The organism is Adhaeribacter terreus (genome assembly GCF_042657365.1).
Classification (GTDB): Bacteria; Bacteroidota; Bacteroidia; order Cytophagales; family Hymenobacteraceae; genus Adhaeribacter_A; species Adhaeribacter_A terreus.
Window position 1 is genome coordinate 1 of sequence record NZ_JBHSKT010000001.1, and the last position, 461,373, is coordinate 461,373.

A 461,373-nucleotide genomic window follows, 5' to 3' on the forward strand; every position below is an offset into this window, starting at 1 on the left:
TTCACCTCTTCCCATTCCGAACAGAGAAGTTAAGCCCCGTAGCGCCAATGGTACTGCTGTCAAAGGCGGGAGAGTAGGTAGCCGCCAACCCCATTTAACTAAACCCCAGCTTAGTAATAAGTTGGGGTTTTTGCGTTGTAAAGTGTTTTAGGTAAGAGTGGCTTGCTTGGAGGATAAGGAAGAACAGGAAAGACGAGGATAGTTATTCCATTAAACAAAACCCTCATTCCTAATCGGGAAGAGGTTTGTCATATAAAGCCATTTGAGTGCAAATTTAATGGGAATAAGTAGCAGCAAGTTGAAGCCAAACGACTGTATCTTTCAAATCTATAAAGAAAGGTTATAACGAATCTGGAGGCCCATCAAATTGCTGATGTTTGACAAAAAAGGTTAATGGCTAATTGTAGCAACTTCATGTTTAAAGTTGCGGACTTAAAACGCTATGGTTTTTGATAGAGAAAGTAATGGGAATTCTTTTAATACATTGCTAATAATTTCTTCTAGTAGCCATTTTCAGAAGTTAAATCTGAAAGAATGAAATGATATGTTGATTTCAGTCGTGGAAGAATTATAGAAAATAGACACTATTCTTTAACGAAGAGTTATTTATCATAGAGAGGTACTACTTAGGATAGCTTAACATTTCTTGATTAATATATAATCGAGAATATTCGAATATAAGGGGTAATTATTGAACATAAAAAAACGCTATAACTTTTAATCGAAAAAATCATAGCGTTTTTTATGTTCAATAATATATTTCTCTAAGCGCCTGCAGTAACCAGATTTAAGGGTTTAGCAAAATATTGATTAGATAATTCCTGAAGATCCTGAGCTGTAGTGCTGCGTATTGTTGCAAAATAGGAGGTAAAATAATCTAAAGGAAGATTATAAAGAATCAGATGTTTGTAGCGATCCATTTGATCGAAAACAGTGTTAGATTCACTTAAAAATTTGCCAATAATATAATTTTTAACTGTTTGTAATTCTGCCTCTGATATCAGTGTATTTTTTAATAACTCCAGTTCTTTATCAATTTCAACTACGGTTTCGCCGGCTTTTGCAGCATTTACTTCCGTGCCAATAAAGAATAAGGTAGAATATTTTCGGGGAGAAAGAGAAGCGTAAATACCATAAGTAAAGCCTTTATCCTCCCGGATATTCTTCATAAGACGCGAACCAAAATAACCGCCTAGAGTTTTAGTCAGAATAGTTAGTTTAATATAATCCGGGTGGTTGATAAGTGGGAAGGTTTTACCGTAACGGATGGCGGCTTGCAAGCTATCAGGTATAGTAATATTTTCTTTTAATGAACTAGCCTGAATTTCATGTTTAGGAGTACTTACAACTGCTGTATTTGTGTTTTCATGCAGCTGCAAATTCTCAATAGCATCTTTTAATTCCTGATTTAGATCTCCACAAGTAAAAATCTCCGCGGCACCTATCGTGAATTGACTGGAATAAAAATCCCGGATATCAGATAACTGGATTTTCTCTATCGTTTCATTATCTAAACCGGTAGTATAAGGATGATTTTGGCCATAAACATTGCGGGTAAAACGCTCCATGGCCAGGTAAGCAGGTTTCTTTCTTTCAACTGCTATATTCTGAGCGGTGCGTTGTTTCAGAAGCTCAAATTCTTTCTCCGGGAAGGCAGGTTCGTTCAGAATTTCCGTAACTAAAGGCAATAGCGTTGTGAAATGCCGGGAAAGGCAGTACAGCGTTAAAGTTGCGTAATCAAAGCCTTGGTTACACTCCAATGATGCGCCGTAAAAATCAAGAATATCAGCAATTTGCTTGGAAGTTTTATTTCTGGTGCCTTCCAGCAAAAGTTTGGAAGTGAAATAAGATGCACCTTTCCCTTTTTCAAACCATTTCCCGGCCGGAAAAACGATTTCGAAGCGCAGAACAGGTTGCGTGGAATTAGCCAAGTAATGCACCTTCGCGCCATTGCCTAAAGTTTTTACTTCAGTTTGTGGTAGCGTGAAATTTTCGAATTCGTGGATTTCCGGCGCAAGTGAACGATCTAGCATAGATGAATTTATTGAGCTGGAGCTACAGATGCTTCTTGTTTATCTACGTTAAACATCAGCGTGAAACGGATAGTATTGGCAAGTGGATTAGACTGTTGATTTCCGGTTGGAACCAGGTAAGCAGCATCTAAACCGAATTTCTGATAACGGATACCAAGACCCATTGAGAAATACTGGCGGTTACCTTTATTTGGATCTTCGTAGAAATAACCCGCACGGGCAGCAAAAATATTGTCATACCAGTATTCAGCACCCGCCGATAAATTGATCTCAGAAATTTCTTCGCTGAAGCCATCTGGAGCATCGGTGAAAGAGCTAAATACCGCACCCATTACGTTTTTAGCGCGACGGATTGAATCTTCTTTAATATCGCCTGAAGGAGAAGGAACCAACAGTTTATTTCCATCGACAGTTAACGTGATCTTGTTAAACGGATCTAGTTCCATGGTGAAGGCGGCACCTAAACGCAGGTTGGTTGGAATGAAATCTTTATCGTCCTGGGTATTGTAGCTGATCTTTGCACCAAGGTTAGATACATTACCGCCCAGTGCAAGATTATAATTCTTACCACCCATAATCAGGTCTTTGGTATAATAGATACCGAGATCGGCTGCAACTGAGTTACCTGGCTTGGCTGTAGCAGAGGCGCCACCGCTATTGGTGATAGAAATACCGCCGGCTAAGTTTGAATGGATGAAGCGAGCACCTAAACCCAACGATAGGTTATCGCTCAAACGCTGACCATATGCAGCATCGATCGTATATTCTTTCGGGCGGAAATCCTGTAAAGGGTTGCCGTTGGCATCGGTGAACTGAATGGAACCGAGGTTGAAATATAAAAGCGATAAAGAGAATGAAGAGTTATCGTTGATATTTTTCACCGCCGAAACGTAGCTCAGCGACATATCGTTAATAATATTCCGGAGCCACGGCGAGTAAGACGTAGCAATGGAAAAATCGTGCTGAATAAAACCGAGTTTAGCAGGGTTCCAATGAGGTGAATTTGCGTCCGGCGAAATGGCTACTCCGGCATCGCCCATGGCTGCTGAACGGGCATCGGGCGAAACCGTTAAAATAGGAACGGCAGTAGTTATTGCCCGTAGCGCATCCTGGCCGGATGAAGAGCTCTGAGCAAATGAAAATTCTGGGAGGAGTAGGCAAAGACCGGCTAATAACCCTGAAACTGATAGTTTTATTTTGTGCATGTTAAAGCGGAAAATTATTGATTGCGAAGACCAAATATAAATATAGTTTTTAATTTAAAATCACCAGTTTCTCGTATTTCGAAACTTTTGCACCGCGCGATGCCCGAACCGTTAATTTGTACACGTATACGCCCTTTGCCAGTACGTCGTTATATTCGTCGCGGCCGTTCCAGTTTATTTCTGCAACGTGCGGTTTGCTGGCAAAGCTGGTTGCGCTCAGCGTTCTTACCAGTTTTCCTGATACGGTAAAAATCTGAACTTGTATATCTAGATCTTCGCCGGCGCGGTTATGGTCGAAATGGAAAGTGGTATTGGTAGAGAATGGGTTCGGATAATTCAGTACATGGTCCAACGCCAGGGTTTCGGAGCTGGCCACAATAAACTCAATGCGTTTTTCCGAGGAATTATTGTGTGTATCCCAGGCTTTAACGCGCAGCTCGTGTGGGCCGGGCGTTAAATTCTTGAACATATACCGCACCTTGCCAGACCGGAAATTATCGAGATCGGAGATATAGTATTCATTCAGCACTTTTATGTTTTCCTTATTTCCATCCAACGTTGCAGTAATTTCGTGGCCAATACCTAAGCCAGCCGTGTTAATGCCGCTGGAATCGGAAAGGTGGGAAATAAGCAGGGAATTGGTACCGGTAAGTCCGCCATAAACAAATGCTTCGTTATCCATAAAAAGACTGATAACCGGCGGAATAGTATCGGCAGGAATATTGGCTGCGGAACCGCCAATTATAATGTCAGTATTTGCACCATGCGCATCCAGGTTACCAGAAGCAGCATACAAGCTTATCTTGCCATTGCCATACAGGTAATTGATATCTTTCGGCACAACAAAAGTGCTGCTCCACAAACCATTTTTTGCAGTAGCTACACCTTCATAAATAATGCTTTCGCGGGTCTTTATGTTTTGCGGGCTGCTGCCGTTATCACCTAAAGTCCGGATCACAGTTTCTTTTTCAAAAACGGTGATATTGACTTTTCCATTGAAATCTGATAGCGTTTGGCCATTTTGGTTAGCTACGTTACCGGAAATTTTTACGGTGGAAAGCGCTTTTAATGTATCGGGTTGTCTAACGGAAGGTTTAATATCTATGGCGCTCACCTGCACTTTTTCTTCCGGATAAGCCAGACGCATGGAAGGATCGCCTAATAAAGCAAAATTACGATTTGAAGAACCTGAAATACTGGCGTTTTTGGTGTGCATTACAATATCGCCGAGCCGCGGCATCTGGCCGTTTACAGGTTTAAAAGCGAAATTATAGAAGCTGCGGTTCAGTACATCGTTAGAGCTGGCGCCTACCGGACGTGTAGTAGTAATTAACCCGATTGCGCCGCCATTCTTACTTTTTAAAGCAAATTCGGCGGCGGAAGGCCGGCGCGGGTCATCGTAACGGCCAAATTCGCACGTTGCAGTTACAAAGAAAGATGGGCTGTTTATGTTGTTCCAGTTATTGATCTGGCCAACGGTTACGATCTGTTCGTGCGCTAAACCGGTTTCGCCGCCGTGGCCGGAATAATTTATGATCAGCGAACCTTGTTCCACGGCGCGGTCAATTTCGGCCACGCAATCTGGCGAGCGCTGACCATTGGCCACGGCTACCTGGCGGAACATATCGAGGTACACTTTATTTACATTGTAAGCAGGCTGCTTTTTAATTAAAGAATCTGCGTAAGCTTCGGTAGCATTCTGGTGCAGGTTTCCGTCCTGGTCATCGGCAATGAAGGTTACGCGGTTGCGCCATTTGCCAAATTTCTCCGGGCTGTCGTAAGCAATAATTTTATTCACCATGCTTTCGGCATCTTCTATGCTGGCAGCCGGAAGGCGACCCACACCGATATCGGAAAAGCTGCTGGAAGAATATTCCGGCCAGGCACCTTCGTTATCATCTAAAAGCGTAAAATAATCTTCGGAAGAATAAGTGTCTATCTGATCCAGCGATTCGAAGGATTCATAAACCGGCACAAAGTTGGTGTTGTTTTGCGTGCGGTTTTGCTGGCTGTTTGCAAAATTAGATTTGTAGTCGTAAGAAGCATCGCCGAAAAGCAGCAGGTAGATCAAGCTGTCGCCGGTTTTGGTATTGTTCAGAATTTTCCGGTCGTAGATCATTTTCATCAGGTCGCGGATGGCAGTTACATCCTGGGCACCGGAAGAAAATTCGTTATAAACCTGGCGGGGCGTTACAATGGCAATGTTCAATTTATCACGTTGGTGGCGATGATTGGCTAAACGCTGGGCCTGCGATAAAAAGAGCGGATGGCTTACAATTACCATGTCCAGTTTTCCATCTTTATTCAGGGCATGCAGGTTCTGGTTAGCAACGCGGCCCCAGGTAAAAGGCGCATAAAAACCGGTACCGGAAAAAACTACAAATTCGCGAACGGTATCGGTTAGGGCAGAAAAAGTGGCTTCGCTGCCGTTAAAAGCAAGTTGCTGACGCACGGGTTGCAGCGGGTCGGTTATGTCCCATACTACAGTTTCGGCAGCGTTGCTAATATTCCCGATCCGGAACTGGCTGATCGCATTCGGGCCAATATTTTGTAGCGAACGGAAATTGGTTTGATTATTAAATAAAAGCAACCGTCGTTTCGCATTTATTTCCAGGTAATTCAGAAGACCTAAACTAGATGATTGGCCCATCTGGTTAAAAGAAAGACCTACACGAAGGTTGGAATTATTATAAGAAACGGTATTTAAATTGAAGGAAAAAGTCTGAACGTTGTCATCGCCGGCCGGGTGGTAGTCCCAACTGCCATGACCCATAACGTCCTGGAAGCCAATGGTTGCATTGTTTACTTTTAAAGTAAAACGGCCCCCTACAACGCTTTGAGAAACCGGTGATACACCGGCAACTGCCGAAGTAAGCGTAACGGGTGAACTTTGATCCAGATCTGATAAACCGAAATTGATCTCGTGGCTAAGTTTGTAGGAATTGAATTCTTCGCCGTACCAAACCCGCCCGGAGGCAAGCAGGTTCCGGTTTTCAATTTCATGGTGGGCACGCTCATTGAAAGTAGTGATAGTGGCCGTAGGCGTACCGGAAACAGCGCCGGCATTCGAAACCCGCTGGCCAGGAGCTGCGCCAACAGTCAGGAAATAATAGGCGGTATCGGAGTAAATATTGAGGTTATAATTGAAGCCATCTTTGTTGTTGTTTAGTTTCCAGGTGTGCGGGCCTTGTCCGTAGAATAAAATATAATCCTGCGGATTGAACTGCCCATCACTTTCTCCCGGAAAATAGATAGCGTTTTCTACCAGGTCATCGGCGCGGGGCGCATCATTAGCTTGTGGCAGCATACCGCCGCCATTACCATAAAGCTGAATACGGCGCGGGTCAATATTCTGCAGATTTAAGCCCATACCCTGCAACGTTGCATAATCGAGCTTATACATGCCGCTGCCGGTAATGCCAATGCGGTACCAATCGCCGGAGCTTAAAACGGATGCGGTTTTGTTTGAACGCAGGTTGCCGCCTTTCTTTTCTTTAAAAGCAGTATTGGCTGAATAAGTATAATCGAAGCGGGTAAGTTTTTCGAGTTGGCCGGTTTGCGGGTTTTTCCGGATCGGGATGAATGAAATGGTACTTAACGTGCGGCCGTTGGCCAAGGCGCTGTGAACAGAAACTTCGGGCGAAGCCTGAAAAATATCTTTGGGTAAAAAGCGGGTTTCTTCGGAAGTAAATGGTACGTAAACCGGATTTTGGAACTGAAAATTACTTACGCGGGCATCTGTTATCTGAAGCGAATAAACCGGGACGCGCTCTTTATATTTTATTTCGGCACCGGCAAAAACAGGGATAACGGCTTCGGCTTTACTGGTTTTTTGTACGGGAGCAGTGCCTTTCCAGGTGAGGGTAATGGTTTTACCGGTTTCAGAAAATGCCGATGTTGCTGAAAACCAGAGAAGTAATGTGAAAAAGAGCGAGATAAACTGCTGCTTCATAAGCCCAAACAAATGTTCCGTAATATAATAAAAAAACCGCTTTAATTGTTTCAGCAACAAGAGAATAGCCCGACAGGTTCACCTGCCGGGCTATTACATAACTATTGTTAAATATAAATATTGTATGGCAACCCGAAATTAATTTTGGTGCAGTTCAAACCGGTACGATTCCATGATGAGGTTAGCCAGCAGTTTCTTGCAAGCATCTTCTACTTTTGTTTTCGCTTCGGCCTCGTTTTCAGCTTCCAGTTGCAGGGTAATGTGTTTGCCTACGCGCACGTCCTGCACGGTATTCAGGCCCAAATGCTCCAGGCCCAGCATCACCGCTTTGCCTTGCGGGTCCAGCAATTCTTTTTTCGGCATTACGTCAATTTCAGCGGTAAATTTCATGAATATGAAGGTTTTATAATGGATAATAGGATGTATAAAGCAATGATGAATGGTATGGCTACGAACTGAAAAACTGCCGCTAAAACGGCCGCCATAATTACAAAAACGAACCGCACCGAATTATCTTTCCAGGTCAGGTTCTTGAATTTCAAAGCAAAAAGCGGAATTTCGGCTACCAGCAAATAACTCAGCAAGGCGGTTAAGAACGTGAGCAGGAAAGGGTTCAGAATAATTTCCGAAACCCCGAAACCATCGTTGGCCAGAATAAGCGGCAGCGAACTTACAAAAATGGTGCAGGCCGGCGTTGGCATGCCAATGAACGAAGTGGTTTGCCGCGTATCAATATTAAATTTAGCTAAACGCAGCGCCGAAAAAATGGTAATGAGAAAGCCAAAGAACGGAAAAACGGTAGGGGAAAGACCTAAAAAACTGCTTTGTCCTTCCAGCGATGCTTGGATTAAATGGAACATGAGCACACCCGGCACCACCCCGAACGAAACCATATCGGCCAGGGAATCGAGCTGCTTGCCAATTTCGGAATAGGCTTTGAGCAAACGTGCCAGCATGCCGTCCATAAAATCGAGCACCGCCGCCAAACCAACCAGATACGCTGCCAGCACCATGTTGCCATGAAACGAAAAATATACGGCCAGGCAACCGCAAAACAGGTTCATACAGGTAATGGCGTTGGGCAAATGCTTTTTCATGCGCAGGTTTTTGGGCTCGAAAAGATACGGTTTTTTAGCGTAAAAACGGATTTTCTCTTTTTTCTTCGCCTATGGTGGTGCTTGGTCCGTGGCCCGGATACACTTTTACATCTTCCGGCAACGTAAATAATTTAGTTTTAATGCTGTTGATGAGCGTATCGAAATCGCCGCCCGGCAGATCGGTGCGGCCAATGCTGCGCTGGAAAAGTACGTCGCCGCCGATCAGGTTTTTGCCTTTTTCGTCGTAGAAAACCACGTGGCCCGGAGCATGGCCCGGCGCAAAGATCACTTTCAGCTCAGTTTTTCCGAAAGAAACGATATCGTTTTCGGCTAAAAAAGTCGTGGGCAGCACTTCTTCGTAATTGGTGAAACCGTAATTCGGCGCGTAACTCGGAATCGCTTTCAAGGTCGGCAGATCGGCTTCGTGTATTTCCAGACCTACATTATACGTATCAGCTACGAATTTATTGCCCAAAACGTGATCGATGTGGCAGTGTGTGTTCAGCAGTTTTACTACTTTCAAACCGTTGTCGGAAATAAACTGCTTTAGCTTTGCTTTCTCGGCGGCATCGTAGCAACCCGGGTCCACAATCACGCATTCCTTGGTTTCATCGTGCAGCAGGTAAGTATTTTCGGCAAAAGGGTTAAACGTGAGGCCCGTAACGGTCATGGCAAAAGCATTTTAAATTGATACCGTAAAATTGCGTTAATATTCAGGAATTTCCAATTTCGGGGTGAGATTTGGTTTTTGAAAAGAGGAAGTCTCTTTGTTTTGAAAACGGTAGGGATTGAGGATAGAAAAGTGATAAGTACCGATGGAGGTGCCGTTCTATAGGTTAACGGGAATGTTTATTAATTTAGACCTGGAATTATTTCTATTTTTAGAAAATACAAGCATTACGAAAGCAAGCTAAAACTGCAATTATCAATAATATAGTGATGCAGGTTTCCCCATTAATTGAACTGAAAACTATGTTCCAATTTAAAGCCGCGATAGAAATTATTGGCATTAATCCCTTCGTGTTTGTACCGGAACCTATTCTGAACGGAATATTTCAGCAGGCAAACAAAGACAAAGGACCCATTCCAATAAAAGGCACGGTGAACGGCAAGGTTTATAAACAAACGCTGGTGAAATACCGGGATGCCTGGCGGCTTTACATCAACACCACCATGCTGGCCAATTCTCCCAAACGCATCGGCGAAATAATTGAACTGACTATTGCCTTCGATCCGGAGGAAAGGAGCTTAACGCCGCACCCCAAATTGGTACAGGCGTTTGCGGAAAATGCCAAAGCCAAAGCCGTTTTTGACACCCTGCGGCCTTCTTTGCAACTTGAAATTGTGCGCTACATTGCTAACCTGAAAACGGAAGAAAGCATCGAAAAAAATGTAATAAAAGCAATCGGGTTTTTATTGGGCGAAAACCGGTTTGTAGGCCGGGAGAAGCCCTGAAGTCGATTCAGATAACCTGAAAACGCTATCCTTTCAGCCTCCAAAAGTCGAAACAAATCCCTGTAAACCTCACAGGTCTCCAAGACCTGGAAGGCTTTTTATTGGAAAGAAACTTAGCTTGCTAAAACAAAAGTTGCGGTTTTAAGTTGTTCTGTAACAATGATTTTATATATTAGCATTCAGCTATGTGCTTGAGTCTGAAAACGGTAGGTTTGCGCTGCTAAAAAGTGCTGACACGGCAGACCTTCAGTAAAAAAATCTCCGGAAATAACCCGCAGCAACGATGAGAAAAGCTTTACTCCTTTTTATTTTTCTTTTGCAAATAAGCTTTGTGGCTCAAAGCCAGCAATACGTAAATGCCAATTATGGAAGAGCACTGCACGAGCGGGCCATTAAATGCGTGGTGCAGACTGATTCTACCGTTTTAATGTTGGGGTTTGGCCAGGGGTATAGTTATGTGCTCCATAGAACCAAAACCAACGGCGATACGCTCTACTCTAAATATGTTTATTCCCACGATTTTTATTACGGCGTAGATTTAATAGCGCTGCCGAATGAAAAAGCAATTATTGTGGGGGGAAATGGCGGATTGGCTAAAATAGACCCTTACGGAAATGAAACCTGGTCAAAAAGCTTCAGAAGAACCGAATATAACGCTGGCGCGCTGATCAATGATACAACATTTGCAGTTGTAGGATCAAAGGGAATCTTCAGCCATATGGAAATGGTGCCAGATTTGGGTTGGGATAGCATTTTTATTTCCAGGGTTTATATTGGCCTCTACCACGTTTCGGGCAAATTGCTCCAAGAAAAAGTGGTTAGTTATGGAACTGACGACTATGAAGAAGCAAGGGGCATTATTTATACTACTAACAAAACGTTGTTGGTTGAGGGAGATTATTACCGGTACGAACCAAACAGTTTTCACGACGATTTTTTGCTGACCTTAACTCCCGACTTAAAAGTTATAGCCGATACGGTCTACCCGCGAGGGACTGTTTACGGAAAACCCAAAATGGAAAACTCCCAAGGCAATTTTATGAATTGCGCGTTTAAAACCGTGAAGGCAGCCCAGGATAATGATATTTTTATCCAGGAATTAAATGCCAACGGCGATATTCTTTGGGAGAAAACCTACGACCTGAAAGGGGATGATTACGCAACAGCCATGCTCGAATCCGACGGTTATTATTACGTAACCGGTGGAACCGGAAATAAAAAGAATATCCTTCCGGAATATGACGATATCGTTTTGCTCAAACTCGATCTGCAAGGCGATACCATCTGGACGAAAACTTATACGCTGCCATCCGGACAGGGCGCCGTAGATATAAAAGAACTGAATGATTCTATGCTGGTAATTTTGGGGGTAACCGATTATCAAACCCAATGCCCCCAAATTATGAATCCCGGTTATATATGTTCGGATATGTATTTAATGTACGTGAACAAAGAAACCGGCTACTCCAAAATGTACCCGGATGCGCCGCAAACTATTTTAGCGAAAAGCGAAGTGCTGGTTTATCCAAACCCGTCTCATGGCCAGGTCAGCATCAAAGCGAAAGAAATTAAATCAGTTACGGTTCGCAATGCCATAGGTAAGGCAATAAATGCCAAACAACGCGCAGTTTCTGAACAGGAAACAGAAATTTCTGGTCTGGAAAAAGGTATTTATTTTATGCTGGTTGAAACCGAAAAAGGCTTCGAGAACAAACGCGTAGTAATTATGTAATTTCCTGCAACTCCACTAAAAAACGCTATCCTTTCAACCCCAAAAAGTCGAAGTAACTTCTGCAAACCTCACAGGTTACCAAGACCTGTGAGGTTTTTTTACACTTACTCCAGCGGCATTTTCTGCCCGTTTTCCTCAAGCCACTTTTCAAAATTCTGAAGTTCCGGGTTTAGTTCTCTGGCCAGCTGCACGTTGCGGGTTTTCGAAAAAACATCTTCAAAATCGCGGTAAAACTGGAACATGTTGCCTAAGTCTTCGGTTCCCGGAAAACCCAGGCCCCGGTACGCTTCCGGCGTAATTTCATGGTATTGCACTTCCTGACCCAGCGTTTTACTCAAAGCATCGGCCATGGCCTGACAGCTTAGTGATTCGCCGGCAATGCCTACCGTTTTCCCGATCATTTCCGGGCCTTTTTTGAAAATACCGTACGCGCATTTACCAATATCGGCAGCGGCAATGCCGGCCAGTTTTTTATTGCCCATCGGAAACGTAATAGCCAGTTTACCATCGTCGCCTTTCTTCGGGCCCATGCCAAAATAGAGCATATTTTCCCAGTAAAAAGTAGTCAGCAGAAACGTAACCGGCACGCCCAGATCGGTGAAAAAGTGGTTGGCTTCGCCTTTCGCATCAAAATGAGGCACTTTGTATTTGCCTTGCAGCGTCGGCATGCGGTCGTCATCCAGCGGAACGTATTGGCGGGTGTCATCCAGTGTAGACCAGATCACGTGTTGTAAGTTGGCGTCTTTAGCGGCTTGTGCCATGCTGCGGGCTTCGGCCAGTTCCTTTTCCGGCGAAAAATGGTCCCAGAAAAAAGTAACGAAATAAGCACCGTACGCGCCTTTCAAAGCCTTTTTCATACTTTCGGCATTGTCAATATCAGCCTGCACAATTTCAGCGCCCAGAGCTGCAAGGGCTTTGGCTTTTTCAGAATCCGGGTGGCGGGTAACGGCTCTAACGGCAAATTCGCTGTTTTTATCCTGAAGTATAGCATGAGCCAGACCGCCACCCTGCGCGCCGGTAGCTCCAAAAACGGTGATCACCTTTTTCTGCGTCATAATTGTATTGCTAAGATTCAGGAATTTAAACAGTTATCGCGGAGTATGGTTTTAGAAATTTCTGGAAAGCCATAGTTCTCTTGTCAGGAATTTACAGCCCGCCGTGCAGATAAAAAAACGGTAGGGTTTTGGCTCGAAAAAGTCGTGTGATTGGTAATGCATGCCGTTAAGCGTTTCATATTTCAGAAACCAAGAGTGCTTTATTTTTCAAATTTCTTTCTCCGTAACGCATAGAAATTACCATATATTCCGGGGTTATTTTAACTTGCCGGTATGCTTTACGATTTTCTGGTGGTGGGCCACGGTTTGGCCGGAGCCATTTTAACGCAGACCTTAGAAAAACGCGGCCACAACGTGTTCGTGTTCGATTTTGAGAAATACAATTCTGCTTCTAACGTCGCGGCCGGACTCATAAACCCGGTTGCCGGCAAGCGTTTTGCCAAAAGCTGGCAGGCCGATGTTTTCATTCCCGCTGCCGAAGAATTTTACCGCAACCTGGAAAATGAACTCGATACTAGTCTTTTCCACCAGAAACCCATTCTCAAACTTTTTTCGAGCATAGAAGAGCAAAACAACTGGATGGGCAAAAGTGCTGAAGGCCAGTGGAACGAATACATTGAAGAAACGTATCCGTCGCTGCCTTTTTCCGAAACCGTAAACCAGGAACTTGGTGGATTGAAAATTGCGAAAGGCGGTTTTGTGGAGCTCCGGAAAATGCTATCGTTTTTGCGCCAAAAACTCGAAACACAAAATAAAATCCGTTCCGGCACGTTTAATTTCAGCAACTTAACAATCTCAGAAAACGGCATTCAGTACGAAGATATGCAGGCCCGGCACCTCATCTTTTGCGAAGGCTGGCAGGCGGTTAATAATCCTTACTTCGGCTGGCTGCCCTTCAGCATCAACAAAGGCGAGGTTCTCGATATTTCGGTTCAGAATTTCACTTCCGGATGCATCTATAATAAAGGGGTTTACGTTGTGCCATTAGGGGAGGAAAGATGGAAAGTAGGAGCCACGTATAACTGGCGCGAACCAAACGAATTGCCAACCGAAGAAGGTCGTGAAGAATTACTGGGTAAAGTAAAACAATTGCTGAAAATTCCAGTGGAAGTTACCGGGCATTTAGCCGGCATCCGGCCTGCCACGCGCGACCGCAAACCGCTCATCGGTACGCATCCGGAAGTTACGCAGCTCAGTATTTTTAACGGCATGGGCTCGAAAGGCGTGTTAATGGCGCCTTTTTTAGCTGCCCAGTTTGCCAATGCGCTAACCGGAAAAAGCGCGATATGGCCCGAAGTTTCCATAGACCGCTACCGGAAATTTTTTTACGAAAGCGAGCAAAAAGGATGAAAAATATTAGTACCCGTTGCCTTGGTTTGTTACTGTTTTTGGTTGGCTTTCTGGGCACGCACGCAGCACAGGCGCAGGTAGCCGAAGAGGAATTTGGCCGCAACCGCATTCAGTACAAAGAGTTTAACTGGCAATATTACAGCACGCCTAATTTCGAGGTTTTTTTCTACGCCGGTGGCAAAGAGCAGGCCTTGCGCGTAGCCGAATATTCCGAAAAAGAACTCAAGCGCATCACCAATCTCATCGGGTATTATCCGTATTCCAAAATCACATTACTGGTTTATAATTCTGTTTCCGATCTGCGCCAAAGCAACATTGGCCTGAACGACGACCGCTACCAGACCGGCACCGACGCGCTTTTCCTTAAAAATAAGATCGAAATTCCCTTCGAAGAATCGCAGGTTACTTTTAAAAAGAATATTACCTACCGCCTGAGCCAGCAATTGCTCAACGACATGATGTATGGCGGCAGCCTGAAGGAAGTATTGCAAAGCAGTTATTTACTCAAGTTGCCGGAGTGGTTTATCAGTGGCGCTTCTGCGTATTTAGCCGAAGGCTGGAGCGTGGAAATGGACGGCTACATGCGCGACATGATGGAACGCACCGAAGGCAAACGTCCCGAAACGATATTCCTCCGCGATCAAAAACTGGCGGGCCAATCGGTCTGGAATTACATTGCTGAACGCTACGGTTATACCTCTATTCAGAATATCCTGAACCTGACCCGCATTACCCGCGACATTGAAATTGGTATTTCCAGCAGCCTGAACGTGCCGTACCGCAAATTTATCCGCGACTGGAACACGCATTATTTACAGATCAACACTTTACCCGACGCCGGTTTAATTGGCCTCACCCGCGACGACCAAGTGAATGGTACCAACTGGCGCGGCCGCAAATATTCGCAGGTTACCTTCAGCCCCGATGGCAACCAGCTGGCTTTTGTGCAGAATGATGGCGGCCGCTACAAAGTGATCGTGCGCAACGTAGCTACCGGTAAGCAAAAAGTGGTGCGCCGTGGCGGCTACAAAACCCCGGATCAGAAAGTAAACTACAATTTGCCGCTGGTCGCCTGGCGTTCTAAAAACCAGTTAAGCGTGGTGGAAGAAAAGAAAGGCAAGTTAATTTTAGCAGGGTTGAATTTAGATGGCGGCAAACCGGGAGTTACCAATCTCAGCCAGTTTTCGTCAGTAAACAGTTTGCGTTATTCTGATGATGGTAAATTGCTGGTAATGAGTGCTGTAAAGAACGGGTATTCCGATCTGTTCCTGTTCAGAAATACGCGCCAGCCCGAGCAGATTACCAACGACGTTTTCGACGACCGCCAGCCGGTTTTTATGAAAGGAAGTTCTACTATTGCCTTCACTTCTAACCGTTGGCTCGATTCTCTGGGGCCGGTTACGGGAAGCTTCGATAAAACCGTCGATAACTTCGATATCTTCCTTTACTTTCCGGACCGGAATACCTACCGTTTCCGGCAGGTAACTTTTACCATTTCCAACGAAACGTTTCCGGTGCCGGTAGAGAACGGCTTTTTATACCTGAGCGAAGAAAGCGGCATCAGAGCTGTGCACCGTTACGATTTTACCGCCGGTCCGCAGGGCCGTGTTTCTGGTTTTCTGCAAAACATCGAGTCTTACGATTATAATCAGCAAACCGGTAACCTGGCATTTACGGCTACTTCGCGCGCGCGCCAGAATGTTTATCTGGCTAAGAATTTCGCCGGAAACGGGATAGAAAGTACCTTCAAAACTGTGCGCCAGGAAACCCTGGAAGCCCGCAGCCGCCAGCCGATCATCCGCGAAACGGTAAAGAAAATTGTACCACCAACTGATACCACTACCGCCAAACCTAAAAAGGACGGCACGATAAACATAAAAGATTACCAGTTCGATACCCAGACGCAGGCCAAAGCACCGGTAGAAGCCCCGAAAGTTGTGGTTAAAACTACTCAGCCGCAATCCGAAGCGTTGCAGATCACCGGTCCGTATAAATACGATCTGCGTTTCGGCATCGACAACCTGGTTTCTTCTATTTACCAGGATAACCTGATGGGTTTTGGGTTGGTAGGCCAGGTAAACATGTCGGATCTGATGGAAGACCACCGCATAAGAGGCGGCGTTTTTGCCGTAACCGACCTGCGTACCAGTAATTTTTATGCCGAATATCAGAACCTGCGCAAACGCTACGACCTGAAAATAGCTTATCGCAAACAAACCATTTTTACGCAGGTAGGTTCTAATTTTTACCGTTTTTCGCGCCACGAAGTTAAACCTACTGTTAGTTACCCGCTTACCCATAGCCTGAGCGTTCGCGGCATACCGCAGTTTATAAGCACCCGCCGCACTACCGTTACCGATGTGGCGGCCAGAGACAGCGTAAGCGATTTTGGCGGTATGGCGGCAGAGCTGGTTTTCGATAATTCTATTATTACCGGCGTGAATATGTTTGAAGGCACCCGCATGAAAATTGGTATTACCGCGCTGAAAGGGCTGAACAATTCTGAGGAAAATTTCAATAAATTCTATGCCGATCTGCGCCATTACCAGAAAGTGCACAAGCAGATTATTTTTGCCAACCGCGTAAGTTTCGGCGCATTCTTTGGGAAAGCTGAAAAGCAATTTTTGCTGGGCGGCGTAGATAACTGGCTGTTTGCTCCCGGCGACCCGATCCGCGATAGTTTCTCTGGAATTCCTTCGGCACCAGATGTTTTCTTTCTACAGTTTGCTACTCCAATGCGCGGTTTCCGCTTTAACGAACGGCAGGGACCTAAATATTTGCTCTATAACGCCGAACTGCGCGTACCGATTGTTCAGTATTTATTCCGTTCGCCGGTTTATTCTGGCTTCTTCAATAACCTGCAGTTAACTACCTTCTTCGATGCCGGAACTGCTTATGCGGGCAGTAATCCGTTCAACCGTAATAACTCGTTCAATACGCAGATAAAAGGCGGCAACGGTAATCCATTCGAAGCCACGGTTATCAACTTCCGGAATCCGTTTTTAGTGGGTTATGGTTTTGGCGCGCGCACTACTTTATTAGGAGTTTACGGCAAACTGGATGTAGCCTGGAGTGAAGAAGACGGTCAGAAGCACGGTCCGAGATTTCATTTTACCATGGGCTACGATTTTTAAATGGGCCGAAGAACCAAGCACGTTAGTTTCGGGACAGTTGTGATTTTAGCCCTGAGTGCAGCTGCGCTGTATTTTAGTGGCAAAACCTATGTTTACCGCGCCCTCTTTTACAATTTTGCCGGCATAGACGATAACCTCATTTTTGAGGAACGCATAATTCCGGCCGGAGAACCTCAACCCTGGCCTTTAGGCAGCAATTATAACCAGAGGCCGCTACCTGGCGAATTCAAACACAAACAACAGCAACTTAAGGCGGCGGCTTTGCTGGTGATCTGCCACGATTCTATTCGTCAAGAACATTATTGGGAAGGCTATGGGCCCCAATCGAAAACCAATTCTTTTTCGGTAGCCAAAAGCGTGGTAAGCATGCTGGTAGGCGTGGCGCTGAAAGAAGGAAAAATTAAAAGTGTAGATCAACTGGTTGCCGATTTTCTGCCCGAATTTAAAAACGGCGGAAAAGAAAAGATTACGATTCGGCATTTGCTCACCATGAGTTCCGGCCTTGATTGGGATGAATCTTATAGCAATCCACTTTCCATGACCACCGAAGCCTATTACGGCGATGATCTGAAAGCGCTGATAAACCGGCAGGAAGTAGAAACTGAGCCCGGAAAAACGTTCTATTACAAAAGCGGCAACACCCAAGTCTTAGCGCATATTCTGGAAGCTGCCACCAACATGAAGCTATCCGATTACGCCGCTACCCGCTTATGGCAACCGCTGGGTGCCGAACAAGCTGCCGAATGGAGCCTCGATAAAAAAGACGGCACCGAAAAAGCCTATTGCTGCCTCTATTCCAACGCCCGCAATTTTGCCCGCCTCGGCCAGCTTTATCTCAAAAACGGCATCTGGCACGGCGATACGATCATCGATCCGGCCTACGTAAAAGCATCGCTCACACCAACTGGTTTAAAAGACGAACTCACCGGCGCCAAAGGCGATTTTTACGGTTACCAATGGTGGCTCATTCCGCAGTATAAAGGCCTGAAAGTTTTTTACGCCCGCGGCATTTTAGGTCAGTACATTGTGGTAGTGCCGGCAAAAGAAATGGTTATTGTGCGGCTTGGCGAAAAACGCGGCGAAAAAGTAGGCATGCACCTGCAGGATGTTTATGATCTGATAGATGCTGGTTTAGGAGTTTGTAAGTAGGAAACGGTATGGTTTTGGGCCTGAAAAAGTCAGAAAAACGCTATGGTTTTGAACGGAAAACTGCCTGTAATTCCAAACATCTAGACCGGTTTTTACTCAGCTTTTGAATAGCCGTTTCCCTTTTCTTCCATATGCTTCTGGAAGAAATCTACCAGGTCGTTATTGATTTTTTTATCGGTGCCGTGACCCATGTGGGTGTAAGTTTTGAAATCTGCCTGAACATTATTCTTTCTGTAAATTTCCTGCACAAATTCCCAGCGCTGCGGCACCAGTTGTTTTCCCATCAGTGTATATACTTTTTCCCGGTCTTCCCCACTGTAAGCATCGTCAAAAGCCACGGCATCGTTTTCGTCTAAGGCGCCCATGTAAAGCATTTTGGGTAATTGGTTGAAAGCTTTCAGATTTACTTCCCGACCGGTAATTTTTTTCAGGTCGGCAATGCCTAGCGGGTAGCTCAGCGGCGTTTCTTTTAATTGACTAACCGGTAAAATCGGAATCGCGTTTATTCCCCCGGCCGCCATCGCTTTTATTTTTTCGGGATGCAACAGAGAAAAACGATTGGCAAAAGTACCGGATGCCGAAAAGCCGTTCATGAAAAATTTCTCCTTTACCGGAAAACCGCGCTGTTTTAGTTGTTTGCGCGCATCTTTGATCATGGCTAACAATTGCAGGTCTAAACGTTTCAACGTGGCATTCTGGCTGAGCAAGGTTTCGCGGTCTAAAGCGTGGGTGTAAAGCTCCCAATTGGTTGCTGAACGCGGAAAGATGGGCACCAGTAACGGGATTTGCAGCTTTCGGGCCGTATAATTCCCTACGGAACTCTTACCGGCAGCATAGCGCGCCCCTTTTTCATGAAATCCGATGGAATCGTTGAGGCCGGTATTGGTCGTTTCTACCATCAGATAATGCTGTTCATCGCGCTTTAAACCTTCTGGCAAATAAAGCAGATAACTGTAATGAAAGCCTGTTTCCGGACGTGCCGGAAAAAGCATAAGCGTATCGGAGGTTAAAGCAGGGCCGGAAAACTGGCAATCTTTTACATGCTTTTGCCGGAAAGCATTGCCATTGAAAAAAACGAAGAATCCGCTTAAAAGCAGCAATATTCGTAACGGTTTCCAGGAATTGCGCATGATATTATGAAGTATTGTTAAAATCAGAAAGACATAAAATTCACATTCGTTTCGGTTTTGTCTTGATGCTTAAAATTGCATAATGGTTGCTTCTGAAAAAAAAAACGAAGCAACTTTACAGTAGCTTCGCATAAAAAAGTGGTCGCAATAATACGTTCATTTTTGGATTAATAGATAGATAATCTTAGTAGCAAGTAGTGTGGTAAGACTTATTAATAAAGTGTAGAAGGTAATTTTATGAACTTCCCCAAATTTTCTAAGAGTTGTGTGTTGTGACCAGAAATGAAATGTCCAGTAAATTTTGGCAAAGAAAGCGATCATGCTAAATGTTAGTAGACAAACAATAGTCAGAACTAGAATCGTTTCAGAAATAACCAGCTTCATATAGTTTAAGCCAATGAAGAATAGCAAAGCGAAGGAAGAAAAAATAATAGCGCTTCCGCAAGTTTTTACACCAAACATTTTTCAATATAAACAAAAAAAGCGAAGCCACTTTTCAGCAGCTTCGCTGTTTCATTTATAATACTTTTTACGCGTAGAATCCTACCGTTTTTCAGGCTTTACTTTTTCGGCTTAAAACCCTACCGTTTTGCTTACGCTAAAACGCCGGCCAATAACGATTCAAAGATCGCTTTACCATCGGTGTTTCCTAAGTCGGCGTCGGCGGCGCGTTCCGGGTGTGGCATCATGCCAAACACGTTGCGGCCTTCGTTGGTAATGCCGGCAATATTATCCAGAGAGCCGTTACAATCGAATTCCGGCGAAATGATACCATCGTGCGAGCAATAACGGAACATTACCTGATCGTTGTCCTGGATCTTTTTCAGTGTATCGGCATCGGTGTAGAAACGGCCTTCGCCGTGCGCTACCGGAATTTTATATGCCTTATTGGTATCTAAAAGTTGTGTGGCCAGCAGGTTGGTGGTTTGCGGCTTTACATACACGTTCTTGCACAGGAATTTCTGCTCCTGGTTACGCAGCAACGCGCCTGGCAACAAACCGGCTTCGGTCAGGATCTGGAAACCGTTGCAGATACCCATTACGTAACCGCCGCGGTTGGCGTGCTGAATAACTTCCTGCATAATCGGCGAGAAACGGGCAATAGCGCCGGAACGCAGGTAATCGCCGTACGAGAAACCGCCGGGCAGCATAATAAAATCGCAACCTTGCAGATCGTGGTCTTTGTGCCACAATTTCACTACTTCTTGGTTCATCGTCTTGGTCAGCACGTCTATCACGTCCTGATCGCAGTTGGAACCCGGGAAAATTACAACTCCAAATTTCATGGCCCAAAGATAGCTAATTTTCAGCGTTTCCCATTTTTGCTTCTTACTTTTTCTGCTTTTTTCCTAGCGTTTTTCCGGTGTTTTTCCTTTTCTAAGCCGCTACATTTTTTCTGAGCCTATAAATTGTCCGGCTCCGGAAAAAAACTGTATTTTTACCTGTTTTATATTTTTTCAACTATGCTACAATCCATGACCGGTTTCGGGCAGGCCCGCCTCGAAGCCGAAAATTATACGCTAACCGTAGAACTGAAATCGCTGAACTCAAAAAGCCTCGATCTGAGTCTGCGTTTGCCACGTTTCCTGATGGAAAAAGAACTGGAGATCCGCAATATTATCAGCAAAAGCCTGGTTCGTGGCAAAGTAAACCTGTGCATCGAATTTACTTCCAATAAAGTAGCCAAAGCCAAAAACCGCATCAATCACGAACTGCTGGAAGCCTATTACCGCGATCTGGAAGAAGCTGCCGAAAAAGTACAGGCCGATAAAAGCGATCTCTTCCGGCTGGCTTTGCAAATGCCCGAAGTGATGCAGGCTGCCGAAAACAGCGAAGAAGCCGAAACGTTAAACTGGGAGCAGGTATTGCCGGTTTTACAGGAAGCTATAAAAAGCATAAATAATTTCCGAAACGATGAAGGTAAAGCGCTTACTTCTGAAATTATTTCCTACGTGGAGCGCATTCGTATTCTGCTTTCGGAAGTGGAAAAATTTGACCCGGTACGCATTGAAAATATCAAGCAGCGCATTACCATGCACATGGCCGAGCTAACTGGTTCCGAGCAATTCAATCATAACCGCTTTGAGCAGGAAATGATCTACTATATTGAGAAGCTGGACATTGCCGAAGAAAAAGTGCGGTTGCTCAACCATTTACATTATTTCACCGAAACCGTGTATCTGCCGGAACCAACCGGAAAGAAACTGGCGTTCATTGCTCAGGAGATCGGGCGGGAAATTAACACGATCGGTTCCAAAGCCAACGATGCTACCATACAGCATTTTGTGGTGGAAATGAAAGAGGAACTCGAAAAAATCAAAGAACAGATAAATAACATTCTTTAATAAAATTTGTATATTTAAAGCCTTGTTGCTGAATTGGTTCCGAAGGAATTGTTTTGCTGCCGGTTGCTGTTCTGAATTGCGGTTATATCATTTTTAGAAATTGTTTTTATGATAAAAAAATTACTCGTTGGTGTGGGTTTGCTGCTGAGTTTCCCCTCGGCGTTGCTGGCGCAGCGCAATTGCGGCACCATGGACCATTTAGACAAGCTGGAACTACAGGAGCCGGGTACCAAAGCCCGTTTGCAGCAAGTTGACAGCAAAATTGCCAAGCTTCAAAGCCAGGGCGCCAATCAGAAAACCAACGGCGTAATTACCATTCCGGTAGTGGTGCACGTAGTTTACCGCACGGCTTCGCAGAATATTTCGCAGGCCCAGATCCAAAGCCAGATCGATGTGCTCAACGAAGATTTCAGCAAAACAAACGCCGATCGGGTAAATACTCCTGCTGCCTTCAAACCGCTGGCCGGCGATATGCAGATCCGTTTTGAACTGGCCCAACGCGACCCGAATGGCGACCCGACCACCGGTATTACCCGCACGCAAACCAACTCCAGTACTTTTGGTCTGGACGATGCCATGAAATTTACTGCCCGCGGTGGCCACGATGCCTGGAACCGGAATAAATACATGAACATCTGGGTTTGTAACCTTGGTGGCGGTTTGCTGGGTTATGCGCAGTTCCCGGGCAGCGGTCCGGCCAATACCGACGGCGTGGTGATCGGCTATAATTACTTTGGCCGTACCGGAACAGTTTCGTATCCTTTCAATAAAGGGCGCACGGCAACCCACGAAGTAGGGCACTGGCTCGGCCTTTACCACATCTGGGGCGATGAACCAAGCTGCGCGAACGACGATAAAGTAGCCGACACTCCTTTGCAAAAACGTGAAAATTACGGTTGCCCGACCTTTCCGCAAACTACCAGTGCCGGTGGCGCTTGTGCTGCAGGCAGCCCAGGTTCTATGTTCATGAATTATATGGATTATGTAGACGATGCCTGCATGAACCTGTTTACAGTAGGCCAGGTTTCGCGCGCGCAAACCATGCTGCAGAACGTACGGCCAACTATTCTTACTTCAGACGGACACCTGCCGGTAAACATTAAACCGCTCGATGCTTCTATTTTGCAGATTGACCGGCCAAACGGCGTTTCCTGCGATCAGAACATTACCCCGAAAGCTATTCTGAAAAACCAGGGTACGGTGGCTTTAACTTCCGCCACCATCAGCTACCAGGTAGATAACGGCCCGGCACAAACTTTAAAATGGACAGGTGACCTGAAAATTTATGAATTCGAGGAAATTACCCTGCCTGCTTCAACCGTGAGTTTTGGCGCCCATAACCTTACCGTTTCGGTAACTTCACCAAATGGAGCCACCGATAACGACCCAGCGAATGATGCCCAAACCATAAACTTTACGGTTATCGAAAAAACGGCTGGACTGGCTTTACCTTTCACCGAAGGTTTTGAGGCCGATGCTTTCCCGAAACAAGGCTGGAAATTAGATAACCCGGATAAAGGTATTACCTGGGAAAGAACCACGCTTGCTGCCTACGAAGGACTTCATTCGGCTTATATCAATAACTACGATTACGAATACGTAGGCGAAGCCGATGAACTGCAAATGCCGGCTTTGGATCTGAGCAACGCTGTAGAACCTAAACTTACCTTCCGTTTGGCTTACACAGCTACCGATTTCAGTGCGGGTGCTAATGCAGATACGCTGGAAATACTGGCTTCTACCGATTGCGGCGTAACCTTCAAAAGCCTTTATAAAAAGTACGGCCGTTCGCTGGCTACAATTACTGACCCCGTAGGAACGCCATTTTTCCCGGATACTAGCCAATGGGGCATAGATACGGTTTTACTGGAAAACTATATCGGCGAGAAAAACGTGCTGCTGAAATTCCGGAGCAAAACGGGCTACGAAAATAATCTTTTCATAGATGCTGTGCGGGTAGCCAGTAAAGCTGAGGCTCCGCAACCAAACGCTTCGTTGGTAATATTCCCGAACCCGACTACCGGCCGTTTAACGCTGCAAATGCCTGGCAAGAATAATGCTGAGGCGAAGATCCTTGTGCTGAACAGTATTGGCCAGGAGATCATGAACGAGAAACTGACTCCGGTAGATGGCAAAATAAAACTGAATATGGTAGGCAAAGCCGATGGTATTTATATTATTCACGTAATTTCTGAAGGCAAAACCTACAAACAGAAATTAGTGCTCGATCAAACCAAAGCCCGCTAAAAACGGTAGGCTTCAGGCATAAAAAAGTCCCGGTTTCAGCAGAAGCCGGGACTTTTTTTTATACAAACTGAATTATGAATCTTATGCTGATATAGCCACTAAAATGCTTCGGGTTAAGTTGCTTTGCAGGGAAAACGCTATCCTTTTAACCGGAAAAAGTGATGAAAAGCTGGAAAGATCAAAACCTCAGCCAGCGGTTTGCTACGTAATTTACCAGCGGAATAATGCCCAGAACGGTACCGGAGATCAGGAAAAAAAGTACCAGCATAGCGCTGAACCAATGCCCGAAAAAGCCATCCGGAAAGCCGAAAACGTAAAGCTCCATAACCAGTGAAACTACAAAACTCAGCATGAAAATTACCAGAAAGGCCCGCTTCCGTTTCGGAGTAAGCCACGAAAAAATGCCGCTGGCGGTTTTAGGGGCCGGTTTCCGGGGGCTGGAACGGGGCGTGTTCTGTTTCATTTGTTATTATAATAAAAATTCCGGATATTGGGGTAAGCTGTTAATGCGTTGCAAAGATACACGAAATCCGGTTCCGGCAGAAAAGCTTGGGATGCAAGGAGTTTGTGGAAAGCAGGCACGCAGCTTTTAACTTTCTTTGCGCATCGTCGTAAAAACGCACCAAATGCCGGCATAGGCAACCATCACTAAATCTACCCAACTATGAAACCATTTTTCCAGATTCTGGCCCCACGTGCATTCAGTCTTGTTTTTGCTGCTTCTATAACCGGCCTGGCAGCCTGTAGCACCGGCACCAAACCCGGCGATACCAACGTGGAAGAAGGTAGTGCAAAAGATAAAAATCCCGAAATGCGCGATGCGTCCGGCCAAAATACTGCTCCTTCAGTAGACACGCACCAAGATACCATAGATGCGCTGATGGATACGGCCAAAATGGAAAACGATGCTTACGAACGTTCGAAAAAAACGCCGAATCCCGCCTATAAAGACAATAAACAAAACCCCGAAGACCACACCGGGCATAACCACTAAGCAAAGAAAAACGCTATACTTTTAACGTGAAAAACCCCGGCTTGCTTTGGCAGGCCGGGGTTTTAGCTATGGTACAATTCTCTTGAAACTTATCTGAATAAGAAATTATTCGGGCCGATCGCCACGGTAAAAGAATCTTGTGCAGCGCCGGCTGGCGTATAACGGATCACCTTCCCATTGGTCGTAAAGCTTGTGGTAATAGCTCCGTAAATAATATTGGTTTCCGGATCGATGCCTAAGCCGCTGAAATCACGGTTAATGAAGGCCGTTGCAGGTAATGCTGGAGCAGTGGTTTCCATCTGGTAAATTTTGCCTTCGTATTTGTAGTAAAGCTTGTTTTTGCCGGAATTGATAGTCAGGTTACCTGGAATATCGGCTTTGGAAGTGAAGTTTAAGGTTTGCGTTACGGTGTTGCTGGCCGGGTCTATTTGTACCAGGCTGCCGGCAGTGCTCGCCGCCAGATCGAAGTTCCAGTTAGAATCATACACTTTTTCGCCGCCGCAAAGCACCCATATATTATTGCCTGCATCAACAACTAGGCTATTCGGGCCGTGACTTACAGTGATCGTTGTTTCAACGGCATCGGTAACAGTATTGATCACCGAAACAGTATTGTCGCCGGAATTTACCACGTAAAGTTTATTATTCAGCAGCAGCACTTTTTCCGGCGATTCTCCTACCGTTATGGTTTTGGAAACCGTGTTCGTAGTCAGGTCAATTACCGAAACGCGGCCGTCTACGCCATAACCAACCCACTCGGTTACATATAGCTTATTGTTCAGGCCCACGGCGTAGCGCGGCATTTCCAACCCGTTAATTACACCGGCTTCTTTAAAGGTATTGGCATCGGCTACTTCCACTTTTTTACTGTTGTTCACTACTACATAAGCCTTGCCATTGTGAATGGTCATAGATTGCACCACATCGCCAAGCGGACGATTGTTCACTGCCATAAAAAGGTCGCGGTCTACTTTATTCGTTTGTCTGCTGATGAAACTTACTGCACCGTTACTTTTCTGAAACTGGCCTTCGTTGGTTACAAAAACGCCTTTTTCAAACGTGCCTGGCGCTACTGGTTTATCTTCTCCGGTTTCGGTGGTACAGCTGCTTAAAAAAAGGCCGGCACTGAAAAACAATGCGCCAAAAGCAAAAGAACTAAAATTTTTTTTCATAAAAATGGTATGGAAAATTGTTGAAAAAGTGATTGTTATAAATTTCTGATTAATCCAGGTTGAAGCGCAGGCTTACATTGTAATTCCGGCCGGGCATGGCATAATATTGCAGATTCTGGTAAACTGTATTGGTGAGGTTGTTGATATGGCCGATAACCTGGAACCGGCATTTCCCAATTTCCAGCGTTTTGCTGCCTGAAACATGGAAAAGCATAAAAGCCGGCAACGCTATTTCGTTTTCTGCATCGGTAAAACGTTCGCCGGTAAAGGTGCCGTTCAGGTTCAGAAGCCAGGTTTTATAACCCAAACCAGCCAACGCGGAAGCTGTATGCAAAGGAGTATAGACCAGTTGCTTGTTCAGAGGTTCATCCGAAATGAAATAACTGGCTTTCTGCACCGATCTGGTGTAAGCATAATTGCCGCGCAAATTCAGGTTCCAGCTGGAAAAACGGTAGGTTATTTTGCCCGAAAACTCGAGGCCGCTGGCGTTCACTTTTTTCAGGTTTTGCGGCGTCCAGATGGTAGCTTCGGTTGGCAGCCATTGGATCCAGTTGTTCACGTGCAGCGCGTAAGCCGTTATTTCAGCTTCAGAAGTGAAATGGTTTTTGGAGAACCGATGTTGCAGGCCGGTTTCGTAATTCCAGCTATCTTCCGGACGCAGATTTTCGTTGCCGGTAGGCCAGTAACGGTCATTTAAAGTGGGTACGCGGTAGCCGCGGGCAATATTTCCTTTCCAGCGCACCGTATTTTTTTCAGTCTGAATAAATTCATAAAGGAAACCAATACTTGGAACCGGCGGCGGATCGAAGCCCGGAACAAAAGCCTGCCGATAATTCAGATTCAGGTGCAGTTTTTCAAAAAGATCGTAGCGCAGCAATGCAAAAACGGAATTCCGCAATTCGCTAACCGGTTCTTTATAACCATCTACTTCGCCGGAAAAATATTGCAGATCGGCGCCCACGTTCAGGTTTAGTTTTCCCCGGATAATAAAGCCGTGTTCCGCCTGCGCCTGGTAAGTTTTTATGTCAGTATCGGAAGCAGGCTGGTTGTCGTCGGAGAAGCGCATGAAATCGTGAAAAAATGCCCCCCGCACAGAAGTTTGCCCAAAACCTGAACGCAGATTCCAGACCGCGGTGCTGCGCAGATTCCGGTTTTGCATCATGGCGTGCGTGTTGGCGACTACCATGTTCGGCTGCACTTCGTTTTCCTGATCGGTGTACCAGTTCTGCCAGTTCAGGTTGCTTTTTTCCGAAGGTTTCCAGTTCGCATTCAGCGTAAAACCTCGTTGCTCTACCGCTGCGTTTTGCTGCTTTTCTTCCGGCTTACCAAATTTGGCAGTATTAATAAACGCAAAATCATTTCGAACCGAATTCCGGAAAACTGAAGTCGCCACACCCGCTTTTTCCCAACCGTAACTGCCACCCAGATTACTGTATTTTCTGCCGAAACTGCCAAGATCCTGTTGAGCCTGCACTTTTAAGCCGGGCGCAAAACTTTCGGCGGAATTTAAAAGTACGCTGCCGCCAATAGCTCCGGAACCAAAATTAGAACCCGCCGAACCATGCTGCAACGCCACGGTTTCCAGGCCCGAAACCGGAATTAAAGAAAAATCGAGCTGGCCCACGGTAGGCAGAGAAATATTAAAACCATTCCAGAGCACGGCGGTATGACTGGCCGAAGTGCCCCGGAAAGCGAGTGAAGAAAGCATGCCCTGGCCGTAGGTTTTTACATAGACCGGCGTAGCGTTTTGCAGAATTTCGGCCAGGCTGGCGCTGCGGTTATTTTTCAGAAAAGTAGAATCGATGGAAGTCTGGCGGCTGCCGGCGGCAAAGGTTTCGGGTTTGCGCGCAATAATTTCTACTTCGTGCAGTTTGCGGCTGCCTAAAGAATCGGGTTGCTGCGCAAACGCCGGTAAGATTCCGGAAAGGAGTAAACTTAAAAGACTAACGCACCGCATTTCTCCAGCTAAAAAAAAGCCGGGAATTGAGTGGTGCTGCAAACGAATTAAACAGGAAATTTAACTGCATGAACCGCTACGCTTTTTACCCGAAAGCATGAAACATTTATTAACCGGAACAGGCAGGTCTCCTGGCTCTCTTCATCAGTTCTGGCCTTCCCACCCGATTTGCTTGCAGGCAGTGGCTTGTGCGGTAAAACTGATTAAATTTGAAGATCACAGTTGCGGGAACAGCACAGGTATTACACCTGTTTCCCTTTTAAGACGTTTCTCGCGGCAGCAAGATCCATCACCTAAATCCGGAGGCAAAGGTAGGAATAAAAATTTGAAGATTTGAAAATTTGGAGATTTGAAAATGAGGGAATTATGGAAAATCAGGGTGTGGAAATGAGATTCGTTCAAAAACGCTATGGTGTTGCCCCGGAAAAACTAACCTTTAAAACCTGCGTTCAAAAGTTTTTTAATTTATTCATCTTCAAATCTCCAAATTTTCAAATCTTCAAATTGGCATCATGAAACTTCCGAAAGAATTTTACCTGCAACCGAACGTAGTACAGATAAGCCGCGATCTGCTGGGGAAATTTCTTTATACCCATATCGATGGCATTTTAACCGGCGGCATGATCGTAGAAACCGAAGCGTATTCCGGTGAAAACGATAAAGCCTGCCACGCGCATTTAGGCCGCCGTACTAACCGCACCGAAATTATGTATGCCGAAGGCGGTGTAGCTTATGTGTACCTGATCTACGGTATTTACAACCTTTTCAATATTATCACCAACGAAAAAGACAAAGCCGATGCGGTTTTAATAAGAGCCATTGAACCCACCGAAGGCCTGAAAGAAATGCAATTGCGCCGGAATTTACCAAAGATCCAACCCAACTTAACGGCCGGTCCCGGTTTGCTTACGCAGGCTTTAGGCATTTCGCTTAAACATTACGGCGCCGATCTGCATGGAAATCTGATTTGGGTAGAAGACCAGGGAATTGTTATTCCGGATAACGAAGTGATAGAAACCCCCAGAGTAGGAGTGGCCTATGCGGAAGATCACGCACTTTTGCCCTGGCGTTTCCGGGTGAAAGACAGTAAATGGACGAGTAAGGCGAAATAGCTTAATGGTTAAATTGTTAAATTGCTGAATTGTTGAAACAGCGGGGGCTGATGAAATTGCTGGTACAAGTGCCGCTAACGCTAACACTTGCACCAGCAATTTCAATAAAGGTGTTAACTACAAATAATAGCCGGTATGTTGTAAATTGCCAATAATCAACAATTAAACAATTTAACCATTTCAAACCGCCTTTTCGCAAACCAGAATAACCAGTTGCTGATGCATATCAGTAGTAGCAAATAAATACAGATCTCCGCCTTCTTTTAAACCGGTTTTTTGCCGGATCTGCGCTACCGTTTCCGGGAAATTGCGGACTGTGATGTTGGCTTTCTTTTCGGGAATTAAACCATGCAGCACTTTTTTGTTGTATTTGGCTACCGTTTTTAACCGGAAACTCCTGCCAGGAAAATCTGCTACCAGATCTACAGAAGTATATAAATGCGAGTTGCGGTGCAGTTTTTTCAAACCAAAACGTTGCGCGATCTGCCGGAAAGCGCCGGCTTTCATAATGGCAGCGTTTGGTTCATAAATAAATTCCAGTGGTTCTGAATAATGCGTTTCCGCGGTTTCTTCGTTACTTTTTCGGAAAGAAAAGCCAGCGTTTTCAGCTTTGGGGGTCAGGTTTACGGCGGTAATTTCCGGGTCCGGATTTTCGGTTTGCCCGATCTGGTACAGCACTTCCTTGCATTCGTTTTCTACGGCAATTACCCAGATCTTTTCTACGTTTTTCAGTTGCTGCACCGCGCGGTCAATATCCAGCATGGGGCTGGTTTTAAGCAAAACGCTATGGCTTTTGGCCAATAAAGTCGGAAGCATTTGTAGCACATCGGGTTCGCAATCTTCCAGCAAATGTACTTTCTGGTTGGCAGTGCCGCGGCGTGCCGGATCGAGGTAAATGCAATCAGCTATTTCGCTGAAATTCTCCAGAAAAACGGTAGCGTTTTGGGCCTGAAAAGTCACATTATTCACATCCAGTTTTTCGAAGTTAAAAGCTACCGTTTCGCTTAACGCTTCATTTTGTTCCACGTGGTAAACCTGCCGGAATTGCTGCGAGAAATAAAAAACATCTACGCCAAAACCGCCCGTCAGGTCAACCAAAATTTCCCCGGAAATTAAACTGGCTTTGTATTGCGCGGTCAGTTCCGAAGATGCCTGTTCTACCGAAAGATTTGCCGGAAAAATAAGGTCGAAGTTTTCGGCCCAATGCGGGAGCTTGTTCTTTGCTTTTTGCCGCGCCTGAATTTGCTGCACCAGCTCGGCCACCGGCAAACCCGGAAAACGTTTGGCTTGCAGCATTAACGTAGCCGGGTCGTCGTTTTTATGAGCTTCCAGAAAGGCGCGGGCTTCCGCAGAAAAAGGTTGTAAAGCCATGAATGAGTAATTAGCGCAATTGCCAGTTCAGGGTAATGCCAGGCACTACTTTCCGGTCATAAAAAGTGCCGAAGCCGAAACCCGATGGTTTGAATTTATGAAAGCTGCTATTGTTTTTAATGGTGGCAAAAGCGTTGTATTCGTCTATGGCGCGGAGCATGTGCTGGTTGGTGTTGCGCAGAATCAAAACGTTTACCAGCAAGCTGCCGGCGGCAATGCCCAGGTAAACTTTCTGGCGGTCGTTAAAATACACGTAGCCTTCGTCCTGCAAAACTTCGTTGGCATACAGAATTACCGACGAAACGAAAACGGTGCGTTCAACGAGGTAACCAATTTTATAATTCCGGTATTTGTCGAGTTCTTTCAGGGCTTCGGGGCTGGCCGCCACATCTTTGCGAATATGCTGCCCGAAAAAACCGGCATTGCGTTCGCGCTGGTCGGCTCCTAAATAATAGTAAAAGTTACGGGTCGGGCCGCCGTTTCCGCGTTGTACATCTTCGGCGGTGCGGGAAATTAATGGGTACGCCAATGGTTTGGCCGTTTTTTCAGGAGTGGTTTGCGTGCCGGCTGGTAAAGTTTGTTGGTTGGGTTCGGCGGTTAAAGCAGGTTTCAAAGGACTGCCTGCCGGTGCTTCTTCGAAATAATGCGGACTGTATTGTTTGGTGGCCTGTATAAAATTCCGGATCAGTTTTTCGTAGGTTTCGGCCTGCAACACAAACGCTTTCTGGTTAGGCGAAGTAATGGTAATGCGGCGGTTAAAAGCGGTATGCGTAAGCACGTAAGAACCCACCGCGCCGGCGCCTTTTATGTCCGTAATATCCAGCAGCAGCAGGTTTTCAATTTTCAGACTATCGTACTGTCGAAGTAAAACGTTTTTCTTAGCGGGCTGCAACAATATATTCTTATCGGCGAAATGCAGCATTTGAATGCCCAGGTTCTGGTTGTCGGTAAGGAGTTGCGTGCTGAATTTGCTGATGATCCTGGCGTCTTCTTCGGGCGTGGTTTCTACATTGCTGGCATAACCAATTAAAACGGCCGTGCGCGCCGAAAATAAATTCTTAGGCAGGTCGCGCACAAATTTCAGCTGCATGTTGGTTTGCGCCTGAACGGCAGCCGGAACGGCAAATAACAGGAAGAAGAAGAGAAGCGGGAGCAGTTTTTTCATAGTAACAGGTTTGCGGCTGGTAAAATTAGCGAAACTTTTATAACCAATTCCGGAAAGCAAGACCATTTTAAAAGCTTTCCGGTTGCCTGGCCGGCAGTTTTTTTATGCCATAGCATAGCGTTTTGCGGGTTTCGTACTTTTTCAGCCCGAAACCATAGCGTTTTACGCAGATTGTTGGGCAAAAGGGAATTAAATCAGATTAAAAGGTATTTAGAAACAAATTGATTAATTTTGTGTTCTGATTCCGAAAATCTTAAAAACAGAAATAATGGTAGAGACTTTTGTTCCTTACAAAGTAAAAGACATGTCGCTGGCTGAATGGGGCCGCAAAGAAATAAAACTGGCCGAGGCTGAAATGCCGGGCTTAATGGCGATTCGCGAAGAGTTTGGTGCTTCGCAGCCGCTGAAAGGCGCGCGCATTGCAGGTTGCTTACACATGACCATCCAGACGGCTGTACTGATCGAAACTTTAGTTGCTTTAGGCGCTGACGTTACCTGGTCTTCGTGCAATATTTTCTCTACGCAAGATCACGCTGCTGCTGCTATTGCTGCGGCCGGCATTCCGGTTTACGCCTGGAAAGGCATGAACGCAGAAGAATTTGACTGGTGCATCGAACAAACCTTATTCTTCGGCGAAGACCGCCAGCCCCTGAACATGATCCTGGACGATGGTGGTGACTTGACCAACATGGTTTTCGATAAATATCCGCAGTTAGTGGAAGGCATTAAAGGCTTATCGGAAGAAACTACAACCGGCGTGCACCGCTTATACGAGCGCATGAAAAACGGTACTTTGGTTATGCCGGCTATCAACGTAAACGACTCGGTTACCAAATCGAAATTCGATAACAAATACGGCTGTAAAGAATCGTTGGTAGATGCGATCCGTCGTGCGACTGACGTAATGATGGCTGGTAAAGTTGCGGTAGTTGGCGGTTACGGCGATGTAGGAAAAGGTTCTGCTGCATCTTTGCGTGGTGCCGGAGCCCGCGTAATTGTTACTGAAATCGACCCGATCTGCGCCCTGCAAGCTGCTATGGACGGTTTTGCCGTGAAGAAAATGGCTGATGCCGTGAAAGAAGCTGACATCGTAGTAACGGCAACTGGTAACTGCAACATCATTACTGGAGAGCATTTCCGCGCCATGAAAGATAAAACCATCGTATGCAATATCGGTCACTTCGATAACGAGATCGATATGGCTTGGTTAAACGAAAACTACGGCCACACCAAAGATACTGTTAAGCCGCAGGTTGATATCTACAACGTAGAAGGCCACGACGTAATTATCTTAGCCGAAGGCCGCCTGGTAAACTTAGGTTGCGCTACCGGTCACCCGTCTTTCGTAATGTCTAACTCTTTCTCGAACCAGGTTTTAGCCCAGATCGAACTGTGGACAAATTCTGACAAATACGAGAATAAAGTGTACACATTACCGAAACACCTGGACGAAAAAGTTGCCCGTTTACACTTGGCTAAAATTGGCGTAGTGCTGGAAGAACTTACCGACGAGCAGGCTGCTTACATCGGCGTAGAGAAACAAGGTCCTTACAAAACTGATCTGTACCGTTACTAAGTTTTAGAAAACGGTATCGTTTTATGATAAAAAAGTCCCACTGGTTAGTTCCGGCGGGACTTTTTGTTTTTGACAAACTGAAAACGGTATGGTTTTCAGCTGAAAAACTGAAAATTAAATCAACATGATAATTCTTCCGGTTTCAGTCTTGATATATTTCCTAAAAGTTCGGGCCTTAATCTCCAGAATACTTTTTTTGCAGAGATCCAATTCGCTTCATTATCACCGATTCCCCAATAATCTTCATCTGACCAATAATAAAGGTCGTTTTCTTTCTTAAAAGTCGCTTCAAAAATTACTCCGCCATACATTTCCGGCGGATTAAAATTAAATCTCTCTACATCTTCAAACTTTAATTCAAGCACCGGATTTTCTTTGGCTTGTCTTTGAAATAGGAGCGTGGCAACATTTTTATTATCGAAACTCATAGCTCGTTCTTCATCAACAAATTCTTTGGTAGAAATATGCAGATCGCGCAGACAGCTATCATGGAAACTGGCGTAAAGCTTTAAAAGCCACTCTAAGTCTGCATCAGATTTGATTTCGGTCCACATTTATTTGTTTTTGTAGTAAAATAAAAACGCTACCCTTTCAAGCTGAAAAACTCACAATGCAATAATCGTGAGTTTTTCAGACCAAAACGGTAGCGTTTTCAGGTTAAAAAGTCGTTGGGAAGTTCAGATCATTGCCGTCTGCTTCAACCTAACGGACTAAATAATATTGAATTTCGCCATTAATTCTTTGCGGAATGATTTGCCAATAGGAATTGATTTTTCGGTGATAATAAGCGAGTTTTCCTCGAAAGCATCTACTTTTTCCAGGTTCACGATGTAGGAACGGTGCGTGCGCACAAAGTTTTTTTGCGGCAGTTTGTTCTCCATTTCTTTCAGCGTAGAGCTGATTAAATACTTGTGTCCCGGCGTAATAATGAAAGAATAATTGTCGTAAGCTTCTACCCACAAAATGTCTTTCAGCGCAATTTTCACCATGCGGTGCTTTACTTTTACAAATAAATATTCGTTCGTAAAAGCGCTTTCAGCAACCGGAGTGGGCGTTTTTGGTTCTACCCGTTCTTTATCGCGGTTGTGTTTATAAAGCGCAATTTCTATAGCCGAACGCAGGTCTTTGTCGTCGAATGGTTTTACAATAAAGCCGTAAGGTTCGGTGGTTTTGGCCCGGTCTATAGTAGCTTTATCGGCGTAAGCAGTCAGAAAAATGAAAGGCAGATCAAATTCCTGTTTGATCTGGGCCGCTAATTCTACGCCATCAATATCGCCTTTCAGGTGAATATCAAGTAAAAGCAAATCGGGCTGCGTTTCGCGGATAATTTCCATCAAATGGTCGCCGGAGTCTATTGCACAGATATTATAACCCAGCTCTTCGAGGCACGAGGCAATGTCTTCAGCAATAATTATTTCGTCTTCAGCAATAAGGATTTTCGGTGTAGCCATTTTTCCAAATTCATTTATTGTGGTAAGATAACAAATTGAAGCCGGATTTGCGTACCGCCTTCAGAATAAAATTTTAAGGTACCGTGTAGTTTTTTAATTAACGAACTAACCAGCTGCAATCCGAAACTCGTAGCCATTTTCTCTTCGAAGTTATCTGGAAGGCCGGTGCCATCGTCGCTGATCGTGAGCGTATAATCCGTTTCAGTTACGCGCAGCAGTTCTATCAGTAAGGTTCCTTTACGCTGATCAGGAAATGCGTATTTTAACGTATTAGAAACCAATTCGTTTACGATGAGGCCCAGGGTTAAAGCGGTATCAATATCGAGGTACAAAGTCGGGATGTCGAATTCGAGCCGCACGTGGTCTTCGCGAATGCCATAAGAAGCAAAAAGGCTGCGGCAAAGCGTTTGTACATATTCCGAAAGATCTATAGATGCAAGTTCTTCGCGCTGGTAAAGCCGCATGTGCAGCATCGAAATAGATTTGATCCGGTCTTTAATATCGCGCAGCGTTTCTAAAGCCGCCGGGTCGGTCAGGTGCCGCGACTGCAGGTTCAATAAGCTGGTAATAATTTGCAGGTTGTTTTTTACCCGGTGGTGAACTTCTTTCAGTAAGATCTCTTTTTCCAGGTTTTTCTTTTCCAGCATGAGCGTTCGCTGCTTCACATTCTCTTCCAGCAAAGTGTTAAGCCTGCGCAGGTTGCGTTCGCGCCAGCGCACCAACCCAAAAGCAAAACCAGCGATCAGTAAAACGGCAATAGCTACAATGCGGTCTTTGCTCCAGAAAGGCGGGGTAATGGTAAATGCATATTCGGTAGTTTTTTCTACGCACCCGCCGTTCTTAATGCAGGCTTTTACCATAAACTTATAATTGCCCGGCGGCAGGTTAGAATAAGTGGCCACAGTGTTGGTAGAAGGTTCAGACCATTTTCTGTCGAAACCTTCCAGGCGTGTCATGTACGTTACTAAGTCCGGATTCGTCAGATAGATGCCACGGTATTCAAACGTTATGTGGTTCTCGTCATAAGGAAGTTTCGGGTTTGCGGGTATGCTAAGTCCATGCATGGAAGTGTAGCCGCGTTCTTTCCAGTTTACAGGTTGCCCGAAAAGTTTCAGTGCAAAAATGTTGAGTAAAGGCGTTGGCAAGCCAGGTCTTTCGTTTTCAGGCGTGTACCGGATCAACCCGTTCACGGTCCCAATCCACATATTCCCGCCTCTGCCTTCCGCCAACGCATTGGAACTTACTTCTATCCCCCGGAAGCCGTCGGCGTTTGTAAACCGTTTCATTTGCCCCGCCGGGTTTTTATAATAAGCCTCCATATCCAGCCGGTTCAGGCCGCCAATGGTACCTACCCAAAGCTGATTGGCCGAGTCGATGCGCAGGCTGGTAACGGATTCTGAAAGCAGATTACGGTCTTTTTCAATATGGTCATGCGCGTTTTGCTTCAGATTCGGCGAAACCCGCGCCAGACCATGATCAAAACTCCCAACCCATAAATTGCCTTTGTAGTCTTGCGTAATGCTGGTTATTTCCCGGAAGTTCATGGCTGCGACCTGCGGATGACGCCGGAAAGTGCCGTCTTTAAAAAGGTAAACGCCAGATTTCGTACCGGCCCAGAGTTGATTGTCTTTATCTTTGAAGAGGCAGTTAATATGATTGTCTTTCGGGCTGCCGTATATTTTATAATTCCGGAACCGATTATTTTCCAGCAGTGAAAGGCCTTCGTTTGTTGCAATCCAGATGCGGTTATCAGTTTCGGGTAGAATAAAATTGGCAATGTTGAAGATCAGCCCATCTTTGAACGAATACTTGGTGAAGGCTGTACCATCGAAGCGGGCAACGCCGTGGTTGGTTGCAAACCACATGGCACCGCCGGGCGCTTTCGTAATGTGGTTTACGATGTTGTTTGGCAGGCCATTGGCGGTGGTGTACCACTTAAAAGTATCGCCGGTGCGTACACCCACGCCGCCATCAAAAGTACCGATCCATAAGTTGCCCTGCGCATTGTGCGCCAAAGCCCTGATATTTTTGTTTTTTACGCCTTCGGGCTCTAAATAATAAGTGAAACAGGAAGGCGTATACCGTTGCAAACCATTGTTCAGCGCGCCAAGCCATAAATTTCCTTCCCGATCGTGAAGCAGGCTATGAATGTAATTGCAGACTAAACCGTTTTTGGTGGTCAGGCGGGTCATTTTCTTCCCATCGAAACTCACCAGGCCGCCGCCATCCATACCCATCCAGAGTTTGCCATCAGCATCTTCGGTAATAGCCATGGTGCGGTCCAGATTCTTATCGCCGTCTGTTCTGTACGGTGTGAATTTTTTACCGTCGAATTTGCTGAAGCCGCCATATGCTCCAAACCAGAGGGTGCCGTTGCGGCTTTCGAAGATCGAATAAATAATGTTGTTCCTTAAACCGTTTTCTGCAAGGAAATGCTCGGTTTTTTTACCATTGTACCGGTAAACGCCTTCGCCTAAAGTAGCCAGCCACAAATTGTTGTTGCGGTCAACGTGAATGCGCCAGAATTTTTTTGCCGGAACGCCGGTGCTGGCGGGCAGTGGTTTAAAGCGGTTACCTTCCAGGAAATAAATGCCTTTTGCGGTAGCTACATATAACCGGCCATCTTTGTCTTCGGTAATACTGCTGATGCCGCCTTCGGGTAAGCCGCTTGCTTTGCCATAGGCGGTAAATTTGCTAAAACCCGATAAACGATTGAGGCCGTCGGCGTATGTGCCGATCCAGGTTGCGCCTTTGTGGGTCTGGTAAATGCAACTGATTCTGGTGCTGCTTAAACCGTGTTCCTTCGTGAAATTTGTAAACCGCAGCCCGTCGAAAGTAGATAAACCACCCGCAGTACCGATCCACATAAAACCCCAGTGACCTTGTACCATGCTGGTAACGTCGGTTTGTGGCAAGCCATCTTCCGGGGTCCAGGTTTTTAAATTGTATTGTTGTGCCGATAAAAAATTTACCGATGACCAGACCAACAATAATGTGAGAAGAAAAGCGCGCATGTTCTTCAGGCTGAGTTCTGCCTGTACTTTAAACCAGATTAAATATAGTGCTTTTTGTTTTCAGCAAACAACGCAACAACTTAAAACTGGTAAATGCAGCTTATTATTGGGTGAATGTTTTCGAAAAGTTCAGAAACCCGCAGTTTTTTAGTTGAAAATCATAGCGTTTCCGGTGCAATTTCTGGGGTTAATTTTCGGCCATCACCTGCCGGTAAATCTCTAAAGTGCGCTTTGCCGTGTTTTCTTTCCGGAAATTCTGCAGAAAACGATAGGCTTGTTCGGTTAAAATCTGCCGTAATTCTTTATCAGCTAAAACCCGTTGTACCTGGCGGGCCAGTTGCTTGGTATCGTAAACGTTGGCCAGTAAACCGGTCTCGCTTTCTTTCACAATTTCGGGAATGCCACCGCCGCGCGTAGCCACTACCGGCACGCGACACGCAAAAGCATCTAAAATAGTAGTGCCTAATCCTTCGGTTTGCGAAGTAATTAAAAATACATCCAGCTCCGGCAGAATCTCAGGCACATCTTTTCGGAAACCAGTGAAAATTATATGATCCTGTAAATTTTTCTGTTTTACAAACGCTTCAATTTCAGAACGCATCGGACCATCGCCGATTATAAAGAATTTTGCGTTCAGACCTTTTTTCAGCAACAATTCGGCCGTGTTCACAAACGTGAAATAATCTTTCTGCTCCGCAATGGCCGAAATGTTGCCTACTATCAGCTGGTTTTCTGGCAGGTTAAATTCTTTGTGCAGCTTGCCGGTATTTTTGCTGTTTTCGAAACGGTTCAGGTCAATGCCACTGTGCACGGTAACGCAAATTTCCGGATGTTTAAGCGAAGGCATGGTAATTTCCCGGATCTTTTCCGAAACGCAGATAACCCGTTTTACGCCTTTATAATTGTATTTGAACTTCGAAAGCAGGTTTTTCTTTACCGGAAAATCGACACGGCGGCTTAAAATAATGGGTGGTTTATTGCCTAAAACAGAAGCCCAAACGCTTAATCCGTGCGAATGCGAACTGTGCGCATGTACCAGGTCAATTTTATTTTCCTGGCAATATTTTTTCAGTTGTGAAGCGGTGTAAAGATCAAATTCATTCGCAAAAGGCAAAACAATGTGCGGCAGGTTTTTCTTCTGGCAATATGTTTCGAAAGGTGTGTTTTTCCGGCACGCAACGTAGCAATTCACACCGTTTTTCCGGAGCTCTTCTATTAAATAAGCAATTTGCTGTTCGCCGCCGCGCCAGGTTTTTTCCGAACTTAAATGCAGAATATTCATTAGAAAAACGGTAGGAAATTGGGTGAAAAAAGTCGGAAGCCTATTTGTTTTTTGCCTGCTGAAAAAGCTCAGCCGCTTTGGCATATTTTAAATAAACCGCCATCGCCGAAATTTTACAAATAGTGTAGCCATAAAAACCATCCAGGAAACCGCGCTTAATCACGTAGCTCAGGAAAAATTTAAGCGATGGTTTCAGGAATAATTGGTAAGCCGTAGGGTTTTTGCCTTTGTTAAAAAGCTGTTGCGCCCCGATGGAAGTGAATTTATTTACCTGTTCCACGTGCTGCGTAATGGTATAGAACGAATAATGCAGCAAGTCGCCGGAAAGATATTTTACGGTTGTGTTCGGTTCCAGAATAAATTTATCGTGCGGATTGGTGCCGCCCCAGGCGCCTTTGCGGCTGTCCCATAAACGTAGTTTGCGATCCGGGTACCAGCCTGAATGTTTGATCCACTGGCCACAGTAATTCGTAAGCCGGTTCAGAAAATAACCATCGGCCTGCCAGTCATTTTTCACTGCTTTTATCGTTTCGATCAGTTCCGGACTCAAGGCTTCGTCGGCATCTAAAGAAAGAATGTGCGGGTAAGCAGCTTGCGTAATGGCGAAATTTTTCTGCTCGATATGGCCTGCAAATGCGTGCTGCACAAATTTTACGTTCAGTTCACGGCAGATTTCTTCCGTCCGGTCTTTCGAAAAAGAATCTACCACCATTACTTCGTCGGCAATTTCGCGCACCGAATTTACGCAGCGCGCAATATTTTTTTCTTCGTTGAAAGTAATGATGACGACTGAAAGTTTAACCTGCATGGCAAGCAAAAAATAATTGATAATTAAAATTATAGAACCGGCTGCGCTTCCGGATTATATTTTTGTAACCCGATAAACGCCATAAACGTGCAGAAAAGCATGCTGTCTACCTGCGTGGCCAAAACCGTATCGGGCAGCATATTTACCAGGTAAAAAAACAGGAAAGCTAGTCCGTAGAAATATAGCTGCCCGCGACCGCGCAAACTTAAAAGCCAGTAAACCAGCACCGCCAGAAAAATGAGTAACCCGAAAATGCCGGTCATGCCCCAGTAAAGCAAATATTGGTTGTGCGTATTCAGTTCCATTTCCGGGTTATTGGCGGTATAAGCTTTTTTGAGTTCCGGGTGAAAATCGCCGGTACCAACGCCTATTACTGGGTTCTGCTGTACCACCTGCCACATATTCTTATAAGAAACCAACCGCCGCAGCGTGGTAAAATGCTCGTAATCGTATTGTTTGTATTGCTGGTTTTCGAGCAGACCAATTTCCCATTTGGTCTGGTAAAAACGTTCCTGCACCGGTTTCAGCGTTTTAAAACTTAAATAGGGAATTCCTGCAAAAACCAACAATCCGGCAAGAACTAAAATGCTTATGCCTGCACTTTTGCCCCAGCGCTTTTCAAGCTTCGGAAATAAAATATTTACAGCAATGGCCAGGGCGTAAACCAGCAAACTTACAAACAATGCCAGCTGCGCGCCACGTCCGCCTAAAATGAGCATGGTAAAAAACAGTAGGGGTAAGGCCGCAAAAAGTGCTTTCCGTTTATAATTTACCAGCCATAAATAAATGCTGCTGATAATAGCTACGGCCGTAATGCTGCTGAATTGTAAACGATCTATAAAAGGCGAATACAAACCAAAAGCCGCGCGGTGAATATTTTCCGGGTAAGGCAGCATCAGTTTGGTGGAATTAGCCATATTCCGCACGGTTTCTTCGGGTAATATATAAAGCAGTACAATGAATGTGCAGGCTGCGCAGGTGGCCAGCACAAAAGCCAGCAAAAGTTTTCGGAAGTTTTCCTGCAAAAGCCGGGCATGCAGCAGAAATAAAACCGGAATAATTAAAAAACGGTGCTGATGTTTTAAAATCTTCCAGCCGTTTTGCAGATCTTCCGTATACAACATTCCTAAAACCAATATTCCGAAGATAAGCGTGAGCAAAGCCACGTTTTTGTAACGCAAAACGCTATGCTTTAAGCCCGAAAAAGTGCCCGGCCAGAACGAAAGCACGACCAATGCCACTTCGGCTACGTTGGCAAACGCTTTAAAAAGCGGCAACGAGCAGAAATAAAAGAACCAGGCAAAAAGCAGTAAACGGTTTTTAAGCGGCATTCCCCGAAATATTTATCTTAGGCTATGTAAGTTATTTTTATTTTATTTGCGTATAGTAACTGTTTTCAGGTCTGTAAAAGTACAAATTTATTTAGATGAGCGAGGAAAAAGCCAACCAGCTAAGCAAAGAAGAAAAAGACCGCCGCTTCGAAACCGAGCTGATGCCGGTTATCGGGCCGCTGTATAACTTTGCTTTCCGCCTTACGCTGGACGAAGACGATGCCAACGACCTAGTGCAGGAAACCTATCTTAAAGCATACCGCTTCTTCGATTATTTCGAACAAGGAACTAATGCCAAAGCCTGGCTGTTCCGCATCCTGAAGAATTCGTTCATAAACGATTTCCGGAAAAAGAGCAAGCAGCCCGCCAAAGTTGACTACAACGAGGTGGAAAGCTATTACAATACCGACGATGTAGAAGGTGAAGGCGAAATGGCGGCAACTTCCGACATGCGTTCGCAGGCAGTTCAGGAATTAATCGGCGACGAAGTTGCCGGTGCATTGAACTCTTTACCCGTCGATTTTCGTACTGTAATTATACTCTGCGATCTCGAAGGCTTTACCTACGAAGAAATGGCCAAGATCCTCGACATTCCCATCGGAACGGTTCGTTCGCGCTTACACCGCGCCCGTAACTTCCTGAAGGAGAAACTGGAAAAGTATGCCAAAACAATGGGTTACGATGCCAATGGCAACCACGATGAAGATGAATAAACTTAACTTTTAAACCGATATGGAGACTACTACTACCGAACTAAAAGGCGACGTAACTGCTGCCAGCGCCGATTGCGAAAAAGTGATCAGCATTCTGGAAATGATCATCGACGATGAAGCCAGCAGCGACGACCAATCTTATTTTTACAAGCACCTCGAAGACTGCAAAAGCTGTTTCGAAGCGCATAACCATCAGAAAATGCTCAAGAGCTTTCTGAAGATGAACGTAAAAAGAAAAGATGTGCCGGCTAGTTTGATCTCCACCATCAAATCCATCGTTCACGAAACCGCTTAACCCTCCGTGCAAGGAAAGATCATTATCTTTTCGGCTCCCTCCGGCGCCGGCAAAACCACCATTGTAAAACACCTGCTCAATATTAATCCGCAGCTGAGTTTCTCCATATCGGCGTGCACGCGTGATAAACGCGGCCGCAACGAAACCCACGGCAAAGATTACTACTTCATCACGCCCGACGAATTTCGCAAGAAAATTGAAGAAGAGGCTTTTGTAGAGTGGGAAGAAGTGTACGAAGGCGCTTTTTACGGTACTTTAAAATCTGAAATAGAGCGCATCTGGGCAACCGGCAAGCACGTAATTCTGGATGTGGACGTAAAAGGCGGCCTGGCCATCAAGAATTTTTACAAAGACCGCGCGCTGGCTATTTTCGTAAAACCGCCTTCGGTAGAAGAACTGGCCAAACGCCTTCAGGCCCGCGCTACCGATTCTGCTTCCAGCATTTCCAGCCGCGTTTTCAAAGCTAAATTCGAACTGAGTTTTGAAGACAAATTCGATACCGTTATTGTAAACGACAACCTGGAAAAAGCCTTTTCTGAAGCCGAAAAACTCGTAAATAATTTCCTGAATTCCGAAGAAACCATTGTATGAAGGTAGGCTTGCTGTTCGGCTCGTTCAATCCCGTGCACGTAGGTCATTTAATTCTGGCAAATTACATGGCCCAGAATACCGATCTGAGCCAGGTTTGGTTCGTGGTTTCGCCGCAAAATCCGTTCAAGCCCAGCCACACCCTTTTGCATGAGCAAGACCGCCTGCACATGGTGCGCCTGGCCATAGACGATAACCCGCGCCTGAATGCCACCGACATTGAGTTCAATATGCCGCGCCCGAGTTATACCATCGATACGTTGGCATACTTACACCAGCGCTACCCGAGTTACGAATTCGTACTCATCATGGGCGAAGATAACTTGCCTTCGTTGCCGAAGTGGAAAAACTACGAGCAGCTGATCGGCAACTACGAAATTTACGTGTACCCGCGCAGTAAAACTCCGCATACCGAGCTTAAAGAGCACGAAAATGTAAAAATGGTGCCCGCTCCTAATCTCGATCTTTCGGCTACTTTTATCAGAGAAACTGTGAAAGCCGGAAAATCTATAAAATATTTAGTGCCCGAACCGGTGGAAGATTATATCAAAGCGAAGAAATTCTGGAGTTAGTAAACTTCTTGGTAATATTGGAAAAGTAGCGCATGTGTAAAAACGGACGCTACTTTTTTTGCTTTAAAACGCTATCGTTTTGTTCAGATTGTTTTAAACGTTGATTGTTGAGTTAATTCTATTTTAGATGTGGTATTCTATCCTCTCAACGCGAAGTTTTGGGGATTTAAATTGCTGTTTTGCTTTGTTAAAGCAGATATTTTAGGTGATATTTGCTGGATATGGAGCGAATTAAAAAGATACTCTTTCTGCTAATTACAGTTATCACATTCTTTAAGATCGAAGCTTTTGCGCAGGAAACATCTAATGATTCTGTAAATTTTAATCAGATTCAGCTGCCAATCGTGAAGGTGGGTTTTTCAGGGCATATAGGTCTAACAGGCAAGTACGATCTTTCTGTCAAACCTATAAAAAATATTAATTTGAATCTATATTATGGGAACCGGTCCTTAGATTACCTTCACCTGGCAGCTACAAATGGTGAAACCTGGTATGGATTAGGCGCTGAATATTACTTTCACAGGTATAAAAATACCTTCTTTTCCGGCTCTTTGAATATGTTTAACCGGGTTCAAAAAGATGAAATTAGAATTCCAAATAAGCGTTTAATTTTTACAACTCCGCTAATTGGCTTAAGCGGCATAAATAAAAAATCCGGAATATATTATCATGTGAAAGCAGGTTGGGGGTATTTTTCCAAATCGCTTGATAAACGAAGTGAACACAGCTATTTTCAAAATGGATTGTCAATAGATGTTGGTGTTGGTATCGGTTTTGGAATAAAAAAGCATATCAAACCAAATCCTTGAGGACGCTAATTTTTATTCTGAATCATCTTCTTCAAAATCCTGCTTTATTTCCGGCTCCGGTTTGTTCTGTATTTTCTTCCCCTTCAGGGTATATTTCACCTGAACCATAAAATAAGCCGGCCTGATCACCTCAAAAGATCCTTTTGGCGTTGCAACGGCGTTCGCATTGTTCTGCACGTAGCTGAATTTATTTTCGTAACGCACCGAACCAAATCTCCGCAAAAGTTCCTGGTGAAATAAAACGCTTAGCGCCACATTTTCATGGAAGAAAGGCCGCAATTCCGTTCCGATCTCCGCGCCCAGCAGCATATTATTTTTGGCCGGGGTAAACGTAGAAGCAATGGAATGATCGGTGCCACCTCCGGAAGTTACGCCGCCGCTAAAAAGCGAGCCACTTTTGTAACTGTAACCGTAATAGGTCGAGCTGATCCAGTTCCGGCCGAAAGTAAATCCGCTGCTTATTATTAATTGGTGCCGCCGGTCCAGTAACGTATAAGCCAAATGCACCGGTGTTTCTATGCCAAAGCCTCTTTGCCGCCATTCCGTTTTAAAAACGCTATTCCCTGAGTAAGAAAAAGTCTGTTCAAACGTAAGCGCTTTGGCCATAAATCTGAGTCCGGATTGTAACGAAAACCCGTTTTGAAGCGGTAAAGCAACTTGAAAAGTCGTAGCAAATCCGCGCGCTAATTTTGCATCTATAGCGTTGACGCCTATGGGATCCGGGTCGTATTTTACGGAAGCATAATTGAAACTGTAGCCCGCAGCAACTTGCAAAGCCGCTTTCTGAGCTTCAGCTTTTACCGCCAACCCAACTAGTAGTAAACTGCAAACAATTACTTTTACTGAAGAAATCATTGCGGATCAGCGTTTCGGTTTTCCAATAACATCAGGATTTTTTTTAAGAACAGAACGGCTCCGCTAAAAATTTATTCTATCAGCTTCTTCTCACACTACTTTTCTTCTTTAAAGTCGGCGCAGGCTGTTCTTTCTTATCCCAGAACGGCAAACGATAATTCAGCTGGCCCATAATATAGCTGGTACGTTTGGCTTTAAGCGTTCCTTCCGGAAAATCCTGAAAAATTTGGCCGGATGAAGTGATATAAAAATTGTTGTGGTAAATTATACTGCCGAAGGTGGGAATAAGATCGAAATGGTAAATGGCGCGCAAACCAAAATTCTTAAAGAAGACCGGGGTTAGTTCAAAGCCCGCTTCTAAAGCCGGCGTTAAAAACGATCTCCGCGAAAATAATTCGGTATCGAAAACGTGCGCAAAAGTGTATGGTTCCTGAACGCGTACCTTTAAAGTATATGAATCGGAAAGCTCGTAAATAGTATTATGGCTCAGGCAAATGCCGCCGGTAAGTTTCAAGGTTCGGCCTAAAACCGGAGAAGGCACATCGTACACTACATGCACCGGTAATTCCAGGGAATTCCCCCAGCTCATCCATTTGTCTTCAAACGCGAACTGATTGGCATATTCAAAGCGAAGATTATATACGTACGTTTTGAACATTGTCCGCAAACCAGCCTGCAGGCGCAGTTTATCGTTTACCGGCATGGAAGCCTGCACACTAAATACCGGATCGCCATTGCCCTTATTCGCCTCAATTGTACCGGCTGCTCCCCGTTCGAGGGTTTGTTCAAGGGCTACATAATTTTTCATTAAGCCTGCTGAAATACTCACATCTACTTGGTTTACCTGGGCAAAACCGCTTGTAGCAAATACGCCAATAATTACGGGCAAAAGAAAAATGCCTTTCCGGAAGTCGCTCATATGCCGCTTTTTTTGGTGTAGAATTCGTGCCGCTGAAAGCTTTCCAGCTAACAATGTAAACAGCTTCGGCAACCCGAAGTTTTAAAAAACGCTATGCTTTTCAACTAAAAAAGTCGGGCTTTGAACAAGTTGTTGACCCCAAAGTTAGAAACACAATTTTTGATCTGTTTCCTGAAAAAAACGCTATGTTTTTCGTGTCTGAAACTCAGAATAATGCAGGTAAACTTGTCTGCTTCCGGACAGTTGTTGCCCGTTTCCGTACAACAATTCAGATTTTACTTTTGCTAAAATTCTGACTGGAAGTGGTTTGCCTGTTTGGTATTGTATTTGGAAATGCGGCGGAACCCAAACCAACTTCATTCATGAAAAAACTTCTTTCACTACTTTTTCTCTGCTTTTTAATAGCATTTCAGCTTCAGGCGCAAAAATTAAAACGCAAAGCTTTTCTGGGTGTCAAACCACAGGAACTCAACGATTCCATTGCCAAAGCAAACAAATTACAAGTTAATTCCGGCCTGCTGGTTTTAGAAGTTTCCCCGAATTCTACCGCCGAAAGCCTGAAACTGAAACCGCAGGATGTGGTTACTTCCATTAATCAGAAATCAATTTCCAGTATTCCGCAGCTTGTAGAGTCGTTTCAGAATTTGCGCGAAAATGAGAAAGTTGAAATAACGGTACAGCGTGGCAAGAAAAAACTGAAGCTGAAAGGAAAAACGCTAGGGAAACCATACGAAAAACCCGATGCCACCACCGATGTAATCTACGACCAGGTGAAATTCGGGAACGGTTACCTGCGCGCCATTATTACCAAACCGAAAGGCGAAGGCAAGTTTCCGGCTATTTTATTTATTCCCGGCTACAACTGCGGCTCGATAGATAATTATAATGTTGGCGCTTACGGAAAACTGATAAAAGGCTGGAACGAAAAAGGCTACGCGGTCATGCGCATCGAAAAATCGGGCATGGGCGACAGCGAAAATACCGTACCCTGCGCCGAAGTAGATATGTACACCGAAATTGCCAGCTTCGAAACCGGTTACAAGCATTTAAAAACCTACAACTTCGTAGATACCACCAATCTGTTCATGTTCGGACATTCTATGGGAGGCGTAATTGCGCCGGTTATCGCCGAAAAATATCAGCCCAAAGGCGTAATGGTTTACGGCACGGTTTTCCGCCCGTGGTTCGAATTTATGATTGATCTGATCCGGAAACAGAACATTATGACCGGCGCCGATTACGTGGAAAATGAAAAACTCACGCGCCAGATGCAAACACTTTTCTACGAATTCTTCGTGCTGAAAAAATCGCCCGCAGAAATTGCGCAAAACCCGAACTTGACCGCCTTAGCCGCCAAAGAACTCGATTACAAACCGAACAGCAATTTAATGTGGGGCCGCCACTACAAATTCTGGCAGCAACTCGACGAACTGAACATGGCCCAAAGCTGGCGCAACACCAGGTCCAACGTTTTAGCCATCTGGGGCAGCGCCGACTGGATCTCGTTTGAAGAAGAAGAACACACCATTATTGCCGATCTGGTAAACAAATACAATCCCGGCAAAGGCACTTACCTGAAATTAGCCAACACCAACCACGGTTTCATCAAAATGCCCGGCATGATAGAAGGCATAAAACTCAGCTCACCAACTTACAACGAACAAAACTTTAACTACGATCTGGTTGCGGAAACGGATAAATGGATGAAAAGTAAGTTGAAAGCGAAGATTTGAGGATTAGGGAAGGAGTAGTGCGAAGAAAGTCCTCCTTCGGAGGGGGTAGGGGAGGATTTTTACATTAGCTGATAGATTCACTTTCATTGTCTAGCAGCAAAATTTATTGAGGCTACGCCCCACTGAAGTTACAAACTTCAGATCATTTTAGGTCCAAGTTTAAAAACTTGAACCGGCATATTTAAAGTATCGCCGCTAACAGGAGTTAGCCTTTCAGAAACAACTTTTTACAACAAAATCCCTACGGTTTTCAAATAAAAAAGCCTTTCAGATTTACTGAAAGGCTTTTTATATTGCTGAATTAGCACATCAGCACATCATAAAATTAGCATATTAAATCGTCATGATCTCTGCTTCTTTCTTGCTCATCAACTCGTCAACTTTCACAATAAAAGCATCGGTCAGTTTCTGAACTTTAGCTTCGGCGTCTTTAATAGCATCTTCGGCAGCACCGTCTTTCAATAACTTTTTCAGCGAATCGTTCACGTCTTTCCGCACGTTACGGATCCGCACTTTACCAGCTTCGGTTTCGTTTTTAACCTGTTTTACCAAGTCACGACGACGTTGTTCGGTAAGGGCCGGAATATTCAGGCGAACACCATCCGCTTCCTGCATAGGGGTTAAACCCAGGTCAGAGTTTTTAATCGCTTTGGTAATTTCGGCCAGCATGTTTTTTTCCCAAGGCTTGATCATCAGGGTGCGCGCATCTGGCACAGCTACGTTTGCAACCTGCGAAATTGGCGTTGGTGTGCCGTAATAATCTACGCGCAGATCTTCTACCATGGCCGGCGAAGCTTTGCCCGCACGGATCTTGGTCAGTTCAACACTGGTATGGTTCAACGCCTTTTTCATCGATTCTTCGGCGTCGTCTAAATACATCTTAATTTCTTCGGTCATCTTATTCTATCTTTAAATAGCGTAATAAACTCTGTTTTCTAAATTTAGTTTTCAGCAGGCCTGAAGCCATTTGGAAAACGATAGCAAAAATGCACTAAAAAGTCAGGTGCACAAAACAAAAAATCTATTGTCTTGTTCCTGACGTTTTATGTCTGAAAATTAAAGGGCCGGTGTGACTTCCATGCTTACCAGGGTACCAATTTCGTCGCCGTTCAGTACTTTGCGCAGATTACCTTTTTTGTTCATATCGAACACGATGATCGGCAGATTGTTTTCTTTGCAAAGCGTGAAAGCGGTCATATCCATCACATTCAGGTCTTTTTCGAAAACTTCCTGGAACGTAATATTGGTGTAGCGAGTAGCGGAAGGATCTTTTTCCGGATCGGCGGTATAAATACCGTCTACACGAGTGCCTTTCAAAACTACATCGGCTTCAATTTCAATAGCGCGCAAGCTGGCCGCAGAATCAGTAGTGAAATACGGGCTGCCGATGCCGGCTCCGAAAATTACCACGCGGTTTTTCTCTAGGTGGCGCATAGCTCTTCTGCGGATGTACGGCTCGCAAACCTGCTGAATGTTAATGCCAGAAAGCAAACGGGTGTTCACGTTAATTTTCTCCAAAGCGCTTTGCAACGCCATGCTGTTAATTACGGTAGCCAACATACCCATATAGTCGCCTTGAACGCGGTCCAAACCAACTTCTTCGGCCTGCATACCGCGGTAAATGTTGCCGCCGCCAATTACAATGGCTACCTGCACGCCCATTTCTACCACAGCCTTAATTTCGGCTGCATATTCTACCAATCGGTTCGGGTCAATGCCGTAATGCTGGTCGCCCATCAGCGATTCGCCGCTTAACTTCAGTAGTATCCGCTTGTATTTCACTTGCTTTTAGAATTTTCGATCGTTCGAATTTTCGATCATCCGACAATCTGGTTATAAATTATTTCTGAAAAGGAAAATTCCTTTAGTTTTTTGTTCTTTTCCGATATTGTTTTTTCAGGCCTCAGTTCTTACTTTTTTACCCCGAAAACCCTAGCGTTTTTGCGGTTTGAATTGCCATTGGCTTTAGCCGGTGGTCTAGGGTTTTTCGATTTTGGGCTTCAGCCTAATCTAAATAAAAAGACAGCTCAAAAAGTTCGGCTAAAGCCAGAATGTGCTTTATTGCAATCCCCGGGTTAAAAGCCGGGGCAATTCAGGTTCTGGATTCCGATTTCAGATTTTCGAAAAATCGAACATATGAATCTCGAACATTCGAACTTACGAAATTAAAACTCCAGCAATACCTGGCCTTTTTCCACGTTATCTTTCACGTTCACTTTAATGGCCTTCACCACGCCGTCGCCCGGAGATTTCAGGATGTTTTCCATTTTCATAGCTTCCAGGATCAGGATTTGATCGCCTTTTTTCACTTCGTCGCCCGGTTTTACTTTAATATCTAAAACCAGACCTGGCATCGGCGCTTTAATATCGTTCAGTTTGGCAGCCGCGGCATTGCTCATACCCATCTGGTCGAGCAGCATATCGAAGCGGTCTTTCACCGAAACCGTGTGCAGCGTGTCGTTAATTTTTAGCGTAAAGGTTTTGGCTTTGTAATCGGCTTCCACCAATTCGGCCATGTACGATACGTTGTTTTTAATTATATGAAAGCGGTTGACATCTAACGGAACCAGGTCCCATTCAAAAGGCTGGCCGTTCAGAAACAGGTTTCCCTGCTTGTTTTCTACCTGCCAGGAAGCATCGCCGGTTTTTACCTGCAGCATATTTTCGGGGAAGTTTAAAGCTTGAAATTAAGGGATTTTAAAAGGAATTTCCCAAATTGAGGCAAATTTAAGGATTTCAGTATGAATTTTAAGGCTTTTGCAGTAATTAGTTTCGCGGTAGCAAACGGTATGCTTTTGGGTTGTAAAACTGCCGAAACCGGTAAAACAACTTCCAACGCTTCCTTAGGCGTAGAAACCACTTCCGTAAAAAACAAAACGATACCGGAATGGGTACCAAAACCCGCGCCTTACCACGCCGCTGAAACCATCCTCACCGATCTTGTGCATACCAAGCTCCGCGTTTCCTTCGACTGGCAAAAGCAACACCTCATCGGCGAAGCCACCTTAACCTGTAAACCTTATTTCTATCCGCAAAACACGCTCATTTTAGATGCCAAAGGTTTCGAAATTAAAAGCGTGGAACTGGAAGAAACCGCCGAACCGCTGAAATATACTTACGACGGCAAAAAACTCACCATCAACCTTGATAAAACCTACAACCGCACCCAGGAATACAAAGTCCTGATAAACTACATCGCCAAACCCAACGAACTCGAAGCTGGAGGTAGCGCCGCCATTACTTCCGATAAAGGCCTGTATTTTATAAACCCGCTCGGCGAAGACAAAGACAAACCCCGCCAGATCTGGACGCAGGGCGAAACCGAAGCCAGCTCCGCCTGGTTCCCGACCATCGATGCGCCGAACCAGAAAATGACGCAGGAAATCTATATTACCATAGAAGATAATTTCAAAACGCTCAGCAACGGTTCTCTCATTTATTCGCGCCAGCGGCCCAACGGCATGCGCACCGATTACTGGAAACAGGAACTTCCGCACGCGCCTTATTTAACCATGATTGCCATCGGCGAATTTGCGGTGGTGAAAGAAAGCTGGAAAAATAAAGATGTTACTTATTATGTAGAGCCGAAATATAAGAACAGCGCCAAAGGTATCTTCGGAAACACCCCGGAAATGCTATCCTTTTTCAGTCAAAAACTCGGGGTTGATTATCCTTGGGATAAATATGCGCAGGTAATTGTGCGCGATTACGTTTCCGGAGCCATGGAAAACACCTCTGCTAGCTTGTTTGGCGAATTTGTGCAGCTCAGCAACCGCGAACTCCTCGACCACAGCATGGATGAGATTATCGCCCACGAACTTTTCCACCAATGGTTTGGCGACTTGGTAACTTCCGAAAGCTGGAGCAATCTGCCCTTAAATGAAAGTTTTGCTACCTATGGCGAATACCTCTGGTTCGAACACAAACTTGGCCGCGACGATGCCGATCTGGGTTTGAACAGCGACCTGAACAATTATCTCAGCGAAGCGCAACGCAAACAGGTTCCGCTTATCCGCTACCATTATAATAACCACGAAGATATGTTCGATCGCCATTCCTACCAGAAAGGAGGGAGGGTTTTGCACATGCTTCGCAACTACGTCGGCGATGAAGCGTTCTTTGTAGCGCTTAAAAAATACCTCACCGACAATAAATTCAAAACCGCTGAAATTGCGAATTTAAGATTAGCGTTTGAAGAAGTTACCGGCCAGGATCTGATGTGGTTTTTCGACCAGTGGTTCATGAAGCCTGGGCACCCGGAGCTGCAGGTCGATCAGCAATACGAAAACGGTAAACTTACCGTTCGTGTTTTTCAGCGACAGGATTCAGTTTATGCGCCACTATATAAATTGCCCGTAAGAATTGCCGTTTGGGAAAATGGTAAGAAAAATGAATATCCGGTAACCATTTCCGGCTTCCGCAGCGAATTTGAATTTCCGGCAGCCGCTAAACCCGAATTAGTTGTTTTCGATCCGGACGCCCAACTCCTGGCAACTATTCAGCACGAAAAAAGCGAAGACGAATTGATCTATCAGTATCATAACGCCCCGCGTTTTCAGCATAAATTTCAGGCTCTGAATTTATTATTAGATAAAGTAAATGAACCGAAAGTTGCTGCCGTGTTTCAGGATGCTCTAAAAGCGAAGTTCTGGAAAATACGTAGTACCGCCGTTTTTGCCTTCAATGCTACCCGCTTTATGGCTACCGCTAATGGAAAAGACGCAACCGGCAAAATAAAATTCAACGATCCGCAATTTGAACCTGTCAGAAAAAGCATTCGCCAGATCGCCGAATCAGACCCAAAAACTTCCGTGCGCGCCGATGCCATTGCAACTTTAGCCAGTTTGCACGATCCACAATATGCCGATGTATTTACCAAAGCCTTGACGGATAGCTCTTATGCGGTAGCCGCTGCCGGTCTCGATGCGCTGGTTTCGCAGGAAAACGCAAAAGATTTGCTGCCAAAAGTTAAGCACTTGCAGGAAACTGAAAATGCCGAAGTAGCCAGCGCCCTCGGTTCATTTTATGCCGGTCACGGCGATGCTACACAATTTCCGTGGTTCGAGAAGCAATTAAAGCAGCAAACCGGCAATGATCTGAGTAATTTTCTTCCGGTTTTTGCAACCTATTTATTGAAACTTCCGGCCACAGAAAAAAATAAAGGCATTAAGTTACTGGAAGATTTTGCCCGTAATCACGAAAATTTCCGCACTCGTTTAGGTGCTTACCGGGCGCTTCAGATCCTGGCCGATGACCCAGCAGTGCAGCAAATGATCCGGAATATTAAGGAAAATGAAAAAGACAACCGCCTGAAATTGATTTACGGAGAAATGTAATCGCTAGGGATTTTAATTCGGAAAGTGCTGAGTTCCATAAAGTAAGAACATTCGGAAAAGAAGGCGAAAAATAAAACGCTATGTTTTTTTTAGAAAAAAGTGTGCGGGAGTTTTAGAATCAAGAAAAATAGCGTAGTTTCGCATCGCTTTAAGTCAGGAACACGATTGAAAAGCACAGGAAAAAGAAATTAAAAATATTTTTCCGGAAAAATTTGACAGATTGAAAAAAGCAATTAATTTTGCAGCTCCTTAGAAAAACAGCACAGCGGTGCAAAAGTTACTGAGGAGTTTATTTTGAAAAGCCGGGGAGATTCCAGAGTGGCCAAATGGGACGGACTGTAACTCCGTTAGAGTGATCTTTCGAAGGTTCGAATCCTTCTCTCCCCACCAGTAATGGTTGAGTTATTGAATAAACGAATTAATTAAATTCAGGAATTCAATAACTCTGCTGTTTACAAGCGGGAGTAGCTCAGTTGGTAGAGCGATAGCCTTCCAAGCTATAGGTCGCGGGTTCGAACCTCGTCTCCCGCTCAATTTTAAACTCTCAGATTTAAACAGCAGGTTTAAATCTGTTTTTGTGTATAAACAAGCCGACGTAGCTCAGGGGTAGAGTACTTCCTTGGTAAGGAAGGGGTCGTGGGTTCAATTCCCATCGTTGGCTCAAAAGTATATTATATATCCTTTTTTATAAACTAGTTTTAAACTCAATCTAATATTCTTTTAAAATGGCTAAAGAAACATTTGATCGTTCCAAACCGCACGTAAACATCGGTACTATTGGGCACGTTGACCACGGCAAAACTACCTTGACTGCCGCTATTACTCAGGTTTTAGCGAACAAAGGTTTAGCCGCAAAACGCGATTTCTCTTCAATCGACAATGCTCCTGAAGAAAAAGAGCGTGGTATCACTATCAACACCTCACACGTTGAGTACGCTACAGAGAACCGTCACTATGCACACGTTGACTGCCCAGGTCACGCTGACTACGTGAAAAACATGGTTACAGGTGCTGCCCAGATGGACGGTGCTATCCTGGTAGTTGCTGCAACTGATGGTCCTATGCCACAAACTCGCGAGCACATCCTTTTAGCTCGTCAGGTAGGTGTACCTCAGCTGGTTGTTTTCATGAACAAAGTTGACATGGTAGACGATCCGGAATTATTAGAACTTGTTGAGATGGAAATCCGCGAGCTTCTTTCTTTCTACGATTTCGATGGCGACAACATTCCGGTTATCCAGGGTTCTGCTCTTGGTGGTCTGAACGGCGATGCGAAATGGGTAGCTACAATCGAAGCTTTAATGGATGCAGTAGATAACTACATTCCAATTCCAGCTCGTTTAACTGACCTTCCATTCCTGATGCCAGTTGAAGACGTGTTCTCTATCACTGGTCGTGGTACAGTAGCTACTGGCCGTATCGAGCGTGGTGTAATCAACTCAGGTGAGCAGGTTGACATCTTAGGTATGGGTGCTGAAGGCCTGAAGTCTACAGTAACTGGTGTTGAGATGTTCCGTAAGATCCTTGACCGTGGTGAAGCTGGTGACAACGTAGGTTTATTACTACGTGGTATTGAGAAAACTGATATCCGTCGTGGTATGGTTATCTGTAAGCCAGGTTCAGTTAAGCCGCACATGAAGTTTAAAGCTGAGGTTTACGTTCTTTCTAAAGAAGAAGGTGGCCGTCACACTCCATTCTTCAACAACTACCGTCCACAGTTCTACCTGCGTACAACTGACGTAACTGGTGTAATTACTTTACCAGAAGGTGTTGAGATGGTTATGCCAGGCGATAACATTACTATCACTGTTGAGCTGATCAACAAAGTAGCAATGGAAAAAGGTCTGCGTTTCGCTATCCGTGAGGGTGGTCGTACAGTAGGTGCTGGTCAGGTAACTGAAATCCTTGACTAATTATTTAGAAATTAAAACCCCGTCCGAAAGAAAATTCTAATGGGCGGGGTTTTGTTTTTATAAAAATAATTTCTAAATTTGCACTCCAATTCACATTTAGTTGATTTGTGAGTGCATTTTTTTACACGGGCGTAGCTCAATTGGTAGAGTAGTGGTCTCCAAAACCATTGGCTGGGAGTTCGAGTCTCTCCGCCCGTGCAACGTTATTTTGGATAACAAATAAAATTAGCAAAAGTGAAAAAGTACATCAACGATACTATTACGGAAATGCGACACAATGTTGCATGGCCGACTTATACAGAATTACAGAAAAGTTCAGTATTAGTGCTGGTGGGTACTTTGGTTTTTGCTTTGGTTGTTGGCGCAATGGACTATGTTTATGACGCTGGTCTGAGCTTGTTCTATAACCAGTTTTAATTTCAACTATGGCGGAATTAAAATGGTATGTAGTACGGGCAGTTAGTGGCCAGGAAAAAAAAGCTAAAGCCTATCTCGAAAACGAGATTATGCGTCAGGGGTTAACGGAGTATGTGCCACAGGTACTTATTCCGGCTGAAAAAGTTTACGAGATGCGCAATGGTAAAAAACGCGTTCGTGAAAGAAACTTTTTTCCAGGTTATGTGTTAGTTCATGCCGACCTGTCTCACGGTGAAGCAGAACACATTATTATCAGCACGCCAGGAGTAATAGGTTTCCTTGGTGCAAACGAAGGAAAAACGATCAGTAAGCCAGTGCCGCTGCGTCTTTCAGAAGTAAACCGCATCTTAGGAACGGTTGATGAAGCAGAAGAGCAGGAAGAAGTACTGGATTCACCATTTATTGTAGGTGAAACAGTTAAAGTAATGGACGGACCATTCAATGGTTTTTCCGGAACTGTAGAGGAAGTATTTGAAGAACGGAAGAAGCTGAACGTAATGGTGAAGATCTTTGGTCGCAATACTCCGGTTGAATTGAACTACGTTCAAGTAGAAAAGGAATCGTAACCTTAAATACGAGTATATAAATAAAACGTGCTTTAGATGAAAGCACACAATTTAAAAAAATGGCAAAAGAAATCAAAGGTTATCTGAAGCTTCAGATAAAGGGAGGCGCTGCTAATCCAGCACCGCCGGTTGGACCTGCACTTGGCTCTAAAGGCTTAAACATCATGGAATTCTGCAAGCAGTTCAATGCGCGGACCCAGGATAAAGCTGGCCAGGTTTGTCCGGTATTAATTACCATGTATACCGATAAGTCATTCGACTTTGTGGTGAAAACTCCTCCTGCTCCGGTAATGATCATGGAAGCAGCAAAAATCAAAAGTGGTTCTAAAGAGCCTAACCGTAATAAGGTAGGTTCAATTACCTGGGATCAGGTAAAAGCAATTGCAGAAGTTAAAATGCCGGATCTTAACGCATTTAAACTGGAATCTGCAATGCGTTTGGTTGCTGGTACCGCCAGAAGTATGGGTGTAACAGTTTCAGGAACTGCTCCTTGGAGTGAATAATCAGAGGTAGAAATGGCTAAAAATACAAAAAATCGCAAAGCAGCCCTGGCTAAAGTTGATCTGAACAAAGAGTATTCTCTGGCAGAAGCAGCAGGCGTTGTTAAAGAAATCACTTTCACCAAATTTGATGCTTCCGTAGATATCGACGTTCGTTTAGGCGTTGACCCTCGGAAAGCTGACCAGATGGTTCGTGGTATTGTTACCTTACCGCACGGTACAGGTAAAGATGTTAAAGTATTGGTTCTTTGTACTCCGGATAAAGAACAGGAAGCAAAAGACGCAGGTGCAGATTTCGTAGGTCTGGATGATTATATCCAGAAGATCGAAAAAGGCTGGACAGACGTTGATGTAATCATCACCATGCCGGCAGTAATGGCAAAAGTAGGTCGTTTAGGCCGTATCTTAGGTCCTCGTAACCTGATGCCAAACCCAAAATCCGGAACAGTTACTACTGAAGTTGGTAAAGCAGTTAAAGAAGTGAAGGCAGGTAAAATCGACTTTAAAGTTGATAAAACCGGTATCATTCACACCAGCATTGGTAAAGTATCTTTCTCTCCGGACATGCTTGCAGCTAACGCAGCAGAAGTAATCCAGACCTTAACGAAGTTGAAGCCATCATCTGCAAAAGGAACTTACATCAAGAGTGTAACCCTTTCCAGCACGATGAGCCCGGCAGTAATGATTGATAAAAATTCGATCTAAGGAGAAGACAATGACAAGAGAAGAAAAACACGCAATTGTACAGGAGTTAAGCGAAAAGTTCGCTGAAAACAGCTTCTTTTATATTACTGATGCCGGTGGAATGACAGTAGCTGGTATTAACCGCTTCCGTCGTCTTTGCTTCGACAAGGGTATGGAATTTAAAGTTTACAAGAATACACTTATCCGTAAGGCTCTTGATACTTTAGGTTCAGATACAAGTGAAATGGACAGTGCTCTGAAAGGCCAGTCCGGTATTCTGTTCTCAAAAGAAAGCGGCAGTGCACCAGCTCGTTTACTGCAGGACTTCTACAAAAAAGAAGGTTACGGTAAAAAAGCAATCGCTAAGCCAGTATTCAAAGGTGCTTACATCGACAGCGATCTGTTCGTAGGTTCTGAATACCTGGATACCCTGTCTAAGATCAAATCGAAGCAGGAACTTATTGGCGAGATCATTGGTCTGTTACAATCACCTGCGAAAAACGTTATTTCTGGCTTACAAGGCGGTGGAAACAAACTGGCTGGTATCCTGAAAACTTTATCCGAAAAAGAGTAATTAATTAAATTCAATCAATAAATAACTATTAAATTTTTATAAAAATGGCAGATTTGAAAGCATTCGCAGAGCAGTTAGTGAATTTAACTGTTAAAGAGGTAAATGAACTAGCTACTATCCTGAAGGATGAATACGGTATTGAGCCTGCTGCTGCTGCTCCGGTTATGATGGCTGGAGGTGCTGGTGGTGGTGAAGCCGCTGCAGTAGAAGAAAAAACTTCTTTCGACGTGATCCTGAAAAACGCTGGTGCTTCTAAGTTAGCAGTAGTTAAGTTAGTAAAAGAACTTACTGGCTTAGGTCTGAAAGAAGCTAAAGAATTAGTAGATGGCGCTCCAAAAGAATTGAAAGCTGGCGTTGCTAAAGACGAAGCAGATTCTTTAAAGAAAGCTTTAGAAGAAGCTGGTGCTGAAGTAGAGGTAAAATAATTACCCTACAATAACCATATTCACAGAATTAGACCTGGCATTTCGTCAGGTCTTTTCCTGTTTGTACCCGATTAACATTACTGAGAAGAATAACCGATTTGCCGACGGGCAAAAGCACTCCGGTTCGGAGGAGGGCAGGCTGACTTTTTAATGCTAAAACTATAGCGTTTTTTAGTTATTCCGGTTAGTGAATCAGTAATTTCCGAATAGTTTGAGGTGCCAATTATTTGCCAGGCTCGAGACCGGCAAGAAAAAAGAATTTAATTGAAACATTTAAATTTTTAACCATTGGCTAAAAACAGAACCGATGAGCGGATCAATTTCGCTTCCATCAAAAAGGTAATTGATTACCCTGACTTTTTAGATGTTCAGCTACAATCTTTTCAGGACTTTTTCCAGTTGGAAACTGCGGCCGAAAACCGTACCGACGAAGGTCTTTTTAAAGTATTCGCTGAAAACTTTCCTATTTCAGATTCCCGTGAAAACTTCGTTCTGGAGTTCATCGATTACCACATCGATCCGCCGAAATATTCGGTAGACGAGTGTATCGACCGGGGTTTAACCTATTCCGTACCTTTAAAAGCAAAGCTTCGTCTTATCTGCAACGACGATGATAATGAAGACTTTGAAACGATCGAACAGGAAGTGTTCCTGGGTAATATCCCATACATGACCGAAAAAGGTTCTTTCGTGATCAACGGCGCAGAGCGTGTAATTGTATCGCAGCTGCACCGCTCGCCGGGTGTGTTCTTTGCGCAAAGCAAGCATACCAACGGTACGAAACTTTATTCTGCCCGTATCATTCCTTTCAAAGGTTCCTGGATTGAGTTCGCAACCGACGTAAACAATGTGATGTACGCGTACATCGACCGTAAGAAAAAATTCCCGGTTACAACATTATTACGTGCTATCGGTTACGGAACAGATAAGGATATCTTAGACTTATTCGGTTTATCAGAAGAATTGAAAGCCGATAAGAAAACCCTTAAAAAAGCTGTAGGCCGCAAATTAGCTGCCCGGGTTTTGAGAACCTGGACAGAAGATTTCGTGGATGAAGATACTGGTGAGGTAGTATCTATCGATCGTAACGAAGTATTGCTGGAGCGTGACATGGAAATTACGGATGAAGATATTGATACCATCATCGATTCCGGCGTTAAAACTGTTATCGTTCACCGCGAGAACATTAACATTGCCGACTACACTATTATATATAATACGCTTCAGAAAGATAACTCTAACTCAGAGCAGGAAGCCGTTGAGCAAATTTACCGTCAGCTTCGTAATACCGAGGCCCCAGACGTTGAAACTGCCCGGGATATCATTCAGAAGTTATTCTTCTCCGACAAACGTTACGATCTAGGTGATGTAGGTCGTTACAGAATCAACAAGAAATTAGGACTTGATAAGAATTGGGAAGCGAAAGTGCTTACCAATGAAGATATCGTCCTAATCGTTAAATACCTGATCGGTCTGATCAACTCAAAAGCTGTAGTTGATGATATTGACCACTTAAGTAATCGTCGCGTTCGTACCGTAGGTGAGCAGCTTTATGCACAGTTCGGTGTTGGTCTGGCTCGTATGGCCCGTACCATTAAAGAACGTATGAACGTTCGCGATAACGAAGAATTCAAACCGGTTGACCTGATCAACGCGCGTACGCTTTCTTCAGTTATCAACTCGTTCTTCGGTACCAACCAGTTATCACAGTTCATGGACCAGACGAACCCGCTGGCCGAGATCACCCACAAACGCCGTGTATCTGCCCTCGGTCCAGGTGGTCTTTCCAGAGAGCGTGCTGGTTTCGAGGTTCGTGACGTTCACTATACGCACTATGGTCGACTGTGTACCATTGAAACGCCGGAAGGTCCGAATATTGGTCTGATTTCTTCACTTTGCGTTCATGCACGCGTTAACGGAATGGGTTTCATTGAAACTCCTTATCGTACCGTGACGGGTGGTAAAGTAGATATGGATACTCCGGTTAAATATCTGACTGCCGAAGAAGAAGATACCCATCACATTGCGCAAGCTAACGCCCGTATCGATGAGCAGGGTAATTTCTTAGCTGACCGTGTGAAAGGCCGTTTCGAAGGTGACTTCCCAGTTGAACCAGGTGAGACTTATACGTATATGGACGTTGCGCCAAACCAGATCGTTTCGGTGGCGGCTTCCATGATTCCATTCTTAGAGCATGACGATGCTAACCGTGCCTTGATGGGCTCGAACATGCAGCGTCAGGCAGTTCCGTTATTAAAGCCACAGGCGCCAATTGTTGGTACTGGTTTGGAAGAACGCGCTGCTATCGACTCACGTGCTTTGGTTGTAGCCGAAGGTACCGGGGAGATTGCTTTTGTAGATGCCAATAAAATTGTAGTTCGTTACGATCTGACCGAAGATGACAAATTAGTTTCCTTCGATGCAGAATTAGTAACCTACGATCTGATCAAATTCCGTCGTACCAACCAGGATACCTGTATCAACTTAACGCCGATCGTGAAGAAAGGCGAGCGCGTTGAGAAAGGCCAGGCGCTTTGCGAAGGCTACGCAACGAATCAGGGTGAACTTGCTCTTGGTCGTAACTTACAGGTTGCGTTCATGCCGTGGCAAGGGTACAACTTCGAGGATGCTATAGTAATATCTGAGAAAGTTGTTCGCGACGACGTATTTACTTCTATCCACATCGAAGAATTTGAACTTGAAGTTCGTGAAACGAAACGTGGTGAAGAAGAATTAACTTCTGAGATTCCGAACGTTTCGGAAGAAGCGGTTCGTAACTTAGATGAAAACGGTATCATCCGGGAAGGTGCGGAAGTTCGCGAAGGCGATATTCTGATCGGTAAGATCACGCCTAAAGGGGAAACTGATCCGACTCCGGAAGAGAAATTACTCCGTGCGATCTTCGGTGATAAAGCCGGCGATGTGAAAGATGCCTCGCTTAAAGCGCCACCATCCCTGCAAGGTGTAGTTATCGATACCAAGTTGTTCAGCCGTCCGAAGAAAGACAAAAACCTGCGGGCTAAGTCTAAGAAAGAGGTTGAAGAATTGAAATCGCATTACAACAACGAGTTGCGCGCGGTTAAAGCGGTCATGATCGAGAAGTTGGTTGCGTTATTAGATGGCAAAACGTCTCAGGGTATCAAGCACAAGTTCGGTGATGAAATCATGTCGAAAGGCGTGAAATTCAACAAGAAGAACATTGTGGAGAACTTGTTCCCGGACAAAAACCCATACAAAGACGAAAGCAACTACGCCGTTCCGGAAGAAGTTACGTTGTTCAAAGACCTGATCTTGGAAAACTGGACTTCAGACGAGCATACCAATGGCTTGTTGCTGGAGCTGGTGAAAAACTACACCAAACGCCGCAACATGATCTCGGCCCGCTTCAAGCGCGACCGTTTCACGCTGGAAGTTGGTGATGAGTTACCAGCCGGTATCGTTCAGCTTGCCAAAGTTTATATTGCCAAGAAGCGTAAGCTGAAAGTAGGTGATAAAATGGCAGGTCGCCACGGTAACAAAGGTGTGGTTGCCCGTATCGTACGTGAAGAAGACATGCCGTTCCTGGAAGATGGTACGCCAATGGACATCGTGCTTAACCCGCTTGGTGTACCTTCGCGTATGAACATCGGTCAGATCTACGAAACCGTATTAGGCTGGGCTGGTTTAAAACTGGGCCGCAAATACGCCACGCCGATCTTCGATGGTGCCACGGAAGAGCAGGTTTCTGCTGAGTTAACTGAAGCAGGTTTACCAACATTCGGTCGTTCATACCTATTCGATGGTTTGTCAGGAGATCGTTTCGACCAGCCGGTAACTGTAGGTGTTATCTACATGCTGAAATTAGGACACTTAGTTGATGATAAAATGCACGCCCGTTCAATCGGACCGTACTCACTTATCACGCAGCAGCCATTGGGTGGTAAAGCCCAGTTTGGTGGTCAGCGTTTCGGTGAGATGGAGGTTTGGGCGCTCGAGGCCTTCGGTGCTTCGAACGTGCTGCAGGAGATCTTAACGGTGAAATCTGATGACGTTATTGGCCGTGCCAAAGCATACGAAGCCATTGTAAAAGGCGACGTGTTGCCGAAACCAAATATCCCGGAATCTTTCAACGTATTGATTCACGAGTTAAGAGGTTTAGCGTTAGAGATCACGCTGGATTAAGAACTCCGGAAAACGCTATGCTTTCGGGCTCCAAAAGTCTGAAAGCAAGTAATTGTGGAAAAAACGGTATGCCGGAAGCACAAAAAAGTGCATACCGGCATACTAAAACCACAGCATTAAGTGTTCATTCGTAAAATTTTCAAAACTGAAAAATGGCGTTTGCAAAAACCAAAAAATTAAATCAGGACTTCTCTAAAGTTACCATCAGCCTGGCTTCTCCGGAATCTATTCTGGAGCGCTCGAACGGTGAGGTAACCAAGCCGGAAACCATCAACTATCGTACGTACAAGCCTGAAATGGGCGGTCTGTTCTGCGAGCGTATCTTTGGTCCGGTTAAAGACTGGGAATGTCACTGCGGAAAATATAAGAGAATTCGTTACAAAGGCATTATCTGCGACCGTTGCGGTGTAGAGGTTACCGAGAAGAAAGTACGTCGTGAGCGTATGGGCCACATTGAGCTCGTAGTTCCGGTTGCGCACATCTGGTACTTCAAATCGCTGCCAAACAAGATCGGTTACTTATTAGGTTTGCCTACGAAGAAACTGGATCAGATCATTTATTACGAACGGTATGTAGTTGTACAGCCAGGTATGCTGGCAGAAGACGGCGTAAACACGATGGACTTCCTTACTGAGGACGAATATCTGGATATGATCGACAAATTGCCGCGCGAAAACCAGATGCTGGATAATAACGATCCGAACAAGTTTATCGCCCGCATGGGTGCCGATGCTTTGAACATGCTGTTAGAGCGTCTGAACCTGGATGATCTGTCTTATGACCTGCGCTACTCTGCTGCCCACGAAACTTCCCAGCAACGTAAAGCCGATGCGTTAAAGCGTCTGCGCGTTGTGGAAGCCTTCCGTGATGCGGCAACCCGTATCGAGAACAAGCCGGAGTGGATGGTAATCCGCATGGTGCCGGTTATTCCACCGGAATTACGTCCGTTAGTTCCTTTGGATGGCGGTCGTTTCGCTACTTCCGATTTAAATGACCTTTACCGTCGCGTTATTATCCGTAATAACCGTCTGAAGCGTCTGATCGAGATCAAAGCGCCGGAAGTAATTCTGCGTAACGAAAAGCGTATGCTTCAGGAAGCGGTTGACTCCCTGTTCGACAACTCCCGTAAAGTGAACGCGGTTCGCGCCGAAGGTAACCGTGCCCTGAAATCCTTATCAGATATGCTGAAAGGTAAGCAGGGTCGTTTCCGTCAGAACTTATTAGGTAAGCGGGTTGACTATTCTGGTCGTTCGGTTATTGTGGTAGGTCCTGAATTGAAACTTCACGAATGCGGTCTGCCTAAGAACATGGCAGCGGAGCTTTTCAAACCATTCATCATTCGTAAGCTGATCGAACGCGGTATCGTGAAAACGGTAAAATCTGCGAAGAAGATCGTTGACCGGAAAGATGCAGTAGTTTGGGATATCCTGGAAAATGTGTTGAAAGGTCACCCGGTTCTTCTTAACCGTGCTCCTACGCTCCACAGATTAGGTATCCAGGCTTTCCAGCCGCGCTTAATTGAAGGTAAAGCGATCCAGTTACACCCGTTAGTTTGTACGGCATTCAACGCCGACTTTGACGGTGACCAGATGGCGGTGCACGTTCCACTTGGACCGGCAGCAATTCTGGAAGCCTCTATGTTAATGTTGGCGTCGCACAACATCCTGAACCCTGCCAACGGTGCGCCAATTGCGGTACCATCTCAGGACATGGTTCTTGGTTTATATTATGTAACTAAAGGCAAGCGCTCAACTGAAACCGAAACAATCTTAGGTGAAGGCATGACTTTCTACTCTCCGGAGGAAGTAATTATTGCCGTAAACGAGAAACGTGTTTCGAAGCAAGCGTTCATCAAAGTTAGAACCCACGACGTAGACGAGAACGGTAATTTCATTACCCGTATCATCGAAACTACCGCTGGTCGCGTACTTTTCAACGAATTTGTGCCGAAAGAAGTAGGTTTCGTAGACGAACTGTTAACGAAAAAGAAACTGCAGCAGATCATTTCCCGCGTGTTTAAAGCAACGGGTATGGCACGTACAGCGCAGTTCTTAGATGATATCAAAACCCTTGGTTTCCAGTCAGCTTTCAAAGGCGGTCTGTCAATGGGGCTTGGCGATATCGTAATTCCGAAAGAAAAAGACATCCTGGTAGCGCAAGCGAAGAAAGACGTAGATGCTGTATGGCAAAACTACTCGATGGGTCTTATCACGGATAACGAACGTTACAACCAGGTTATCGATATCTGGACGCGTATCAACAACCAGATCACGGAAACCCTGATGGGCCGTCTGGAGAAACACGACCAGGGCTTCAACTCGATCTACATGATGATGCACTCCGGTGCGCGTGGTTCAAGAGAGCAGATCCGTCAGTTAGGTGGTATGCGTGGTCTGATGGCTAAGCCTCAGAAATCCCTGCAAGGTTCTGTAGGTGAAATTATCGAAAACCCGATCCTTTCTAACTTTAAGGAAGGTCTGGACGTAATCGAGTACTTCATTTCTACCCACGGTGCGCGTAAAGGTCTTGCAGATACGGCTCTTAAAACGGCAGATGCTGGTTACTTAACCCGTCGTCTGGTAGACGTTTCTCAGGACGTAATTGTAAATGAAACCGACTGCGGTACTTTACGTGGTTTAGAGGTAAGCGCCCTGAAAGACAACGAAGATATCGTTGAATCTTTATCGGAGCGTATCTTAGGCCGTGTAAACGTACACGACATCATCGATCCGTTAACCGACGAATTGATCTTAGCTGCCGGTACTGAAATTACCGAAGAAGTAACTCGGCGTATCGAGAACACAGCTATCGAAACCGTTGAAATTCGTTCGGTATTAACCTGCGAAACGAAACGTGGTATCTGTGCGAAATGCTACGGCCGTAACTTGTCTTCTGGCCGCATGGTTCAGAAAGGTGAAGCGGTTGGGGTAATTGCAGCGCAGTCTATCGGTGAGCCGGGTACGCAGTTAACCTTACGTACGTTCCACGTGGGTGGTACGGCATCTAACATTGCGGTAGATGCATCCATCCGTGCGAAATTTGCCGGGGTTATCGAATTCGAAGATGTGCGTACACTTGATACGATCAACAACGAAGGCGATAAAGTGAAAGTGGTAATGGGGCGTTCCGGTGAGGTAAAGATCGTAGAGCCAGGAACCAACAAAGTCCTGATCTCGAACCACGTTCCTTATGGTTCATTCTTACTGGTTGAAGAAGGTCAGACCGTTGCCAAAGGCGATGAGATCAACAACTGGGATCCATACAACGCGGTAATCCTTTCTGAATTCGACGGTGCTATTCAGTACGATGCGATTATCGAAGGTATTACGTTCCGTGAAGAATCGGATGAACAGACTGGTCACCGTGAGAAGGTAATTATCGAAACGAAAGATAAGACCCAGAACCCGGCAATCGTTGTTCAGGCGAAAAACGGAGAACAGAAAGGCTACAACATTCCGGTAGGTGCACACATTGTGGTGGAAGACGGTGAGAAGATCAAAGCTGGTCAGATCCTCGTAAAGATTCCGCGTGCGATTGGTAAAACCCGCGATATTACGGGTGGTCTGCCACGCGTTACCGAATTATTCGAAGCGCGTAACCCGTCTAACCCGGCGGTTGTTTCGGAGATCGATGGTGTGGTAACCTACGGTGGTGTGAAACGTGGTAACCGTGAGATCTTCATCGAATCGAAAGATGGCGTGAAGAAGAAATACATGGTTCCGCTTTCCAAGCACATCCTGGTTCAGGACAATGATTTCGTAAGAGCTGGTATGCCGTTATCTGATGGTGCCATCACGCCAACCGACATCCTGAACATTCAGGGGCCGGGTGCAGTACAGGAATACTTAGTGAACGAGATTCAGGAAGTTTACCGTCTGCAGGGTGTGAAGATCAATGATAAGCACATTGAGGTGGTAGTTCGCCAGATGATGCAGAAAGTTGTGATTCTGGATGCAGGTGATACTTCATTCCTGGAGCATCAGGTTATCGATAAAGTGACTTTCATGGAAGAAAATGATACCATTATCGACATGAAAGTTGTGGAAGATGCCGGTGATTCAACCAACTTGAAACCAGGTCAGATCGTAACGGCTCGCCGTCTGCGTGATGAGAACTCCAGCTTACGCCGCCGCGACTTACGTTTAGTAACCGTTCGCGATGCCCAGCCGGCCGTTTCTCGTCCTACCTTACAAGGTATCACGCAGGCTTCATTGGGTACGCAAAGCTTTATCTCGGCGGCTTCCTTCCAGGAAACTACCAAGGTACTGAGCGAAGCAGCTATCCGTGGCAAGGCCGACGAACTGTTAGGTTTGAAAGAGAACGTAATTGTGGGTCACCTGATTCCGGCTGGTACTGGTTTACGCGAGTACACCAAGCTGATCGTAGGTTCGAAAGAAGAATACGACAACCTGGTAGAATCGAAACGTCAGACATCGGCTCGTCAACGCGAACTTCAGGAAAGATAAGATGGCAGAAAAAGCAAAAGAGCAGCAAAACCAGATCAATATCGAGCTAACGGAAGAAATTGCCGAAGGCGAGTTTGCGAACCTGGCTATGATCGCACATTCCAGCAGTGAATTTGTGATCGACTTTATTCGCCTGATGCCGGGGCTTCCGAAAGCGAAAGTAAAATCGCGCATCGTAATTACTCCGGAGCATGCGAAACGTTTGCTCGCTGCGCTCAATGAAAACATTGAGCGCTACGAAGCCAGTTTTGGCGCCATCAAACAAACCCAGGAGTTCCCAAGTTTTCCAATGAATTTCAGCGGAACAATTGGCGAAGCTTAATTAAAAACGCTATCATTTTTATATAAAAAAGTCCCGGTTGATTCAGCCGGGACTTTTTTGCTTCAAAGCTTACAACAATTACACTTAGCTACCGTTTTGTTTATTGCCCTGCGTTGATAAGCTATTCTTGCAAGTCGGTTTTCTGCCATTTCAGTTTTTGGATTATTAATCAATAAATGAAATATGAAAATCTGTTTACTGTTCATGTCGGTTTTTATTGCTTCCATTAATATAGTAGTAGCGCAGGAAGAGGAACCAAAATTACCTCAAACATTGAAAGGGGAATCTTGGGCAGCTTTGGGAGTAAGATCATATCAAAATACCAGAATTAAGGATAGCTATTATCAGACAGCCGGATTAAGTTTTGGGGTCGGGCATTATTTTGTTAACAAAATTGCCATTAAAGCAAATGTAATTGGACAGCGATACAGTGGGTTAACCTTGGTAGGGCCTACAATTCAGGAGTTTGATAATAAAGATTTAATTTTGTTTGCGGGGCAAATAAGGTATAACTTTTGGCATGTGCCAAAATTCGGCGATATGTTTATCCAATCAGGTTACAATTTAGGAAGGTTCACTAACACCGATGACTTAAAAGTAAAACGTTGGGAAATAATTTTTCTGGGGTATAATCGGTATTCCCATAATGGAAAGCTAAAGAATTTTGGGATGGAAATGGCCTTTGGTTTAGAAAATGATAATCTGAACCAAAAAACGTTCTTATCGGGCTTTGTAGGATTTAACTATAAGTTCATGAAAAGAAAACAAACCCAATTAACAGAATAAAAAATGCTATCTGAGAAATGCTTATCTATAAAATCAATACTTTTTCAGGCTAAAACCTTAGCGTTTTTATTCAATGCCAAAATAAGACATCATATCTTCTACACGTATCACCTTAAAAAATAAAGCTTAAAACAAAAAAGCCCTTCTGCGCAAACAGAAGGGCTTTTTTGTTGTTGTGGCCGCGTCAGGAATCGAACCTGAATCAAAAGCTTCGGAAACTTCCATACTATCCGTTGTACTACGCGGCCGTTATTTATTCCGAAGGGAACGCAAAAGTAAAAAGAAATTCCGAAAAAGCTATAGTGATATAAATAAAAACGCTATCATATTTATAAGAAAAAGTATGTAATCCAAATAAAATCAGTAATTTTGCAGCTCGAAATTTAAGCAGGTTAAAGAAATATGAGTAATTCAAAGCTCATTTAGGCGATTCAAAAACGCGTAAGTGGCTTTAAATAATTACTTTAAAATATTTTTTGATTTTGCAATGGGAATTCTATACCTTTGCAAACTAAATTTTTGAGAAGAGTTCTATTTATAACAACTTTGTAAATGCCTACTATAAATCAATTAGTAAGAAATGGAAGGGAGAAGTTAACCTTCAAATCGAAGTCTCCGGCTTTGGATTCATGCCCGCAGCGCCGTGGCGTTTGTACCCGTGTATACACCACAACGCCTAAAAAGCCAAATTCGGCAATGCGTAAAGTAGCTCGTGTACGCTTAACTAACCAGAAAGAGGTTAATGCTTACATTCCGGGTGAAGGTCACAACCTGCAGGAGCACTCAATCGTGCTTATCCGTGGCGGTAGAGTAAAAGATTTGCCAGGTGTACGTTACCATATCATTCGTGGCGCATTAGATACAGCCGGTGTAAACGGTCGTACACAACGTCGTTCTAAATACGGTGCTAAACGTCCGAAACCAGGACAAGTTGCCGCAGCCGGAAAAGGCGCACCAGCTAAAAAGAAAAAGTAATTAGTTAGCTAAATTATAATGAGAAAATCAAAACCAAAGAAGAGACTTCTTCTTCCTGATCCTAAATACAAAGAGACTTTAGTAACTCGTTTCGTTAACTATTTAATGTACGATGGCAAGAAAAGTGTTGCTTACAACATTTTTTATGATGCCTGCGATCTAGTAGAAAAAAGAACGAAAGAAAACGGTTTGGAAATGTGGCGTAAAGCCCTGAACAATATCATGCCAGGCGTAGAGGTTAAGAGCCGACGCGTGGGTGGAGCAACGTTTCAGGTTCCAACTGAAGTTCGTCCTGACCGCAAAATATCTTTAGGTATCAAATGGATGATCCTTTATTCACGGAAACGTGGTGAGAAAACCATGATGGAGCGTTTAGCCGGCGAAATTATTGCTGCTGCTAAAGGCGAAGGTGCTGCTGTTAAGAAGAAAGATGACACGCACCGTATGGCTGAAGCAAACAAGGCATTCTCACATTTCAGATTCTAATAAATGGCTCGCGATCTAAGATATACAAGAAATATTGGTATTGCCGCGCACATCGATGCTGGTAAAACCACCACTACTGAGCGTATACTTTACTACACAGGTAAATCGCATAAATTAGGCGAGGTACACGAAGGCGCTGCAACAACTGACTGGATGGAGCAGGAGCAGGAGCGTGGTATCACTATTACCTCAGCTGCGGTAACTGTTGACTGGACTTACAGAAATCAGCCATACCACATCAACATCATTGATACTCCGGGTCACGTTGACTTTACTGTAGAGGTAAACCGTTCCCTGCGCGTATTAGATGGTCTGGTATTCCTTTTCTCGGCCGTAGATGGGGTAGAACCACAGTCTGAGACTAACTGGCGCTTAGCTAATAACTATAAAGTTGCTCGTATCGGTTTCGTAAACAAAATGGACCGTTCAGGCGCTGATTTTCTTGCTGTTTGTAAGCAGGTAAGAGAAATGCTTGGTAGCAATGCTGTAGCTCTACAGTTACCAATTGGTGCTGAAGATAACTTCAAAGGTGTAGTTGACCTGGTTAACTTCCGTGGTATGGTGTGGAACGAACACGATAAAGGTATGACCTGGACCGAAGTTCCAATTCCAGATGATATGGTGGAAGAAGCTACTGAATACCGTGAGAAATTACTCGAAGCAGTTGCTGAATACGACGAAACGTTAATGGAGAAATACTTCGAAGATCCTAATTCGATCACAGAAGATGAGATCCTGGCTGCGCTTCGTGCTGCCACTATCGATATGGCAATTGTTCCAATGCTTTGCGGTTCTTCATTCAAGAACAAAGGTGTTCAGACAATGCTTGATTACGTAATGGCCCTTTGCCCGTCTCCGGTGGATAAAGAAGCTATTTACGGTACTGATCCGGATACAGGAGCAGAAGTGTCTCGTAAACCTGACGTAAAAGAGCCATTTGCTGGTCTTGCTTTCAAAATAGCTACCGATCCATTCGTAGGTCGCCTGTGTTTTGTTCGCGCTTACTCTGGAGTTTTAGAAGCAGGTTCTTACGTATTCAATACTCGTTCTAATAATAAAGAGCGTATCTCCCGTATCTTCCAGATGCATGCTAACAAGCAGAATTCAATCGAAAGGTTAGAAGCTGGTGATATCGGTGCGGTAGTAGGCTTTAAAGATATCAAAACTGGTGATACCCTTTGTGCACAGGAAGCGAAGATCGTTCTGGAAGCAATGGAATTCCCAGAACCGGTAATTGGCTATGCTATTGAACCTAAAACCCAGGCTGACTCAGATAAACTGGGTATGGCTATTGGTAAACTGGTAGAAGAAGATCCAACCTTAGTAGTAAATACTGATCAGGAAACTGGCCAGACCATCTTAAGAGGTATGGGTGAGCTTCACTTGGAGATCATCATCGACCGTCTGAAGCGTGAGTTCAAAGTAGAAATCAATCAGGGAGCTCCTCAGGTTGCTTACAAAGAAGCCATCACAAAGTCTGTTGAACACCGTGAAACTTACAAGAAACAGTCTGGTGGTCGTGGTAAATTCGGTGATATCGTATTCGAGATCGGACCGAGAGAAGACGATAAACCAGGTCTTGAGTTTGTAAACAACATTGTAGGTGGTGTAATTCCAAAAGAATTCATTCCACCAATTCAGAAAGGTTTCGAAGAGGCTATGAAATCCGGCGTACTTGCTGGGTTCCCTATGGACTCTATGAAAGTTCGTCTGTTCCATGGTTCTTACCACGATGTTGACTCCGATGCGCTATCTTTCGAACTAGCCGCCCGTCAGGGTTACAAAGAAGCTGCTAAGAAATGTGCTCCAAAATTACTTGAGCCTATCATGGCAGTAGAGGTAATCACTCCGGACGAATACACAGGTCCGGTAACAGGTGACTTGAACCGTAGAAGAGGTTTGATGAAAGGTATGGATACTAAAGCAGGATCTCAGGTTATTAAAGCGGATGTTCCTTTATCAGAACTATTCGGTTATGTAACGGATCTAAGAACAATCACTTCCGGCCGTGCAACTGCTTCGTTAACTTTCTCGCATTATGAGCAGGTTCCACAAAACTTATCAGATGCAATTGTAGCTAAAGTAAAAGGTACCGCTAAGTAAGAATTAAGAAAATGAATCAGAAAATAAGAATTAAATTAAAATCTTACGATCATAACCTGGTTGATAAATCTTCTGAGAAGATCGTAAAAGCAGTAAAAGCAACTGGCGCGATCGTTAGCGGTCCAATTCCTTTGCCTACTGAGGTTGACAAATTTACTGTGTTGCGTTCGCCGCACGTAAGCAAAAAAGCACGTGAGCAGTTCCAGCTTTGCACCTACAAGCGTTTAGTTGATATTTACTCAACCAGCTCTAAAACGGTAGATGCATTAATGAAGCTTGAATTACCTAGCGGTGTTGATGTAGAGATCAAAGTTTGATTTTTGCTAAATAACCTACTTAAAAAAAGGAACCGGATTACCGGTTCCTTTTTTTATTTGTGTCTGTAAATAAAATATTTATAAACCTGTTTGGTTTAAACATTTTTATTTTAGTATCTTTGCACTCCCATAAACAAACCGTTTTAGGGAAGTTAAATCATTTTAAATCAATCTTAAAGTAGAATGCCTGGAATAATCGGTAGAAAAATCGGAATGACAAGCCTCTTCACGCCTGAAGGTAAGAGTGTTCCCTGCACGTTGATCGAAGCAGGACCATGCACAGTTACGCAGGTGAAAACAGTTGACAATGACGGCTATGCCGCGGTGCAATTGGGTTTTGGAGAGAGAAAAGAAAAAAACACACCAAAAGCATTAGCCGGACACTTTAAAAAAGCTAACGCAACACCAAAAAAGAAAGTAGTAGAATTCCGTTTGGAAGATACAACTTTATCTTTAGGTGATGTTGTGAAAGTGGACCTGTTTGAAGAAGGCGAATTCGTAGATGCGATCGGAACTTCAAAAGGTAAAGGTTTTCAGGGCGTAGTAAAGCGTTACAACTTTGCAGGTGTTGGTGGCCAGACTCACGGCCAGCATAACCGTGGTCGTCACCCTGGTTCAATTGGTGCCTGTTCATGGCCATCACGTGTATTTAAAGGTATGCGTATGGCTGGTCGTATGGGTGGCGATAGAGTTAAAATTCAGAATCTGCGTGTACTGAAAGTAATCGCAGACAGAAATGTAATCGTAGTAAGTGGCTCCGTTCCAGGTGCCAAGAATTCATACATTGTATTAGAAAAATAAGATGGAGCTTTCTGTATTATCAATTAAAGGTCAGGATACCGGCAGGAAGGTTAAACTTTCTGATGCTATATTCGGCATTGTGCCAAATGAGCATGCAATGTACCTGGACGTAAAGCAATACTTAGCAAATCAGCGCCAGGGTACGCACAAGTCTAAAGAGCGTAACGAGGTAGCTGGTACAACTAAAAAATTAAAGAAGCAAAAAGGAACAGGTGGTGCTCGTGCAGGTAGCATGAAATCACCGGTTTTCATCGGTGGTGGTCGTGTATTCGGTCCGCGTCCGCGTAACTATAGCTTCAAATTAAATAAGAAACTGAAAGCTGTAGCGCGTTTATCTGCACTTTCCTCTATGGCAAAAGATAACAAAATTGCCTTGGTTGAAAACATTGAGATGAATGCTGCTAAAACCAAAGATTTCGTTTCGATTCTTTCTAACCTGAAGGTTTCCGATAAGAAAACTTTAATGGTTACTGGTGCGGTTAACTCAAACGTTGTGCTTTCAGCCCGTAACCTTCCTAAAGTAAAAGTATCTGTTGCAACCAGCTTATCTACTTACGATATCCTGAACGCTGAAACTGTATTGTTTACTGAGGAATCAATCAATTCATTAGAACAACTTTATAGCAACAAATAATGGAAATTTTAAAAAGACCATTGGTTACTGAAAAGATGACCGCTTTGAATGAAGCTGGAAAGTATGCATTCGAAGTAGATAAAAAAGCGAATAAAGTTGAGATCAAGAAAACGATTGAAAAGCTTTATGGCGTAACCGTTGAGAAAGTTTGCACAAACCGTACTCAGGGTAAACTGAAAGTTAAAATGACTAAAGCCGGGATGGTTTCAGGTAGAAAACCAGCTATCAAAAAAGCAATTGTTACCCTGAAAGCAGGTGAATCAATTGATTTCTATAACGGTATCTAATTATTAATAAAAAATGGCTTTAAAGAAATTAAGACCGATAACACCAGGTCAGAGATTTAGAATAGCTCCAGCCTTCGATGAAATTACTTCATCAACTCCGGAGAAATCTCTGTTGGCACCTATAAAAAAATCTGGTGGACGGAATGATTCCGGTAAAATGACCATGCGCTACATAGGTGGCGGTCATAAGAAACAGTACCGTATGATTGATTTCAAGCGGACAAAGTTAGGTGTACCTGCAATAGTAAAATCTATTGAGTATGATCCAAACCGTACTGCCCGTATAGCCCTGCTTTATTATGCAGATGGTGAGAAAGCTTATATCATTGCACCAACAGGTTTAAAAGTAGGAACAACAGTTCTTTCTGGTAGTGGTATTGCTCCGGAAGTGGGAAATTGCTTGCCACTTTCAGATATGCCACTTGGTACAATCATACATAACATTGAGTTGATGCCAGGCGCAGGTGGGATATTAGCCCGTTCTGCTGGTACTTATGCTCAGTTAGTTGCTCGTGAAGGCCGTTACGCTACTATCAAATTGCCTTCAGGTGAAATGAGAATGGTTTTAGTAAATTGCGTTGCTACTGTAGGAACCGTTTCTAACTCTGATCACATGAACGTGAATATGGGTAAAGCTGGTCGTAATCGTTGGAAAGGTGTTCGTCCACGCGTTCGTGGTGTTGCTATGAACCCGGTTGATCACCCTATGGGTGGTGGTGAAGGTAAGTCTTCAGGCGGTCACCCTCGCTCACGTAAAGGTCTATTATCAAAAGGTAAGAAAACCAGAAATAAGAATAAATATTCCGAGCAACTAATCGTTAATAGAGGTAAAAAATAAATGGGAAGATCATTAAAAAAAGGGCCTTATATTGACTTTAGGCTCGAGAAAAAAGTTCAGGCCTTAGAAGAAACAGGCAAGAAAACTGTGGTGAAAACCTGGTCAAGAAGATCAATGATTTCACCTGATTTCGTTGGACATACATTTGCAGTACATAACGGTAATAAATTTATCCCGGTTTATGTAACTGAAAACATGGTAGGACATAAACTTGGCGAATTTGCTCCAACCAGAAACTTTAGAGGCCACGTAGCTAAAAAAGATAAAGGCAAGAGATAATCATGGAAGCAGTAGCAAAACTAAGAAACGTACCTACCTCGCCGCGCAAAATGCGCCTGGTAGCTAATATGGTACGCGGAAAGCAAGTGAACAGTGCATTAGGCATCTTGAAATTTGAAGCCAATTCAGGTGCTGAAAAGATCGAAAAACTTCTTTTATCCGCTTTATCTAACTGGCAAGCTAAAAACGAAGATTCACGTATCGAAGATTCAAACCTTTACATCAAAGAGATCTTTGTTGATGAAGGCCGTACTTTGAAGCGTCTTCGTCCTGCGCCACAAGGCCGTGGTCACCGGATCCGCAAAAGATCGAACCACATTACCTTGATCATCGATGCGAAATCTGATGAAGAAATGGTATCTAAAAAAGCAAAAAAAGCTGAAACAACCACTAAAGCCAAATAAGTTAAGATGGGACAAAAAGTAAATCCGATTGGTCTTCGCCTAGGTATTGTAAAAGGTTGGGACTCTAACTGGTACGGTGGTAAAGATTTCGCTGAAAAGCTGGTAGAAGATGAAAAAATTAGAAAATACATCCTTGCGCGTATCCCTAAGGGCGGTATTTCTAAAATCGTAATTGAGCGTACCTTAAAAAGAATCACAATTACTATTAATACAGCCCGTCCTGGTGTTGTAATTGGTAAAGGTGGTCAGGAAGTAGATAAAATTAAAGAAGAGTTAAAAAAGATCACGAGCAAAGATGTTCAGATCAATATCTTCGAAATCAAACGTCCTGAACTTGATGCAAAACTTGTAGGTGAATCTGTTGCACAGCAGTTACAAGCTCGTATCTCTTTCCGTCGTGCTATGAAGCAGGCAATTTCTTCTGCTTTACGTGTTGGTGCTGAAGGTATCAAGATCCAGGTGTCAGGCCGTTTAGGCGGTGCTGAGATGGCTCGTACTGAGCACTATAAAGAAGGAAGAACTCCATTGCATACTTTACGTGCTGATATCGATTATGCGCTTTCCGAAGCACAAACGGTTTATGGTAAATTAGGTATTAAAGTTTGGATCTTCAAAGGCGAGATCTACGGTAAAAAAGATCTTTCTCCAAACCAGATACCAGCTGAAAGCAAATCTGCTTCAGGTGGTTCCCGCGGCGAAAGAAATGAACGTTCTGACCGCGGTGAGCGTTCAGGTCGTCGTAATGACCGTGGAGGCGAAAGAGGCGGACGTGATAACAAAGGCGAAAGTGGTGGACCACGTCGCAACAACTCCGGTGGAAATAAACCACGCCGTTAATCATATAAAGTTAACTTCAAGTTTTTTTTAAGATGTTACAACCAAAAAGAACGAAATATAGAAAAATGATGAAGGGGCGGGTTACTGGTTTAGCTAACCGGGGCAGCTCTATCTCATTTGGCTCTTTCGCGATAAAATCATTAGAAGCATCCTGGATCACCAGCCGTCAGATTGAAGCAGCACGTATCGCAATGACCCGTGCAATGAAACGTGAAGGCCAGGTTTGGATCCGTATTTTCCCTGATAAACCTATTACCAAGAAACCAGCCGAAGTACGTATGGGTAAGGGTAAAGGTTCTCCTGAGTATTGGGTAGCCTGTGTAAAGCCAGGTACCATTATGTTTGAATCTGATGGTGTATCATTGGAGATCGCTCAGGAATCCCTGCGGTTAGCTGCTCAAAAGCTACCGGTAAGAACGAAATTTGTAGTACGTAGAGATTACGTTGAGAGCAAGTAGTATGAAAAAAACAGATATCAAAGGCCTTTCTCTCGACGAATTGAAGGCCCAGGTGATCGCAGAACGCACCAATAGCCAGAATCTTAAATTTGCGCATTCGATTTCACCTTTGGAAAACCCATTAAAGATTAAAGAAAGCAGAAAGCAGATTGCTCGTCTGAATACTGAAATCCGTAACCGGGAAATCGCTTTAAACTCCCAAAACGCAAAGTAAAATGCAAGAGAGAAATTTAAGAAAAGAAAGAAGCGGTAGAGTTGTTAGCAATAAGATGGACAAATCTATCACTGTTTTGGTTGAGAGCCGGACTAAGCATCCGATCTACGGTAAATTCTTGACCAAATCGAACAAGTTTATGGCTCACGATGAAAATAATGAGTGCGGTATTGGTGATACAGTTCGCATCATGGAAACTCGTCCGTTGAGCAAGAATAAAAACTGGCGTTTAGTTGAAATTATAGAGAGAGCTAAATAAGATGATACAGCAAGAATCAAGATTATCCGTTGCTGATAATAGCGGTGCAAAAGAAGTTCTTTGCATCCGTGTATTAGGTGGTACCGGTAAAAAATATGCTTCGATCGGTGATAAGATTGTAGTAACTGTTAAGTCAGCTTTATCTTCCGGTAACGTTAAAAAAGGAACTGTTTCTAAAGCAGTTATTGTACGCACTAAAAAAGAAATCCGCCGTAAGGATGGTTCTTATATTCGTTTCGACGATAATGCTGCAGTATTACTGAACAATAACGATGAACCACGTGGTACCCGTATTTTTGGTCCGGTTGCGCGTGAGCTTCGTGAAAAACAGTTCATGAAAATTGTATCTTTAGCCCCTGAAGTTTTATAAGATGAAAACAGTAGTAACAAAGACAGCAAAACTTCATGTTAAAACCGGCGATACTGTAAAAGTTATTGCAGGTGATGAAAAAGGCAAAACCGGCAAAATTACTTCAGTTGATACAAAAAACTCTCGTGTAATTGTTGAAGGTTTAAACCTGGTAACAAAACATAGCAAACCAAGTGCTAAAAATCCACAGGGTGGAATCGACAAAATGGAAGCCGGCATTAATGCCAGCAACGTGATGTTGATTGAAGGCAAAAAAGGGATTGCTACACGAACTGGAAAACGTATCAATAAAAGCGGTAAATTAGAGCGTTATTCTAAAAAATCCGGGGAGGCATTATAATGGCATCAGCAAGATTAAAAGATAAATACGAAAAGGAAGTAATGCCTGCACTGAAAGAGAAATTTCAGTATAAAAGCATTATGCAGGTTCCACGCATTACCAAGATCAGCATCAACCGCGGTATTGGTAACGCAGTAGCCGATAAAAAACTGGTTGATATTGGTGTTGACGAGTTGACAACAATAAGTGGCCAGAAAGCAGTAGCTACAAAAGCTAAGAATTCTATCTCTAACTTTAAGTTAAGAGAAGGTATGCCGATCGGTGCGCGTGTAACGTTGCGCGGAGAACGCATGTATGAATTTTTAGACCGTTTGCTTACTATTGCACTTCCACGTGTACGTGACTTTAAAGGTGTAAACGATAAAGGTTTCGATGGTCGTGGGAATTATACTTTAGGTATTAAGGAGCAAATTATTTTCCCTGAAATTTCAATTGATAAGATCAAATCAATTTCAGGTATGGATATAACGTTTGTAACTACTGCTCAAAACGATGAGGAAAGCTACGAACTATTGAAAGCTTTTGGAATGCCTTTTACAAACGTAAAGAAATAATAAAATGGCTAAAGAATCAGTAAAAGCCCGCGAATTAAAAAGAATCGCAACAGTAGCTAAGTATGCTGAGAAGCGGAAAGAATTAAAAGCTGCTGGTGATTATGAAGCGCTGGATAAACTTCCAAAAAATGCTTCACCAGTTCGTTTACACAATCGTTGCAAACTTACAGGCCGTCCGAGAGGATATATGCGTAAGTTTGGCATTTCACGGGTAACTTTCCGTGAACTTGCATCTGCTGGTAAAATTCCAGGTGTAACAAAGTCAAGCTGGTAGGTAACAATTTAGTTTTAGTATTTAATAAATTGTAGTATCTTTGCGGCTCGCTAAGAGCTTAATATACTTTTAATATAGTAACAATGAATACAGATCCAATAGCGGATTACTTAACCCGGTTGCGTAATGCCATTAAGGCAAACCACCGCGTGGTAGAAATTCCGTCCAGCAAGATAAAGAAAGAGATCACTAAAGTACTTTACGAAAAAGGCTATATTCAAAGCTACCGCTTTGATGATTCCTCTGTTCAAGGTACTATCAAAATTGCTTTGAAATATAATCCTGCTACAAAGCAATCTGCAATCGTAAACCTTGAAAGAATTTCAAAGCCAGGTTTACGTAAATATGCACATATTGAAAACCTGCCGCGGGTTTTGAATGGCTTAGGTATAGCTATTCTTTCAACTTCTAAAGGTGTAATTACCGAAAAAGAAGCTCGCAATTTGAATGTAGGTGGCGAAGTTTTATGTTACGTATATTAAAAGTTGGTTAAGAGATGTCGCGTATAGGTAAATTACCAATTACACTTCCTGAAAAAGTGGAAGTAACTGTATCTTCTAATAATGAAGTTACCGTGAAAGGCCCTAAAGGCTCCTTATCTACAATTGTTGACCGTGATATTACTGTTTCTCAGGATGGTAATACTTTGCTAGTTGAAAGACCCACCGAGCAAAAGCGTCATAAAGCAATGCACGGTTTATATCGTTCATTGATCAACAATATGATTGTAGGTGTAAGCCAGGGTTATAAAGAAGATCTGGAACTTGTAGGTGTAGGTTATAAAGCATCCATGGCTGGAACAACTTTAGAATTAGCCTTAGGTTATTCACACAATATTTTCCTTTCTTTACCAAATGAAGTTACTGCAACAGCTGTAACTGAAAAAGGTAAAGCTCCGGTTATCACACTTGAAAGCATCGATAAGCAACTGATTGGTCAGGTAGCTGCAAAAATCAGATCGTTGCGTAAAGTTGAGCCTTACAAAGGTAAAGGTATCCGTTTCGTTGGTGAAGTGGTTCGTAGAAAAGCTGGTAAAACTGCTTCTAAATAAGAATTAATCATGGCTGTAAATAAAGAACTAAGAAGATTACGAATCAAAAGAGGTATCCGGAATAAAATTTCCGGTACTTCTGAGAGACCAAGACTGTCTGTATTTAGAAGTAACAAAAATATCTACGCTCAAATCATTGATGATTTGTCTGGCCGTACTTTAGCTGCAGTTTCTTCTGCAAAAGCTGAAGGTGCTACTAATAAAGTTGCATCTTCAGTTGAAGTAGGAAAACAAATTGCGCAAAAGGCTCTTGAGCTGGGTATCTCAACTGTAGTATTTGACCGTTCGGGTTACCTTTATCATGGACGTGTAAAATCATTGGCCGACGGTGCACGTGAGGCTGGACTTAAATTCTAATTTGATATGATGAAGAATAATGTACGTGCGGTTAAGGCCAGTGATACTGATCTTAAAGAACGCGTAGTTGCAATCAAACGTGTTGCAAAAGTTGTTAAAGGTGGTCGTCGATTCAGTTTCTCTGCTATTGTTGTAGTTGGTGATGGTAATGGAACAGTTGGTTATGGCTTAGGTAAAGCTAATGAGGTAACTGATGCTATTGCAAAAGGTATTGATGATGCGAAAAAGAATCTTGTAAAAGTTCCTCTTTATCATCATACTGTACCTCATACAATTGAAGGTAAATATTCTGGTGGTTTTGTATTAGTAAAACCTGCTGCTGCTGGTACTGGTGTAATAGCCGGTGGTGCAATGCGAGCCGTATTTGAAAGTGCTGGAATTAAAGATGTTTTAGCTAAATCTAAAGGATCTTCTAATCCCCACAACGTTGTTAAAGCTACTTTTGATGCTCTTTCAAAAATGCGTGATCCTTTAGTAGTTGCTCAGCAACGTGGTATTTCACTTTCAAAAGTTTTTAACGGATAATCCATGGCACAGGTAACAATTACTCAGGTTAAAAGCATAATTGACAAGCCTGAGAACCAAAAGCTTACAATGAAAGCTTTAGGATTAGGTAAAATCAGCAAATCAGTTACTGTTGAGTTAACTCCACAAATTGCTGGTATGGTTAATAAAGTTCAACATTTAGTATCTGTAAAAAATTTATAAAATGAATTTAAGTTCATTAAAACCAGCCGAAGGTTCTGTAAAGAATAGAAAGCGAATTGGTAGAGGTACTGGTTCTGGTCGTGGTGGTACTTCCACACGTGGTCATAAAGGTGCTAAATCAAGATCAGGTTATTCAAGTAAAGCTGGTTTTGAAGGTGGTCAAATGCCTTTACAAAGACGCGTTCCTAAATTCGGCTTTAAAAATATTAACCGTGTAGAATATTCAGCTATTAACCTGGATGTTTTACAAAATTTAGCTTCTCAAGGTACAACAAATTTTACATTTGAAACTTTTAGAACTAATGGTTTAGCTTCGAAAAATGATCAGATTAAAGTTTTAGGCCGTGGTGAACTTACCTCTGCTATCGAAGTTTCTGCTCATGCTTTCTCTAAGTCTGCTATCGAAGCAATCGAAAAAGCAGGTGGTAAAGTAATTACGCTTTAATTAAGTTTATGAATAAGCTTTTTACAACAATTAAGAACATTTTCGCCATTGACGATTTGCGAACACGTATTTTAAATACGTTAGGCTTTATTGCGATCTTTCGTTTAGGTTCTTATGTTGTTCTTCCCGGAATTGATCCATCACAATTAAAGTCCAACGCCCAGGGTATCTTCGGGGTGTTGGATACTTTATTAGGTGGTGCTTTTAGTAATGCTTCAATCTTTGCATTGGGTATTATGCCTTATATTTCTGCATCTATTGTGCTACAATTATTAACGATTGCAGTACCATATTTTCAGAAGATGCAAAAAGAAGGAGAGTCCGGACGTAAAAAGATTAATCAAATTACCCGAGTTTTAACGATTGCAATTACGTTAGCCCAATCTATTGGTTTCATTGCAACCATTAATAGTGAAGCGATAGTTGCTAATAATACCTTTTTTACTATCAGTTCAATGATCATTTTAACTGCAGGAACAATGTTTTGTATGTGGTTAGGAGAAAAAATAACTGATAAAGGTATTGGTAATGGTATTTCAATGCTAATTATGATTGGTATTGCTTCCCGTTTACCAGGTGCATTGATAGCAGAAGCCATTTCAAAACAATTAAATGGAGCCCTGATATTTATTTTTGAATTGATTGTGCTTTATTTTATTGTGATGGCTGTAGTAATGCTAACGCAAGCAATCAGACGTATTCCTATCCAATACGCAAAACAGCTTGGAGGTGGATCTTCAGTTGCAGGACAACGACAATTTATTCCACTCAAAGTAAATGCAGCAGGTGTAATGCCAATTATTTTTGCGCAATCGTTAATGTTTATTCCAGCGCTTGTGGGATCAATGTGGCGTGATGTGAATGAAGATGTTGGAGGTTTTCTAACTACTTTATCAGATCCTTATTCATTTGTTCATAATTTATTATTTGCATTTCTGATCTTGGTGTTTACTTATTTCTATACAGCAATAAGTGTTAACCCAAATCAAATAGCCGATGATTTAAAAAGAAGTGGTGGTTTTGTTCCCGGTATTAAACCTGGATTAGCTACATCCGAATTTATTGATGATGTATTGTCTAAAATTACTTTACCAGGCGCTATTTTTTTGGCTATTATCGCAATTTTACCTACTTTTGCATTTCAATTAGGTGTTAGCAGAGAATTTTCCTCATTCTTTGGTGGAACTTCCCTTATCATTATGGTGGGTGTGGTTTTAGATACTATGAATCAGATTGAAAGTTATCTCCTGATGAAGCATTATGATGGTATGATGAAATCTGGAAAACTTAAAGGTCGTACGCAAAATATAGCTATTGCTTCTTAAATGGTTTTTTATAAATCAGAAGAGGAAATTTCTGTAATCCGTGAGAGTGCCCAAATTTTGGGTAAAGCTCACGGATTAGTTGCATCGAATATTAAAGAAGGCATAACCACTTTGCATCTTGATAAACTTGCAGAAGAGTTTATTCGGGATTCAGGTGGAATACCCTCATTTAAAGGGTACAACGGTTTTCCATATAGCTTATGTATTTCTGTTAATGAAACCGTTGTTCATGGTTTTCCAGGATCATACATTATAAAAGATGGTGATGTTGTTTCTGTAGATTGCGGTGTAAAATTTAATGGATTCCATAGTGATAGCGCATACACTCATGCTATTGGTAAAGTCGATACCGCAACTCTTTCCCTTTTAGAGAAAACGAAACAATCTTTATTCAAAGGAATTGAGAAGGCTGTAGTTGGTAACCGAATGGGTGATGTTGCTAATGCTATTCAGCAACATGTTGAACAAGAAGGTTATTCTGTTGTTCGGGAATTAGTCGGACATGGAATTGGCCGAAATTTACATGAAGGTCCTGAAGTTCCTAATTATGGGAAAAGAGGACAAGGATTAAAATTACAGGCGGGCTTAGTAATTGCTATTGAACCAATGGTGAATTTGGGTACCCGTAATATTGTACAGGAAAATGATGGTTGGACAATTCGGACACGCGATCGTAAACCCTCAGCACATTTTGAACATACTATTGTAGTTAGAAAAGATAAAGCTGAAATTCTAACTACTTGGGAATATATAGATAAAGCTTTTAAATAGAACATGGCTAAACAATCGTCAATCGAACAAGACGGAACTATCATTGAAGCATTATCAAATGCAATGTTTAGGGTCGAGCTCGAGAACGGACATCAGTTAATCGCTCACATTTCCGGTAAAATGCGAATGCATTACATCAAAATATTACCGGGCGATAAAGTTAAACTTGAAATGTCGCCATATGATCTAAGCAAAGGAAGAATTGTTTACCGTTATAAATAGAAATAATGAAAGTTAAAGCCTCCGTTAAAAAAAGAAGCGTTGACTGTAAAGTAATCCGTCGTAAAGGAAAACTTTATGTGATCAACAAAAAAAATCCACGTTATAAACAAAGACAAGGTTAATTAAATAAAAATTAGAAATGGCTAGAATAGCAGGAGTAGATATTCCAGACAAGAAGAGAGGCGAGATAGCGCTGACCTACATCTTCGGGATAGGTAGAAGTGCTTCGAAATCCATCTTATCTAAAGCTGGAGTAAGTTACGATAAAAAAGTTAGCGACTGGACAGAAGAAGAGGCTATAGCAATCCGTGGTATTATTGCCGCTGAGCATAAGACTGAAGGTGTTCTGAGATCAGAAGTTCAACTTAATATCAAACGTTTAATGGACATTGGTTCTTACCGTGGTTTACGCCACCGGAAAGGTTTACCAACCAGAGGTCAGCGTACGAAGAATAATTCCCGTACTCGTAAAGGCAAACGTAAAACCGTTGCAAATAAGAAGAAGGCTACTAAATAATTAGATAATGGCTCAGAAAAGAAAAGATAAAGCGAAGAAACGAGTTGTCGTTGTTGAACAGACTGGCCAAGTCCATATTAAAGCCTCTTTCAATAATATTATCATCTCTGTTACTAATAATAATGGTCAGGTAATTTCCTGGGCATCTGCTGGTAAAATGGGCTTTAAGGGTTCTAAAAAGAATACTCCTTATGCAGCTCAGATGGCCGCTTCAGATTGCGCTAAAGTTGCTTATGAAGCAGGTATGCGCAAAGCTGAGGTTTTTGTTAAGGGACCTGGTGCTGGCCGCGAATCTGCGATCAGAACCGTACAAAATGTAGGTATTGAAGTAACTACTATTAAAGATGTTACTCCATTGCCACACAATGGCTGCCGTCCTCCAAAACGCAGAAGAGTTTAATTAGTAGCATTTTATTTGACATAATTATATATGGCAAGATATACAGGCCCCAAAAGCAAAATTTCCAGAAGATTCGCTGAACCAATCTTCGGTGCCAGCAAAGCATTGCAAAAGAAAGCTTATCCTCCTGGGATGCACGGTCGTGGCCGCCGCAAGAAGCAGTCTGAATATGCAGTTCAGCTGATGGAAAAACAGAAGGTAAAATACCTTTATGGTATGCTTGAGAAACAGTTTGAGAATCTGTTTCACAAAGCTGCTGCTAAAGGTGGTATTACCGGTGAAAACTTACTGGCTTTATTAGAGTCACGCTTAGACAATACTGTTTATCGTTTAGGTATTGCTCCAACGCGTCGTTCTGCTCGTCAGTTAGTATTACACAAGCATATTACTGTGAATGGTGAGATTGTTAATATTTCATCTTATTCATTAAGACCAGGCGATATTGTAGCAGTTAGAGAGAAATCAAAGTCATTAGAAGTAATTACCAATAGTCTTTCTGCCCGTAACGCTCGTCAATTTTCATGGTTAGAGTGGGATGGCAAAGAAATGGCTGGTAAGTTCATTTCTGCGCCTGCTAGAGATCTGATTCCTGAAAAAATTCAGGAGCAGCTTATCGTAGAGCTTTATTCTAAGTAATTTTTACTTAGAATAAAGCTAACCCAAATAAATTTTCAACCATTAAAATTGCGTATATGTCAATATTAGCTTTTCAAATGCCTGAAAAAGTTGTCATGGAAAAGTCGGATGACTTTAACGGACAATTTGAATTCAAGCCGCTTGAAAAAGGATATGGTGTAACTATTGGAAATGCTTTAAGACGTATCTTATTGTCTTCGCTGGAAGGTTTTGCTATTACTGCTATTCGAATTCCTAGCGTATTGCACGAATTTTCTGCTATTGAAGGAGTAATGGAAGATGTATCTGAAATTATTCTGAACCTGAAAATGGTTCGCTTCAAGAAAATCAGCGATGTAATTGATGATAAAATTACCGTTTCCATTTCTGGAAAAGATAGCTTTATGGCTGGTGAAATCAATAATTTCACCAGCAGCTTTGAAGTACTGAACCCTGATTTAGTTATCTGTCATTTAGATTCGAGCATCAATTTCGAAATTGAGCTTACTATTCAAAAAGGCAGAGGTTATGTACCAGCTGATGAGAACAAACCAGCTGATCAGGTGTTTGGCCAGATAGCGATTGATGCTATTTACACTCCAATTAAGAATGTGCGCTATAGCATCGAAAATACGCGTGTTGAACAGAAAACTGACTACGAAAAACTTTTAATAGATATTCAGACGGATGGATCAATCCATCCGGAAGATGCTTTGAAAGGCGCAGCCAATATTCTGATCCAGCATTTTATGTTGTTCTCTGACAACACCATGACTTTCGAAACTGCCAAGCAGGAAGAAGAGGAAGCTGTGGACGAAGAAATGCTGCATATGCGTAAAATTCTGAAGACGCAACTGAGTGATATGGATCTTTCTGTTCGGGCTTACAACTGCTTAAAAGCAGCTGATATCCGTACTTTAGGCGACTTAGTTCAGCTTGATCTTCAGGATATGATGAAATTCCGTAACTTCGGTAAAAAGTCTTTGACAGAACTGGAGAATTTGGTAGATGAGAAAGGCCTGACTTTCGGGATGGATCTTTCTAAGTATAAATTAGAAGAAGATTAATAAATCAACTGCATAATTCCCGATCCTGAAAGGTTGATCGACGGTATGCACGTGCACAAATAAATTAATATGAGACACGGTAAAAAAGTAAATCACTTAGGAAGAACATCTGCTCACCGCAAAGCAATGCTTTCTAACATGGCATCTTCCCTGATCCTGCACAAGCGGATCACTACTACAGTTGCCAAAGCGAAAGCACTGCGTAAATATGTTGAGCCTTTGCTGACTAAATCTAAAAATGATACTACGCATTCACGTCGTATTGTATTCTCTTACTTACAGAACAAAGAGTCTGTAAAAGAGCTTTTTGATACAGTAGCTGCAAAAGTTGCAACCAGACCAGGTGGTTATACCCGTATTTTCAAAATGGGTAATCGTTTAGGTGATAATGCTGATATTTGTATCATCGAGTTAGTTGATTTCAACGAAACGTTGTTAAATACTACTGAAGCTGCAGCTGCTGCTAAGCCTAAGACTCGTAGAAGAGCTGGTGGTGCTAAGAAAAAAGCTGAAGATACAGCTTCTTCTGAGCAAACTGCAGAATCAACTGATTCAACTGAAACATCAACTGAAGATGCGAAATAAGCTATTCATTTGAAATAATTTTAAGAGGGATACGGCGTAAGTCGTATCCCTTTTTTATTTTTGCAAAATCTTTTTTCTATGAACAACGCACACTCGAAAGAAGCTATCCTGTTGCTGGAGGATGGTACAGTTTTTAAAGGTAAAGCCTTAGGCACGATTGGAACTACCGGCGGCGAGCTTTGCTTCAATACCGGCATGACCGGTTATCAGGAAATTTTTACTGACCCATCTTATTTCGGCCAGCTGGTTTTAACTACCACTTCCCATATTGGAAATTACGGGGTAATTCCTACCGAGGTAGAGTCTGATAAAATTCAGATCAAAGGTTTGGTTTGCAAGGAATTTTCTACGCATTTTTCGCGCAAAATGGCTGATACTTCCTTGCAGGAATATTTTGAGAAAGCCGGTGTGGTTGGAATTTGCGAAATTGATACCCGTGAGTTAGTTCGCCATATCCGGAATAAGGGGGCGATGAATGCAGTCATTTCTTCCGAAATTTTAGATATGGAAGAACTGAAACTGAAATTGAAAGAAGTTCCTTCGATGGCTGGTTTGGAGCTTTCTTCTAAAGTGAGTACCGAAAAACCGTATGGTTTAGAGGCTGAAAACCCAAAGTTTAAAGTTGCGGTGCTTGATCTGGGCGTTAAGCGCAACAGCATGGATGAACTTGTGGCACGCGGATGTGAGTGCAAAGTTTTCCCTTACAATACGCCTTTTGAGGAAATGGAAGCCTGGGGACCGGATGGTTATTACATTTCTAACGGACCTGGTGACCCAGCAGCTACGACCGAAGCGGTGAATACTGTGAAGGAAGTGCTGAAAATTGAAAAGCCGCTGTTTGGTATTTGTATGGGGCATCAGATCCTTGCGCAGGCTAACGGCATCAAGACTTATAAAATGAAGAACGGTCACCGTGGTTTGAATCATCCGGTGAAGAACCTGATTACCGGTAAGTGTGAAGTAACTTCGCAAAACCACGGTTTTGCAGTGGATGCCGATGCGGTAAAAGATCATCCGGAAGTTGAAGTAACGCACATTAATTTAAACGATAATACTGTTGAAGGTATCCGGATGAAGAATAAGCCGGCTTTTTCGGTACAGTATCACCCGGAATCTTCGCCGGGGCCGCACGATTCGGAATACCTTTTCGATGAATTCATTAAACTTATCAATAACTCAATTAAAAAATAAAACTATAAACCGCTAATTATGGCCTTGATTCAAGACATTAAAGCGCGCCAGATCTTCGATTCGCGCGGCAATCCGACTGTAGAAGTTGATGTAATAACTGAAAATGGCTTTATGGGCCGCGCGGCGGTTCCTTCCGGCGCTTCTACCGGTAAGCACGAAGCAGTGGAGTTGCGCGATGGCGACAAGAGCCGTTACATGGGTAAAGGCGTGATGCAGGCCGTAAAGAACGTGAACGAGATCATTGCGGATGAGCTAATTGGTTTCTCCGTTTATGAGCAGAACCTGCTGGATAAGATCATGATCGAGCTGGACGGCACGCCAAACAAGGCGAAGTTCGGGGCGAATGCGATCCTGGGTGTTTCTTTGGCAATTGCCCGGGCGGCTGCGCAGGAAGCTGGTCTGAGCTTGTTCCGTTACGTGGGTGGTACTTCTGCCAATACGTTGCCGGTGCCGATGATGAACATTCTGAACGGCGGCAGCCATGCAGATAACGCAATCGATTTCCAGGAATTCATGATCATGCCGGTTGGTGCTTCTTCTTTCTCTGAAGCGTTGCGCATGGGTTCGGAAGTATTCCACCACCTGAAAAACGTGCTGAAAGACAAAGGCCTTTCTACGAACGTAGGTGATGAAGGTGGTTTCGCACCGAACTTGTCTTCGAACGAAGATGCCATTAAAGTGGTATTGCAGGCCATTGAAAAAGCAGGTTACAAGCCGGGCGACGATATGATGATTGCCATGGATGCAGCCAGCTCTGAGTTTTTCGATGGAAGTCACTATCATTTCAAAAAATCTACCGGCGACAAACTGACTTCTTCGGAAATGGTTTCTTATTGGAAAGACTGGTGCTCGAAATACCCGATCCTTTCAATTGAAGACGGTATGGACGAGGACGACTGGAAAGGCTGGAAAGAACTAACCGACACGGTTGGCGATAAAGTGCAGCTGGTGGGTGATGATCTGTTCGTAACGAACGTGAAGCGTCTTCAGGAAGGTATCGATAAGCAAACTGCTAACGCTATTTTGATCAAAGTAAACCAGATCGGTTCGCTTTCTGAGACCATCGATGCGATCAACTTAGGCCGTAGAAACGGTTATAAGAGCATCATGAGCCACCGTTCCGGCGAAACGGAAGACAACACGATTGCTGATTTAGCGGTTGCGTTGAACTGCGGTCAGATAAAAACCGGTTCGGCTTCGCGCTCTGACCGGATGGCGAAATATAACCAGCTCCTTCGCATTGAAGAAGAACTGGGAGAAACTGCTTACTACCCTGGTCGCAAAATGTAATTTCGAATTTTCGATCGCTCGACGTTCGAATGTTCGATTTTGAAATAAAGAGCTCTGGCAGAAAAATTTGTACCGAGTTTCTTTGTAACTTTAAGGCCGCTTTCCGGAAGGAGGGCGGCTTTCTTTTTGAATGAAAACGTTTGGGCAAAACGCTACGGTTTTAGCGCTAAAAACTCATAACTTTTAACTCATAACTTTTAACTTTCAGAAGCCATGTGGGAGCGGATTCCAAAAATTTTCCGAAGCTTTTATTTTCTGGTAACGGCGGCGTTTCTGACCTGGATGTTCTTTTTCGATGAGAACGATTTTATCAGGCAGTACCAGATGAGCAAAAAACTCAGCGACCTGGAAGAAGAACGCGATTACTACCTCACCAAAATTGAGGAAGTTGAAAAAGACCGCCACGAACTGATGAGCGACGCCGATCTGCTGGAAAAATTCGCCCGCGAAAAATACCTGATGAAAAAGCCGACCGAAGATGTATTTTTAATTATTCCGGAGGAAAAACGGAAGGAAGAAATTGAAGCGCAGCAAGCGGAGTAAGGTTAGAAAAACGGTAGGGTTTTGGGGCTGAAAAGTCAGGAACGCTATTAAATTTGATATAAAAAGTAAAAGCCATTTCGGAAGGAGTGGCTTTTTGCTTTACATCGTTTGAATACTTTTTGATTTATTAAATTGGGTTATCCCGATAGGAATGAATATTAATCCTAAATGGAATTGCATTATAACTAAAATATGAAATTAGGCTTTTTGATGATTTTAGCTTTCCTTGTTTCTACCCAAAGTTTTGGGCAGATTAAGGATTATGTTTTAAATACTTTCTACACTAAATATTCCCCAGACAAATCGCATTATTTGATATCAAGGCCTTATGCTTCGCAGTTGTTTGATACATTGGGTAGAACTACAATATATGGGCCGGACAATAAAGTAGTTGCGGAGTTTCAAAGGTATTTTCCTGAAACAAATACTTTTATTAATAATTCCGGAAACATCTTAGTTCTGGTTAAACAATATGCAACTTATCCCGAAGATGAAGCTATTGTTATCTTTAATAAAGGGATAAAAGTAAAGGCATATAAAATAAAAGAACTATTAAATTCTCTAAGAGAACTTCCCAATTGGATTTATAATAGCTATGATGAAGTCTTCTACAACAATTGGGAAAAGATCAATGATTTTGTTCCAGATTCAATTCAGGTAATAATGGATGAAAATTGCCTTTTTACAACTGGCGATTCATTAAATATAATTACCTCTGATAATGAAATTTTGCTGCTTGATTTGGATAAGGGCCAGATTCTTAAAAGAAAAGGCGATGCTTATAATCAAATAAAAAATGAAAAAGTCCGGATTGATACTTTAAAGAGTAAAGTTAGAGAAGTGGATTTTAAACAATACGGAATTCCTGAATTAGCTGATAACCGAGATTTTGAAAATGCGTTGGCGGAACATTTAGGCTACGATACTATTCCATCTCATCTATTAGGTTCGAAGAAAGTAAAAATTTCCTTCGAAATACAACTTCTTATTGATACGGGAGGCAAAGCAGAAATTTTAATGCTTAATACAAAAAAGCGAAAAACTGCTAAACGGATTCAAGAGTTTGTTAAAAACGCCACTTTTACTACAAAGTATCTTGATCCGGAAATTGAAAAGATGTGGTTTTCCGAAATTCTTTTTTTCAGCAAAAGAAACAAGTAAAAAGCTGTCCAATTCCCGATAAAAAGTAAAAGCCACCTCGTTTAGAAGTGGCTTTTACTTTATCAAGCTGAAACCATAGCGTTTTGCTATTCGATCTTTTTGCCGGCCATGGCTTTCTTAATGGAGATCTGCATCACGCGTTCGGCAAACGGCGAGGTTTGTTCTTCCAGTTCGTCAACGACTTTCAGAATTTCGTCTTTGGTTCCGGCAGGTAGGGTGGCGCGCAGTTTTTCTACGTTGGCGCGGGTGATACTAACTTCTTCAGCGGTTAAATGTTCGGCGTTCTTCTTCAGGAAATTCTCAACCTGGTAAAGCATTTGTTCGGCGGTGGTTTTAGCTTCGATCAGCATGCGCGTGGAAACGTCTTCTTTGGCGTGCGTGATCGAATCCATCAACATGGTTTCTACCTGCTCATCGGTAAGGCCGTATTGCGGTTTCACTTCCACGGTTTGCTTTACGCCGGAACGTAATTCAATGGCTTCTACGGTTAAAATCCCGTCGGCATTCAGAATGAAATTTACGTCTACTTTTGGCAGACCGGCAGGCATACCCGGAATTCCTTTTAAGTCGAATTCTGCCAGCTTGCGGTTCTCTTCTACGAGGTCGCGTTCGCCCTGGTACACGGAAATTTTCATGCTGCCCTGGCCATCTACGGAAGTGGTGTACTGCCGGCCGGCTTTAGTTGGGATCTTGGAGTTGCGCGGAATAATGCTGTCCATGAGGCCGCCCATGGTTTCGATGCCCAGTGTTAAAGGTGTTACGTCGAGCAATAGCACATCCTGGCGGTTTCCGGCTAATACGTCGGCCTGAATGGCGGCGCCTAAGGCTACTACTTCATCGGGATTAATGCTATTGTTGGCGGGTTTTCCGAAGAAGTCTGATACCGTTTTGTACACCAGCGGCACGCGCGTAGAACCGCCTACCATAATTACCGAATCAATCTTATCGGGCGTTAAATTCGCGTCTTGTAAAGCCAGTTTGCACGAATTCATGGTTTTCTGCACGATCGGTGCGATCAGGTTTTCGAACTCGGCTTTGGTTAATTTACACGTTAAGCCGGAAGTAGTTTGCGAACTGAAAACGTCGTGGCTGCTGAGTTTTTTCTTCGCTTCTTCAGCTAATAAGCGGATCTCCTGACCCAAAGATTTGTTTTCCTGCACAATTTCCGGCGCGAGCTGGTTTTGCTGCAGCCAATGGTCAATAATAGCTCTGTCGAAATCGTCGCCGCCCAGATACGTATCGCCGTTCGTGGAAAGCACCTCGAAAATGCCGTTGTGAATTTGTAAAATGGAAATATCGAAGGTTCCGCCGCCCAGATCGTAAACCGCAATGGTTTTTTCTTCCGAAGGGTCTAAACCGATGCCGTATGCCAGAGAAGCCGCCGTTGGTTCGTTTACAATGCGCAGAACTTCCAGCCCGGCCAGTTTACCGGCGTCGCGGGTAGCTTGGCGTTGCGAATCGTTGAAATAAGCGGGAACGGTAATTACGGCACGGTTCACCGGCGTTTTCAGGGCGTGTTCGGCGCGTTTTTTCAGTTCTTTCAGAATTTCCGCGGAAAGCTCGATAGGCGAATAAAATTTATTCTGAATGCGGACTTTCACCAAACCCTCGGAGTTATCGTCGATGATCTTGTAGCCGAAGAAATCGCGGTGGCCGCGCAGGTCCTGGTACGATTTTCCGAGCAAGCGCTTCACCGAATAAATGGTATTGGCCGGATCGGTTATCAGGAATTGTTTCGCTTCGTTACCCACTTTCACCTCGCCGTGTTCGCCGAAATGCACCACCGAAGGTACGATCTCGCCCATGTCCTGGTCGTTGATGGCAACGGATTTTTTATGTTCGGGGTGCATGTAAGCCACTAAACTGTTGGTAGTACCCAAGTCGATACCAACCACCATATCTTCCTGCTGAATGCTGCCCGTGGTAAGATTTATTGCAACTTTTGCCATAATTTTTCTGCTTTAAAAGCTTTCCAAAAACGGTATGGAAATGCCCTGCAAAAGTACGAAAGAAAGCGCCCTTTTCAGAATTATTCTAAATAAAGGAGTTTTCCGGGAATGATTTTGTACTAATCTGTGTTAATCTACCAGCGGAATTCCCGCATTTTTGATTCCCGTATAAATTATTCCAGGCTTAACACACTAGTAAAAGCCTTTTTAAACCGAGTAATTCAACTTTAGCATTCAATAAAAATGGGCAACGTACAAAACAAACGAAACATGGTGAAAGGTAAGCGATTTGCTACCCGGGTGCTGCCTTTTTTTGCACCCCTGTTCTTTGCAACTTTAACGGCTCCCTCTAAAACGGTGGAAGCCCGCGGTAACGTTGCCACCCACATAAATGTTGAAGCGGAAGCAAAATTGCATGCCCTGAAAGTGTCGAATTTCCAGATGAACTTGCTGGAGATCTACGAAGAGGCAGGGCTGGAAAAGCAAGGCATGGCTTTCGAGGTTTTCGATAAAGCAATGATCGGGTACCTTAACCTGAGAAATGCGGGTTTGCTTTCGGATAAACAATTGCTGAGCGTGGTAGATTTTGATAAACCTTCTACCGAAAAGCGTTTCTGGCTGATTGATCTGAAAAACCGGGAAGTGCTGGAAAATACCTATGTTTCGCACGGTAAAAATTCTGGGGGTACCAAAGCTAAAAACTTCTCTAATACCGACGATTCGAATATGAGTAGCCTGGGTTTTTACGTGACCGGCGAAACGTATATTGGCCGCCACGGCCTAAGTCTGAAGCTCGATGGCATGGATGAAAAATTTAATTCGAACGCCCGCTTGCGCGATATTGTAATGCATGGCGCCGATTATGTGAGTGAAGATTTTATTAACCAGAATGGCTGGTTAGGTCGCAGTGAAGGTTGCCCGGCGCTGCCAATGGGTTTGCACCAGGAGGTAATTAACCAGGTACAGGACCGCACGGTTCTTTTTCTACATGCTTCGGGCCATGAATATGATTCTCGTTTCCTGAACCAGAAAATGGCCATGGAAGCGTTTTACAACAACGAAAATATTATATAGAAACGGTATCGTTTCTATATAAAAAAGGCCTGCCGAAGTTTATTCTGCAGGCCTTTTTTGTTTTCAGGCAAGGTACTTTTTCAGGCCAAAAGCATAGCGTTTTTTAGAACGTTAAGCTGAACTTCTTTGCCAGTTCTTCCAGGTCTTTAATAACCGGGTCGAGTAGGTGAATGCCTTCCTGAAGTCGCTGTTCAGAAATAATACGTTCCGGATCGCCGGGAATGAGCACCGTTTCACCTGCTTTCGCTTTGGAATTCCGGAATGTCTGGATCCAGTTATCCATGTGGGCTTTAAATTCATCGGCCGGCCGGAAACCATCTACGCGCATGGCGCCCAGAAAATGCCCGATACCTTCGCCTACCGGATTTTCGGGTAATGGTAAGAAACTTACGAACGGCGGTACCCACGGACCATAATTGGCGCCGGAAAGCACTGCCGAAAAAATATCTACTACCGAACCCAAACCATACCCTTTATAACTGGCCGATGCACCGCCTAAAGGTAACATGGCGCCGCCCAGTTTCAGCTCTTCGGGGTTGGTAGAATCTTCGCCGTTTTTGGTCTGAATCCAGCCGAGCGGAGCGGGTTGTTTTTTGCGTTGTAATACTTCCAGTTTACCGTTTGCCGCCGTAGTGGTAGCCATATCAAGAATAAAATCGGGTTCCTCGTTGGCCGGAATAGCAATAGCTATGGGGTTAGTGCCTAAAAGGCGGTCGAGGCCGTTGGTAGGTGAAACCAATGGACTGGCGTTGGTCATGGCCCAGCCGATCATGTTGTGCGGCAGGGCGCGCATGGCGTGGTAACCGGCAATGCCAAAATGATTCGAATTTTTTACCGAGATCCAGCCGCTGCCCGCATTTTCTGCTTTTTTAATAGCAATATCCATCACTTTGGGTGCAACAACCAGCCCTAAACCGGAGTCTCCATCTACAGTGGCGGTGCTCGGCGTTTCATGCACGATCCTGATTTCAGGTTTCGGATTGATGCGACCGGCATCCCAGAGGCGCACATAACCAATTAAACGGGCAATTCCATGCGAATCTACGCCCCGCAGGTCGGCGGCCAGCAGGCATTCGGTAGCCAGACGGGCATCTTCTTCGGAGCAACCCATGCTTTGAAAAACCTGTTGGGCGAAATTGAAAAGGTGATTATATGAAAACATCTATATAAAGCGTTGATGGGGTAAAAGTACCACATTTTCAGTAGAAAATTCCGAGCTTTGCCGCAGTTATCATTCCATTCATTTATAATTTTTGCTACCATGCATGTTATTCCTCAGTCAGTTATCAGAGTTTTTGCGCTGATTCTGATACCATTTTTAGCAGCAGCCGGCGCGCAGGCGCAGAACCGGAAAGAGGTTTCGGCTACCGTAAAAGATGTAACCGTTTTTTTGCAACGCGCCCAGGTTTTCAGTACCGTTAAAACCAATATTACGGCCGGCGAAACCGAGGTAGCCATTATAAATGTGCCTTCGCAGCTCGATGCGGCCAGTTTACAGGTAGAAGCGAAAGGAAAAGCTACGTTGCTCAGCATTCGGTACGAGAATAATTACCTGGCCGGAAAAACCAAGCCCAAAGATGTTTTGCTGGTAGAAGATTCGCTGGAAAATTATACGAACCAGATCCGGACGCTGAACGATCAGATCGATATTTTCCGGAAGGAAGAAGGTATGATATTGGCAAACCAAAGCATTGGCGGCGAGAAAGGCGTTACACTGGATGACCTAGAAGATATTGCCGATTTTTTCCGCCAAAGGCTTAACGCTATTCGGGCCAATATCCTGAAAAACGAGATCAAACTGAAGATTTTAAACGAGAAAGCCCAGAATTTACGCAACCAGTTAGGCGAAATGAACAACCGCCGGGCGTTGCCAACGGGACGCATCCTGGTAAACGTTTCGGCAGAAAACGCTACGCCGCTGAATCTGGAAATAAGTTATGTAGTTTACAACGCCGGCTGGCAACCAACGTACGATCTGCGCGCTACCAACACCAAAAGCCCGATGAAGTTGTTTTATAAAGCCAATGTGTATCAGAATACAGGCGTAAGCTGGAACAATGTGAATTTAACGCTGGCTACCACAAATCCTACTATTGGCGCAACCAAACCGGAATTACAGCCTTGGTATTTGTATTTTAACCAAACGCTGTCGGAAGTTACTGTGGCAAAATCGAAACGGTTTTCTATGCGTTCGGCGGCAAAAATGCCGGTTACTCGAAGCATAAATGAATCGGCGGCGCCTCCTGATGCCATGGAAGACGGCTGGGGAGATATGGCAGCAGACGTGGTTTCCGATTACACCCAAACCACGGAAAGCTCACTTTCAGTTAATTTCAAGATCGGAATTCCTTATTCAGTTCCTTCCGATGGCAAACGGCAACTGGTAGATGTTCAGCAATACGATGTGCCGGCCACGTACAAATATTCGGCGGTGCCTAAACTGAGTACCGATGCTTTTTTACTGGCGCAACTTACCGGCTGGGACGAGTACAATATTCTGCCCGGCGAAGCCAATATCTTTATGGAAGGCACTTTCACCGGCAAAACCGTACTGAACCCGCAAGCCACCGGCGATACGCTGAAAGTTTCTTTGGGCCGCGACAAAAGGGTAGTGATCACGCGTGAAAAAGTGAAAGAACAGAAGAGCAAAAGCTTCCTGGGCAACACCCGGAAAGAAGATAGAAGTTATTTAATTGCAGTCCGGAATACGAAAAACGAGCCGTTGGAAATTGCTATAGAAGACCAGATACCGGTGAGCAACAACAAAGAAATTGAAGTGGAACTGGAAGAAGGCAGCAACGGCAACCTCGATAAAGCCACCGGTAAAATTACCTGGAACCTGAACCTGAAACCGAACGAAACAAAGAAAATTCCGCTGAAATTCTCAGTAAAATATCCGAAGAACCAAACGGTGCCGGGATTGTAGTTTCGCTGATTGTTAAGTTTAGTAAGGAGGAAGGTTGAACGCCTTTTTAAGCGGAAGAGCATAGCGTTTTGAAAAACGGTAGGCTTTCGAGGTGAAAAAGTGTTGCTACATTGCTCTTCCGGATTTTTTAATCCGGAAGCCGGGAGCTGCGGATTTACAATCTACTTTGCACAGTGCGCAAAATGAAAAACTTAACTCCAAAAAACGGTAGGCTTTTTCATGGAAAAAGTCGGATTACAAATCCGAAAGCTCAAAACTTCCGGATTACAAATCTGGAAGAGCGGAGAACGGACTTTTTTTGCAAAAAAGTATAGCGTTTCTGAGAAACCTGAAAAGAAAAAAGCCGCTTCGGAAATTTCCGGGCGGCTTTACTTTTTAGTGCAAAAACGGTAGCGTTTTCAGTTTGAAAAGTCTAAATACCAACAACTAACAACCAAATTAAGCAGTTTTCAACGAAAGCAATTCCTGCAGCATGCCTTCTTTCAGAGCGTAACCGGAAACGCGGATGCGCTCCATTTTAAATTCCTGCAAAATAAAATCGATCAGAATTAAGGCTACCACGATCATGTCGGCCCGCATTTCGATCATGCCCGGAATGGCTAAACGCTCGGCGTGATTCATGGGCAGAATTTCGTGGTAAATGCGGTAAAATGCTTCTATTGGTAAATCCCATTCCGATTGCGAATTTTCTAAGCGGTTGTAACCGTGTTTCAGTGCTTCAATGTCGCAAAGCGTATCGAAAGTGCCGGAAGAACCGATGAGCGTTTTGGGCTGGAATTCGCGGATGGCTTCGGTTAAAGGCTGAAGTTTGTGAAATAAAAATTCCTTTTCGGCTGCAATTTCATTTTCAGGAATTGGATCATGTTTGAAGAAATGATCGAGCAAACGCTGGGCGCCGATTTCGAAGCTGCGTTTCCAGAAAATGGCTTCGTGGTTGGCAATGATAAATTCTACGCTGCCGCCGCCAATATCGATGATCAGATTCTTTTCAAAACCCATTTTTACGCCGCTGCGCACGCCTAAATAAATGAGTTCTGCTTCGCGGTTGCCATCTATTATTTCAATTTCAATCCCAAATTTTTGCCAGATCTCTTCGGCCAATTGCGGACCGTTGCTGGCGTTGCGCATGGCGCTGGTGGCTAAAGCTTTTACGCGGGTCACGCAGAATTCCTCCATGCGTTCTTTAAAAGATTCGAGCGTAACTAAGGCGCGTTCCCAGGCATCGGGCGCAATTTCGCCGGCGCTAATGCCACCTTTGCCCAGTTTTACCGGCAGTTTCAATTTCAGCAATACAGTGCCGTGCCCGTAATCGTCGATTTCGGTGATCATGAGGTGAAACGTATTGGTTCCAAGATCGATGAGGGCAATGCGTTGCGGTTTCATAAACGGAAGTATTTTAAAGTTTGGCGGCAACCGTGCTGAAGCGGAAAAAAGTGCCCAAAGGCAGCTTACGAAGATTCTGGTCCTGAAGATATATCTCCCCCAATTCCTGTTGCTTTTTGGGGAACTTGAAGGTCTGATTCATGAGGTTTTCCAGAATTAAGGCCGAAAAACCGAGCGAGTATAAATTAATAACGAGGAAACTGTTCTTCGGTTCCAGCAGTTCGGCGCAGAGTTTCAGCATTTCGTTTATTTCATCTTCCAGTTGCCACTTTTCGCCGTTCGGCCCGCGACCGTAAGCCGGCGGATCTAAAATAATGCCATTGTATTTATTGCCCCGTTTCACTTCGCGTTTCACAAAGGTCATGGCGTCTTCCACGATCCAGCGGATGTCTTTCAGGCCACTGGCTTCCATGTTTTCGCGGGCCCAGAAATTGACCTGTTTTACCGAATCTACATGGGTAACCTGCGCGCCGGCGCCGCGGGCCGCTAAGCTGGCACCGCCGGTGTAGGCAAATAAATTCAGAACTTTGGCGTTCGGAATGGCTTTGCTTTGGTCGTAAATGAATTTCCAGTTAGCATCCTGCTCCGGAAACAACCCTACGTGCTTAAAACTGCTCAACCCCAACCGAAACTTCAGCTTCAGGTCTTTGTAGTTGTAATTAATGAACCATTGCTCGGCCATATTCTTTTTCAGCATCCATTGTCCGCGCTCGGTGCTGCCTTTTTCGCGCTTAAAAATGGCCTGCGCCTGGTTTTTCCATTCAGCTTCGGAAAGGGCTTTGTCCCAGATGGCTTGCGGTTCCGGACGGGCCAATACGAAATCGCCGAAACGCTCCAGCTTTTCGAAATTGCCGGAATCGATCAGTTCGTAATCGGGCCAGTTAGAAACGGTGAGAAAGGAATACATATTAATATAGTCGTAAATTTAAGGCAAAACGTTGCTTGCAAAGGTAGGCGTTTTTTAGTTGTTGGTTGTTCGTTATTGGTTGTTGGATTTGTTTTTCGGAACTTGCGGTAGCTACTTGTGATTAATAGCATTAGAAATGACCAGACTTCTTTGTTTTTTATTTTCTTTAATTCTTAGTCAAATTTGTTTAGCCCAGGAATCTTTACTTTCTCAAGATGCTAAATACGATTCTATTATTCTCAGCTCTTCGATGCCAAATCATGCTAAGTTAAGGTTAATATCTAAATGCAATGAAGCTGCAAAAAATTTTGCCCAACAGGATATTAAAAATGATAGTGCTTTTATTTATGTGCTTGGAGGTATCGCAATCATAGAATATACAACAGATGAAGCGTTCGAAAAAAGATATAATGTTCGTTTCCATAGTTATGGATGTAATAGTGCTCAACAGCAATGTTTAATAAATTATAACTGGTTAATTTTTGATTATTTAGAAACCAAGTTTGGGAAAATCTGGAGAAAGGAAATCAGGAAAGATGCAGTTGGATTTAAAGAGTGGAAGAGGAAGAACTGACTTTTTCAGCCAATTTTGATATCGTTTTTATTTCATTTATGACCATACAATTCTACAAATACCAGGGCACCGGCAACGATTTCGTAATGATAGACGACCGCGCCGAAAAATTTCCGGCGGAAGATCATGATCTGGTGAAACACCTTTGTCACCGCCGTTTTGGCATTGGCGCCGATGGCCTGATCCTGCTGCGCAACAAAGCCGGCTACGATTTCGAAATGGTGTATTTTAACGCCGACGGCCGTTTAGGTTCCATGTGCGGAAACGGCGGAAGATGTACGGTAGCGTTCGCTAAATTCCTGGGCGTTTTTCAGGATAAAACGAAATTTCTGGCCGCAGACGGCGACCACGAAGCAACGATAGAACGCGGCTTGGTTTCACTGAAAATGAACGAAGTGAACGGCGTGGAATGCGGTACGGATTTTTATTTTATGAACACCGGTTCGCCGCATTACGTAACCTTCGGCGAAAACGTAGCGGAGGAAAACGTTTTTGAAAAAGGCAGAAGCATTCGGTATAACGACCGTTTTAAACAGGAAGGTACCAACGTGAATTTTGCGGAAATGCGCACTGATAAAAGTTTGTACATCCGGACTTACGAACGCGGCGTGGAAGATGAAACGTATTCCTGCGGCACCGGCGTAACTGCTTCGGCTTTGGCGGCATCTTTAAAAGGGCTGGAAAGTCCGGTGAAAATTGAAACGCCAGGCGGCAAGCTGGAAGTTTCGTTTAAAAAAGCCGGCGAACATTTTACCGATATTTATTTAACCGGCCCCGCTGTTCAGGTTTTTAAAGGCGAAGTTCCGGCGCAAATGGTCGAGTTTTTAGCCTGAAAAAGATAGCGTTTTTGAGTAAAAAAGTCTTAGCATTTTTTTAGTCCCCCTTTGGAGGGGGTAGGGGGAGGATTTTTACGTTATCAGATTTTTTTATCGGCAATGCGTGATCCTCCCCCCTAACCCCCTCCAAAGGGGGGCAATCGAAATTATTATTAAAAACAATCAACAATCAAGCATGTTCCTATCTTCTGAAAACATCAGTTTGCGCGCCCTCGAACCCACCGATCTTGATTTTTTGTATGCGCTGGAAAACGATGCTTCGATCTGGGAAGTGAGCAATTCGGTGGCTCCGTATTCGCGGTTTGTGCTGCAGAAATACCTGGAAAATGCCGCCGCCGATATTTATGAAACCCGCCAGCTGCGCTTTGTAATTGAAGAGCAAAATAATGGGGCCGTTGGTGCGGTAGATCTTTTCGATTTTGAACCGCAGCATTTGCGCGCTGGCGTGGGAATAAGCGTACTAGCAGGTTTCCGGAAAAATAAATATGCGTCTGCGGCTATGGAATTGCTGAAAAACTATGCTCAGAATTTATTGAACTTGCACCAGCTTTATTCATCCGTGCCGGAAGATAATTTTGCGAGTTTACAGTTGTTCCGGAAAGCGGGTTTTGAGGAGTGTGGCTTACACAAAGACTGGCTTAAAACGGCTTCCGGTTGGAAAAATGTGATCGAATTTCAGCTTGTTTTCAGGAGTTAATTGCCGGACGGCGTAAGTTTATAAGCAGTTTTTGCTTTAAAAACGGTAGCATTTTGGAAAGAAAAAGTCTGAAACAGCTGCTTCGATGTTCACGGCTGAGGCTTGCAACAAAAAGCCAAAGCGGCTGTTTTTTATAAAATAAGGCCCTTTAAACTTTAAACCTGAACAATAAATTTTTCTGCTTCCGTAATGCAGCTATAATTTTTTTCGGATTTTAACAGCTGAAATCCTAGCGTTTTGTCAGGCTGCTTTGAGTTGTGTTTTCGTGATGTTATGCTTTAAGCATCAAAAACTTAAGCATAATTTCTTAGATAGATTTTGCAACAGCGCGCAAATAATAAATAAGAAACGCTATGGTTTTTTACTGAAAAACCGCAAGTTTGTCAGCACTACCGGTATTTGGCCTTTATGGCATTGTTTTCGAGTGCCTTGCTTCCATTATTCGGAAATACCGCGTATTTTTGAGGTTACTACTACAGAATTTAAAAATTAACGAAAGAAATGTTCGATCTAATCGGAAAAACCGTCGCGAAGTTGTTTGGCACGAAGTCGGAGCGGGATATTAAAGAAGTAATGCCGTACGTAACGCGTACCAACGAGGAATACGCCAAACTGGCCGGTTTATCTGACGACCAGTTACGCCAGCGAACCCAGGAGGTAAAAGCGATAATCGATGAGCGTTTACGGCCGATAGACGAGCAGATCGCCGCTTTACACGCCCGCGTTCAGAACGAAACAAATCTGGATATTACACAGAAAGAGAATATCTTTAACCAGATAGACGAACTGGAAAAACAGCGGAACAAAGACCTGGAAGTAGTGCTTTTAGAAGTATTACCGCAGGCTTTTGCAATCGTAAAAGATACCGCCCGCCGTTATTCCGAAAACGAAAAGTTAGTAGTAACCGCTACCGATCTGGACCGTGCTTTTGCCAGCCGTAAACCAAACGTACAGATAGAAGGCGACAAAGCCATCTGGCACAACAAATGGATGGCCGCCGGCACGGAAGTTACCTGGAATATGGTGCATTACGATGTACAGTTGATTGGTGGTACCGTATTGCACATGGGTAAAATTGCCGAAATGCAGACCGGTGAAGGTAAAACGCTCGTTGCAACGCTGCCGGCTTTCCTGAATGCGCTTGCAAAACGCGGCGTGCACGTAGTAACCGTAAACGACTACCTGGCTAAACGTGACTCCGAATGGATGGCGCCGCTTTTCGAATTCCACGGCATTACAATTGACTGTATCGACAAACACCAGCCAAACTCCGAAAGCCGCCGTAACGCGTATCGCTCTGATATTACTTACGGAACGAACAACGAATTTGGCTTCGATTACCTGCGCGATAATATGGCCCGCGACCCGGAAGAACTGGTACAACGCAAGCACCACTTCGCCATGGTAGATGAGGTTGACTCCGTTTTAATTGACGATGCCCGTACACCTTTGATCATTTCCGGCCCGGTTCCGCGCGGCGATGAGCACGAATTCTACGAACTGAAACCGCGTATTGCCATGCTGGTAGAAGCGCAGCGGAAACTTGTAAATAATTTCCTGGTTGAAGCAAAAAAACTGATAAAAGAAGGTAATACCAACGAAGGCGGTGTGTCTTTATTCCGCGCTTACCGTGGTTTGCCAAAGAACAAAGCTTTAATTAAATTCCTTTCTGAAACCGGGATCCGCGCCATTCTGCAGAAAACCGAGAATTTCTACCTGCAGGATAATTCCCGCCAGATGCCGGAAGCCGATAAGCCACTTTTCTTCACCATCGATGAAAAGAATAACCAGATCGAGCTTACCGAAAAAGGCGTTGACTTAATTACAGCGCAGGGCGAAGATCCGCACTTCTTCATTATGCCGGATATCGGCATGGAGATTGCTAATATTGAGAACTCTAAGACGCTTAATAACGAAGAAAAAGTACACGCGAAGGAAAAACTCATCAGCGATTTCTCCGAAAAATCGCAGCGTATCCACACCATAAACCAGTTACTTAAGGCTTACACTTTATTCGAAAAAGATACCGAATATATTGTAACCGACGACCACAAAGTTAAAATTGTAGATGAGCAGACCGGCCGTATTATGGAAGGTCGCCGTTACTCCGATGGTTTGCACCAGGCCATTGAAGCGAAGGAAAACGTAAACGTAGAAGACGCCACGCAAACCTACGCCACCGTTACTTTGCAGAACTATTTCCGGATGTACCATAAACTTTGCGGTATGACCGGTACAGCCGAAACGGAAGCCGGCGAATTCTGGGAAATTTACAAACTGGACGTAGTAGCTATTCCAACCAACCGCCCTATTTCCCGCGACGACCGCCACGATAAAGTTTATAAAACCGTTCGCGAAAAATTCAATGCCGTAGCCGATGAAATTGTAGAACTGACCAAAGCCGGCCGCCCGGTACTCGTAGGTACAACTTCAGTAGAAATTTCAGAGTTGGTAAGCCGGATGCTGAAAATGCGCGGCATCAACCACCAGGTTCTGAACGCCAAGCAACACCAGCGTGAAGCAGAAATTGTAGCTGAAGCCGGTAAACCAAGCACCGTAACCATTGCAACCAACATGGCTGGTCGTGGTACCGATATTAAACTGACTGCGGAATCTAAAGCTGCCGGTGGTCTGGCCATTATCGGTACCGAGCGTCACGAATCGCGCCGCGTAGACCGTCAGTTGCGTGGTCGTGCCGGCCGCCAGGGTGACCCGGGTTCTTCGCAGTTCTTCGTTTCTTTAGAAGATAACCTGATGCGTTTGTTCGGTTCCGACCGGATTGCGCGTTTAATGGATAGAATGGGCTTAGAAGAAGGCGAAGTAATTCAGCATTCGATGATCTCCAGCTCGATTGAGCGGGCGCAGAAGAAAGTGGAAGAAAACAACTTCGGAACGCGGAAACGTTTGCTGGAATACGACGACGTGATGAATGCGCAACGCGAAGTAGTTTACAAACGCCGCCGCAACGCTTTGCACGGCGAACGTCTGGAACTCGATATCTGGAACATGATCTTCGATGCGAGTGAAGACATGGTACTGAACCATAAACTCACCAACGATTTCGAGAATTTCGAGCTGAATATTATCCGCGTTTTCGGTTTCGATACCACGATTACAGCAGCCGATCTTTCAAGCAAATCTGCGGATGATCTGACGCAGCTACTTTATAACGAAGCGCTGAACCATTACATCACCAAAAACGCGCACATTCAGGAGCATTCGTTCCCGGTTATTGCCGATATTCATATTAACAGCGGGCCGAACATCCAGAATATTGCCGTGCCGTTCACCGATGGCAAAAGAGGAATTTCGGTAGTGGCAAACCTGGAAAAAGCTTTCCAGACCCGTTCGAAAGAGCTGATCAAAGTGATGGAAAAAACCATCGTGCTGAACACCATCGACCAGGCCTGGACGCAGCATTTACGCCAGATGGACGACCTGAAGCAATCGGTTCAGAATGCGGTTTACGAGCAGAAAGATCCGCTTTTGGTTTACAAATTCGAGTCTTTTGAGTTGTTCAAACGCATGATCGGTAAGGTAAACGAAGAATCGGTAGCTTTCCTTTCGCGGGCTGATATTCCGGTGGAACAGCAGCAGGAAGTGCAGGAAGCACCGGAGCCGGTACATGTGCTACAGCCAAAACTGACTTTGGAACACGAATCGGGCCTGAATTCTTTAGGCGCCGGACCGGAAGACCTGATGGAAAACCAAACGCAGATTCCGCACGCGCCGGAAGTGCCAAAGCAGCAACCGGTACGCGCTGTTAAAGTTGCTAACCGCAACGAAAAAGTAAGCGTGCAGTATGCCGATGGCCGCGTGGTGCGCGATGTGAAATACAAAACCGTAGAAGACGATCTGATGCACAACCGTTGTGTACTGATTGAAGACTAAAAACGGAACGGAATATGAACCTGGCAGCTTACATCGATCATACGTTGCTTCGGCCGGATGCTACCCAGGAGCAGATTCTGCAACTTTGCGCCGAAGCCAGGGAACATCAGTTTGCAGCCGTGTGCGTGCCGCCGTGTTACGTGCGTACCGCAAAAGAAGCACTGGCCGAAACTTCGGTAAATATTGCGACCGTGATCGGGTTCCCGTTGGGGTACTCGCTCGCGGACGTAAAGTTTTTTGAAACGCACAAAGCCCTGGCGCAAGGCGCTACGGAAATTGACATGGTAATAAACGTGGCGGCTTTTAAAAGCGGTCATTTTTCGGAAGTGCAGGAAGAAATTGAACAGCTTTCTACACTTTGCCATTTTAAAAATGCCGTGCTGAAAGTAATTGTGGAAACCGCTTTGCTTACCGAAGAAGAACTGGTGCAGATCTGCGAAATGTGCGCGGGTGCGAACGTAGATTACGTGAAAACTTCTACCGGTTTTGCCAGTCGTGGGGCCAGCGTAAGAGACGTGGAAATTATGCGCGCTAATTTGCCGGAACACATTAAAATTAAAGCATCCGGCGGAATTAAAACGCGTGAATTTGCCTTAGAACTTATTGCCGCCGGTGCCGATCGTATAGGAACTTCTTCGGGTGTAGCACTTATGCAGAAGTAATTTGCTTTTCAGGTTTTAAAATTTCCGGCGCATGAAAAATAAAATATTGCAGATGAAAAAACAGTATCAGCTTTTAGTAACCGTACTCTTTTTTGGCATTTTGTCGGCGTGTGCGGGTTCCAAAGCTTCGGGGACTTCCGGCGATAATAAAACTGCAACCACTGAAACCGGAAAAACGGTAAGGAAAAACGCTAAAAAAGTGCGTACCGAAGATCTGAGTGCGTATCGTCCGAAAGTGGCGGCGCCTTCAGAAACGGCAGCTGCGGCTATTGCGCCTACCAACCACGTAAACGAAAAAGTAGAAATGCTGCTCGATACGCTGGCTGCCGCGAATAAAAATATTAAATATGCCCAAGGCTACCGCATTCTGGTTTATACAGGCAACGACCGTAAAACGGCTTTCGATCTGCGTAAAACGGTGGTAAATCAGCTGCCGGAAGAACGCGAATATTTAACTTACGTGCAGCCAACCTTTAAACTGAAGATCGGTGATTTTTACACGCGCATGGAAGCCAATGAAGTTTTGCAGCAGCTCCGGAATATAGCGCCCAATGCCTCCATCATTTCTGAGCAAATAAACGTGAACCGCCCAAAGTAAAGCAGTTTTTCAGCTTCAAAGCATAGCGTTTTTAAAACATACAGGCCTCACAGATTTCAATAACTGTGGGGTCTTTTTATATTAGCACATTCAAAAAACAGCACATTCAATATGTCCGACCTTAAAGCCCGCGTAAAGCAATTAGCTTCCGAATTTGCGAACGATACCGTAAACATCCGTCAGCACATTCATGCCAATCCTGAACTTTCTTTCCAGGAATTTCAGACTTCGGAATTTGTGAAAAATACGCTGAAAAGTTACGGGCTGAAAGCTAAGAATATGGCCGGAACCGGTTTGGTAGTACTTCTAAAAGGCAGAAATCCGGAGAAGAAAGTAATTGCTTTGCGAGCCGATCTGGATGCTTTACCCATTTTTGAAAAGAACGATGTTGCTTACAGATCGAAGAACGAAGGCTTGATGCATGCTTGCGGACACGATGTGCATACAGCTTCTTTGTTAGGTACGGCCCGGATTTTAAGCGAGTTGCAAGACGATTTTGAAGGAACGGTAAAACTGATCTTTCAGCCGGGCGAGGAGAAATTTCCGGGCGGCGCGAGTTTAATGATCAAAGAAGGCGTACTGCAGAATCCGGCTCCGGAAGCTATTTTGGGGCAGCACGTTTTTCCACTTTTAGAAACCGGCAAAGTGGGGTTCCGGAGCGGCATGTATATGGCCAGCGCCGATGAAATTTATGTAACCGTAAAAGGCAAAGGCGGCCACGCGGCTATTCCGGAAATGAACATCGATCCGGTAATCATTTCGGCGCATATTCTGGTGGCGTTGCAGCAAATTGTGAGCCGCGTTGCCAGCCCGAAAATTCCGACGGTTTTATCTTTTGGCAAAGTGCAGGCCAATGGCGCTACCAACGTAATTCCGGATGAGGTGAAAATGGAAGGTACTTTCCGGACCATGAACGAAAAATGGCGCGCGGAAGCGCACGTGAAAATGAAAAAAATGGCTGAAGAAATGGCCGAAGCCATGGGCGGAAGTTGCGAGTTTACGATCCTGAAAGGCTACCCTTTTTTGCAGAACGAACCGAATTTAACCGCTAAAGCCCGCGAAGCTGCCGAAAGTTACCTGGGCGCAGAAAACGTGGTGGATCTTGATCTGTGGCTGGCGGCCGAAGATTTTGCCTATTATTCGCAGGAAACGGCAGCTTGCTTTTATCGTCTGGGTACGCGCAACGAAAGCCGGGGCATTACTTCTTCGGTGCATACGTCAACCTTCGATATTGATGAAAGTGCGCTTGAAATTGGCAGTGGTTTAATGGCTTGGCTGGCACTGGAACAATTGAATAATTCGAATTAAACTTCCTGAAAAGCATGCGTAAAGCTGTTTGCTAATGCAGGTTGCGTTTGAAAGCGCAGATGTAAAACAGGCTTCAGCCGGCGGCATATCGATTGGTTTAGTTGCTTTTTCGTGCCGGAATTCTTCTTTGTAGTTGAGAATCGGTTGAAATAAAATATCCGGCTTTGGATCAGATTACTGCGTATCAGGCTTCAGAAACGCTATTAAAAATGACTAAAAAACTGCTTTTATTGCTCGGTCTGGGCTTTTACCTGCAAGGAAATATTTTTGCGCAAGCTCAGAAAACCCATTCCGAACCTATGATCTGGGGCGATCTGCAGGCCGATTATTTTTTGCCAAACCAGAGTTTTTTCTTTTTCAAAACCGAGCTTCGCCACAACACCAATTCTTACGGACTGATAGAAGATATTAATCTTTATCAGGTTTATTTTCAGTTGGGTTACGACCAGAAACTTTCAGATCACTGGCGGGCCGGGGGTTCGGCGCGTTATACGTTAGACCGGCGCAACAACAACCAGGTTTACCAGGCTGCGCTGCAACATAACGGCAAAATTGGCAAAACGGATTTCATAAAACGAATTTCTTATGATCTGATGCGGTTTGCGGAAAGCGATGGCATGGGCAGGTTACGGCCAATGGTGGCGCTGGAGCGGAATTTCAATTTTATTTTAGGCGGCCGCGCTCTCAGACCGCACCTTTCCTACGAATTGTTTTTTTACAACGATTTTCAGTCAGAAGATCTTCAGACCGAAACCCGCACCGTGGACCGGACACGTTTGCGCGCGGCCCTTAGCTTTCAGGCTACCGAACGCCTTTGGCTTACTCCGTTCTTTATCAGGCAAACCGAATATTATAATGTGCTGCCAACCTATATAAATGAAGTGGATGCTGCCGGCAATCTGGTTTTGGATGGTGATGGAAACCCGGTGGTGGTAGAAAAAGATCCGGGTGGCAAACGCAACCGCATCGAGCCGATTTTAGGGTTGGAAATCCGTTGGTTGCTTCCCGGTAAAAATGTTTCAGATAGAACCATTCCGGGGCTTGGTGTTTTGCCCGAAGTAAATTGAGTTTTTAGGCCGCAAAGCATAGCGTTTTTGCCGCCGGTAATTTGTCGGCCTGACAGCGGTTTCTGAAAATCTGTCAGTTTCTGTAACCTTAATAAGGTAAATTAAACCTTCTCCGGAACATGGTGTCTAAGTTTAGCGTTAATTTAGATAGGTGTTTCATCCTGATGTAGTTAAGGGTCGGTGTCCGGCCTGTCAGATTTTCCAGACTACTTAAAAAGGCAGGCTTTTTGCAACTTATTTTTAACGGAAAACAGGAAAGTTTCGATACCCGGATTGGCTATATACCATTTCCGCAATTTTTTCCGTTATAGAAACATCATAAATAAACAGAACCTTAACGTTTACTATATTCTATAAGTAAAAAATTACTTACACAATTAAAAAAAACAGTTAAAATGGAAGCAAGAAAATTCATCCTTGGCCTGATGTTGTCAGCTACTATGGGCGGCGGTATGGCTATTGGCGGTTACAAGCTCCTGGAAGAAGAAAAACAACCGGTAGCACAAACTGCCAACAACAACGTGCGGTACACCAGCATGATGCGTAACAGCAATGTGGAGGTTCCGGCAGGTTTAAATTTTGTGAATGCCGCAGAAAACGTTACTCCAGCCGTAGTACATATTACTACCGAATATAAGCTGCGTCAGAGCCAGCAAAGCTATGGCAACATGGATCCTTTTTTACGGGAATTCTTTGGCGATAGCTTTGGCGGTTATCAGCGTCAGCAAGGCCCGGCTATGGGTTCTGGCTCCGGCGTGATCATTGCCTCGAACGGTTATATTGTAACGAACAACCACGTTATTGATAAAGCCGATAAGATCAAGGTGATCATGGACGACAAACGGGAACTGGATGCTACGCTGGTTGGCGCCGATCCGAACACCGACTTAGCCGTGCTGAAAGTAGATGCCGATAATTTACCTGCTTTGCGCTACGGAAATTCCGATAATGTGCGGGTAGGCGAATGGGTACTAGCTGTTGGTAACCCGTTTAACCTGAACTCTACGGTTACGGCCGGTATTGTAAGTGCTAAAGGCCGGAACATCAATATTCTGCGCGGTAAAGATAATATGGGCATCGAATCATTCATTCAGACCGATGCGGCCGTAAACCCTGGTAACTCGGGTGGTGCTTTGGTAAACCTGAACGGTGATCTGGTTGGAATTAATACGGCTATTGCTACTCAAACCGGTTCTTATTCAGGTTATTCTTTCGCAGTGCCATCGGCAATTGTAAGCAAAGTGGTTGATGACCTGCTGAAATACGGCGAAGTACAGCGCGCTTTACTGGGTGTAAGTATTCGCGAAGTTGATGCAACTTTAGCCGCAGAGAAAAAGATCAAAACGCTGAACGGTGTTTATATCATGGGCCTGAATAAAGGTTCAGCAGCTTCGGAAGCTGGTCTGGAAGAAGGCGACGTGATCACCAAAATTAACGGTGTAGATATCAGCACTTCGGCGCAGTTACAGGAACAGGTTGCCCGTTACCGCCCTGGCGATAAAATTAAAGTAACTTTCCTGCGCGACAACAAAGAGAAAACTGTAAATGCCACGCTTCGGAATAAAATGAACGATACGGAAATTGTACGTTACGATCCGGGCAAAGAAATTGAAATAGACGGCGCAAAATTCAAACCGCTTACCAAGCAGGAACTGAATAAATTTGAACTGGAAGGCGGCGTAAAAATTGAAGACGTAAAAAGCAGTAAATTCCGCGATACCGGTATGAAAGACGGCTTTATTATTCTGCAGATCGATAAAACGGATGTGAAAACTCCGAAAGATGTAGAGAAATTATTAGCTGACCGGAAAGGTGGAATCCTGATCGGAGGTATTTATCCGGATGGCCGCCAGGCGTTTTATGCGCTGAGCCGTTAATAATTAGAAAACCGCATTTGAAAAGGCTTCTGCAAATTGCAGGAGCCTTTTTGTTTATGTAGATTTGCATTAGAACCACTTGAAAATTTGAAGGTCCGGAAATTTGAAAACGGTAGGGTTTTAGCCTTAAAAAGTGTAGCGTTTTCAAACTAATTCATCAACATTCATCAACATTCATCAACATTCAGCAACTAACATTTAATAATATGAAACAGACCATAGATGCAGCACCAATGGCTACGGCCGTAACGGAAATGCTGGAGAAACTGGGTATTAAGGAAATAAATCCTGCGTACAGCACCGGCTTAAACTGGGGCGGACAAAACAACAAAGAAGTTCGCGAGATCTATTCGCCGGCCGACGGTAATTTAATTGCCAGCGTGCGCATGGCTACCGAAGAAGATTACGATGCGGTTATCCGGAAAGCGGAAGAAGCGTTTAAAGTTTGGCGCACAGTACCGGCCCCGAAACGCGGTGAAATCGTACGCCAGATCGGTAATAAACTGCGTGAATTTAAAGAGCCGCTGGGTAAACTGGTAAGCTACGAAATGGGTAAAATTTTGCAGGAAGGCCTCGGCGAAGTGCAGGAAATGATCGATATCTGCGATTTTGCGGTTGGTCTTTCGCGCCAGTTACAAGGTTCTACCATGCATTCAGAGCGCGCTTCGCACCGCATGTACGATCAGTATCACCCGCTGGGCATTGTAGGCGTAATTTCCGCTTTCAACTTCCCGGTAGCGGTTTGGAGCTGGAACGCGATGCTGGCAGCCGTTTGCGGCGACGTAACGGTATGGAAACCATCAGAAAAAACGCCTTTAACCGCTTTGGCTTGTCAGCACATCATCCGTGATGTTTTAGCGGATAATGAATTGCCGGAAGGAATTTTCTCGGTGATCATCGGTGATGCGAAAATTGGTTCGGCCATGGCGCACGATGTTCGTGTTCCTTTGGTTTCGGCAACTGGTTCTACGCGCATGGGCAAGAAAGTTGGCGAAGCCGTTGGTGCCCGTTTAGGCAAATCTTTACTGGAACTGGGTGGCAATAACGCGATCATCATGACCGAAAATGCGGATATCGAAATGGCGTTGCGCGCAGTGGTATTTGGTGCCGTTGGTACCTGCGGACAGCGTTGTACTTCAACCCGTCGTCTGATCATTCACGATTCTATTTACAACGATGTAAAAGCCCGTTTGCTGAAGATCTACCCGAACCTGCCGATCGGTAACCCACTGAGCGACGGAACATTGGTTGGCCCGCTGATCGATAAAGATGCGGTTGAAATGTTTACCAATGCGCTGGATGCGGTACAGAAAGAAGGCGGAAAACTGCTGATCGGTGGTGAAGTGCTGGAAGGTGAAGGCTACGAATCTGGTACTTACGTTACGCCGGCCATTGTAGAAGCGAAAAACGAATACCATTTGGTGCAGGAAGAAACGTTCGCGCCAATTCTGTACTTAATTAAATACAGCGGCAGCGTAGAAAATGCTATTGAAATTCAGAACGGTGTGAAGCAAGGTTTGTCTTCTTCTATTTTCTCTACCAATATGCTGGAAACTGAAGCTTTCTTAAGCCACTGGGGTTCTGACTGTGGTATTGCCAACGTAAACATCGGTACTTCCGGCGCAGAAATTGGCGGTGCTTTTGGTGGTGAAAAAGAAACCGGCGGCGGCCGCGAATCGGGTTCCGATGCCTGGAAAGTTTACATGCGTCGCCAGACCAATACCATTAACTTTGGCCGCGAATTACCGTTGGCGCAAGGCATTAAATTCGACTTTTAAGCCAGAAAACGGTAACGTTTTAGCCTGAAAAAGTAAAGCCGCCCGGAAGAAATTCGGGGCGGCTTTTTGTATTAATATGAAATTGATTTGCTTATCAGGAAAGTTAAAAACGCTATGCTTTTCAGCTGAAAAACTCCTAAATAAATCAATCAGCAATAAACAATAAGCAATAAACAATTCTCTTACCGGATCGCTTCTTTCAGGAAATCGTTCAGCGGTTTGCCAGCGCAGTAATATTCCAACAGCATTTCCGGTAGCTCGTCGCTCAATAACGGCGAGGTGTCGGTTTCAGCTTCGTAATAGAATTGTTTATTGGCAATTAAAGGTTGTTCTTCGTAAAGTTCGCGCAGCTCTTTCGGTACTATTTTGTTGCGGTCGCCTTTCAGCTCGCCGTATTTCTGTTTAAAATTACCATCTCCTACAATGGCATTAAAGCGTTCCATTTCATCTTCAATATGATGACGCACGCGCGTTAAATTATCTTTTTCGAGCTCATAAGAGCCGCCGCCCATGGTAATTTTATCGTGACCGAAACGGAAGAAAAAGCCCGGGCATTCCTTCGATTTTTTACCGGCGTGCGAAATATTAGCGGAAACGTAGGTATGAAAAGGAGTTTTATCGCGCGAAAAGCGAATGTCTTTATGAATGCGGAAAACGGCGTCGGTAACCGGAATACAAAGTTGCGGATCATGCTGCTCCCGTATCCGGGTCATTACATCCTGCACCAGTTCTTTAAAAGGGCGTTTTACGGCTTCTTCGTAGAGGTTTTTGTTATCGTTGAACCATTCCTGGTTGTTGTTTTGGGAAAGCTGCTCGAAAAACCTGAAGAAATCGGCAGAAAAATAGGTCATCGTTGTCAAAAGCGTTAGCGTAGTGTTGAGGCCTCAAAATACACATTTCCAGTAAAAAAACATATCCATAATAGAATATATTAATCTGGTTCTGTCATTTCTCTTCCTGTTCGAAGTAAGATCTGCAGCGTAAGAATTGAATCGTGAGTTATATCCCGGCCCTTAAAATCAATCAGGAATCGCCCATTTTATTTTCCCGTTCTATGCGCTTTTTCGCCTTTCTGAATGAGTAGAAGCGCTTTTTTTGCACCTGCATGCGACAGGATCTTAAATTCGATATCGCGCATTTGGTTGTAGCTCCTGAAAAAATGCCCGATCTCGTTTATTAAAGCTTTGGGCAGGTCGCGTAAATCCCGGAAGTGTTCGTGTTGCTTCGATTCTGCAAAAACGCCGATCAGTCGGTCGTTGCGTTGGGTTTTCCCATCTTTTCCGGTTTGCTGCGCTTCCAGAACCCCGATTATACGGGTTTCTATCAGGCAGCCGGAAAATGTGGGCGCATCCAGTAAAACCAGCACATCCATTGGGTCGCCGTCTTCGGTTAAAGTATTGGGCAGAAAACCGAAATCATAAGGAAAGATCATGCCTTCCGGCAAAATATGCTTCAGTTTAAAAATGCCTTTCTCTTCGTCGAATTTGAACTTGTTGCGGCTGCCTTTTGGGGTATCTATAATAACGTGAGCAATGCCGGAATTTTTATCCAGGGCAGGAATATGATTGAAATCAAAAGTCATAGCGCATCCGGTAAAGGAATTTAGCTATACTTTAGCAAAAGCGACGGAGTTGTGAAATGCCGCTAAAAAACGGTAGAGTTTAGAGTTGAAAAATTACCGGTAAGATCATTTTCTGGCGGATCGGCTGCCCCTGGAAAAGAGCCGGGAGCCACATCGGGCCATTTTCGATCAGGCGCACCGCTTCTTCGTCGAGGCCGCTTCCGAGCGATTTCAGAACTTTAATATTGGTAAGGCGGCCGTCTTTTTCCACTATAAATTCTACCATCACTTTGCCCTGAATCTGTTTGTTGCGGGCTTTGGTAGTGTACCGTCGTTGCTCCCGGATATAGGCAAAAAAGGCATCGGTACCATTCACGGGCCGGGCCGGTTGCTCCGGCGTTACCGGTTTCAGATCCAGGTTTTCGTTATACTCGGGCAGGTTGCCGGTACCCGTGTTTTTGGCCGTAGCAGTTGTATCCGGAATCCGGAAAATAAGCGGCATGGAAATGCGCTGGCGCACGTTTTTACCGTCGTGTTTGGCTGGCTGCCATTTGGGGCTGTTTCTTACCAGGCGCAGACTTTCTTCGTTGCAGGCCTCGTCAAGTCCTTTCTCAATGTTGATGTTTGAAATAGAACCGTTCTTTTCTACAATAAACGTAACTTCCACGGTGCCCTGCGTTTTCTGTTTCAGCGATACGGTAGGGTAGGTGAGGTTACGCGAAATATATTCGGAAAAGGCTTCTATACCGCCGGTTGGTTGTGCGGGCTGCTCTACTGCCGAATAGACTTGATCGTTTTTAGCTTGCTGCGCCAGTGCCGGTACTGAAAAAAAGAATGCCAGCACGCCTGTAATTACCAAAGCAACTTTGCCGGAAGAAATAAAAACGCTAGGGAATTTCATGCTAAAAGTAAAACTGAATGATGCTGATAAAATGCAGGAGTTACCAAAATGCCGGTAATGTCACCTTTTCTTGCCCTAAAATAAACAAAAAAAAGTAAATTTGTAGTATGGCAACAGAAGACAAAGAACTTTTAAATTCCTCCAAAGCCCCGGAACCGGTTGGCTTATACCCGCATGCGCGCCGGGTAGGTAATCTTTTATTCCTTTCCGGAGTTGGTCCGCGTGAGCGTGGCACCAAAAAAATTCCCGGCGTAGAATTAGATGAAAACGGCAAAATTCTTTCTTACGACATCGAAGCGCAATGCCATTCGGTTTTCCGCAACGTGCGCTACATTCTGGAAGATGCCGGCTCCAGCTGGGATAAACTGGTGGACGTAACCGTGTTCTTAACGAACATGAAAGACGATTTTCAGACCTACAACCGCCTTTACGCCGAATATTTTAAAGATAACCAGCCTTGCCGCACCACGGTAGAAATTAACTGCCTGCCAACGCCAATTGGCATCGAGCTGAAATGCATTGCTACGATTGATTAGTAGAAGAAAGCAGGTATCTGGTTTCAGGATTTTTTTTCAAAACCTCACAGGTCTCCGAGATCTGTGAGGTTTTTTATTTTCCCGACTTTTTCAGCTCAAAACCATAGCGTTTAGTAGCTTTGTGCATGAACCATTCTGAACCAACGCCGGAACCGATCTTCCAAAAACGGCAGCACGATTTTGCTTTGCTCGAAAATACCTTCCGCCGGAAAGCGAATCAGATTTCGATCCTGCGGCTGAGCATTTTTCTGGCCGGAGCGGCCTTGGCCGGCTGGTTCTTTTACAACGGTGAAAATACGTTCGGTTTTATTGCAGTGCTGGTTTTCTATTTTGCCTTTGCATTTTTGATCAGAATTCACAATCGGCTGCAATATAACCAGGAGCATAACCGCATTTTAAGCCAGCTCAATGCCGAAGAAATTACGCGTTTACAAGGCAATTTAAGTGCTTTCGATGATGGTGCCCGTTACCAAGACAATCAGCATTTTTACACTTCCGACCTCGATGTTTTCGGTCGCCATTCGTTATTTGCGTTAGTAAGCAGGGCTGTAACTGTTTCCGGGAAAAATTTACTGGCCAGCTGGTTTCAGAAAGCTGCCGGAAAACCTGAAATATTAACTAGGCAGGCGGCGGTGCAGGAAATTTTGAACGATCTGGAGTGGCGGCAGCAACTCGAAGCCAAAGCCCGGCACTACAAGCGCAAAACCGATCACCTGCCCGATTTCCTGAACTGGCTGGCACAGCCCGGTTTTTTTGCGGAAAGAAAATGGCTCTTAGTCCTGACTTTTTTGCTGCCTTTGGTTACCGTTTCGGCACTGGCATGGTGGTATCTCGATCAGCTTTCGGGCTATGTACCAGGTGGTTTGGCTTTTGTGCAATACATGTTTCACGCGAAGTTCAAGCAAGCGAAAGATGAAATTCAGGAAAAATCGGAAGACCTGCACAAAGAAGTTTCAGGCTACGTTTCTGCGCTGGAACACATAGAAAGTTGTTCCTTTAAAAGCGAAAAGCTCCAGCAACTTCACGGCAAACTTTACCTGAATAATATTCCGGCTTCGGCTTCTATAAAACGCTTGGCCAGTATTCTGGATTACCTTTCCGCCACGCAAAACGTGTACCTGAATTTGCTGGTGAACAGCCTGCTAATGTGGGATTTTTTCTGGCTCTGGCGACTGGATAACTGGAAAAAAACTTCCGCCGCTTTATTCGAACCTGCCGTGCTAACGTTAGCCGAAGTGGAATGTTTAGCCAGTTTGGCTGCTTTTCAATTCGCTAATCCCGCTTATGCTGTTCCTGAAATAAGTGACCTACCTTTCGAAATACAGGCTTCTGATCTCGGACATCCGCTCATTTTTGTTTCTGAACGCGTTACCAATTCTTTCGCTACTTCCGGCGCCGGAAGATCGTTGATCATTACGGGTTCGAATATGAGCGGCAAAAGTACGTTTCTGCGCACCGTTGGCCTGAACATGGTTTTGGCTTATTCCGGTGCTGCAGTTTGTGCGAAACAGTTCAAAGCTTACCCCATGCAGGTTTTCACGGCTATGCGCACCGAAGATAATTTAGCCGAAAGCACGTCTTCGTTTTACGCTGAACTGAAGCGCCTGAAAATGCTATTGGAACTGACCGAAAAACCCGAACCTGTTTTTTACTTTTTAGACGAGATTCTGAAAGGCACGAATTCCAAAGACCGGCATTTAGGCGCAGTAGCGTTGGTAAAACAGTTGCACAAACGCCAGGCCAGCGGCATGGTTTCCACCCACGATCTGGAACTCGGAAACCTGGAAAATGAAATGCCCGGCGCGGTTAAAAACTACAGCTTCAACAGCAAAATAGAAGGCGACAAGATCATTTTCGATTACAAACTCACCAAAGGCATTTGCGGCAGTTTTAATGCCAGCAAACTGATGCAACTTATGGGAATAGCCATTGATGAAGCGTAAAAAATGGTAGGGTAGAAGCGGGAAAAACTGTAGTTTTAATCGGTTCTTTCGTTTTTCATGGCCGTCAACCACCCCGAGCCCCTCCTTGCTAAGGAGGGGAGTTATTGGTAGCCAGAATTCAGGATTCAAGTGAAATTCAATTTTGCCTTTAAGATAGAAAGTAAAACGCTATCTCTCTAAGCAGAGAAAGTCAATAAGAAGCAATAGCCAAAAGCTCCCCTCCTTAGCAAGGAGGGGTTCGGGGGTGGTTGGTAATCGCAGCCTCCAAAGTTCCCTCGACGTTGCTCGGAATGACGCAATAATTTGCTACCAAAACAAAAAGCCCCGGAAGATTATTTCCGGGGCCTTTCTTTTGCCAACGCTAAATTCATTACAAATCAGCATATTAAAAAATCAGCAAATTAATTCACCGCTTTCTCTTCCTTCAGGTTACGACCTAACCAGTCGAAGAAAACGCGCTGCCAAAGTACACTGTTCTGTGGTTTCATTACCCAGTGGCCTTCTTCCGGGAAATAAAGGAAACGGCTCGGGATGTTCTGTAATTGGGCTACGCTGAAAGCTTCCATGCCTTGATTAACCGGAACCCGGAAATCTTTCTCGCCGTGAATTACTAAAATCGGAGTGTCCCAGTTTTTAGCGAATTTATGCGGGCTGAATTGCTCGAAGCTCTTGCTTGGGTTTTTATCGAAATAACTGTTGCCGATATCGTGCTTAGCAAAGAATAATTCTTCTGTAGAGCCGTACCAGCTATCTAAATTGTATAGACCGCAGTGTGCGATGAAAGTTTTGAAACGTTTGTTGTGCAGACCGGCTAACTGGTAAACCGAATAACCGCCATAGCTGGCACCAACCGCGCCCAGTTTATCTTTGTTCACGTACGGCTCTTTCGCCATATCATCGATCGCTGTGAGGTAATCTTTAATCGGCTGACCGCCCCAATCCTGGCTGATGCTGTTGTTCCATTCGATACCGAAACCTGGTAAACCACGACGATTTGGAGCAACTACAATGTAACCGTTAGCGGCCATCAATTGGAAATTCCAACGGTAAGAGAAGCTCTGCGAAACCGGACTTTGCGGACCGCCCTGGCAATATAGAAGCGTAGGATATTTCTTTTTCGGGTCGAAATCCGGCGGATAAATGATCCAGCTCAGCATCTCTTTGCCATCGGTGGTTTTGGCAGTGCGCGATACTACTTTACCCAGTTTTACTTTGCCCAGCATTTCGGTGTTGATGTTGGTAAGTGGGGTTTCTTTGGCATCTTTCATGCTCACCAGAACCAGTTCAGCCGGCTGGCTCATGCTGGTCTTGTTCACAATAAAATTCTGCCCGGCAATCTCGAAACCGTTGTAGTTAAACTGGCCATTCGAGAATTGCTTTACCGTTTTGTCTTTTACATCGGCAATAAAAATCTGCTCGGTACCTTTCAACGTGCTGGTGAAATAGATCTTTTTACCGTCGTTGCTCCACTTAATGCCGTGCGCAGTTTGCTCGGTGCCCGCAGTAATTTCTTCTTTCTTGTTGCTGGCGAAATCGTAAACAAAAATGCGGTTACGGTCCGATTCAAAGCCCGGGGTTTCCATGCTCAGCCAGGCCAGTTTTTTACCGTCAGGGCTGTAAACCGGCTCGGTATCGTAACCATTCATGCCTTCGGTAAGGTTGCGCGTCGTTCCGCCTTTTATATCGTACAGGTAAATATCGGAGTTCGTAGAAACAGCATAAGCTTTTCCGGTTACTTTTTTAGAAGTGTAAGCAATGGTATTGCCATCCGGGCTGAACATTAATTGTTCGGCACCGCCAAAAGGCTGTAAAGGCGCATCGAAAGGCTCGCCGGCCATAATATCTTTCGGTGTACCGCTTAACGAACCATCTTTGTAAGGCGCGTAGAAAACGTGGCTTATTTTAAAATCGTCCCACTCGTTCCAGTGGCGGTACATCAGGTCGTCTATAATTCTGGCATCGGCTTTTGGCAGATCCGGGTAAATTTCTTTCACTTCCTTGCCGTTCTTCACATCCTGCGTAAACAGCACGTGGTTCATGGCTTTGGCATATTTGAAATTGGCAATGCCATCTTTCAGGTCCGAAATTTTCTTTTTATCGGTTCCGTCCGGGTTCATTTCATATAATTGTACCGAACCACTTTCAGCAGAAAGGAAGGCGATCTTTTTACCGTCCGGGCGCCAGGTTACGTTAAATTCGCTGGTTTTGGTATCGGTCAGTTTTTTGGCTTTGCCGCCTTCCACCGGAATGGTATAAATATCGGCGTTGCCTTTGTTCTCTTTCAGGTCGTAGTAAGTAACCGTGTAAAGAACGGTCTTTTTATCGGGCGAAACTTCGGAAGAACCGAGGCGGCCAAATTGCCAGAGCAGTTCTGGCGTAAGGGTTTGCTGGGCCTGCAGCGCTGAAAACGGTAACAGCAAGGCAGCCGCTAAAACGAGTTTTTTCATGAAAATTAATAGCGTTTTGGAAAGCCTAAGTTACCAATTTTCGGGCAGAAACAGGAACGGAAAATGCACGTAAGTTAAAATTGCCTGCTTCCGGACATTCCGAACCCTAACGAAGCACTTTTGCATACAAAAAACATAGCGTTTTTTGTAATATTTTTGCCGGAATACTTTTTTATAAAAGGCTTTTTTTTAAGTTTGCTGCTCATACTCTGAATTCTTAATCTGAAAAAACTATGCGTTTAGTAGCTAATATACCGCACGAAGAAGTACGGATCTCGGTTTTTGCCTGGAACGATAAATTTCTGGTGAAATTTGAAAAGGCCGGCATGGAACAAACCTACAAAATTGCCGAAATGGATATTCCCGGCGATGGCGATCTGGAAAAGATGCTGGATGAAGAGCTAGTTGATACCGTGCTGGAAATATTTCATAAAATGGGAACTGCCTGGAAAGGCGCGCAGGAACGGATGGATACCTTATAAATAATGCTAGCTCACTTCTAAACAAAACCACATTTGATCTTTTATAAATGGTTGTGCCAGCCGAAGCAGGTATTAAGAAATACCATCCTGCTTTGCCTGGCACATTTGCTTTTTCTCGGCGTTATATTTCTTGCACTGAGGCTTTTGCAAGGAAAGGCTATTCTACTGGTTGAAACTGAATTACTGAATTGGGACGCTGAGCATTATCATGCGATCAGTAAGAAAGGTTATTTTGGTATTAATGTCGCCTTTTTCCCGTTGCTTCCCGCAATCTGGCGATTATCCGGATTTAATGCTTACGGTATTACCTTATTTAATATTCTGATCTTTTATGCCGGTTTTGTGTGGCTGGCTGGCCTGCTCAGCCTAAAGAAAAGGGAGGTTCTATTGGCGCTTTCTATTCCGGGTTTTATGTTTTTTTACGTGCCTTATACCGAAGCATTGTTTTTTCTCTTATCGGTGCTTGTACTGTATTCTTTTAAAAGAGAAAACCTGCTTTACCTTTTAACAGGGTTGTTTTTCCTTACCCTTACAAGAACTATTATTTCTGTTCTGCTACCGGCAATTATTCTTACCATTTTGCTGAAAAAACAAGCGGCAAATAGATTCTATTCTATCAGAACGATTTTATTGTGTTTGCTGGTTATTGCAATGGCTATGGCTATAATTGTATTTATACAAAATAATCAAACAGGAGAGCCTTTTGGCTTTTTTACATATCACCGGGATTATTGGCATCACTATTTCCGGATACCTTCTTTTCCTTTGGGCTCTTGGGAAAATAGCACAAGGCTCGTTTTATTACTTGATGGTATAGGGCTCTTTATTTCCTTCCTATGCACTTTCAGATTAAGCGTGCTGATCTGGAATAAATTTAAAGGGCAGGAATATGATTATGAAGGCTTTGAGATATTAGCGCTGTTTTATTTGATAGGTGGTGGTTTTGCCATTTTACTTTTCCAGGGCGGCAACATTATGAGTATGAACCGTTATTTATTTGCCACAGCGTTTTTCATCGTGATATTCAAGCATTTTGCCGACTGGTATAAATTTAAACCGGCGCATTTCTTTTATCTGTTTGCCAGCCTTGAAGTTTTCTGGCTCCTTTTTAAAAGCTACGACCGGTTAAATACTTTCCTGCGGTTAAGCCTGGCATCTGTTTATTATACAGGTATATTGGCTGTTTTTCACAGGTCGGTTTATGTGAAGAATACTGCTTTTGTAATTTTTTACGTGTTGAATGCAATTACCCAAATGTATTGCCTGGATGTGTTTATGAGCGGGCAGTGGGTTTCGTGAGAGATTCTCATATGTTCTTTATAACTTGAAAGCCTTTTTCAACAATTGGATTTTAGAAAATTCTGATTCAAAAATAAGTTTTTAATTTCTATGGAGTGTATCAATAGTACAGTTATTTGTTTACTTGTTTTCTTTATTATGGCATGTACTACCACTGCTGAGGATTATGAAAAACGCGCTAAAGTTAGGATGGGCCGTGGTGATATCGAAGGTGCGTTAGAGGATTTTGATAAGGCAATTGAATTGAATCCTGATTTTCATTTGGCTTATGCAAATCGTGGTAATGCCAAACGAAAAATAGGCGATTATGAGGGATCGATTCGAGATTTTGATAAAATAATAGCAGATACAAAAGATAAATCAGGTATTGGTGCGATATTTTTGGATCGGGGAGAAACTAAAGCAGCAAGTAAGGACTTTATTGGTGCTCTAAATGATTATGACAAAGCAATTTCACTAAAGCCTGAAGGCAATGCTCCAAATCATTATTACTATTATCGGGCGCTTACTAAATATGAGTTAAATGATAAAATTGGAGCCTGTGCAGATATGCTAAAAGCTAGAGAAAAGGGAAACAAAGAAGCCGCAGAATGGATAAAAAAAATTTGCGATTAATCTTCTTAATCGAAAGTTTACTTGCTTAAAAACAAAAAAGTCTGCCTCATTGCTGAAGCAGACTTTTTTAGGTTAAAACGATACCGTTTTTAATCGGAAAATTAACCGATCTGGATGCGTTTGAATTCCGAAACAGTTAAGCCTTTAGACTTGCTGTCTAATAACTTAGCGATGGTCATAGACGGGTCTTTTACAAACTCCTGGTTCAGTAAAGTAGAATCTTTGTAGAATTTGTTCAGTTTGCCTTCCGCGATTTTTTCCAGCATTGCTTCTGGTTTGCCTTCAGCACGAGCCTGCTCTTTACCGATCTCGATCTCACGGGCAATAGTAGCAGCATCAACACCGTCTTTGTCAACAGCAATTGGCTTCATAGCAGCAATCTGCATCGCTACGTCTTTACCAACTTCCTGTACGTCGGTGCCGTTTACGTTTTTCAGGCCTACTAATACGCCTAATTTACCGTTAGAGTGGTTGTAAGCAACAACCTGGTCAGCGTTTACTGTTTCGTAAGAAACTACATCAATCTTCTCACCAATTTTACCCATCAGGTCGGTGATGTGATCCTGCAGCGAACGGCCGTCAGCTTGTGGAGTGGCTAATAATTCTTCTTTAGAAGCAGCGTTAGAAGAAACAGCAGCATCTAAAACAGCTTTCGCCAGGTTCTTGAAATCTTCAACTTTAGAAACCGGTTCAGTTTCGCAAGCTAAAGCTACAACTTTACCAGTAGTACCGTCAGCGTTTACCTGGGTTAACACGATGCCTTCAGATGTAGCATTGTCGGCACGTTTGCTGGCAATTTTCTGACCTTGCTTACGCAGGATGTCAATTGCAGCTTCCATATCGCCGTTGGCTTCGGTCAGGGCTTTTTTGCAGTCCATCATACCGGCGCCGGTTACTTGTCTTAGTTTGTTAACGTCTTGTGCTGTAATAGCCATGTCTTTCTTTAATTAATAATTAAAAATTAGAAATTATGTTTTTGGGGCCGGAAGCCTAGCGTTTTAGTTTTCCGGATAAATTCAAAAAAAGGGAACAGGGTTGCAGGGCAGCCGCTGTTCCCTTTTGGGGTTCTTTCAGATGTGCAAAGAATTACTCAGCAGCAATTTTTTCAGCAATACCAGCTTCGTCAGCTTGTTTGCGGTCTGCATCTTCTTTGTCTACTTTGCGCTCCGACAGGCCTTCTTCAATAGCTTTACCAATTACACCTACGATCAGGGCAATTGATTTGGAAGCATCGTCGTTTGCCGGAATCGGGAAGTCAACCAGTTCAGGGTTAGAGTTAGTATCACAAACTGCAAATACCGGTAAACCTAATTTCTGGGCTTCTTTGATAGCAATGTGCTCACGCTTCACGTCTACTACGAATAACGCAGCTGGCAGACGGGAAAGATCAGCAATACCACCTAAAACGCGGCCTAGTTTCTCACGCTCACGGGTAAGCATTAAACGCTCACGTTTCGCGATGTTAGAAACCATTAAAGGGTCTTTCATCATCTTGTCGATGGTAGACATTTTCTTTAACGATTTACGAACAGTTGCGAAGTTGGTAAGCATACCACCTAACCAACGGTCAGTAACGTAAGGCATTTTCAGTCTTTTCGCTTCCTCGCCTACAATTTCCTGTGCCTGCTTTTTAGTAGCAACGAACATGATCTTGCGGCCAGATTTTGCGATCTGACGGATTGCAGCAGCAGCTTCGTCTAAAGCCACAACTGTTTTATTTAAATCTATAATGTGGATGCCGTTTTTCTCCATGAAAATGTACGGTGCCATTTTCGGATCCCATTTACGGGTAAGGTGGCCAAAGTGCACACCGGCATCAAGCAATTGCTTATAATTTGTAGTTGCCATTTTTCTAAGTACTCTTTAAGATTAACGCTTGCTGAACTGGAACGATCTTCTCGCTTTTCTTCTACCGAATTTCTTACGCTCAACCATACGTGGGTCACGCGTAATGAAACCTTCCTTCTTCAGGGCCGGACGAACTTCGGCATTTTCTTCGATCAGGGCTTTGGTGATCGCTAAACGGATCGCTTCTGCCTGGCCGGAAATACCGCCGCCTTTCACGTTAACTTTTACATCGTATTTGCCTTTTGCTTCTAATGTAGCGAATGGCTGCTCCACGATGGTTTGTAGTACTTCGTTTGGAAAGTATACTTTTATATCTCTATCGTTAATAGTGATATTCCCTTGCCCAGACGTCATGTAAACACGCGCCACCGAGGTTTTTCTTCTACCAGATGTGTTGAGAATTTCCATTAATGGTTAATTATAAATTGATTTTTAAAGTTTTTGGTTGTTGTGCTTCGTGCGGATGCTGATCACCTTCGTAAACGAACAGGTTGCGGAACTGCTCGCGGCCCAGACGGGTACGTGGCAACATACCTCTCACGGCTCTTTCGATTACCAGGTTAGGCGATTTAGCCATTAATTCACGAACGGTAGTATGTTTCTGACCACCTGGGTAACCAGAGTGCGTTACATAAACTTTGTTGTTCAGTTTCTTACCCGTTACACGCAGGTTCTGAGAGTTGATAACGATTACGTTATCGCCGCAGTCTGCATTTGGGGTGAAAGAAGCTTTGTGTTTGCCACGCAGAACGTTGGCGATCTGGCTCGCTACGCGGCCTAAAGTTGCGTCTCCGGCGTCTATCACTACCCAACCTTTATTAGCGGTCGCTTTATTAACTGATAGCGTCTTATAACTTAAATGATCCATTAGTTATGGTTAAATGGTTATAAATGAATAATTTCCACTTTAGGGATTCTAAAATGGAGGTGCAAAGTTAAGGGTATTTCCTGAATTTGCAAATTGCTGAGAATTAAAATGTTTTGGGCAGAAGAATCTTTGTGAAGAACTATTTTTCATTCCTTCTTTCTTCCTGATATTCTTTTGCCATTTTGGATAATTTTCTTTTTGATAATGGCTTTTCCGAAGTGATGCCAATAGTGCGAAATCCTGAAGCTTCACCTAGTGCGACGTCAATTTCTTGAATTTGACCAGATTTTAAATAAATGCTATCAATTATCATCTCAGAATATCCAGGGCATAAAAATCGAATCTTATAATTTCCTGTAGGTAAATAATGTTGATAGCTTCCGGTGGAATCTGAGAATGTGGAAGTTTTTCCAGCACTATTTAAGTTCTTAATTTCTACTACTGCAAATGAAACAGGATGCATGGAAAAATCCTGAATTTTACCTTTAATTAAAGTGTGATCTGAATTAATAGATTCTTTGGTCAGGTTGTTCCTGATTTTACTCTCTATTCCTGAATAAGGAACACAGATTTCATATTCGTAGCCTTTCCCTGTTTTATTTTGAATTAATTGTTGTGATGAACAACCTGCCAAAATCAGGAATAAGAATATTGTTAAGTTTCTCATGGTTGTTCCTTTACTTTTTCCCCTCAAAACCCTACCGTTTTAAGAATTCTGCCGCAACGATTTCACCAGCACCTGGAAATCTTTCGGGTAAGGCGCTTCTACGGTTACTTTTTCGCCGTTCATTAAAGTAAAGCCGAGTTGCGTAGAGTGCAGCGCGAAACGTTTGATAAGCGGTTGTTCTTCGGTTTCCTGCTTTAAGTTGAATTTGCGTTTCAGGCTGGATAAATAAAGCACTTCACCACCATATAATTCATCGTTCACAATCGGCGCTTTCAGGTACATTAAGTGCAGACGGATCTGGTGCATGCGGCCGGTTATGGGTTTGCAGGCGATTAAGGAATGACGCGAATACGTTTCTAAGGTATTGAAAATGGTTTGCGCCGGTTTACCTTTAAATGCCAGTTTCGCTTTTCCTTTCAAACCCGGCTGAATGGCACGGTCCACTTCAACATTTTCGAATTTATGGACGCCCCAAACAACCGCATGGTAAAGTTTGTCTACTTCGCGGTTCTCGAATTGCATAGAAAGATGGCGGTAGGCTTCCGGATTTTTGGCAATTGCCAGCGCGCCGGAGGTTTCTTTATCCAACCGGTGACAAGCCTGCGCATCGGGGTGATATTGTTTGGCCAGTTTCAGCAGGTTGGTAGCGTTTAACGCGCGGTCTTCTAAAGTAGCCAGGAAAGGCGGTTTGTTTACTACAATATAATCTTCGTTCTCGAAAATGATCAGGTCGGTAAAAACGGGATATTTCATTTAAGACTTTTTCGGTGATTTTGCCTACCGTTTACGAGGTAATTGGGGAAACGGCATTTGCAAAGGTACGGAATTTACCCCACCTAAATCCTCCCCTGATTCAGGAGAGGATTTAGGTGGTATACGTTAATAACCACCCCTGCCCCTCTCCCGAAATCCTCCGGGATCTGCGACTTGAAAAGGAGGGGAGCATTAAAACCGTCAGCTAAAGCTTACGGCAATGAATTTTGAACCGTTTTCTTTTCAATTTCACGCATATCGCCAGCGCAGCGTCCTTCGAAAACCACGTTTGCTAGAAAGCTAAACTAAAAGAAGCCAGCTACGAAGGTGAATGATACCAGTTTCTGTGAGAGCGGCCTCCAAGCCCTGTCCCGTAGGGATCCCGGTGCCGCAGGCAGCCCGCTAGGGCAGGTAAGGTTGCAGCCGCGAACACAAAAACGAAGCCTCCCGGCTTGAGGGAATAAATTGCCGATGAAAGTTAGAAGTCAGCTGTTTAGCAGAAAAGGTGTTTCAAAAACGCTAGCACTTCTAGTTGAAAAACTGCTGTCCGCCGACGAGATCCTTCAGAGCTACGCTCGCAATCTTCGCGCTCCCGCGCTCAATTGTGCTCAGGATGACAAAAAAACGGTATGCTTTTCAGCCAAAAAAGTCAAAGGAGTACAAAATTAGAAATTTCATTGCCATAAGCTTGATGCGATGGACCGCAATCTTTGTGATTATCAAACCACCAATCATCAACCAAATCACTTGCTAGCTTTCAGTAATTTGAATTTAAGCGTAGTGCCTTTACCAATTTCGCTGGAAACAGCCAGAATGGAGCGGTGCGCTTCTACAATATGCTTGCAAATGGCGAGCCCGAGGCCGGTGCTGCTGCCGGTTACTTCGCGGCTGCGGCTTTTATCTATGCGGTAGAAACGTTCGAAAATGCGGTTGTGGTGTTCTTTGGCAATGCCGGCGCCATCGTCGCGCACGGTTACGGTCATTTTCTTTTTCCCGTCTTTGAGCGTGAGCCAAATATTACCGTTTTCGCGACCGTATTTTATAGCGTTATCCAGCAGGTTAATAATTACCTGGCGGATGCGATTCGGATCGGCGTAAACGAACAAGCTGTTATCTATATCGTAATAAAAATGTAGCTTCATCTTGCGGAGCGCGGCTTTTTGTTCCAGTTGTTCCAATACATCGCCGGCCAGTTCTATAATATCGAAAGGCCTTTTTTCCATTTTGATCACGCCTTTTTCAAGCTGCGAGATCGTGATCAGATCCTGAACCAGCGTATCCAGGCCGTCTAAACTTTTGGCAGCTTTCAGCAGGAATTTGTCGCGCACGGTTTCGTCGTCTACGGCGCCATCTAATAAGGTGTGAATAAAACCCTGCGCCGCAAAAATGGGGGTTTTGAGTTCGTGCGAAACATCGGCCAGGAATTCGCGGCGCAAAGCCTGCAGGCGTTTCAGCTCGTCAATTTCCTTTTGCTTCTGCTCGGCCATGTGGTAAATTTCCTCTTTTATCCGTTTTAAAGGCTCCGGGCGAAACAGGAATTTATGGCTCATGCGCCGGAATTCTTTGCGTTTGATATTTTCCAGGCCGGCATAAATGTTGTTGATCTCCCGAAAAATGAGCGCTTCGTACGAAAAATAGACCAGAATAAAGCAGGCGCCAAACGAAAGGCCCAACGTAAAAATGCGGCTCCGGAATTCTAAATAAGGCGCCAGAAAAAGGAAACCCGCTACAATAGCCGCAACCAGGAAAGAAATAAGAATGGCAATACTACGCGAACTCATAATTTGCTTGGTGCAGCCCCGGAAATGGTAAAATGAATGGGCAGTTTTTCAGGCGGTAAAGATACCGGTTTTTAAATGGTTAATTGTTTAATGGCTGAATTGTTAAATTTTTCCGCGTGTCATTCTGAAAGTGGAACAACCCGAAGCATTTGGGAAAGCTTGTAAATGCAGTGCTATATAACCAAGGGTTTTCTTTCAGAATAGTAATCTTAGTGGTTGTGTAAATTCAACCAATTAACTATTCAGCAATTTAACCATTTAAACCTCAATCGTTATTAAACTTATAACCTACACCTTTAATGGTTTTGATATTTTCTTCGCCTATTTTTTCGCGCACTTTTCTAATGTGTACATCTACGGTGCGGGCAATTACGAAAACATCGTTGCCCCAAACGCTGTTCAGGAGTTCTTCGCGGCTGAAAACTTTGTTGGGCGTAGCAGCTAAAAAGGCGAGTAATTCGAATTCTTTTTTCGGCAGCGAAATTTTCTGATCGCCTTTGTAAACGGCAAAACTGGTACGGTCTATGCGTAAACCGCCAATTTCAATTTCGGGCGTTTGCTCGGGGTTTTGCTGGTTATCGCGGCGTACGTAGGCAGCCAGTCGGCTGATGAGTGCCCGGGGCTTTATGGGTTTGGTAATAAAATCGTCGGCGCCGGCATCAAAAGCAGCTACTTCCGAAAATTCTTCCGAACGCGCCGTCAGGAATAAAATGTAGGTGTCTTTGAAACGTTTCAGCTCGCGCAGGTACCGGCAGGCGGCAATCCCATCCATAACGGGCATCATTACGTCCATCAGGATAATATCGGGGCTGAAAGTGAGCGCAACGTCGATGGCTTTTTTGCCGTTTTCGGCGCTGGCCACTTCGTACCCTTCCTTGGTTAAATTGTACTGTAGCAGCTCGATAATATCCGGATCATCGTCCACCAGAAGAACTTTGTACTTAGTAGTTTGTTGGCTCATAAGTGTTAGATTTTCAGGGCTTAATAAGTTGATTCTTAGAACTAACCCTGTCTTTCAATTACAAAGTTCCGGTTCCGGGGCGGTTAAACCTACAGTTTTTGTAATATTAACAATTCCTTAATCTGCAGCTGCTTTTTCAGGAAACTGTTATCTGGTAACTGCACTCGAATTTATGGCCGGACGGCAATAGTATAATGCCTTCTTTTTCGGTAATTTCGGTTGGCTCACCGGTGTTGCTGGCTATGCCATGCCACGGTTCCAGGCAAAGCAGATTGGCTTCTGGTTTGGGTGGCGACCAGATTCCTAAATAAGGAAAACCACGGAATTTTATTTCAACCTGCCGGTCGTCGGCGTCAGATTTCAGGCGCATGGTCTGGGCTTTATTTTCCTTCAGCACAATTGCATCCTGCTTGAAAAGTTCGCGGGTCAGGGCCAGTTTTTTGTCATTTTTCAGTACCGTTTCCGTTTCGCCGATCAGCAGGCCATCGTTCAGTAAATGGCGATCCAAATTCTGGTCTTCGTCGAACTCGAGGTAATAATCTTCGAATTTGTTTTCCGGTTTCAGAGGGCAGTTAAAACCCGGGTGCGCGCCAATAGAAAAAGGCATTTCCTGCTCGTCGAGGTTCATAACGCGGTAATCTACCTGCAAGGTATTATCATCTAAAGCATACGAAACCAGCAACCGGAAATGGAAGGGGTAATGCGTCATGGTAATATCCGACCAGTGTAATTCCATGGTCAGGGTATTGTCGTTGGCTTCTACGGGCGTAAAGATCATGTCGCGCGCAAAACCGTGCTGCGGTAAATGGTATGATTTCCCGTTCAGAAAGTATTTATGCTCCGGCAAACGTCCCACGATCGGAAAAAGCACCGGCGCATGTCGCGGCCAGATCTTCGTATCACCCTGCCAGATGTATTCGGTATTGTCGGAAAGCCGCCGGAAACTGCAAACTTCAGCACCTTTGGCTTTTATTTTCACTTCAAACTCGGAATTTCGGAGCGTATGCGTCATAGTTTGGAAGGGTTTGGTTGTGGGTTTTAAGATACGGTTTTATCTTTAAAGTTATAATGTTTTTGAGGGGAATTTGTTTTTATAGGGAGTTTTAAGAGAGGAAAGCATAGCATTTTATCTGTCATCTCGACGATAGGAGAGATGTCTTCTGGTTGGTAGGAATGTTAGCTATTGAATTTTCAGGCTGTAAAGCATACCATTTCTTTCATCCTGAGCACAATTGAGCGCGGGAGCGCGAAGATTGCGAGCGTAGCTCTGAAGGACCTTGTCGGCGGGCAGCAGTTTTTCTACTAAAAGTGCTAGCGTTTTTGAAACACCTTTTCTGCTAAACAGCTGGCTTTTAACTTTTATCGGCAATTTTCTCCCTCAAGCCGGGTGGCTTCGTTTCTGCGTTCGCGTCTCACCCTTTCCTAGCCGCATGCGGCTTTTCTGACGAAACCGGAAAGTGCGGAGGCCGCGCACGCAGAAACTGGGATCAGTTTCCTGCGTAGTCTGCTTTTTTTTAGTTTGGTTTTCTAGCAAACGTGATTTTCAGGGAACGCTGCGCTTGCGATATAGTGAAATAGGAAAGTAAACTAAGAAGTAGAAAGTAAGAATAATGTAGAAATTAAAAATAAGGGTAGGAAGCAAAAGCTCCCCGCCTGGACAGGAGGGGTTAGGGGTGGTTGATCTGCTCTGCAGCTTGCTTTAAAGGATAGAGTTTAATCAGAAACAAATCCTGCCCATCAAATAAATCCTGAAAATCGTATTCTTACAAAAGGCCGCCCACAAGGATTGCTCTACAAACAATCAATCCTTAAATCCTCTAATCATATAAATCCAAATTCAGATAATGGTCCTGAAAATACTTTCATCATGCAAATCCTGATTCTGATGTAGGAGAAGTCGATTCAATCACTTTTAAAGCCGCCTGAAAACGCTCTTCATTTGTGCCGGAAATGACCTGGAATGGAAAATTCAAGCGTTCCAGTTCTGCTTTGTAAAGATCGAAAAAATACTGGCGCAGGTGCGGGTGTTCGCGTAGCGGATCGGGTTCCCAGGGCAGGTCAATATCCATTAATAAATATAGATCGAATTGCTGATTTTGTAATTCTTTTAAAATCCACTCCGGACAAGTGCCAAATGCATTTTCGCTCCAGATCTTGAGTACCAGTAATTCGGTGTCGGCAAAGAGAATTTGGGACGTTTGCGCTTCGGTTTTTTGCTGTAAAGCCAGTTGGCCGCGGGCAATGTTTTCGAGATCTGTCAGCGTGTAAGGCTGGTTTAAATTCGTAACGTAATCGCGGGCAAATTCCGGTACCCATAAAGCATTGAAATGACCGGCTAATTGCTGCGCCAAAGTAGATTTTCCGGTGCTTTCCGGGCCGGTAATGGCAATGCGTTTCATGCGGTTTGAGACTTAAGTTCGCGGCGCCAACGCAGAAATCCTTGTATAGCCATGCCCAGGAAAACGAAATACAAGCTGGCCGTTAAATACGCTTCTTTCTGAAAATATAACCACACGTAAACTACATCTACCACAAACCAAAGGATCCAGTTCTCGATCTTTTTTCGCGTGAGTAAAAACTGCCCCATTAAACTGTAAGCAGCCAAACCCGAATCTAAAACAGGGTAATGCGCATCGGTGAAATTCTGGAAGTAAGCACCCAGTGCAACGGTTCCAATGGCTCCGCCTAAAACAACCAGAATTCTGGCTTTGGAAGAAAGTTTGGAAACCGGAAGTTCAGTGTGATTTTTTCCGCCGCGCAGCCATTCGTACCAGCCATAAATGGCCGAACCCGCATAAAAGATCTGCAGACCCATGTCGGCGTAAAGCTTTATCTGGTAGAAAAAAACGGTGTACGCTAATACGCTGATCAGGCCAACGGGCCAGGTCCAGACGTTCTGCCGCACGGCCAGCCAAACGCCCAGCAACCCGGAGATCACCCCAATAATTTCAAAATAATTCAGTTCTAATTCCGGCATAAAACGGTAGGCTTTTGTGCCTAAAAAGTAAAGCAAAGAAACAGCATTTCTTTTAAAGCATTTTTACAAATCCGGAAAACCTTCGTGAAAATTTGCCGCTGTGTAAAAAGGAAACGTTTTACCTTTACCAAAAACTTTAGAAAATGCTCCGCGAAATAACGCCTGCCGACCTGCAAGAGAAACTCCAGAACGGCGAAAATATCCAGTTAATAGATGTGCGTCAGCCCGAAGAATTTGAAATCTGTAAAATTACCGGCAGTGTGTTAATTCCTTTAAGTGAAATTCCAAAACGCTATGCCGAAGTGGCTAAAAACTCCGAAGCAGTTATCATTTGCCACCACGGTTTCCGGAGCGCGCAAGCCATTCAGTATCTTAGCCAGCGCTTTGGTTACGAAAACCTGCTGAATCTTAAAGGCGGTATTCACCAATGGGCTTTGCAGGTAGATTCGGAAATGGCGGTTTATTAGTGGATAGTGATTAGTGATTAGTGGATAGTGATTAAAAGTTAATTCGAAGGGTTGATCCAATTTTCAGATTGAAAATGCTGCCATTTTCGGTTTTTTACTTTTTTTGCTACTTACCCTACCGTTTTTCGAAGTTTCTGATTAAAAATGCTTCTTACTAATCACTAATCACTATCCACTAATCACTAAAAGTCAGCCTGTGCTAAAATATTATATAAAAACTTTTGCAAAAAAAGCCGGCGGATAAAATAATCTCGTAACTTTGCATGGCAAATAGAAACCCTTAATTTTTATTTGCCATGGCAGATCAGTCCAAAGTTCTCTTCGAAGCCCTCACTTACGACGACGTTTTATTGTTGCCGGCCTACTCCGAGGTTCTCCCGAAAAATACCAACATCACCACGCAGCTTACCCGCAACATTCGCCTGAATGTTCCTCTGCTTTCTGCCGCCATGGACACCGTTTCCGAAGCCGAAATGGCCATCGCAATGGCCCAGGAAGGCGGTATCGGTATCATTCACAAAAACATGACCATTAAAGCCCAGGCCGAGCAGGTGCGCAAAGTAAAGCGTTCTGAAAGCGGTATGATCCTGGACCCGGTTACGCTGAATGACGATGCTCTTGTGAGCGACGCGCTGCGCCTGATGAAAGAAAATAAGATCGGCGGTATTCCGGTTATCAATTCCGACAAAAAACTTACCGGCATTATTACAAACCGCGACCTGCGTTTCGAGAAAAAACCAGGCCGGGCTATTTCCGAGATCATGACCAAAGAAAACCTGATCACGGCGCCGAAAGGCATCAGCATGGAAGAAGCCGAGGAAATTCTGCAGCAATATAAAATTGAAAAGCTGCCGGTTGTAGACGATAAAGGCACGCTGATCGGTTTAATTACTTACAAAGACATTCTGAAAAAGAAAAGCCACCCGAATAGCTGCAAAGATGAATTTGGCCGTCTGCGCGTTGGTGCGGCCGTAGGCGTAACCGGCGACATGTTCGAGCGCGTTACCGCTTTATCGGAAGCCGGCGTAGACGTAATTTCCATCGACACGGCTCACGGACACTCAAAAGGCGTTCTGGATGCGGTAAGAGAGATCAAAAATAAATTCCCGAAACTGGATGTAATTGCCGGTAACGTAGCTACCGCCGATGGCGCCAAAGCGCTGGCCGATGCCGGAGCCGATGCTGTGAAAGTAGGCGTTGGTCCGGGAAGTATCTGTACCACGCGTATTATTGCCGGTATTGGTGTTCCGCAACTTTCTGCCGTAATGGAAGCGGCCAGAGGTTTGAAAGGCACGGGCGTTCCGGTAATTGCTGACGGCGGTATTAAGTTTTCCGGCGATATTGTGAAAGCTTTGGCTGGCGGTGCAAATGCTGTAATGATCGGTTCGTTACTGGCTGGTACCGAAGAAGCTCCCGGCGAAATTATTATTTACGAAGGCCGGAAATTTAAAGGCTACCGTGGCATGGGTTCTATCGAGGCGATGGAAGTTGGCTCGAAAGACCGTTATTTCCAGGATGCCGAAGACGATATTAAAAAGCTGGTGCCGGAAGGCATTGTAGGCCGCGTGCCGTATAAAGGCATGGTTGCTGAAGTAATTTACCAGATGGTTGGTGGTTTACGCGCTGGCATGGGTTACTGCGGAACGGATTCGATCGAAAAACTGCAGGAAGCTAAAATGGTGAAAATTTCTGCTGCCGGTCTGCGCGAAAGCCACCCGCACGATGTACAGATAACCCGCGAAGCACCAAACTACAGCCGTTAATTCCTGACTCGCTTTAGTATAGATTTTTTTATATATTTATTTTCCTGTAAAGTGCTAATTCTCAATAATTTTATTGTAGGTTAGCACTTTATTTGTTTTCGGAGGTTAGATATTTTCTAACCTTTTTGCTATATATCAGTATTCAGGTTTAATATTCAGTTAAAAACAGACGCAGTTTTATTGCACGAATGCCCTATACTTCTCGGTTAAAACGAACTTATGCAGCCGTGGCTTTTGCCAGTTGGTTAATGTTGGTGGGCAATATTCTCTTGTGCATCAATATAAACGTAAGCCTGAACACCAATTCGGTTTACAGCCACGTAAATAACCTGCTCACGGTTGTTTTTATGTTTACGACTTTCCTGTCGCAGCAAAATGAATCGGACCATATTAAAGGTACTGATTTTATGGGCTACCTCTGGAAGCTTTTTGTGCAGGCAGGCTTAATGGCTTACGTTTGTGTGATCGTGCACGTGGGGTATCTGGTGGCAGCCAAACATTGGTTCCCGGATAGCAAATACCTGCTCAACGTGATCTACAGCATAAACTTCGCCTTGTTTATCTATTTTCTGGGCCGTGCTTTTTACACCTGGAAAAAGCTGATCCTGTTTCAGAAATCGAAATCGCTGCATGTGGAGTGGCGCTGGTTTGAATGGCTGATGTATGGCAGTTTGCTTCTTACGCTGTTCAATATCAGTTATATAACGTATATTTTTGTGCCGCTGCTTTGCTTGCTGGTGCTGTATATTTTCTTCGTAAGTATAAACCTGCGCTGGGTGGCTTACCTCACGCTTACTAAAAAATGGCGGTCTATTTTACTCCTGATCGTATTGCTGGTCAGTGTGGTTATTTTTGGCCGTTATTTCCAGGTGCTTGCCGGTAACCCAAACCTGATAGCAGATCATTTTGAGCATCCGTTTGTGTTGCTTATGTTGTTCTTTGTCTTTATCTATGCTTTCATTTCGTTGCTGGTAGCGGTTTTCAGTCTGCCAACTTCTTCGGTGTTTGAGCAGAAGCGCGACGATCTGATGAATATTCAGAAACTGAGCCAGTCTATTCAGCAAGGGCAGGACGAAAGCCAGGTTTTCGATATGCTTTTCGATAGCACCACCAAAGCTACCGGGGCCGATGCCGCCTGGCTCGAAATTTCTGAGAACGAGGAAGATGTATCGCACATGCTGAACCTGGATCTGGCCAAGATCTCGCGCATCCGGCAGATCCTGAAAAACCTGAATCTGGACCATGTAGATTACATAAACAACAACCTGGAGCTGAATAATTATTTCCGGGAACTGGGTTTACCATATAAATCTTTGCTGGTCGTAGCCCTGAAATCGAATAAACGCAGTTTCGGGGTACTTTACCTGCTCAAAGATATTGATCACGGGTTCGACCGCGAAAGCATCAATACCGTTCGTACGTATACCAACCAGACCATTCTGACGATCGAAAATCTGCGTTTGATAGAAGATTCTTTGCAGAACGAACGTTATAAAGAAGAGCTGAAAATTGCGAGTGCCGTGCAGGATAGCCTGATCCCGAAATCGTTTCCGAGCGATAGCTGGTTCGAGGTAAGCACGTATGCGCAGCCGGCCAAGGAAGTAGGTGGTGATTTTTACGATTTCCTGCAGTTAAGCGAAAGCCGCATTGCTATTATTATCGGCGACGTATCCGGAAAAGGGGTTTCGGCAGCTTTCCACATGGCCCAGATGAAAGGTATTTTTCATGCCCTGATGCAGGACGACCTGGACCCGGTGGTGTTTATGCTGAAAGCTAATTCGGCCTTAAGCCGCTGCCTGGAAAGAACCTCATTCATTACCTCTTCGTTGTATATAATAGATTACAAAATGCAGGGGTTAATGTTTGCGCGCGCCGGCCATTGCCATACGCTCTATTACAACTCCATGACGGAAGAAACGTTCTATTTTGTAACGGAGGGCCTGGGGCTGGGTATTATTCGCGATGCTTCGTATGCCAAACGGATACATAAACTGTATTACGATTATAACCCCGGCGACGTAATGGTGATCTATACCGACGGCGTAACGGAAGCGCGAAGCCCGGCGCAGGAAGAGTACGGTGAAGACCGTTTAAAAGAGATGCTGATGCAAACCTACCACCTGGAAGCGGAGGATATAAAATATGCGATCGTGAACGATCTAAAAACTTTTATTGGAGATGCCCACCTGCACGACGATCAAACGTTAATGGTGGTTAAATTCAGAAATGTTCAACCTAAAATTCAGATGTGACGTAAAGGAACTGCAAATGAAAATTACACACGAAATCAACGACAATACGATCACAATTAGCCTGGATGGCGAATTGGATGCCAGCTCATCGGTGTTGCTGGATGAAGAGTTATCGAACCCTTCGATCATGAAGTACAACAAAATTTTAGTAGACTGCGCCAAACTGAATTATATTTCATCGGCCGGTCTGGGAGTTTTCATTTCCCATCTGCAGCGTTTCGAAGATTCGCAGATCAAGCTTATTTTCTACAACATGCAGGAAAAAGTGAAGAACGTGTTTGAGATCCTGGGGCTCGATCTGCTCATGACGATCGTGTCTACGCAGGAAGAAGCCATGTCTGTTGCTAATGAATAACAGCATTCAGGTTAGCTGCAGTAAGAAAAATCTAAAAACCATCAGAGATTTCGTAACGCAGTATCTGAGCCAGTACGACCTGTCGGAAATTGTTCTGAACCAGATCGTGCTGGCCGTGGATGAAATAAGTGCAAACCTGATCATTCACGCCAACCAGGAGAATGCCGATAAGTTCATGGAACTGGCAATTGAGCGGAAAAACGGACAACTGCTGTTCGAAATTTCGGATAACGGAGTTTCTTTTCAGCGTTCGAATTACAAAGAGCCCGATATTGAGGAGTATATCCGGATCGGGAAGAAAGGCGGCGTCGGTATTGCGATTGTAAATCGGATTATGGACAAAGTGGAATTCACGACCCTAAACGGCAGGAATATTTGCCGGCTTTATAAAACTGTTTTCTAAAAACCCGCCCTTCGGTGGGTTTTTTGCTTTAAAAGCATAGCGTTTTTTCTTTTCTACTTTTCCATCATCTCAACGATAGGAGAGAGCACTTCAGGTTGGTAGTGAAGTTTGCTTTTTACTTTTTGTGCTTGAAAGCATAGGGTTTATCATAGTCTACTTTTATGCTTTTAATGAATAGCAGTTTGCTTTCATAGTTTATTTTCTCCCTCAAGCCGGGTGGCTTCGTTTCTGCGTTCGCGTCTCACCCTTTCCTAGCCGCAGGCGGCTTTTCTGACGAAACCGGAAAGTGCGGAGGCCGCGCACGCAGAAACTGGGATCAGTTGCCTCCGTCGTGAGCTTTCTTTTTAGTTTAGCTTCCTTCAGACCTTGGTTTACGCGCTACGCTGCGCTGGCGATAGGCGAACAATAACCACCCCCAACCCCCTCCTTAAAAATAAGGAAGGGAGCTTTTACTTTCTGCCTAGTTTGACTTTTTATGCTTAAAAGGATAGCGTTTTCTAGCTTACAATTAACTACTGCCATTAAAATAAAGCACTTAAACAGCTCCCCGCCTAGACAGGAGGGGTTGGGTGGTTGATCTTCGGGCTGAAGTGTTTCAAGTTAGTCTGCTATTTGCTACAGCTGAAAATCCTTTAATCCCTTAATCTGACAAATCCCAATTCAGACAAATAATCCTGCCCATCTTTAAAATCCTGAAAATTGTGTTCAAAGACAAATAACGGAAAATCAGATAACGTGAAAGGGCACCCGCAAGGGTGCCCCTACATTTTAAATCCGTTTCCTCAATTCTGAAAATCCTTTAATCCTGAAAATCCTGATCCAAAAAACGACCTTGTAGCAGAAGTGCGCAACGGGCATACAAGTTCTCTCAAAAAAAATCGTTAAAATTGCGACTCTCAAAGGAATACCTTCTATATTCGTAAATCTATTGCCTGTAGTTTAAAATAGCGTATGCGTAATTATCTATTAGCTGTTGGGGCAACCGCCCTCATCTTGACAAGCTGTAAATCTTCGAAGGAAGTTGCCAAGCAGGAGCCTGTTCTGGAAACCATTGGTTCTAAACCGGTTTATACTTCTGAGTTTCAGTATGTTTACAATAAAAACAATGCAAATGCCGAGAATGCTTATTCGAAAGGCAGCATTGAAGAGTATCTGAACCTCTACACCAATTTCAAGCTGAAAGTGATGGAAGCCGAAGCCCGCGGCCTCGACACTACCGATTCTTTCCGTCGGGAACTGGATGGCTATAAACAACAACTGGCCCAGCCGTATTTAACGGAGAAAAGCGTAACCGATAAACTGGTGCGCGAAGCTTACGATCGGATGCAGAAAGAAGTGAATGCTTCACACATTCTTATTAACGTAGCGGCCGATGCCGATCCGAAAGACACTTTAGCTGCTTACAACCGCATTTCCGAGATCCGGAAGCAGATTGTGGGCGGACAGAATTTCGAAACCGTAGCCAGAGAAGTTTCCCAGGATCCTTCGGCCCGTGAGAACGGTGGTAAATTAGGCTATTTTACAGCGCTGCAAATGGTTTATCCGTTTGAAGATGCCGCTTATAAAACCCCGGTAGGCCAGGTTTCGCAGCCGGTGCGCACGCGTTTTGGTTACCATATTATTAAAGTGAACGACGTACGTCAGGCACAAGGCGAAATTAAAGTGGCTCACATTATGGTGCGCGCTACGCCGGGCATGCCCAAAGCCGACAGCGCCGAAGCAAAACGCAAAGTAGACGAAATTTATAACCGCGTAAAGAAAAACGAGAACTGGGATAAACTTACGTCGCAATTTTCTGAAGATGCCGGTTCGGCCAACAACGGTGGTGAATTGCCTTGGTTTGGTACCGGCCGCATGATCCCTTCTTTTGAAGAGGCTGCGTTCAATCTGAAAAACGTGGGTGATATTTCGCAGCCGGTATTAACGCCGTACGGCTGGCACATTATTAAGCTGTTGGAAAAACGCGGATTGCCAACTTACGAAGAAACGGAAGCCAGTCTGCGTGCAAAAGTTGCCAAAGATTCCCGTTCAGAACTGAACAAAGCAGCTTTCCTGAAACGTATTCGTACAGAAAACAAATTCACAGAAATTAAAGCCGCCAAAGAACTTGCGTTAAGCAAAGCCGATTCTTCGGTAGTGAAAGGTACATTTAAATACACCCCAGCCGGCAGCAAAGACAAAACCCTCGAAACGCCTTTATTCCTGATTCAGGATAAGAAATACACGATCAAAGATTTCTTCGATTATGTACAGTCTAACCAGCAGATCCGCAAAAATCACAATCCGCGCCATTACATGGAAAGCCTCTACAACCAGTTTGTGGATGCCAGCCTGGTAAACTACGAAAAAGCGAACCTCGAGAACAAATACGTTGATTACAAAATGCTGGTAAAAGAGTACCGCGATGGTATTTTGTTGTTTCAGTTAATGGACGAAAAAGTATGGAGCAAAGCCATTGAAGATACTACCGGCCTGAAAGCATATTTTGAGCAAAACAAGGAAAAATATAAGTGGGATACCCGCGCGCAGGCAACCATCATTTCGGCAGCCAGCAAAGACCTGCTGAATCGTGCCGATAAAATGCTGGCCGGCGGCCGTTTCGAAAACAAGAAGCAGGAACCAAAATCACTTACCTTCGATGCCGGTAAAGATGCCTTTACCAAACAAACTCAGGCCAAACTAGATGACCTGATCCTGCAGATGCGCTCTGACTCAACGTTGACGGTAGAATTACGCGGCAGCGCCGATAGCAAAGAAGCAGCTAAAAACAAAAAACTGTCGCAGACCCGGGCGCAGAAAGTTGCTACTTACTTAACTTCCAAAGACATTGCCGCAAACCGCGTAAAAACGGTAGCTAATCCGAAAGGAAAAACCCGCACCGTTGGTCTTACTTTTTATTCTACCGATCCGGCCGTATTGGAAAGCAACCTGAACGAAGGCAACCCGCTGGCAGTACAGATCTCTCAGAAAAAATTCCAGAAAGGCGAAAACAAAGCGCTGGATGGCGTGAACTGGCAACCAGGTACCTACAACGTAGAGCGCGACGGCCGTTTTATGCTGATAAAAATTGAGCAGATCCTGCCACCGGCTTACAAAAACCTGAACGAAGCCCGCGGCATTGCCACTTCCGATTACCAGGGTTACCTGGAGAAACAGTGGATCGAGGAGCTGCGCCAGAAATATCCGGTAAAAGTAAACCAGCCTGAAGTAGACAAGCTCGTTAAAAAATAATATCGGAAATGCTTTAAAAAGCGCTGCTTTCCCGGCAGCGCTTTTTCTTTTTTTAGCCGGTTCCAAAATTTCCGGAAACAAAATCAAATTAACACGCTATTTTTGCGTTAAGGCTTCAGGTGGATTTTGCTTAAAGCCGCTTATTTTACTCTATTTTATAAATGATCGCTTTTAAAAACGGTATCCTTTCAGATAAAAAAACTGTGCTGTTGTGGCTCGCCTGCTTGGTAATGTTGCCGGCTTTTGCCCAGCAGAAAAAAAATACGGTGCTCGATGGCATTATCGTAAAGCTCGATAACCAGATCATTCTGCGGTCGGAACTGGAAATTAATTATGCCCAAACACTGGCTTCCGGCCAGGCAACCAACATTCCCGACCTGAAATGTGAAATTCTGCGCAGCCTGGTAATGAACAAACTGATGCTGGCCCGCGCCGAAGCTGACTCCGTGGTGGTGCCCGATGAACAAGTGAAAGGTGAACTGGACCGCCGCATGGCTTATTTCGTGGCGCAGATCGGTAGCGAGCAGAAACTGGAAGAATATTACGGCAAAACCATTAAACAGCTGAAAGACGAACTGGCCAAACAGGTGCGCGACCAGCTGGTAATGCAGAAAATGCAGGATAATATTACCGGTCGCATTTCAGTAACGCCCAATGAAGTAGCCAAATACTACAGCAAAATTCCAAAAGATAGCTTACCATATTTTTCTACGGAAGTGGAAGTAGGGCAAATTGTAAAAATTGGAAAGCCAAGCCGCAAAAACCGCGACGAAGCCCGCGCCCGCCTCGAAGCCCTGAAAAAACGTATAGAAGCCGGCGAAGATTTTGCCACGCTGGCCCGCCAGTATTCCGAAGATCCTGGTTCGGCGGCAGAAGGTGGAACGCTGGGATTTTTCAAGAAAAAAGAACTGGTGCCGGAATACGAAGCCGCTGCTTTGAAACTGGAGCCAGGCAAACTTTCGCACATTGTAGAATCGCAGTTCGGTTTTCACTTGATTCAGTTAATTGAGCGCCGCGGCGAAGAATTCAATACCCGCCACATTTTAATTAAACCGGCTGCCAGCGAAATTGACCTGGCTGAAACCGCACGGGAACTTGCCAAACTTCGGGCCGGTATTGTGAAAGACAGTATTTCGTTTGCTAAAGCCGCCAAAGATAATTCCGACGACCGCGAAACGAAAAATAACGGCGGATTATTTGCCAACCCGAAAGACGGTAGCTCGTACATTCCGCTGGATAAAATTAACCCGGCCGTGTTCTTCATTATCGATACCATGACCGTGGGGCAGATCAGCCAGCCAATGCCATACCGCACCGACGATGGCAAAGAAGCGCAACGCATTATTTATTTAAAATCGAAAACCCCGCCGCATCAGGCCAACCTGAAAGACGATTACCAGAAAATTTCGGCGGCTGCTTTGGCTGAAAAACGTAATAAAGCGCTGGATGACTGGTTCGAGAAAAACCGTGGATCGGTGTTTATGGAAGTAAACCCTGATTTTGTGAACTGCAACCTGTTGCAAATGCCGAATTAAACCAAAACTATGAAGCAATTTTCATCGGATAAAGAAGCTGCCGACGCCTTATTTCAGTCTGTAAAAACCCTGAACCAGGAAATTTCCAAGGTAATTGTTGGTCAGGATGAAGTAGTACGCCTGGTTTTAACTGCTATTTTTTCGCAGGGCCATTGTTTGCTGGTGGGCGTGCCCGGCCTGGCCAAAACGCTGCTTATTCATACCATTGCCTCTTCGTTAGATCTGAGTTTCAACCGCATTCAGTTCACACCCGATCTCATGCCTTCGGATATTGTGGGTTCGGAAACCATGGATCAGAGCCGGAATTTCCAGTTTGTGAAAGGTCCCGTTTTCTCCAACATTATTCTGGCCGATGAAATTAACCGTACGCCGCCAAAAACCCAGGCTGCGCTGCTGGAAAGTATGCAGGAATATTCGGTAACCGTGGCCGGCCATAAATACGAATTGCCAAAACCGTTCTTCGTTTTAGCTACCCAAAACCCGATCGAGCAGGAGGGAACCTATCCGTTGCCGGAAGCGCAGCTGGACCGTTTTATGTTCAACATTACGCTGGGTTATCCGTCTTTCGAAGCCGAAAAGCAGATCGTAAAAAACACTACAGGCGGGCAAAAAGCTACGGTAAACAAAGTGCTGCATTCCGACGAAATTATGGCTTTTCAGGCTTTGGTGCGCCGCGTACCGGTGGTAGATAACGTGGTAGATTACGCCGTAAAACTGGTGCACAAAACCCGCCCGAATACCGATATGGCTGCTAGTGTTGCTAACCAGTATCTGGAATGGGGCGCCGGCCCAAGAGCTTCGCAGCACTTAATTGTGGGCGCCAAATGCAATGCCTTGCTGAACGGAAAATACAGCCCCGATATTGAAGATGTGCAGGCGGTTGCTTTGCCAATTCTGCGCCACCGCATTGTGCGCAACTTTAAAGCCGAAGCCGAGGGGATTTCCACCGAAAAAATTATTCAGGATCTTTTATAAGTCTGAAACGCTATGCTTTTGGCGCTGAAAAGTCTGTTGCTGTAAAAAGTAACAGACTTTTTTGTTCCCGGAAATTCAGAAAACGCTATACTTTTGGCAATAAAAAGTCAGAACCTGCCGAAATAAACGCAACTTTCCGCCGCAAATTTTGTACATTAAGCCTGAAAAATCGACCGGAAACTAAACGTAAACCAATGGCCTCGGAAAAATGCATCACCATCATCGGCGGAGGTTTCAGTGGTACGCTTACGGCGGTGCAATTGCTGCGGCAAAGTCCGTTCCCGGTTTGCGTGAAACTCATAAACGCCGGTTACCCGCTTTCCAAAGGGGTAGCTTATTCCGCCGAAAGTAACCTGCATTTGCTCAACGTGCGTTCCGGCCGCATGAGTGCTTTTCCGCACATTCCGCGGCACTTCGTAAACTGGCTCGAAGTTCAGCCCGATGTACAGCAATTTTGCCAGCCCGGCGAAACGCTTGCCGAAGCTTTTATGCCTCGCAGGGTTTATGGGCAATATATAGACTATATTCTGAAACGGACACTGGAAAATCTGCCGGCCGGTTCCAAACTCGAATTGATCGAAGACGAAGCCATTTCTATTGCAGAACTTTCCGATAAGTATTATTGGGTTGAGCTGCAAAGCGGCAAGGGCTTCAGAACTGAAAAAATTGTGCTGGCTTTAGGTAATTTTGCACCTGAATCTCTCAACCTTCCGAAGGAAATATTAGCCAGTAACTTCTATTTTGGCAACCCCTGGAAACCGGAAATCTTGGAAAACCTTCGTTCGGAAGAACCCATTTTACTGGTTGGCACCGGCCTGACCATGATAGATGTGGTGTTGAGTTTGCTCGAACAAAAATTCACCGGAAAGATCATTGCCATTTCGCCGAAAGGTTATCTGCCGATGGTGCACCGCCACACCGCTCCGTATCCTGATTTTCGGAAAGAGCTGCAAGGGCCATTCTCACTTACTACCGTTTATGCGGCGCTTAAAAAACATATCCGGAAAGCGGTGGCGCAAGGCAGCAGTTGCGAAGCCCTGATCGATTCGTTGAGGCCGCAAACCCAGGAAATTTGGCTGGGCTTAAGCAAGGACGATAAACAGAAATTTCTGCGGCATCTGAGTTCGCTTTGGGGTATTTTCCGTCACCGGATCTCGCCGCAGGTTTCAGATCGCATTCAGGCTGCCCGCGATAGTGGCCAGCTGGAAGTAAAAGCTGCGCGCCTGAAAAACGCTATCGAAACTGACGGAAAACTGCAAGCTGTTCTTAAACTAAGAGGCAAAGAAGAACCTGAAACCATACCGGTGCAGCGCATTATTAATTGTACCGGCCCGCAGGGGAATTATACGCGAATTACCATGCCGCTTATACAAAACCTGCTGTCGCAAAACCTGGTACTGGCCGATGACCTGCAACTTGGTTTGAAAGCAATGCCCGACGGACGCTTGATACAGGCGAACGGGAAACCTTCCTGCAAGTTTTTTACCATCGGCCCAACCATGCGCGGCGCGCTCTGGGAATCTACGGCCGTGCCAGAGATCAGTGAGCAGGCGGCGCACCTCGCTCAGACCATTTTGCACACATTTCTGCCCGATGCGGAAACAAAAACGGAAAATACCGCGCAACAAACCAAAAAGTAAAGCGCAATTCCGTATTTTTGTGCCCGAAACCCTACCGTTTTTTGTAGAAACTGAATTTATAGATATGGAAGCTGCTGCGCTTTACCAACGTTTTAAAGATAACCTCGAAACCATTATCATGCTGCTGGACAAAGGCACCGACATCCGGACCACGCCTTATACCACTACCATGCCGCTGGAAGTTAAATTATTTACCGAAATTCTGAACCAGGTTGGTCTGGATCTGAACGTAAAAGCGGAAGGTTTGAGCGCTGTAAACGAACTTTATAAAGCCTACAATCACCAGGAAAATGCCGTGCTGAAAGCCATGGAACGCATTCTGAACGATAAGCGTGCGGCCATGAAAACACCGGAAGGCAAAATTCTGGTGAAAGAAATGCTGATCCGCCGCCTCGAATTTTTTAACGAAACGGCCCGCTCCATGATGGTAATGAACAACCAGACCACGCTCAAAAGCCCGATCCAGCACATTCACCCGCACCATCGCGAAATGCTGATTCACCCGCCTTTGAAGTAATGGTTAATGAATAATGATTAATGAATAGTGATTAGCGGAATTTGCTCATCGCTTCGAAAATATGGAAAGCTGCATTTCGGAAGAGGGCAGCTTTTTTGTTTTAAAAATGCTATGGTTTTAGGGGTAAAAAGTGCGTTTTCAGCCTGAAAAGCATAGCGTTTCTGAACCAGAATTTATTTCGCGTATCTTTGCAACATGAATTCAGATTTCACCGATAACGAAACCGCTCCAACTCCTTTCGATGAAACCATGCCAACGGCGGCGCCCGGTTTTATCCGTTTTATTAATTACATGCTCGATTGCATTTTGCTGGCGGTAATAGCTTCTATAATCATCAATTCAGTTGCGCCCGAAATGATGCCGAAAAGTTTCGAAGATGTTTCCTCCGGCATGTTCATTAGTTTGCTGTATCCGTTGCAGTTCGTGTATTATTTTGGAGCGGAATTTTTCTTCGGCAGAACCCTGGCTAAAGTGCTTACCAAAACGTACGTAACCACCGAATTTAACGAGAAACCCGGCTTCACCGCTATTTTTATCCGCACACTGTGCCGTTACATTCCTTTCGAATACCTTTCTTTTCTGGGCAATGGCATTGGCTGGCACGACCGCCTGAGCAAAACCTACGTGGTACGTAACCCGAAGTGATCTATTAATACTGAAGGAGAATATTTTAAACCTCGCGCGTTCCTGAAACCGTGAGGTTTTTTTATTGAAAAGAAATTCAATAAACGCTATGCTTTCAGGCCAAAAAAGTCGAAAACTTATTCAGGCTGGTAGCCATCGGTTAGGGTATGCATGAAAGCTACAATAGCTTTTACTTCCTGGTCGGTTAATTTCAGGTCGCCCAATTCTTCGTTGTTCACGTTCTGCGTAATTTCCGGTTTGCCGAATTTTCCACTGTTGCGTTGGTTGTAAAATTGCACGCTTTCTTCCAGGGTTTTAATTATGCCGTTGTGAAAGTAAGGCGCCGTTAACGCTACGTTGCGCAACGTTGGTACCTTAAATTTTCCGTTTTCTTCTTCGTTTTTAACAATTGCCCCTAATCCAAGATCGGGCTGTTGCGGGCCATTCACATGCCTTTTAATGTCCGGATTTGCCGGCAGGCCAATATTGTCGTAAGTAAAATCGGTAAACAAAATTTTTCCGGTGCGCGCATCGGGTTCCGAAGGATGGCAAGCCGCGCAATTTCCCTTTTTAGGGTCGTTGAAAAGCTTCATGCCCAGTAATTCCTCTTCGGTAAAGGTGGCTTTGTTTTGCCGGAAATAATCGAATTTGGAAGTAAAAGGCTGAAATGCTGAAGTGGTTTCGAAAGCAGCAATGGCTTTGCCTAAGCTATGAAGGGTTTTCTCCTGATCAGTTAAAGTCTGTGCGCCATAAACCTGTTCAAAAAGCGACCGGTAATCCGCTTCCTGAATGCGTTGGGTTACCAATTCGGCATTTGCATTCATTTCAACATGGTTCAGCAACGGACCGGCGGCCTGTTCGGCTAACGTATTGGCGCGGCCATCCCAGAAAAATCCACCTACGTAATGTGCTTCGGCAGAATCGAAATAAAGTGGAGGCGTAAAAGCTGAGTAGGCTACTGTTAAAGCATTTCGATTACCAAATAATTCAGGTACAGCGCCAGCCGAAACTGCGCGGTTCTGCGGGTCGGCAAAGCCTTTGGTGGGAGCGTGGCAGCTCGCGCAACTCTGTCCGGTTGGGTTAGAGAGGTTGGCATCGAAGAATAGTTTCCGGCCCAATTCCTGTTCCGGCGTTAAAGCATTTTTTGCGGCAATTTTTTTCGGGATTTTATAGCCATTGGAAGAAACAGGCAGCGCGCGGGTGAAATACAGCCAGCCGCAGCAGCAGAACAGCATTATCCCGGAAAGTAAAACTGAAAATTTCATTCTTTACCGCATTAAGCCAGAGGTTGTGGCGCATGGAATTGGATTCTATTGCCACAAATAAGGATTAATACGACGGTTTATAAGAATGAGGTTTGTTCAAATGTTTAAAAAGAAGTAAAAGGCTATAATTCAGGTGGTGAAAAGCCTGTTAATGAATTAATTGGTGGAATTCCTTTTCAGCTTCGTCAGGTAAAAATCGGTATTGAAATTCAGGTATAAACCCGCCGAAAATTCGGTGCTGTTGGTTGTAAAATCGTAAAACGGTTCGAGCCGGCCGGTGAAAGTCAGTCCATCGCCAGCGTTCCAGTCTTTCATCACGCGCAGCATCAACAAGTCGCGTTTCTTTTCTACGTAAGTTGGGTTATGTACCGTAGTTGAAGCCGACTGGTACAACTTGCCGCCAAACTCCGAAATATAGCCGTTGCCGTGCCAATAGCTAAGCATAAAATTCGCCCAGCGTGTATCTGCTCCAGCATTCAGATAAATTCCGGAACCGCTTTGAAAAGGTAATTGGTGCGTGAAAGAATGGTCATTGTAGGCTACGAAGTAGTTTTTGGTGTAAAGGCTTTTTAGAAATGGCTTTCTCTGATTATATTTTTCGGAAAAAATCCCAGAAGTTTCATCCGACAGACTTTTAGAAGCCTCTATTCCAATAGCCCCATTAAAAATAGTGGTTAAAGGCCGGTCGTTGATATCAATTTGTCCGCCTTTATGCTTTGCAGTAAACTGAATTGGAATACTTATTTTCTTGATCTGATTTCTTTGGCTGATAATTACGCCGTCGGCAACTACATCAGTTAAAATGTTCTGCTTTTCCAATAAATTAATATTGCTAATAAATCCGCCGGCAATTTCTTCCTGCTTCGTATCGAATTCATATTGCATCACCTGCCAATCAACCCAGGTCTGCAGATCAAGTTTTCTACCTTTATAAATATATTGAATCCCATTCTGAACAGGCTTGGTCAGTTGCCGTTCAAAATCCCAGAGCGGTTCGATGTAGCCGAAATTCAGATTTCCGTAAAGCGTGCCGAACAAAACGGTATGGTTTCCGGTTGAAAAAGTCGCGGTAAAAGTTGGCTGAATGAGTTTGTATTTATTATTGCCAAAATCTTTGAGCAGCAAAGCGCCGGCTTCAATTCGTATTTTTTCTGAAGCATAATATTGCAGCGACGGATTTAACTGGTAACCAAAAAGCGTGTAGCCGTCGGCAATTTTGTTGAAATATTCATTATCTTTAAAAAAGCCAAGCGTCTTAATATTAAGTTCTAAGTACCCTTTAGGGTAAGCATATATGCTATAAAAGTCGCCGCAAACAATCATGCCAGGAATTTGTGTAGGGCCTACTGAAACTTCAACTTTATCGTCCTTCGTATAGAACGCCTGGTTTGGTAATTGCGCAAACGAAACCTGTGCTAAAAATATTAGTAAAACGCCGAAAAAAAGTCTGAAAAAAGGCATAAAAAACGCTATGGTTTTGGCACTAAAAAGTACCTTGGTCTGTTACTAATCGGCAAGCAGAAGCAGATAAGGCAGTAAAAAAAGACTTTACTAAAAATACTTGCAAAGCATTGCTAAAAATAGTAATTTAGGCCTGAAATTACGGAATATAAAACATATAATAAGCGATAAATAAAAAAGACAAAATGAGTGCAGCCAACGAAAAATTAAAAGCCCTCCAGCTAACCATCGACAAGCTCGACAAAGCTTACGGTAAAGGTACCGTAATGAAACTGAGCGATACCAAAGTAGAGGATGTTCCTGCTATTTCCACCGGTTCGCTGGGTTTGGATATTGCGCTGGGCATCGGTGGTTTGCCAAGAGGCCGTGTGGTAGAAATTTACGGTCCGGAATCTTCCGGTAAAACCACGCTTACCATGCATTGCATTGCCGAAGCACAGAAAGCTGGTGGTTTAGCCGCTTTCATCGATGCTGAGCACGCTTTCGATGCTACGTATGCCCGCAAACTGGGCATCGATACCGAAAACTTATTAATTGCCCAGCCAGATAATGGTGAGCAAGCCTTAGAAATTGCCGATAACCTGATCCGTTCGGGCGCGATCGATATTATTGTAATTGACTCGGTTGCTGCCCTCGTTCCAAAAGCGGAATTGGAAGGCGATATGGGCGACAGCAAAATGGGTTTACAGGCGCGTTTAATGTCTCAGGCGTTGCGTAAACTTACCGGTACCATCAACAAAACCAATTGCTGCTGCATTTTCATCAACCAGCTGCGCGAGAAAATTGGCGTAATGTTCGGTAATCCGGAAACTACAACCGGTGGTAACGCTTTGAAATTCTACGCTTCCGTACGTCTGGATATCCGTCGTATTGGCCAGATCAAAGAGAACGCCGATAATATTACCGGTAACCGCACCAAGGTGAAAGTAGTGAAAAACAAAGTGGCGCCTCCGTTCAAAGTGGTAGAATTCGATATTATGTACGGCGAAGGTATTTCCAAAGTAGGCGAAATTCTTGACCTGGGCGTGGAACTGAACATCATTCAGAAATCTGGTTCATGGTTCTCTTACAACGGCGATAAATTAGGCCAGGGCCGCGATTCGGTTAAGAATTTGCTGTTAGATAACGAGGGCTTAATGGAGGAAATTGAAGGCAAGATCCGCGCCATGGTTAAAGGCGAGCCTGAGAAGGTTGCGGCTGCTCTGGAAGACGTGGAGTAATTTCGATTGCTCGATTATTGGAAGTTCGATTATTCGACAAAAATGATCTTTCATTTTGCTGAAATCGAATAGTCGAAGATCGAAAAATCCAACAATCTAAATAAAAAGGTGCGGTGTTAGATCGCACCTTTTTTGTTTATTTATAGTTTACAAAATGAAGCAATACTTTTTCCGTTTTCACCCGTATTCAATTTGGTATGGGTTTTGAAACTGAAGCAAAAGATCAGCATTTATCACACTATGAAACGTTATTTCTTTCCCCTGTTCCTGGTTTTGTTAGTTGCATTCGGGTTCATTTTTTCCGGCTTCGAAAGCCGCGACACCATGCGCAACATCGACAACGACAGCTTTACTTCCGGTGAAAAACTGGACTACATTGTGCATTACGGTTTAATAAACGCCGCGCAGGCTACCATCGATATCGACAACGATATTCAGATGATCAATAACCGGCCGTGCTATAAGGTGAACGTGTTTGGTAAAACCACCGGTTCTTTCGATTTTTTCCTGAAAGTGCGCGATACCTGGCGTTCGTACATCGATACTACGTCTATCGTGCCGCAGCGCTTTCACCGCAACATCGAGGAAGGCAAATACAAGAAAAAGGAGAATATCATGTTCGACCATTATAAGAACCTGGCCACGGTAGAAGATAAAAAAGCAACCAATACCTATAAAGTGCCCGACAACGTGCAGGATATTGTGAGTGGCGTTTATTACCTGCGTACCTTAGATTACGACCGTCGCAAAATAAACGAACCGATCAAGATCCAGGGCTTTTTCGACGATGAAGTATTTGATTTTACGGTAACGTATAAAGGCAAAGAAGTGGTAGAAACCAAAGCCGGCGATATTAAAGCTATTAAACTGGTGCCGAAAATGCCGAAAAACAAACTGTTCGACGGCGAAGATGCGATCACGGTTTATTTATCCGATGATAAGAATAAGATTCCGGTGCTAATTCAGGCCGAAATGTTTGTAGGTTCGGTTAAGATCAACCTGCATAAATACAAAGGCCTGAAAAGCCCGCTGGCTGTAGCACGGAATTAATATTGCTATTATTTGAATTTTAAAAAGCGCAGTTCTCAGCTGCGCTTTTTTTTTGTTTCGACTTTTTGAGGTTGAAATCCTACCGTTTAAAAACGAACCTCCCAGGTTTTCGAACCTGGAAGGTTTGTTTTGTCAGCTAACTTTTCCGAACTAAAATCCTGCTGTTTTAGATATAAACCTCACAGGTTTTTGAAACCTGTGAGGTTTGCATTCCCGAAATTTTATGGTTAACCCGTAGTTATGGCAATATTTACCGGTGCCCGGGAGTTATGTTTTCTGATATTCTTAACAACCGACTATGAAAAAGTTTTGGCCGCTTTTTATTTTATTCCTGGTTTTAGCTGGCCGGCTGCCGGCCCAGCAAAAGCAAGGAGCCTGGTGGTATTTTGGCGGCCTCATGGGCTCATTCCCTGCGATTAAAAACGCAGGGGTTAATTTCATACCACCCCGCCCATCCCGGATTTTGCCGGACAAGGAGCTAGCTCAACTGGTTGCGCAACAATAAGTGATGCGAACGGGAATTTGCTGTTTTATGCGGATGGCTTAAAATTTTATAACCGCAACCACCAGGTAATGCCCAATGGAATTCTGCCTTTAGCCGCCTATGGGCAGGTATGATCGTGCAGAAACCGGAGAACCCTTATTTATACTATTATTTTAATATAAAATCCGGTTCCCCTCATCTTGGCAACCCTAATTTTTTTTATACCATTATAGATATGCGCTTAGACGGGGGCAAGGGAGGGGTAGTTGCTGCTTCAAAGAATACCTTGGTTTCTGCTATACCCGTTGCCTGGAAGCTTACCGCCTGCCTGCATAGTAACAATACCGACGTCTGGATAGTAGTACACGAGGAACAGGGTACGAATAAATTTTACAGCTTTCTGCTTTCTGCTTCCGGTATTTCCCAGCCAGTGGTATCGACTGTTGGGGTAAATTATTTATCCTCTACGCCTTCGGGTACGCTTAAAAGCTCACCGAATAGCGCATTCATCGGCGATGCTATGACTTGGGGTGGTATTACCCAACTGTTAGATTTTAATCGTAGTGCGGGACAATTAACTAACCCGAGAACCTTTGCTTTTGCACCCTTAATGCCTTGGGGAATAGCGTTTTCCCCCGATGTTTCTAAGTTGTACCTGAGCGCCGGAGCAGGTTCTAATGATGGAACAGGTTCTCCCTATCCATCCGCAGTTGAGATCAATCAATACAACCTAAACGCAGGTAGTTTTGCAAATGTACTTGCGTCTAAAACCAAGCTCAATTCCAATGCGAACATATGGTTTCTTGATATGCAGCTTGGAATGGATGGCAAGATTTACGTTTTAAGCAATGGTGCGCGACCGCCCGATCCTATTTCGGGCCAATTTAATTCCCATTTAAGCGTTATTAACTGCCCTAATGCCTTGGGTTTAAGTTGCAACTTCCAGGATACCGTTATTTATCTGAACCGACCTGGCGGCCTCAATCTTCCTGCTATGAATCAAACCCTTTTCCGCAACGCCAACCACCTGCAGGTAATTGCAGAACGGCCCTACATTTGCCAGGGTGAGTCGGATAAATTATCGGCTTTTGGGGCTGGGGCAAGCCAGTTTACCTGGCTTCCGGCGCAGGGTTTAGGCACCACCAATGGCGCAGAAGCCACCGTGCAACCTACAGCTACCACTACCTACACCGTGGTCGGCACCGGCTCCTGCAGCTCCGATACAGCCCAGGTTACCGTGGTAGTGGCCCCGCCGGCCTACGTAAATGCTGGCCCGGACCAAAGCATCTGTTCGGGCGCTACCGTACAGCTGGGCACGGCGCCGCAGCCGGGTTACCGCTATACCTGGCATACTGCCACCAACCTCTCCGACAGTACCATCGCTAATCCCACCTTCTCCGTTGTGAATACCGGCACCACAAACCGCACTTACCAGTTTATTGTAACCATGGAAGGTCCCGGTGCTACCTGCGGCAAAGACAAAGATACGGTGCGGATAACAGTTAAGCCTCAAATTACGGTAAATGCCGGCCCTGCCAGCACTTTTTGCTCGGGAATTCCTACCGTTTTGCAGCCGCAGCAATACAACAGCGCTTATTCCTACAGCTGGTCGCCAGCCACAGGTTTAAGCAATGCCAATACATTTGCGCCTGCGCTTACCTTAACCAATACTTCGGCCAAACCCGATACGCTTACTTATACTTTAAACGCTACGTTTAACGGTTGCTCCCGCAGCAGTCAGGTGCAGGTTATTGTACTACCGGAGCCACGGCCGGTGATCTATGGCCCGGCTTCGGTTTGCCCCGGTTCGCCGCAAATTACCTACCAGGTTCAAAACCCAATTCCGGGCAACAGCTATACCTGGGGCGTACGGGGCGGAACGATCCAACAGATTTTCAGCGACAGCATCCGGGTAAACTGGGGAGCTGCTTCGACCACGGCTTCGGTCTGGGCACTGGGCAGCAACAGTTTTAACTGCCCCGGCGATACCGTTTTCTTTCCTGTAATCATCAATCCGCTGCTGCAAACCGAAAAACCCAAAGGCAACGATACGCTTTGCGAAAACGATAAACTAAACCAACTCTACCAGGTGGCGCGGGCGCAAGGCTCAACCTATACCTGGGGCATCAGCGGCGGCAATATAGTTAGCGGGCAGGGCAGCCATGCGGTGCGGGTAAACTGGCCGGGCTCTGGGCAATACAAGCTTTGGGTGCAGGAATCAGCCCAAACTTCTTTAGCGCAATGCTACGGCGTTTCCGATACTTTGCGCATTACCGTGCTGTTGCTGTCTTCTCCGGATAGTACTTTGGTTGTACAATGCCCGGCGTCCGTGTGTGTGCAGTCACAGCAAAATTACAGCCTGGCCGGTAATGCCGGTTCGGTTTATCAGTGGCAGGTAATTGGTGGCACCATTGCAGGCGGGCAAAACTCCGGAACGGTTCAGGTAAACTGGCAAACGGTAAGGCAGGGCGAAGTAAAAGTGCTGGAAACGTTGCCGAACGGTTGCCCCGGCATTTGGCGTACTTTAGCAGTTCAGGTAAACCCTATCCCGGTAACCACGTTTCCGGCTCGCAATGCTTTCTGCCCCGAAGCCCTTACCCAAACCCACCTGGTGCAGGGCCTGCCGGGCTCCACGTTTCAATGGCAGGTTTCCGGCGGAACGCTGCTGAGCGGGCAAGGCACCAGTCAGGCAACTATCCGCTGGGACAGCCTCAGCCTCAACCATAGCTACAGCGTTATCGAAACTTCGGCTTCCGGCTGCAGTTCGTCGCCGCAATCGGTTGCCGTAGCATTCGACCGTTCCACTCTGAAATTGCTCTCGGTAGGCTTAGACGAAGCGGAAGAAAATCTGATCATGCAATACAAGCTGCAGCACCCGCCGCTCATACCGCCTGCGGACCTCAACATTTTTGCGGAAAACAGGCAGACCGGCCAGTGGGAATCCGTCGGCCAAAGCTCCCCTGCTGATACCGTTTTTCGGGCACCAGTGGCTGCTTTTGAAATGCGCCATTACCGCCTTCAGGGCCGAAACGCTTGCAGCAATGACATATTTTCCCAGGCTCACCGTCCGGTAAAACTCACGGCAGTTGGTCAGGAAAATTCCGGAGAAGTAAAATTAAGCTGGAATACTTATAAAGGCTGGCCGGATACAGTGCAATACGAAGTCTGGTGGCAGCTGGAAGGGCAAACAACTTTTAAAAAGTTGACCGTTACCACCGATTCCAGCCTGACCTTAAAAACTGGCCGAGATGGTTTCCGGCAGCGCTACCGCATAAAAGCAGTGTCGGCAACAGGTCAGGAAAGTTGGAGCCAGAGCGTGAGCATTGAATTTCAAAACGAACTCAACTTCCCCAATATTATTACTCCGAACAGCGATGACCTGAACGATAAATTCACTGCCCATTACCTGCATTTGTACCCGAATAGCACACTGAAGATCTTTAACCGTTGGGGGCAGGAAGTTTTCAGCAGCGAAAATTATACCGGTAACTGGCAGGCAGAAGGGTTGAGCAGCGGCACATATTTTTACCTGTTGCAAACCACTACTGGCAAAAGTTTTAAAGGCTGGGTGGAAGTGGTGAAGTAATGGTTTTTGGGAAATAAAACTGCAATAGCACCGCCCTGAAGCGACAATACTTTTTTTTACATTTTCACTCCAAAAACCTACCGTTTTTAAAGCAAAAAGCCCCGGATTGCTCCGGGGCTTTTGTATGTTTCAGGTAAGTTGCGGTTTCGGTCTTTTTGGGCGGTTGTAATCCGGTTCAAAATCGTTTATCGGCAGGGAAATGCCGGGTGGCAGGTCCAGGTCTGGCAGATCATCTTGCAGCGGTTCGCCGCCATCATCGTCGTTGTCGCCGGAAGAGGGGCGCTGAAAACGGTTCCGGGGAATAACCGCAAAATAAGCCAGCATGGCCAACACCACAAGCGAGTAAAAAAGGCTGATCATATTCACGGCAGATTTAGTTTAAAATAAAGAGATTCAGGGGCTCAGAAAGAAAACCTGTTCTCATAAAACGTAGAACTCCGGTTGGTGGTTTTCTAAATATATAGAGATTTTAAGTAACCAGAATCAGAATGATGGCAGACATAAAAAACGCTATGGTTTTGATATAAAAAACTGAAACCGTACCTTTGCGGCAGTTTAGGGGTGCCTTAATATAACGGGCTGAGATTATACCCATTGAACCTGATCCGGGTAATGCCGGCGAAGGGAAAACATGGTAAAACTTATAAAGAAAGCAGGCTGCAAGCCCCTCGTGGCCTGTCATGTTTTATCAATCTCATTTTTCTTTTTATGTCCAATTTTTTACGCGCGCTGGCAGTTTTTATGCTTTTGCCTGCTTTTGCTTTCGCGCAATTCTCCCTTTCCGGCACCGTGCTCGATGCCGAAAACCAACCCTTGTCCGGCGCTTCGGTGCAGCTTTCTAACCAGAAAGGCCAGCTGGCCGATGCTTCCGGAAACTTTAATTTCACCAACCTGGAAGCCGGCAATTATACCGTTCGGGTTACGTATCTGGGCTTCGAACCAATTACCGAAACGGTTGCACTTTTTACCGACAAAACCCTATCGTTTTCGTTGCAGAAAAGCACCATCCGCACCGGCGAAGTAGTAATTACCGCTACCCGCGCCAACGACAAAACCGGTACTACGTTTACCAACGTGAGCAAAGAAGAGATCGAAGAACGCAATTTCGGGCAGGATATTCCGTATCTGCTGGAGCAAACGCCTTCCGTAGTTGTAAATTCCGATGCGGGCGCGGGCGTGGGTTATACCGGCATTCGTATTCGGGGTTCGGATATTACGCTCATTAACGTAACCGTAAACGGCGTGCCCATTAACGATCCGGAAAGCCACGGCGCCTTTTTCGTGAATATGCCCGATCTGGCTTCTTCGGTGCAGGATATGCAGGTGCAGCGCGGCGTGGGAACTTCTACGAACGGTGCAGCGGCTTTCGGTGCGAGTCTGAACATTCGGACGCTGGGTTTGAATCGCGATGCATACGTGGAAGCCACCAACGGCTATGGCAGTTTTAACACCTGGCGGCATACCGTTTCGTTCGGAACCGGTCTGATAAACGATAAATTTACCATAGATGCGCGCCTTTCTAAAATTTCTTCCGATGGCTACGTAGACCGCGCAACTTCCGACCTGAAAAGTTATTACCTGGCCACGGGTTATCACGGCAAAACGGGCAGTTTGAAATTTGTAACGTTCTCAGGTCGCGAAAAAACCTACCAGGCCTGGAACGGCATTCCGCAGGATTCGCTGAAAACCAACCGCACTTTCAACAGCCTGGCCTACGAAAACGAAACCGATAATTACCAGCAGGATCATTACCAGCTGCATTATTCCAAAAACTTCGGCAGCAGATTCGATCTGGGCGGGGCGTTCCATTTTACCCGTGGCCGAGGCTATTACGAGCAATATAAAGAAAACCGCAAGCTGGCGAATTACGGCATTGAACCGCTGGTTCTCGGCGATACCACCATTGCCCGCACCGATCTGATTCAGCAGAAATGGCTCGATAATTATTTCTACGGCGCAACGTTTGCCGCCAATTATTTCGCGCCTTCCGAACGCTTAACCGCTACCTTGGGCGGCGGCTGGAACAAATACCTCGGCGACCATTTCGGCGAAGTGATCTGGGCGCAATATGCTTCCAACAGCAACATTCGCCACCGCTATTACTTCAATGACGCCGTTAAAACCGACTTCAACATCTTTGCCCGCGCCAATTTCCAGGCCACCGATAAACTCGGTTTCTTCGGCGATCTGCAGTACCGCACCATTGGTTATGAAATTGAAGGCATAGACGACAACGGCGTGGACGTAACCATGAACGAGGTAAACTACAATTTCTTTAATCCGAAAGCCGGCCTTACGTACGCCCTGAATCAGAACCAGGTATTTTACGGTTCCTTCGCAGTGGGCAACCGCGAACCGGTGCGCTCCGACTTCACCGACCAGACCATGACCGGAGAAACCGCCCAACGCAACGCGCTTCCTGAAAAAATGCTGAACTGGGAAGCCGGTTACCGCCTTCGTGGCCAAAACGCTATGCTTTTCGGCACCAAAACCCGCTACACCTTGGATGCGAATTTATTTTACATGGATTACCAGAACCAGCTCGTACTAACCGGTCAGCTGAACGATGTGGGCTCGCCGCTGCGCACCAACATTAAAGACAGCTACCGCGCCGGCGTAGAACTGGCCGGTATGCTGAACCTGAACGAACGCGTAGAACTGAGCAGCACACTTACTTTGAGCCGCAACAAAATTCAGAACTACACCGAAACCGTGTATGTGTATAACGAAGATTACGTGCCGGAAGCCATCATCGAGAACAACTATTCCGAAACCAATATTTCGTTCTCGCCGGAAGTAATTTCCGCCCATAAACTGGAAGTACAACCGCTGAAAGGCTTTAAAGTGGCCGCCCTCTACAAAACTGTAAGCAAGCAATTCTTAGACAACACCAGTTCCGAAGACCGTATGATTAACGGTTACGGCGTAATGGACCTGCGTTTGCGCTACACCCTAAAACCAACCTTCATGCGCGAACTCGAATTTGCTTTGCTGGTAAACAACGTTTTGAACCGCAAATACGAAGCCAACGGCTATACTTTTAGTGAAATGTATTCCGGCGATGCTACGCGTTATGATTACAATTATTACTATCCGCAGGCTACGCGTAATTTTATGGTAAGCGTAGGGTTGAAGTTTTAAGGTTGTCGGAATTTGGATTTGTCATATTAAAGGATTACTGGATTTTCTGAAAGAACGAATTCAGCAGGTAGCGCAGGGTTTACACCCTGCGCTACTTTATTTTTAAACGCTCTGAATTTCAAGAAATTTAATCCTAAAATCCCTTAATCTAACGAATCCAAATTCCGACAATTATAAAAACCAAACACAAATTTTTTCCTACAAACCAAAACTTTACCTTTGCGAAGCATTTACTCTGAACAATTATGGCTTATAACCCTACCGAATTTTTAGATTACTTCAACATCGACGACCTGTTGACCGATGAGCACAAGCTGATCCGCAAGTCTATCCGCGATTTCGTTAAAAAAGAAATTTCCCCGAACATCGAAAAATGGGCGCAGGACGCTTATTTCCCTTCCGATATCGTGAAGAAATTTGGCGATGTGGGCGCGTTTGGCCCGACAATCCCGGAACAATACGGCGGCGGCGGCCTTGATTATATTTCCTACGGTTTAATTATGCAGGAAATTGAGCGCGGCGATTCTGGTATGCGTTCTACCGCTTCGGTACAGGGATCATTGGTAATGTACCCGATCTATGCCTACGGTTCAGAAGAACAGCGGAATAAATATTTGCCAAAATTAGCCAGCGGCGAATGGTTAGGTTGCTTTGGTTTAACGGAGCCGGATTTCGGTTCGAACCCGGGCGGCATGCTGACCAATATCAAAGACATGGGCGACCATTATTTGCTGAACGGCGCTAAAATGTGGATCTCCAATTCTCCGGAATGCCAGGTTGCGGTGGTTTGGGCGAAAAACGAACAAGGCCGCATTAAAGGTGTGATCGTAGAGCGCGGCATGGAAGGTTTCACTACGCCGGAAATTCACAACAAATGGAGCTTACGCGCCAGCTGCACCGGTGAATTAGTATTCAACAACGTTAAAGTTCCGAAAGAAAACCTGCTGCCAAACGTAGATGGCCTGCGCGGTCCGCTGGGTTGTTTAGATTCTGCCCGTTTCGGTATTGCCTGGGGTGCTATTGGCGCGGCAATCGATTGCTACGAATCTGCATTGAAATATTCCTTAGAGCGCATCCAGTTTGATAAGCCAATTGGTGCTTTCCAGTTAACGCAAAAGAAATTAGCCGAAATGCTGACCGAAATTACCAAAGCGCAGCTAATGGTTTGGCGTTTAGGCGTGCTGAAAAACGAAGGCAAAGCTACTACCCAGCAGATCTCCATGGCGAAACGCAACAGCGTAGACATGGCGCTGCACATTGCCCGCGAAGCCCGCCAGATCCACGGCGGTATGGGTATTACCGGCGAATATCCGATCATGCGCCACATGATGAACCTGGAATCGGTAATTACCTACGAAGGAACGCATGACATTCACTTGCTTATCACTGGTGCGGACGTAACCGGTATTCAGGCGTTCAAGTAAGGATTTCCGATTGTTCGAAGTTCGAATGGTTGACTTTTTTGGCTGAAAAGCCTACCGTTTTAATAAGAAAAGCAGTTCAGAGATGGGCTGCTTTTTTGTTTTAGGCTTCATTTATTGCGTCATTTCGACGTCAGGAGAGATCTCCAGAGGAAGGTAGTAGCGTTTACATAAAATTAAATACCAACGATTGTCAGCTTTTATCTGTTTTTAGAAGCCAGAATAAAAGGTGCTACCAACTTGAGGCGATCTCTCCCTGCGGTCGAGATGACTTCTGGCTTTAATCCAGCTCCAGTACGTTTTGCACGCCTTTTGAATGTTTCGGGTAATTGAATAGCAACGCCGTAATAATAGGAACCACAAAGATCAGCAGTGTAATTATAGAAGTGCTAATTTCGGCGGTATGGCTGCTTAAAAATTTACTCAATGTATCTTCCGGGCGGAAATGGCGGTATAGAGAAAGAATACCCAGTTTAAAGCCTAACACGCCAATAACTACAAATGCCGAAGTTTCCAGGAACGGGAATTTACCCATTAGTTTTACGAACCATTGGGCAATAAACCGCATGCCTAAAATACCAATAAAAACGCCTAACCAAATAGCAATGATGTTTGGCGTGTAAGCCGCCGCAGCCAGCACGTTATCTACTGAAAAAGCCAGGTCCATGAGTTCTACCAGAATTACGGTGGCCCAGAATTGTCCGAACAAGCCGCGGGTAATGTTGTAGAACCAGCTTTTGTTCACGTCAATTCCTTCTTCTTCATCAGCTTTGTCTTTGTTTCTGAAATGGTCGTAAACCAGGTAAAGCAGGTAAATTCCGCCCACTGCTTCGAGCCACCAGATGGTTGTTAAAAAAGCCGCCAGCACCAGACAGATTCCCCGGAAAATATAGGCTCCCAGAATACCATATTTCAAGGCCCGGTTGCGTTGTTCTTTGGATAGTTCCATAACCATGGTAGCCAGCACAGCTGCATTATCTACCGAAAGCAAACTTTCAATGATGATGAGCATCCCGATAATGGGAATGAAGCGTGGGAACTCGGTGTAGAATTCGTGCCACTGGGCGGGAACGTTCGAAAAATAGTTAAGAATGTAATCACCAAGGCTGGCTGAAACTTCCATAAAGGCAGAATAAAAATGGGTTTTAACTTCAAAGATAACGCATTTGTTACATTTTTTCAGGCTGCCCGGCCAGGATTTTTAATTGGCAAGATGCTTTCGGTCTGAAAACTACCTGAGTAAGAAAGGAAATTAAAATTTGGTAAATTGCTAACAGCATTAGATAAGTGAGAATTAGTAGTAATAATTTTAGTAAAAATCTGTAAATTTGTATAGCTGCCGGGACTTATTTCGATAGCAAAAACGTTACTGAAAAGCCGCCTGAAACTGCTATAAAAGCAAGTTGAAACGGTATCAGAATTGGGTAAAAAAGTATGAGAGAAGAATATTTGACCGGTTCGGACGAGTACATGTCGCCGGCCGAAAAAGAGATTGATAAGGCGCTTCGGCCGCTCGATTTCAGCGATTTCACCGGCCAGGAAAAGGTGGTGGAAAACCTGAAGATCTTTGTGGAAGCGGCGCGCCGCAGGGGAGAGGCTTTGGATCACGTTTTACTGCACGGACCTCCGGGTTTAGGTAAAACCACGCTGTCGCATATTATTGCCAACTCGCTGAATTCCAATATTAAAATCACATCGGGTCCGGTTTTAGACAAGCCTTCTGACTTAGCCGGTTTGCTTACGAACCTGGAACAGAACGACGTGCTTTTCATCGACGAAATTCACCGCCTGAACCCGATCGTGGAGGAATATCTGTATTCGGCGATGGAAGATTACAAGATCGACATTATGCTGGATTCCGGTCCGAATGCGCGTACCGTTCAGATCAGCCTGAACCCGTTTACGCTGATCGGAGCAACTACGCGTTCTGGTCTGCTTACCGCGCCGCTGCGAGCACGTTTCGGAATTAATTCGCGCCTGGAGTATTACGATTCGGCATTATTGACTTCCATCGTAAAGCGTTCTTCCGAAATTCTGGGTTCACCTATTCACGAAGATGCTGCGTTTGAAATTGCCCGCCGGAGCCGCGGTACGCCGCGTATTGCCAACAACCTGCTGCGCCGCACCCGCGATTTTGCCCAGGTAAAAGGCGACGGAACCATAACCGTAGATATTGCCAAATTTGCGCTAAACGCCCTGGACGTAGACCAGAACGGCCTCGATGATATGGACATCAGAATTCTAACTACAATCATCGAGAAATTCAAAGGTGGTCCGGTTGGTATTACGACTATTGCCACCGCCTGCGGCGAAGAAGCGGAAACCATTGAAGAAGTATATGAGCCGTTCCTGATCCAGGAAGGTTACATTATGCGTACTTCCCGCGGCCGTGAAGCTACCGCTGCCGCCTATCGCCACTTAGGTAAAATTCCACCACAACAGATCGGTACGCTGTTCGATACGTAATGTAGAGACGTAATATATTACGTCTTACAGTATTGCGTTTCAAAATATTGCGACTTTTCCTGCCGAAAACGGTAGCGTTTTGAACAGAAAAAGTCGGAAGATTCAAACAAGAAGAGCTGGCCAATTGGTCAGCTCTTTTTTATTTTTGTCCTTATTCAGTTTTATTGATCTCGACAATAAGTTCTACTTCCAGCACCGATTTATTATCCAGCAAGCGCGTAACTTCCACCCAGGTTGCGGCCGGCGTATGCGTGCCGTAATATTTTCTTCGGATGTCTTTATGCTTTTTCACGGCCTCAATGTCTTTGGCATAAAGGTTTTCTTTTACAACGTGGCTGAAATCGAGCTTGTATTTTTTTAGCGTCGTTTCCAGCGTTTTATAAACCCGTTCCATAGCTTTATCCATGTCGCCGTTGCCAACTGTGCCCGAAATATAAAGCAGATTGCCACTGCGGTAAGCCTGCGCATAATTCCAGTCTTTTTCCGAAGGGTGTAGGTGAAATATTTTGCCATTCTGCTCAACAATGCCCTGGGCCTTGCCTTTCCAGGCCAGCAGTAACAAAAATAACAGGATCAGGCCAAGTGTTTTTTTCATAGTTTAGGAAATAAGGGATATTAATTGGTTTGGAGTTAAGACAAGCGTGGAAGTAAAAACCCTTAGCCAAATGCAGTTTTCCGGGCAAAATGTATGTAAAAAACGCTATGGAATTCAGGTTAAAAACTCAAATCAGGAAACAGATACAGGAAGTGAAATTTTTTAGCCGGATATTTGTTCTTTCTTAGATCCGTATTTTCCCGTTTTGAACAAATCACATTATACCCGTTTCATAAAACAAAAGGCAGCCGAACTTGGCTTTTTCTACTGCGGCATTTCCAAAGCAGATTTTCTGGAAGAAGAAGCGCCGCGGGTGGAAAACTGGCTGAAAAAAAATATGCACGGCGAAATGGGATATATGGCCAATCATTTCGATAAGCGGCTTGATCCCAGAATTTTAGTGCCCGGTGCCAAGTCAGTAGTTTCGCTGTTACTCAATTATTTTCCGGAAGAACAGCAGCCCGAAGATTCGCTGAAAATTTCGAAATATGCTTACGGTACTGATTATCATTTTGTAATAAAAGACAAACTGAAAATCTTGCTGGAGGCTATAAACGAAGAAATTGGCGAAGTAGGAGGCAGGTGTTTTACCGATTCGGCGCCGGTGCTGGACAAAGCCTGGGCAAAGAAAAGCGGTCTGGGTTGGGTTGGGAAAAATTCGAACTTAATAAACCCGAAAAGCGGCAGTTTCTTCTTTATCTCTGAGCTGATTATTGATTTGGATCTGGAACCTGACGGTCCGATAAAAGATTACTGCGGAACCTGCACACGTTGCATAGATGCCTGCCCGACCGATGCCATTACGCAACCATACGTGGTAGACGGCAGCAAATGCATTTCCTATTTCACAATAGAATTAAAAGGGCAGATCCCGGAAGAAGTAAATGGCAAGTTTGGCAACTGGGTATTCGGCTGCGATATTTGCCAGGACGTTTGCCCGTGGAACCGCTTCAGTAAACAGCATAACGAACCCGCGTTTAACCCCCACGAAAAACTCCCGCAGCTAAACGCTACAGATTGGCAGGAAATAACCCAGGAGGTTTTTCAGGAAATATTCAGAAAATCTGCCGTGAAACGAACCGGATTTACCGGTTTGCAACGGAATATCAGGTTCATAACAGATCTAAAAGAACCGTTAGATTAAGCTTCTGCTTTCGCGAATACTTGGTTTAAAACCGGGGCGTGTAGGGTGGCAAATTGAATATAGCACCAGTGTTTTAACTCATTCAGTTCTTCCTGAACCAATAAAGTGAAAGATTTACGCAATTCTTTTTCAAACAGAAACTGATCGAAGCTTACTTTAACCAGAATAGTTTTGATGTACTCTAACATGTTGTTTTTTGTGTTCTTGTGTTGCGCGTACAGGTTTTACGGCAGTGAATATACGTCATTCCCCCGCTCCAGAGTTTCAATTGTATAATTGTTTACAGATTTTTTTGGTAAACGGTATGATTTAGGAGGTAAAAACACAGAAGGCAGGTGTTGTTTACCTGCCTTCTGTGTTTGAAGCGGGATTTTAAATTTAAACAATAAAGGGATCTACAATGGCCAGCACTGCGTTCATATCCAGTGGTTCATCAAACGCTTCGGTGCCAATATTCTGGCTGCTGCCGGCCAGCGTAGAAACATTTACGCCGCCCTGGGTTATGTTGTCTTCGCCGTCGTAAATGGGTTGGGTGGCCGCAGGCATGTTGCCGCCATCTTTGCCGGTTATCCAGCCTTTCTGGCTGCGCATCCGGCGGATGTGGGCAGCGTGGCGGGCTTCTACGGAATGTATCTGTAACGCGGCCATAAGTACATTATTGTCCGTGATCTTATCGGCCTGACCTTTATAGGCGCGCACGCCAGTATCTTCAAATGCCTGGGCTACGGCTAAAAAAGTCTGGTAATTGGTCATTACATCGGCAAAGGCGCCACCAGCGGTAAAATCAAACGTTGGTTTAGTGGCCGGTGTACCGCCGGCCGCTGTAATAGCCGTTTTCAGGAAGTTTACGTGCGCATTTTCATGATCGCGGATGGTGGTAATGGCTCCGATCGGAGCGCCGGCCGGAATAAAACCGGAAGATCCGTTTGGTGCTTTGGCTACGGCCATGGTATAGAATTCGGCTTCCAGGTACTCCAGCGTAAGTGCGTAATTCAGAATTCCGATCAGGCCGCCGGAAGTCTGGCCGTAAGCTTTCATGAACATCGAACCAAAAGCAATCGGCACTGCAGCAACCGCGAGTTTTTTTCCGAAACCGGCAAAATGTTTAAAAACCTCGCGGCGGGAATCGAGCTTTTCGTAAACTTCCGGGTCGGTTTTTTCTATATCAGTGAGTATTTTATATAAGTTCATAAACGGGCCTCCTTTTATTTCGGTAAATTATTCAGGTTAATGTTGGTAGTAATGTATTTGTCAGCAGCGGTAATTACCTCCAGCGGCATCATGGCTTTATCCAGACCATTGGCATCTACGGCGGTGCTGTCGGCAAAAGAACCGTTGCTGATCAGATCGCGGATCACGGCGGCGTGGCGCGCTTCTACTGAAACAATTTTACCGGCAATTAAAAGATAAGCTTTATTCTGAAGGAGTTTTCCGGCGCCGTTATAAGCTGCTACACCCAGATCTTCGAAGGCTTTGGCAGTAGCGAGCACGCTGCCCCGGTCTGTAAAATTAATGGAAGTGAAGTTTACTTTCAGGTCCGGAATGGGCGTGGCGCCGGCAGCGGTAATGGCTTGTTTAAAGAAGTTGCGGTGCGCAATTTCGTGGTCACGGATGTCGGTCAGGATCTGTTGTTCGGCAGTAGAAGCTCCGGAATAAAAACTAGCCACCACCTGGGTATAAAAGGCTGCTTCCAATTGTTCCAGTGCATACGCATAATTCAGAATTCCTACGTCGCCGGTTCCCAGGTTCACCGCATCGGTGGCCGCCGGGTTATTGGCCGGGTCTACCACTTCATTATTAGCGGGTGGCGGAGTTGCATCGTCATCGTCGCTGTCGCAGCCGGTTAAGATCAGGCCGGTGAAAGCAGCCGTTAAACCGGCATATTTGAGGAACAGCCGGCGCTCCATAGGTTTTTCGATCGTGGTAATAATGCCGCTATCGGTTTCATGTTCCTGGTAAATTTTTTTGGACATAAACATTAACAGTTAAAAGTGAATAATAAAATTGAAAGAAGGGAAAACTGAATGTTTAAATCCAAAGTTTGAATATTAAACAATGATGATATAAAGGAAAAGGTAATTTAAGTGCGGTTGGTTTTATACGCGCCTTGGTTTTAATTAGTTTGGTTGTTATTGGCTGTGTTTAGATATTTTTTTGTTTTGGTTTTTTAATTTGAATGAAGATAAAATGTTTAAAAAATTAAATTAAAAATTACACATTGTTTGAGTGTAGAAAACGGTATCCTGAATAAGCAGAAAAGTGTAAATTTGAATTCCGGAAGGTTAAAGCCATTCATGAAAAAACGCCTCATACTTTTTTGCCTTATTTTGCTACCGTTTTTGCCGGCTTATGCGCAGGAAATTGTGGTGAAGCTGGGCAAAAGTCCGGTGCCGATAGACGAGTATTTTACCATTTCGGTAACGCTGAAAAACCAGCAGTTAAAAACCATCGGGAAATTTCCGGAGATAGAAGGCTTTGAGAAAAGCAACCGGTTTTCTTCCACCCAAACCAATACCGTAAACGGCCAGGTATCGTCGGTGGAGCAAACCATTACGCAGAATTACGCGGCCCTGAAAGAAGGCGAATTTCCGATCAAACCTTTCAGTATAGAAGTGAACGGCCGCAAAATAGAATCGAAAGGCGGGATGGTAAAAGTTGATCCGCCGGCTGCAAAAGCGCCTCCGCTGCAAGGTTTCGGCCTGCTCGATGAACTTTTCGGCAAACAAAAACCCCAGGAATACATCGATAAAAAGGAAGACGCTTTTCTGGCTTTCAGCACCGGGAAAGATGAAATATTTGCCGGCGAAGGACTGTCCGTAAATTTATCGTTCTACGTGGCCCGCGGCGATGAAAGGCTGCTCGATTTTTACGAATTCAACCGGCAGTATTCCGAAATGCTGAAAAAGCTGAAACCCGCCAATGCCTGGGAAGAAAGCTTTGCCCAAACGAGCGTAGAACCCGAAATTATAACCATAGACGAAAAGGAATACCTGCGCTACAAACTCTACGAAGCCGTTTATTTCCCCATCAATACCGAGCCGCTGCTTTTTCCTTCGGTAGGCCTGAACATGATCAAATACCGGATCGCGAAAGAGGCTGACTTTTTTGGCGATAACCGGCTGCCGTCGTATAAAACCTATTATACCGCGCCTAAAATTGTAACCGTAAAACCGCTGCCGCCACACCCGTTGCAAAGCGGCGTGCCCGTAGGCGATTACCGCCTGAATGAACAATTAAGTACCCGCAAATTTACGGTTGGCAAAAGCTTTACCTATACCTTCGAAATTGCGGGCGAAGGCAATTTAGCCGTTTTGAATGCGCCGGTGCCGGAGCCGGTTTCCGGGCTAGAATTTACCACGCCTGACGTGCAGCAACATATTATCCGGCAAAACGGTAGGGTTTCGGGCCGGAAAAGTTACGCTTATTTCGTTACGCCTAAAAAGCCCGGAAACTTCGATCTGAAGCCGGTTTTTAGCTTTATTTTCTTCAACCCGAATACCGCGCAATACGATACGCTGTATTCGGAACTGACGCTGAATGTAACCGGCGAAGCGGATAATGATGCTGCTATTCAGGCCAAAGATATGGGCGAATTTTACGAGCGGATAAAAGATGAAAGCAACGAACTGATAAGCCTGAACCAGTTTACGCAGGTTAAAATGTACACTAATCTGGTGGTTGTTTTTCTGGCGGCCATTTCGCTTTTCCTGTTTTATAAAAACCGCGCATGAGCAATTCTTACGGCAAACTTTTTCGCATTACAACTTTCGGCGAATCGCATGGCAAAGGCGTGGGCGTGGTAATTGATGGTTGCCCGGCTGGCCTGGAAATCTCCAGGGAAGAAATTCAGTTGGCTTTAAACAGAAGAAAACCCGGGCAAAGCAACTTAACTACGCCGCGCCAGGAAGCTGATCAGGTGGAGATCTTATCGGGCATTTTTGAAGGGAAAACGCTCGGAACGCCGATTGCTTTGGTAGTTTATAACCAGGACGCCGAAAGCAAAGATTACAGCCATATTCAAAACGCTTTCCGCCCGTCGCACGCCGATTATACTTACACCGCCAAATACGGTCACCGCGATCACCGGGGTGGCGGCCGCAGTTCAGCCCGCGAAACGCTGGCGCGCGTGGCTGCTGGCGCAATTGCGGCAAAACTGCTGGAAAGGCAACATGTAAAAATTGCAACCTACGTTTCGCAGGTTGGTAAAATACAAGTGCGCAAGCCTTACCAGCAACTCGATTTCAGCAAAATAGAAAGCAATGCGGTGCGTTGTCCGGATGGTAAAACGGCCAGCCGCATGATCCGTTTAATTGAAGAAACCCGGGATAAGCACGATTCGATTGGCGGCGTGGTAAGTTGCGTGATACAAGGTGTGCCGGCCGGCTGGGGCGAACCGGTTTTCGATAAACTGCACGCCGAATTGGGCAAAGCGATGCTGAGCATAAACGCGGTAAAAGGCTTCGATTACGGTTCCGGTTTCGATAGCCTGGGCATGACCGGCTCGCAGCACAACGATATTTTCTTTCAGGATTCCAGCGGAAATATTCAGACCAAAACTAATTATTCCGGCGGCATTCAGGGTGGCATTTCCAACGGGCAGGATATTTATTTCCGGGTTGCTTTTAAACCGGTAGCCACCATTCTGCAAACCCAAAACAGCATCGATGCCCAGGGAAACGAAATTCAGCTGGAAGGCAAAGGCCGTCACGACCCTTGCGTTTTGCCGCGCGCCGTTCCCATTGTAGAAGCCATGGCAGCCTTGGTTTTAGCCGATTTTATGCTGCGCGCGCAGGTTTCGAAGTTGTAAAAACGGTAGGGTTTCGGGCTTAAAAAGTAAAAGGCTCTGGAAGTGAATTCCGGAGCCTTTTTTATGCCTTTTGATTTTCCTTTGAGGACGAAAGCCATTCAGAAAAAAGCTTGCAAAGTAATTTCAGAGCAGCGTTTTAGAAATACTTATGCAAGTCTCTGATTTCTGCCGCTTGCCATTTTCGCTGCCAGCCAAGCCATTGGAATATACGCGCCAACCAGATCTAAAACGGTGAACCAGGTAGGCGAAGGAAGCATGTAAACGCTGGCAAGGCCACCGGCCAGGAAGAAAAAGCCGATCACCAACGCTAAACGCAGTTTGTTGTTTACAGCAATAAAGGCAGTAACCAAAGCTCCGGCAAAAGTTCCTAAAGCGTGCGCCAGAAAAGGAAAAATAAAATGCTTCGGCTCGAATAAATGCATGGTAGCTTTCAGACCTTCGGTGGTGGTTACGTCGGCGCCGGCGGGTGGCGGAATAATGGCGCCGCTAACGGAAATAATGCCCATATTCACGATGCTGCCAACGATCAGGCCAGCTACTACTGCTAAAAAGTTCTTAAGAACAGGACTCATTTTTTGTTGATTTTAGATGGTTTTAAACGAAGATCTGGATTTATAATTTGTAAAGATAATAATACTTTTTCAGCCGTTTTCCATAGCGTTTTACTACGTCAGGATAACGAAAAACCAAACCAGAACCAATACGGGCAGCAGGAACGGAATAGAATAGGCGTAGATGTATTTGAAGAACGAAGGCATTTTAATTCCGGCTTCTTCGGCAATGGCTTTAACCATAAAATTCGGGCCGTTGCCAATGTAAGAAAAAGCGCCGAAAAGTACCGACCCGATAGAAATAGCTTCGAGTAAATGGTACGTAACTTCGTTCGGAATGCCGTAGGCAAAATTATGCACGTCGGTAAAGTTGCTGTAATTCAAGCCGAATTTGGCCATGCCTAAAGAAAGAAAGTTGGCATAAGTCGGGGCGTTATCCAGGAAACCAGAAAGCAGACCAGCAGCCCAATATGTGTTGCCGGGCGTTAAATAATGCGCAAATTCCGGACGGGAAGCCAGTTGGGCGGTGTATTGCAGAGCCGGCATCATGGTAAAGAAAATTCCGAAGAACAGGAAAACCACTTCCAGAATAGGCCCAAAGGTAAAGTGATTACCTTGTAGCGCCGTTTTGCTGGCATTCCGGTAGCAGAAAAAGGCCGCCGTAAGCTGAATAATTTCGCGCACAAACGAAATTTTCATGCCTTCAAAAGCAATATACGGCACACCTTCTATTACCTTCGGATCGATGAAAATGGCAATTAAGATCACGGCCAGCCACACCAGGTTACGTTTCCCTTTTACGTAGAATTCGGTTTTTTCTTCGTTCCGCTTTACGGTTTCCGGGTTTGGCGTGTATTCGCGTTCTTTATTGCGGCGGTCTATAAAATAAAAGATGGTACAAAGTGCCGTAATGGCCATTACCCACGGAAAGATCAGGTGCTGCAGGGTCCAGAAAAACGGTACGCCTTTCAGGAAACCGATGAACAGGGGAGGATCGCCGAGCGGTGTAAGCAAACCACCGGCATTACTCACCACGAAAATGAAAAATACGATCTGGTAAGGTTTTATGTGGTGAATATTTACCCTGATAAACGGGCGGATCAGCAGCAACGAAGCGCCGGTGGTACCAATAATATTGGCCAGGCAAGCGCCCGCAAACAGCACCACTACGTTAAAAAACGGCCGCGCATTCATGTTCACGTTTATGTAAATGCCGCCGGCTGCCACGTAAAGCGAAGTCAGTAAAATAGCAAATGAACCATAATCGGCCAGCGTTTCCACCGTCATGTGAAAATCGTGGCGCACGAACAGGTAGTAGCTTAGCATAACCAGGCCCAGCAAAACGGCAATATGGCGGTAATATTTATGCCAGAAATGGCTGAACAAAACCGGGCCGGTGGCTACCATGGCAATGAGCAGCAAAAAAGGAATCAGGAGGTAAAACGGAATTTCGGCCGAAATGGCAGACAATAGCAGCATAGGTAAAAACGGTATCTTTTTTGAACAAAAAACTGTCAGGAAACAGCAGCTACAGCGCCAGCTAAACCAGCTCTTTGTTGCTGTTTCTGCCTGAAATTACGCAAAAAAACAGAAATGCCCGGAAAATCTGAATTTTGCGTACCTTTGAAACTATAATGTATATACACCGGTTTTACTTAAACACGGAAAGATCATGACAGAAAATACAGCAAAAAATATCTCGGTTTATGCTGAAGCCAGCCCGAACCCGGAATCTATGAAACTGGTTCTGAACCAGACCGTTCTGCCCGATGGCGTGAGCGTAGATTACCCGAATGTTGAAGCTGCGGCCAACTCGCCGTTTGCGCAGGAACTTTTCAATTTCGACTATGTTTCGCGCATTTTCATGGCCAGCAATTTTGTAACCATCACCAAAAACTCCAACGATACGTGGGCGCAGCTGATCCCGGAACTGCGTACGTTCATTAAATCTTACATGGAAGCCGGCGGCCCGGTTTTCCTGGAAACACCTAAAGCGGAAAGCAAAGCCGACCAGCCAAGAGATGCCAACCAGACCGAAGAAGACGCCGCTATTTCCCAGAAAGTGATCGACCTGTTGGAAAATTACGTGCGTCCGGCCGTTGAGCAGGATGGTGGAAATATCACGTTCAAATCTTTTAAAGATGGCGTGGTAACGGTAAATTTACAAGGTTCCTGCTCCGGTTGCCCTTCGGCTACTATTACCTTAAAGTCAGGCATCGAAAACCTGCTGAAGCGTATGGTGCCGGAAGTGCAGGAAGTGAAAGCGGAAGGTTTAACGGTTTAAGTTTCGGATTTCCGTAAACAGAAAAACGCTATTGTTTTATAGATAAAAAGTCAGGCTGCAAGGCCTGACTTTTTTGTTTTAAATGCTTTGTAAAAAATCTTTGAATAACAAAGGGGTTGTCATTGAGGCAAAAATTGTTAGCTTTGATTCTGCTCTTAATTAATAGCAATCAATGAAAAAATGCAATGATTTCTTCCCCGTAAATTGGCCTAATTCAATTGTACTCATTGTGCTTTTATTTTTCTTTATTTTAGACCTTAAGGGGCAAACCCCTCCGGCTATACAATGGGACAAAACCTTCGGAGGAAGCGATTATGACGGACTTTACTCCCTTCAGCAGACTTCTGACGGAGGGTATATTTTAGGCGGCACTTCTAGTTCAAATATAAGCGGTGACAAAAGTCAGGTCTCCAGAGGAAACACAGATTATTGGGTTGTAAAGCTTGATTCCAGTGGCAATAAAATGTGGGATAAAACTTTTGGAGGAAGCAATAAGGATGAATTATTTCCACTTCATCAGACCTCGGACGGGGGGTATATTTTAGGAGGTTATTCTGACTCTGGAATATACGGCGATAAAAGCCAGGCTAATAGAGGCTTTGAAGATTATTGGATTGTAAAGCTGGATGCCAATGGTAATAAAATCTGGGATAAAACTTTTGGTGGAAGTGAAAGGGATATACTTTCCTCATTACAGCAGACTTCTGATGGCGGATATATTTTAGGTGGATATTCTTATTCCAGTATCGGCAGTGATAAAAGCCAAGCTAATATAGGATCAATATATTCCTGTGATTATTGGATTATAAAACTTGATGCCAACGGCAATAAAATTTGGGATAGAACTTTTGGTGGAAGTTATTCTGATAGGCTTCACTCACTTCAGCAGACTTCTGACGGGGGTTATATCTTAGGAGGATATTCTGATTCTGGTTCCAGCGGCGATAAAAGCCAGGCTAATAGAGGCCGTGAAGATTTTTGGGTAGTTAGGCTTGATGCCAATGGTAATAAAATCTGGGATAAAACTTTTGGCGGAAGTGAAAGGGACGAAATTTTATCCCTTCAGCAGACTTTTGATGGAGGATATATTTTAGGAGGATATTCTAAGTCCGGAATAAGTGGCGATAAAGGGCAAGCTTCCAGAGGTAGCGATGATTATTGGATTGTTAAGCTTGATGTAAACGGCAATAAACTCTGGGATAAAACTTTTGGAGGAAATGATAGTGATGTACTTTTCTCCCTAAAGCAGACAAGTGATGGAGGATATATATTAGGTGGGTATTCTAGTTCAGCGATAAGTGGCGATAAAAGCCAGTCTTCGCAAGGTAATGTCGATTACTGGGTTGTAAAGTTGGATGCCAGCGGTAGCAAACAATGGGATAAAACCATTGGTGGAAGTAATTTGAATTTTTTTTACTCGCTTCAGCAAGCTTCTGATGGAGGCTTTATTTTGGGCGGAAGGTCGGACTCAGGTGTAAGCCGCGATAAAAGCCAGCCTTCTAAAGGTGGTTTGGATATTTGGGTGGTAAAATTAGCGCCCCCCTGCGTCCTCTCACCGATAGTTACAAATGGGAGTAATTGTGGGGCCGGTTCTGTAACCTTGTCAGCAACAGGTGCTCCTTCAGGTGGTAATTATGCCTGGTATAATGTTGCTACGGGTGGTGTTGCAATTTATATAAACCCCTCCGGAACGTTTGCTACCCCGAATTTAAGCGCTACTACAACGTATTATGTTGCCGTTGTCAATAATGTTGGTTGTGAAGGTCCACGAACTGAGGTAACGGCAACTATTAAGCCTGTACTTCAATTTTCCCTTGGCCAAGATATAGAAGCTTGTGAAGGAGATGCAGTTATTTTAAAAACTGACAAGCAACCTGGCGTTTTCCTTTGGAGCGACGGTAGTGCCGATTCAACTTTAACAGTTTATCAAAGTGGGAAATATTGGGTTAAATTTATGCTGAACGATTGCGTTACTTCAGATACTGTTCAGGTTACTTTTAAACATTGCCAATCAACTTTATCTCCAAATACATGGTTACCTAATATAATTACACCGAACAACGACAGTTGGAATGAAACCTTTAAAATTTCAGCATTGCCAGCAGGGAAATGGCAGTTGCAAATCTACAACCGCTGGGGCGTGAAATTATTCGAAGCGGAAGATTACCGGAATAACTGGCCGGATAAGAAAATAGCAGACGGTACTTATTACTACCTTTTAAGAAATCCCGAAACCGGAAAACAATACAAAGGCTGGGTTGAAGTAGTGCAGTAATTCAAAACGCTATCATTTCAATGCAAAAAAGTCAGGCCAATCAGCCTGACTTTTTTCATTCCAAAGCATACCATTTTCAACGATCGAAAATTCGAACCTCGAACCATCGAAAAATCGAATCAATGCAAAGCCCGTTTCTTCACCATACCGCCGGTAGTGTCGTTAATGCTTTGCTGAATAATAAAAGCTCTCGGGTCTATTTGTTCTATTTCGTTGCGCAGTTCCGGAATTTCCAGCCTGGTAACAACGGTGTAAATAATATCCATTTCCAGATCGCGGTCGCCGCGGGCACCGTAACCGCGCTTGCCCCGGTAAATAGTTACCCCACGGCCCAGGTTTTCGGTAATGGCCTGCCTTATCTGTTCGCTTTGGCCGGAAATAATGGTTACTCCGGTGTATTCTTCAATACCCTGCACCACAAAGTCTATCATTTTAGAAGCGGCAAAGTAGGTAAGAATGGAATAAAGCGCCACGTCTATGCCCAGGAAAAAAGCCGCCGAAGTAAAGATCACAATGTTCAGGATCAGGATCACGTCGCTCACTTTCAGCAACGGCGATTTCTTGCTTACTAACACCGCCAGAATTTCGGTGCCATCTAAAACTGCGCCGCCGCGCATGGCCAAACCAATTCCCAAACCAATAAAAAAACCGCCAAAAACCGCCGTCAGAAGCTTGTCATGGGTCATGTCCGGGAAGTGCAGCGTGGCCAGCGCCACCGATAAACCCAGAATGGCCAGGGTACTTTTTATGGCAAAACGCTTACCAATATGCCGGTAACCCAGAAAAATAAAGGGCAGGTTAAGCAGCACGATCAGCACGGGTAAACCAAAACCAAAAATAGAAGCCAGCAACATAGAAATACCGGTAACACCACCATCAATAAAGTGGCTGGAAAGCAGGAATCCTTCCAGGCCAAAGGTGGCAGAAACGATACCGGCAATTATTAACAGGAAGTCTTTAATGTGCGTTTGGGTTTTTAGGAGCATAAATGTTTGTTTCAGGAACTATTAGAAAAGATTGAAAAAAAAGAAGGAACCCGCCGAATATAATTCGCAGGTTCCTTCCGGGAAAAGCAAAGCGACGTTACGTTTTGCCGAGATAGCTTAAAATAAATTAGCGCACTTTCTGCTGGCTTGGAACCGGAGTTGGTACAATGGCGGCCTGACGTTTGTCGCGGCGTTTATCCGGGTCAGTTTCCAGCGTAATTGGCGTTGCAATGAACAGGGAAGAATACGAACCGAACAGTACCCCGATGATCATGGCGTAAGAGAAGCCGCGCAGGGTTTCGCCACCAAAAATGAACAGGATAACTACTACCATTAAAACGGTTAACGAAGTAATAATGGTACGGCTGAAAGTATCGTTCAAAGCAGGGTTCACAATGTCGCGGAATTTCAGCTTCGGATTATCGGTCAGGTACTCCCGGATACGGTCGTAGATTACTACGGTATCGTTAATAGAGAAACCGATGATCGTTAAAATAGAAGCCACAAAAACCTGGTCCATTTCTAAGTGCAGGCCAAACAAACGCGCGATCGGGAAGAAAGCAATTACCATCAGGGAGTCGTGGATCAAGGCCACAATACCACCCAAAGCGTAAGACCAGTCCTGGAAACGGATGGTTACGTAGATGAAAATACTGATGAACGAAAGAAGTACAGCTAATAAAGCAGTTTTCTGAATATCGTCTGCCATGGTTGCCCCAACTTTAGAAGAGCTCAAAATGGTTGGGTTCAGGTTGCTGTATTTTTTCAGACCGTTTTGCAGCGCTGCTTCTACGGCCTGGTCTGCCTGGGCAGATTCGTCGTCGGCTAAGTAGCTGGTAATGATCTTGTAGCGGTTAGAAGCGCCAAACGTTTTCACTTCGGTACCAGATTCTTTAAAATCAGCCGTTAACGCTTCTTTCAATTTATCGGCCGCAATATCCTGGTCCATGTTTACGATGTACGAACGGCCACCGGTAAAGTCAACCCCTAAGTTCGGGCCGCCCTGCATGATCATTACGCCAAAACCGAACAGAATCATGGCAATAGAGAATACATAAGCTTTTTTGCGGTGCTTAATTACGTCGAAGTTGAAGTTCTTGAACAGGTTCTTAGAAAAGCCTGTAGAGAAGCTTACGCCAGAACCATCTTCTTTAGCCAGCCACTCTACGAATAAACGGGAAACGAAAACCGACGTGAAGAAGGAAGTAGCGATACCCAGCATTAACGTGGTAGCAAAACCTTTTACCGGACCAGAACCGAAGTAGAACAGGATAATACCAGCTAATAACGTAGTTACGTTGGAGTCAAAAATAGAGCTGAAAGCTTTGTCGTAACCTTTATGGATCGCATCTTTCATGCTCAGGCCTTTGGAAAGTTCCTCCCGGATACGTTCAAAGATCAGTACGTTCGCATCTACGGCCATACCAATGGTTAAGATAATACCGGCAATACCAGGTAACGTTAACGAAGCATTAAGCTGCGCCAGAATACCAACAATGAAGAACACGTTGAAGATAAGGGCAAGGTTGGCAATTAAACCACCTTTGGCGTAGTACATGATCATGAACAACATTACCACTACAATAGCCGCAACCGAAGAGATCAGACCCTGGTTAATAGCTTCCTGGCCTAAAGAAGGACCAACAATAGCTTCTTCCACAATACGGGTTGGAGCAGGCATTTTACCGGCTTTCAGAATGTTGGCTAAATCCTGGGCTTCTTCAATAGTAAAGTTACCGGAAATAGAAGAGCTGGCGCCGGCAATTTCTGACTGTACCACCGGAGCAGAATACACATAATCATCGAGCACAATTGCAACCTGACGACCAATATTTTCGCCGGTTAAACGCTGCCATCTTTTACCACCGGCCGAGTTCATTTGCATGTTCACTTCCGGGCGGCCCTGCTGATCGAAATCCTGACGCGCATCGCTGATAAATTCGCCGGAAACAGGAGCTTTGGCATCGCGGCCTTTTTTAACGGCATACAGTTCCAGGAATTCCTGGCCATCCTGCGCTACAATTGGTTTTACACCCCATAAGAACTGCATGTTAGAAGGGAAGATCGAACGGATCTCTGCTTTGCGGAACAGGGCGTTCACGCGGGCTGTATCGCGCACGTTAGAGCCAATACCGCCTGGCAGCTGGGTGAAAAGTTTCGCTAAAACGCTGCTTTGCTGCGAGTTTAAAGAATCTGCTTTGGCTGTTGCCGCTTTTGCGGTGTCTTCGGTTTTAGCAACTGCGTTTGTATCTTTTGCAGCCGATTGTGCTAAGGCATCTTCAGTTGAATCCTGCGCCGCAGCGTCTGCTAAAGCATCGGTATTATCTGTTGCAGCTGACTGAGCTAAAGCGTCTTCTTCTGGTTTAGCAGTAGAGGTAAGGTCTTTCAGGTTGCCGGCTTTTTCCTGTTTGGTCAGGTAATCGCCCATCTGGCTAAAGAAAGGAGAGAATTCTTCCGGTTTCCAAACTTCCCAGAACTCCAGTTTTGCCTGACCCTGTAATAATTTACGCACCCGGTTCGGGTTATCTACGCCCGGTAATTCGATCTGAATACGCCCGGTACCTTTTAAACGCTGAATTTTTGGTTCGTTTACGCCGAATTTATCGATACGCGTACGCAGTACGTTGAAAGAACGGTCGATCGCGTTTTCTACTTCGGTATTGATCACGGCCAGAACCTGGTCGTTGGTAGATTGGTAAGAGATTTTGCCTTTGTTGGCCGTATTCGAGAAAATGCGGCTCAACTGACCTTGTGGTTCAATATCGCGGTAAGCTTTGCCAAATAACGTAACGAAACTTTCCTGGCTTTTCTTCTGTGCTTCCTGCGCTTGTGAAATGGCTTTCAGGAAGTTAGGGTCTTTGCTGTTGCCCGACATTACCTTGATAATTTCTACCGGAGAAACTTCCATGGTTACGTGCATACCGCCTTTTAAGTCAAGACCCAGGCCAAGCTCAGATTTGCGAACATCCTGGTACGTGTATTCGGCACCTAAGAAATTGAACACCGGCATTTTCCAGACAGAGTCCAGGTAAGTCTGCTTTTTGTTCATGTTCACATTGCCTTTGGCATCGGTGGCGTAGGCTTCAGCTTTTTGCTGCACCCCGCGCGATACCAGCGTGAAAGACAGGTAATAGGCACATAAAATGGCCACAATTACCGTCAGCGTGATGATAAAAGGTTTATTGCGCATTAGAGTTTATAAATTGAAATTAAAATTGAAAACGTTTTGAGTATCAGGTAGTTGTCGGGCGAAATAAATAAAACCGCGAACCGGTAGCTTTTAATAAAGAAAGCCTGTTACCTGAAAAAGAATGAGTTTGCGTTCAGCAGAAGCCGAAAACGCTATGGTTTTGAAGGGAAAAAGTCAGGGAGCGTTGGGTGAAATACTCGTAGCCAGCAAACGCTGAAATAAAGGAGTAACAACCGGAACGGCAAACGAAACGAACTTTTTTGCAGCAACCGCCGGCGTAAAATCGAAGGAAATAAGATCCGGGAAAATAGCTTCCGGTAGCATAATAAAAGAAGTTACAGCTTCAAAAGAAACCTTTTCTTTAATTACGCATTGCTCGGGCGCAGCTTTAAAACGTTGCTCCGTAGCCGGTTCTTCCAGGTAAATAGCCACTTCGCGCTTGTCTAAAGACAGCACAGAAAGCAACGTTAGCCCTAATAAAAGGAAACGAAGTTGCAGCGATATGTTTTTTAAGCGTGGCATTATTCCAGACAAATTTAATTGTTTTTTCCGGAACACAAGAATTTGTAAGGGTTTGTGTTGAAAAAAGATAAAAGGGAAGGGGTTTTTATGCTGAAAAGTATAGCGTTTTTTTGTCATCTCAATTTTCTCCGTCATCTCGACGATAGGAGAGATCTCATCGGATTGGTAGTTTGGTTTGCTATTGAGTTTTTGAGCCGAAAAGCATAGCGTTTTCTTTTCTGTCATCCTGAGCACAATTGAGCGCGGGAGCGCGAAGATTGCGAGCGTAGCTCTGAAGGACCTCGTTGGCGGGCAGCAGTTTTTCAACTAAAAGTGCTAGCGTTTTTGAAATACCTTTTCTGCTAGTCATCTGGCTTTTAACTTTCATAGTTAATTTTCACCCTCAAGCCGGGCGGGCTTCGTTTCTGCGTTCGCGGCTGCACCCTTTCCTTTGCTTGCGCAATTTTGCTAAAGCAAAAGTCGGAAAGTGCGGAGGCCGCTCTCACAGAAACTGGTATCATACCCCTTCGTAGCCAGCTTCTTTTTTAGTTTGGCTTTCTTAATAACGTGATTTTCGCGCGACGCTGCGCTGGCGAAATGCGTGAAATCATAGTATAGAAAAGCTCTCTTACTTTTCAAGTCGCATACCCCGAAGAATTTCGGGAGAGGGCTTGGAGGTGGTTAAATCCATTAATCCCTAAATCTTACGAATCCCAATTCTGACAACAAAAAATCATGCCCATCCCAATAATCCTATAAATCATGTTCAAAGACAAAAGAAGGCACTAATGCAAAAAAAATCCTCCCCTGAATTAGGGGAGGATTTAGGGGGGTAATTTCTGATTCAGGCAATAAATCCTGCCGTTTTCGACAAAAATTCAATAAGCAACAACCAATAACTATTTTCCGATCTTCGTATTCAGAAAAGAAACCAGCACTTCCAGGCCGCGCTCGAACTGGTTGTTGTTTGGAATAATAATGTCGGCGTCGTTTTTAAAAGGCTTGATGTATTTTTCGTAGGTTGGTGCCACGTGGTGAGTGTAGCGGTAAAGTACATCGTCCAGGTCGTAGCCGCGTTCCACTTTGTCGCGCAAAATGCGGCGGTGCAGTTTAATGTATTCCTTGGCGTCTATGTAAACTTTCAGGTCGAGCAGTTTGGCTACTTCTTCGAAATAGAAAACAAAAATACCTTCTACTACCACGATCGGGGCCGGTTTAAAAACCAGCTCTTTCGGAACTATGTTCGGGTTGTTGAAGGTATATTCGGTGCGGGTAAACGTTTCGCCCTGGCTTATTTTTAGAACATCCTGGGCGTATTCGTGCGCGTTGATGCAGCTGGGCAGGTCGAAATTGATGATGCCGTTTTGGTCGGTGATCTGCTGGTCGCGGTCGTGGTAATAATTATCCTGCGAAATGAGGCAAATATCTTCGGGAGCAAAAGAAGCTAAAAGTTTATTCAGAAAAGTGGTTTTCCCGGATGCGCTTCCGCCTGTAATTCCGACGATAAATGGTTTTTGCATTGTTTTGTAAATTAATCAGCCTGCAAAGTTAACTGAAAATGTTTATATGATTACTGCTTTCGGAACAGGTTTTCGGCGGGAATAGTTTATTGCGGCAATGAATGGCGCAACCTGGCCGTGTTTTTCCGGTTTTAGAATATTTCTGAACGGAGGATCTTAAAAATAAAAACGATATAGTTTTCGGCCTGAAAACCATATCGTTTTTTTTATAAGGGTTGTATTTGAATTAATAACTGCCGTTACGCAATCAGGTTAGAAGTCCCCCTTTGGAGGGGGTAGGGGGAGGATTACGCATTTCAGATTTTTTGTTTTTAAATATTTGAATTCCAATAATGTAAAAATCCTCCCCCAACCCCCTCCAAAGGGGGACAAAAAATCTTGCGTAATATCAGTTAATAATCGGTACCGAATTTTTCGCTGAGATAAGCTACCAGTTTGGCAATGGCTTGCCCGCGGTGGCTGATCTTGTTTTTTTCGGCGGCGCTCATTTCGGCAAAGGTTTGGGTGTAGCCTTCGGGTATAAAAACGGCATCATAACCAAAGCCATTAGTGCCGCGCATTTCATGAATAATTTCGCCTTCGGCCACGCCTTCAAAATCGAAATATTCGCCGTCCAGCACAAGCGTAATTACGGTCCGGAAACGGGCTTTGCGGTCGTGTTTGCCTTTCAGGTTTTGCAGCAGCAGGTTAATATTATCCTGGTTGTTGCGCTGTTCGCCGGCATAGCGCGCCGAATAAACGCCAGGCGCATTGTTCAGGGCATAAACTTCCAGACCGGTATCGTCGGCAAAGCAGTTAATTTCGAAATGCTCGAACACGTATTGAGCTTTCTGTTTGGCGTTGCCTTCCAGCGTGTCCTGGGTTTCGGGAAGTTCTACGGTGCAACCAATTTGCGCCAGCGTTTTCAGCTTTATGGTATCTGGCAGCATTTTCTGTACTTCGGCCAGTTTATTCTCGTTGTTGGTTGCAAAGCAGATCTCCATAGTTGGGTTATTAGTTGCTAGTTGTTCGTTGTTGGTTCCGGAATTGTCTTACGACTTTTCGGGCGGTTAAAGATACCATTATTATATATAGGATGCCGGAAGGCCAGAAGGATTTTGCTTGTTTAATTGTAGTTGTAAAGTCATGCAAAATAGAATGAAACCTTTCTTTTAAATTTAAAGGCTTTACTTCTTTTTGGTATTTAATAAGGAAACTCTGGCCCGTAAATAAATGCTAAAGTCCCTTTCCCTATAGAAAGAATATCTACTTTTTCAGAATGGCACACATCTAATACATTGATCAAATCCTGATAGTTTGCGCCATCATTCAAATTCAGATTAACCCCAGTTGTTTTTACTCTTTCAATATTAAACTGCCGTAAGTTGCTTTGAGCTTCTGCTAAAATTCTCTTGTTTTCTATCTTATCTTTTCCAAAATCAATAGTAGCGAATTTGATAGAATCCGGATATACATCATAACAGACTTTTAGTCTTAAATCGAAGGCGTTTTGTTTCTGAAAGGAATCTTTTCTGTAAAAATAAATATAACCCAGCAACGGCAGCAAAACCAAACTAATCAATCCGGCAGGGTAGAAAAAACGGTATCTTTTTCGCCGGAAAAACTGCATAAAAGTTTAGAAAGTTTGAATGATAAATCCGCGAAATCTGAGAAATCCGCGATTCAGAAACGGTATGCTTTTGAGCTTCAAAAGTCAATAGCAAACTGAACTACCAACCTGATGAGATCTCTCCTGACGTCGAGATGACGGACAAAACGGTATCCTTTTAAGCCCAAAAACTGCTAAGAATTAGAAATGCTGATTTCCAAAAAAAACAATCAACAATTTAACAATTTAAGCATTAAACCAGGTAAGCCGCAAAATTCCCGTTTTCCGGGAAAGCAACTTCGATGTGCTCGTTGAGCGTGGTAGCTAAAGAATAACCCGTATACGTAGCTGCAACCGGAAATAAGGTGTGGTGGCGGTCTATTAAGGTAGCAATTTCAATTTTGCGGGCCTGTGCATCCAGGAAAAGCGGGAGGCTGTAAGCCAGCGTGCGGCCGGTATTCAAAACGTCGTCAACCAGAATTACTACTTTGTTTTGCAAGTTTCCGGTTTGTGGGGTAAGCGTTAAATTTTGCTGCGTGGGCGTTTGTTTGTCCAGTTCCAGACGGTGCAGCGTAAGTTCAAAAGGGGAAATTTTCTGAAGTTCCTGGTGCAGCAATTCGGCAAAAACGTAGCCGTTGGGCGCAATGCCCACTATTACCAGTTCGGTTTCCTCAAAATTATGCTCGTAGATCTCGAAAGCAATGCGGGTAATTTTCTGGCGGATCTGCTCGGAATCGAGGATGCGGGTCTGCGCGCTGAAAGCTGTTTCCATGAAAAGGATAAATTAGCGGAACATGGATTTGATGCTGCCCCACGAACGTTCTACCGAAGACGGGTTGTTTACGAAAGCCGTGGTAAAAGAAGCGTCGCCGTTGGTAGTGGCAACGGTTAGTTTATAAGTAATGGTGCCAATGCGGTTGGGTACATTACGCAGCTCGGTATCGAGCAGGGAATAGCGGCGGTTGCCGGTAACTTTGCCGCCGCCAATTTGCTTAAAAGTGGTTTCGGTGTTTAGTTTGCGGTAAACTTCGTAGCCGGAAATGCCGGTTTCGTTGGCCAGTTCCCATTCTACTTTTACATCGGTACCCTCAAAACCCGCCCGGAAAAAATTAAGCGAAACGCCCAATTCATCGGCAAAGGTTGCGGTAAACGCGAAACAAATAAGAATAAGCGTAAATATCCGGGTCATAGCGCTGCAGTCTTCAGCAAAACAAATATACACAAGTTTTTACTTAAATGACAATACTACATGTTAAAAATTAAATTTGAGTCCGAATGTTTTTAATTTCAGATAAAAACTTTATTTTTGCAGTCCGAAAGTTGAAAAAAGTAATTAACCGATTTATAAAATGAAAAAGGACATTCACCCAGAGTACAGAGAGGTGGTATTTCAGGATACATCCAGCGATTTCAAATTCATCACCCGTTCTACCATGAACTCAAGCGAAACTATTACCATGGAAGACGGTAAAACGTATCCGGTAATTAAAGTAGAGGTTTCTTCTGCTTCGCACCCGTTCTACACCGGTAAAAACCTTTTCGTGGATACAGCAGGTCGTATCGACAAATTCAAGCAGCGTTACGCCAAAAAAGCGTAAGTTTTTCTGCTTTCAGAATATTAAGAAGTCTTTCCGAGGTTTTCGGGAAGACTTTTTTATTTTTGTATCATGAACCTGATCCTCTTCGACGAACCCGAAATACGGCAGAATTTGCTGCCATTTACTTTTACCCGCCCGGTAGCCGAGATCCGCGTGGGCATTCTCACGCTTGCTGAAAAGTGGGCCCATTTTGCCAAGCAGCCGGTTTCTTACCTCACGGAACGCTACCTGCAAACCAAATTTCCGGCTAAAACCACCGAAGCCAATATTTACGTGAACGGCGCCGTTTTTCCGGATGCTTTTCTGGCCGCTGAAATTGCTGCCTTAATGCCCGGCGAAGCCCTGATGCGCGAAGGCCGGTTGGTTGCTTTACACGCCGGTGCAGAGTTTTTCGGTTCCTCGCAGAACCTTTACGACCACGAGCCCGCTACCCGCCGCGAATTGCCCGAGCCACACGTAGTTTTGCAAAATGTCTGGGAAATTTTCGTGTTCAACGGGGCGCAGATTAAAGCTGATTTCAAACTGCTCACGCACGGTCGTAAAAGTCAGCCGGTAAACGATAAGCACACCATTGTTTACGGCGAAGAAAATATTTTTATAGAAGAAGGCGTGAAGATCCGGGCGGCAGTTTTAAATGCCGAAAGCGGCCCGATCTACTTAGGTAAAAATTCCGAAGTTCAGGAAGGTTCGCTCATAAAAGGTCCATTTGCGCTTTGCGAAGGTTCTACCGTAAACATGGGCGCTAAAATGCGCGGCGACAATACCGTTGGCCCGCATTCCAAAGTCGGCGGCGAGATCAGCAATTCCGTAATTTTTGGTTTTTCCAATAAAGGCCACGATGGTTTTTTAGGCAACTCGGTAATTGGCGAATGGTGCAATTTAGGCGCCGATACCAACACCAGCAACCTGAAAAACAACTACGCCGACGTAAAGCTCTGGAACCACGCGAAAGGTGGTTTCAAAAATACCGGATTGCAGTTCTGCGGCCTTATGATGGGCGATCACAGCAAATGCGGCATCAACACCATGTTCAATACCGGTACCGTTACGGGCGTGAGCGCCAATATTTTTGGTTCCGGTTTTCCAAGGAACTTCATTCCAAGCTTTGCCTGGGGCGGTGCTTCCGGCTTCGAAACGTACCAACTGCGCAAAGTTTTTGAAGTAGCCGAAAAAGTAATGGCCCGCCGCAACGTAACTTTCGACCAGACCGAAAAAGATATCCTGACGCACGTTTTCGAAGAAACCGCTGCCAGCCGGAATTTTTGACCCCACCCCAACCCTCCCCTAAAAACAGGGGAGGGAGCTTTTTTTCGGTAAAACGATAGGGTTTCGGGTCTAAAAAGTCAGGATAAAGTAAAAACCTCCTAGGTTTTTGAAACCTGGGAGGTTTAAAGTAAAAAACGGTAGCATTTCAGCTACAAAAAGTAAATAAATAACAATTCCTCCAGTTCCCCTCCCCTGTTTTTAGGGGAGGGGCCGGGGGTGGGGTAATTATGCAGTTTTCAAAAATAATCGGTCACGCCGAAACCAAGCAGCTTTTAATTAACTCGGTAAAGAACCGGCACGTGGCGCACGCGCAGCTGTTTATGGGCGCGGAAGGCGGCGCGAATCTGGCGCTGGCGCTGGCTTATGCCACGTACCTGAACTGCGAAAATAAGCAGGAAACCGATTCTTGTGGCGCTTGCAGCAGCTGTTCCAAAATAAACAAGCTCGTTCACCCGGATATGCACTTTATTATGCCGGTGGTGAACACGCCCAAAAAAGAAGCGCTGAGCCAGAATTTCCTGCCGGAGTGGCGCGAGTTTTTGCTCGAAAATCCCTACCGTTCGTTGAACGACTGGCTGCAGTTTATTGGCGCCGAAAACAAGCAAGGCAATATTACCAAAGAAGAAGCCCGCGGACTTTTGCGTTTGGTTTCTCTGAAGGCCTTCGAAGCCGATTTCAAAATTGTGCTCATCTGGCTGCCGGAATTGCTCAACCCGACTTCGGCGAATGCGCTGCTGAAATTGCTGGAAGAACCGCCGGCGCAAACCATTTTCCTGTTGGTAAGCAATTCGCCGGAAAAACTGCTGGCTACTATTTTGAGCCGTACGCAGCTGGTAAATGTGCGCGCTTTTACGCCCGAAGAAACCATGCAGTACGTGCAGGAAAATTTCGGAGTAGATGAAGCCAAAGCGGCACAGGTGGCCCAACTTTCGGAAGGAAATTTAAGGTTAGCAGGACAGCTTTGCACAGAAATGACCTCCGATTATTTCGAGTTTTTTGTGGGCTGGATGCGTTTGTGTTTCTCGGAAAAGCTGGCCAACATTATTAAAATGAGCGAAGATTTTCAGAAGCTGGGCCGCGAAAATCAGAAGAATTTCCTGCAATACGCACTTTCGGTGGTTAGAAGGGTGATGCTTTTTGGCGTAGATCCGTCGCTGGTTGGTTTTGTGCCGCCCGCCGAAGCCGATTTCGTGAAGAACTTTTCCAAGGTAATTCACGCCAATAACGTAGCTTTGCTAACCAACGAACTGAACCAGGCGCACTACCACATAGAACGCAACGCTAACCCGAAAATGACTTTCGTAGATATATCGTTGGCGCTGGCGAAGTATTTGAAAATGAAGTGATCTGGTATCTGGTAGTAAGTGTCAGGTATCAGGTATCAGGATTTTTTGTCCCCCTTTGGAGGGGGTAGGGGGAGGATTACATTATCCGGTCATCCCGACGACAGGAGGTATCTCATCAGGTTGGTAGAAGTTTTTATTCTGGCTTCTCTACCTTCCTCAAGAGATTTCTCCTTGCGTCGAAATGACGAAACGTAAAAATCCTCCCCCAACCCCCTCCAAAGGGGGACATCGCAATAATGAAGGTCAAGAATCATAGTTTTCAGGCGAAAATTATTAATTCTTAATTATTAATTCTTAATTAGAAACATGGCAATTTTCGATAAACCAATCCGGATCGGGACGCGCGGCAGCAAGCTGGCTTTGTGGCAGGCTTACCACGTGGAAGACAAACTGAAAGCGGCGGGGCTGCAGACCGAGATCGTGATCTTTACTACCAAAGGCGATAAAATTCTGGATGTTTCGCTGTCGAAGATCGGGTCGAAGGGCGTTTTTACCGAAGAACTGGAAGAAGCCCTGCGCGATGGAAGCATTGATATTGCGGTGCACAGCGCCAAAGATGTACAGAGTTCGTTAGCCGACGACCTGGAATTACTGGCTTTTCTGGAGCGCGAAAATCCGAGTGATGTAGTGCTTTCTTTCGACCCGAATTTCAGCCTTGACCGCGAAAATATTGTGGTGGGAACTTCTTCTACGCGCCGCCGGGCTTTGCTGAAGAAATTCTACCCGCACGTAAAAACGGTAGAAGCCCGTGGTAATCTGCAGACCCGTTTACAGAAGCTGGAAGAGAAACAGTTTGATGGCATGTTGCTGGCTTACGCCGGCGTGCATCGCATGGAATACACCAAATGGGTTACGCAAACATTGTCGCTGGATAAATTTATTCCGGCGGTAGGGCAGGGCAGCGTGGCCATAGAAAGCGCCAAAAACCTGGAACCGACCCGGAAAGAAAAACTGAAAAGCATTCTGAACCACGAAGCAACCGCATATTGCCTACAAACCGAACGCGTTTTTTTACGCACCATGGAAGGTGGCTGCAGCATTCCTTCGTTCGCGTTGGCTTCGTTACACGACGGCAAAATTTCCATAACCGGCGGCATCATCAGCCTGGATGGTCAGCAAATGATCAAAGAAACGTTCAGCGGCGCGACTTCGGAAGCGGAAACCTTAGGTCAGAAACTGGCTGAAACTGTGTTGGAAAAAGGCGGCAAGGAAATTCTGGAAGATATCCGGAATCAGCAGAAACAGATCTAGTCGCGCAATTTCCGAGGCAGCATTTAATAAACGCAAATTCTTGAACAATACCGTAGAGACGCCCTACCAAGGCGTCTTTACTTTTTTAGGGCCAAACCATACCGTTTTTCCGGGTGAATTTTTAAAATATTTTGTGATAATATAAGCTGGTGCAGGCGCGTTATCCGGGAAATCTTAAAGCTGAAACTATGAAAAAGGTCCTGGTAGTAATTTGCGTTTTAAGCTGCTGCACTAATGTATTTGCCCAGAAAATTCTTTACCTGAAACCGTTTATTGGAAGACAAGCCCCGCTTTGCCGTTTCGATCAGAATTTTCCAAATCCGGAAGGTTTATCTGTGAAGCCTTTACGAATGGAATGGAGCCCTGGGGTTTTGCTGGCGCTTAAATTAAATGCTGACTGGACTGTGCAAAGTGGCATAGATATGGGCTGGACCGGCTGGCATATGAAAAATAAGAAAACGAAAGAAAATTTTTCTGATAGTCCGGATGGCTCCTCGGCATTTCACCAGACAAATCAATTGCAGCTTTTAGTACAACGCCGGATCACAACTGTAAATGCCTTAAATCTAGGTCGTAGTAAAGGTAATTACTTGTTGAATTTTGATCTATACATTACAGCAGGCATGGTTTACAACTTGATTCCGCGTTTTGGTTCTGAGGCCGATTCTATTATTTTAAAAAGATATACCTACAACGGAACCTCAGAAATAGATTATAGTTATTATAATTTCCTTCGCCGGAAAAGCAGTGCCGTTTATTTAGGTTTGGGAACGCAATTTTATAGCCGGAATAATGCCCGTTTCGATTTTACAATTTATTACAGCCAGGGCTTTACCGATGTAATGGCAATTGAAATTGATTATCGGGAAAACGACAACAGACATAAAACTAAATTACGCACCCGCGGTTCTGTGATCGGCGCCACGTTGGCTTACCCGATCCGGCTGAAAACCTTCGAACGGAAATCGGTTTAAAATTTACGGATACGATTTTGTAGAGACGCCCTAATAGGGCGTCTCTACATTTTTTTGGTAATCCATTTCCAGGTAGTAGTTTTTTATGGCAAAACCATACCGTTTTTGGCAGAAATTCCGGCATAATTAAAATCATTTTCCCATCTTCACGTTCCAGAAAATGCACATTAGCACATTAAATTATTAGCACATTAAAACATGTCACTTTTTAAGCGTTTTTCCCTACCGTTTTTACTCGTTTTGCTTACGGTTTCAGTAAGTTTTGCCCAGAAGAAGAAAAAGCCTTCGAAGAAAGATGATGTGGTTACGATCACCACGCCGCAGGGCGAAATTAAACTGATCTTGTTCGACGAAACGCCTTTGCACAAAGCCAATTTCCTGAAGCTGGCCAAAGAAGGTTTTTACGATGGTACTACTTTTCACCGCATCATCGATAATTTTATGATCCAGGGTGGTGATCCGAATACCAAGAACGAATCGCCGAACGACGATGGCGCGGGCAATAATGGCTACCTGATTCCGGCGGAATTTAAGCCGGAGCTGAAACACGTAAAAGGCGCGCTGGCTGCTGCCCGTACCGATAATCCGAAAAAAGAATCGAGCGGTTGCCAGTTTTATATTGTGCAGAACGAATTCGGTACGCCTTTTTTAGACGGAAACTATACCGTTTTCGGGCAGACCATTAAAGGTTTGGACGTGGTAGATGCCATTGCTAAACAGCCCAAAGATTTCCGCGACCGGCCGTTAACTGACGTGAAAATGACCGTGAAAGTGGAAACGATGAAGAAGAAAGCGATCACGAAAGAGTTTGGTTACGTTTACCCGGGCACGGAAGTGAAAGAGAAAAAGGAAAAGAAAGAGAAAAAAATTAAAGCTTAGTTATTGGTGGCGGCTTAATAAATCGCTCGCAAACTCCGGGCTTTCGCCCAATTTTATTCCTGATTAATGAACATGAAAAAACGCATTTTAATAACGGGCTCGAACGGATTGCTGGGCCAGAAACTGGTAGATCTTTTGCTGCCGAAAACCGAAGTGGAAATTCTGGCAACTTCCAAAGGCGCAAACAAGCTGGCTGAAGTTTACCCGAACCTGCAATTCCAGAACATGGATATTACCGATCCGGCTGACATAAACCGCGTTTTCGAAAGCTTTAAACCAACGCATATAATTAATACTGCAGCGCAGACGAACGTAGATATCTGCGAAGATGAAAAGCAGAAAGCGGTTTGTTACCTGCAAAATGCTACGGCGGTAAAATACCTGGCCGAAGCCTGCGAAAAGCACGGTACTCATTTCACGCACGTTTCCACGGACTTTATTTTTGATGGCGAAAACGGGCCTTATACCGAAGAAGCCGAGGCGAAGCCGGTAAATTATTACGGCGAAACGAAGCTGGCCGGCGAGGAATTTGTGAAGCAATGTAAAACACCGTGGGCCATTGCGCGAACCGTAGTTGTTTATGGTATTGTGCACGATTACGGCCGATCGAACCTGGTTTTATGGGTGAAAGAAAACCTGGAAAACCAGAAAACCATTCAGGTGGTGAACGACCAGTTCCGCAGCCCAACCCTGGCCGAAGACCTGGCAATGGGTTGCTGGCAGATCGTGGAGAAGGACGCTACTGGCATTTTCAACCTTTCCGGACCGGATTTTTTAACGCCTTACGAAATGGCTTTGCAGGTAGCCGATTATTTCAACCTGGATAAAAGCTACATAAAAGAAGCCAGCGCTGCCAATTTTGTGCAACCCGCTAAACGTCCGCCGCGCACCGGTTTTATTATCGATAAAGCCCGTAACGCGTTGGGTTACGAGCCGCGTACTTTTAAGGAAGGAATAAAAGTGGTGGCGGAACAAATTCCGGCGAAAGTTTAACAGCAATATTTCAGAAGCGCAGCACGAAAGTTCTGCGTTTTTTTGTGCCTGCAAATTAGCAATGGCGCCTTAGTCGTTGCACCATATCACAATGCAGGATTTCGCTAATGCATAAATTTTGTTTCGAAATATATAACAAATGAAATCCTTTTGGTGGTTTGCCGTATAAAAGCAGATGTGTTGAAGTTCTGAATTTTCGGGGAATTAAAAACTGCTTGTATGCATAACGCGCTTATTCTGCAATACCAATCACGGGCTGGAGCCAAAGGCCAGATCCAATCCGTTTCGGCCGAAGCATTTGCAGCTCAGCTGGCTTTGGTCAGGAAACAGAAAATGCCGGTGGTAAGCCTGGATGAGCTGGTAGAAAACGATAAAAAACGCAAGCGCTGGCACCGGCACGTGTTGCTCCTGACCTTTACCGATACTTTTCTGGCCCAAAATCCTACCGTTTTCCAGCATTTAAAAGCGTCTGGTTTTCCAGCTACGGTTTTTATTTCTACCCATGAAGATCAGGAGCTGGAGCGCAGGAAATTCTGGCAAGAGGTAGTTGCTGCGGGTTTTTCTCTCGGTTTGCATAGCGTTTTTCAAGTTCCACTTTCTAAAATACCGGAAGCAGAAATCCGCGAAGAACTAACTGCAGAGAAACGAATATTTGAAGCGGAAACGGGCCAACCGGTAAAATTTCTGTTGCCTGCTTTCGGCGACAATCATAAAAAAATAGTTGCCGCGGCGCAGGAACTGGGCTTCGAAGCAATATTATCAGGTAAAGTGGGCTACAACCGTTTCAACGCCGATCTGTTACATTTAAAAACCTGGCCGGTTCCGGCGCAAACTTCGCTTAAAGCGTTTGAACACATGCTTTGCCGCGATAAAAAGGAATTGCTGGTGCAGGAAATGAAAGCAAAAGCCTTAAAAAACGGTAGGGTTTTGAAGCCAAAAAGTCTGTTCGGGAAGCTGAAGGGTTTATTCCGGCGGGTGAAGGTTTGAATCTTTGTTACGAATTGTGGCAAAATGTTATCTTTGCCGCATGAAAAAACGCTATACTTTCTTATCTGAAAACTGGCTGCGCTTTGGTTTGGTGGCTGCTTTTGCTGTTTCATCTTTAATTTCTAATGCTCAAACGGCTCCTGCTAAAGTTTGGGATAAGACTTTTGGGGGAAATGATGTTGACCGGCTAATATCTTTACAGCAAACCTCTGATGGCGGGTATATACTTGGGGGATATTCAGAATCGGGTATTAGTGGCGATAAAAGTCAAATATGTAAAGGCACTGAAGATTATTGGCTATTGAAATTAGACAATCAAGGGAATAAGGTTTGGGATAAAACGATTGGTGGAAGTTATTATGATTATTTAACTTCTATAAACCAAACTTCTGATGGCGGTTATATTATGATTGGATATTCTCATTCAGGCAATAGTGCGGATAAAAGTGATAATAATAGAGGGCTTGAAGATTATTGGGTGGTCAAGATAGATTCCATTGGGAATAAAATCTGGGATAAAACTTTTGGGGGTAACAAACAAGATATTCCTACTTCAGTGGTTCAAACTATAGATGGAGGTTACTTGCTTGGTGGTCATTCCAATACAGATACTAATGGTGATAAAACTGCTGTGAATAAAGGGTCTATTAACACTTTCGATCATTGGTTAATAAAAATAGATTCCAACGGAAATAAAGTTTGGGATAAAACGATTGGAGGAAGCAGCACCGATTATTTATATTATATGGATAAAACTTCTGATGGAGGATTTATTATAGGAGGAGCCTCTAATTCACCAATAAGCAGTGATAAAACACAGGCAAATCAAGGAGGATTAGATTATTGGATAGTAAAACTTAATGCGAGTGGGAATAAAATTTGGGATAGGACTTATGGTGGAAGTAATGATGATCTGATTAAAACTATTCAACAAACTTCGGATAGAGGATATATTTTAGGTGGTATTTCACAGTCAGGTATAAGTGGCGATAAAAGTCAATCTTCTTACGGAGACAGAGATCTTTGGATAATAAAAATTGATTCAACTGGTAATAAACAGTGGGATAAAACAATTGGAGGGAGTAACAGAGAAATTCTTGGATCTCTGATTAAAACCATGGATGGAAGTTACCTTATCAATAGTACGTCTAACTCCCCAATTAGTGGAGATAAAACACAGCCTTCACAAGGTACTGATGCGTGGTTAATAAAGATAGATTCCTTAGGGCATAAATTATGGGATCAAACAATAGGTGGCAGTGGTAATGAGAACGCTTCAAAACTACTGCAATTAGCAGATGGAAGTTTTATATGGGCAGGGGATTCAGATTCAGGAATTGGAATTGATAAGAGTCAACCATCTCAGGGCGCTTCGGATTATTGGATCGTGAAATTAGCTGCTGAAGTAACCGGAACAAAAGAGTTAGTCTCCCATAAAGAGCTTTTAATTTCTCCAAATCCAAGCCAAGGGAAATTCAACCTGCAACTCGAGAATATTTCTGCTTCAAAAGTTGAAGTAAGCGTTTCTGATCTGTTAGGCCGCGTTATTTTGCAGAAAGAGCTACCAGTTACAAACAAACAAATTTCCGAAGAACTGGAAATAAAAGCTTCGAAAGGAATGTATTTGCTGCAAATTAAAGCAGGTAACCAAAGCACTTCCCGTAAAATAGTAGTTAAGTAATTCTTATAAAATCCTCTTCATAAAAAAAGCTGCTTTGGAGTTATCCAGAGCAGCTTTTTACTTTTTCAGGCTAAAACCCTAGCGTATTTCTACGGTCTGCGCAACGGCGGCTTCGTGCTCTTCGCTGAACACGCGTTTAACCCAGCGCGGCAGGAAGAATGAACCTAAAATCAGATACAGGTAATACGTTACAATGCGGTAAAGCAACACAATAATGGCCGTAAAACCGCCCAGATAACTTCCGAAAAAAGTGGGGAAAGCTACTTCGGCAATACCGGCGCCGCCCGGGGTAACCGCTACCATTAATACTACTTTATACACAAAATTGCGGGCAAAAAGCAGCAAATGGTCGTGGAAATGAATATCGGTGAAAGCGGCAATGAGGCAGTTAATTAAATAGTAACGGGCTGTCCAGACGAAGGCGGTGGAGAGAATTGCTTTTACCCAGTAACCATAACTGTGGCCTTTAATTTCGTGCGAAGCCCAAACGAGTTCGTTGCCGTGGCGGAACGCGCCCGTACGCCAGCGCCGCAGCAAAGGCAAACTGAAAATGCGGATAAGCAAACGTTTTACGCCGTTCGGGTTCACGAAAAGCGCATAGGTCATAATAATGGCGTAGGCTGTAATGAGCAGGTAACTGACCAGCAAGGCAAATTCCAGACCGGAGCTAACCGAAAAATTCAGGCCATCCACATCCGGAAAGATCTGGCCTTTGGCAAAATACAGGATTATAGGCGCTACAATTACAAAATACCAATTGTCGAGCATGGCCGTAACGATAACGTAAGCCAGCGATTTTCCCAGCTTTATGCCTTCTTTATGCAGCAGAAAAGTAGCAATGGTAGAGCCACCTACCACCGAAGGCATTACGCAGGAAGCAAATTCCCAGAGCATGATCACATCTATAGATTGTTTCCAGCTCAGGAAACGGCCGGTAATGTGGCGGATGCGGTACATATACCCAAAATCGCGGACGATGAGGACGGCAAACGTGATGAAGATCCAGTGGAGTTTGGCATCCAGGAGGCGCGAAAAATCCTGCGCGGCCGGGTCGCGATAGATCATATACGCCACCACGGCCAGGCCAATAGCTACCGGAATGGCAATTTTGGCTGGTGTGAAGTGACGTAAAAAACTCTTTTTATTTAAATCCATTTATTCGGGATCAGAATCTGTATTGGTAAGGGTTTCGGGCGAGGCATGGATCTCGAAGTTATTAAAACCTTCGCTTACCTGCACCCAGATCTCATTGAGCTGAATTAACTCCAGAATGGCCAGGAAGTTAAAGATAACGCCAATTTTATCGGGGAAGTCTTTCAGTAACTCGGTGAAATTTACAATGCGCCGTTCGCGGATCTGCGTCTGCACAAAATCGCGTTGCTGCTCAATGGTGTAGGGGTAAGTAAAAACGGTATGTTTCGGGCGGTTCTCTTCTTCCTCAAAACGGTTCATCACCTTCTCGAAAACCCGCATCAGCTTGTATAAACTCAGGTCCTGCATTTCCAGCTCTACCGAAGTTTTTGCCGCCAGGATCTTCATTTCATCTTCCAGGTTGCCGCGTTTTTCCTGTTTCAGGCGGTTCTCTTCCATTTCCGAAAGTTCGGCGAGCACGGCTTTATATTTCTTGTATTCTAAAAGGTGCTGTACCAGTTCCTTGCGGGGGTCAATTTCGTTGCCCTGTTCGTCTTTTTCGGTGCGCGGAATGAGCATTTTGGCCTTGATGCGCATGAGCGTGGCGGCCGTCAGGATAAATTCTGAAGCCACTTCCATGTTCAGGTTTTCGAGCTGCTGCAGATACCCCATAAAATCGTTGGTGATCTTGAAGATCGGAATGTCATGGATGTCCAGTTCATCGCGTTCGATGAAGAACAAAAGCAGGTCGAAAGGACCTTCGAACAAGGGTAATTTTATTTCGAAACTCACGGTTTTGGTATCTGGTAGCAAGTAGCAGGCAGCAGAAATTTTGCTTTCCGGCACTTTTTCGGCTCAAAATCATAGCGTTTTAGCCTGAATTTCAAACCGGAACGTAAAATTACGGAATTTATGTGCGGTACCCAATTTTGTCGGAACTTGGATTCGTCAGATTATTGGATTAATGGCTTTTAGAAAAACATAGTCAGATTTTATATCTTTAATATCTATAGCGAAATCCTGAAAATCTTTAAGATCCTTAAAATGGTGTTCAGACTTTTTCGGGGCAAAACCATACCGTTTTGCTTCCGCTTCGTTTAACCGATATGCAAAACCAAGTATTTAAAAAGCTGCTTCTAAGTTTATTTATTCTCATTTTGAGCATTAGCATAGGCGCTGTGCAAACCGAAGCGCAGAAAGCAAAAAAGCTTAAAATTGAGTTAGGCGAAACGTTCCGAAACGACCAGGTGAAAATTTACCTGGACAAAAAGCTGGTTTACGATAAACGCATTTCAACTTCCGATTCTGCTACCATTGCCGACCTCTTTTATGTGAATAAGCCGAAAAAGCCGTTTACCATTTCCGTAGAAATAAACGGTGTACGGTACGAGAAAAGCAGCCCGAAACAGCAAAAGGAACTGGATGACGAAAATTATTCTCTGCTGATAAATTACAACCGGGAAAACGCCGAAGTTGAAGTTGAAACCCAGTCGCTGATCATTCTTTACGATTAGAAAACGATTTTCTGGTTGTCTGAATTGGGGTTCGCCAGATTTACGGATTATTGGATTTAGAATGCAATCTGATTAATTCACTAATCTGACGAATCCCAATTCAGACAATAATCCATACCATTTTCACTTCATTCCCGTTTAACTTTTCAGGCCCGAAAGCATAGCGTTTTGCGGTGCTTGAAATTCCGGCGGCAGTTTAATTGAAAATTGTGTAATTTTACCAGCTTAATTGCCCGAATAAACAAAAACGGAAGCAAACTTTTTTGCACCGGATTTGTTAAGTTATTGATCAAGAAATTCACCGCATGACGATAGAACCCGGACCCCTGTTAGCGAACATCGATTCGCCGGATGACCTTAAAAAACTGAGCCAGGACCAACTGGTGCAGGTTTGCCAGGAATTACGCCAGTTTATTATCGACAACGTTTCCATTTACGGCGGGCACTTTGGCGCTAGTTTAGGCGTGGTTGAGCTTACCGTTGCATTGCACTATATTTTCAAAACTCCTTACGACCAATTGGTTTGGGATGTGGGCCACCAGGCTTACGGACACAAAATATTAACCGGTCGGAGAGATGTTTTTCATACCAATCGCAAATACAAAGGCCTTTCCGGTTTCCCGAAACGCAAAGAATCTGAGTTCGATACTTTTGGGGTAGGCCATTCTTCTACATCAATTTCCGCAGCGCTGGGTATGGCGGTGGCTTCGCAGTACAAAGGCGAAACTGAAAAGCAGCACATTGCCGTGATCGGCGATGGTTCCATGACGGCGGGAATGGCGTTTGAAGCGCTGAACCATGCGGGCGTAACCAATTCCAATCTGCTGGTAATTCTGAACGACAACTGCATGAGCATCGACCCGAACGTGGGTGCTTTGAAGGAATATTTAACCGATATTACCACTTCGGCTACTTATAATAAAGTGCGGGATGAGATCTGGAATATTCTGGGTAAGATCAGCAAATTCGGTCCGAATGCGCAGCAAATTGCCAGCAAAGTTGAGTCAGGAATTAAAGCTACTTTATTAAAGCAAAGCAATTTATTCGAAAGCCTGAAGTTCCGTTATTTTGGTCCGGTAGATGGCCACGATGTGCTTCATTTAACGTCGGTGCTGAACGATCTTAAGAATATTCCGGGTCCGAAATTGCTGCATTGCGTTACGGTAAAAGGCAAAGGCTATGCGCTGGCGGAAAAAGATCAGACCAAATGGCATTCGCCGGGCTTGTTCGATAAAATTACCGGCGAAATTTATAAAACTGTTTATGAAAAGCCGCAGCCGCCAAAATATCAAGATGTTTTCGGGCATACCATGGTAGAACTGGCCGAGCAGAACGATAAAATTATGGGGATTACTCCGGCCATGCCGAGCGGTTGTTCCTTGAATATCATGATGAAAGCCATGCCGGATCGCGCTTTTGACGTAGGCATTGCCGAGCAGCACGCCGTTACGTTCTCCGCTGGTTTAGCTACACAAGGCCTGGTGCCGTTCTGCAACATTTACTCCAGTTTCATGCAGCGCGCTTACGACCAGGTAATGCACGACGTTTGCCTCCAGAACCTGAACGTAGTTTTCTGCTTAGATCGCGCAGGTTTCGCCGGTGCCGACGGCCCGACGCATCACGGTTCTTACGACATTGCTTACATGCGTTGCCTGCCAAATATGATCGTTTCGGCACCGATGAACGAAGAAGAACTGCGCAATTTGATGTTTACCGCATCGCAGCCGGATATGGGACCTTTCACGATCCGTTACCCGCGCGGCGAAGGTGTGATGCCGGAATGGCGCACGCCGTTGCAAAAGATTGAAGTAGGCAAAGGCCGCGTGATTCAGGAAGGCGAAGAAGTTGCGATTCTGACAATCGGCCACATCGGGAATTACGCCGTGGAAGTTTGCGAAAAATTAGCGTTGGAAGGTCTGAAACCGGGCCACTACGACATGCGTTTTGCCAAACCGATTGACGAAGCTATACTGCACGAGATCATGCGGAGATACGACAAGATCATTACCGTAGAAGATGGTTGCTTGCAGGGTGGTTTTGGTAGTGCGGTTCTGGAATTCCTGGCCGATAATAACTACACCGCCAAAGTACGCCGCTTAGGTATTCCGGATAAATATTTTGAACACGGCAGCCAACTGCAATTGCAGCACGAAGCCGGTTTCGCGCCGCAGGATATTGAGAAAGCAGTACGCGAAATGATGGCGCAACACGTATTGGTGCGTTAAAAACAAGGTAGGGTTTCGGCCTGAAAAAAGTAAAATTTAAACCTCACAGGACATAAAGACTTGTGAGGTTTTTTTTCTTAACAATAAAAAAAAAACGATCATAAAATGGAAACGAATAAAACCTTAAACCTGATCGCGCAGGCGAAAAAATACGCTTATACAGATTATAAAGCTGATACCGAAAAGCAGGTGGAAGAAGGCATGTGCGCTACTCCGGAGTTGCTCGATTACACCAAGCTGAACCTGCAACGCATGAAACGTTTGGATAAAACCGTCGGGCTTGGTACGGAAGTAACAAACGCGCTGGAAAAGCTTACCCGGAAATTAAACTGGGTGGTAATTTCGGAAGGCTGGTGCGGCGATGCGGCGCAGAACGTACCGGTAATTGCGAAAATTGCGGAAACATCGAACGGTAAAATTAACCTGGAATTTGTGCTCCGCGACCAGAACCTGGAACTGATGGATCTTTATTTAACCAACGGCGGCCGCTCCATTCCCAAACTGATCTGCCTGGATGCGGAAAGGCAACAGGAATTAGGAATCTGGGGACCAAGGCCGGCAGCAGCACAGGAACTATTTTTGCGGTTAAAGCAGGAAGGTGTGCCGAAAGAGGAATTTATTGCTGCGGTGCATAACTGGTACACTGCCGATAAAACGCAGAGTCTGCAGCAGGAATTAGCGCAATTACTGGAACAGTGGCAAGGGTAAGCTTCCGCGAAACTAAACTGGTATTTAAACCTCATAAGTCTCTAAGACCTGTGAGGTTTTTTTTCGTATTTTCGCTGGCAACCTAACCCGAAAACTATGACTGCCAAACCCGCCGAAAACACCCTTGTATTCCTGCACGGCTTCTGCGAAAACAAAGAACTCTGGAACGAACTGATCAGCAAATTGCCGGATAAGTTTCATTGCGTGGCGTTAGATCTGCCGGGTTTCGGGGAAAATAAAGCAACCCTGGAAGAACATACGATTGATGGCATGGCAGAGGCGGTGCATGATGAAATGAAGCGACTACACATTAAAAAATGCATTCTGGTGGGGCATTCGCTGGGTGGTTACGTGAGCCTGGCTTTTGCGGAAAAATACCCGAAAATGCTGCAGGGTTTGTGTTTATTCCATTCCAGCGCCCTGGCCGATACCGATGAGAAAAAAGAAGCCCGCAACAAGACCATCGAGTTTGTGAAAAAGCATGGCGTGGATCTGTTTATGGATTCTTTTGTAGCTCCGTTGTTTGCGCCGGAAAACCGCGAAAAATGTAAAAACGCTATCGAAAAGCTGAAAAAAGTCGGGAAGGCTACACCACAGGAAAGTATTATTAAAACCCTGCGGGCCATGCGCGACCGCAAGAAACGCCTGAAAGTTTTGAAAGAAGCTGCGTTCCCGGTTATGTTTATTGCCGGCAAAGAAGATGGCGCGGTGCCTTTGGAAGCAACTTTGGAACAATGCCATTTACCGAACAACAGCACCACCGTTTTCCTGGGCGGAACCGCGCATATGGGCATGTTCGAACGGCCTTACGAAACCCGGAAATCGCTGGAAAAATTTGCGGAACTAGTTTTTGGGTAAGGAAAGTCTGATCTAATTGCTTTGAGTTTTTCGGGTCAAAACCCTACCGTTTTGGGCTACTGAAATTAAACGAGTTCGGTTGGTTTTGTAACTTTTGCGCTTATTTTGCTTCGGTTTAACCGAATCTTTTTTGCCAGGTCAATAGCGGGTTTCTCAATAAACCGGAAGCCTAGGTAGCTGAGAACGATAAGAACCGGGGTGATCGCAAAGATCAAAACTGAAAACCGGGAAGGTTCTAACGTGCGGGCGCTTTCAATGCCGATACCAAAATAAACTACTGAAAAAATAAGGATGCCGTGCAGCAAATACGTGCTGTAGCAAACATGGCCTAAGAACTTTAAGGTCGCATTTCGAAGCAAGCCAAAAAGATCATTTCCCGCCGCGATCAACAGGAAGATTAAGATGATCAGCATTTTACAGAAAAGCTCGTCGGGGGTTTTAAACTGCGGAATGGCTAAAAAGCTTACCAGAATTACAAGGCTTCCGAATATGTTGTCGGTTTTTGACCTAATTGGAAAGTGCCTGACCAGGAAAGCTACTAATATTCCTCCCGCGAACGACAGATAATCAGCATAATGTTTCAGGCCGTGATATTTATAAAAGATCAGGATGAAAACTGTACCAAAAAGCAGGTAAAAACCCGAAGGTTTCTTTTTCAGAATAAAGAGCGCAATTAGCGGCAGGCTGAAATAAAAAAGCCATTCAAAACGGAGCGTCCAGGTTATTTTAGCGTTGATCAGGTTGGCCAGCGGATGCTTGTTCAAAACGGTTTCGCCCGGAATTTCGAAAGCAGCGAGCCGGAAAACGGAAACCAACCATTCTGAAAAACTGCCATTTAATTGCCAGTTGCTCAAGACCATTACAAAAATAATGATCACGGCCAGCGCGGCATAATACAAGGGTACCAACCGTAAAAACCGCGAAATAAAGAAGTCAGGCCAATTGAACGTTCCTTTTTGAGCATGCAGCAGCTTGGAGGTAAACAGAAAAGCGGAGATCATGAAGAAAAGCGCAACGCTGGTCTGTCCGAAATGATTGAACAGGTTAGATTTGGTAAGTGTCCAGGTGCCGGTTTGCAGATATTGGTGCCAGATGCTGGCGTGGTGAATAAAAACGCTGATGCCTAATAAACCTCTTAACCCATCGATGGATTCGTAGCGGCTTAGCTGTGAAGTGACTGCGGGTTTTAAGGTTCTGTTAATAGCGAACCCGGTTAAAAAAGCCAGCAGAAAAATAATAAGTGCGAATAAAGGATTTAACGGATCAATCATATTCGCTGTAATTGTGGTCATCGGGTACTTTTCTGTCGGCGCTTGAATTAGGCAGCAAAATACAAGATAAAACTTTTACGCAGGTTTGAAAAGCAAAATTAATCCACTAGAATATCGCATCGCTTTATTGATCTGTGCTGGAAATAGCAGCCGAATGTTTAAGCGGATCGAAAGGCGTGAAGTAGGCCTGGCCAAAAACAAGAAGGCCGTGCTGCGGGATCCAGAAATCCTGCAAATGCGTTTGTTGCGGCAAAATTGCAGGAACGCCCAGATCGTGGCCGGCAATGGTAGCGTGGCTTTCTTTTATAGCCCACATAATTTTAGGGTTTGCCTTGAAATGTTGACCGTTGGGAACTGTGCCCGTTAAATTAACTTTCTGTAAACCCAAAACAGTACCGGCTACTTTCCCCATCAGTTTTAGAATACTGTCACTTTTCCAGGCCTGTGCAGGCAGCAAACTACCGAGCGCGTTCATTGCAATGGTTACCGGCGTGGCCTGCACGTTTACGAACCAGGTTAGTCCGACGCTTTCAATATTCACCTCAAAGCTGTAATCATCCTGCCAGTTAAGAATTACGGGCGTTTTGTAAGTGTGAGCAGCTTTTTTGCCGAAGTAGCGGGTGCAGGAATAATGGGGATCTGTATCGGCGTAAAAGCTCCAGCTTTGGTTTGGCAAACGGTGCCAGACAGACGTATAACCTGCACCAACCGACGATGCCGGAAACCTGCGCAGCGCCAGCACATGGCCGGAGGAAAACGGTAAACCCATCACCCCAAAACCGTTAAACCGTTCTTCGGAGCCTGTGGGAAGTGATCTTTCAGCTTCCAGTTTCTGTGCCAGCGCTCGTGGTGTCATAGCTGCCTTTTTTATTGTTCACGTTACGATGTTTTGTTTACGTGGGCGGTTGGGAAAGGAGAATTGATTAATGCTTCATGTTTGATATTTTTTTAATTAGCCTTTCGAAATCCCTTTCCAAAAAATTGCGAAAGCCTGATCGATTATTTCCTGCCTGTTTTCGAGGTTCAGATTTTGGGTTAAAAACCCTACCGTTGCGTTAAGCTGCCCGCTGAAAAGATTGATAAAAAGGTTGCAGTTTATGGGTTCAATACTTCCGGCTTTTATGGCTTCCTCTACCAGATCCTGGGTAAACTGAAACGTGGAAGCTGCTTCTTCTTTGGTCAGGTTGGAAATGAAAGGCGAATTGCTGTACATGTTGAAGAAACGGAAGTGATACGGATTATCCAGCGCCCAATCGATAGCCTTTTGCCAGAAATGCTGCAGCTTATTTTCTATGGTCGTTTCAGCTTCCAGGTCCTGCTGAAAGTAAGCTGCCAATTCCGTTTTCGCTTCTTTGTAAAGGGCGTTTATCAGTTCGTCTTTGCTTTTGAAATACAGAAACAATGTTCCCGTAGCCACCCCGGCTTCTTTCGAAATATTGGCCGTAGAAGTATTCTGAAAGCCGTTTTCGCAAAATAATTTCAGGGCTGCCGCTATAATGCTATCTCGTTTCCCGGACATAAGTTTCTGGTATTAATTACAGTTCTTTTTGCGTGCAAATCCTTCCCTACCCCTTCCAAAAGGGACTTAATCGGATTAATTAGCTACTTATAAAACACGCATTTTGTGATTGTCCCCCTTTGGAGGGGCAAGGGGGAGGAAAACATTAGCTGATCAACTTTTTTTACAACTTCCACCATTGCTTATCCGGGTATTGCTGATCCAGAATAATTGGTTCGCCAATAATGGGAGTGGTAATTTTTACCTGGTTTTCGGCGGCGGCTTTTACCACGCGGTGCAGCGGTTCGTCCCAATCGTGGAGCGCCAGCGCGAATTTACCTAAATGTACCGGGAACAGGACTTTAGCATGCAGGTCTTGCGCGGCTTGTACGGTTTGCTCGGGCATCATGTGGATGTAAGGCCAGTTTTTGTTGTATTGTCCGGTTTCTAAAATGGCAATATCCATAGGGCCGAATTTCTCGCTGATGGCTTTAAAATGAGAATCGTAACCGGAATCGCCGCCGATGTAAATTTTGTGCTCCGGCGTTTCCAGCACGTACGAGGCCCAAAGCGATTTTCCGCGTGACAAACCTCTGCCGGAAAAATGGCGCGCCGGCGTGGCTGTTAGTTTCAGGTTTTCGAAACTTGTAGCTTCCCACCAGTCCAGTTCCGTAATTTTATCTTCGGCAATTCCCCAGTTTTCTAAGTGCGCGCCCACACCCAACGGCACGTAAAAATGTTTAACTCTATCTTTTAAAGCGGTAATGGTCTGATGGTCGAGGTGGTCGTAATGGTCGTGGGAAATTACCAGCATATCAATTTCCGGCAGGTCTTTTACCGCGTAATTGTTGGCGCCTTTAAATGCCTTTACCATAAACGAAAACGGCGCGGCGTAGCCACTGAAAACCGGATCGACGAGAATGTTTTTGCCGTTGGTTTTGATGAGATAAGACGAATGCCCGAACCAGAAAATGGTAGGCTTTTCGGTCGAAAAAGTCTTCAGGTCAGATTTTACGTGCGGAATGGAATCGGCAGGCTGCGTGCTTTTAGATTTGTTAAAGAAGTCGTACATCATACCGAAAAAAGAAGCTTCTTCGGCCTGCACCGGCGTTTCAGATAAATTCTGGAACGATCCGTTTCTGTAGTTCGGCGATTGTTGGATGCGTTCCAGGCGTTTGCCTTTCGGGGTTTTGCCAAAAGGGCCTTGTTGCATGGCCATAAAACCAGTCATAGATAAAAGGCTGGCAATAATAAGTGCGGTGATCATAATGTGCTTCAGGAGTTTCATTCGTTGCTGTTAGCCTTTATACTGAAATGACTAATCAGTCAGTAAAGGTATGAACCGGTAATGAGGGCCGCAAGTTCCGCAAACCGGTTTGCCGCCAGAAGCAGGAATTAACCGGTTGAAAAAACAAAAATGCCAGGTAAAGAGAAGCTTGGCATTTTTTGAATTATCTGCAAATGAAAGAGATTAATTCGCTTCCGTGTATTTTTTAAAGTTATCTAGAATTGCCTGCCAGCCACCGCGCTGCATTTCTACGGGGTTCGAATTTTCAGCATCGAACGTTTCGGTTACTTTAGTTTCGGAGCCATTGCCAGAGAACGTTACTTTTACTTTCCGGCCGTCTTCCATGGAGTAAGCAATTAATTCGTTGGGTTTCACTTCGTCGTAAACGCCGTTAAAATCGAAGCCCATGCTGCCGTCTCTCGCTTCCATTCTGGACATAAACTTGCCGCCGGTACGCAGGTCGTTTTCAGCTTTCGGGGTGTGCCAGTCTTCGGAAGCGCTGTTCCATTTGGTAATGTGTTCGGGAGAAGTCCAAAGCTGCCATACTTTTTCTACGGGTGCTTTAATGGTCGTTTCTACGGTAACGCTGGTTTTTTCCTGGTTTGTCATGCGGTTAGAAATTAAAGTTTAAGATAAATATCTACTTTCGCTTACAGGTAAAGATAAATGAATCTGCTTAAAAACGGAATTATAGGAAGTGCGGGTTTTTCCGGTGAAAAGCATAGCGTTTCTGCAATAAAAAAAACGCCGGAGGTAACCACCCGGCGTTTATAAATCAATTTTCAATGCACTTATTCAGCTTCTTCTTTTCCAGCCGCGTTCATCATATTCAAACCAGCTTTGGCAATGGCGCTGTCCGGAAATTCTTTTAAAGCCTGTTCGTAATACGCTTTCGCCTGTGCGCCATTACCAAGTTGTGAGTAGCAATAAGCAATGTTTACCAAAGCCATTTCTTTGTAAGAAATACGCGAGGAACTCAATAAAAATATAGCGCGGAAGCGATCAAGCCAAGGCTTTTCCTGAAAATAGGCGTAGCTGCTTTCGAAGTAGGGAATAGCATGTTCAAAGTCGTTCCTTTTTATGAACATCATGCCGTACCGGTGGTATTTGGCAAGAAAAAACCGCAGGAAATATACCAGAACCAGATACGCGGCAATTGCCATTAAGCTTGGGGCGCCAACCTGCAGAAACTGAAACAGAAATACCATGGCAACAAACACGCAAAGCTGAAACGCCAGCGCCAGCCAGTTGATCTGCCGGATGATAGGAGTGCCTGATGCCATTTAGTGAAGCGTTGGTTGTGGTAAAAATTGTTTCAGCCAGGCCGTAGCTTCTTTTTCGCTGGTAAAGTTCTTCATAGGAATTGGCGATGGCTTAAATTTGAACAGGATCTTCATGATAAAACTGGCAAGCCCTGGCTCCGAAACCATGGCCATGGCCGAATAAATTTCCGGCAGTTTTTCGGTGGAAAGCTTGCGGGTTGCTTTATCCGGCACCGGCGAATTTTTCAGGTAAATTAATAACGGAACCGGCTGGTTGTTTGTAATGCGTTTTACAAAAGCCACGTTGCCGGAAATATTGGCTACCGTTCGTTTAATGCTTTTGGAAAGCGAAACCAGAATGCCGTTATCGTCGAACCAATACGTAGCTATTTCACCTTCAAAAGTGGGCCGGTCGGTAGGGATTTGCACGTCCATTTTTAAACGAGCCTGTTAGCCACCAGGTACTCCGCGATCTGCACGGCATTGGTGGCAGCGCCTTTGCGTAAATTATCGGCCACGATCCACATGTTCAGGGTTTTAGGCTGGGTTTCGTCTAAACGCACGCGGCCAACCAGAACGTCGTCTTTCTGGTGCGCATCTTTTGGCATCGGGTATTGCAGGTTTTTCACGTCGTCCACTACTTTTACGCCTTCGGTCTCGTGCAGCAAACGGTATACTTCTTCCAACGAAAAGTCGTTTTCAAATTCCACATTCACGCTTTCGGAGTGGCCACCCATAACCGGAATGCGTACCGCCGTAGCCGTAACCTGAATGGAATTATCGCCCATGATCTTCTTTGTTTCGTTCACCATTTTCATTTCTTCCTTGGTGTAACCATTGTCTTCGAACACATCTATCTGAGGAATTACGTTCAGGTCTATCGGGTAAGCGTACGCCATTTCGCCTGGCTGGCCGGCACGTTCGTTCATCATCTGGTCAACGGCTTTTTTACCGGTTCCGGTTACCGACTGGTAGGTGCTCACCACAATGCGCTTCATTTTAAAAGCCTCGTGCAGTTTGTGCAGCGCCAATACCATCTGGATCGTTGAGCAGTTCGGGTTGGCAATAATTTTATCGGCTTTGGTCAGTTCTTTCGCGTTTATTTCCGGTACCACCAGTTTTTTGGCAGGGTCCATGCGCCAGGCCGAAGAATTATCGATCACAAACGAGCCTGCTTCGGCAAATTTCGGCGCCATTTCTTTGGAAATACTGCCACCAGCCGAGAAAATAGCGATCTCAGGTTTGGCAGCAATGGCATCGGCCATGGAAACCACCTTATAAGGCTTGCCTTTGAAAGTGATGATATTTCCTACGGAACGTTCTGAAGCTACCGGTAACAATTCGGTAACCGGGAAATTGCGTTCTTCCAATACTTTCAACATTTCGGTGCCTACCAAACCTGTGGCGCCCACTACGGCTATTTTCATTTTATTTACGTACGCTGTTAAATTAAATTTGCTTATCCTTCTAGTTAAGAACCAAATACAAATTTAAGCACAAATCCTGAATGAGAAGACTTTTACTTTTTCTGTTGATTTGCCTACCATTTTACACGCCGGCGCAGCTGCTCGAAACATTCTCCGACGGCAATTTTACCACAAATCCAACCTGGAGCGGCGATGTGAATTTGTTTACCGTAAACGCTGTGAATCAGCTCCAAAGCAATGGTCCGGCGGCTACGGCAACGGGTTATTTAGCCACGCCTTCGCAAGTAAATATCGGGGCCGAATGGGAGTTTTGGGTGAACCTGAAATTTGCCACTTCTTCCGGCAACCTGGCAGAAGTTTATTTGATGAGCGATGTACCGAATCTAGCCGGCAGCCTGAACGGTTATTTTGTACGCATCGGCGATACGCAGGACGAAGTGAGTTTGTACCGCAAAACCGGCACCACCGCCACCAAAATTATAGACGGCACTGATGGCACCATTTCCAGCACGACCAATAACCTGGTGAAAGTTAAAGTGAGCCGCAGCGTTGCTAATTTGTGGACGCTGGAAATGGATGTAACCGGCACCGGCAATAGTTATGTTTCCCAGGGAACAGCTACCGATGCCACGCACCAGCGTTCGGATTTTTTCGGGGTTTTTATGCGATATACATCGGCTAACAGCACCAAATTTTATTTCGACGATCTTAGAATTACTGATCTCACGCCGCCGGCTTTGGTTTCTGCTACGTTAATTTCCGGCACGCAACTCGATCTGCTTTTTAATGAACCGGTAAGCCTGGCCACCGCACAAAATGTAGCCAATTATGCTCTTTCGGGCGGAGCAGGAAATCCGGTTTCAGCGGTGCTCGATGGGCAAAATCCGGCGTTGGTACATTTAACTTTTGGCAGCACTTTTTCGGGCGGAAACCATAGCGTTTCTATTAGCAATCTGGCCGATCTTTACGGAAATATTGCGCCGGTTTTAACCGCGAATTTCAGTTTTACGCCGCCGGTCATTACTGATTTTCACGATGTGCGGATCAACGAATTTATGGCCGATTTTAGCCCTGCGTTAAGTTTGCCAGCTACCGAATTTGTGGAGCTTTACAATCGCAGCAACAAAACCTTTAATTTGCAAAACTGGAAACTCACCGATGCATCGGGCGTGCTGGCAACATTACCGGCTTTTAGTTTTGCGCCCGGTACTTATGTAATTCTCTGCGCCCGCACCGATACCAGCTTGTTCAAACCTTTCGGAAGCGTGCTGGGCTTACCGAATTTTCCTTCGCTCAACGATTCCGGCGACAATATAAAACTGCTGGATAATACCGGAAAACTGATCGATAAAGTGAGCTACACGAATGCCTGGTACAACGACCCGACAAAAGCATCGGGCGGTTTCACGCTGGAGTTGAAAAACCCGGCTGCGGATTGTCCTGCGCCGGAAAACTGGGCAGCTTCCAACGATGTTTCCGGCGGCACGCCCGGCCGGCAGAATTCCGTTTTCAATACCACTCCGGACACGCAAATCCCAACGCTTTTAACCGTAGAAACGCTATCGAATTCCGCCCTAAAACTCACTTTCTCCGAAACCATGGATAGCCTGAGTTTAGCGAATGCAAACTATACCGTTTCTGGTGGAATTTCAATTGTTTCAAAAGTAGTTTCAGCCGGAAATTTTAAAGAAATAACGCTGAATTTTAGCCCGAATCTGGTTTTAGGAACTACTTATAATTTAACCGTTTCCGGCGCTGCTGATTGTGCGGGGAACGTAATGCAAACGGCAAACCAGAGCTTTGGAATTGGCGCGAAACCGGGTTTTAACCAGGTAATTATTACCGAAATTATGGCCGATGAAAGTCCGGTTGTGAATGCGCCAAACCCTTTGCCGGGCTTCGAGTATCTGGAGATCTTCAACCCGACCAACCAAACGCTCGATCTGAAAGGCATGAAACTTTCGGATGGAGGCACACCGGCGATTTTTCCAGCGGTTACATTGGCGCCCGGCGAGTATGCGATCCTGGTTCCGACTTCGCGCGTTGCCGCTTTTCAGCCTTTTGGGAAAACCATTGGGCTCAGTAATTTTCCTTCTTTTGCCAATGCCGGCGAAACCCTTAGTTTAAGAACTGAAACCGGCGTCCTGATCTTCAGCATAACGTATTCCGATACCTGGTACAAAGACAGCAATAAAAAAGAAGGCGGCTGGAGTCTGGAAATGATCGATGTAACCAACCCTTGTGGCGGCATGGATAACTGGACGGCTTCAGTTGCTCCGAACGGAGGCACGCCCGACCAGGAAAATTCGGTGAAGGCCAGCCGGCCCGATAATACGGCGCCAAAACTGATACGCGCCCAAGCCATTTCAGCCACCAAAACGGTACTGTTTTTCGATGAAAAACTCGATAGCTTAAGCGCAACGCAGGCAACGTATCAGGTAAAAAATGGTCCGGCGGTTGCGGCAGTTTCTATAGTTGGTGCGGAATTTAATGCGGTGGAAATTACGTTGGCGCAGCCATTAACGGCCAACCAGGTTTTTACGGTAGAAGTGCGCAACGTGCGCGATTGCAACGGAAATTTAGCTTCGGTTTTAACGGCCACTTTTGCGTTGCCGGTTCCGGGACTGAAAGGCGATGTGGTGATCAACGAAATATTGTTCAACCCGCGGCCGAACGGCGTGGATTTTGTGGAACTGGTAAACCGCAGCAGCAAGTACATCGATTTGAAAAACTGGCAGCTGGCGAACCTGCAAAATGATACGGTTTCGAGCCGGAAAACTATTGCTGTAAATTACCTGCTTGCGCCGCAGCAAATTGTGGCCATCACCACGCGCCCGGATATTGTAATGGCTCAATACCCAACGCACGATCCGAACGCTTTTCTGCAGATTTCTTCCTTGCCTTCTTATAATGATAAAGACGGCACCGTGCTTTTGCTGAACCCGAAGAATGAAATTGCCGATAGTCTTACCTACAACGAGAAAATGCACTTCGAACTTCTGGACGATAAAGAAGGCGTTTCTTTGGAAAGGATCAGGATAGACGGGCCAACTGAAAAAAGTAATTTCCATTCGGCGGCTTCTACAGTGGGTTATGCTACGCCGGGAAAACCAAATTCGCAGGTGCAGGAAAATGTGCAGGTTGATTCCGGACTTACCATCGAACCAAAAGCCTTCAGCCCCGATGGCGACGGTTATAAAGATTTTGCGACCTTCAATTTCAATGCTTCGCGCAATGGCCAGGTGGCCAGCATTACTATTTACGACAGCCAGGGCCGCGAAATAAAAAAGCTGGCGCGGAACGCTTTACTGGCCGCCGGAAATTTCTTTCAGTGGGATGGCACTACCAACGAAGGTAGAAAAGCGCCGGTGGGTTATTACCTGGTTTTGGTAGAGCTCTTTGACATGCGCGGGAAGCAGCAATCTTTTAAAGAAACGGTAGCCATTGGCGCCAGATTCTGAAACTGAAAAAAGCCCGCTTTGCATTTTCCTTTACTTTTTATGCCCGAAACCCTACCGTTTTTTCAGACCGGTCTGCTTTCTTAAAAAAACTTTTCCGGCTCAGGCAACCGTTTGCGCCAAGTGCGTGTCTACCCATTCGAAGGCCTTCAGTACTTCTAAACAGATGCTGAAAATGAAAGATTTGATCAAAATATTAATCCTGATCGGGTTGTTGATAATTGCCGCGCTGCAAGCCTGCGATTTCAACATGGAGGGAGAAGAAGTAATTTCGCCCGCAAAATTTACCGCGGAAACCAAATTGGAAAACGATTATTTGCGAACGCATATAAACCAGTCGCTGCCGCTGAACGTGCTTGCCAACGATGCAAAACTGCCGAACAGCACGCTGGTTTTCAGTGAACCGGAAAACGGCACAATCCAGATAGATTCGATGGCAGGAGGGTTTTTATACGTGCCGGCCAAAGATTTTAAAGGCAAAGAAATATTCAAATACCGCGTGTGCGGCGCCGGGCCTTGTGAGTATGCTACGGTAGAAATTATGGTATTTTAAAAGCAACGAAAGGTTGGCAAAGCAGGGAAATAAATACTTTACGGAAATAAAACCGTAGCCGAAGCGTTTATTTATCAGATATTTGGAAAAATAAGGCGGGTTTCCGCGGCTAAGTGAAAGAAAGTACTTAACTTAAAGCAGACAAAATTTTGGCTTACTTGGAAGAGGCAATAATTGAAGGATGTAAACGCGAAGAACCTGCGTTCCAGGAGCTGCTTTATAAAAAGTATGCTTCCCGGATGATGGCCGTATGCACGCGCTACGCGAAAACGCGTTTCGAGGCGGAAGACGTTTTTCATGATGCTTTCGTAAAAGTTTTCAAGAATATTCAGACCTACCAGAGCGGCTCTTTTGAAGGCTGGATGAAGCGTATTTTTGTGAACACCGCCATTAATAATTACCGCAAAAACCTGAAGCACTACGGCCACGACGAATTCGGCGAAGTGCACGATTTCAGCCCCGAGACCGACAGCGTTATCAGCGGCATTACTACCCAGGAACTACTCGATATTGTGAACCAATTGCCGGAAGGCTATCGTTTGGTATTCAATATGTTTGCCGTGGAAGGCTATACGCACAAAGAGATAGGCGAATTGCTCGGCATTGCCGAAGGCACTTCCAAATCGCAGCTGGCCAAGGCCAAACAAATGTTAAAGAAATTACTCAGCACTTATTCATTGCCTCAATATGCCAACTAAACAAGCGTTCGAAGAACAATTCCGCGAGCGGTTCGAAACCCTGGAAGAAGCGCCGCCGGCCTTCGCCTGGAATAAGATCCGCCAGGAAATAACGCCGCCGGCAGCTGTAAAACCAGAAGCAAAACCGGTAAAATTCAAATGGCTGATGCCCGGATCGGTTATTGCGGTTATTTCAGTAGCGTTGCTTTTTCTGTTGAAATACAACAAAGCCATAGAAAACCAGCAAATTTCGCACGCAAAAGAATATGCGCTGCAGGCCGAAGCCGAAGAACTACAGGAACCAATCACGGAAATTGCCCCGGTTGTTCCGCAGCCTGAAGTGAAAGCTGCCGAAAAACCTGCGTTCAAAGCCTATCAGGCAAAAGCTGGAAAAGTAACACAACCGGCAACTGATTTTGTGAAAAAACGCTATCTGAATGGGGGCGAAAAGTCGGCAGAAACGGAAATTTTAAAAGCGGAAGCCCCGAAGAAAAAACTGAATGCTACCAAAGTGGTTTACGTGGTAACCGTCGATCCGAAATCGGCTTCCGTAGAGAAATTTTCTACCTCTGTACCAGATTCGGCTGCTGCAGCAGGCACAGCTAATTAACCTAAGAAACCATTACCCGAACGGGTTGCTGCTCTTTGTTAATATACGAAGAACGGCAACCCGTTTTTGTTTTCCTGAAACCTGAACTCCGGCCGCAAATGCTTATGAGAATTAGTTACCTTTGCCCGCTTTTATGGAAATAGTTTACCTCTGTTTTTTCGCTTTTCTGGCTGGGTTTATAGATTCTGTGGTGGGCGGCGGCGGCCTGATCCAGTTACCCGCTTTGCTGGTTTTTCTGCCGCATACGCCGGTGCCGGTTCTGCTTGGAACTGGAAAACTGGTGGGCATAACCGGCACGGCTTCTTCGTTGCTGCGTTATTCCCGCGACGTAAAAATTAACTGGCGCAGCCTGATGCCGGCCGCGATTACGGCTTTCATTTTTTCATTCCTCGGCGCCCGCGCTATAAGCCATTTGCCCGTAGAAGCATTGCGGCCCATGGTACTTTTTCTGCTCATAGCCGTAGCGTTTTATACTTTCCTGAAAAAAGATCTCGGTTCGTTGCACGCGCCGCGGCTTACGGTTTCTAAAGAACGCTGGTACGCAATTTTAACCGGCATTGCCATTGGCTTTTACGACGGATTTTTCGGGCCCGGAACCGGTAGTTTTCTAATTTTTATATTCATCGGTATTTTCGGTTTCAGCTTCGTTTCTGCCTCGGCTTCGGCTAAAGTTGTAAACCTGGCAACTAATTTATCGGCGCTGGGTTATTTTGTCTGGAAAGGTTACGTGCTCTACCAGATTGCTTTGCCTATGGCGGCTTGTAATATGCTGGGTTCGGTGGCAGGTACGCAATTAGCTTTAAAACAGGGAAGTGGTTTTGTGAGGCGCTTGTTTCTGGTAGTGGTAACGGCTATAATTCTGAAGTTCGCCTACGATACTTTTCTGAAAGGAAGTTTGTAAACGTTTTGCTTTTTCGGTGCCATTCAAATTTTAGTTTCTCGCTTCCGATTCATTCAGAAGTAAATTTTTTCAAGTATCTATTCGTCTGGCTTTACTGTCTTCCTGTCTCAGAGTTTTTTGGCCCGAAACCATACCGTTTTCAGGTTTTCGCAAATGTCTTAAAGGGAATTTTTGGGGTTTCGTTTTTGAGTTTTGTAAGCTATTCCGATACCGTTTTTTCTGTTACTGAATCTGGTAACGTTTACTCGATCACGACTTTCTGCAGCGCTTTTCCAACCCGAATGAGATACAAACCAGCCGCCATTCTTTCAGTGCTGATCTCAAGTTTCAGGTCGGCAAGCAGGTTATGCTCCTGTATTTTTTTTCCGGAAAGTGAAAGTAGCTGCACTTTATTGCTTCGGAGTTCCGGCGCGAAATTCAGGTAGAGCTTTTTGTTTTCCGAATCACGGAAGACCGTGAAGCTGGCAGTTTTTGGAGCGTCTTTTTTAATGCCGGTTAGTTGGTAAGCAAGGTTTTCGAGTACAAGAATGCGGTCATCGGTAGCGGCGGGACTTCCGCGGCCATCTTTGTTGCTGGTACCAATATATACTTTACCGTCCGGCGAAACGCAGATAGACCGCAACCGGCCATATGCTTTATCCAGAAAAATTGCCTGGGAAGTTACGGCCGTGCCGGTGGAATTCAGTTGCAATTGTACCAGTTTCCGATCTTTTAAAGTTGTCATCAGCACAGAATTTTGCCAGGCAGGGATTGCCGCGTGGTTGTAAAAAGCAATGCCAGCCACCGCTAAAGTTGGGGTCCAGGCGGCCAGCGGTTCGCGTACGTTATTAGTTGCGCAGAAAGTTTGCTCGGTGGTGGTATTGCAGAAGCCTTCCAAGTTGGGCCAGCCGTAATTGCGGTTCGGTTCTATTATGTTGAATTCGTCGTCGGAGCCGGGGCCGTGTTCGGAACTGTAAATTTTGCTGTTGCCATAAGTCAAACCCTGCGGATTGCGGTGCCCGAAACTATACACATAACTCCCCGCAACCGGGTTATTGGCCGGCACCGAACCATCCAGGTTCAGGCGCAGCACTTTTCCGTTCAGACTGTTCAGGTTCTGGGCAAGACTGGTATTGCCAGCGTCGCCGGTAGTAAATAAAAGGGTTTGGTCTGGCAGAATAAGCAGGCGGGCACCGTCGTGAATAGCAGCCGCTACAATATTATCGAGCAGTACCTGCGGAGAAGCTAAAGCCGTGCCGTTATAAGTATAGCGGACCAGTTTTTCGGTTGGCGTGCCGTTTTTCGAATAAGTATAAGCTACAAATACGTGCGGATGCTGCGAAAAATCAGGATGAAGTGCCATGCCCAAAAGCCCGCTTTCGCCGTTTTGCAATACATCGGGAATAGTAACTAAAGCCGAAACCTGGCCGTTGGCAGGGTTCACCCGGCTGATGCGGCCGTAGCGTTCCGTCATCCAGATAAAATTATCGGGTCCCCAGACCAATTCCCAGGGAACTTCGAGGCTATGCGTTAAAGTACGGGGCGTAACCATAACCGAACCAACCGGAAACTGCGCCTGGCAACAAATAATGAAACTGTAAAAAAGAGTAAGAAGCGTGAGTATTTTTTTCATGCGGTTTAGTTTTTTTGAATCCGGAAATGTTAAAAAACGGTAGGTTTCCGGGTGTAAAAAGTGCCGGAAATAAGCTTTGCATTCCTGATGGCTTTCGATAAATTTAGCCAAACAATTCTGCTAATATGTACCCGGTTTACGAACGCCCGCCCTATTTTATTTACACCGATCCGGAAAAGGCCGATGCAATTGCCATTCATCAATACCTGAGCCAGGATTCGTATTGGGCAGAGAAAATTCCGCTGGAAACGGTAGAAAAATCGCTGCAAAACTCGCTGTGCTTCAGCGTATACGCAAACGAAAAGCAAATTGGTTTGGCCCGCGTCATTACCGATAAAGCTACGTTTGCCTATCTCTGCGATGTGTATATTCTGGAAGCATTCCGGGGGAAAGGATTGAGTAAATGGCTGATGGAATGCGTGCAAAGCCACCCGGATATACAAGGAATAAGAAGGTTTATGCTGGCCACCAAAGATGCGCACGGGTTATATGAACAATTCGGTTTTAAACTTTCCGAAGCCGGAAGATTGATGGAAATTGTGAACCGGGAAGTGTATAATTGAAGCTTCAACTTCATCCGGATAAGATTTTTTCTGAATTACTTTAAAGCAGTTTTCTGCCGAAAAACGCTACCTTTTTATGCTACAAAACCCATATAAAAAAACAGGCAACCCAAACCGGGTTGCCTGTTTTTCTGCTTAAAAGCATAGCGTTTTTAGAACGTTACCGTAGCCGCCATACCATTAGCCGGCCCCATCAGCGGCATAATAGAAACGTTTTTCATGCCTTTGGTTTTGTGCAGTTGCGGTACCAGAATCCCTGCACCTGCGCCAATGGCATAACCCAGTAAATTGTCGCTTAAAAAGTGTTTCCCGGCTTCCAGACGCAGGTAACCAACTGTAGCCGGAACAGCCGCCGCTGCGATCCAAACATATGGCCGGGCTTTGGAATCGGGGTTGAAATCGTGGAAGACTTTGGCGGCAAAGAACGTGGCACTTGCGGCCGCAGCCGTATGGCCGGCGAAGAAAGAATTCTGGGCGTGTTTTTTTGTTCTTTCGGTATTATCGGGGTCGTTGTTGTAAACCAAAGGGCGTTTGCGCTCTACGTGGGCCACCGACATGGTAAATAAAGCTCCGGTTACAGCCATCGTTTCTACATAAAGCACCGCTACCTGACCGGCTTTCTGGCTTACATCTTTATCTAAAAGCAGCAGGAACGGCAACGCAAACGAACCATAGAACGGGTAATCGCTTGCTTTTTTGGCGCTCAGACTGAAGTTTCCGGCCGCAAAACGATCGAAACTGTTGATCTCCCGTTTGGCAGCTTCCAGGTCAGCATCTATCGCGGCAAGTTCTTCTGAAGACGGAGCATGTTTATTTTCCTGGATCAGGTATAAACCGGTGGCGCTGGCCCCAACACCTACCAACGTTACGGGCAGGTCTGTCCAGGTTTTTGTTCTGTATGGCGAAGAACCAGTAGCGCGGGTTTTTACCGTTAGCTGCGTTTCCTGAGGAGTTGGGGTAACGGTTTCGGCTGAAGGTTGAGCGTAAGCAATGCCGGCAAACTGAACGGCTGCCAGCACGGTAAGCATGAGTTTTTTCATGTAGTTTTCAGAATATAATCAGAATTTAATATTGAGTTATGCTTAGGGAAACGGCCTGCTTATTAAAAGGTTATTGCCAGGCGGTTTTAACCGCTAAAAGCATACGGTTTTTCCGGAATCGTTATGAATTATTTCCCGGCAATGCGTTCGTATTCCAGGCGGGCCAGGGTAAAATCGTAGAGGGCATTCAGGTAATTGGTTTGCGCGTTGAGCAGGTCATTTTCGGCATCGGTTACGGCCTGGCTTTTTTCCAGACTTTGCTCGAACCGGATGCGGGTTACGCGCAGCACTTTTTCGGCGAGCTGCACATTGTCTTCGCGTATTTTCAGGTTTTGTTGTTCGTTTTTCAGGCTTAGTAATTTGTCGTAGATCTGAAATGTATAATCGCGTTCGAAGATCTGAAGTTGAACCTTCCGGCGCTTGCGGGTAATTTTGCTCTCCTGCACCAGCACCTTCCGGTAAAAGCCTTCGAATAAAACCCAGTTCAGCTGCGCACCGGCATACGATAACGGGTACCATTTTTCCTGAAAATCGAGAAACGTGAAATTATCGCGGTAAGCCTGCGAGCCGTAGTAGCCGTAAAAACTGAGTGTAGGCAAGGCAAGCTTTTTGTTTCTGGTTAAAAGCAAATTTTCCTGTTCCTGCTGCAAAAGTAAATTCAGGTATTCGGGCCGCGCTTTCAGGTCGAAAATATTGAGTTCGAAAACGGGTTGCGCGGTAGAAAGGAGCAGGGTATCGGTTAAAATTACGGCAGAATCGAGCGGAAGGCCGGTCTGGTATTTGAGGTTGAGCAGACTTTTTTCGAAGTTTTGGGTAGCGTTTTGCAGTTCGGCCTGCTGGGTCTGAAAGTTGAGTTTGGCGCGGTCTACATCAATGGGTTGCGCCTGTCCGTTCCGGAAAAGCGTTTGGGTGTTCCAGTAAAAAGCCTCGTTGCGCTGCAGGTTGCCGCGGGTCAGTTTAATTTTCTGCTGATTGATCAGGCAACTGTAATAGGCTTTTTTTACTTCCAGCGCTACATCGGTTTGTTCGGTCAGCAGGTTATTCTGCGCAATTTCCTGTTCCAGCTTCGCATGTTCCACCTGGTATTTCCGCTCCGGATCGAAAATGGTATAACTTCCTTCCAATGCCGCGGTCGTGCTGTATTTGGTGCCAAAAACTACCGGAATGTTCTGGCCGGGCAAATTCCGGAAATCGCCGGGCAGAATCTGGGTGGGCAGTTGCGCGTTGTATCGAGAATCCAGGTCAGCAGAAATTTTGGGATAATGGGCCGCTTTTTCCTGTTTGAGTTTTGCGCCGGCAATTTCAGAATCGTACCGGAGCTGCTGCACCGAAAGCTGTTTTTCCCGCGCATATTGCAAAGCCGTTTCCAGCGAAAGTAAATGAGTTTGCGCAAGCAGCAACCTGCTAAGCAAAAGCAGTATCAGCAGGCATAACGTACTTTTCAGGCTCCAAACCATAGCGTTTTCAATACGAAAATTTTAGTTTATGAGGTAAAGCAGTTGGTTCTTTCCTCATTTTTGGTTAGCCACTTCCTTTCACCTCAGTCTGTGCCCTCACAGACCGCCTTGCTGCTATTTCGGGTTTGCTGCTCACTTTTAACGGCAATGCTTCGGTCTGTGAGGGCACAGACCGAGGGAAGGGGTAAAGGGGCACAGACCGAAGTGAAGATTTTTGGTCCCCCTTTGGAGGGGGTTAGGGGGAGGACTTCACGCATTTCTGATCTTTGGTTTTAAAACCAGATATCCTAAAAATCCTCCCCCTTAACCCCCTTCAAAGGGGGACTTTTTCTCTCGAGACCTTTGGTCGAATTAATAACCTTTTCGTTCGAAATTTTCTTATTCTCTTCGCCTCAGACTCACTCATTCACCCCTTCATTTATTTACTCATTCAAGAATTCAATAATTCTCTCATTAAAAACCTCACGCCCTAAACACCGATGCTGGTTCCGCTTTGGTAATTCTTCGGATGGCAAAAAAAGCGCCGCCAATGGAAATAACCAGCGTTATAAGCAGGAAACCAAAGCGGATAAGAGGCGAAAAATTAAAGATGGCACCGGCGTTGGAAATGCCGTAACGGAAACCTTCCAGCAAAATGGAGCCGATGAGATAACCAACCGTAGCAATGAGAAAAGCCTGCGTTAAGATCAGTTTCCGGATGTAACCGTTGCTGGCGCCGATGGCTTTCATGGTGGCGTAATCTTTTATGCGATCTACGGCGGCCGAATACAGGGTTAAGCCAATAATTACCAGCCCCGAAACGATGGCAAACGCAATAAGCGAACCGGTAGAAATTGCAATGCCGCTGGAACTTAAAACGGTTTTTACGGTGGCTTTCGAAAAATCTTCGGGGAGCCAGGCGCGCACGCCGTAAAGGTGGCGGTTTAGCGCGTTGCGTACGGAATCGGGGTTGGCGCCGGGCTGCAGGTCTATCAAAAAGGCGTTTACTTTGGTGAGCGGTACGTTGCCCAGCGCCCGGGCCCGCTCGATGGTGGTGAAAACGTAAGCCGAACCGAAACCGCGCGCGCCTTTGGTTTGCGCTTCCACCTGCACGCGTTTGCCGTTTATTTCAAAATTATCGCCGAATTCAATATCCCCCAGGCTGGCTTTGTCGAAGAACTCCACACTTACCGCATTTTCCCGGAGCAGATCGTTTTCCGAGCCGTTTATCAGGTTCCAGGGACCGCCTTTAAAGGTTGGCGCTTCGGAACCAATAAGTAAAACGCCGTAGCTTTTGCCGTTCTTGAATTTGGCGCTTCCCCCGGAAACCACGTACGGATACGCTTTGGCCACGCCCGGAATAGATTCGGCCTGCCGCCCGATGCGCACATCGATCTGGCCCAGCGCGTTTACGTTCGTGGTGCGGTCATCCACGAGCCAGAGGCCGGTGGGCGTGTTGTCTACCAAAGAGCTCATGGCGTTGGTCAGGAATATGAAAATGCCGCTTTGCTGCCCGATCAGGAAGGTAGAAATGACCACACCCAGCAACGCCCCGATGATTTTGGCTTTGTCGTAGATCATGAAACGGAGGGCAGTCTTCAGCATTTTTCAGGTTTTTACTTCGTGAAAATGATACACTCCACCCGCATCCCGAAGATCATGTTCTGCCCGTTTTCGGCCTGAATCCTTACTTCGCGCACGCGCCGGTCTTCCAGGTCGTCGCCGACATCGCTGAAAAGGCTTTTCTTCTTTAAATAAGGCGCCGCAAAAATCACTTTCCCGAAAGCCAGCGTATCGTTCATGCCCTGGTGCCGGATGATTGCTTTCTGACCGATTTTTACCCGGTCGGCAAACAGTTCATCTACTTCGCAAAGCGCGGTAACGGGGCCTTCGGGTGCAAAATCTGCAATGGACGTGAAGGCAGTAACGGCCGCGCCGGGCGTCAGATCCATAGTAAGGACCAGTCCGTTTTTGGGGGCTTTTACATAGCGTTTTTCCAGGGCCAGTTTCGAGAGGTCGCGTTTCTGAATGGCATCGGCGACTGCATTCCGTTTTACGTTCAGTTCGGCTTGCAGGCGTTCCGCTTCTTTTTGCGCGGTCTGGGCTTCGGTGCGGGCATTGTCTGTGTTCTGCTTACTTTCAGCGCCCTGATCGTAAGCATTTTGCAGGCGCTGATATTGCAGTTTTGCATTAGCGGCTTTGGTTTGCGCAGCCGCCAATTCCGCCTGCGCCGCGCGAATTTCGGCCTGCCGGGTAGCAATGGTGGTTTCGTCGTTTTGAACCTGAGCAGCTTCAGTTTCGGTGGTCATTTCCAACAGCTTGTCGCCGGCTTTAACCGAATCTCCCGCTTCCACTAAGATCTGCTTTACTACGCCGCTGACTTCCGCACTGATCTGGATAATTTTTTCGGCGGGCTCAATGCGGCCAATGGCGGAAACCTGACTGGGATTGAAGCTGGTTTTGGGTTTTTCGGAAGTATCTTCTTCTTTTTTGCCGCAGGAAAACGCTATGAAAAACAGCAGCAAAACTCCAAAACGGTATCGGAAAACCCGGTAAAACCCAAAGACGGTATTTTTAACGGTGGTGCGCATGTTTTTCCGATCTATTTTTAATTTCCGAAGGTGAGTTTATTGCTTAACAAGTCCGTTCTCGACTTTTAATATACGGTCGGCGTAGGGTTCGAGGCGTTTGTCGTGGGTAACTACGGCTACAGCTTTGTTCTGGCGGGCCAGTTGTTTGAGTTCCTGCATGATCACTTCCGCCGAAGCAGCATCCAAAGCCGCCGTTGGTTCGTCGCAGAGGATCAATTCGGGGTTGGCAACCAGGGCCCGGGCAATGGCTACGCGCTGCTGCTGCCCGCCGGAAAGTTCTTTGGGTAGAAAATGCTGGCGGTCGCTCATGTTTACGGCGGCCAGGGCGGCGGCGGCGCGTTCTTTGGTTTCCGCAGGTTTTACGTTGGCTAGTTGCAGCGGCAGCAATACATTTTCTAAACTGGTAAGCGGCGCAATAAGGTTAATACTCTGAAACACAAACCCGATTTCCTGCAGCCGCAGTTTCGCCAGTTCGGTTTCGTTTAAAGTTGAGGTGTAAGTGCCGTTTATGTTCACGCGGCCCGCGGTAGGATAAATTACGCAGCCCAGCAGCGAAAGCAATGTGGTTTTGCCCGAACCCGAAGGCCCGATAACCAGGATCAGTTCGCCGGCTTTTATTTCCAGATCGGTGGGTTGCAGCGCTATAATTTCGGTGTCGCCGCTTTGGTAAACTTTGGAAGCTTGTTCGAGCCTGGCAATAATGCGGGTCATGCGGTTTTTTATTTGGTTAACCGGTTCGGGGGTGTTTTGGTTATCGCAGTTTTTGGGGTGGAAAGTATAGCGTTTTTGGATTTGAATAAGTAGGTTAGGTTTAAATAAATTAATACGATGTCGCAAGTTTAGGCGCAGCCACAACTTGTGGCTTCCAAATTATAGCCAGTTTGTAACAGGCGGAAGCATTTGATCAAACATTTCAGCATTTAAGGCAGGCAGTATGGTTGCCTTTCGGGCAAAGTCAGTTACAAACTGACCAGTTTTTGCCCGCAAGTTGCGGCTGCGCCTAAACTTGCGGGATGTGAGGGAGCAATTAAACAGCCGTTTTTTAGTCTGAAACTATTGTAGTAATTTTGTCCTCCTTTAGCGCTTGTATCTTCAACGCGTTTTTACGGTTTTTTAATAGTTTTTGTACCTAACATTTAAACGAAATGCCTTATTTATTTACCTCCGAATCGGTTTCGGAAGGACACCCGGACAAAGTAGCCGACCAGATCTCAGATGCACTTCTAGACGAATTCCTGCGCCAGGACCCTGCTTCTAAAGTAGCTTGCGAAACCCTCGTTACAACCGGTTTGGTGGTGCTGAGCGGCGAAGTAAAGTCTGAAGCATACGTAGATGTGCAGAAAGTAGCACGCGATGTGATCAAGCAAATTGGTTATACCAAATCTGAATATAAATTCGATTCTGAAGCCTGCGGCGTTATTTCCGCCATTCACGAACAGTCCGGCGATATTAACCAGGGTGTAGAGCGCGCCAAGCCTGAAGAGCAGGGCGCCGGCGACCAGGGTATGATGTTCGGTTATGCCACCAACGAAACGGATTCTTACATGCCGCTTGCGCTGGAAATTTCGCACGTATTGCTGAAAGAACTGGCTGCGATCCGGAAGGAAGGAAAAGAAATGACCTATCTGCGCCCTGATGCCAAATCGCAGGTTACCATTCGTTATTCCGATACGCACGTGCCGGAAACCATCGATACCATTGTGCTTTCTACCCAGCACGATGAGTTTGGCGGCGAAGCGGAAATGCTGAAAAAGATCAACGACGATGTGCTGAATATTTTAATTCCGCGCGTGAAAAGCAAGCTTACCAAAGTTGCTAACCTGTTCACCAACGATATTAAGTACCACATCAACCCGACTGGTAAATTCGTAATTGGTGGTCCTCACGGCGATACCGGCTTAACCGGCCGTAAAATTATTGTAGATACTTACGGTGGTAAAGGTGCTCACGGCGGTGGTGCATTCTCCGGCAAAGATTCTTCTAAAGTAGACCGTTCTGCTGCTTACGCGGCGCGCCACATTGCTAAAAATTTAGTAGCTGCGGGTGTTGCTGATCAGGTTTTAGTGCAGGTTGCTTATGCTATTGGTGTAGCCGATCCGGTTGGTTTGTACGTTACAACTTACAACACAACTAAAGTAAAAGGCGCCAACGTGGAATTGTTAAGCGACGGCGAAATTTCTGAAAAAGTAGCAGGTTTGTTCGATATGCGCCCTTACGGCATTGTAACGCGCTTCGGCTTACAAAACCCGATCTTCGCAGAAACGGCTGCTTACGGACACATGGGCCGCACCCCGGAAAAGAAAACCGTAAAAGTGAAACAGAACGGAAACTGGACCGAGAAAGAAGTAGAAACCTTTACCTGGGAAAAACTCGATTACGTAGATAAAATTAAAGCTGCTTTCGGTTTATAAGCTGAAAACGCTACCGTTTTTAACTGAAAAAGTCAGGCCGTTTGGTCTGACTTTTTTGTTTATGGTTAAATGATAAAACTAAACTGCCAAGCCATAAAAATGGCTGAAAACCAAACTTGCAAATAGAAGAATGCTTAATGCAATTGCTATATATTCGGTCAGGTTGCGTTCATGCATTGGCTGAACTTTTTTTATTTCACGCTTTAGAAAATGCACCGCAATGAAAGCAAAAATGGCAGCAAAAATTGAATAGTAAAGATGGTCTTTGCCTAGAATCAGGAAGATAATTGGAATGCCGCCCAATACATAATAAGCGAATTTCAACGCTACGGCTTTCAGAAAAGGGAAAAGTCTTAATGCGATCATAAATTTAAATTTTAAGCCGAAAGTAAATTCCGGAGGTAAATTATATTTTTCAGGTTTTTGCCATAATCTACCAGCGTAAACCAAGTTTTAGGTTTGCTTTCCACAAATACTTCCGAAAGGCCGTTCTGTAGTTTGTTTACTTTTATGGTTATTTTTTCGCCGAAAGTTTTTGCCGTAAACGAAGTTTTCAGTTTTATCAGGTCCGATTCTTCTGTTAGTTCCCAATCTTTGGTAGGGTAATTACTTTGCAACTTTTCCAAGATCTGCGCTTTGGTTAAAGGAACCTGCATGTGCGTAACCTGGTGCATAGAAAGCGCTTCGGAAGTGAGTTTGCCGGGGTGCAACTTTTTAACTGCAGCAATCTGCGAAAAAGTGAAAACAAACGCCAATATTAGTCCTAAACCTAAGCCTGAAAGTAACGGGTAATGTAATTGTTGGTTTCCGCCGAAAAAATACAGTGTTAAAAACTGGAAGCCGCCGTAAGCTACGGTTAAAATGAGGAACAATTTGGAGAAGTATAAAATGGCAGCTTTCATCTTTTTGGGTTTTAAAGGCTAAAACCATAGCGTTTTACGAATATAAAACGTTCGTTGTTTATAAGCAAATTAGGCTGGCAATTTACCTTCAAGTTTCACAATCTGTAAACGGATATTTTCCGGGATTGGCACTTTCTCATTCTTCGTAAAATCGAACATCACGAGCACATCTTTCGCTTCGGCAGCTACTTCGCCATGTTTATTTAATATCTGGTGTTTCAGCCCGAAACTGGTGTTTTTTATAAAATCCAGCTTAACCTGCACGGTAATATTTCCCGGAAAATGCAGCTCTTTCAGAAAATTACAACTGGTAGAAGCCAGAATTGCGCCCACTTTCGTTTCCTTGAAAAGCTGCGTCAGGCCAATGGCATCCCAGTAATTTACCCGCGAAGCCTGCACATATTTAAAATAAGATACGTTGTTTACATGGCCGAAAAGGTCCATTTCGCTCCAATCCAGGCGCAGATCTAATTTAACCGGGTAATATTCCATCTGTCAATTCAGGTTTTTGTAAAGGTAAGGCATTGGGTAGAAATAATGTCATGCAAACGTAGAGACAAAGCATTGCCTTGCCTCTACAATTTCCGCATTTTCTCATGCCCGGGTTTTTCGGACCTAAACCATACCGTTTTCCGAACAAAAAAGCCCGGCTTACGGGCCAGGCTTTACTTTGTATTCGTTTCATCGGAAAACTGAAAGCATTTTCAAACCTTCAAATTCCCAAATCTTCAAATCAAACGTTAGTGCGACATCATTTTTTCCTTATGCCGTTTTATTTGCGTGGTGAGGGCGTTCAAAGCCTGATCGGTAGCAGTTTCAAACGTAGTAGCTTCTTCTTTAACGAAGAGCGTGGCGCCGGGCACAAACAGTTTTACCTCTACGGTTTTGTTGGCTATGCCATCGTTATTATTCAAACGGAGAAAAACTTCCCCTTCGGTTATGCGGTCATAATATGTTTCCAGTTTGTCGAGGCGCATCTGAATAAAATCGAGCAGTTTCTGGTCGGCGTCGAAGTGGATGGAATGCATCTGTAATTTCATAGTGATTGATGGTTATAATGTGAATACTAAGCCTTTGGATGGGCTTTTTCGAAAATAGCTTTTAGTTTTTCAATCGAATTATGCGTATAAACCTGCGTGGCCGCCAGGCTACTGTGCCCCAGCAATTCTTTAATAGCGTTCAAATCGGCGCCATTATCGAGCAAATGCGTGGCAAACGTATGCCGGAGCATGTGCGGGTTGCGGTGCTGCGAAGTGGTTACCATGCCCGTATATGTTTTTACAATGCGGTAAACCAGCTTCGGGTAAAGCGGCTGCATTTTAGCAGTAACGAGCAGAGCGGCCGGTTGGTTTTCCGGAAATTCGAGCGTTTTGTGTTTTAAGTAGGTTTTCAGGCAGTTTTCCAGCGAATTGTTTAGCGGCAATATTCTCTCTTTCTGGCCTTTGCCCAATACTTTTATAGTTTTTTTATGAAAATCGATAGCGTTTTCCTGCAAGCCAATAAGTTCGGAAAGGCGCATGCCGGTGCCGTAAAGTAATTCCAGCACGGTTTTGTCGCGCCAGCCTTCAAACGTATCGGCAAATTCTATTTGTTCGAAAAGCTGCTGCATGGTTTCCTGGGGCAGAAATGCGGGCAGTTTTTTACCAGCTTTGGGAGCCGTTACCTTCAGCATAGGGTTTTGAGCGATAACGCCGTTTTTCAGCAGGAATTTGTAGTAGGAGCGCAGACAGGCAATTTTGCGGTTCACACTGCGGGCTTCCATGTTGTTTTGCAGCAAACTCACGATCCAGGAACGGATAATGGTATGATCGGCTTCGGCCGGGTCGGAGATCTGGTAGGTTTGCGCCAGGTATTCGGCAAACCGGCCCAGATCGGTACGGTAGGAGGTAAGCGTGTGCGGACTGTAACGCTTTTCGTAGGTAAGGTATTTAAAAAATAAATCCATAAATCAGTATCCCGGAGCAGCTGCAACGGTAATACTAATTTATGGATTAAATATTAGAAACCTAGTAAAAAATACTAGTAGTTTTCGTTTGCGAAAAGGTTCTGGATATAAGCAGCTTTTTGTTTCTGCTTACGCTTCGTGATAGATGGCTTCTGGAAGAATGTACGCGAACGCAGTTCTTTCAACACACCAGTTCTTTCGAATTTCTTTTTGAATCTTTTTAAAGCGCGGTCTACCGACTCGTTATCCTTAACGTTTACAATTATCATATTAGGTTTTGAATTACTTATTTTAAAGGCTGCAAATTTATATAGAACATTCCTGAAAGTCAAGCGAATTTAGTGAATAATGATTAGTGATTAGTGAGTAGTATCAAAAAAATGGGTTTTGAGCTAGAAAACGAAGGTTATATGAATGAAAAATTTTCAGACATTTTATCTTCTCAGTCCAGAAAATACTAATCACTAATCATTATTCACTAATCACTATTTAAGAATTGCGCGGGAAATTACCAGTTTCTGGATCTCGGAAGTTCCTTCACCAATGGTGCAAAGTTTCGAATCGCGGTAATATTTTTCGGCCGGATAGTCTTTGGTATAGCCGTAGCCGCCGAAGATCTGTACGCCTTCCGTAGCGCAACGTACAGAAACTTCCGATGCGTAGTACTTCGCGAAAGCAGATTCTTTGTTTACGTTCAGGCCTTTGTTTTTCATATCAGCAGCGCGGTACGTTAATAAAGAAGCGGCTTCAATTTCGGTAGCCATATCGGCCAGTTTAAAGGCAATGCCCTGGAAATCGGAAATAGGTTTGTTGAACTGGTGACGCTCTTTAGAATAAGCCAATGCTGCCTCGAAAGCGCCCTGCGCAATGCCTAAGCTAAGCGCCGCAATCGAGATCCGCCCGCCATCCAGCACTTTCATAGCCTGAATAAAGCCTTCGCCTTCTTTGCCCAGCATGTTGCTTTCGTGCACGCGACAATCGGTAAAGATCATTTCGGTGGTTTCAGAAGCGCGCATGCCCAGTTTGTCTTCTTTGCGGCCGCCTTCAAAACCCGGCGTACCACGCTCAACTGCAAAAGCGGTCATGCCGTGCGAATCGCCCACTTCGCCGGTGCGCACAATTACCACCGCAATGTTGCCCGATTTTCCGTGCGTGATGAAGTTTTTCGCGCCGTTAATTACCCAATATTCGCCGTCTTTAACAGCAGTAGTGCGCATGTTGCCAGAGTCTGAACCGGTATTCGGCTCCGTTAAACCCCAGGCGCCTATCCACTCGGCGGTAGCCAGTTTTGGTAACCATTTCTTTTTCTGATCTTCGTTACCGAAAGCCAGAATGTGGCCGGTGCAAAGCGAGTTGTGCGCCGCCATAGAAAGACCGATAGAACCGTCTATTTTAGAAAGTTCGGCAATTGCGGTTACGTATTCAAGGTAGCCGAAACCGGAGCCGCCGTATTCGGTTGGCACCAGCACGCCCATTAAACCAAGTTCGCCTAAAGCTTTGAAAACGTGCACCGGAAATTCTTGGCTTTCGTCCCATTTCATCATGTCTGGCTTGATGTGTTTGGCACCGAAATCGCGGATCATCTGGGCGATCATTTTCTGGTTTTCAGTAAAAGTTAAATCCATTTATAAGAAGGTTATGCGTTTAAAAACGGTAAGCTTTTGAAGTAAAAAAGTAATGCAAAGCTAAACAAAAGCAGCGAATTGCCGAATGTCTGCTTCTTTAAATTGGAAAGGTGAGAAAGGAAGTAAGTTTAGCAGGTGTTTTTTTTAGATGAACCTTGCTACCTTTAGTCCGCCTGCTCTCCGCCCGAAACCTTAAATGTTTTGCTCCCTATGAAAAGACCCGTACTTTTTCGCGCTTTTTTGATAGCGTTTTGTTTGGTTGCTGGTTTTAACTTAAGGCTTGCTGCCCAAACTGAATCCGTTACTGATTACCAATTTTCAGCTTATAACGGCACGTTCACGCCTTTGCCAGCTACTGCTTCCGTAGTTTCATTAGCTTCTCCGTTTGCCCAAGCAGTACCAATCGGATTTACGTTCAATTTTGCCGGTGCAAATTATACCACGGTCTACGTTTCTGAACAAGGATTCATTTCATTCAACCCGGCTGCTAAAGGAGAATATGAAAGTAATCTTTCGGGGAATAACGGCCCTATAAACGACCCGTCAACCTCCCGCCCATTGATTGCACCCTTTTGGGATCAATTACGTGGAAATCTTCCGCTTTCAAAGGCCTCTACGATCAACACCGGTTTGCCTGGTAATCAGATTTTTACCTTTGAGTGGTTGAATTATAGGTGGGATGGTTTATCTACGACTTATGTCATTTCTTTCCAGGTAAAACTATACGAAGCCACCGGTCGCATCGAATTTCATTACCGGCAGGAAAGCGGAACACCGTCCAATCCAACAGCTTCCATTGGTCTGGCAGGTACGGCTACCGGGCCAGGTAATTTTCTTTCACTTTCCGATACCGGCCCCAGCCCGAGCGTAAGCTACTTGGTTGAAACTGATAATTTGAGCCAGAAACCGGCCACCGGCCAGGTCTATGCGTTTACCCCGCCGCCGGTGCAGCCCGTAGATGTGCGCATCATTGCCTTAACCGCCCCTCTAGACAGCGGCTGCTACGGTGCCGGCCAGCCGGTTAAATTCCTGCTCAAAAATACCGGCAGCACGGCGCTTAACTTAGCCACCACGCCGGTTACCGTGCAAGCCACCGCCCGCGGCGCTAACGGTCAGAACTTTCCGCCGCTGGTGCTCAATACCGGCACGCTAGCCCCGGGCGCCACTCAGGAAGTAACCGTAGCTACCAATTTCAACATGCAGGCCGCCGGCATGTACCGCTTCAACGCCCGCGCATCTGTTTCCGGCGACGGTAATACTTCCAACGATTCTATGAAAGTGGCTATAAGCCGTACGCAGATGCCTACTTTTTTGCTGCCGCAGGCTGTCAATTTTACCAGTGTGAATGGAAATGGCTCGAATCTTCCAATTCTATTTCCTGGTTGGAAAGAGGCTGGTGGCGCGAATGCACAGTTTACTGGCTCGACCTGGTCCTATCGTGCAGGACTAGGTACTGCTACAAATAATACAGCTTATTTCAGAATGAGCAACGGCAGTGGTTCTTTTAATTCGATCATAAGCCCGAAAGTTGTACCGGGTGCTAGCTCTGTATTGCGTTTTAAAGCCGCCATTACCGATGTTAATAAAACCACCCCGCATGCCACGGGAATAGCCGGGACGAACGATTCGGTAAAAGTGATGGTTTCCACAAATTGCGGACTGAGTTTCACGCCACTTTTTTCCTTTAGCAGCACCAATGCAACAAGCCTCACCAACATGTTATCCGATTTCCAGGCTCCACTTGGTCAATATGCCGGTCAGAATATTATTCTGGGTATCTGTGCTAAGAATGGGAGTCGTGTTTCCGGGCCTATGTACGATTTCCATATTGATGATATTTTTATCGGAACGCCGCCGCCTTTAGATCTAGCCGTTACTTTTTTTGATTCCCCGTTAAAAACAGGCTGTTATTCGGCTACAGAACAGGTTTCGCTTACCCTGAGGAACAATGGCAGCAATAGCCTGAATTTTGCAACCACTCCGGCGGCAGTGCAGGTAAACGTTAGCGGCGCTACTTCCGCTACACTTGCTCATACGTTAAATACCGGTGTGCTTACGCCGGGCGCTACCCAACAACTTACATTGCCTACATTGCTTAACATGCTTCCGGTTGGAACCTATGACTTTACTGCCTTTGCCAAAGTTACCGGTGATCCGGATGCGACGAACGATACCGTTTACACTACGAGGCAGACCGACTCGGTTTATGCTTTGCCGCAAAGCAGCAGTCTTGCCGGTTTTACTGGCACTAATCTTTCAGCCATATTCCCGGGCTGGCGCGAAGCTAGCGGCCTCATTCCTGAAGGTACGCAGTCATCATGGCAGAGCGAAACCGGATTAGGAGGCGCGGGAAATCAAACGATCAAAGTGCAACTTGCTATGAATTTCTTTTACCATTGGATCGTCGGTCCGAAGGTAGTAGCTGGAACGAATACGGTTGTGCGGTTTAAAGCGGCCATTACTCATCACGGCGGATTTACACCAAGCCCGAGTGGCATGGCCAATACCGATGATATGGTGCAAGTGCTTGTTTCTGCTGATTGCGGGGCAAGTTTTTTTCCCATTTATACTTTTAATAGCCAGACCACTGCCGGTTTAAGCAATGTGCTCACGGATTATGGTTTTTCATTGAGCCAATATGCCGGTCAGGAAATTATAGTTGCTTTCATGGCTACCGATGGAACAATAGATAATCCGAATAATTATAACTTTCATCTGGACGATATTTTCATTGGCGACCTACCCCCGGCGGATCTGGGTGTAACGGCTATTCTTTCGCCGGCCCCGGCGGGCTGTTACAGCAATGCTGAACCGGTTAGTGTTACAATCCGCAATTTTGGTACGCAGCCTGTAGATCTGAGCAATACGCCGGTAACAGTTATGGCGCAGGTTAGCGGCGCTACAACCGCAACGCTTTCCGCATTTATAAATACCGGTACCTTGCTTCCGGCCGATACGCTGGTAGTAAACCTGAACCCCGGCCTGAATATGCTCGTCGCCGGAAACTATTTCTTTAAAGCTTACACCAATATTCTGCAGGATAATAACGCCGCCAACGATTCCACGACGCTTGTACGCACCCGTTACCCGCTTGCTTCGCTTCCGCAAAGCATAGACTTTACCGGCTTCACCGATGCCAATTTAAGCCAGGTTTTTCCAGACTGGCGCGAAGCTTCGGGAAAGGCGCCGTCGGGTACAGCCTCTAACTGGAAACACGCCATGGGTTTAGGCAGCGCACAGAACACCACGGCTAAAATTTACCTGGGTTCGGTTTGGGAAAAAGGCTGGCTTATCGGACCCATGTTCACGCCAAATCACAATACCCGCTTAACGTTTGAAGCCGCTATTACCGAGTGGTTTAACCTCAATCCGGACCCAACCGGCCTGGCCGGCACCGACGACAGCGTAAAAGTGATGATCTCGGAAGATTGCGGCGCTACTTTTCAAACGCTGTTCGTATTCGATTCGGCTAGTACCGTAAATCTGAAAGATTCGCTCACCACTTATTCCATGCCGCTGGGCGCCTACAAAAGCAAAGAAATCACCATCGCTTTTTTCGCGACCGATGGCCTTACAGACGACCCAAGCGAATATGCGTTTCACCTTGATAATATCCGGATAGAAGATATTATGGGTATGAAAGATGAAATTACTGCTGCACCGTTGCTGGTTTATCCAAACCCAAACCAGGGAATATTCTATGTAAACCTGAATGGTTTTGAAAAAGAAGTAACGCTTACGCTTAGCTCGCTTTCCGGGCAGGAGGTAATACAAAAAACCGTAAAAGCCGCAGAAAAACGCTATGCTTTTGAGATTAAAAACCTGAAGCCGGGTATTTATGTGCTCAAAGCCGTTTCGGAAAATCAAACCCGCGTGTGTCGCGTGGTGGTGCAGTAAGTAGGACGAATGAGGAAAGATAAAAGACTTTTTTGACTTAAAAGCATACCGTTTTTTTGTTGGCCTTTAAACAAAAGTAGCGCAGGGTTTAAACCCTGCGCTACTTTTGTTTCATAAACGCTAAAATTTGCCTGGGAAAAGTCTGAATCTGAAAAAAAACGGTATGCTTTTAAGGCAAAAAAGTCAGGATGTTCAATTACACTTCTAAAAACTTAATCGTAGTAAAATTCCTGCGGCAGCTTTTTATAGATCGGGAATATCCAGCCCAGTTTAATGCCGTAAAGCAGATCCAAACGGCTGGCATCGTCTTTCCGCATCTGGTCGAAATTATATTCGCGGCGGTTTTTGGTAAAGGCCTGGGTAAACTCCAGATTCGCAAAAAAGTTAATGCGGCGGCGTTTGTCCAGGTACATATAACCCAGGTTCTGCGTAATTGCCAGGCCGTTGGTCAGGCGGTCGTAGCCTTTCTGATATTCGCCCCGGATCTGCGGGAGCGAACGCGTTACATCTTCGTAATTGATTTTGTGCTGCATAAAACCCACGCCGCCCATAATAAAGAACCCTGAATTTACGCTCGCCCGGCCAACCGGCGCCGAAAATAATTTGCCGGCTTTAAATATTGGCAGCTTAATGCCGCGCTCTGTGATCCGGACATCGGCATCTAACCCGTCTTCACCAAGTAAAAATCCATCCTGCGTCCGCAGGCTATCCAGCGGTCTTTCTTTTATTGTTTCACCGAACAAGTAGCTGAAATCGGCACCGAAAAGCCAGTTCGTTTTTGTTTTAAACAGGAAGCCGCCGCCTACTTCAAAATTGTTTCCGAAACGTTGGGCCATATCACCGCCACTCAGATCGAACCCGCCGCCTGCATAGATCATCGGAACATGCATCAGCGAATCGGTTTTCCGCGATTGAGCTTCCGCTTGCGAAGAAAAGAACTGCAGAAAAATGGCAACAGCAAGAATATATTTCGGCACAGGTTTAGAAAACGGTAGGGTTAAAGCACTAAAAACTACTGAAGCAAAGTTACGGTAAATTCCGTAAGCACCCGAAAAATAATTTCCCGGAAAGGTTAGTTATAGCGCTTTAAATGCTTACTTTGCACTTTATTGCCAAAATACCGTAAACCGAACTGTTAACCAGAAGCTATATTTTTTTAATGCTGCTCCCTTTATTATCTAAGTTATCCCGCTACAGCTGTTTTTTCCTGCTTTTTGTTTCCCTTTGGTCCTGCAGTGTTTACCGCCAGAATATTATGTTCCGCACCGACGGCGACATGAATATGGATAAAATGCGTGCTTCGCTGGCAACCGCTGAAAAGAATTACGTCATTCAGCCCAACGATTATCTCGATGTTCGTGTGTACACCAACCGCGGCGAACGTATTCTCGACCCGAACGGTGAGATTCTGCGTAACCTTTCCTCTGGCGGCGTATTGCAAAACCAGATGGAAGAAAAACCCCGCTTTCTGGTGCAAAGCAACGGTATTGTTAAACTGCCAATGGTAGATTATGTAAAAGTAAGCGGCCTGACTTTATTGGAAACCGACAGCCTTTTGCAGGTAATGTTCACCAAATTCTACAAAGATGTTTATGTAATTACCAAGGTATTGAACAACCGCATTATTGTATTGGGGGCACCGGGCGGAAAAGTCATTCCCATGACAAACGATAATATGAACCTGATCGAAGTGCTGGCAGCTGCCGGTGGCGTTGATAAAACTGGTAAAGTGCATAATATCAGGCTTATACGCGGCGATCTGCAGAACCCGAGTGTACAGGTTATAAATCTTTCAACCATAGAAGGCATGCGAAAAGCAGCTTTAAATGTAGAACCAAACGATATTGTGTACGTTGAGCCGGTGCGCCGCGTATTCCTGGAAGCTTTGGCAGATTATATGCCGGTATTCAGCGCGTTAACCGGCGTGCTTACCACGTATATCGTTATTAAAGATCTGGTTCAAAACTAATTGTAAAATAAGAACGAATAGTTTTTTTCGTTATCTCTCCGGGTTTTACCCGAATCAATCCTGAAAAATTAATGGCATCTACCCATACCACTGAGCTGGAAGAACTCGAAACTAAACCTGTAATGCTGGAATCGGATGAAGATGGCGGCGGATCTGATTTTGATCTGGAAACGCTTATTCTGGTTACCCGCAAAAGTCTGATCTGGCTCTTATTACTGATTACGCTTGGTCTGGCCGGCGCTTTCCTGGTTATTCGTTATACGCCAAAGCTTTACATGTCTACCTCGTTGTTAAAGATCGACGAGCAATCGGAAGCTGGTGCTTTGGGCCTGAATAAATTAGGCGAAGTCGATAACCGGGCCAATATGAACAAGCTTTCCGGCGAAATTGAATTGCTGAAATCCAACCTGATCTATGAGCGTTTGCGCGAAGAACTTGACCTGGAGGTGAATTACTATGTGCGCGGTAAAGTTTTAAGCCAGGAATTATATAAATCTTCGCCTTTCGATGTGATCTTTAAAGTAAAGAACGATGCCCTTTACGATAAGGAAATTGATATTAATGTACTGAACGACAAACGTTTTCGATTAGCATATGTCCGCGGCGAAGAAACTGTGAGTGCAGAATATAATTTCGGAGAAATAATCAGTAATAACGATTTCGACCTGAAAATTCTGAAAACAGAAGCTTTTAGTGCAGATGTCACAAATCAGAACTATTTCTTTAAAATAAACAGCACTGGCAGCATTCTTAATTACTTAAGCAGAAATCTTTCTGCTCTGATTGTAAATCCGGATGCCCGTACTATCAGCATTTCGTTTCAGGATCATAACCCTTTAAAAGCAAAAGATATTGTTAATAAAGTAGACAGCGTTTACCTGGATCTGAAAAAAGAAACCAAGAATCAGTCTAACGAACAAACTATTTCCTTTTTGCGCGATCAGCTGGACGAAACCAAAAAACAGTTGCAGAATGCGGAAGCCAATCTGGAAGCATTTGCTAAAAGAAATAAGTCTTACGATATAAAAGCCGACGTAGCCGCTTCCCGCGCCAAAATTGAGGCCATGATGAAGGAAAAAGAAGACCTAAGGCTTAAAATTTCCCTTCTGGACGATGTTTCAGCACTTTTATCCCGCAATACACATGTAGATCAGATCGTGCCAACTCTAGGTACGCTGGGCGATCCGCAACTAAGCGAAAAAATTGCTGAATTAGGTAAGTTGCAATCCCGGTTAGAGTTAAACCTGGCTTCTTACCAGCGTACTACTTTTGCAGTAACCTCTGTAGAAACGCAGATCCAGAAACTGAAAAAAGATATCCGGGAATTACTGGTACGAAGCCGCGAATTGCTGCAAAACCAGATTGTGGCAATTAATGCAAATTCCGGAACCGTAGAATCTGAATTGCTAGCCATGCCGCAGAAAGAAACGGAAGCTATTCGCCTGAAACGTTTCTTCGATCTTTACGAAAAATTCTACCTGCTTTTAATGGAGAAACAAGTAGAATTCGGGATTGCCAAAGCGGGTACTACGCCAGATTTTCAGATTCTTTCCCCAGCCAACCTGCCAGGAGCACCCATTTCGCCGAATAAAATAATGGTTTATGCCATCGGCATAGCCTCAGGCTTATTTTTAGGCCTGGGTTTAATCGCGGCCCGATATTTCCTGCACAATACCGTTACGAATATCCGCGAGATGGAGCGGGTAGCAAAAGCACCGGTATTAGGCGTAATTCCTAAATATGAAAAAGAGAAACTCGCCGTATCGAAACTGGTTGTGGACAAAAATCCAAAATCAGCGATCAGCGAAGCCATTCGTTCCATCCGGACCAACCTCGAGTTTATTAGCTCATCCAAAAATAAACGCCTGATCTCGGTAACTTCTACCATAAGCGGGGAAGGTAAAACGTTTGTAGCGGTAAACTTAGGGGGTATTATTGCCTTATCGGACCAGAAAGTGATCATCCTTGATCTGGATATGCGTAAACCGAAAGTGAACCTGGCTTTTGAAGGCGAAAACACCAAAGGGATCAGCACTATTCTCATCGAAAAGCATAGCGTTCAGGAGTGTATTCAATCTTCATCTATTGCGAACCTGCAGTATATTCCGGCTGGTCCAACCCCGCCAAATCCTTCAGAACTGATCCTGACGCCAGCCTTCGATAAGATGCTGCAGGAATTACACGAGATTTACGATGTTATTATTATCGATACGCCTCCCGTTGGTCTGGTTACCGATGCTATGCTTATTATGCGCAAAGCAGATATTCCGATCTACATTGTGCGGGCCGATTATTCGAAAAAAGCCTTCCTGAAAAATATCAATAAACTTACCCGTTCGCACGGCATTGCGAAACTGACCACTATTCTGAACGATGCCCGCAGCTCCGGTTTATATGGCTATGGTTATGGTTACGGCTATGGTTATGGCTACGGCTATGGTTACGGACAAGGGTATTATGAGGAGATCGAAAAAAAATCGTTGCTACAGCGTATAAAAGAACGAATTTCTTAAGGTGATTTGAAATGAAATCGTTTTTCCGGAAAATATTGGGAAGTAGTAAAGCGGCTGATACGGTGGCGGGAAACCTCGCGGACCTGAAAGCGGATATGCACTCGCATATTTTACCGGGGCTTGACGATGGTGCCGAAACGCTGGAAAAATCGCTGGGGCTGGTGGAGAAAATGGTAGGCTTAGGCTATCAAAAACTCATCATGACGCCGCATATCATGGGCGATTTTTACAAAAATACTCCGGAAGGAATTCGGGAGAAACTGGAATTGCTAAGGAATGCTGTGCAGGAAAAAGGCTGGGAAATTCAATTGGATTGTGCCGCGGAATATTACCTGGATGAATGGTTTATCCGCAAGCTTGAAAACAACGAACCGCTGCTGACCTTCGGAGATAATTACCTGCTTTTCGAAACTTCCTACATCAACGAACCCAGTTTTCTGAAGGATGCGGTTTTCCAGATCCAGTCGGCGGGATATAAACCCGTTTTGGCACATCCGGAACGTTATACATATTTGTATGGCAAATTCACCGACCTGGAAAAACTGCGCGAAGCCGGCGTGCTGATGCAACTCAACCTGAATTCGCTGGGCGGCTATTATTCGGAAGGAGCTAAGCGCGTGGCGGAAAAACTGGTAGATGGAAAGCTGGTAGATTTTGCCGGTACCGATGCGCACAGCCAGAAACACCTGCAATTCCTGCAGAAAGCCGTAGCTTCCAAACATTTTGGCAAACTGATGGCGCTGCCTTTACGCAATTCCCAACTTTAATTTTTCTCCGGCAATGGTAGTGGTAACGGGTGCAACCGGCCTGATCGGCAGTTTTTTGTTAGAAGCTTTGCTGCAGCAAGGCCTCGAAGTTCGTGCCATTAGTCGCAGGAGTTTTTCGGGCCAGAACCATAGCGTTTTAACCTGGCTGCAAGGCGACCTGCTGGATCCGGTTTTTCTGGCCGAAGCCTTTGAAGGCGTTTCGCACGTTTTTCATTGTGCCGGTTTGGTTTCGTATTCCCCGCAAGATAAAGACCTGTTACAGCAAACCAATGTAGAAGGAACGGCCAACGTGGTAAATACCTGCCTGTCGCTCGGAAATATTAAACTTTGCTACGTAAGCTCCATTGCCGCGGTAGAAAACGAAAAAAATAAACCCGTAGCCGACGAAGATGCCAAATGGGATCTGAATGCAACGCACAGCGGTTATGCCGAATCGAAATACAATGCCGAATTGGAAGTGTGGCGCGGTATTTCCGAAGGACTTTCGGCGGTAATTGTGAACCCATCTATTGTGCTGGGGCCCGGAAACTGGGAGGAAAGCAGCACGCGTTTATTCCGCTACGTGTTCGAAGAAAAACCCTTTTATACCGCCGGAACCGCCAATTTTGTAGATGTGCGCGATGTAGTGGAAATGATGCTGCAACTGGCTTTTTCGGAAGTGGAAGGGGAGCGTTTTATTCTGAATGGCGGCCAACTTACGTACGAAGATTTTTTTCAGAAAGTGGCCCGTTGTTTCAGCAAGAAAGCGCCGGGAATGAAAGTAGGTTCGGGACTGGCCAGCGTTTTATGGCGGCTGGAACATGTGCGGAGCCTGCTAACCGGAAAACGGCCTTTAATAACCCGCGATACCGCCCGCATTGCCGGCCGCAAACACACATATAGCAGCGATAAAGTAAAAAAAGTGTTAACTTGCGAATTCCGTCCTTTACCGGAAACCATAGCCTGGTGTTGTGCTGCGTTGCAGGAAAAACAGACTCAGGTAGCAGGCTAAACTTTTTATCCCGGCCACGTGTATTGGAAGGAGGAACCGGTACTACGCCGGAGGAACGAACGAGTGAAGATGAACGAAGAATTTGAGGACAGAGAGGAAGCGTTGGAGATAATAAAAAAATTTGAAGACATGCTGGCAAATAATAGTAGCGTGTTTTTCGATTTAGCCGATTTTGAATTCATAATCGACCATTATACTACAAGCTTTAATTATACCAAAGCTATACAGGCCTGCAACACGGCCCTGAATCAATACCCTTTCTCTACGGAATTGCTGATCGATAAATCGCAGATATTGGCCATGGCCGGCGATTTTGCGGAAGCATTGGAGATAATTAAAAGCCTGGAACTTTCGGAGCCCGAAAATGCCGACGTATTGATGACGCACGGCATTATTTATACCCAGCAGGGCGAATTCAGCGAAGCGATTGATTACCTGAAACGGGCAGCGATCATTGCTGAAAACCGCGACGATATTCTCTTTAATATTGGCCTTACTTACCAAAGCTGGGGCAAATTCAATTCGGCCATAAAGTACTATAAAAAGTGCCTGGAAATAAACACCGAAAACGAAATTGCCTTACAGGAACTACTTTATTGCCTGGAAGTTACCGGCGGTCTGGAAGAAAGTATTCCGTTCTTTCAGCAGTTTGTAGACAACGATCCGTATTCGGCGCTGGCTTGGTTTAACCTGGGCATGCTGCATTTTAAACTCGCCAATTTCGAGAAAGCAGTTTCGGCCTTCGATTATGCTACCATTATAAAAAACGATTTTGCCATTGCTTACGTGAACCTGGCGAATGCTTACGTGTGCTTGGGCGAATTTGCCAAATCGGTAGATGCTTTTCACCAGGCTTTGGAGCATGAAGAACCAAGCGCGGATATTTACTGCAACATTGGCGAATGCTACGAGAAAATGGGGCAGTGGGACCTTTCCAGAAGGTATTACCAGAAAGCTATCGATCTGAATCCGGAAATGGACGAAGCCTGGTTTGGCATTGGCGTAATTCTGAATGCGCAGGAAAAATGGTTCGAAGCCGTACATTTCTTTCGCAAAGCTGCCGGCATCTACGACGAAAATCCGGAATACTGGCTTGCTTTGGGTGCCGCGGAATATAACGTTGGCAACATTGTTTCCAGCTTAGAAAGCTACGAAAAAGCCAGTGTGCTTAGCCCCGGTAACCGCGAAGTATGGCTGAACTGGAGCATTATTCTGCACGAACAAGGTAACTACGAAGAAGCTATTGATACCATAAAAAACGCCATTGAGCTTAATCCGGACGATGCTGAGCTGCATTACCGGCTTTGCGCTTATATGCTGGCAGCAGGAAAATACCGCGAAGCATACAATTATCTGGAAAATGCATTAATTTTGGACTTCGATAAGCATAAATTGCTTTTTGAATATTTCCCGGAACTGGAATCGCAGAGAGCCTTGTCCCGCATTATAGACCAATACCGTAAGTAAATTACATGAATTATTTTTTGAATGACCTGCCGGAGCGTGAGGTAAAACCACGCGAATCTGGATATACCATGGCCATGGATAAAGGCCTGAGCGTTCGCGAAGTAGAAGATTTTATTGAAGTAGCGGGCAATTACGTAGACATCGTAAAACTGGGTTGGGCAACTTCTTACGTAGTACCAAATCTGCAGAAAAAACTCGATGCTTATAAAGCAGCCGGAATCCCGGTTTACTTTGGCGGTACTTTATTCGAAGCTTTTGTGATCCGCAACCAGTTTGAAGATTACCGCCGCGTGCTCGATAAATATAAAATGGAATATGCCGAAGTTTCGGACGGTTCTATTGATATGGAGCATGGCCAGAAGCTGGAATATATCCGTACGTTATCGGAGCAGGTAACCGTACTTTCGGAAGTAGGCTCTAAAGACGCTGAAAAGATCATTCCGCCTTATAAATGGATCAAGCTGATGCTGGACGAACTGGAAGCCGGAAGCTGGAAAGTGATCGGGGAGGCCCGCGAAGCTGGTAACGTTGGTTTATTCCGCAGCACCGGCGAAGTACGCAGCGGTCTGGTAGAAGAGATCCTGACCAAAGTGCCTTTCGAGAAAATTCTTTGGGAAGCACCGCAGAAATCGCAGCAGGTTTTCTTTATTAAATTGCTGGGCGCTAACGTAAATCTTGGAAATATTGCTCCAAGCGAAGTTGTGCCTTTAGAAACGATCCGTTTAGGTTTACGTGGCGATACTTTCAGCCATTTCCTGAATCAGAATAACGCTACGCCAAAAATGAATGGCGTAACGCAGAAATTAGATTAAGCATCCTATCCTCCGAAGTTTTCATGGAAATTATTAAGTACCTGATCGATTTTATTCTGCACCTCGATGTGCATTTAACCGAGATCATTACCAATTATGGTGTATGGGCATATGCCATTCTGTTTTTAATAATTTTTGTGGAAACGGGTCTGGTAGTTATGCCATTTCTGCCCGGCGACTCGCTGTTGTTTGCGGCCGGTGCGTTTGCGGCTCCGCAGGTAATTAACGGGCAGCAAGTAGATGGTCCTTTTAATGTGTATTACCTGATCGGTTTGCTGTTTATTGCGGCCTTTCTGGGCGATACGCTCAATTATTCCATTGGAAACTGGTTTGGCCCGAAAGTTTTTCAGAAAGATTACCGTTTCCTGAAGCGCGAATATTTAGAAAAGACCGAAATGTTCTATCACAAACATGGCGGTAAAACCATCATTTTTGCGCGTTTCATTCCCATCATTCGCACCTTTGCGCCGTTTATTGCCGGCGTAGGAACCATGCGGTATGCGAAGTTTATTTCCTACAACATCATTGGCGGCATTATCTGGGTAGCGGGTTTTGTGCTGGCAGGCTACATGTTCGGCAATATTCCGGCCGTGAAAAAGAACTTTACCTACGTGATCTTTGCCATTATTATTCTTTCGGTGCTGCCTCCGCTTTTTGAAGTGGCCAAGCATAAATTTGCCCGCAAGAAAGTAAATGCTTAAAAAACGGTAAAAAACCGTATGGTTTTCGGGCTAAAAACTCATAAGTAAAAGGCGGAATTTATTTCCGCCTTTTTTATTTTCGTAGCAACAGCAGTAACAATTTAAATACAGTTTTATGCGCAGATTCGGTTTGATCGGTTACCCGTTGGGGCATTCGTTTTCCAGAAAATATTTCACGGCAAAATTTCAGCGTGAAGGCATTACTGATGCAGTTTACGAGCTTTTCGAATTGAAAAACCTGGAAGATTTTCCGGCGTTGCTGGCGCAATACCCGGATATGGTTGGTCTGAGCGTTACCATTCCGCATAAGCAAAACATTATCCAGTTTCTGGATGAAATTGATCCGGTAGCTGCCAGAATCGGTGCGGTAAATACCGTAAAAATTACGAACGGAAAATGCACCGGTTTCAATACCGATTATATTGGTTTCCGCGATTCACTTAAAAATTTCTGCCCGGAATTAACTTCGGTTAAAGCGTTGATTTTAGGCACCGGTGGCGCTTCCAAAGCCGTGCAGGCGGCACTTCAGGAGCTGCATATTCCTTTCAAATTAGTTTCCCGGAATCCGAAGAACGAAGAGGTGAGTTACAAAGATCTTACACCGGAAATGATTGAAGCGCATAAACTCATCATCAATACCACGCCGTTGGGCACATTTCCGAATACCGAAACATGTCCGGAAATTCCTTATGAGTACCTGACCACAACCCATTATTTGCACGATCTGGTTTATAACCCGGAAGAAACGTTGTTTATGAAAAACGGTACGGAAAAGGGTGCCAAAACTAAGAACGGTTACGAAATGCTGGTGCTGCAAGCAGAAGCTGCCTGGCAGATCTGGAACAGCTGATTTTAGCTTTGTGCAGTTTTTTCGCGTACACCGTTTATGAAATTGCTGCAAAAACTTCGCGAAAAAGCCCGCCACCTGAATACGGAAATTTACGCGCTTTATCTGGCCTATAAGCATCCGAAGGTTTCCTGGTCGGCCAAAATTATTATTGCTATAACCATTGGTTACGCCCTTAGCCCGATAGATTTGATACCGGATTTTATTCCCGTGTTCGGTTTTTTAGACGATCTGCTCATTGTTCCGGCAGGCATTGCGCTTTCCATTCGGCTTATTCCGGTTTCGGTTTTGCTGGAATGCCGCCTGAAAGCGATGGAGCTGTTTCATAGCAACAAACCCAAACTACGCTATGCCTGGATGATCGTTTTCTTTACCTGGATCCTGGTTGCCTCAATTGTTATCATGCTTTTTTATAAGCTTATTCACGAGCCAACGCCAGCCGAAAACCTCTGAACGGTGCGTAAACATCTTGTGACTTTTTCAGCCGGAAACCATACCGTTTTCCAGTTAAAAAGTCGAATAAACGAGCAACCAGAATTCGGAATATCGTAGTAAAAACGGTAGCTTTTCCGGGCAAAAAAGTACGTAATCGCAAACTATAAGTGCTGCCGGAATGTTATCATTTGTCTATCTTTACCAGCTTAAATCAGCCTGAATGGATTTTAAACTAACTTCTGAATTTAAACCGACCGGCGACCAGCCAAAGGCAATTGCGCAACTTACGGAGGGCGTTAACAATGGCGAACGTTCCCAGACTTTGCTTGGTGCTACTGGTACCGGTAAAACGTTTACGGTTGCCAACGTAATTCAAAATACCGGAAAACCTACGCTCGTACTTTGCCACAACAAAACGCTGGCCGCGCAGCTTTACGGCGAATTCAAATCTTTCTTTCCGGAAAATGCCGTAGAATATTTTATTTCGTATTACGATTATTACCAACCAGAAGCTTACATTGCTTCTTCCGACGTTTTTATTGAAAAAGATCTGGCCATAAACGAAGAGATCGAAAAGCTTCGCCTGCACTGTACTTCGGCTTTGCTTTCCGGTCGCCGCGATATAATTGTAGTTGCCTCGGTTTCATGTATTTACGGTATCGGTAACCCGGAGGAATTCGGAAAGAACGTAATTTATATCTCTGCCGGACAGCGCGCCAGCCGCAACAATTTGCTCTATTCTTTTGTGCAGATCTTGTATAGCCGCACCGAAGCTGAATTTACGCGTGGTACTTTTCGGGTGAAAGGCGACACCGTGGATATTTACCCGGCCTATGCCGATTTTGCTTACCGCATTTATTTTTTCGGTGATGAAATTGAAGCGATCCAGCGCATCGATCCGGCTAGCGGCAAGAAAATAGGCGATGAAAGCAGCATTGCGCTTTACCCGGCCAACCTTTTCGTAACCGGCAAAGACACACTGCACCAGGCTATCCAGGAAATTCAGTTCGATATGGTGGCGCAGCACGAATATTTCGAAAAAGAAGGCCGCGATGTGGAAGCCAAACGCATAAAAGAGCGTACCGAATTCGACCTGGAAATGATCCGTGAACTGGGTTACTGCTCCGGCATCGAGAACTATTCGCGTTACTTCGACCGCCGTCAGCCCGGTGGCCGGCCTTTCTGTTTGCTCGATTATTTCCCGGACGATTACCTGATGGTGATCGACGAAAGCCACGTAACAGTGCCGCAGGTGCGCGCCATGTGGGGTGGCGACCGCGCCCGGAAAACGCAGCTCGTAGAATACGGTTTCCGTTTACCTTCCGCTATGGATAATCGCCCGCTCACGTTCAACGAGTTCGAAAGCATGCAGCGGCAAACGATCTTCGTTTCAGCTACGCCTTCCGATTATGAATTGCAACTTTCGGCCGGGGTTGTGGTGGAACAGATCATTCGCCCAACCGGTTTATTAGATCCGGAAATTGAAGTGCGCCCAAGTACCAACCAGATAGATGACCTGCTCGATGAAATTGATGAACGCATAAAAATGGGCGACCGCGTTCTGGTAACCACGCTTACCAAGCGCATGGCCGAAGAACTTTGCAAATACCTCGAAAAACTGCACCACAAGGTAAAATACATTCACTCCGAAATTAAGTCTTTGGAGCGGGTGGAAATTTTGCGTGAACTGCGCCTAGGCCATATTGATGTGCTGATCGGGGTGAACTTACTGCGCGAAGGCCTGGACTTGCCGGAAGTTTCGCTGGTAGCTATTCTGGATGCAGATAAAGAAGGCTTCCTGCGTGACCAGCGTTCCCTGATCCAGACGGTGGGTAGAGCGGCGCGTAACGAACGCGGCAAAGTAATTATGTACGCCGACCGCATGACCGGCTCCATGCAACGTACCATAGACGAAACCAACCGCCGCCGCATGGTGCAGATGGCTTACAACGCGGAGCACGGCATTACGCCAACTACGGTTTTAAAATCGAAAGAGGAAATTTTTGAGCAGACTTCGATTGCCGACGCTAAAAAGCCGGAAGTGAAAATGTATGCCGGTCCGGAAGAAGTTTCATTAGCAGCAGAACCGGTTATTCAGTATATGAAACGCGATGAGCTGGAAAAACTTATCCGCAAAACTGAAAAGCAAATGGAAGCCGCCGCCAAAGAACTCGACTTCCTGCAAGCTGCCAAATACCGCGATGAATTAGCCGAACTCCGCAGAATTCTGAAAACGAAACGCGACTAAATTTAAATTGTTAAATGGTTTAATTGTTAAATGGTTGCGGAATAAAACCCGAAACAGGCTCAGATCTGTTTCGGGTTTTTTGTTTTAAAAGCATAGCGTTTTCAAATGTGTTCTTGCAACAAACTTCCATCTTTTAGCGGTCTGCGGAAATTAATGCGACAGCACTTTTTCTACCTGAAATCATACCGTTTTCTGAAACGCCAAAAAACAAAAATGCCCGCTTCCAGGTGGAGGCGGGCATTTTTTTAACTTAAAAAGTTGATGTATTAAAGCAGCTTATTTAACTACAATACGTTTAACAGCAACTTCAGCGTCGGTAGAAGCTTTCAGCATGTAAACTCCAGAAGCTACGTTTTTCAGGTCAAGCGTTGCGTTATCTTTAGAAGCAGCAGCGCTGTAAACCAGACGGCCTTGCATATCGCGTACTTCCAGGTTCAGGTTAGAGCCTTTCATATCTTTAGCAGATACGTTGAACACACCGTTGCTTGGGTTTGGATAAACAGAAACCAGTTTCGCGTTCAGGTCTTCTTTCACGCCAGTAATGTTGGTTACTTCTGTTTCGAACATGAAACGGTAATCAAATTCAGCATCAACCGGAGGAGTTGGAGTAGCACCTGGGATCGGCATTACGTATTGAGCACCCATGCGGTCTAAATCTTCAAACTGAACAGAGAATGGATACGCATATTTGGTTGCAGCAGCGTTTGCTAACATACCCATACCAACGTAGTAATCCTGATTCTCTACAATTGCAGGAGTTGTAAATGTAAAGTTAACGTAATCATCAACGTCATTTACAGTAAGAACTTTATCAGCAGATCTTGCTAATACATTACCAGCAGCATCAACAACTACTGCAAATACAGTACGGCCAATGGTGTTCACAGAGGTAGTAAAAGTATTGTCGCCTGCAATGTAAGTACGCATGCTTTCTACTCTTAAACGGTTTGTTGCGAAGTAACGTGATAACCATACACCAGAGTTGGTGGTAAAAGTATTACCAATCGGGGCAGCAGTTGCCGATTCAAGTTCAGCGTCAGAAGCAGCATCTGGGTAAACCGCATAGTTTTCAGTTGAAGCTGATACAAATTGGTTAAATTCCATGAAATCGTTTTCTGCATAACCGTCTGTAGGAACAGTTACTTCAATCAGGTTTGAACCAGCAGTGGTTGGTAAATAACCAGGGAAAGTAACAATTGCTGTATCGTTTGGAGCAAGCGATGCAATTGTAGCGGTGCTTGTTACCGTATTGGTACCTGAAACCTCTAAATTAATGGTTTGATTGGTAGCTGTTGCAGTTCCTGTATTTTTGATAACAGCCTGAACTCTGTGTGGTGTACCACTAGCCACAGAAATTTTTCCTTGTGAGAAAACGGTTTCAACAGAAAGGTCGTTAGCCGGCGTAGCAAATTTTACAAAGCGGAAAGTACGGCCTGCATCTGGTATTAATGCGTTTGCACCAACAAATGTCGGGATGTATGGGTTACCGCCAAAAACTGTAGTTTTTTCGAATCTGGTTTGTGCCCAAGGAACTGGAGTTAAGGAAGTACCTGTAGTAGGCAGGTTACCCATACCTAATCTGTCGTTTTCTCCGCCAGTAGTACCCTTAAGCGCGATTACGAAAAATTGAGGACCAGCTGTATTGCCTGAAGAAGTCCAAGGGCCATATACAAACTCAATATTATTCGTGCCTTCGTATAATTTTACCTGGAAGTTTATTACTGAGAACTGGCTAGGCGTAGCTGAAGTACCGGAACCTGTTTGTTTATCAGATAAGTTTTCGAACTGGATAGTAGTTACCCGGTTAGGAGCAGTACCGGTAGTAGCTACTCTGAATTCAGTAGGGTTAGTAGTTTGATTTGCAGCTCCCTGTAAATCTACGCCGGATAACGGTGCAATTATGTTAGCATCACGAAAAGCACTAGAGAAAATGTTAGCTTGAGGACCAGTGCTTGATATAGCAGTGGTACCTAACTTAATAAAACCGTTTGTATTTAAAGTAAAATCGGTGAAGTTAGTACCATTGAAATTGAAAGTAAACCCAATAGGTTGTGCAGCAGAATTTGCATTGTCGTTATTGGCAACGGTAATAGCTGTGCCGGAAGTACCTAAATCCGTATAAGTTCCGGTTGTGTTAACACCATCGAAAGCTTTGTAATCTAAATTTTTTTGCGCCATTGCTGGCATTGCGCAAAAAGAACCCGCAGCAAGGGCTGCTAAAAGCATCCGGCGCTTTAATTTCGACGCCTTGAAGCTCGGGCTTGAAATGGCATCTTGTAGATGTTTTTTCATAAAAGTGATAAATAAATAAAAAGTGAAAATTTCAGTTTTGTAAATCAGACTGGAAATATACGCTTTTTCTGAAAAACAAGTATTCTTTTAATAAAAAAAAACAACCGGCTTCAATTTTGAACAAGGTTTGACTGTAAAGTTGCCCGTAACGGTTCAGTATAGATACAGCTTGTGTAATTAAAGTAGTTTCCGGAAAACCGATCAGATCAGAAGCAAACCTTTCTCCCGGATCTCCTGCCACCAAACGCTATCTAAAAAGGCTTCAAAACTGAGTGGCGCTTCCGTCGGAAAACCTGCCTCCAGATCTTTCAAACGCATTGGTTCTTCCGGATTGGCAACTAACTTTTTCAAAACCTCCAGCAACCACTTGCCAATCACTTCCGGAAGCTCGATTTCAAAGTCCTCGGCTTTTTCGTAGAACGTAAGTTTGCAGGTTGGCACAGAAGCGACTTTTTTACCCTCAAACCCTACCGTTTTTTCCGGAATATTGCCAAACCAAAGCAGGCGTAAATTCCGTTTTTCATAGTCAGTTTTTCCGGGCTCGGCTATAGCGTTATAGATCAGATTTTTAGCAACTGTGGTACGCGGCACTTTAAAATCGAACCAGAATTGCATGGGCTCGTCTAATCCTATTCCGTGCATATAATTATAAATAGCTTTCGCTAAACCTTTGCCGAAAGCTTCGTGGTCGGTGCCCTGCGGATCGTCGTGCCAAAGATCGTTGTAAGCAAAGCTGCCTTGCTCCGGACCAATTTTCACCACGCCAAATTTCTCCGGATGCCTACCAATCGGGCTATGTGCGGTCATAGAGAACCGATGCCAGAAACCCGATTGGATCACGTTATTCGCAAATAGCTGTCGTACTACTTCCAGAGAATCGATGGTTTCCTGCGCGGTTTGCGTAGGGAAGCCGTACATTAAATAAGCATGAACCATAATACCGGCCTGGGTGAAACCTTCGGTTACGCGGGCCACCTGCGCAATGCTCACGCCTTTTTCCATTTTCGCCAAAAGCCTGTCGGAAGCTACCTCCAAACCACCGGAAACCGCAATGCAACCCGAAAGCGCCAGCAACCGGCAAAGGTCCGGCGTAAAGGTTTTCTCGAAACGAATGTTGCCCCACCAGCTTATTTTCACGCCGCGGTTTATGAGTTCGATGGCCAGATCCCGCAAAGCAACCGGCGGCGCGGCTTCGTCCACAAAATGGAAGCCCGTTTGTCCGGTTTGCGCGATGATCTGCTCGATTCTATCTACCAAAAGGGTAGCGGGCGCAGTTTCGTAGCGGGCAATGTAATCTAAGGTGATGTCGCAGAATGAGCAGCGTTTCCAGTAGCAGCCGTGCGCCACGGTGAGTTTGTTCCAGCGGCCGTCGCTCCACAAACGGTGCATTGGGTTCATCACTTCAATAAACGAAATGTACTCCGTCAGCTTCAGGTCCGAATAATCGGGCGTGCCGACTTCGGTGTGCGAAATGTCTTTATCAGTAGCATTATTGATGTAAGAAACGCTACCGTTTTGGAGCAAAAAAGTCCGTTGCAGGTTTTCAGTTTCGCGTTCGCCGTTCAGATATTCCAGAATGCGTAGCCACGGACTTTCGCCATCGTCGAGCGTTACAAAATCAATGTATTTGAAAAGCCTCGGTTCGTTTAAACTCCGAAGTTCGGTGTTCGGGTAGCCGCCGCCCATCAGGGTTTTGATCTCCGGGTTAATGGTTTTTATGTGTTTCGCCAGCAGCAACGCGCCAAACAAATTTCCTGGAAACGGCACCGAAAAACCTACCACGTCCGGCTTCAGTTCGGTTAAAAGTTCGTCCATGCTTTCCAGCAACATTTCATCCGGAATAGTAAGCGGCGCGTGCAAGGCTTTCTCGATCGGGTCGAAACTTGTGGCGCTCAAACCTAATTTCTCAGCGTAGCGGCTAAACCCGAAATGCGGACAAACGGCTTCCACAATAAAATCGGCGATATCTTCTAAATAAAGCGTGGCTAAATGGCGTGCTTTGTCGGTAATTCCCAAGTCGCCAAAACCAGCTTCCAAATCGCCGATCTGGTCAAAACGCGAAGCTTCCGGCAGAAAACGACTGTAGCAAATTTGCTGCGCCAAGGTAGAGTCCTGGTTTTGCAGAAAGCGGATAACCGGCTCCACCGTTTCGAAATAATGTTTCCGGAGTTTATAAATGCGCTGCGAATTCTCAGAAAGTTGCTGCAATTGCTTTCCTGAAACGCTTTTAAACATCCGTTCCAGGCCTTTCCGGCAAAACATTTTCAGCACCATATCCAGCCCCAGATCCGCCTGATGCACGTTAAAACCTCGGCTTTTCAGGAAACCTTTTAAATAAGCGGTAGCGGGATAAGGCGTGTTGAGCTGTGTAAGCGGCGGAGTAATGAGCAGGATAACCGGAGATTTCAAAACCTGTAATTCAAATGTTTAGCCCGCAAATTTACGGAATTCCGGCGGTTTTATCGCGGTTTGCGTGCCCCAGACCCCGTAGAGACGCCCCTTTTAGGGCGTCTCTATAAATAAATCTATCTTTCAATCACCAGTTTCTGGAAGTACCGTTTCTCCGCCGAACTGATCTGCAGCAGGTAAAGACCTTTGGAGAGCGCTCCGAAATCCAGTTCTTCCTTAATTTCGCCCTCCGGTCCGGCTTGGATTTTCCGTTCAAAAACCTGTCTGCCCAAAGCATCTGTTACTACCAGCGAAACTTTCCGGAGTCCCGGCTGCTGCACATGAAGGGTAGTTTTAGCAGAAGTCGGGTTCGGGAATAAGCGGATACTGCTTGTGAAACCATCTTTCCTGATTCCATTCACTACAAAACTGAATACTGCCGAAGTATCTGATGCACAACCATTATTCCAGGCAATTACCTGATAGTTTCCGTTTTGAACAGGTTTTATTCCGGCTGAAGTAATGCCAGTGGAAGAGCCATTCAGCAGCCATTCATAGGAAGTAGCAGTTACAGTGGTTGCCAGGCTGTCGCGGTTTATGGCCGTAATTACAGGCGTAGGCGGATTGGCGTTTACTGTAATTTTTATGGTATCGGAAGCCGGGCAACCATTTTGAGCATAGGTGTAAACCAGGGAATGTAATCCCGTACCAGCCGCTGCAGGATCAAATGCTGTACCCGTAATTCCGCTGCTTCCGCTCCAGCTACCAGCTGCCGGCGTTCCTATTAATTGCAGTAGGCCATCATTCAGGCAAACTGTTTGGTCCTGTCCCGCTGAAACAACCGGAACGCCACGAACCACAATGCTTACCAGACCGGTACTGCTACAACCGGTTACAGGATCCGTAACCTGAAGTTGCTTTAAAATGGTATCGTTTTGAGCGGAAAAACTGGTGGCGGTAAAAGTTGGGTTGGCAATAGCCGGATTGCTGAGGCCATTGGCCGGAATCCAGTTATAAACCAAGCCGCTCACTGCCGGAGTGCCAATCTGTATCGAATCGCCGGAGCAGATATTGTGATCCGGACCGGCATTGGCATTTGGTCCGGTGAGTACCTGCACATTTTGGGAAGTGGTGGAAGTACAACCGTTTCGGGTAATAGTATAAGCAATCGAATAATTGCCCGGAAGCGCAGGAATAAACGTATTGCCGAAAACCAGACTCCCGCTAAACGTGCCGCCGGCCACCACCGGAACCAGGTTAATGGGTTGGGTAGAAGTGCAATATGTTGCGTTTAAAGTGTTGAAAGCACTATTCGGTAGCGGTTTAACAATTACGGTCATTTGAGCGGCGGCGCTTTCACAGTTTCCGTTTTTCCGGGTAATGTAGAAGCTGGTGGTATCGGTTAAATTCGTTGGTGTAAAGGAAGATCCCGTGTGTACCAGGTTTGTAAGCAATGAATCGGAGTACCAGCGAATGTTTGTGCCTATTGCTTGCAGAGGCGCTATTGTTTCGCCGATGCAGTATTCCGGCGGAGCTACGAATTGCGGCGTTTCCGGAACTGGCATAATGCTGAGCGGAACGGTTACCGGACTTACATACGCAGGGTCGGAAGCCGTTAACCTTAATATATACAGCGCGCTTTGCTTACTTCCGGCCGGAAGCGTTATCAATATGGTATCGGAATCAATTGAATTCAGGGAGCCCACAACAACCGGATTGACAAAATTGCCTGCCGAATCACTTAATTGCGCCTCAAATGCGTTCCCGTTTTGGAATGCCCCGAAAACCCGGTAAGCAAGTTTAAACTGTTCGCCGGCACAGAAACTGCTGCTGGCCAATGGCAAAGGCATAACCGCCCGCGATGAACTGCTCAATACACAAATGCTGAAATCTCCGGTTCCGGCTTGCTGGTTATAGGCATAGACACGCACGTAATATATATATCCTACCAGCGTACCAACTGCTTTTATCTGTTCGTTTCCACCAGCCACCGCCGTGTCGCGGCACACCACCGAAGTTAAAGCATTGCAGGAACCCTCCAGTAGTTCTACCACCAGATCAGCATTACCAGTATTGGTAACTGAAATTACATTTTCCACGCCAATGGCCGTAAATTTATACCAGACATCGGCCGCCGACGCGCCGCTGCAACCGGGCAACGATTGCGTTGCATGCAATACAGTGCCGGTAACCGGCTGACAGGTAGTGGCAGGAGTAAGGTTGATGGCAGTACTGCAATGGTCATTTACCGGTGGGGTTGGCAGTTCCTGAATGCAGATACTGAAATTGCCGCTTCCCCAGCCGGGACCGTAATGGTAAACCCGCACATAATAATCATCCCCGGCGGTAAGTCCGGCCGCATCTAAAATTTCAGCAGCACCCAAAGATGTTTTATCGCTGCAATACAGCAACACCGGATTATTGCAATTACCACCGAACACTTGCACTACCGCATCGAAACCTGCAGCGCTGCTCACGTTTATGCGTTGATTAGTATTGGTTGCCGTAAATTTATACCAGGCGTTTCCAGCAGCAGTTCCGGAGCAAACCGGCAAGCCCAGATCTGGTAGCGTGCCCGTAATACTACCGCTCACTGTATTGCAAACACCCGGGCCGTTAACCGGCAGCGTTACCGCCTGCTGGCAAGTGGCATTTACCGGCGTAATATCTTCGGTCAGGCAGATGGTGAACTTTCCGGTGCCATAATTCAATACATCTTCTGAATAAACCCGCAGGTAATAACTGGTACCTTGAGGCAAGTTGTAGAAGTGATGCGTTAAATTATTGCCGCCATTAAAGTTATAATTACATTCCACCGGCTTTAAATTTCCGCAGGTATCGCTGTAAACCATTAATCGTGGTGCAAAATTAGGGTTGCCTTGTATCTGTAAAGTAAGTTTGCGGGCGCTGGTTGCGGTAAATTTATACCATAGATCTTTACCGAGGCTTTCAGGAGTATTGGAGCAGTTATTGGCAACCGAAGCAGTAGCTTCCGAAATATTACCTTCTATGGTTGAACAGGTATTACCGGCAGTTAAAGTAATGGCTCCGGCACATTCATCATTAACCGGCGGGTTAGCCAAACGGACGTTCAGGCGGAAGTCGGCACAATGGGGTTGCGGCCAGGTATCTACTACCAGATAATAAGTACCGTTGGTAGTAAAGGTGAAGGGCAGCGTAGCCGAAGTATCCAGTCCGGTAGCAATAAAAGGTTGATTATTCAGGCCCATAAATGTGACCTGGCCGTTGCACTGATTCAGAATGCGCATACCTTTCCGGATGCTGTTCCCACCCAGTGTAAAGGCATAGGTAACCGGAGCATTGGTAACATTGAACTGGAACACATAATCTTCGCCGGCACCGTAAAGTACTGGCTGACCGTTGATAGAAAAGTCAATGCTATTTTCAATTATGCCAAAATCGTTGCCTTTACCGCAGGTGGTTTGCAGGCCGCTGTTAAACGGTATGGCCGGAATAATAAAAGGATTGCTGCAGGAAGAACCAACCGGTCGGGGCGGTGCATCGGTTACGCAAATCGTGAATTCACCGGTTGCGCTACTTAAGTTACCAGTATCAAATACTTTAATAAAATAGGTGGCGCCTGCCGTTAGTCCGGTTGCATACATTACCTGGGAATTGGTGCTGCTTTGCTGTACGTTACAGGCCAGAATAGTTGGCGTTGGACAAGCGCCTTGTAAAAGCTGGATTCCGGGCTGAAAACCAGCTAAGCCCTGCACGGTAATGTTGTGGCTGGAAGTTGAGGCTACAAACTTATACCAGACATCCATGTCGCCGTTTGCCAGTACTCCCGGGTTCATAAAAACCTTACAACTTTGTGCTGCGCCCGAACTGGTGGCAAGAACCGTGGTTCCGGAAACTGGCGTGCAGCTATTGGAAACCGGTAAAGTAATAGCATTGGCACACAGGTCGTTTGTCGGCGGCAGCGGCGCGGCGTTAATTTTCAGGCTGAAGTTTCCGCAATCTGTATTTCCTGCGGCCATTCCCTGGAAGAGAGCATCTTCTACTACAATATAATAGGTGCCGTTTGTATTAAAGTTGAAGACGTTGGTGGCAATGGAATCGCGGCCGGACTGGTTGGTATAAAGCAGCTGACCAGAGGTATTTATGGCGCAGTTAGTTGGGGAAAAGGCCGGACTTGGGCAGTTCCTGTATATATTTAACATTTTAGAACTATTGCTTCCGGAACTTAAGCTCATCTGGTAAGAAATCGGGGCATTGGTAACATCCAGCCGGAAAACATAATCTTCAAAAGGCAACGAGCCGCCGCCCCGGCAATCGCTGCCATAGTCGTCCTGGCTGCCACAGGTGCTTACCTGTCCGCTGTTGAATGGTATAGCCGTAACCGGAACTGCCGTAGCGCAAACTGCTCCAACCGGGGCTGGTGCATCTTCCTGTACCGAGATGGTGAATTTATCATAGGAAGAAGTAGTTGTGTAATCATAGACCCTTAAATAATAAGTAGTGCCCGGGTTAAGGTTGTTGGTCCTTATTTCTTCCTTTGGGTTTTGGGCATTATTATACCGTTTCATACAGACTAAAGAATTAAGACTATTGCAGGTGCCGCTGAAAAGCTCAACCAATGGACTGAACGTATATTCCGGAGTAGCTGGGGTATTAGGTAAACCAACAACTTTTATGAGCTGGTACGGAGAAGTGGCTACAAATTTAAACCAGACATCGTCGTTGGCATACGGTATAGTAGGAGACTGGCAGGAAGGCATAGATTGCGTGGTGCCCTGGGTGCTGCCGGCATAAGGAACCGGAACGGTGTTTATTGGCGCAACCGGTAATGTTATTGCGCCTATGCAATCATCGTTGTCGCGTAATTTGGTAATGCAGAACCGAAGTTGCGTATTAGTTATGCCTGCTGCCGGCGAATAAACCCGGAAATAATAAGTCTGGCCGGGAACCAGGTTAGGCAGATCAGCGCGGTTATTGACAGTGCCCTGAGGGAAACAAAGCATAGAAGTAAGATTGCCGCAGCGGCCGGAAAACAATTCGAAACTGCCCTGCACGTAAACCTGGTGTTTCGTGCCTTTGGCCACAAAACTATACCAGATATCATCGTCGGCAAAAGCATTAATGGTACTTCCGGAAGCAATGCAGCGTGGTTTTGATTGCGTTGCATAAAGCGAACTAGCGTTCACAAAGCTGCAGGTATCTCCAACAGTTACGCTGATGGCATTTATACATTCATCATTAACCGGCGGAGGTGGCGCATTTTTCAGACTGAACCGGAAGTCACCACAGGTTTGTCCGTCTACCACAAAGTAATAAGTGCCGTTCGTTTCCAATGTAATAATGCTGCTGTCGGCTATTCCGGATCGGGAAAGGGGACTTTCGCCTACAAAATTAGATGGCCGTAAAGCTGGTGTAGGGCAATCTTTAAATACAGCTACCCACAAACCGGGAGTAGTAGAAGTTGCCCGGTCGAGACGCATCAGGTAAGAAACCGGGGCATTGGTTACGTCCAGTTTATAAACCATATCTTCGCCCATCTGGTTGTAATTCCGAAAGTTGCTCCGGTAGTTATCGCCGCTTCCGCAGGTGCTTTGAAGGCCGCTGTTAAAAGGAATACCCGGAATATTTAAGGCATTCACGCACAAGGCTCCGGAAGGCATTGGCCGGTTTTTCACCGAAATGGTGAAGGTGTTGGTCGTAATATTATGCGTACTTGCGTAAAGTCGCACGAAATAGGTTTGACCGGTTATCAGTGGCGCCAATTGAATGGTAGCATTACCGCCATAACCAACATACACGCCGCACTGAATGGAACTTAAGCTGCTGCAGGTGCCCATTAAAACTTCTGCTTCCAGTTGTAAACCGGAGGATGCTATAATTTCCACATCGTGCGCCAAACCGGTTGCCGTAAATTTATACCATACATCGTTCGCTAAGTAGCCGGGACCGCCGCAAGGAGGCATAGATTCGGTAGCATTTTGAATGGAGCCGGTAACGGGAATGTGGGTGGTATTTACCGGTAGGTTTACTGCGCCGTCGCAATAGTCGTTGGAAGGATCAGTTATGCAGATGGTGAAATTTCCGGAACCGGCGCCGCCTTTGTAATGATAAACCCGCACGTAATACGTATCGCCGGGTATCAGGCTGTCAGGCTGGGAGATTTCTACTTGTCCTAAACCGCCAACATCGGTGCAACTAATGGAAGTAAGGTTTGAACACGAACCGGAAAAAGTTTCGATCACGGCATCGTAGTTCGAACTGCCGGAAACGCGGATGCCATGCTGGCTTTTCGTGGCTACAAACTTAAACCACACATCATCATCGGCTATACCTCCGGCTGCACAGGCAAGCAAGGTTTGCGTAGCGGCAGTAGATGTTCCATTTAACGGGCTGCATGTAACGCTTGGTGTTAAAGTGATGGCTCCGGCACAATTATCGTTTATTGGTACAGCCTGGGCATTTACCTTGGTTTCATGCAAAAAGCTTAAAAATAAAATAAGCCAGAAGGGGAATTTTACATAAGTCAGAGAACAGGAAGGGTTTTTCATAGGTTGCCGGCTATCGTGTAACTTCAGTAGTAACAGGAAATAACTCCTTTCGGGCAAAGACAATGAAAATACCGATATGGTTGTACGGGCTTGTAAACTTTTCTACATCCGTAAGAAATTCGGGCTGCTTTATGAACGCTGGTTGCTGAAAATAAAAGAAAAACGCTATGGTTTCGGGCTCAAAAACTGCGTGTAATCCAGTATTAACCGAAACAGCTCCGGGTATTTGGTTAGCGGCAGGGCATCTGGTTTATCCAGCACATCGTGGTAAAACGTAGTGCCGCCGAGGGTGTATAAAAAAAATGCCGGAACTCCTTTTTCGGAGAAAGGAAAATGATCGGAATTAGCTGCTTTGCCGCGACTTTTTATCTCCGGGAAATAGTGTTTTTCTCCATTCAGTTTCTGCAATTGCGCAAATTCCTTTTCGTGAATTTTGCCGTTCACCACCATTAAACCTGCATCGCCGGTTCCGGTTAAGTCTAGGTTTACCAGGAATTTTATTTGCTGTAAGGGAAATAAAGGATGTTCCACGTAAAACCGCGAACCCACCAAACCCGCTTCTTCGGCGCCAAAAGCCATGAACGCTACGGAATAAGCAGGTTGGTTTTCGGGTTTGGAAAAATGGTGCGCGAGTTCTAAAAGGAGGGAAGTGCCGCTGGCATTGTCGTTGGCGCCAGGGAAATACGCGTCTTCAGAAATGCGACCGAGATGATCGTAGTGCGCAGAGAAAACGATGAACGAATCGGACTGCACCTTTCCGGGAATAAAACCGATCACGTTCTGCGTCTGGTACTCCGGAATAAATTTCGCTTTTACTTCATATTTGACTTTTTTGGGTGTTTTCCCTACCGTTTTTTGCAGCAGATCGAACTGCGGTTGCGGATTTTGGTTTCTGGCTACGGTGTACGTTAGTTTCTGCGGATGCGTAATAAATATGGCAGCCGCTTCTTTCATTTTAAGTGCAAAAGCATCGGGCAGAATATTGCGCTTCATCCAGAATTTTTCAGGAACCAGTATCGCTTTGCCTTGTAAACTTTGCTTCAGAAATAATTCGCCGCGGCTTTCATCTAAAAAAATAAGCGTATCGAGCGGCAGGATCTTCAGTTTGTCTTTGCTGGTTCTAATGCCGGCATCGGGAATAAAATCAAACCCGGGTTTCAGTTTCCGGTCGTTCAGTTTCAGCTCCGTTTCTAAAACGGTATTCACCGGCAACGAAAAAGTCTGGAAGTAATTTCCACCGAAATTTTTTAACCCGGCTTCCTGAAATTGTTGCTGAATGAAAATGGCCGCTTTTTTATCGCCTTCTTTTACGTAACCGCGGCCGTGCATTTCCGGTGCGCAAAGCATTTCAATATTTTTCCGCACCCGCGCCATCTGCTGCGCTTCGGAGCAAAACGGAAGAAAAAACGGTAGGAAAAAAAGGAGAAAAACCCGTGAACTGCGCATGCAACGAAGATAGCAGATTTAAGGCAGGTTGAATACGGTTTTCCTGAATTTGTATGGGCAAACCCTTGTGGTTGTCCTTCCCGCATTTCGGGTTTTTCAGTAAAAAACGCTATGGTTTAAGGCCCGAAAACTAGAAAATAAGCTTGCGCCGGGAAAGGAAATAGAAAAGAACCGAGCCAAGAAAAATGCCGATCGCATCGGCAATCACATCGCCGGTTTCGCCGTGGCGGCCGCGTTTCATTACGGTTTGCAGCAACTCAATAATTACGCCCAGAAAAAAGCAAATAACTACTGAAAGTCCCATGGCAAATTGCAGGAACCGGGCGCCGCCATAATGGAAATATAAACTTCGAATGAGTAAAAAAGCCAGCAGCCCGAAAACCCCGATGTGCGCCAGCGTATCGAAAGAAAGGAGTTCCCATTTGGGAGTTTTGGGAAGCGATTCTGAGGGCAGCAGCGTTAAAAAAAGAATGACTGCTGCCCACAAAATTGCCGGGAAATGATAACGGAGAAAAGTAGTTACCACAAAAAAATAATTAAGCGCCGATCAGTTCGCCGTAAGCTTCTGCAGAAAGTAAACCATCCAGCTCCGCTTTATCGTCGATGCTCATTTTGATCATCCAGCCGTCGCCGTACGCATCGGAGTTTACCAGTTCCGGGTTAGAGCCCAGTTTTTCGTTCAGTTCCAATACCGTTCCGGTAAGCGGCGAAAACAGATCAGAAACCGTTTTAACAGCTTCAACCGTACCGAAAACTTCGTCTTTGTTTACTTTTTTGTCAACGGTGTCAATGTCTACATACACAATATCGCCAAGTTCGCGCTGGGCAAAATCGGTGATGCCTACGTAAGCTGTATCGCCTTCAATGCGTACCCACTCGTGCTCTTTGGTGTACTTCAGTTCGCCTGGTAAATTCATAGTGTTTTGATTGTTAATAGTTTATGTCTCAATTTTTATTGGTCTAGCGTATTAATAACCCAGCTGGTTAATTAAAAACCAAAAGTAGTTATTCAATTTACAATTAACAATCAGCAATCAACAATTAGCAATTAAATTAAAAGTACAGTTTTTTACCTGAAAACAATACCATTTTATTGCGATAAACTGTAACGTAACTGTACACCGCCTTCGGTAACCGTATTTTTGAACGAAGTCGAAATTTTTGGATCCGAAATGGTGCGCGTAAAGTAAAGCTGCAGGTTTAAACGCTGGTTAACCGTATAGTCTATGGTTGGGCGCAGCTGCAGCTGCATGTTGCCGTTGGTTACGGTATTATCGCTTTTCTCCACAATGGTTCCGTTCTCAGATCGCTGAATAATGCTGCGCTGAATAATGGTATTGTCGCGGATCGAAAGATCTAAACGGCCGGTCAGTTCGTTTTTCAGGGTTTTGTATTCGCCGTTAATTTTAAACGGTATCCGGAAATTCGAAGTGCTGTAACCAGCCCCAATTACCAGGTCTTTTACGTGGTTTTCGGTTACCTGCGCATTGCTCAGGTTCAGGCTCAGGTTCCGTTCAGTTTTATATTCTACCCGGCCGGTTATGTTGTTCTTCGTTTTAAAATTCACTCCCAGCAGCGGCGTAAGGCGTTCCATGATGGTTACCTGGCTCACTACGTAGTAAGGAATAAATTGCCCCTGTTCGTTCTTTATGTTCGGGAAATCGAGGTTCGGGGTTAAATAAGAAAGCGAGCTGGCAAAATTCGTAACGCCATACGTGCTTTGATAACCGTGCGAAATAGAGATCGAACTTAAATAGCGTTTCACAAATTCCAGGTTTGAAAGCCCCGAATAATCGATCCGCCAGTTAGGCAACGGAATCCGTTTGGTCAGGTCGCGGGCTTTAGCTCTTTCTGTTTTATAACCCGAAGCATCTTTGCCTTGGTACGCCAGCTGGAAAGCCGGGATCAGCACGTCCTGCGAGTTCAGTTTGTAAACCGAATCTGCCGGGTTACCACTTGCATTGGTAAGCGGATCGTTCAATAGTCTGGTCAGAATTTCCTTCCGGTTAGCAATGAATTGCTCAAACGCTTCCGATACATTTTTATTCGGGCCGCTATCCGGTCTTTTTTCAAACATCGTCTGGATCGTGATGGTAGAAACGCTGAACGAACCGGTATTGATCGGGTTCTGCGCTTCAGCCGGACGATCCGGAATTGCAAAGCCAGTATTTTCATCCACCGGCCGGCGGTAGAACACTTCCCGGATATCCGAAACATCTTTCTTGGCATCTACCAGAATGTTGAAGTTCCGGATCGGTTGCAGTTCGGTGCGCATATTCAGGCTCCAGGTTTTTAACGAACTCAGCGGCGTTTGTAAATACTGGCTGCTGTCGGTGTACCAACCGTTGCGGTCCGCGCGGTTATAAAGCTCATCTAAGCTGTATTGTTTACCGGCAACAAACCCAAAGCCCGGCGCGCCAAAACCTTCTTCAAAACCAAAGAATTTCGTACCTGGCAAATAACCTGGTAGTAAACTTCCTTCACTGCGCACGTACGTTACGTTCAGAGTCCTGGCCGTCATTAAACCGCGTAAAATGGTTTTCAGCGCTTTCAGTTCCGGGCCTTTCGTCGTGTCTTTCTTGGCTTCTGTTGGTTTTACCGCAGCTGTTCCCGGTTTAACCGGAACTTTCGGTGCCGGTCGTTTTGCTTCAGCTTGTTTAGGCTGCTCGTTGTTTATCTTGTTCAGGAACTTCACTTTGTTGTAAAGTTTTACCAGGTCAATTCGTCCGTTTACGCTGGTTTCGGTATTATTCTGTATGGTATTCCCCAGTTTCAGCTGCGAAGAAGCCGTATCGGAAACCGAATTCAGGAAGTTGGAGCTGGCCGTCCAGGTATAGCTTACCTGGTAGCGCGTATCGGCACTAACCCAGTCCGTAAGCGGGAACTTATCCAGCGGTAAGCGGTAATTAAGCGCTGCTGTCTGGTCGAAGTTCGTATTCCGGCCAAAATTCTTCAGATTCTCAAAAGCTACTTTGTTGTTCTCTTTGGTCAGCGGTCCGTATGGTTCATCTACAATGGCGCGGTTCGTAGCGGTATAATCAAACGAAAGCGCTTTGGTCAGTTCCCATTTCAGGTCGTAGATCCGGTTAAAGAAGAACGTTTTCTGATACAGCGGCAAAATTCCGGTGGTTGTAGGTAACTCATACGGGTTATTCCGGCGCTGGAATTGTAATTCGTTGTAGCGGCGGTCCAGGTCTGCCCGGAAAGCCAGGCGGCTTGGCAGGAACGTAGCATTCAGTTCTTTTATCGGCCGCAGGTATGGGCTTTGGAACTTGGCGCTTTGCTCGAACGGCGCATAGTTTTTCGGGCTGGCATTATAAGTATAAGCCAGGCCGCCGGAATAAATTTTGGTCAGGTCGCGGTCCGTTAAAATATCGGTGTGCAGTTTTTCGCTGTAAGCATACGAAAGCGAGATGTTCTCAATGTCGTACACTTTCGGCTTGGAATTCGGATCGGTTTTTTCCTTCCTTACGTTCAGCAAACTGATGCTCTTGGTAGTGGTCCGGTCTAAAACTTCCTTTTTATAAGCAGCTTTTGCCTCGTTGGCTTCCGGAACATTATCATATTTCCCCAGCGACTGACTCAGTTCCATATCGCCTTCCAGCGGGTCGTAGCGCGGCTCGCTTTCAATTACGCCATATTGCACTGAAAGCGGTACTTTTAAACCTAACGCCGATGGCAGGAATTTATCGGCTACAATATTTGAGTTCAGGTCGAATTGGCGGGTGTTTTCGCGGGCGCGCTGCGCAATTTTCTGCTGAATGCCACCAAAGCCAACGGTAGTGTAACGACCGGTAGCAGTAATATCAGCAACGTCGGCAAGTTTAGCGTTTACGCGGGCAGTAGCAGCCCAGCCGGCAGTTTTATCAAAATCGGAGACGCGCATTTCGTTCACCCAGATACAAACGCTTTGTTCGGCACCATCATCGCGCGGGTTCAAAACACCGATCATCACGCCTTGCACCGCACTAAAATCCGGGTTACCTACTACCGTAATAGATTTTCCGTCTTCGCGGGTTACTGTAAAAGGCGTGCGGCGGTCATCGGTAGTCATATTCCGGCGGGCTTTGGCATCTACAAAATCCTGGAAAGCAATATCGATCTCGTTTTCTTTTGGCCAGATTGCATATGGGTCATTGGCGCCCTGCTGTGTCATTTTCAGCGGGATTGAATATTCGTAATAGTTCTGGGTATAGTCAGTACCAATGCGGATGAAAGCGCGCATTTGGCCGTCGCGGGTTATGTTGTTCGGGCTTTCGGCGTGAATGAACATTTTCAGGCGCTTGTAGATCAGCATGTCCATGGAAACGTTTTTGTAAACCGCCTTGCCATATTTATCTACCAGATTTTCAACGCAGATCTGCATAGACTGCTCGTTCAAGCGGCGTTTGTTCTGCGAGGCATAATCATCCTGACGAACGGTTCCCGGAGGCAATACATACGGAATAGCACCCGCACTTACTTCGCCGTTCTCTTCAATATTCACCGCCGAAACGTCGAATTTATCGGCGCTCGGATCGCAGATACCGGTACAAGGTTCGTTATTCTCGATAATGGCCGTCTGGAATTTACGCCACTGATTCGCCACAAACTGGAACTGTACAAAACGCAGCACCGCCGGTTGTTCAAAATCGGTAAGGTACATGCGCAGGAAACGGATAGATTTATAACCGCTTATGCCGCCAATATTACGGGCCAGCGGGCTGCGAACCGGGATCCGGAACTGATACCAGCTTACAATCTCACCGTTAATTTCATTTTCTACCTTATCTACAATGTAAGGGTTCGTACCAACTGCTAACTGGCCGGGTTCCAACGGAATGGAATATTCGTAATAGCGCTCCACATCCGAAACAATATTATCCTTGTTCAGGTCTTCTTTATCTGGGAAAGTATAAGAAGTTTCGATACTGTTTTCCGGCGAGTTGCCTTCCATGCCGTTATAGTTTTTATAGCGGCCCAGAATTTTTACGTCGCGGTTGGTATAGTCGGCGTTCAGGTGGTGCTTGAAATTATCGTTGGAAGGGTCATCTAAAGTGCTGTAAATACCGCTAAAGAATTGCTTTTCATCGCTGTCGTTTAAGCCATCCAGACCAATATCCTGACGGCTCCGCGAACCGGCATCGTTGTCGAATGCATCGGTTAAGAATTGCAACGTACTTACTCTCCCCCATGGAGTGCGGTCGGTATCTTCCTCCGGGTCAGCGCCGGTTGGTAAACCGTTCTCGAAAGAATACTGGTTAGCATCTTTCATCAGGTCTTCCGAAACATTACCCAGGTTAAAGACCAGGCGGCCGCCGGTCGTATTGTTTGTAGCCGGGTTCTCGTTGTCGTTTACCACGCCGTTCGGGCCGGGCAGGAAAGGATCCATCAGCCAGAATTCCATGTATTCGATATTGGCATTATCGAAATCTGTATCGAAAGTAATTTCCCGGCTGATACCGCCGTAATTGCGTTTCAGATCACGTGTTGGGTTGAAATGCTTCCCATCAGCTGCTACATCTGGCGAATAATTGTATTGGCCGCGTTCGCCAGGGTAATACGCTACGTCAAAGGTATATTCGTTATTGTTAGCGATCTCCGGGTCACGGTTCGGAAAAAGCTCGCGTTTCTGTACTGCCCGCACATAATGGTTTTTAATGTCGGCGGTAGTAATGTTGCTTGGTTTCTGGCCGCTGCCGGTGTAATAAACCTGGTCAATAGAATACCAGGCAATTTTTGCACGGTTATATGCATATTCCAGACCCAACGCAGCAGCATTAAAACGATTATCAGGCGTTACCGGTGTGGTAGCCAAACGCCAGCCGGAAGTTCCGAATCCTCCAAGCGTATATGGGGTTTTTACGCTTTCAAAATCATCGATGAATGAAACGCCATCTTCGCCCCGCAATTTCGATTTGGCCGGCAAAAGCTGGGCAAATTCGCTGTTAATAGTTACTACCGATGGTACTTTTGTCTGAATGATAGGGAGTCTGTCGATCATTTTGGTCAGGAATCGGGACTCTCGGCGATAATTCAGATCCAAACCATAAATGGTATTGTTGGTTGGCTCATCGCCAATGCCTACGCGGTAAACAAAGGGTTTTTCGGCCAAATGCAATACCGTTCCACCCAAAGCAAAATCCGGATTTAATCTATAATCGAAGCGCGCACCAAGTAAGGTGCGGGGCTGCACATTTACGATCTGGGCTTTCTCGAAATTTACTTTCAGATTGCTGGCCGAATTCAGGTAACTCGGGTTCAGGATCTTTACGCGGCCTAACTGGTAATTTACCTGGTAATCTACATTTTCCTGCAGCTGTGTTCCGCCCGAAAATACGGTAACCGAACCTTCCGCGATCTGAATACCAGGTAATAGAATTTCGTCGGTTGCGGTGGCCTGGTAGCGGCCCTGTAAAAAGAATTTGTTCTTGTTGGCAAATTGCTGTGCGTCCGTTTGGGTAGAATCGTAAAGCTCCTGGTAAACATATTTCTGGATCAGCGCATCTTCCGTGCCCGGATCGAATTTACTGCGCAGGTAACTGCCGAACGGCTCTACTTCCGGGAAAATAATGCGGCCGTTTTCCGGATCGATGGTAATATCCGTTAAAAAGTCGAAGTTACCGTCGGAAGGTTTATCGTTGTTGCGGTTTACATTGTCGAGGTTAAAAACCGAAACCAAAGGCCGGTCTTTTACCTGATTACCTTCCCGCAGGCTATTAATATCAACACCTGTTTCGTCATCTTTATAAATAACGTTCAGCTGAAAATTGTCGCGACTTACCTGGCTGGCATTCAGCGAGTAAATGTTTTTCATCATCAGATCCCAGGTTGGCAAGCCAAGTGCCGGGTTCGTAGATTTCAACATTTTAAGGAAGATCACCTGGTCGTCGGTAATGTTCTGATATTCGTCCTGTAGTTCACCTACTTTGTAAGTTTTGCCGTTCAGGGTATATTCAAACGCTACGCCCAGAACCTGTTCCGGGAGCAAAGCCGAATTCAGGGAAATGTAACCAAGCTGCGGATTGAATTTATACTCGCCCTGATTCAGTTTCCGCGCTTTTACGTGTTCAAATTCTATGGCTTTCACCAGGCCCTGGCCACCTAAAACTGCATCGATCTGATTATTGTCCCGGGTGGTGCCTTTGGTAACCTGATCAAACAAAGAGTTGGCTTTATTATCAGCTGGCTTTCGCGGGCCACTGCCACCCGGGAACGAAAGCAAGGTGTCATAAACCGCATTGCGGTTACCTTCTGCCAGGTCCATTAAAGCAACCACGTTCCGCAGGTTTTCGGTAGCGCGGTTATCGTTGGTAATATAAACTTCCAGGCGCCGTATGGTAATACCTGAATTTACGAGTGGTAGATCTTTCAGCGCATTATCGTAGCGGTCGCGGAAGAATTGGGCGAGGAAGAAGTGGCGGTCTTTTTCGTAATCGCTGGCTTTTATTTCAAAGATCCGGTTCTGAGCCCCGTTCTGAATATTTACTTCATCTACTTGCCCGCGGATGTTGGAAGCAATAGTAGTAACGCCTAAGCGGCCAAACTGGAGCTGAGTTTTTACCCCGAATAAATTCTGGCCGCCGGAAATCAAACTGTTGTTGAGCGGAAGGCTTACGTTACCGGCTTCTATCTTACGAATAATTTCTTCGTCGTAACCGGTGTATTCCAGCTTCATGTTGTTTTCGAACTCGAAGTTGGCTTTGGTGTCCCAGTTAAAGGAGAGTTTTAGCTTTTCGCCGATTTGGCCGATCAGGTTCAGGGTAATGTTCTGATCGAATTCAAAGTCGCCGACGCGTTGCTGACGCAGCGGTAACTGGCGGTTGAAGTTCCGGTTAAAGCGGGCACCGAAACGCAGCGTTACGTTCCCGTTCGGGCGGATATCGACATAATTTCCTCCGAATATGCGATCGAAGGCGGAGCTGATGTAAATTTTAGGGATCACCCGTTTGCTGGCAACTACACTTTCGCCGTCCTGCCCGGCCGATTTGGTGCGCCAGTAATTCCGGATGGCCTGTTGCTGCTGGAATTTCGAATATTCCTCGAAGGTCATGTAGCTCGGGTTCCGGTAATCGAAACCGCCTATCTCTTCATTGATTTCGTAATAGCGCAGGCTATCATCTAAAGTAACGTTGGTTTTTACGTTGGCAGGGTCGCCGAGCAGCAAAGGCGAGTTGCTGCCCTGGTTAGAAAAAGGATCGCCGGGGCGGTCTTTAGGCCGATATGTTGGCTTTTTACTGGGCTGGTAAGGCCGGTTGCGCAGACTATCCTCTAAGGTAGTATCGGGAGGAAACAGGTCTTTGAAACTCCGTAAGTTAAAATTGTTACGCGTGCCGGTAGTTGCAGCCTGTGAAAGCCACGCTAACAGCGAAATAACGACCACCGAGGCCACAATCGTGTGTGTTCTTCCTTTATTCGAAATCAAGGTGCGTAAAAAGCTATGAAGATTTTAAAGCAAATTTTATCAGCTGTTCCACGCTGAGATGGTTTCCTTCGCGTTTCAGGATCGCGTCGAGTGACTTTTCAGCCACGTTTTTGGCAAAGCCCAGCGTTACCAGTGCAGATAACGCTTCGTTTCGGTTTGTATTGTGTGATACAACACTAAAAGCTGCTGCATCTATTGGGCTTTCTTTCCGGAATTTGTCTTTCAGTTCCAGAATAATGCGTTGAGCAGTTTTTGCGCCAATTCCCTTAACGTTTTGAATGGTTCGCACATCTTCTTTTACAATAGCCTGCTGAATTTCAGCTACGGTAAGCGAAGAAACGATCATTAAACCTGTGCCGGGACCTACGCCGGAAATAGAGATCAGGTGCAGAAAAACGTTCTTCTCGGCCGGATCTGAGAAACCGAAAAGCGTATGCGCATCTTCTTTAATATGCAGATACGTGTAGAGTTTGCAGCGTTCGCCTTCCTTTAAACTGGAAAATGTATTGAGGGAAATTTTGATCTGATACCCGATCCCACCTACGTCGATGATCACGTAGGTAGGGTCTTTATAGGTCAGTTTTCCGTCTATATATGCTATCATTTATAAGCTCCTGTTATAGTTTTGTGCATCTACTACGGCAATAGCCACCATGTTCACAATTTCGCGGATCGAGCTGCCTAACTGCAGAATGTGCACCGGCTTGCGCATACCCATCAGCACCGGACCAATGGCTTCGGCGCCGCCAATTTCCTGCAATACCTTGTAAGCAATGTTGCCGGAAGTAAGATCAGGAAATACCAAAGTATTGGCACCTTTTTCAGCTAATTCGCTGAACGGATAATGTTCTTTTAAAAGGTCGCAGTTCAGAGCAGTATTGGCCTGCATTTCCCCGTCTATGATCACACTAGGATAGCGTTGCTTAGCCATTTCAGCAGCTTTACGTGCCTTTTCAGGCATTTCACCGCTATTAGAACCGAAGTTGGAATAAGAAAGCACGGCAATACGAGGTTCTGTATCGAAGAAACGCACGGCCCGGGCCGTTAAGCCAATAATATCGCAGAGTTCTTCGGTTGTCGGGTTTACGTTTACGGTGGTATCGGCAAAGAAATAAGGCTCTTTCTTGCTCAGAATAATATACATGCCAGCCACTTTATTCACGCCTTCTTCCACGCCAATTACCTGCAGCGCCGGCGAAATGGTTTTGGAATAATCGCGCGTTAAACCGGAAATAAGGGCATCCGCTTCGTTGAGTTCTACCATTAAGCTGCCGAAATAAATACGGTCGCGCACTAAACGGCGGCTTTCGAATAAGCTGAGGCCTTTGCGCTTGCGTTTATCGAACAGGATCTGGGCAAATTTTTCGCGCTTTTCGTCTTCTTCAAACGGGTCGATGATCACGCATTCGCTCAGGTCGAGGTTGTTTTCGGCAATAATACGCTCGATCTTTTTGCGGTTACCTAGTAAAATAGGCTGGGCAATTTTCTGATCTTTTACGATCTGCGCTGCCTTCAGAATTTTTACGTGATCGGCTTCGGCAAATACCACGCGTTTCGGGTGTTGCTTGGCCTGCGCAATTATCCGGTTCATCAGCTTCTGGTCGATGCCAATGCGCTGCAGCAGTTGGTTATGATAACCTTCCCAGTCGGTTATTGGCTGCCGGGCTACACCAGTTTCCATAGCAGCTTTAGCTACGGCCGGCGAAATGGCGGTAATAAGGCGCGGATCGAGTGGTTTTGGAATTAAATATTCGCGGCCGAAAGCAATGGTATTATCAGCATAAGCTTTATTTACAATGTCCGGAACCGGTTCTTTGGCTAATTCTGAAAGCGCTTTTACGGCGGCCAGTTTCATGGCTTCGTTAATTTCGGTAGCGCGCACATCCAAAGCACCCCGGAAAATGTAAGGGAAGCCAAGTACGTTATTTACCTGGTTCGGATGGTCGGAGCGACCGGTAGCCATGATCAGATCGTCGCGGGTAGACATGGCCAGGTCGTATGGAATTTCCGGGTCCGGGTTGGCCAGGGCAAACACGATCGGGTTTTTAGCCATGGTTTTTACCAGTTCCGGCGGCAATACATTTCCAGCCGATAAGCCTACGAAAACGTCGGCGCCGTTCATGGCTTCGGCCAGCGTGTTTATTTTGCGGAGTGTTACGAATTGGGCGCGGTAAATATCCAGGTCGTTGCGGTGCGGGTTAATAATGCCGTCTTTATCGAACATTACAATATTATCGAGCTTCGCACCTAAGGCTACATAAAGTTTGGCACAGGAAATGGCTGCAGCGCCCGCGCCGTTCATTACAATTTGGGCTTCGCTGATCTTTTTGCCAACCAGTTCCAGCGCGTTCAGTAAAGCGGCACCCGAAATAATGGCCGTGCCGTGCTGGTCGTCGTGCATGAGCGGAATGTTCATTTTCTCGCGCAAGGCATTTTCGATCTTGAAACACTCCGGCGCTTTAATGTCTTCCAGGTTTATGCCGCCAAAAGTAGGTTCCAGCGAAGAAACAATGCGTACAAATTCTTCCGGATCGGTGCAGTCAATTTCAATGTCGAACACATCGATGCCGGCAAATTTCTTGAACAGTACGCCTTTGCCTTCCATAACCGGTTTGGACGCATCGGGACCAATATTGCCCAGTCCCAACACGGCGGTGCCGTTGGTAATTACGCCTACCAGGTTGCCTTTGGCGGTATATTTATAAACGTCGTCTTTATTAGCGGCAATTTCTTTGCAGGGTTCTGCTACACCGGGGGAATAGGCCAATGCCAGGTCGAGCTGGGTACTTACCATTTTGGTAGGCACCACTTCAATTTTTCCGGCAGGACTCTGGCTATGGTAATTAAGTGCTTCTTCTTTGTTAATTTTTATCATCTTCTGCGTTCGGTCCGTTCTAAAAACTTTCAGGCTGCGGATTATGTATCCGGCGCTTACAGGTTTTTTATAGTGTAAAAATGCAAGGCATTGGCCTTAACCTACAAATATAAGGGATTGCCCCGGATTGTTGCCACTACGTACCTTGTGCTTTTCAGTTATCTGTGAATTTTTTGAAGGGAATTTATCGGCCGAAGAAATACCGGTTTTTTGTCGGTTGCTGGAAAAAACGCTATGCTTTTAGCCCTGAAAAGTGAAGGGAATGAAATATGTTCGCCGTAGCAAGTTTTGAAAACGGTAGGGGTTTTGGCCTAAAAAGTGCGTGAAATATTAGCTGGTAAAAACGAAAGTGCTGAATCTAGCGCTCCGGTTTGTGCTAATTTACCAGAGAAAACGCTATGCTTTTCGGCCCGAAAAGTAAGGCATAAAAAAGCCCCGCAATTTGCAGGGCTTTGTAATTTCTATCCGTTTAGCTTAAGCTGATCACCAGTTTCTGGCCCGGTTTCAGTTCGTTACTTTTCAGGTTGTTTTTCTTTTTGATTTCTTCCACCGTTATGCCTTCATACTTTTTAGAAATGTTCCAGAGTGTATCGCCAGGCTGTACCGAATGAATAATGATCGGGGTTTTAGGAGCGGTTTTTTTGGAAACGGCTTTTTTGTTGTGGCTGGCTTTTACAATTTGTACCGGAGCAGGTTTGGTTTCAACTACCGTTTCTTCGGTGGTTTTTACTTCTGCAGAAGCCAATGCATTTGTTTGCGCCGAATCTGCAACTGCCGGCTGATGAATTACCAGTTTCTGATTGGCGAACACCATCGTGTTTTTCAGATTATTCCAAGTTTTCAGATCTTCAATAGAAACGTTGTGTTCCTTTGCTATCTTACCCAAGTTGTCGCCGCGTTGAACTACGTATGGCATCTTCTGCGCATTGTCAGCGGCTGAATCCGGTTGTTTTTCCGGGGTTTGCTTCGCGATCATCACCGGCTCCTGCGGTATCAATTTTGGCTGAACCGGTTTCGGGGTTAAATAACGCGCATTCTGGAAGATCGTGCTGCGGTTCTGCGCAATTACTGGGCGTTTTTCGGCCGGCACTTTTATCGCGAAATTCCGTACCGTTTCCGGTATAAAATCTTTCTTCAAAGCCGGGTTCAGGTTTTTCAAAGCTTCCGGAGTCATATTGAGTTCCGCCGAAAACTTCGCCAGATCAAGGCCTTGGTTTAGCAGAACGGTATCGGTAGCAATGGCAAACTGAATAGAATCTGAAGATATCTTGTGGTGGCCGGCGTAATTCATGGCATACATTACGGCCGTGAAAGAAGGAACGTAGCCACGGGTTTCTTTAGGCAGGTAAGGGAAAATTGCCCAGAAGGTTTGCTGGCCGCCGCCGGCGCGTTTTATGGCTTTGCGTACGTTGCCCGGACCGCAGTTATAAGCGGCCAAAGCCAGTTCCCAGTCGCCGAACATATTGTGGAGTTGGCGCAGGAATTTGCAGGCAGCCTCGGTAGATTTTTCCGGATCCATGCGCTCGTCGTAAAACGAATTCTGCACCAGTTTAAAATCTCCGCCGGTTGCCGGCATAAATTGCCACAATCCTAATGCCCCTACATGTGATTTTGCCTTCGGGTTCAGCGCTGATTCAACTACCGCTAAATATTTCAGCTCAAGCGGCATGTTGTGCTTCTTCAGGTATTTCTCGAAAAGCGGAAAGTATAGATTCTCGCGCTCCAGCATCCGGCGGGTATATTTCCGGTTCCGGATGGTGAAATAATCTACATAGCTGCGCACAAACGGGTTGAACGTAAGCGGAATGGAAGATTTGATGCAGCTTAACCGGTCCTGAATCACTTCGTCCGGCTCATTAGGAATTAGCTCGCTGAACAACGCGAAATGTTCCGGCAGAAAAAAAGTAGAATCCAGTTTCAGGCTCACAGAATCTTTGGAAAGCTTTTTTTGCAGCCCGGTATTACGATCGGTATCTGCTATTGCAGTATGCCAAACGCTTATAAACAAGGTTACTAAAAAAAGCTTTCCGAATTTCATCAGGTAGAAACTAAAATATTGTCAGTCAGGTATTTAGAAAAAGCAAATAATTCCTGTTCTTCAAACGAACGGCCAATTAACTGTAAACCGATCGGAAGGTTGGTAGCGTCGGTGCCAGCCGGAACCGAGATTGCCGGTACGCCGGCCAGAGATGCCTGTACGGTAAAAATATCGGCCAGGTACATGGCTAACGGATCTTTCGCATTTTCGCCAATGCTAAAGGCCGTGGTTGGCGCGGTAGGCAGAATTAAAAAGTCGAAACGGCTCAGTAATTCGTCGGTTTTTTCTTTTATCAGGCGGCGCACTTTCTGAGCTTTGGTGTAGTAAGCATCGTAATAGCTGGCGCTCAAAACGAACGTTCCCAGCATAATGCGGCGCTGTACTTCTTCGCCAAAACCTTCGGCGCGGCTTTTCTTGTAAAGCGAATTCAGGTCAGTAGCTTCCGCGCTACGGTGGCCATATTTCACCCCGTCGAAACGCGAAAGATTCGAGCTTGCTTCGGCGGTGGTTAAAATATAATAGGTCGGCACCATGTAATCGAGGTACGGAAAATCAACCGCTTCCACACTGTGGCCTTCGGCTTTCAAAGCTTCTATGGCATTTTCCATGGCCGCTTTTACTTCCGGCTGCAAGCCCGGGCTTTCCAGCGTATCTTTAATGTAACCGATCTTTTTCTTGCCGGAAACTTCCAGGTTTTGGCTGTAAGCCGGTACTTCGCGCTGGCTGGCAGTACTGTCAAATTCGTCGGCTCCGGCCATTACTTCCAACAGCAAAGCGGCATCTTCTACGGAGTGCGTAAGCGTGCCGATTTGGTCGAAGGAAGAAGCGTAAGCCACCAATCCGTAGCGCGAAATGCGGGAATACGTAGGTTTTAAACCAACTACACCACAAAACGCTGCCGGCTGACGAACAGAACCTCCGGTATCGGAACCAATGGAAGCAAAGCAAAGATCTGCCTGCACTGCCACTGCCGAACCACCCGAAGAACCACCCGGAACTTTAGAATTATCGGCGGCATTGAGCACGTTGCCAAACGAAGAATTTTCGTTGGAAGCACCCATGGCAAATTCATCGCAGTTCTGGCGGCCAATAATGATCGCATCTTCATCCAGAAGGCGCTGCACGGCAGTACCGGTGTATAAAGACTTGAAACCATTCAGGATCTGGCTCGAAGACTGCAACGTATGATCTTTATACGCCAGCACATCTTTCAGCCCGATAACTATACCCGCCAGTTTACCGGCAGTGCCATTTTTTAATTTGGCATCTACGGCTTCGGCCTGAGCAAGGGCTTCGTCAGCAAAAACTTCTAAAAAAGCATTCAGATGCGCATTGTCCTGAATGTTTTGTAAATAAAACCGGACCAGATCGCTGCAGGACGTGGTGCCTGCAGCTATATCGGTCCGGATAGCGCGGAGTGAGCGGTAACGCATTCGCTTAGTTTGCTTTTGGTTCGTCTTTTACGCCGTTCTCTATTTCAGATTTAATTTCTTTGGTAGCATCTTTAAATTCGCGGATGCCGCGGCCCATGCCTCTTGCTAATTCCGGGATCTTTTTAGCACCGAACAGCAAAAGAACAATTAATAAAATTACCATGATTTCGCCGGTGCCAATATCGCCGAGGAAAGCAAAAACGGTATTTAAAGCCATAACTTACTGGTTTAAAAGTAAAAAATAAGGACTACAAAAATAGGTATTATTTCAATACAAGACCAGAAAAGCCGATAAAGTTTAAAAACGGTATCATTTTCCTGAAAAAAAGTGCACAAGGTGCTTTCAGGGCTAATAACAGGCCAGGAAAAAATATTGGACCTAAAACTATGATACTCCAAGCCAAGGCGTAACTTCGCAAAGCAGTAACCGCAGCGGCCAATTTTTCGCTATACTTAAAGATCATGACAAGCCAGCCCAAACTGAACGGAACAACTACCGAAGAAAAGCAAGCCTTTGTGGGAAGTAAGATCTATGCGCAGCCGCTGCAGGAATACGCCCGCCTCGAAGCCCTTGAAAGTTACGACATTCTGGATACTGCCCCTGAAGCTGATTTTGATGACCTGACCCGCCTGGCAGCTTATATCTGTGAAACGCCCATCTCGCTTATTTCTTTAATAGATGCGCAACGGCAATGGTTTAAATCGAAACTGGGTTTAGAAGTGCCCGAAACGCCGCGCGAAATTTCTTTTTGCCAGTATGCCATTTTGCAGCCCGATGTTTTTGAAGTGGAAGATGCTACCCGCAACGAAATTTTCCGCAACAATCCGCTCGTTACCGGCGATCCGAACATTCGTTTTTATGCCGGCGCGCCTTTAATTACCCACGACGGTTTTAGTTTAGGCACGCTTTGCATCATAGATACGGTGCCGCGCAGCCTCACGGAAAAACAGAAAGATGCGCTGCAAAGCCTGGCCCGCACCGTTGTAGCCCACCTGGAATTGCGCCGTGCGCGGTTCGCCCTCGATAACGAAAAAGAAAAACTGGAAAATCTGCTGAAGCTGGCAAACGGAGCCGTAAACGATGGTTTTGTAGCCGGAAAATCAGATATCTTTGTGAAGCAGGAATCGAGGCTGGTAAAAGTGAACGCCGCTGATATTTTATGGGTGGAGGCCTTGGGCGATTACGTGAATATTCATACGCACAAAGATCGCTACACGGTTTATGCTACCATGAAAGACATGGAAACCAAACTGCCGGGCAAAGATTTTGTGCGCGTGCACCGCAAATACATTATCGGCGTAGATAAAATAAAAACCATTGAAGACGATTCGGCGGTAATAGAAAAACGCGATACCAGCAACGCCGGCCACATGATGAACGGCCTGATGTACGTTCCGATCGGGAGTTCTTACAAAACTACTTTAATGAAACGCCTGAACCTGATCTGATTTTCTTTTCGGGAACAGCAGGCTTAAGCTTCTACAGAATTTTGATTTTTTACCGTTTCGGAAACCCGTTTTTCAGGCGCTAACGTATAAGTTTTTGGTGGTAACAAAATGTTCGCCCTGTATATTGTTCCGTTTATCAGCAAAATGCACCCGTTCATCGAAAAGTTAAACATTCCCCGAAATTAGAAGTTAAATTTGAAAAGAATATCGGGAAAACTTCCACAAAACACGGCTTTCCTGATTTTAAATTAGAAACATAAGTTTGTTTTCATAGCTCAGAAAGGCATCCTGCAAAGCGGGATGTTTTTTTTTGCCTTATGCTTAACAGTTTGTGGAACGCTATTGTTTTAAGCCCAAAAAGTGCCGGGTGCAGAAATTATTCGGATTTGTAAACGTACGTTTCGGTTTTAACCGTGCCATCGCTTAGCGTCTGGATTTTTTTCACCGGAAAACCCTTGTCGTTATACTCATAAGCGTTTGTGTAAAAACTTATAACCTGCCCGGCCTGGTTTTTCATTTCCATTTTCAGCTCGTTACCAGCAAACCGTACCGGATTAATATTGGTGTTCGCAAACGGGTCCATTTTGCCATCGAAGGTTAATTCAATTTTATCCTGAAACTGTCCGTGGTCGCCGGTTCCGGTAGTTTCTACCAGGTTATTACTTTTGTAAAGATATGTCCGGCTGTTTATCAGGTAATTGTCCGGCGTTTGGTCGCTCCACCGGGTTATGTTGCCGTTGGCCTCAAAAAGATACATCCGTTTGTGATGCAGGTTAGGCGTGCCGGTAGAATCTATATAAGAGTGGAGTAACTTTTGCGGCAATGTACCGCCGTTATATACCATTTCATCCTGCTCCAGAAAACGGCCGGTACTTCCGTAAACCTGTTTAAAATGTAAATTTCCATCAGCAAAATAGCTGAAAACACTGGAACGTTCCAATACATTATTTCCGAAAACTTCTTCTTTAACGATCTGGTTTTCTGAATTGTAAGTGTATTTTATTTTAACCACGTCGGGCGAATGCGAAGTGGTGCGGGTAATTTCAGTTGGGTAGAGGAGTAATTCCTGGTTTGGAGTTGGGTCAGATTTTTCATTTTTGCACGAAAAGAAGGCAAACGCTAAAAACAGGGCCGGCAGTAATTTTTTCATGGTTTTTTGGGAAAAGCAGGAGTAAGATTTGCATATTAAACAGCGCTGCTAACAAAATAGTATAAACCGCCGGATAAAATTTTCTTAGGTTCTTAAGTTTTCCGAAGAGAAGAAAACGGTATGCTTTCAGGCCGAAAAACTCACGGAAGCAACTTGAGTAACAAAAACGCTATGCTTTTCGGGTGAAAAACTGCCAGTAACCAACAATTATTTCGGTGCCAGCCAGCTTTCCGGGTTCAGGTTGCTGCTGTTTTTCCAGATCTGGAACTGAAGTTCAGTTGTGCCTTCAGCATTCGTGTAAATTGTCCCGATCACATCTTTCCGGTTCACCATTTGCCCTTCCGAAACACTTACCGTTTTCAGTTTGGCAAATACGGTAAAATAATCGCCGTGCTGGATCATTACAATGTTGTTCATGCCCGGCACGCTGGCCACGGTAAGCACTTTGCCATCAAAAACCGAGCGGGCCGCTTCGCCATGGCCGGTCTGAATATCGATGCCACGGTTTTCTACTACTACGCCTTTTAAAACCGGGTGTGCGTGTTTACCGAAGCGTTGCGAAATAAATCCCTTGCCAACCGGCCACAACAATCGTCCTTTATTTCCTGAAAATGAGGAAGAAAGCACGGCCATTTCCGGAGTCATGCTTACTTTGTTGGTTTCTACTTTGGTTTCGGCAGAACTGGTTTTACCGGCGCGGGCATCGGCAGCACTTTTGGCTTTGGCGGCGCGGGCAGCTCGGGCAATTTCCTCGCGCACCATATCGGCAATTAAATTATCGAGCTTGCGCACCGATTGTTGCCGGCGGGCTACTTCGCGGCGCAGCTCTTCTTCCTGCTTGCTTAGTTTCTGCACTACCTGGTCTTGCTGACCTTTCAGGTTCAGCAGGCTTCTTTTTTCGGCGAGTTGCTTTTCCAGGGCTTTTTGTTTTTCCTGCTGCTGTTGGGTGAGCGTATTTAATTCCTGGTTCAGGTTTTTGGTAACGCGGTTTATCTGGGCTACCTGGGCTTTGCGGGCATCGGCGTACTGGCGCAGATAACGCAGGCGCATGGTAAACTGGTTAAAACTCTCGGAAGCGAACAGAAACATGAGCCGGTTATAGCTGTTGGTGGTTTTTGCCGCCGAATAGATCATAAGCGCGTATTCCGCCTTCAGTTTTTCCAGGTCCGACTGCATGGAACTGACCAGCGTTTCGGTCTTTTTTACGTCTTTCTCGATGTAGTGCAACTCCGAACTCACGTTCCGGATCACGCCTTTCTGCACCGTAATTTTTTCTTTAATGGCATTCAGCTCGCCGAGCGAAGCTTCTTTTTTGGCGCGGGTTTGTTCCAGAATGCGGTTGGCTTCTTTAATGCGGCGCAGGTTTTCGCGTTTTTCCCGCTCCAGCGTAGCCCTGGATTTAGGTTTGCGTTGCGTGCGCTGCGCCGTAGTAGTAAGTGCCGCTACCAGTAAAAGACAGGAAAGAAGGTAAATAAAATAACGCCGCATGAAATAAACCACTCCTTTTTCAGGATTGCCAACCGCAAAGATGCGAAATACTGCAAAGAACTGCTAATAAACGCTATGGTTTTGGCGGGGGAAAGTCGGAGAGGTGAAATTTAAGACTAATAAACTGGCTATTGCAGAAATTTAAACACGAGGTAAAGCAACGGTTTGGAAGAATTTTACGACCTGTCTGTAGAGTGAAAAAATCTACCGATGACTTTAAGATTCCTTCTACTGATATTATTCTGCAGTTTAACCTTAACCACAAATGGCCAGGAAAAGCAAGGCGCCAACTGGTTTATTGGTGGTAGTTATAATAATAATGGACTTCCACCTTTTCCTGGTATTCATTTAGATTTTAACCATCCAAAAATATCTGCTTCCCAATTTCTTGTTAATGATCTGGGAATAGGCGCAGTTGCTACAATTAGCGATAGAAAGGGCAAACTTTTATTTTTTACCCGAAAGGGGTATGTTGCCACTCGGGTAAAAGTAAATGATGAATATCAATTAATGCCTAATGGCAATTCCCCTTCTTTTAATCCTGATGCAGACCTCATCATGCAAAACCCACAGGATGAACAACGCTATTATATTTTTTCAACTTGGCCCTCGAAGCACTTAGTTGTAAGAGAAGTAGATATGCGCCTAAATATTGGCTTCGGCGATGTGGTGGCAAACTCTTTAAGAGTGCTTAAAAGTGGTATTGGAATTGGTATGGCTGCCATGTTGCACGCGAATAATAAAGATTTCTGGCTTATTACTTCAGGCTTCTCCGGTGATAGTCTGTTGGCTTTCCCGGTTAATGCCGCTGGTATTGGAGTTCCGGTAGTTTCTCTTATCAATAGAAATCTCGATCCGATGAGCTGCCTCAAAAGCTCCCCCAACAGCCAAATGTTGGTTACAAGCGGAAAGCAGGGGATAGAGCTGTTTCATTTTAATAGGCAAACAGGTAGTATTGTTCCGCAGTATAGCCTTACAATTCCGGATTCAGCCAGACAAAAAGGTTTCTCTTTTTCTTTTTCACCGAGCAGTTCGAAATTATTCGTTGGTACTACTTATAAACCATATTACCATAATTCCGCTATCGTACAGTTTGATCTGAGCTCTGGCAATTCTCAACATATCCAGCAATCGGCAGTAACACTCTTTACTGATAGCAGTAGTAGATCGAGGCGGATATGTGATATGCAATTAGCTATTAACGGGAAAATATATATAACCCGAGGTGATCTCAATCAGGATCTTAGCGAAATCAGTTACCCTGACCAAGCCGGTTTTTCCTGTGGATTTAAACTTCAGTCCATACCTCTTTCTGGTACAGCAATTAACCTCCCAGCCTTAAACCAAACGCTTTTCCGTAACGTCAGCAAACTGCAGGCGCAAGCTAGCAGAGACACCATTTGCTATGGCGATTCTGTGCAGCTTTCAGCGTATGGCGCCGGGGCAGAACACTTCCAATGGGAAATTGCCAACGGTTTAACTTCCCCCAATGATACACTGGCTAATCCCATAGTCCGACCTACAACTACTACAATTTACCGGGTTATTGCTTCTTCTCCGTTCCGAACCGATACGGCTTTTGTAAAAGTAGTAGTCCGGAAAAATCCTGAAATGAAATTAAATGGCCCCGAAGAAGTTCTTACTTTAGCCGAGAACCAGGAATACCGGGTTTCAGGCGCAACGCCTGGAAGCACCTTGAACTGGCAGGTTTCCGGTGGCGAAATTGTTTCCGGGCAAGGCACAAACCGCATCCGGGTAAACTGGGCCGAAGCGCGTTCCGGAACGGTAAGTATAGTTGAAAACAATAAGAACGGGTGTAATTATTCCGAAAGCCTGACCGTTAAAATTGCTGGTTCGCCGCCGCCGGTTTTCTATAACATCATTACGCCCAACGGCGACAAACTGAACGATGCTTTTGTAATCCAAAACCTGAAATGGTACGCCGAAAACGAATTAAAGATTTACAACCGCTGGGGAGTAGAAGTTTTCCGGAAGCGGAATTATAAAAATAACTGGCAAGCTGAAGAATTGAGCAGTGGCGTTTACTTTTACCGTTTCCAGGCCGGTTCGCAAACCTGGAAAGGCTGGCTCGAAGTAGTAAAGTAATCATTAGTTTTTCAAATAAAAACGCTACCGTTTTACTTCAGAAAACGGTAGCGTTTTGTGCTTAAAAAGTCAGATCCAAATCCGAAATTACTTGCGCTGGTAATCGGCCGGCACCGAGAACGGGAATTGCATATCCGGCTCGTTGAAACTGTACTTGTTGTATTTAATAGCCACGGAAGCAGCTTTGGAATTCGGGTCCGGGTTGGAAGCGCGTTGCAGCAATACCAAAGCCGCCGTCGGGAAAAGGTTGGTGCCCTGCGTTTCAAATTCGTTGTAAGTAGCTACAATGGCGTCGCCGGTTTTTTCGTCAATCACCTGCATGCTTTTCAGTTTGCGCATTTCCACATCCAGAAACTGATTAATGAGCAGGTTGTTGCGCAATTGCTGGATCTGCTGCATTTCGCCGCCTTTAATTTCTTTTATCGTACCCGGCTCGCCTGGTAAATAATTGCCTAAAAGCATGGCCTGAAGCATATCGAACGAAGCCGCAATGTTATATTTCTTTTGCAGCATCGAAAAATTTCCGGCAATATATTCGCGCTGCAAACGATTCAGGATTTGAATGGTATCGGGGGTGATGCGCGCGCGGGCCGCTTCAATTCCCAGAGCCGGCACAATAGAGATCCAGATCACGCTGTCTTTTTTAATGCGGATGGTTACCGCCGAACCAATTTTTTCGTCGGGCTTTTCCAGTTGCATCCGGCCTTTGGCGCTGAAAGTCGTAAATTCGGTGTTCACCACGTTTACGGTTACATTCGGCACCGGTGCGGCCGTAGCCGAAGTTACCGGAACGGTTTCCTTTTTGCAGGCACTTCCCAGAAACGCTATCGAAATGGCCAGAAAAAGTGCTTTGCGTCTATTCATAAAGTTTTTTGTCACGTATTTTTTTGTCGATCAGGTCCGACGCACCGCCGGCTTTTTTAGCTTGCTGCCACTGGTTCAGGGCTTCGTCTTTTTTACCCAGCTGGAAAAGCACATCGCCGTAATGTTCTATCACGGTGCCGTCTTTGCTGGTTTGCAGGGCTTTTTCCAGGTAAGTTTTGGCGTTTGCATAATCTTTCATTTTATACAGAACCCAGGCGTAAGTATCTAAATACGTACTTTCTTCCGGCGCCATTTTCAGCAGTTTTTCGGCCATTTCCTTGGCTTTTGGCAGGTCCTGGTTTCTAACCGATAGAAAGTAACTGTAGTTGTTCAGCACGTGAATATTATTCGGGTCTATGGCCAGCACCGCTTCGTACGCATTATTCGATTTTTCGTATTGCTTCATCGAATTATAAGCGTCGCCGAGCTGCAGGTTAAATTGCGTTTGCAGTTCCGGTACGTCGGCCGAAAGTTTTTTTCCGAATTCCAGGGCTTTAGCGGCTTTGCTGTAATTTTTCTTGATCAGGTGCGCCGTGCCGTTATAAAACCACACCACCGCCTGGTTTGGAAACAGATCGGTTGCTTTTTCGGTGTGTGCCAGCAAAGAATCATTTTCGCCGAGTTCAGCATCGAGCACAATAAGTTGTTGCCAGACCTGGAAATGCGATTTGTCGAACTTCAGCGACTTTGCATAAAAATCGCGGGCTGCTTTTTTGTTGCCACTCAGCGCCTGAATATCGCCAGAAATGGCATAGGCTTTTGCTTCGGAAGGATGTGCTTTTACGGTAAGCGTAGCCAGTTGGGTAGCGGTTGGTTCCAGGTCCTTGTTCGGCAATTGCTGCATGTACCGCACCAGAATCCCGATCTTATCGTCTATACTCAGCAACGGACTTCCGAAAGCAATTTTTATTTGTTCTTCAGCCGCTTGCGTGTCTTTTTTCTGGCGGTAAAGGTCCGAAAGCAACAAATGCACCTGCGGGTCTTCGGGTACATCGGAGCGCAGCAAGCGGTTCAATAACGCAATCCCTTCATCCGGGCGGTTATTCGAACCCAGTATCTGGGCCTGCGCCATCACAAACTGCGGTTCCGTGGGGTTATTATCGATCAGTTTCTGACCTTCGGCCAGCGCTTTATCCAGGTTGTTCTGTTTTAAATAAAGCTGCTGCTTCCGGAAAATGATTTGTTCCAGTTCGCCGAATTGCTTTTCAGCTCTTTCGTAAATCCGAACGGCGTCTTCAATTTTGTTCTGCGCTAAATAGAGATCCGCCAGATTGAAATAATACATTTCTTCCTGCGGAAATTTCTCGAGCAGCCGGGTAAAAACGTTGGTAGCTTCGGTAAACTGCTGCCGGCTGGCATAAAGCTGGCCTAAAAGCAAATAATAGTAACTGTTTTCCGGGTCCAGATCGAGCGCGGCTTTAGCAAAAGGCAGTGCTTCGTTTTCCTTCCGGATGTTCAGGTACATTTCCGCGATCTTGAAATTGACCGCCGCATTGGTAGGGTTCATTTTATAAGCCTGCATAAAAGACTCCAGCGCCTGCGGATAATCTTCGAGCATGGCATATTTTACGCCGTCCAGGAAAAAACTTTCGCTGGCCTGCCGGGCTTTTGCATCTATTTCGGCAGGAATTACCAGCGCAGTTTTTTTCTTTTTGCGGTTCCGCTTTTCGAGTTTTTCCTGGCGTTTGCGTTCTTTCCGTTCTTTTTTCGTTTCAGAATGCTGGGCAAAAACCGGGGTGCCTGCTGCGGTAAACAACAGGAAAGATGCAAAAAAGAAAATTCGGATGCGGAACATTAAATATTAGTCTCTGATGGTGTTGTAATCGCCGACGCTCAGGTCAGACTGCTTTCCTTGTAACGTAACGAAGCTTCCCACCATAGAGTTCGTCAGGTTGCTGTTGCGCAGGTCGCTGCTTTCCTGAACGATGGAATTGCTGATAACGGTATCGTAAACGCCGGTTTTTTTACCAATGGAAACGTGCGGGCCTACTACCGAGTTGGTAATTACGGCTTCGTCGCCAATAAATACCGGCGGAATAATTACCGAATTGGTGATCTTGGCCGTTGGCGAAACCAGGTCTTTTTCGTCTTTAATATATTCTAAATAACGCTGGTTGGTATAAACGGTCGCATTTTTATTACCGCAATCCAACCATTCCGAAATTTTGCCCGGCACGAACTTCGTACCTTTATTCTTCATGTTTTCCAGCGCATTTGTCAGTTGGTATTCGCCTTTATCGGTAATGTTGTTATCCAGCAAATACTGCAATTCCGAACGTAGATACGCGCCGTCTTTGAAATAATAGATCCCGATAATGGCTAAGTCTGAAACGAACTCCGTTGGCTTTTCCACGAAATCGGTGATCTCGTTCTGGGCGTTCATTTTAATTACCCCGAAAGCGCTCGGATCGTTCACCTGCTGCACCCAGATCGTGCCATCGGCCGAAGTATCGAGGGTGAAATCGGCTTTGAATAACGTATCGGCAAACGCAACCACTACTTTCCCGTCCAGGGCTTCTTTGGCGCACATAATGGCATGAGCCGTTCCCAGCGGTTGGTCCTGGTAATGAATCGTACCTTTGGCACCTACCGAAGCCGCAATTTCCAGCAGTTTCGCTTCCACTTCTTTCCCGAAATCGCCGATAATAAAGGCAACCTGCTCAATTGGTTCGTGGCAAACTTTGGCAATATCTTCTACCAGACGCTGTACAATTGGTTTGCCAGCTATAGGAACAAGTGGTTTAGGAACGGTAAGGGTATGCGGACGCATGCGTTTGCCCATGCCCGCCATTGGTACAATTATTTTCATGGTTTTAAGGTTTTTCCGGCTGGTGAGCCGGTTAAGTTTTTTAAGATGGAATGTAGAATTCAGAAATTACGGTATTGAGTTTTTCAGGTGAAAAACCTACCGTTTTTTAATTTTTGCCGGTGCTGCCGTAGCCGCCCGCGCCACGTTCCGTTTCCGAAAGTTCGGCGGTTTCGAGCCAGTTTACGGTTTCGTGTTTAGCTACTACCATTTGCGCAATGCGTTCGCCGTCCTCTATCAGAAATTCTTCTTCAGAGAGGTTTACCAGCAATACTTTTATTTCGCCGCGATAATCAGCATCTATGGTGCCGGGGCTGTTTAAAACCGTAATGCCGTGTTTATAAGCCAAACCACTCCGCGGACGAATTTGGGCTTCAAAACCTTCGGGTAGTTCAATAAATAAACCCGTTGGAATTAAGGCGCGCTGCAGCGGTTTTAAACTTACAGCGGTGTCGAGGTTGGCGCGCAGGTCGAGGCCGGCGGAAAGGGAAGTCTGGTAAGCCGGCAACGCATGCCGCGATTGGTTAATAACTTTTAATTGCATGTAAATGCTGCTTTGTCAGAATAAAAACGGTATCAGTTGCGGGTTAAAAACTGCTTGATGAATTTTGGTTTTTCGAAGGCATAAATGCTGAGCAGGAATAAGCCGCACAGCAAAATATGAAATATATGCCGCAAAATAAAATTATCGATCTCGATCAGGAAACTTGCCGCCGTTAGCACAATGGCCAGCATTAAATAACTGCTGATCGCTTTCACCGGATACGGAACCGGATAATGACGGTTGCCTAAAACCAAACAAACGGCTGCCATGGTAAAATAACAAATAAGCGTGGTAATGGCGCAACCCATATAACCCAGTTTCGGGATTAATACCCAGTTCAGCACAATGGTTAGCAACGCGCCGCCGAAACTGATGTAGGTGCCGTAATGCGTTTTATCGGTAAGTTTAAACCACACCGAAAGGTTGTAATACGCGCCCAGAAATAAATTTGCCAGCAATAAAATCGGCACCACTCTTATACCGGTGCGGTAACTTTCCTGGCCCAAAAGCATCTGAAAATCTTCGAGGTTGGCGGAAATAAAAAGGAAAATAAACGCGCAGCAGATCATGAACCACTTCATAACTTTGGCAAACATTTTCGGCGAATTTTTATCCTGGCTCTGCGAAAAGAAGAATGGTTCGGCCGCATAGCGGAACGCCTGAATGGTAAGCGTCATGAAAATGGAAAGTTTGTAGCAGGCGCCATAAATACCCACGGCCGCTAAATTGCTTACGCCAGGGTAAAAACCTTCCGGAAGCCATTCTTTCAATAAAATTCTATCCAAAACTTCGTTTACCATGCCGGCCAGACCCATAAACATTAGCGGATACGCGTAACGCAAAAGTGGTTGTAACCAGGCAAAATCGAGCTTAAAACGGAACCTTGCAAATTCGCGCCAGAGCATCGGGATGTAAAGTAAATTCACGATCAGGTTCACCAGGAAAACATAGCCAACGCGCAATTCTGGATCATAGATCTTTGTGATGTACGGTTGCAAGGCAGGCAGAAAATCGCCTTCGTAAACGTTCTGGCAGAAAAATAGAAAGAAGATATTGGCCGTAACGATCAGTATTACATTAAGCAACCGCAAACTGGCAAACCGAATGGCTTTATTATCGAGGCGCAAGCGCGCAAATGGAATAGCAACAATGGCATCGGTGGCTAAAATTATGGCGAGCCAGACAATGTAATGCGCCTTATCGGGGTATTCTAAAAGGGTGGCTATTTGCCCGGAAAACGCTATGAGAATGCTGGAAAAAACTAAGCTGCTAACCAAAAGCAAACTCTGCACGCGGTTATAGGTTTCGCGTTTGTCGTATTCGGGTTTGTTGGCGAAACGGAAAAAAGCCGTTTCCATGCCATAGGTATAAATAATATTGAAGAAGGCAACGTACGCGTAAAGTTCGGTTACAATTCCGTATTCTTCGGGCGCAAACATTTTGGTGTAAAACGGCACCAGCAAATAATTCAGCGCCCGCCCGACAATGGTACTGATGCCGTAAGCGGCCGTTTGGCTGGCCAGTTTTCTCGCAATTGCGCTCATTTATAGTGATTAGTGTTTAGTGAATAGTGATTAGTATTTAATGTTAATGCGTAGTGGATTTATAAGTCTGATACTTAGCTCCGTATAAATTTATAGTTTTTATTTTCGGCTTCAACCAGATCTTAACTAATCACTAATCATTATTCACTAATCACTATTAAAAATGGTATCCTTTTCAGCGGAAAAACCCACCGGCCCGGGGTAGGAGCGAGGTGGGTTTTATTTATGGCGGAGTAAGTTTATGGCTTAGTGACCGGAAAAGGCTGGTTTGCGTTTCTCGAGGAAAGCGCGGGTGCCTTCTTTAAAATCGGCTGAACCGCAGCAGCGGCTGAAAGAGTTTGCTTCCGTCTGGAAACCTTGTTCTTCTTTGTCATACACGGCATTTACGCAATCAATAACCAAACCAACGGCCAGCGGCGCTTTTGCGGTAATTTTCTGCATAATTTCGCGGCATTTGTGCATCAGTTTACTTTGCGGTACTACGTGGTTTACCAAACCATAACCGTAAGCTTCCTGCGCGTTAATCATATCGCCGGTCATCATCAGTTCCAGCGCTTTGCCTTTGCCAACCAACTGGGTTAAACGCTGCGTGCCACCGTAACCCGGTATAACGCCTAAGTTCACTTCCGGCTGACCGAATTTTGCGTTATCGGCTGCAATACGAATGTGGCAGGCCATGGCCAGTTCGCAACCGCCGCCCAAAGCAAAACCGTTTACGGCTGCAATTACGGGCTTGGTGCAATATTCTATCATGTCAAAAGTTTCCTGACCGCGCTCAGCAAAACGGCGGCCGATCACTTCGTTCAGTTCGGCAATTTCCGCAATATCGGCGCCGGCAACAAACGCTTTTTCGCCATCGCCGGTAAAAATAACGCCTTTAATTTCGTCGTCGTCGTAAACTTCCTGCATCGCATTTCTGATTTCCTTTACCGTTTCAATATTCAGCGCGTTCATTTTGCTCGCACGGTTTATTGTAATCGTCAGGATGCCTTCCTGCAGGTCGAGTTTAAGATTGGAATAAGTAGTCATAATTTGCGCAAAGGCTTTCAGTTTATGATAATGATTGCGGTGCAAAGATAAGGAAAACGCCGTAAAGAATAGCTTTTCTTGCCAGTAACTAAAATTTCAGCCCTTTCAGAAATATATTTATTTTATATATAGCATTTGTGTAGGGAAAATGCTTATTTAGTAAGGTAAATTACTACACTTTCAACCTCTTATATCTGGAACACTATGGGATTTATTTCTGAGTTTAAAGAATTTGCCTCCAAGGGAAACGTAATGGATCTGGCTGTTGGGGTGGTAATTGGTGCGGCCTTCGGTAAAATTGTGGCCTCGTTCGTAAACGATGTGCTCATGCCGCCGCTCGGTATTATTATTGGCGGCGTAGATTTTAAACACCTGAAAATTCCGCTGAAAAGCGCCGTAATGGAAAACGGCAAAGTAGTTACCGAAGCCGTTACGCTGAACTACGGAAATTTTATTCAGACCCTGGTCGATTTCCTGATTATAGCCTTTGCAATTTTCCTGCTTATAAAAGCAATTAACCGGTTGAAACGGAAGAAAGTAGAAACGGTAGTAGCCGAAGAAGTGGTGAAGAAGCTTACGCACGAAGAAGAATTGCTTACCCAGATCCGCGATCTGTTGCGCGAGCGTCCACGGGTTTAAGTATACCAGATTTTTTAACCCCCGGGCGGGCTTAGCCGTATTCGTTTCCGAATGCCGTTAAGCCCGCTTTTATTTACTATTTCATGAAAAAACTTCTACTCACATTCCTTACTTTTTTCACTTTTTTACCTACCGTTTTTGCCCAGGAAGCTGACTCAACCAAATACTGGAACTGGGGCGGCGCCGGTACCATAAATGTGGGCCAGGTGGCGCTCAGCAACTGGGCGGCCGGCGGACAAGGTACCGTGAACGTATTAGGACTGGCCAGCCTTTTTGCCAATTACAAACGCGGCACCAGCGCCTGGGATAATACCCTGAATGTGAATTACGGCGGAAATAAAACAGGCAAAGATAAATTCCGGAAAAGCGACGACAAGCTGGAACTGAACGCCAAATACGGCCGCCACGCTTTTGGGAAATGGTATTACGCCGGCCAGTTCAATGTGAAAACCCAGATTTCGCCTACCTATTTTAAAGATACCGATTCGGTAATTTCCGATTTTTTAAGCCCGGCTTTTATCATGACTTCTCTGGGTTTGGATTATCGCCCGAACGAAGATTTTTCGCTGTTCATTTCGCCGGCTACCGGTAAATTTACGTTGGTAAAAAGCCAGCGGCTGGCCGATGCGGGTGCTTTTGGGGTGAAACCGGGTGAACTGAACAAAGATGGTTTCCGGGTGCCGAATACGGGGGAACGTTTCCGCGAAGAAATTGGCGCTTATATAGCCATGCGCCTGCGCCGCGACCTGATGGAAAACATCAAGCTGCAAACCCGCCTCGAACTTTATTCCAGCTACAACAATAACCCGAGCAATATAGATGTGAACTGGGAAAACCGCATCGATATGAAGGTGAACAAATTCATTTCCGTAAGTTTAATTACCGAGCTGATCTACGACGACGATATTATGATTGCCGTTGACCGGGACGACGACGGGGTTTATGAAGGAGCAGGCCCGCGGACCCAATTCAAGGAAACATTAGGGGTAGGTTTATCCTATAAATTCTGATGTAATTATTTGTTTGTCAGGCAAAACGGTACCCTTTTCGAACTAAAAACCCGGCTGGCTACGTTAGAAAATATTTGGTATGAATATTGGTTTTCAATAACTTGCCTGTTCATTTTTTTATGCGCTTACCCCATTTGTTTATGAAAAAGATATTTGGATTTGTTTTCACGATCATGTTGTTCTTCGCAGTTTCTTCTGCCAATGCCCAAAGCCAGGGCAACCAACGTGCTCAGGATAATAATGTATACGGCGACGATGCCGCTACTGCCAGACCGGTTTCGCCTTATGCCAGCAATACGGGCAGTTTTACCGTTACGAAGTTTAAAGAAAGCAAAACGAAAAAGAAATTGCGCCGCGGCGAAGCCCGTTCCCGCTTATCGGTTCCGCAGCCTAAAGGCAAACCGCTTAAGCATAAAAAGAAACGCAAATTCCTGTTTTTCGGCTAGGAATAATGTTAATTAAGATCCGGTTCTTATTCAAGGAACCGGATTTTTTTTGCCCGCACTTTTTAAGGCTGAAAGAATAGCGTTTTTCAGTTTTAAAAATCCTTCAGGTTTTGGCTGACCTATGCATTTAATATTATTGAAGAAATATATAGTATATTCGGTAATCCGATTACGTTTATCCGCCTAATGGTGGTGGGATAAACGTAGTTATTACGTATATATAGTAGTTAGCAGCCATAAAACTAAGTCATCGTGCGTCTCAAGAAAAATAGCCGACCAATAAACTTTAGAAATGTAAAGCAATATCTTTCATTCGGAGTAGTATTGCTTTGTCTTTATCCCTTTATTAAAGAATGTGATAGGCGTAAGGCAATTAAGAACGACGATAAAGAATATATGAAGGCAGTAGTTAATGAAAAGTCTTATCTACCTAACAATCCAGTTTCAGCTAAGTTTTATTATCAATACCAGTTTAAGGTAAATGATAACGTTTACAATGGAACAACGATGGATTCGAAGTATCATCCTGGAGACTCTATAGAAATTGAATACGTGAAAAACGACCCAGACAAGAATTGTCCAAAAGGTTATTATAAATAAGAAAAATTTCGGCTGCTAACCACACCTATAAGGCAGCTACGCCCCCTTATAGCCCAGTACGTTAGGCCTTATTTTAATTCAAGAAAAGTAAAAAACCCTTCCGCTTTGCAGCAGAAGGGTTTTTTACTTTAAAACGCTACCGTTTTTCGGTTAGAAACTACAGCGTACGTTTTACTTCTTTCTCTGTGTATGCTTCAATAATGTCGCCAACCACCAGGTCGTCGAATTTCTTGATGCTGATACCGCATTCGAAACCGGTACGAACTTCCGCTACATCGTCTTTGAAACGTTTCAGCGCCTGGATATCGCCGGAATGAACCACGATACCATCGCGAACAACTCTGATCTTGGAGTTTCTGGTAATGGTACCATCGGTAACCATACAGCCCGCAATAGTGCCCACTTTCGTGATCTTAAATACTTCACGTACTTCCACGTTGGCCACAATTACTTCCTGAACGGTTGGGGCTAACATACCTTCCATCGCGTCTTTCAGTTCGTTGATGGCGTTGTAGATGATCGAGTACAGACGGATATCGATCTGTTCCTGCTCTGCCAGTTTACGCGCATTCAGTGAAGGACGAACCTGGAAACCAATAATGATCGCATCGGAAGCCGAAGCCAGCAATACGTCTGATTCTGAGATCTGACCTACGCCTTTGTTCAGAATATTTACCTGTACTTCCGGCGTAGAAAGTTTCAGCAATGAATCGGAGAGGGCTTCTACCGAACCATCCACGTCACCTTTCACGATCACATTCAGTTCCTTGAACGAACCGATAGCCAAACGACGACCGATCTCATCCAGAGTAATGTGTTTCTTGGTACGCATGCTCTGCTCGCGTTGTAACTGCGTGCGGTTGCTTGCCAGTTCGCGGGCTTCGCGTTCCGTTTCCATTACCTGCAACTTGTCGCCAGCCTGTGGAGCGCCATCCAGACCTAACACCTGAACCGGAGTAGACGGAATAGCTGCTTTCATTTTCTTACCACGGTGGTCGGTCATGGCTTTTACACGGCCATAATGCGAACCAGCTAATACGATATCGCCAACCTTTAAGGTACCCGTTTGAACCAGTACGGTAGTTACGTAACCACGGCCTTTATCCAGGGAAGCTTCGATAACGGTACCTACTGCGTTTCTGTTCGGGTTCGCTTTCAGTTCCAGAATTTCAGCTTCAAGCAATACCTTCTCTAACAGATCCGGAATACCCTGGCCAGATTTGGCCGAAATTTCCTGGCATTGGTATTTACCACCCCACTCTTCCACTAAAACGTTCATGGCGGCAAGCTGCTCACGAATTCTGTCCGGGTTGGCGGCTGGTTTATCTATTTTGTTAATTGCAATTACAATTGGCGAACCGGCGGCCTGTGCGTGATTTAATGCTTCTTTTGTCTGAGGCATTACATCATCGTCGGCGGCTACTACAATAATAACTACGTCGGTTACTTTCGCACCACGGGCACGCATCGCGGTAAACGCTTCGTGACCTGGAGTATCCAGGAAGGTGATCCGTTTGCCGGTTTCTGTCATTACGTCGTATGCACCAATGTGCTGCGTAATACCACCTGCTTCGCCGGAGGCTACGCGGGAATTACGGATGTAGTCGAGCAAGGAAGTTTTACCGTGGTCAACGTGACCCATGATCGTAACGATCGGGGCACGGTCTACCAGATCCGCTTCATCGTCTTCTTCTATAATGCTTTCTTCTTCTTCTGCAGAAAGGAATTCTACATCGTAGCCAAACTCATCGGTAATAATGGTAATAGCTTCAGCATCGAGGCGTTGGTTAATGGAAACGAACATGCCCAAGCCTAGGCAAACCTTAATTACTTCGTTCACGCTCACGTTCATTAAAGAAGCTAAGTCGTTGGCCGAAATAAATTCAGTCAGTTTCAGGGTTTTAGATTCTGATTGCTCCTGCATTCTTTGTGCTTCGGTAGCATCGGCAATGGCAGAGCGTTTTTCTCTACGATATTTGGAACGGCTACCCTGGCTACCACCTTTACCACCACTTAAGCGGGCAAGCGTCGCCTTGATCTGTTCCTGAATTTGCTTGTCGGTAACTTCCGGTTTCGGATTAGCAGCCTGAATAGGACGTTGATTGCCTTGTCCCGGACGGTTACGATCGCCTGGACGGCCACCTCCGCCACCCGGACGCTGTCCACCCTGACCCTGGCCGCCTCCGCCTTGCGGACGATCGCCTGGTACATTGGTAGTTGGCGCCTGCGTAATGATGCGCTTGCGTTTTTTCTTATCGCCACCCTGGCCTGGCTGACCCGGACGGTTTTTATTGTCGGAAGAAGCTACCGGTTTGCCGCCTTTTTTGCGGAAAGAATCTTTTGGAAGCTCAATTTTACCTAATACCGTTAAACCTTTCAGCTGATCGCCTTTGGCAGCAATGGTTTCTATTGCATCGCTTGCCGGAGTAGCAGGTGGCGTTGGCGTGGCCGGAGTAGCAGGAGCAGCAGGTTGTGCTTTTGGTGCTTCCGTTTTAGGAGCCTCCGGTTTCGGAGTTTCAGCCTTCGGCGTTTCTGCTTTTGGTGCTTCTGTTTTAGGAGCTTCCGGTTTCGGAGCTGCGGCTACTGGCTGAACAGGTTCAGCTTTCGGGGCATCCGGTTTCGGAGTTTCTGCTTTTGGTACTTCTACCTTCGGAGCTTCCGGTTTTGGAGTTTCTACTGGTTTTTCAGCGGCCGGTGCCGGAGTTTCTGCTTTTGGAGCCGGAGCTGGTTCCGCAGCTTTTGTTTCTGCCGGTGTCGGTGCTTCGGTTACTTTTGGCGTTTCAGGTGCTTTTGGTGCAGCTGGTTTGCCTTTGGCATCGAGGTCTATTTTACCTAATACTTTAATACCTGGCAGTTTTACGCCGGTAGCCGGAGCTTCTTCCTCGGTTTTAGCCGGGGCAGCTGGTTTGGCCTCCGCAACAGGAGCGGGAGTTGGCTGAGGAGCTGGAGCAGGTGTTGCCACAACTGGTTTAGCCGGAGCAGCAGGCTTGGCCGGAATTTCCGGTTCTGCTTCCTTGGCTTTTTTAACTTCCAGTTCCGGAGCTTTTTTAACTTTTTCCAGGGCTTCCAGTTTGTCGGCTACAGAAGATTCAAACGCTTTGAGCAATAACTTGAACTGTTCCTGGGTAATTTTTGCGGTAGGTTTATTCTCGATCTCAAAACCTTTGAGGGTCAGGAATTCTACCACAGAAGAAATACCTATGTTCAAAGTTTTTGCAGCCTGATTTAGCCTCATTGTTTTTTCTTCTGTCATGCTCAACTGTTCGGTATTATATATTTTAATGGTTAACAGGTAATTCGTTGTAAGATAGCAATCGCAAATTTCGGTAATTTTCCCGAAATAAGCACTTTTTAACGCCCAAAGGCTAGCGTTTTTCTGCCAGCCCCGGGAGTTAATAAAAAATTAAGCTTCGGTTTCAGTTTCCGTTTCCGAATCGAATTCCTGACGGATAATATTCAGGACATCTTCTACGGTTTCTTCTTCCAGTTCGGTTCTGCGTACCAGGTCTTCTTTGCTTACCGCCAGAACTGATTTTGCCGTGTCAAGACCGATCTTTTTCAGTTCGTCCAGCACCCACGCTTCAATTTCGTCGGAGAATTCGTCGAGGGCAATGTCTTCGTCGTACTCTTCCTGCTCGCGGAACACGTCTATTTCCAGGCCAACCAAACGGCTTGCCAGTTTAATGTTCTGTCCACCTTTACCAATGGCTAAAGATACCTGATCCGGTTTCAGGAATACGGCTACGCGGCCTTCTTCCTGGTTTATCTTCATGCTGGTAATTTTAGCCGGGCTCAGCGCACGCTGAATGTAAAGCTCCAGGTTATCAGTATAATTAATTACGTCGATGTTTTCGTTCTCGAGTTCACGCACAATGGTGTGAATACGGGAACCTTTCATACCCACGCAGGCACCTACCGGATCGATACGGTCGTCGTAAGATTCTACGGCAACTTTCGCTCTTTCGCCCGGTTCGCGCACAATATTTTTGATCACGATCAGGCCGTCATAAATTTCCGGAACTTCGTTCTCGAACAAACGCTCTAAAAACACCGGAGATGTACGGGAAAGAATGATCTTCGGGTTGCCGTTAATTACTTCTACTCTCGAAACTACGGCCCGAACGTTGTCGCCTTTACGGAAACGGTCTTTCGGAATCTGCTCGCCTTTCGGGATGATCAGTTCGTTTTCTTCAGCGTCTAAAAGCATTACCTCGCGGTTCCAAACCTGGTAAACTTCGCCGGAAATGATCTCGCCCACCAGGTCTTTATATTTCTGGTAAACGATCTCTTTTTCCATATCCTTAATGCGCTGGATCAGGGTCTGGCGGGCAGTTAAAACCGCACGACGACCGAAATCTTCCAGCTTTACTTCTTCGGCCAGTTCTTCGCCAATTTCGAAATCGGGCTCAATTTTCTGGGCTTCAGAAAGCGGAATTTTATCGTGATCCCAGATATCTTCAGAGTTATCATCCACGATCTCGCGGTTGCGCCAGATCTCTAAATCGCCTTTCTCTACGTTCAGAATAATATCGAAATTATCGTCGGTGCCCCATTTTTTACGGATCATGGTACGGAATACGTCTTCCAGGATCCGCATCATGGTTGGGCGGTCTATATTCTTAAATTTCGCAAACTCGGCGAAAGAATCGATCAAAACTGAACTGTTCATGCTGTTCTATTTAAAAGATATTACAATATTGGCTTTCACAATATCGGCGAACGGAATGCTTGTAGCTTCTGCTGCCATTTTTTTGTTCTTGCCTTTACTTTCTTCGGTTAAAAGGATACCGTTTTCCGTTACTTCGTTCAGAACGCCAACTTTTTCTGCTCCATCGGCCATTTTAAGTTTCAGTTTGCGACCCACGTTGCGCTGGTACTGGCGCGGCGTAGTAAGCGGGTAGTCGATGCCCGGCGAAGTTACTTCCAGCACGTAGCTAAACTCTTCGCCCTGCTGTTCTTCGATACGCTTAGCCAACCGGCGGCTGATGCTGGCGCACTGGTCGATGCTGATGCCCTGGTCGCCGTCGGCCATTACAGTTACTTTGGGTTTTATCGGCGAATCGGATACGGTTACGCCAACCAAAAACAGGTCGCTTTCGGGCAATATTCCTTCCAGCATTTTTTCAACGGCTGCGGCAGTCAGGCTCATGGTTTAAGTTAAAAACGAAATAATAAGAAACAAAACAGGGGACTTTCGTGTCCCCTCGCTTCCCCTGATTTTCCGACAAAAGTACGAACAAAACTTGATTTTTGCAAATAGTGGTTTTTTATTCCGTTAAGATACCGTTTTTCTGAGCCATTCCTTTTAAGGTTAAGCTGCATATTGCACGCTATTTTGCTACTTTTGTTTTTCAATTCTGAACACCCTGAAGCTGCGTGCGCCGGACTTTCATTTTTACACTTTATTTATTTACGCTGGCCTGGTTGCTGATCGGGGTGGTTTGCATAAATACGCCGCCCGCTACTTTCTGGCCTGCCGGTTTTATTGGCATGACTTTGCCGGTGCCGCTGCTGCTGAACCTGGGTTTCCTGTTTTACTGGCTCTTCGGAAAATCTGTGCGGGTTTTATTGCCGGTAGCGGTATTGTTTCTGGCCTGGGGCTTTTACAAACGCGGTTTCGCCATTAATCTTCTATCTGGTAAAGCGGCTGAAAATGATAAAACCCTGACGGTGCTGAGCTATAACGTGCGGATCTTTAATTTATATGAACACCTGCGGGTAGATGGGTTTGAGATATCGATAGAAGAAATTAACTGGGTAAAGAAGTTTCCGGCCGATGTGCTTTGCCTGCAGGAATTTTATAACGAGCCCGGCCATAATATTTACAATTCGGTAGAAAAGATCTGGAAAGGGAATGCTAAATACGCTTTTGTTTCCAAATCGCTGGTAAACCGCGTGGGCGGACAGTTCGGTATGGCTATTTTTTCGAAATTTCCGATCGTTAATAAAGGCTCTATCAAGTTTGGGAAACTGACGCAGAACCACGGCATGTTTGCTGACCTGAAAATGGGGGAAGATACTATTCGCATTTACAATTTTCATTTGCAGAGCATGAGCATTGAAGAGAAGGAAATTGTGGAAAGTTATTCGGGCGAAAGCCAGGAAAAAATGATGCGGGTGAAGCAGTTGGGCGGCAGGTTAAAGAAAGGTTTCCTGAAACGAAGCGCGCAGGTAGATACGTTGGTGGCGCATTTTCAGGCTTGCCGGTACCCGGTTATTATTGGCTGCGACCTGAACGATACGCCGTATAGCTATACTTACGATAAATTCGACGGCCTGCTGAATAACGCTTTTACGAAGGCTGGTAACGGTTTTGGAGCGACGTACAACGGTAAATTGCCTTTCCTGCGGATCGATAATCAGTTTTTTAGCGATGATTTTAGCGTGACGGATTTTAAAGTGCATAAGGATGTTCCGTATTCGGATCACTTCCCGGTTTCGGCTACTTATGTTTTAAAAGAGAAGTAACGGGTTTTTTGCGTTTAAAAGCATAGCGTTTTTTGTGTCATCCTGAACGCTAGTGAAGGACCTTGTTAGTGGCATGTAGTTTTTATACTATAAATGATACCGTTTTTTTAGGTCTTCTCGACACTAGGAGAGATCTCATCAAGTTGGTAGAAGCGTTTGCTATTAAGTTTTTTAGCTAAAAGTGATACCGTTTTTATAGCTAACTTCTTTACTGATTTTCAACTTTTAACTTTCATAGTTAGCTTTCACCCTCAAGCCGGGCGGGCTTCGTTTCTGCGTTCGCGTCTCACCCTTTCCTAACCGCAGGCGGCTTTTCTGACGAAACCGGAAAGTGCGGAGGCCGCGCACGCAGAAACTGGTATCAGTTTCCCTTCGTAGCCAGCTTTTTTTTAGTTTAGTTTTCTGGCAAACGTGGTTTTCGAGAAATGCTGCGCTGGGGATAGCGTGCAACGGGTTTGTGAAAAAAGCTCCCCTCCTTTTCAAGGAGGGGTTGGGGTGGTTTAATCCCTTAATCCTTTAATCTGATGAATCCCAATTCAGACAATTTAAAAATCCTGACCATCCCAATAATCCTAAAAATCCTGTTCAAAGGCAAATCCTTTCATATCTCAATCCTTAAAATCCTGATTCAGGCGAATTTATTACGGTTGGCGTTAAGGGAAGGTATGGGAATTTGACGAAACTGTTAAGGCCTTCTGCCATTATTTAATTAAACTCTTAACTTTGTTCTTTACTTTTCGGGTCCAAAACCCTACCGTTTTAACGAACGAATTGCTTATGACTAATTTTCCGCTGAAAATATACAATACGCTTACCCGCAAAAAAGAACTTTTTGAGCCTATTGCTGCGCCTTTTGTAGGCATGTACGTGTGCGGTCCAACGGTTTACGGCGATGCGCATTTAGGCCACGCCCGCGCGTATGTTTCTTTCGATGTGCTGTACCGTTACCTGAAAAATGTTGGCTATAAAGTGCGTTACGTGCGCAATATTACCGATGTGGGCCATTTGGTGAACGATGCGGACGAAGGAGAAGATAAGATCGGGAAAATTGCGAAGCTGGAGAAACTGGAACCGATGGAAGTTGTGCAGCATTTTACCAATAGCTTCCATAACGACATGGCGCAGCTGAACATTCTGTCGCCGGATATTGAACCGCGTGCTTCGGGCCATATTATTGAACAGATCGAAATGATCCGGGAAATTCTGGATAACGGGCTCGCTTACGAAGTGAACGGTTCGGTTTATTTCGATGTGCCGGCTTATAATAAAGAGCATAAATACGGGAAACTTTCGGGCCGCGTAATTGAAGATCTGCTTTCCAATACCCGTGAGCTGGAAGGGCAGCAGGAAAAACGTTCGCCGCTGGATTTTGCGCTCTGGAAAAAAGCTTCGCCGGAGCACATTATGCGCTGGCCTTCGCCGTGGGGCGATGGTTTCCCTGGCTGGCATTTGGAGTGTTCGGCCATGAGCCGTAAATATTTAGGAACTACGTTCGATATTCACGGCGGCGGTTTAGACTTAATGTTCCCGCACCACGAATGCGAAATTGCGCAGAGCCAGGCCAGCAACAGCCATTCCGACGAAGCCAAATATTGGGTTCATAATAATATGATCACGATAAGCGGGCAGAAAATGGGTAAGTCGCTGGGCAACTTTATTACGCTGGGCGAACTGTTTTCCGGCGAGCATAAAATGGTGGATATGCCTTATTCGCCGATGACCTTGCGTTTCTTTATCTTGCAGGCGCATTACCGGAGCACGCTGGATTTCAGCAACGAAGCTTTGCAGGCGGCCCGGAAAGGTTACGTGAAACTGATGAACGCATTGCGCTTGCTTGAAAAACTGGAAGCCGCTTATGCCGAAATTGCGGTAGAAGGGGAAGTGGCAGCCGATGTAGAAAAGATGTTCGAAAGCTGCTACCAGAGTTTAGCCGACGATCTGAATACCGCAAAAGCCATTTCCGGCCTGTTCAACGTGGTTTCGTTTCTGAACGGTAAGTTCCGGGAAACAGTAGTTTCTGCCGAAGTTTCCAAAGCTACTTTCGATTTCATGCTGCAAAATTTCCGGAACCTGGTGCTGGATATTTTAGGTTTGAAAGATGAAAAACCGGCCGATGCTGATGGCTTGCTGGAAGTAGTACTGGAATTCTATAAAAAGGCCAAAGCCGAAAAAGATTATGCGCAGGTAGATGCCATTCGCGCCGCGCTGAAAAAGCAAAACCTTGTACTAAAAGATTCTAAAACCGGAGTAGACTGGAGTTATGAATAAGAAACTGATTGCCGCCACTTTTTTAACTGTTTTTGGTACCGTTTTCTGGAGTTGCGACTCTAAAACGCAGAAGCAGGAAAAAACGGAGAAAGCTCCCGAGATCAAGGAACCTGAATTGCTGAAAAGTCCGGCTTTTATTGCCGATTCAGCCTATCATTATACGGCTAAGCAGGTTGGTTTCGGGCCACGCATTCCAAATACCGAAGCCCACGTAAAAACCGGTGACTTCTTAATAGAGAAACTGAAACAATTTGGGGCTACCGTAACAGTTCAGGAATTCGAGAGCATGGCTTTCGACGGGAAAATGCTGAAAATGCGCAATATTATCGGCTCTATAAATCCGGAAGCGAAAAAACGTATTATGCTGGCTGCCCACTGGGATACGCGCCCCTGGGCCGATAAAGATTACCAGAAAAAAGATGAACCAATAGACGGCGCCAACGACAGTGCGAGCGGGGTAGGTATTCTGCTGGAAATTGCCCGCGTAATTAATGGTTCGCAGGAAAAACCAAACGTAGGCGTAGATATTGTATTTTTTGATGGTGAAGATTACGGCTACGATGAAAGTACGCAGCGCGATAAAGTAAACAGATTAGCCAACAGCGGTACCGATTCGTGGTGCCTGGGCTCGCAGTATTGGGCTAAAAATCTGCACGTGCCGGGCTATAAAGCTGAATATGGTATTCTACTGGATATGGTGGGTTCTAAAACGGCCAAATTTGCCAAGGATGCTTCGTCCAGAAATTATGCGGCCCACGTGCTGAATAAAGTTTGGGATGTGGCCGGCAAAATTGGTTATGGCGATTATTTTGTGAATGTGAACACGCCCGGCATTACCGACGACCACGATTACGTAAACGCAGCCGGCATTCCGATGATCGATATTATTGAGTACAACCCGCTTACAAACGATTATTTTGCCCCATACCACCACACGCACCAGGATAATATGAGCATTATTGAGCGTCGCAGCTTGAAAGCCGTAGGCCAAACAGTGCTGGAAGTTATTTACAGGGAGTCGTAAAAACGGTATTGATTTTAAGCTAAAAAGTCCTGAATGGCTGGCTAAGGCTGGCGGTTCAGGACTTTTTTATTGTATCAATATTCAAAACTTCTCTAAACATACTTCAACCAACTTCCATTTTCCCCAACTTCCAGCTTCACTTTCCGGCCGCAAACCAAGGCTAAATTATGCGCTTCGTGGCCTACCGGAAAATCGAAGCAAACCGGGAAATTGTATTTGGCTGTGTGTTCGCGGATAATTTCGTAAGCGTTCTGCCCGAAGGGGATCAGGTTGTCTTTCATGTCGCTCATGTGACCGATGATGAGGCCGGCGAGGTTTTGTAATTTGCCGCAACGGTCTAAATGCACCAGCATCCGGTCGAGGTGATACAAATATTCGTCGAGATCTTCCAGGAAAAGAATTTTACCGCTGTAATCGAAATCTGATCTTGTGCCGATTATGGTGTGCAGGATCGATAAGTTGCCACCTACCAATTTGCCTTCAGCAGTGCCCAGGCGGTTAAAAGTATGCGCGGGAACTTCGTAAAAAATTGCTTCCCCGAACAGAATTTTACGCAGACTTTCAAGAGCGGCTTCGCTGCCTTCACGCGGAAAAAGAATGGGCATAATGGCGTGCAGACTTTCGAAACCGAGCTGGTATAAATGCGCATGTAGAGCCGTTACGTCGCTGAAACCAATTACCCATTTCGGGTTTTGCGCGAATTTGGTAAAATCCAGTTCGTCGAGAATACGGGCCGTGCCGTAGCCGCCGCGTGCGCATAAAATCGCTTTTACGCTGGCATCGTTGAGGAAACGTTGCAAGTCATTTCTACGGAGTTCATCGGGGCCGGCAAACTGGTGGAACTCCGCGCCAATGGTTTCGCCTAAAATTACTTCCAGGCCCCAGCTCTGCAACACATTTATGGCAGGCTGCATTTCTTCCAAACTTACTTTTCGGGCGGTGGAAACGATCGCAATTTTATCGCCGGCTTGCAGGTTCATTGTTTAATGATTGAATGAGAGAATGACTAAATGTAAGAATTTATGAATGCTTGAATTGGTAATTTCAGGATTAAAGTAAGCAGTTTTTTAGCGGGAAAGCATAGCGTTTTCGGGCGGGGAATTTAGCTTCGGGAACGTTTCTTTTTGAAGAAGAGGAAATAGATGCCGAGCGCGAAAGCTGCCAGGATAATGGCGTAATAATAAAGCGGCTCGCGGGTTTTGTCTTGTACGAAGTCTGAAACGATCGCATAAACATTCAGGCCAACGATCAGGAGCAGGAAAACACCAGTAATTTTATAACGCATGTTAAGTCTGGAATTTAATGGAAAACGGTATGGTTTCGGGCTGAAAAACTAAAAGCTCCTCCTTTATGCAAAAAGAGAAGCTTTCTGGTAGCAGTTTATGAACTGGAATTACATTAATAAACCAGCCAGCGTAGCTGAAAGGTAAGATGCTAGTGTACCGCAAATTAACGCGCGTACGCCCAGGTTCGCCAGATCTTTCCGGCGCGAAGGTGCGAGCTCGCCAATACCACCCACCTGAATAGCAATAGAGCTAAAATTTGCAAAACCGCAAAGCGCAAAACTGGCGATCAGGAAGGATTTCGGTTCGAGTTTTTCTTTTAAAGCGGTCAGGTCGAGGTAAGCTACGAATTCGTTCAGCACCATTTTGGTACCCATTAAAGAACCGGCATCGAAAATATCTTTGGTCGGAACACCCATGGCCCAGGCAAAGCCGGCAAAAATGGCTCCCAGAATCGTTTTCAGGCTTAATTTGCTCAGGTCAACGCCCATGCCGGTAAGATCTAAGCCAGCACTAACCAGCAAACCGCCGATGGAACCAAGTAAATAATCTACCAGCGCAATTAAAGCGATAAAACCGAGCAACATCGCAATTACGTTCAGACCTACGCGTAAACCATCGGAAGCGCCGTGTGAAATGGCATCGATCAGGTTAGAATGTTGTTTGGTAACTTCCAGTTTTACAGTGCCTTTGGTTTCGGAAGGTTCGGTTTCTGGGTAAACAATTTTGGAAATTACGAGGGCTGCCGGTGCGGCCATTAAGCTGGCTGCGATCAGATATTCAGCTGGTACGCCCAACGCAATGTAAACGGCCATTACACCACCTGCAATACACGCCATACTGCCCGCCATAGAAGCCAGGAGTTCAGAACGCGTCATGCCGGCCAGGTAAGGTTTGATCATGATCTGCGCTTCTACCTGCCCCACAAAAGCACTGGCCACGTTACTCAAGGCTTCGGAACCGGAAACGCCCATGAGCCAGTGCACAGCTTTGGCAATTACGGCTACAATACGCTGCATGAGGCCAATGTGGTAAAGAATGTTTACCAAAACCGCCACAAAAATAATGGTAGGAATAATGTTGAAAAAGAAAACGAAGCTGTTAGCCGGACCAAAAACCTCAGCCATCAGTTCGCGGTTTACCAAGGGGCCGAAAACAAATTCAGCGCCTTTGCTCGAAAAATCTAAAAGTTTGGTAACGCCGGCACCCAGTTTTCCGAAGATCACTTTCCCGATGGGTACTTTCAGAATGAAAATAGCTAAGCCTAGCTGCACCAGTAAACCTACTACAACCAGCCGGTAGTTAATGGCTTTGCGGTTATTCGACATTAAAAAAGCGATGCCTAAAATAAGAGCTACGCCAATGAGGCCGGTAAAACGGTCCATAAAGTTTGGTTAAATGAAAAGGTAAAATTGCCAAACCAATGCCGGAGCGCCGAAATATTGCGTGTTTTTGCCGGAATTTAAGTTTTTTAGCCGCCAAAGATAACAATAATTATTTATTTGTTCGGCAAGCAGCATGTGCATAAAAAAAGTCTTCGGGCCGGAGCCGGAAGACTTTTTGAGCTTAAAACGATACCGTTTTTGTTAGTTGGCGTTGTAGAGGCGCTCTACTTCCTGCCAGTTAATGATGTTAAAAAATGCAGTGATATAATCCGGACGACGGTTCTGATAGTTCAGGTAATAAGCGTGTTCCCAAACATCCAGACCCAGAATTGGAGTACCGCCGCAGCTTTGCGCATCTGGCATAAGCGGGTTGTCCTGGTTTGGGGTAGAGCAAATTTCTACGGAGCCGTCTGCCTGTTTGCACAACCATGCCCAGCCCGAACCAAAACGCGTAGCAGCCGCCTGGCTGAACTGGGTTTTAAATTCGTCGAAGGAACCGAATTTGCTGTTAATAGCCTGCAGTACATTGCCGGTTGGCTGGCCGCCGTCTTTTTTAAGTAATTTCCAGAAGAAAGTGTGGTTCCAGTGGCCGCCGCCGTTGTTGCGTACTGCCATAGATAAACCAGGGGTTCCCATGATCTCATCCAGCGTTTTTCCTTCCAGCGGAGTGCCTTTAACGGCAGCGTTCAGGTTGTTTACATACGCCTGGTGGTGCTTGGTATAGTGAATTTCCATGGTGCGCGCATCGATATGCGGTTCCAGGGCATCGTAGCTATAGCCTAGTTCTGGTAATTGAAATTCGTATTGCGTTACGCTCATAGTTTTAAGGTTTAAAGGTTAAAAGTTGCCGCGAGGGCTTATTTCAAAGGTATATTATTTTCGCTTATTCTGAAAGAAACTGCTCATTAAATCTGCACACTCGTGTTGCAGAATACCGGTCTCAAGTTGGGTTTTGGGGTGCAGCAAATTGCCGAATTTCCGGTAGCCGCGTTTTTCATCTGCAGTAGCATATACCACCCGTTTTACCTGGGTCCAGTGCAGCGCGCCGGCGCACATGGGGCAAGGCTCTACCGTTACGTAAAGCGTGCAATCATGCAGGTATTTATTGCCCAGATTATTCGCAGCAGCCGTTATGGCCAGCATTTCGGCGTGGGCCGTTACGTCGTTCAGTTTTTCGGTCTGGTTGTAGGCGCGGGCCAGAATTTTATTGTTGCAAACCACCACCGCGCCAATCGGAATTTCGCCTTCTTCTAAAGCATATTGCGCCTGTTTAAAGGCTTCTTTCATAAAGGTTTCGTCGGTATAAAGGCAGAGCACTTTTTTTAGTGATTAATGATTAGTGAATAGTGATTAGTAGAAGCATTCGTTACGGATCTTGTGCTTCAGTTTTCAGGCCTAAAAGCATAGCGTTTTTTTTAGTTGTACCGCAAACCTCACAGGTTTTAAAAACCTGTGAAGTTTATTTAATTAAAAAACGCTAGGCAAAACGCTACCAAAACTGCCCGGAAAACTACTTCCGGATGGGCAGGAATTTCTGGCCGCGCAGCAGCACTTTAATGCCGCGACGTTTTACTGAAATATTGGCGATCCGGTTTTCGGTTTCGTGTAAACGCATTTTGTAAGCCTTCATAATATCTTTGTAAGAAAGAATGCCGATCACCGTGCCGGTATTATCGTTGGAAATAACGGGCAGCACATCGAGGTTCTTTTTGGCCATCAGTTCTACGGCGTTGCGCAGGGTGCTGGTTTTTAAAATAGAAACCGGATTCTGTTTCAGAATAGAGATCAGGAATTCATCTCCTTCGTGCGTTTTACTGTGAATATCGGAAGCGCTAAGAATGCCTTTAAAAGCGCCGGAGTTGTCGGCAATAATGAAGAAATTGGTGCTGTAATTGTTTTCAGCTTTCAGCCAGTCACGAATTTCGGAAACGGTATTTTCGGCGCTTAAAACCATGCCTTCTTCTTCCATCACATCTTCAGCCTTTATTTTTTCCAGCGGATCAGGTTCGTAAGAATCTGGCGTTTTTACCCCGCGGCGGGCAATTTTCTCGGTCATAATGGTATTTTCCATCAGGAAAAAAGAAATGAAATACGAAGCCGTGCAAGCTGCCAGCAGCGGCACCAATGCGTTTGATTGCCCCGTAGTTTCTACGGCAAAAATTATGGACGTTAATAAAGCCCGCGAAGAACCCGCAAACATGGCTGACATACCAACCAAAGCGGCCAGCGGCAACACTACCCCAGATTCCGGTAAGAACATTAGAATTACGCTGCCCAGTAATGCACCGGTTGCGCCGCCAATGGTTAATAAAGGCGCCAGCGTTCCGCCGGAAGTTCCGCTACCCAGTGCAATTGCCCACGATAAAAACTTGAAAAAGCACAGCGCCGCAACAATTTTCAGCGGCATGGTACCCGAAAGAATATCGGTAATGTTTTCGTAGCCAACGCCTAACGTACGCGGATAAAAATAACCGATCACACCAACTGCCACGCCGCCTATTGCCGGCCACCAAACCCAATGGATGGGTAGTTTTTCGAAAGAATCTTCAATGAAATAAAGGAGCTTCGTAATAGCGGCCGCAATCAAACCAATAACAATGCCGATCACGCTGTAACCAGCCAGGGCATAATTACTGGCAGTTTCCAGCGGCAGCATGGGGAAAACGGCAGTTTCTTCGAATAATAAATGGTGACCAGCGGCGCCGGTAATACAAGCCAGGGCAACCGGAATTATAGAACGCGGCGAAAATTCGAATAACAGCAACTCGATGGCCAGGAAAATTGCCGCAATAGGGCTGCCGAAAATAGCCGACATACCAGCCGTTGCGCCTGCTGCAAGCAAGATTTTGCGTTCGTTGGGCGTAGTTTTAAAGATCTGGCCGATGGTAGAACCAAAAGCGCCGCCGGTTGCAATGATCGGGCCTTCAGCACCAAACGGACCCCCAGTACCAATAGAAACGGCTGCCGAAAGCGGTTTTAAGAACGTAATGGCTGGTTTTATGCGGCTTTCGTTGGTTAAGATCTGTTCCATCGCTTCCGGAATGCCGTGGCCACGAATAGCTTTGGAGCCATAAAGTGCCATTAAACCTACAATTATTCCACCAATTACGGGTATAGCAATCACAAAAAGGCCCAGCTCATTGTTGGCCGGGCTTATGTATTCTACAGAAAAAGTACCGTGAAATGCGATGTTGGAAAAGAGATTGATCAGGTAAACCAGGATCTTGGCAATGAAACTGATTGCCACAGCAATGATCACAGAAAAAACGGCAATCTGGAAAAGGCGTTTTTTATCGCGGGTAAGTTTTTTGGGTTTGATGTTCGCAGAAGCAATTGCTGAATCGAGGGAAATAGCAACGGGAATGCGGTTTAAAACGGTATGTTTTTTCACTTAAAAAGTAGTTAGATCAGGCAAACTGTACTAAACGAATACGGCCTGCCCAGGTTAAAAAAATGTTAGCTCACTTTAATCGAGTTCATTACCTCGTTCGCAGCTTTTTGCCATTTGTCTTTCCAGATAGCTGGCGCGTTAAACGAGAATACCATCACTTTGCCGGCTTTTATGTAATACTGAATAATGGTGTATTTTTTTACCGGCGCTTTGTTGCTGTTCGGGTTTTCGTCTTTCAGTGTAGAAACGAACTCAAATACGATCATCTGCTTTTTGTCGATGGTTTTAACTTCGTCACGGATGAACTGTACTTCGGAAAAAGTACGCATGATCGAGGCTTTGTAAATGTCTTTCACCAACGGCAGATCTCTGGCAATAAACGTGGTTGGTTTCTCCGAAACGCTGAAATCTACCTGTCCGTTCGGGCTGCTGTAAACGCCAAGCGGTTTGCGCGCCGCCGGATATTTTACCGCAATTCCTTCGTCGGGCATCGCCGTGAAATCTTCGGGCAGGGCTACGGTAACGCGTTTGGCAATGGTTACTTTTTTAAGTTTGATCGGTGCGTCGGAATTGTAATTGCGGTTAGCTGGCGCAGTTACTTTGTTTTTACTGCCATAGCTGCTGCTTTGCGCAAAACTGGTACTGGTAAACAGGCAAAAAGATAATAGAACAAAAAAAGCGTTTTTCATTTCTGATCGATAATTGAAGCGGCAAGTTAGCCAAGAAACGTGGGTTTTTAAATTTTAGCGTTTCATTCATGACAAATTTGCTGCCAATTGTAGTTCAGTTTAATTGAGATTTGTGGGTTTTTAGGGTGAAAAGCATAGCGTTTTTCTATCGTCATCCCGACGATAGGAGAGATCTCATCAAGCTGGTAGATTTGTTTGTTATTGAGTTTTTCACTTGAAAATGATACCGTTTTCATAGCCAACTTCTTTACTGATTTTAACTTTTAACTTTCATCGGCAATTTTCGCCCTCTTCTGCCGGGCGGGCAGCGTTTCTGCGTTCGCGGCTGCAACCTTACCTAGCCGCATTGCGGCTTTCCTGGCGGAACCGGTAAGCTTGGAGGCCGCTCTCACAGAAACTGGTGTCATTCGCCTTCGTCGTCAGCTTCTTTTTAGTTTAGCTTTCTCGGGTAACGTGATTTTCAACAGACGCTGCGCTGGCGATAGCGTTAAATTATAGTAAAGAAAAGCTCCCCTCCTTTTCAAGGAGGGGCAGTTAAATTCATTAATCTGACAAATCCCAATTCAGACAATATTCATTGCCGTCTGCTTTAGCAGACGGTCTTCAAGCTCGCCGCCTTACAAAGGAGGGGTTGCGGTTGGTTGTCTACTTTATTAGATCTAAGTGCAATTTTTCTGGAATTCTGAAACCGCAAATCAAAAAAAAACCTCCCCTGATTCAGGGGAGGGTTGGGTGGGGTCAAACTTTGGTAACCGATTTCAGGTTGTCGTCTGGGGTGCGGTCTATGAGTTTGTTGTATGGGTCGATGCCGGCTTTGCTTGGTTTTTCTTTTACGAATATCTCGAGCTTATTCTGGCCGGTTTTCATGCGTTTTTTCTCAAAATAAACCGGAACATCTTTGCCTTTCGTAGCGCCTTTTTCCTTTTTGTAGGTGAAGACCGCCACATCTATGTAATCATTCATTTTGGCTTCTTTTTCGTTACCCAGGCTGTCGGCGTAGAATTTTTTGGCTTCCAGGTTCAGGGTTACTTTGTAGCGGCCGTCTTTCAGTTGCGTGTAAGTCAGCTCTTTGGCTTTGTTTTCGTAAAGCGTAATGTTCTCGAACATATCTTTTACCAGGTATTGCAGCGAATCTGGCGTGGCTTTTTTAATATAGCTTACAAACTCAAGCGAAGTTGTATAAGGCGCTTCCTGGAATTTTACTTTGTTCAGGTATTCTTTTATCGCGCCGTTCAGTTTGTCTTCGCCTAAATAATCGGCCAGGGCATACATCACCACGCTGCCTTTGTTGTAGTGAATGTATTGCTGGTTCTCTACTTTATAAAGCGGCAATTCCTTTTTGTCTTCCATGGAGCGGCCGCCTAAATAATCGTCCATTTCGTACTTCAGGAATTTTTTCATGCGGTCGGCGCCGTAGTTTTTTTTCATAACCATTAAAGCCGAATACTGGCTCATGGTTTCCGAAAGCAACGTTCCGCCCTGCACATCGGCGCCAATAACCTGGTGCGCCCACCACTGGTGCGCAACTTCGTGCGCTGTTACATAAAACGGATAATCTACGTCTTCTTCGTCTTCATCATCCACATCGGCAATAAAACCAATGCTTTCGGAAAACGGAATGGTGTTCGGGAAAGATTGCGCAAAGCTGGCATAACCCGGAAACTCCAGAATACGAACCTGGCGGTGCTGATACGGGCCGAAGTTTTTGGTATAATAATCCAGCGAAGCTTTCACGCCTTTCATCATTCTATCCAGGTTGTATTCGTGGCCTTTGTGGTAGTAAATTTCCAGTGCTACATCGTTCCATTTGTCTTTCTTCACCTGGTAATCGGCGCTCAGGAAAGAATAGAAATTCAGGATCTTCGAATCCATTTTGTAATGGAAATAACGGCGGCCGTTTTGCTGCCATTCTTTCTGCAGATAACCCGGCGCAATGGCGATCTGGTTCGGAACGGTACTTACCGTGGCTTCAAAAGCGATCCAGTCGGCATCGGAAGAAATGTAGGTGTTGCCATAAGCAGTGGTGTCGTAAACCGAAGCCATGCGTTCTTTGGCCGGCAGCCCGTACTTCTTACGGGTGCTTTCGTCATATATTTCGGCGCTACGGTTGTAACCAATGCTTGGCAGATACTCGCTGTTGAAGAAAGTGCCGTTGTAAACAATATTGGTGTTGGAGCCGCTGTTTTTAAAGCCTTTGGTATCGTATTTCAGATCCATTAAAAGCTGAACCGAATCGCCGGGTTGCAGCGCATGGCTCAGGCGGTAAATGTAATAACCGGCATTTTTATCGCGGAGCACATTTTTATACGAACGGCTTAAGCCCAGCTGCCGGATATCCAGATCGTCGGAGGTGTTCACATGAATAGAATCTATGGCAACGTTCGTTTTGTTTTTCAGCCAGAAATGACCTTTTACCAGGAAAGCGCGTTCGTTCGGGAAAATATCCACGTTCAGTTTGGAAGCAACGATGCGCGGTTGCGGAATGCCGTCGTATTTCTTGTAAGTCTGTTCGTAAGTAGCTTGTTCCTGTTCAGATTCCTTGCTTGTGGTGTATTCGTTTAATACGTTAGTGTTATAAAAAATAAAACCGCCGGAAGTAAGGAAAACCAGCAAAGCAACTGCGGCTACAAAACCAGTAGAACGGGTCAGGTTCAGGCGAGCGACTTTTAAGCGCCATTTCAATAGCGTTTCGGTGCCACGCACCCACAACAAATTGGCAATTAAAGCGAGCAGCACCGCAAAAGCGCCCCAGTAGATCTTAAATAAAATGAAAGGGCCAATGAAATGTCCGTAACTGTTCATGGCTGAATAACGCACGCCCGGATCGGAACTGAAAGAAAGCAGATTATGCTCCAAGCCCATTTGCCCCTGAAACAAGGTGAACATATAATACGCTACCACCACAAAATGGCCCAGGTATTTATTATTCACCACCACCTGCACCAGCATGGCCAGCACGCAAAGCATAAACAGATCGATGAGTTGTAAACCGAAAAGGCCTTTCAGGTAAAGCATCGGATCGAGTTCGAAATAGCCTTTAGCCAGCTGAATGATCATGCCGCAAACCATAACCAATGCCAGCAAAACCACCTGAATAAGCATTAAAGCCGAAAGTTTGGAAGCAAAAGGTACCCAGTTTGGAATCGGCAAAGCATCGTAGATCTGGTTCATGCGGGTATCGCGTTCGCGCCAAACCAGTTCGCCGGAATAGTAAATGATAATGATGAGCAGGAACAAATAAAAGGAACTTGTTAGCACCATAATAACCTGCGACGTTACCGGGAAAGTAGTGGTATCGTACATTTTACCGATCTGCGTGCCCGAAACGAACAGAAAAACCATGCCCGCAAAAGCAATAGCAATGAAATAGACGTTCTTCACAATACCCAGGAATTCCAGTTTCAGCAGACGCCAGTATTGGTTTAAGCTTTGGCTTTTGGTGTAAGTAGGATTCACTTCCGGCAGTAAAAAACGGGTAGAAGCGGAAACGTTGCTTTTTTCGCCGGTTGGTTTGCTGTTAGCTTTACCTTCGGAAGCAAAGAATGAGAAACTGAAACGGAAATAGCAGCCCGCCAGAATTGCCAAACCAACGCCCAGCCAGATCAAACGATTTAGAAGAATTTCAGTGTTCAGCGGTAAAAGGCGGTTATTTTGGTCGGCTACGGTCCAGTATTTGGTAGTAAATTCCATGGCGGCATTGCCCATTGGGTCGAGCAAGGTTACCAGAAATTCATTGTCCAGATCGCTGGTTAAAGACTTTGAAACGCCGTACAAAACCAGGAATAAAATGCTGCCGATATAGGTAGAAAGTACGTTGCGCGTAAGGGTGGCCAAAGTGAAAAAGATCGCTCCAATAAAGAGCATGTTCGGCCAGATTATAAGCAGGTAAGGCTGCACGTATGCCATAATATTAAACGGTCCGAATTTTTCAGCCTGCAGCCAAGGCCAAGGCAGTTCGCCGAACATTAAACCCAGCGCAATGCCCGAAAAAACCAGCATGGTAATTAAAAAAGAACCCAGGAAACGGGCGCCTAAATATTCCCATTTATTAATGGGCGTGGTGTAAAATAACGCGTGGGTGCGGTGCTCGAAATCGCGGTAAATGGCGTTGCCCATAATGGCGGAAATAATGAGCACCCCAAAATAACTGATGCCACTGATTACGCCTGCCAAAGCTGCCGGAGAATTTACAAACACTTTGCCACCCGCCGAAGCCGTAACGTTTTGAAAAGCGCCGCCCATGATATTCATGAACAGAAAACCGATGGCAAAAAGCAGCGCAAAATAAATATAAGTAGCCGGCCGCCGCAGGCGGTACTTCAGCTCGAAAAGGAATATTTCTGAAAACATCTTATTTATAGTTAAGAGTTATGAGTTAAAAGTTATGAGTTTTTGGGTCGGTTTTGATACCGTTTTGTGATCAGGTCCCCCTTTGGAGGGGGTAGGGGGAGGATTTTTACGTTATGACTCTCCCCCTTGAGGGGAGTTGGTGGGGTGTTTTTCCGTTTGTGATTTACACTGCTCTTACTCCCTCAAGGGGGAGGATTTTTCAATAATGTGGTCATCCCCTAACCCCTCCAAAGGGGGACAGCAAATAAATTAACTCATCGCTTTCAGAACTTCGCTTACGGCCGGGGCGGCCTGCGCTTTGGTAATCTGCGTAAAATATACATCTTCCAGATCCGGGCGCACGGCTTCGAAAGTATAATCGGGCCGGGTTTCGGAATAAATGTGAATGAGGGTTTTGCCGGCAAAAAGGCGCGAAGAAATTACGTTGTATTGCAACTGGTATTCCATCAGTTCTTCCTTGCCGATCATTTTTTTCCAGATCTTGTTGTTCAGATCATCTATTACGCGCAGCGGATCGCCGGTCAATAAAACTTCGCCTTTATTAATAATAGCCATCTGGCGGCATAGATCGCTTACATCCGACACAATGTGGGTGGAAAGAATTACCACGCGGTCTTCGCCGATCTCGCAAAGTAAATTATGGAAACGGTTGCGTTCGGCAGGGTCGAGGCCGGCGGTCGGTTCATCTACAATAATAATTTTCGGGTTACCTAAAAGCGCCTGCGCAATACCAAAACGCTGTTTCATACCGCCGGAATAGCCGCCTAAGTTTTTCTTCCGAACCTCGTATAAATTGGTTTGCTGGAGCAAAGCGGCCACCACCGCCTGGCGTTCTTTTTTATTGTGTAACCCTTTCAACACGGCCATGTGGTCCAGCAGATCTTCGGCCGTAACTTTCGGATAAACACCAAATTCCTGCGGCAGATAACCCAAAACCTTCCGCACTTCTTCTTTCTGGTTCAGCACGTCTAGATCGCCTAATGCAATGCTGCCGCTGTCGGCTTCCTGCAAGGTAGCAATGGTGCGCATGAGCGAAGATTTTCCGGCACCGTTCGGGCCGAGCAAGCCAAACATGCCCGTTGGGATGGTGAGGTTTACATTTTTGAGCGCCTGCGTGCCGTTGGCGTAGGTCTTAGAAAGGTTGCGTATAACTAATTCCATTGTTGAAAGGGTAGGGTTTTAGGTTGAAAAACGATAGCGTTTCTGAGATGATGCTCAAAAAGCATAAACAGTTGCCTTGCCTTTCAGGAAAATTTAATAACCGGAAAGTTTTGAGGCTTAGAAATATAAACAGATTTTTTGGGATGTGCGCTAAGCGGGAAGTGGTTTTTTGTTAATGACTTGTTTTAAAAGTTAAAACGGTAGGATAATGGCAGTAAAAAGTGAGGCTTCCGTAATTCCGGGTCGAGCCTGAATTTTAAGATTATTCCGGCTGATTTTTATTGCAACAAACTGTAACTCCTTCAAATGCAAAATTTAAAAACTGTTATTTTTAGTAAGCCGCTCTTTTACAGTTGTAAGCAGTTTTGCTAAAAAAACCACATCTTAATTCGGTTATAAATCAGTAACTTTGCACTTTCATTTTTTTTAATAGTATTTAACTGATGAGTAATATTCCGCACATAATTTTAGCCAAAGGCAAGGAACATTCTTTACTGCGGTTTCACCCCTGGGTGTTTTCGGGCGCCGTTAAGAAAAAAGCCGATGGGCTGCAGGATGGCGATGTGGTAGAAGTTTATTCGGCGCAGAATGAATTTCTGGGCACCGGCCATTACCAGCACGGTGGTTCTATTGTGGTGCGGGTTTTTTCTTTCGAACCGGTAGAAGTAAACCTGGCTTTCTGGGAATATAAAATTGGACAAGCATATAAATTCCGGACAACGTTAGGTTTAACGAATAGCAGCAAAACCAATGTTTACCGCCTGGTTTTTGCCGAAGGCGATGGTTTGCCGGGTTTAGTAATTGATGTTTACAATGGAACGGCGGTTTTGCAGGCGCACACCATTGGCATGTACCGCGCCCGCCACGAAATTGCGCAAGCCATTATGAATGTGCTGGGCGATAATGTAAAAGCCGTTTACGATAAAAGTGCCGAATCGCTATCTCAGAAAGCCCCGGCCGATGCCGTGAATGGTTACCTGCTGGGCGATAACGGTGCCGAAACGATCGTAGATGAAAACGGCAACCAGTTTTATGTGGATTGGGTGAACGGTCAGAAAACCGGCTTTTTTGTAGATCAGCGCGAAAACCGCGAACTGGTAGCGCGTTATTCTGCGGGTAAAAAAGTGCTGAACACGTTTTGCTATACCGGTGGTTTTTCGGTTTATGCTTTGAACGCCGGCGCCGAGCTGGTGCATTCCGTAGATTCGAGCAAGCGCGCCATAGAACTGACCAACCGCAATGCCGAACTTTCCGGCCACGCCGATAAACACGAAGCATTTGCGGTAGATACCTTCGATTTTCTGAAACGCCCGCTGGAAGAATATGACGTGGTAATTCTGGACCCGCCGGCTTTTGCCAAACATCTGAGCGCGCGCCACAACGCCGTAATGGGTTACAAACGCCTGAACGCCGAAGCCTTGAAGAAAATGAAATCGGGCAGTATTCTGTTCACGTTTTCGTGCTCACAGGTAGTAGATAAATATCTGTTCGAAAACACACTGATGGCTGCTGCCATTGAAGCCGGTCGTAGCATAAAAATCATGCATCAGCTTTCGCAGCCCGCCGACCACCCGATCAGCATTTTCTGCCCGGAAGGCGAGTACCTGAAAGGTCTGGTGTTGTATGTGGAATAACAGAATTGCTGATTGAGTTTGGAAAACATCAACAATTTGTCACCCTGAGCGCGAGCGAAGGACCACGTTGTCGGAAAGCTGAAACACTTACTTCCTGAATCTATTTCAACCCTAAAGTACAACACCTTTTTACTTCTTTGTTTTTTAATTTTCTGCAAATAGCCGACGAGGTCCTTCGCTCGCGCTCAGGATGACAGAAAAAAGAAAACAATTACCAATCAATAATAAAAAAAGCATCCCGTATTGCTACAGGATGCTTTTTTGTTTTCGAGGAAAGTTCTTCTCCCGATCCGGATCTTAGAATTCGTCGTCGTCGTCAACATTTGAGAATTCATCGTCTTCATCCAGATCATCGAAATCGTCGTCCAGATCAAGGTCCAGGTCGTCGGCGTCTTTGAAGTCATCTCCCTCGTAGTCATCGTCTACCAGCAATTCTTCTTCAAAATCATCTTCTTCTACGTCGTCGATATCATCATCATCGTCGCCGCCCGGCATAGCTTTGAGTACCGGGTAATTCATCATCACAATGTGATTGTTAGGAGCGAACGGGTTCGTTAAGCTGGTGTTGGTGTACATAATCTTCAGTTGAAAAATATGGGTTTGTTCTGTGTGTTTTCTGTCTGCAAAAATAGTAAGTTGAACTTACAAAAAAACTGCTGTAAGCCGCCGGAGCACGATTTTTAAAGTAAATACGCAAATAAATTTCAAAGTGCTGCGCAGCCATAAAAAAAAATAATTCTGATGCAAGAAGCAGCGCTAACACTTAAAGGCACATAAACTGAAATTCCGGAAATTAGTTCCCGGTTACCGCCGAATGGTTACTTTTTAAGGCTGAACGGCTACCGTTTTTTAGTGGCGTTGAATGCTTTCAGCAAAATGCGTGCACGGGCCCGTATAGCAGGACTTTCGTGTTCCAGCGATGCCTGTAAAATTTCTTTCACTTCAGATTGTAACCAGTCGTGCTGCTTCGCTAAAACGGCCAGCGTTTGCAGGCAATTTATCTTCACGAATTTATGCGGAATGGTATCGAGCCAGTTAAAAAGGGTATTTACGGCTAAGGCCAGATCATCTTCTTCCAGATTTAAATGCCCGAGTAACAGCGCCACCTGCCAGATTATTTCAGTTTCCTTTCTTTCCAGTGCGGCCAGTATTTCCATTCTGAAAGGCTTCAACATTTCCGGGTTCCGGCGGGCTGCTTTCTCCACGGCATTTCCCATGCGCAGCCGTACCCGCGCGTTTGGGTTGTGCAGCATTTCCCGGAACATGAGCGAAAAAGATTCCGGGTTTTGCTGCAGAAAGTTTTGGAGCTCGCCTACAGTTCCGGTATAATCAGAAAGGTTTTGTAAAGCAGTTTTCATGAAAAAAAGGCTATCGTTTTTCAAAGTAAGCCACGCAACGGAAGGTACGATTTAAAGCAGCGGCTTCACTTACATTTTTTGTCACAGCTTTCCTGGTAAAAGCATCTGTAACTACTACGTTGCCATCTGAGGTCATTTCTTCGAAATTGCGCGCTGGCTTTACTTTTTTAGGCATTCCGGATACCGTTTTCAATTCTTCCGGAGTTGGCAATCTATAAACAACTTTATAGACTTTATCGAATTTTGCATATTCCCGCTGGCCAGATAGGCAGATGTTTTTTGAATCGATAATATTATTGGATACAAAGTTGCTTCTCCATTTGCAGTAGGTTAAAGCCTGAAATTCAGAAATGCCAGTTAGAGGGATATCCGCAAATTTAGGATTGGAGTATTTGTTCTTCCCATTAATTATTTGGCTGGTATCAGGAAGCATAGATTTGTAAAAAGCCGCCGTTGAATCGTTTTTTATCTTATATAAATACACCATCCATTCAAAGTTGCTGATTACCTCCGTGTCTATATACCTATTTTCTTGAAAACGAACCGTACCGGGCGGAACAATCTCTTGCTTGCGTAGAAACGGGAAGAATGAGAGCCAGAGTGTTAAAATAGATAAAAGCATTTCGTGTAAGTTGGTCTGAGAAATAAATATAGCGTTTTTACTTTTTTCGCTCAAAACCCTACCGTTTTTAAAATGAACTTGCCTAAAAAACCTTACATGCTTCAGAAACTATGCGTACTTTTACAGGTTGAAAATTCTGAAGAAATAAAGCTTATTCCTATATGTTGAGAACGCATACCTGCGGCGAATTGCGCAGCGAAAATATTGGCGAAAAGGTAGTTTTAACCGGTTGGGTGCAGCGCTCCCGCGACAAAGGCGGCATGCTCTGGATCGATCTGCGCGACCGTTACGGTATTACGCAGCTTAGCCTGGAAGAAGGCAAAACGCCGGAAGATGTGCTGAAAGTGGCGCGTGAACTAGGTCGGGAGTTTGTGCTGAAAGCCGAAGGAACCGTAATTGAGCGCGAAAGCAAAAACGATAAAATGCCAACCGGCGCCATCGAAATTAAAGTTTCTACGCTGGAAATTCTGAATGCTGCGAAATTACCGCCGTTCTTAATTGAAGACGAAACCGACGGCGGCGACGACCTGCGCATGAAATACCGTTACCTGGATCTGCGTCGTAACCCGGTTCGGAAAAATCTGGAGTTGCGCCATAAAATGATGCAGCAAACCCGCGCGTATCTGGATTCCCGTGAATTTATTGAAGTAGAAACGCCGGTACTTATTAAATCTACGCCAGAAGGTGCCCGCGATTTTGTGGTGCCGAGCCGTATGAACCCGGGAGAATTTTATGCGTTGCCGCAAAGCCCGCAAACCTTCAAGCAGCTTTTAATGGTTTCCGGGTTCGATAAATATTTCCAGATCGTGAAATGTTTCCGGGATGAGGACCTGCGCGCCGACCGCCAACCGGAATTTACGCAAATTGACTGCGAGCTTTCGTTTGTAACCCAGGAGGATATTCTGAATATGTTCGAAGGCCTGGCGAAGCATTTGTTTAAAACTGTTCGCGGCGTGGAAATTGATAAACTGCCACGCATGACTTACGCCGATGCCATGAAATTCTACGGTAACGACAAACCTGATACACGTTTCGAAATGAAGTTCGTAGAACTGACCGATGTGGTAAAAGGCAAAGATTTCAAGGTTTTTGAGGAAGCGGAACTGGTGGTTGCCATCAATGCGAAAGGCGCAGCAACCTACACCCGCAAGCAACTCGACGAACTGACCGATTTTGTAAAACGTCCGCAAATTGGCGCTACCGGTTTAATTTATGCGCGTGTAGAAGCCGATGGCAACGTGAAATCTTCGGTAGATAAATTCTACGATCAGGAAGCTTTAATGAAATGGAAAGCTGCTTTGCAGGGCGAACCGGGTGATTTGTTCTTAGTACTTGCCGGCGCTGCCGATAAAACCCGCAAAGCGATGTCCGAACTTCGTCTGGAAATGGGAACGAAACTTGGCTTGCGCGATCCGAACGTTTTCAAACCGCTTTGGGTAATCGATTTCCCGCTGCTGGAATGGAACGACGAGGCGCAACGTTATTTTGCCATGCACCATCCGTTCACTTCGCCGAAGCCGGAAGATATGCACCTGATTGAAAGCAACCCAAGTGCGATCCGCGCGAATGCGTATGACATGGTGATAAACGGCGTAGAAGTTGGCGGTGGTTCTATCCGGATTCACGACCGTGAATTGCAAAGCCGCATGTTTAAGTTGCTTGGTTTCACGGAAGAAGAAGCACAGAATCAGTTTGGTTTCCTGCTGAATGCGTTTGAATATGGTGCGCCGCCGCACGGTGGTCTGGCTTTCGGTTTCGATCGTTTATGCTCGCTGTTTGGTGGTTCAGAATCTATCCGCGATTACATTGCTTTCCCGAAAAACAACGCCGGAAGAGATGTGATGATCGATGCGCCATCGCCGATCGCGCAGGAACAATTGGATGAACTGCGGATCGGTTTAAGAACTGAAGCCAAAGCTTAATCAGTTTTTTAACCTAAAAGCATAGCGTTTTTTACTTTTTCATAGGTAAACCCTACCATTTTAAACCTCCGCAGTAGCTGCGGAGGTTTTTTTTGTGCCTGGTTTTTAACTGTTTATAAATTTTGATGCAGCGTTTTTGCTAACGCAGGCAACCAGTTTGAATAATGAGTTGTCTGCAATTTTGTGAAAGTCACTGGTATTCATAGTGAATGATTCTATGGCTTGGTATTTTGCTTTTGTAGTTATCAATTTTCAAACAAGGATAATATTTCCGGCTCTTTCTAATTCCTGGCTTCTGTTTATTATTTAAAATATAACAAACTCACCCTATGAAAAGAAAATGTACTGATCTTCAATTCCTGCTACTTATCTGGCTGTTCTGGCTTTTGGCCTTACCTGAAACTTTTGGGCAGACACAGTATTGCACTACCAATCTATACTCGACCGGCTGTTCGGCTAACGACCGGATTGACCGCTTTGATTTTGGTACGATAAATAATTTAACAACTACCTGCGGAACGAACGGATATTCTGATTTTACAGCGATAACTGCCAATGTAAACCGGAATAATAATTATACGCTTCGAGTGCAGGCCAATGCAGCCTCAGCGCAGGGCTTTGGGGTCTGGATCGATTTCAACCAGGATCTTGATTTTGACGATGCCGGGGAATTTGTTTATGCCACGCCTACTACTGGTACCCAACTTTACACGAAGCAAATTCCTATTCCCGGCTCCGCTGTGCTGGGCCAGACCCGGTTACGGGTGCGTTCGGTAAAAAATGCCTTAATGGTAGCTGGAAGTTCTTGTTCGCAATTTGCTTTTGGTGAAACCGAAGATTATACCCTGAACGTGCTGCCAAATACACAGTATTGCACAGATCTTTATAATATTGGTTGTACCACGCAAACCATGATATCAGCTGTAAAGCTTAATACCATTAATACGAATGACCTTTTTTGTAATAGTGGTTCCGGCTTTGTAAACCGGACTTCGATGAGCACAACGGTGCAGATGGGAGTTACTTATCCGTTAGAAGTAACGGTAGCCTACAACGCGGGTGCAGCAGCGGTTTGGGTAGATTATAATAATGATCTTGATTTTGATGATATAGGTGAATTTATAATAGGCGATGCCGGGAGTGTTGGCGGGCCTGCTGAAATAATCGGGACGATCACAATTCCGCAAAATATTACGCCAGGGAATAAACGTATGCGGGTACGGTCATCTTCGAGTTTATCCGGATTTCAGGCTAGCGATGCTTGTAGATTCGAAGATAATGGAGAAACCGAAGATTATACCCTGAATGTAGTTGGCCAGACGCAGTATTGTTCCGTTGGGCTCTATCAATTTGCCTGCACTTTGGGGAGTTCTGATCATAATATTACGTCGGTAATTTTAGGAACAATTAATAACTCCAGCAGTTGTACCCCGGGCGGATTCGCCGATTACTCTCATTTAAGCACTTCGTTACAGCGGGGTAGTGCAAACCCAATCACTATAGGTCTAGGCAGAGCCAATCTGGCGATAGGGGTCTGGATAGACTTTAATCACGATCTTCAGTTTAACAACACCGATGAATTTGTGTACCAATCTGCGGTGCAGACCGGGATAATCCTTAATGGAAACATTGCTATACCGGTAAATGCTCCATTGGGAAGTACCCGCATGCGCATACGGACTTTCCAACCGAACCTGATTCCGCAGGCAAATCAGGCATGTTTTCAGGCAAGTAGCGGCGAAACCGAAGATTATACCGTTACCATTATGCCGCCTCCCGGCCCGACTGATGTTGGCGTGAGCGAAATAATCAGCCCCAAAAGTTCCTGCGGTTTGGGCACAACAGAAACGGTAGGCATTGTGGTGAAAAACTATGGCACTACTTCTCAAAGCAATTTTCCGGTGGGTTTTGCGGTGAATGGAGTGATTGGAGGTACTCAAATTATTAACCGGACCATACCTGCCGGCGATACCATTCACTTGAATTTCATTTCGAAAGCTAACCTTAGCGCGCTTTCCGGTTTTATTCTGAAAGCATGGACAAGCCTACCCACTGATGCACAATTGCTGAATGATACTACCAGGGTAACTGTTACAAATTTTGGCAATGGTATTTCGGTTATCCCCCATACCGAGAATTTCGATACTTTTTTACCTTTAATGGCCAATAACGAAGTTTTAGCCGGCGTATTTCAGAATGGCTGGAGTAATGCAACGAATGATAATATTGAATGGCGGGTTTCTTCGGCTTCTACGAGGCAATTGGCCAACGTAGGTCCAACCTTTGACCATACCTCGGGCAGCGGCCTTTATGTAAACGTAATTTATACTATTCCCGGCGGTGCTACTGCTAGTATGGAATCGCCCTGTTTAAATTTTACCAATGTAAATAACCCAACGCTTGAGTTCTGGTATCACATGTTCAATATTGGGTCCGGTTCATTAGCAGTAGATGTAAACGACGGGGGAACCTGGAATCTGAACGTTTTCAATCTGAACGGCTCCCAGCAAGGGCTTCGGGCTGATCCTTGGTTGAAAGCAACCGTTTCATTATTGCCTTATGCCGGTAAAGTGATCCGTTTGCGGTTCCGGGCTCAAAATGGCACCACCGGCGCCATTGCCCTGGATGATATTGGATTAATAAATCCACCTTTTCCGGTTCATAATATTGGTGTTGCTTTGCTTAGTTCGCCTCAAACAGGCTGTAGTTTAAAAGCTGCCGAAAATGTTTGCCTGCAGGTTACCAATCATGGCAACCAGCCAGAAACCAATTTCCCGGTTACCTATCAGCTTAATAACCTGGCCCCGGTTACCCAACTGTTTTCCGGAACGCCGTTGGCGGCGGGACAAACCGTAAGTTTTTGCTTTACTACTAAAGCAAATCTGAGTACTGCAGGAACATATCAGTTGAAAATTTATTCGGCACTTGCCACCGATACTTCCAGAGCCAACGATACCCTTCAGGCTGTAATTACGAATACCTTACCGAACCTTAATTTTACTTTTGCTGCTACTGCTGCCCAAACCTATCAGTTCACAGCGCAGAATACAGGAACCGGCAACCTTGCCTGGGACTTTGGTGATGGTAATACTTCAATGCTTCCAATCCCAATGCACCAATACAGCAAAGCGGGCACTTATACCGTGAAATTAACCGGCATGAGTGCTAACGGTTGTACCGGCGAAGTGCAGCAAACCATTTCGGTGGTGAGTGGCGTTAAGGAACTAGCCGAAAACGTTTTCAGAATTTACCCGAATCCGGCTTTCGATAAGATCACAATTGAACTGACCGGACAGGGGCAGGCACAGCAAATTTCGGTGGTCTCGGTTCTTGGAATAATTTTAAAAGAAATTGATCTGCCATCAGGGATCCGGAAAACCGAAATTAACGTGGGTGATCTGCCGGTTGGTTCTTATTTCATTCGGGTTACTACCGAAAAGGGAAATTTTATCAGGCCGGTTATTCTGTCTCGTTAGTTAGGGGCGTTTTTTTTACTTTTTAGCAAGAAAACCCTACCGTTTTTAAAAAAAGCCTCCGCAGTTGCTGCGGAGGCTTTTTTATTTCACATACGGCAAAAAAAAGTTCACTAATTGTATAAAGTTAGGCAACCGTTTGGGAAAAATGCTTGTCTATATTCTTGTGAGAGTTTAAATAGTAAATAGTAGGAAAACCGGGTTGCTTTCTGCCGCCTTCCTGTTTGGTTTAAAGCTGCTGCGGTATTTCCTACTTTTTCTCGCATTTTCTATAGCGTTTTTAAATAATAGGAATAATATAATTAGAAAAGCCTGCGCTTTAAGAGCAGGCTTTTTTCTTTCCAGACAAAGAAACTGAGTAAACAAAAAAAGTGCGACCGGAACATTTTACCAGCCGCACTTTTTTAGCTCAAAACCCTACCGTTTTCCGGCAGGAGAATTTCTTATAACCAATTGTTAAACCAGCCCGGGAAGAGACCCAGAACAAACGTAAAAATGCTCAGCACGATCAGCATGAAAGCTGCAAAACCATCTACGGCAACTTTTTCGCCGGCTGGTTCTTTCATGTACATGGCCATTACCACCCGGAAGTAATAGTAAATGCTCACCGCCGACATTAAAATGGCAACTACCACTAACCAAACCGCACCGGCTTCGATAGCAGCACCAAAGATGAAGAACTTGGCGAAGAAACCACCGGTAAGTGGAATGCTGGCCAAAGAACACATCGCAACGGTCATCGAGAAAGCCAGCAATGGATTCGTGCGGCCTAAGCCGTTAAACATTTCGTAGGTTTCGCCTTCGCGCTGGTCAGAAACCAGTTTTAAAACTCCGAAAGCGGCAATGGTGGCAACGGTGTAAGACAGCGCGTAGAATAAAATGGCGTTCTGTGAATAATCGTTGAAAGAAGTTAAGGCAATTAACAGGTAACCGGCGTGAGCGATGCTGGAATACGCCATCATGCGTTTAAAGCTGGCTTGTACGGCGGCACCAACGTTACCAATAATTAACGTCAGAACGGTTATGGCTACTAAAGTCGGGTACCAGAATTCGTTTAAACCCGGGAAAACGGCCCAAACCAGTTTGTAAAAAGCGGCAATACCGGCGGTTTTTACTACGGTGCTCATGTAAGCCGTGAACAGGGTAGGAGTGCCTTCGTAAACGTCCGGGGTCCAGAAATGGAACGGGGCGGCGCCAATTTTAAAGCTGATCCCAACCAATACTAATAAAACGCCGACTTCCATCATTGGCATTAAACCAGTTGCAGTAGTATTTGCGGAGAAAGAAGCAATTTCGGTAATGTTAAAGCTGCCGCTGGCGCCGTAAATTAGGGCAACGCCGAATAATAAAATACCGGTTGCAAATGAACCCATTAGCAGGTATTTCAGCGCAGCTTCGTTAGAGCGGAGTTCTTTTTTGTGGCTTCCGGCCAGCACGTACATGGCAATGGAAAGAATTTCGATGCCCAGGAAAAGCATGATGATGTTTTCGTAGCTTACCATCATAATGCCGCCTACCAGCGAGAACATCAGGATGGAAAAGAATTCAGCTAAATGCGGATTGCCTTCGCTGATGTATTTGTGGGAAAAAGGAATGATCAGCACCAGCGAAAGCACCATAATGGCGCTGAAAGCCACCGCAAAATTATCGATGGTGAGCATGCCGTTGAAATAGCTTTGCGGGTTATTCCAGTCCAGGAAATTCACGCCGAAAACAATGGCCAGGAAAAGAATTACCGCCGGCAAAATGATCTTGTTCGACTTCAGGAAGCCGAGGAAAAGGTTAATGATGCCGAAAACTGATAAAAGTATTATTGAAGTCATTTTTTATTTCGATTGTTCGAATTTTCGATGTTCGTATGTTCGTCTTTCTTTAAAGCTGGAACAAGGCGTTATCTAAAATCGAAGTTCTTTTATTCGTAATAAATAAAGTGTCAAATTGCTTTCAATGTCCGGACTTCGAAAATTCGAACATCGAAAATCCGAATCTACCTTTTAATAATGGTCAGTAAGTTTTGTACCGCCGGTTCTGAAATTTGCAGGAAAGTATTTGGGTGAAGACCGATCCAGAAAACCATGATGATCAGTGGAATTAAAACGGCTAATTCTACCGCGGTCAGGTCTTTGAACATAGCAGTTACGGAATTCGCTTCGCCGAACATTACGCGCTGGAACATGCGGAGTAAATAAACCGCACCCAGAATAATGGTTACGCCGGCTACGGCACCCATAATGTAGTTATGCTGGAAAACGCCTTGCAGCAACAGAAATTCGCCTACGAAACCGTTGGTTAAAGGCAGCGCAACCGTTCCGAGCAACATGATCATGAAGCAGATGGTGAAGGCTTTCGCGTATTGGGTAATACCTCCCAGCGCTTTGATTTCTCTCGTGCCAGTCCGGCGGAAAATGATATCGATCAAAAAGAACATACCAACTACGTTGATACCGTGGCTCAACATTTGAACCATCGCGCCTTGCATGCCCTGAATGTTCAGCGTAAATAAACCGGCAGCAATTAAACCAACGTGCGAAATAGAAGAGAAAGCGGTTAAGCGTTTCAAGTCGTTCTGACGGATGGCGATGATGGCGCCGTAGATAATTCCGATGATGGCTAAAACTAAAACTACATCAGCCCACTGTGCCACGCCGGCAGGAACTACCGGTAATAACCAACGGATAACGCCGTAAATACCCATTTTCAGCATGATACCTGATAAAAGCATAGTACCGGCGGTTGGCGCTTCGGTATAGGTATCGGGCTGCCAGGTGTGGAACGGGAAAACCGGCATTTTAATGGCAAACGCTATGAAAATGAACCAGAAAACCCAACTCTGATTTTCCGGCGATAAAGCTAATTGGTAGAAAGCGGAAATATCGGAAGTGTGTGTGCCGGGCGTCTGGAAGTACAGGTAAACGAACCCAACCAGCATGAACAACGAACCGAAAATGGTATAGATAAAGAACTTAAAAGTAACCGGTACGCGACGTTCACCGCCCCATATACCGCAAATAAAGTAGATCGGAATTAAGGCAACTTCCCAAAAGAAATAGAACAGAAACGCATCTAAAGCCACAAACGAACCGATCATACCGGTTTGCATGAACAGGATGAGGGCGTAGAAAGTACCGGCGTTGTTGTAGGTGTGTTTGAACGTGGAAAGAATGATCAGCGGGATCAAAAAGGCCGCTAAAAATACCAGCAGCAAGCTGATGCCATCCATGCCAATGTGGAAATTGATGCCGGCGTTCTGGATCCAGGGCTGGTTTATTTCGAACTGGGTAGCGGCGTTGGGTTCAAAAGAAACCATGGCGTAAACCGCGATCAGAAACTCGATGACTGCCGCGACGAAAGCCGTTTTCTTCGCAGCTTCGCCTTTCAGTAACAGTACCAGTAAACCAGCTAAAGCCGGCCAGAAAAGTAAGAGTGCAGTTAACATTTTCTATTTTTAATTGCTCTGGACACTAGTGTTTAGAAGCTAGTATCTGGACTTTTAATTTTTTGACACAAGTATCAAGACACAAGTATCAGGACTTTTTATGTTGAAAACGATAGCGTTTTGTGACGGTCGTTCCATTAAATTTCAATCTGTGTTTTTCAATTCTTCGATCTGAATTTTCAAATCTCTAAATCAAACTTAGCGCATGATAAAATTCAGCACCAGGATCAGGATAATTCCCAAAACCATAGTAAGCAGGTAAGAACCGATTGCTCCGCTTTGCAGCACGCGTAAACTGCGACCGCCACCCATTGTAACTTTCGCAAAACCATTTACCACCGGATCGATCACACCTTTTTCCACGAAGCGGTATAGGCCGGTTGAAAGTCCCATAATTGGTTTCACAATAATGGTATCGTAAATCTCATCGATGTAATATTTGTTGTAAACCAGTTTGTGCAGGCCGGTTTCGGTTCCTTCAGCAGCTGGTACTGATTTTTTGCTCACGAAAATTACATAAGCGATCAGCGCTGCAACCAAAGCTACTACCACTGAAATTCCCATCAGCATGTATTCTGTTGAATGATCCATGTGGTGTTCACCAAAAGCTCCCGGATTTACAAGTTTAGCATTGGCGTAAAGTGGCGCCAGGAAATTACCTAAGCTATGATTTTCGGAGAATACCGCCGGTAAGCCCATAAAACCACCAATGGTAGAAAGAATGGCCAGAATAATAAGCGGAATGGTCATGCTCTTCGGCGATTCGTGTAAGTGGTGGCGCTGCTCTTCCGTACCACGGAAACCTCCGAAGAAGGTCAGGAACATTAAGCGGAACATGTAGAACGAAGTCATGAAAGAAGCCAGCAGACCGAAGCCCCACATGATCTTGTTGTGCTCGTAAACGTGCGCCAAAATTTCATCTTTAGAGAAGAAACCGGCAAACGGCGGAATACCCGAAATGGCCAGCGTACCGATCAGCATAGTAATGAACGTGATAGGCAACGCTTTGCGCAGACCACCCATGTGGCGCATATCCTGTTCGCCGCTCATGGCGTGAATTACCGAACCGGCGCCTAAGAAAAGAAGGGCTTTGAAGAATGCGTGCGTTAAAACGTGGAAGAAAGAAGTGCTGTAAGCCATCACGCCCAGGGCAAGGAACATATAACCCAACTGCGAAACGGTAGAGTAGGCCAGCACTTTTTTAATATCGTTCTGGAAAAGGCCAATGGTAGCAGCGAAAACGGCAGTGGCCAAACCTATGATGGCTACAAATTCCAGCGTGATTGGCGCCATGGTATAAAGCACATTCGAACGGAGCACCATGTAAATACCGGCGGTAACCATGGTAGCAGCGTGAATTAAGGCAGAAACCGGGGTTGGACCAGCCATTGCATCCGGAAGCCAGGTGTAAAGCGGCAGCTGCGCACTTTTGCCCATCGCACCCACAAAAAGCAACAGCGTAATGGCCGTGATCATTTCCGAAGAAACCGACATGGTTGCTGCTTTGCCGAAAACTTCGGCGTAACCTACGCTGCCGTAGGTCATGAAAATCAGGAAGATACCAAGTAAGAAGCCTAAGTCACCGATGCGGTTCATAATAAAGGCTTTCTTGGCGGCGTTGTTGTATGGCGTTACTTTATTCCAGAAACCGATGAGCAAATAGGAGCAAAGACCGACACCTTCCCAGCCAATGAACATCATTACGTAGTTGGCGCCCATTACGAGCAGCAGCATCGAGAAAATGAAGAGGTTCAGGAAGGCAAAGAATTTACCGAAACCTGGATCGTGGTTTATGTAACCCGCTGAATACACGTGAATTACAAAACCAACGCCCGTTACCAGCAGCAGCATGATCAGCGAAAGCTGGTCGATCTGGAAGGCGAACGGAATGCTCAACGAACCAACTTTGATCCAGTTAAAAACTTCGGTGGTATAACCGGCCGAGCCAGATTCGAAGCTGATGAACAGGTAAATGGAAAGCAGGAAGGAAATGAAGACGCTGCCGCAACCCACCAGGCTAACCAATGATTTTGGAAGTTTACCGTTGCCCAGGCCATTAATAACGAAGCCAATAAACGGCAACAACGGGATCAGCAGGCAGATAAGCGCCATGGCTGCGTTGTTTTCCGGTACTTGAATTTGTTGCATTTATAAGGTTTTAAAAATGAACGTTATACTTTTCAGGCTCAAAAGCCTACCATTTTAGTTTGTTGAGCAAATGCACATCGGTGCTCTGCAAATTCCGGTAGATCATTACGATAATGGCCAGACCCACGCAGACTTCTGCCGCGGCTACCGCCATAATGAAAAACACGAAAACCTGACCGTTCGGATCGGAGCGGTAGGCAGAGAAAGCGGCTAAAAGCAGGTTTACTGCGTTCAGCATCAACTCGATAGACATGAAAATGATGATGGCATTGCGGCGAAGTAAAACGCCCGTCACCCCAATTACAAAGAGCGCCGTGCTCAGGAAGAGGTAATAATTTAACGGAATGGTCCGGATGACCTCAGGAATTTCGTTCATAGCCGATAATCGCTCGCGCGGTTACGTTGGGTTAATTGCGTAAAAAATGCAGCCGCAAAGTTATCCGCATTTTTCTATTTTACACAATTTATCGGCAATCTTCTTTTAACGAAATGGGAAATTATGCGAGTTTTTCAGTGCAAAAGCATAGCGTTTTAACAGGCTTCGGCTAACCAGGCTTCTGCTTCTGCCTTCGTTAGAAACTGTTCGGTGATCACATAATGGTTATCGGCCTGATGGAAATTTTCGAAGCGGCTGGCAGCAGTAGTTAAAAAATACTCTTCCTGCGAAACCACAAGTGCCAGGAAAACGGTGTTGCCAATAATGTGTAGCGCTTCAAGAAATATTTCTCCGAAGAGAGATTGCGGGTTGCTTTGGGACGCTATTTTTCGTTTCGAGAAATCGATCAGGATGCGGTTCACCGGTGATTCCCTTAATAAATTAAGCACGGTTTCGTAACCGATCTTCAGTTCTTCTTCCGAAACCAAGCCTTGCCAGCTTACGCGTAGCAAGGAATTATTAGGTTCATAGCAAACCGTGAAGTTGGGCTTTTCGAGCGCGGAGTCAGGCATAAGCATGATGAGATATTATAGCCTGTAAGTAAGCAAAAAATGTTTATGAAACATAATTTGTAAAAGGGTAACTGCGGTTTTTAAAAACAAAAAACCGGCTACGTTTTCGCAGCCGGTTCTCAAAAAAAGTTTTTCAAATTTAAAAATGACGTTCGCCGGTTTCTTTTTTACCCAGCATTACCGCACCGGCCATAGCCACTAAGAACAGCACCGAAGCAAGCTCAAACGGTAGGAGATATTGTTTGAAAAGTACCATACCCAGGTTCTGCACCATTCCTATCTGTGAATTGAAGCCTTCAACTTTATAGCCTCCAGTATCTACGTCTTTCAAAGCCGCTACCATAATTACCAGCAAAACACCTCCAGAAATTACTGCCGCAAATTTGGATAGGTTCGATTTATGGCTTTCGTTTTCTTTATTCAGGTTCAGGAACATGATCACGAACAGGAACAATACCATGATGGCACCGGCGTAAACAATAATATTAACCGCCGCCAGGAACTGCGCATTCAGCAAAATGTAGTGTCCTGAAATAGAGAAAAACGTCAGAATCAGGAACAAAACCGAATAAACCGGGTTCCGGGAAAATACCACCATACAAGCGCTGATCAGCGTCAGGAAGGTCAGGAAATAGAAAACGTTCTGGATCATCTTTTTTAGTGATTAGTGATTAATGATTAGTGATTAGTTTTAGTAAAATCAGATAATTTGAATTTTTGAGATTGAAAACGCTATGGGTTTCAACCAAAAAAGTCAGAATCTGGAATTACTAATCATTAATCACTATTCACTAATCACTAATATTAGTATTGGTAGTTAATATTGTCTTTCGTGTTTTTGTGGGTTTCCGTATTCAAAGGCTCCAATAAACGGTCTTTGCCGTAGATGAATTCTTCGCGTTCGTAGCGTGGTGGCGTAATTTTATCGTTCTGTAAAAATACGGCTTCCTTCGGACAAGCTTCTTCGCACAGGCCGCAGAAAATGCAGCGCAGCATGTTGATCTCGTAGGTAACAGCGTATTTTTCTTCGCGGTACAAATGCTCTTCGCCTTTCACGCGTTCGCCGGCCACAATTGTAATTGCTTCTGCCGGACAAGCTACGGCACAAAGTCCGCAGGCGGTACAGCGTTCGCGGTTCTGTTCGTCGCGTTTCAGCACGTGTAGGCCGCGGAAAATATTACTCATCGGGCGCACAACTTCCGGATACTGAACGGTAGCTTTTTTCTTGAAAAAGTGCCGCATGGTAATGGAAAGCCCCTGGAAAATAGCCGGTAAATAAGCTTTCTCTGCGAAAGTCATTTCCTTTGGTTCCAGTTTTTTTACTCTATTGGTTAAAGGTTGCATAATGCTCCTTTCGGTTTAAAATTTAAAACATTGCTTTTAGTTGCGGCCAGAACAGGATTGCTGCTCCGGTCAGAACCACGTTGAAGATTGCCAATGGAATTAAGATCTTCCAGCCCAGGCGCATTAACTGATCATAGCGGAAACGCGGCAAGGTCCAGCGAACCCACATGAAGAAGAAAATAAACGCGAAGATCTTTCCGAAGAAGACCACCACACCCAGAATAGTTACCAGGTTGTGCGCTAAAGTTGGATCATCTGAAATGTGCGCTCTAACCCAATCCTGGCCCGGGAAATTGAAACCTCCGAAGTAAAGCACGCTCATTACCGCCGAAGCTACAATGATATTCACGTATTCTGCGAACAGGTATAAGCCCAGTTTCATGGCTGAATATTCGGTATGATAGCCTCCGATCAGCTCCGTTTCGCATTCCGGTAAGTCGAAAGGCGTGCGGTTAGTTTCGGCAAAGGCGCAGGTTAAGAAGATGATGAAGCCCAGCGGCTGGTAGAAAATATTCCAGTTCAAGCCCGAAAGACCCAGAAATTCCCCGCCTTGCTGCAACGTGATTTCTCTTAAAGAAAGCGAGCCCGACATCATTAAAAGTGCGATGATAGAAAGACCCATAGCAAGTTCGTAGCTGATATTCTGCGAAGCGGCCCGGATAGCGCCTAATAACGAGAATTTGTTGTTGGAAGCCCAGCCACCGATCATGATGCCGTAAACGCCCAGCGCTACCACACCAAAAATGTACAGCATACCAATGTTCGTTTCGATGCCCTGCACGCGGATATGGTTGCCATTAATGATCAGCGTATCGCCAAACGGAATTACCGCTGAACTCATACAAGCCGTTAACATCGCCAAAGAAGGACCTGCTATGAACAAAAATTTATGGGCATTGGCCGGGATGAATTCTTCTTTGAAGAACATTTTTACCGCATCGGCCAGCGGCTGTGCCAGACCAAATGGACCAGCGCGGTTTGGGCCGATCCGGTCCTGAATAAAGGCTGCAATTTTACGTTCCGCATAAGTGCAATACGTAGCAATAAACAGCGTGATTCCGAAGATCCCAAGGATGATCAGGGCATTTATGGTAAAAGGTTCTAACAGAAATTCCATTTCGTTTAATTAGAAATTAATAATTAGGAATTAGAAATTGAAACTAAGCCTAAAATTAAAATTCAACAATTCTATTTTTTGTCGAACAACCAGCAACGAATAACGATCAACGATTTATTTTTGATCCTGAACCTGCGTATCTACAACGTGTTCCGGAAGATCTGAAACTACGTGAGGATTGATAATTGGCAGTTCGTAATGGTTGGCCGCAATTACCGAAGCACGGGCAATGTGGCGCGGGCCTTCAATGGTCCAGTCGCTCATTTCTTTTTTATCGAAACGGCAGGTATTGCAGATGAATTCTTTCACTTCGCCGTACTCATCTTTGCGGGCTGTAACGCGCAATACTTCTTCGCCGCGGCTCCAAAGTACCACTTTCCCGCAGCAACCCGGCGTTTCGCATTCGCGGTGGGCATCTACCGGCTTGGTAAACCAAACGCGGTTCTTAAAGCGGAAAGTCTTATCGGTCAACGCACCTACCGGACAAACATCTATTACGTTACCAATAAACTCGTTTTCCAGGGAATTCTCGATATACGTTCCAATTTCGGAGGCATCGCCGCGGCCTAATACGCCGTGAACGCGTTTTTCGGTTAACTGGTCGGCGGTGTACACGCAACGGTAGCACAAAATGCAGCGCGTCATGTGCAGCTGAATAAGTGGACCGATGTCAATTTTATCGAATGTACGGCGTTCTTCTTCGTAGCGGGTGCCAGCCGTTCCGTGCTCGTAGCTCAGGTTTTGCAGGTCGCATTCACCGGCCTGGTCGCAAACCGGACAATCTAAAGGGTGGTTTATCAGCAACATTTCCACGATTCCCTTGCGGGCTTCCATGGCTTGCTCAGATAGCGTGTTTTCAACCACCATACCATCCTGAACCGGCGTAATGCACGAGGCAACCAGTTTAGGCATCGGGCGCGGATCTTTGGCTGAACCAGCAGTTACTTTTACCAGGCAAACCCGGCATTTACCGCCGCTGCCTTTTAAAGAAGAATAGTAGCACATGGCAGGTGGCACTACATTTCCACCAATTTTGCGGGCAGCATTCAGAATAGTGGTGCCATCTTCCACTTCTACCTCAATGCCGTCAAAAGTTATTTTAGCCATTTTATTTTCGTTGTTCGTTGCTCGTTATTCGTTGTTCGAATTTTAAACCCGAACCTCAGCAAACAGCAAAACTTTACTCAATCTATTTAATTCAGCGCAGCGTTTGACTTTTGAAGGCCAAAACCCTGGCGTTTTTATTTTCGGGTTCTGACTTTTTAAGCCTGAAACCCTAGCGTTTTCTTTAAAACCTTTTAAATTCTTTGTCATCCTGAACGCTAGTGAAGGACCTCGTTGGCTGCCAGTAGAAAGCTTTCTACAAATAGGTAACAAGTTTCTTCGCTTTCAATCAGAATGATTAATAGTTTCGAGTTTTTATGCCCGAAACCCTAGCGTTTTTCTAAGCCAGCACCGCTTCCGATTTGTTGAAAACAGCGCCCGGTTTGGTCGCTTCCTGCGGGTTGCGCACGTGCCACTCAAATTCTTCGCGGAAGTGACGCACTGCACTGGCAACCGGCCAGGCTGCAGCATCGCCGAGTGGGCAAATGGTATTTCCTTCTATTTGTTTCGAAATGCTAACCAGCAGATCGATGTCGTGCATACTGCCGTGGCCATGCTCTAAACGGTGAAGCACTTTCTCCATCCAGCCGGTACCTTCGCGACAAGGCGAGCACTGTCCGCAGGATTCGTGGTGGTAGAAGCGGGAGAAATTCCAGGTGTTGCGCACAATACAAGTTGTATCGTCCATGGCAATGAAACCGCCGGAGCCCAGCATGGTACCGCTCACAAAACCACCTTCCGATAAAGATTCGTAGGTCATTACACGCGGAACGCCTTCGGCTGTTTTCAGGAATAATTCGGCAGGAAGAATTGGAACCGATGAACCACCGGCAACTACAGCTTTGAACTTCCGACCTTTCCAGATACCGCCGCAATATTCGTCGGAGTACAGGAATTCTTCTACCGGTAAGCCTAATTCGATTTCGTAAACGCCCGGTTTATTTAAATGTCCGCCGGCAGAGATCAGTTTGGTACCAGTTGAACGACCTACGCCAATTTTCGCGTATTCATCGCCGGTATTGTTCACGATCCAGGGCACAGACGCGATAGATTCTACGTTGTTTACCACGGTAGGGCAGCCGTAAAGACCCCAAACTGCCGGAAAAGGCGGTTTGTTACGCGGGTTACCACGTTTTCCTTCCAGCGATTCCAGCAAAGCAGTTTCTTCGCCACAAATGTAAGCGCCACCGCCCGGGTGCACGTGTAAGTCTAAGGAATAACCGGAACCTAAAATGTTTTCGCCCAGCATGCCGTTCGCGTACGCTTCCGCAATTGCTTTTTCCAGAATGCGCAACACGAACATCAGCTCACCGCGGATGTAGATGTACGAAGTTCTGGCACCTAACGCGTACGAAGACGTGATCATACCTTCAATTAACGCGTGAGGGATTTTCTCCATCAGAACGCGGTCTTTGAAAGTACCTGGTTCTGATTCGTCGGCGTTGCAAACGAGGTAGCGTGGCTTACCTTCCGGTTTTGCCAGGAAGCTCCACTTCATACCCGTCGGGAAACCGGCGCCTCCGCGACCGCGCAGACCGGATTTCTTTACTTCCTCAACCACTTCGTCGGGCGTCATGGTTTTCAGGGCTTTCTCCACCGAACGGTAACCTCCCATTTTGCGGTAGGTTTCGTAGGTGTTGATGCCTGGTACGTTAATATGTTCGGTTAATATTTTAACTCCCATTTTTTTCGCGTTGCTCAGATACAAGTATCAATGTACAAGTATCAGGACTTTAAAATTTATGGTTTTTCCGTTGCCGGAAGTTTGTTCTTCGTTTTTTTGCCGAAATGCCTACCGTTTTATTGGGTAGTTCTTCGGGTTTTTCAGGTGAAAAGGCTAGCGTTCTTTAGTTAGCTTTTTCTGAGTTTTTCTGATCGAAACGGTAGCGTTTTTCTCAGGTGCTGGCTTTATAAGTTCCCTCGTCAGCTGCGCTGGGTCCTTTCGACTCTCGTCTCAGGAATGCTCGGGACGACCAGCAGTTTTTTTGCTTAAAACCCTACCGTTTTCAGGTGAGTTTTTCAGCGGGAAACCGTAGCGTTTTTGCTTAGTTGCTTTTTTTCGCAGCAGCTTTATTTCGCAGATCTTCGAGCAGTTTATCCATGCTTTCCGGATCAAGGTTTTCGTGGTAATCTTCGTGGATCTGGAGCATTGGTCCCATGCCGCAGGCGGCTAAACATTCTACCGTTTTCAGGGTGAACATGCCGTCTGGTGAGGTTTCGCCAACTTTACAGCCGATGCGGTTTTCGATGTGCTCGATCAGTTGGTCGGAGCCGCGCAGCATGCAAGGTCCGGTGCGGCAAACTTCCAGCACGTAATTTCCAACCGGCTTCAGGTTGAACATGGTATAGAAAGTCGCAACTTCGTATACCTCTATTGGTTCAATGCCTAAAATTTCGGCTACTTTATCTTGTACCGCCGGGCTAACCCAACCGCCAAATTCCGCCTGCGCAATGTGAAGCACCGGCAAAACCGCCGATTTTTTACGGTCAGCCGGGTAGTGGCTAATGTAGCGTTCTATTTCTTTCTGAGCGGCTTCGGAGAATTTAACCTCCGATTTATCTTTAAAATCAACCATTTTTATTCAGTTTTCAGTGACCAGTTTCCGGTAGAGTTTCTGACTTTTATATCCGTTTTGCCTACCGTTTTCTGTTCTTATTTCACTGTAAATTAAGCGTCTAATTCGCCGGCAATTACGTTCATGGAGCTCAGGATCACGATCGCATCCGAAAGCTGTGTGCCGATCACCATTTCCGGGTAAGCCTGGTAGTAAATGAAGCACGGACGGCGGAAGTGCATGCGGTACGGCGTGCGGCCACCATCGGAAACCAGGTAGAAACCAAGTTCGCCGTTGCCACCTTCTACGCTGTGGTAAACTTCACCAACCGGCGCATCGATCTCACCCATCACAATTTTGAAATGGTAGATCAGGGCTTCCATGTTGCGGTAAACCTGCTGCTTCGGCGGTAAATAATATTCCGGGGTATCGGCGTGGTAAGGTCCTTCCGGAAGGTTTTCCAGCGCTTGTTTGATGATGCGCAAGCTCTGCCAAACTTCTTCGTTCCGAACCATAAAGCGGTCGTACGTATCGCCTTTGGAACCAACCGGAATTTCGAAATCGAAGTCCTGGTAAGAAGAATATGGGTTCATTACGCGTACGTCGTAATCGACGCCGGCAGCGCGTAAGTTTGGTCCGGTGAAGCCGTAATTCAAGGCGCGTTCGGCAGTGATGCCACCCACGTTTTGGGTACGGTCCATGAAAATGCGGTTGCGGTTGAACATTCTTTCGAACTCAGCCCATACTTTCGGGAATTCATCTAACCATTTGCGCAGTTTTTCGATGGCAATAGGAGAGAGGTCGCGTTCCATACCGCCGATCCGACCCATATTGGTGGTTAAGCGGCTGCCGCAGATCTCTTCGTAAATTTCGTAAACTTTTTCGCGTTCCTGGAACACGTAAAGGAAACCGGTAAATGCACCCGTATCTACGCCCAGAATGGAATTACAGATCAAATGGTCCGTAATACGCGCTAATTCCATGGCTATAACCCGGATATAGTCGGCGCGCTTCGGAGTTTTTACGCCCAATAGTTTTTCTACCGTCAGCCACCAACCAATATTGTTGATCGGGGCGGAGCAATAGTTCATGCGGTCGGTAAGCGGGGTGATCTGGTAGAACGGACGACGTTCGCAGATCTTTTCGTAGGCGCGGTGAATGTAACCGATCGTGGGCACGCCCGAAACGATCTTTTCACCGTCCATCTGAAGGATATTCTGGAAAATACCGTGCGTAGCCGGGTGCGTAGGACCCAGGTTCAGCGTGGTAAGTTCGTTATTAAAGGTATCGACAGTCTGAAGTGAACCGTGCACCTGGTTAACCGGGTGTTTCACTTCTTCTGCCTTTTTAATGTCTGCCATTTTTATTTGGTTGTTAGTTGTTGGTTGTTCGTTGTTGGTTTTCGAAATGAAACCATTAACTGGTAACCTGGTAACTAATTCACTTAATTGTCTCTTCCTGAAGTTTCTCGGTTTCGATGTTCATTTCAGATTTTTAGCTTTCACCAACAACGAATAACGAGCAACGAAATTATCTTCCGAAGAAGAGGTCTACTTTATCTTCCCGGGTGCCGTCTTCCAGCGGATAATGCTTCAGCATCGGGTGGTAATCCATGTCTTCCACGTTCAGAATGCGGATCAGATTTGGGTGACCTTCGAACTTGATGCCGTAAAAATCGAAAGCTTCACGCTCCATCCAGTTAGCGGTGGCGTAAAGCCTGGTGGCAGTTGGTACTACCGGGTCGGCAATCGGGAAGAAGATCTTGATGCGCAGGCGAACGTTGTGAACCAGGCTGTGAACATGGTAGATCATGCCCAGTTCCTGGTCTTTGTTGCTTGGGTAATGAATGCCGCACATGGTGGTGAGGAAATTCATTTGCAGTAATTCGTCCGCGTGCAGAAACTCCAGCATTGGAATTATCTGCTCGCGGGGAATGGTAACTGTCAGCAGGCCGTAAGGCTCATGTACATCGGAAAGATATTGTCCGAAAGTTGGCTGTAAGCGCTCTAAAACTGCCTGATTGGTAAGTTCGGCCATGCTTATTTGATGTTGTAAGAAGCTAAAAGTTCCTGATATTCAGGGGAGTTACGACGGCGCAACGATTCGTTGGCAGCTAAGTCCTGCACGCGCAGCAAACCATCTAAAACGGCTTCCGGACGCGGCGGGCAACCCGGCACATACACGTCAACCGGAATAATGCGGTCGATGCCTTGTAATACCGAATACGTATCGAAAATACCACCCGAAGAAGCGCAGGCGCCCATGGCTAAAACCCAACGTGGTTCCGCCATCTGCTCATAAACCTGCTTTACAATCGGCGCCATTTTCTTTGCGATTGTTCCCATAACCATCAGCAGATCGGCCTGGCGAGGGGAAAAACTTGGGCGTTCGGAACCGAAACGGGAGATATCGTAGTGCGAGCCCATGGTAGCCATAAACTCGATACCGCAGCAGGAGGTAGCAAAAGGCAGCGGCCACAGCGAGTTTTTACGCGCCATACCTACCACTTTTTCCAGACTTGTAGCGAAGAATCCAGCGCCTTCGTGGCCATCTGGTGCTTCGATCATTTTAATATTGCTATTCGAATTGCTCATAAAACTTGTAATCTAAATTTGAAAAACCGGGCTTAAATCTGCCCTCTTTTCAACACAGCAGCGTTTTTAAAAGTTTACTACCTGCCGGTTTATTCCCACTTCAGGATACCCTTTTTGATAACGTACACAAAACCAGCCATCAGCAAGCCCATGAACGTGATCATCTGGATAAATCCTTCGGTACCTAAAGCCTTGAAATTCACGGCCCAAGGGTACATGAAAATGATCTCGATATCGAAAAGTACAAAAAGGATCGCGGTCATGAAATACTTGTAAGAGATTGGCGTACGGGCGTTTCCTACAGTTGGAATACCGCATTCCCAGGCATCGTCTTTTACTTTAGAATGGCGTTTCGGGCCAATTAAGTGGGTCACGCCCATGGCAAATGCCACGAAACCCAGCGCAGCCAGAAACTGCACAATGATCGGGAGGTAATCGTAAGGGATATATGTTGCTTGTTCCATTTTAAAATACGGTCTAAGGCCAAAATTTGGGAGCAAAATTAGAGATTAATCATAAACATTACAAGCTAATAGTTGGAATAGAATGATTCTGAATAAGCTTTGCAAAACGCTAGGGTTTTGGTTGGAAAAAGTCAGGGTTACGGTTTTTCTATAAGCTCCTGAAAACAAAAAAACTACCGCCTTCCTGAATTTTGGAAAATTGTAGCTTTTATGCTGGAAAATTTGGTGCAAAGCCTATTCTTGTTTCTTCCGCTTGCTAAAACTGTAAGTCAACTCCAGGTTTAAATTAAGCGCTTCCGCTCTGGATATGACACTGCCGGTTTCAAAAGGTTCTTTGACAGTACCCGTTTGTTCGCCCGGTTGAAACTGGTAGTTATAGGTATATTCGAAATTTACGAGACTAACCGGCCGGGTGCCAATTTGATATTCAACACCTAATGAAAAGTTGATGTTCTTATAAAGCTGCGTCTCAACTTCCAGGCCGGTATGGAATAGCCAGATTTTCTTCATATTTCCTACGTAATCAAAACCACTCGTTTTAATAGCAAAGTATTCTGGTTTATCCGGTGAATAAGGAAAAATATAATAGTAGCCATTCAGGTGATCTCGCCAGGGGTTTTTAATATGATCCAGAAAAGGGTAGGGGTAGTACCGGCTTCCACCCAACATGGTCCGGATTTTAAATTTAGCCTCCGGATTATTCAGTACTGCTTTAAAATATAAAGAGGCTGCTGAGCCGTGGTGTTTTATAACTATTTGCGGTGGGTCTGGGTAGAAAGGAGACTTTCCAAAATTCATTACTCTGGCGTGGTACTGGTCATTATACCGGATCTCAACGCTGAATTTTTGTTTAACAAAATGGTAACCCGCAACCAAACCTATTGTGTGTCTCACTTTATAGTTCTGGAAACTTTCACTCGTCCAATAATTAGTGGTAGTGTTTGAGAAGGATATGTTCGGGCCACCTTTTATGCCAGTATAAAACTGGGCTTCAACCTGAAAACAAGCAAGTAAAATCAGAAAAGTGAGCACCAGTTTTTTCATAGTTCAAGATAGTGCTTTAAAATGTCAATAATACAACACTGTTGCCGGTTTTCTATTTTCCTAAAACAAAAAAGCTACCGCCTTCCTTTATTCTGGAAAACGGTAGCTTTTTGAGGTGAAAAAGTCAGTTGAGAATTATTGCTTTATAATGCGCTTTACGGTTGAACCTGCTTCCGTTTGCAATTGCAGCAGGTACATTCCTTTTGGTAAAGCTTCCATATTCAAAGCATTTTCTGCCCCGGCCCGGAAGGTTTGGGAAAGCCAGATTTTACCGGTTACGTCAGCAATAGTAGCGGTAAAAGCGCCTTTGTTTTCCGGAATAGAAACCATAACTACATTGGTAGCCGGGTTCGGGAAAACGTTCACCGCTGTTTCGGCCAGCAGATTTTTGACTCCGGAAACATTGAAGAGCTGGAAATTGCTGTAAACTTCTTTATAGCGGTTTACCAGCGTAGAAGTGCCGGTGCCCCAGGAGTCCTGGTAAATCCGTTCCGTTACATCAATGCCCGAATAGGTTAGCACCTGGCGTTCTTCACCATTATATACCCAGGTGCTTGTTGTAGCATTCCAGCTTTCTTCCAGCCAGCCGGTAAAATTTTTATTGTTGTCGTAGGTTTCGGTTTCGCGCGAAGAATTTATCCAGGCAGTGCCGGTCCAGTCTTCATAAATGCCAACGTGACCACCATTGGCATCATAAACCGAAGAATATTTTTCGTCCTTCACCCACACGCCGTTGTCGAAAGCTTCCAATATATAAGCGGAAGGTATTTCGTGCAGTACATGCCAGGTCAGATTCAGGCCCCGATAGGTATCTACCCACACGCCATTGTCGAAATCCTGCATATTTACACTGGTTGCTACGCCCCCCACGTTACTTACAAGAATCCGGTCGTCTAATTCCCAGGCGGTTCCATCCCAAACAGAATAGGTGAGGCTGGTCACCAGGTCGTTGGCATCGTAAACAGTTTGTTCACGGCCATCTTTTGCCCAAATCCCGTTGTTGCTATCCCAGAGCTCGTAAATAAGTTCGGTTTTGTTGCCTTTTGTATTATACGTGATCAGGGTTCTATAGCCATCTGTCAGTTGCCAGGCGGTGCCGTCCCACTCTTCGATCAGATATTCAGTTTCGTTGCCTTTTGCATCGTAAGTGGTTCTTTCACGCCCCAGGTTCTGGCCCGAAGCCGGGGTTGTGTAAAGGCGTTGCGTTAAGCGGCCCTGCGAATCGTAGGTATAGGTGCTGCTGGACTGAAGCTGCCAGTTGCCGCTGCTGGGATCAACTGTATAATCCATGCTGTTACCCGGCCTCGAAACCATTCCGTTTGTTCTGGCATGGCTGCTGTATTGGCTATCAGATGGTTTTATCGTTAGTTTTCCGGGCCGGAATTTTAGTGCATTTTCCTGGGCCATAACGTTGTTGTCAGCGCCAGATAGCAGCAATACGGTAAACGCCGCTGTTAAAAATTTGGAAGTAAATAATGCAGTCATAAAAAGAGAGATGAATTGACAATAACTAAAAATAACGTAATTGATCTGCTAAAGTGGCTAAAATGTGGCGAACAGTCTGTTTTCTGAGTAATCGGCTGAAAAAGTGCTTTTTGGAACCAAAACGGTAGGGTTTTAAGCCGAAAAACTGCCTGGAATAGAATTATTGTTTCATAAATTTCCGTACCACCAAACCTTCTTCTGATTGCAATTGCAGCACATAAATACCGGCCGGCAGCGCAGCAATTGACAGTTGATTTTTCCTGTTTGGTTGTAGCTTTTCTGTAAGCAGGGTTTTTCCGGTCAGGTCTTTTATAGTAGCTACCAAAGCAGGGCTGTGAATTTCAGCGGTTTCCAGGTTTAAAAATTCCTGCGCCGGATTAGGGAAAAGTTTAATAGGGAGCACTTTTTTTGCAGTTTCCTGAATTCCCGAAACGCCCGAGCAAATGGAGATCCGGGAGGTAATGGTTTGTTGCACCTGCCCGTTAAAAATGCCTTGTGCCACAACTTTATATTGCCCGAAGATTGAGGGCGCCGGCACATTTATTATACGGTAAAGAGGGTATGGCATTGCCGGACCCGCACCGGAAATAAAATTGAATCTGGCATAAATGGTATCGTTACTTACCGAAAAACTCTGGGTGCCATACTGAATACTGCCATCGGCCACAATTCCGAAAACTTCCACATCAAATTCGCTTGCCTGGCAGATATAAGGCGGCGCCCAGATGCTATCGAAGCTGAAAGTAGTTTGCGCAAAAGCACATCCGGAAAAGCCGGCTACCAGGCACAAAAGCAGTAAAAGTTTTTTCATAGTTCAGGCAGCATCAATCAAGATCATGACGCCGGTTTAAGCAATTCCGTTGCAGGCATTTCCCGGTTTCTGAAGCTAAAGACAAAAGAAATTTTTGATACCCTTAGCCGCGTGAAAATATTTTACAACCGACTTAATGCAGATGCAGAAACTCGCGAATTTGTTGCCTGTCATGACAATAAAAAAGCTACCGTTCTCTTTCAAAAAACGGTAGCTTTTTGGCACTAAAAAGTCTGTTTGTTAGTTTTTTAGGATTTTTCGAACTGTCTGACCTTTCTCTGTTTCGAGTTTCAGTAAATAAATTCCTGGTTTCAGGTTTTCTAAGTTTAGTTTTTTTGCTTCCGAAGCTTTGAAATGATGTGTTAAAATTACTTTACCGGTTACGTCTGTAAGTTGGGCAGTAACTATCTGCGTATTTTCCAGAAGGTCTATGTTGAGCAGATTTTGGGTTGGGTTCGGGTAAATGCTAACTGAAATTTCCTGTGGAACTTCATTTTTGATGCCGGTAATAGAAAAATATTGAAAATTTGAATAAACCCAGCGTTGATTAAAATTATATGTTTGGGTATTAGTTTGATAAATTTGAGATCGTGTTTCTAAAATATCTTGGTTAGGACTATAAGTATGAAGAAATTTATGATGATTGCTCAATACCCAATTCCCGTTTTGCCATGTCTCTGAGCCAATGCCAATTACATTAAAAAGAGAGTCTTGTTCAACGAATTGGGTAAAGTCATTTGCCCAGTTCCCATTTTTAAAACTTTGAATAGTTTCTTTAAAACCTCCATTGGTATCGTATACTTTCGAATATTTAGATTCATTCACCCAGTTTCCATTGTTCCAGATTTCCCTGGAAAAGTTTACAAGGCCATCCACAAGCATCCCACTTTTTTTTTCCCAAGCTAAATTAGTGTAGCGGTACGTTTGGTGCCAGTTGCTATTAACGTAGGTTTCAGTAATATAGGAAGTAATTTTGTTTGTTGAATTGTATAAATAATTTGTGATTCGCGATTTTTTTTCCCAAACGTTTAGGTTTGAATTCCATACACTGTATTCATAACTGTCTTCTCTATTTTGATTATCAAATCCATAGACGTGTAGGTCTTTGTTGTTCCAAGTAATTGCTCCCATATTTTTACGTTCTTGTAAAATAATCTCTGTAAGATTACCTTGACTGTCATAAGTAAGAACGTAACGAGTTCCATCACCTGCATACCAAGCATTATTGCGCCACATATCTCCAGTTTCCTGAATACGAAACCCTGTACTATCATAGAAATATTGATATTGATACATGTTTTGACCTGTTGGAGTCTGAATTAAACGTTCAATTACATTTCCCTTTGAATCATGAATATAAGTTGAATTTGAATTATGCTGCCAGCCATTGGAAACATAACCATAATTCATGCTCGATCCTGGCCTTGAAACAACCCAATTAGTTCTTGTTCCTAGATGACCATATTGAATAGGAGTTTTATTTTGAAATTCATAAAGTCTTAGCCTGCTTTCTTGTCCGAAACTTTCTGATTGAAAACTTGCAAACATAAGGGCTAAGAAAAATTGCAAAACTAAAAGCGATGTAGAGCAGTTCTTCATAGTATTTTGGTTTAGATCATTAACAATAGGTGAAAGGTATTGCTTTTAAATCTTTCAACAAAAAAATAATTTTTATAATTAGACTTGTTGGCTGAAATATTTTCAAGTGTAACTATTTGATAATGAATATTTTATTTGTTGTGTATTCAGACTTTTAGTAGGTTCTGTAAAAAAAAAGCTACCGCCTTCCTTTTCAGAAAACGGTAGCTTTTCAGCACTAAAAAGTCGAAACGAAATTACTTCGCCAGGAACGGATATTTGTAATCTACCGGCGGCACGAAGGTTTCTTTAATCGTGCGGGTAGAAGTCCAGCGGATCAGGTTGAACACCGAACCAGCTTTATCGTTGGTACCCGAAGCGCGCGAACCACCAAACGGCTGCTGACCAACTACGGCTCCGGTCGGCTTATCGTTGATGTAGAAGTTACCCGCCGCGTGCACCAGTTTCTTAGTTGCCAGCTCAATCGCATAACGATCCTGCGCGAAAACTGCACCCGTCAACGCATAAGGCGAAGTAGAATCTACCAGCATCAGCGTGTCTTCGAAATTGTTCTTCTCTTCGTACACGTAAACTGTAAGTACCGGGCCGAATAATTCTTCGCACATGGTTACGTAAGCCGGATCTTTGGAAAGAATAATGGTCGGCTCAATGAAATAACCTTTCGATTTATCGCATTTACCACCGGCAATAATTTCCACTTCCGGATCTTTCTTCGCCGCTTCAATAAATTTCTCCAGTTTATCGAAAGATTTCTCATCGATCACCGCGTTAATATAATTACTGAAATCTACCGGATCGCCCATTTTAAAGTCTTTCAGGTCTTCCAACACGTAGCCTTTCACTTCTTCCCAAATGTTGGAAGGAATATAAGCGCGGCTGGCCGCCGAACATTTCTGGCCCTGGAATTCGAAAGCACCGCGCGAAATAGCCACCGCTACTTCTTTGGCATTAGCCGAAGAATGTGCTAAAATAAAGTCTTTACCACCGGTTTCGCCCACAATTCTTGGGTAACCGCGGTAACGCGAAACGTTCTCGCCAATGGTTTTCCAGATGTTGTTGAATACGCCCGTAGAACCGGTAAAGTGGATACCAGCAAAATCGCGGTGCTTGAAAATTACATCACCAGCCGTTGGGCCATCTACATAAACCAGGTTAATAACGCCATCCGGAACGCCGGCTTCTTTAAACAATTCCATCAACACGTTCGCCGAATAGATCTGCGTGTTAGAAGGTTTCCAAACCACCACGTTGCCCATTAAAGCAGGCGCCGCCGGTAAGTTACCCGCAATAGAAGTAAAGTTGAAAGGCGTAAGTGCAAACACAAAACCTTCCAGCGGACGGTGCTCTAAACGGTTCCAGATGCCCGGCGCACTTTCCGGCTGAATGTTGTAAATATCCGTCATGAACTTCACGTTGAAACGGAAAAAGTCGATCAGCTCGCAAGCAGAATCGATCTCAGCCTGGTACGCATTTTTGCTCTGGCCCAGCATGGTTGCCGCATTCATTTTAGCACGGAAAGGACCAGCCAGTAATTCAGCCGCTTTCAGGAAAATAGCCGCGCGGCTTTGCCAAGGCATGTTCGCCCATTCTTCACGTGCTGCCAAAGCAGCATTAATAGCCTGCGTAACGTGCTCCGCTTCGCCTTGGTGGAAATGACCCAATACGTGTTTGTGATCGTGCGGCGGTGTAACAGCTACTTTATTATCGGTGCGAACTTCTTCGCCGCCAATGTACATCGGAATATCAAGTTGCTGACCTTTCAGCTCCTTGTACATTTTCTGCAGTTCTTCTCTTTCTTTGGAACCCGGCGCGTAGCTTTTTACAGGCTCGTTTACCGGCGTAGGTACATTAAAAAATCCGTTCGACATATTTATTTCAGTTATGAGTTTAAAGTTATGAGTTCAAAGTTAACCACGAACTCCAAGGCAAAGGTACTTATTATTTCGTTGTTCGTTGCTCGTTATTCGTTGTTCGTTTTTTTTTCGAAATGCAACGTTCAGCTTTAAAAACGCTATGGTTTTAAGGTGAAAAAATGACTTTCAAAATGGAAATCAAAAGTTATCTAGCAAATCTGAATTTACTTCCAGATAAAAATTTACTTTCAGATAAAAACGCTATCGGTTTCAACATAAAAACCCGAACAACGAACAACGAGAAACGAAATCAAAGGATCTGCTGAAGTTCGCTCAGGCAGACAATTTCGTAAGTAGCTTTAAGCGGGTGCTTTTTCCCGGAAGGGTTGAAGAAAACCTGATCGATGCCCGCATTTTGCGCGCCCAGAATATCAGCTTCCAGGTTATCGCCTACCATTAAGCAATTTTTGGAGGTGCAATTCGCGCGTTCCAAAGCATGCTGAAAAATACGTTTATCGGGCTTGGCAAAACCGGTACATTCCGAGGTAACTACTTCGCCGAAATAAGTCTGTAAATTAGACGCCGAAATTTTCTGTTCCTGCGATTCTTTAAATCCATTGGTAATAATGTGCAGTTCGTATTTGGTTTTTAAGTAGGAGAGGGTTTCGTGGGTAAACGGAAAAACCGCCGATTTGGTAGGACAGATGCGCAAATATTCATATTCCAGTTCAAACGGAATTTCATCCTGCGGCACCCCCAGATCACGGAGCGTTTTGGTGAAACGCGTGCGGCGTAATTGTTCCTGGTTAACCTTGCCCGCATTATAAAGCTGCCACAAACGCTTATTTACGTAAGAATATTTTTTGAAAAAATCGGCGCAGGTAAAATCGTAACGGCCTAATTTAAATGCCTCGAAAAGGTGGTAAATAGTTTCTTCAGAGTTCTTTTCAAAATCCCAGAGCGTATGGTCCAGGTCGAAGAAAATATGGGTGTAATTTTTCATGCTAAGCTTAAAAAGGCGCAAAACTAAAAAACCAGCCCGCGCCGCAAATGGTTCGGCAAAGGTAGGGTTAAATTGTTTAATTGCTGATTGCTAAATTGTTGATCGTCTGAACACGGTTTTTAATTGTCTGAATTTGGATTCGTCAGATTCAGGAATTAAAGGATTTTGTCTTAGAACACGATTTTTAGGCTTTTTGTGATGGACAGGATTTTTGAATTTCAAAAAAACATTATACTTTAAAGTAAGCTATACAGCAAATCAACCACCCCTGCCCCTCCTTGAAAAGGAGGGGAGCTTTTGCTTTCTGCTATCTTCAACTCACACTCATATCGCCAGCGCAGCGTTTCTCGAAAACCACGTTTGCCAGAAAACTAAACTAAAAAAGAAGCTGACTACGAAGCGAAACTGACACCAGTTTCTGCGTGCGCGGCCTCCGCACTTTCCGGTTTCGTCAGAAAAGCCGACTGCGGCTAGGAAAGGGTGAGACGCGAACACAGAAACGAAGCCGCCCGGCTTGAGGGAACAAATCAACTATGAAAGTTAAAAGTCAGCTGTTTAGTAGAAAACGTGTTTCAAAAAACGCTAGCACTTTTGGTTAAAAAACTGCTGTCCGCCGATGAGGTCCTTCAGAGCTACGCTCGCAATCTTCGTGCTCCCGCGCTCAATTGTGCTCAGAATGACAGAAAAAACGGTATGCTTTCAAGCAGAAAAACTCAATAGCAAACCAAACTACCGACTTGATGAGATCTCTCCTCACGTCGAGATGACGTGAAAGACAAAAAAACGCTATACTTTCAAGCAGAAAAACTCAAACCTGCCACCGTCGACTATGCAATTTACAAACCGCCAATTCGCGATTCGAATAAAGCACATCATAAACTTTCTGATCTTTGAGCAACACCGCATCCTTCTCCAGATACCCGAAGATCAGACTTACAAAATCCTCCGTTTCTTCCTTTAAATAATAAAACGCCCAGTTATCAACTCTACGAAAATTCACGAGCCCCGCATTTTTCAGATAAATTAAGTGGCGTGAAACTTTGGTCTGCGTAAAATCCAGGATCTGTTCCAGGTCGGAAATGCACATTTCTTTGTTGCGGAAGATCAGGTTCAGAATGCGGATCCTGGATTCATCGCCGAGCGCTTTAAATACTTGTTCGCCGAAAGCTACGTTAAAGTGTTTGAGCCGCATTTTGTGGGGTTTAGGTGAAACAAATTTAGCCGGCTTGCATCAATAATACCAGAAATGCGGTATTATTGTATAGCGGCCGTGCAAACGCCGAATTTCGGGCAGAAATGCCTTTACAATATTAAATTACCTGCTATCATGCATTTTTCTACTGGTTTCAGAAATATTTTTACCGCTTTGGTTTTTGCTGTAGCGGCTTTTTTACTGGTAATTGCTCCCGAAAAAGCGGCGGCGCAAGGTAAGGCTAAAGTGGTGCAGCTTACCGGTATCGTTACGGCCGGCGACAGTTTATACGGGTTGGTTGGCGCCAGCGTATACGTACCCAAAGCCGGCCGCGGAACTACCACCAACCAATACGGTTATTTTTCACTGGCCGTACTCGCCGGCGACAGCGTGGTTTTCAGTTCGGTGGGTTTCAAAGCACAGTACATAAAAATTCCGAAAACCTTCCGCGGCGATAGTTATTCCGTGATCATCGAAATGAAAGAAGACCTGACGGCGCTGCCGGAAGTCCGCATATTTCCGTATTCCACCGAAGAACTTTTCAAGCGCGCGTTTCTCTCTTTAAAGCTGCCTGATGAAGATCAGAGAGCCGTTGCCAAGAACCTGAACGAAGCCATAATTGAACGCATGATGCTCGATGCACCAGCTTCTCCGGGCGTTAATTTCCGGGAACGGATCAGGTTGCAGGATGCGAATATAGAACGCCGCTACATGGCTCCAACCATACCGCTTACCGCCTGGAAAGAACTGATAGACGCCATAAAACGAGGCGATTTCAAGAATCAGAAAAACAACGAATAATGAGTTTTAAAGCCTGAAAGCATAGCGTTTTCAGGCTTTATTTATTATGCCCCGAAAGCGGCTGCGTACTTTTTGGCGTTAAAACCATAGCGTTTTTCAGCAACCTCTTTCCTTATTTGGAGTAAGCCAATTTTGAAAATTGATCCTTCTGATTTTCGAAGAGCTGATACATTATAATGGATAAGTATTCGATGATCGAACATTCGAAATTCGAACGTACTAAAATTCGAGAAGTATGAACGTAAACATTCCGGCTTCCAATCTGCCCCGCGTCGTGGTTATCGGCTGCGGTTTCGGCGGACTGGAGCTCGTAAAAAAACTGCGGCACGCACCGGTTCAGGTAGTTTTACTAGACCGCAATAATTACCACAATTTCCAGCCTTTGCTCTACCAGGTAGCCACCGGCAGTCTGGAGCCCGATACCATTGTAGCGCCGATCCGCAAAATGTTTAAAGGGCAGCATAATTTTATTTACCGCTACGCCGAAGTACAATACATCAATGCCGAAAGAAACGAAGTAGAAACCAATATCGGCCCGATCGGCTACGATTTTCTGGTGATTGCTACCGGCAGCCAGACCAACTTTTTCGGGAATAAAACCATCGAAAAAGCGGCCATGCAGATCAAAACCATTCCGAGTGCTTTGAATTTGCGGAGCTACATTTTCCAGAATTTCGAGAAAGCTTTGCTGATGAACACGACTTATGAGAAAGAAGAACTCATGAATGTGGTGGTGGTAGGCGGCGGCCCAACGGGCGTGGAAGTAAGCGGCGCCATTGCAGAATTAAAAGCCAACGTACTGCCCAAAGATTACCCCGAACTCGATTTCCGGAGCATGAAAATTTACCTCATCGAGGCCGGTCCGGTTTTATTGAATGGTATGAGTGCCGAATCTTCCGCCAAGGCCAGGCAATATCTGGAAGAAATGGACGTGCACGTGTGGTTGAATGCGCCGGTGGAAAAATACGAAGATGGTAAAGTTTACTTCGGAAAAGACCAGAGTATTCACGCTGAAACCCTGATCTGGGCAGCTGGAGTAAGTGGTACGGCTTTGCCCGGTTTGCAGGAAAATGCGGTAGCTAAAAACCAACGCATAAACGTAAACCAATTCAATAAAGTAGAAGGCTACGAAAACATTTTTGCCATCGGCGATTGCGCTTTAATGGTAACCGAAGATACGCCGCGTGGCCACCCGATGGTTGCGCAGGTAGCCATTCAGCAAGCCAAATTATTAGCCAAAAACCTGCCCCGGATCATTAACCGGGAAACGCCGGAAAATTTTGTGTATAATAATAAAGGCTCTATGGCAACAGTCGGGCGAAATAAAGCTGTGGTTGACCTGCCGAAGTTTAAATTTCAGGGATTCTTTGCCTGGCTGGTCTGGCTTTTTGTGCACTTAATGAGTTTGGCCGGCCACCGGAACAGAATTGTAACGTTCTTCACCTGGGTCTGGAATTACATAACCTACGACCAGTCGTTGCGCTTGATCATCCGGCCGTACTGGAGAGAACCGCGCAAGAAAAAAGGCGATGCGCCTATAGAACCCCAAGGCAACGAAACGCCGCAGGAAAAGCCTTTGCCAATTTCTGAAAATGTTGTTTTGGCAACAGAAAAGCCCGCAGAACTTCTGCCACCTGCTAAAGATACCAGCCCGCCGGAAGCGCCGAAAGAACAGCAAAATCAACGACCTTTTCCGCCGCCGCCCATGGCTTAAAAATGCTATCTGTTTAAACAGAAAAACCCGCTTCCTTATTCCGGCAGCGGGTTTTTTGTTTTATCTGGTTCAGACTTTTTACGCCCGAAAGCATAGCGTTTTTCAGGAAATTAAATGCTGGATTTTAAGCGTCTTTCTGCGCCGCCATAAGCCAGGCTTTAGCCTCTTCCTGATTATCGAAGGCTTTCATGTTAAAGGAACCTTCTATCTTAGTCTGCATCATTTCTGCCGACATAGCCGCCAACGATTCCGGACTGACTACGTGCGCAAAATGAGTGAGACCGGCTGCAATGGCACGAGGCGTCCAGTCCTGCGCGATCCAGTCGGTGGCATGATCCCAGGGGCCTACAACCTGTTGGTTATCGTTCAGCAAGTAAGCGCAGTGGTTAGCTTTTAGCTCTTCTATACAAACATTGGCGCCTTTCATAATGCTTTCGGTGGTCTGGTAGCCCAGCCACGTGTTCTCTACCCAATTTTTCTCCTGCTGATATTCGATCGTCAGGAAAACTTTCCCGAAAGCATTGCTTATCTCTTTTTTCATGGGGTAGTTTAAAAACCGGCTGCGAAATTACAGTTTTATAATTGATTGTAAAGAAAAAATTAAACAAATGGTAATCGGGTTTGCTTGCAGTTTTGCTGAAAATCTGGAACTGTTGCAGCGTTAAAATATTGGTAAGGGTAACGCCGGGAATCTGCATGAAAAAACTCTGCAACTAGTTTCCGCTGCAGAGTTTTAAAGTAAACAGGAATAATTTGAAAACGCTTATTGCTTCGGTTCCATTAATTTAAAGAACTCGTCTAGCTGCGGCAGAATTAAAATGCGCGTACGGCGGTTGCGCGAACGGTTTTCAGCATTATCGTTAGAAACCAGCGGCTGGTATTGGCTGCGGCCCGCTGCGATCATGCGCTTCGGATCTACGCCATAATTTTGCTGTAAAACCCGCACCACAGCTGAAGCCCGCAATACGCTCAGATCCCAGTTATCTTTAATGAAGCCGGTTTTTATCGGGTTCGTATCGGTGTGGCCTTCCACCATAAATTGCGTGTTTGGCTGCGCTTTTACTACTTCAGCCACTTTGCCTAAAACTTCTTTGGCGCGCGGGGTTATATCGTAGCTGCCGCTTTTAAACAGCATTTTGTCGGAAATGGAAATGAATACCGCGGTACCTTCCACTTTCACTTCCACGTCAGAATCGTTCACATCTTTCAGTGCGCCCTTCAGGTTCATGACCAAAGCCAGGTTCAGCGAATCTTTCTTCTGCATCGAGATCTGCATGTTTTTGATGTAAGCATCTTTTTCGCTGATGTTTTCCAGCGATTTCCGGATGCTTTCCGATTGTTGCTGGCTCAGGATCGAGAAATTGCTCATCTGGTTAAGCAGGGAAGTGCTGTTGGCTTTCAGGTTATCGATCTCCGATTGCATGGCGCCGATCTTTACGGCCTGCTTTTCTTTCTCAGAATTACAATCGTTGTACTGCGCCTGAAGAGCCGAATATTTGGCAGTCTGGTCTTTGTATTTTTTGGAGCTCACGCATCCGGTAAAAGCCATTGAGATCATCAAAGCTGGCAATACTAGTTTTTTCATGTTGTAAGATAGAATGATTTGGTATGTGTACGGCAAAAGTAAGAATCTATTGCCTAAGCCAGAGTAAATTTTCTCCTTTTCCGAAATTAAAAGGCAGAAAACGCTATCGATTTGCAGTTAAAAACTCAATAAACGTAAGTGCTGCCGGTTAATATTCGGCAACAATTACATTTTTCTCCGGACTCAGACTTTTTTCGTGCGCATGCCAGCCAGCACTTTTACGTTTTTCTGCTTTAAAAACTGCTCATATTCTTCAGAACCTAAGCCGAAAAGCGCAATTTTCCCGGCTTCGTTGTAATGTGCGCCAAAGCCGTAGCGTTTTATCAGCGCCGAAGCCCGCAGGCACGGATGGCCTTTGGAAAATAAGTGCGCTTTCATTTCTTCGCCTTCGCTTTCAAGCACATTTTGCGGAATTTCCTTTTGCCGGATATAAACTTCCCAGATCAGTTCTTCATGATCAAAATGGTAGGGATTTTCAGTTAAAAGCTCGAATTGAATTAAGTGTGCCGGTTTTTTACCGTTCTTCGCCAGCGGAATTTCCGCCGTTACAACCGGGCAATCTTCCGAAACTTTTATAAAAGTGTTTTTATAGCTCACAGGTCAATTAGCAGAAGTTAACGCAGTAATTTCTTCAATAATAAGCGGCCAGTCGTCGCGGTGAAGTTCGTGGCCGGCGCCTTCCAGCGTAATTAATTTCGCCTCCGGAAAAGCATCTTTTAAAGCCAGCGCGTGCGGATAGGGGAGGATCGGATCGTCGGTGCCGTGAATGATGAGTGCCGGCGCTTTTATTTCGGAAGTGCGGTCGTAATACGCTTCGCCGCCGCCCAGCATTGCGTGGTTGAACATGCTGATGAGGCTGTTGGCGCGGTCAATTTCTTCCGAAGCCAGCTGGCTCGCGCGCACCACATCGAACTTCCGTTTCGAGCCATTTACCAGTTTCCAGCCGCCCACCATATATTCCTGCACTTCGGCTTTGTCGAGCCAGTCTAGCGTGGCCGCGCGGCTGTGGTACTGCAAAAATTTCGGTTCTATCTGCGGCAATTCCGGGCGGTTGGCCCATACGCTGGAAGAAATAAGCGTTAAGCTCAAAACCCGTTGCGGTTGCTGCAAAGCCATGATCTGCGCGATCATTCCGCCCAACGACATGCCCACCAGATGCGCCTTTTCTTGCTTGTAAAAATCCAGTACTCCAAAAGCATCCTTCGCCATATCGGTTACGTCGTAATTCAGTTCCTCAAAAACCGAAGAACGGCCTACATCGCGGTTATCGTAGCGGATCACAAAGCGGTTTTGCGCAGCCAGTTTTTCACAAAATTCCGTATCCCACCAGATCATGGAAGCCGTAGCGCCCATCATCAGCAAAATGCACGGGGCATCAGCATTGCCAAATGTTTCTGTGCAGATCTCAACGCCGTTGGTTTCAATTATTTGTTCAGGCATAGGTTTTCATTATTGGGTTAAACGCCAGATCACTTCTTTATCAGTTCTGGTTCCGGCATTATGCTGGTCTTAAATGCTTCAGTAATAAAGTTATGCTTCATAATTTATTAAAATCTGAAACATTCTGCTTTAGGTTGAAAAACTTAGAAATGCAGCTTTATAAGTTCCTTCGACGAACGCATGGGATGACAAGAAACGCTATCCTTTTTGCCTCAAAAACTCATTTACAAAACCTGCTCCGCCAGTAATTTCTCTAGTTTACCAGCCGGATCATTACAAAACCCCGGGTGCACTTTAGAAGTTTGTACCACGGTGCTGCGCGTAGCCGTAAGCCACCGGAAACGGCTCGCCAAAGGGAATTGCCCGATCGTGCCGCCGGCGGTGCCACCTTGGCAAATGCGCTCGAAAGCCTGCAACCGCTCCCGGATTTCTTCCAGGTCAAGTTCAGCGGAAAAAGCGCGCAGCCGGGGTTCATCTAAATGGAAAACCGTTTGCAGAAAACCCTGCGAAGCGCAGTACAGAATTACGCCCACATTCAGAAATTCTTCGCGCTCTACCCTGGGCATCACGCGGAGCACGGCGTACTCAAATAAGTGCTTCTCTTGCATCTTTCGCCTCCTGCACAAATATTTCCGAATGCGCGATCCGGGTGTTCAAAAAATTAGCGTACATCTGCCGGTTCTCTTCCGCATCTTCAAAAGCCGAAGTTGCCAGCCAGTCTTCCGGTAATAAATTTACAATGGTTTGAATGCGTTCCGGGGTCAGTATTTTCCGGAATTCCGTATCAACAATGTCGAGTTCGGTAGCTTTGGGCAGCAGCACGTGGTCTTTTATCTGCACGAAAGGCCGCTTGGCCCGTTCCTCCCAGTTTTGGCCCGAATGATGAAAATAAAGCGCCGCGCCGTGATCGATTAGCCAGAGTTCTTTGTGCCAGATCAGCATATTGGTGTTGCGCGCGGTGCGGTCTACGTTGGTTACCAGGCAATCGAGCCACACAATTCCGGAAGCCGTTTTGGCATCTACCTGGTTCACCAGCGCATCAAAAGTAATGGCGCCGCTCAGGTAATGTACCGCTAAGTTCAACCCTTCGGAAGCGCGTAAAAGATCCTGGATTTCTTCGTCGGGTTCGGTGCGGCCAAAAGCTTCGTCTACATGGGCAAATACAATTTCCGGCACCCGGAAACCCAGCAAACGTGCAATTTCGCCGGCTACCAGTTCCGCGATCAGCGCTTTTACGCCCTGGCCCGCGCCGCGGAATTTCAGCGCGTATAAAAATTCGTCGTTGGCTTCTACAATGGCCGGCAGCGACCCGCCTTCGCGCAAAGGCGTTAAGTAGCGGGTAACTTCCACAGACCTGATCTCCGGCGGATTATAATTCATGAATTTCAAGTAAAACGTTACTGCAATAAAACAAAAATACGCACTTAAAAATAAACGGCGGTTTACACGTACCAAACGTCTTCGGCCGCAACCGTAACGCAAACCTTATCGCCTTTTTTGCCCTGAAACCCTACCGTTTTTACAATCACCGAAACGCCGGAAAGCTGCACTTCCACTTCGGAATAACTACCAAAGAACTGCACACTTTTTACCGTGCCTGCAATACCGTTTTCAGCAGATTTTCTGATCTTTAAATATTCCGGCCTGATCAGCAGACTTTTTTCGTTTAAGGCAATGCGCAACATGGCTTCAAAACCAAATGCTTCAGCCGGCGGAATTAAATTATAACTCCCGAAGAGCCCTGCAGTATAAGCGTTAACCGGCCGGCGATAGATCTCCTGCGGTGTGCCGCGCTGCACAATTTGCCCGTTCTCCAGCACCAGTATTTCATCGGCCCACGAAAGCGTATCCAGCGGGTCGTGCGAAACCAGCAAGCTTGTAATTTTGAGCTGTTCGCTAATATCGCGCAAAACGGTTTTTAGCAGTTTTTTATGACCGTTATCCAGGTTCGAAAAAGGTTCGTCGAGCAGCAGTAATTTGGGAGCGCCAAGCAGGAGTTTTGCCAGCGCAATGCGTTGCCGTTCCCCGCCCGAAAGTTCGCTGGTTTTACGTTTCAGCAAGTGCTGTATCCGACAGATTTCATACAGGTTTTCAGCTTCTTCGTCGGCAAAAGTGTTCGCGTATTTCATCACCTGTTCTACCCGCAAAAACTGCGGCAATTCAAAGTGCTGGCTTAAATACGCAATACCCGGCTGCCCCGGCACTAAAACTTCCTGCGGCCCGCGTACACGTTTGCCTTCAAAAAAAACTTCGCCCGAACTGGGTTGCACCAAGCCAGCAATAATTTGCAGCAGCGTACTTTTTCCAGAACCCGTTTCGCCGGCCAGCACCAGTTTTTGTAATTCCTGCTGCGTAAAGCTTATGTCCTGCAAAACGGTATGGTTTCGCTCCTGAAAACTGATATTCCGAACTTCTAATAAAGGCATTTTTCTGGAGTTTTATGTTTACTTCCGGACTTTGTAAATTCGTCTGTTTACTGTGGTTTTTAATTTGCAGTTCAGACCAATGCGAACAGGTAAAACGTAATTTCAGGCTTGATAAAGCTGAATTAAATTGCCGCAGGTATCTTCAAAAAGCGCCTGCGTACCAGTTCCGGTTTTTACGGGTTTCTGCCGGAAGTTTACGCCGTTGGCTTTCAGTTTTTCAAATTCCGCATGTATATCTGCCACACCAAAAACAATGGCGGGAATTCCGGCGGCAAACAAACCTTGCTGATAGTTTTTTGCCAGTTTGCTGTCGGCAGGTTCCAGCAAAAGTCCGGTGCCGTTTGGTTCTTCCGGCGATGCCACAATAGCCAGGTTTTGTTCCGGCACATACAACTTTTCTACGAAACCCAGCACTTCTGTATAGAACTTAAATGCGGTTTTCGGGTCGTGTACAAATACGCTGGTTAAGGCAATTTTCATGGGTTTTTTTATTAAAATGCCTACCGTTTCGTTTCCGGTTCTGCTTCCAGAAATTCCTTTAAAGAAATGCCGCTAATATGATTCCAGCCTTCCACAAAATTCGCTTTGGCAAAAGCCGGTTCACTTGCCGGAAAGGTTTCCAGGCCAGCGTGCGTCAGTTTTAAACGGGTTTTTTCGCCTTCCGGAAACAGCTCGAACGTTACAAAAGAATTACCCGCATAGCCGTTGTAGCGCCAGCTGTAGGTTAGTTTTTTCTCCGGAATTGCTTCGGTTACTTCGCACAAATGCAGAAAAGTCTGGGTTTCGGTGCCGCCTTCAAACTGAAATTTAAAACCCGGTTCCGGCTTAAAGTCTTCCAGGTCGAAGTACCATTTTTTCATCTGGATATTATCGGTAAGCGCCTGCCACACTTTTTCTGCGGGAGTATTATAGGTTTGTTCAATGATAATCGGTTCGTTGGCTTGCATCATTTTCTGAAAATAAATTTAAAGGATACCGGATTCCTGCAAATGTAGCGGAGGCGGTTGGTTTACCAAATTTTACACGCATTATTTCACCCGCACAACGCTGGAAACGGTAGGGTTTTGTCTCCTGAAACTGCCGCCACCAGATTCGGTTCGTAAAATTTCTGGCAGACCAAAGCAACCTTTCGGCATTTGTTTGCGACCTGTTATTAGAAAGCCTTTCCAAATGGCGCGCAACCGAACAAGTAATGCATGGCTTCCCCATAATTTGTGCGCTTCCATAAAAAACCTTCGCTGCGGTATTGCAAGGCCAGTAATGCCCGTATGTTAAGCGTTTCATTCTGAAATATTCATGTAGCCAAATTTTGAAACAGCCACCTGTTTTGGAGGAATGCTATTGCCTTTTTTTTAACCTAACAAAAGAAACAATGAAAACTAAAATAAAAATGATGGCCTTATTAGTAGCATGCGTGCTCTTCGGGCTTTCTACCAACGTTTTTGCCACTCACTTTCAGGGCGGCGACCTGACCTACGTTTGCATTTCGCCGGATATGTACATGGTTACGGCCAAAGTTTACCGCGATTGTACCGGCGCCGCTGCTTATACTTATAACGATCTCAAAGTCTGGTCGCCGGGTTGCAATACCGGTCGGGTTATCCCCATGACCATGCAGGGCGGGCTCGTAACCGGTTCACCGTATTGTCAAGCGGTCGGTAATCCTTGCTCCACTACCGGAAGGCCAAATTACCAGGAAGTTACATTTAATGCGCTGGTAGTATTAACTGCCGACGAAATAGCCTGTAACGACATTATTTTCAGTACCCGGAACAGCGCCCGCAACACCAACGAAAACATTGTAGGCCAGGATTATATTTATACCGAAGCCTTTGTAAAGTTGCGGCCGTCAGTTAATTCGCAGGTGCAGTTTTATAATTCATCGCCGCAATTCAGTGGCAACAATATTCCTATTCCAATTGTGTGTTTCGGACAGCAAACCCGCTTCAGCCTCAATGCCAACGAAAAGGACGGCGATTCTTTGTCTTATGAATTAATTGCCGCACAATCGAATTACAATACGCCAATTGCCTATAAACCGAATCCGATGATGCTCAATCCCAACACGCCTATTAACAATCCTAATCCGAAAAGCCCATATTCCAATCCCTTACGGCCGCAGGTAGCGCTGGTGCAAGGCATAATGCCGCCTGATTTCACACCAACTTTCCCTATGCCTTCTGTAACGGTTAACTGGAACGGACCTGCTACCGTGCCCATGCAAGATCCTCTTTCTCCCACTGGAACAACCATGGTTTGGGCAGCAACGCCTTCCTTCAACCTGAACCCGTTGAGCGGCGAGCTGATTTTTACGCCTTCGGCTTATTACCCAGGCACCAACCCGAATCTGGGCCGCAACAAATACGTGGTGGTGGTGCAGATCAACGAATTCAGAAAAGTGAACGGTGCCATGATTAAAGTGGGCCACGTGAGGCGCGATATTCTGTTCATTGTAGAAGATTGCTCAGGTAACCAGACTACACAACCTGATATTCCAACGCCGGCGCCGATTTTCAATACCACCATAAAAAGCGACACCATTATTGACGTGCAAACCTGTAATTCTACCCCGCTCCGTTTCCTTTTCTCCGACCCAAACCCCGGCGATAAACTTACGGTAACCTTCGATACAACGGTGGTAGACAGAATGCCAAACAGCTATCTGAAGATCCGGAATAATGGTACTACAATGGTAGAAGCCCTGCTTTACATTACCCCGGAAGCTCAGCACGTAGGCCGCGATTATTACCTGCCGGTAACCATTACCGACGATCATTGCCCGATAAAAGGAACCGCTACCTACATTTACCGCATTCACGTGGTGAAAAATAACTTTGCCGAGCCGGAAGGCGGACAGAAGCAACGCACCATTTGCCTCGGCGACCGGGCTGATCTGAAAGTGAAATTGCTGCGCCCGGATTCCCTATTAATTCCGCCGGCTATTAAGCTCCATAAAGCTAATTATACCTACCAATGGACTTTAGATGCAGCTTCCGATCCGGCAAATGCAGGGCTAGATGCTAATGCCAGCACACAGAAAGACATTGCCGTAAAACCAACTGCTCCGGGAAACTACCGCTATCACCTCCGCATTACCAGCCCGGTTTCCGGTTGCTCCGATACCATTTCATTTGCAGTAAAAGTGCTTGCCTTGCCGCAAATTCAGGATATAAAAGTGAAATATGCCGAAGGCCTGGAGGAAATTATGTTTGGACGTTCGGCGCCGCTGCAAGTGCTCTCGAATATTACAAATGCTGCAGATTATACATATTCCTGGTCGCCGGGCACCGGCTTATCAGATTCTACAGCCATGAACCCTATCGCTTCTCCGCTGAAAACCACAACTTACAAGCTTACCGTTTCTTCCAAAGAAGGCAATTGTAAAGCCGAGCGCGAAGTAACCGTGAAAGTCGGGGAGCTCTTCCTGCCAAACATCATTACGCCAAATAACGACGGCAGCAACGATGCGTTCATTTACAAAGGTATTCAACCAAACACCTCGCTCAAGATCTATAACCGCTGGGGTGTACTTTTAAAAGCTTACGACAACTACGATAACAGCTTTAAAGGCGAAGGCATCAGCGATGGTACGTATTACTACATCGTGAAAGAACCGAACGGCGGAAAATCGTACAAAGGCTGGTTCGAGATCGTGCGCGATTGATCAGTTTTTTGCCAGAATTCTTCTCAAAAACACACTGCTGGTTTCTGACCGGTAGTGTGTTTTTTTATTAAAAACGGTATCGTTTTGCGCCTGAAAAGTAAGGATGCAATTATTGTGAAATGTTACATTTAGTGAGGTTCAGAAAAGGAACTGTATTAATAAAAACGCTATGGTTTTAGCCCCGAAAACTGCTTCACGCCAAATTTTCTAACTGAAAAACGGCGCTAAATTTTCATCCATTTTCTGGCGGCCAACCCGGAAATCAATTGCCTGCCGCCGCGTTTCATTAAAATAATAAGTGAGTTTGATCAGCAAACCATATTCATCGCTGATCTCAAAACCCGTTATCAGAAAACCCGCTTTTAGTTTGGGAATAATTATCGTGTTGTTAGTAGCCTGATGATAACTGATCACCCGTTGAAAACCTGCTTCTTGCAGCAAATTCAGCACTTTGGGCAGCATGGCTTTGTAAATTCCTTGCTGCTGGTGCGCCGGAAAAATGCCGGTATTCGACATCGAAAAACTGTCTTTGTCTTTTTGTTCGCCTTTAAACCACCCGATTTTTTCTTCCCCTTTTTTCAGGTAAAAGCATAAACGGTAACTATTATCCAGATTTGAGCCGAGTTTTTCAAGCTGCTCATTTTCCATTTTCGATAACGCTTGCTGGTACGAAAAAGTAGAAGTTGCGCTGAAAACCTTCGGGCTGTTTGCCATAAAAAATGCGTCAAAAGCTGGTTTATCGGTAGCCGCTTCCAGGTAATAATCATCGAAAAGCGCTATGGTTTCAGGCATAAAAACTCACTTAAAATTGCTGAAGAAGAAGGTTCTGGAAAGAATTAAAGGTAGCAATATTATTACAGTTTAAGCCGCTTTTTCACCCAATGCCCTTTCCAGAGCCACAAACCCGAAAGAATTACCACCGGCAAAAAAACGAACCGGGTGGCAAAAGCCGCTCTCGGAATTTCCGCCACCGGACCATAAATATAACCCAGGATCGGAATGCTCAGCAGTAAATGAATCCAGCGGATGAGTTTGCGTTCGGTAGAAGCTTTCATGGCGTTTCATTTTAAATTTCAGCCAAATTGATAAAAAGCTCCGTTTCAGGAAAATGCTCTGCCAATAATTCCGGTTAAAACTACGATTCCGGCGGTGAAAAACCGTATGGTTTCAGGCATAAAAACTGCCTTGCCGCAAATTACCCGATCGCTGATTCAAACCATTCCCGCTAAAAAATACAGCTAACCCATTATAGTCCGGAAAGTAAGGTTAATTCTGGGTTTGGAAATTTTTTTGGTAGGCGGGAGGCGGTGCAGCCAGTTGGTTTGCGTTTCATCTTTCATCACCAGCAAACTACCGTGCTCCAACACCAGCGAAATCACTTCCTTGGTCTGTTTATGCTTAAAAGCAAATTTCCGTTCCGCCCCAAAACTCAAGGATGCAATAGCGCCGTTCTTAGCCAACGCCTTTTCATCGTCCGAGTGCCACGCCATGCTTTCTCCGCCGGTATGGTACAAATTCAGCAGGCACGAATTGAACGTAGCACCGGTTTTACTTTCCACCAGCGCTTTCAGTTCCAGCAATTCCGGCGTCCAGGGCAAAGCCTGTTTTGTGGTGTTCGAGTACGTATAAGAAAAGCCGCTGTCGCCGTACCAGGCCACTTTCCGTTTGGTTATAAAATGCTTCCCGAAAATATTCGCCTCGTCGTTTTTCCAAGCAATACTGTGCAGCAGCGCCTCATAAAACCGGTTCGCTTCCGGCAACGGCATAATTTTACCAAAATAATTTACCGTTCCGCCCTCGGGCAATAAGTTCGTGTTTTCGTCAGTATAATTACCAAACAGGTCCATTTTCAGAATTTTAAATGTAGGGCGTGTCCCTTTGGGCCGGGCTATTCGCTGCAATTCCTCGCTGCGCTGCGGGCTTTCCGCTGCTATCCCTCACGCACTTTCAGCCAACGTTTTTTGCCAAAAATAACAGGTTTCCTCTTAATAAAAACGGTAGGGTTTAAGGCATAAAAAGTCGCGCATTCGTTTTCTTTTCAACCATTTTCCATTTCCCCGAAAACTTTTTCAATACCTTTAAGTATAATGCATAAGAAAATTATGTATCTTAACGTTCAGATTACAAACCTTAAAAATGATCTATTCCTCCGAACTCATAAAAGGCACGCTCAAAACCATCGTCCTGAAATTGCTGGAAGACAACAAGCGCATGTACGGCTACGAAATAACCCAGAAAGTGAAAGAACTGACCTCCGAAAAAATTCAGATCACCGAAGGCGCTTTGTACCCCACTTTGCACGCGTTGGAAGACGCCGGCCTGGTACGCACGGAAACCGAATACATTGGCAAGCGCGTGCGCAAATACTACAGCCTGAGCGCCGAAGGCAAAACCAAAGCCAAAGAAAAAGTAAGCGAGCTGGCCGATTTTATGGAAACCATGAAATTTCTGTTAGACCTCAAACCGCAGGGAATTTAAATGTATTGCCTCAGTGAAAAACAAATAGATTTCATTCTCCACGACATCCGGGCCCGCGGCGTGGAAATGGAAACTTTGCAGCACGATCTGCTTGATCACGTCTGCTGCATCATTGAGCAAAACCTCGAAGCAAACGGCAACTTCGAGGACTTTTATTTCGCCACCATCCAGACTTTTTACAAGCAGGAATTAAAGGAAATAGAAGAAGAAACGCTGTTTTTATTAACCAACAAAAATTATTACGCCATGAAAAAGATCATGCTTACCAGCGGCGCTTTTTCCGCCATTGTTCTCAGTTTCGGCATCGTGTTCAAGTTCATGCACTGGCCCGGCGCCGGCGTGCTCATCGTTTCCGGAATCGCACTTTTTAGCCTGCTTTTCCTACCGTTATTGTTCACCCTCAAACTAAAGGAAAAAGAACAGGCACAAAGTCAGTTTATTTTAGCCGCCGGCACGCTCAGCGCCATTTTATTTAGTTTGAGCACCCTCTTTAAACTCATGCACTGGCCGCTGGCAAATGTGCTGGGTTTAACCGCCATTGGTATTATGTTGCTGTTGTTTTTGCCGGTTTATTTTTTCACCGGAATCCGCAACGCCGAAACCAAAATGAATTCTATTGTAACCTCCATTTTAATTGTAGCCGGCTCCGGATTGCTCATGTCTTTGGTGCGTTCTCCGGGCAGTTCCACCAAAATAAATGAACTGAATACCCGGTATTTTCTCCGCAACGAACAGATCCTGCAAAATGAACAAAAGCAAGTAGCCAACCTGCTGAAACTAAAACCTGTAAATTCAGAAACTGTAGCCGAAAGCCAGAAAATAAACGCGATGTGCGAAGAACTGAAAGCCTATATTTTAGAAAGAGAAACCGGCCGTAAAATACTTCCCGCCGAGCTGAATAAGGAGCAAGATCTGCTGACCGACGGCTGGGTGCGCGATTATTTTAAAGATGATCTGCCGGCTGCAAAAAAACTGCAAACCCTGAAAGCACTGGCCGAAAAATACAACAAAATGCATGCTGCAACTACCAGTTTTCAGCCCATTCCGGTAGAGGCCAGCGTGTTAGATAAAAGCGAAGAACGGGTAACGGGTGCCTTAAACGGTTTCATCCAGATCCAGATGCTCGTACTGCAAAACCAGCGCGAAATGCTGGCGGCTGAATAGCTGAAAACGGTATCCTTTTAAGCAAAAAAACTCCGCACAAATTAAAGCTGCGGAGTTTTTTTTTGAAGAAAATCAAGTGACTTAAGCTAAGACTTTACTCTTTATCACGCGTTTCAGCGCTGTAATATAACCCAAATGCAAGCCCTCGTGGAAAGGAATAAAAGAGATCGCTTCGTCTATATTTTTAATATCTACACCATAGCGGGTAGTCCAGGGCGTGTAGTTGGTAAATAGGTTTTGCTGGTAATCTGCTTCAAGTTGGTCTAAGGTAGAGAACAGAAGTGCTTTTATTGCCTCAACTTCTTCAGCGCTCACGTTTCGCTCAGGTTTACTTTCGGGTTTGTAAGCCTTGAAATATGCTTCATCAATAACAGGCATTTTTAAGCCCGCCCGAAAATAACAAACACCCTGCTGCGCCGCCGTTAAGTGAGCCACATTCCAGATAATGTTGTTGTTAAAACCGGCCGGAATTTCGTTCAGTTCTTCTACGGTCAGGCCTTCGAGCAGTGCGAGTAAAGCCGTACGGGTTTTGCGAATGGTTTCTAATTGCGGATGCATGATTCGGTGTTTTTTGTGAAATCTGAATGGAATAAACCACCGAAAGTTAGAAGGAAATTTCCCAAAAGCAAACTTCCAATAGCTGTCTCCCGACTGCCTTTTTTAGTTCATTTCTTGGAGCTTGAAAAGTAGAATAAAATCAAATCTCAAAATTCATTGCTGGCTGCTTTAGCTGACGGAAAAGCAAGATGTTTTCGAATGGCTTTAGCCAAAATTTTCTGCAAGAGATTTAAGCTTAAACCAATGTAATCGTCAGCTAGAGCAGCCGGCAATGGAATAGATATTTTGAAAAAAAGAATTGTTTCAATCCTTTACCACAACCCGAAATAACTCAGCAGCCAGAAATACCCATACGTCAGAAAAAGCGTGCAAACGCCAAGGAAAATTCCGGTCGTAGCAAAGTCGGAAGTAGTAACCTCGCCGGTGGCGTAAGCTATAGCATTGGGTGGCGTGCTGATGGGCAAAGCCATGCTGCTGCTTGCCATAACCGCCAGCCCGATCGCCATAAATTTCATATTCACATCCGGTAAAAGCTGCGCCAGGGAAATAGCCATTGGAATAAACAGAATAGCCGTAGTCGTGTTCGACATGAACGTTCCCAGCAACATGGTAAGGGCAAAGGTAATCAGCACGATCCAGTTACTTTCCAGCGGAAGCATGCCGGCAATTACTTTATCCAGCCCGGTCAGGCTCATGCCTTGGCCCAACGCCAGACCACCGGCAATCACAAACAGAATATTCCATTCCAGGCTGTTAAATTCCTTCGCATTCAGAAAGCCCGTAGCCGTAAACATGATAACCGGAAACAACGCCACAACCGCCGCCGGCACGCCATGAGTGCTATCGGTAAGCCAAAGCAGCACGGTAATGGTAAAAACCAGCATCACAAAATAGCCACTTTTCGGGAACGGTTTTATTTCTATGGGCGGTAATTGCAAGGGCATGGCCGGCCGGTATCTATACCAGATCAGGAAATACGTGAGCAGAAAAAGCGCCAGTACCAGCGGCGTCATGATCACCATCCAGGTCAGAAAATCTACCCGCACACCTTCCTGGGCCAGCAAACCAATGGCAATGGCATTGGGCGGCGAACTGATGGGCGTCATAAGGCCGCCAATGCCCGCCGCAAACGGAATTCCCAGGGTAAGTGCTTTCCGGAAAGGATTGCCCACCGGCACCGAACCCAGGAACGTACCGGTAAGCGTGATCATCATGGCGGTAGTAGCGGTATTGCTGATCCACATCCCAAAAACCATGGTAGAAACCATTACCCCCAGCAAAACCCTTCCCGCCGAAAACCCGAAAACCCGTAGCACCAGACTCGAAACATACTGGTCTACGTTTACTTTTACGCCCACTTTTGCCAGAATAAAACCACCCAGAAAAAGCACAATAATGGGGTCGGAAATAGGAGCAAGGAAGTTCCGGTACGGAATAGGTTCGTTGCCTGGAATCTGCAGCATCGCCCAATTGCCCGGGTTACCCAGAAACAGGATCTGGGCCCCTATTATAAGCAAAGAAGTTGCAAAAAGCGGAATGGTTTCGGAAGCCCAAAGCAAAGCCGCCGCCACCAGAATACCCAACATATACGCCACCGGTTCGCCCAAAGCCGGAGCACTTTGCTGCGCAATTAAAACCGCTACAAAAATTATAAATGCAAACTGCAGAAACCGCCCCAAAGCCGAAGCCCGGAAATCTAAAAATCGTTGCCTGAACGTTTGTAATGCGCGCATGAATTTTTGAAAGGCAGTTGGTTCGCAGATGTAAAATAAAGCTTTCCGGAAACAAATACACATCCAACACTTTTGCCTTCCTGTTCCGGCTCATTTTTACGCCTGCTGCCTTCCTGGGTTCATTCCCTGAAATTAGAAAGTAAAACGGTAGGTTTTTGAAGGAAAAAACTATAAGATACTTTAAAAAAATAATTATCTTTGTTGCTAAGATAATTAATAGCTAAGATATAAAATGGACGAAGCACTGATCAATGGGTTTAGAAAACTGAGTCAGCAATACGCCTACACTTCCATTCAAATGCATGAAGCTGTAGCCCGCAAAGCAGGACTTTCGGGAACTGACCATAAGTATTTAGGTTTCCTGCTCCAGAAAGGGCAAATGACCGCCGGCGAACTTGCCAATTTAACTGGCCTGACCACCGGTGCCGTTACCGGTTTAATAGACAGATTCGAAAAGAAAGGTTTGGTTAAACGCAAGTTTGCAGAAAACGACCGGCGCAAGATCATAATCGAGCCCGACACCGCAACCATCATGGCCCTTTTAGAACCGCTTTATAAAGAATATCGGAAAAAGTCGGAAGAACTAACGGTTTCATTTTCAGACGAGCAGATCAGGGTTACAGAAACCTACTTCATAAAAGCCATTGAAATCATGCAGGAAACAACCCAAAAACTGAACAATAAATAATCGTTAATATGAAGCATATGAGTTCGTTCGTTTCAGGTTTTCAGGATTTAGACAGAACAAAAACCAGGCTGGCAGGTGGCAAAGGCGCAAACCTGGGTGAACTGCTCCGGATCAGAGAGATCCGGGTGCCGGCTGGCTTCTGCATTTCTACCGAAGCTTTTAAAAAGATCATTTCGAAAACGCGATCAGTTAACGAATTACTTGATAAGTTATCGTTGCTGAAAACGGAAGATCGGGCAGAAATTACTGCTCTTAGTGCCGAGCTCCGCGGGGCAATTGAACAGGCACCAATTCCACACGAAATGCAGGAAGAAGTGGTGCAGCAACTGCAACAGCTCGGAGAAAAAAATGCCTTTGCTATACGTTCAAGCGCAACCGCAGAAGACCTGCCAACCGCATCCTTTGCCGGCCAGCAGGATACCTATCTGAACATTATCGGAGAAGCAGAAATTCTGAAACATATCAGCAAATGCTGGGCATCGTTGTTTACCGAGCGGGCTGTGATCTACCGGCTTCAGCATAGTTTCGATCATCGGAAAGTGCAGATGGGGGTGGTTGTTCAGCAAATGGTTCTTCCGCAGGCCGCCGGCATTATGTTTACCGCCGATCCTGTAACTTCTAACCGGAAAATTGTATCGATTGATGCCAGCTTTGGTCTTGGTGAAGCGCTGGTTGCCGGAATTGTAAATGCCGATAACTATAAGGTCCGAAATGAAGAAATTATCACCAGGGAAATATCCACTAAGAAACGGGCTATTCATGCCTTAAAAAATGGCGGAATACAGGAACTCCCGATCGAAATTCAGCAACAAAACGAACAGGTACTGACGGATGCGCAGATCTTACAACTAGCGCGTTTAGGTCGAAAGATCAAACAACATTTCGGAAGCCCGCAGGACATTGAATGGTGCCTGGCCGATGATGATTTTTACATCGTTCAGAGCCGGCCGATCACAACATTATTTCCCATTCCGGAAGCGCAGGATCAGGAAAAGCACGTGTATGTTTCCGTAGGTCACCAGCAAATGATGACCGACGCCATGAAACCGCTGGGACTTTCCGTTTGGCAATTAACGGCGCTTCGCCCTATGCAAACGGCCGGAGGAAGATTGTTCGTCGATTTTACACCTTTGCTGGCCGCAACGGCCACCAGGGAAAAAATTATGGCTACGTTGGAGCAATCGGAACCCCTGATAAAAGATGCACTTCAGACTATTCTGGAGCGGGAAGGTTTTATAAAAACGGTATCGTTTGAGGCAGAAAAACCCGGGGCCGGAAAACGTACCAGCCTCATATCTGCCGCGGGCTTCCGTAACCAGATAGAAAATGATCCGGAAATTGTGGCGGCGTTAATCAAACGTAGCTGCATAGAACTGGAAGCATTAAAACAAGCCATTCAACAGAAATCTGGTGCAGAACTATTCGACTTTATTCTGGAAGATCTGCAGCAGCTTAAAAAGTTTTTAGCCGACCCGCAAAGCATCGCTGCGATCATGGCTTTTATGGATGCTTCCGCCTGGCTCAACGAAAAGATGTTTGAATGGCTGGGGGAAAAAAACGTTGCCGATACGCTTTCCCAATCGGTAGACAATAACGTTACATCGGAAATGGGGCTGGCACTGCTCGATGTCGCCGATGCCATTCGCCCGTATCCGGAAGTTATTGCGTGGCTGCAACAGGTTAAAGATGATAATTTTTTAAATGAACTGGCAACGCTGAAAGGTGGGCCGGAAGTGAAAGCCGCCATCCGGAATTTCCTGGACAAATACGGCATGCGCTGCGCCGGAGAAATTGACATTACCAGAACCCGCTGGCGCGAAAAACCAACTACACTTCTACCGATCATTTTGAGCAACATCCGGAACTTTGAGCCGGGCGCCGGAAAGCGGAAATTTGAGAAAGGAAAACAGGAAGCTTTGGAAAAAGAACGGGAAATATTGACGCGTTTAAAACAACTTCCGGAAAGTGAACAAAAGGCTGCGGAAACAAAGCAAATGATCGACCTGATCCGGAATTTTGCCGGCTACCGCGAATACCCGAAATACGTTTGGGTTAGCCATTATTTTGTTTACAAACAGGCGTTGCTGCAGGAAGCCGAAAAGCTCGTACAAGCCAATGTGTTTCAGGAAAAAGAAGATTGTTTCTATCTCACTTTCGAAGAATTTCAGGAAGTTGTAAAAAGCAAGAATCTGGATTACGAGCTAATTCGCCAACGAAAAGAAACTCACAACCATTATGAAAAACTAACCCTGCCGCGCGTGATCACTTCCGAGGGCGAAATAATTGCGGGTACGTACAAACGGGAAGATCTTCCGGCCAGCGCTTTAGCGGGATTGGCAGTTTCTGCGGGTGTAATAGAAGGGCGCGCACGCGTTATTTTAAACATGGCCGAAGCCGATCTGGAAGAAGGCGACATTTTAGTTACCACGTTCACAGATCCCAGCTGGACCCCTCTTTTCGTTTCCATAAAAGGCCTGGTTACCGAAGTTGGCGGACTGATGACCCACGGCGCCGTAATTGCGCGGGAATATGGCTTGCCGGCTGTAGTAGGAGTAGAAAATGCCACCAGCCTGATAAAAGACGGGCAACGCATTCGGATAAACGGAACGGATGGATTTATAGAAATTATGGCATGAAAAACGAAAACGAAACGCCTGAATTCTGGGAAAAAACTTTTGTGCAGAAGCAGGAAATGTGGGGCTTCGAACCATCGAATTCTGCGGTACTGGCCAGGGATTTTTTCGTGCAGCAGGGAGTTGAAAATATGCTTATTCCCGGCATTGGCTACGGCAAGAATGCCGCAATATTCAGAGCAGCCGGAATTAAAGTAACGGGAATCGAGATCTCAAAAACCGCGATCGAAATGGCCGGAAAACGCTATGGGAATGACCTGAAAATCTACTATGGTTCTGTAACCGAAATGCCCTTCGATGAAGAACAATATGATGGTATTTTTTGCTATGCTTTAATTCACCTGTTAAGCAGTAACGAACGGAAAAAGCTGATCCAGGATTGCTATAACCAACTTTCCCTGAATGGCTACATGATCTTTACCGTTATTTCCAAAACAGCGCCCACCTACGGCCAGGGCAAATTTATCAGCAAAGATCGTTATGAAATATTCGAAGGCGTTAACATGTTTTTCTACGACGAAGAATCGGTCAAAGCAGAGTTTGGTAAAGCCGGCCTGATCGAGATCATCAACATTACCGAAAATTTCCCCTTCTTTTTTATCAAGTGCAGAAAGGGTGCGTAACTGCTGCTTTGCATTGCTGCAATTGCCGGTGAATTTCTGTTGCAGGTATTTCCCCGGTAACAGAAATTCATTGGTAAAAGTATCACCAATACGAGTTTTTAAAGCGCCTGATGCTGATCCAGCATTACCTCAATTTCCACCAGATCACAGCGTTCCTGTGCCTGAATAGTAACCTTCGTACCGTTTCCGATCCTGATTAGGTCTCCGGGTTTTGCAGTATTTCCATTGCTCAAAATAGCCGTTCCCGTAGCGAAAAAAAGGAAGTAATACGTAGTTTTTCCCGTAAATTCCATACCGTTTCCAGCTTCGATCCGGTGATGCGTTAACGAACCCGTTGCACCCGCTTTCAGCATCAGGTTAAAGTCGGTTACTTTGCCTTTGCTGCGCGTGCTCCATTCTCCGGAAAATGTATCCTGATCGAAAGGTTTCAGGTGTTTGGTATAACGTCCTTCGTGGATCAGCTCCAGCTCGCCTTTCAGGATCATAAGGTGCCGGGTAATCCCTTCGAAAAACGTAAAAGCAGATTCTTCCGTTTCTACCGTTGCCGTGCTGATCCGGAACAGAAAATTACGGTCTGCAAAACTGCCGTTGGAAGGATGGATAAAAATTTCGGTGCTGGTACCGCTGGCCCAGTTAATGGTAGTTCTGCTATCGGAAGTAAATTGCTGGATGCTCATGCAGGAATAATTTATGGCTCAAAGATATACTTCCGGATCGTAAATAGCTGTCTGATTGCTGCGGAAAATGGTAGGGTTTTGAGAGGGAAAAGTCAGCGAACGAGGGAATTGGGACGCTTTATTTAAGAACTATATTTTTAAGTTTTTCGGTTTGCAGCATCTCTTGGAATTTGGCAAACAACTTTTCGTTGTTCAAACTTAAAACTCCTGCACAAAATGTATTTTCCGTGCTTGTATGTTCATGGTGGTTTGCTTTAGGTCAAGTGATTATTAAAAATATGGATTTGGAAGTAATACTGTCAAATTTTAATCAATTAAAGACTTTAACTTAAAAAAAAGCTTTTCAAAATATTCTTCTCCCCCATCACTAACGACAAAGTGATTTTTGTAGAGGAAATACTGAATAGGATATGAAATCGTATTGTAGAATTCACCATTATGATCTTTTTCCACACTAAGTTTATGTCCCCAACATATTAACTTATCTTTTACTTTTTCGAATGGAATCTTTTTGAATTCATATGGAACAGCATAGGTCCAGCAATTTCCTAAATTTTTAACTACTTCAGGATAATCTTTAAAATACTTCATTTCATCAGAAGACATTTCAAGCCATTTGTTTAAAATTTCTTCTTTTACAATTTCAACTTCTTGTATTTTAAATAGTTCGTAAATATTTTCGGATTTTCTTATACTCTTTATGAAAAAACCATAATCATCGTTAAAAACTTTTTTTATGATTGTAGTTATATCAGAATAATACTTATCGACAATGAAAGAGAATAATTTTACTGGTTCTCTGTAATTATCTAAGTCTTTCCATTTTTTGAATGAATTAGGGCAATAACGTTTGAATAAACTATCATATAACTGATTGCCAACTATATGAGCTTCAATCTTTTCTCTATCAAAAATTAAGACTTCATATTTTCTCTTTAATGCCTCTAAGTTTCCAGATAAAGAGGACGATATAATAGTTGAACAAAAGCTAATAAAACCTTGGCAATTATTAAAATCAACTCTATCAGTTAAATTAGGTTCATCGATATCAGAAACTGACTTTCCTGAATTGGCATTATGTTTACAGCTAACTAACCAGTCAATATTGGTTAGTCCATTAATACCTTTTCTTGCTTCGCGAACAATTAAATCTTTCTTACCATCAGCACCCCTAAACGGTTCTTGGATTATTTTGTAACCTTGCAATTCTAAAAAGTCACGTGCAAATAATTCGAAAGAATCGGCTAAAGCACTTTCGCTATTTTTGAGAGGAATTTCTTTAAAATCTATTAACATGCTGTATTAACTTATTACCCTACTCCGCACTACTTCCCCCAGCACCACTACCACTATCTCGCTTCAACTGCTCCCGCATCGGGTTACTACCGCGTTCACTCCGGTCTTTAAACAACTCAAACCGCGAAGGCGCCAACCTGCGAGGGAAACTATTATTGTTCAGATCAATATCAGCAGTTTCTAAAAACGGATCGAGTGTGAAGGAAACCACTGGCTTTTCAGTAATAAAAACCTTGGTTACCTTTTCGTTATTCATGCGCCAGATCTCGGCCGGAATGCGTACGGTTTCTTCGATGCCGTCGTCGTATTTCATCTGTACAATAAGCGGCATGATCAACCCGCCCAGGTTCCGGAAATCGACTTCGTAAAAGTGCAGGCCTTTGTCTAAAATGGCTTTTTCGGAAGGTGAAAGTGAGTTGTAATAGGTCTGGTAGCGGGCTTTGTCCGAAGCGGTGGTTTCCAGCGGATTGTAGGCGTTGTAGAAATCTTTCAGCTCCGGCTTTTCTTCTACCAGCGTGCGCGTAATGCTTTTCAGGTTTTCCTGCTGCGATAACGTTTTGGGTTCGGCATTCTGCGCGCTCAGCTTTTTGGCGTTTTCGATCTCCGGGTTTTTGCTGTCAATGGTGTACCATTTTACGCTTTCCAAGGCAATGTCGGTGTGGTCGGTGGTGTAGAACCAGCCGCGCCAGAACCAGTCCAGGTCCACGCCCGAAGCATCTTCCATGGTCCGGAAAAAGTCGGCGGGCATGGGATGCTTGAACTTCCAGCGTCGCGAATATTCCTTGAACGCATAATCGAAAAGTTCGCGGCCCATTACCGTTTCGCGTAAAATATTCAAGGCCGTGGCCGGTTTGCCGTACGCATTATTCCCGAACTGCTGAATGCTTTCAGAATTGGTCATGATGGGTTCCAGCGTACTTTTGTCGCTCTTCATGTAGTCCACAATTTTGTACGGCTCACCGCGGCGGCTCGGGTAATCGCGCTGCCATTCCTGTTCGGTTAAATACTGCACAAACGTGTTCAAACCTTCGTCCATCCAGCTCCATTGCCGCTCGTCGGAGTTAATGATCATCGGGAAAAAGTTGTGGCCCACTTCGTGAATAATCACTGAGATCATGCCGTATTTGGTGTTTTCAGAATACGTGCCATCCGCCTCCGGACGACCGCCGTTAAAGCTCAGCATCGGGTATTCCATGCCGCCCACCGCGCCGTGTACCGAAATGCAAACCGGGTAGGGGTAAGGCACCGTAAACCGCGAATAAACCTTCAGCGTGTGCGCAATTACCTCGGTAGAATACTGCCCCCAAAGCGGATTTCCTTCCTTCGGGTAAAACGACATCGCCATAACCGGTTTGCCCTCGATGTTGACCTGCATCGCATCCCAGATAAATTTGCGGGAACTTGCCCAGGCAAAATCGCGCACGTTCTTAGCCGAAAAAGTCCAGGTTTTCTTTTTGCCGCTGCGGCTTTTTTCGTTCTTCTCCGCTTCGCTTTGGCTTACAATTAAAACCGGTTTTTTCGTGTTCTCCGCTTTTTTCAGGCGGCTTTTCATTTCCGAAGTAAGTACCTGTTCCGCGTTCTGCAATTCTCCGGTAGCGGTAACCAGATGGTCGGCCGGCACAGTTAAGCTTACCTTATAATCTCCGAAAGGCAGGGCAAATTCTCCGCGGCCCAGGAACTGCTTGTGCTGCCAGCCGTTCACATCGTCGTACACGGCCATTCTTGGAAACCACTGCGCCATCTGGTACAGATAATTGCCGTCTCTTTCGAAATATTCGTAGCCGCTGCGGCCGCCGATTTTGCGCTGGTCGTTAATGTTGTGGTGCCACTTTATAGTGAAACTGTAGCTGCCTTTCGGGTTCAGGGTTTGCGGCAGATCCACGCGCATCATGGTCTTGTTGATCGTGAATTTCAGCGCTTTATTCGTTTTCGCATCCTTTACGCTTTCAATTTTAAAGCCGCCGTCAAAACCCTGCTGTTGCATGTATTCCACCGCCGAAAAACTCATCCGGTCTTTAATTTCGCCGGTTTTCGCTAGTGCCGTAATGCTTTCCTTATCGAAAATATTCTGATCGAGCTGCACCCACAAATACGTCAGTTTATCCGGCGAGAGGTTGGTGTACGTAATCGTTTCCGAACCTTTTATAGCTTGTTTTTCATCATCGAGTTCCGCAGAAATTACGTAATCGGCTTTTTGTTGCCAATATTGGTGACCCGGCGCCCCGGAACCCGTGCGATACGTATTCGGCGTAGGCAATTCCTGCCCCAGCTGCCGGAATTTGCTCTGGTCGGTGTTGCTCTGCGCGAAAGCGGAACTGATGGAAAACGCTATGGTTAAAGCTGTAAAAAGTCGTTTCAGCATTATGAATAATTGTGCGGATTAAAAATAAGGTTATGTTCTTAGTCCCCCTTTGGAGGGGGAGGGCTACGCATTCCAGCTAAAAATCAGCAAGCGAAAAATCCTCCCCCAACCCCCTCCAAAGGGGGACTCTTCGGTATGCGGAAAGTAAAAGCGCATTCCCCAACAAGATACAATTTTTAGCGGATATTTCCGAAAACGGAAAATCCAGTAGCGCAGGGTTTAAACTCTGCGCTACTGGATTTTCATTTAAGCCTGCTGTTCAGGATTTAGAAATCCTGATCTACCGCTGATGGGGATGTATACATCAAATAATGTCGCAAGTTTAGCGAAGTGTAACTTGTGACTGAAAAGAATAGCCAGTTTTTAATTGGCGGAAGCATTGCGATTTTTATTGAGACTTTTTCAGTGCAAAACCTACCGTTTTTTGTAGGTAGTTGGCTTGTTTGCCTTTCAGGAAAGGTCAGTTGCAAACTGACCAAAATGAAAACCCACAAGTTGCGCTATACTAAACTTGCGGGATAATCTGTAGCGTAGGGTTTAAACCCTACGCTACCTAGCAAATATCCCGAATAAAATATAAACCGAAACCAGTGCCGTAATCCCGGAAACTACCATGATCCAGATCTTCCGCGGTAAAAACCGTATGGCAAACGTGTTCACAAACAATGCCAACAACACAATCAAAACCTGCCCGAGCTCGATGCCCACGTTAAACGCAAACAACTCTAAAACCGGTTTGCTTTCCCTGCCAAGTAAACTCCGAAGGTAATTCGAAAAACCCATGCCATGAATTAGTCCAAAACCGCCCGCCATGAGATTTTGTACCCAAAACCCTACCGTTCTCTGCTGTGGTTTGGCGTGCCGGTAAATATTGAAAAGGCTCGTTATTAGGATCGTAACCGGAATCAAAGTTTCGATCAGACCCTCGTTTACCGGAATAATTTGCAGCACCGACAGCGCCAAAGTAATGGAATGACCGATGGTAAAAGCCGTAGCCAGCAACACCACGTTCCGCCAGTTCCGCCACACAAAAGGCGCCGCCAAAGCCACCAGAAATGCCAGGTGATCGTAAGCCTGCAAATTGAAAATATGATGGAAACCAAGTTGCAGGTAAGCCGAAAATACGGAAGTGTTCAAGCCTTTTGTTGTAGTTGTACCGGTAAATATAAGCCTGAAGTTCGGGTTTGGAAAATGCTATGGTTTTCGGCCTTAAAAGTCTGCTGAATAAAACGGTATGCTTTAGTGATAAAAAAGTGCAAGCATAAAAAAAGCCCCGGCAATTTGCCGGGGCTTTTCCCAAAAAGCTTCAGAAAAATTACTGCACGATCAGGCGCGTAACGTTTACTTTATTGTCAGAAGTAACTTTCAGCAGGTATGTACCCGCTGCTAAACCTTTCAGGTTCATATTCGCTTCCTGCTGACCCGCTTTCACGTTTTCAGTAGCGATCAGCTGACCAGCCAGGTTGTAAACTGCCAGAGTAGCTCCTTGCGTTAAACCGTTCAGTGTTACGCTGAAAGTACCGTTGTTCGGGTTCGGATAAACCTTGATCGCATTGGCTGCCAGCGCTTCTTTTACGCCAGTAGTAATGCGGTAGTGCTGCACATTGATATTGTCGATCAGGTTGGCAGTACCGGTTCCTTTTGCGAAAGGCTCCTTCACGTTGCTTTCTAAACCGATCTGGATAGTAGGCTGGTTCAGGAATGCGGTAAGGTTGATCTTAACGTGTGACCAGGTAGCGCCGCCGGCACCATAACCACCAAAAGGAGGGTTGTAGGTATTACCGATCTGCTGACCGTTTACCGTAACGCGGAAATTGGTATTAGCACTTGCAGTTTTATACAATTGTTTCAGGTCGAAAGTCAGGATCAGGGAATCGTCAACGCTTCCGATTTTTGGCTGTAAGCACATGTAAACACCCGAGAAATTATCCATATTAGTGCTCCAAGGGTTGTTGGCACCGGTCGGAATGGTCCAGCTGGCGTGGTCTACACCATCCATGATCATACCTTTGGTAGAAGCTGCACCGAAGCTGGCAGCAGTATCTTCTTTCACATTAGCGCGTGCATTTACAACTTTACGCATAGCGTCTAAGCCATTGGCAACCGTTTCAAAATCGATGTTTACCGTTGCGTTTGGCATCAGCGAGTTCGCTATTTTCAGCGTGTCGCTGTCGTTAGATGGCGTATTGTCACCAGTCAGCATAGTGCTGGCTACAATGGTGTAAGGACCTGCAACCGACAAGTCGGCTTTCGCCGCAAATGTGTAGTTGGCAGTAGCATTGTAAGCAAGCGTACCGGTAAAGGTTTCGGTAGCCATTACTACCCCATTCAGGGAATAGGTAACCGGAATGCTGGTCTGAACGCTTGTTCCGAAGTTTTTGATCGTAACAGTAATGCTTTCCTGGCTTGAAAGACCGCAGTTTGCAGCCGGACCGGAAATAGCAACAATACCCACGTTATCTACCGGAACGCTGAATTCAAATGCACCGGCATCCGGAGTAGTAGCGCTGCGTGGCGCACCGTCAATGTCATCGGTAACGTTTGCCAGCGGCTGACCAATATTATCTACGCCCACTGCGTTCGGAATATAGTTTCCTGCGGCAGGGTTAATGAACATCGGGTTGGTAGAAACTGAGTTCTGGTCATAAGCATTGCTGTTGGCACCTGTCCAGGCAGCCATCGTCAGGAAGTCGTTTGTACCATAACGGCCGGTAATCCCAACCGGTACGTTAATCACGTTGTTGTTGCTGATAATTGTAGAAGTTGGCGTGTTGAAGTTTACACCATATTTGTTACCGGAAGCGCTGCTGGCAATATTAACGATGTTGTTTACAAATTTAATATTGGTGGCATCATTAACCTGGTAAAAACCACGCACAGTACCCGTGCTGCTTGGGTTAGAAAGATCGAAAGTATTATGGAATACGTGCATGCCATCGCTGCCTACATTGTAAATACCATAAACCACGTCTATGTTGTTGATGTTGTACATCAGGTTGTTCTTGATAATGTTCTCAGAACCTACCGGAGCGTCGCTCGACGAAACTGAAATACCATAAGCATCGGTTGTGCTGTTGGAAGTTCCGCCGTGCGAATTGTGAATGCGGTTTTTGCTGATCACAGTTTGCTGCGAATTACCGGCTACTGCAATAGCAGTAAAAGTATTCACAATGGTCAGGGTCGGACGGCTGATATCGTTGCCTTCTACCAGCGTTCCTTTGGCAGCATTCAGTCTGATACCATCGTAATAGAAATCGCGGATGTTGTTGTTGATGATCTGGTTGTTACCGGGAGCCGTTAAATCACTGTTCAGGTGAATACCTTTGTAACCACCTGAAATAGTATTGCCGGAGATCACGTTGTTGTTACCAGTGTTGCCTGCAATAGAAACCGCAGTATTGGCATTAGAGAATACAATACCTACGGCAGCATCGGCGGTAGTATTGGTTGCTGTAACGTTAATGGTATTATTGCTGAAAACGTTGTTGTCAGCGCCATTCATTAAGTGAATACCCCAGCCATAAGTAGAGTCGGTAGCCGCAATGGTAAAGTCCGAGATCGTTACGAAATCGGTACCATCTAATTTAATAACCTGACGATCATTGGCTGTTGCCTTGAAAGAAATGGTATTGCCGTTACCGTTAAAAGTAACGGTATTGGCTGCGCTAGCTCCTCCAATGGTCTGGAATTGCACTTGGCCGATATACGGGCCGGAAGCTGCCGTTACATTAAATACAACCGGACCGCTGATACCGCAATTATTCAGGCTTTCGGCTGCTGCCGTTACGCTCTGGAAATTGGTAGCTGAAACCGGGCTGTTCTGATCGATTGTATAAGTACCTGCTAATGGTGCGCACGCATACATGGTGGTAGTAAAGCAGTCGTTCGAAGTATTCGAATCAGTAGCGTTGTTTGGCGAAGCAGTGCAGAACTCCAGGTTATAAGCACCGGAAGCAAATGTAAAGTTGCCAACGGTAACCGGCGCAGAAATCTGACCGCCAGCCAGAGAACCAGTCCAGTTGAAAGGCGTTTGAGCCACACCGTCTACGCTCCAGTTAATTACCATGCTGGTTAAAATAGTGGCACCGTAATTCTTGATAGAAACCTGAATTGCCTGCTGGCTGGCTGGTGCTGCCGGGCTAACCGGCGTAACCAAAGCAACAATACCAGCATCGAAACCAACCGGCACAAATTCGTACGCGCCTGGGTCAGGAGTTGTGCTGCGCGGAGCACCGGTAATATCGTCGGTTACTTCGGTTAAAGCAGCCGCTGCGTTGTTCAGCATAGAGTTGGTAGGAGCATAATTGCCGGTAGCCGGGTTGTCGAACATCGGGTCAGCAAAAAGTGCATGCTGATCGAAAGCACCGCTGTTTGCAGTCTGCCAGTCGGCAAGGGTTGCATAAGCTACGCTGTAATAAGCCAGGGTTTTGTTGGCAAGAGCCGGATCGATGTAATAAACGTTATGATCTGCGGCTATCGAAGAAGCTGCTGTGTTTAAATAAAGAGCATGTCTGGCACCCGCGCCGCTACCACCCAGGTAGATCAGGTTGTTGTTGAATTTAATATTGGTAGCAGAAGTACTCTGGGCAAAACCACGTACTTCTTTGGTAGTATTCGCGTCTAAAACTACGGTGTTGTTGTAGAAATATGCACCATCGCTGCCAAGGTTGTAAATACCATAAATAGCTACTAAGCTTTTAATGTTGTAGATCAGGTTGTTCTTGATAATGTTTTCCGAACCAGCCGCAGCATCTGTTGAATTCAGATAGATCATGTACACATAACCTGAAGTTGTAGAAGAAATAGTATCGTGGGTATTGTGAAGGCGGTTTTTGGCGATAATATTTCCGGCCGAATTGCCTTTAAGTTCAATACCGCAGAACGTATAGTTTGCAGTGGTGCGGGTAACCCGGCTCAGATCGTTTCCTTCCACCAAAGTATTTTGAGCGGCATCCAGCAAAATACCGGTTGCATAAAAATCTTTCATGATGTTGTTTTTGATCTGGTTATTACCAGCCGCCGTTACAGCACTTGCCAGGTGAATACTTTTGTAACCACCCGTGATCGTGTTGCCGATGATAACGTTATGATTACCGTTATTACCGGTTTTTAACTCGGTGTTCGAAGATGAAAATACGATACCGGTGCCACTGGTTTCGGTAGTAGTAGTGGCAGAGCTGTTAATAATGTTGTTGCTGATCACGTTATGATCGGCGCCGTTGGAAAGCTGGATCACCCAGCCATAAGTACCGGTTGTAGTCAGTTCAAAGTTGTTGATCGTTACGTAATCGGCGCTGTCTAAACGGAAAATAGAGCGGTTAGCACTTGTTGGTTCGAACGTAACGGCATTGCCATTACCATTAAAAACAAGAGGATTGGTGGCGTTTATGCCCGTAATATTGGTAATAACTACCTGTTCGTTGTAAGGGCCTGAGCCAGCCACTACGTTTACAGTAACCGGGCCGGAAGCACCGCGGCAGGTAAGGTCCTGCACCAGGTCGTTCAGGCTCTGGTAATTTCCGGTTGGTGAAAAAGGAGCATTTTTGTTTACGGTATAAGTACCGCTCATCGGGCTCGGGTTCGTTACTACTGTTACTGCGTTAGAAGGCGAAGAAATGCTGCTGCAAATAGTCTGAGCGCGGTAAAAAGTAGTGTTCTGTTGGGTAGTTGTAAAAATAGAGCCGGTTGCATTCGGAATGTTAGTCCAGTTTGTACCGTCCGTGGAAGATTGCCACTGGTAAGTAATATCGGTACCAACATCGGCACCGTCCATGCTTAACTGAAAATTGGTGTTCGGGCAAACAAATGGCACCGAAGCCACGGCAGTTCCGGCAGTTGGAGGAGTGGTGCAAGGCGCCGTAGCAGTTACATCGATTCCGAAATCTGGCCAGGTTCTGTCAGCACTTCCGGTTGGAGAAGTTAAAGCTGTTGAAGAAGTGTTGTTGTACACGCGACGCTGCGGCATATTGCTTGGACTGGAAGACGTACGTACTGTAAACCCGGCAGTACCAACACGGCCCGTCATTTGAACCTCAATAATAAGAGGTTTTCCGGCATCATATAAGAATGGTGTAGTCAGGTCGAGCGGCACCCATTCATCGGCTGCGCTGGAACCGAACGTATGAGAAGCGCTGGCAAAAACCGTAGTCAGGTTCGTGAAAAAAGTGTTGCCTGCTGTACCCGGAAAGCTATTGGCCGTAGTCTGACCCATCTTTACCTTAAGATCCAGGTAAGTGCCTATGCCTGCATTCTGCGCCTTGTAATAAATGCGCGTAATCATGCCCGAGTGAGCATTGCCCGGAACGGTAGCAGAAGTGCTTACCAGTTCATTGGCATAATAAAAATTCTGCAAGCGTTTAGCGCCATTCGAATTAAAAGGCATGCTGTTAGTACTGGTGCTTGCATCTTTGGCAAACTGCGGAGTTTGCTGTGCATTTGCATTCGGCATAAAACCAAAGCAAAGAGCCAGCAACAGAAGGGAGAAAAAGCGGGTAGGCCTGCTACACCCTTTCAGGGCTTCGTGTTTCAGACCCTGGAAAGCTTGTTTCCTAAAGTAGTACTGATTCATTAAAGTAATTAAAAGATTAAAAAATAATTTGCGCCTAAAGTTACTCAAAATTTTGGCTTGATTTTTATATAAATTTCATAAATGCTTGAATTTCAAAATAATAAATATTTGTTTTGTTATTGTCTGGCGTTGATTTGTTGTTTTTGCTTCAGGCTTATCTTTTCATTCACTATAAAATTTAAGCCGTTCACTATATATATAAGATTTCGATATTTTCGTGTAAGCGCTGAAAACCAGCCGAAAACGGTAGGGTTTTGAATAGAAAAAGTCAGGGAAAGACGAAAGTATAAGATGCGTGATTTGTGTTGTAAATGTTCGGCTTTAAGTCTGTAAACCAGCATGGTAAAAACGCTATGTTTTTCACAGGAAAAAGTCGGTTATGAAAAATGCTATGCTTTTCACTGCAAAAAGTAAGGTTGATGCAAACACTTTCAATACATGAATTTTTAATAGCCTCTGAAGTTTCGCAGTTCTAAAAACGCTATGCTTTTGAGCACAAAAAGTCGAAAACGGTATGCTTTTTACTGCAAAAAGTAAGGCTCCAGTTATTTCCTTGCATCAAATAGATTTCCATCAACCTCTGAAATTTCGCAGACCAAAAAAACGGTATGGTTTTGAGCTGAAAAAGTAGAGGCATAAAAAAAGCCCTCCGTATTTACGGAGGGCTTTTCTATTTCAATTCAGCAGCAAGCTTATTCTACGATGAGCTTGTTGATCTGCACGCCTTTTTCAGAAACTACTTTCAGCAGGTAAGTACCGGCCGCCAGGTTCTTCACCTGTAGTTTGGTTACTTCCTGTCCTGATTTCACGTTTTCCTTCACGATCAGCTGACCAGTCAGGCTGTAAAGCTCTAAAGCAGCATCGTGTTTGTAACCAACCAGCTTCACGTTGAATTTACCGTTGCTTGGGTTCGGATAAACGCTCACGCTCATGCCTGCCATGGCACCTTTAATACCGGTGTTGGTAATATTCACTGCAGCCGAAGGCAGGGAAGCACAGGTAGTCGAATTATCCGTTACTACAACTGTATAGTTACCATTGGCAGTAGTCTGGTAAGTCTGGGCAGTTGCACCAGTAATAGCTGTACCATTCAGATACCACTGGTTACCCGTAGCCGCAGATGAAGTCAGCTCCTGACCAGAATCTCCGGAAGGAGTGATGGTTGGCGTTGCCGGAATAGCATTCAGGGTAACAGTAGTAGCCGTAGAAGCAGCGCTTGTACAGCCGTTATTGGAAGCAGTTACGGTAAAAGTACCGGCAGCATTGGCAGAATAAGTAGCAGCAGTAGCGCCTGTAATGGCCGTACCGTTATTAAACCACTGATACGTTACCCCGGTTGAAGTTGAGCTTGCCGTTAAAGCAACCGATTGGCCCTGGCAGATCGTAGTAGAACCGCCGGCAGTAATGGTTGGTACAGCAGGTAGGGTATTCATGTTAACAGTAGTAACTGCAGAAGCAGGACTTGAGCAACCATTGGCGCTAGCCACAGCAGTAAAAGTACCGCCAGCAGTTGCCGTGTAAGTAGCGTTGGTTGCACCTGTAATTGCCACACCGTTATTATACCACTGGTAAGTAGTGCCGGTAGTAGTAGATGAAGCCGTTAAAACTACGCTGCCGCCATTGCAGAAAGAAGTTGGGCCGCTTGCTGAAATGGTTGGAGTGGCTGGTGCCGGATTTACTACTACTGCAACCGGAACCCGTGGACCCGGGCAGCCCGCTGTATAACGAAGTACGCCATTCCATGCCCGGTTTGCGTTTACACTGGTAAATGAACCGCATAAACCGGCTCCTACTATAATAGAAAGATCAGCATTTGTATAGGTTGCCGGTGCAGTAATGGATGTGTAATTTACATCGGCCTCTATATAAATAGCATAGTTCTGGCCACCTATAAGCGTAAGCGGGTTTATAGAAACCAGTGTAGCGGTATTTGGGCCGGCTGAAGTAACACTTAAAGACTGGTGTAATGTCCAGGCCGAAGCCGTGGTTTCAGAACCCAGGTAAGATCCGGTTTTATAATAAACAGTTACCGTGGTAGAAGTCCCCGCAGCAATGTTCAGGTTCTGATCGAAACCGGTGATGGAAATATTGCTGATCGGGTTTACGTTGAACATATTGCCACCACTACAACCATTTCCTCCTGTTAATGGATGCGCATTCAGCGATGTCAGACCACTGCCTCCAGACACACTTGCCTCGGCATAATAAGTTGTGTTCGCTGTTACAGTTGGGGAATAGGTATTTCCGGTTGCCAGCGCAGCACCGCCGGTAGCAGAGCTGTACCAGGTTATGGTGGCCCCTGCAGATGGAGTAGCAGTTAAAGTTGCAGTTGTTCCACTACAAACCGTAGCACCTGCCGAAGCTGTTACCAGCGGATTATTAACCGTTACTGTTACTATATTCGAAGTATCGGAATTAGCGCCGCAGCTTACAATAGCCCGGTAGTAGGAAGTTTGGGATAGAGTAGGGGTTGTGAATGAAGAACCGCTTGCACTGGTTATATTGGTAAATGTACCCGTTGCAGAAGTGCCCTGTTGCCATTGAACATCGCCTCCGTTTTGGCCAGTCAGGCTTAGCGTTGTGGCGCCACTCACGCAGATGCTAGCCGGTGCGGCGCTTGCTGTGCCGGCAGTTGGTGCTACTACTGTTATGCTTGTTGCAGGCATGGCATCGTTGGCAGCAGTTCCATCGCCGGCAATAGTTGTAGTGGCATTGAACGTATAAACACCCGGCGCCGACATATTCAGTGTACCTACCGGAACTGTTAACGTAGCGCCAATTGCTAATGGGTTTCCGCCATTCAGCGTATTGTTCAGCAATTGGAAAGGAATAGTCTGTGTAACTGCACCGGTAACGTTTACGGTTATGGTGGCAGGAGTAGTTAAAAAATCAAGCGGGGCAGAACCGAAGTTCTTGATCGTAACGCTTACGCCCTGCACATTGCCGTAGCATCCGGTAGAAGTAACCGGGTTGGCCAGTGCAGTTGCTCCCAAATCAACCGGCGGAATGCTTATAATAGAAACATTGTCGATAAAGATATCGTTGTCGGCGGCGTCATCAACAGAACCTTCGGTAGCGTAAAATGCTACAATAATATCCTGTCCGGCGTAAGCACCAAGGCTTATTGATTCAACCTGGCCGGTATTGCTGATGGTTGAAGCTGAATTATAGGTCCGGATGGCTGTCCAGGTTCCGCCGCAATCAGTAGAAACCATCACTTTTACTTCGTCATCTGAGCCCAGGCTTGCCGCACTGGTTCCAGCCCAGGTAGTAAGCGCCAGATCATATTTCAGAAACGTAGTAGCAGCAGCTGTAATTTTTGGACCGATCATCCAGGCTTTGGTTACATTACTGTATAAATTAACCTTTGCCGATATGCCGTTAGCGTTTGTTGTGTTCGCATAATCGTCGCTGGTCCAATCGGAAGTAGTACCTGTTGGAATAACATCGTTGGCTTCAGACCAACCCGGAAACAGCGTGCTCAGGTTGGAACCGGTAAAGCCTGTAAAGTTTACATTTTGCGGTATGGCAACCGGCGCTACGATGGTACGCGTAGCCGTAACGGGCGCAATGGCATTGTTCGCCGCAAAACCATCGCCGGTAATGGAAGAAGATGCACTGAAAACATAAGAACCCGCCGTACTCATATTATAGTTGGTAGAAACTACTACGTTTTGAGAAGCACCCGGAGCCAGTATACCAGTGCTTACAGTTACCGGCGTAAAAGTGGCTGGGTTAGTGCCGGTAGCGCTTGCGGTAACGGTTAACGGATTAGTGCTGAAATCAATTGGTGCAGTACCGGCATTCCGTACCGCTATGCTTACAGTTTGGTTAGGGTTAGGGCAGCCTACCACCGTTGGCGAAGCTAAACCATCGGTTGCAATATCTACGCTAACCGGTTTGGTAAAAGTATAGATCTGGCCGGTAGCCGGTTTGGTGCTTATGTTGGTAGTAGCAAAAGTTGAACTGGCCGTTGGAGTAGCAGAAGCATTATTCAGGGTAAGGAAATTGCCCGGGCCATTAGCTGTTCCAACTAAACCAATGGTAGCACTGGCACTGTTAGCGGGCGTAGTTTCCTGCCGGTAGTGAAATTCAATTTTACCGGTGGCTTCGTATAGTTTTGCCTGAAAAGTTATTACGCCTGCCGGAGCAAAATAATCCCAGGCCCAGTTCTTCCATTCAAAAGTAAATACTCTGGAACCGGCAGCACCAGTAGTTTCATATGCAGCCTCGGCGCCATCTACCACATAACCGGCATGGTCGTCCCAGAGCGGTGCAATTAAAGGGCGTGTACCAGATGGCGAACCGGAAGGGTCGTTCGTATAGGCAGGAATAGTGGAAGGATTAAAAGAAAGAATGCCATTGTCAGTAGCGTAAACGCTGGTATAATTCGTGCCGGCATAATTAAAGGTAAACCCTATAGGAATGGCTGTCGAAACAACTTCATCGTCTACCAGATCAGGTACCTGAGTTGCCGTAGCGCCCAATGGCGTAAATGTGCCACTGGATGCCGCAAAGTTGTAAGCCGAAACAGCCTGGGCTTGTGCGTTAAAAGCATATAAACTGCTACCGAAAAGCAGAGCCGTTCCCAGCGCCGCACGATTCCTGAGTGTTCTCCACCGTCGTGCCAGGGTGGTCCAGTTTAAACCGGATTGAGGTAAATTTTTGTGCATAATGTTAATAGTTTAGATAGTTATGGCAATTCAATACTTGATCAAAAAAAACGCACTGATAATATGCATCCAATAAAAACCGTTAAACCGATCTTATCAGAGCCTGAAAGGCAGGGGAAAAGAAAAATGCAATTTTCTTAAAAATAGAAACTTGCCTGCCTGAGTATGTATTATTCAAATATAGTATTTTAGAATTTTAATCAAAATAATTTCTAACTAAAGATGGATCTGCGACGCTTTTTGTTGCCAAAAGCCCTGAATTTCAGCTAAAAAGCCTGAAAAATGCCTGTTTGGATGAAATAAAAAGCCCTGAACAAGTAAATAGAGGAAGAAAATTTGTCCGAGCCCGAACGGTTATTGAATTGTAAGGCGGTTGATGAATAACACTTTAATCCTGTTTTTTAAAGCACTCCAGGAGCTACATTATGAATTTCCTGTAAATAAGTTGTTATTTCCGTGCGGTTCTGATATTTAAAAACAGTATGGTTACCAGCCTGAAAAGTCGAAAACGGTATGGTTTTCTATGTTGAAAGTCAGTTGTAAAAAACGGTATGCTTTTAGGCTTGGAAAGTCAGTTATCAAAAACGGTATGCTTTTCACTGCAAAAAGTAAGGCTCCAGTTATTTCCTTGCATCGAATAGCTTTCCATCAACCTCTGAAGTTTACCAGTTATAAAAACGGTATGGTTTTGAGCAGAAAAAGTCAGGGCATAAAAAAAGCCCTCCGTATTTACGGAGGGCTTTTTTTATTTCAATTCAGCAGCAAGCTTATTCTACGATGAGCTTGTTGATCTGCACGCCTTTTTCAGAAACTACTTTAAGCAGGTAAGTACCGGCCGCCAGGTTTTTCACCTGCAGTTTGGTTACTTCCTGTCCGGCTTTCACATTTTCCTTCACGATCAGCTGACCAGTCAGGGTGTAAAGCTCCAAAGCAGCATCGTGTTTGTAACCAACCAGCTTCACGTTGAATTTACCGTTGCTTGGGTTCGGGTAAACACTTACGCTCATGCCCGCCATGGCACCTTTAATACCGGTGTTGGTAATATTCACCGAAGCCGAAGGCAGGGAAGCACAGGTCGTCGTGTTGTCCGTTACCACTACAGTATAGTTACCATTAGCGGTAGTCTGGTAAGTCTGGGCAGTTGCACCAGTAATAGCTGTACCGTTCAGATACCACTGGTTGCCCGTAGCCGCAGATGAAGTCAGTTCCTGACCGGAATCTCCGGAAGGAGTGATGGTTGGCGTTGCAGGACGTGGTGTTAAAGCAATTGCCGTTACAATAGAAGTATCCGTACAACCTGAAGCATTTGCAACTACCACTCTGTAGTTACCGGCAGCTTTAGCGTTGAAAGTAGCTGTAGTTGCACCGGTTACCGCGTTGCCGTTCACCAGCCACTGATACGTTACACCGGTAGTTGTGGTAGCACCTGTCAGCATTACGGAGTCACCGTCGCAGAAAGTGGTCGGGCCACCCGCTGTAATGGTTGGTTTAGCCGGTAATGTGCTCAACGTAACCACAATGGTATCAGAAGAAGAACAGCTGGATGCATTGGTTACAGTTACGGCATAAGTACCGGAATTTGTAACAGGAAGAGTCTGCGAGGTTGCGCCTGTAATGGCAGTACCGTTCAGTGACCACTGGAAAGTAGCACCTGCATTGCCGGCATTTAAAGTAACAGGAGCAGAGCTGCACTGGGTAATATCCGGACCTAAAGCTACAGTCGGCGCCGGAGTAACAGTAGCCGTTACTGCTGTTCTGGCCGAAGTACAACCAATAGTAGAAACGCTCCAGTCATAGAAATAATAGTACCGGGCAGTAGCAGGCGAGAAGTTAGAACCTGTAATGCTGATAACGCCTGGTAACGTGTAAGGGAAAGCTGTACCGGCAGTATTGCGGTAAAGCTGGCCTGGTCCGCTGTAGTTAGGAATTCCGATCGCATAGTTTGTGCCTGGCATTACTTCAAAACCAACGGCTACGCGGTGCTGACCTGCGCCAGGAAGCGACACAAAAGCAGAATCCAGCTTGTTGCCATCTACCATATCGCGTAAAAAGATCTTAAACGACATTGGTCCGTCAGAATACAAAGTCATGAAATCGATACGCAGTGGTACCAAAGCATCAAAAACCATCTGGTTGCTGAAGTTACCGTAAGCGCCTGCACCGATCGCATTCGAGGCCGGGCCAACTTTACCCTGGTTTTTGAAACGTCCGGCTTCAGCATAGTAAGTTGTTGTTGCTGTTACGTTCGGGCTGAAAGTATTACCTGTTTTCAGCGCCGTACCTCCGGTTGCAGCACTGAACCATTGAATAATATCTCCTTCAGAAGCTGTTGCTGAAAGTGCTACCGTTCCGCCACCGCAAATGGTGTTTGGCGTGGAAGAAACAACTGTAGGCAAACCTACCGCTACGTTTACAGTATCGCTTATTACTGGAGTACATGTTCCGTTAGAAACTACGGCACGGTACATAGAAGTTTGTGTAGGAATGATCTTATAGAACGCAGTAGTAGCGCCGCTGGCAGTTTCGTTTACCCAGGCAGTACCATTATAGCGTTGCCACTGAATATTGCCAGCGGAACCTTGTAAGCTTAACCAGGTAGAATCGCCGGTGCAAAGTGCCGCAAATCCTTGAGCAGTTCCGGCAGCAATTGGCGTAACAGTTACCGTTACAGTATCAACATCTGAGCAATTGCCATCGGTACCAATAACTACATATTGCGTGGTAGTGCGTGGAGTAGCAATTACAGTTGCACCGGTAGTCTGGTTCAGGCCGGTAGCCGGCGACCAGGTGTAGGTATAATTGGCGTTGCTGCTGCTGGCAGTAAGCGTGGTATTAGAATTGGTACAGATAGCTCTTGAGCCTGCAACCGTGATCTGATCAGCTGGCGTTACAGTTGCAACTACCGGAATTCTGGCAGTCTGGCAAAGAGGTGTAACCGACCATTCGTAGAAATAATAATAAGTAGTAGTTAAGGCTGGAACTCCGTTTGTTAACTGGCTGGCTGTAAGTACCAATTCATTTTGCGGAGTTGCATAAGGAAAAGCGCTGCCAGACGTTTCGCGGGTAAGAGTCGTTATGCCGCCAGTAAAGCCGTCAAACGCTAATTTATAACCCGTTCCTGGTTGTACTTCAAAACCTAAAGGTACATTCGTGCGGGCTCCTGGTGCGGTAGTTCCCGTTACGTTCACGGTAACAGAATCAAGTCGCTGGCCAGCTGCATTTTTCAGAACGATCTTTACTGTTCCTGCGCCGGTTCCTATCGGGTAGATTTTTACGGAGTCTATGCGTGTAACAGAATTAACGTTAAAAATGATACCAGTATTTGTGTTGGAAGCACCTGAGGTAGAGGTTCTGGTACGACCGATCTGAGAGCTGGTACCCGGCACAGAACCTACGGCATAAAATGTAGTAGTATTGAATACTGTAGTGCTGTAGCTGGAACCTGTTGCCACTGGCAAGCCACCAGCAGCCTGGTCATACCACAAGATGCTGCCATTGGCGGCAGTAGCGTTAAGTGTAACCGGGCCAAAACCGCAACGGGTTGCACCGGTAGCAGTAACGTTATTTGTTGTAAGGTTTACCACGTTCGAAGTAAAGCTGGTTGTGCCGCAGCTAACCACTGCCTGGTAATAAGTAGTTTGCGTGATCGGAGCTGCAACATAAGTAGCTGAATTTGCCCCTGCAATATTGGTAAACGGTCCGGTTGCTGAAGTTGACTGCTGCCACTGAATATCACCACCAGTGGTGCCGGTTAAATTCAGGGTTACACTTCCGCCTGCGCAGAAATTGCCTTGTGAAGCCGAAGCAGTACCAACTGCCAGCGCATTTACAGTAATGCTAACAGGTAAAATTGCGTCGTTAGAAGCATTTCCATCTGTGCCGCCGGTTACTACCGCCGTATTCGCATTAAATACATACGTTCCCGGAGCCGACATATTAAACGTGCCAACTGGTACGATCAGGGTATCGCCGGATGCGAGTGGCTGGCCGCCATTCAGCGTGTTGTTGGTAAGCGTTATAGAAACTGTAGCTGGTGCACCTGGGCCTGTAACCGGCACCGAAATGGTTGCATTAGTCAAAGCAAAATCTACCGCTGAAATACCATAGTTTTTGATAGCTACCGTTACCTGTTCTGTACTGCTATAGCAGTTTTTCTCAACTGGTGCCAGCAACGCAATAGCTCCCAGGTCTAACGCAGACGGTGTGAATTCGTACGCGCCCGGATCCGGATTAGTAGTGTTTCTGGTAGCACCGGTAATATCGTCGGTTACTGCTGCCAGCGGTTGACCAATATTATTCAGGCTTGGGTTTGTTGGCTGAAAATTGCCCACAGTCATGTTGGTAAATAAAGGATTAACCGCAACGCTGTTCATGTCGAATGGCGTAGTTACGTTGGCTGCCTGCCAGTCGGCTAAAGTGGTTCTGCTTGTAGCTGAAAAATAACCTGTGTGGCCGGTTGGCACATAAAGATCATTTCTGTTGCTCTCAATAACCGTGGTAGGTGCATTTAAATAAATAGCGTGCTGGTTGGCCTGAACACCGCCGGTGGCTACTACAATAATATTGTTGATCAGTTTCAGGTTAGCTGCTGCTGTGGTCTGATAAAAACCTCTGGCTGTTCCTGTTCCGTTCGGGTTATCGAGGTTAATGGTGTTGTGGTAATAATAAACGCCATCGCTGCCGGTGTTGCTCATTCCCACAACTGCTCCGGTTGTGTTGTTCACATCATAGATCAAGTTGTTCTTAACAATGTTCTCGAAACCGCCGGGAGCATCGTTGGAAGAAGAAATAATACCATTCACAGCGGTAGTAAGGGAACTTGCGTTGCCGTGCGTATTATGGATCCGGTTTTTACTTACAATGGTGTTTTGCGCAGTTCCTGCAAGGGTAATGCCGTTAAAAGCAATAACCGTTGTCCGGGTTGGCCGGCTGATATCGTTTCCTTCCACTAACGTACCATTCATACCATTAACTTCTATACCGGTAGTATAAAAATCTTTGATGGTATTGTTAATGATCTGGTTATTGCCCGGGTTAGCTGGCAAACCGTGCATCATGATACCTCTGTAAGCACCGTTAATCGTGTTGCCGGAAATAACGTTGTTGTTACCATTGTTGCTGCCGGTTGTCGTTACGCTTGTGCTGGAGTTGGAGAAGATAATACCAACCGAATTGCTTTCCGTAGTGCTTAGCGAGCCGATGTTGATGGTATTGTTGCTGATCGTATTATGATCGGCGGCGTTCATAAAATGAATCCCCCAGCCAAAATCTGAAGTTCCGGTACCGGTAGTTGCAATGTTGAAGTTGTTGATCGTAACGTAATCAGCACCAAATAAGCGGATCATATCGCGGTTGCCTGTTACGGGGCTTGCGCTAAGGGTTGCGCCGTTTCCATTAAAAGTAATGGTATTGGTAGCGCTCGCTCCGGATATTTCCGGAATTACGATCTGTTCGTTGTAAGTTCCGTTGGTTACGTTAAAAGTAACGGCGCTGGAAATACCTGCACATGTAAGTGCATTTATTGCAGCAGCAAAAGTCTGGAAGTTGGTTCCGCCCGTCGGGTTTGCTCCGTTTATGGTATAAATACCGCTCAGAGCCGGAATAGTAGTTACCTGCAATGGCGCGGAAGAAACAGTAGAAGTGCCGCAGGTTACGGAATTCCGGTAAAAAGTAGCAACCGCCTGGTTAACAGTTACCGATGCTCCGGTTGCGCCCGCAATTGGGGTCCAGGTTGTGCCGTTGGTAGAAGATTCCCACTGAAAGGTTTGGCCTGAACCGGTTGAAAACCCGTTTAGCGTTAAAGTAAAGTTAGCGCCGGCACAAACCGAACTTGCACTGCTGGTAACCGTTCCGGGTGTTGGCGGGCTGGTACAGGCACTTGCAGGTGTAAGTGTAAAGCGTACGTTTGGCCGGTTGTCGAAAGCAATCAGCGTTTCAGTGCCAAGCTGGGTTGAGCCTACGCGGGCAAGGTTCATATCTGGCACCACCGTGTATTGCCAGGTCATGGCGGCGGTTAAGGTAGTAGGGTGGTGGAAAGCGGTATAAACTTCCAGGTTGCTGGCGCCATCCCAAACAAAAGGAGTTTGCAGGTTGAATTCCTGCCAGCCGGTTCCGGTCATGAAACTCAGCGTAGTGGTAGAATATACCAGGGTAGCTGTTCCAAGCTCAGTTGTCCAGTCCAGAGAAGAATTGGTATGGTCGCTTTTACTTACTTGTTTAATGTAAATACTCAGGCTGGCATTGCCAGCTGTGTACTCTCCTGTGCCTTGTTTATTCCAGGCAATCTTCGTGATCGTTCCGGCAGTACCACCGGCGGCAGTAATTTCGGAAGCAGTATACAAGGTTGCCGATTTAGACCATAAGTTTCCCCCTGTACTAGTGGAAAACAATACGTTGGCACCCGATGCGTTTGTACCGGTTCCAATGGTTACGGTAGTTTGCGCCTGCGCTTGCAATAAGCCGAGGCTGCAAAAGGCCAGTAATAAAAAGAAAAGCCTGAAACAGCGTTGACTGTTGGTCGGCGGTCGTAAGGCATTGCTATGTATGCCCTCGATAATCGGTAATGGTTTAACCATAGTGAATAATGAAATAAGATAAAAGTATGAGATTAGGAAAGGGGTAGACCAGCATTCAGAAATAGCTGCTTCCGTACAGGTTGCGGAAACAGTTATTTATTGCCGGGAAGAGCGGAGTAAGGATTATGCATATGTAATTTATTGTTAGTTGCCCGGCCTGCATGTTCAAATTCAAGCCGGAAACAAGAGTTTATTTTTCACAATAAGCCAATCTAAATATAGCAGGGCGCTATTATTCCATAATACTTACAGAGCTGTTTAACTTGTGAATGCCTGCTTTTTTTAAGTGAACAGATTTCGGCCAGTAAATAATGATCAGAAATGGAGAAATTAACTGCTACTGAAACCTTAAGCATGGAATCTGTCGAAGGAATTTACTTACATTTCCTTAAAAAACGGTATGCATTTTAGGTGCAAAACTCACAACGATATTCTTCTGATCTTCAGATTGTATAACTTGAAAAAACGGTATGGTTTCCAGTCTGAAAAGTCGCAAACGCTATGCTTTTCCCTGTTGAAAGTCAGTTATCGAAAACGGTATGCTTTTCACTGCAAAAAGTCAGGCTTCAGTAATTCCCTTCATCAAATAGCTTTCCATCAACCTCTGAAGTTTACCAGTTATAAAAACGGTATGGTTTTGAGCAGAAAAAGTCAGGGCATAAAAAAAGCCCTCCGTATTTACGGAGGGCTTTTTTTATTTCAATTGAGCAGCAAGCTTATTCTACGATGAGCTTGTTGATCTGCACGCCTTTTTCAGAAACTACTTTGAGCAGGTAAGTACCGGCCGCCAGGTTTTTCACCTGTAGTTTGGTTGCTTCCTGTCCGGCTTTCACGTTTTCCTTCACGATCAGCTGACCAGTCAGGGTGTAAAGCTCTAAAGCAGCATCGTGTTTGTAACCAACCAGCTTCACGTTGAATTTACCGTTGCTTGGGTTCGGGTAAACACTTACGCTCATGCCCGCCATGGCACCTTTAATACCGGTGTTGGTAATATTCACCGCAGCCGAAGGCAGGGAAGCACAGGTAGTCGTGTTGTCCGTTACCACTACAGTATAGTTACCATTAGCGGTAGTCTGGTAAGTCTGGGCAGTTGCACCAGTAATAGCTGTACCATTCAGATACCACTGGTTACCCGTAGCCGCAGATGAAGTCAGTTCCTGACCGGAATCTCCGGAAGGAGTGATGGTTGGCGTTGCAGGACGTGGTGTTAAAGCAATTGCCGTTACAGTAGAAGTATCCGTACAACCTGAAGCATTTGCAACTACCACTCTGTAGTTACCGGCAGCTTTAGCGTTGAAAGTAGCTGTAGTTGCACCGGTTACCGCGTTGCCGTTCACCAGCCACTGATACGTTACACCGGTAGTTGTGGTAGCACCTGTCAGCATTACGGAGTCACCGTCGCAGAAAGTGGTCGGGCCACCCGCTGTAATGGTTGGAGTAACTGGTGCAGCACTGATAGATACTGCAGTTACTGTAGAAGTATCAGTACAGCCAGTTGCGTTAGTTGCAACTACACGGTAGTTACCGGCAGCATTAGCAGTATAAGTAGCAGCAGTAGCACCTGTAATCGCATTTCCGTTCAGCAACCAGCTATATGTTACACCGGTAGAAGTAGAAGCGCCTGTAAGCACCACAGAACTACCCTGGCAAATCGCGGCTGTACCAGCCGGAGTTACTGTTGGCTTAGCCGGAAGCGGATTAACTGTTACCGTTGTAGTAGCAGAAGTATCAGTACAGCCAGTTGCATTGGTTGCAACTACACGGTAGTTACCGGCTGCGTTAGCAGTGTAAGTAGCAGTAGTAGCACCTGTAATCGCATTTCCATTCAGTAACCAGCTATATGTTACGCCAGTAGTTGTGGAAGCACCTGTTAGCACTACAGAACCACCCTGGCAGAAAGTAATTGCACCACCTGCAGTAACAGTAGGAGTGGCTGGTTTCGTGTTGAATACTACCTGAACAGAGTCAACGCCTGAGCAGGAAGTTGCGTTGGTAACGTTCACTTTGTAATTACCATTAGCCGTTACAGTCAGGGTTTGCGAAGTAGCACCGGTAATTGGCGCATTGTTCAGGAACCACTGGTAAGTAGCGCCTGCGTTACCGGCATCTAATACGGTAGAAGTAGCACCGCAAACATTCAGATCAGCTGGTAAGTTGCCTAGCGGAATTGGGTTAACTGTAGCTATTACCGGAGTTCTTGCTGAGCGGCAACCAGTGGTAACGCTCCAGTTATAGAAGAAGTAGTAGTAACCAGCAAGTGTACCATCAGTAATGGTTACCCCTGTAGAAGGAGAGCTGTAAGGGAATGGAACGCTTGTGTAATCACGATACAGTCCCAGACTTGAACCTTGTTCCAGTCGCATGCCTGTTCCAGCTGGTACGTTGAAGTTAAGCGGAACCGTTACTGCAGTCATACCGCTAACGCCCGGTAAGGCAAAAGTAGTAGTCTGCAGGGTAGTGCCAGCTGAGTTTTTCAGGTTAACGATCAGGTTGCCGCCATTAGCCAGGTTCGTATAAACTACAACTGAGTTCAAAACAAATGGGTTGAGCGCATTGAAGACCAGACCACCACCTGTGTTTGTACCATCAGTACCAGGAGTTGAAGCTTTACCAATTGTTGTTGTTGCACCACCTTCGTTTGCTTCTGCATAGAAAGTAGTTGTAGCAGTTACATTTGGCGAGTAAGTGTTACCAGTTGCTAAAACAGATCCACCAGTTGCAGCATTGAACCAGTTAATGGTTCCTGCACCGGCAGCAGTTGCACTAAGCGTTACTGTTCCGGCGCCGCAGCGTGCAGCAGGAGTTGAAGTAGCAACCTGCGGATCTATAACGTTTACTGTTACTACGTTCGACGTTTGAGTAGAAGTACCGCAGCTAAGAACCGCCTGGAAATAAGTTGGCTGGTTAATTCCGGTAGTGGTAGTGAAAGTAGGCGTTGTAGCGCCAGCAATATCCGTAAACGGACCAGTTGCTGAAGTTGCCTGCTGCCACTGGATATCTCCACCGGTATTACCAGTCAGGTTTAGAGTTGCAGTGCTGCCAACGCAAACATTAGGATTGGTAGCGGAAGCAGTGCCTGCTACTACAGGGCTAGCTGTAATATTTACTGCCGGAATCGCATCGTTGGCTGTGTTGCCGTCCCCGATTGTAGTTGCAGATACGTTAAATGTATAAACGCCTGCTGTTGACATGTTCAGTGTGCCCACCGGAACAACGATTTCGCCTTCAACTGCCAGCGGGTTACCACCATTAATGGTGTTGTTGTTTAAAGTAGCCGTTAATGTTTGAGTAGCAGCACCCGTTACATTTACCGTTACAGTAGCATTGTTAGTAGTGAAATCTAACGGGCTTGTACCAAAGTTACGGATTCTTACACTTACGTTTTGAGTAGCACCAAAGCAGCCATTAAACGCAACCGGGCTAACCAATGCTCTTGCCTGCAGATCTACTGGCACAACAGTACCAATATACAAGTCATCAATGTGGAAGTCATAATCAGGAGCATCATTCGTTGGGCCATCTGTTGCATAGAAAGCTACAATAATTTCCTGACCTGCAAAATTACCAAGCGGGATTATCTGATCAGTAAGTACGTTCGTTAAATTAGCTGTAGTTGTAGCATCGAAAGTGTAAACCGAAGTAAATGTTTCTCCACAGTTGGTAGAAACCATTACCTGAACTTTATCGTCGGTGCCTTGCATACCGTCCGCATCTGCACTTGTTGAGGCATAATCTGTAATGGCTGCTTTAAAGCGTAGCGATGTAGTAGCAGTTGCAGCAATTCTAGGACCCATGATCCACTCATTACGGGTATTGGTATACAGGTTGATTTTGGCTGTTACATTAGATGTTCCGCCTAAACCGGTAGTACTTACCCAGTTAGAAGTTCCGAGTACCGGAGTTACGCCTGCTGCTTCCTTCCAGTTAGGGAATAAAGTGTTCAGGTTAGAACCATCAAAACCGGTGAAGTTCGTTTCCTGCGGTAAAGCAACTGCCTGGTAAACTGTACGAACAGTTCTGGCAGTATCATTGGCGGTAATATTATCGCCCATTACAGCAGTGTACCCTTTGAAATTGTAGTTTCCAGGGGCTGTCATGTTAATATTGCCCACGGTTACGGTTTGGGTAGCACCCGGAGCTAAAGTACCGGTATTAAGGGTAGTAGTTAATGTGGTATTAACCGGGCCGGTTACTTTAACAGATACAACAGTATTGTCTACGCTGAAGTCTATCGGGCTGGCGTGGAAGTTCTTGATAGTAACTTCTACCGGCTCAGCATTTGTAAAGCACTTGGTTAAAACAGGGGTTGTGAATGCTTCTACACCCATATCTACGTTTGGCGGAGTGCCCAGGAAAATATCATCCAGGTGGAAATCATAATCCGGAGCATCATCAATAGGGCCATCAGTAGCATAGAAAGCTATCATGATCTGCTGACCGGCATAAGTTCCCAGTGGGAAAGAAAAATCGGTAAGCACATTGGTCAGGTTGGCAGTTGTAGAAGCATCGAAGGTATAAAGCGGCGTAAAGGTGTTGCCACAGTTAGTAGAGATCAATACCTGTACTTTATCGTCGGTGCCTTGCATACCAGTAGCGTGAGCTGAAAGCCCGGCATAAGCAGTGATAGCTGCCTTAAAGCGTAATTCGGTTGTAGCAGTTGCAACTACTTTTGGACCAACTATCCACTCTTTTCTTGAGTTTGTATATAAATTAACTTTAGCTGTAATATTGCCGGTTGCGCCTAAGTCAGCTTTGTTAAGCCACTCTGAAGTAGTTCCTGCAGGAGTATTTCCAGCACCTTCTCTCCAGTTTGGTGAAATGGTAGAAAGGTTGGAGCCGGTAAAACCGGTAAAGTTTACCAGTTGAGGAAGGCTCGCGGTTGTTAATACAGTTCGGGTTGCACGGGTAGTATCGCTGGAAGCATCTGTATCTCCGGCTATGGTAGTATAAGCCCGGAAGTTATAAGTACCTGCAGCAGACATATTCAGGTTTCCTACAGTTACGTTCTGAGTTGCTCCAGGAGCCAGGATGCCTGTAGTTACAGGAATGCTGATCACACCCGGGTTTGTGCCATGCGTTCTAACAGAAACGGTTGCGTTGGTTGTGCTGAAATCGATCGGGGCAGAACCAAAATTACGGATCGTTACAATAGCTTGTTCGCTGGCATTATAGCAGCCGTTAGCTACTGGGTTAACAAATGCGGTAGCGCCTAAGTCAAGGGTTGCAGCCGGAGTGCCGATAAATACATCATCGATGTGGAAATCGTAGTTATTAGCATCATCAACAGTACCTTCGGTAGCAAAAAAAGCTACTACAATGTTCTGGCCTGCATATTGAGCCAGCGAAACGTATTGGCTGGTCAGAATATTCGTTAAGCCGGAAGTCTGATCAATTGTATAGATCGGGGTAAATGTTGAGCCGCAATCTGTACTTACCATTACCTGAACTTTATCGTCGCTTCCGGCCATTCCGCCTGAAGTGTTCGGGGTAATTGCGCCTGCTGCGGTTACGGCAGCTTTAAAAATAACTGCTGAAGTGGCGGTGGGTGTAATTTTAGGCCCAACGATCCATTCTCTTTTCGAGTTGCTGGAAAGGTTTACATAAGCGGATACGTTACCGGTGCCACCTAAATTACTGCGGTTTGACCAGGAGGAAGTTGTACCGGTTGGGCTGGTAGCACCTGTAGCTTCTTTCCAGTTCGGGAATACCGTTGCAAGATTTGAACCGGTGAAACCAGTAAAGTCCATGTTTACCGGTAAGGTAGCAGTTGGAAGTACGTTGCGTACAGTAGCTGCAATTGCGTTGTTAGCTGCAGTTGCATCTCCTTGTAAAGAAGCACTGGCATTAAACGTATAGGCTCCGCTGGCAGTCATGTCATAATTAGTAGAAATTACAACATCCTGGGTAGCGTTTACGGCCAGCGTTCCCGTATTGATCACCACATTTGGAAAGGTGGTTGGGTTTGTGCCTGTTACTGCACTTGTAACTGTAAGCGGTGTAACGGAAAAGTCGATTGGCGCACTACCCAGGTTTTTAAACTGAACTTTTACCGTTTGCGTGCTTGAATAGCAGCCGGTAGCTATTGGTTCAATTAAAGCAACTGCGCCAATTTCTGTTGCAGGTTTGCTGAATGTGTAGATCTGACCAGTAGCCGGCTTGGTAGCAATATTTGTTGTTGCTGTAGTAGAGCTAGTTGTTGGTGCTGCCGTGGCATCGCTTAAGTTCAAGTAATTTCCAGACCCAGTGGCAGAAGCTGTAATACCAATTGAGGCCGTTGGCGAGCTTGATAAAGAACCGTTTTCCTGTCTGTAAACGAATTCAATTTTGCCAGTGGCTTCATATAATTTGGCCTGAAAAGAGATATTCGGGGCAGTGGCATTATAGCGCCATAGCCAGTTAGACCATTCAAAAGTAAATACTCTGGAACCTGGCGAGCCGGTAGTTTCATAAGCTGCGCTGGAACCTAATGTTGTACTTCCGGCGAGATCGTCCCAGAGGGGAGCAATTAATGGGCGGGAAGTTGAAGCAGAACCTGATGGACTGTTCGTGGTTTCTGCGGTTATGCTCGGGTTAAAAGAAAGGAACCCGTTGGAACTTGCATAAACCGTTGTATAATCAACACCGGCATAGTTAAACGTGAAACCTAAAGGGATCGCGCCTGAAACGCCAGTATCAACTATAAAAGATGCTGGAAGTTGTGTGGCAGAAGCTCCTAATGAGGTGTAAGTGCCGCTGGAAGGTGCAAATAGATAGTTTGCTACTGCCTGCGCCCTTGCTTCAGGTGCGGAGAAAATTCCGGCCATGGCCAGGCCTCCGGCCAGAGCAGTGCAGCCAGAGAACTTCCTCAGTTGCCTGGCAAGGGTATGCCAGCGGCCTGGTGAGGGTTTTTGTAAGAATTTGTGCATAAAAAGGATAGTTAAAAAATAAATGGAATAATGATTTACGTTAGAGAAACTTCATGCTGTAGCATATTAAATTAATATAGCACAATAGTTTAGAACAAAGGGTAGGTTGAGTATGCTGGTAACGAGAACATGTACATTGATTTTTGGTAATAGTACTCATTAACCTCCAAATATATAGTTTTAAATGGAGTAAGCAAATGACCTTGAGTAAGTTTATTGCACTAATTTTTATGGGTTTGGTATTTTCGCTATAAGGCTGTTTTGGCTGCGAAAAGACGGAGGAAATAATGTTTTAACAAATTTTTATATGTTACAAATAGTATTTAAGGTTGCTGACTAAAATTTTAATGCTGTTCACTAAAAATATATGGATTTATTGTTGGTTTGTCCAGTTTGGCTCCTATGTTTTAGTGCTTAAAACCATAGCGTTTCTGAAGAAAAACAGACGCTTTCAAATGTGTTAAATAGTATTTGTTCTATATAATTTTAAAATAATTTTTTTATTTTTTTGCAATATTTAAATGCCGGAAAGATCCTCTGGTAAATATTTTGGTTCGCAAAATAGAAAGTCAAAGTCGCATTGGGCCTGGAACGCGACTTTTGGAGCTTGAAACCATAGCGTTTTTACAGGTTGTAATGCGCATAAAATCAATGACCTGTGTTGAGAAATTATACCTAAATATGGGTATTGTGCAGGCAGAAACAGGCGGGTAACTTTGCTTGTTTTAAAACAAAATTGATTTCTCTATATTTTCCTTCACTTATATCTTTTTATGGAAAAACGCTACCCGCCATTCAGGAAACTTTTTATGGCCCTGATCTTTATTTTGTTTGTCGCTTCAGGTTTGCAGGCGCAGGATGTGATCGTGAAAAATGATAAATCTGAAATTCAGGCCAAAGTGCTGGAAATTACCGATGATGCCGTAAAATACAAGCAGTTCCAATTTCAGGACGGGCCGGTTTATAATATCAGGAAAGCCGAAGTTTTCATGATCCTTTATCAGAATGGCAATCGCGAAACATTTTCAACTCTTGGAAATTCAGCGGTAAATAATCAAACGCTCTCAACGATAATTGCTGCCGAGCCTTTGCCGGTAAATGAAGCTAAGGCTAAAGGAAAAATCGTTAAAAACCCAAGCCGTATTATTCTGGCCTATGGCGCTTATAAACAGGATGGTTATCCGGAAAAAGCGCCTAAAATAGCTTACGAGAGGGTTTATGCCAATCCTGGTGTCATTTCAGGTATCGGGTTTTCCAGCGATAATTTTTTAGATATGTTCTGGATCCGTTATAATAATATGGTAAAATCTTCAAGCGGAGGGATGACGGATGATGGTTCAGGAACTTCGTCTATTGAGACTATTTATGGCTCCAAGCATTATTTAAGCGGTTATGCTTTTAAAGAATTCGATACGAAGTTTATTTCGGCAGGTATATTAGCCGGACCGGCTCTGAATTTTACGCAAGGTACCTATTCTGCTGACGCCTGGGATGCTTCGAGAGAAACTTATAGCCCTCAGGTAAGTGATACAGATGCCAGTTTTTTTACTGGAGGTTTGCATACCGGCATTTATTTGCACAAGTATTTAAGCACCAATAAAAAAGGAGAGAAAAATTTCTTTTTTCGCCTTTCTTTCGAGCAGTTTGTGATGGCAAAAGGCTCTTACGGCAGTATTATCGGGTTAAATTTTGGTTTATAATTTCAGGAAAGATATTTTATGAAAAAGACATATTTATTCAGTGTTTTACTAATGCTGTTTTCACTGACAAGTTGCTGGGATAATGAATATCAGGAAGATTTTGAAGCAATAAAAGCCAAAGCAACGGGAGTGGATGGTGAATCTGGTGCTTGCCCGGTAGGTAAATGGAGCATGCCAACCTGTAACGGTGCGCCTGGAAAAAATCTGATCTATTATTTTGGTAGTGACGGAACTGGTTACTCCGAAAATCCGGATTGTAATGAGATTTGCACACCAATGCGGTTTAATTTCAGATATACCGTAAGTGGGGATAAGATTTCTTACACCTTTACCAGTACGGAAGATGTTATTTGCAGTGGTGTAAACCAAGGACGGCCTAATACACCAAGCGGATCTCATACACTTACTTATTCGTGTTTGAATGGTGGTAGTGAGATGCAGGCAGAATATGTAAATATACAGACCGGAGCGAAATCTGTTTATAATTTCAAACGGATGTAATTTTAAGGTTATAGAAAACGATATCAAATTTCAATAAAAAAGTCCCGCTGGAATCTCCAGCGGGACTTTTACTTTTTCGGGCTATTACCCTATCGTTTTTTATTCTGGTCGCGGAGATGAAACGTCCAGGTTTTTGAATCTGATTTCGTCCTTTTACAACCCCGCTTCCAGAGCTTTAAATGGGAGATTAATTTTATTATTGTATCAAAGAAAAAAACATATTGATAACCGGATCAGTAATTTTCCTGCTTTTCTTTTTTTTCTGAAAGAAACCAATCATTCCTGTGCTTGAATTCACAGGTTCCTTTTCGGGAGAATATTCTGGCAGTAATTTGAATTCGGCTATCTGCTGGTGTTTCGGTTAAAACGAAATTTAGCGTACATTTGAAGTTATTGCTGGCCTGTTTAAAAATGGAATCTGGAATTAAATATGAATAAGAGGATTACTTTACGAATTAAATTTTTGAACTTCTTTTCCTTGATTTTCATGTTTTTGCCCGGGATATTCATTGCTTTTAACAGTCAGGCGCAATGTCCCGTGGTAAATTCATGTACACCGGGTAATCCTCCCGCTGGTAATATTGCTTTTGGGATGGGAATCTTGAATGTTAATATTAACAATGGTGCAATTAATAATACCACGGGGCCGGTAACAGCCACCAGTGGTTATGTAGATTATTCCTGCACTATTGGTACTACGCTTTCTCCGGGAGTAACTTATCCTGTTAGTATCACAACCAACAATAATGTAAATGAGAATGTAAGAGTTTGGCTCGATGCGAATAACGATGGTGTTTTTAATGTTGCTATCGAACTGCTCTTTAGTTCTAACAATAAAAAGAATCATAGCGGTAATATCATTATTCCGGCGGGTGCTATTACCGGACTTCCGTTGCGGTTACGGGTGGCGGCAGATAATTTCTCATCGCCAATCCCAACGCCCTGTTCTTCGCCGGGATATTCGCAGGTAGAAGATTACCGGATTACTTTAGTTACTAACCTGGCCGCGCCAGTTGCAGCGTTTACGGCTAACGACTCCCTAACCTGTACGAACACAGTCAGTTTCACGGATCGGTCTAAGAATGGGCCTGTAACTTGGCTCTGGAATTTCGGAGATCCGGCTTCCGGAGTGAATAATACATCCGCGTTACAAAATCCAACCCACGCTTTTTCAGCTCCCGGGAATTATGATATTACTTTAATAGTAAGCAATGCAAACGAAGCCGATACGCTGGTTAAAACCAATTATATAAACTACCATAACAGTGTGCCGGTAGCGGCTACCTGTACGCCCAATACAATTAATTACTGTTGTGGTTACGGTATTACAAATGTAAGTATCGGTAATGGGTTGTTTACGAATGCATCGGCCAATGGCGTTGCAGGCTATGAGAATTTCACATGCAACAAAACCTTAAGAGTTTCAACCGGATTAAGTTACCCTTTTTCGATCACCACTGGTAGTAACCCTCAGGATGCCCGCATTTACATCGACTATAATAACGACGGTGATTTTACGGGTGCTAATGAGCTGGTAGCTGTAGCTTTAAATACTATAAATCCTGTTGGTACCATCACCATTCCGGCTACAGCTACTTTAAACACTCCTCTTAGAATGCGGATCATTTCCGATAATACTGGCAGTAATTTTACGAGCTGTTCCGGTGTGCAAAGCGGGCAGGCAGAAGATTACACGGTCATTATTACGCCCGATATTTTCCCGGTACCACAATTTACATCTACTTTTTCATCTACCTGCGATACCGTTGTAACGTTTGCCGGCCAAAGCTCCAATTCGCCGCATAGCTGGCTCTGGAATTTCGGCGATCCTGCTTCCGGGGCGCTGAATACTTCTACGCTGCAGAACCCAACCCACGTTTATCGTAACCCGGGAAGCTACACCGTTACTTTGGTTGCTACCAATGCGAACGGGTCTGGTACCGTGGTAAAAAATAAATACCTGAACATTACGAAGCCCTGCATTACGTATTGTCCATCGCAAAACCATTCGAATTCTTCGCAATGGATCGCGAAAGTGCAGATCGGTACGCTGAGCAATGTTAGTGGGCCGGATCCGTTGGGTTATGGGAATTATACCTATCTGAACAGCGATCTGGTTTTAGGAAGCAGCAATCCTTTTACAATTGAGCTAAGCACTGCGTATTATTATAAATACGTCACAATCTGGATCGATCTGAATAAAGATGGCGTGTTCCAGAACAGTGAGCGGATGTTTCATGACTACTCAAATTATGTGGGGCCTAATCTTCCTTTAAATGTAACCGGCAATATTGTTATCCCCAATAATGTGCAGTCTGGATTTACCAGAATGCGGGTAAACATCAGCGATATCTACGATCTTAATAACCCTTGTATTTCCAATATTACTAACGGTGGGGAAACAGAAGATTATCTCTTAACGCTTTTGCCAAATACGATTCCCCTGGTAGGTGATTTTTCGGCTGACCTGAATGCGGTATGCAGTGGAACAGTGCCCTTTCGGGATGCATCGGTAAATGGCGCCACCTCGTGGTATTGGAATTTCGGTGATCCTGCTTCCGGGGGGCATAACACTTCTACCTTGCAGAACCCAACTCACACGTACCCTACAGGAACAAGTGCTAGCTACACGGTTACCCTGGTAGTTTGCAAAGGTTCGCAGTGCGATACGATCGTGAAAACTAATTACATAAATGTGCCTGTTCCCTGTCGAACGTATTGTATTTCAGACGGGCATTATACTCCTTATCAGTGGATCTCGAATGTTACACTTGGTAACCTGAATAACCCGAGTGCATCTGACCCGAATGGCTACGGAAATTACACAAATAAAAGGGCAGATCTTGTAGTTGGCTCAGCCGGGAATCCTATTTCAGTAACCATTGGCTCTAATTTTTCTACGAATTACAGGCAGGTGCTGGCCTGGATCGATTTTAACAGGAATGGTTTTTTTGAACAAACCGAAATGGTTTTTAATGAAACTGCTTATAGTGCCAGCCCTCAGGTTGCGACCGGAAATATTTCGGTACCTGCCTCGGCGCTGCCCGGTTTTACCAGAATGCGCGTTTTAATGACTGATAACTACGGTCCGCTTTGGAATCCGTGTATTAAGAACGTATCGAACACGGAATCTGAAGATTACACCATTAATATTTTACCGAATGCCCAGCCGGTTACAGCAGATTTTCAGCCGGATATGACCGGCATTTGTTCAGGAACGGTTCAGTTTCTGGATCGGTCCCTGAACGGGGCTACTTCCTGGTACTGGGATTTTGGCGATCCTGCTTCGGGAGTAAACAATACATCTACTTTGCAGGACCCCATACATATTTATCCGATCACGCCGGCCGGCAATTATACTGTTAAGTTAATAGCCTGCAAAGGAGCACAATGCGATACCATTATCAAAATAAATCTGATTACGACCACAGTGCCTTGCCAAACGTATTGTGCTTCTTCCGGACATTTTGGTGCGGGACGGTATATTAGTAAGGTGGCCGTTAGTACTATTAATAACGCCAGTGGCGCGGAGCCTAACGGTTACGGCAATTATACTTATTTAAAAACGGACCTGATGCTGGGTTTGCCAAACCCAATAGCGGTAGATATTATTAACTCCGGTGTATATATGTATGTTTTTGCCTGGATAGACTTTAATCAGGATGGCCAGTTTCAGGCGAATGAGCAGGTATTCAATAAACTGACGACCATGGGAGCTGGGGGAATTATACAGGCAGCTGGAAATATTACTTTGCCAGGCAATGCGCTTCCCGGACTTACCCGGATGCGCGTGGTAATGAGTAGTTCTCAGTATTTCACGAACCCTTGCCAAATGAATGCTACCAACGCAGAGGTGGAAGATTACCTGGTTAATATTTTGCCGAACCCGTATCCTGTTGTTGCTGATTATACGGCTAATATGGGGTCAATTTGTCAGGGTTCGGTACAGTTTTATGATGCTTCACAGAATGGTGCTACTTCGTGGTATTGGGATTTTGGGGATCCTGCTTCGGGAGCTGCAAATACCTCAACGCTGCAAAACCCAATCCATACTTATTCTACCACTGCTGCCGGAAGTTACGACGTAACGTTTGTTGCCTGTAAAACCGGCGTGTGCGATACACTGCTTTATTCGAAATCAGTGAATATTTCGGTTCCTTGTAATTATTATTGTATCAACACCAATAATACAAATACCGGTCAATGGATCGGAAATGTAACTATCGGGAATATTAACAATAATACCGGGGCTGAAGTGTATGCTTACGGGAATTATACTTATCTGAATACATTCGCCCATGCGGGAATGGGCAATATTCCGGTTTCAGTTACGCTGGGAAAAAGTGCCGGAGCAGCAGAATATATCACGATCTGGATCGACTTCAACCACGATAATATTTTTCAGCAACGTGAACAGGTGTTTAATATGCAGGCTGTACTTTCCAATAACGAACTGGTGGCCTCGGGTTCTCTTGTAATTCCGGGAAAAGCACTTCTGGGGCCTACCAGGATGAGGGTTCTGATGCGTACGCCTGGAGGAATAAATGATCCATGTCCTTCCTGGTATCCAGATATTGAAGTAGAAGATTACACGATCATCATCGTTCAGAATCCAGCTCCGCCGGTATCGGACTTTAGCGTGAGCACTATGACCCCATGCTATAGTACGGTTAGTTTTTCTGATTCCACAACCAACACACCAACTTCCTGGAGCTGGAATTTTGGAGATCCGAATTCAGGTGCGGCCAATACATCTACGTTGCAACACCCGCAGCATACATTCTCGGCACCTAGTTTATACACCATTACCCTGGTTACCACCAATGCTTTTGGCAGCGACACACTGGTTAGAACGAACTATATCAATTATGATCCGACGAATGCTGCTTGCCAAACTGTTCTGATGCCGGTATCCGGAACTTTGGTGCAAAATAATTTCTGTTCCGGTTCGCTCTACGACGATGGCGGACCTTCTAATTTTTATTCCAATAATGTGAATGGTACCGTGGTGATAGCCCCACCAAATGCGGCTACCGTTTCTATTACCTTTACACAATTTAACGTAGATACGCCCGGCGATGTGCTGAAGATCTTTGACGGGCCGGACACCACTGCCAATCTGATCGGAACGTATTACCCTACACCAGTCTGGGGGCTTGCTCTTCCGAATAGTGGAGCTCCTATAACTTCCACCGGCGGAGCCATGACCATTCAGTTTATTTCCAACAGTTCTTCTCCGTTAAACGGTTTTAGTGCCACCTGGAACTGCAATTACCCCAATACAGATCCGCCGGTATCAGCCTTCAGTGCCAATTCCGTGAATCCATGCTACGGTATAGTGAGTTTTTCTGATTCTACGATTAATACGCCAACTTCCTGGTTATGGAATTTTGGTGATCCGAATTCAGGTCCGGCCAATACTTCTTCGCTGCAAAACCCAACGCATGCGTTTTCAGCGCCTGGTTTATACACCATTACCTTGGTCACCACGAATGCTTTCGGTAGCGATACTTTAGTCAAAACCAATTATATTAATTACAACTCAACAAACGTTGCCTGCCGAACTGTTCTGATGCCTGTGTTGGGAACTTTAGTGCAAAATAATTTCTGTTCCGGCGTAATTTACGACGATGGGGGGCCAACGGGCGCTTACAAGAATAATGTGAATGGTACTGTTGTGATCGCGCCGCCAAATGCTGCTTCGGTTTCTCTTTTCTTTACTTATTTTGATGTAGATACTCCCGGCGATGTGGTGAGGATCTACGATGGAGCAAATACGGCATCGCCGCTGATCGGAACGTATCATACCTTGGGGAGCGGACTGCCGAATAACGGTGCTGCTATCACTTCTTCCGGTGGTGCAATCACTATGCAGTTTATCACCAATAGCTCTTATACTTTGAACGGGTTTATTGCTAACTGGCAGTGTAATTTACCGTCGGGAACTCCGGAAGATCTGGAGGAGAAGCTGTTTGAAATTTACCCGAATCCGAGTACCGGCCTAATTAACTTAACGTTGAAACAGAACCAACCGGAACCGTTCAACCTGGAAATTACGAACGTGCTTGGTCAGGTACTGATTAAAAAGCCAGTGAAGTTTTTAGACTCTGAACCGCAGCAACTGGATCTGAGCAAACTTGGAAAAGGGGTTTACTTTATCAAAATTCGCAACGATAAGTTTTCCGGGATTAAAAAACTGGTGCTTGAGTAGATAGCAGATTGGGTTTCTGAATACTGTTGAGTTCCGACTTTTTCAGGTGAAATCCATAGCGTTTTCTGCTCAAATTAAAGCAAAAAAGTCCCGCTGGAATCTCCAGCGGGACTTTTTATTTTTTCGGGCTAAAACCCTACCGTTTTTATTCCGGTCTCGGAAAGGCAACATCCAGGTTTTTGAATGCGATTTTATCATCTTCCATCACGGCTTCTACCACCGAATCTTTGCTGATCTTGCCGGCCAGGATCTCCTTACTCAGTTCGTTCAGCACCATGCGCTGCAGTACGCGTTTCAGCGGACGGGCGCCGAAAGTAGGATCGTAGCCTTCGCGGCCCAAAAAGTCGAGCACTTCGTTTGTAGCTTCCAGGTGAATGCCGTTCTCTTCCAGGCGGTCCTGAATTTGTTTGAACTGAATGGTAACGATCTTGCGCAGCTCTTTCTGGCTCAGCGGACGGAACATGATCAGCTCATCAATACGGTTCAGGAATTCCGGACGAACGGTTTTCTTTAGTTGCTCAAAAACTTCTTCTTTGGTCCGCTCGATCACTTCTTCTTTATTGCCTTCGTTCATCAAGCTGAAATTCTCCTGAATGATGTGCGCGCCAATATTCGAGGTCATAATAATGATGGTGTTCTTGAAGTTCGCGATGCGGCCTTTATTGTCGGTTAATCTACCATCATCTAAAACCTGCAGCAGAATGTTGAACACATCCGGGTGCGCTTTTTCAATTTCATCGAGCAGAATTACCGAGTACGGTTTCCGGCGCACGGCTTCCGTTAACTGACCACCTTCGTCGTAACCCACGTAGCCCGGAGGTGCACCAATTAAACGGCTTACGGCGTGTCGTTCCTGGTACTCGCTCATGTCTATCCGCACCATGGCGTTATCATCGTTGAACAGATATTCGGCCAATGCCTTGGCTAATTCAGTTTTACCAACCCCGGTCGTTCCCAGGAAAATGAATGAACCAATCGGGCGTTTCGGGTCCTGCAAGCCGGCGCGGCTGCGGCGTACGGCATCGGAAATAGCGGCGATGGCTTCTTCCTGACCGGCCACCCGTTTGCCCAGTTCAGCTTCCAGGTGCAGCAGTTTTTCGCGGTCACTCTGTAGCATTTTGCTTACCGGAATTCCCGTCCATTTGGCTACCACGCTCGCAATGTCTTCGGAAGTTACTTCTTCTTTCAGCATCGGGTTGGCGTCCTGGTTTTCTTCTACGGCTTTCTGCAGTTCGGCCAGGTGTTTTTCGGCTTCCTGAATTTTACCGTAACGCAACTCGGCTACGCGGCCGTAATCGCCGGCGCGTTCGGCTTGTTCGGCTTCCAGTTTGTATTGCTCAATGTTTTCTTTTTCCTTCTGAATTTCGCCGATAACGCCTTTTTCGTTTTCCCATTTGGCTTTCAGGTCGTCGCGTTTGGCGCTCAGGTCGGCAATTTCGCGGCTCAGATTCGCTTCCTTGTCCTTGTCGTTTTCCCTTCTAATGGCTTCGCGTTCGATTTCCAGCTGCATGATGCGGCGGTTCAGTTCGTCGAGTTCCACGGGCAACGAATCGATCTCGATGCGTAGTTTCGCGGCCGCTTCATCCATTAAGTCGATGGCTTTATCCGGTAAAAATCTATCGGAAATGTAGCGGCTCGAAAGTTCTACGGCGGCAATAATGGCATCATCTTTAATGCGCACGCCGTGGTGCAGTTCGTACTTATCTTTGATACCGCGAAGGATCGAAATCGCGTCCGGAATGTTTGGTTCATCGACCATTACCGACTGGAAACGGCGTTCTAAAGCCTTGTCTTTCTCGATGTATTTCTGATATTCTTTCAGAGTGGTGGCGCCAATAGCATGCAGTTCGCCGCGCGCCAAGGCCGGCTTTAGTAAATTCGCTGCGTCCATGGCGCTTTCGCCACCAGCACCGGCGCCGATCAGGGTGTGAATTTCATCGATGAAAAGCACGATCTCGCCTTCTGAATCTACCACTTCCTTTATAACCGCTTTCAGTCTTTCTTCAAATTCACCTTTGTATTTCGCGCCGGCCACGAGCAAGCCCATATCCAGGGAGAAAATGGTCTTCGATTTCAGGTTTTCGGGCACGTCGCCGGAAACAATGCGTTGCGCTAAACCTTCTACAATAGCGGTTTTACCAACGCCGGGTTCACCTAAAAGTACCGGGTTGTTTTTACTCCGACGGCTCAGGATTTGCAAAACTCTGCGAATTTCTTCGTCGCGGCCAATTACCGGATCTATTTTACCGGCCTGGGCCATTTCGTTCAGGTTTTTGGAATAGCGTTTCAGGGAATTGTATTTGGCTTCGGCGTTCTGGTCGGTAACTTTTTCGCCGCCGCGTAATTCCTTGATAGCTGCCTTCAAATGCTTCTCGGTAAAGCCGGTATCTTTCATGAGCGTGGCCACGTTGTCGGAGCCTGCCATGATGGCCAGCAGCATGTGCTCGATGGTTACAAATTCGTCGTTGAATTCCTTCAGGTAATTGGTGGCTTTTTGTAAAGCTGCTGCGGCCGCATTGCTTAAATACGGACTTCCGCCGCTTACTTTGGGGTAAGCCGCCACGATCTGGTCGAGTTTGGTATTGAGGATATTTTGGTTTACGCCCAGTTTTTTGATCAGGAAGGACGTAACGTTTTCGTCGGTTTGCAGGATGCCTTTTAACAGGTGGCCGGTTTCTACTGCCTGCTGCTGGTTGCCGCCGGCAATCTCAGTTGCCTTTTGAATAGCTTCCTGAGATTTAATGGTATAATTATTAAAGTTCATAGTTTTTATCCGATTTATGATACCGTTTCTGAGCGTTTAGCAAACTACTTTCCAAAGGCAAAATTTGTTTAAATCCGGAAAAAATGACAGCTTTTGTTGTGGTTGGAATATGAATTTCAGACTTTATGACCAGTAAATGGTTGCAAAGGACTTACAATTCGCCAGAATTTGGAAGGGTTGGCTGTCCCAGTTTCTCCAGGATCTGCAGCATTACATGATAAACTTCGCGCAAGTGTTCCGGGCTGATCAAGGCAAGGTCGAGGTTGAAAGTAAGTAAGTTCCGGGCGTTTGGTTTGTCGTGTTCGTGGCTGAGTTTTAGTTCGCAATCCGGGTATTTGAGGAGCGTTTGCCGGATGGTTTCGTCTGCGAAAATGCGCTTTAATTTTTCCGGATTGCTGGCTTTAATGATGAATGTTTTGTCGAATTCCGGATAACCCAATTCCACGTCTTCCAGGCCCAGAATTTTGCCAACTTCGTTTAGCCAGTTTTGCGGATACAAGTGAAATTTCAGCTCCGAATTATTTACCGGCGCCATAAACGTAGTAGTTTCAAAACCGCCTTCAAAGCCGCCGCCCAGGTCAATGTCAATATCGAAATAAACCTGATGATCTTGCTGGTTGATCTGGGCGCTGTATTCCAGAATTTCGTTTTGTTGGTGCATGTCGGCAGCAATTTGCTGCCAGATCTCATTTTCGCTTTCGCCGCTGAATTGCCGGAGATTTTCCATAGTAATTTTGGGTTGGTAAAGAATAGCGTTTTGCGAAACTACGCAGGGCTTGGTAAAAAGATTGAAAACGGTAGGGAAAGGCATAAAAAAAGTCTGGCCAAAACCAGACTTTTCGGGAGTAAAACTATAGCGTTTTTATTTATCAACCGGTTCCATTTGCTTACGCATGAGGCTGGCGAGCATGGAATCGGGCATCATGTTGCCTTGTGCTACGTGCATTTTGGCTTTAGTGGTTGGCAGAATGCGTTTTTCGCCTTTTATCAGGCCTTCGTAGGCGGCTTTGGCTACATCTACCGGCGAATCGAGGTCGGAGTGGGCAACTTTGGTGTTTTCGGCGCCGGCTACTTTAAAGAAGTTGGTATCGGTAGCGGCCGGGCAGAGAATGGTTAAGCTCACGCCTGAATCCTGAATTTCATTCTGCAACGCTTCGGAAAAAGAAAGTACGAAAGCCTTGCTAGCGGCATAAACCGAAAGAAGTGGAATGGGCATAAAAGCGGCTTCGGAAGCTACGTTCAGGATCTTTCCGGAACGGCGGTTGAGCATAAATGGCAGGTATAATTTGGTTAAATGCGTAAGCGAAGCAATGTTCAGCTGTATCAGTTCGAGTTCTTTTCGCAGGTCGGTTTGGGCGAAAAAACCATGTTCGCCGAAGCCGGCATTATTTACCAGAATGTCTATTTCAAGGTCCTTTTTTTGCGTTTCGGCAAAAAGCTGATCCGGGCTGCCCGGCTGGCTCAGATCGCAGGGAATGGTCATGATATCGGCCTGCGGAAATTCGTTGCGGATCTGTTGGGCGGCGCCTTCGAGTTTTCCGGCATAATGCGCTACCATAATAATTTTGTAATTATCGCGGGCAAACAAGCGGGTCAATTCGTAACCAATGCCGCTGGAAGCGCCGGTTATTAAAACGGTTTGGGTTGAAGTCATAAGCATGGTTATTTAAATGTAAGACGTTTGCTTTTTACTGCCTGGCAGGCTAAAGGTTTTGTTTGCAGATCAACGCCCGCTCATAAACACGCCAAAAACGAGCATCATCAGGAAAATAGCGACGTAAAAAACCAGGAAAACTGCGGTGAGAATTCCAAAGAACTTAAGGAAAGATTTCAGGCGGCCGAAAGCAGCGGTAAAATCGAATTGTACGTTATTGCGCAGCGCATTTTGGGTTTTGGTGCCGAACTGATAAAGGTAAAGCGAGGGGAAAAAATAAAGCAAGGCAATCAGTAAAATGTAAGCGCCCATAGCGATGGAAAAAGCGCCGGAAGCAAACGGATTTTCGCCGTTTTCAGGCATCTGGTTACGGCCCATAAAGTTCATGAACGTACCAATGAAAAAGGCGCCAACTACCATGAAACCTATCAATACAAAACCCACAATGCCCAGGAATTTTGCCCATTTTGCAGATTCGGAAAGGTAGTTTTTGATCTGGGCGTTTACCTGGAGGGTTTCTTCATGCAGCGGGTTTTCAGAAGCCATTTCGTAGTTTTCCATCGTCGTTCAGGTATAAGTTCAGAATTTGAAAACATTGACATTTATTCAAAAAACAAGGTTGGGGAATTAGTTTTTCAGGCGCTGCGCACTTCGCTTTTAAATACTTCGGCGTAATGATCGGCTAAGCGGGTTGGCTCCGGAAGTTTGTGTTTAATAGCAGTTTTTAAGGCAATTTCGGTAGCGTTTTCCAGGTCCATTAAATGTCCGGGCGATACAAAAACCGGCTTCACTTTTTCTTTGGTGCGCAATACGTTGCCTATAATTTCTTTCTGGTGAATGATAGGAGTGGTGGCGCCTTTTTCCGGACCGGGTTCTTCGTATTTTCCGGCAAGAATTTTCTTGGCCACGCCCAAAGTCGGTTTGTTCAACAAAACTCCAAGCTGGCTGGCAATTCCTAACCGGCGCGGGTGGGCAATGCCGTGGCCGTCAACCATAATTAAGTCGGGTTTGGTTTGTAGTTTTTCGTAGGCTTTCAGCAAGTTCGGGCTTTCGCGAAAGGCTAAAAATCCGGGAATGTAAGGCAATTCCACTTCGCCGTAATGGTAAACTTTTTCCAGTATTTCCAGCTCCGGCCAGCTCAGTAAAACAAACACCGACAGGATATTTTCACCAATAAAAGAAGAGTCGCAGCCGGCAATGGTTTTCAGCTCGAAATCCGGTTTCCGGATGATCACTCTTTGCCGCATTTCATTTTGCTGCGCCGTAAGTTGTTTCACCAATCCGGGGTCGGGCGGCGGATATTGCTGGTACCAGGCCATTTTTTAATGTGCTAATAATTTAATGTGTTAATGAATGTGAGCTTGTCTGATTCTGAATTTGGGAATACGGAATTCTGAGTTTTTTACCTGAAAAGCCTACCATTTTACTTGAAAAGTATTTGCAAATGCGTAGTCTGGAATTTTTCTATTCTGAAATCTCCTCCCTGATTCAATCATTCCAATTACGCGCTGCACGGAATTCGCAGGTCTATGAAAAGGACCTTCCATTTACCGTTTATCTGGCCGAAGTGGAACTGGTAGGAGGTGGAGGTTTGCACTACGGTTTTTTGCACGAGCGGCAGCGTTTTTTCAATGTTTTGCAATTCGTTTTCGGGCAGGCTGGCGTATTTGTGTATTTCCGTTTTGCGGAAAGCTTCGGCATCGGCGGCAAAACAACCTTCTTTGGTATAGCCGGAGTTGCCGCCGGTCTGGCCTTCGCAGTTAAAACCGGGCAGGGCTTCTTCTTTTAATTTGCAGCTTTGCAGGCCATCTTTTATGGTAAAAAACGAACGGCCCTGAAATTCGCGTTTAAATTTCCGAATATCTTTTACGAGGGTCATTTTAGGCATGGCACCCGGGTTTTCAATAATATAAACGCCGCGTTCCGAATCTATAAAATGGTTGAACGCATCGGCATCTTCGTTAAAAACCGCCGACTGGAACTGGATGAAAAACGCTACGAATTCGGTTTGCAGTTTAACTTTTACGGTGTCGCGGCCATCAATTTCGCCCTGCACTACCGGCGTTTCAACGGCCACGGTTTCCTCATCTTTCGAGCGGTTTTCGATCTGGTCGGAGCCTTCGCAGGCAAAAAGCAGTGCGGGAAGCAGAAAAAGTAAATATCTGATCTTCATAGCGAAAGGGTTTGCAAGTTTGGTACGGTTAAAATTGCAAAGTAGTTGAAAGAAATTGCCGGCTCCGACTTTTTCGACCCCAAACCCTACCGTTTTTTTACTGCAGAATTCTTTGGAAGCCATATGAAAAGTGACAAAGATCATGGTTTCAGCTGACGGGCATTTTAAGAATGTAAAACCGCTTTCAGGACCTTTGTATTGTACATTTTCCGCACAAAGATGAACACTTTAAAACAACTGATCGAGAAATATAACCAGCCCGTTCCGCGCTATACCAGTTACCCAACCGTACCGTTCTGGGATTCGGCTTTGCCCGATAAAAACCGCTGGCAGGCCATTGTAAAAGACACGTTTCAGGCTACCAATTCTAAAGAAGGCATTAGTTTATACCTGCATTTGCCGTTCTGCGAAAGCCTTTGTACGTACTGCGGCTGCAATAAACGCATAACGAAAAACCACGGCGTAGAACCGGTTTACCTGCAGGCAATCCTGAAAGAATGGAGCATGTACCGCGAAATTCTGGAAGAAAAACCGGTGATCCGGGAAATTCATTTAGGAGGAGGAACGCCAACTTTTTTCAGCCCCGAAAACCTGACTACGTTGCTCACTAAATTGCTGGAAGGGTGTGATATTCACCCAAACCACGAATTTAGTTTTGAAGGTCACCCGAATAATACCACCCGCGAACATTTGCAGGCTTTGTACGACTTGGGTTTCCGAAGGGTAAGTTACGGCGTGCAGGATCTGAGTTTGAAAGTTCAGCAGGCCATTAACCGCATACAGCCTTTCGAGAACGTGAAAAACGGTACCGAAATGGCGCGTGAAATTGGTTATACTTCTGTGAACTTCGATCTGATCTACGGCCTGCCATTCCAGACTTTGGAAAGCATAAAAGATACGTTTGAGCAGGTTATTACGCTTTCGCCGGACCGGATTGCGTTTTATAGTTACGCGCACGTGCCCTGGAAAGAAAAATCGCAACGGGCTTATTCGGAAGAAGACCTGCCGCAGGACGAAGAGAAATTTGCGCTTTACGAACTGGGCCGCGAAATGCTTTTAGAAGCCGGTTACCACGATGTGGGAATGGATCATTTTGCGAAAGCGGAGGATGACCTTTACGTGGCCAAACTTGAAAACCGCCTGCACCGAAATTTTATGGGTTATACCACCAACAATACCAAATTGCTGATCGGGTTGGGCGTTTCTGCGATCAGTGATGCGTTCTACGGCTACATGCAAAATGTAAAAACGGTAGAAGAATATTACGCGCTTTTGAAAATGGAGGAATTACCGATTGTGAAAGGTTATTTCTGCACCGACGAAGACGTGGAAATGCGCAGCCACATTCTGAATATTGCCTGCACCGGCCGTACAAAATGGATTTCTGAGCCGGAATGTGCGCAATTAAACCCGGAAATTCTGCTGCATTTGCTGGATCTGAACGCCGACGATTTGATCGAATTAGGAAACAACGGTTTACAGGTTACCCCACTCGGAAATCGTTTTATCCGCAACATCTGCAACGCTTTCGACCTGAAAATGCGGGCTGCAAACACCCAGACTGGCGCGGCGGAAAAAATGTTCAGCAAAGCAGTTTAAGGTTGAATTGCTAAATAGTTTAATGGTTAAAGTGTTGATTGTGAAATCTGAAGTGTAGGGTTTAAACCCTACGCGAAAACAAAAACGCTATACTTTTCACGTGAAAAAGTATAGCGTTTTTGCATTTAAGTAAAGCCGGAATCCTTTCAGGAAGTTCTGATTTTTTTATAGATCCGGATGGCCAGCATCAATATTACGCCAAATAATACCAGCCCGATTACGCCCCAGATAAAATTCAGGCTGTTCTTCAGAACCACCAGAAATACAATGGCAAACAAGAACAGCGTGGCTACTTCGTTCCAGATGCGGAGTTGCGTGGACGTTTGTTGTACCAGGCCATTTTGCTGCTGTTTAAAAATACGCTGGCAGCTGAAATGGTACAGAAACAAACCAGCTACAAACGCAATTTTCAGCCAAAGCCAACCCGGAATATGCTGAAAACCGGTATATAAATAAAGCATCCAGACGCCGAAAATAAGCGTGAGAATTGCCGAAGGCCAGGTAATACCGTACCACAATCGCTTTTGCATGAGTTTATACTGCGTTTGTAAAATGGTTTTTTCGGGCTCGGGTTTTTCGGCGGCTTCGGCAAAATAAATGAACAGGCGCACAATGTAGAACAGGCCGGCAAACCAGGTAACTACAAAAATGATGTGCAAAGCTTTTACGTAGAGGTACACTGCTTTTTATTAGAAATTAGAAATTCAAAATTAGAAATTACTAACGGAATTCAGACAGAAATATATTGCGGCAAAACAGTAGGGTTTTCCACCAAAAAACTGGCGGTTTCATTCAAACCAAATCCAGTTTGGGCTGTTTCTTTTAAAGTTGGTTTTTCAGGATCTGTAATTTATGACTTCAGAAATTTTTAATGCAACTATACCCATAACCGTTGGTGAAGTTACGCTTCCCGGCGATCTGATCATTCCGGAAAACGCTAAAGGGCTGGTCATTTTTTCGCATGGCAGCGGCAGCAGCCGGTTGAGCAGCCGGAATCGTTACGTGGCCAAAGTAATGCAGGACAAAGGCATTGCCACGCTTTTATTCGATCTGCTCACGCCCGAAGAAGATCAGGATTACCAGAAACGTTTCGAAATTCCGTTGCTTACCGAAAGACTGATCGCAGTGGCAGATTGGGCTTCGCAAAATGAACATACCCGTAATTTTTCTATCGGATTTTTCGGATCAAGTACCGGCGCAGCTTCGGCTTTGGGCGCTGCGGCAGCTTTGGGCGATAAATCAAAAGCTGTGGTGAGTCGTGGCGGCCGGCCGGATATGGCCATTCCTGTGCTGGCAAAAGTTACGGCGCCCATACTTTTGCTGGTTGGCGGCAACGATTATCAGGTAATAGAACTGAACCAGCAGGCTTACGACCACATGACCGGCATAAAAGAAATGAAACTGATACCGGGCGCCACGCATTTATTCGAAGAGCCGGGAACGTTGGAACAAGTTTCGGAACTGGCCGCTAACTGGTTTGAAAAATACCTTTAATACGGAAACTGTTTCTTGAAATTAAACCCCGAAAACCCATGATCAAAAACCGACAGGATGCCGCCAAAAGATTAACCGAAAGATTGCTGCAATATAAAGGCGAAGACGGTATTGTACTGGCCATTCCGCGCGGCGGGGTTCCTATTGGTGCTTACATTGCCAAAGAACTTGATCTGCCGGTGGAAGTGATTTTGTCGAAAAAGATCGGTCATCCGCATAATCCCGAATATGCCATTGGCGCGGTAAGCATGGATAGCATAGAGGTTAATGAAAGGCTGGATATTTCCCCGCAATATATAGAACAGGAAACGAGGAAAAATCAGGAAGAACTGAAACGCCGGTACCAGCTTTTCATGGGCAACCACAAACCAACAGAACTGCATAATAAACTCGTAATTCTGGTAGACGACGGGATTGCCACCGGCCACACACTCATGGCAACAGTGCTGATGATAAAAAAGCAGAACCCGAAGAAATTAATAGTTGCCGTACCAGTCGCTCCGCCATCGGCTATCGATGCATTCGAACCGCTGGTAGACGAATTGATCTGCTTAATGGCACCGCCAGGTTTCTATGCCGTAGGTCAGTTCTACGAAGATTTTCAGCAGGTAAGCGATGAGAAAGTTATTGCTGCGCTACAAGGAAATATTATCTGGTAAGTTTATCGCCTCCCAACCCTAACCCTAAAAAAGGATCAGGATTTACAGGACAATTGTTTGAACTTGGAATTATTAGAATCACAATTCCCTAATGGTAATTCTTAATTATTATTTCTCAATATCGCCAGCGCAGCGTCGCGCGTAAACCACATTAGCTAGAAAGCTAAACTTAAAAAAAGCTGACTACGAAGGTGAATGATGCCAGTTTCTGTGAGAGCGGCCTCCAAGCTTACCGGTGCCGTCAGGAAATCCGCAATGCGGCTAGGTAAGATTGCAGCCGCGAACGCAGAAACGAAGCCCGCCCGGCTTGAGGGAGAAAATTGCCGATGAAAGGTAAAAGCCAGATGTCTAGCAGAAAAGGTGCTTCAAACACGCTATCCTTTGTAGTTTAAAAACTGCTGCCCACCAACAAGATCCTTCAGAGCTACGCTCGCAATCTTCGCGCTCCCGCACTCAATTATGCTCAGGATGACAGGGAAAAAACGGTATCCTTTCTGGCCTGAAAACTCAATAGCAAACTTCGCTACCAACCCGATGAGATCTCTCCTAACGTCGAGATGACTGTAAAAAGCACTATAGCATTCAACCCTAAAAACACCTGTCTACAATTTAAAACCCTTCCCATTTAGCCATTTCCAAAAACTCCTTTATATTTGCCAACCGTTCTTGCTGCAATCTGCCCGAACGATTTTAACCATTTTTTCAGGAGTCAAAACGCTAGGTTTTTGTAGCGAAAAACTCATAATTAAAATTAAACTATGTCGAAAATTATCTATACCATTACCGACGAAGCGCCGGCATTGGCCACGTATTCATTCTTACCAATCGTTAAAAAATTTACCTCAGCCGCCGGCATCGAAGTTGAAACCCGCGATATTTCCTTGGCAGGCCGTATTCTGGCAACGTTTCCGGAAAATCTGAAGGAAGACCAGAAAGTAAACGACGACCTTTCTTACTTAGGCGAACTGGCCAAAACGCCGGAAGCCAACATCATCAAACTGCCGAATATTTCCGCTTCGGTTCCGCAGTTAGTTGCTGCTATCAAGGAACTACAAAGCCAGGGCTACAACATTCCGGATTACCCGGCCAACCCGCAAAACGATACCGAAAAGGAAGTAAAAACCCTTTACGGCAAAGTGTTGGGCAGTTCGGTAAACCCGGTTTTGCGCGAAGGTAACTCCGACCGTCGCGTGGCCGATGCAGTGAAACAGTACGCCAAAGCGCACCCGCACAGCATGGGTAAATGGTCTTCCGATTCTAAAAGCCACGTTTCGCATATGCAGGACGGCGATTTCTACGGTTCTGAAAAATCGGTTACTGTTGAAAATGCTACGGAAGTGAAAATTGAATTCGTGAGCAACTCGGGCAACACTTCTACTTTAAAAGAAGGCCTGAAACTGAAAGCCGGCGAAGTGATCGATGCGTCGCGCATGAGCGCCAAAGCGCTGCGCGAATTCTACGCCCGCGAAATTGAAGATGCCAAAGCCAAAGGTGTGTTGCTTTCTTTGCACCTGAAAGCCACCATGATGAAGGTTTCTGACCCCATTATGTTCGGCCACGCCGTTACCGTTTTCTTCAAACCGGTTTTCGAAAAACACGCAGCAACTTTCAAGGAAATTGGTTTCGATCCGAACAACGGTTTAGGCGATCTTTACAACAAACTGCCAAATCTTTCCGAAGAAAAACGCGCCGAAATAGAAGCCGATATCAAAGCGGTTTATGACAATGCGCCGGCTTTAGCCATGGTAGATTCTGATAAAGGCATCACCAACCTGCACTTCCCGAACGACGTGATCATCGATGCTTCCATGCCGGCCGCAATCCGTACTTCCGGCCAGATGTGGGGCGCCGACGGCAAATCGCACGATACCAAATTCATGATCCCGGACCGCAATTACGCCACCATTTACCAAGAAGTAATTGATTTCTGCAAAAAGAACGGCGCTTTCGATCCGAAAACCATGGGTACCGTACCGAACATCGGATTAATGGCGCAGAAAGCCGAAGAATACGGTTCGCATGATAAAACTTTCCAGATCTCCGAAGCCGGTAAAGTACGCGTTTCTGATGCGAACGGCAATGTTTTAATGGAGCACGACGTGGAAGAAGGCGATATCTGGAGAATGTGCCAGACCAAAGATCTGCCGATCCAGGACTGGGTGAAACTGGCTGTAACCCGTGCGAGAATTACCAATACGCCGGCCATTTTCTGGTTAGATAAAAACCGCGCCCACGATGCCAACCTGATCACGAAAGTTGAGAAATACCTGAAAGATCACGATACCAACGGCCTGGAAATTAAGATCATGAGCCCGGTGGAAGCCATGCGCTACACTTGCGAACGTGCTAAAAATGGTCAGGATACAATTTCCGTAACCGGTAACGTACTCCGCGATTACTTAACCGATTTATTCCCGATCTTAGAACTTGGTACTTCGGCTAAAATGCTTTCCATCGTTCCGCTTTTAGATGGTGGCGGCTTGTTCGAAACCGGTGCCGGTGGATCGGCGCCGAAACACGTTCAGCAGTTCCAGGAAGAAAATTACCTGCGTTGGGATTCTCTGGGTGAGTTCTTAGCCTTAGCGGTTTCCTTAGAAGATCTGGCGTACAAAACCAAAAACGAAAAAGCTGAAGTATTAGCCGAAGCCCTGAATAAAGCCAACGCCGAATTCCTGGAAAAAGATAAGTCGCCGGCGCGTAAAGTTGGTGGCATCGATAACCGTGGTTCGCATTTCTATTTAGCTATGTATTGGGCCCACGCCTTAGCCGAGCAAACCAAAAATGCCGAACTGAAAGCTGCTTTCGAACCGCTGGCCAAAGCCATGGCCGAAAACGAAAATAAGATTGTGCAGGAACAAATAGGTGCACAAGGCAAAGCAATTGATATGGGCGGTTACTTCCACCCGGATGCAGCTAAAGTTGAAAAAGCCATGCGTCCATCAGAAACCCTGAATGCGCTGATCGGTTAATTTCCGGATTTAGATTTTATTGAAAAAGGCTGTCTGGTTTGTTTCGGGCAGCCTTTTTTTGTGTGTTGCGTGGGTAGAGAGGCGATGCATCGCCTCTCTACCCACGCAACACGTTTTTTTACATTAAACCATAAATATTCAATGCAATCAGAAAGCAGTTTGCCAGAATTATAGCATAAACAAGTACCCTTAAAAGAAGATTGTCAATAGTCAGACTTCCCAATAAAATGGCGCTTGCTACTGATAGAATAATGGATAATAGCGGAACCAGAACAGGGTTATCCGAAAAAATCATAAAGTCTGCAAAATGCGCATTTCTTTCCTGATGATTTGGGTATTTGTTAAAAACGAAGATCCATAAGCAAAAAGCATAAAGCGGAAATAAGAACAACAATATTCCAGCGATCAGTTTTTGCATGTTTGTATGTTTATGCTTCAAATACAGGTGATTATCCATATTTTCCCTGAATTTTTACTTGTTATTTTTCAACTCACATTTTGCCACGATTTTTTCTGTCTAAAAGCCTACCGATTCTTTGCAGTTTTAATACTTTTTAGTTCAATCTGAAGAATGTTTACGCTTGTAAAATTTTCTTAATAATTCTACAATTGCTCCTGCAAAAAATGCTGAAAATATGGCCAGGAGAAGCCCGTTTGCGGTTAACCAATAAAAAACCAATCTGGTCGTAAAGAAGAATACGGCGAGACTAACCAAAATTAAAGTATGCTTTTTTGATTGCGATGCATCCTTAAGGTTATGCTTTAAACCATAAAGTCAACAACAGGTTTCGTACAAATTAAAAAAGGGAAGCTGCAAATGCAACTTCCCTTTTTACTTTTTTAGCGGATTTCGATACCGTTTTAGTAACCAAATACTTCTTTCAGGCTCAGTTGTTCTACTTTGCCGTATTTTGCTAGTTCTTTAAAGTTCAGGCGGTCTTTCGAACCAATTACCAGAATCGCTTTTGGCTGGCCTTTTACGTTTTCAGCCTGGAATTTCTTCACGTCGTCCATGGTCATGGCGTTTACGTCGGTGAAGATCTCGCGGCGGATGTCGTAGTCGATGCCCAGTTTCTTGGCGCGCTCGTAGTTGAACAGAATTCCTGATTTGGTAATGCGTTCGGTGGCAATGTTGTTGCGGATCGAAGCTTTTGCGTTCTGCAGATTCATTTCAGCAACCGGCATTTCAGCTAATAAAGCATCCATACCCGCCATAGCTTCCGGCAGTTTATCGCTCTGCGTACCAATGTAAGACATAATGTAATTGGCACGTTCTTTCTTCGAGGCGTTGTTGTAGCGGGAATTTACCGAGTAAGCCAAGGCTTTGGATTCGCGCAGTTCCTGGAAAACGATAGAGCCCATGTTGCCGCCGAAATACTCGTTGTAAAGCTGCACGGTTGGTACCATTTCCGGGTTGTAGTTCTGGCCTTTGGTCAGGAAAATGATCTCGGCCTGCACCATGTTGTAATCTACCCAGTAAACTTTGTTTTGCTTGATATCCTGCTCTTTGAATACTTTTTCGGCAGGAGCTGGTTTTAAAGTAGCCGGTAAAATGCGGCCTTCGTTCAGGGTTGAAACCAGTTTGCTTTCAGTACGAGGACCGTAGTAAAGCACGCGGTGCTCATACGTCGGAATGCTCTTGATCATGCTAACCAGTTCTTCCGGCTTGATCTTTTTCAGCTCTTTCTCTGGAATAACGTTTGTGAATGGGTTGTTTTTGCCATATTTCGCATAGTTCACCAAACCCTGGCTCAGAATGATCTGCTTGCTCAGTTTAGCATCTGCACGGCTTTTCAGCGTACCATCTACTAAGTCTTTCAGGGCTTTTTTATCTGGTTTGGCATTTTTCAGGAAGTTTTCGAACAGGCTTAAACCGGCGTCGAAGTTTTCGTCCATGCCGCGCAGCGAAACATAAACCTGATCCTGCGAAGAGAACACATCGAAAGAGCAGCCCAGTTTGTAGAATTCCTGCTGCATCTGTTCTGCCGTCAGTTTATCGGTGCCCAGGTATTTCAGATAGTTTACTGCAAGGCCCAGTTTCGGATCGTTGTTGGTGCCCATATCCAGGATATAGTACAGCTCGAACAGCCCGTTTTCTTTATTGCGCGAATAAAGCACCGGAACATTGTTTTTCATGTTCAGCTGCTGAATATCTTTCTTGTAGTCCACAAAAACCGGCTGAATTTCTTTCGAATCAGCAGACATTACGGTTTTGTAGAATTCAGATTCTACGCCGCGGTTGGCAGGAACCGGCGTGATCACTGGTTTGTCAACTTTTTGTGCGTTCGGGTCTTTTCCGTTGCGTTTGTAAACTACTACGTAGTTATTGCCATAATATTTGTTGGCAACATCTACAATATCTTTCTTAGTAAGCTGCGCGAATTTGTTATCCAGGTTCACGTAATCTTTCCAGTCCATGTTGGCCACAAAAGCCGTAACGAAAGCATCGGCGCGGGAAGCATTGCTTTCGTATTCTTTCATACGGGAAATTTTCTCGTTATTAATAATAGCCGGGATCAGCCAGTCAGCAAACTGACCTTTCTTGATCAGGTCGATCTGGCCGAGTAATAATTTCTGTGCATCTTCCAGCTTCTGACCCTGACGAGGCGAAGCGTAGAGCATATGCGAAGAATAATCGTTGTTGATGTCGGCAAAAGAAGCTGCGTTCAGAACGGCCTGTTTCTGGTTCAGATTAATATCAATTAAACCAGCCTGGTCGTTGCTCAGAATACGGTCGATCATACGCAAGGCCAACGCATCTTTTTCTTTTACGCCCGGAAACCGGAAACCCATCATCACCATTTCAGCATCCGGACCCATTACTTCGCGTTTTATCGGCTCTGTAATAGGCTCTTCCATGGCTACCTGAAATGCAGGAACATCCTGCTTTTGCCAGCTGCCGAAATATTTGTCTATGGTGCGAATCGTTTGTTCCGGATCTAAGTCGCCGCTCAAACAAATAGCTACGTTGTTCGGCACGTAATATTTGTTGAAGTAATTTTTGATCTCGGTAATAGAAGGGTTTTTGAGGTGTTCAATAGTACCGATGGTAGTTTGCGTGCCGTACTGATGCTGCTGGTATAAAGCGGCATTCATGGCTTCGTAAACCTTCCGGAAATCGTTATCTAAAGTACGGTTCTTCTCTTCGTAAACGGCCTCCAGCTCGGTGTGGAATAAACGCGGCACAACTTCCCGGAAACGTTCGGCCTGGATCATTGCCCAACGTTCCACTTCATTTGCCGGAATATCGTCTACGTAAACCGTTTGCTCTACCGATGTATAAGCGTTGGTACCTTTTGCACCAAGGCCGCTCATGGCTTTATCGTATTCGTTAGGAATGGCATATTTTGCCGCTACGCCCGAAACGCTGTCGATCTGGTGGTAAATTTTCTTGCGTACAGCCGGATCAGTTTGTTGGCGGTATTTTTCGTAAAGCGCTTCGATCTTATCGAGCTCCACTTTTTCGGTAGCCCAGTTTTGAGTTCCCAATTTAGAAGTGCCTTTGAAAACCATGTGTTCCAGGTAGTGCGCCAATCCGGTTGCGTTGGCCGGGTCGTTTTTGCTACCCGCTTTTACGGCTACATAAGTCTGAATACGCGGCGCATCTTTGTACTGCGTAATGTAAACTTTCAGGCCGTTGTCTAAGGTATAAATACGGGCTTTCAGCGAATCGCCGGGCACACTCTCGAACGTGTAGGTTTTCTCGGCCGGTTGGGTAGTAGTTGTGGCAGAAGTTGCCTTATTTTGGGTTTCGCTGGTTTTGCACTGCGTAAACAGCATGGTACCCAGCACTAAACCCAGATAAATAGGTTTTTTCACGGAAATAGACAGGTTTTTAGAGATGAAGGTTTTTAACAGGTCAAATATAATAGAATATACCGGTTTTTAAAGAGAACACTATAAAATAGCCCGTTTTGGTACATTATGGACGGTTAAGTGATTTTGAGTTTTTCAGTTCAAAAGGATAGCGTTTTTTATATCGTCATTTCGACGATAGGAGAGATCTCATTAAGTTGGTAGTTTCGTAAGCTATTGACTTTTATGGCTTGAAAGGATACCGTTTTTTATAGTCAGCTTACTACCTTTGATCATTTGCTGAATTGCTTTTCACTTACTTCTCTGTTCTTTTTGTCTTGATACAAAAAGAACCAAAAAAATCAAGTCAAAGCGGAACTCGCTGACCGCTCAAACAACTCTTTGACAAAAGGCCACCGTGATACTTCTCTTCTTCGTAGCAAACGAAGCAGTGCCTATATAGTAGGTTGTAGTGGCTTTGCCAGCGGCAAAATTTGCTTGTACTTCGTAGCTTTTGTTGATCGTACTCCGCTGCGCGTTCGAGTGTTTAAGTTGAATAAAGCAGGGAAAAAAGCTCCCCGCCTGGACAGGAGGGGTTGGGGGTGGTTGATTTTCGGGCTGAAGTATAACGGCATAATCATGCAGCTAATTAAAAGCTGGGCGAATGAACCAATTCTATAAAATCATCCATTCATTCCTTACTTAAAAAAACGCTATGCTTTCAGCACAAAAAAACCTTTAACGGAGAATCTGAAAAATTAACCAAATCTTTTTTTCTAAACCGGTTTGTTTTCTCTAATTTAGAATCCCGAAATTTAGTTTTACCATAAAAATATATAGCGTTTTCCTTATGAAATTCTTTTACTTCGCGGCTTTTCTGCTTCTTTTTACCTTGTCTGGTTTCACGCAAAAAACGGTAGTTACCGAAACCGAACAAAACATTAACGGCGTGCCGCGCAAAGGTCAGCAGATCAGCATTCAGCTCGATGCCAAACTGGTAGAGAAAGCCTGGGAAAATTACCTGAAAGAGAAAGTTGGTAAACTAACCAGCAAAAACATTCTTACCAGCAACAAAGGCATTTATACCATTGAGCAAGGTAAAATTGAAGCTGTAGCTTCTACGCCGCTGCGCATTGTTTCTAAAGTAGATGTAACCGAAGGCGGTACGCTGGTTTGGTGGAGCCTGGATATGGGCAGCGCCTACGTAAACAAAGATGCTACGCCACAGCAATACGAAGCCGCCGAAACCATTCTGCGCGATTTCGCCCGCAAACTTTACCGCGAAGATGTAGCCCGCCAGGTAATAGATGCCGAAAAAGTTTTAGCTAATACCCAGGCCGAAGAGCAACGCGTAATTAAAGCCGCCGACGAAATTAAACGCAACATTGAGAAGAACAAGCAGCGCCGCATAGAACTGGAAGCGGAACTTGCTCAAAATGCCCAGGAACTAAATCAGCTGAACCTGGATACCGAAAACAACCTGAAGCAACAAGCCACCGCCAAACAAAACGTAGAAAATATGCGTCAGGCGGTAGAAGTTGTAAAAAATAAAGTGAACCTGATCGAGTAGTAAAAACGCTATGCTTTCGGGCCGAAAAAGTAAAAAGCCTTCCTGAAAATATCAGAAAGGCTTTTTTTATGGCTGTAAAATCGGATCTATTTCATGTGTTTCCGGATCAGGTCGTCGGCAAATTTATCGTCTTTCCAACCCATAATGCGCACGTTTTTCTGCGGTTCAGCATTTAAAAACCACGTTTCCAGCATACGCTTTGCGGCCGGATATTTCTGCATGAATTCCTCTGAATCAGTGGCATCGAGCAAGCGTTCGCTGGGTTTGGCCGGCACGGTTACGATCTGGTACTCCAGCTCGCCGGCACTTTCTAAAAGTAACACGCCAAGCGGCATTACTTCCGTTACCGTACCGGTTTGCTGGCTTTCACTTAAAACCAACACGTGCAGCGGTTTACTATCGGGCGTGCGGGTAGACGGAATGAAACCGGCATTGGCAGGGTAGGGCAGAAAGCGCACAATTTTATCCTGCCCGGCTTCCTGCACCACCACAAATTCGTTCGTTTTCGGGCTGAACGCATATTCTCTCGCTGAACCGGCCGGCGTTTCAATAACCACCTGCACCTGTTTGCTTTCCGAAAAAGCGGGCAGGTTCTCGTAATTGGTCTTGCAGCCCGAAAACGCTATCAATATGAAGCCAAAAAGTACTTTTTTCATCTGAAACTATAGCGCTTCGTTCAGGGCTTTAAACGGATTCAGCATATTCAAACGCAAACTGAAACGGATATTCTGCTTAAAATCTTTGAAATTTTCCGGCGTATCGTTCACAAAGTTGCTGCCCGCAATAGGTAAATATAAGCTGAAAAAACCTTCACCAATGTTCAGCGCCAAACCCGTTCCATAAAATAAATCATCGAAACCACCAACTTTACCCAAATCCAGATAAGCACTTAGCGGAATAAATGGAATGTCAGTTTCCAGATTCAGCGTGCTCATCCAATCATTAGTAAACAACGGAATATAGTTTTTGAAAGCACCATCCGCATTATCGGTTTGGTCAGCCAATGCCCGGATTCCATCCGATTTCTGTGCCCGGTCCAGGAAGATGGTTTCTTTCAGATAATCGGGGCTGCCGCTTAAACCCATTGTGAAGAACCAAGGATTGTTTAAAAATTTCCCGCCAAAAGCCCGGGCGCTGAATTTCTTGTTTTTGCTCCAGTAACGTTCGTAGTTGGCGATGGCTTTAATACTATATGTAGCATCATTTACCCAGCTATGAGCGTGCAAACGCTGAAACTGCAATTGCAAACTCATATCCTGCAGTGCATTGTTTTTCCAGATGCGGTAATTCAACGTTTGGGCATTGTAATCCGGAGGTGTATGTAATTGATAAAATGCAATACCTCTTTCAAGATCTTCCCCAAAATTAATGGAAGGTAAGTGATTATTTATAAAAGTATATTTCGCCTCCAGTTGCTGGCGCGGGCTTCGGCCCGATTTCCGCTTGAAATTCAGCGTAAGCGAAGGCTCGTATTTCTCGAAATATTCGAAGCGCTGAAAGTTGAAACCGAGCAATGCCTGGCGCAGCAAATTGTTTTCGTGCGGCACCAGGTTATAATTGATATTGGCAATGCCGTTCACCTGGTTTTCGTGGAAGCTGTACATAGGCATTACCAGGAAATTGACACGCTTATAAAGCAGGCTGCTGTTGTAAAAAGCGGCCCCCAGCATAAATTTATCGGTGGTATTCGCACCAATTACCGGTAAAAAGTAAAGCTGTTTTTTATCGTACTGTTCAAAGCCGCCCAGTTTCTGCAACCGGAATTTTTCTGATTTTCTGAAAAGCCCGCTGGTTTTTAACTGGTTGTCGCGGCGGTTCAGTTCAGGCACTACATAATCCGGATCGATCACGTATTTTTCGGCTTGGGTGGTAGAAAATGCTATGGTTTCGGTGCCGGAAAATGGTTTGGTCCAGTGCTGTTCAAGTTTCTGGCCCTGCGCATCGAAAGCCGCTACTGGCACTGCTACCGGGTAGCCCGATTCGTTTTTAATGGTAACTATGCGGCCGGTTGGCCCCACATCTTCGCGCTGAATTTCTACATCAACCGGGTTGGTCGTTTTTATAATATTGCTAAAGAACCAATCCAGGTTTTCGCCGGTGCTTTTTTCAAAACTCCTTTGGAAATCTTCCGGATACGGATGTTTGAATTTCCATTCTTCGAAATACGCGTGCATGGCTTTATCAAATCGTTCCTGCCCTAAATAAGCCGCCAGGTATTTAAAAACCAAAGTAGATTTCTGGTACACAATGCCGCCGTAGTTCCATTTAGTATAATCGGCGGCGTGGTATTCTATCGGCTGATCGCTGCCGCGGCTGGCCGTTGCCTGGTAAAGCATTTCGTCGGTTATGGAAGCAGATACATTTTCCAGCCCGAAATGCTTGCGCAAACCAGCCGGAATGGAGCCATCTTTTTTGCCCTGTTCTGCGTTTTTGTCGTCGTCTATGCGGCTTTCAACATAAGAGTTCAGGCCTTCGTCCATCCAGGGGTGTTGCCTTTCTTCCGAACCCAGAATGCCGTAAAACCAGTTATGCCCCACTTCGTGGATAATAGCCGACGGAAAAGTAACCGTAACCATCGGGTATTCCATGCCGCCTACATTTTCGCCCAAAGCGCCATCTACGGCCGTGGCTGCACTGTACGGATATTCGCCTACGTGTTTGGAATAATAATAAACCGCATCGTTAATATCGTTTCTGCGTTTCAGCCAGCCATCCGCATTTTTGTTCAGGAACATCTGCCAGGTAATTACCGGGCGCTTCGATTCGGGAAGTTCCACGGTATCTTTCAGCACGTTAAACCGCTTATCAGCAAACCAGGCAAAATCGTGAATATTAGCTTGTACGTAATGCAGCGTTTTGATTTTAGGCGAAGAAGCGGGGATAGTCATATTGTTTCCAAAACTGCTTTTCTTCGCCGTTACGCCAGCCAGACTATCGAGGCGCGCCAGTTCCGAAAGGGTTTGAAGTTCGCCGGTAGCGCCAACGGTATAATTTTCCGGCAGCGTAATTTTTACATCAAACTTCCCGAATTCAGAATAAAATTCACCTTGGTCTAAATAAGGCATCTGGTGCCAGCCTTTGCGGTCGTAAACCGCCGGTTTCGGGTACCACTGCGTGATCTGATAAGATTGCTCTACATGCCCCAAACGCGAAATTGCACCCGGCACTTTTACCAGGAATGGCGTCCGGATAGTGATCTTTTCGCCGGGTTTCAGCGGTTCGTTCAGTATCAGTTTGGCAATATCTTCCTGCTCGTATTCGAGTTTTGCCGGCCGGCCGTTCACTTCAAAGGCCAGGTTGCTTATGTAGCCGCGGTCCTCTTTTTTAGCGAACTGTAACTTACGCGAACCATTCAGTACCATTTGCTTCGCCAGCGCCGTTTTGTTGTTTTTATAAGCGTTCGGCCACAGGTGAAAGTAAATGTAAGAAAGCTGGTCCGGCGAATGGTTTACATACTCAATTTCTTCGGTGCCACTTAATTCGTGCTTTTCATCGTTCAGCGACACATCAATTTTGTAATTAACTTCCTGCTGCCAGTAATTCTGGGCCATACCCAAACCGGGCAGTAATGACAGCGCAAAGGCTGCGAAAAGATTTTTCATAGTTTAAGGAGTTGCAAAAACAGAATTTAAAGTTAGCGGAATGTTGCCGAACATTTGTAGTTCCGCCGAATTTTATCTTCCTGTTTTGTTCCTTTCAGATGCAGCTCCAGGCTAAAGCGTTGCCTGAGTTTTTCCTCTCCAAAGCATACCGTTTTGCAAGCGCTTTCAGTTTTTTGTCCGGAAGCCATAGCGTTTTGAGAAGCAAGTAAAAAGCCGGCGTTCATTTATCAGAAACGCCGGCTCCGCAGTTTTTACATAGAAACCGATACCGTTTGGTACTTCACGATCTGCACATTTTTCCAATGGCCCATAATGCTATCGTGGCGATCTACCAAAATATCGATGGTGTTTTTCAGGCGTTTATTCATGGTGTCGCGCACAATATAAGTGCCATCCAGTTTCTCCGAAATACCGCAAACTTCTACCGTATCGCCGTAACTGATGGGGCCACCCCAGCGCTTCAGCAGGTTTCTTGATACTGCGATCCAACGGTGTCTGCGCACTTTCAGGTGATTGATCTTGGAGCCATCTGCGGTTATGAGGGGTTGAGAATCGGTTTGAGCTTTGTCTGGGAAATAAACCGAGGCGGAAACTTTATGAGAGAAAATTGGCAATTTCTGAACCATTTTCTTTATCGGGTTCAGTTTAATGTTTAACGGAAAATCAGTTTTAGAATACGTTAGTCGGGCCGGGAAGAAAGTGACCATTAGAAAAAACAGGCCAATAATTTTTTTTCGTACCATGTCGCTTCATTTTGTGAACACTTGTTTAAATTTTTCATGAACCTCTTTAACGGGCGCTTAAAAAATATGGTTGAACGAAGTTGGTATGGTACAATTTGTATAGATGCTGATTTTTTAGAACATTTATTGCAAAAATGGTATGTCTTTAGCCTTTAAAACTGCTTTTTCATGTGTCTGAAAAATTCAGGAATTTTTATAATATTCTTGTTAAAGTTCAATTAAAATGTTCTGCTTGCAGCTTTTATAAGGTGATTATGTTCCGGAAAGGAATTATCAAAGCAAATACTTCGGAAAAGCAGTGCAAAAATCTGCCAAGTTTCGTAAAAATTTCGGGCGGTAAAACGCTATGATTTTACCGCCCGAAACTAGGTTTACAGGCTTCGTAAATTACCGGTAACCGGCTGCCTGTAAATGAAATAATTCTGCGTAGCGACCGCCTTTCTGAAGAAGCTCCTCGTGCGAACCGATCTCTACAAATTGCCCGTTTTCGATTACCAGAATGCGGTCTGCCATGCGCACAGTAGAAAAACGATGGGAGATAAGTACCGCCGTTTTACCTTTGGTAAGTTCGGCAAACCGCTGAAAAACTTCGTGCTCGGCGCGGGCATCCAAAGCAGCGGTTGGTTCGTCCAGGATCAAAAGCTGTGCGTCGCGCATATAGGCTCTGCCTAGTGCAATTTTCTGCCATTCGCCACCCGAAAGATCTACCCCTTTTGCAAACCTTCTGCCAATGATCTGGTTATAACCTTCCGGCAATTTTTTAATAACAGAATCAGCCAAACTCAGTTCAGCAGAAGTTTCGATGCGCGGCTGGTTTTCTTTTTCCTCAATGCGGCCCACGGCAATGTTACTGCCCGCCGAAAGCTGAAACCGCACAAAATCCTGGAAAATAACGCCTATTTCTTTGCGCAATTCCACCGGATCGTATTCCCGCAGGTCGTAACCATCCAGCAAAATGCGGCCTTCGGTTGGATCGTAGAGGCGCGAAAGCAGTTTTACCAAGGTTGTTTTTCCAGCGCCGTTCTCACCTACCAAAGCCAGTTTTTCGCCGGCTTTCAGCGTGAAATTCAGGTTCCGGATGGCCCATTTTTCGGCGTTGCGGTATTTAAAACCCACATTTTCGAAGATAAAGCCCTGCCGGATCGGTTTCGGGAATGGCCGGGCTTGCGGGTTTGGTTTTATGCGCGGCTGCAACTGGAAAAACTCGAAGAAATCCTGCAGATACAAAGCGCCTTCGGCAATGCTTGAAAAACGGTTCAGGATACTTTCCAGCAACCCGCGCAAACGCATGAAGGAGCCCGAAAGGAACGTCAGATCACCCAGCGATAACGTGCCGGTTACAGTTTTATATATTATATATAAGTAGGCGCCGTAATAACCCGCACTGCCCAGCGCTGCAAATAGACTTCCCCAGGCGGCCCGCTTCAGCACCAGCTTTTTATTGGCCTGGTAAAACTGGTCAGAAAGCTGCCGGAAACGATCAGTCAGAAACCCGGAAAGTCCGAATATCTTTACTTCTTTGGCGGTATCGTCGCTGGCGCCGGTCATGCGCAAATAGTCGAGTTCGCGGCGTTCGGGTGTCCAGCCATGCACCAATGAATAGCTGCGTTCATTAAAATGCGATTCGCCCAGAAAAGCCGGGATCACGGCCACTACCAGCAGCAAAATAAGCCACGGATTGAACGCAATTAAACCTACTGAAAGGAACAGCATGGTAATAATATCCTGCGCCTGACCGAGCACCTGCGTCATTAGAATGGTGCGGCTCAACGTCTGGCGGCGGGCGCGTTCCAGTTTGTCGTAAAAAGCAGCATCTTCAAACTGATCGAGGTCTAACGTAGCCGCATGTTCCATCAGGTTTATGGAACTTTGGTTGGCAAACAGATCGCCGAGCAAACTATCGAGCAAAGCCGTGGCGCGGTTCAGCAAGTCGGAAATAATGGCCAACCCAAATTCCAGCCCGATGAGCATAAAAAGATAATTGAGCTCCAGGTTTTCCGGTGTTTTAGCCAGTTGCACCACTTCGTCTATAATTAACTTGCCAATGTAAAGCGTAGCCAACGGGATCGCCGCCCGGATTATGCGCAACATGATGTTGGCAAAAGCCATTCTGGGACTGGTGTGCCAGATCAGTTTCAGAAAGCCGGGTAAGTTTTTAAGTGCCGAAAAACGTTCTTTTAAACTGAGCGGTGGTTTTTCAGAATTACGTTTGGCACGGTTGGAAAAAAGATCGGAAAAGAAAGCCATAAATGAAAATTTGAACCTAACGCTGATACGCAAAACAATTATCAGGCGACAATGCAAACCCGACTTTTTGGCGCATTTTACATAGCGTTTTCTGAAATAAAAAACTCCGGGCTGGTAAAGCACCGGAGTTTTAATACAGCAGGAAGTAGTAAGTTGCCCGGCATTTAAATGTTTACCAGGCGGAGTAATATTTTTGCAGTGGTACGAACTTTAATTTCCGAAAACCTAATAACGGCTGTTCCAGGAAGGTTCAAGCACATTCAGTTTCAGGATCCAGAAATCTTTAAAACCCAATGGCCGGCTTTCTTTGTGGCCGCTGGTCGGCGAATCGGAAACGCCACCTATTATGTAACCGCCGTCAGCAGTTTGTTGCAGCGCATATAAGGCATCTTCTTCGGCACCGCCGTAAGTTTCGTCCCAGAGTTTATTGCCGCGGCTATCGGTTTTTACCAGCCAGAAATCGGTTTTTCCTTTGCTGTCGTGGGTTTTATCGGCACCTTTGGGCGAGATTGAAATTCCACCTAAAAGAAAACCGCCGTCGGAAGTAACTTCTATTGATGAAAGATAATCGTAATTTTTGCCGCCGTAGGTTCTGTCCCATTTCTTCTCGCCTTTAGCGTCCAGCCGCACGATCCAGTAATCGCCTTTTCCCAGGTTCGGCTGGGTCTTGTCGCCATTGCGGCCGGAAGTGGAAACCCCGCCAATTATGCAACCGCCATCAAGTGTAGGCTGCAGGGCTGTCAGGTAATCGTCACCATGGCCGCCATAGGTTTTTTCCCATAAAAGCATACCGTTTTCATCGAAATGCGCCACGTGGAATTCATCGCCGGTGCGGCGTTTACGACTAAGACCCTCGGTGTTTTTAGCAGAACCACCACCTAAAAAGTAACCTCCGTTTGGCGCCTGTTTCAGCACATAAATTGCATCGGCATCAGCTTCGCCAAAAGATTTGTCCCAGAGTTTATTACCATTCGCATCCAGCTTTACAACCCAGTAGTCGGGCAGGCCATTCCATACGGTTTTGCTGCCGCCAACGCCCGAATCGGAGTAACCGCCCAACAGAATGCCACCGTCCGGGGTTTGCTGCAGGGAATAAAGAAAGTCGTAATCCGTTCCGCCGTAAGTTTTATCCCAGAGTTTGTTGCCATTAGCATCCAGGCGAATAATCCAGTAATCGAAGCTGCCAATGTTGGGCTGGCTTTTATGTTCGTTGCGGTCAGATTTGGAGCTGCCACCTAAAATACAGCCACCATCTGCCGTTTGCACCATTAAATTACAGATATCCTGTTCGGTGCCGCCAAAAGTTCTTTCCCAAACCAGGTTACCGTTAAAATCGAGTTTAAACACCCAGAAATCGGTGAGGCCGTAACCAGCGCTGGCTTTATCCTTGCTCTGGCCGGAATCTGTAAAGCCGCCTGCCAGGTAACCGCCATCAGAGGTTTGCTGCAAAAAAGTAAGATCGTCGTTTCTATTACCGCCTAAAGCTTTTTCCCAGAAAACAATTGGTAACGATTGGGCATGCGCCGAAAAAGCAACAGTGAACCAGAAGCTTAATAAAATAAAGCTGAACCGGAAACAAGCGAAAAGACCCCGTGGGTTTACCTTCATCAGAAGTTTGGTCTGTTTATGCTGTTTATACACTTATTTATATAATGGTTAGTGGTTTGTTAAATATTAAATCAAAATTTTTCGGGGAATAATCACTTAGTTCGTATACCTGAAATTCAGTGGTTTAACATTAACAAAGAAAGTATTATCGGAACGCAAAATTAATAAAAATATTCGGATATTTTTTAGCATGATATTGAGTGAGTGTATTTTAACAGCTAGGCTTAAATTTTTTTTTGCAACAAACATGCGTTGTATGTTTTAGATAGTGCTTCAGGAAAGCTGTAGCTACAATGCATGAGACAAAAAGATGCTTAATTCGGTTGCCTGTGCGCATTTACTTTATTTCCGGCCACAATGTTTTGTTCCGCCGAAAACAAATTTTAATGTTGTGTGTTTTAGCGCTCACTTCTGTAGCTTTTTAATAACACCATAAAAAAAACTCCGGCGGGAATTGCCGGAGTTTTTTTATGTACAGTTTACGAGTCTATTCTCTGAAGATCAGGATAGATAGGAGCGGAGCATCCAGGCATTTTTCTCGTGCGTTTGTTGCAGCTGCGAAATAAAATCGGCGGTGCTTTTGTCTTCAAATTCCTGTTCGCATTTTTTTACGTCTTCACGCATTTCCCTGATCAGGCTCTCGTGGTCCCGGAGCAGGTTGCCTACCATAGTTTTTGCATCCGGATATTCGCCGGGAAATTCCTGTAAGGTGGCATGTTTCGTAAATTCCTGGTGTGTGCCAATTGCTTTAGAGCCTAAAGTTCTGATTCGTTCGGCAATTTCATCTATCGATTCTGCCATTTGTTCGTATTGTTCCTGGAAAAGCGTGTGCAACTCTTTAAAATCAGAGCTTACAACATTCCAGTGGTAATTACGGGTTTTGGTGTAAAGCACGTTGGCATTGGCCAGCACTTTGGTTAAAAGATCTACACTGCCTTTCAGTTGCTCGGGCGTTAAGCCTATATTCAGTTCCATAGTTTTGGTAGTTTGAGTTTTTCGTTTTCAACTGATACTGTTTTTGCCGGCGGGAGTTACAAACAAACCGGAAAAACTGCCTGCCTTAAAATTCTGCTGAAATGAAAAACGCTATGATTTTGAGCCCCAAAAGTCAGAAACAATAAAATTAAAACGGTAGGGAAAACAGCCTGAAAAGTGCGGAACTATCAATAAAAAACCTGACCATTGCGGATCAGGTTTTGGTAAATTTAATTTTCACTCAGCCAGGCAGCAGCGGTTTCTTCATCGGTAAAGACCATGGCCTGTAAAAATGGCGTCTGGGTTTTGAAAACTTCGGTAATTATAGGTCCGGTGGTAAATTGCGGCGAAAGCACCCAGGCAAAAGAAGTACAACCTAAAATAAATAAGCGCGGGAACCAGTTTTTAATGGCCCAGATCGGCGCTTCCTGCCACGAGAGGAGAAAGTTTGCGTTCAAATTCAGGATCTTCCGGCAATTCTCTTTCCGTAAAGCAGCTTCAATATCTTTAATAAATGTCATTACGCTTTCTTTAGAATGGTTACCCGTCCAGGTAACGCAGATCCAGTCATTCACCGCATCGTAAGCTATACTAATTGCCGGTGTAAGCGTCAGCAATTCAGTTTCTTCTATTTGTATATTCATTTTTGTCTTAAGCAGTTTCCTCTTACCCAGGCAAGATCAGATTAAATTTTGAATGGCAATGGATAGGAAAGTTGGCGAAATTAGCGATTTTGCACGATAAAGTAAATAAATTCTTGCTTAAATAATATTTAGTCGATTATTTAAGTAAGAATAGCTCTGCGTTTCAAGTGCATCCAAAGCAATTAATAATATGCCCGATAAGGGAGGCTGGAATAGCCATAAACAAAAAAACCTGACCGTTTCTGATCAGGTTTTGTGGAGAATATCGGAGTCGAACCGATGACCTCTTGCATGCCATGCAAGCGCTCTAGCCAGCTGAGCTAATCCCCCGTTTGGTTATTGTGTTGCAAAACTAATACAAATTTCAAAAGCTTCAAATATTTAGTCTTAAATTTTTGAAATTTAAAACAATAAAAAAGGCAACACTCAGGCTGCCTTTTTTATTGTTCTGATTATCTATTAGTTAAAAATGTAGCGAAGACCAAACTGACCTTGCCATCTGGAACCGAAAGTGTTTTCGTCCCAAACGCTAGTCTTTGGCTTGCTAAAAGTAAAGGTTGGTAAACCGGTAACAGCCTGACGGCCGGCGTAGGTAACCAGTTCGTAAGCGGCATTTGCAACGGTGTAGTTTCTTCCCCAGTCTTTATTAAGCAGGTTTCCAAGGTTAAATACATCGAAAGTAAGTTGCAAAGTATGTTTCTTGCCATTGGCATTGATGTAGAAATCCTGGCCTAAACGTAGATCCAGCTGATTCGTCCAGGGCATACGGGCGCCATTACGTTCTGAATATTGGCCGCGGCGTTCTTTCAGATAATCGTCGTTTTCAATAAAGTCATTCAGGTCGTTCCACATTTGTTCGGCGCTTACGGTGCTGTTGCCTATTAGAATAATTTCATCGCGGTTGCGCGGAATGTAAAGCAAATCGTTCGCATTATTTCCGTCGTTGTTAAGGTCGTTGCGGTATAAATACGTGAACGGCGTGCCTGACTGGCCTTGATAGAATACAGAAACTGAAGTGCCGAAATTGTTGCCGTATTTAACGGTATAACCGCCGCTGGCAATAATTCTGTGGCGGATGTCGAAACGGGAGTAAGATAATTCCGGATCATTTGGGTTGTTAACGATCTGGTTGAATTGCCAGTTAGAACGGGCCGTGCTGCTGGCGCCACTGTTCAGGTCTTTCGATTCGCCGTAAGTATAAGCCATCATGGTGTTAATACCGTTGGTAAAAGTTTTCTGCAGCTGACCGGTTACGGTATACGTGTAGCCTTTTTTAGCATTATCAAGCAGAATTACGTTCGTGAAATCGCGGCTGATCTTACGGTCGTTGCTCGACGTTGCGTAAACCGGGCGGTTATCCGGGCCAGGAAGCGTGCCAACCGGATCTTTCAGGTTTATGTCTTTATAAACAACGTCGTTCAGCGTTTTAGAATAAATTCCTTCTACAGTAGCAATAATGCCCATCGGTAATTCATAATCAGCAGCCAGGTTCGAGCGGAAAGTTTGCGGAATCTTGAAATCTTCTCTTACCAGGTTAATTTCCGAAGTGGTTCCTGCTGTACCAATGGTAGATTGCAGCGCAGGATTGGGTTCGAAGCGTGGGTTGCTGGAATTAAAGATCGTGTTGAACGTTATCCCGTTATTGGTAAACTGGTTCGAAAGCCATACAAACGGCACGCGTCCCGTGAAAATACCGGTACCGCCGCGTACCTGGAAGGTTTTATTGCCGCGAACATCCCAGTTAAAACCGGCGCGTGGGGCAAACAGCAATTCGCCGCTCGGAGTAGCATCGGTACGCAGATTGGTATATTGCGGGTAGCTGTCGAAAGCATCTTCAACTTTTTCGTTACGGTCTGGTTGATCTGGTAATACCGGTACATCGAGGCGTAAACCTAAAGTCAGGCGTAATCTGTCAGTAGCATTGTATTCATCCTGAATGTAAGCGCCTAACTGCATGGCATCAAACTCAGCAGAAGGCCGGTCGTTGCCTGGAATAGCAGAATAAGTTGCCTCGGCGCGGAATGGTTTGGCAGCAAAGAAATTTTTGAAGCTGGAGAACTGGTAATAACCGTTGCTATTGTTAATGAACAGGTTACGGAAACTGAAGAATTCGTTATGCGTTCCAACCGTAAATGTATGTTTGCCTTTAAAAATGGTCAGGTTATCGGTGAATTCTATAATGTCCTGATCCAGTTCGTTGGCCGCAGAGCTGCGTTCGGTGCCGGCTACTACGTTGCCATTTCCACCGTTGCTGTAGTTGATCTGCACCTGTGGGAAAAGTCCGCCTAGAGTTTCGCGGGAATCGCGGATGCGGGAATAACCTACAATTAAATTATTGGAATACGTGGCTGAGAAATTACTTCTTAATTCGGCTACCGTGCTGTTGGTTTTGCTGTTGAATTTATAAGCGTTGTTTCCGAAACGGAAGTTGTTGGAGAAACGGGTGATATTATCGTCGAAAGCATCTACGAAATTGTGACGCAGCGTTAGCTGGTGCTTAGCGTTGATGTTCCAGTCTAAACGGGCAAATACTTTATTGCTTTCCGTTAAGCGGTCAATGTTTCCGAAAGAGCCTGCATCGTAACCATAATTATTTTTCAGGAAATCGTAAACCAGTTGCACGCTGTCAGCAGGCACAATGGAAGTAGAAGAACCCAGGTTATTTTGCAGCGGCTCGCTGCGGCGGGTAACTTCACCGTTCAGGAAGAAGAATAATTTATCTTTCAATATCGGGCCACCAATGCGGAAACCAGCCTGGTAATCTTTAAAGTCGGCGGCTTTGGTGCGGGTAGCATCTACACTTTTGCCAACGGTGTTTTCATTACGCAAGAAACCAAAAGCTGAGCCTTCGAAATTGTTGGAACCGCTGCGGGTTACTGCGTTAATGCCGCCACCGGTAAAGTTACCCATTTTCACATCGTAAGGCGCAACTACTACCTGTATCTGCTCAATAGCATCCAGGGAAATTGGTTGCGTACCAGCCTGACCGCCCGGCGTACCGCTGCCAGCCAAACCGAAAACGTCGTTATTAACCGCGCCATCTATCGTAATATTGTTGTAGCGATTATTCGAACCGCCAACCGAAGTTCCGCCGGAAGTGCTGGAAGCCTGTGGCGTTAACCGGGTGAAATCGGATAAACCACGGCTCAGGGTTGGCAAACGCTCAAGTTGTTCTCTAGAAATGTTGGTTGCTGCGCCGGTTCTATCCGGGTTTATTACGTTGTCGCGGCGGGTAGAAATTTCAACTTCACCCAGGCCAATAGTGCCACTGGAAATGGCAAAATCCAGTTTTACCGATTGCCCTAAACTCAGGAAAATATTCTGGCGGCTTTGTTCCTGAAAACCAACGTAGCTCGTTTTTACAGTATAAGGGCCACCCACGCGCATGTTCTGAATGTTGTAGCGGCCATCGGTATTAGTAGTAGCCACGTACTGCGTATTGGTAGGGTTGTGAAGGGCAATAATGGTAGCGCCCGGCAGGGGAGAACCACTTTCATCGCTTACAAGGCCGTTTAACGAAGCTGTTGTACTTTGTGCCCAACTTACATGCATTGGCAGAACCAACGCAAGCAGCAGGAACATTTTCTGGTAGATTTTTTTCATATTGGGGTTGAAAATTTTGCACAAAGGTAATACGACAACCCCGCAAGAATGCTAAGACTACATTAAAAAAATGTTAACACTGGTAGCTCGATTTGTTGGCTGGAATTAAATTGATAAAGGATTAAAATAAAGGGTCAGATCTGCGGCCGCACGGCTTTAATAAAAAGGTCGCTCCAGTAGTTCGAAAAAACGTTATCTTCTTTTACGCCTAAACTGGTGGAAGAATGAATGAAACGCACTTCTTCCTTTTCTTTAACTACTTCGGTTACCAAACCCACGTGCGTGATCTGGTTGCTTCCGCGGCTGGCACCAAAAAAAACAAGGTCGCCTTTCTGAAGTTCTTTGGGGCGAACGACGGGACCAATCTGGCTTTGTTCGTTAGAACTGCGCGGCAAATGCACATCTATGGCGCTGAAACTCTGGTATAATAAACCCGAACAATCTATGCCAATGCGGGTAGTACCGCCGTATTTATAAGGAGTGCCGTAATACGAACGTGCCGTAGAAATTACTTTTTCCACCTTATTGTCTTCGGTGTGGCGGGCTGCTTTCAGTTTGCGTTTTTCGGACCAGCTAGCTTGCTTGGCCGCTTTCTTTTCGAGCTTTTTAAACTCGCGGGCCAATTGCTGTTGTTCGGCTTCGTCGGGCGAAACGGGGCCGGAAGAACGGAGATGAAACGACTGGCAGGAAGCCATTGCCACCAAAACCAGCATCAGAAAAATCGGATATTTTTTAAATAACGCCTGCAAACCCATATCTTAGCTTTCCTGTTCCTGCTCTAAAATTAAGCCAAAATTTTTTCTTTCAAAATGACTTTTTCTCCCGTTTCCGATACCGTTTTAAATCAGTTTACCCAGATCGTAGGCGAAAAATTTGTGTTAATCGCTTCCCACGAAGATTTTGCCCGCCACGCTTCCGACGAAACCGAAGATCTGAAATTTTTTCCGGAAGTAGTTTTAAAACCTGCTAACGCTGAAGAGATTGCCGAAATTGTGAAGCTCTGCCACCAGAATTTTATTCCGGTTACGCCGCGCGGGGCCGGTACGGGCTTGAGCGGCGGCGCGCTGCCCGTTCATAAAGGCGTGGTTATTTCCACCGAAAGACTTAACAAAATTCTGGAGATAGACGAGCGGAATTTGCAGGCTACAGTAGAGCCGGGCGTAATAAACGAAGCTTTTCAGATGGCTGTGCAGGAAAAAGGCTTGTTTTACCCACCCGACCCAGCCAGTAAAGGCAGCTGTTTTTTAGGCGGGAACCTAAGCGAATCTTCCGGCGGACCCAAAGCGGTAAAATACGGCGTAACCAAAGATTATGTGCTGAATATTCAAGTGGTTTTGCCTACAGGCGAACTGATCTGGACCGGTGCCAACGTGCTGAAAAATGCCACTGGCTACAATTTAACCCAACTCATGATCGGCAGTGAAGGTACTTTGGGCATTATTACAAAGATCGTTTTCCGCTTAATTCCTTTTCCAACCAAAAACCTGCTGCTGCGTGTCCCTTTTTATTCCGCCGAAGAGGCCTGCGCCGCCGTTTCGCAGATTTTCCGGATCGGTTTGGTTCCTTCGGGCTTAGAGTTTATGGAACGGGAAGCCATTGAATGGGCGAGTCGTTATTTGAATATTGAAACCGATCTGCCGGAAGGAATTGAGGCGCATTTATTAATAGAACTTGACGGCAACGACCTGGATGTTTTGTACAAAGAAGCCGAAACACTTTATGAGCTGCTGCAAAACTACAACATCGGTGAAATTCTGCTTGCCGATAACGAAGCGCAGAAAAATGAACTCTGGAAACTGCGCCGCAACGCCTCGCATGCGGTAAAACACAATTCAGTTTACAAGGAAGAAGATACCGTAGTGCCGCGCGCCGAATTGCCGAAACTGCTGCATGGCGTGAAGGAAATCGGTAGGAAATACGGCTTCAAAAGTGTGTGTTACGGCCACGCCGGCGACGGCAACCTGCACGTGAACATTGTAAAAGCCGATATGTCTGACGACGACTGGAACTACAAACTGACTGATGGCATAAAAGAGCTTTTCGAGCTTTGCGTAAAACTGGGCGGCACTATTTCCGGCGAACACGGCATTGGTCTGGTGCAGAAACCCTACATCGGCATTGCCCTCGGCGAAACGCAATTGAACCTGATGCGCGGCATTAAAAACGTTTTCGACCCGCACGGTATCATGAACCCGGGGAAGATCTTTTAAACGGTTCGTGAAGGAAGTTCAGAATGTTTAAAGTTTAGTTACAGCAGGCAAAACGCTATGGTTTCGGGCTTAAAAACTCAGGTAAAACTTTTTTGTTAGTTAATTCGTAAAAAATCTAAAAATAATTATATAAATAATTGCCAAGGAAAATCCTGGTGGTGAAAGATAATTATTTATTAAAGTGATTTTCTGCGAGTTAATTAATACTAAAGTTTGCTGATTTTCTATATCTATATAATTCAAGCCGCACTGTAAACTAGTTTAATTATGAACGATCTTCTGAAAAAAAACTTGTTCGACGAAACGAAACAAGTCCTGGAAAGCAACGGTTTTACGATTGAAAGCCATGATGATACCCGGCCCTGGGGAGGTTTTTTTGTGCTCCCTGAAGAACAGATCCATAAATTTATTGAGATGTTTTTCCTGAATTCTTTTTACGGCCACATCAATCTCACCGGAAAACTTAGTCCTAAAATTCTGCTCGTTGCGCCAAATAAACGGCTGTCCTGGCAATATCATAACCGGCGCGCGGAACTTTGGAGGGTAGTGAAAGGAGAAGTGCAGGTGGTAACCAGTGAAACGAATGAAGAAAGTACCCCCCGGATCTTGAATTCAGGAGAACACATTGCACTCAAAATGGGTGAGCGGCATCGTTTAATTGGCCTGAATGACTGGGGCGTAGTAGCTGAAATCTGGCAGCATACAGATTTGACTCACCCTTCGGATGAAAATGATATTGTCCGGGTGCAGGATGATTTTGGCCGCTGATCCAATACCCCCACTTTTTAAGTTTTCCGGATTGCACGCAAAACTTAAAAAGTGTTGAAGCATTCAGGTTTTAAAATTTTACTCCTTAATATGTTAGGCTATAGGGAATATTAGTTTCGAAAGAACTTTGCTTTTCTTATTAGCAGGTTTAGGCGAACTGAATTTCCTGCTACCCTTCTGCTATTTCACTGGAAGAATTACTACATAACGACTATCAGCTTACGCCAGAAATTTCCTGTCGCTGGATAAACCTATTAGGATAAGTAAACTGCGGCTTGCAGATTCAACGCAAGCTGAGCTTTCAGTTTTCTCAAAATATTTTCTTGGTTAACATTTTTTGTAGCCATTCTGGACGGTCTTGCAATTGATCATAATTTGATATCGCTTGCACCTCTCTTGCTGACTAATATCTACAAAACAGCCTGTCTTTGAAAAAATGCAGCAAGGCCTGGACTTGTGTGTATTTTGTTTATTAAATTTCCTTTGCGTTTCAACAGCCAATGAAGTAATGCAAAGGAGATTTGGCAGGAAAAATGCTATGGTTTTTGACTGGAAAAGTGCTGCATACCTTTCCGGTAATTATTTTCGTTATAGTTCCGGATTTTAAATGCAACTATTCAGTAATTCAACCAAACCAAACAGTGAATCACTTATCTTTTATCGGACTTATTTCGGGATTTATTTTTGTGGTGGCGGGTCTGGTGCTGCGTTTCTTTCCACCGAAAAAAATTAACTGGTACTACGGTTATCGCACGGCAAAATCTATGCGCAACCATGAGATCTGGCGGGCCGGGAATCGTTACGCGGCGCAGCTGCTTTGGCAACTCGGGCTGGTAATGATGCTGATCGGGGCTTTTACCTTTCCTTTGGGGCCTTCTGCCTTTACCGGTATTCTGGCTGGTATTATTCTCATGCTCCTGCTGGTTGGTGCCACGTATTATTTCACCGAAAAACATCTGAAAGACCATTTCGATGAGCAGGGGAGAAGAAGAAAACAGTAGCAATACCAATATTCTTATCTGACTTTTATGAAGCTTTTCGCTACCGTTTTTCTGCTGTTTTTGAGTTTTGATCTGTACGCTGGTAAAAGCGACACCACCCAAATCCGGAGCCATTTAATTACGCTCACCAAAACGCCGGGCTTCCGGAATTACCAGGATCTGAAAACGCTGAATGAAGCATCGCAATACATAGAAACCACGTTCCGGAAATACAGCGAAAGGGTTGTGGTGCAGCCGTACAACATCGGGAAGAAAACCTATCAGAATATTATCTGTTCTTTCGGGCCGGAAAACGCGCCGCGCATAATTGTAGGTGCGCATTACGATGTTTGCGATAACCAGCAGGGCGCCGACGATAACGCTTCCGGAACGACTGGTTTGCTGGAACTGGCCCGGCTGCTGCAGCACGAAAATTTAAATGTTCGCATTGATCTGGTAGCGTATACGCTCGAAGAACCGCCTTATTTCCGGACGCAGAATATGGGTAGTTACGTTCATGCAAAATCGCTGGCTGAGGCAAAAGTGCCGGTTCTGGGCATGGTGAGCCTGGAAATGATCGGGTATTTTAAAGATGAAAAACACACCCAGGATTATCCGGTTGGAGCTTTGAAACTGGTTTATGGCAACCGCGGAAATTACATCACGCTGGTCCGGAAGTTCGGGGCCGGGAAATTTGCGCGGCAATTCAACCGTACTTTTCATAAAACCGACCTTATCCGCACCAAATCGTTTGTTGGTCCGGCGGCTTTGCCCGGCATCGATTTTTCCGACCATCTGAATTACTGGGCTTTCGGGTTCAGCGCGTTAATGGTTACTGATACGGCCTTTTACCGCAATAAAAACTACCACCAACCCACCGATACCCTGAAAACCTTAGACCTGACCCGCATGGCAAACGTGATCGATTCAGTTTATGAAACGCTTCTGAAGTTGGCTAAGAATTAGATGCAATTCTGAAAGCGATTTTAAAATGCTTAAAGAGTTTTTGTGGTGTTTTTCATACCGTTTTGTGTGGTAACAAAAATTTGCAGGCGGAATATTAATTTTTAAGTTTGCAGGCTTAAAAAGTGTAAATGCTACGAAAATTATTCGCCATAATCGTTCCTTTTCTTTTACTGGCCAAACCGGTTTGTGCGCAGTTCAAGCCTTTAGAATTAGGACCTTCTTATAAAAAGTGGGAAGATGGCCCATTAAGTTTATCCGATTTTAAAGGGAAACCGTTGGCCGTTGCCCCAATGGGTTCGGAATTTTTATACTCCATATTCTATAAAGCTGAGAAGGAAAAAATAGGAGATTCTACCGTATTAATTCTTGGGGTTACTGCCTTCATGGATCGGGAACAATCCTGGATTCACGACTCTGTAAAAACTGACCTTACGCTGAAATTCAACCAGGCAATTTTTAACTATCTTGAGTTTCACGAGCGTATTTTGCAGCAGAAACTAATGAGCATTCAGCATATTAATGAAGCTCCGAATCTGGCGCAACAGGAGTTAAGGGCTTTTCGCGAGTTAATGGCCCGCTACCAGGTTGAAACCAATAAAGGCTGGAAAGAGAAAGAGGTTAACAGCTGGCTGCACCGTTCTTACCAGCAGCTCGATTCTGTGGAAAAGATTAAGTTGCCCGCATTTAGGATCAGTAATTTTGGAATGGGGTTGCATTATAGCTTGAACCACTCCAGCCTGGGTGGTGACCTGAACAAAATTTTTAGTAATGCGCTGGGCTTTGGCTTCGGTTTCGATTTCAGTTTTAAGAATGCAGTGGTGTTTTTAAACCCGAATGTTGGCTACGGAAAACTGGAAAAAGCTTATACGGGTGTTTATGACTGGCCCGATGGTTTGAATTACGGTTTGGTACAAGTAGGAGCAGGGTTTGGGGTTACTGTACTAGATAATGCTAAATGGCGGATAACCCCGTTCGCCGGGCCGGCTTTTGTTTCTTTTTCAGTTGATGATAAGGCCAATCCTGAACGGTATGATAAACAGTATCTGACAGATAATACGTATAATTTAGGCGTAAATATAGACTGGAAGTTGCGCCACCAATTATCGTTCATTCCATCGTTATTCGGTCGCGAAAAAAGCGATTATGGTATCAGAACCCGTTTTATTATGTATCCGGTGCAGTATGCTGGTAATTTAAATGGCAGCGTTTATAACCTGAGCTTTGCGTTTTACCTGAACGGACGATTTATTAAGTTGAAAACATAAACAAAACGCTATGGTTTTAGCCTGCAAAAGTCAAAAGCTGAAAACACGATTTGCCGGAATATAGTTTTTTGCGTATTTTGAATACCGTTTCCTAAACCAACTTTGCATGGCGCGTCCTCAACTTAAAATTTCCGTACCCCAACCCTGTTCCGAAAACTGGAACGCGATGACGCCGCAGGCAAAAGGCCGTTTCTGCGCGAGTTGTGCCACCACAGTAGTTGATTTCAGCCAGTTCACGGATAAGCAGTTGCTGGATTATTTTGGTAACATTTCAGGGAAAACCTGCGGCCGTTTCTCTGATTCCCAACTCAACCGCGCGGTTTACGCCGAAACACTGCCAAAGCAAAATTTCTTTCCCCGGGCTTTGGCGGCAGCAGCTTTGTTTTTAGGCATTTCTTCCCAGACCCAGGCGCAGCATTATTTTGATCATCCAACCCCGGCTGGGCAAATCGTGGAAAAGAAAGCAGCCGGAGAAGAAACTCCAGCCAAAACGGTAGGAAAAACACCGGAAAAAGTCAGTGGTGCAGATTTAGTGATTGAGGGTAAATTGTTGGATTCAGAGTCAAAAGAAGGAATTCCATTTACTACTATAGTAATTAAAGAAACCAAAATTTATTCTCAGACCGATATTGAAGGCTATTTCAAAATTATTGTTCCTGACACGTTACAATTAAAAGAGTTGGTTTTAATTGCCGCCAGTATCGGCTATGAATCAAAAGAAATTTTGATTTCTGAAAAAGAAATGCACAAAACCTTAAATATTCATTTGAAGTCATTACCTGTAATTGGAGAGCTCATTGTTTGTAGTGTTAGAAAAACCCCTGCTTATTACTTCCGCAGCTTCTGGTGGAAAACCAAAAACTTGTTCCAGAAAAACGATTAGCATATTTCAGTAGCGTAGGGTTTAAACCCTACGCTACTATTACTGCTTTACTTTTCCCCCTCAAAACCCTACCGTTTTTATTACGTTTGTTCCGCATTTTAGGAAATTCAAAAAATAAATTCTATTATCTCCAAATTACCCGTATTTTTGACGCTTGCTATGTGTGGAATCTCTGGAATATACGCTTTTAACGACGCCGGCCGGCATTTTATCGGCAACCTCAAGGCTTCGACCGATGCTATTGAAAAACGCGGACCCGATTCGCAGGGCCATTTTGTGAGCTCCTGTGTAGGTTTAGGGCATCGCCGTTTATCTATTATCGATACTTCTGAAGGTGGTAACCAGCCGATGCATGACGAAACCGGTCGCTATACCATCGTTTTTAACGGTGAAATTTTTAACTATCGCGAACTCAAAGCAAAACTGGTAGCCAAAGGCCATACGTTTCAGAGCCAGACCGATACCGAAGTGCTGCTGAAACTATACATCACCGAGGGTAAAAGCTTCCTGAAAAAACTTAACGGTTTTTTTGCATTCGCTATTTACGACAAGCAGGACGATAGTCTGTTCGTTGCCCGCGACCGTATGGGCATAAAGCCACTGCTGGTTTACAAAGACGCCGATAAATTTATTTTTGCTTCGGAAATGAAAGCCATGATGGCCTTCAATATTCCCAAAAAACTCGACCTGGTTTCGCTCTATAATTATTTACAGCTGAATTATATTCCGGGTCCGGCTTCAATCTTTAAGGGCGTAAAAAAGCTGCGTCCGGGTTATTACCTGCACATCCGCAACGGAAAAGTAATGACCAAAGCCTGGTATAAAATTCCGTACGATAAAAAGAAAGCCAAAAACAACCCGCTCAACTACGATCAGCAGCAAAAAGAACTCGTTCGTTTAATGGACGAATCGGTGGAACGCCGCATGATCGCTGATGTGCCTTTGGGTGCGTTTCTGAGCGGCGGCATCGATAGCTCGGTAATCGTAGCGTTAGCTTCGAAATACACCAATAAGCTGAACACGTTTTCGATCGGGTATAAAGACGAACCGTTCTTCGACGAAACCAAATACGCGAATCTGGTAGCCGATAAATATAAAACGAATCACACCGTTTTCTCGCTCACCAACAACGATCTCTACGACCACATTTTCGACCTGCTGAATTACACCGACGAACCTTTCGCCGATTCTTCAGCCCTGGCCGTGTATATATTAAGCAAACGCACCCGCGAAAAAGTAACCGTGGCTTTAAGCGGCGATGGCGCCGATGAACTTTTTGCCGGCTACAACAAGCACATGGGCGATTACCGCGTGCGTCATGCCGGCTGGAAAGAAGAAGCCGTTTTAGCTTTATCACCACTTTGGGACGTTTTACCAAAATCGCGCAACTCTACCATGGGAAATCGCGTACGGCAGTTTCAGCGTTTTGCCACCGGCATGACTTTGTCTAATAAGGAACGTTACTGGCAGCTGGCCACTTTCACCAACGAAAAAGACGCGCGCAAGCTCTTTAAAAAGCAGGTAGCCCGGGTAATCGGCAAGAAACTTTTCCAGAAGCGCAAAAAGAAGATCCTCGATAATATTCACCAGGATGGCGACCTGAACGAAGTGCTTCTCACCGACATGCAGCTGGTTTTGCAAAACGATATGCTTACCAAAGTAGATCTGATGAGCATGGCCAACAGCCTGGAAGTCCGCACCCCGTTCCTCGATTACAAAGTGGTGGATTTCGCTTTTTCTTTGCCGGAATCTTCAAAAATAGATGGCGGCATGAAGAAAAAGATCGTGCAGGATGCTTTCCGTCACTTGTTGCCCGAAGAACTTTACAAACGCCCGAAACACGGTTTTGAAGTGCCCTTGCTGAAATGGTTCCGTAACGAATTGAAACCACTCATCACCGACGATCTGCTTTCCGACCAGTTCATCGAAGCCCAGGGTTTATTTGAAGTCGATGAGATCAGGAAGTTAAAAACCAAGCTTTTCTCTAGCAACCCGGAAGACATTCACGCCCGGATCTGGGGGTTAATTGTGTTTCAGTACTGGTGGAAGAAGTGGATGGCCTGATTTTTTTAGTTAAAAAAGATACCGTTTTGAATTTTCGTTTTAGCTTCGTTTAAAACTAAAAAAGGAAAAAAATATGAAAATAGCAGTTGTAGGCACCGGTTATGTTGGTTTGGTAACCGGCACTTGTTTGGCTGAAGTAGGTATGGAAGTTACCTGCATCGATATCGATCAGAAGAAAATAGATAACCTGAAGCAAGGCATTCTGCCGATCTACGAACCAGGTCTGGAAGAAATGGTATTGCGGAACACTGAAAAAGGCCGTTTACAATTCTCCACCAATCTGGCCGAAAGCATTCAGGATGCCGATGTAGCTTTTATTGCCGTAGGTACGCCTCCCGGTGAAGATGGCAGCGCCGACCTGAAATACGTACTGGGCGTAGCCCGCGAAATTGGCCGCAATATGAACAACTACATGGTAGTGGTTACTAAAAGTACCGTTCCGGTTGGTACTGCCAATAAAGTACGCGCCGCCCTTGAAGATGAGCTAAGCGCCCGCGGTAAAGCCTTCGATTTCGATGTAGCTTCTAACCCGGAATTCCTGAAAGAAGGCGCTGCCATCGAAGACTTCCTGAAACCGGATCGTATTGTAATTGGTGTGGAATCAGAAAAAGCGGAAGGCATTATGTCTAAAGTTTACAAGCCATTCCTGCTCAACGGTCACCCGATCATTTTCATGGATATTCCTTCCGCCGAAATGACCAAATATGCCGCCAATTCCATGCTTGCTACCAAGATCAGCTTCATGAACGATATTGCAAACTTGTGCGAAATTATGGGAGCTGATGTAAATATGGTGCGTAAAGGTATTGGCTCCGATGCTCGTATCGGTAATAAATTTATTTATCCTGGTATTGGCTATGGTGGGTCCTGCTTCCCGAAAGACGTAAAAGCCCTTATCAAAACTGCTGCTGATAACGGTTACCAGATGCAGATTCTGGAATCGGTAGAGTCAGTAAATGAGAATCAGAAATCAGTGCTTTTCAATAAAATTAAAAAGCACTTTGGTGGGGACTTGGCCGGAAAAACATTTGCACTTTGGGGCTTGTCTTTCAAACCGAAAACCGACGATATGCGTGAAGCACCTTCTTTGGTGATCATCGAAAAGCTGCTGGCTGAAGGTTGCAAGGTAAAAGCGTATGATCCGGTTGCCATGAAAGAAGCGCAGCACATCATCGGCGATAAAATTGAATATGCCAACGATCAGAATGAAGCCCTAGTAGATGCCGATGCGCTTTTGATCGTAACCGAATGGCCGGAGTTCCGATCTCCAAACTTTAAAGTTGTAGGTAAGCTGATGCGCGATAAAGTGATCTTCGATGGTCGTAATATTTACGACACAAAAGAAATGCAGGATGCCGGCTTTACCTATTATGGCATAGGCGTTAAGCCGTATTACCACTCTACAGTAGAAATTGCATAAAATAATAATGGGCAGAAAACGCGTTTTAATTACCGGCGGCGCCGGCTTTTTGGGTTCACATTTATGTGACCGGTTTTTGAAAGAAGGTTACCATGTAATTGCCATGGATAATCTTATTACCGGTAGTTTGGCTAATATCGAACACCTTTTCAAGGAACAACATTTTGAATTTTACCACCACGACGTTTCTAAATTCGTTTTCGTGCCTGGTAAACTGGATTATATCCTGCATTTTGCTTCACCGGCTTCGCCGATCGATTATCTGAAGATCCCGATCCAGACGTTGAAAGTTGGTTCGTTAGGTACGCATAATTTACTTGGTTTAGCCCGCGTAAAACATGCCCGCATGTTAATCGCTTCCACTTCGGAAGTGTACGGCGATCCGGAAATTCACCCACAGGTGGAAGAATACTGGGGACACGTAAATCCGGTTGGCCCGCGCGGTTGCTACGACGAAGCGAAGCGTTTCCAGGAAGCTATAACTATGGCATACCACATGCACCACGGTCTGGAAACCCGCATTATCCGGATTTTCAATACCTATGGGCCGCGTATGCGCCTGGACGATGGCCGGGTTTTACCAGCTTTCTTAAGCCAGGCATTACGTGGCGAACCGCTTTCAATTTTTGGAGATGGTTCACAAACGCGTTCGTTCTGCTACGTAGATGATTTAGTAGAGGGTATCTACCGTTTACTACTCTGCGATTATGCTTTACCAGTAAACATTGGTAATCCATCGGAAATCACGATCAAAGAATTTGCCGAAGAGATCAGTAAGTTAGCCGGGGTAGAACTGAACATTAAATATCAGCCATTGCCGGAAAACGATCCGCAACGTCGTCGCCCGGATATTACCAAAGCAAAAGAAATTTTGGGTTGGGAACCGAAAGTAGATCGGGCAGAAGGTTTGCGTCGGACTTACGAGTTTTTTAAGGATAAAGTGTAGTTTTTTTAATTGAATAAATTGTTTTCATAACTTGTTTTTTTATGAAAGCATTTGGATGGATTATAGTTTTTTAATGACGGAACTTCAGAAAATTGCCTTATTTGACGAAACAAAAGAAGCGTTAGAAAGCCAGGGTTTCTCTATTCAAAGTCAGGATCAGAACCGACCGTGGGGAGGCTTTTTTGTGCTTGCGGAGGGACAGATCAATAAATTTATTGATCTCTTTTTTGATAAGTTGAATATGGGGCAGATTAACCTTTCTGGAAAGTTAAGTCCAAAAATTCTGGTGGTAGCCCCCAATAAGCGATTATCGTGGCAGTATCATAACCGGAGAGCTGAACTATGGAGAGTAGTCCAGGGAGAGGTAGAAGTCGTAACCAGTGTAACAGATGAAGAAACAGATTCCAGAACGTTAGGTCCTGGAGAATACATTACTTTAAAACAGGGGGAGCGACACCGGTTGATCGGCTTAAATGATTGGGGAGTTGTAGCCGAAATATGGCAACATACTGATCCGTTAAATCCCTCCGATGAAGAAGATATTGTGCGGGTGCAGGATGACTTTGGGCGTTAATGAATTAGCGTTTATAAGGGTAGTTTATGGAAATTGACGATGATCCGCTTTGAAGATATTTTTAACTTAAAAAAAAGATAAGTATGAATTGAGGCTTCAAAAAAATATTAATAAGATTATTTTTTGAAGTTACTTGAGGCATAGATTCGCTCAATTATTTCTACAACTTTCAATCCTTCCAGTGCATTGGTAGTTAATGTACTATTACCCTTTAAAGTTGCAATCACATTTTCAATTACATATTGATGGTTGGCTGCAGAGCCTTTATAGTTTCCATAATCGTTTGGCGGATTGGATAGGGCTAAGGCGGGCATTTCATAATCATTAATATGGCAATGGATAACCTCATTCATATATTGACCGCCTATTTTCAGACTGCCTTTACTTCCGATCACGGTAATGCTACTTTCCAGGTTTTGATCCCAGACTGCTGTTGAATAATTTATCGTTCCGGAGCCTCCGTTCATAATGTCAAAAGAAATAAAGCCAGAATCTTCAAAATCAGTAGAACTCTGATGGGTAAAATCATAAAGCCGCGCTTGAATATTCTGAATATCGCCAAAAACCCAGTACAGTGTGTCGATGAAGTGTGAAAATTGCGTGAACAAAGTACCGCCGTCCAGATCCTTTGTTCCTTTCCATGAACTCTTCTGATAATAACGTTCATCACGATTCCAGTAACAATTGATCTGTACAATAAAGGTTTCGCCTATTAATTTATTACTAACTACCTCTTTCAACCAGATTGAAGGAGGTGAATACCGGTTCTGCATCACGCAAAATACGTGTTTACTCATTTGCAGAGCTTTGAAAATTACCGCTTCGCATTCACCTTTAGTCAGCCCCATTGGTTTCTCACAAACAACATGCATTCCTTTTTCCAGAACCTGCATAGCTTGCCGCGCATGAAGGCCATTTGGCGTGCAAATGTTTATTACATCCACTATTGTATTGGATTGTAAAAGTTCTTCCAACGAAGAAAAAAAAGGAACGTTGAAGTCGGCTGTTTCTAATTCTGCTTCAGGCCGTATATCACACAATGCAACAAGTTCTGCTTCCGGGTTCTGTGCAATAATATTTGCGTGTCGTTTTCCAATATGGCCACAACCAACTACCGCAAATTTTATTTTATTTAGAGTCATTAATCTTAGCTAATTCGGCTTACAGCATTATTACTTATCTTATATTGTTGGCCACTTTCAGGGCAAATTGCAATACCGTTTTGATTGAAATCTAGTTTATGCCCGAATTCACTCACCCATCCGGTTTGTCGGCCTGGGTTACCAACTATTAAAGCGTATGGTTTAACATTTTTCGTAACCACAGATCCGGCTCCGATCAGAGCATACTCACCGATCTCATTACCGCAAACGATCGTGGCATTGGCCCCGATTGAGGCTCCTTTTTTTACCAGGGTTTTTAAATATTGATCCCGACGAATAACCGCACTTCTGGGGTTCAGGATATTGGTGAAAACCATGCTTGGACCCAGAAAGACATCATCTTCACAAATTACTCCCGTATAGATAGAAACATTATTCTGCACTTTTACATTGTTTCCTAAGATTACTCCGGGAGAAATAACTACGTTTTGACCTAAGTTACAATTTTGGCCTAACACGCAGCCCGGCATCAGATGTGAAAAGTGCCAGATCTTGGAGCCAGGTCCAATCTCACAGCCTCCATCTATCACGGCTGTTTCATGGGCAAAATAATGTTTTTCCATTTTTCTATTTAAAAAAGCTCCGGATCTTATCTGTGATATAATTGAGTTGATCGTCGCTTAATTCTGTATGCATCGGTAAAGATAATACCTTTTTAGAAAGAGTCTCTGCTACCGGGAAATCTCCCTTTTTATAACCTAAGTATTGATATGCTTTCTGTAAATGGACAGGAAGTGGATAATAGATCATAGTAGGAATATCATGTTCTTTCAGATAATGCTGTAGAGCATCCCGTTTACTGTTTTCAATCTTGAGCGTGTATTGATGAAAAACGTGAGTGGATTTTGGATCACGGGCCGGGATTTTTACTTCCGGAATATCTGCTAAAGCCTCATCATAGTAAGCTGCTGCCTGTTGTCTGGCAGTGGTATAATCATGAAGATATTGCAGCTTTATATTTAGTATAGCAGCCTGAATTGTATCTAAACGTGAATTAACGCCAATTACATCATGATAATACTTTTCAGACTGTCCATGATTAGCGATCATAGAAATTTTCCTTGCAAGGGTGCTGTCGTTTGTGAACAAGGCACCACCATCGCCATAGCATCCTAAATTTTTTGAGGGGAAAAAAGAAGTAGTGCCAATGTGGCCTATTGTTCCGGCTTTAATTTTTTGACCATTGCTAAAAGTGTAATCTGCGCCTATAGCTTGTGCGTTATCTTCAATAATTTGCAGGTTGTGCTTTTGGGCCAGATCCGATAGCGTTTCCATATCCGCACATTGCCCAAAAAGATGGACCGGAAGGATACTTTTACTACGATTACTGATAGCGTTTTTTACTTTGGTTGCATCAATATTAAAGGTCTCAGGGTCAGCATCAACCAAAACCGGTTTTAGCCGCAGCAAAGCAGCAACTTCCGCGGTAGCTACATAAGTGAAAGCTGGGATAATAACCTCATCGCCGGGCTCAAGGTCTAAAGCCATTAAAGCTATTTGAAGTGCATCTGTGCCATTGCCACATGAAATGGTATGGTTTACGCTATTAAAAGTGCTTAATTTTTTTTCAAATTCGGTAACCTCTGTTCCTTTAATAAATGCGGCTGACTGAAATACAGCATTAGTTTTCTCCTGAATTTCGTGCATAATCCGTTGGTACTGGCCTTGCAGATCAACTACTTGAATTGTATTCATATTACTTAGATCTAATAGGATGAGTTTATAGGCTCAAAAAGCCGGGCTTTCTTATTTTTTCAAGTATCGGTTTAGAATGGGGCAGCTTAAAAACGGCAACTGTTATACTTTTTATGGATTACAGTAAAAGCTCTGGAAAACTATATAATCATTGCTAAGCAAGCAAGTTAATAAAAAGAGTGTAAAAAGGTCGATAGTCAGGTTCTGTTTTCTTATCAAATTGGAAGTTTAATAGGGGGTGGTAGCATATTAAAGTTAAGTTAGCAATAAAATGGCCAAGGGATTTAGATGCTTAATCCAACCACTTTCATTTAATTAATTGCTAAAAAGCTTTAGTATTTAGTTGACTTTTGATTAATATTGCTATTCCCTGTTTTTGTTATTATTGATATCATAAAGAGATTAGGATTTATAATAAGAATATAACAACGAATAAATAATTTGATTTAGTATAAGATATGAAACCTACAATAAGTGTAATAATGACTATTCATAATACTTCTCAATATCTTAGAGAAGCAATTGATAGTATATTATTTCAAACATTCACTGATTTTGAATTTTTGATTTTTAATGATGGATCAACAGATAATAGCGCTGAAATTGTCCGGTCATATAATGATCCTCGGATTCTTTTTTTTGATGAACCAAAAAGCCAAAGCTGGGTAAGCCTATTAAACAAAGGCATTAAGTTGGCTCGTGGTAAATATATTGCCAGAATGGATTCAGATGATATTTCTTTACCGCATCGCTTTGAAAAGCAAGTAGCTTTTATGGATAATAATCTACAAGTTGGTTTGTGTAGTGCTTGGCTTGAAACTATAGGGCCCAATACCCATATTTCGAAAGAACGACCAATAGGTCATGTAGCAATTAAACATCAATTATTAATTGCTAATCCAATTGCACACGCTTTAGTAATGATAAGAGCACAAGTTTTAAAAGCTAATAACTTGTATTATAATGAAACCTTTCTGGCGGCACAAGATACAGAGTTCTGGGGGCGGCTTATTCATTTTACAAAGTTCCAAATTATTCCAGATGTCCTTTATTTATACAGAATGCATCCTCAACAAAATACTACATTAAGAAAAAAAATACAGGGAGTCAATGGTGTAGAAAATAAAATAAATTATATTAAATCATGGGGAGTGTCATTAACTGAGTTAGAAGAAAAATATCTTAGATTATTATTTAATCCTTGTCTGCACAATGTTTCTTCAAAAGAAATTCGGAATATACAAATGCAAATACCAGAAATAATTAATAAACTTAAAACCAAAAATTTTGATTCAGAGTTATTAATCCATATTTTTAATAAACATTTGCAAAAAATGTTGTTAAATATTAGCCAGTATAATTTGAGCTATTTATCAATCTTTATAAATATTAGTAAAACCCCAGCAATAAACACTTTAGACCGGTTTAAATTGATTGTAAAATCTATCATTAACTGGAAAGTAAATCATTAAAACTATTAATGTAAAAGTATTTTATAATTGTAAATTAATAAATAAAATGAAGATAATGCTTTAGTTACGTTGATAAGTTATTTATGAAAATTGTAATTTAATTAAACAAATTAAATAAAGGCAAGTTACTTGTGATTCGTTGTTGTATTCTTTGATGAAGGAAAATTTTAATTATATGTAGATTTTTTCGAAATAAATTAAAATTCGACATTTATTTGAAGACTAACTTAAAAAAAAGTTTAAAATAGTAAAAAAAAACTCTTGTTTTTATTAATAAATAATATTAAGGTCCTTTTCAGGAGACTTAATCAAAAAGGGTCTTTCGCACAAAACTTTGCTATAACCTTTTCAGGGTCTGCATTAATTACAATTATTGGATTTATTTTAACACCAGTTATGTCCAGAATTTATTCCCCTCAGGAATACGGGATATTTTCTGTTATAAATTCTATTATTGGCAATCTTAATGTTTTCTCAAGTTTAACATATCTTGGAGCTTTTTTGTTAGAAAAGAATATTAGAAAGTTCTATTCTCTGGTACAATTAACATTAATTTTGAATTTTGTTACATGTTTTTTGTTAGTTGCAAGTTTAATTTTTTTCAAAGTACCCTTTTTAAGCTTTTTTAATATTATTAGTATAGATAATTGGATATATACTATTCCTCTTTTACTTTTAATAGCAAACCTTAATAGTATTATGAATAATTGGCTCCTCAGGGATAAACGGTTTAAAGAGAGAGCAAGTGTTGATGTTGGGAGTAGTTTAGTTGGGCGAGTGTCTTCTATTGGATATGGGTATTATATAAGTAATAGTTTTTCGGGCCTAATTATTGGTGATTTTCTACTAAGAGCTTTCAAATTTATTGGATTCCTTAAAAGTGGGATATATACGCAATTGCCTTATCTGTTCTCAGGTTTTTCAATTAATAGAATTAAAAATTTAGCTATTAAATATAAAGATTTCCCTTTATATCAATTGCCAACAAACTATTTTAACCTTATTTCTTTACAATTACCAATTTTTGTATTAGCATCTTATTTTGGATCTACAACAGTGGGTTTATATGGGTTCTCAGTTAATTTACTCGGTATTCCTTTAAATTTAATGGAAAGAACTGTAGCTCCGGTATTCTATCAAAAAGCTGCAGAAGTCTATTTATCCGACAAAACCCAATTAAAAAAAATAACATCCGAAATTTATGATAAATTAATATATATTAGTATTGTACCTTTTTCTATAATAACAGTCTTTGGTGATGTTATTTTTAAATTAGCTTTCGGAGCAAAGTGGGAAATGGCTGGTGTGTTTACAGCTTATTTGGGCTTTTCTTATGTTTTTAAATTGATTGTAAATTGTTTTTCCGGTGTTTTTGCAATAGTAAATAAACAAAGATTAGAATTTATTTGTAATTTTATTGGATTAATATTGAGAAGTTGTGCCCTTTTTATAGGGATTTATTTTAATGATTTAAACCTAGCTGTTTTAGCCTTTGGTATTGCTAGTTTTATATCTTACTTTATTATTAGTATGTTGTTGTTTAAAATAATAGGAGTAAAGATATGGGCTAAAGTGATTAAGACCTTGGTGTTAATAGCCTTATCTTTTATATTTTTCAAAGGTATAAGAATATTTGCTGAGCTTTTGATATAAGTAGTTTTCCTGCTTTAAAGTATCAGTACTATCAAAAAAAAATTAAGTAAATGTTGGAAAGGGTCTGGTAGTTTACAATAAGCCCTAACCATAATATAATATGAAAAAGAACGTATCCTCTAAAATTTCAAATGTCTTAAAGTATCGTCTTTCTCCTTGGCTTAAAAGCCAGATCGATTCATTATCACAAAGCATATATTCTGATCTTGGCCTGGAAATTAACGGGGAAAAAGCTCCACGTGCCCTCTTTATTTTTCCAACGGTTTCCTTCGATTTTTATATCCAGGGTCGATTCGAAGAAGGTTTAAAGACCAAAATGCATAATATATATTTTCAAGGCTTGGCCATTCTGAAAAAACTAATCGATCATGGTTACGTAGTAGATTGCGTTGATAAAGATGCCTTTGATGTAAACCGGGATACCTCGCAATATCGGCTTATAATCGATGAAGGCAATAACTTAGCTTTTTTGTCGAATTACCCTAACCAGAAAAAAATTTTTTACTCAACTGGACTTAAATGGGAGAGAAGAAATCTGAATGAACAGCAGCGGATTAACTGGTTTCATGATGCATATGGGTTCTTTGTTAAGCCTGTACGGCAGTCTCTGCCCGTTTATTCCAGCCAAGTAGCAGATTTTATTTTGTATAAGGGCGTTCCAGAACAAATGCAGGATTTTAATAAAAGAGCAAAACTGGTACAGCTTGCCATGCCGGTAGAGTATGAGCCCGAAAATATTGAACGTGATTATTCAAAAAGGGAATTTCTTTGGATCGGTGGTTGGGGAGCCATCCATAAAGGGCTTGATATTGTAGTGGAGGCATTTGAAGGAATGCCTGAAAGTAAGCTGCATATTTTCGGTCCTCTCGAAAGAGAAGGAAAAGTTTTAAATTGGCTGCAGGATAAATTAAAGGGTTCTAAAAATGTTTTTTATCAGGGGTTTGCAGATTATACCAAATCTTCTTTTCAAAAGATTATTCATAATTGCGCCGGACATATTTACCCAAGTGCGGGAGAGAACGGCTGTGCTACTTTAGCGCAAACTGCTCATTATGGTCTTATTCCGGTTACTACCGCGGAAGCCAATAATCAGGCGTCGTTTCTTGGTTACAATATTGAGGGAGATAGCCGTTCTCTAATGATTGAAAGTATCAGACACTCGGTAGCAGAAATTTCTGCAATGGATGATGAAACGCTAAAAACAAAGTCTGAAAAAATAATGGCTTTCGCGAAGGAGCGCTTTACAAGATCTGCATTTTTAAAATCAGTTGATGACTTTCTTTTATCTGTGAAATAATTCAGGAGTATGTATATCTTCTGTATTTTTTTATGTAGTAACTTGCAGATGTTAATTCAAGCAATGTTTTTAAATGGATATCATTATTAAATCCTTTAACAGACCCTATTATTTAGAAAGATGTTTGAGGAGTATTTATAAATATATAGAAGGAAATTTCAAGATCCATGTTTTAGATGACGGAACGCCACCAGAATATTTAGAAAGAATAGCTCAATTATTTCCAGAGGTTACAATAACCCTGTCCGGACGTTATGATGATAAAGTAAAAAGTATTCATTCCCATATAGCTGGCGAGACAAAATTCGACCAGCTTTTTATCCCTACAAAACTCTGGATAGATCAGGTTAAGAAGAGCTCTGATATTTTTCTATTATTGGAAGATGACTTCTGGCTTGTTGCCCCAATTAAATTAGATGAAGTGAAAAATGCAATGATTGGCAATAATATTGTGTTAACAAAACTTTATTGGGGGAGTAGTTTAAGCAACTTTAAAGCAACAATTAAGAAATTAAATACAGAACTAGAAGAAACCATTCCTGAAATCCCATCTATTCCAGTCTCTGTATTAAGATTAATATTTCATAATAAATTTAAAATAAACTCAATTCTATATCGATTAGGGCTTATAAAAGATGGTATCTATTTCCAACTCCCTTTCTATAGTTTATACTCTGTTGCATCTGCCTTTTTTGACAAACGATACTGGTTATTTCTTTGGGAAAATGATCAATTAAAAGCAGATGAAACATTTCAGCTATTGAAAGCCACTACGTGGTTCAGAAAGCATAAAAGCAGGTATGCTAAAGCAATAGATGAAAAAGTGAAAACATCTTTTATTACCTCCGCTACGAATACGTATAAAGATATTGATCTTGATATCTTCACCTTTAATCATTGTTTGAATCAGGCATGGTTAAATGGAGATCTGGATCCAATGGCTAATTTTCCTGTTGATTTTAGCCCTGAAAGTATTAAGCCTATTCTGGAGAAATGTAATTACAATAAATGTTCTTACTCAGAATGGTTAAGGTATATAGCCAGATTCAAAAGTATTTATCAGAGTATGGGTGTTAAAACTGACTGACCTGACTAAGATTTGTTCAAATACTACAAAAATAGCCTTGTTTTAAATCTTTCGACCTTTATCGATTTTATATAAAGTGTTAATTTTCAATACTCTACTAATATCAATTGATTTCAGCAATTCAAAATAAAATAAGTGAACTTATTAAGGCTCTAACTGCCAAGGGATCTTTTACTCAGAATTTTGCAATAACCTTTTCTGGGTCATTCTTCGTGACTTTGATAGGCTTTGTCTTAACCCCGGTAATGTCAAGGATCTATTCTCCGGAATCCTATGGCTTGTTTTCTGTGTTTAATTCTATTCTGAGTAATCTCAGCGTTATTGCTTTCTTAACATATACAGGTGCTTTTTTTCTGGAGCGGGATTCCCTAAGGTTTTACTCCCTAGTTTTACTAACTATGGTGCTTAGTGTAGTTACCAGTATTGTCTGCGGGATTATTCTTTTTTTCTTTAAAACGCAGGTTTTAGATTTTTTTCAAATTGATGCATTAGGAAATTGGATTTACCTTTTACCGGTATTCCTTTTAATATTTAGTTTAACTTCCATTTTTACTTCATGGCTGGTTAAAGAGAAATTTTTTTCGAAGATAGCTGGAGTAAATGTAGGCTCCAGTTTAAGCGGTAAGTTACTTTCCATTGGATTTGGTTTTTTTCTGTTTAACAATGTTTACGGATTGTTGTTGGGTGACTTCGTATCCAAACTGGTTAGTTTCTTTAGTTTAGGATTTAGTGGTCTGCAAAAATTATATAACAAGATATTTACAAAGGCATCATTTAAAAATTTAAAAAATGTAGCTTATGAATACAGGAATTTCCCGCTGTACCAGCTGCCTACAAGTTACCTGGATGTGATTGCAGTTCAAGCCCCTGTCTATGTGTTGTCTGCCAGTTTTGGAGTTTCTAATGTAGGTCTCTACGCTTTTTCCACCACGCTTCTTGATTTGCCAATCAATTTGTTGGGCAGGTCTGTTGCACCGGTTTTTTTTCAGAAGGCCTCGGAATTAGTTATTGAAAGTAAAGAACAATTACAGAAATTAACTACATCCATTTTTTATAAAGTTTTTTATTTAGGCTTAATTCCGGTAAGTATTATAAGTGTTTACGGAGATCTGATCTTTAAATATGTTTTTGGTGATAGATGGGAAATGGCAGGGGTATTTACTGCATTTTTAGGTTACTCCTATATTTTTAAATTGACTGTTTCGGCTACGAGTGGAGTTTTTGCTCTGTATAATAAGCAGAAAGCAGAATTTACCTTTAACATTATTGGTTTGGTTCTAAAAGTGTCAGCCCTTTTACTCGGGGTGTACTTGAAAGATCTGAAACTGGCAATCCTTTTCTTTGGTATTGCTAGCGCAGCTTCTTCTATTTTAATTAATTTTATGATTTTTAAAGTCTTAAATTTACCGGCACATAAAATTATTGGCAAGGCAGTTGCTCTCGTAATTTGTAGTTTTTTGCTTTTTAAGGGTATCAGGATTTTAATTGAATACTCTTTCTGATTTTTTTCAGAAAGAATATTTGTCCGACGGTTTACAGTTCAACTGATTATTAATATTCGATAAGTGATATGCCATCGATTGCAGGAGTAAAGTATAGACTGGCTAATATATTAAGGGCTGGGGCCGATAGGCTTTTTACCAATCCATTTAACAATGAGCATTTTTATGATCTGGGAATTGAGAAGCTTGGTAGTAAGTCAAAGCGGGCTCTAATAATTTATACTACAGCTGCTGTAAAGAATTACTTAAAAGGAGATTTAGATTCTTTAAACATTGTAAGAAACCACACAATGTTTTGGGAATCGGTAGAAATGGTAAATGTTTTAAACCAGCAGGGTTTTGTTGTTGATTATTTCAATGCCATTTTGCCAATGAGAATTGATTGGTTTAAATATGACCTTGTAATAGATGAACAGAACAACCTGAAAGATGCCCCTAGAGTTGATGGTCAGATTAGAGTTTATTATGCGACGGGATGTCATTGGCTTTTTCAATATCAGGCGGAATTATCTCGTATTAAAGAGTTTAAAGAACGCAATGGGATTGTGATCCCGCCAGTTCGCTTAAACTCCAATTATATTATTTCCGATGAGTATGCGGATTATATGACTCATTTTGCTTCTGACTTTCTTACAAAAACATATTCTTCCAAAGTTAAAGCTGTAGAATTAAATATTAGCGCAGTACATGTACCTAAGCCATTTTCTAAAGACATTGCTAAAGCAAGATATAACTTTTTGTGGTTAGGTGGTATTGGGTTAATTCATAAAGGTCTTGATTTAGTTGTTGAAGCTTTTAAGGATATGCCTGAAGTAAATCTTTATATAGCGGGTAATGTAGATTACCAGGGTGAAGAGAGATTTGCAATTTGGTTTAAGGATCAGCTAAAAAAACATGCCAATCTTAAATATTTAGGCTTTATGGATGTAGCCAGTTCTGAGTTCGAACAGATTGCGAATAATTGTATTGGTACAGTTTATGTGAGTTGTTCTGAGGGTGGAGCGGGCTCCGTAGTTCAATTATTACATTATGGTCTTATTCCTTTAACATCTAAGAGCACTGCTTTACGGGCAGAGTTTCTGGGTTTGCCAATAGAAGGAATGTCTGCACATGAAATAATTACTTCAATTAAAGAGAAGGTTTCCGAACTTATTTCTATGGATGACTTTGAATTGTTAAGAAGATCAGATTCAGTTAGAGAATATGCGCTTCAATATCACACACGCCAGGCTTATTCAAACAGCTTTAGTAACTTTATAAAAATGTTAAACAATTAACCCAGATGAAGATAATTCCTATATTCAATACTTTTATTCACCCATCAGCAAAAGATAATGTAAATGCTGTTTTATCATCAACTTTCTTAAGCGAAGGCAAGCTGGTCAAAGAGTTTGAAACCAGGTTATCGTCTGACTTGGGCATAGTCAACCCTTTGGCACTGAACAGTGGTACCAGTGCCTTACATTTAGCAATAGTCCTGGCTGGGGTTAAACCAGGAGACGAAGTAATTTGTCCTGCACAAACTTTTGTGGCTACCGCATTGGTAGTATGCCAGGAAAAAGCGATCCCGGTATTTGCAGATATTAAATATGAGGATGGGAATATCGATCCGAAATCGATTGAAGAAAAGATCACTGAAAGAACCAAGGCAATCATTGCGGTACATTGGGGAGGCAACCCCTGCGATATGGATGAAATACATGCTATTGCGGGAAAACATAACTTAATGGTTATTGAAGATGCAGCTCATGCTCCCGGCGCGACCTATAAAGGTAAGCCAATAGGTGCTATTTCAGACTTTACCTGTTTTTCTTTTCAGGCTATTAAGCATATTACTACCGGAGACGGGGGAGCTATCTGTTGCCTGGACGATAAAATGGCTGAAGAAGCTTTGAAAAGAAGGTGGTTTGGCATTAACCGGGCAAACTCTCCGCTTTCTGTTTTAGGAGAACGAGTGTATGATATTACAGAAGTAGGGTATAAGTACCATTTAAATGATTATGCGGCCGCTTTGGGCTTAGCAAACCTGGAAGGTTTCAAAGATCGGTTGATGTATCGACAAAAGTTGGTGGATCGTTATCGGGATGGGCTGGCCGAGGTATCTGGTATTACATTATTTAAAAAATCAGAAGACCGGGAAAGTGCTAACTGGTTATTTGGGTTCCACGTTGAAAAACGGGAAGACTTTATCCTTGCTTTGAAAGCCCAGGGTATTACCGCCTCGGTGGTGCACGATGGCATAGATCATAATTCTTTGTTTGGCGGTACCAGAAAAGACCTGGTAAATCAGCTGAAGTTTAATGAAACTCAGATACACATTCCTATTCATGATGCCATGAAGGGGGATGATGTAGATTATATTTTAAATGTTGTTAAAAAAGGTTGGTAAATATGAAAATAGCCTTATTAGGGGGGAATGGCTTTGCCGGCCGGAACATTGCTGAGATCCTTACAGAAAATAATATCCAATATGAGGCTACTTCCCTCTTAATGGGTACAGACCTTCGGGATGTTAGCCAAGCCGTTGCTTTTTTAGAAAAAGTACAACCAGATTTTATTATAAATTGTGCAGCGCATGTAGGTAGTCTAAATTACGTTACAGAAAAGGCTGCTGACGTAGTGTCAGACAATTCCAGAATGATCCTGGGAATGTATGAAGCTGCTGCCAAAGTCTGCCCTAAAGCAATTATTATTAACCCGATTGCAAATTGCGCGTATCCTGCCACAGCAAATACGTTTCTTGAAGATGAATGGTGGAATGGTCATCTTCATCGGTCTGTTTTATCTTATGGCGTTACCCGGCGGCTTCTATGGGCAGTGGGTGAATGCTATCTGATGCAGTATGGAATGAAAAGCATCCATTTACTTGTTCCAAATATGTATGGTCCTTACGATTCAACAGATCCGAATAAAGCCCATGCCTTAAATGCGCTGATCTCTAAATTTGTAAAGGCTGAAAATACAAGCCAACCTGAAATTGAAATCTGGGGAACCGGCGTAGCTATCCGGGAGTGGTTATATGCAAAAGATTTTGCCCGGATCGTATTACAGGTAATTCAAAATGATGAGCTTCAGAACATTGAAAGTCCATTAAATATTGCCCAGAATTCAGGCTTAAGTGTTAAAGAATTGGTTGAAATAATTAAAAATAACTTTAAGTATTCTGGTCAGATCGTTTGGAATCATAATAAACCAGACGGTGCCCCTAAGAAAGTAATGGATGATACAAATTTCAGACAGGTGTTTCCTGATTTTGAATTTACTCCTTTCCAGGATGGGATCAATAAAACCATAAGTTATTATCAATCAGTTTATCCGTATTAGTTTTATAATATATGAGTGATAATAATTTGCCTGTAAATTCCCTTCAGTTTGACAAAGCATTGTTAAAATCCGTTGGAGAAGATGTTTTTATTAGTAATAATGTAGAGATCCGTAGACCTCATTTAGTAACAATTGGTAGTCATGTAGCAATAGATTCCGGAGTTTATATTACAACCGCTGCAAAAATTGGAGATTATACACATCTATCACCATACATAACGGTAATAGGAGGTGCAAAAAGTACGCTTATAGTTGAAGATTTTGTTACAATTGCAGCTGGGAGTAGAATTATTTGTGGTAGCGATAAGTTTCTTGGGGCCGGATTTACTAGTGTTACAGTGCCCGATGAATATCGGGACGACGTTGACTTTACTACTGTTAAATGTTGTAAGTTTGCTGGAATTGGGACAAACGTGGTAATAATGCCGGGCGTTACTATTGGGGAAGGTAGCGTTATTGGAGCTTGTTCTTTGGTTACAAAAGATACTGAGCCATGGACCATTTACATAGGTACTCCTGCTAGACCTATAAAGATCAGGCCCAAAGAGAAAATGCTTGAATATGCTAAAGCACTTGGTTATTAAAAAAAATGGGAAATATCAAGATATCATATATTATTACCACATACAATAAACTACCTTATCTAAAGGAAGTTATTAAACGCTTGGTTGATCAACTTAAGGAAAATGAGGAATTAGTTGTGGTTGATGGTGCAAGTAAAGATGGAACAATGGAATTTCTTGAAGGACTTTATAAGATCGGTAAAATTCATCAATTTGTTTCAGAACCAGATAAAGGCGAATCTCATGGTTTTAATAAAGGCATATTAATGTCCCAAGGGGAATACATAAAGGTAATTACTGACGATGATGCGTTTGACTATCCATTGATTCGGAAAGGAGTTGAATTCATGGATCAGCATCCTGCAATTGATTTGCTTACTTCTCATACAGGGCTAATAAATCTTGAAGATTTGCATGAGATCAGTATGTACGATGATTGTTTTGAAAATTTTAATAATTGGATTAAAAATGGTGTGCCAGGCTGGTTTATAGGTTTACCAATGATAATAAGAAGGAAAGCTTTAGCGCAACTGGGGCTTTTTAACACAGGGGTTGTTCAGGTTGATACTGATCTTTCATTGAGAGCTACCAGCTTAAATATGAAAATTGCCTGGTGTACAGGATTAGCGGCAATAAGAATTGAAAATCCTCAGAGCAATTTTCGTAATCTTAAAAATGCGAACGCAGGTCATTCGGAATATGTAAGAATGCGTTATCTTTATGACAAAAGTTTGTATGGTTCTTTTTTTAGCTTTGTCAAGCTTCAAACAAACTGGTTAGAAATGGTTAAAAAACCATTAAGGCCTATTAAGAATCTGTTGGTAAAAACAGCAAATTATCCAAAAGGGTTTGAGAAAAGAGTATTTAGCGTTCAGCCTAGCACGAAAGAACCCTCACAAATAGCGAATGCATTTAATACATGCGATGCATTTTTTGATGAGTATAATTCGAAAAATAAGATTGAATTTATTTGTAAATAAAAGAAGAAAAGTAGAATTAATATATGAAAGTTGCGCTGATAACTGGTATTACGGGGCAGGATGGTGCTTACCTGGCTGAATTTTTATTGAATAAGGGCTATGTTGTACATGGTGTAAAACGTAGAAGTTCTCTGTTTAATACAGATAGAATAGATCACCTGCGTTATGATGGTTTAGAACATAATCCAAAATTTATTAACCATTTTGGTGATCTTACAGATTCTACTAATCTTATTCGCATCATACAGGAAGTGCAGCCGGATGAGATCTATAACCTGGGCGCTATGTCGCATGTGAAGGTTAGTTTTGAAGTGCCGGAATACACTGCCAACGTAGACGGTTTGGGCACTTTGCGTATCTTGGAGGCAGTTCGTCTTTTGGGGTTAACTAAAAAAACCAAGATCTATCAGGCTTCTACCTCAGAGCTTTATGGTTTGGTTCAGGAAGTTCCTCAGAAAGAAACAACTCCATTTTATCCTCGTTCGCCGTACGCAGTAGCTAAAATGTATGGTTTCTGGATAACGGTTAATTACCGCGAGGCTTACGATATGTTTGCTGTAAATGGTATTTTATTCAACCACGAATCACCATTGCGGGGTGAAACTTTTGTAACCAGAAAGATCACCCGTGGAGTAGCGCAAATTGTACTTGGTCTGCAAAAGAAAATCTCACTGGGTAATTTAGATGCCAGACGCGACTGGGGCCACGCCCAGGATTATGTAGAAGCGATGTGGCTGATCCTGCAACAGGACAAACCGGAAGATTATGTGATTGCAACCGGGGTAACCACCACCGTTAGAGATTTTATTAAAATGGCTTTTGCGGAAGTAGGCGTTGAGCTGGCTTTTGAAGGGGAAGGGGTGAACGAAGTGGCGAAAGTTGTTGCCTGTAATGATCCTGAGTACCACCTAGAGATTGGACAAATCGTTGTTGAAGTAGATCCGGTATACTTCAGACCTACAGAGGTTGATTTGCTTATTGGAGATCCTACAAAGTGTCAGGAAAAGCTTGGCTGGAAACCAAAGCACGATTTGGCCTCATTAGTGAAAGATATGATGGGTGCAGACGTGGCATTGTTTAAAAGAGATGCTTATTTAATGCAAGGAGGCCATAAAGTTCTCCGATATCACGAATAATAACTGTTTTATTAATAATACAAAGAGGAGATTCGGACCAAAAGCCTAAATCTCCTCTTTGTATTTGAAATACTGACCGGGAAATTTTATACCTTAAACCCCCGCCTGCTTTATCTGCATCATTTTAGATTAACTAGCTAAGATCATTTTGCTTATGTTTTTTTCGGTTGTTATTCCTACATATAATAGAAGCGCCTTCATTAAAGAAACGGTTGAATCTGTTCTAAATCAGACATACACTCAATTTGAAATATTGATTGTTGACGATGGAAGTACTGATAATACTGGAGAAATAATAAAATCTGTAAATGATACCAGATTAAACTATTTCTTTATTAGTAATGGCGAAAGGGGGAGAGCAAGAAATTTTGGCTTTAATCAAGCCAAAGGCGATTACGTGATATTTTTTGATTCAGATGATATTATGCTGCCAAATCACCTTGAAGTATTGAATGCAAAGATCAAGCAGGCAAAGTATCCTAACTTTATAGCAGCAAAGTTTAACTTGAATAGGAATGGCCAGATTTATGACAGTGACCTTGTAAATATTAAAGAAGGTTTTTATTCAATTGAACTTTTTTTAAAAGGCAATTTACTCGCCTGTAATTTTGGTGTAAAGAAAGCTAATTCAGCGCTTAAGTTATTTGAAGAAAACAGAGCATTCGCTGTGTTAGAAGACTGGATGTTTTTACTTCAGAATCTTGAAAATGACCAAATATTCATTGTAGATCAGATAACCATAACTATGAGCGACCATGATCAGCGTTCAATGAGGGCAGATAATCATAAACTCATTTTGAAATTACAGAGTATGATGGATTGGTTAAAATTAAATACCACTTTGTCGGCAGACCAGTTAAATTTAATAGCTGGCCAGATCCTTTATTTATCTGCTATACACGCATACATGGATAATGATCGAAGCTCAGTTATAAAGTTTCTTATTAAGTCTTCTAAAGCAGGGCATTTAAGTTTTAAATATTTCCTGTTGTTGATAAAAGCTCTGATCGGAATTAATATTATCAACAAACTAAAATAGTGTTTAACTTATGAACCTGTAATGGTAATTTTATTTTTAAGTTATTGGGGGGTAAATGATCCGCTTACCGTTTCTACCATTTTTCCCCATCTTGGAATCCTGCAAAAAGAAACTTTTGTTAAAAAGATTGTTTTTGTATCGATTGAACGAAATTCCAAATTTCATTTTGATCTGAATAGAGATTCAAAAATAGAATTTGTGCCTATTCTGTCAAAAAACCTTAAAGTTAATTTATTAAATAAAATTAACGATTTCCTTATATTCCCTAAAGCTATAATCCGATTAATACAAAATTACAAAGTTGATCTATTGATTGCACGGGGAGCACCGGCCGGTGCCTTAGCTTATAAAGCCTGGTTAAAAACGAACATTCCATTCGTAGTCGAATCGTTCGAACCACACGCTGATTATATGTTAGAATCAGGAGTGTGGAAGAAAAACGATTTAAGGTATATTTTTGAGAAACGGTGGGAAGAGAAACAAAAA

The 461,373-nt window shown here is 44.9% G+C and carries 376 protein-coding genes, 6 tRNA genes, 1 rRNA gene and 2 riboswitches (1 of these 385 only partly in view); of the genes, 192 read left to right on the forward strand and 191 right to left on the reverse strand.

Going from position 1 to position 461,373, the window contains the following annotated elements; all coding sequences use genetic code 11:
• A 5S ribosomal RNA gene (gene rrf / locus ACFPIB_RS00005) occupies window positions 1-90 on the forward strand; the annotation flags it as partial.
• Between the two features lie 674 nt (window positions 91-764).
• Here the strand turns inward: rrf and ACFPIB_RS00010 are convergent.
• The 6 genes from ACFPIB_RS00010 to ACFPIB_RS00035 form a co-directional block, all read right to left on the reverse strand.
• Window positions 765-2,033, reverse strand: coding sequence for a M16 family metallopeptidase (locus tag ACFPIB_RS00010; RefSeq protein WP_378015371.1), 1,269 nt, complete (start codon window positions 2,031-2,033; stop codon window positions 765-767).
• A gap of 8 nt (window positions 2,034-2,041) precedes the next feature.
• On the reverse strand, window positions 2,042-3,238 hold the full coding sequence (gene porV, locus ACFPIB_RS00015; protein ID WP_378015372.1) for a type IX secretion system outer membrane channel protein PorV: 1,197 nt from the start codon (window positions 3,236-3,238) through the stop codon (window positions 2,042-2,044).
• A gap of 49 nt (window positions 3,239-3,287) precedes the next feature.
• Window positions 3,288-7,190, reverse strand: a complete 3,903-nt coding sequence (porU, locus tag ACFPIB_RS00020; protein ID WP_378015373.1) for a type IX secretion system sortase PorU — start codon at window positions 7,188-7,190, stop codon at window positions 3,288-3,290.
• 138 nt (window positions 7,191-7,328) lie between these two features.
• Window positions 7,329-7,580, reverse strand: a complete 252-nt coding sequence (gene purS / locus ACFPIB_RS00025; protein WP_378015374.1) for a phosphoribosylformylglycinamidine synthase subunit PurS — start codon at window positions 7,578-7,580, stop codon at window positions 7,329-7,331.
• Window positions 7,577-8,287 carry a CDP-diacylglycerol--serine O-phosphatidyltransferase gene (gene pssA, locus ACFPIB_RS00030; protein ID WP_378015375.1) on the reverse strand — a complete coding sequence of 237 codons (711 nt, stop codon included), beginning with the start codon at window positions 8,285-8,287 and terminating at the stop codon, window positions 7,577-7,579. The genes purS and pssA overlap by 4 nt, the downstream gene beginning before the upstream one ends.
• A 34-nt stretch (window positions 8,288-8,321) precedes the next feature.
• Entirely contained in the window at window positions 8,322-8,957 is a 636-nt protein-coding gene (locus ACFPIB_RS00035; RefSeq protein ID WP_378015376.1) for an MBL fold metallo-hydrolase, read from the reverse strand.
• 302 nt (window positions 8,958-9,259) lie between these two features.
• Here ACFPIB_RS00035 and ACFPIB_RS00040 point away from each other — a divergent pair, with 302 nt between their 5' ends.
• Window positions 9,260-9,742, forward strand: coding sequence for a YdeI/OmpD-associated family protein (locus ACFPIB_RS00040; protein WP_378015377.1), 483 nt, complete (start codon window positions 9,260-9,262; stop codon window positions 9,740-9,742).
• A 283-nt stretch (window positions 9,743-10,025) separates the two neighbouring features.
• The gene (locus tag ACFPIB_RS00045) at window positions 10,026-11,474 is read left to right on the forward strand and encodes a T9SS type A sorting domain-containing protein (RefSeq protein ID WP_378015378.1); all 1,449 of its coding nucleotides are present in this window, start codon (window positions 10,026-10,028) and stop codon (window positions 11,472-11,474) included.
• Between the two features lie 104 nt (window positions 11,475-11,578).
• On the opposite strand, the gene ACFPIB_RS00050 is transcribed toward ACFPIB_RS00045, so the two are convergent.
• The gene (locus ACFPIB_RS00050) at window positions 11,579-12,529 is read right to left on the reverse strand and encodes an NmrA/HSCARG family protein (RefSeq protein ID WP_378015379.1); all 951 of its coding nucleotides are present in this window, start codon (window positions 12,527-12,529) and stop codon (window positions 11,579-11,581) included.
• Window positions 12,530-12,802: 273 nt separating this feature from the next.
• Between ACFPIB_RS00050 and ACFPIB_RS00055 the strand changes: the two genes are divergently transcribed.
• Genes ACFPIB_RS00055 through ACFPIB_RS00065 form a run of 3 tightly spaced genes read left to right on the forward strand, consistent with a single transcriptional unit; the run spans window position 12,803 to window position 18,162 of the window.
• Window positions 12,803-13,879: an NAD(P)/FAD-dependent oxidoreductase gene (locus ACFPIB_RS00055; RefSeq protein ID WP_378015380.1), complete on the forward strand. Its 1,077-nt coding sequence runs from the start codon at window positions 12,803-12,805 to the stop codon at window positions 13,877-13,879.
• Window positions 13,876-17,013: a hypothetical protein gene (locus tag ACFPIB_RS00060; RefSeq protein ID WP_378015381.1), complete on the forward strand. Its 3,138-nt coding sequence runs from the start codon at window positions 13,876-13,878 to the stop codon at window positions 17,011-17,013. Before ACFPIB_RS00055 ends, ACFPIB_RS00060 begins: the two co-directional genes overlap by 4 nt.
• Window positions 17,014-18,162: a serine hydrolase domain-containing protein gene (locus ACFPIB_RS00065; RefSeq protein WP_378015382.1), complete on the forward strand. Its 1,149-nt coding sequence runs from the start codon at window positions 17,014-17,016 to the stop codon at window positions 18,160-18,162. It begins immediately after the preceding gene.
• Between the two features lie 92 nt (window positions 18,163-18,254).
• Here the strand turns inward: ACFPIB_RS00065 and ACFPIB_RS00070 are convergent, their stop codons facing one another.
• Entirely contained in the window at window positions 18,255-19,292 is a 1,038-nt protein-coding gene (locus tag ACFPIB_RS00070; protein WP_378015383.1) for a hypothetical protein, read from the reverse strand.
• Window positions 19,293-19,885: 593 nt separating this feature from the next.
• Window positions 19,886-20,578 carry a phosphoribosylformylglycinamidine synthase subunit PurQ gene (gene purQ / locus ACFPIB_RS00075; RefSeq protein ID WP_378015384.1) on the reverse strand — a complete coding sequence of 231 codons (693 nt, stop codon included), beginning with the start codon at window positions 20,576-20,578 and terminating at the stop codon, window positions 19,886-19,888.
• 177 nt (window positions 20,579-20,755) lie between these two features.
• Here purQ and ACFPIB_RS00080 point away from each other — a divergent pair, with 177 nt between their 5' ends.
• Both ACFPIB_RS00080 and ACFPIB_RS00085 read left to right on the forward strand, forming a co-directional pair.
• The gene (locus tag ACFPIB_RS00080; protein WP_378015385.1) at window positions 20,756-21,637 is read left to right on the forward strand and encodes a YicC/YloC family endoribonuclease; all 882 of its coding nucleotides are present in this window, start codon (window positions 20,756-20,758) and stop codon (window positions 21,635-21,637) included.
• A 108-nt stretch (window positions 21,638-21,745) separates the two neighbouring features.
• Window positions 21,746-23,884: a M43 family zinc metalloprotease gene (locus ACFPIB_RS00085; protein WP_378015386.1), complete on the forward strand. Its 2,139-nt coding sequence runs from the start codon at window positions 21,746-21,748 to the stop codon at window positions 23,882-23,884.
• Window positions 23,885-24,062: 178 nt separating this feature from the next.
• On the opposite strand, the gene ACFPIB_RS00090 is transcribed toward ACFPIB_RS00085, so the two are convergent.
• The gene (locus ACFPIB_RS00090) at window positions 24,063-24,347 is read right to left on the reverse strand and encodes a DUF2798 domain-containing protein (protein ID WP_378015387.1); all 285 of its coding nucleotides are present in this window, start codon (window positions 24,345-24,347) and stop codon (window positions 24,063-24,065) included.
• Between the two features lie 201 nt (window positions 24,348-24,548).
• Between ACFPIB_RS00090 and ACFPIB_RS00095 the strand changes: the two genes are divergently transcribed.
• The gene (locus tag ACFPIB_RS00095; protein WP_378015388.1) at window positions 24,549-24,878 is read left to right on the forward strand and encodes a hypothetical protein; all 330 of its coding nucleotides are present in this window, start codon (window positions 24,549-24,551) and stop codon (window positions 24,876-24,878) included.
• 89 nt (window positions 24,879-24,967) lie between these two features.
• Here the strand turns inward: ACFPIB_RS00095 and ACFPIB_RS00100 are convergent, their stop codons facing one another.
• Both ACFPIB_RS00100 and ACFPIB_RS00105 read right to left on the reverse strand, forming a co-directional pair.
• Window positions 24,968-26,050: a YncE family protein gene (locus tag ACFPIB_RS00100; RefSeq protein WP_378015389.1), complete on the reverse strand. Its 1,083-nt coding sequence runs from the start codon at window positions 26,048-26,050 to the stop codon at window positions 24,968-24,970.
• Between the two features lie 49 nt (window positions 26,051-26,099).
• The gene (locus ACFPIB_RS00105) at window positions 26,100-28,007 is read right to left on the reverse strand and encodes a TonB-dependent receptor (RefSeq protein WP_378015390.1); all 1,908 of its coding nucleotides are present in this window, start codon (window positions 28,005-28,007) and stop codon (window positions 26,100-26,102) included.
• 104 nt (window positions 28,008-28,111) lie between these two features.
• Window positions 28,112-28,319: riboswitch (cobalamin riboswitch) on the reverse strand.
• Between the two features lie 200 nt (window positions 28,320-28,519).
• Here ACFPIB_RS00105 and ACFPIB_RS00110 point away from each other — a divergent pair.
• On the forward strand, window positions 28,520-29,119 hold the full coding sequence (locus ACFPIB_RS00110; protein ID WP_378015391.1) for a DNA-3-methyladenine glycosylase: 600 nt from the start codon (window positions 28,520-28,522) through the stop codon (window positions 29,117-29,119).
• A gap of 180 nt (window positions 29,120-29,299) precedes the next feature.
• Here the strand turns inward: ACFPIB_RS00110 and ACFPIB_RS00115 are convergent, their stop codons facing one another.
• Both ACFPIB_RS00115 and ACFPIB_RS00120 read right to left on the reverse strand, forming a co-directional pair.
• Window positions 29,300-30,490, reverse strand: a complete 1,191-nt coding sequence (locus ACFPIB_RS00115; protein WP_378015392.1) for a THUMP-like domain-containing protein — start codon at window positions 30,488-30,490, stop codon at window positions 29,300-29,302.
• A gap of 10 nt (window positions 30,491-30,500) precedes the next feature.
• Window positions 30,501-31,655 carry a hypothetical protein gene (locus ACFPIB_RS00120; RefSeq protein WP_378015393.1) on the reverse strand — a complete coding sequence of 385 codons (1,155 nt, stop codon included), beginning with the start codon at window positions 31,653-31,655 and terminating at the stop codon, window positions 30,501-30,503.
• 268 nt (window positions 31,656-31,923) lie between these two features.
• Between ACFPIB_RS00120 and ahcY the strand changes: the two genes are divergently transcribed.
• The gene (ahcY, locus tag ACFPIB_RS00125; RefSeq protein WP_378015394.1) at window positions 31,924-33,231 is read left to right on the forward strand and encodes an adenosylhomocysteinase; all 1,308 of its coding nucleotides are present in this window, start codon (window positions 31,924-31,926) and stop codon (window positions 33,229-33,231) included.
• 119 nt (window positions 33,232-33,350) lie between these two features.
• Here the strand turns inward: ahcY and ACFPIB_RS00130 are convergent, their stop codons facing one another.
• The 6 genes from ACFPIB_RS00130 to ACFPIB_RS00155 all read right to left on the reverse strand — a co-directional run bounded on the left by ACFPIB_RS00130 (window position 33,351) and on the right by ACFPIB_RS00155 (window position 41,117).
• Window positions 33,351-33,785 (reverse strand): hypothetical protein, encoded by a 435-nt coding sequence (locus ACFPIB_RS00130; protein WP_378015395.1) that lies wholly within the window; start codon window positions 33,783-33,785, stop codon window positions 33,351-33,353.
• Window positions 33,786-33,941: 156 nt separating this feature from the next.
• Complete coding sequence (locus ACFPIB_RS00135; RefSeq protein ID WP_378015396.1) at window positions 33,942-34,682, reverse strand: LytR/AlgR family response regulator transcription factor; 741 nt, start codon at window positions 34,680-34,682, stop codon at window positions 33,942-33,944.
• A 14-nt stretch (window positions 34,683-34,696) separates the two neighbouring features.
• Window positions 34,697-37,696 (reverse strand): two-component regulator propeller domain-containing protein, encoded by a 3,000-nt coding sequence (locus ACFPIB_RS00140; RefSeq protein ID WP_378015397.1) that lies wholly within the window; start codon window positions 37,694-37,696, stop codon window positions 34,697-34,699.
• 187 nt (window positions 37,697-37,883) lie between these two features.
• Window positions 37,884-38,978, reverse strand: coding sequence for a glycosyltransferase family 4 protein (locus tag ACFPIB_RS00145; RefSeq protein ID WP_378015398.1), 1,095 nt, complete (start codon window positions 38,976-38,978; stop codon window positions 37,884-37,886).
• A 40-nt stretch (window positions 38,979-39,018) separates the two neighbouring features.
• Window positions 39,019-39,786: a glycosyltransferase family 2 protein gene (locus tag ACFPIB_RS00150; RefSeq protein WP_378015399.1), complete on the reverse strand. Its 768-nt coding sequence runs from the start codon at window positions 39,784-39,786 to the stop codon at window positions 39,019-39,021.
• Window positions 39,787-39,815: 29 nt separating this feature from the next.
• A complete protein-coding gene (locus tag ACFPIB_RS00155) occupies window positions 39,816-41,117 on the reverse strand; it encodes an O-antigen ligase family protein (RefSeq protein WP_378015400.1) in 1,302 nt (433 codons plus the stop codon).
• A 95-nt stretch (window positions 41,118-41,212) separates the two neighbouring features.
• Between ACFPIB_RS00155 and ACFPIB_RS00160 the strand changes: the two genes are divergently transcribed.
• From ACFPIB_RS00160 to ACFPIB_RS00180, 5 genes are all read left to right on the forward strand, one after another.
• On the forward strand, window positions 41,213-41,830 hold the full coding sequence (locus ACFPIB_RS00160) for a sigma-70 family RNA polymerase sigma factor (protein WP_378015401.1): 618 nt from the start codon (window positions 41,213-41,215) through the stop codon (window positions 41,828-41,830).
• A 19-nt stretch (window positions 41,831-41,849) separates the two neighbouring features.
• On the forward strand, window positions 41,850-42,125 hold the full coding sequence (locus tag ACFPIB_RS00165; protein WP_378015402.1) for a hypothetical protein: 276 nt from the start codon (window positions 41,850-41,852) through the stop codon (window positions 42,123-42,125).
• Window positions 42,126-42,131: 6 nt separating this feature from the next.
• Window positions 42,132-42,716 (forward strand): guanylate kinase, encoded by a 585-nt coding sequence (gene gmk, locus ACFPIB_RS00170; protein WP_378015403.1) that lies wholly within the window; start codon window positions 42,132-42,134, stop codon window positions 42,714-42,716.
• A complete protein-coding gene (nadD, locus tag ACFPIB_RS00175; RefSeq protein ID WP_378015404.1) occupies window positions 42,713-43,285 on the forward strand; it encodes a nicotinate (nicotinamide) nucleotide adenylyltransferase in 573 nt (190 codons plus the stop codon). The genes gmk and nadD overlap by 4 nt, the downstream gene beginning before the upstream one ends.
• Window positions 43,286-43,506: 221 nt before the next feature.
• Entirely contained in the window at window positions 43,507-44,094 is a 588-nt protein-coding gene (locus ACFPIB_RS00180) for a hypothetical protein (protein ID WP_378015405.1), read from the forward strand.
• Between the two features lie 12 nt (window positions 44,095-44,106).
• Here the strand turns inward: ACFPIB_RS00180 and ACFPIB_RS00185 are convergent, their stop codons facing one another.
• Entirely contained in the window at window positions 44,107-44,949 is an 843-nt protein-coding gene (locus ACFPIB_RS00185; protein WP_378015406.1) for an outer membrane beta-barrel protein, read from the reverse strand.
• A gap of 79 nt (window positions 44,950-45,028) precedes the next feature.
• Entirely contained in the window at window positions 45,029-45,868 is an 840-nt protein-coding gene (locus ACFPIB_RS00190) for a hypothetical protein (RefSeq protein ID WP_378015407.1), read from the reverse strand.
• Window positions 45,869-46,230: 362 nt separating this feature from the next.
• Here ACFPIB_RS00190 and ACFPIB_RS00195 point away from each other — a divergent pair, with 362 nt between their 5' ends.
• Window positions 46,231-47,601 carry an alpha/beta fold hydrolase gene (locus ACFPIB_RS00195; protein ID WP_378015408.1) on the forward strand — a complete coding sequence of 457 codons (1,371 nt, stop codon included), beginning with the start codon at window positions 46,231-46,233 and terminating at the stop codon, window positions 47,599-47,601.
• A gap of 333 nt (window positions 47,602-47,934) precedes the next feature.
• Here ACFPIB_RS00195 and frr read toward each other — a convergent pair whose 3' ends face one another.
• The 3 genes from frr to ACFPIB_RS00210 all read right to left on the reverse strand — a co-directional run bounded on the left by frr (window position 47,935) and on the right by ACFPIB_RS00210 (window position 50,261).
• On the reverse strand, window positions 47,935-48,498 hold the full coding sequence (gene frr / locus ACFPIB_RS00200) for a ribosome recycling factor (protein ID WP_378015409.1): 564 nt from the start codon (window positions 48,496-48,498) through the stop codon (window positions 47,935-47,937).
• 159 nt (window positions 48,499-48,657) lie between these two features.
• Window positions 48,658-49,383 (reverse strand): UMP kinase, encoded by a 726-nt coding sequence (pyrH, locus tag ACFPIB_RS00205; protein WP_378015410.1) that lies wholly within the window; start codon window positions 49,381-49,383, stop codon window positions 48,658-48,660.
• Window positions 49,384-49,766: 383 nt separating this feature from the next.
• Window positions 49,767-50,261, reverse strand: coding sequence for an acyl-CoA carboxylase biotin carboxyl carrier protein subunit (locus ACFPIB_RS00210; RefSeq protein ID WP_378015411.1), 495 nt, complete (start codon window positions 50,259-50,261; stop codon window positions 49,767-49,769).
• Between the two features lie 81 nt (window positions 50,262-50,342).
• Here ACFPIB_RS00210 and ACFPIB_RS00215 point away from each other — a divergent pair, with 81 nt between their 5' ends.
• From ACFPIB_RS00215 to ACFPIB_RS00290, 16 genes are all read left to right on the forward strand, one after another.
• Window positions 50,343-52,937, forward strand: coding sequence for a M1 family aminopeptidase (locus ACFPIB_RS00215; RefSeq protein ID WP_378015412.1), 2,595 nt, complete (start codon window positions 50,343-50,345; stop codon window positions 52,935-52,937).
• Between the two features lie 304 nt (window positions 52,938-53,241).
• Window positions 53,242-53,327 (forward strand) — tRNA-Tyr (locus ACFPIB_RS00220).
• Between the two features lie 68 nt (window positions 53,328-53,395).
• Window positions 53,396-53,468: transfer RNA gene (locus ACFPIB_RS00225), tRNA-Gly, on the forward strand.
• A gap of 58 nt (window positions 53,469-53,526) precedes the next feature.
• Window positions 53,527-53,598: transfer RNA gene (locus ACFPIB_RS00230), tRNA-Thr, on the forward strand.
• 64 nt (window positions 53,599-53,662) lie between these two features.
• Entirely contained in the window at window positions 53,663-54,850 is a 1,188-nt protein-coding gene (tuf, locus tag ACFPIB_RS00235) for an elongation factor Tu (protein ID WP_378015413.1), read from the forward strand.
• A gap of 125 nt (window positions 54,851-54,975) precedes the next feature.
• Window positions 54,976-55,048 (forward strand) — tRNA-Trp (locus ACFPIB_RS00240).
• A 36-nt stretch (window positions 55,049-55,084) separates the two neighbouring features.
• The gene (gene secE / locus ACFPIB_RS00245) at window positions 55,085-55,267 is read left to right on the forward strand and encodes a preprotein translocase subunit SecE (protein ID WP_378015414.1); all 183 of its coding nucleotides are present in this window, start codon (window positions 55,085-55,087) and stop codon (window positions 55,265-55,267) included.
• Between the two features lie 8 nt (window positions 55,268-55,275).
• Window positions 55,276-55,833: a transcription termination/antitermination protein NusG gene (gene nusG / locus ACFPIB_RS00250; RefSeq protein ID WP_378015415.1), complete on the forward strand. Its 558-nt coding sequence runs from the start codon at window positions 55,276-55,278 to the stop codon at window positions 55,831-55,833.
• 59 nt (window positions 55,834-55,892) lie between these two features.
• Entirely contained in the window at window positions 55,893-56,336 is a 444-nt protein-coding gene (gene rplK, locus ACFPIB_RS00255) for a 50S ribosomal protein L11 (RefSeq protein ID WP_378015416.1), read from the forward strand.
• 12 nt (window positions 56,337-56,348) lie between these two features.
• Window positions 56,349-57,038: a 50S ribosomal protein L1 gene (gene rplA / locus ACFPIB_RS00260; protein WP_378015417.1), complete on the forward strand. Its 690-nt coding sequence runs from the start codon at window positions 56,349-56,351 to the stop codon at window positions 57,036-57,038.
• Window positions 57,039-57,048: 10 nt separating this feature from the next.
• A complete protein-coding gene (rplJ, locus tag ACFPIB_RS00265; RefSeq protein WP_378015418.1) occupies window positions 57,049-57,591 on the forward strand; it encodes a 50S ribosomal protein L10 in 543 nt (180 codons plus the stop codon).
• 44 nt (window positions 57,592-57,635) lie between these two features.
• Window positions 57,636-58,016 carry a 50S ribosomal protein L7/L12 gene (gene rplL / locus ACFPIB_RS00270; RefSeq protein WP_378015419.1) on the forward strand — a complete coding sequence of 127 codons (381 nt, stop codon included), beginning with the start codon at window positions 57,636-57,638 and terminating at the stop codon, window positions 58,014-58,016.
• Between the two features lie 288 nt (window positions 58,017-58,304).
• Entirely contained in the window at window positions 58,305-62,177 is a 3,873-nt protein-coding gene (gene rpoB, locus ACFPIB_RS00275) for a DNA-directed RNA polymerase subunit beta (RefSeq protein ID WP_378015420.1), read from the forward strand.
• Between the two features lie 152 nt (window positions 62,178-62,329).
• Window positions 62,330-66,643, forward strand: coding sequence for a DNA-directed RNA polymerase subunit beta' (gene rpoC / locus ACFPIB_RS00280; RefSeq protein ID WP_378015421.1), 4,314 nt, complete (start codon window positions 62,330-62,332; stop codon window positions 66,641-66,643).
• Window position 66,644: 1 nt separating this feature from the next.
• Entirely contained in the window at window positions 66,645-66,965 is a 321-nt protein-coding gene (locus ACFPIB_RS00285) for a DUF3467 domain-containing protein (RefSeq protein ID WP_378015422.1), read from the forward strand.
• 183 nt (window positions 66,966-67,148) lie between these two features.
• A complete protein-coding gene (locus tag ACFPIB_RS00290; RefSeq protein WP_378015423.1) occupies window positions 67,149-67,751 on the forward strand; it encodes a hypothetical protein in 603 nt (200 codons plus the stop codon).
• Between the two features lie 176 nt (window positions 67,752-67,927).
• Here ACFPIB_RS00290 and ACFPIB_RS00295 read toward each other — a convergent pair.
• Window positions 67,928-67,999 (reverse strand) — tRNA-Arg (locus tag ACFPIB_RS00295).
• 304 nt (window positions 68,000-68,303) lie between these two features.
• On the opposite strand from ACFPIB_RS00295, the gene rpsL reads away from it, so the two are divergent.
• The 37 genes from rpsL to ACFPIB_RS00480 all read left to right on the forward strand — a co-directional run bounded on the left by rpsL (window position 68,304) and on the right by ACFPIB_RS00480 (window position 90,429).
• Complete coding sequence (rpsL, locus tag ACFPIB_RS00300) at window positions 68,304-68,726, forward strand: 30S ribosomal protein S12 (protein ID WP_200504033.1); 423 nt, start codon at window positions 68,304-68,306, stop codon at window positions 68,724-68,726.
• Between the two features lie 18 nt (window positions 68,727-68,744).
• Window positions 68,745-69,212, forward strand: coding sequence for a 30S ribosomal protein S7 (gene rpsG, locus ACFPIB_RS00305; RefSeq protein ID WP_200504034.1), 468 nt, complete (start codon window positions 68,745-68,747; stop codon window positions 69,210-69,212).
• A gap of 3 nt (window positions 69,213-69,215) precedes the next feature.
• Window positions 69,216-71,315: an elongation factor G gene (gene fusA, locus ACFPIB_RS00310; RefSeq protein WP_378015424.1), complete on the forward strand. Its 2,100-nt coding sequence runs from the start codon at window positions 69,216-69,218 to the stop codon at window positions 71,313-71,315.
• 11 nt (window positions 71,316-71,326) lie between these two features.
• The gene (rpsJ, locus tag ACFPIB_RS00315; protein WP_200504036.1) at window positions 71,327-71,632 is read left to right on the forward strand and encodes a 30S ribosomal protein S10; all 306 of its coding nucleotides are present in this window, start codon (window positions 71,327-71,329) and stop codon (window positions 71,630-71,632) included.
• A gap of 183 nt (window positions 71,633-71,815) precedes the next feature.
• Window positions 71,816-72,433, forward strand: coding sequence for a 50S ribosomal protein L3 (gene rplC / locus ACFPIB_RS00320; protein ID WP_378015425.1), 618 nt, complete (start codon window positions 71,816-71,818; stop codon window positions 72,431-72,433).
• 1 nt (window position 72,434) lies between these two features.
• Window positions 72,435-73,067: a 50S ribosomal protein L4 gene (gene rplD, locus ACFPIB_RS00325; RefSeq protein WP_378015426.1), complete on the forward strand. Its 633-nt coding sequence runs from the start codon at window positions 72,435-72,437 to the stop codon at window positions 73,065-73,067.
• Window positions 73,067-73,354 carry a 50S ribosomal protein L23 gene (gene rplW / locus ACFPIB_RS00330; protein WP_200504039.1) on the forward strand — a complete coding sequence of 96 codons (288 nt, stop codon included), beginning with the start codon at window positions 73,067-73,069 and terminating at the stop codon, window positions 73,352-73,354. The genes rplD and rplW overlap by 1 nt, the downstream gene beginning before the upstream one ends.
• A gap of 13 nt (window positions 73,355-73,367) precedes the next feature.
• Window positions 73,368-74,192, forward strand: a complete 825-nt coding sequence (gene rplB, locus ACFPIB_RS00335) for a 50S ribosomal protein L2 (RefSeq protein WP_378015427.1) — start codon at window positions 73,368-73,370, stop codon at window positions 74,190-74,192.
• A complete protein-coding gene (gene rpsS / locus ACFPIB_RS00340; protein ID WP_200504041.1) occupies window positions 74,193-74,471 on the forward strand; it encodes a 30S ribosomal protein S19 in 279 nt (92 codons plus the stop codon).
• Between the two features lie 2 nt (window positions 74,472-74,473).
• The gene (gene rplV / locus ACFPIB_RS00345) at window positions 74,474-74,875 is read left to right on the forward strand and encodes a 50S ribosomal protein L22 (protein WP_378015428.1); all 402 of its coding nucleotides are present in this window, start codon (window positions 74,474-74,476) and stop codon (window positions 74,873-74,875) included.
• Window positions 74,876-74,881: 6 nt separating this feature from the next.
• Complete coding sequence (rpsC, locus tag ACFPIB_RS00350; protein WP_378015429.1) at window positions 74,882-75,712, forward strand: 30S ribosomal protein S3; 831 nt, start codon at window positions 74,882-74,884, stop codon at window positions 75,710-75,712.
• Between the two features lie 32 nt (window positions 75,713-75,744).
• Window positions 75,745-76,170, forward strand: coding sequence for a 50S ribosomal protein L16 (rplP, locus tag ACFPIB_RS00355; RefSeq protein WP_200504044.1), 426 nt, complete (start codon window positions 75,745-75,747; stop codon window positions 76,168-76,170).
• 1 nt (window position 76,171) lies between these two features.
• Window positions 76,172-76,384, forward strand: a complete 213-nt coding sequence (rpmC, locus tag ACFPIB_RS00360) for a 50S ribosomal protein L29 (protein WP_378015430.1) — start codon at window positions 76,172-76,174, stop codon at window positions 76,382-76,384.
• A gap of 1 nt (window position 76,385) precedes the next feature.
• Window positions 76,386-76,643, forward strand: coding sequence for a 30S ribosomal protein S17 (gene rpsQ, locus ACFPIB_RS00365; protein ID WP_200504046.1), 258 nt, complete (start codon window positions 76,386-76,388; stop codon window positions 76,641-76,643).
• 1 nt (window position 76,644) lies between these two features.
• Window positions 76,645-77,013, forward strand: coding sequence for a 50S ribosomal protein L14 (rplN, locus tag ACFPIB_RS00370; RefSeq protein ID WP_378015431.1), 369 nt, complete (start codon window positions 76,645-76,647; stop codon window positions 77,011-77,013).
• Window position 77,014: 1 nt separating this feature from the next.
• Window positions 77,015-77,353, forward strand: coding sequence for a 50S ribosomal protein L24 (gene rplX, locus ACFPIB_RS00375; protein WP_378015432.1), 339 nt, complete (start codon window positions 77,015-77,017; stop codon window positions 77,351-77,353).
• On the forward strand, window positions 77,353-77,907 hold the full coding sequence (rplE, locus tag ACFPIB_RS00380; RefSeq protein ID WP_378015433.1) for a 50S ribosomal protein L5: 555 nt from the start codon (window positions 77,353-77,355) through the stop codon (window positions 77,905-77,907). Before rplX ends, rplE begins: the two co-directional genes overlap by 1 nt.
• A gap of 4 nt (window positions 77,908-77,911) precedes the next feature.
• The gene (rpsN, locus tag ACFPIB_RS00385; protein WP_200504050.1) at window positions 77,912-78,181 is read left to right on the forward strand and encodes a 30S ribosomal protein S14; all 270 of its coding nucleotides are present in this window, start codon (window positions 77,912-77,914) and stop codon (window positions 78,179-78,181) included.
• An 83-nt stretch (window positions 78,182-78,264) separates the two neighbouring features.
• Window positions 78,265-78,663: a 30S ribosomal protein S8 gene (gene rpsH / locus ACFPIB_RS00390; protein WP_378015434.1), complete on the forward strand. Its 399-nt coding sequence runs from the start codon at window positions 78,265-78,267 to the stop codon at window positions 78,661-78,663.
• 14 nt (window positions 78,664-78,677) lie between these two features.
• Entirely contained in the window at window positions 78,678-79,232 is a 555-nt protein-coding gene (rplF, locus tag ACFPIB_RS00395) for a 50S ribosomal protein L6 (RefSeq protein WP_378015435.1), read from the forward strand.
• Between the two features lie 9 nt (window positions 79,233-79,241).
• Complete coding sequence (gene rplR, locus ACFPIB_RS00400; RefSeq protein ID WP_378015436.1) at window positions 79,242-79,589, forward strand: 50S ribosomal protein L18; 348 nt, start codon at window positions 79,242-79,244, stop codon at window positions 79,587-79,589.
• Between the two features lie 6 nt (window positions 79,590-79,595).
• Window positions 79,596-80,114 (forward strand): 30S ribosomal protein S5, encoded by a 519-nt coding sequence (rpsE, locus tag ACFPIB_RS00405; protein ID WP_378015437.1) that lies wholly within the window; start codon window positions 79,596-79,598, stop codon window positions 80,112-80,114.
• A gap of 3 nt (window positions 80,115-80,117) precedes the next feature.
• A complete protein-coding gene (rpmD, locus tag ACFPIB_RS00410; protein WP_200504055.1) occupies window positions 80,118-80,297 on the forward strand; it encodes a 50S ribosomal protein L30 in 180 nt (59 codons plus the stop codon).
• A gap of 1 nt (window position 80,298) precedes the next feature.
• On the forward strand, window positions 80,299-80,742 hold the full coding sequence (rplO, locus tag ACFPIB_RS00415) for a 50S ribosomal protein L15 (protein ID WP_200504056.1): 444 nt from the start codon (window positions 80,299-80,301) through the stop codon (window positions 80,740-80,742).
• An 8-nt stretch (window positions 80,743-80,750) separates the two neighbouring features.
• On the forward strand, window positions 80,751-82,067 hold the full coding sequence (secY, locus tag ACFPIB_RS00420) for a preprotein translocase subunit SecY (protein ID WP_378015438.1): 1,317 nt from the start codon (window positions 80,751-80,753) through the stop codon (window positions 82,065-82,067).
• Window positions 82,068-82,838, forward strand: coding sequence for a type I methionyl aminopeptidase (gene map / locus ACFPIB_RS00425; RefSeq protein ID WP_378015439.1), 771 nt, complete (start codon window positions 82,068-82,070; stop codon window positions 82,836-82,838).
• Between the two features lie 3 nt (window positions 82,839-82,841).
• Window positions 82,842-83,060 carry a translation initiation factor IF-1 gene (infA, locus tag ACFPIB_RS00430; RefSeq protein ID WP_150903919.1) on the forward strand — a complete coding sequence of 73 codons (219 nt, stop codon included), beginning with the start codon at window positions 82,842-82,844 and terminating at the stop codon, window positions 83,058-83,060.
• Between the two features lie 5 nt (window positions 83,061-83,065).
• Window positions 83,066-83,182, forward strand: a complete 117-nt coding sequence (gene rpmJ / locus ACFPIB_RS00435; RefSeq protein WP_071890035.1) for a 50S ribosomal protein L36 — start codon at window positions 83,066-83,068, stop codon at window positions 83,180-83,182.
• A gap of 17 nt (window positions 83,183-83,199) precedes the next feature.
• Window positions 83,200-83,577, forward strand: a complete 378-nt coding sequence (gene rpsM, locus ACFPIB_RS00440; protein ID WP_378015440.1) for a 30S ribosomal protein S13 — start codon at window positions 83,200-83,202, stop codon at window positions 83,575-83,577.
• A gap of 7 nt (window positions 83,578-83,584) precedes the next feature.
• Entirely contained in the window at window positions 83,585-83,977 is a 393-nt protein-coding gene (gene rpsK / locus ACFPIB_RS00445; RefSeq protein ID WP_150903916.1) for a 30S ribosomal protein S11, read from the forward strand.
• Between the two features lie 30 nt (window positions 83,978-84,007).
• A complete protein-coding gene (rpsD, locus tag ACFPIB_RS00450) occupies window positions 84,008-84,613 on the forward strand; it encodes a 30S ribosomal protein S4 (RefSeq protein WP_378015441.1) in 606 nt (201 codons plus the stop codon).
• Window positions 84,614-84,669: 56 nt separating this feature from the next.
• Window positions 84,670-85,659: a DNA-directed RNA polymerase subunit alpha gene (locus tag ACFPIB_RS00455; protein WP_378015442.1), complete on the forward strand. Its 990-nt coding sequence runs from the start codon at window positions 84,670-84,672 to the stop codon at window positions 85,657-85,659.
• A gap of 69 nt (window positions 85,660-85,728) precedes the next feature.
• Complete coding sequence (gene rplQ, locus ACFPIB_RS00460) at window positions 85,729-86,244, forward strand: 50S ribosomal protein L17 (protein WP_378015443.1); 516 nt, start codon at window positions 85,729-85,731, stop codon at window positions 86,242-86,244.
• Between the two features lie 78 nt (window positions 86,245-86,322).
• Window positions 86,323-87,435 (forward strand): glutamine-hydrolyzing carbamoyl-phosphate synthase small subunit, encoded by a 1,113-nt coding sequence (gene carA, locus ACFPIB_RS00465; RefSeq protein WP_378015444.1) that lies wholly within the window; start codon window positions 86,323-86,325, stop codon window positions 87,433-87,435.
• An 18-nt stretch (window positions 87,436-87,453) separates the two neighbouring features.
• Entirely contained in the window at window positions 87,454-88,725 is a 1,272-nt protein-coding gene (eno, locus tag ACFPIB_RS00470; protein WP_378015445.1) for a phosphopyruvate hydratase, read from the forward strand.
• A gap of 213 nt (window positions 88,726-88,938) precedes the next feature.
• Window positions 88,939-89,268, forward strand: coding sequence for an FtsB family cell division protein (locus tag ACFPIB_RS00475; RefSeq protein WP_378015446.1), 330 nt, complete (start codon window positions 88,939-88,941; stop codon window positions 89,266-89,268).
• Window positions 89,269-89,460: 192 nt separating this feature from the next.
• Window positions 89,461-90,429: a hypothetical protein gene (locus tag ACFPIB_RS00480; RefSeq protein ID WP_378015447.1), complete on the forward strand. Its 969-nt coding sequence runs from the start codon at window positions 89,461-89,463 to the stop codon at window positions 90,427-90,429.
• Window positions 90,430-90,515: 86 nt separating this feature from the next.
• Here the strand turns inward: ACFPIB_RS00480 and hscA are convergent, their stop codons facing one another.
• Window positions 90,516-92,378: a Fe-S protein assembly chaperone HscA gene (gene hscA, locus ACFPIB_RS00485; protein WP_378015448.1), complete on the reverse strand. Its 1,863-nt coding sequence runs from the start codon at window positions 92,376-92,378 to the stop codon at window positions 90,516-90,518.
• Between the two features lie 243 nt (window positions 92,379-92,621).
• Here hscA and ACFPIB_RS00490 point away from each other — a divergent pair, with 243 nt between their 5' ends.
• Window positions 92,622-93,452, forward strand: coding sequence for a murein L,D-transpeptidase catalytic domain family protein (locus ACFPIB_RS00490; RefSeq protein ID WP_378015449.1), 831 nt, complete (start codon window positions 92,622-92,624; stop codon window positions 93,450-93,452).
• 103 nt (window positions 93,453-93,555) lie between these two features.
• Here ACFPIB_RS00490 and ACFPIB_RS00495 read toward each other — a convergent pair whose 3' ends face one another.
• Entirely contained in the window at window positions 93,556-94,614 is a 1,059-nt protein-coding gene (locus ACFPIB_RS00495; RefSeq protein WP_378015450.1) for an Ldh family oxidoreductase, read from the reverse strand.
• A gap of 99 nt (window positions 94,615-94,713) precedes the next feature.
• On the opposite strand from ACFPIB_RS00495, the gene ACFPIB_RS00500 reads away from it, so the two are divergent.
• Window positions 94,714-96,378, forward strand: coding sequence for a DUF4139 domain-containing protein (locus tag ACFPIB_RS00500; protein WP_378015451.1), 1,665 nt, complete (start codon window positions 94,714-94,716; stop codon window positions 96,376-96,378).
• Window positions 96,379-96,816: 438 nt separating this feature from the next.
• Here ACFPIB_RS00500 and ACFPIB_RS00505 read toward each other — a convergent pair whose 3' ends face one another.
• Window positions 96,817-97,761, reverse strand: coding sequence for a Ppx/GppA phosphatase family protein (locus tag ACFPIB_RS00505; protein WP_378015452.1), 945 nt, complete (start codon window positions 97,759-97,761; stop codon window positions 96,817-96,819).
• A 13-nt stretch (window positions 97,762-97,774) separates the two neighbouring features.
• Window positions 97,775-98,668, reverse strand: a complete 894-nt coding sequence (locus tag ACFPIB_RS00510; RefSeq protein ID WP_378015453.1) for a class I SAM-dependent methyltransferase — start codon at window positions 98,666-98,668, stop codon at window positions 97,775-97,777.
• Window positions 98,669-98,804: 136 nt separating this feature from the next.
• On the opposite strand from ACFPIB_RS00510, the gene ACFPIB_RS00515 reads away from it, so the two are divergent.
• The 10 genes from ACFPIB_RS00515 (at window position 98,805) to amaB (ending at window position 111,956) form a co-directional block, all read left to right on the forward strand.
• Window positions 98,805-99,242 (forward strand): FEKKY domain-containing protein, encoded by a 438-nt coding sequence (locus tag ACFPIB_RS00515; protein ID WP_378015454.1) that lies wholly within the window; start codon window positions 98,805-98,807, stop codon window positions 99,240-99,242.
• Window positions 99,243-99,280: 38 nt separating this feature from the next.
• The gene (gene dapF / locus ACFPIB_RS00520) at window positions 99,281-100,075 is read left to right on the forward strand and encodes a diaminopimelate epimerase (RefSeq protein WP_378015924.1); all 795 of its coding nucleotides are present in this window, start codon (window positions 99,281-99,283) and stop codon (window positions 100,073-100,075) included.
• Between the two features lie 178 nt (window positions 100,076-100,253).
• A complete protein-coding gene (locus ACFPIB_RS00525) occupies window positions 100,254-100,775 on the forward strand; it encodes a GNAT family N-acetyltransferase (RefSeq protein WP_378015455.1) in 522 nt (173 codons plus the stop codon).
• Between the two features lie 501 nt (window positions 100,776-101,276).
• Window positions 101,277-104,666, forward strand: coding sequence for a preprotein translocase subunit SecA (gene secA, locus ACFPIB_RS00530; protein WP_378015456.1), 3,390 nt, complete (start codon window positions 101,277-101,279; stop codon window positions 104,664-104,666).
• 14 nt (window positions 104,667-104,680) lie between these two features.
• Window positions 104,681-105,328, forward strand: a complete 648-nt coding sequence (deoC, locus tag ACFPIB_RS00535) for a deoxyribose-phosphate aldolase (protein WP_378015457.1) — start codon at window positions 104,681-104,683, stop codon at window positions 105,326-105,328.
• A 31-nt stretch (window positions 105,329-105,359) separates the two neighbouring features.
• A complete protein-coding gene (locus tag ACFPIB_RS00540) occupies window positions 105,360-105,926 on the forward strand; it encodes a sporulation protein (RefSeq protein ID WP_378015458.1) in 567 nt (188 codons plus the stop codon).
• A 111-nt stretch (window positions 105,927-106,037) separates the two neighbouring features.
• A complete protein-coding gene (locus tag ACFPIB_RS00545; RefSeq protein ID WP_378015459.1) occupies window positions 106,038-107,234 on the forward strand; it encodes a M20 metallopeptidase family protein in 1,197 nt (398 codons plus the stop codon).
• Window positions 107,235-107,398: 164 nt separating this feature from the next.
• Window positions 107,399-108,301, forward strand: coding sequence for a DUF2490 domain-containing protein (locus ACFPIB_RS00550; RefSeq protein WP_378015460.1), 903 nt, complete (start codon window positions 107,399-107,401; stop codon window positions 108,299-108,301).
• Between the two features lie 395 nt (window positions 108,302-108,696).
• Window positions 108,697-110,178 (forward strand): Do family serine endopeptidase, encoded by a 1,482-nt coding sequence (locus tag ACFPIB_RS00555; RefSeq protein WP_378015461.1) that lies wholly within the window; start codon window positions 108,697-108,699, stop codon window positions 110,176-110,178.
• 206 nt (window positions 110,179-110,384) lie between these two features.
• Window positions 110,385-111,956, forward strand: a complete 1,572-nt coding sequence (gene amaB, locus ACFPIB_RS00560) for an L-piperidine-6-carboxylate dehydrogenase (RefSeq protein ID WP_378015462.1) — start codon at window positions 110,385-110,387, stop codon at window positions 111,954-111,956.
• A 182-nt stretch (window positions 111,957-112,138) separates the two neighbouring features.
• Here the strand turns inward: amaB and ACFPIB_RS00565 are convergent, their stop codons facing one another.
• The 3 genes from ACFPIB_RS00565 to ACFPIB_RS00575 all read right to left on the reverse strand — a co-directional run bounded on the left by ACFPIB_RS00565 (window position 112,139) and on the right by ACFPIB_RS00575 (window position 114,418).
• The gene (locus ACFPIB_RS00565) at window positions 112,139-112,807 is read right to left on the reverse strand and encodes a DUF2461 domain-containing protein (RefSeq protein ID WP_378015463.1); all 669 of its coding nucleotides are present in this window, start codon (window positions 112,805-112,807) and stop codon (window positions 112,139-112,141) included.
• A 188-nt stretch (window positions 112,808-112,995) separates the two neighbouring features.
• Window positions 112,996-113,538, reverse strand: a complete 543-nt coding sequence (locus ACFPIB_RS00570) for an inorganic diphosphatase (protein WP_378015464.1) — start codon at window positions 113,536-113,538, stop codon at window positions 112,996-112,998.
• A gap of 79 nt (window positions 113,539-113,617) precedes the next feature.
• A complete protein-coding gene (locus ACFPIB_RS00575) occupies window positions 113,618-114,418 on the reverse strand; it encodes a TonB family protein (RefSeq protein WP_378015465.1) in 801 nt (266 codons plus the stop codon).
• A 107-nt stretch (window positions 114,419-114,525) separates the two neighbouring features.
• Here ACFPIB_RS00575 and ACFPIB_RS00580 point away from each other — a divergent pair, with 107 nt between their 5' ends.
• Together ACFPIB_RS00580 and ACFPIB_RS00585 are read left to right on the forward strand one after the other, a co-directional pair.
• Window positions 114,526-114,954: a RidA family protein gene (locus ACFPIB_RS00580; RefSeq protein WP_378015466.1), complete on the forward strand. Its 429-nt coding sequence runs from the start codon at window positions 114,526-114,528 to the stop codon at window positions 114,952-114,954.
• A 125-nt stretch (window positions 114,955-115,079) separates the two neighbouring features.
• Window positions 115,080-116,897 (forward strand): MutS-related protein, encoded by a 1,818-nt coding sequence (locus ACFPIB_RS00585; protein WP_378015467.1) that lies wholly within the window; start codon window positions 115,080-115,082, stop codon window positions 116,895-116,897.
• 401 nt (window positions 116,898-117,298) lie between these two features.
• Here ACFPIB_RS00585 and dpp5 read toward each other — a convergent pair whose 3' ends face one another.
• A complete protein-coding gene (dpp5, locus tag ACFPIB_RS00590) occupies window positions 117,299-119,344 on the reverse strand; it encodes a dipeptidyl-peptidase Dpp5 (RefSeq protein ID WP_378015468.1) in 2,046 nt (681 codons plus the stop codon).
• Window positions 119,345-119,577: 233 nt separating this feature from the next.
• On the opposite strand from dpp5, the gene ACFPIB_RS00595 reads away from it, so the two are divergent.
• The 3 genes from ACFPIB_RS00595 to ACFPIB_RS00605 all read left to right on the forward strand — a co-directional run bounded on the left by ACFPIB_RS00595 (window position 119,578) and on the right by ACFPIB_RS00605 (window position 121,740).
• Window positions 119,578-119,826 carry a hypothetical protein gene (locus ACFPIB_RS00595; RefSeq protein WP_378015469.1) on the forward strand — a complete coding sequence of 83 codons (249 nt, stop codon included), beginning with the start codon at window positions 119,578-119,580 and terminating at the stop codon, window positions 119,824-119,826.
• Between the two features lie 855 nt (window positions 119,827-120,681).
• The gene (locus tag ACFPIB_RS00600) at window positions 120,682-121,125 is read left to right on the forward strand and encodes a hypothetical protein (RefSeq protein ID WP_378015470.1); all 444 of its coding nucleotides are present in this window, start codon (window positions 120,682-120,684) and stop codon (window positions 121,123-121,125) included.
• A 138-nt stretch (window positions 121,126-121,263) separates the two neighbouring features.
• Entirely contained in the window at window positions 121,264-121,740 is a 477-nt protein-coding gene (locus ACFPIB_RS00605; protein ID WP_378015471.1) for a tetratricopeptide repeat protein, read from the forward strand.
• 101 nt (window positions 121,741-121,841) lie between these two features.
• Here the strand turns inward: ACFPIB_RS00605 and tsf are convergent, their stop codons facing one another.
• From tsf to pnuC, 11 genes are all read right to left on the reverse strand, one after another.
• Window positions 121,842-122,675 (reverse strand): translation elongation factor Ts, encoded by an 834-nt coding sequence (gene tsf, locus ACFPIB_RS00610; RefSeq protein ID WP_378015472.1) that lies wholly within the window; start codon window positions 122,673-122,675, stop codon window positions 121,842-121,844.
• Window positions 122,676-122,826: 151 nt separating this feature from the next.
• Window positions 122,827-123,588, reverse strand: a complete 762-nt coding sequence (gene rpsB / locus ACFPIB_RS00615; protein ID WP_378015473.1) for a 30S ribosomal protein S2 — start codon at window positions 123,586-123,588, stop codon at window positions 122,827-122,829.
• A 21-nt stretch (window positions 123,589-123,609) separates the two neighbouring features.
• On the reverse strand, window positions 123,610-123,996 hold the full coding sequence (rpsI, locus tag ACFPIB_RS00620) for a 30S ribosomal protein S9 (protein ID WP_378015474.1): 387 nt from the start codon (window positions 123,994-123,996) through the stop codon (window positions 123,610-123,612).
• Between the two features lie 10 nt (window positions 123,997-124,006).
• Window positions 124,007-124,456: a 50S ribosomal protein L13 gene (gene rplM / locus ACFPIB_RS00625; RefSeq protein WP_378015475.1), complete on the reverse strand. Its 450-nt coding sequence runs from the start codon at window positions 124,454-124,456 to the stop codon at window positions 124,007-124,009.
• Between the two features lie 139 nt (window positions 124,457-124,595).
• The gene (locus ACFPIB_RS00630) at window positions 124,596-125,123 is read right to left on the reverse strand and encodes a carboxypeptidase-like regulatory domain-containing protein (protein ID WP_378015476.1); all 528 of its coding nucleotides are present in this window, start codon (window positions 125,121-125,123) and stop codon (window positions 124,596-124,598) included.
• Between the two features lie 39 nt (window positions 125,124-125,162).
• Complete coding sequence (locus tag ACFPIB_RS00635) at window positions 125,163-125,876, reverse strand: RluA family pseudouridine synthase (RefSeq protein ID WP_378015477.1); 714 nt, start codon at window positions 125,874-125,876, stop codon at window positions 125,163-125,165.
• Between the two features lie 743 nt (window positions 125,877-126,619).
• Window positions 126,620-127,657 (reverse strand): sensor histidine kinase, encoded by a 1,038-nt coding sequence (locus ACFPIB_RS00640; RefSeq protein WP_378015478.1) that lies wholly within the window; start codon window positions 127,655-127,657, stop codon window positions 126,620-126,622.
• Window positions 127,658-127,922: 265 nt separating this feature from the next.
• A complete protein-coding gene (locus ACFPIB_RS00645; protein ID WP_378015479.1) occupies window positions 127,923-128,618 on the reverse strand; it encodes a response regulator transcription factor in 696 nt (231 codons plus the stop codon).
• A gap of 136 nt (window positions 128,619-128,754) precedes the next feature.
• Window positions 128,755-129,630 (reverse strand): aldose 1-epimerase family protein, encoded by an 876-nt coding sequence (locus tag ACFPIB_RS00650; protein WP_378015480.1) that lies wholly within the window; start codon window positions 129,628-129,630, stop codon window positions 128,755-128,757.
• Between the two features lie 853 nt (window positions 129,631-130,483).
• Window positions 130,484-131,017, reverse strand: coding sequence for an AAA family ATPase (locus tag ACFPIB_RS00655; RefSeq protein WP_378015481.1), 534 nt, complete (start codon window positions 131,015-131,017; stop codon window positions 130,484-130,486).
• Window positions 131,014-131,595: a nicotinamide riboside transporter PnuC gene (gene pnuC, locus ACFPIB_RS00660; RefSeq protein ID WP_378015482.1), complete on the reverse strand. Its 582-nt coding sequence runs from the start codon at window positions 131,593-131,595 to the stop codon at window positions 131,014-131,016. Before pnuC ends, ACFPIB_RS00655 begins: the two co-directional genes overlap by 4 nt.
• A gap of 143 nt (window positions 131,596-131,738) precedes the next feature.
• Here pnuC and ACFPIB_RS00665 point away from each other — a divergent pair, with 143 nt between their 5' ends.
• From ACFPIB_RS00665 to ACFPIB_RS00715, 11 genes are all read left to right on the forward strand, one after another.
• Window positions 131,739-132,062, forward strand: coding sequence for a rhodanese-like domain-containing protein (locus ACFPIB_RS00665; protein ID WP_378015483.1), 324 nt, complete (start codon window positions 131,739-131,741; stop codon window positions 132,060-132,062).
• A gap of 296 nt (window positions 132,063-132,358) precedes the next feature.
• Complete coding sequence (guaB, locus tag ACFPIB_RS00670; RefSeq protein ID WP_378015484.1) at window positions 132,359-133,825, forward strand: IMP dehydrogenase; 1,467 nt, start codon at window positions 132,359-132,361, stop codon at window positions 133,823-133,825.
• Between the two features lie 188 nt (window positions 133,826-134,013).
• A complete protein-coding gene (locus ACFPIB_RS00675) occupies window positions 134,014-136,077 on the forward strand; it encodes a PP2C family protein-serine/threonine phosphatase (protein ID WP_378015485.1) in 2,064 nt (687 codons plus the stop codon).
• 16 nt (window positions 136,078-136,093) lie between these two features.
• Window positions 136,094-136,432 carry an STAS domain-containing protein gene (locus tag ACFPIB_RS00680; RefSeq protein WP_200504111.1) on the forward strand — a complete coding sequence of 113 codons (339 nt, stop codon included), beginning with the start codon at window positions 136,094-136,096 and terminating at the stop codon, window positions 136,430-136,432.
• On the forward strand, window positions 136,425-136,835 hold the full coding sequence (locus tag ACFPIB_RS00685; protein ID WP_378015486.1) for an ATP-binding protein: 411 nt from the start codon (window positions 136,425-136,427) through the stop codon (window positions 136,833-136,835). The genes ACFPIB_RS00680 and ACFPIB_RS00685 overlap by 8 nt, the downstream gene beginning before the upstream one ends.
• Before the next feature lie 951 nt (window positions 136,836-137,786).
• Window positions 137,787-140,066, forward strand: coding sequence for a peptidylprolyl isomerase (locus tag ACFPIB_RS00690; RefSeq protein WP_378015487.1), 2,280 nt, complete (start codon window positions 137,787-137,789; stop codon window positions 140,064-140,066).
• A gap of 161 nt (window positions 140,067-140,227) precedes the next feature.
• On the forward strand, window positions 140,228-141,601 hold the full coding sequence (locus ACFPIB_RS00695; RefSeq protein WP_378015488.1) for a peptidylprolyl isomerase: 1,374 nt from the start codon (window positions 140,228-140,230) through the stop codon (window positions 141,599-141,601).
• Between the two features lie 9 nt (window positions 141,602-141,610).
• Window positions 141,611-142,576: an AAA family ATPase gene (locus tag ACFPIB_RS00700; RefSeq protein WP_378015489.1), complete on the forward strand. Its 966-nt coding sequence runs from the start codon at window positions 141,611-141,613 to the stop codon at window positions 142,574-142,576.
• 194 nt (window positions 142,577-142,770) lie between these two features.
• Window positions 142,771-144,216 (forward strand): FAD/NAD(P)-binding protein, encoded by a 1,446-nt coding sequence (locus tag ACFPIB_RS00705; RefSeq protein WP_378015490.1) that lies wholly within the window; start codon window positions 142,771-142,773, stop codon window positions 144,214-144,216.
• Complete coding sequence (locus ACFPIB_RS00710) at window positions 144,170-144,733, forward strand: hypothetical protein (protein ID WP_378015491.1); 564 nt, start codon at window positions 144,170-144,172, stop codon at window positions 144,731-144,733. The genes ACFPIB_RS00705 and ACFPIB_RS00710 overlap by 47 nt, the downstream gene beginning before the upstream one ends.
• A gap of 195 nt (window positions 144,734-144,928) precedes the next feature.
• On the forward strand, window positions 144,929-145,378 hold the full coding sequence (locus tag ACFPIB_RS00715; protein WP_378015492.1) for an RDD family protein: 450 nt from the start codon (window positions 144,929-144,931) through the stop codon (window positions 145,376-145,378).
• Between the two features lie 116 nt (window positions 145,379-145,494).
• On the opposite strand, the gene ACFPIB_RS00720 is transcribed toward ACFPIB_RS00715, so the two are convergent.
• Together ACFPIB_RS00720 and ACFPIB_RS00725 are read right to left on the reverse strand one after the other, a co-directional pair.
• Window positions 145,495-146,622, reverse strand: a complete 1,128-nt coding sequence (locus ACFPIB_RS00720) for a cytochrome-c peroxidase (RefSeq protein ID WP_378015493.1) — start codon at window positions 146,620-146,622, stop codon at window positions 145,495-145,497.
• A 156-nt stretch (window positions 146,623-146,778) separates the two neighbouring features.
• Complete coding sequence (locus ACFPIB_RS00725) at window positions 146,779-148,083, reverse strand: hypothetical protein (RefSeq protein ID WP_378015494.1); 1,305 nt, start codon at window positions 148,081-148,083, stop codon at window positions 146,779-146,781.
• 185 nt (window positions 148,084-148,268) lie between these two features.
• On the opposite strand from ACFPIB_RS00725, the gene recA reads away from it, so the two are divergent.
• The 4 genes from recA to ACFPIB_RS00745 all read left to right on the forward strand — a co-directional run bounded on the left by recA (window position 148,269) and on the right by ACFPIB_RS00745 (window position 154,423).
• Window positions 148,269-149,303, forward strand: coding sequence for a recombinase RecA (recA, locus tag ACFPIB_RS00730; protein WP_378015495.1), 1,035 nt, complete (start codon window positions 148,269-148,271; stop codon window positions 149,301-149,303).
• A gap of 240 nt (window positions 149,304-149,543) precedes the next feature.
• The gene (locus ACFPIB_RS00735) at window positions 149,544-150,353 is read left to right on the forward strand and encodes a DUF3108 domain-containing protein (RefSeq protein WP_378015496.1); all 810 of its coding nucleotides are present in this window, start codon (window positions 149,544-149,546) and stop codon (window positions 150,351-150,353) included.
• 298 nt (window positions 150,354-150,651) lie between these two features.
• Window positions 150,652-150,858 (forward strand): hypothetical protein, encoded by a 207-nt coding sequence (locus tag ACFPIB_RS00740; protein ID WP_378015497.1) that lies wholly within the window; start codon window positions 150,652-150,654, stop codon window positions 150,856-150,858.
• A gap of 214 nt (window positions 150,859-151,072) precedes the next feature.
• Window positions 151,073-154,423 carry a gliding motility-associated C-terminal domain-containing protein gene (locus ACFPIB_RS00745; protein WP_378015498.1) on the forward strand — a complete coding sequence of 1,117 codons (3,351 nt, stop codon included), beginning with the start codon at window positions 151,073-151,075 and terminating at the stop codon, window positions 154,421-154,423.
• A 129-nt stretch (window positions 154,424-154,552) separates the two neighbouring features.
• Here the strand turns inward: ACFPIB_RS00745 and ACFPIB_RS00750 are convergent, their stop codons facing one another.
• A complete protein-coding gene (locus tag ACFPIB_RS00750) occupies window positions 154,553-154,783 on the reverse strand; it encodes a hypothetical protein (protein WP_378015499.1) in 231 nt (76 codons plus the stop codon).
• Window positions 154,784-154,970: 187 nt separating this feature from the next.
• Window positions 154,971-155,067, forward strand: a riboswitch (TPP riboswitch).
• Window positions 155,068-155,131: 64 nt separating this feature from the next.
• Between ACFPIB_RS00750 and ACFPIB_RS00755 the strand changes: the two genes are divergently transcribed.
• Window positions 155,132-157,564, forward strand: a complete 2,433-nt coding sequence (locus ACFPIB_RS00755) for a TonB-dependent receptor (protein WP_378015500.1) — start codon at window positions 155,132-155,134, stop codon at window positions 157,562-157,564.
• 245 nt (window positions 157,565-157,809) lie between these two features.
• A complete protein-coding gene (locus ACFPIB_RS00760; RefSeq protein WP_378015501.1) occupies window positions 157,810-158,988 on the forward strand; it encodes an acyl-CoA dehydrogenase family protein in 1,179 nt (392 codons plus the stop codon).
• 277 nt (window positions 158,989-159,265) lie between these two features.
• Here ACFPIB_RS00760 and ACFPIB_RS00765 read toward each other — a convergent pair whose 3' ends face one another.
• Complete coding sequence (locus ACFPIB_RS00765; protein WP_378015502.1) at window positions 159,266-160,108, reverse strand: TerC family protein; 843 nt, start codon at window positions 160,106-160,108, stop codon at window positions 159,266-159,268.
• Between the two features lie 311 nt (window positions 160,109-160,419).
• Here ACFPIB_RS00765 and ruvB point away from each other — a divergent pair, with 311 nt between their 5' ends.
• Window positions 160,420-161,451 carry a Holliday junction branch migration DNA helicase RuvB gene (gene ruvB / locus ACFPIB_RS00770; RefSeq protein WP_378015503.1) on the forward strand — a complete coding sequence of 344 codons (1,032 nt, stop codon included), beginning with the start codon at window positions 160,420-160,422 and terminating at the stop codon, window positions 161,449-161,451.
• A 151-nt stretch (window positions 161,452-161,602) separates the two neighbouring features.
• Here ruvB and ACFPIB_RS00775 read toward each other — a convergent pair whose 3' ends face one another.
• Window positions 161,603-162,046: a RidA family protein gene (locus ACFPIB_RS00775; RefSeq protein WP_378015504.1), complete on the reverse strand. Its 444-nt coding sequence runs from the start codon at window positions 162,044-162,046 to the stop codon at window positions 161,603-161,605.
• Between the two features lie 205 nt (window positions 162,047-162,251).
• Here ACFPIB_RS00775 and queG point away from each other — a divergent pair, with 205 nt between their 5' ends.
• Window positions 162,252-163,190, forward strand: a complete 939-nt coding sequence (gene queG, locus ACFPIB_RS00780) for a tRNA epoxyqueuosine(34) reductase QueG (protein ID WP_378015505.1) — start codon at window positions 162,252-162,254, stop codon at window positions 163,188-163,190.
• Here queG and ACFPIB_RS00785 read toward each other — a convergent pair.
• From ACFPIB_RS00785 to ACFPIB_RS00795, 3 genes are all read right to left on the reverse strand, one after another.
• Window positions 163,187-163,378 (reverse strand): hypothetical protein, encoded by a 192-nt coding sequence (locus ACFPIB_RS00785; protein WP_378015506.1) that lies wholly within the window; start codon window positions 163,376-163,378, stop codon window positions 163,187-163,189. The genes queG and ACFPIB_RS00785 overlap by 4 nt on opposite strands.
• Window positions 163,379-163,568: 190 nt before the next feature.
• Window positions 163,569-164,381: a ferritin-like domain-containing protein gene (locus ACFPIB_RS00790; RefSeq protein ID WP_378015507.1), complete on the reverse strand. Its 813-nt coding sequence runs from the start codon at window positions 164,379-164,381 to the stop codon at window positions 163,569-163,571.
• Window positions 164,382-164,395: 14 nt separating this feature from the next.
• Window positions 164,396-165,163, reverse strand: coding sequence for a ferritin-like domain-containing protein (locus ACFPIB_RS00795; protein ID WP_378015508.1), 768 nt, complete (start codon window positions 165,161-165,163; stop codon window positions 164,396-164,398).
• Between the two features lie 321 nt (window positions 165,164-165,484).
• On the opposite strand from ACFPIB_RS00795, the gene ACFPIB_RS00800 reads away from it, so the two are divergent.
• Entirely contained in the window at window positions 165,485-166,921 is a 1,437-nt protein-coding gene (locus tag ACFPIB_RS00800) for a BatD family protein (RefSeq protein ID WP_378015509.1), read from the forward strand.
• Complete coding sequence (gene aroC, locus ACFPIB_RS00805) at window positions 166,918-167,997, forward strand: chorismate synthase (protein ID WP_378015510.1); 1,080 nt, start codon at window positions 166,918-166,920, stop codon at window positions 167,995-167,997. The genes ACFPIB_RS00800 and aroC overlap by 4 nt, the downstream gene beginning before the upstream one ends.
• A gap of 146 nt (window positions 167,998-168,143) precedes the next feature.
• Here aroC and ACFPIB_RS00810 read toward each other — a convergent pair whose 3' ends face one another.
• Window positions 168,144-168,569 carry a hypothetical protein gene (locus ACFPIB_RS00810; protein ID WP_378015511.1) on the reverse strand — a complete coding sequence of 142 codons (426 nt, stop codon included), beginning with the start codon at window positions 168,567-168,569 and terminating at the stop codon, window positions 168,144-168,146.
• Between the two features lie 93 nt (window positions 168,570-168,662).
• On the reverse strand, window positions 168,663-170,027 hold the full coding sequence (locus ACFPIB_RS00815) for a sodium:proton antiporter (RefSeq protein ID WP_378015512.1): 1,365 nt from the start codon (window positions 170,025-170,027) through the stop codon (window positions 168,663-168,665).
• Between the two features lie 193 nt (window positions 170,028-170,220).
• On the opposite strand from ACFPIB_RS00815, the gene ACFPIB_RS00820 reads away from it, so the two are divergent.
• Window positions 170,221-170,832 (forward strand): NifU family protein, encoded by a 612-nt coding sequence (locus ACFPIB_RS00820; protein WP_378015513.1) that lies wholly within the window; start codon window positions 170,221-170,223, stop codon window positions 170,830-170,832.
• Window positions 170,833-171,004: 172 nt separating this feature from the next.
• The gene (locus ACFPIB_RS00825; RefSeq protein ID WP_378015514.1) at window positions 171,005-173,107 is read left to right on the forward strand and encodes an Ig-like domain-containing protein; all 2,103 of its coding nucleotides are present in this window, start codon (window positions 171,005-171,007) and stop codon (window positions 173,105-173,107) included.
• A 119-nt stretch (window positions 173,108-173,226) separates the two neighbouring features.
• On the opposite strand, the gene ACFPIB_RS00830 is transcribed toward ACFPIB_RS00825, so the two are convergent.
• The 9 genes from ACFPIB_RS00830 to ACFPIB_RS00870 all read right to left on the reverse strand — a co-directional run bounded on the left by ACFPIB_RS00830 (window position 173,227) and on the right by ACFPIB_RS00870 (window position 182,081).
• Complete coding sequence (locus ACFPIB_RS00830; RefSeq protein ID WP_378015515.1) at window positions 173,227-174,093, reverse strand: YitT family protein; 867 nt, start codon at window positions 174,091-174,093, stop codon at window positions 173,227-173,229.
• A 127-nt stretch (window positions 174,094-174,220) separates the two neighbouring features.
• Entirely contained in the window at window positions 174,221-177,283 is a 3,063-nt protein-coding gene (secDF, locus tag ACFPIB_RS00835) for a protein translocase subunit SecDF (RefSeq protein ID WP_378015516.1), read from the reverse strand.
• 174 nt (window positions 177,284-177,457) lie between these two features.
• Entirely contained in the window at window positions 177,458-177,805 is a 348-nt protein-coding gene (locus tag ACFPIB_RS00840) for a hypothetical protein (RefSeq protein WP_378015517.1), read from the reverse strand.
• A gap of 178 nt (window positions 177,806-177,983) precedes the next feature.
• The gene (locus ACFPIB_RS00845; protein ID WP_378015518.1) at window positions 177,984-178,172 is read right to left on the reverse strand and encodes a hypothetical protein; all 189 of its coding nucleotides are present in this window, start codon (window positions 178,170-178,172) and stop codon (window positions 177,984-177,986) included.
• Between the two features lie 511 nt (window positions 178,173-178,683).
• Window positions 178,684-179,304, reverse strand: coding sequence for a uridine kinase family protein (locus ACFPIB_RS00850; protein ID WP_378015519.1), 621 nt, complete (start codon window positions 179,302-179,304; stop codon window positions 178,684-178,686).
• 392 nt (window positions 179,305-179,696) lie between these two features.
• The gene (locus tag ACFPIB_RS00855) at window positions 179,697-180,287 is read right to left on the reverse strand and encodes a non-canonical purine NTP diphosphatase (protein WP_378015520.1); all 591 of its coding nucleotides are present in this window, start codon (window positions 180,285-180,287) and stop codon (window positions 179,697-179,699) included.
• A 200-nt stretch (window positions 180,288-180,487) separates the two neighbouring features.
• Window positions 180,488-180,913, reverse strand: coding sequence for a hypothetical protein (locus ACFPIB_RS00860; RefSeq protein WP_378015521.1), 426 nt, complete (start codon window positions 180,911-180,913; stop codon window positions 180,488-180,490).
• 232 nt (window positions 180,914-181,145) lie between these two features.
• Window positions 181,146-181,664 carry a phosphoribosyltransferase family protein gene (locus ACFPIB_RS00865; protein WP_378015522.1) on the reverse strand — a complete coding sequence of 173 codons (519 nt, stop codon included), beginning with the start codon at window positions 181,662-181,664 and terminating at the stop codon, window positions 181,146-181,148.
• Window positions 181,665-181,676: 12 nt separating this feature from the next.
• Window positions 181,677-182,081, reverse strand: coding sequence for a hypothetical protein (locus ACFPIB_RS00870; protein WP_378015523.1), 405 nt, complete (start codon window positions 182,079-182,081; stop codon window positions 181,677-181,679).
• A 160-nt stretch (window positions 182,082-182,241) separates the two neighbouring features.
• Here ACFPIB_RS00870 and ACFPIB_RS00875 point away from each other — a divergent pair, with 160 nt between their 5' ends.
• The 9 genes from ACFPIB_RS00875 (at window position 182,242) to ACFPIB_RS00915 (ending at window position 191,867) form a co-directional block, all read left to right on the forward strand.
• Entirely contained in the window at window positions 182,242-182,490 is a 249-nt protein-coding gene (locus ACFPIB_RS00875) for a type B 50S ribosomal protein L31 (RefSeq protein ID WP_378015524.1), read from the forward strand.
• Window positions 182,491-182,559: 69 nt separating this feature from the next.
• Window positions 182,560-183,756 (forward strand): GlmU family protein, encoded by a 1,197-nt coding sequence (locus ACFPIB_RS00880; RefSeq protein WP_378015525.1) that lies wholly within the window; start codon window positions 182,560-182,562, stop codon window positions 183,754-183,756.
• A 227-nt stretch (window positions 183,757-183,983) separates the two neighbouring features.
• Complete coding sequence (locus ACFPIB_RS00885; protein ID WP_378015526.1) at window positions 183,984-185,102, forward strand: DNA polymerase III subunit; 1,119 nt, start codon at window positions 183,984-183,986, stop codon at window positions 185,100-185,102.
• A 306-nt stretch (window positions 185,103-185,408) separates the two neighbouring features.
• Window positions 185,409-186,353, forward strand: a complete 945-nt coding sequence (gene hemC / locus ACFPIB_RS00890; RefSeq protein ID WP_378015527.1) for a hydroxymethylbilane synthase — start codon at window positions 185,409-185,411, stop codon at window positions 186,351-186,353.
• A 188-nt stretch (window positions 186,354-186,541) separates the two neighbouring features.
• The gene (locus ACFPIB_RS00895) at window positions 186,542-187,327 is read left to right on the forward strand and encodes a hypothetical protein (protein ID WP_378015528.1); all 786 of its coding nucleotides are present in this window, start codon (window positions 186,542-186,544) and stop codon (window positions 187,325-187,327) included.
• A 198-nt stretch (window positions 187,328-187,525) separates the two neighbouring features.
• Window positions 187,526-188,206 carry a peptidylprolyl isomerase gene (locus ACFPIB_RS00900; protein ID WP_378015529.1) on the forward strand — a complete coding sequence of 227 codons (681 nt, stop codon included), beginning with the start codon at window positions 187,526-187,528 and terminating at the stop codon, window positions 188,204-188,206.
• 72 nt (window positions 188,207-188,278) lie between these two features.
• A complete protein-coding gene (locus ACFPIB_RS00905; RefSeq protein ID WP_378015530.1) occupies window positions 188,279-189,199 on the forward strand; it encodes an SDR family oxidoreductase in 921 nt (306 codons plus the stop codon).
• 219 nt (window positions 189,200-189,418) lie between these two features.
• Complete coding sequence (locus ACFPIB_RS00910) at window positions 189,419-190,186, forward strand: polysaccharide deacetylase family protein (RefSeq protein WP_378015531.1); 768 nt, start codon at window positions 189,419-189,421, stop codon at window positions 190,184-190,186.
• 40 nt (window positions 190,187-190,226) lie between these two features.
• Window positions 190,227-191,867, forward strand: coding sequence for a T9SS type A sorting domain-containing protein (locus ACFPIB_RS00915; protein WP_378015532.1), 1,641 nt, complete (start codon window positions 190,227-190,229; stop codon window positions 191,865-191,867).
• A 78-nt stretch (window positions 191,868-191,945) separates the two neighbouring features.
• Here ACFPIB_RS00915 and ACFPIB_RS00920 read toward each other — a convergent pair whose 3' ends face one another.
• Window positions 191,946-193,022 (reverse strand): lysylphosphatidylglycerol synthase transmembrane domain-containing protein, encoded by a 1,077-nt coding sequence (locus ACFPIB_RS00920; protein WP_378015533.1) that lies wholly within the window; start codon window positions 193,020-193,022, stop codon window positions 191,946-191,948.
• Window positions 193,023-193,790: a segregation and condensation protein A gene (locus tag ACFPIB_RS00925; protein ID WP_378015534.1), complete on the reverse strand. Its 768-nt coding sequence runs from the start codon at window positions 193,788-193,790 to the stop codon at window positions 193,023-193,025. It lies immediately after the preceding gene.
• Between the two features lie 365 nt (window positions 193,791-194,155).
• Here ACFPIB_RS00925 and ACFPIB_RS00930 point away from each other — a divergent pair, with 365 nt between their 5' ends.
• The 4 genes from ACFPIB_RS00930 (at window position 194,156) to ACFPIB_RS00945 (ending at window position 198,303) form a co-directional block, all read left to right on the forward strand.
• Window positions 194,156-194,512 carry a hypothetical protein gene (locus ACFPIB_RS00930; RefSeq protein ID WP_378015535.1) on the forward strand — a complete coding sequence of 119 codons (357 nt, stop codon included), beginning with the start codon at window positions 194,156-194,158 and terminating at the stop codon, window positions 194,510-194,512.
• A 305-nt stretch (window positions 194,513-194,817) separates the two neighbouring features.
• Window positions 194,818-196,737 (forward strand): 1-deoxy-D-xylulose-5-phosphate synthase, encoded by a 1,920-nt coding sequence (gene dxs / locus ACFPIB_RS00935; protein WP_378015536.1) that lies wholly within the window; start codon window positions 194,818-194,820, stop codon window positions 196,735-196,737.
• Between the two features lie 105 nt (window positions 196,738-196,842).
• Window positions 196,843-197,445 carry a thioredoxin family protein gene (locus ACFPIB_RS00940; RefSeq protein WP_378015537.1) on the forward strand — a complete coding sequence of 201 codons (603 nt, stop codon included), beginning with the start codon at window positions 196,843-196,845 and terminating at the stop codon, window positions 197,443-197,445.
• Window positions 197,446-197,541: 96 nt separating this feature from the next.
• Window positions 197,542-198,303 (forward strand): alpha/beta fold hydrolase, encoded by a 762-nt coding sequence (locus ACFPIB_RS00945; protein ID WP_378015538.1) that lies wholly within the window; start codon window positions 197,542-197,544, stop codon window positions 198,301-198,303.
• Between the two features lie 65 nt (window positions 198,304-198,368).
• On the opposite strand, the gene ACFPIB_RS00950 is transcribed toward ACFPIB_RS00945, so the two are convergent.
• From ACFPIB_RS00950 to ACFPIB_RS00985, 8 genes are all read right to left on the reverse strand, one after another.
• Window positions 198,369-199,595, reverse strand: a complete 1,227-nt coding sequence (locus tag ACFPIB_RS00950; RefSeq protein ID WP_378015539.1) for an acyltransferase family protein — start codon at window positions 199,593-199,595, stop codon at window positions 198,369-198,371.
• 103 nt (window positions 199,596-199,698) lie between these two features.
• Window positions 199,699-200,430, reverse strand: coding sequence for a hypothetical protein (locus ACFPIB_RS00955; RefSeq protein ID WP_378015540.1), 732 nt, complete (start codon window positions 200,428-200,430; stop codon window positions 199,699-199,701).
• Between the two features lie 96 nt (window positions 200,431-200,526).
• On the reverse strand, window positions 200,527-201,093 hold the full coding sequence (locus ACFPIB_RS00960) for a TetR/AcrR family transcriptional regulator (RefSeq protein WP_378015541.1): 567 nt from the start codon (window positions 201,091-201,093) through the stop codon (window positions 200,527-200,529).
• Window positions 201,094-201,256: 163 nt separating this feature from the next.
• Entirely contained in the window at window positions 201,257-202,360 is a 1,104-nt protein-coding gene (locus ACFPIB_RS00965) for an MBL fold metallo-hydrolase (RefSeq protein ID WP_378015542.1), read from the reverse strand.
• A gap of 183 nt (window positions 202,361-202,543) precedes the next feature.
• Entirely contained in the window at window positions 202,544-202,969 is a 426-nt protein-coding gene (locus tag ACFPIB_RS00970) for an SRPBCC family protein (RefSeq protein WP_378015543.1), read from the reverse strand.
• Window positions 202,970-203,151: 182 nt separating this feature from the next.
• Window positions 203,152-203,643 (reverse strand): tetratricopeptide repeat protein, encoded by a 492-nt coding sequence (locus tag ACFPIB_RS00975; RefSeq protein ID WP_378015544.1) that lies wholly within the window; start codon window positions 203,641-203,643, stop codon window positions 203,152-203,154.
• Window positions 203,644-204,057, reverse strand: coding sequence for a DUF7793 family protein (locus tag ACFPIB_RS00980; RefSeq protein ID WP_378015545.1), 414 nt, complete (start codon window positions 204,055-204,057; stop codon window positions 203,644-203,646). It abuts the gene before it with no gap.
• Between the two features lie 2 nt (window positions 204,058-204,059).
• Complete coding sequence (locus ACFPIB_RS00985; RefSeq protein ID WP_378015546.1) at window positions 204,060-205,049, reverse strand: aspartate-semialdehyde dehydrogenase; 990 nt, start codon at window positions 205,047-205,049, stop codon at window positions 204,060-204,062.
• A gap of 80 nt (window positions 205,050-205,129) precedes the next feature.
• Between ACFPIB_RS00985 and ACFPIB_RS00990 the strand changes: the two genes are divergently transcribed.
• From ACFPIB_RS00990 to ACFPIB_RS01010, 5 genes are all read left to right on the forward strand, one after another.
• Window positions 205,130-208,510 carry a lamin tail domain-containing protein gene (locus tag ACFPIB_RS00990; protein ID WP_378015547.1) on the forward strand — a complete coding sequence of 1,127 codons (3,381 nt, stop codon included), beginning with the start codon at window positions 205,130-205,132 and terminating at the stop codon, window positions 208,508-208,510.
• 172 nt (window positions 208,511-208,682) lie between these two features.
• Complete coding sequence (locus ACFPIB_RS00995; RefSeq protein WP_378015548.1) at window positions 208,683-209,060, forward strand: Ig-like domain-containing protein; 378 nt, start codon at window positions 208,683-208,685, stop codon at window positions 209,058-209,060.
• Between the two features lie 158 nt (window positions 209,061-209,218).
• Complete coding sequence (locus ACFPIB_RS01000) at window positions 209,219-209,758, forward strand: RNA polymerase sigma factor (protein ID WP_378015549.1); 540 nt, start codon at window positions 209,219-209,221, stop codon at window positions 209,756-209,758.
• A complete protein-coding gene (locus tag ACFPIB_RS01005; protein ID WP_378015550.1) occupies window positions 209,748-210,347 on the forward strand; it encodes a hypothetical protein in 600 nt (199 codons plus the stop codon). The genes ACFPIB_RS01000 and ACFPIB_RS01005 overlap by 11 nt, the downstream gene beginning before the upstream one ends.
• A 133-nt stretch (window positions 210,348-210,480) precedes the next feature.
• Window positions 210,481-211,248: a sulfite exporter TauE/SafE family protein gene (locus tag ACFPIB_RS01010; protein ID WP_378015551.1), complete on the forward strand. Its 768-nt coding sequence runs from the start codon at window positions 210,481-210,483 to the stop codon at window positions 211,246-211,248.
• Between the two features lie 241 nt (window positions 211,249-211,489).
• Here ACFPIB_RS01010 and ACFPIB_RS01015 read toward each other — a convergent pair whose 3' ends face one another.
• The gene (locus ACFPIB_RS01015; protein WP_378015552.1) at window positions 211,490-212,860 is read right to left on the reverse strand and encodes a PQQ-dependent sugar dehydrogenase; all 1,371 of its coding nucleotides are present in this window, start codon (window positions 212,858-212,860) and stop codon (window positions 211,490-211,492) included.
• Window positions 212,861-212,985: 125 nt separating this feature from the next.
• Between ACFPIB_RS01015 and ACFPIB_RS01020 the strand changes: the two genes are divergently transcribed.
• Window positions 212,986-213,423, forward strand: a complete 438-nt coding sequence (locus tag ACFPIB_RS01020) for a GNAT family N-acetyltransferase (RefSeq protein WP_378015553.1) — start codon at window positions 212,986-212,988, stop codon at window positions 213,421-213,423.
• 152 nt (window positions 213,424-213,575) lie between these two features.
• Here the strand turns inward: ACFPIB_RS01020 and ACFPIB_RS01025 are convergent, their stop codons facing one another.
• The 5 genes from ACFPIB_RS01025 to ACFPIB_RS01045 form a co-directional block, all read right to left on the reverse strand.
• Window positions 213,576-214,463, reverse strand: a complete 888-nt coding sequence (locus ACFPIB_RS01025) for a phosphatase PAP2 family protein (protein ID WP_378015554.1) — start codon at window positions 214,461-214,463, stop codon at window positions 213,576-213,578.
• A gap of 128 nt (window positions 214,464-214,591) precedes the next feature.
• Window positions 214,592-215,920, reverse strand: coding sequence for a TolC family protein (locus ACFPIB_RS01030; protein ID WP_378015555.1), 1,329 nt, complete (start codon window positions 215,918-215,920; stop codon window positions 214,592-214,594).
• A gap of 462 nt (window positions 215,921-216,382) precedes the next feature.
• Window positions 216,383-217,504: an ABC transporter permease gene (locus tag ACFPIB_RS01035; RefSeq protein ID WP_378015556.1), complete on the reverse strand. Its 1,122-nt coding sequence runs from the start codon at window positions 217,502-217,504 to the stop codon at window positions 216,383-216,385.
• Window positions 217,505-217,515: 11 nt separating this feature from the next.
• Complete coding sequence (locus tag ACFPIB_RS01040) at window positions 217,516-218,490, reverse strand: HlyD family secretion protein (protein WP_378015557.1); 975 nt, start codon at window positions 218,488-218,490, stop codon at window positions 217,516-217,518.
• 36 nt (window positions 218,491-218,526) lie between these two features.
• The gene (locus ACFPIB_RS01045) at window positions 218,527-219,201 is read right to left on the reverse strand and encodes an ABC transporter ATP-binding protein (RefSeq protein ID WP_378015558.1); all 675 of its coding nucleotides are present in this window, start codon (window positions 219,199-219,201) and stop codon (window positions 218,527-218,529) included.
• Between the two features lie 434 nt (window positions 219,202-219,635).
• Here ACFPIB_RS01045 and metK point away from each other — a divergent pair, with 434 nt between their 5' ends.
• A complete protein-coding gene (metK, locus tag ACFPIB_RS01050) occupies window positions 219,636-220,901 on the forward strand; it encodes a methionine adenosyltransferase (RefSeq protein WP_378015559.1) in 1,266 nt (421 codons plus the stop codon).
• Between the two features lie 78 nt (window positions 220,902-220,979).
• Here metK and ACFPIB_RS01055 read toward each other — a convergent pair whose 3' ends face one another.
• The 7 genes from ACFPIB_RS01055 to ACFPIB_RS01085 all read right to left on the reverse strand — a co-directional run bounded on the left by ACFPIB_RS01055 (window position 220,980) and on the right by ACFPIB_RS01085 (window position 225,373).
• Window positions 220,980-221,267, reverse strand: coding sequence for a hypothetical protein (locus ACFPIB_RS01055; RefSeq protein ID WP_378015560.1), 288 nt, complete (start codon window positions 221,265-221,267; stop codon window positions 220,980-220,982).
• Window positions 221,268-221,278: 11 nt separating this feature from the next.
• Window positions 221,279-221,803 carry a hypothetical protein gene (locus ACFPIB_RS01060; RefSeq protein WP_378015561.1) on the reverse strand — a complete coding sequence of 175 codons (525 nt, stop codon included), beginning with the start codon at window positions 221,801-221,803 and terminating at the stop codon, window positions 221,279-221,281.
• A 69-nt stretch (window positions 221,804-221,872) separates the two neighbouring features.
• Window positions 221,873-222,295 carry an acyl-CoA thioesterase gene (locus ACFPIB_RS01065; protein WP_378015562.1) on the reverse strand — a complete coding sequence of 141 codons (423 nt, stop codon included), beginning with the start codon at window positions 222,293-222,295 and terminating at the stop codon, window positions 221,873-221,875.
• 248 nt (window positions 222,296-222,543) lie between these two features.
• On the reverse strand, window positions 222,544-222,843 hold the full coding sequence (gene hpf / locus ACFPIB_RS01070) for a ribosome hibernation-promoting factor, HPF/YfiA family (RefSeq protein WP_378015563.1): 300 nt from the start codon (window positions 222,841-222,843) through the stop codon (window positions 222,544-222,546).
• Window positions 222,844-222,869: 26 nt separating this feature from the next.
• Complete coding sequence (locus ACFPIB_RS01075; RefSeq protein WP_378015564.1) at window positions 222,870-223,748, reverse strand: tyrosine-type recombinase/integrase; 879 nt, start codon at window positions 223,746-223,748, stop codon at window positions 222,870-222,872.
• 74 nt (window positions 223,749-223,822) lie between these two features.
• Window positions 223,823-224,017: a 30S ribosomal protein S21 gene (rpsU, locus tag ACFPIB_RS01080; protein WP_200504188.1), complete on the reverse strand. Its 195-nt coding sequence runs from the start codon at window positions 224,015-224,017 to the stop codon at window positions 223,823-223,825.
• Between the two features lie 216 nt (window positions 224,018-224,233).
• A complete protein-coding gene (locus ACFPIB_RS01085; protein ID WP_378015565.1) occupies window positions 224,234-225,373 on the reverse strand; it encodes an acyl-CoA dehydrogenase family protein in 1,140 nt (379 codons plus the stop codon).
• A gap of 210 nt (window positions 225,374-225,583) precedes the next feature.
• Here ACFPIB_RS01085 and ACFPIB_RS01090 point away from each other — a divergent pair, with 210 nt between their 5' ends.
• Window positions 225,584-229,270 carry a T9SS type A sorting domain-containing protein gene (locus ACFPIB_RS01090; RefSeq protein WP_378015566.1) on the forward strand — a complete coding sequence of 1,229 codons (3,687 nt, stop codon included), beginning with the start codon at window positions 225,584-225,586 and terminating at the stop codon, window positions 229,268-229,270.
• A gap of 212 nt (window positions 229,271-229,482) precedes the next feature.
• Here the strand turns inward: ACFPIB_RS01090 and ACFPIB_RS01095 are convergent, their stop codons facing one another.
• Window positions 229,483-230,247 (reverse strand): hypothetical protein, encoded by a 765-nt coding sequence (locus tag ACFPIB_RS01095; RefSeq protein ID WP_378015567.1) that lies wholly within the window; start codon window positions 230,245-230,247, stop codon window positions 229,483-229,485.
• Window positions 230,248-230,525: 278 nt separating this feature from the next.
• On the opposite strand from ACFPIB_RS01095, the gene ACFPIB_RS01100 reads away from it, so the two are divergent.
• From ACFPIB_RS01100 to uvrB, 10 genes are all read left to right on the forward strand, one after another.
• Entirely contained in the window at window positions 230,526-231,239 is a 714-nt protein-coding gene (locus tag ACFPIB_RS01100) for a polysaccharide biosynthesis/export family protein (protein ID WP_378015568.1), read from the forward strand.
• Window positions 231,240-231,310: 71 nt separating this feature from the next.
• Window positions 231,311-233,752 (forward strand): GumC family protein, encoded by a 2,442-nt coding sequence (locus tag ACFPIB_RS01105; RefSeq protein ID WP_378015569.1) that lies wholly within the window; start codon window positions 231,311-231,313, stop codon window positions 233,750-233,752.
• A gap of 11 nt (window positions 233,753-233,763) precedes the next feature.
• The gene (locus tag ACFPIB_RS01110; RefSeq protein ID WP_378015570.1) at window positions 233,764-234,519 is read left to right on the forward strand and encodes a tyrosine-protein phosphatase; all 756 of its coding nucleotides are present in this window, start codon (window positions 233,764-233,766) and stop codon (window positions 234,517-234,519) included.
• Between the two features lie 13 nt (window positions 234,520-234,532).
• On the forward strand, window positions 234,533-235,510 hold the full coding sequence (locus tag ACFPIB_RS01115; RefSeq protein WP_378015571.1) for an NAD-dependent epimerase/dehydratase family protein: 978 nt from the start codon (window positions 234,533-234,535) through the stop codon (window positions 235,508-235,510).
• A gap of 69 nt (window positions 235,511-235,579) precedes the next feature.
• A complete protein-coding gene (locus ACFPIB_RS01120) occupies window positions 235,580-236,977 on the forward strand; it encodes a tetratricopeptide repeat protein (protein ID WP_378015572.1) in 1,398 nt (465 codons plus the stop codon).
• Window positions 236,978-236,982: 5 nt separating this feature from the next.
• The gene (locus tag ACFPIB_RS01125; protein WP_378015573.1) at window positions 236,983-237,789 is read left to right on the forward strand and encodes a phosphosulfolactate synthase; all 807 of its coding nucleotides are present in this window, start codon (window positions 236,983-236,985) and stop codon (window positions 237,787-237,789) included.
• 23 nt (window positions 237,790-237,812) lie between these two features.
• On the forward strand, window positions 237,813-238,490 hold the full coding sequence (locus ACFPIB_RS01130) for a DedA family protein (protein ID WP_378015574.1): 678 nt from the start codon (window positions 237,813-237,815) through the stop codon (window positions 238,488-238,490).
• Window positions 238,491-238,605: 115 nt separating this feature from the next.
• A complete protein-coding gene (locus ACFPIB_RS01135) occupies window positions 238,606-239,340 on the forward strand; it encodes a shikimate dehydrogenase family protein (protein ID WP_378015575.1) in 735 nt (244 codons plus the stop codon).
• Between the two features lie 36 nt (window positions 239,341-239,376).
• Window positions 239,377-239,790 carry a YkvA family protein gene (locus ACFPIB_RS01140; RefSeq protein ID WP_378015576.1) on the forward strand — a complete coding sequence of 138 codons (414 nt, stop codon included), beginning with the start codon at window positions 239,377-239,379 and terminating at the stop codon, window positions 239,788-239,790.
• 202 nt (window positions 239,791-239,992) lie between these two features.
• Complete coding sequence (uvrB, locus tag ACFPIB_RS01145) at window positions 239,993-242,020, forward strand: excinuclease ABC subunit UvrB (protein ID WP_378015577.1); 2,028 nt, start codon at window positions 239,993-239,995, stop codon at window positions 242,018-242,020.
• Between the two features lie 276 nt (window positions 242,021-242,296).
• Here uvrB and ACFPIB_RS01150 read toward each other — a convergent pair whose 3' ends face one another.
• From ACFPIB_RS01150 to ACFPIB_RS01205, 12 genes are all read right to left on the reverse strand, one after another.
• Complete coding sequence (locus ACFPIB_RS01150; protein WP_378015578.1) at window positions 242,297-244,312, reverse strand: T9SS type A sorting domain-containing protein; 2,016 nt, start codon at window positions 244,310-244,312, stop codon at window positions 242,297-242,299.
• A gap of 201 nt (window positions 244,313-244,513) precedes the next feature.
• Window positions 244,514-246,721 carry a B12-binding domain-containing radical SAM protein gene (locus ACFPIB_RS01155; protein ID WP_378015579.1) on the reverse strand — a complete coding sequence of 736 codons (2,208 nt, stop codon included), beginning with the start codon at window positions 246,719-246,721 and terminating at the stop codon, window positions 244,514-244,516.
• A gap of 116 nt (window positions 246,722-246,837) precedes the next feature.
• Window positions 246,838-253,230: a T9SS type A sorting domain-containing protein gene (locus tag ACFPIB_RS01160; RefSeq protein ID WP_378015580.1), complete on the reverse strand. Its 6,393-nt coding sequence runs from the start codon at window positions 253,228-253,230 to the stop codon at window positions 246,838-246,840.
• A 165-nt stretch (window positions 253,231-253,395) separates the two neighbouring features.
• On the reverse strand, window positions 253,396-254,223 hold the full coding sequence (locus tag ACFPIB_RS01165) for a M28 family metallopeptidase (protein WP_378015925.1): 828 nt from the start codon (window positions 254,221-254,223) through the stop codon (window positions 253,396-253,398).
• A 583-nt stretch (window positions 254,224-254,806) separates the two neighbouring features.
• Window positions 254,807-255,202: a VanZ family protein gene (locus tag ACFPIB_RS01170; RefSeq protein WP_378015581.1), complete on the reverse strand. Its 396-nt coding sequence runs from the start codon at window positions 255,200-255,202 to the stop codon at window positions 254,807-254,809.
• A gap of 10 nt (window positions 255,203-255,212) precedes the next feature.
• On the reverse strand, window positions 255,213-255,593 hold the full coding sequence (gene gcvH / locus ACFPIB_RS01175; protein WP_378015582.1) for a glycine cleavage system protein GcvH: 381 nt from the start codon (window positions 255,591-255,593) through the stop codon (window positions 255,213-255,215).
• 173 nt (window positions 255,594-255,766) lie between these two features.
• Window positions 255,767-263,080: a T9SS outer membrane translocon Sov/SprA gene (gene sov / locus ACFPIB_RS01180; RefSeq protein WP_378015583.1), complete on the reverse strand. Its 7,314-nt coding sequence runs from the start codon at window positions 263,078-263,080 to the stop codon at window positions 255,767-255,769.
• A 13-nt stretch (window positions 263,081-263,093) separates the two neighbouring features.
• On the reverse strand, window positions 263,094-263,684 hold the full coding sequence (ruvA, locus tag ACFPIB_RS01185) for a Holliday junction branch migration protein RuvA (RefSeq protein ID WP_378015584.1): 591 nt from the start codon (window positions 263,682-263,684) through the stop codon (window positions 263,094-263,096).
• Complete coding sequence (locus ACFPIB_RS01190; RefSeq protein WP_378015585.1) at window positions 263,685-265,955, reverse strand: NADP-dependent malic enzyme; 2,271 nt, start codon at window positions 265,953-265,955, stop codon at window positions 263,685-263,687.
• Window positions 265,956-266,424: 469 nt separating this feature from the next.
• A complete protein-coding gene (locus tag ACFPIB_RS01195; RefSeq protein ID WP_378015586.1) occupies window positions 266,425-267,993 on the reverse strand; it encodes a lytic transglycosylase domain-containing protein in 1,569 nt (522 codons plus the stop codon).
• Window positions 267,993-269,426: an Asp-tRNA(Asn)/Glu-tRNA(Gln) amidotransferase subunit GatA gene (gene gatA, locus ACFPIB_RS01200; RefSeq protein ID WP_378015587.1), complete on the reverse strand. Its 1,434-nt coding sequence runs from the start codon at window positions 269,424-269,426 to the stop codon at window positions 267,993-267,995. Before gatA ends, ACFPIB_RS01195 begins: the two co-directional genes overlap by 1 nt.
• A gap of 4 nt (window positions 269,427-269,430) precedes the next feature.
• Window positions 269,431-269,643, reverse strand: a complete 213-nt coding sequence (locus ACFPIB_RS01205; RefSeq protein WP_200504214.1) for a Sec-independent protein translocase subunit TatA/TatB — start codon at window positions 269,641-269,643, stop codon at window positions 269,431-269,433.
• 245 nt (window positions 269,644-269,888) lie between these two features.
• Here ACFPIB_RS01205 and ACFPIB_RS01210 point away from each other — a divergent pair, with 245 nt between their 5' ends.
• On the forward strand, window positions 269,889-270,875 hold the full coding sequence (locus ACFPIB_RS01210; RefSeq protein ID WP_378015588.1) for a GAF domain-containing DNA-binding protein: 987 nt from the start codon (window positions 269,889-269,891) through the stop codon (window positions 270,873-270,875).
• Window positions 270,876-271,251: 376 nt separating this feature from the next.
• Here ACFPIB_RS01210 and ACFPIB_RS01215 read toward each other — a convergent pair whose 3' ends face one another.
• A complete protein-coding gene (locus ACFPIB_RS01215; protein WP_378015589.1) occupies window positions 271,252-272,025 on the reverse strand; it encodes a hypothetical protein in 774 nt (257 codons plus the stop codon).
• Window positions 272,026-272,232: 207 nt separating this feature from the next.
• The gene (locus ACFPIB_RS01220) at window positions 272,233-273,513 is read right to left on the reverse strand and encodes a murein hydrolase activator EnvC family protein (protein ID WP_378015590.1); all 1,281 of its coding nucleotides are present in this window, start codon (window positions 273,511-273,513) and stop codon (window positions 272,233-272,235) included.
• 210 nt (window positions 273,514-273,723) lie between these two features.
• On the opposite strand from ACFPIB_RS01220, the gene ACFPIB_RS01225 reads away from it, so the two are divergent.
• Window positions 273,724-275,619, forward strand: coding sequence for a T9SS type B sorting domain-containing protein (locus ACFPIB_RS01225; RefSeq protein ID WP_378015591.1), 1,896 nt, complete (start codon window positions 273,724-273,726; stop codon window positions 275,617-275,619).
• A gap of 87 nt (window positions 275,620-275,706) precedes the next feature.
• Here ACFPIB_RS01225 and lolB1 read toward each other — a convergent pair whose 3' ends face one another.
• From lolB1 to ACFPIB_RS01255, 6 genes are all read right to left on the reverse strand, one after another.
• Window positions 275,707-276,483, reverse strand: a complete 777-nt coding sequence (gene lolB1 / locus ACFPIB_RS01230; protein WP_378015592.1) for a lipoprotein insertase outer membrane protein LolB1 — start codon at window positions 276,481-276,483, stop codon at window positions 275,707-275,709.
• The gene (locus ACFPIB_RS01235) at window positions 276,476-278,278 is read right to left on the reverse strand and encodes a tetratricopeptide repeat protein (RefSeq protein WP_378015593.1); all 1,803 of its coding nucleotides are present in this window, start codon (window positions 278,276-278,278) and stop codon (window positions 276,476-276,478) included. Before ACFPIB_RS01235 ends, lolB1 begins: the two co-directional genes overlap by 8 nt.
• A gap of 6 nt (window positions 278,279-278,284) precedes the next feature.
• Window positions 278,285-279,292 (reverse strand): sugar nucleotidyltransferase, encoded by a 1,008-nt coding sequence (locus tag ACFPIB_RS01240; RefSeq protein WP_378015594.1) that lies wholly within the window; start codon window positions 279,290-279,292, stop codon window positions 278,285-278,287.
• 106 nt (window positions 279,293-279,398) lie between these two features.
• Window positions 279,399-279,833 carry a dUTP diphosphatase gene (gene dut, locus ACFPIB_RS01245; RefSeq protein ID WP_378015595.1) on the reverse strand — a complete coding sequence of 145 codons (435 nt, stop codon included), beginning with the start codon at window positions 279,831-279,833 and terminating at the stop codon, window positions 279,399-279,401.
• A 32-nt stretch (window positions 279,834-279,865) separates the two neighbouring features.
• The gene (locus tag ACFPIB_RS01250; RefSeq protein ID WP_378015596.1) at window positions 279,866-281,377 is read right to left on the reverse strand and encodes an oligosaccharide flippase family protein; all 1,512 of its coding nucleotides are present in this window, start codon (window positions 281,375-281,377) and stop codon (window positions 279,866-279,868) included.
• Window positions 281,378-281,623: 246 nt separating this feature from the next.
• Window positions 281,624-282,406: an enoyl-CoA hydratase/isomerase family protein gene (locus ACFPIB_RS01255; RefSeq protein ID WP_378015597.1), complete on the reverse strand. Its 783-nt coding sequence runs from the start codon at window positions 282,404-282,406 to the stop codon at window positions 281,624-281,626.
• Window positions 282,407-282,610: 204 nt separating this feature from the next.
• Here ACFPIB_RS01255 and mscL point away from each other — a divergent pair, with 204 nt between their 5' ends.
• The 4 genes from mscL to ACFPIB_RS01275 all read left to right on the forward strand — a co-directional run bounded on the left by mscL (window position 282,611) and on the right by ACFPIB_RS01275 (window position 285,101).
• A complete protein-coding gene (mscL, locus tag ACFPIB_RS01260; RefSeq protein ID WP_378015598.1) occupies window positions 282,611-283,045 on the forward strand; it encodes a large-conductance mechanosensitive channel protein MscL in 435 nt (144 codons plus the stop codon).
• A gap of 83 nt (window positions 283,046-283,128) precedes the next feature.
• Entirely contained in the window at window positions 283,129-284,055 is a 927-nt protein-coding gene (locus ACFPIB_RS01265) for a DUF3078 domain-containing protein (protein ID WP_378015599.1), read from the forward strand.
• A 140-nt stretch (window positions 284,056-284,195) separates the two neighbouring features.
• Window positions 284,196-284,501 carry a hypothetical protein gene (locus ACFPIB_RS01270; RefSeq protein ID WP_378015600.1) on the forward strand — a complete coding sequence of 102 codons (306 nt, stop codon included), beginning with the start codon at window positions 284,196-284,198 and terminating at the stop codon, window positions 284,499-284,501.
• Window positions 284,502-284,753: 252 nt separating this feature from the next.
• The gene (locus ACFPIB_RS01275) at window positions 284,754-285,101 is read left to right on the forward strand and encodes a hypothetical protein (RefSeq protein WP_378015601.1); all 348 of its coding nucleotides are present in this window, start codon (window positions 284,754-284,756) and stop codon (window positions 285,099-285,101) included.
• 157 nt (window positions 285,102-285,258) lie between these two features.
• Here the strand turns inward: ACFPIB_RS01275 and infB are convergent, their stop codons facing one another.
• The 3 genes from infB to ACFPIB_RS01290 all read right to left on the reverse strand — a co-directional run bounded on the left by infB (window position 285,259) and on the right by ACFPIB_RS01290 (window position 290,250).
• Window positions 285,259-288,354, reverse strand: a complete 3,096-nt coding sequence (gene infB / locus ACFPIB_RS01280; protein WP_378015602.1) for a translation initiation factor IF-2 — start codon at window positions 288,352-288,354, stop codon at window positions 285,259-285,261.
• 150 nt (window positions 288,355-288,504) lie between these two features.
• Window positions 288,505-289,770 (reverse strand): transcription termination factor NusA, encoded by a 1,266-nt coding sequence (nusA, locus tag ACFPIB_RS01285; RefSeq protein ID WP_378015603.1) that lies wholly within the window; start codon window positions 289,768-289,770, stop codon window positions 288,505-288,507.
• Between the two features lie 6 nt (window positions 289,771-289,776).
• The gene (locus ACFPIB_RS01290) at window positions 289,777-290,250 is read right to left on the reverse strand and encodes a ribosome maturation factor RimP (protein ID WP_378015604.1); all 474 of its coding nucleotides are present in this window, start codon (window positions 290,248-290,250) and stop codon (window positions 289,777-289,779) included.
• A gap of 227 nt (window positions 290,251-290,477) precedes the next feature.
• Between ACFPIB_RS01290 and ACFPIB_RS01295 the strand changes: the two genes are divergently transcribed.
• The 3 genes from ACFPIB_RS01295 (at window position 290,478) to ACFPIB_RS01305 (ending at window position 294,861) form a co-directional block, all read left to right on the forward strand.
• Complete coding sequence (locus ACFPIB_RS01295; protein WP_378015605.1) at window positions 290,478-291,569, forward strand: endonuclease/exonuclease/phosphatase family protein; 1,092 nt, start codon at window positions 290,478-290,480, stop codon at window positions 291,567-291,569.
• Window positions 291,570-292,346: 777 nt separating this feature from the next.
• Window positions 292,347-293,837, forward strand: a complete 1,491-nt coding sequence (cysS, locus tag ACFPIB_RS01300; protein WP_378015606.1) for a cysteine--tRNA ligase — start codon at window positions 292,347-292,349, stop codon at window positions 293,835-293,837.
• Entirely contained in the window at window positions 293,830-294,861 is a 1,032-nt protein-coding gene (locus tag ACFPIB_RS01305) for a M28 family peptidase (protein ID WP_378015607.1), read from the forward strand. The genes cysS and ACFPIB_RS01305 overlap by 8 nt, the downstream gene beginning before the upstream one ends.
• 92 nt (window positions 294,862-294,953) lie before the next feature.
• On the opposite strand, the gene ACFPIB_RS01310 is transcribed toward ACFPIB_RS01305, so the two are convergent.
• From ACFPIB_RS01310 to ACFPIB_RS01355, 10 genes are all read right to left on the reverse strand, one after another.
• Window positions 294,954-295,841 carry a S66 peptidase family protein gene (locus tag ACFPIB_RS01310; RefSeq protein ID WP_378015608.1) on the reverse strand — a complete coding sequence of 296 codons (888 nt, stop codon included), beginning with the start codon at window positions 295,839-295,841 and terminating at the stop codon, window positions 294,954-294,956.
• A 122-nt stretch (window positions 295,842-295,963) separates the two neighbouring features.
• A complete protein-coding gene (locus tag ACFPIB_RS01315; protein ID WP_378015609.1) occupies window positions 295,964-296,146 on the reverse strand; it encodes a hypothetical protein in 183 nt (60 codons plus the stop codon).
• Between the two features lie 108 nt (window positions 296,147-296,254).
• On the reverse strand, window positions 296,255-297,529 hold the full coding sequence (locus tag ACFPIB_RS01320; protein WP_378015610.1) for a NupC/NupG family nucleoside CNT transporter: 1,275 nt from the start codon (window positions 297,527-297,529) through the stop codon (window positions 296,255-296,257).
• Between the two features lie 201 nt (window positions 297,530-297,730).
• The gene (locus tag ACFPIB_RS01325) at window positions 297,731-298,348 is read right to left on the reverse strand and encodes a superoxide dismutase (protein ID WP_378015611.1); all 618 of its coding nucleotides are present in this window, start codon (window positions 298,346-298,348) and stop codon (window positions 297,731-297,733) included.
• A gap of 54 nt (window positions 298,349-298,402) precedes the next feature.
• Window positions 298,403-298,846, reverse strand: coding sequence for a nucleoside deaminase (locus tag ACFPIB_RS01330; RefSeq protein WP_378015612.1), 444 nt, complete (start codon window positions 298,844-298,846; stop codon window positions 298,403-298,405).
• Window positions 298,847-299,039: 193 nt separating this feature from the next.
• Window positions 299,040-300,920: a chloride channel protein gene (locus tag ACFPIB_RS01335; protein WP_378015613.1), complete on the reverse strand. Its 1,881-nt coding sequence runs from the start codon at window positions 300,918-300,920 to the stop codon at window positions 299,040-299,042.
• Window positions 300,921-300,985: 65 nt separating this feature from the next.
• Window positions 300,986-301,609: a hypothetical protein gene (locus ACFPIB_RS01340; RefSeq protein WP_378015614.1), complete on the reverse strand. Its 624-nt coding sequence runs from the start codon at window positions 301,607-301,609 to the stop codon at window positions 300,986-300,988.
• Between the two features lie 62 nt (window positions 301,610-301,671).
• Window positions 301,672-301,845 (reverse strand): hypothetical protein, encoded by a 174-nt coding sequence (locus ACFPIB_RS01345; RefSeq protein ID WP_378015615.1) that lies wholly within the window; start codon window positions 301,843-301,845, stop codon window positions 301,672-301,674.
• Between the two features lie 502 nt (window positions 301,846-302,347).
• Complete coding sequence (locus ACFPIB_RS01350) at window positions 302,348-305,959, reverse strand: ABC transporter permease/M1 family aminopeptidase (RefSeq protein ID WP_378015616.1); 3,612 nt, start codon at window positions 305,957-305,959, stop codon at window positions 302,348-302,350.
• 249 nt (window positions 305,960-306,208) lie between these two features.
• Complete coding sequence (locus ACFPIB_RS01355; RefSeq protein ID WP_378015617.1) at window positions 306,209-307,120, reverse strand: ABC transporter ATP-binding protein; 912 nt, start codon at window positions 307,118-307,120, stop codon at window positions 306,209-306,211.
• Window positions 307,121-307,563: 443 nt separating this feature from the next.
• Between ACFPIB_RS01355 and ACFPIB_RS01360 the strand changes: the two genes are divergently transcribed.
• A complete protein-coding gene (locus tag ACFPIB_RS01360) occupies window positions 307,564-308,754 on the forward strand; it encodes a class I SAM-dependent rRNA methyltransferase (RefSeq protein ID WP_378015618.1) in 1,191 nt (396 codons plus the stop codon).
• A 297-nt stretch (window positions 308,755-309,051) separates the two neighbouring features.
• On the opposite strand, the gene ACFPIB_RS01365 is transcribed toward ACFPIB_RS01360, so the two are convergent.
• The 3 genes from ACFPIB_RS01365 to ACFPIB_RS01375 form a co-directional block, all read right to left on the reverse strand.
• Window positions 309,052-309,330: a hypothetical protein gene (locus tag ACFPIB_RS01365; RefSeq protein ID WP_378015619.1), complete on the reverse strand. Its 279-nt coding sequence runs from the start codon at window positions 309,328-309,330 to the stop codon at window positions 309,052-309,054.
• A gap of 263 nt (window positions 309,331-309,593) precedes the next feature.
• Window positions 309,594-310,112: a hypothetical protein gene (locus ACFPIB_RS01370; protein WP_378015620.1), complete on the reverse strand. Its 519-nt coding sequence runs from the start codon at window positions 310,110-310,112 to the stop codon at window positions 309,594-309,596.
• A gap of 10 nt (window positions 310,113-310,122) precedes the next feature.
• Window positions 310,123-310,788, reverse strand: a complete 666-nt coding sequence (locus ACFPIB_RS01375; RefSeq protein WP_378015621.1) for an SUMF1/EgtB/PvdO family nonheme iron enzyme — start codon at window positions 310,786-310,788, stop codon at window positions 310,123-310,125.
• Between the two features lie 107 nt (window positions 310,789-310,895).
• Here ACFPIB_RS01375 and aspS point away from each other — a divergent pair, with 107 nt between their 5' ends.
• On the forward strand, window positions 310,896-312,656 hold the full coding sequence (gene aspS / locus ACFPIB_RS01380) for an aspartate--tRNA ligase (protein WP_378015622.1): 1,761 nt from the start codon (window positions 310,896-310,898) through the stop codon (window positions 312,654-312,656).
• A 329-nt stretch (window positions 312,657-312,985) separates the two neighbouring features.
• Entirely contained in the window at window positions 312,986-316,132 is a 3,147-nt protein-coding gene (locus ACFPIB_RS01385) for a GEVED domain-containing protein (protein ID WP_378015623.1), read from the forward strand.
• A 440-nt stretch (window positions 316,133-316,572) separates the two neighbouring features.
• Here ACFPIB_RS01385 and ACFPIB_RS01390 read toward each other — a convergent pair whose 3' ends face one another.
• The 23 genes from ACFPIB_RS01390 to ACFPIB_RS01500 all read right to left on the reverse strand — a co-directional run bounded on the left by ACFPIB_RS01390 (window position 316,573) and on the right by ACFPIB_RS01500 (window position 340,826).
• Window positions 316,573-317,952, reverse strand: coding sequence for an NADH-quinone oxidoreductase subunit N (locus ACFPIB_RS01390; RefSeq protein WP_378015624.1), 1,380 nt, complete (start codon window positions 317,950-317,952; stop codon window positions 316,573-316,575).
• A gap of 164 nt (window positions 317,953-318,116) precedes the next feature.
• Window positions 318,117-319,565 carry a complex I subunit 4 family protein gene (locus ACFPIB_RS01395; RefSeq protein ID WP_378015625.1) on the reverse strand — a complete coding sequence of 483 codons (1,449 nt, stop codon included), beginning with the start codon at window positions 319,563-319,565 and terminating at the stop codon, window positions 318,117-318,119.
• A gap of 198 nt (window positions 319,566-319,763) precedes the next feature.
• Window positions 319,764-321,713: an NADH-quinone oxidoreductase subunit L gene (nuoL, locus tag ACFPIB_RS01400; protein ID WP_378015626.1), complete on the reverse strand. Its 1,950-nt coding sequence runs from the start codon at window positions 321,711-321,713 to the stop codon at window positions 319,764-319,766.
• 46 nt (window positions 321,714-321,759) lie between these two features.
• Window positions 321,760-322,089, reverse strand: coding sequence for an NADH-quinone oxidoreductase subunit NuoK (gene nuoK, locus ACFPIB_RS01405; RefSeq protein ID WP_378015627.1), 330 nt, complete (start codon window positions 322,087-322,089; stop codon window positions 321,760-321,762).
• A 155-nt stretch (window positions 322,090-322,244) separates the two neighbouring features.
• The gene (locus ACFPIB_RS01410) at window positions 322,245-322,661 is read right to left on the reverse strand and encodes a hypothetical protein (protein ID WP_378015628.1); all 417 of its coding nucleotides are present in this window, start codon (window positions 322,659-322,661) and stop codon (window positions 322,245-322,247) included.
• A 139-nt stretch (window positions 322,662-322,800) separates the two neighbouring features.
• The gene (locus ACFPIB_RS01415) at window positions 322,801-323,313 is read right to left on the reverse strand and encodes an NADH-quinone oxidoreductase subunit J family protein (protein ID WP_378015629.1); all 513 of its coding nucleotides are present in this window, start codon (window positions 323,311-323,313) and stop codon (window positions 322,801-322,803) included.
• 152 nt (window positions 323,314-323,465) lie between these two features.
• Window positions 323,466-324,005 carry a NuoI/complex I 23 kDa subunit family protein gene (locus ACFPIB_RS01420; protein ID WP_378015630.1) on the reverse strand — a complete coding sequence of 180 codons (540 nt, stop codon included), beginning with the start codon at window positions 324,003-324,005 and terminating at the stop codon, window positions 323,466-323,468.
• Window positions 324,006-324,027: 22 nt separating this feature from the next.
• Window positions 324,028-325,122: an NADH-quinone oxidoreductase subunit NuoH gene (nuoH, locus tag ACFPIB_RS01425; protein ID WP_378015631.1), complete on the reverse strand. Its 1,095-nt coding sequence runs from the start codon at window positions 325,120-325,122 to the stop codon at window positions 324,028-324,030.
• 114 nt (window positions 325,123-325,236) lie between these two features.
• Complete coding sequence (locus ACFPIB_RS01430; protein WP_378015632.1) at window positions 325,237-326,229, reverse strand: NADH-quinone oxidoreductase subunit G; 993 nt, start codon at window positions 326,227-326,229, stop codon at window positions 325,237-325,239.
• Window positions 326,230-326,271: 42 nt separating this feature from the next.
• On the reverse strand, window positions 326,272-326,436 hold the full coding sequence (locus tag ACFPIB_RS01435; RefSeq protein ID WP_378015633.1) for a hypothetical protein: 165 nt from the start codon (window positions 326,434-326,436) through the stop codon (window positions 326,272-326,274).
• Window positions 326,437-326,566: 130 nt separating this feature from the next.
• Window positions 326,567-327,910, reverse strand: a complete 1,344-nt coding sequence (gene nuoF, locus ACFPIB_RS01440; protein WP_378015634.1) for an NADH-quinone oxidoreductase subunit NuoF — start codon at window positions 327,908-327,910, stop codon at window positions 326,567-326,569.
• 361 nt (window positions 327,911-328,271) lie between these two features.
• Window positions 328,272-328,802 carry an NADH-quinone oxidoreductase subunit NuoE family protein gene (locus ACFPIB_RS01445; RefSeq protein WP_378015635.1) on the reverse strand — a complete coding sequence of 177 codons (531 nt, stop codon included), beginning with the start codon at window positions 328,800-328,802 and terminating at the stop codon, window positions 328,272-328,274.
• 92 nt (window positions 328,803-328,894) lie between these two features.
• Window positions 328,895-330,142 carry an NADH dehydrogenase (quinone) subunit D gene (gene nuoD, locus ACFPIB_RS01450; protein WP_378015636.1) on the reverse strand — a complete coding sequence of 416 codons (1,248 nt, stop codon included), beginning with the start codon at window positions 330,140-330,142 and terminating at the stop codon, window positions 328,895-328,897.
• 169 nt (window positions 330,143-330,311) lie between these two features.
• Window positions 330,312-330,818 (reverse strand): NADH-quinone oxidoreductase subunit C, encoded by a 507-nt coding sequence (locus tag ACFPIB_RS01455; RefSeq protein ID WP_378015637.1) that lies wholly within the window; start codon window positions 330,816-330,818, stop codon window positions 330,312-330,314.
• A 2-nt stretch (window positions 330,819-330,820) separates the two neighbouring features.
• Complete coding sequence (locus ACFPIB_RS01460; RefSeq protein WP_378015638.1) at window positions 330,821-331,375, reverse strand: NADH-quinone oxidoreductase subunit B; 555 nt, start codon at window positions 331,373-331,375, stop codon at window positions 330,821-330,823.
• An 89-nt stretch (window positions 331,376-331,464) separates the two neighbouring features.
• Window positions 331,465-331,839 (reverse strand): NADH-quinone oxidoreductase subunit A, encoded by a 375-nt coding sequence (locus tag ACFPIB_RS01465; protein ID WP_378015639.1) that lies wholly within the window; start codon window positions 331,837-331,839, stop codon window positions 331,465-331,467.
• A gap of 234 nt (window positions 331,840-332,073) precedes the next feature.
• Complete coding sequence (locus ACFPIB_RS01470; protein ID WP_378015640.1) at window positions 332,074-332,883, reverse strand: hypothetical protein; 810 nt, start codon at window positions 332,881-332,883, stop codon at window positions 332,074-332,076.
• Window positions 332,884-333,018: 135 nt separating this feature from the next.
• Window positions 333,019-334,368, reverse strand: coding sequence for a T9SS type A sorting domain-containing protein (locus tag ACFPIB_RS01475; RefSeq protein ID WP_378015641.1), 1,350 nt, complete (start codon window positions 334,366-334,368; stop codon window positions 333,019-333,021).
• 160 nt (window positions 334,369-334,528) lie between these two features.
• A complete protein-coding gene (locus tag ACFPIB_RS01480) occupies window positions 334,529-335,179 on the reverse strand; it encodes a T9SS type A sorting domain-containing protein (RefSeq protein ID WP_378015642.1) in 651 nt (216 codons plus the stop codon).
• Window positions 335,180-335,419: 240 nt separating this feature from the next.
• The gene (locus ACFPIB_RS01485; protein WP_378015643.1) at window positions 335,420-336,778 is read right to left on the reverse strand and encodes a T9SS type A sorting domain-containing protein; all 1,359 of its coding nucleotides are present in this window, start codon (window positions 336,776-336,778) and stop codon (window positions 335,420-335,422) included.
• 236 nt (window positions 336,779-337,014) lie between these two features.
• Window positions 337,015-338,646, reverse strand: a complete 1,632-nt coding sequence (gene pruA, locus ACFPIB_RS01490) for an L-glutamate gamma-semialdehyde dehydrogenase (protein ID WP_378015644.1) — start codon at window positions 338,644-338,646, stop codon at window positions 337,015-337,017.
• Between the two features lie 295 nt (window positions 338,647-338,941).
• Complete coding sequence (locus tag ACFPIB_RS01495) at window positions 338,942-339,634, reverse strand: YjjG family noncanonical pyrimidine nucleotidase (protein ID WP_378015645.1); 693 nt, start codon at window positions 339,632-339,634, stop codon at window positions 338,942-338,944.
• Between the two features lie 808 nt (window positions 339,635-340,442).
• Window positions 340,443-340,826, reverse strand: a complete 384-nt coding sequence (locus ACFPIB_RS01500) for an ArsR/SmtB family transcription factor (protein WP_378015646.1) — start codon at window positions 340,824-340,826, stop codon at window positions 340,443-340,445.
• 54 nt (window positions 340,827-340,880) lie between these two features.
• Between ACFPIB_RS01500 and ACFPIB_RS01505 the strand changes: the two genes are divergently transcribed.
• A complete protein-coding gene (locus ACFPIB_RS01505) occupies window positions 340,881-341,627 on the forward strand; it encodes a carboxypeptidase-like regulatory domain-containing protein (RefSeq protein WP_378015647.1) in 747 nt (248 codons plus the stop codon).
• A gap of 235 nt (window positions 341,628-341,862) precedes the next feature.
• Window positions 341,863-343,341, forward strand: a complete 1,479-nt coding sequence (locus ACFPIB_RS01510) for an NAD(P)/FAD-dependent oxidoreductase (protein ID WP_378015648.1) — start codon at window positions 341,863-341,865, stop codon at window positions 343,339-343,341.
• A 124-nt stretch (window positions 343,342-343,465) separates the two neighbouring features.
• On the opposite strand, the gene ACFPIB_RS01515 is transcribed toward ACFPIB_RS01510, so the two are convergent.
• From ACFPIB_RS01515 to ACFPIB_RS01555, 9 genes are all read right to left on the reverse strand, one after another.
• On the reverse strand, window positions 343,466-343,882 hold the full coding sequence (locus ACFPIB_RS01515; protein ID WP_378015649.1) for a hypothetical protein: 417 nt from the start codon (window positions 343,880-343,882) through the stop codon (window positions 343,466-343,468).
• A gap of 222 nt (window positions 343,883-344,104) precedes the next feature.
• Entirely contained in the window at window positions 344,105-344,926 is an 822-nt protein-coding gene (locus ACFPIB_RS01520; protein WP_378015650.1) for an OmpA/MotB family protein, read from the reverse strand.
• Window positions 344,927-345,109: 183 nt separating this feature from the next.
• Window positions 345,110-345,523, reverse strand: a complete 414-nt coding sequence (locus tag ACFPIB_RS01525) for a DUF6157 family protein (protein ID WP_378015651.1) — start codon at window positions 345,521-345,523, stop codon at window positions 345,110-345,112.
• A gap of 3 nt (window positions 345,524-345,526) precedes the next feature.
• Window positions 345,527-346,366 (reverse strand): alpha/beta fold hydrolase, encoded by an 840-nt coding sequence (locus ACFPIB_RS01530; protein WP_378015652.1) that lies wholly within the window; start codon window positions 346,364-346,366, stop codon window positions 345,527-345,529.
• 224 nt (window positions 346,367-346,590) lie between these two features.
• Window positions 346,591-346,974, reverse strand: a complete 384-nt coding sequence (locus ACFPIB_RS01535; RefSeq protein ID WP_378015653.1) for a DUF3037 domain-containing protein — start codon at window positions 346,972-346,974, stop codon at window positions 346,591-346,593.
• Window positions 346,952-347,746 (reverse strand): HipA family kinase, encoded by a 795-nt coding sequence (locus tag ACFPIB_RS01540; protein WP_378015654.1) that lies wholly within the window; start codon window positions 347,744-347,746, stop codon window positions 346,952-346,954. The genes ACFPIB_RS01535 and ACFPIB_RS01540 overlap by 23 nt, the downstream gene beginning before the upstream one ends.
• A gap of 62 nt (window positions 347,747-347,808) precedes the next feature.
• Window positions 347,809-348,792 carry an ABC transporter ATP-binding protein gene (locus ACFPIB_RS01545; protein ID WP_378015655.1) on the reverse strand — a complete coding sequence of 328 codons (984 nt, stop codon included), beginning with the start codon at window positions 348,790-348,792 and terminating at the stop codon, window positions 347,809-347,811.
• A gap of 102 nt (window positions 348,793-348,894) precedes the next feature.
• Window positions 348,895-349,272, reverse strand: a complete 378-nt coding sequence (locus ACFPIB_RS01550; RefSeq protein WP_378015656.1) for a VOC family protein — start codon at window positions 349,270-349,272, stop codon at window positions 348,895-348,897.
• 20 nt (window positions 349,273-349,292) lie between these two features.
• Window positions 349,293-349,742 (reverse strand): SRPBCC family protein, encoded by a 450-nt coding sequence (locus ACFPIB_RS01555; RefSeq protein WP_378015657.1) that lies wholly within the window; start codon window positions 349,740-349,742, stop codon window positions 349,293-349,295.
• A gap of 422 nt (window positions 349,743-350,164) precedes the next feature.
• Between ACFPIB_RS01555 and ACFPIB_RS01560 the strand changes: the two genes are divergently transcribed.
• Window positions 350,165-352,456 carry a gliding motility-associated C-terminal domain-containing protein gene (locus tag ACFPIB_RS01560; RefSeq protein ID WP_378015658.1) on the forward strand — a complete coding sequence of 764 codons (2,292 nt, stop codon included), beginning with the start codon at window positions 350,165-350,167 and terminating at the stop codon, window positions 352,454-352,456.
• Window positions 352,457-352,663: 207 nt separating this feature from the next.
• Here the strand turns inward: ACFPIB_RS01560 and ACFPIB_RS01565 are convergent, their stop codons facing one another.
• The 3 genes from ACFPIB_RS01565 to ACFPIB_RS01575 form a co-directional block, all read right to left on the reverse strand.
• Window positions 352,664-353,248 (reverse strand): hypothetical protein, encoded by a 585-nt coding sequence (locus ACFPIB_RS01565; protein WP_378015659.1) that lies wholly within the window; start codon window positions 353,246-353,248, stop codon window positions 352,664-352,666.
• A 62-nt stretch (window positions 353,249-353,310) separates the two neighbouring features.
• Window positions 353,311-353,511, reverse strand: a complete 201-nt coding sequence (locus tag ACFPIB_RS01570) for a hypothetical protein (RefSeq protein ID WP_378015660.1) — start codon at window positions 353,509-353,511, stop codon at window positions 353,311-353,313.
• Between the two features lie 183 nt (window positions 353,512-353,694).
• The gene (locus ACFPIB_RS01575; protein ID WP_378015661.1) at window positions 353,695-354,303 is read right to left on the reverse strand and encodes an alpha-ketoglutarate-dependent dioxygenase AlkB family protein; all 609 of its coding nucleotides are present in this window, start codon (window positions 354,301-354,303) and stop codon (window positions 353,695-353,697) included.
• A 292-nt stretch (window positions 354,304-354,595) separates the two neighbouring features.
• On the opposite strand from ACFPIB_RS01575, the gene ACFPIB_RS01580 reads away from it, so the two are divergent.
• Together ACFPIB_RS01580 and ACFPIB_RS01585 are read left to right on the forward strand one after the other, a co-directional pair.
• Window positions 354,596-354,934, forward strand: coding sequence for a PadR family transcriptional regulator (locus tag ACFPIB_RS01580; RefSeq protein WP_378015926.1), 339 nt, complete (start codon window positions 354,596-354,598; stop codon window positions 354,932-354,934).
• Complete coding sequence (locus ACFPIB_RS01585; protein ID WP_378015662.1) at window positions 354,935-356,098, forward strand: hypothetical protein; 1,164 nt, start codon at window positions 354,935-354,937, stop codon at window positions 356,096-356,098.
• 81 nt (window positions 356,099-356,179) lie between these two features.
• On the opposite strand, the gene ACFPIB_RS01590 is transcribed toward ACFPIB_RS01585, so the two are convergent.
• The gene (locus tag ACFPIB_RS01590) at window positions 356,180-356,656 is read right to left on the reverse strand and encodes a DinB family protein (RefSeq protein WP_378015663.1); all 477 of its coding nucleotides are present in this window, start codon (window positions 356,654-356,656) and stop codon (window positions 356,180-356,182) included.
• A 311-nt stretch (window positions 356,657-356,967) separates the two neighbouring features.
• Window positions 356,968-358,389 (reverse strand): SLC13 family permease, encoded by a 1,422-nt coding sequence (locus ACFPIB_RS01595; RefSeq protein WP_378015664.1) that lies wholly within the window; start codon window positions 358,387-358,389, stop codon window positions 356,968-356,970.
• 232 nt (window positions 358,390-358,621) lie between these two features.
• Here ACFPIB_RS01595 and ACFPIB_RS01600 point away from each other — a divergent pair, with 232 nt between their 5' ends.
• The 3 genes from ACFPIB_RS01600 to ACFPIB_RS01610 are packed head-to-tail and all read left to right on the forward strand — an operon-like array spanning window position 358,622 to window position 362,333.
• Window positions 358,622-359,077: a MarR family winged helix-turn-helix transcriptional regulator gene (locus tag ACFPIB_RS01600; protein ID WP_378015665.1), complete on the forward strand. Its 456-nt coding sequence runs from the start codon at window positions 358,622-358,624 to the stop codon at window positions 359,075-359,077.
• Window positions 359,078-359,085: 8 nt separating this feature from the next.
• Window positions 359,086-361,713: a phosphoenolpyruvate synthase gene (gene ppsA / locus ACFPIB_RS01605; protein WP_378015666.1), complete on the forward strand. Its 2,628-nt coding sequence runs from the start codon at window positions 359,086-359,088 to the stop codon at window positions 361,711-361,713.
• Window positions 361,710-362,333: a class I SAM-dependent methyltransferase gene (locus ACFPIB_RS01610; RefSeq protein WP_378015667.1), complete on the forward strand. Its 624-nt coding sequence runs from the start codon at window positions 361,710-361,712 to the stop codon at window positions 362,331-362,333. Before ppsA ends, ACFPIB_RS01610 begins: the two co-directional genes overlap by 4 nt.
• Window positions 362,334-362,431: 98 nt before the next feature.
• Here ACFPIB_RS01610 and ACFPIB_RS01615 read toward each other — a convergent pair whose 3' ends face one another.
• The 8 genes from ACFPIB_RS01615 to ACFPIB_RS01650 all read right to left on the reverse strand — a co-directional run bounded on the left by ACFPIB_RS01615 (window position 362,432) and on the right by ACFPIB_RS01650 (window position 391,389).
• The gene (locus ACFPIB_RS01615; protein ID WP_378015668.1) at window positions 362,432-363,010 is read right to left on the reverse strand and encodes a HutD/Ves family protein; all 579 of its coding nucleotides are present in this window, start codon (window positions 363,008-363,010) and stop codon (window positions 362,432-362,434) included.
• 306 nt (window positions 363,011-363,316) lie between these two features.
• Window positions 363,317-364,306 carry a hypothetical protein gene (locus tag ACFPIB_RS01620; RefSeq protein WP_378015669.1) on the reverse strand — a complete coding sequence of 330 codons (990 nt, stop codon included), beginning with the start codon at window positions 364,304-364,306 and terminating at the stop codon, window positions 363,317-363,319.
• A 19-nt stretch (window positions 364,307-364,325) separates the two neighbouring features.
• Window positions 364,326-366,668 (reverse strand): M1 family metallopeptidase, encoded by a 2,343-nt coding sequence (locus tag ACFPIB_RS01625; RefSeq protein ID WP_378015670.1) that lies wholly within the window; start codon window positions 366,666-366,668, stop codon window positions 364,326-364,328.
• A gap of 549 nt (window positions 366,669-367,217) precedes the next feature.
• Window positions 367,218-367,805 carry a HupE/UreJ family protein gene (locus ACFPIB_RS01630; protein ID WP_378015671.1) on the reverse strand — a complete coding sequence of 196 codons (588 nt, stop codon included), beginning with the start codon at window positions 367,803-367,805 and terminating at the stop codon, window positions 367,218-367,220.
• Between the two features lie 178 nt (window positions 367,806-367,983).
• Complete coding sequence (locus ACFPIB_RS01635; RefSeq protein ID WP_378015672.1) at window positions 367,984-373,236, reverse strand: beta strand repeat-containing protein; 5,253 nt, start codon at window positions 373,234-373,236, stop codon at window positions 367,984-367,986.
• Window positions 373,237-373,928: 692 nt separating this feature from the next.
• Window positions 373,929-377,909: a T9SS type A sorting domain-containing protein gene (locus tag ACFPIB_RS01640; RefSeq protein ID WP_378015673.1), complete on the reverse strand. Its 3,981-nt coding sequence runs from the start codon at window positions 377,907-377,909 to the stop codon at window positions 373,929-373,931.
• Between the two features lie 767 nt (window positions 377,910-378,676).
• A complete protein-coding gene (locus tag ACFPIB_RS01645; protein ID WP_378015674.1) occupies window positions 378,677-384,484 on the reverse strand; it encodes a T9SS type A sorting domain-containing protein in 5,808 nt (1,935 codons plus the stop codon).
• A 716-nt stretch (window positions 384,485-385,200) separates the two neighbouring features.
• Window positions 385,201-391,389, reverse strand: coding sequence for a T9SS type A sorting domain-containing protein (locus ACFPIB_RS01650; protein WP_378015675.1), 6,189 nt, complete (start codon window positions 391,387-391,389; stop codon window positions 385,201-385,203).
• Between the two features lie 773 nt (window positions 391,390-392,162).
• Here ACFPIB_RS01650 and ACFPIB_RS01655 point away from each other — a divergent pair.
• From ACFPIB_RS01655 to ACFPIB_RS01665, 3 genes are all read left to right on the forward strand, one after another.
• Complete coding sequence (locus ACFPIB_RS01655) at window positions 392,163-393,089, forward strand: hypothetical protein (protein ID WP_378015676.1); 927 nt, start codon at window positions 392,163-392,165, stop codon at window positions 393,087-393,089.
• 18 nt (window positions 393,090-393,107) lie between these two features.
• A complete protein-coding gene (locus ACFPIB_RS01660) occupies window positions 393,108-393,590 on the forward strand; it encodes a hypothetical protein (protein ID WP_378015677.1) in 483 nt (160 codons plus the stop codon).
• Window positions 393,591-394,191: 601 nt separating this feature from the next.
• Complete coding sequence (locus tag ACFPIB_RS01665; protein WP_378015678.1) at window positions 394,192-399,801, forward strand: GEVED domain-containing protein; 5,610 nt, start codon at window positions 394,192-394,194, stop codon at window positions 399,799-399,801.
• Window positions 399,802-399,946: 145 nt separating this feature from the next.
• Here the strand turns inward: ACFPIB_RS01665 and clpB are convergent, their stop codons facing one another.
• The 6 genes from clpB to ACFPIB_RS01695 form a co-directional block, all read right to left on the reverse strand.
• Window positions 399,947-402,565: an ATP-dependent chaperone ClpB gene (clpB, locus tag ACFPIB_RS01670; RefSeq protein WP_378015679.1), complete on the reverse strand. Its 2,619-nt coding sequence runs from the start codon at window positions 402,563-402,565 to the stop codon at window positions 399,947-399,949.
• 151 nt (window positions 402,566-402,716) lie between these two features.
• The gene (locus tag ACFPIB_RS01675; RefSeq protein WP_378015680.1) at window positions 402,717-403,292 is read right to left on the reverse strand and encodes a hypothetical protein; all 576 of its coding nucleotides are present in this window, start codon (window positions 403,290-403,292) and stop codon (window positions 402,717-402,719) included.
• Between the two features lie 135 nt (window positions 403,293-403,427).
• Complete coding sequence (locus ACFPIB_RS01680) at window positions 403,428-404,219, reverse strand: SDR family NAD(P)-dependent oxidoreductase (protein ID WP_378015681.1); 792 nt, start codon at window positions 404,217-404,219, stop codon at window positions 403,428-403,430.
• 69 nt (window positions 404,220-404,288) lie between these two features.
• Window positions 404,289-404,780, reverse strand: coding sequence for a hypothetical protein (locus tag ACFPIB_RS01685; RefSeq protein WP_378015682.1), 492 nt, complete (start codon window positions 404,778-404,780; stop codon window positions 404,289-404,291).
• Window positions 404,781-404,854: 74 nt separating this feature from the next.
• Window positions 404,855-405,538: a deoxyribonuclease V gene (gene nfi / locus ACFPIB_RS01690; protein ID WP_378015683.1), complete on the reverse strand. Its 684-nt coding sequence runs from the start codon at window positions 405,536-405,538 to the stop codon at window positions 404,855-404,857.
• A 182-nt stretch (window positions 405,539-405,720) separates the two neighbouring features.
• On the reverse strand, window positions 405,721-406,392 hold the full coding sequence (locus ACFPIB_RS01695; protein ID WP_378015684.1) for a hypothetical protein: 672 nt from the start codon (window positions 406,390-406,392) through the stop codon (window positions 405,721-405,723).
• Between the two features lie 219 nt (window positions 406,393-406,611).
• Here ACFPIB_RS01695 and hemN point away from each other — a divergent pair, with 219 nt between their 5' ends.
• Window positions 406,612-407,991, forward strand: a complete 1,380-nt coding sequence (gene hemN / locus ACFPIB_RS01700) for an oxygen-independent coproporphyrinogen III oxidase (RefSeq protein ID WP_378015685.1) — start codon at window positions 406,612-406,614, stop codon at window positions 407,989-407,991.
• A 146-nt stretch (window positions 407,992-408,137) separates the two neighbouring features.
• Here hemN and ACFPIB_RS01705 read toward each other — a convergent pair whose 3' ends face one another.
• Complete coding sequence (locus ACFPIB_RS01705) at window positions 408,138-408,671, reverse strand: CopD family protein (protein ID WP_378015686.1); 534 nt, start codon at window positions 408,669-408,671, stop codon at window positions 408,138-408,140.
• Window positions 408,672-408,843: 172 nt separating this feature from the next.
• Between ACFPIB_RS01705 and ACFPIB_RS01710 the strand changes: the two genes are divergently transcribed.
• The 3 genes from ACFPIB_RS01710 to ACFPIB_RS01720 all read left to right on the forward strand — a co-directional run bounded on the left by ACFPIB_RS01710 (window position 408,844) and on the right by ACFPIB_RS01720 (window position 413,113).
• Window positions 408,844-409,485, forward strand: a complete 642-nt coding sequence (locus tag ACFPIB_RS01710; RefSeq protein WP_378015687.1) for a dienelactone hydrolase family protein — start codon at window positions 408,844-408,846, stop codon at window positions 409,483-409,485.
• Between the two features lie 38 nt (window positions 409,486-409,523).
• The gene (locus ACFPIB_RS01715) at window positions 409,524-410,144 is read left to right on the forward strand and encodes a phosphoribosyltransferase (RefSeq protein WP_378015688.1); all 621 of its coding nucleotides are present in this window, start codon (window positions 409,524-409,526) and stop codon (window positions 410,142-410,144) included.
• A gap of 758 nt (window positions 410,145-410,902) precedes the next feature.
• Window positions 410,903-413,113: an NADP-dependent isocitrate dehydrogenase gene (locus ACFPIB_RS01720; protein WP_378015689.1), complete on the forward strand. Its 2,211-nt coding sequence runs from the start codon at window positions 410,903-410,905 to the stop codon at window positions 413,111-413,113.
• A gap of 118 nt (window positions 413,114-413,231) precedes the next feature.
• On the opposite strand, the gene ACFPIB_RS01725 is transcribed toward ACFPIB_RS01720, so the two are convergent.
• The gene (locus ACFPIB_RS01725) at window positions 413,232-413,531 is read right to left on the reverse strand and encodes a hypothetical protein (protein ID WP_378015690.1); all 300 of its coding nucleotides are present in this window, start codon (window positions 413,529-413,531) and stop codon (window positions 413,232-413,234) included.
• 443 nt (window positions 413,532-413,974) lie between these two features.
• Complete coding sequence (locus ACFPIB_RS01730; RefSeq protein WP_378015691.1) at window positions 413,975-416,932, reverse strand: M16 family metallopeptidase; 2,958 nt, start codon at window positions 416,930-416,932, stop codon at window positions 413,975-413,977.
• Window positions 416,933-417,758: 826 nt separating this feature from the next.
• Between ACFPIB_RS01730 and ACFPIB_RS01735 the strand changes: the two genes are divergently transcribed.
• On the forward strand, window positions 417,759-418,478 hold the full coding sequence (locus tag ACFPIB_RS01735) for a DNA repair ATPase (RefSeq protein ID WP_378015692.1): 720 nt from the start codon (window positions 417,759-417,761) through the stop codon (window positions 418,476-418,478).
• An 86-nt stretch (window positions 418,479-418,564) separates the two neighbouring features.
• Here ACFPIB_RS01735 and ACFPIB_RS01740 read toward each other — a convergent pair whose 3' ends face one another.
• From ACFPIB_RS01740 to ACFPIB_RS01785, 10 genes are all read right to left on the reverse strand, one after another.
• The gene (locus ACFPIB_RS01740) at window positions 418,565-419,134 is read right to left on the reverse strand and encodes an inorganic diphosphatase (RefSeq protein ID WP_378015693.1); all 570 of its coding nucleotides are present in this window, start codon (window positions 419,132-419,134) and stop codon (window positions 418,565-418,567) included.
• 6 nt (window positions 419,135-419,140) lie between these two features.
• Complete coding sequence (locus ACFPIB_RS01745; protein ID WP_378015694.1) at window positions 419,141-422,080, reverse strand: M1 family metallopeptidase; 2,940 nt, start codon at window positions 422,078-422,080, stop codon at window positions 419,141-419,143.
• A 251-nt stretch (window positions 422,081-422,331) separates the two neighbouring features.
• On the reverse strand, window positions 422,332-422,823 hold the full coding sequence (locus tag ACFPIB_RS01750; protein WP_378015695.1) for an RlpA-like double-psi beta-barrel domain-containing protein: 492 nt from the start codon (window positions 422,821-422,823) through the stop codon (window positions 422,332-422,334).
• 387 nt (window positions 422,824-423,210) lie between these two features.
• A complete protein-coding gene (locus ACFPIB_RS01755; protein WP_378015696.1) occupies window positions 423,211-425,070 on the reverse strand; it encodes an ABC transporter ATP-binding protein in 1,860 nt (619 codons plus the stop codon).
• A 225-nt stretch (window positions 425,071-425,295) separates the two neighbouring features.
• Window positions 425,296-426,678 carry a hypothetical protein gene (locus tag ACFPIB_RS01760; protein WP_378015697.1) on the reverse strand — a complete coding sequence of 461 codons (1,383 nt, stop codon included), beginning with the start codon at window positions 426,676-426,678 and terminating at the stop codon, window positions 425,296-425,298.
• A gap of 501 nt (window positions 426,679-427,179) precedes the next feature.
• A complete protein-coding gene (locus ACFPIB_RS01765) occupies window positions 427,180-427,653 on the reverse strand; it encodes a Dps family protein (RefSeq protein WP_378015698.1) in 474 nt (157 codons plus the stop codon).
• Between the two features lie 230 nt (window positions 427,654-427,883).
• Window positions 427,884-428,297, reverse strand: a complete 414-nt coding sequence (locus ACFPIB_RS01770; protein ID WP_378015699.1) for a hypothetical protein — start codon at window positions 428,295-428,297, stop codon at window positions 427,884-427,886.
• Window positions 428,298-428,553: 256 nt separating this feature from the next.
• Window positions 428,554-428,627, reverse strand: a tRNA-Ala gene (locus ACFPIB_RS01775).
• A 129-nt stretch (window positions 428,628-428,756) separates the two neighbouring features.
• The gene (locus ACFPIB_RS01780; protein WP_378015700.1) at window positions 428,757-431,900 is read right to left on the reverse strand and encodes a TonB-dependent receptor; all 3,144 of its coding nucleotides are present in this window, start codon (window positions 431,898-431,900) and stop codon (window positions 428,757-428,759) included.
• A gap of 134 nt (window positions 431,901-432,034) precedes the next feature.
• Entirely contained in the window at window positions 432,035-432,655 is a 621-nt protein-coding gene (locus ACFPIB_RS01785; RefSeq protein ID WP_378015701.1) for a C40 family peptidase, read from the reverse strand.
• 54 nt (window positions 432,656-432,709) lie between these two features.
• Here ACFPIB_RS01785 and ACFPIB_RS01790 point away from each other — a divergent pair, with 54 nt between their 5' ends.
• The 10 genes from ACFPIB_RS01790 (at window position 432,710) to ACFPIB_RS01835 (ending at window position 443,976) form a co-directional block, all read left to right on the forward strand.
• Window positions 432,710-434,110, forward strand: coding sequence for an FAD-binding oxidoreductase (locus tag ACFPIB_RS01790; protein WP_378015702.1), 1,401 nt, complete (start codon window positions 432,710-432,712; stop codon window positions 434,108-434,110).
• 267 nt (window positions 434,111-434,377) lie between these two features.
• The gene (locus tag ACFPIB_RS01795) at window positions 434,378-434,878 is read left to right on the forward strand and encodes a cupin domain-containing protein (RefSeq protein ID WP_378015703.1); all 501 of its coding nucleotides are present in this window, start codon (window positions 434,378-434,380) and stop codon (window positions 434,876-434,878) included.
• A gap of 641 nt (window positions 434,879-435,519) precedes the next feature.
• Window positions 435,520-435,879 (forward strand): SdpI family protein, encoded by a 360-nt coding sequence (locus ACFPIB_RS01800; RefSeq protein WP_378015704.1) that lies wholly within the window; start codon window positions 435,520-435,522, stop codon window positions 435,877-435,879.
• Between the two features lie 27 nt (window positions 435,880-435,906).
• Entirely contained in the window at window positions 435,907-436,824 is a 918-nt protein-coding gene (locus ACFPIB_RS01805) for a M28 family peptidase (RefSeq protein WP_378015705.1), read from the forward strand.
• Between the two features lie 128 nt (window positions 436,825-436,952).
• Window positions 436,953-438,089: a hypothetical protein gene (locus ACFPIB_RS01810; protein ID WP_378015706.1), complete on the forward strand. Its 1,137-nt coding sequence runs from the start codon at window positions 436,953-436,955 to the stop codon at window positions 438,087-438,089.
• A 166-nt stretch (window positions 438,090-438,255) separates the two neighbouring features.
• A complete protein-coding gene (locus tag ACFPIB_RS01815) occupies window positions 438,256-438,972 on the forward strand; it encodes a carboxypeptidase-like regulatory domain-containing protein (protein ID WP_378015707.1) in 717 nt (238 codons plus the stop codon).
• A 159-nt stretch (window positions 438,973-439,131) separates the two neighbouring features.
• Entirely contained in the window at window positions 439,132-441,036 is a 1,905-nt protein-coding gene (gene asnB / locus ACFPIB_RS01820) for an asparagine synthase (glutamine-hydrolyzing) (RefSeq protein WP_378015708.1), read from the forward strand.
• Window positions 441,037-441,109: 73 nt separating this feature from the next.
• A complete protein-coding gene (locus ACFPIB_RS01825; RefSeq protein ID WP_378015709.1) occupies window positions 441,110-442,456 on the forward strand; it encodes a UDP-glucose dehydrogenase family protein in 1,347 nt (448 codons plus the stop codon).
• Between the two features lie 7 nt (window positions 442,457-442,463).
• Complete coding sequence (locus ACFPIB_RS01830; RefSeq protein ID WP_378015710.1) at window positions 442,464-443,402, forward strand: UDP-glucuronic acid decarboxylase family protein; 939 nt, start codon at window positions 442,464-442,466, stop codon at window positions 443,400-443,402.
• A 55-nt stretch (window positions 443,403-443,457) separates the two neighbouring features.
• Window positions 443,458-443,976, forward strand: a complete 519-nt coding sequence (locus tag ACFPIB_RS01835) for a cupin domain-containing protein (RefSeq protein ID WP_378015711.1) — start codon at window positions 443,458-443,460, stop codon at window positions 443,974-443,976.
• A gap of 116 nt (window positions 443,977-444,092) precedes the next feature.
• On the opposite strand, the gene ACFPIB_RS01840 is transcribed toward ACFPIB_RS01835, so the two are convergent.
• The 3 genes from ACFPIB_RS01840 to ACFPIB_RS01850 are packed head-to-tail and all read right to left on the reverse strand — an operon-like array spanning window position 444,093 to window position 446,834.
• The gene (locus tag ACFPIB_RS01840; RefSeq protein WP_378015712.1) at window positions 444,093-445,118 is read right to left on the reverse strand and encodes a Gfo/Idh/MocA family protein; all 1,026 of its coding nucleotides are present in this window, start codon (window positions 445,116-445,118) and stop codon (window positions 444,093-444,095) included.
• Between the two features lie 5 nt (window positions 445,119-445,123).
• On the reverse strand, window positions 445,124-445,702 hold the full coding sequence (locus ACFPIB_RS01845; RefSeq protein ID WP_378015713.1) for an acyltransferase: 579 nt from the start codon (window positions 445,700-445,702) through the stop codon (window positions 445,124-445,126).
• Window positions 445,703-445,706: 4 nt separating this feature from the next.
• A complete protein-coding gene (locus ACFPIB_RS01850; RefSeq protein WP_378015714.1) occupies window positions 445,707-446,834 on the reverse strand; it encodes a DegT/DnrJ/EryC1/StrS family aminotransferase in 1,128 nt (375 codons plus the stop codon).
• A 458-nt stretch (window positions 446,835-447,292) separates the two neighbouring features.
• Between ACFPIB_RS01850 and ACFPIB_RS01855 the strand changes: the two genes are divergently transcribed.
• The 13 genes from ACFPIB_RS01855 to ACFPIB_RS01915 form a co-directional block, all read left to right on the forward strand.
• Entirely contained in the window at window positions 447,293-448,306 is a 1,014-nt protein-coding gene (locus tag ACFPIB_RS01855) for a glycosyltransferase family 2 protein (protein ID WP_378015715.1), read from the forward strand.
• Window positions 448,307-448,567: 261 nt separating this feature from the next.
• Window positions 448,568-449,959 carry an oligosaccharide flippase family protein gene (locus ACFPIB_RS01860; protein ID WP_378015716.1) on the forward strand — a complete coding sequence of 464 codons (1,392 nt, stop codon included), beginning with the start codon at window positions 448,568-448,570 and terminating at the stop codon, window positions 449,957-449,959.
• 100 nt (window positions 449,960-450,059) lie between these two features.
• Window positions 450,060-451,256, forward strand: a complete 1,197-nt coding sequence (locus ACFPIB_RS01865; RefSeq protein WP_378015717.1) for a hypothetical protein — start codon at window positions 450,060-450,062, stop codon at window positions 451,254-451,256.
• Window positions 451,257-451,329: 73 nt separating this feature from the next.
• A complete protein-coding gene (locus tag ACFPIB_RS01870; protein WP_378015718.1) occupies window positions 451,330-452,343 on the forward strand; it encodes a glycosyltransferase family 2 protein in 1,014 nt (337 codons plus the stop codon).
• A gap of 245 nt (window positions 452,344-452,588) precedes the next feature.
• Entirely contained in the window at window positions 452,589-453,845 is a 1,257-nt protein-coding gene (locus ACFPIB_RS01875) for an oligosaccharide flippase family protein (RefSeq protein WP_378015927.1), read from the forward strand.
• A gap of 68 nt (window positions 453,846-453,913) precedes the next feature.
• Entirely contained in the window at window positions 453,914-455,122 is a 1,209-nt protein-coding gene (locus tag ACFPIB_RS01880; RefSeq protein WP_378015719.1) for a glycosyltransferase family protein, read from the forward strand.
• 5 nt (window positions 455,123-455,127) lie between these two features.
• A complete protein-coding gene (locus ACFPIB_RS01885) occupies window positions 455,128-456,234 on the forward strand; it encodes a DegT/DnrJ/EryC1/StrS family aminotransferase (RefSeq protein WP_378015720.1) in 1,107 nt (368 codons plus the stop codon).
• Window positions 456,235-456,236: 2 nt separating this feature from the next.
• Entirely contained in the window at window positions 456,237-457,169 is a 933-nt protein-coding gene (locus ACFPIB_RS01890; RefSeq protein ID WP_378015721.1) for an NAD-dependent epimerase/dehydratase family protein, read from the forward strand.
• An 11-nt stretch (window positions 457,170-457,180) separates the two neighbouring features.
• Window positions 457,181-457,753, forward strand: a complete 573-nt coding sequence (locus tag ACFPIB_RS01895) for an acyltransferase (protein WP_378015722.1) — start codon at window positions 457,181-457,183, stop codon at window positions 457,751-457,753.
• Between the two features lie 5 nt (window positions 457,754-457,758).
• On the forward strand, window positions 457,759-458,712 hold the full coding sequence (locus ACFPIB_RS01900) for a glycosyltransferase family 2 protein (protein WP_378015723.1): 954 nt from the start codon (window positions 457,759-457,761) through the stop codon (window positions 458,710-458,712).
• A gap of 23 nt (window positions 458,713-458,735) precedes the next feature.
• On the forward strand, window positions 458,736-459,848 hold the full coding sequence (gene gmd, locus ACFPIB_RS01905) for a GDP-mannose 4,6-dehydratase (protein ID WP_378015724.1): 1,113 nt from the start codon (window positions 458,736-458,738) through the stop codon (window positions 459,846-459,848).
• Window positions 459,849-460,002: 154 nt separating this feature from the next.
• The gene (locus ACFPIB_RS01910; RefSeq protein ID WP_378015725.1) at window positions 460,003-460,887 is read left to right on the forward strand and encodes a glycosyltransferase family 2 protein; all 885 of its coding nucleotides are present in this window, start codon (window positions 460,003-460,005) and stop codon (window positions 460,885-460,887) included.
• A 21-nt stretch (window positions 460,888-460,908) separates the two neighbouring features.
• On the forward strand, window positions 460,909-461,373 hold the 5' portion of the coding sequence (locus tag ACFPIB_RS01915) for a glycosyltransferase (RefSeq protein ID WP_378015726.1). 726 nt of this gene lie beyond the right edge of the window; only the first 465 of its 1,191 coding nucleotides appear in the window; its start codon is at window positions 460,909-460,911; its stop codon lies beyond the right edge, outside the window.

Bases quoted from the DNA above. Each gene is read 5' to 3' on its own strand.
- ACFPIB_RS00475 (WP_378015446.1), top strand. From the start codon at position 88,939: ATGTGGGAGCGGATTCCAAAAATTTTCCGAAGCTTTTATTTTCTGGTA.
- ACFPIB_RS00060 (WP_378015381.1), top strand. From the start codon at position 13,876: ATGAAAAATATTAGTACCCGTTGCCTTGGTTTGTTACTGTTTTTGGTT.
- ACFPIB_RS01090 (WP_378015566.1), top strand. From the start codon at position 225,584: ATGAAAAGACCCGTACTTTTTCGCGCTTTTTTGATAGCGTTTTGTTTG.
- ACFPIB_RS01390 (WP_378015624.1), bottom strand. From the start codon at position 317,952: ATGACTTCAATAATACTTTTATCAGTTTTCGGCATCATTAACCTTTTC.
- ACFPIB_RS00100 (WP_378015389.1), bottom strand. From the start codon at position 26,050: ATGAAAAAAAATTTTAGTTCTTTTGCTTTTGGCGCATTGTTTTTCAGT.
- ACFPIB_RS00920 (WP_378015533.1), bottom strand. From the start codon at position 193,022: ATGGATTTAAATAAAAAGAGTTTTTTACGTCACTTCACACCAGCCAAA.
- aspS (WP_378015622.1), top strand. From the start codon at position 310,896: ATGTTGAGAACGCATACCTGCGGCGAATTGCGCAGCGAAAATATTGGC.
- ACFPIB_RS01640 (WP_378015673.1), bottom strand. From the start codon at position 377,909: ATGCACAAAAATTTACCTCAATCCGGTTTAAACTGGACCACCCTGGCA.
- ACFPIB_RS01825 (WP_378015709.1), top strand. From the start codon at position 441,110: ATGAAAATAGCAGTTGTAGGCACCGGTTATGTTGGTTTGGTAACCGGC.
- nuoK (WP_378015627.1), bottom strand. From the start codon at position 322,089: ATGAACGAAATTCCTGAGGTCATCCGGACCATTCCGTTAAATTATTAC.
- ACFPIB_RS01480 (WP_378015642.1), bottom strand. From the start codon at position 335,179: ATGAAAAAACTTTTACTGCTTTTGTGCCTGGTAGCCGGCTTTTCCGGA.
- ACFPIB_RS01315 (WP_378015609.1), bottom strand. From the start codon at position 296,146: ATGCGTTATAAAATTACTGGTGTTTTCCTGCTCCTGATCGTTGGCCTG.
- ACFPIB_RS00945 (WP_378015538.1), top strand. From the start codon at position 197,542: ATGACTGCCAAACCCGCCGAAAACACCCTTGTATTCCTGCACGGCTTC.
- ACFPIB_RS00875 (WP_378015524.1), top strand. From the start codon at position 182,242: ATGAAAAAGGACATTCACCCAGAGTACAGAGAGGTGGTATTTCAGGAT.
- ACFPIB_RS01560 (WP_378015658.1), top strand. From the start codon at position 350,165: ATGAAAACTAAAATAAAAATGATGGCCTTATTAGTAGCATGCGTGCTC.
- eno (WP_378015445.1), top strand. From the start codon at position 87,454: ATGGCCTTGATTCAAGACATTAAAGCGCGCCAGATCTTCGATTCGCGC.
- rpoC (WP_378015421.1), top strand. From the start codon at position 62,330: ATGGCGTTTGCAAAAACCAAAAAATTAAATCAGGACTTCTCTAAAGTT.
- ACFPIB_RS00715 (WP_378015492.1), top strand. From the start codon at position 144,929: ATGAATTCAGATTTCACCGATAACGAAACCGCTCCAACTCCTTTCGAT.
- ACFPIB_RS00210 (WP_378015411.1), bottom strand. From the start codon at position 50,261: ATGCTGCAGGTAAAAACCGGCGATGCTTCCTGGCAGGTAGAAAACAAG.
- rpsM (WP_378015440.1), top strand. From the start codon at position 83,200: ATGGCTAGAATAGCAGGAGTAGATATTCCAGACAAGAAGAGAGGCGAG.
- ACFPIB_RS01345 (WP_378015615.1), bottom strand. From the start codon at position 301,845: ATGAAAACGGTATCATTTTCAAGTGAAAAACTCAATAACAAACAAATC.
- ACFPIB_RS00070 (WP_378015383.1), bottom strand. From the start codon at position 19,292: ATGCGCAATTCCTGGAAACCGTTACGAATATTGCTGCTTTTAAGCGGA.
- ACFPIB_RS01695 (WP_378015684.1), bottom strand. From the start codon at position 406,392: ATGAAGATCAGATATTTACTTTTTCTGCTTCCCGCACTGCTTTTTGCC.
- ACFPIB_RS00575 (WP_378015465.1), bottom strand. From the start codon at position 114,418: ATGAAATTCCCTAGCGTTTTTATTTCTTCCGGCAAAGTTGCTTTGGTA.
- fusA (WP_378015424.1), top strand. From the start codon at position 69,216: ATGGCTCGCGATCTAAGATATACAAGAAATATTGGTATTGCCGCGCAC.
- ACFPIB_RS01680 (WP_378015681.1), bottom strand. From the start codon at position 404,219: ATGACTTCAACCCAAACCGTTTTAATAACCGGCGCTTCCAGCGGCATT.
- ACFPIB_RS00010 (WP_378015371.1), bottom strand. From the start codon at position 2,033: ATGCTAGATCGTTCACTTGCGCCGGAAATCCACGAATTCGAAAATTTC.
- ACFPIB_RS00720 (WP_378015493.1), bottom strand. From the start codon at position 146,622: ATGAAATTTTCAGTTTTACTTTCCGGGATAATGCTGTTCTGCTGCTGC.
- ACFPIB_RS00965 (WP_378015542.1), bottom strand. From the start codon at position 202,360: ATGAAACTCCTGAAGCACATTATGATCACCGCACTTATTATTGCCAGC.
- rpsJ (WP_200504036.1), top strand. From the start codon at position 71,327: ATGAATCAGAAAATAAGAATTAAATTAAAATCTTACGATCATAACCTG.
- ACFPIB_RS01190 (WP_378015585.1), bottom strand. From the start codon at position 265,955: ATGATAAAAATTAACAAAGAAGAAGCACTTAATTACCATAGCCAGAGT.
- ACFPIB_RS01110 (WP_378015570.1), top strand. From the start codon at position 233,764: ATGAAATCGTTTTTCCGGAAAATATTGGGAAGTAGTAAAGCGGCTGAT.
- porU (WP_378015373.1), bottom strand. From the start codon at position 7,190: ATGAAGCAGCAGTTTATCTCGCTCTTTTTCACATTACTTCTCTGGTTT.
- ACFPIB_RS01470 (WP_378015640.1), bottom strand. From the start codon at position 332,883: ATGAAAAAACTGGTGCTCACTTTTCTGATTTTACTTGCTTGTTTTCAG.
- ACFPIB_RS01020 (WP_378015553.1), top strand. From the start codon at position 212,986: ATGTACCCGGTTTACGAACGCCCGCCCTATTTTATTTACACCGATCCG.
- rpsE (WP_378015437.1), top strand. From the start codon at position 79,596: ATGATGAAGAATAATGTACGTGCGGTTAAGGCCAGTGATACTGATCTT.
- ACFPIB_RS00190 (WP_378015407.1), bottom strand. From the start codon at position 45,868: ATGAGCGACTTCCGGAAAGGCATTTTTCTTTTGCCCGTAATTATTGGC.
- ACFPIB_RS01495 (WP_378015645.1), bottom strand. From the start codon at position 339,634: ATGAAAAATTACACCCATATTTTCTTCGACCTGGACCATACGCTCTGG.
- ACFPIB_RS00500 (WP_378015451.1), top strand. From the start codon at position 94,714: ATGCATGTTATTCCTCAGTCAGTTATCAGAGTTTTTGCGCTGATTCTG.
- ACFPIB_RS01075 (WP_378015564.1), bottom strand. From the start codon at position 223,748: ATGGATTTATTTTTTAAATACCTTACCTACGAAAAGCGTTACAGTCCG.
- recA (WP_378015495.1), top strand. From the start codon at position 148,269: ATGAGTGCAGCCAACGAAAAATTAAAAGCCCTCCAGCTAACCATCGAC.
- rplP (WP_200504044.1), top strand. From the start codon at position 75,745: ATGTTACAACCAAAAAGAACGAAATATAGAAAAATGATGAAGGGGCGG.
- hscA (WP_378015448.1), bottom strand. From the start codon at position 92,378: ATGGCAAAAGTTGCAATAAATCTTACCACGGGCAGCATTCAGCAGGAA.
- ACFPIB_RS00870 (WP_378015523.1), bottom strand. From the start codon at position 182,081: ATGACCCGGATATTTACGCTTATTCTTATTTGTTTCGCGTTTACCGCA.
- nuoD (WP_378015636.1), bottom strand. From the start codon at position 330,142: ATGGCAGACATTAAAAAGGCAGAAGAAGTGAAACACCCGGTTAACCAG.
- ACFPIB_RS01870 (WP_378015718.1), top strand. From the start codon at position 451,330: ATGGATATCATTATTAAATCCTTTAACAGACCCTATTATTTAGAAAGA.
- ACFPIB_RS01365 (WP_378015619.1), bottom strand. From the start codon at position 309,330: ATGTACACCAACACCAGCTTAACGAACCCGTTCGCTCCTAACAATCAC.
- ACFPIB_RS01325 (WP_378015611.1), bottom strand. From the start codon at position 298,348: ATGAGCGTAACGCAATACGAATTTCAATTACCAGAACTAGGCTATAGC.
- ACFPIB_RS01240 (WP_378015594.1), bottom strand. From the start codon at position 279,292: ATGAAAATAATTGTACCAATGGCGGGCATGGGCAAACGCATGCGTCCG.
- metK (WP_378015559.1), top strand. From the start codon at position 219,636: ATGCCTTATTTATTTACCTCCGAATCGGTTTCGGAAGGACACCCGGAC.
- ACFPIB_RS00905 (WP_378015530.1), top strand. From the start codon at position 188,279: ATGAAAAAACGCATTTTAATAACGGGCTCGAACGGATTGCTGGGCCAG.
- ACFPIB_RS01755 (WP_378015696.1), bottom strand. From the start codon at position 425,070: ATGGCTTTCTTTTCCGATCTTTTTTCCAACCGTGCCAAACGTAATTCT.
- ACFPIB_RS00490 (WP_378015449.1), top strand. From the start codon at position 92,622: ATGGGCAACGTACAAAACAAACGAAACATGGTGAAAGGTAAGCGATTT.
- ACFPIB_RS00955 (WP_378015540.1), bottom strand. From the start codon at position 200,430: ATGACACCACGAGCGCTGGCACAGAAACTGGAAGCTGAAAGATCACTT.
- ACFPIB_RS01610 (WP_378015667.1), top strand. From the start codon at position 361,710: ATGAAAAACGAAAACGAAACGCCTGAATTCTGGGAAAAAACTTTTGTG.
- secDF (WP_378015516.1), bottom strand. From the start codon at position 177,283: ATGCGCAATAAACCTTTTATCATCACGCTGACGGTAATTGTGGCCATT.
- ACFPIB_RS00605 (WP_378015471.1), top strand. From the start codon at position 121,264: ATGGCATGTACTACCACTGCTGAGGATTATGAAAAACGCGCTAAAGTT.
- ACFPIB_RS00760 (WP_378015501.1), top strand. From the start codon at position 157,810: ATGGCTTATAACCCTACCGAATTTTTAGATTACTTCAACATCGACGAC.
- ACFPIB_RS00115 (WP_378015392.1), bottom strand. From the start codon at position 30,490: ATGGCTTTACAACCTTTTTCTGCGGAAGCCCGCGCCTTTCTGGAAGCT.
- ACFPIB_RS01035 (WP_378015556.1), bottom strand. From the start codon at position 217,504: ATGCTGAAGACTGCCCTCCGTTTCATGATCTACGACAAAGCCAAAATC.
- nusG (WP_378015415.1), top strand. From the start codon at position 55,276: ATGGCGGAATTAAAATGGTATGTAGTACGGGCAGTTAGTGGCCAGGAA.
- ACFPIB_RS01685 (WP_378015682.1), bottom strand. From the start codon at position 404,780: ATGGAAAACTACGAAATGGCTTCTGAAAACCCGCTGCATGAAGAAACC.
- ACFPIB_RS01165 (WP_378015925.1), bottom strand. From the start codon at position 254,223: ATGAAGCGCAATATTCTGCCCGATGCTTTTGCACTTAAAATGAAAGAA.
- ACFPIB_RS01340 (WP_378015614.1), bottom strand. From the start codon at position 301,609: ATGAAAAACGCTTTTTTTGTTCTATTATCTTTTTGCCTGTTTACCAGT.
- ACFPIB_RS00285 (WP_378015422.1), top strand. From the start codon at position 66,645: ATGGCAGAAAAAGCAAAAGAGCAGCAAAACCAGATCAATATCGAGCTA.
- ACFPIB_RS00090 (WP_378015387.1), bottom strand. From the start codon at position 24,347: ATGAAACAGAACACGCCCCGTTCCAGCCCCCGGAAACCGGCCCCTAAA.
- ACFPIB_RS01085 (WP_378015565.1), bottom strand. From the start codon at position 225,373: ATGGATTTAACTTTTACTGAAAACCAGAAAATGATCGCCCAGATGATC.
- ACFPIB_RS00845 (WP_378015518.1), bottom strand. From the start codon at position 178,172: ATGAAAGTTAAAAGCCAGATGACTAGCAGAAAAGGTATTTCAAAAACG.
- ACFPIB_RS01625 (WP_378015670.1), bottom strand. From the start codon at position 366,668: ATGCTGAAACGACTTTTTACAGCTTTAACCATAGCGTTTTCCATCAGT.
- guaB (WP_378015484.1), top strand. From the start codon at position 132,359: ATGGCAGATCAGTCCAAAGTTCTCTTCGAAGCCCTCACTTACGACGAC.
- deoC (WP_378015457.1), top strand. From the start codon at position 104,681: ATGAACCTGGCAGCTTACATCGATCATACGTTGCTTCGGCCGGATGCT.
- ACFPIB_RS01790 (WP_378015702.1), top strand. From the start codon at position 432,710: ATGACTTTTTCTCCCGTTTCCGATACCGTTTTAAATCAGTTTACCCAG.
- dpp5 (WP_378015468.1), bottom strand. From the start codon at position 119,344: ATGAAAAAACTCGTTTTAGCGGCTGCCTTGCTGTTACCGTTTTCAGCG.
- gmd (WP_378015724.1), top strand. From the start codon at position 458,736: ATGAAAGTTGCGCTGATAACTGGTATTACGGGGCAGGATGGTGCTTAC.
- rplJ (WP_378015418.1), top strand. From the start codon at position 57,049: ATGACAAGAGAAGAAAAACACGCAATTGTACAGGAGTTAAGCGAAAAG.
- ACFPIB_RS01220 (WP_378015590.1), bottom strand. From the start codon at position 273,513: ATGCGGCGTTATTTTATTTACCTTCTTTCCTGTCTTTTACTGGTAGCG.
- ACFPIB_RS01005 (WP_378015550.1), top strand. From the start codon at position 209,748: ATGCCAACTAAACAAGCGTTCGAAGAACAATTCCGCGAGCGGTTCGAA.
- ACFPIB_RS00645 (WP_378015479.1), bottom strand. From the start codon at position 128,618: ATGAGCCAACAAACTACTAAGTACAAAGTTCTTCTGGTGGACGATGAT.
- ACFPIB_RS01895 (WP_378015722.1), top strand. From the start codon at position 457,181: ATGAGTGATAATAATTTGCCTGTAAATTCCCTTCAGTTTGACAAAGCA.
- ACFPIB_RS01565 (WP_378015659.1), bottom strand. From the start codon at position 353,248: ATGCCTGAAACCATAGCGCTTTTCGATGATTATTACCTGGAAGCGGCT.
- ACFPIB_RS01195 (WP_378015586.1), bottom strand. From the start codon at position 267,993: ATGAAATTCGGAAAGCTTTTTTTAGTAACCTTGTTTATAAGCGTTTGG.
- ACFPIB_RS01830 (WP_378015710.1), top strand. From the start codon at position 442,464: ATGGGCAGAAAACGCGTTTTAATTACCGGCGGCGCCGGCTTTTTGGGT.
- ACFPIB_RS00885 (WP_378015526.1), top strand. From the start codon at position 183,984: ATGCAGTTTTCAAAAATAATCGGTCACGCCGAAACCAAGCAGCTTTTA.
- pruA (WP_378015644.1), bottom strand. From the start codon at position 338,646: ATGTCGAACGGATTTTTTAATGTACCTACGCCGGTAAACGAGCCTGTA.
- ACFPIB_RS01040 (WP_378015557.1), bottom strand. From the start codon at position 218,490: ATGCGCACCACCGTTAAAAATACCGTCTTTGGGTTTTACCGGGTTTTC.
- ACFPIB_RS01385 (WP_378015623.1), top strand. From the start codon at position 312,986: ATGAAAAGAAAATGTACTGATCTTCAATTCCTGCTACTTATCTGGCTG.
- ruvA (WP_378015584.1), bottom strand. From the start codon at position 263,684: ATGATAGCATATATAGACGGAAAACTGACCTATAAAGACCCTACCTAC.
- ACFPIB_RS00480 (WP_378015447.1), top strand. From the start codon at position 89,461: ATGAAATTAGGCTTTTTGATGATTTTAGCTTTCCTTGTTTCTACCCAA.
- ACFPIB_RS01320 (WP_378015610.1), bottom strand. From the start codon at position 297,529: ATGGACCGTTTTACCGGCCTCATTGGCGTAGCTCTTATTTTAGGCATC.
- ACFPIB_RS01650 (WP_378015675.1), bottom strand. From the start codon at position 391,389: ATGCACAAATTCTTACAAAAACCCTCACCAGGCCGCTGGCATACCCTT.
- ACFPIB_RS00085 (WP_378015386.1), top strand. From the start codon at position 21,746: ATGATAAAAAAATTACTCGTTGGTGTGGGTTTGCTGCTGAGTTTCCCC.
- ACFPIB_RS00545 (WP_378015459.1), top strand. From the start codon at position 106,038: ATGTCCGACCTTAAAGCCCGCGTAAAGCAATTAGCTTCCGAATTTGCG.
- rplN (WP_378015431.1), top strand. From the start codon at position 76,645: ATGATACAGCAAGAATCAAGATTATCCGTTGCTGATAATAGCGGTGCA.
- ACFPIB_RS00080 (WP_378015385.1), top strand. From the start codon at position 20,756: ATGCTACAATCCATGACCGGTTTCGGGCAGGCCCGCCTCGAAGCCGAA.
- asnB (WP_378015708.1), top strand. From the start codon at position 439,132: ATGTGTGGAATCTCTGGAATATACGCTTTTAACGACGCCGGCCGGCAT.
- ACFPIB_RS01010 (WP_378015551.1), top strand. From the start codon at position 210,481: ATGGAAATAGTTTACCTCTGTTTTTTCGCTTTTCTGGCTGGGTTTATA.
- ACFPIB_RS00880 (WP_378015525.1), top strand. From the start codon at position 182,560: ATGAACCTGATCCTCTTCGACGAACCCGAAATACGGCAGAATTTGCTG.
- ACFPIB_RS01780 (WP_378015700.1), bottom strand. From the start codon at position 431,900: ATGAAAAAAATCTACCAGAAAATGTTCCTGCTGCTTGCGTTGGTTCTG.
- ACFPIB_RS01595 (WP_378015664.1), bottom strand. From the start codon at position 358,389: ATGCGCGCATTACAAACGTTCAGGCAACGATTTTTAGATTTCCGGGCT.
- ACFPIB_RS00675 (WP_378015485.1), top strand. From the start codon at position 134,014: ATGCCCTATACTTCTCGGTTAAAACGAACTTATGCAGCCGTGGCTTTT.
- ACFPIB_RS01305 (WP_378015607.1), top strand. From the start codon at position 293,830: ATGAATAAGAAACTGATTGCCGCCACTTTTTTAACTGTTTTTGGTACC.
- rpsI (WP_378015474.1), bottom strand. From the start codon at position 123,996: ATGGAAATTCTCAACACATCTGGTAGAAGAAAAACCTCGGTGGCGCGT.
- ACFPIB_RS01140 (WP_378015576.1), top strand. From the start codon at position 239,377: ATGAAATTGCTGCAAAAACTTCGCGAAAAAGCCCGCCACCTGAATACG.
- ACFPIB_RS01125 (WP_378015573.1), top strand. From the start codon at position 236,983: ATGAATTATTTTTTGAATGACCTGCCGGAGCGTGAGGTAAAACCACGC.
- ACFPIB_RS01635 (WP_378015672.1), bottom strand. From the start codon at position 373,236: ATGAATCAGTACTACTTTAGGAAACAAGCTTTCCAGGGTCTGAAACAC.
- ACFPIB_RS01655 (WP_378015676.1), top strand. From the start codon at position 392,163: ATGGAAAAACGCTACCCGCCATTCAGGAAACTTTTTATGGCCCTGATC.
- ACFPIB_RS01750 (WP_378015695.1), bottom strand. From the start codon at position 422,823: ATGGTACGAAAAAAAATTATTGGCCTGTTTTTTCTAATGGTCACTTTC.
- purQ (WP_378015384.1), bottom strand. From the start codon at position 20,578: ATGAAATTTGGAGTTGTAATTTTCCCGGGTTCCAACTGCGATCAGGAC.
- ACFPIB_RS00860 (WP_378015521.1), bottom strand. From the start codon at position 180,913: ATGCAGTTTTTCCGGCGAAAAAGATACCGTTTTTTCTACCCTGCCGGA.
- ACFPIB_RS01430 (WP_378015632.1), bottom strand. From the start codon at position 326,229: ATGGCTAAAATAACTTTTGACGGCATTGAGGTAGAAGTGGAAGATGGC.
- secY (WP_378015438.1), top strand. From the start codon at position 80,751: ATGAATAAGCTTTTTACAACAATTAAGAACATTTTCGCCATTGACGAT.
- ACFPIB_RS00565 (WP_378015463.1), bottom strand. From the start codon at position 112,807: ATGACCTATTTTTCTGCCGATTTCTTCAGGTTTTTCGAGCAGCTTTCC.
- rpsB (WP_378015473.1), bottom strand. From the start codon at position 123,588: ATGGCAACTACAAATTATAAGCAATTGCTTGATGCCGGTGTGCACTTT.
- ACFPIB_RS01455 (WP_378015637.1), bottom strand. From the start codon at position 330,818: ATGGCCGAACTTACCAATCAGGCAGTTTTAGAGCGCTTACAGCCAACT.
- ACFPIB_RS01310 (WP_378015608.1), bottom strand. From the start codon at position 295,841: ATGAACCTGCAAGCCGGCGATAAAATTGCGATCGTTTCCACCGCCCGA.
- secA (WP_378015456.1), top strand. From the start codon at position 101,277: ATGTTCGATCTAATCGGAAAAACCGTCGCGAAGTTGTTTGGCACGAAG.
- porV (WP_378015372.1), bottom strand. From the start codon at position 3,238: ATGCACAAAATAAAACTATCAGTTTCAGGGTTATTAGCCGGTCTTTGC.
- ACFPIB_RS00810 (WP_378015511.1), bottom strand. From the start codon at position 168,569: ATGAGTCCTGTTCTTAAGAACTTTTTAGCAGTAGTAGCTGGCCTGATC.
- rplV (WP_378015428.1), top strand. From the start codon at position 74,474: ATGGAAGCAGTAGCAAAACTAAGAAACGTACCTACCTCGCCGCGCAAA.
- ACFPIB_RS00825 (WP_378015514.1), top strand. From the start codon at position 171,005: ATGAAAAAATGCAATGATTTCTTCCCCGTAAATTGGCCTAATTCAATT.
- ACFPIB_RS01060 (WP_378015561.1), bottom strand. From the start codon at position 221,803: ATGAAAGCTGCCATTTTATACTTCTCCAAATTGTTCCTCATTTTAACC.
- ACFPIB_RS01865 (WP_378015717.1), top strand. From the start codon at position 450,060: ATGAAAAAGAACGTATCCTCTAAAATTTCAAATGTCTTAAAGTATCGT.
- rplL (WP_378015419.1), top strand. From the start codon at position 57,636: ATGGCAGATTTGAAAGCATTCGCAGAGCAGTTAGTGAATTTAACTGTT.
- rplX (WP_378015432.1), top strand. From the start codon at position 77,015: ATGAAAACAGTAGTAACAAAGACAGCAAAACTTCATGTTAAAACCGGC.
- ACFPIB_RS00050 (WP_378015379.1), bottom strand. From the start codon at position 12,529: ATGACGCAGAAAAAGGTGATCACCGTTTTTGGAGCTACCGGCGCGCAG.
- dxs (WP_378015536.1), top strand. From the start codon at position 194,818: ATGACGATAGAACCCGGACCCCTGTTAGCGAACATCGATTCGCCGGAT.
- ACFPIB_RS00160 (WP_378015401.1), top strand. From the start codon at position 41,213: ATGAGCGAGGAAAAAGCCAACCAGCTAAGCAAAGAAGAAAAAGACCGC.
- ACFPIB_RS01505 (WP_378015647.1), top strand. From the start codon at position 340,881: ATGCGGTATTATTGTATAGCGGCCGTGCAAACGCCGAATTTCGGGCAG.
- ACFPIB_RS00815 (WP_378015512.1), bottom strand. From the start codon at position 170,027: ATGCTGCTATTGTCTGCCATTTCGGCCGAAATTCCGTTTTACCTCCTG.
- ACFPIB_RS00195 (WP_378015408.1), top strand. From the start codon at position 46,231: ATGAAAAAACTTCTTTCACTACTTTTTCTCTGCTTTTTAATAGCATTT.
- ACFPIB_RS01510 (WP_378015648.1), top strand. From the start codon at position 341,863: ATGAACGTAAACATTCCGGCTTCCAATCTGCCCCGCGTCGTGGTTATC.
- ACFPIB_RS01850 (WP_378015714.1), bottom strand. From the start codon at position 446,834: ATGAATACAATTCAAGTAGTTGATCTGCAAGGCCAGTACCAACGGATT.
- map (WP_378015439.1), top strand. From the start codon at position 82,068: ATGGTTTTTTATAAATCAGAAGAGGAAATTTCTGTAATCCGTGAGAGT.
- ACFPIB_RS01740 (WP_378015693.1), bottom strand. From the start codon at position 419,134: ATGAAAAAAGTACTTTTTGGCTTCATATTGATAGCGTTTTCGGGCTGC.
- tsf (WP_378015472.1), bottom strand. From the start codon at position 122,675: ATGGCTATTACAGCACAAGACGTTAACAAACTAAGACAAGTAACCGGC.
- rplQ (WP_378015443.1), top strand. From the start codon at position 85,729: ATGAGACACGGTAAAAAAGTAAATCACTTAGGAAGAACATCTGCTCAC.
- ACFPIB_RS00690 (WP_378015487.1), top strand. From the start codon at position 137,787: ATGCGTAATTATCTATTAGCTGTTGGGGCAACCGCCCTCATCTTGACA.
- rplE (WP_378015433.1), top strand. From the start codon at position 77,353: ATGGCATCAGCAAGATTAAAAGATAAATACGAAAAGGAAGTAATGCCT.
- ACFPIB_RS00555 (WP_378015461.1), top strand. From the start codon at position 108,697: ATGGAAGCAAGAAAATTCATCCTTGGCCTGATGTTGTCAGCTACTATG.
- ACFPIB_RS01290 (WP_378015604.1), bottom strand. From the start codon at position 290,250: ATGAGCCTGACTGCCGCAGCCGTTGAAAAAATGCTGGAAGGAATATTG.
- ACFPIB_RS01420 (WP_378015630.1), bottom strand. From the start codon at position 324,005: ATGCAACCTTTAACCAATAGAGTAAAAAAACTGGAACCAAAGGAAATG.
- ACFPIB_RS00895 (WP_378015528.1), top strand. From the start codon at position 186,542: ATGAAAAAGGTCCTGGTAGTAATTTGCGTTTTAAGCTGCTGCACTAAT.
- infB (WP_378015602.1), bottom strand. From the start codon at position 288,354: ATGACAGAAGAAAAAACAATGAGGCTAAATCAGGCTGCAAAAACTTTG.
- ACFPIB_RS00685 (WP_378015486.1), top strand. From the start codon at position 136,425: ATGAATAACAGCATTCAGGTTAGCTGCAGTAAGAAAAATCTAAAAACC.
- ACFPIB_RS01105 (WP_378015569.1), top strand. From the start codon at position 231,311: ATGGCATCTACCCATACCACTGAGCTGGAAGAACTCGAAACTAAACCT.
- ACFPIB_RS01485 (WP_378015643.1), bottom strand. From the start codon at position 336,778: ATGAAGAACTGCTCTACATCGCTTTTAGTTTTGCAATTTTTCTTAGCC.
- ACFPIB_RS01835 (WP_378015711.1), top strand. From the start codon at position 443,458: ATGGATTATAGTTTTTTAATGACGGAACTTCAGAAAATTGCCTTATTT.
- ACFPIB_RS00855 (WP_378015520.1), bottom strand. From the start codon at position 180,287: ATGGAGATCTGCTTTGCAACCAACAACGAGAATAAACTGGCCGAAGTA.
- rpsH (WP_378015434.1), top strand. From the start codon at position 78,265: ATGAATACAGATCCAATAGCGGATTACTTAACCCGGTTGCGTAATGCC.
- ACFPIB_RS01530 (WP_378015652.1), bottom strand. From the start codon at position 346,366: ATGCCTGAACAAATAATTGAAACCAACGGCGTTGAGATCTGCACAGAA.
- ACFPIB_RS01620 (WP_378015669.1), bottom strand. From the start codon at position 364,306: ATGTTAATAGATTTTAAAGAAATTCCTCTCAAAAATAGCGAAAGTGCT.
- ACFPIB_RS01550 (WP_378015656.1), bottom strand. From the start codon at position 349,272: ATGAAAATTGCCTTAACCAGCGTATTTGTACACGACCCGAAAACCGCA.
- ACFPIB_RS01710 (WP_378015687.1), top strand. From the start codon at position 408,844: ATGACTTCAGAAATTTTTAATGCAACTATACCCATAACCGTTGGTGAA.
- ACFPIB_RS01475 (WP_378015641.1), bottom strand. From the start codon at position 334,368: ATGACTGCATTATTTACTTCCAAATTTTTAACAGCGGCGTTTACCGTA.
- ACFPIB_RS00850 (WP_378015519.1), bottom strand. From the start codon at position 179,304: ATGCAAAAACCATTTATCGTCGGAATTACAGGCGGAAGCGCATCCGGG.
- ACFPIB_RS00840 (WP_378015517.1), bottom strand. From the start codon at position 177,805: ATGCCACGCTTAAAAAACATATCGCTGCAACTTCGTTTCCTTTTATTA.
- ACFPIB_RS01810 (WP_378015706.1), top strand. From the start codon at position 436,953: ATGCTACGAAAATTATTCGCCATAATCGTTCCTTTTCTTTTACTGGCC.
- dut (WP_378015595.1), bottom strand. From the start codon at position 279,833: ATGCAATTAAAAGTTATTAACCAATCGCGGCATGCGTTGCCGGCTTAC.
- rplK (WP_378015416.1), top strand. From the start codon at position 55,893: ATGGCAAAAGAAATCAAAGGTTATCTGAAGCTTCAGATAAAGGGAGGC.
- ACFPIB_RS00570 (WP_378015464.1), bottom strand. From the start codon at position 113,538: ATGACTTTTGATTTCAATCATATTCCTGCCCTGGATAAAAATTCCGGC.
- ACFPIB_RS01055 (WP_378015560.1), bottom strand. From the start codon at position 221,267: ATGATCGCATTAAGACTTTTCCCTTTTCTGAAAGCCGTAGCGTTGAAA.
- ACFPIB_RS00580 (WP_378015466.1), top strand. From the start codon at position 114,526: ATGGCAACAGAAGACAAAGAACTTTTAAATTCCTCCAAAGCCCCGGAA.
- ACFPIB_RS01585 (WP_378015662.1), top strand. From the start codon at position 354,935: ATGTATTGCCTCAGTGAAAAACAAATAGATTTCATTCTCCACGACATC.
- ACFPIB_RS01855 (WP_378015715.1), top strand. From the start codon at position 447,293: ATGAAACCTACAATAAGTGTAATAATGACTATTCATAATACTTCTCAA.
- ACFPIB_RS01760 (WP_378015697.1), bottom strand. From the start codon at position 426,678: ATGAAGGTAAACCCACGGGGTCTTTTCGCTTGTTTCCGGTTCAGCTTT.
- ACFPIB_RS01135 (WP_378015575.1), top strand. From the start codon at position 238,606: ATGCGCAGATTCGGTTTGATCGGTTACCCGTTGGGGCATTCGTTTTCC.
- ACFPIB_RS00525 (WP_378015455.1), top strand. From the start codon at position 100,254: ATGTTCCTATCTTCTGAAAACATCAGTTTGCGCGCCCTCGAACCCACC.
- ACFPIB_RS00515 (WP_378015454.1), top strand. From the start codon at position 98,805: ATGACCAGACTTCTTTGTTTTTTATTTTCTTTAATTCTTAGTCAAATT.
- lolB1 (WP_378015592.1), bottom strand. From the start codon at position 276,483: ATGAATAGACGCAAAGCACTTTTTCTGGCCATTTCGATAGCGTTTCTG.
- ACFPIB_RS01785 (WP_378015701.1), bottom strand. From the start codon at position 432,655: ATGGGTTTGCAGGCGTTATTTAAAAAATATCCGATTTTTCTGATGCTG.
- frr (WP_378015409.1), bottom strand. From the start codon at position 48,498: ATGACCGAAGAAATTAAGATGTATTTAGACGACGCCGAAGAATCGATG.
- pnuC (WP_378015482.1), bottom strand. From the start codon at position 131,595: ATGCCGGAATTAGAACTGAATTATTTTGAAATTATTGGGGTGATCTCC.
- ACFPIB_RS01235 (WP_378015593.1), bottom strand. From the start codon at position 278,278: ATGTTCCGCATCCGAATTTTCTTTTTTGCATCTTTCCTGTTGTTTACC.
- ACFPIB_RS00105 (WP_378015390.1), bottom strand. From the start codon at position 28,007: ATGCGGTGCGTTAGTCTTTTAAGTTTACTCCTTTCCGGAATCTTACCG.
- ACFPIB_RS00145 (WP_378015398.1), bottom strand. From the start codon at position 38,978: ATGAATATTCTGCATTTAAGTTCGGAAAAAACCTGGCGCGGCGGCGAA.
- ACFPIB_RS00290 (WP_378015423.1), top strand. From the start codon at position 67,149: ATGAAAATCTGTTTACTGTTCATGTCGGTTTTTATTGCTTCCATTAAT.
- ACFPIB_RS00725 (WP_378015494.1), bottom strand. From the start codon at position 148,083: ATGCCTTTTTTCAGACTTTTTTTCGGCGTTTTACTAATATTTTTAGCA.
- ACFPIB_RS00185 (WP_378015406.1), bottom strand. From the start codon at position 44,949: ATGATTTCTTCAGTAAAAGTAATTGTTTGCAGTTTACTACTAGTTGGG.
- ACFPIB_RS01795 (WP_378015703.1), top strand. From the start codon at position 434,378: ATGAACGATCTTCTGAAAAAAAACTTGTTCGACGAAACGAAACAAGTC.
- ACFPIB_RS00035 (WP_378015376.1), bottom strand. From the start codon at position 8,957: ATGACCGTTACGGGCCTCACGTTTAACCCTTTTGCCGAAAATACTTAC.
- ACFPIB_RS01745 (WP_378015694.1), bottom strand. From the start codon at position 422,080: ATGAAAAATCTTTTCGCAGCCTTTGCGCTGTCATTACTGCCCGGTTTG.
- ACFPIB_RS00740 (WP_378015497.1), top strand. From the start codon at position 150,652: ATGAAAAAGTTTTGGCCGCTTTTTATTTTATTCCTGGTTTTAGCTGGC.
- rpsD (WP_378015441.1), top strand. From the start codon at position 84,008: ATGGCAAGATATACAGGCCCCAAAAGCAAAATTTCCAGAAGATTCGCT.
- ACFPIB_RS00165 (WP_378015402.1), top strand. From the start codon at position 41,850: ATGGAGACTACTACTACCGAACTAAAAGGCGACGTAACTGCTGCCAGC.
- ACFPIB_RS01575 (WP_378015661.1), bottom strand. From the start codon at position 354,303: ATGGACCTGTTTGGTAATTATACTGACGAAAACACGAACTTATTGCCC.
- ACFPIB_RS01115 (WP_378015571.1), top strand. From the start codon at position 234,533: ATGGTAGTGGTAACGGGTGCAACCGGCCTGATCGGCAGTTTTTTGTTA.
- ACFPIB_RS00745 (WP_378015498.1), top strand. From the start codon at position 151,073: ATGCGCTTAGACGGGGGCAAGGGAGGGGTAGTTGCTGCTTCAAAGAAT.
- rpmC (WP_378015430.1), top strand. From the start codon at position 76,172: ATGAAAAAAACAGATATCAAAGGCCTTTCTCTCGACGAATTGAAGGCC.
- ACFPIB_RS00120 (WP_378015393.1), bottom strand. From the start codon at position 31,655: ATGAAAAAACTGCTCCCGCTTCTCTTCTTCTTCCTGTTATTTGCCGTT.
- ACFPIB_RS01715 (WP_378015688.1), top strand. From the start codon at position 409,524: ATGATCAAAAACCGACAGGATGCCGCCAAAAGATTAACCGAAAGATTG.
- gcvH (WP_378015582.1), bottom strand. From the start codon at position 255,593: ATGAATTTACCAGGCGAACTGAAGTACACCAAAGAGCACGAGTGGGTA.
- ACFPIB_RS01720 (WP_378015689.1), top strand. From the start codon at position 410,903: ATGTCGAAAATTATCTATACCATTACCGACGAAGCGCCGGCATTGGCC.
- ACFPIB_RS01880 (WP_378015719.1), top strand. From the start codon at position 453,914: ATGCCATCGATTGCAGGAGTAAAGTATAGACTGGCTAATATATTAAGG.
- rplC (WP_378015425.1), top strand. From the start codon at position 71,816: ATGCCTGGAATAATCGGTAGAAAAATCGGAATGACAAGCCTCTTCACG.
- rplW (WP_200504039.1), top strand. From the start codon at position 73,067: ATGGAAATTTTAAAAAGACCATTGGTTACTGAAAAGATGACCGCTTTG.
- ACFPIB_RS00595 (WP_378015469.1), top strand. From the start codon at position 119,578: ATGCGTTTAGTAGCTAATATACCGCACGAAGAAGTACGGATCTCGGTT.
- ACFPIB_RS00990 (WP_378015547.1), top strand. From the start codon at position 205,130: ATGAGAAGACTTTTACTTTTTCTGTTGATTTGCCTACCATTTTACACG.
- ACFPIB_RS00055 (WP_378015380.1), top strand. From the start codon at position 12,803: ATGCTTTACGATTTTCTGGTGGTGGGCCACGGTTTGGCCGGAGCCATT.
- ACFPIB_RS00975 (WP_378015544.1), bottom strand. From the start codon at position 203,643: ATGGCATCAGGCACTCCTATCATCCGGCAGATCAACTGGCTGGCGCTG.
- rplB (WP_378015427.1), top strand. From the start codon at position 73,368: ATGGCTTTAAAGAAATTAAGACCGATAACACCAGGTCAGAGATTTAGA.
- ACFPIB_RS00785 (WP_378015506.1), bottom strand. From the start codon at position 163,378: ATGTTAGAGTACATCAAAACTATTCTGGTTAAAGTAAGCTTCGATCAG.
- ACFPIB_RS00665 (WP_378015483.1), top strand. From the start codon at position 131,739: ATGCTCCGCGAAATAACGCCTGCCGACCTGCAAGAGAAACTCCAGAAC.
- amaB (WP_378015462.1), top strand. From the start codon at position 110,385: ATGAAACAGACCATAGATGCAGCACCAATGGCTACGGCCGTAACGGAA.
- rplF (WP_378015435.1), top strand. From the start codon at position 78,678: ATGTCGCGTATAGGTAAATTACCAATTACACTTCCTGAAAAAGTGGAA.
- carA (WP_378015444.1), top strand. From the start codon at position 86,323: ATGAACAACGCACACTCGAAAGAAGCTATCCTGTTGCTGGAGGATGGT.
- purS (WP_378015374.1), bottom strand. From the start codon at position 7,580: ATGAAATTTACCGCTGAAATTGACGTAATGCCGAAAAAAGAATTGCTG.
- ACFPIB_RS01540 (WP_378015654.1), bottom strand. From the start codon at position 347,746: ATGAATTATAATCCGCCGGAGATCAGGTCTGTGGAAGTTACCCGCTAC.
- ACFPIB_RS01890 (WP_378015721.1), top strand. From the start codon at position 456,237: ATGAAAATAGCCTTATTAGGGGGGAATGGCTTTGCCGGCCGGAACATT.
- ACFPIB_RS00735 (WP_378015496.1), top strand. From the start codon at position 149,544: ATGAAACGTTATTTCTTTCCCCTGTTCCTGGTTTTGTTAGTTGCATTC.
- ACFPIB_RS01025 (WP_378015554.1), bottom strand. From the start codon at position 214,463: ATGAAAAAACTCATGCTTACCGTGCTGGCAGCCGTTCAGTTTGCCGGC.
- rpmJ (WP_071890035.1), top strand. From the start codon at position 83,066: ATGAAAGTTAAAGCCTCCGTTAAAAAAAGAAGCGTTGACTGTAAAGTA.
- ACFPIB_RS00150 (WP_378015399.1), bottom strand. From the start codon at position 39,786: ATGCAGGTTAAACTTTCAGTCGTCATCATTACTTTCAACGAAGAAAAA.
- ACFPIB_RS01845 (WP_378015713.1), bottom strand. From the start codon at position 445,702: ATGGAAAAACATTATTTTGCCCATGAAACAGCCGTGATAGATGGAGGC.
- ahcY (WP_378015394.1), top strand. From the start codon at position 31,924: ATGGTAGAGACTTTTGTTCCTTACAAAGTAAAAGACATGTCGCTGGCT.
- uvrB (WP_378015577.1), top strand. From the start codon at position 239,993: ATGGATTTTAAACTAACTTCTGAATTTAAACCGACCGGCGACCAGCCA.
- ACFPIB_RS00135 (WP_378015396.1), bottom strand. From the start codon at position 34,682: ATGGCTACACCGAAAATCCTTATTGCTGAAGACGAAATAATTATTGCT.
- nadD (WP_378015404.1), top strand. From the start codon at position 42,713: ATGAAGGTAGGCTTGCTGTTCGGCTCGTTCAATCCCGTGCACGTAGGT.
- rplD (WP_378015426.1), top strand. From the start codon at position 72,435: ATGGAGCTTTCTGTATTATCAATTAAAGGTCAGGATACCGGCAGGAAG.
- ACFPIB_RS00710 (WP_378015491.1), top strand. From the start codon at position 144,170: ATGCGGAAACAAAAACGGAAAATACCGCGCAACAAACCAAAAAGTAAA.
- rplR (WP_378015436.1), top strand. From the start codon at position 79,242: ATGGCTGTAAATAAAGAACTAAGAAGATTACGAATCAAAAGAGGTATC.
- ACFPIB_RS01015 (WP_378015552.1), bottom strand. From the start codon at position 212,860: ATGAAAAAAATACTCACGCTTCTTACTCTTTTTTACAGTTTCATTATT.
- ACFPIB_RS00775 (WP_378015504.1), bottom strand. From the start codon at position 162,046: ATGAAAAAAACACTTGGCCTGATCCTGTTATTTTTGTTACTGCTGGCC.
- ACFPIB_RS00970 (WP_378015543.1), bottom strand. From the start codon at position 202,969: ATGACAAACCAGGAAAAAACCAGCGTTACCGTAGAAACGACCATTAAA.
- ACFPIB_RS01410 (WP_378015628.1), bottom strand. From the start codon at position 322,661: ATGCCTGACTCCGCGCTCGAAAAGCCCAACTTCACGGTTTGCTATGAA.
- ACFPIB_RS01460 (WP_378015638.1), bottom strand. From the start codon at position 331,375: ATGAGCAATTCGAATAGCAATATTAAAATGATCGAAGCACCAGATGGC.
- hemC (WP_378015527.1), top strand. From the start codon at position 185,409: ATGGCAATTTTCGATAAACCAATCCGGATCGGGACGCGCGGCAGCAAG.
- ACFPIB_RS01555 (WP_378015657.1), bottom strand. From the start codon at position 349,742: ATGATGCAAGCCAACGAACCGATTATCATTGAACAAACCTATAATACT.
- ACFPIB_RS01250 (WP_378015596.1), bottom strand. From the start codon at position 281,377: ATGAGCGCAATTGCGAGAAAACTGGCCAGCCAAACGGCCGCTTACGGC.
- clpB (WP_378015679.1), bottom strand. From the start codon at position 402,565: ATGAACTTTAATAATTATACCATTAAATCTCAGGAAGCTATTCAAAAG.
- rpsS (WP_200504041.1), top strand. From the start codon at position 74,193: ATGGGAAGATCATTAAAAAAAGGGCCTTATATTGACTTTAGGCTCGAG.
- infA (WP_150903919.1), top strand. From the start codon at position 82,842: ATGGCTAAACAATCGTCAATCGAACAAGACGGAACTATCATTGAAGCA.
- ACFPIB_RS01735 (WP_378015692.1), top strand. From the start codon at position 417,759: ATGAAATTCTTTTACTTCGCGGCTTTTCTGCTTCTTTTTACCTTGTCT.
- ACFPIB_RS01535 (WP_378015653.1), bottom strand. From the start codon at position 346,974: ATGCAAGAGAAGCACTTATTTGAGTACGCCGTGCTCCGCGTGATGCCC.
- ACFPIB_RS01465 (WP_378015639.1), bottom strand. From the start codon at position 331,839: ATGGAACAAGCAACATATATCCCTTACGATTACCTCCCGATCATTGTG.
- ACFPIB_RS00110 (WP_378015391.1), top strand. From the start codon at position 28,520: ATGAAACTTCCGAAAGAATTTTACCTGCAACCGAACGTAGTACAGATA.
- ppsA (WP_378015666.1), top strand. From the start codon at position 359,086: ATGAAGCATATGAGTTCGTTCGTTTCAGGTTTTCAGGATTTAGACAGA.
- ACFPIB_RS01120 (WP_378015572.1), top strand. From the start codon at position 235,580: ATGAACGAAGAATTTGAGGACAGAGAGGAAGCGTTGGAGATAATAAAA.
- ACFPIB_RS01675 (WP_378015680.1), bottom strand. From the start codon at position 403,292: ATGGAAAATCTCCGGCAATTCAGCGGCGAAAGCGAAAATGAGATCTGG.
- ACFPIB_RS01910 (WP_378015725.1), top strand. From the start codon at position 460,003: ATGTTTTTTTCGGTTGTTATTCCTACATATAATAGAAGCGCCTTCATT.
- ACFPIB_RS00960 (WP_378015541.1), bottom strand. From the start codon at position 201,093: ATGTCCGGGAAACGAGATAGCATTATAGCGGCAGCCCTGAAATTATTT.
- ACFPIB_RS00585 (WP_378015467.1), top strand. From the start codon at position 115,080: ATGAACCATTCTGAACCAACGCCGGAACCGATCTTCCAAAAACGGCAG.
- ACFPIB_RS00045 (WP_378015378.1), top strand. From the start codon at position 10,026: ATGAGAAAAGCTTTACTCCTTTTTATTTTTCTTTTGCAAATAAGCTTT.
- nusA (WP_378015603.1), bottom strand. From the start codon at position 289,770: ATGAACAGTTCAGTTTTGATCGATTCTTTCGCCGAGTTTGCGAAATTT.
- ACFPIB_RS00915 (WP_378015532.1), top strand. From the start codon at position 190,227: ATGAAAAAACGCTATACTTTCTTATCTGAAAACTGGCTGCGCTTTGGT.
- ACFPIB_RS01645 (WP_378015674.1), bottom strand. From the start codon at position 384,484: ATGGTTAAACCATTACCGATTATCGAGGGCATACATAGCAATGCCTTA.
- ACFPIB_RS00750 (WP_378015499.1), bottom strand. From the start codon at position 154,783: ATGATCAGCCTTTTTTACTCGCTTGTGGTGTTGGCCATGCTGGCTTAT.
- nfi (WP_378015683.1), bottom strand. From the start codon at position 405,538: ATGGCCTGGTACCAGCAATATCCGCCGCCCGACCCCGGATTGGTGAAA.
- ACFPIB_RS00155 (WP_378015400.1), bottom strand. From the start codon at position 41,117: ATGCCGCTTAAAAACCGTTTACTGCTTTTTGCCTGGTTCTTTTATTTC.
- ACFPIB_RS00790 (WP_378015507.1), bottom strand. From the start codon at position 164,381: ATGAACTTATATAAAATACTCACTGATATAGAAAAAACCGACCCGGAA.
- ACFPIB_RS01500 (WP_378015646.1), bottom strand. From the start codon at position 340,826: ATGCGGCTCAAACACTTTAACGTAGCTTTCGGCGAACAAGTATTTAAA.
- ACFPIB_RS01885 (WP_378015720.1), top strand. From the start codon at position 455,128: ATGAAGATAATTCCTATATTCAATACTTTTATTCACCCATCAGCAAAA.
- ACFPIB_RS01130 (WP_378015574.1), top strand. From the start codon at position 237,813: ATGGAAATTATTAAGTACCTGATCGATTTTATTCTGCACCTCGATGTG.
- ACFPIB_RS00865 (WP_378015522.1), bottom strand. From the start codon at position 181,664: ATGGAAACAGCTTTCAGCGCGCAGACCCGCATCCTCGATTCCGAGCAG.
- ACFPIB_RS01360 (WP_378015618.1), top strand. From the start codon at position 307,564: ATGAGTAATATTCCGCACATAATTTTAGCCAAAGGCAAGGAACATTCT.
- ACFPIB_RS01225 (WP_378015591.1), top strand. From the start codon at position 273,724: ATGACTTTAAGATTCCTTCTACTGATATTATTCTGCAGTTTAACCTTA.
- ACFPIB_RS01255 (WP_378015597.1), bottom strand. From the start codon at position 282,406: ATGACTACTTATTCCAATCTTAAACTCGACCTGCAGGAAGGCATCCTG.
- ACFPIB_RS01355 (WP_378015617.1), bottom strand. From the start codon at position 307,120: ATGGAATTAGTTATACGCAACCTTTCTAAGACCTACGCCAACGGCACG.
- ACFPIB_RS00795 (WP_378015508.1), bottom strand. From the start codon at position 165,163: ATGTCCAAAAAAATTTACCAGGAACATGAAACCGATAGCGGCATTATT.
- aroC (WP_378015510.1), top strand. From the start codon at position 166,918: ATGAGCAATTCTTACGGCAAACTTTTTCGCATTACAACTTTCGGCGAA.
- ACFPIB_RS01875 (WP_378015927.1), top strand. From the start codon at position 452,589: ATGTCAAGGATCTATTCTCCGGAATCCTATGGCTTGTTTTCTGTGTTT.
- nuoF (WP_378015634.1), bottom strand. From the start codon at position 327,910: ATGGGAGTTAAAATATTAACCGAACATATTAACGTACCAGGCATCAAC.
- hemN (WP_378015685.1), top strand. From the start codon at position 406,612: ATGAACACTTTAAAACAACTGATCGAGAAATATAACCAGCCCGTTCCG.
- ACFPIB_RS01065 (WP_378015562.1), bottom strand. From the start codon at position 222,295: ATGGAATATTACCCGGTTAAATTAGATCTGCGCCTGGATTGGAGCGAA.
- ACFPIB_RS01815 (WP_378015707.1), top strand. From the start codon at position 438,256: ATGACGCCGCAGGCAAAAGGCCGTTTCTGCGCGAGTTGTGCCACCACA.
- ACFPIB_RS00995 (WP_378015548.1), top strand. From the start codon at position 208,683: ATGAAAGATTTGATCAAAATATTAATCCTGATCGGGTTGTTGATAATT.
- rpsL (WP_200504033.1), top strand. From the start codon at position 68,304: ATGCCTACTATAAATCAATTAGTAAGAAATGGAAGGGAGAAGTTAACC.
- ACFPIB_RS01210 (WP_378015588.1), top strand. From the start codon at position 269,889: ATGACAAGCCAGCCCAAACTGAACGGAACAACTACCGAAGAAAAGCAA.
- ACFPIB_RS01270 (WP_378015600.1), top strand. From the start codon at position 284,196: ATGAAAAAGATATTTGGATTTGTTTTCACGATCATGTTGTTCTTCGCA.
- ACFPIB_RS00900 (WP_378015529.1), top strand. From the start codon at position 187,526: ATGTCACTTTTTAAGCGTTTTTCCCTACCGTTTTTACTCGTTTTGCTT.
- ACFPIB_RS01765 (WP_378015698.1), bottom strand. From the start codon at position 427,653: ATGGAACTGAATATAGGCTTAACGCCCGAGCAACTGAAAGGCAGTGTA.
- ACFPIB_RS01150 (WP_378015578.1), bottom strand. From the start codon at position 244,312: ATGAAAAAACATCTACAAGATGCCATTTCAAGCCCGAGCTTCAAGGCG.
- ACFPIB_RS01600 (WP_378015665.1), top strand. From the start codon at position 358,622: ATGGACGAAGCACTGATCAATGGGTTTAGAAAACTGAGTCAGCAATAC.
- gatA (WP_378015587.1), bottom strand. From the start codon at position 269,426: ATGCGTTACCGCTCACTCCGCGCTATCCGGACCGATATAGCTGCAGGC.
- rpsN (WP_200504050.1), top strand. From the start codon at position 77,912: ATGGCTAAAGAATCAGTAAAAGCCCGCGAATTAAAAAGAATCGCAACA.
- ACFPIB_RS01415 (WP_378015629.1), bottom strand. From the start codon at position 323,313: ATGATCCAGAACGTTTTCTATTTCCTGACCTTCCTGACGCTGATCAGC.
- ACFPIB_RS00215 (WP_378015412.1), top strand. From the start codon at position 50,343: ATGAATTTTAAGGCTTTTGCAGTAATTAGTTTCGCGGTAGCAAACGGT.
- hpf (WP_378015563.1), bottom strand. From the start codon at position 222,843: ATGAAATTACAGATGCATTCCATCCACTTCGACGCCGACCAGAAACTG.
- ACFPIB_RS01350 (WP_378015616.1), bottom strand. From the start codon at position 305,959: ATGTTTTCAGAAATATTCCTTTTCGAGCTGAAGTACCGCCTGCGGCGG.
- ACFPIB_RS01615 (WP_378015668.1), bottom strand. From the start codon at position 363,010: ATGAGCATCCAGCAATTTACTTCCGATAGCAGAACTACCATTAACTGG.
- ACFPIB_RS01395 (WP_378015625.1), bottom strand. From the start codon at position 319,565: ATGTTAACTGCACTCTTACTTTTCTGGCCGGCTTTAGCTGGTTTACTG.
- ACFPIB_RS01445 (WP_378015635.1), bottom strand. From the start codon at position 328,802: ATGGTTGATTTTAAAGATAAATCGGAGGTTAAATTCTCCGAAGCCGCT.
- ACFPIB_RS00505 (WP_378015452.1), bottom strand. From the start codon at position 97,761: ATGAAACCGCAACGCATTGCCCTCATCGATCTTGGAACCAATACGTTT.
- ACFPIB_RS00765 (WP_378015502.1), bottom strand. From the start codon at position 160,108: ATGGAAGTTTCAGCCAGCCTTGGTGATTACATTCTTAACTATTTTTCG.
- ACFPIB_RS00510 (WP_378015453.1), bottom strand. From the start codon at position 98,668: ATGTATTCCTTTCTCACCGTTTCTAACTGGCCCGATTACGAACTGATC.
- ACFPIB_RS01045 (WP_378015558.1), bottom strand. From the start codon at position 219,201: ATGACCCGCATTATTGCCAGGCTCGAACAAGCTTCCAAAGTTTACCAA.
- ACFPIB_RS00655 (WP_378015481.1), bottom strand. From the start codon at position 131,017: ATGAAACGCATTGCCATTACCGGCCCGGAAAGCACCGGAAAATCTACT.
- ACFPIB_RS01770 (WP_378015699.1), bottom strand. From the start codon at position 428,297: ATGAATATACAAATAGAAGAAACTGAATTGCTGACGCTTACACCGGCA.
- ACFPIB_RS00040 (WP_378015377.1), top strand. From the start codon at position 9,260: ATGTTCCAATTTAAAGCCGCGATAGAAATTATTGGCATTAATCCCTTC.
- ACFPIB_RS01805 (WP_378015705.1), top strand. From the start codon at position 435,907: ATGAAGCTTTTCGCTACCGTTTTTCTGCTGTTTTTGAGTTTTGATCTG.
- ACFPIB_RS01030 (WP_378015555.1), bottom strand. From the start codon at position 215,920: ATGGTTTGGAGCCTGAAAAGTACGTTATGCCTGCTGATACTGCTTTTG.
- ACFPIB_RS01515 (WP_378015649.1), bottom strand. From the start codon at position 343,882: ATGAAAAAAGAGATAAGCAATGCTTTCGGGAAAGTTTTCCTGACGATC.
- ACFPIB_RS00830 (WP_378015515.1), bottom strand. From the start codon at position 174,093: ATGCTCCTAAAAACCCAAACGCACATTAAAGACTTCCTGTTAATAATT.
- ACFPIB_RS00650 (WP_378015480.1), bottom strand. From the start codon at position 129,630: ATGACGCATACGCTCCGAAATTCCGAGTTTGAAGTGAAAATAAAAGCC.
- ACFPIB_RS00140 (WP_378015397.1), bottom strand. From the start codon at position 37,696: ATGCGCGCTTTTCTTCTCACATTATTGTTGGTCTGGTCATCGGTAAAT.
- ACFPIB_RS00700 (WP_378015489.1), top strand. From the start codon at position 141,611: ATGAAGCAATTTTCATCGGATAAAGAAGCTGCCGACGCCTTATTTCAG.
- dapF (WP_378015924.1), top strand. From the start codon at position 99,281: ATGACCATACAATTCTACAAATACCAGGGCACCGGCAACGATTTCGTA.
- ACFPIB_RS01100 (WP_378015568.1), top strand. From the start codon at position 230,526: ATGTTCCGCACCGACGGCGACATGAATATGGATAAAATGCGTGCTTCG.
- ACFPIB_RS00540 (WP_378015458.1), top strand. From the start codon at position 105,360: ATGAAAAATAAAATATTGCAGATGAAAAAACAGTATCAGCTTTTAGTA.
- ACFPIB_RS00635 (WP_378015477.1), bottom strand. From the start codon at position 125,876: ATGAAATATCCCGTTTTTACCGACCTGATCATTTTCGAGAACGAAGAT.
- ACFPIB_RS00065 (WP_378015382.1), top strand. From the start codon at position 17,014: ATGGGCCGAAGAACCAAGCACGTTAGTTTCGGGACAGTTGTGATTTTA.
- rplO (WP_200504056.1), top strand. From the start codon at position 80,299: ATGAATTTAAGTTCATTAAAACCAGCCGAAGGTTCTGTAAAGAATAGA.
- ACFPIB_RS01160 (WP_378015580.1), bottom strand. From the start codon at position 253,230: ATGAAAAACCCTTCCTGTTCTCTGACTTATGTAAAATTCCCCTTCTGG.
- rplM (WP_378015475.1), bottom strand. From the start codon at position 124,456: ATGGATCATTTAAGTTATAAGACGCTATCAGTTAATAAAGCGACCGCT.
- ACFPIB_RS01545 (WP_378015655.1), bottom strand. From the start codon at position 348,792: ATGCCTTTATTAGAAGTTCGGAATATCAGTTTTCAGGAGCGAAACCAT.
- ACFPIB_RS01590 (WP_378015663.1), bottom strand. From the start codon at position 356,656: ATGCATCCGCAATTAGAAACCATTCGCAAAACCCGTACGGCTTTACTC.
- rpsQ (WP_200504046.1), top strand. From the start codon at position 76,386: ATGCAAGAGAGAAATTTAAGAAAAGAAAGAAGCGGTAGAGTTGTTAGC.
- ACFPIB_RS00180 (WP_378015405.1), top strand. From the start codon at position 43,507: ATGGAGCGAATTAAAAAGATACTCTTTCTGCTAATTACAGTTATCACA.
- ACFPIB_RS01265 (WP_378015599.1), top strand. From the start codon at position 283,129: ATGAAAAAACTTCTACTCACATTCCTTACTTTTTTCACTTTTTTACCT.
- ACFPIB_RS01205 (WP_200504214.1), bottom strand. From the start codon at position 269,643: ATGGCTTTAAATACCGTTTTTGCTTTCCTCGGCGATATTGGCACCGGC.
- tuf (WP_378015413.1), top strand. From the start codon at position 53,663: ATGGCTAAAGAAACATTTGATCGTTCCAAACCGCACGTAAACATCGGT.
- rpsK (WP_150903916.1), top strand. From the start codon at position 83,585: ATGGCTCAGAAAAGAAAAGATAAAGCGAAGAAACGAGTTGTCGTTGTT.
- ACFPIB_RS00130 (WP_378015395.1), bottom strand. From the start codon at position 33,785: ATGTGGACCGAAATCAAATCTGATGCAGACTTAGAGTGGCTTTTAAAG.
- ACFPIB_RS00640 (WP_378015478.1), bottom strand. From the start codon at position 127,657: ATGAGTTCGCGTAGTATTGCCATTCTTATTTCTTTCCTGGTTGCGGCT.
- ACFPIB_RS01725 (WP_378015690.1), bottom strand. From the start codon at position 413,531: ATGCAAAAACTGATCGCTGGAATATTGTTGTTCTTATTTCCGCTTTAT.
- ruvB (WP_378015503.1), top strand. From the start codon at position 160,420: ATGAGAGAAGAATATTTGACCGGTTCGGACGAGTACATGTCGCCGGCC.
- ACFPIB_RS00755 (WP_378015500.1), top strand. From the start codon at position 155,132: ATGTCCAATTTTTTACGCGCGCTGGCAGTTTTTATGCTTTTGCCTGCT.
- rpsU (WP_200504188.1), bottom strand. From the start codon at position 224,017: ATGATAATTGTAAACGTTAAGGATAACGAGTCGGTAGACCGCGCTTTA.
- ACFPIB_RS00820 (WP_378015513.1), top strand. From the start codon at position 170,221: ATGACAGAAAATACAGCAAAAAATATCTCGGTTTATGCTGAAGCCAGC.
- ACFPIB_RS01435 (WP_378015633.1), bottom strand. From the start codon at position 326,436: ATGACAAAGAATTTAAAAGGTTTTAAAGAAAACGCTAGGGTTTCAGGC.
- ACFPIB_RS00940 (WP_378015537.1), top strand. From the start codon at position 196,843: ATGGAAACGAATAAAACCTTAAACCTGATCGCGCAGGCGAAAAAATAC.
- ACFPIB_RS00455 (WP_378015442.1), top strand. From the start codon at position 84,670: ATGTCAATATTAGCTTTTCAAATGCCTGAAAAAGTTGTCATGGAAAAG.
- cysS (WP_378015606.1), top strand. From the start codon at position 292,347: ATGACTAATTTTCCGCTGAAAATATACAATACGCTTACCCGCAAAAAA.
- mscL (WP_378015598.1), top strand. From the start codon at position 282,611: ATGGGATTTATTTCTGAGTTTAAAGAATTTGCCTCCAAGGGAAACGTA.
- ACFPIB_RS00950 (WP_378015539.1), bottom strand. From the start codon at position 199,595: ATGACCACAATTACAGCGAATATGATTGATCCGTTAAATCCTTTATTC.
- ACFPIB_RS01520 (WP_378015650.1), bottom strand. From the start codon at position 344,926: ATGAAAAAACTAGTATTGCCAGCTTTGATGATCTCAATGGCTTTTACC.
- ACFPIB_RS00985 (WP_378015546.1), bottom strand. From the start codon at position 205,049: ATGAAAATAGCCGTAGTGGGCGCCACAGGTTTGGTAGGCACCGAAATG.
- ACFPIB_RS01570 (WP_378015660.1), bottom strand. From the start codon at position 353,511: ATGAAAGCTTCTACCGAACGCAAACTCATCCGCTGGATTCATTTACTG.
- nuoL (WP_378015626.1), bottom strand. From the start codon at position 321,713: ATGCAACAAATTCAAGTACCGGAAAACAACGCAGCCATGGCGCTTATC.
- ACFPIB_RS00980 (WP_378015545.1), bottom strand. From the start codon at position 204,057: ATGGACGTGCAAATCCCTACCGACCGGCCCACTTTTGAAGGTGAAATA.
- ACFPIB_RS00095 (WP_378015388.1), top strand. From the start codon at position 24,549: ATGAAACCATTTTTCCAGATTCTGGCCCCACGTGCATTCAGTCTTGTT.
- ACFPIB_RS01840 (WP_378015712.1), bottom strand. From the start codon at position 445,118: ATGACTCTAAATAAAATAAAATTTGCGGTAGTTGGTTGTGGCCATATT.
- ACFPIB_RS00680 (WP_200504111.1), top strand. From the start codon at position 136,094: ATGAAAATTACACACGAAATCAACGACAATACGATCACAATTAGCCTG.
- rpsG (WP_200504034.1), top strand. From the start codon at position 68,745: ATGAGAAAATCAAAACCAAAGAAGAGACTTCTTCTTCCTGATCCTAAA.
- ACFPIB_RS01215 (WP_378015589.1), bottom strand. From the start codon at position 272,025: ATGAAAAAATTACTGCCGGCCCTGTTTTTAGCGTTTGCCTTCTTTTCG.
- ACFPIB_RS00705 (WP_378015490.1), top strand. From the start codon at position 142,771: ATGGCCTCGGAAAAATGCATCACCATCATCGGCGGAGGTTTCAGTGGT.
- ACFPIB_RS00800 (WP_378015509.1), top strand. From the start codon at position 165,485: ATGAAAAAACGCCTCATACTTTTTTGCCTTATTTTGCTACCGTTTTTG.
- ACFPIB_RS00695 (WP_378015488.1), top strand. From the start codon at position 140,228: ATGATCGCTTTTAAAAACGGTATCCTTTCAGATAAAAAAACTGTGCTG.
- ACFPIB_RS01900 (WP_378015723.1), top strand. From the start codon at position 457,759: ATGGGAAATATCAAGATATCATATATTATTACCACATACAATAAACTA.
- ACFPIB_RS01660 (WP_378015677.1), top strand. From the start codon at position 393,108: ATGAAAAAGACATATTTATTCAGTGTTTTACTAATGCTGTTTTCACTG.
- rplA (WP_378015417.1), top strand. From the start codon at position 56,349: ATGGCTAAAAATACAAAAAATCGCAAAGCAGCCCTGGCTAAAGTTGAT.
- rpmD (WP_200504055.1), top strand. From the start codon at position 80,118: ATGGCACAGGTAACAATTACTCAGGTTAAAAGCATAATTGACAAGCCT.
- rpsC (WP_378015429.1), top strand. From the start codon at position 74,882: ATGGGACAAAAAGTAAATCCGATTGGTCTTCGCCTAGGTATTGTAAAA.
- pssA (WP_378015375.1), bottom strand. From the start codon at position 8,287: ATGAAAAAGCATTTGCCCAACGCCATTACCTGTATGAACCTGTTTTGC.
- ACFPIB_RS00910 (WP_378015531.1), top strand. From the start codon at position 189,419: ATGCATAACGCGCTTATTCTGCAATACCAATCACGGGCTGGAGCCAAA.
- ACFPIB_RS00495 (WP_378015450.1), bottom strand. From the start codon at position 94,614: ATGTTTTCATATAATCACCTTTTCAATTTCGCCCAACAGGTTTTTCAA.
- nuoH (WP_378015631.1), bottom strand. From the start codon at position 325,122: ATGGAATTTCTGTTAGAACCTTTTACCATAAATGCCCTGATCATCCTT.
- ACFPIB_RS00630 (WP_378015476.1), bottom strand. From the start codon at position 125,123: ATGAGAAACTTAACAATATTCTTATTCCTGATTTTGGCAGGTTGTTCA.
- ACFPIB_RS01370 (WP_378015620.1), bottom strand. From the start codon at position 310,112: ATGAAAACTGCTTTACAAAACCTTTCTGATTATACCGGAACTGTAGGC.